428 protein-coding genes, 6 tRNA genes, 2 pseudogenes and 2 riboswitches (2 of these 438 running past the window's edge) are annotated in these 452,224 nt (G+C 65.0%); of the genes and pseudogenes, 279 read left to right on the forward strand and 157 right to left on the reverse strand.

Annotation, left to right across the window (positions count from 1 at the left end; all coding sequences use genetic code 11):
* The 18 genes from FBY20_RS10110 to FBY20_RS10195 form a co-directional block, all read left to right on the forward strand.
* Positions 1-79, forward strand: partial view of an ABC transporter ATP-binding protein gene (locus FBY20_RS10110; protein WP_056320378.1) — the 3' portion only. It extends 734 nt beyond the left edge of the window; only the last 79 of its 813 coding nucleotides appear in the window; the start codon falls outside the window, past its left edge; its stop codon occupies positions 77-79.
* Positions 76-888, forward strand: coding sequence for an ABC transporter permease (locus FBY20_RS10115; RefSeq protein WP_056320380.1), 813 nt, complete (start codon positions 76-78; stop codon positions 886-888). The genes FBY20_RS10110 and FBY20_RS10115 overlap by 4 nt, the downstream gene beginning before the upstream one ends.
* A gap of 5 nt (positions 889-893) precedes the next feature.
* The gene (locus FBY20_RS10120; protein ID WP_056320382.1) at positions 894-1,139 is read left to right on the forward strand and encodes a BolA family protein; all 246 of its coding nucleotides are present in this window, start codon (positions 894-896) and stop codon (positions 1,137-1,139) included.
* Positions 1,139-2,410 (forward strand): UDP-N-acetylglucosamine 1-carboxyvinyltransferase, encoded by a 1,272-nt coding sequence (gene murA, locus FBY20_RS10125; protein ID WP_142055880.1) that lies wholly within the window; start codon positions 1,139-1,141, stop codon positions 2,408-2,410. The genes FBY20_RS10120 and murA overlap by 1 nt, the downstream gene beginning before the upstream one ends.
* On the forward strand, positions 2,407-3,081 hold the full coding sequence (gene hisG, locus FBY20_RS10130) for an ATP phosphoribosyltransferase (RefSeq protein ID WP_056320385.1): 675 nt from the start codon (positions 2,407-2,409) through the stop codon (positions 3,079-3,081). Before murA ends, hisG begins: the two co-directional genes overlap by 4 nt.
* 61 nt (positions 3,082-3,142) lie before the next feature.
* Positions 3,143-4,447 (forward strand): histidinol dehydrogenase, encoded by a 1,305-nt coding sequence (gene hisD / locus FBY20_RS10135; protein WP_142051890.1) that lies wholly within the window; start codon positions 3,143-3,145, stop codon positions 4,445-4,447.
* Positions 4,444-5,547: a histidinol-phosphate transaminase gene (hisC, locus tag FBY20_RS10140; protein ID WP_142051893.1), complete on the forward strand. Its 1,104-nt coding sequence runs from the start codon at positions 4,444-4,446 to the stop codon at positions 5,545-5,547. The genes hisD and hisC overlap by 4 nt, the downstream gene beginning before the upstream one ends.
* Position 5,548: 1 nt before the next feature.
* Complete coding sequence (gene hisB, locus FBY20_RS10145; RefSeq protein ID WP_008160445.1) at positions 5,549-6,136, forward strand: imidazoleglycerol-phosphate dehydratase HisB; 588 nt, start codon at positions 5,549-5,551, stop codon at positions 6,134-6,136.
* Between the two features lie 52 nt (positions 6,137-6,188).
* A complete protein-coding gene (hisH, locus tag FBY20_RS10150) occupies positions 6,189-6,887 on the forward strand; it encodes an imidazole glycerol phosphate synthase subunit HisH (RefSeq protein WP_062840181.1) in 699 nt (232 codons plus the stop codon).
* Positions 6,888-6,943: 56 nt separating this feature from the next.
* Positions 6,944-7,684 (forward strand): 1-(5-phosphoribosyl)-5-[(5-phosphoribosylamino)methylideneamino]imidazole-4-carboxamide isomerase, encoded by a 741-nt coding sequence (hisA, locus tag FBY20_RS10155; protein ID WP_006224535.1) that lies wholly within the window; start codon positions 6,944-6,946, stop codon positions 7,682-7,684.
* Complete coding sequence (gene hisF, locus FBY20_RS10160; RefSeq protein ID WP_056320396.1) at positions 7,681-8,502, forward strand: imidazole glycerol phosphate synthase subunit HisF; 822 nt, start codon at positions 7,681-7,683, stop codon at positions 8,500-8,502. Before hisA ends, hisF begins: the two co-directional genes overlap by 4 nt.
* Before the next feature lie 2 nt (positions 8,503-8,504).
* Positions 8,505-8,909 carry a phosphoribosyl-AMP cyclohydrolase gene (gene hisI / locus FBY20_RS10165; RefSeq protein WP_056320398.1) on the forward strand — a complete coding sequence of 135 codons (405 nt, stop codon included), beginning with the start codon at positions 8,505-8,507 and terminating at the stop codon, positions 8,907-8,909.
* Positions 8,906-9,256 carry a phosphoribosyl-ATP diphosphatase gene (locus FBY20_RS10170; protein ID WP_062840179.1) on the forward strand — a complete coding sequence of 117 codons (351 nt, stop codon included), beginning with the start codon at positions 8,906-8,908 and terminating at the stop codon, positions 9,254-9,256. The genes hisI and FBY20_RS10170 overlap by 4 nt, the downstream gene beginning before the upstream one ends.
* Before the next feature lie 17 nt (positions 9,257-9,273).
* Positions 9,274-9,642 carry a histidine triad nucleotide-binding protein gene (locus tag FBY20_RS10175; protein ID WP_056320402.1) on the forward strand — a complete coding sequence of 123 codons (369 nt, stop codon included), beginning with the start codon at positions 9,274-9,276 and terminating at the stop codon, positions 9,640-9,642.
* Positions 9,643-9,656: 14 nt separating this feature from the next.
* On the forward strand, positions 9,657-9,884 hold the full coding sequence (gene tatA, locus FBY20_RS10180) for a Sec-independent protein translocase subunit TatA (protein ID WP_056320404.1): 228 nt from the start codon (positions 9,657-9,659) through the stop codon (positions 9,882-9,884).
* A gap of 75 nt (positions 9,885-9,959) precedes the next feature.
* The gene (gene tatB / locus FBY20_RS10185; protein ID WP_142051896.1) at positions 9,960-10,541 is read left to right on the forward strand and encodes a Sec-independent protein translocase protein TatB; all 582 of its coding nucleotides are present in this window, start codon (positions 9,960-9,962) and stop codon (positions 10,539-10,541) included.
* The gene (gene tatC / locus FBY20_RS10190) at positions 10,538-11,332 is read left to right on the forward strand and encodes a twin-arginine translocase subunit TatC (RefSeq protein WP_056320409.1); all 795 of its coding nucleotides are present in this window, start codon (positions 10,538-10,540) and stop codon (positions 11,330-11,332) included. The genes tatB and tatC overlap by 4 nt, the downstream gene beginning before the upstream one ends.
* 87 nt (positions 11,333-11,419) lie before the next feature.
* On the forward strand, positions 11,420-11,842 hold the full coding sequence (locus tag FBY20_RS10195; RefSeq protein WP_056320412.1) for a helix-turn-helix domain-containing protein: 423 nt from the start codon (positions 11,420-11,422) through the stop codon (positions 11,840-11,842).
* Here FBY20_RS10195 and FBY20_RS10200 read toward each other — a convergent pair.
* A complete protein-coding gene (locus tag FBY20_RS10200; protein WP_142051899.1) occupies positions 11,839-12,996 on the reverse strand; it encodes a trypsin-like peptidase domain-containing protein in 1,158 nt (385 codons plus the stop codon). The genes FBY20_RS10195 and FBY20_RS10200 overlap by 4 nt on opposite strands.
* Positions 12,997-13,015: 19 nt before the next feature.
* Here FBY20_RS10200 and FBY20_RS10205 point away from each other — a divergent pair, with 19 nt between their 5' ends.
* Entirely contained in the window at positions 13,016-13,792 is a 777-nt protein-coding gene (locus FBY20_RS10205) for a Nif3-like dinuclear metal center hexameric protein (RefSeq protein ID WP_056320416.1), read from the forward strand.
* A gap of 52 nt (positions 13,793-13,844) precedes the next feature.
* Here FBY20_RS10205 and mscL read toward each other — a convergent pair whose 3' ends face one another.
* Complete coding sequence (gene mscL / locus FBY20_RS10210; RefSeq protein ID WP_062840174.1) at positions 13,845-14,291, reverse strand: large conductance mechanosensitive channel protein MscL; 447 nt, start codon at positions 14,289-14,291, stop codon at positions 13,845-13,847.
* A gap of 138 nt (positions 14,292-14,429) precedes the next feature.
* On the opposite strand from mscL, the gene petA reads away from it, so the two are divergent.
* The 8 genes from petA to FBY20_RS10250 all read left to right on the forward strand — a co-directional run bounded on the left by petA (position 14,430) and on the right by FBY20_RS10250 (position 20,444).
* Positions 14,430-15,071, forward strand: a complete 642-nt coding sequence (petA, locus tag FBY20_RS10215) for a ubiquinol-cytochrome c reductase iron-sulfur subunit (RefSeq protein ID WP_056320422.1) — start codon at positions 14,430-14,432, stop codon at positions 15,069-15,071.
* Between the two features lie 74 nt (positions 15,072-15,145).
* Complete coding sequence (locus tag FBY20_RS10220; RefSeq protein ID WP_056320424.1) at positions 15,146-16,534, forward strand: cytochrome bc complex cytochrome b subunit; 1,389 nt, start codon at positions 15,146-15,148, stop codon at positions 16,532-16,534.
* A gap of 24 nt (positions 16,535-16,558) precedes the next feature.
* The gene (locus tag FBY20_RS10225) at positions 16,559-17,410 is read left to right on the forward strand and encodes a cytochrome c1 (protein ID WP_056320427.1); all 852 of its coding nucleotides are present in this window, start codon (positions 16,559-16,561) and stop codon (positions 17,408-17,410) included.
* A 151-nt stretch (positions 17,411-17,561) separates the two neighbouring features.
* Complete coding sequence (locus FBY20_RS10230; RefSeq protein WP_006388039.1) at positions 17,562-18,173, forward strand: glutathione S-transferase N-terminal domain-containing protein; 612 nt, start codon at positions 17,562-17,564, stop codon at positions 18,171-18,173.
* 13 nt (positions 18,174-18,186) lie between these two features.
* Positions 18,187-18,639, forward strand: coding sequence for a ClpXP protease specificity-enhancing factor (locus FBY20_RS10235; RefSeq protein WP_062840171.1), 453 nt, complete (start codon positions 18,187-18,189; stop codon positions 18,637-18,639).
* A gap of 68 nt (positions 18,640-18,707) precedes the next feature.
* Positions 18,708-18,783: transfer RNA gene (locus tag FBY20_RS10240), tRNA-Thr, on the forward strand.
* A gap of 174 nt (positions 18,784-18,957) precedes the next feature.
* Positions 18,958-20,034 carry a PAAR domain-containing protein gene (locus FBY20_RS10245; RefSeq protein WP_142051903.1) on the forward strand — a complete coding sequence of 359 codons (1,077 nt, stop codon included), beginning with the start codon at positions 18,958-18,960 and terminating at the stop codon, positions 20,032-20,034.
* 8 nt (positions 20,035-20,042) lie between these two features.
* Positions 20,043-20,444, forward strand: coding sequence for a hypothetical protein (locus FBY20_RS10250; protein ID WP_142051906.1), 402 nt, complete (start codon positions 20,043-20,045; stop codon positions 20,442-20,444).
* 35 nt (positions 20,445-20,479) lie between these two features.
* Here FBY20_RS10250 and FBY20_RS10255 read toward each other — a convergent pair whose 3' ends face one another.
* Positions 20,480-21,868, reverse strand: a complete 1,389-nt coding sequence (locus FBY20_RS10255; RefSeq protein WP_142051909.1) for a GntP family permease — start codon at positions 21,866-21,868, stop codon at positions 20,480-20,482.
* 181 nt (positions 21,869-22,049) lie between these two features.
* On the opposite strand from FBY20_RS10255, the gene FBY20_RS10260 reads away from it, so the two are divergent.
* The 4 genes from FBY20_RS10260 (at position 22,050) to FBY20_RS10275 (ending at position 24,992) form a co-directional block, all read left to right on the forward strand.
* Positions 22,050-22,125: transfer RNA gene (locus FBY20_RS10260), tRNA-Asn, on the forward strand.
* Positions 22,126-22,294: 169 nt separating this feature from the next.
* Entirely contained in the window at positions 22,295-23,188 is an 894-nt protein-coding gene (locus tag FBY20_RS10265) for a LysR substrate-binding domain-containing protein (RefSeq protein WP_142051912.1), read from the forward strand.
* 108 nt (positions 23,189-23,296) lie between these two features.
* Positions 23,297-23,770 (forward strand): RidA family protein, encoded by a 474-nt coding sequence (locus FBY20_RS10270; protein ID WP_142051915.1) that lies wholly within the window; start codon positions 23,297-23,299, stop codon positions 23,768-23,770.
* 25 nt (positions 23,771-23,795) lie between these two features.
* Entirely contained in the window at positions 23,796-24,992 is a 1,197-nt protein-coding gene (locus tag FBY20_RS10275) for an aminotransferase class V-fold PLP-dependent enzyme (RefSeq protein ID WP_142051918.1), read from the forward strand.
* 13 nt (positions 24,993-25,005) lie between these two features.
* Here the strand turns inward: FBY20_RS10275 and FBY20_RS10280 are convergent, their stop codons facing one another.
* A complete protein-coding gene (locus FBY20_RS10280; protein WP_056327790.1) occupies positions 25,006-25,911 on the reverse strand; it encodes a DMT family transporter in 906 nt (301 codons plus the stop codon).
* A gap of 172 nt (positions 25,912-26,083) precedes the next feature.
* Between FBY20_RS10280 and FBY20_RS10285 the strand changes: the two genes are divergently transcribed.
* The 8 genes from FBY20_RS10285 to FBY20_RS10320 all read left to right on the forward strand — a co-directional run bounded on the left by FBY20_RS10285 (position 26,084) and on the right by FBY20_RS10320 (position 36,799).
* Positions 26,084-26,974 (forward strand): helix-turn-helix domain-containing protein, encoded by an 891-nt coding sequence (locus tag FBY20_RS10285; RefSeq protein ID WP_142051921.1) that lies wholly within the window; start codon positions 26,084-26,086, stop codon positions 26,972-26,974.
* Positions 26,975-27,081: 107 nt separating this feature from the next.
* Positions 27,082-28,539, forward strand: a complete 1,458-nt coding sequence (locus FBY20_RS10290) for a DUF2868 domain-containing protein (RefSeq protein WP_142051924.1) — start codon at positions 27,082-27,084, stop codon at positions 28,537-28,539.
* Entirely contained in the window at positions 28,532-29,917 is a 1,386-nt protein-coding gene (locus FBY20_RS10295; protein ID WP_056327767.1) for a GTPase/DUF3482 domain-containing protein, read from the forward strand. The genes FBY20_RS10290 and FBY20_RS10295 overlap by 8 nt, the downstream gene beginning before the upstream one ends.
* 262 nt (positions 29,918-30,179) lie before the next feature.
* Positions 30,180-31,787 (forward strand): ABC transporter substrate-binding protein, encoded by a 1,608-nt coding sequence (locus tag FBY20_RS10300; protein WP_142051927.1) that lies wholly within the window; start codon positions 30,180-30,182, stop codon positions 31,785-31,787.
* Between the two features lie 119 nt (positions 31,788-31,906).
* Entirely contained in the window at positions 31,907-32,878 is a 972-nt protein-coding gene (locus tag FBY20_RS10305) for an ABC transporter permease (RefSeq protein WP_056327765.1), read from the forward strand.
* 23 nt (positions 32,879-32,901) lie between these two features.
* Positions 32,902-33,828: an ABC transporter permease gene (locus FBY20_RS10310; protein ID WP_056327764.1), complete on the forward strand. Its 927-nt coding sequence runs from the start codon at positions 32,902-32,904 to the stop codon at positions 33,826-33,828.
* 7 nt (positions 33,829-33,835) lie between these two features.
* On the forward strand, positions 33,836-35,563 hold the full coding sequence (locus FBY20_RS10315; protein ID WP_062840160.1) for an ABC transporter ATP-binding protein: 1,728 nt from the start codon (positions 33,836-33,838) through the stop codon (positions 35,561-35,563).
* Between the two features lie 27 nt (positions 35,564-35,590).
* A complete protein-coding gene (locus FBY20_RS10320) occupies positions 35,591-36,799 on the forward strand; it encodes an amidohydrolase family protein (RefSeq protein WP_056327762.1) in 1,209 nt (402 codons plus the stop codon).
* Between the two features lie 3 nt (positions 36,800-36,802).
* Here FBY20_RS10320 and FBY20_RS10325 read toward each other — a convergent pair whose 3' ends face one another.
* Together FBY20_RS10325 and FBY20_RS10330 are read right to left on the reverse strand one after the other, a co-directional pair.
* On the reverse strand, positions 36,803-38,254 hold the full coding sequence (locus FBY20_RS10325) for a YdgA family protein (RefSeq protein ID WP_142051930.1): 1,452 nt from the start codon (positions 38,252-38,254) through the stop codon (positions 36,803-36,805).
* Positions 38,255-38,385: 131 nt separating this feature from the next.
* Entirely contained in the window at positions 38,386-39,858 is a 1,473-nt protein-coding gene (locus FBY20_RS10330) for a YdgA family protein (protein ID WP_142051933.1), read from the reverse strand.
* Between the two features lie 305 nt (positions 39,859-40,163).
* Between FBY20_RS10330 and FBY20_RS10335 the strand changes: the two genes are divergently transcribed.
* From FBY20_RS10335 to FBY20_RS10350, 4 genes are all read left to right on the forward strand, one after another.
* Positions 40,164-41,699 carry a DEAD/DEAH box helicase gene (locus FBY20_RS10335; protein ID WP_174245402.1) on the forward strand — a complete coding sequence of 512 codons (1,536 nt, stop codon included), beginning with the start codon at positions 40,164-40,166 and terminating at the stop codon, positions 41,697-41,699.
* Positions 41,700-41,744: 45 nt separating this feature from the next.
* Positions 41,745-42,374, forward strand: a complete 630-nt coding sequence (locus FBY20_RS10340) for a LysE family translocator (RefSeq protein ID WP_062840156.1) — start codon at positions 41,745-41,747, stop codon at positions 42,372-42,374.
* A gap of 109 nt (positions 42,375-42,483) precedes the next feature.
* Positions 42,484-44,091 carry a peptide chain release factor 3 gene (locus tag FBY20_RS10345; protein ID WP_063954092.1) on the forward strand — a complete coding sequence of 536 codons (1,608 nt, stop codon included), beginning with the start codon at positions 42,484-42,486 and terminating at the stop codon, positions 44,089-44,091.
* A 37-nt stretch (positions 44,092-44,128) separates the two neighbouring features.
* Entirely contained in the window at positions 44,129-44,803 is a 675-nt protein-coding gene (locus tag FBY20_RS10350) for a hypothetical protein (RefSeq protein WP_056327756.1), read from the forward strand.
* Positions 44,804-44,896: 93 nt separating this feature from the next.
* Here FBY20_RS10350 and bfr read toward each other — a convergent pair whose 3' ends face one another.
* Together bfr and FBY20_RS10360 are read right to left on the reverse strand one after the other, a co-directional pair.
* Positions 44,897-45,373, reverse strand: a complete 477-nt coding sequence (bfr, locus tag FBY20_RS10355; protein ID WP_056327755.1) for a bacterioferritin — start codon at positions 45,371-45,373, stop codon at positions 44,897-44,899.
* A gap of 392 nt (positions 45,374-45,765) precedes the next feature.
* Positions 45,766-46,677: a DMT family transporter gene (locus FBY20_RS10360; protein WP_056327754.1), complete on the reverse strand. Its 912-nt coding sequence runs from the start codon at positions 46,675-46,677 to the stop codon at positions 45,766-45,768.
* A 132-nt stretch (positions 46,678-46,809) separates the two neighbouring features.
* Here FBY20_RS10360 and FBY20_RS10365 point away from each other — a divergent pair, with 132 nt between their 5' ends.
* On the forward strand, positions 46,810-47,673 hold the full coding sequence (locus FBY20_RS10365; RefSeq protein ID WP_142051936.1) for a LysR substrate-binding domain-containing protein: 864 nt from the start codon (positions 46,810-46,812) through the stop codon (positions 47,671-47,673).
* A gap of 29 nt (positions 47,674-47,702) precedes the next feature.
* On the opposite strand, the gene FBY20_RS10370 is transcribed toward FBY20_RS10365, so the two are convergent.
* Positions 47,703-47,981 carry a bacterioferritin-associated ferredoxin gene (locus tag FBY20_RS10370; protein WP_056327752.1) on the reverse strand — a complete coding sequence of 93 codons (279 nt, stop codon included), beginning with the start codon at positions 47,979-47,981 and terminating at the stop codon, positions 47,703-47,705.
* A gap of 121 nt (positions 47,982-48,102) precedes the next feature.
* Positions 48,103-49,548: an RNA polymerase factor sigma-54 gene (gene rpoN, locus FBY20_RS10375; protein ID WP_142051939.1), complete on the reverse strand. Its 1,446-nt coding sequence runs from the start codon at positions 49,546-49,548 to the stop codon at positions 48,103-48,105.
* Here rpoN and FBY20_RS10380 point away from each other — a divergent pair.
* Positions 49,547-50,224: a hypothetical protein gene (locus FBY20_RS10380; RefSeq protein WP_142051942.1), complete on the forward strand. Its 678-nt coding sequence runs from the start codon at positions 49,547-49,549 to the stop codon at positions 50,222-50,224. The genes rpoN and FBY20_RS10380 overlap by 2 nt on opposite strands.
* 518 nt (positions 50,225-50,742) lie before the next feature.
* The gene (gene leuA, locus FBY20_RS10385) at positions 50,743-52,452 is read left to right on the forward strand and encodes a 2-isopropylmalate synthase (RefSeq protein WP_062840150.1); all 1,710 of its coding nucleotides are present in this window, start codon (positions 50,743-50,745) and stop codon (positions 52,450-52,452) included.
* 220 nt (positions 52,453-52,672) lie between these two features.
* Here the strand turns inward: leuA and FBY20_RS10390 are convergent, their stop codons facing one another.
* Positions 52,673-54,001, reverse strand: a complete 1,329-nt coding sequence (locus tag FBY20_RS10390) for an amidase (RefSeq protein ID WP_142051945.1) — start codon at positions 53,999-54,001, stop codon at positions 52,673-52,675.
* 316 nt (positions 54,002-54,317) lie between these two features.
* Here FBY20_RS10390 and FBY20_RS10395 point away from each other — a divergent pair, with 316 nt between their 5' ends.
* The 6 genes from FBY20_RS10395 (at position 54,318) to FBY20_RS10420 (ending at position 60,363) form a co-directional block, all read left to right on the forward strand.
* Complete coding sequence (locus FBY20_RS10395; RefSeq protein ID WP_056327747.1) at positions 54,318-55,331, forward strand: LacI family DNA-binding transcriptional regulator; 1,014 nt, start codon at positions 54,318-54,320, stop codon at positions 55,329-55,331.
* Positions 55,332-55,377: 46 nt separating this feature from the next.
* Positions 55,378-56,175: a phosphodiesterase gene (locus FBY20_RS10400; RefSeq protein WP_142051948.1), complete on the forward strand. Its 798-nt coding sequence runs from the start codon at positions 55,378-55,380 to the stop codon at positions 56,173-56,175.
* 115 nt (positions 56,176-56,290) lie between these two features.
* Positions 56,291-57,346, forward strand: coding sequence for an ABC transporter ATP-binding protein (locus FBY20_RS10405; protein WP_062840147.1), 1,056 nt, complete (start codon positions 56,291-56,293; stop codon positions 57,344-57,346).
* 33 nt (positions 57,347-57,379) lie between these two features.
* The gene (locus tag FBY20_RS10410) at positions 57,380-58,675 is read left to right on the forward strand and encodes an ABC transporter substrate-binding protein (protein WP_062840146.1); all 1,296 of its coding nucleotides are present in this window, start codon (positions 57,380-57,382) and stop codon (positions 58,673-58,675) included.
* 15 nt (positions 58,676-58,690) lie between these two features.
* Positions 58,691-59,566: a carbohydrate ABC transporter permease gene (locus tag FBY20_RS10415; RefSeq protein WP_062840145.1), complete on the forward strand. Its 876-nt coding sequence runs from the start codon at positions 58,691-58,693 to the stop codon at positions 59,564-59,566.
* Complete coding sequence (locus FBY20_RS10420) at positions 59,563-60,363, forward strand: carbohydrate ABC transporter permease (RefSeq protein WP_056327742.1); 801 nt, start codon at positions 59,563-59,565, stop codon at positions 60,361-60,363. The genes FBY20_RS10415 and FBY20_RS10420 overlap by 4 nt, the downstream gene beginning before the upstream one ends.
* 70 nt (positions 60,364-60,433) lie before the next feature.
* On the opposite strand, the gene FBY20_RS10425 is transcribed toward FBY20_RS10420, so the two are convergent.
* Positions 60,434-60,751, reverse strand: coding sequence for a hypothetical protein (locus tag FBY20_RS10425; RefSeq protein ID WP_056327741.1), 318 nt, complete (start codon positions 60,749-60,751; stop codon positions 60,434-60,436).
* A gap of 81 nt (positions 60,752-60,832) precedes the next feature.
* Positions 60,833-61,180, reverse strand: a complete 348-nt coding sequence (locus tag FBY20_RS10430; protein WP_056327740.1) for a DUF1840 domain-containing protein — start codon at positions 61,178-61,180, stop codon at positions 60,833-60,835.
* Positions 61,181-61,449: 269 nt separating this feature from the next.
* Between FBY20_RS10430 and argS the strand changes: the two genes are divergently transcribed.
* The 3 genes from argS to FBY20_RS10445 all read left to right on the forward strand — a co-directional run bounded on the left by argS (position 61,450) and on the right by FBY20_RS10445 (position 64,573).
* Entirely contained in the window at positions 61,450-63,135 is a 1,686-nt protein-coding gene (argS, locus tag FBY20_RS10435; RefSeq protein WP_142051951.1) for an arginine--tRNA ligase, read from the forward strand.
* A gap of 9 nt (positions 63,136-63,144) precedes the next feature.
* A complete protein-coding gene (locus tag FBY20_RS10440) occupies positions 63,145-63,861 on the forward strand; it encodes an SPOR domain-containing protein (RefSeq protein ID WP_142051955.1) in 717 nt (238 codons plus the stop codon).
* Between the two features lie 79 nt (positions 63,862-63,940).
* Positions 63,941-64,573, forward strand: coding sequence for a thiol:disulfide interchange protein DsbA/DsbL (locus tag FBY20_RS10445; protein ID WP_056327737.1), 633 nt, complete (start codon positions 63,941-63,943; stop codon positions 64,571-64,573).
* 82 nt (positions 64,574-64,655) lie between these two features.
* Here FBY20_RS10445 and metC (FBY20_RS10450) read toward each other — a convergent pair whose 3' ends face one another.
* Both metC (FBY20_RS10450) and FBY20_RS10455 read right to left on the reverse strand, forming a co-directional pair.
* Complete coding sequence (gene metC / locus FBY20_RS10450) at positions 64,656-65,849, reverse strand: cystathionine beta-lyase (protein WP_142051958.1); 1,194 nt, start codon at positions 65,847-65,849, stop codon at positions 64,656-64,658.
* 58 nt (positions 65,850-65,907) lie between these two features.
* Positions 65,908-66,615 carry a nitroreductase gene (locus FBY20_RS10455; RefSeq protein WP_142051961.1) on the reverse strand — a complete coding sequence of 236 codons (708 nt, stop codon included), beginning with the start codon at positions 66,613-66,615 and terminating at the stop codon, positions 65,908-65,910.
* Positions 66,616-66,741: 126 nt separating this feature from the next.
* On the opposite strand from FBY20_RS10455, the gene FBY20_RS10460 reads away from it, so the two are divergent.
* Positions 66,742-67,368, forward strand: a complete 627-nt coding sequence (locus FBY20_RS10460) for a LysE family translocator (protein WP_056327736.1) — start codon at positions 66,742-66,744, stop codon at positions 67,366-67,368.
* 115 nt (positions 67,369-67,483) lie between these two features.
* Here FBY20_RS10460 and FBY20_RS10465 read toward each other — a convergent pair whose 3' ends face one another.
* Positions 67,484-68,551, reverse strand: coding sequence for an MBL fold metallo-hydrolase (locus FBY20_RS10465; RefSeq protein ID WP_063954170.1), 1,068 nt, complete (start codon positions 68,549-68,551; stop codon positions 67,484-67,486).
* 73 nt (positions 68,552-68,624) lie between these two features.
* Between FBY20_RS10465 and FBY20_RS10470 the strand changes: the two genes are divergently transcribed.
* Positions 68,625-69,005 (forward strand): MerR family DNA-binding transcriptional regulator, encoded by a 381-nt coding sequence (locus FBY20_RS10470; protein WP_056327734.1) that lies wholly within the window; start codon positions 68,625-68,627, stop codon positions 69,003-69,005.
* Between the two features lie 5 nt (positions 69,006-69,010).
* Positions 69,011-69,343 (forward strand): YnfA family protein, encoded by a 333-nt coding sequence (locus FBY20_RS10475; RefSeq protein ID WP_062839377.1) that lies wholly within the window; start codon positions 69,011-69,013, stop codon positions 69,341-69,343.
* Positions 69,344-69,498: 155 nt separating this feature from the next.
* On the opposite strand, the gene FBY20_RS10480 is transcribed toward FBY20_RS10475, so the two are convergent.
* Positions 69,499-70,470: a tripartite tricarboxylate transporter substrate binding protein gene (locus FBY20_RS10480; RefSeq protein ID WP_142051964.1), complete on the reverse strand. Its 972-nt coding sequence runs from the start codon at positions 70,468-70,470 to the stop codon at positions 69,499-69,501.
* A 58-nt stretch (positions 70,471-70,528) separates the two neighbouring features.
* Positions 70,529-71,704, reverse strand: coding sequence for a M20 aminoacylase family protein (locus FBY20_RS10485; RefSeq protein WP_082578974.1), 1,176 nt, complete (start codon positions 71,702-71,704; stop codon positions 70,529-70,531).
* Positions 71,705-71,951: 247 nt separating this feature from the next.
* Between FBY20_RS10485 and FBY20_RS10490 the strand changes: the two genes are divergently transcribed.
* The 6 genes from FBY20_RS10490 to FBY20_RS10515 all read left to right on the forward strand — a co-directional run bounded on the left by FBY20_RS10490 (position 71,952) and on the right by FBY20_RS10515 (position 81,550).
* Positions 71,952-73,130: an isovaleryl-CoA dehydrogenase gene (locus FBY20_RS10490; RefSeq protein ID WP_142051966.1), complete on the forward strand. Its 1,179-nt coding sequence runs from the start codon at positions 71,952-71,954 to the stop codon at positions 73,128-73,130.
* A gap of 22 nt (positions 73,131-73,152) precedes the next feature.
* Positions 73,153-75,033: a bifunctional isocitrate dehydrogenase kinase/phosphatase gene (gene aceK, locus FBY20_RS10495; protein ID WP_142051969.1), complete on the forward strand. Its 1,881-nt coding sequence runs from the start codon at positions 73,153-73,155 to the stop codon at positions 75,031-75,033.
* A gap of 35 nt (positions 75,034-75,068) precedes the next feature.
* A complete protein-coding gene (locus FBY20_RS10500; protein WP_062839373.1) occupies positions 75,069-76,250 on the forward strand; it encodes an acetyl-CoA C-acetyltransferase in 1,182 nt (393 codons plus the stop codon).
* Between the two features lie 229 nt (positions 76,251-76,479).
* Complete coding sequence (locus FBY20_RS10505) at positions 76,480-78,087, forward strand: carboxyl transferase domain-containing protein (protein WP_056327727.1); 1,608 nt, start codon at positions 76,480-76,482, stop codon at positions 78,085-78,087.
* 73 nt (positions 78,088-78,160) lie between these two features.
* Complete coding sequence (locus FBY20_RS10510) at positions 78,161-80,185, forward strand: acetyl/propionyl/methylcrotonyl-CoA carboxylase subunit alpha (protein WP_142051971.1); 2,025 nt, start codon at positions 78,161-78,163, stop codon at positions 80,183-80,185.
* Positions 80,186-80,317: 132 nt separating this feature from the next.
* Positions 80,318-81,550: an MFS transporter gene (locus tag FBY20_RS10515; protein ID WP_142051974.1), complete on the forward strand. Its 1,233-nt coding sequence runs from the start codon at positions 80,318-80,320 to the stop codon at positions 81,548-81,550.
* Positions 81,551-81,638: 88 nt separating this feature from the next.
* Here the strand turns inward: FBY20_RS10515 and FBY20_RS10520 are convergent, their stop codons facing one another.
* The 4 genes from FBY20_RS10520 to FBY20_RS10535 all read right to left on the reverse strand — a co-directional run bounded on the left by FBY20_RS10520 (position 81,639) and on the right by FBY20_RS10535 (position 85,265).
* A complete protein-coding gene (locus FBY20_RS10520; protein ID WP_142051401.1) occupies positions 81,639-82,889 on the reverse strand; it encodes an IS256 family transposase in 1,251 nt (416 codons plus the stop codon).
* Positions 82,890-83,054: 165 nt separating this feature from the next.
* Positions 83,055-83,591 (reverse strand): GNAT family N-acetyltransferase, encoded by a 537-nt coding sequence (locus tag FBY20_RS10525; RefSeq protein ID WP_142051977.1) that lies wholly within the window; start codon positions 83,589-83,591, stop codon positions 83,055-83,057.
* Between the two features lie 89 nt (positions 83,592-83,680).
* Positions 83,681-84,109 carry a VOC family protein gene (locus tag FBY20_RS10530; protein WP_142051980.1) on the reverse strand — a complete coding sequence of 143 codons (429 nt, stop codon included), beginning with the start codon at positions 84,107-84,109 and terminating at the stop codon, positions 83,681-83,683.
* Between the two features lie 79 nt (positions 84,110-84,188).
* Entirely contained in the window at positions 84,189-85,265 is a 1,077-nt protein-coding gene (locus tag FBY20_RS10535; RefSeq protein WP_142051983.1) for a hypothetical protein, read from the reverse strand.
* Between the two features lie 277 nt (positions 85,266-85,542).
* Between FBY20_RS10535 and FBY20_RS10540 the strand changes: the two genes are divergently transcribed.
* Both FBY20_RS10540 and FBY20_RS10545 read left to right on the forward strand, forming a co-directional pair.
* Positions 85,543-85,917, forward strand: a complete 375-nt coding sequence (locus FBY20_RS10540) for a glutathione S-transferase N-terminal domain-containing protein (RefSeq protein ID WP_142051986.1) — start codon at positions 85,543-85,545, stop codon at positions 85,915-85,917.
* Positions 85,918-85,932: 15 nt separating this feature from the next.
* Complete coding sequence (locus FBY20_RS10545) at positions 85,933-86,355, forward strand: hypothetical protein (RefSeq protein WP_056327787.1); 423 nt, start codon at positions 85,933-85,935, stop codon at positions 86,353-86,355.
* Between the two features lie 68 nt (positions 86,356-86,423).
* Here FBY20_RS10545 and FBY20_RS10550 read toward each other — a convergent pair whose 3' ends face one another.
* Positions 86,424-86,987: a cytochrome b gene (locus FBY20_RS10550; protein ID WP_142055884.1), complete on the reverse strand. Its 564-nt coding sequence runs from the start codon at positions 86,985-86,987 to the stop codon at positions 86,424-86,426.
* Positions 86,988-86,989: 2 nt separating this feature from the next.
* Positions 86,990-88,141, reverse strand: a complete 1,152-nt coding sequence (locus FBY20_RS10555; RefSeq protein WP_369818601.1) for a catalase family peroxidase — start codon at positions 88,139-88,141, stop codon at positions 86,990-86,992.
* A gap of 271 nt (positions 88,142-88,412) precedes the next feature.
* Between FBY20_RS10555 and FBY20_RS10560 the strand changes: the two genes are divergently transcribed.
* Entirely contained in the window at positions 88,413-88,928 is a 516-nt protein-coding gene (locus tag FBY20_RS10560) for a sigma-70 family RNA polymerase sigma factor (RefSeq protein WP_217284666.1), read from the forward strand.
* Positions 88,925-89,662: an anti-sigma factor gene (locus FBY20_RS10565; protein WP_142051992.1), complete on the forward strand. Its 738-nt coding sequence runs from the start codon at positions 88,925-88,927 to the stop codon at positions 89,660-89,662. The genes FBY20_RS10560 and FBY20_RS10565 overlap by 4 nt, the downstream gene beginning before the upstream one ends.
* A 100-nt stretch (positions 89,663-89,762) precedes the next feature.
* On the opposite strand, the gene FBY20_RS10570 is transcribed toward FBY20_RS10565, so the two are convergent.
* On the reverse strand, positions 89,763-90,095 hold the full coding sequence (locus tag FBY20_RS10570; protein WP_108696629.1) for a hypothetical protein: 333 nt from the start codon (positions 90,093-90,095) through the stop codon (positions 89,763-89,765).
* A 403-nt stretch (positions 90,096-90,498) separates the two neighbouring features.
* On the opposite strand from FBY20_RS10570, the pseudogene FBY20_RS10575 reads away from it, so the two are divergent.
* A pseudogene (locus FBY20_RS10575) lies at positions 90,499-91,942 on the forward strand (IS1182 family transposase).
* A 527-nt stretch (positions 91,943-92,469) separates the two neighbouring features.
* On the opposite strand, the gene FBY20_RS10580 reads toward FBY20_RS10575, so the two are convergent.
* The 8 genes and pseudogenes from FBY20_RS10580 to FBY20_RS10615 all read right to left on the reverse strand — a co-directional run bounded on the left by FBY20_RS10580 (position 92,470) and on the right by FBY20_RS10615 (position 103,796).
* Positions 92,470-93,795: a hypothetical protein gene (locus FBY20_RS10580; protein WP_142051996.1), complete on the reverse strand. Its 1,326-nt coding sequence runs from the start codon at positions 93,793-93,795 to the stop codon at positions 92,470-92,472.
* Positions 93,796-94,648: 853 nt separating this feature from the next.
* Positions 94,649-96,952 (reverse strand): hypothetical protein, encoded by a 2,304-nt coding sequence (locus FBY20_RS10585; RefSeq protein ID WP_142051999.1) that lies wholly within the window; start codon positions 96,950-96,952, stop codon positions 94,649-94,651.
* Between the two features lie 5 nt (positions 96,953-96,957).
* Positions 96,958-98,250, reverse strand: coding sequence for a hypothetical protein (locus FBY20_RS10590; protein WP_142052002.1), 1,293 nt, complete (start codon positions 98,248-98,250; stop codon positions 96,958-96,960).
* 1,086 nt (positions 98,251-99,336) lie between these two features.
* Positions 99,337-99,786: pseudogene (locus FBY20_RS10595) on the reverse strand (transposase); the annotation flags it as partial.
* A 349-nt stretch (positions 99,787-100,135) separates the two neighbouring features.
* Complete coding sequence (locus tag FBY20_RS10600; protein ID WP_142052005.1) at positions 100,136-100,747, reverse strand: class I SAM-dependent methyltransferase; 612 nt, start codon at positions 100,745-100,747, stop codon at positions 100,136-100,138.
* 55 nt (positions 100,748-100,802) lie between these two features.
* Positions 100,803-101,129: a hypothetical protein gene (locus tag FBY20_RS10605; RefSeq protein ID WP_142052008.1), complete on the reverse strand. Its 327-nt coding sequence runs from the start codon at positions 101,127-101,129 to the stop codon at positions 100,803-100,805.
* A 329-nt stretch (positions 101,130-101,458) separates the two neighbouring features.
* Positions 101,459-102,484, reverse strand: coding sequence for an IS110 family transposase (locus FBY20_RS10610; RefSeq protein ID WP_142052012.1), 1,026 nt, complete (start codon positions 102,482-102,484; stop codon positions 101,459-101,461).
* Positions 102,485-102,602: 118 nt separating this feature from the next.
* Positions 102,603-103,796 carry an acetylornithine transaminase gene (locus FBY20_RS10615; RefSeq protein ID WP_142052014.1) on the reverse strand — a complete coding sequence of 398 codons (1,194 nt, stop codon included), beginning with the start codon at positions 103,794-103,796 and terminating at the stop codon, positions 102,603-102,605.
* Between the two features lie 228 nt (positions 103,797-104,024).
* Between FBY20_RS10615 and FBY20_RS10620 the strand changes: the two genes are divergently transcribed.
* From FBY20_RS10620 to FBY20_RS10650, 7 genes are all read left to right on the forward strand, one after another.
* Positions 104,025-104,990 (forward strand): tripartite tricarboxylate transporter substrate binding protein, encoded by a 966-nt coding sequence (locus FBY20_RS10620; RefSeq protein ID WP_142052017.1) that lies wholly within the window; start codon positions 104,025-104,027, stop codon positions 104,988-104,990.
* A gap of 502 nt (positions 104,991-105,492) precedes the next feature.
* Positions 105,493-106,275, forward strand: a complete 783-nt coding sequence (locus FBY20_RS10625; RefSeq protein ID WP_142052020.1) for a transporter substrate-binding domain-containing protein — start codon at positions 105,493-105,495, stop codon at positions 106,273-106,275.
* Positions 106,276-106,291: 16 nt separating this feature from the next.
* Complete coding sequence (locus tag FBY20_RS10630; RefSeq protein WP_142052023.1) at positions 106,292-106,960, forward strand: amino acid ABC transporter permease; 669 nt, start codon at positions 106,292-106,294, stop codon at positions 106,958-106,960.
* Positions 106,957-107,613 carry an amino acid ABC transporter permease gene (locus FBY20_RS10635; protein ID WP_063954198.1) on the forward strand — a complete coding sequence of 219 codons (657 nt, stop codon included), beginning with the start codon at positions 106,957-106,959 and terminating at the stop codon, positions 107,611-107,613. Before FBY20_RS10630 ends, FBY20_RS10635 begins: the two co-directional genes overlap by 4 nt.
* Positions 107,594-108,331, forward strand: a complete 738-nt coding sequence (locus FBY20_RS10640) for an amino acid ABC transporter ATP-binding protein (RefSeq protein WP_142052026.1) — start codon at positions 107,594-107,596, stop codon at positions 108,329-108,331. The genes FBY20_RS10635 and FBY20_RS10640 overlap by 20 nt, the downstream gene beginning before the upstream one ends.
* A 241-nt stretch (positions 108,332-108,572) precedes the next feature.
* Positions 108,573-108,755, forward strand: a complete 183-nt coding sequence (locus FBY20_RS10645) for a CsbD family protein (RefSeq protein ID WP_056327704.1) — start codon at positions 108,573-108,575, stop codon at positions 108,753-108,755.
* 58 nt (positions 108,756-108,813) lie between these two features.
* A complete protein-coding gene (locus FBY20_RS10650) occupies positions 108,814-108,942 on the forward strand; it encodes an entericidin A/B family lipoprotein (protein ID WP_056327784.1) in 129 nt (42 codons plus the stop codon).
* A 146-nt stretch (positions 108,943-109,088) separates the two neighbouring features.
* Here FBY20_RS10650 and FBY20_RS10655 read toward each other — a convergent pair whose 3' ends face one another.
* Positions 109,089-110,228: a DSD1 family PLP-dependent enzyme gene (locus tag FBY20_RS10655; RefSeq protein ID WP_142052029.1), complete on the reverse strand. Its 1,140-nt coding sequence runs from the start codon at positions 110,226-110,228 to the stop codon at positions 109,089-109,091.
* Between the two features lie 265 nt (positions 110,229-110,493).
* Here FBY20_RS10655 and FBY20_RS10660 point away from each other — a divergent pair, with 265 nt between their 5' ends.
* The 4 genes from FBY20_RS10660 to gluQRS all read left to right on the forward strand — a co-directional run bounded on the left by FBY20_RS10660 (position 110,494) and on the right by gluQRS (position 115,374).
* Complete coding sequence (locus tag FBY20_RS10660; RefSeq protein WP_056327702.1) at positions 110,494-111,453, forward strand: TAXI family TRAP transporter solute-binding subunit; 960 nt, start codon at positions 110,494-110,496, stop codon at positions 111,451-111,453.
* Between the two features lie 236 nt (positions 111,454-111,689).
* Entirely contained in the window at positions 111,690-113,714 is a 2,025-nt protein-coding gene (locus tag FBY20_RS10665; RefSeq protein ID WP_142052031.1) for a TRAP transporter permease, read from the forward strand.
* A 236-nt stretch (positions 113,715-113,950) separates the two neighbouring features.
* The gene (locus FBY20_RS10670; RefSeq protein WP_056327700.1) at positions 113,951-114,409 is read left to right on the forward strand and encodes a DUF494 family protein; all 459 of its coding nucleotides are present in this window, start codon (positions 113,951-113,953) and stop codon (positions 114,407-114,409) included.
* Between the two features lie 86 nt (positions 114,410-114,495).
* Positions 114,496-115,374 (forward strand): tRNA glutamyl-Q(34) synthetase GluQRS, encoded by an 879-nt coding sequence (gluQRS, locus tag FBY20_RS10675; protein WP_174245403.1) that lies wholly within the window; start codon positions 114,496-114,498, stop codon positions 115,372-115,374.
* 61 nt (positions 115,375-115,435) lie between these two features.
* On the opposite strand, the gene FBY20_RS10680 is transcribed toward gluQRS, so the two are convergent.
* Positions 115,436-118,060 (reverse strand): GDYXXLXY domain-containing protein, encoded by a 2,625-nt coding sequence (locus tag FBY20_RS10680; RefSeq protein WP_142052037.1) that lies wholly within the window; start codon positions 118,058-118,060, stop codon positions 115,436-115,438.
* Between the two features lie 62 nt (positions 118,061-118,122).
* Between FBY20_RS10680 and FBY20_RS10685 the strand changes: the two genes are divergently transcribed.
* From FBY20_RS10685 to FBY20_RS10710, 6 genes are all read left to right on the forward strand, one after another.
* Positions 118,123-120,774, forward strand: a complete 2,652-nt coding sequence (locus tag FBY20_RS10685; protein WP_142052040.1) for a DNA topoisomerase III — start codon at positions 118,123-118,125, stop codon at positions 120,772-120,774.
* A gap of 119 nt (positions 120,775-120,893) precedes the next feature.
* Entirely contained in the window at positions 120,894-121,955 is a 1,062-nt protein-coding gene (locus FBY20_RS10690; protein WP_142052043.1) for an ABC transporter substrate-binding protein, read from the forward strand.
* Complete coding sequence (locus tag FBY20_RS10695; protein ID WP_174245404.1) at positions 121,955-122,725, forward strand: ABC transporter ATP-binding protein; 771 nt, start codon at positions 121,955-121,957, stop codon at positions 122,723-122,725. Before FBY20_RS10690 ends, FBY20_RS10695 begins: the two co-directional genes overlap by 1 nt.
* 19 nt (positions 122,726-122,744) lie before the next feature.
* Entirely contained in the window at positions 122,745-123,590 is an 846-nt protein-coding gene (locus FBY20_RS10700; protein WP_142055886.1) for an ABC transporter permease, read from the forward strand.
* 14 nt (positions 123,591-123,604) lie between these two features.
* Positions 123,605-124,384, forward strand: coding sequence for an SDR family oxidoreductase (locus tag FBY20_RS10705; protein ID WP_142055888.1), 780 nt, complete (start codon positions 123,605-123,607; stop codon positions 124,382-124,384).
* Between the two features lie 448 nt (positions 124,385-124,832).
* Positions 124,833-125,807, forward strand: a complete 975-nt coding sequence (locus tag FBY20_RS10710) for an IS110 family transposase (protein WP_142051405.1) — start codon at positions 124,833-124,835, stop codon at positions 125,805-125,807.
* Positions 125,808-125,839: 32 nt separating this feature from the next.
* Here FBY20_RS10710 and ilvB read toward each other — a convergent pair whose 3' ends face one another.
* On the reverse strand, positions 125,840-127,675 hold the full coding sequence (gene ilvB / locus FBY20_RS10715) for a biosynthetic-type acetolactate synthase large subunit (RefSeq protein ID WP_142052049.1): 1,836 nt from the start codon (positions 127,673-127,675) through the stop codon (positions 125,840-125,842).
* Between the two features lie 93 nt (positions 127,676-127,768).
* Here ilvB and FBY20_RS10720 point away from each other — a divergent pair, with 93 nt between their 5' ends.
* Positions 127,769-128,239 (forward strand): Lrp/AsnC family transcriptional regulator, encoded by a 471-nt coding sequence (locus FBY20_RS10720; RefSeq protein ID WP_056327693.1) that lies wholly within the window; start codon positions 127,769-127,771, stop codon positions 128,237-128,239.
* Between the two features lie 20 nt (positions 128,240-128,259).
* Here the strand turns inward: FBY20_RS10720 and FBY20_RS10725 are convergent, their stop codons facing one another.
* Positions 128,260-129,180: a bestrophin family protein gene (locus FBY20_RS10725; RefSeq protein WP_056327692.1), complete on the reverse strand. Its 921-nt coding sequence runs from the start codon at positions 129,178-129,180 to the stop codon at positions 128,260-128,262.
* A 106-nt stretch (positions 129,181-129,286) separates the two neighbouring features.
* Here FBY20_RS10725 and FBY20_RS10730 point away from each other — a divergent pair, with 106 nt between their 5' ends.
* The 3 genes from FBY20_RS10730 (at position 129,287) to FBY20_RS10740 (ending at position 131,758) form a co-directional block, all read left to right on the forward strand.
* Complete coding sequence (locus tag FBY20_RS10730; protein ID WP_142052052.1) at positions 129,287-129,913, forward strand: SET domain-containing protein; 627 nt, start codon at positions 129,287-129,289, stop codon at positions 129,911-129,913.
* 111 nt (positions 129,914-130,024) lie between these two features.
* A riboswitch (FMN riboswitch) is annotated at positions 130,025-130,176 on the forward strand.
* A gap of 112 nt (positions 130,177-130,288) precedes the next feature.
* Positions 130,289-131,008 carry a 3,4-dihydroxy-2-butanone-4-phosphate synthase gene (ribB, locus tag FBY20_RS10735; protein WP_056327690.1) on the forward strand — a complete coding sequence of 240 codons (720 nt, stop codon included), beginning with the start codon at positions 130,289-130,291 and terminating at the stop codon, positions 131,006-131,008.
* 84 nt (positions 131,009-131,092) lie between these two features.
* Positions 131,093-131,758: a TetR/AcrR family transcriptional regulator gene (locus FBY20_RS10740; protein ID WP_142052055.1), complete on the forward strand. Its 666-nt coding sequence runs from the start codon at positions 131,093-131,095 to the stop codon at positions 131,756-131,758.
* Between the two features lie 23 nt (positions 131,759-131,781).
* On the opposite strand, the gene FBY20_RS10745 is transcribed toward FBY20_RS10740, so the two are convergent.
* The 6 genes from FBY20_RS10745 to FBY20_RS10770 all read right to left on the reverse strand — a co-directional run bounded on the left by FBY20_RS10745 (position 131,782) and on the right by FBY20_RS10770 (position 136,211).
* A complete protein-coding gene (locus FBY20_RS10745; RefSeq protein ID WP_056327688.1) occupies positions 131,782-132,288 on the reverse strand; it encodes a nucleoside 2-deoxyribosyltransferase in 507 nt (168 codons plus the stop codon).
* A gap of 5 nt (positions 132,289-132,293) precedes the next feature.
* Positions 132,294-132,857 (reverse strand): flavin reductase family protein, encoded by a 564-nt coding sequence (locus tag FBY20_RS10750; RefSeq protein ID WP_370458334.1) that lies wholly within the window; start codon positions 132,855-132,857, stop codon positions 132,294-132,296.
* A gap of 7 nt (positions 132,858-132,864) precedes the next feature.
* The gene (locus tag FBY20_RS10755) at positions 132,865-133,323 is read right to left on the reverse strand and encodes a nuclear transport factor 2 family protein (protein ID WP_056327686.1); all 459 of its coding nucleotides are present in this window, start codon (positions 133,321-133,323) and stop codon (positions 132,865-132,867) included.
* A 63-nt stretch (positions 133,324-133,386) separates the two neighbouring features.
* The gene (locus FBY20_RS10760) at positions 133,387-133,998 is read right to left on the reverse strand and encodes an NAD(P)-dependent oxidoreductase (protein WP_056327685.1); all 612 of its coding nucleotides are present in this window, start codon (positions 133,996-133,998) and stop codon (positions 133,387-133,389) included.
* Between the two features lie 259 nt (positions 133,999-134,257).
* The gene (panE, locus tag FBY20_RS10765) at positions 134,258-135,184 is read right to left on the reverse strand and encodes a 2-dehydropantoate 2-reductase (protein ID WP_056327684.1); all 927 of its coding nucleotides are present in this window, start codon (positions 135,182-135,184) and stop codon (positions 134,258-134,260) included.
* A 112-nt stretch (positions 135,185-135,296) separates the two neighbouring features.
* Positions 135,297-136,211, reverse strand: coding sequence for a DedA family protein/thiosulfate sulfurtransferase GlpE (locus tag FBY20_RS10770; protein ID WP_142052058.1), 915 nt, complete (start codon positions 136,209-136,211; stop codon positions 135,297-135,299).
* 444 nt (positions 136,212-136,655) lie between these two features.
* On the opposite strand from FBY20_RS10770, the gene FBY20_RS10775 reads away from it, so the two are divergent.
* The 5 genes from FBY20_RS10775 to FBY20_RS10795 are packed head-to-tail and all read left to right on the forward strand — an operon-like array spanning position 136,656 to position 142,617.
* Entirely contained in the window at positions 136,656-137,687 is a 1,032-nt protein-coding gene (locus FBY20_RS10775) for a BMP family protein (protein ID WP_142052061.1), read from the forward strand.
* Entirely contained in the window at positions 137,684-139,213 is a 1,530-nt protein-coding gene (locus FBY20_RS10780) for an ABC transporter ATP-binding protein (RefSeq protein ID WP_056327681.1), read from the forward strand. The genes FBY20_RS10775 and FBY20_RS10780 overlap by 4 nt, the downstream gene beginning before the upstream one ends.
* Before the next feature lie 45 nt (positions 139,214-139,258).
* A complete protein-coding gene (locus tag FBY20_RS10785; protein WP_142052064.1) occupies positions 139,259-140,332 on the forward strand; it encodes an ABC transporter permease in 1,074 nt (357 codons plus the stop codon).
* Between the two features lie 10 nt (positions 140,333-140,342).
* A complete protein-coding gene (locus FBY20_RS10790) occupies positions 140,343-141,293 on the forward strand; it encodes an ABC transporter permease (RefSeq protein WP_056327679.1) in 951 nt (316 codons plus the stop codon).
* Between the two features lie 43 nt (positions 141,294-141,336).
* Complete coding sequence (locus tag FBY20_RS10795) at positions 141,337-142,617, forward strand: amidohydrolase family protein (RefSeq protein WP_142052068.1); 1,281 nt, start codon at positions 141,337-141,339, stop codon at positions 142,615-142,617.
* Here the strand turns inward: FBY20_RS10795 and FBY20_RS10800 are convergent.
* The 9 genes from FBY20_RS10800 to FBY20_RS10840 are packed head-to-tail and all read right to left on the reverse strand — an operon-like array spanning position 142,592 to position 150,849.
* Complete coding sequence (locus FBY20_RS10800) at positions 142,592-142,978, reverse strand: RidA family protein (RefSeq protein ID WP_056327677.1); 387 nt, start codon at positions 142,976-142,978, stop codon at positions 142,592-142,594. The genes FBY20_RS10795 and FBY20_RS10800 overlap by 26 nt on opposite strands.
* Complete coding sequence (locus tag FBY20_RS10805) at positions 142,975-144,138, reverse strand: FAD-binding oxidoreductase (RefSeq protein WP_142052071.1); 1,164 nt, start codon at positions 144,136-144,138, stop codon at positions 142,975-142,977. Before FBY20_RS10805 ends, FBY20_RS10800 begins: the two co-directional genes overlap by 4 nt.
* A 12-nt stretch (positions 144,139-144,150) precedes the next feature.
* Positions 144,151-145,593 (reverse strand): NAD(P)/FAD-dependent oxidoreductase, encoded by a 1,443-nt coding sequence (locus FBY20_RS10810; RefSeq protein WP_056327676.1) that lies wholly within the window; start codon positions 145,591-145,593, stop codon positions 144,151-144,153.
* On the reverse strand, positions 145,590-145,898 hold the full coding sequence (locus tag FBY20_RS10815) for a (2Fe-2S)-binding protein (RefSeq protein ID WP_056327675.1): 309 nt from the start codon (positions 145,896-145,898) through the stop codon (positions 145,590-145,592). Before FBY20_RS10815 ends, FBY20_RS10810 begins: the two co-directional genes overlap by 4 nt.
* A complete protein-coding gene (locus FBY20_RS10820; protein ID WP_056327674.1) occupies positions 145,882-147,039 on the reverse strand; it encodes an FAD-binding oxidoreductase in 1,158 nt (385 codons plus the stop codon). The genes FBY20_RS10815 and FBY20_RS10820 overlap by 17 nt, the downstream gene beginning before the upstream one ends.
* Complete coding sequence (locus FBY20_RS10825; protein WP_062839327.1) at positions 147,039-147,839, reverse strand: ABC transporter permease; 801 nt, start codon at positions 147,837-147,839, stop codon at positions 147,039-147,041. Before FBY20_RS10825 ends, FBY20_RS10820 begins: the two co-directional genes overlap by 1 nt.
* Position 147,840: 1 nt before the next feature.
* Entirely contained in the window at positions 147,841-148,707 is an 867-nt protein-coding gene (locus FBY20_RS10830; RefSeq protein ID WP_142052074.1) for an ABC transporter permease, read from the reverse strand.
* Positions 148,704-149,771, reverse strand: a complete 1,068-nt coding sequence (locus FBY20_RS10835) for an ABC transporter ATP-binding protein (RefSeq protein WP_142052077.1) — start codon at positions 149,769-149,771, stop codon at positions 148,704-148,706. Before FBY20_RS10835 ends, FBY20_RS10830 begins: the two co-directional genes overlap by 4 nt.
* A 46-nt stretch (positions 149,772-149,817) precedes the next feature.
* Positions 149,818-150,849 carry an ABC transporter substrate-binding protein gene (locus FBY20_RS10840; RefSeq protein ID WP_142052080.1) on the reverse strand — a complete coding sequence of 344 codons (1,032 nt, stop codon included), beginning with the start codon at positions 150,847-150,849 and terminating at the stop codon, positions 149,818-149,820.
* Positions 150,850-151,033: 184 nt separating this feature from the next.
* Between FBY20_RS10840 and FBY20_RS10845 the strand changes: the two genes are divergently transcribed.
* A complete protein-coding gene (locus FBY20_RS10845; RefSeq protein ID WP_056327669.1) occupies positions 151,034-151,837 on the forward strand; it encodes a GntR family transcriptional regulator in 804 nt (267 codons plus the stop codon).
* Positions 151,838-151,850: 13 nt separating this feature from the next.
* Here the strand turns inward: FBY20_RS10845 and FBY20_RS10850 are convergent, their stop codons facing one another.
* Genes FBY20_RS10850 through FBY20_RS10860 form a run of 3 tightly spaced genes read right to left on the reverse strand, consistent with a single transcriptional unit; the run spans position 151,851 to position 156,630 of the window.
* Positions 151,851-153,575, reverse strand: coding sequence for a hydantoinase B/oxoprolinase family protein (locus tag FBY20_RS10850; RefSeq protein ID WP_142052083.1), 1,725 nt, complete (start codon positions 153,573-153,575; stop codon positions 151,851-151,853).
* The gene (locus tag FBY20_RS10855) at positions 153,562-155,625 is read right to left on the reverse strand and encodes a hydantoinase/oxoprolinase family protein (RefSeq protein WP_142052087.1); all 2,064 of its coding nucleotides are present in this window, start codon (positions 155,623-155,625) and stop codon (positions 153,562-153,564) included. Before FBY20_RS10855 ends, FBY20_RS10850 begins: the two co-directional genes overlap by 14 nt.
* Before the next feature lie 24 nt (positions 155,626-155,649).
* The gene (locus FBY20_RS10860) at positions 155,650-156,630 is read right to left on the reverse strand and encodes a tripartite tricarboxylate transporter substrate binding protein (RefSeq protein ID WP_056327666.1); all 981 of its coding nucleotides are present in this window, start codon (positions 156,628-156,630) and stop codon (positions 155,650-155,652) included.
* 159 nt (positions 156,631-156,789) lie between these two features.
* Between FBY20_RS10860 and FBY20_RS10865 the strand changes: the two genes are divergently transcribed.
* Complete coding sequence (locus FBY20_RS10865; protein ID WP_174245405.1) at positions 156,790-157,686, forward strand: LysR family transcriptional regulator; 897 nt, start codon at positions 156,790-156,792, stop codon at positions 157,684-157,686.
* Between the two features lie 16 nt (positions 157,687-157,702).
* On the opposite strand, the gene FBY20_RS10870 is transcribed toward FBY20_RS10865, so the two are convergent.
* The 9 genes from FBY20_RS10870 to FBY20_RS10910 all read right to left on the reverse strand — a co-directional run bounded on the left by FBY20_RS10870 (position 157,703) and on the right by FBY20_RS10910 (position 166,772).
* Positions 157,703-158,536 (reverse strand): GyrI-like domain-containing protein, encoded by an 834-nt coding sequence (locus FBY20_RS10870; RefSeq protein ID WP_142052090.1) that lies wholly within the window; start codon positions 158,534-158,536, stop codon positions 157,703-157,705.
* Between the two features lie 453 nt (positions 158,537-158,989).
* Positions 158,990-159,925 carry a glyoxylate/hydroxypyruvate reductase A gene (locus FBY20_RS10875; protein ID WP_142052093.1) on the reverse strand — a complete coding sequence of 312 codons (936 nt, stop codon included), beginning with the start codon at positions 159,923-159,925 and terminating at the stop codon, positions 158,990-158,992.
* A 70-nt stretch (positions 159,926-159,995) separates the two neighbouring features.
* Positions 159,996-161,066, reverse strand: coding sequence for an ABC transporter substrate-binding protein (locus tag FBY20_RS10880; RefSeq protein WP_056327663.1), 1,071 nt, complete (start codon positions 161,064-161,066; stop codon positions 159,996-159,998).
* Positions 161,063-162,235 carry an FAD-binding oxidoreductase gene (locus tag FBY20_RS10885; RefSeq protein WP_142052096.1) on the reverse strand — a complete coding sequence of 391 codons (1,173 nt, stop codon included), beginning with the start codon at positions 162,233-162,235 and terminating at the stop codon, positions 161,063-161,065. The genes FBY20_RS10880 and FBY20_RS10885 overlap by 4 nt, the downstream gene beginning before the upstream one ends.
* A complete protein-coding gene (locus FBY20_RS10890; protein ID WP_142052099.1) occupies positions 162,232-163,617 on the reverse strand; it encodes an NAD(P)/FAD-dependent oxidoreductase in 1,386 nt (461 codons plus the stop codon). The genes FBY20_RS10885 and FBY20_RS10890 overlap by 4 nt, the downstream gene beginning before the upstream one ends.
* Positions 163,614-163,955 carry a (2Fe-2S)-binding protein gene (locus FBY20_RS10895; protein WP_142052102.1) on the reverse strand — a complete coding sequence of 114 codons (342 nt, stop codon included), beginning with the start codon at positions 163,953-163,955 and terminating at the stop codon, positions 163,614-163,616. Before FBY20_RS10895 ends, FBY20_RS10890 begins: the two co-directional genes overlap by 4 nt.
* A gap of 37 nt (positions 163,956-163,992) precedes the next feature.
* Positions 163,993-164,787 (reverse strand): ABC transporter permease, encoded by a 795-nt coding sequence (locus FBY20_RS10900; protein WP_062839314.1) that lies wholly within the window; start codon positions 164,785-164,787, stop codon positions 163,993-163,995.
* A 19-nt stretch (positions 164,788-164,806) separates the two neighbouring features.
* Positions 164,807-165,697, reverse strand: a complete 891-nt coding sequence (locus FBY20_RS10905) for an ABC transporter permease (protein WP_142052105.1) — start codon at positions 165,695-165,697, stop codon at positions 164,807-164,809.
* Position 165,698: 1 nt separating this feature from the next.
* Complete coding sequence (locus FBY20_RS10910; protein ID WP_062839312.1) at positions 165,699-166,772, reverse strand: ABC transporter ATP-binding protein; 1,074 nt, start codon at positions 166,770-166,772, stop codon at positions 165,699-165,701.
* Between the two features lie 209 nt (positions 166,773-166,981).
* Between FBY20_RS10910 and FBY20_RS10915 the strand changes: the two genes are divergently transcribed.
* Complete coding sequence (locus FBY20_RS10915) at positions 166,982-167,824, forward strand: IclR family transcriptional regulator (protein WP_142052108.1); 843 nt, start codon at positions 166,982-166,984, stop codon at positions 167,822-167,824.
* A 73-nt stretch (positions 167,825-167,897) separates the two neighbouring features.
* On the opposite strand, the gene FBY20_RS10920 is transcribed toward FBY20_RS10915, so the two are convergent.
* Together FBY20_RS10920 and FBY20_RS10925 are read right to left on the reverse strand one after the other, a co-directional pair.
* Positions 167,898-169,061, reverse strand: coding sequence for an alpha-hydroxy acid oxidase (locus tag FBY20_RS10920; RefSeq protein WP_056327655.1), 1,164 nt, complete (start codon positions 169,059-169,061; stop codon positions 167,898-167,900).
* Positions 169,062-169,186: 125 nt separating this feature from the next.
* Entirely contained in the window at positions 169,187-170,083 is an 897-nt protein-coding gene (locus FBY20_RS10925; RefSeq protein WP_128829683.1) for a phytanoyl-CoA dioxygenase family protein, read from the reverse strand.
* Positions 170,084-170,247: 164 nt separating this feature from the next.
* On the opposite strand from FBY20_RS10925, the gene FBY20_RS10930 reads away from it, so the two are divergent.
* A complete protein-coding gene (locus tag FBY20_RS10930; protein WP_056327653.1) occupies positions 170,248-170,544 on the forward strand; it encodes an acylphosphatase in 297 nt (98 codons plus the stop codon).
* Positions 170,545-170,614: 70 nt separating this feature from the next.
* Here FBY20_RS10930 and FBY20_RS10935 read toward each other — a convergent pair whose 3' ends face one another.
* The 6 genes from FBY20_RS10935 to FBY20_RS10960 form a co-directional block, all read right to left on the reverse strand.
* Positions 170,615-171,523, reverse strand: coding sequence for an EamA family transporter (locus FBY20_RS10935; RefSeq protein ID WP_056327652.1), 909 nt, complete (start codon positions 171,521-171,523; stop codon positions 170,615-170,617).
* Between the two features lie 40 nt (positions 171,524-171,563).
* Complete coding sequence (locus FBY20_RS10940) at positions 171,564-172,622, reverse strand: low specificity L-threonine aldolase (RefSeq protein ID WP_142052111.1); 1,059 nt, start codon at positions 172,620-172,622, stop codon at positions 171,564-171,566.
* Between the two features lie 5 nt (positions 172,623-172,627).
* Entirely contained in the window at positions 172,628-173,362 is a 735-nt protein-coding gene (locus tag FBY20_RS10945) for an amino acid ABC transporter ATP-binding protein (protein ID WP_142055896.1), read from the reverse strand.
* A gap of 52 nt (positions 173,363-173,414) precedes the next feature.
* On the reverse strand, positions 173,415-174,104 hold the full coding sequence (locus FBY20_RS10950) for an amino acid ABC transporter permease (RefSeq protein WP_056327649.1): 690 nt from the start codon (positions 174,102-174,104) through the stop codon (positions 173,415-173,417).
* 1 nt (position 174,105) lies between these two features.
* Positions 174,106-174,870, reverse strand: coding sequence for an amino acid ABC transporter permease (locus FBY20_RS10955; RefSeq protein ID WP_056327648.1), 765 nt, complete (start codon positions 174,868-174,870; stop codon positions 174,106-174,108).
* A 90-nt stretch (positions 174,871-174,960) separates the two neighbouring features.
* Entirely contained in the window at positions 174,961-175,872 is a 912-nt protein-coding gene (locus tag FBY20_RS10960) for an amino acid ABC transporter substrate-binding protein (RefSeq protein ID WP_142052114.1), read from the reverse strand.
* A 171-nt stretch (positions 175,873-176,043) separates the two neighbouring features.
* Between FBY20_RS10960 and FBY20_RS10965 the strand changes: the two genes are divergently transcribed.
* Entirely contained in the window at positions 176,044-176,976 is a 933-nt protein-coding gene (locus tag FBY20_RS10965) for a LysR substrate-binding domain-containing protein (protein ID WP_142052116.1), read from the forward strand.
* A gap of 38 nt (positions 176,977-177,014) precedes the next feature.
* Here the strand turns inward: FBY20_RS10965 and FBY20_RS10970 are convergent, their stop codons facing one another.
* The 4 genes from FBY20_RS10970 to dnaA form a co-directional block, all read right to left on the reverse strand.
* Positions 177,015-178,943 carry a WG repeat-containing protein gene (locus tag FBY20_RS10970; RefSeq protein ID WP_142052119.1) on the reverse strand — a complete coding sequence of 643 codons (1,929 nt, stop codon included), beginning with the start codon at positions 178,941-178,943 and terminating at the stop codon, positions 177,015-177,017.
* Between the two features lie 123 nt (positions 178,944-179,066).
* On the reverse strand, positions 179,067-181,514 hold the full coding sequence (gene gyrB / locus FBY20_RS10975; protein WP_142052122.1) for a DNA topoisomerase (ATP-hydrolyzing) subunit B: 2,448 nt from the start codon (positions 181,512-181,514) through the stop codon (positions 179,067-179,069).
* Between the two features lie 97 nt (positions 181,515-181,611).
* On the reverse strand, positions 181,612-182,721 hold the full coding sequence (gene dnaN / locus FBY20_RS10980) for a DNA polymerase III subunit beta (protein WP_056327779.1): 1,110 nt from the start codon (positions 182,719-182,721) through the stop codon (positions 181,612-181,614).
* Between the two features lie 2 nt (positions 182,722-182,723).
* Positions 182,724-184,184 carry a chromosomal replication initiator protein DnaA gene (gene dnaA / locus FBY20_RS10985; RefSeq protein WP_056327644.1) on the reverse strand — a complete coding sequence of 487 codons (1,461 nt, stop codon included), beginning with the start codon at positions 184,182-184,184 and terminating at the stop codon, positions 182,724-182,726.
* 390 nt (positions 184,185-184,574) lie between these two features.
* Between dnaA and rpmH the strand changes: the two genes are divergently transcribed.
* From rpmH to FBY20_RS11010, 5 genes are all read left to right on the forward strand, one after another.
* Complete coding sequence (gene rpmH / locus FBY20_RS10990) at positions 184,575-184,709, forward strand: 50S ribosomal protein L34 (RefSeq protein WP_006228069.1); 135 nt, start codon at positions 184,575-184,577, stop codon at positions 184,707-184,709.
* Between the two features lie 107 nt (positions 184,710-184,816).
* On the forward strand, positions 184,817-185,188 hold the full coding sequence (locus FBY20_RS10995) for a ribonuclease P protein component (protein WP_056327643.1): 372 nt from the start codon (positions 184,817-184,819) through the stop codon (positions 185,186-185,188).
* The gene (yidD, locus tag FBY20_RS11000; protein ID WP_056327642.1) at positions 185,185-185,457 is read left to right on the forward strand and encodes a membrane protein insertion efficiency factor YidD; all 273 of its coding nucleotides are present in this window, start codon (positions 185,185-185,187) and stop codon (positions 185,455-185,457) included. Before FBY20_RS10995 ends, yidD begins: the two co-directional genes overlap by 4 nt.
* A 48-nt stretch (positions 185,458-185,505) precedes the next feature.
* Complete coding sequence (yidC, locus tag FBY20_RS11005) at positions 185,506-187,182, forward strand: membrane protein insertase YidC (protein ID WP_056327641.1); 1,677 nt, start codon at positions 185,506-185,508, stop codon at positions 187,180-187,182.
* A gap of 283 nt (positions 187,183-187,465) precedes the next feature.
* Positions 187,466-188,911 carry a catalase gene (locus FBY20_RS11010; RefSeq protein WP_056327640.1) on the forward strand — a complete coding sequence of 482 codons (1,446 nt, stop codon included), beginning with the start codon at positions 187,466-187,468 and terminating at the stop codon, positions 188,909-188,911.
* An 82-nt stretch (positions 188,912-188,993) separates the two neighbouring features.
* On the opposite strand, the gene FBY20_RS11015 is transcribed toward FBY20_RS11010, so the two are convergent.
* The 10 genes from FBY20_RS11015 to FBY20_RS11060 all read right to left on the reverse strand — a co-directional run bounded on the left by FBY20_RS11015 (position 188,994) and on the right by FBY20_RS11060 (position 199,736).
* On the reverse strand, positions 188,994-189,872 hold the full coding sequence (locus FBY20_RS11015) for an ABC transporter permease (RefSeq protein ID WP_142052125.1): 879 nt from the start codon (positions 189,870-189,872) through the stop codon (positions 188,994-188,996).
* Between the two features lie 11 nt (positions 189,873-189,883).
* Positions 189,884-190,714 carry an ABC transporter ATP-binding protein gene (locus tag FBY20_RS11020; RefSeq protein ID WP_142052128.1) on the reverse strand — a complete coding sequence of 277 codons (831 nt, stop codon included), beginning with the start codon at positions 190,712-190,714 and terminating at the stop codon, positions 189,884-189,886.
* Between the two features lies 1 nt (position 190,715).
* The gene (locus tag FBY20_RS11025) at positions 190,716-191,759 is read right to left on the reverse strand and encodes an ABC transporter substrate-binding protein (protein WP_142052131.1); all 1,044 of its coding nucleotides are present in this window, start codon (positions 191,757-191,759) and stop codon (positions 190,716-190,718) included.
* 43 nt (positions 191,760-191,802) lie between these two features.
* On the reverse strand, positions 191,803-192,711 hold the full coding sequence (locus FBY20_RS11030) for a TauD/TfdA family dioxygenase (RefSeq protein ID WP_056327636.1): 909 nt from the start codon (positions 192,709-192,711) through the stop codon (positions 191,803-191,805).
* 178 nt (positions 192,712-192,889) lie between these two features.
* The gene (locus tag FBY20_RS11035) at positions 192,890-194,089 is read right to left on the reverse strand and encodes a M20 aminoacylase family protein (protein WP_056327635.1); all 1,200 of its coding nucleotides are present in this window, start codon (positions 194,087-194,089) and stop codon (positions 192,890-192,892) included.
* A gap of 111 nt (positions 194,090-194,200) precedes the next feature.
* Complete coding sequence (locus FBY20_RS11040) at positions 194,201-195,217, reverse strand: ABC transporter ATP-binding protein (protein WP_174245406.1); 1,017 nt, start codon at positions 195,215-195,217, stop codon at positions 194,201-194,203.
* On the reverse strand, positions 195,214-196,224 hold the full coding sequence (locus FBY20_RS11045; protein WP_142052134.1) for an ABC transporter ATP-binding protein: 1,011 nt from the start codon (positions 196,222-196,224) through the stop codon (positions 195,214-195,216). The genes FBY20_RS11040 and FBY20_RS11045 overlap by 4 nt, the downstream gene beginning before the upstream one ends.
* A gap of 11 nt (positions 196,225-196,235) precedes the next feature.
* Complete coding sequence (locus FBY20_RS11050) at positions 196,236-197,156, reverse strand: ABC transporter permease (RefSeq protein ID WP_142055900.1); 921 nt, start codon at positions 197,154-197,156, stop codon at positions 196,236-196,238.
* On the reverse strand, positions 197,156-198,130 hold the full coding sequence (locus tag FBY20_RS11055) for an ABC transporter permease (protein WP_056327633.1): 975 nt from the start codon (positions 198,128-198,130) through the stop codon (positions 197,156-197,158). The genes FBY20_RS11050 and FBY20_RS11055 overlap by 1 nt, the downstream gene beginning before the upstream one ends.
* A 19-nt stretch (positions 198,131-198,149) precedes the next feature.
* Positions 198,150-199,736, reverse strand: coding sequence for an ABC transporter substrate-binding protein (locus FBY20_RS11060; protein ID WP_062839295.1), 1,587 nt, complete (start codon positions 199,734-199,736; stop codon positions 198,150-198,152).
* A gap of 115 nt (positions 199,737-199,851) precedes the next feature.
* Between FBY20_RS11060 and mnmE the strand changes: the two genes are divergently transcribed.
* The 6 genes from mnmE (at position 199,852) to FBY20_RS11090 (ending at position 208,998) form a co-directional block, all read left to right on the forward strand.
* Entirely contained in the window at positions 199,852-201,204 is a 1,353-nt protein-coding gene (mnmE, locus tag FBY20_RS11065) for a tRNA uridine-5-carboxymethylaminomethyl(34) synthesis GTPase MnmE (protein ID WP_056327776.1), read from the forward strand.
* A 155-nt stretch (positions 201,205-201,359) separates the two neighbouring features.
* Positions 201,360-203,432, forward strand: a complete 2,073-nt coding sequence (locus FBY20_RS11070; protein ID WP_142052137.1) for a type VI secretion system Vgr family protein — start codon at positions 201,360-201,362, stop codon at positions 203,430-203,432.
* Positions 203,429-204,376 carry a hypothetical protein gene (locus FBY20_RS11075; protein WP_056327631.1) on the forward strand — a complete coding sequence of 316 codons (948 nt, stop codon included), beginning with the start codon at positions 203,429-203,431 and terminating at the stop codon, positions 204,374-204,376. The genes FBY20_RS11070 and FBY20_RS11075 overlap by 4 nt, the downstream gene beginning before the upstream one ends.
* Positions 204,373-207,639 carry a T6SS effector BTH_I2691 family protein gene (locus FBY20_RS11080; protein WP_142052140.1) on the forward strand — a complete coding sequence of 1,089 codons (3,267 nt, stop codon included), beginning with the start codon at positions 204,373-204,375 and terminating at the stop codon, positions 207,637-207,639. The genes FBY20_RS11075 and FBY20_RS11080 overlap by 4 nt, the downstream gene beginning before the upstream one ends.
* Before the next feature lie 110 nt (positions 207,640-207,749).
* The gene (locus FBY20_RS27845; protein ID WP_175235697.1) at positions 207,750-208,508 is read left to right on the forward strand and encodes a DUF6708 domain-containing protein; all 759 of its coding nucleotides are present in this window, start codon (positions 207,750-207,752) and stop codon (positions 208,506-208,508) included.
* Positions 208,509-208,524: 16 nt separating this feature from the next.
* A complete protein-coding gene (locus tag FBY20_RS11090; RefSeq protein ID WP_142052143.1) occupies positions 208,525-208,998 on the forward strand; it encodes a GNAT family N-acetyltransferase in 474 nt (157 codons plus the stop codon).
* Between the two features lie 57 nt (positions 208,999-209,055).
* On the opposite strand, the gene FBY20_RS11095 is transcribed toward FBY20_RS11090, so the two are convergent.
* Complete coding sequence (locus FBY20_RS11095; RefSeq protein WP_142052146.1) at positions 209,056-210,435, reverse strand: ClcB-like voltage-gated chloride channel protein; 1,380 nt, start codon at positions 210,433-210,435, stop codon at positions 209,056-209,058.
* A 489-nt stretch (positions 210,436-210,924) separates the two neighbouring features.
* Here FBY20_RS11095 and FBY20_RS11100 point away from each other — a divergent pair, with 489 nt between their 5' ends.
* The 5 genes from FBY20_RS11100 to FBY20_RS11120 all read left to right on the forward strand — a co-directional run bounded on the left by FBY20_RS11100 (position 210,925) and on the right by FBY20_RS11120 (position 216,269).
* Positions 210,925-211,602 (forward strand): response regulator, encoded by a 678-nt coding sequence (locus tag FBY20_RS11100; RefSeq protein WP_056320607.1) that lies wholly within the window; start codon positions 210,925-210,927, stop codon positions 211,600-211,602.
* On the forward strand, positions 211,592-213,076 hold the full coding sequence (locus tag FBY20_RS11105) for a sensor histidine kinase (protein ID WP_370458335.1): 1,485 nt from the start codon (positions 211,592-211,594) through the stop codon (positions 213,074-213,076). The genes FBY20_RS11100 and FBY20_RS11105 overlap by 11 nt, the downstream gene beginning before the upstream one ends.
* 118 nt (positions 213,077-213,194) lie before the next feature.
* Complete coding sequence (locus FBY20_RS11110; RefSeq protein WP_142052149.1) at positions 213,195-214,193, forward strand: tripartite tricarboxylate transporter substrate binding protein; 999 nt, start codon at positions 213,195-213,197, stop codon at positions 214,191-214,193.
* 115 nt (positions 214,194-214,308) lie between these two features.
* Positions 214,309-214,746, forward strand: a complete 438-nt coding sequence (locus tag FBY20_RS11115) for a tripartite tricarboxylate transporter TctB family protein (protein ID WP_056320598.1) — start codon at positions 214,309-214,311, stop codon at positions 214,744-214,746.
* Positions 214,743-216,269: a tripartite tricarboxylate transporter permease gene (locus tag FBY20_RS11120; RefSeq protein ID WP_128829665.1), complete on the forward strand. Its 1,527-nt coding sequence runs from the start codon at positions 214,743-214,745 to the stop codon at positions 216,267-216,269. The genes FBY20_RS11115 and FBY20_RS11120 overlap by 4 nt, the downstream gene beginning before the upstream one ends.
* A 152-nt stretch (positions 216,270-216,421) precedes the next feature.
* Here the strand turns inward: FBY20_RS11120 and FBY20_RS11125 are convergent, their stop codons facing one another.
* On the reverse strand, positions 216,422-217,588 hold the full coding sequence (locus FBY20_RS11125; protein ID WP_142052152.1) for a pyridoxal phosphate-dependent aminotransferase: 1,167 nt from the start codon (positions 217,586-217,588) through the stop codon (positions 216,422-216,424).
* A gap of 115 nt (positions 217,589-217,703) precedes the next feature.
* On the opposite strand from FBY20_RS11125, the gene FBY20_RS11130 reads away from it, so the two are divergent.
* From FBY20_RS11130 to FBY20_RS11165, 8 genes are all read left to right on the forward strand, one after another.
* Positions 217,704-218,726, forward strand: coding sequence for an AbrB family transcriptional regulator (locus FBY20_RS11130; protein WP_142052155.1), 1,023 nt, complete (start codon positions 217,704-217,706; stop codon positions 218,724-218,726).
* 233 nt (positions 218,727-218,959) lie between these two features.
* A complete protein-coding gene (locus FBY20_RS11135) occupies positions 218,960-219,166 on the forward strand; it encodes a cold-shock protein (protein WP_056320589.1) in 207 nt (68 codons plus the stop codon).
* 3,047 nt (positions 219,167-222,213) lie between these two features.
* Positions 222,214-224,133, forward strand: coding sequence for a tRNA uridine-5-carboxymethylaminomethyl(34) synthesis enzyme MnmG (mnmG, locus tag FBY20_RS11140; RefSeq protein WP_062839283.1), 1,920 nt, complete (start codon positions 222,214-222,216; stop codon positions 224,131-224,133).
* Positions 224,130-224,819 (forward strand): 16S rRNA (guanine(527)-N(7))-methyltransferase RsmG, encoded by a 690-nt coding sequence (gene rsmG / locus FBY20_RS11145; protein WP_142052158.1) that lies wholly within the window; start codon positions 224,130-224,132, stop codon positions 224,817-224,819. Before mnmG ends, rsmG begins: the two co-directional genes overlap by 4 nt.
* Positions 224,816-225,616 (forward strand): ParA family protein, encoded by an 801-nt coding sequence (locus FBY20_RS11150; RefSeq protein WP_056320583.1) that lies wholly within the window; start codon positions 224,816-224,818, stop codon positions 225,614-225,616. The genes rsmG and FBY20_RS11150 overlap by 4 nt, the downstream gene beginning before the upstream one ends.
* Positions 225,617-225,625: 9 nt before the next feature.
* Entirely contained in the window at positions 225,626-226,447 is an 822-nt protein-coding gene (locus FBY20_RS11155; RefSeq protein ID WP_142052161.1) for an N-acetyltransferase, read from the forward strand.
* Positions 226,448-226,492: 45 nt separating this feature from the next.
* Positions 226,493-227,410 (forward strand): ParB/RepB/Spo0J family partition protein, encoded by a 918-nt coding sequence (locus FBY20_RS11160; RefSeq protein WP_056320576.1) that lies wholly within the window; start codon positions 226,493-226,495, stop codon positions 227,408-227,410.
* A complete protein-coding gene (locus FBY20_RS11165; protein ID WP_056320573.1) occupies positions 227,403-228,407 on the forward strand; it encodes an asparaginase in 1,005 nt (334 codons plus the stop codon). The genes FBY20_RS11160 and FBY20_RS11165 overlap by 8 nt, the downstream gene beginning before the upstream one ends.
* On the opposite strand, the gene FBY20_RS11170 is transcribed toward FBY20_RS11165, so the two are convergent.
* Positions 228,401-229,294 carry a LysR substrate-binding domain-containing protein gene (locus FBY20_RS11170; protein WP_056320570.1) on the reverse strand — a complete coding sequence of 298 codons (894 nt, stop codon included), beginning with the start codon at positions 229,292-229,294 and terminating at the stop codon, positions 228,401-228,403. The genes FBY20_RS11165 and FBY20_RS11170 overlap by 7 nt on opposite strands.
* Positions 229,295-229,433: 139 nt before the next feature.
* Here FBY20_RS11170 and FBY20_RS11175 point away from each other — a divergent pair, with 139 nt between their 5' ends.
* The 21 genes from FBY20_RS11175 to rpoC all read left to right on the forward strand — a co-directional run bounded on the left by FBY20_RS11175 (position 229,434) and on the right by rpoC (position 252,857).
* Positions 229,434-230,021: a cysteine dioxygenase family protein gene (locus FBY20_RS11175; RefSeq protein ID WP_056320567.1), complete on the forward strand. Its 588-nt coding sequence runs from the start codon at positions 229,434-229,436 to the stop codon at positions 230,019-230,021.
* 2 nt (positions 230,022-230,023) lie between these two features.
* On the forward strand, positions 230,024-231,217 hold the full coding sequence (gene metC, locus FBY20_RS11180) for a cystathionine beta-lyase (RefSeq protein WP_056320564.1): 1,194 nt from the start codon (positions 230,024-230,026) through the stop codon (positions 231,215-231,217).
* Positions 231,217-232,812, forward strand: a complete 1,596-nt coding sequence (locus tag FBY20_RS11185; RefSeq protein WP_142055904.1) for a rhodanese-like domain-containing protein — start codon at positions 231,217-231,219, stop codon at positions 232,810-232,812. The genes metC (FBY20_RS11180) and FBY20_RS11185 overlap by 1 nt, the downstream gene beginning before the upstream one ends.
* Positions 232,813-232,962: 150 nt before the next feature.
* Positions 232,963-233,964: a tripartite tricarboxylate transporter substrate binding protein gene (locus FBY20_RS11190; protein ID WP_056320561.1), complete on the forward strand. Its 1,002-nt coding sequence runs from the start codon at positions 232,963-232,965 to the stop codon at positions 233,962-233,964.
* 106 nt (positions 233,965-234,070) lie between these two features.
* A complete protein-coding gene (hisN, locus tag FBY20_RS11195; RefSeq protein ID WP_142052164.1) occupies positions 234,071-234,877 on the forward strand; it encodes a histidinol-phosphatase in 807 nt (268 codons plus the stop codon).
* 57 nt (positions 234,878-234,934) lie between these two features.
* Positions 234,935-236,320 (forward strand): glutamine synthetase family protein, encoded by a 1,386-nt coding sequence (locus FBY20_RS11200; RefSeq protein ID WP_056320557.1) that lies wholly within the window; start codon positions 234,935-234,937, stop codon positions 236,318-236,320.
* Between the two features lie 25 nt (positions 236,321-236,345).
* Positions 236,346-237,755: an aldehyde dehydrogenase family protein gene (locus FBY20_RS11205; RefSeq protein ID WP_142052167.1), complete on the forward strand. Its 1,410-nt coding sequence runs from the start codon at positions 236,346-236,348 to the stop codon at positions 237,753-237,755.
* Between the two features lie 25 nt (positions 237,756-237,780).
* Complete coding sequence (locus tag FBY20_RS11210) at positions 237,781-238,944, forward strand: iron-containing alcohol dehydrogenase (RefSeq protein ID WP_142052170.1); 1,164 nt, start codon at positions 237,781-237,783, stop codon at positions 238,942-238,944.
* 113 nt (positions 238,945-239,057) lie between these two features.
* Positions 239,058-239,144, forward strand: a tRNA-Tyr gene (locus FBY20_RS11215).
* A gap of 147 nt (positions 239,145-239,291) precedes the next feature.
* Positions 239,292-239,365: transfer RNA gene (locus FBY20_RS11220), tRNA-Gly, on the forward strand.
* A gap of 12 nt (positions 239,366-239,377) precedes the next feature.
* Positions 239,378-239,452: transfer RNA gene (locus FBY20_RS11225), tRNA-Thr, on the forward strand.
* A gap of 55 nt (positions 239,453-239,507) precedes the next feature.
* Complete coding sequence (gene tuf, locus FBY20_RS11230; RefSeq protein ID WP_142052172.1) at positions 239,508-240,698, forward strand: elongation factor Tu; 1,191 nt, start codon at positions 239,508-239,510, stop codon at positions 240,696-240,698.
* Positions 240,699-240,816: 118 nt separating this feature from the next.
* Positions 240,817-240,892: transfer RNA gene (locus FBY20_RS11235), tRNA-Trp, on the forward strand.
* 64 nt (positions 240,893-240,956) lie between these two features.
* Positions 240,957-241,337, forward strand: coding sequence for a preprotein translocase subunit SecE (gene secE, locus FBY20_RS11240; protein ID WP_046806052.1), 381 nt, complete (start codon positions 240,957-240,959; stop codon positions 241,335-241,337).
* A 9-nt stretch (positions 241,338-241,346) separates the two neighbouring features.
* Positions 241,347-241,880, forward strand: coding sequence for a transcription termination/antitermination protein NusG (nusG, locus tag FBY20_RS11245; protein WP_006389586.1), 534 nt, complete (start codon positions 241,347-241,349; stop codon positions 241,878-241,880).
* Between the two features lie 63 nt (positions 241,881-241,943).
* Positions 241,944-242,375 carry a 50S ribosomal protein L11 gene (gene rplK, locus FBY20_RS11250; RefSeq protein WP_056320728.1) on the forward strand — a complete coding sequence of 144 codons (432 nt, stop codon included), beginning with the start codon at positions 241,944-241,946 and terminating at the stop codon, positions 242,373-242,375.
* A 2-nt stretch (positions 242,376-242,377) separates the two neighbouring features.
* Positions 242,378-243,079 (forward strand): 50S ribosomal protein L1, encoded by a 702-nt coding sequence (rplA, locus tag FBY20_RS11255; RefSeq protein ID WP_056320726.1) that lies wholly within the window; start codon positions 242,378-242,380, stop codon positions 243,077-243,079.
* 273 nt (positions 243,080-243,352) lie between these two features.
* Positions 243,353-243,877, forward strand: coding sequence for a 50S ribosomal protein L10 (rplJ, locus tag FBY20_RS11260; protein ID WP_056320723.1), 525 nt, complete (start codon positions 243,353-243,355; stop codon positions 243,875-243,877).
* 81 nt (positions 243,878-243,958) lie between these two features.
* Positions 243,959-244,339: a 50S ribosomal protein L7/L12 gene (gene rplL, locus FBY20_RS11265; RefSeq protein ID WP_008157777.1), complete on the forward strand. Its 381-nt coding sequence runs from the start codon at positions 243,959-243,961 to the stop codon at positions 244,337-244,339.
* A gap of 161 nt (positions 244,340-244,500) precedes the next feature.
* Positions 244,501-248,613: a DNA-directed RNA polymerase subunit beta gene (gene rpoB, locus FBY20_RS11270; RefSeq protein WP_142052175.1), complete on the forward strand. Its 4,113-nt coding sequence runs from the start codon at positions 244,501-244,503 to the stop codon at positions 248,611-248,613.
* Positions 248,613-252,857 carry a DNA-directed RNA polymerase subunit beta' gene (gene rpoC, locus FBY20_RS11275; protein ID WP_056320718.1) on the forward strand — a complete coding sequence of 1,415 codons (4,245 nt, stop codon included), beginning with the start codon at positions 248,613-248,615 and terminating at the stop codon, positions 252,855-252,857. The genes rpoB and rpoC overlap by 1 nt, the downstream gene beginning before the upstream one ends.
* Positions 252,858-252,971: 114 nt before the next feature.
* Here the strand turns inward: rpoC and FBY20_RS11280 are convergent, their stop codons facing one another.
* On the reverse strand, positions 252,972-253,367 hold the full coding sequence (locus FBY20_RS11280; RefSeq protein ID WP_056320715.1) for a TssQ family T6SS-associated lipoprotein: 396 nt from the start codon (positions 253,365-253,367) through the stop codon (positions 252,972-252,974).
* A 156-nt stretch (positions 253,368-253,523) separates the two neighbouring features.
* On the opposite strand from FBY20_RS11280, the gene FBY20_RS11285 reads away from it, so the two are divergent.
* Positions 253,524-254,837 (forward strand): serine/threonine protein kinase, encoded by a 1,314-nt coding sequence (locus tag FBY20_RS11285; RefSeq protein WP_142052178.1) that lies wholly within the window; start codon positions 253,524-253,526, stop codon positions 254,835-254,837.
* 9 nt (positions 254,838-254,846) lie between these two features.
* Here FBY20_RS11285 and FBY20_RS11290 read toward each other — a convergent pair whose 3' ends face one another.
* From FBY20_RS11290 to FBY20_RS11300, 3 genes are read right to left on the reverse strand one after another with little or no spacing between them, the layout of a single operon-like run.
* Entirely contained in the window at positions 254,847-257,150 is a 2,304-nt protein-coding gene (locus tag FBY20_RS11290) for a CHASE2 domain-containing protein (RefSeq protein WP_142052180.1), read from the reverse strand.
* 10 nt (positions 257,151-257,160) lie between these two features.
* Positions 257,161-258,267, reverse strand: coding sequence for a FecR domain-containing protein (locus tag FBY20_RS11295; RefSeq protein ID WP_142052183.1), 1,107 nt, complete (start codon positions 258,265-258,267; stop codon positions 257,161-257,163).
* A 34-nt stretch (positions 258,268-258,301) separates the two neighbouring features.
* Entirely contained in the window at positions 258,302-259,018 is a 717-nt protein-coding gene (locus FBY20_RS11300; RefSeq protein ID WP_142052186.1) for a response regulator transcription factor, read from the reverse strand.
* A 284-nt stretch (positions 259,019-259,302) separates the two neighbouring features.
* Between FBY20_RS11300 and FBY20_RS11305 the strand changes: the two genes are divergently transcribed.
* From FBY20_RS11305 to FBY20_RS11385, 17 genes are all read left to right on the forward strand, one after another.
* Positions 259,303-259,980 carry a response regulator transcription factor gene (locus tag FBY20_RS11305; RefSeq protein WP_370458336.1) on the forward strand — a complete coding sequence of 226 codons (678 nt, stop codon included), beginning with the start codon at positions 259,303-259,305 and terminating at the stop codon, positions 259,978-259,980.
* A 558-nt stretch (positions 259,981-260,538) separates the two neighbouring features.
* A complete protein-coding gene (gene rpsL / locus FBY20_RS11310) occupies positions 260,539-260,916 on the forward strand; it encodes a 30S ribosomal protein S12 (protein ID WP_005017264.1) in 378 nt (125 codons plus the stop codon).
* A gap of 166 nt (positions 260,917-261,082) precedes the next feature.
* Positions 261,083-261,553, forward strand: coding sequence for a 30S ribosomal protein S7 (rpsG, locus tag FBY20_RS11315; protein WP_006389600.1), 471 nt, complete (start codon positions 261,083-261,085; stop codon positions 261,551-261,553).
* 18 nt (positions 261,554-261,571) lie between these two features.
* Positions 261,572-263,674, forward strand: a complete 2,103-nt coding sequence (gene fusA / locus FBY20_RS11320) for an elongation factor G (RefSeq protein ID WP_056320702.1) — start codon at positions 261,572-261,574, stop codon at positions 263,672-263,674.
* Positions 263,675-263,751: 77 nt separating this feature from the next.
* Entirely contained in the window at positions 263,752-264,942 is a 1,191-nt protein-coding gene (gene tuf / locus FBY20_RS11325; RefSeq protein ID WP_142052172.1) for an elongation factor Tu, read from the forward strand.
* A 74-nt stretch (positions 264,943-265,016) separates the two neighbouring features.
* Complete coding sequence (gene rpsJ, locus FBY20_RS11330) at positions 265,017-265,328, forward strand: 30S ribosomal protein S10 (RefSeq protein ID WP_003806903.1); 312 nt, start codon at positions 265,017-265,019, stop codon at positions 265,326-265,328.
* Between the two features lie 417 nt (positions 265,329-265,745).
* Complete coding sequence (gene rplC / locus FBY20_RS11335) at positions 265,746-266,435, forward strand: 50S ribosomal protein L3 (protein ID WP_056327035.1); 690 nt, start codon at positions 265,746-265,748, stop codon at positions 266,433-266,435.
* 4 nt (positions 266,436-266,439) lie between these two features.
* Positions 266,440-267,060 (forward strand): 50S ribosomal protein L4, encoded by a 621-nt coding sequence (rplD, locus tag FBY20_RS11340; RefSeq protein ID WP_008168948.1) that lies wholly within the window; start codon positions 266,440-266,442, stop codon positions 267,058-267,060.
* Entirely contained in the window at positions 267,057-267,353 is a 297-nt protein-coding gene (rplW, locus tag FBY20_RS11345) for a 50S ribosomal protein L23 (RefSeq protein WP_006216557.1), read from the forward strand. The genes rplD and rplW overlap by 4 nt, the downstream gene beginning before the upstream one ends.
* Positions 267,354-268,181, forward strand: coding sequence for a 50S ribosomal protein L2 (rplB, locus tag FBY20_RS11350; RefSeq protein WP_056327037.1), 828 nt, complete (start codon positions 267,354-267,356; stop codon positions 268,179-268,181).
* 12 nt (positions 268,182-268,193) lie between these two features.
* The gene (gene rpsS, locus FBY20_RS11355; RefSeq protein WP_006216555.1) at positions 268,194-268,469 is read left to right on the forward strand and encodes a 30S ribosomal protein S19; all 276 of its coding nucleotides are present in this window, start codon (positions 268,194-268,196) and stop codon (positions 268,467-268,469) included.
* Positions 268,470-268,472: 3 nt separating this feature from the next.
* The gene (rplV, locus tag FBY20_RS11360) at positions 268,473-268,802 is read left to right on the forward strand and encodes a 50S ribosomal protein L22 (protein ID WP_006227021.1); all 330 of its coding nucleotides are present in this window, start codon (positions 268,473-268,475) and stop codon (positions 268,800-268,802) included.
* A gap of 9 nt (positions 268,803-268,811) precedes the next feature.
* Positions 268,812-269,603 carry a 30S ribosomal protein S3 gene (rpsC, locus tag FBY20_RS11365; protein WP_008168950.1) on the forward strand — a complete coding sequence of 264 codons (792 nt, stop codon included), beginning with the start codon at positions 268,812-268,814 and terminating at the stop codon, positions 269,601-269,603.
* Between the two features lie 2 nt (positions 269,604-269,605).
* The gene (gene rplP, locus FBY20_RS11370; protein WP_006389610.1) at positions 269,606-270,022 is read left to right on the forward strand and encodes a 50S ribosomal protein L16; all 417 of its coding nucleotides are present in this window, start codon (positions 269,606-269,608) and stop codon (positions 270,020-270,022) included.
* A gap of 11 nt (positions 270,023-270,033) precedes the next feature.
* Complete coding sequence (gene rpmC, locus FBY20_RS11375) at positions 270,034-270,225, forward strand: 50S ribosomal protein L29 (protein ID WP_003806912.1); 192 nt, start codon at positions 270,034-270,036, stop codon at positions 270,223-270,225.
* A 2-nt stretch (positions 270,226-270,227) separates the two neighbouring features.
* Positions 270,228-270,509, forward strand: coding sequence for a 30S ribosomal protein S17 (gene rpsQ / locus FBY20_RS11380; protein ID WP_006216549.1), 282 nt, complete (start codon positions 270,228-270,230; stop codon positions 270,507-270,509).
* Between the two features lie 106 nt (positions 270,510-270,615).
* Positions 270,616-271,170 (forward strand): hypothetical protein, encoded by a 555-nt coding sequence (locus FBY20_RS11385; protein WP_255452319.1) that lies wholly within the window; start codon positions 270,616-270,618, stop codon positions 271,168-271,170.
* Positions 271,171-271,263: 93 nt separating this feature from the next.
* Here FBY20_RS11385 and FBY20_RS11390 read toward each other — a convergent pair whose 3' ends face one another.
* From FBY20_RS11390 to FBY20_RS11415, 6 genes are read right to left on the reverse strand one after another with little or no spacing between them, the layout of a single operon-like run.
* On the reverse strand, positions 271,264-272,331 hold the full coding sequence (locus FBY20_RS11390) for a branched-chain amino acid ABC transporter permease (protein ID WP_128829644.1): 1,068 nt from the start codon (positions 272,329-272,331) through the stop codon (positions 271,264-271,266).
* Between the two features lie 11 nt (positions 272,332-272,342).
* Positions 272,343-273,353: a branched-chain amino acid ABC transporter permease gene (locus tag FBY20_RS11395; RefSeq protein ID WP_128829643.1), complete on the reverse strand. Its 1,011-nt coding sequence runs from the start codon at positions 273,351-273,353 to the stop codon at positions 272,343-272,345.
* Entirely contained in the window at positions 273,350-274,102 is a 753-nt protein-coding gene (locus FBY20_RS11400) for an ABC transporter ATP-binding protein (RefSeq protein ID WP_056327043.1), read from the reverse strand. Before FBY20_RS11400 ends, FBY20_RS11395 begins: the two co-directional genes overlap by 4 nt.
* Positions 274,099-274,866 (reverse strand): ABC transporter ATP-binding protein, encoded by a 768-nt coding sequence (locus FBY20_RS11405; RefSeq protein ID WP_056327045.1) that lies wholly within the window; start codon positions 274,864-274,866, stop codon positions 274,099-274,101. Before FBY20_RS11405 ends, FBY20_RS11400 begins: the two co-directional genes overlap by 4 nt.
* Positions 274,867-274,878: 12 nt before the next feature.
* Positions 274,879-276,051 (reverse strand): substrate-binding domain-containing protein, encoded by a 1,173-nt coding sequence (locus FBY20_RS11410; RefSeq protein ID WP_056327047.1) that lies wholly within the window; start codon positions 276,049-276,051, stop codon positions 274,879-274,881.
* 15 nt (positions 276,052-276,066) lie between these two features.
* Complete coding sequence (locus FBY20_RS11415; RefSeq protein ID WP_056327049.1) at positions 276,067-276,960, reverse strand: alpha/beta fold hydrolase; 894 nt, start codon at positions 276,958-276,960, stop codon at positions 276,067-276,069.
* Between the two features lie 157 nt (positions 276,961-277,117).
* Between FBY20_RS11415 and FBY20_RS11420 the strand changes: the two genes are divergently transcribed.
* Entirely contained in the window at positions 277,118-278,092 is a 975-nt protein-coding gene (locus tag FBY20_RS11420; protein ID WP_056327052.1) for a helix-turn-helix domain-containing protein, read from the forward strand.
* A gap of 71 nt (positions 278,093-278,163) precedes the next feature.
* Here the strand turns inward: FBY20_RS11420 and FBY20_RS11425 are convergent, their stop codons facing one another.
* Positions 278,164-280,335, reverse strand: a complete 2,172-nt coding sequence (locus tag FBY20_RS11425) for a metallophosphoesterase (RefSeq protein ID WP_056327054.1) — start codon at positions 280,333-280,335, stop codon at positions 278,164-278,166.
* Positions 280,336-280,579: 244 nt separating this feature from the next.
* Positions 280,580-282,007 (reverse strand): NAD-dependent succinate-semialdehyde dehydrogenase, encoded by a 1,428-nt coding sequence (locus tag FBY20_RS11430; protein ID WP_056327056.1) that lies wholly within the window; start codon positions 282,005-282,007, stop codon positions 280,580-280,582.
* Between the two features lie 203 nt (positions 282,008-282,210).
* Here FBY20_RS11430 and FBY20_RS11435 point away from each other — a divergent pair, with 203 nt between their 5' ends.
* The 19 genes from FBY20_RS11435 (at position 282,211) to rplQ (ending at position 292,366) form a co-directional block, all read left to right on the forward strand.
* On the forward strand, positions 282,211-282,966 hold the full coding sequence (locus FBY20_RS11435) for an aspartyl/asparaginyl beta-hydroxylase domain-containing protein (protein WP_255452320.1): 756 nt from the start codon (positions 282,211-282,213) through the stop codon (positions 282,964-282,966).
* A gap of 343 nt (positions 282,967-283,309) precedes the next feature.
* Complete coding sequence (gene rplN / locus FBY20_RS11440; RefSeq protein WP_006216531.1) at positions 283,310-283,678, forward strand: 50S ribosomal protein L14; 369 nt, start codon at positions 283,310-283,312, stop codon at positions 283,676-283,678.
* Between the two features lie 11 nt (positions 283,679-283,689).
* On the forward strand, positions 283,690-284,010 hold the full coding sequence (gene rplX, locus FBY20_RS11445; protein ID WP_008168975.1) for a 50S ribosomal protein L24: 321 nt from the start codon (positions 283,690-283,692) through the stop codon (positions 284,008-284,010).
* A 12-nt stretch (positions 284,011-284,022) separates the two neighbouring features.
* Positions 284,023-284,562 carry a 50S ribosomal protein L5 gene (gene rplE, locus FBY20_RS11450; RefSeq protein WP_006216529.1) on the forward strand — a complete coding sequence of 180 codons (540 nt, stop codon included), beginning with the start codon at positions 284,023-284,025 and terminating at the stop codon, positions 284,560-284,562.
* Positions 284,563-284,574: 12 nt separating this feature from the next.
* Entirely contained in the window at positions 284,575-284,880 is a 306-nt protein-coding gene (gene rpsN, locus FBY20_RS11455; protein WP_006216527.1) for a 30S ribosomal protein S14, read from the forward strand.
* Between the two features lie 10 nt (positions 284,881-284,890).
* On the forward strand, positions 284,891-285,286 hold the full coding sequence (gene rpsH / locus FBY20_RS11460; protein WP_006216525.1) for a 30S ribosomal protein S8: 396 nt from the start codon (positions 284,891-284,893) through the stop codon (positions 285,284-285,286).
* A gap of 12 nt (positions 285,287-285,298) precedes the next feature.
* Complete coding sequence (rplF, locus tag FBY20_RS11465; RefSeq protein ID WP_056327059.1) at positions 285,299-285,832, forward strand: 50S ribosomal protein L6; 534 nt, start codon at positions 285,299-285,301, stop codon at positions 285,830-285,832.
* 21 nt (positions 285,833-285,853) lie between these two features.
* Complete coding sequence (gene rplR, locus FBY20_RS11470; RefSeq protein ID WP_008168985.1) at positions 285,854-286,219, forward strand: 50S ribosomal protein L18; 366 nt, start codon at positions 285,854-285,856, stop codon at positions 286,217-286,219.
* Positions 286,220-286,234: 15 nt separating this feature from the next.
* Positions 286,235-286,756: a 30S ribosomal protein S5 gene (gene rpsE, locus FBY20_RS11475; RefSeq protein ID WP_008168987.1), complete on the forward strand. Its 522-nt coding sequence runs from the start codon at positions 286,235-286,237 to the stop codon at positions 286,754-286,756.
* 3 nt (positions 286,757-286,759) lie between these two features.
* Complete coding sequence (gene rpmD, locus FBY20_RS11480) at positions 286,760-286,945, forward strand: 50S ribosomal protein L30 (protein WP_006216520.1); 186 nt, start codon at positions 286,760-286,762, stop codon at positions 286,943-286,945.
* Positions 286,946-286,954: 9 nt separating this feature from the next.
* Entirely contained in the window at positions 286,955-287,395 is a 441-nt protein-coding gene (gene rplO / locus FBY20_RS11485) for a 50S ribosomal protein L15 (protein ID WP_056327061.1), read from the forward strand.
* Positions 287,396-287,408: 13 nt separating this feature from the next.
* A complete protein-coding gene (secY, locus tag FBY20_RS11490; RefSeq protein WP_056327063.1) occupies positions 287,409-288,734 on the forward strand; it encodes a preprotein translocase subunit SecY in 1,326 nt (441 codons plus the stop codon).
* Positions 288,735-288,742: 8 nt separating this feature from the next.
* Positions 288,743-288,961 (forward strand): translation initiation factor IF-1, encoded by a 219-nt coding sequence (gene infA / locus FBY20_RS11495; RefSeq protein WP_003806927.1) that lies wholly within the window; start codon positions 288,743-288,745, stop codon positions 288,959-288,961.
* A gap of 34 nt (positions 288,962-288,995) precedes the next feature.
* A complete protein-coding gene (gene rpmJ, locus FBY20_RS11500; RefSeq protein ID WP_003806928.1) occupies positions 288,996-289,109 on the forward strand; it encodes a 50S ribosomal protein L36 in 114 nt (37 codons plus the stop codon).
* 43 nt (positions 289,110-289,152) lie between these two features.
* The gene (gene rpsM / locus FBY20_RS11505; protein ID WP_008168996.1) at positions 289,153-289,518 is read left to right on the forward strand and encodes a 30S ribosomal protein S13; all 366 of its coding nucleotides are present in this window, start codon (positions 289,153-289,155) and stop codon (positions 289,516-289,518) included.
* Positions 289,519-289,533: 15 nt separating this feature from the next.
* Positions 289,534-289,935, forward strand: a complete 402-nt coding sequence (rpsK, locus tag FBY20_RS11510) for a 30S ribosomal protein S11 (protein WP_006216516.1) — start codon at positions 289,534-289,536, stop codon at positions 289,933-289,935.
* 11 nt (positions 289,936-289,946) lie between these two features.
* Entirely contained in the window at positions 289,947-290,570 is a 624-nt protein-coding gene (gene rpsD / locus FBY20_RS11515) for a 30S ribosomal protein S4 (protein WP_056327065.1), read from the forward strand.
* 229 nt (positions 290,571-290,799) lie between these two features.
* Positions 290,800-291,786 carry a DNA-directed RNA polymerase subunit alpha gene (rpoA, locus tag FBY20_RS11520; protein WP_008169002.1) on the forward strand — a complete coding sequence of 329 codons (987 nt, stop codon included), beginning with the start codon at positions 290,800-290,802 and terminating at the stop codon, positions 291,784-291,786.
* 187 nt (positions 291,787-291,973) lie between these two features.
* Complete coding sequence (gene rplQ, locus FBY20_RS11525; RefSeq protein ID WP_006389635.1) at positions 291,974-292,366, forward strand: 50S ribosomal protein L17; 393 nt, start codon at positions 291,974-291,976, stop codon at positions 292,364-292,366.
* A 91-nt stretch (positions 292,367-292,457) separates the two neighbouring features.
* Here the strand turns inward: rplQ and FBY20_RS11530 are convergent, their stop codons facing one another.
* On the reverse strand, positions 292,458-292,910 hold the full coding sequence (locus FBY20_RS11530; protein ID WP_056327068.1) for an HIT family protein: 453 nt from the start codon (positions 292,908-292,910) through the stop codon (positions 292,458-292,460).
* Between the two features lie 122 nt (positions 292,911-293,032).
* Here FBY20_RS11530 and cutA point away from each other — a divergent pair, with 122 nt between their 5' ends.
* The 3 genes from cutA to FBY20_RS11545 all read left to right on the forward strand — a co-directional run bounded on the left by cutA (position 293,033) and on the right by FBY20_RS11545 (position 296,362).
* Positions 293,033-293,380 carry a divalent-cation tolerance protein CutA gene (gene cutA, locus FBY20_RS11535; protein WP_056327070.1) on the forward strand — a complete coding sequence of 116 codons (348 nt, stop codon included), beginning with the start codon at positions 293,033-293,035 and terminating at the stop codon, positions 293,378-293,380.
* Positions 293,380-295,278, forward strand: a complete 1,899-nt coding sequence (dsbD, locus tag FBY20_RS11540) for a protein-disulfide reductase DsbD (protein ID WP_142052192.1) — start codon at positions 293,380-293,382, stop codon at positions 295,276-295,278. Before cutA ends, dsbD begins: the two co-directional genes overlap by 1 nt.
* A gap of 202 nt (positions 295,279-295,480) precedes the next feature.
* Positions 295,481-296,362 (forward strand): DMT family transporter, encoded by an 882-nt coding sequence (locus FBY20_RS11545; protein WP_056327390.1) that lies wholly within the window; start codon positions 295,481-295,483, stop codon positions 296,360-296,362.
* A 77-nt stretch (positions 296,363-296,439) separates the two neighbouring features.
* Here the strand turns inward: FBY20_RS11545 and hemB are convergent, their stop codons facing one another.
* Positions 296,440-297,456: a porphobilinogen synthase gene (hemB, locus tag FBY20_RS11550; RefSeq protein ID WP_056327072.1), complete on the reverse strand. Its 1,017-nt coding sequence runs from the start codon at positions 297,454-297,456 to the stop codon at positions 296,440-296,442.
* Positions 297,453-298,076, reverse strand: coding sequence for a ribosome biogenesis GTP-binding protein YihA/YsxC (yihA, locus tag FBY20_RS11555; RefSeq protein WP_056327074.1), 624 nt, complete (start codon positions 298,074-298,076; stop codon positions 297,453-297,455). Before yihA ends, hemB begins: the two co-directional genes overlap by 4 nt.
* A 264-nt stretch (positions 298,077-298,340) precedes the next feature.
* Between yihA and FBY20_RS11560 the strand changes: the two genes are divergently transcribed.
* From FBY20_RS11560 to ccsB, 3 genes are all read left to right on the forward strand, one after another.
* The gene (locus tag FBY20_RS11560) at positions 298,341-299,042 is read left to right on the forward strand and encodes a cytochrome c (RefSeq protein ID WP_108006863.1); all 702 of its coding nucleotides are present in this window, start codon (positions 298,341-298,343) and stop codon (positions 299,040-299,042) included.
* A 119-nt stretch (positions 299,043-299,161) separates the two neighbouring features.
* Entirely contained in the window at positions 299,162-301,243 is a 2,082-nt protein-coding gene (locus tag FBY20_RS11565) for a cytochrome c biogenesis protein ResB (RefSeq protein ID WP_056327076.1), read from the forward strand.
* An 8-nt stretch (positions 301,244-301,251) separates the two neighbouring features.
* Positions 301,252-302,598 carry a c-type cytochrome biogenesis protein CcsB gene (gene ccsB, locus FBY20_RS11570; protein WP_056327078.1) on the forward strand — a complete coding sequence of 449 codons (1,347 nt, stop codon included), beginning with the start codon at positions 301,252-301,254 and terminating at the stop codon, positions 302,596-302,598.
* 70 nt (positions 302,599-302,668) lie between these two features.
* Here the strand turns inward: ccsB and lysA are convergent, their stop codons facing one another.
* Together lysA and FBY20_RS28110 are read right to left on the reverse strand one after the other, a co-directional pair.
* Positions 302,669-303,961, reverse strand: a complete 1,293-nt coding sequence (gene lysA / locus FBY20_RS11575) for a diaminopimelate decarboxylase (protein WP_056327080.1) — start codon at positions 303,959-303,961, stop codon at positions 302,669-302,671.
* Positions 303,958-304,227 (reverse strand): lipoprotein, encoded by a 270-nt coding sequence (locus FBY20_RS28110; RefSeq protein ID WP_313690415.1) that lies wholly within the window; start codon positions 304,225-304,227, stop codon positions 303,958-303,960. The genes lysA and FBY20_RS28110 overlap by 4 nt, the downstream gene beginning before the upstream one ends.
* Here FBY20_RS28110 and cyaY point away from each other — a divergent pair.
* Positions 304,178-304,507, forward strand: coding sequence for an iron donor protein CyaY (gene cyaY / locus FBY20_RS11585; protein WP_056327082.1), 330 nt, complete (start codon positions 304,178-304,180; stop codon positions 304,505-304,507). The genes FBY20_RS28110 and cyaY overlap by 50 nt on opposite strands.
* A gap of 34 nt (positions 304,508-304,541) precedes the next feature.
* On the opposite strand, the gene FBY20_RS11590 is transcribed toward cyaY, so the two are convergent.
* Positions 304,542-306,989 (reverse strand): penicillin-binding protein 1A, encoded by a 2,448-nt coding sequence (locus FBY20_RS11590; RefSeq protein WP_056327085.1) that lies wholly within the window; start codon positions 306,987-306,989, stop codon positions 304,542-304,544.
* Positions 306,990-307,102: 113 nt separating this feature from the next.
* Between FBY20_RS11590 and FBY20_RS11595 the strand changes: the two genes are divergently transcribed.
* Genes FBY20_RS11595 through FBY20_RS11605 form a run of 3 tightly spaced genes read left to right on the forward strand, consistent with a single transcriptional unit; the run spans position 307,103 to position 309,969 of the window.
* On the forward strand, positions 307,103-307,744 hold the full coding sequence (locus FBY20_RS11595) for a shikimate kinase (RefSeq protein ID WP_062838805.1): 642 nt from the start codon (positions 307,103-307,105) through the stop codon (positions 307,742-307,744).
* Positions 307,741-308,817 carry a 3-dehydroquinate synthase gene (gene aroB, locus FBY20_RS11600; protein ID WP_142052195.1) on the forward strand — a complete coding sequence of 359 codons (1,077 nt, stop codon included), beginning with the start codon at positions 307,741-307,743 and terminating at the stop codon, positions 308,815-308,817. Before FBY20_RS11595 ends, aroB begins: the two co-directional genes overlap by 4 nt.
* A 24-nt stretch (positions 308,818-308,841) precedes the next feature.
* Entirely contained in the window at positions 308,842-309,969 is a 1,128-nt protein-coding gene (locus tag FBY20_RS11605; protein ID WP_142052198.1) for a deoxyguanosinetriphosphate triphosphohydrolase, read from the forward strand.
* 23 nt (positions 309,970-309,992) lie between these two features.
* On the opposite strand, the gene FBY20_RS11610 is transcribed toward FBY20_RS11605, so the two are convergent.
* Together FBY20_RS11610 and uvrA are read right to left on the reverse strand one after the other, a co-directional pair.
* Positions 309,993-310,655, reverse strand: a complete 663-nt coding sequence (locus FBY20_RS11610) for a glutathione S-transferase family protein (protein WP_142052201.1) — start codon at positions 310,653-310,655, stop codon at positions 309,993-309,995.
* Between the two features lie 30 nt (positions 310,656-310,685).
* On the reverse strand, positions 310,686-313,541 hold the full coding sequence (uvrA, locus tag FBY20_RS11615) for an excinuclease ABC subunit UvrA (RefSeq protein ID WP_142052204.1): 2,856 nt from the start codon (positions 313,539-313,541) through the stop codon (positions 310,686-310,688).
* A gap of 237 nt (positions 313,542-313,778) precedes the next feature.
* Here uvrA and FBY20_RS11620 point away from each other — a divergent pair, with 237 nt between their 5' ends.
* From FBY20_RS11620 to FBY20_RS11645, 6 genes are all read left to right on the forward strand, one after another.
* Positions 313,779-314,963: an MFS transporter gene (locus tag FBY20_RS11620; protein ID WP_056327097.1), complete on the forward strand. Its 1,185-nt coding sequence runs from the start codon at positions 313,779-313,781 to the stop codon at positions 314,961-314,963.
* Positions 314,964-315,258: 295 nt separating this feature from the next.
* Positions 315,259-315,777 carry a single-stranded DNA-binding protein gene (ssb, locus tag FBY20_RS11625; RefSeq protein WP_062838810.1) on the forward strand — a complete coding sequence of 173 codons (519 nt, stop codon included), beginning with the start codon at positions 315,259-315,261 and terminating at the stop codon, positions 315,775-315,777.
* A gap of 500 nt (positions 315,778-316,277) precedes the next feature.
* Positions 316,278-317,189 (forward strand): hypothetical protein, encoded by a 912-nt coding sequence (locus FBY20_RS11630; protein ID WP_142052207.1) that lies wholly within the window; start codon positions 316,278-316,280, stop codon positions 317,187-317,189.
* 136 nt (positions 317,190-317,325) lie between these two features.
* Positions 317,326-318,771, forward strand: a complete 1,446-nt coding sequence (locus FBY20_RS11635) for a flippase (RefSeq protein WP_142052210.1) — start codon at positions 317,326-317,328, stop codon at positions 318,769-318,771.
* Positions 318,768-320,090 (forward strand): O-antigen ligase, encoded by a 1,323-nt coding sequence (locus FBY20_RS11640; protein WP_142052214.1) that lies wholly within the window; start codon positions 318,768-318,770, stop codon positions 320,088-320,090. Before FBY20_RS11635 ends, FBY20_RS11640 begins: the two co-directional genes overlap by 4 nt.
* Entirely contained in the window at positions 319,975-321,177 is a 1,203-nt protein-coding gene (locus tag FBY20_RS11645; RefSeq protein WP_142052218.1) for a glycosyltransferase family 2 protein, read from the forward strand. The genes FBY20_RS11640 and FBY20_RS11645 overlap by 116 nt, the downstream gene beginning before the upstream one ends.
* A 27-nt stretch (positions 321,178-321,204) precedes the next feature.
* Here FBY20_RS11645 and FBY20_RS11650 read toward each other — a convergent pair whose 3' ends face one another.
* A complete protein-coding gene (locus FBY20_RS11650; RefSeq protein ID WP_142052221.1) occupies positions 321,205-322,134 on the reverse strand; it encodes a LysR substrate-binding domain-containing protein in 930 nt (309 codons plus the stop codon).
* A 95-nt stretch (positions 322,135-322,229) separates the two neighbouring features.
* On the opposite strand from FBY20_RS11650, the gene FBY20_RS11655 reads away from it, so the two are divergent.
* The 5 genes from FBY20_RS11655 (at position 322,230) to FBY20_RS11675 (ending at position 325,534) form a co-directional block, all read left to right on the forward strand.
* Positions 322,230-323,396, forward strand: a complete 1,167-nt coding sequence (locus tag FBY20_RS11655) for a mandelate racemase/muconate lactonizing enzyme family protein (protein ID WP_142052223.1) — start codon at positions 322,230-322,232, stop codon at positions 323,394-323,396.
* A gap of 303 nt (positions 323,397-323,699) precedes the next feature.
* On the forward strand, positions 323,700-324,005 hold the full coding sequence (locus FBY20_RS11660; protein ID WP_142052226.1) for a DUF4148 domain-containing protein: 306 nt from the start codon (positions 323,700-323,702) through the stop codon (positions 324,003-324,005).
* A gap of 84 nt (positions 324,006-324,089) precedes the next feature.
* Positions 324,090-324,395 (forward strand): DUF4148 domain-containing protein, encoded by a 306-nt coding sequence (locus FBY20_RS11665; protein ID WP_056327115.1) that lies wholly within the window; start codon positions 324,090-324,092, stop codon positions 324,393-324,395.
* Positions 324,396-324,478: 83 nt separating this feature from the next.
* Positions 324,479-324,784, forward strand: coding sequence for a DUF4148 domain-containing protein (locus FBY20_RS11670; RefSeq protein WP_056327117.1), 306 nt, complete (start codon positions 324,479-324,481; stop codon positions 324,782-324,784).
* Between the two features lie 150 nt (positions 324,785-324,934).
* On the forward strand, positions 324,935-325,534 hold the full coding sequence (locus FBY20_RS11675; protein WP_142052229.1) for a TetR/AcrR family transcriptional regulator: 600 nt from the start codon (positions 324,935-324,937) through the stop codon (positions 325,532-325,534).
* A gap of 108 nt (positions 325,535-325,642) precedes the next feature.
* Here the strand turns inward: FBY20_RS11675 and FBY20_RS11680 are convergent, their stop codons facing one another.
* From FBY20_RS11680 to FBY20_RS11690, 3 genes are all read right to left on the reverse strand, one after another.
* On the reverse strand, positions 325,643-326,497 hold the full coding sequence (locus tag FBY20_RS11680; RefSeq protein ID WP_056327121.1) for a hypothetical protein: 855 nt from the start codon (positions 326,495-326,497) through the stop codon (positions 325,643-325,645).
* Positions 326,498-326,740: 243 nt separating this feature from the next.
* Entirely contained in the window at positions 326,741-327,358 is a 618-nt protein-coding gene (locus FBY20_RS11685; RefSeq protein WP_056327123.1) for a TetR/AcrR family transcriptional regulator, read from the reverse strand.
* 162 nt (positions 327,359-327,520) lie between these two features.
* Positions 327,521-329,695 carry a malate synthase G gene (locus FBY20_RS11690; protein ID WP_142052232.1) on the reverse strand — a complete coding sequence of 725 codons (2,175 nt, stop codon included), beginning with the start codon at positions 329,693-329,695 and terminating at the stop codon, positions 327,521-327,523.
* A gap of 237 nt (positions 329,696-329,932) precedes the next feature.
* On the opposite strand from FBY20_RS11690, the gene glcC reads away from it, so the two are divergent.
* Entirely contained in the window at positions 329,933-330,697 is a 765-nt protein-coding gene (gene glcC / locus FBY20_RS11695; protein ID WP_142052235.1) for a transcriptional regulator GlcC, read from the forward strand.
* A gap of 45 nt (positions 330,698-330,742) precedes the next feature.
* Here glcC and FBY20_RS11700 read toward each other — a convergent pair whose 3' ends face one another.
* From FBY20_RS11700 to FBY20_RS11720, 5 genes are all read right to left on the reverse strand, one after another.
* A complete protein-coding gene (locus tag FBY20_RS11700) occupies positions 330,743-331,861 on the reverse strand; it encodes a saccharopine dehydrogenase family protein (protein WP_142052238.1) in 1,119 nt (372 codons plus the stop codon).
* Between the two features lie 204 nt (positions 331,862-332,065).
* On the reverse strand, positions 332,066-332,461 hold the full coding sequence (locus FBY20_RS11705; protein WP_082586414.1) for a DUF4148 domain-containing protein: 396 nt from the start codon (positions 332,459-332,461) through the stop codon (positions 332,066-332,068).
* Between the two features lie 360 nt (positions 332,462-332,821).
* Complete coding sequence (locus FBY20_RS11710; RefSeq protein WP_056327133.1) at positions 332,822-333,226, reverse strand: DUF1090 domain-containing protein; 405 nt, start codon at positions 333,224-333,226, stop codon at positions 332,822-332,824.
* 115 nt (positions 333,227-333,341) lie between these two features.
* On the reverse strand, positions 333,342-334,268 hold the full coding sequence (gene ubiA / locus FBY20_RS11715; RefSeq protein WP_142052247.1) for a 4-hydroxybenzoate octaprenyltransferase: 927 nt from the start codon (positions 334,266-334,268) through the stop codon (positions 333,342-333,344).
* Positions 334,269-334,387: 119 nt separating this feature from the next.
* On the reverse strand, positions 334,388-335,584 hold the full coding sequence (locus FBY20_RS11720) for a PLP-dependent aminotransferase family protein (protein ID WP_142052250.1): 1,197 nt from the start codon (positions 335,582-335,584) through the stop codon (positions 334,388-334,390).
* Between the two features lie 143 nt (positions 335,585-335,727).
* On the opposite strand from FBY20_RS11720, the gene FBY20_RS11725 reads away from it, so the two are divergent.
* The 15 genes from FBY20_RS11725 (at position 335,728) to rfbC (ending at position 351,446) form a co-directional block, all read left to right on the forward strand.
* Positions 335,728-336,213: a GAF domain-containing protein gene (locus FBY20_RS11725; RefSeq protein WP_142052253.1), complete on the forward strand. Its 486-nt coding sequence runs from the start codon at positions 335,728-335,730 to the stop codon at positions 336,211-336,213.
* Between the two features lie 344 nt (positions 336,214-336,557).
* Entirely contained in the window at positions 336,558-337,472 is a 915-nt protein-coding gene (gene dapA, locus FBY20_RS11730) for a 4-hydroxy-tetrahydrodipicolinate synthase (RefSeq protein ID WP_142052256.1), read from the forward strand.
* A gap of 101 nt (positions 337,473-337,573) precedes the next feature.
* Positions 337,574-338,359: a sterol desaturase family protein gene (locus tag FBY20_RS11735; RefSeq protein ID WP_056327145.1), complete on the forward strand. Its 786-nt coding sequence runs from the start codon at positions 337,574-337,576 to the stop codon at positions 338,357-338,359.
* Positions 338,359-339,267 carry a fatty acid desaturase gene (locus tag FBY20_RS11740; RefSeq protein WP_142052259.1) on the forward strand — a complete coding sequence of 303 codons (909 nt, stop codon included), beginning with the start codon at positions 338,359-338,361 and terminating at the stop codon, positions 339,265-339,267. Before FBY20_RS11735 ends, FBY20_RS11740 begins: the two co-directional genes overlap by 1 nt.
* A 35-nt stretch (positions 339,268-339,302) precedes the next feature.
* A complete protein-coding gene (locus FBY20_RS11745; RefSeq protein WP_142052262.1) occupies positions 339,303-341,228 on the forward strand; it encodes an iron-containing redox enzyme family protein in 1,926 nt (641 codons plus the stop codon).
* The gene (locus FBY20_RS11750; RefSeq protein WP_056327150.1) at positions 341,225-342,121 is read left to right on the forward strand and encodes a hypothetical protein; all 897 of its coding nucleotides are present in this window, start codon (positions 341,225-341,227) and stop codon (positions 342,119-342,121) included. The genes FBY20_RS11745 and FBY20_RS11750 overlap by 4 nt, the downstream gene beginning before the upstream one ends.
* A 124-nt stretch (positions 342,122-342,245) precedes the next feature.
* Positions 342,246-343,529: a putative Na+/H+ antiporter gene (locus tag FBY20_RS11755; protein WP_142052265.1), complete on the forward strand. Its 1,284-nt coding sequence runs from the start codon at positions 342,246-342,248 to the stop codon at positions 343,527-343,529.
* 205 nt (positions 343,530-343,734) lie between these two features.
* Entirely contained in the window at positions 343,735-344,058 is a 324-nt protein-coding gene (locus FBY20_RS11760) for an FmdB family zinc ribbon protein (protein ID WP_056327154.1), read from the forward strand.
* A gap of 16 nt (positions 344,059-344,074) precedes the next feature.
* Positions 344,075-344,740: a DUF502 domain-containing protein gene (locus tag FBY20_RS11765; RefSeq protein WP_056327155.1), complete on the forward strand. Its 666-nt coding sequence runs from the start codon at positions 344,075-344,077 to the stop codon at positions 344,738-344,740.
* A gap of 36 nt (positions 344,741-344,776) precedes the next feature.
* Positions 344,777-346,564: an aspartate--tRNA ligase gene (aspS, locus tag FBY20_RS11770; protein WP_056327158.1), complete on the forward strand. Its 1,788-nt coding sequence runs from the start codon at positions 344,777-344,779 to the stop codon at positions 346,562-346,564.
* A 245-nt stretch (positions 346,565-346,809) separates the two neighbouring features.
* Entirely contained in the window at positions 346,810-347,673 is an 864-nt protein-coding gene (locus FBY20_RS11775) for an endonuclease/exonuclease/phosphatase family protein (RefSeq protein ID WP_056327159.1), read from the forward strand.
* Positions 347,670-348,881 (forward strand): cardiolipin synthase ClsB, encoded by a 1,212-nt coding sequence (gene clsB / locus FBY20_RS11780; RefSeq protein WP_056327161.1) that lies wholly within the window; start codon positions 347,670-347,672, stop codon positions 348,879-348,881. Before FBY20_RS11775 ends, clsB begins: the two co-directional genes overlap by 4 nt.
* A gap of 71 nt (positions 348,882-348,952) precedes the next feature.
* Complete coding sequence (rfbB, locus tag FBY20_RS11785) at positions 348,953-350,005, forward strand: dTDP-glucose 4,6-dehydratase (protein WP_142052268.1); 1,053 nt, start codon at positions 348,953-348,955, stop codon at positions 350,003-350,005.
* Positions 350,002-350,895 carry a glucose-1-phosphate thymidylyltransferase RfbA gene (rfbA, locus tag FBY20_RS11790; RefSeq protein WP_142052271.1) on the forward strand — a complete coding sequence of 298 codons (894 nt, stop codon included), beginning with the start codon at positions 350,002-350,004 and terminating at the stop codon, positions 350,893-350,895. Before rfbB ends, rfbA begins: the two co-directional genes overlap by 4 nt.
* Entirely contained in the window at positions 350,895-351,446 is a 552-nt protein-coding gene (rfbC, locus tag FBY20_RS11795; protein WP_142052274.1) for a dTDP-4-dehydrorhamnose 3,5-epimerase, read from the forward strand. Before rfbA ends, rfbC begins: the two co-directional genes overlap by 1 nt.
* 8 nt (positions 351,447-351,454) lie before the next feature.
* Here rfbC and FBY20_RS11800 read toward each other — a convergent pair whose 3' ends face one another.
* From FBY20_RS11800 to FBY20_RS11810, 3 genes are all read right to left on the reverse strand, one after another.
* On the reverse strand, positions 351,455-352,330 hold the full coding sequence (locus tag FBY20_RS11800; protein WP_056327168.1) for a DMT family transporter: 876 nt from the start codon (positions 352,328-352,330) through the stop codon (positions 351,455-351,457).
* Positions 352,331-352,343: 13 nt separating this feature from the next.
* On the reverse strand, positions 352,344-353,702 hold the full coding sequence (locus FBY20_RS11805; protein ID WP_063953689.1) for an MFS transporter: 1,359 nt from the start codon (positions 353,700-353,702) through the stop codon (positions 352,344-352,346).
* A 99-nt stretch (positions 353,703-353,801) separates the two neighbouring features.
* Positions 353,802-354,371: a carbon monoxide dehydrogenase subunit G gene (locus tag FBY20_RS11810; RefSeq protein ID WP_056327172.1), complete on the reverse strand. Its 570-nt coding sequence runs from the start codon at positions 354,369-354,371 to the stop codon at positions 353,802-353,804.
* Between the two features lie 508 nt (positions 354,372-354,879).
* Between FBY20_RS11810 and FBY20_RS11815 the strand changes: the two genes are divergently transcribed.
* The 17 genes from FBY20_RS11815 to FBY20_RS11895 all read left to right on the forward strand — a co-directional run bounded on the left by FBY20_RS11815 (position 354,880) and on the right by FBY20_RS11895 (position 375,196).
* Entirely contained in the window at positions 354,880-355,671 is a 792-nt protein-coding gene (locus FBY20_RS11815; protein WP_056327174.1) for an ABC transporter permease, read from the forward strand.
* The gene (locus FBY20_RS11820) at positions 355,661-357,049 is read left to right on the forward strand and encodes an ABC transporter ATP-binding protein (RefSeq protein WP_056327176.1); all 1,389 of its coding nucleotides are present in this window, start codon (positions 355,661-355,663) and stop codon (positions 357,047-357,049) included. The genes FBY20_RS11815 and FBY20_RS11820 overlap by 11 nt, the downstream gene beginning before the upstream one ends.
* Before the next feature lie 31 nt (positions 357,050-357,080).
* Complete coding sequence (locus FBY20_RS11825; RefSeq protein ID WP_142052280.1) at positions 357,081-358,967, forward strand: bifunctional 2-polyprenyl-6-hydroxyphenol methylase/3-demethylubiquinol 3-O-methyltransferase UbiG; 1,887 nt, start codon at positions 357,081-357,083, stop codon at positions 358,965-358,967.
* Positions 358,968-359,721: 754 nt separating this feature from the next.
* The gene (locus tag FBY20_RS28115) at positions 359,722-360,366 is read left to right on the forward strand and encodes a glycosyltransferase (RefSeq protein WP_370458367.1); all 645 of its coding nucleotides are present in this window, start codon (positions 359,722-359,724) and stop codon (positions 360,364-360,366) included.
* 14 nt (positions 360,367-360,380) lie between these two features.
* Entirely contained in the window at positions 360,381-361,439 is a 1,059-nt protein-coding gene (locus FBY20_RS11835) for an acyltransferase (RefSeq protein WP_160144403.1), read from the forward strand.
* Entirely contained in the window at positions 361,426-362,688 is a 1,263-nt protein-coding gene (locus tag FBY20_RS11840; protein ID WP_142052288.1) for a glycosyltransferase family 4 protein, read from the forward strand. Before FBY20_RS11835 ends, FBY20_RS11840 begins: the two co-directional genes overlap by 14 nt.
* Before the next feature lie 63 nt (positions 362,689-362,751).
* The gene (locus tag FBY20_RS11845) at positions 362,752-363,816 is read left to right on the forward strand and encodes a glycosyltransferase (protein ID WP_142052290.1); all 1,065 of its coding nucleotides are present in this window, start codon (positions 362,752-362,754) and stop codon (positions 363,814-363,816) included.
* Positions 363,813-365,054, forward strand: a complete 1,242-nt coding sequence (locus FBY20_RS11850) for a glycosyltransferase family 4 protein (protein ID WP_142052292.1) — start codon at positions 363,813-363,815, stop codon at positions 365,052-365,054. Before FBY20_RS11845 ends, FBY20_RS11850 begins: the two co-directional genes overlap by 4 nt.
* A gap of 1 nt (position 365,055) precedes the next feature.
* Positions 365,056-365,922, forward strand: a complete 867-nt coding sequence (locus FBY20_RS11855) for an SDR family oxidoreductase (protein ID WP_062838849.1) — start codon at positions 365,056-365,058, stop codon at positions 365,920-365,922.
* A gap of 19 nt (positions 365,923-365,941) precedes the next feature.
* On the forward strand, positions 365,942-366,952 hold the full coding sequence (locus FBY20_RS11860; RefSeq protein ID WP_056327192.1) for a polysaccharide biosynthesis protein: 1,011 nt from the start codon (positions 365,942-365,944) through the stop codon (positions 366,950-366,952).
* A complete protein-coding gene (gene wecB / locus FBY20_RS11865) occupies positions 366,945-368,072 on the forward strand; it encodes a non-hydrolyzing UDP-N-acetylglucosamine 2-epimerase (RefSeq protein ID WP_056327194.1) in 1,128 nt (375 codons plus the stop codon). Before FBY20_RS11860 ends, wecB begins: the two co-directional genes overlap by 8 nt.
* Positions 368,073-368,094: 22 nt before the next feature.
* Positions 368,095-369,144 carry a glycosyltransferase family 4 protein gene (locus FBY20_RS11870; protein WP_142052294.1) on the forward strand — a complete coding sequence of 350 codons (1,050 nt, stop codon included), beginning with the start codon at positions 368,095-368,097 and terminating at the stop codon, positions 369,142-369,144.
* 185 nt (positions 369,145-369,329) lie between these two features.
* Positions 369,330-369,914 (forward strand): acetyltransferase, encoded by a 585-nt coding sequence (locus tag FBY20_RS11875; protein ID WP_142052296.1) that lies wholly within the window; start codon positions 369,330-369,332, stop codon positions 369,912-369,914.
* A 57-nt stretch (positions 369,915-369,971) separates the two neighbouring features.
* Positions 369,972-371,861, forward strand: a complete 1,890-nt coding sequence (locus FBY20_RS11880; protein WP_370458337.1) for a polysaccharide biosynthesis protein — start codon at positions 369,972-369,974, stop codon at positions 371,859-371,861.
* Complete coding sequence (locus FBY20_RS11885) at positions 371,858-372,730, forward strand: NAD-dependent epimerase/dehydratase family protein (RefSeq protein ID WP_222119268.1); 873 nt, start codon at positions 371,858-371,860, stop codon at positions 372,728-372,730. Before FBY20_RS11880 ends, FBY20_RS11885 begins: the two co-directional genes overlap by 4 nt.
* A gap of 137 nt (positions 372,731-372,867) precedes the next feature.
* On the forward strand, positions 372,868-373,905 hold the full coding sequence (gene waaC, locus FBY20_RS11890; RefSeq protein ID WP_142052298.1) for a lipopolysaccharide heptosyltransferase I: 1,038 nt from the start codon (positions 372,868-372,870) through the stop codon (positions 373,903-373,905).
* A 1-nt stretch (position 373,906) separates the two neighbouring features.
* Positions 373,907-375,196 (forward strand): 3-deoxy-D-manno-octulosonic acid transferase, encoded by a 1,290-nt coding sequence (locus FBY20_RS11895; RefSeq protein WP_142052300.1) that lies wholly within the window; start codon positions 373,907-373,909, stop codon positions 375,194-375,196.
* A 20-nt stretch (positions 375,197-375,216) separates the two neighbouring features.
* Here the strand turns inward: FBY20_RS11895 and FBY20_RS27765 are convergent, their stop codons facing one another.
* From FBY20_RS27765 to FBY20_RS11905, 3 genes are read right to left on the reverse strand one after another with little or no spacing between them, the layout of a single operon-like run.
* Positions 375,217-375,381 (reverse strand): hypothetical protein, encoded by a 165-nt coding sequence (locus tag FBY20_RS27765; RefSeq protein ID WP_174245407.1) that lies wholly within the window; start codon positions 375,379-375,381, stop codon positions 375,217-375,219.
* Between the two features lie 12 nt (positions 375,382-375,393).
* The gene (locus tag FBY20_RS11900; protein WP_056327205.1) at positions 375,394-376,200 is read right to left on the reverse strand and encodes a type III pantothenate kinase; all 807 of its coding nucleotides are present in this window, start codon (positions 376,198-376,200) and stop codon (positions 375,394-375,396) included.
* Complete coding sequence (locus FBY20_RS11905; protein WP_142052302.1) at positions 376,197-377,048, reverse strand: biotin--[acetyl-CoA-carboxylase] ligase; 852 nt, start codon at positions 377,046-377,048, stop codon at positions 376,197-376,199. Before FBY20_RS11905 ends, FBY20_RS11900 begins: the two co-directional genes overlap by 4 nt.
* Before the next feature lie 93 nt (positions 377,049-377,141).
* On the opposite strand from FBY20_RS11905, the gene FBY20_RS11910 reads away from it, so the two are divergent.
* From FBY20_RS11910 to FBY20_RS11955, 10 genes are all read left to right on the forward strand, one after another.
* Positions 377,142-378,272 (forward strand): ABC transporter permease, encoded by a 1,131-nt coding sequence (locus FBY20_RS11910; protein ID WP_142052304.1) that lies wholly within the window; start codon positions 377,142-377,144, stop codon positions 378,270-378,272.
* Positions 378,272-379,111: an ABC transporter ATP-binding protein gene (locus tag FBY20_RS11915; protein ID WP_056327212.1), complete on the forward strand. Its 840-nt coding sequence runs from the start codon at positions 378,272-378,274 to the stop codon at positions 379,109-379,111. The genes FBY20_RS11910 and FBY20_RS11915 overlap by 1 nt, the downstream gene beginning before the upstream one ends.
* Positions 379,098-380,045 carry an MlaD family protein gene (locus FBY20_RS11920; RefSeq protein WP_174245408.1) on the forward strand — a complete coding sequence of 316 codons (948 nt, stop codon included), beginning with the start codon at positions 379,098-379,100 and terminating at the stop codon, positions 380,043-380,045. The genes FBY20_RS11915 and FBY20_RS11920 overlap by 14 nt, the downstream gene beginning before the upstream one ends.
* A 5-nt stretch (positions 380,046-380,050) precedes the next feature.
* Positions 380,051-380,653, forward strand: coding sequence for an ABC-type transport auxiliary lipoprotein family protein (locus FBY20_RS11925; protein WP_056327217.1), 603 nt, complete (start codon positions 380,051-380,053; stop codon positions 380,651-380,653).
* A gap of 102 nt (positions 380,654-380,755) precedes the next feature.
* A complete protein-coding gene (locus tag FBY20_RS11930; RefSeq protein ID WP_056327219.1) occupies positions 380,756-381,409 on the forward strand; it encodes an alpha/beta hydrolase in 654 nt (217 codons plus the stop codon).
* Positions 381,410-381,561: 152 nt separating this feature from the next.
* On the forward strand, positions 381,562-382,824 hold the full coding sequence (locus FBY20_RS11935; RefSeq protein WP_142052305.1) for a D-alanyl-D-alanine carboxypeptidase family protein: 1,263 nt from the start codon (positions 381,562-381,564) through the stop codon (positions 382,822-382,824).
* Positions 382,825-382,957: 133 nt separating this feature from the next.
* On the forward strand, positions 382,958-383,824 hold the full coding sequence (locus tag FBY20_RS11940; protein ID WP_056327224.1) for a D-amino acid aminotransferase: 867 nt from the start codon (positions 382,958-382,960) through the stop codon (positions 383,822-383,824).
* Between the two features lie 132 nt (positions 383,825-383,956).
* Positions 383,957-384,229, forward strand: coding sequence for a YbeD family protein (locus FBY20_RS11945; RefSeq protein ID WP_056327226.1), 273 nt, complete (start codon positions 383,957-383,959; stop codon positions 384,227-384,229).
* Positions 384,230-384,241: 12 nt separating this feature from the next.
* Positions 384,242-384,880 (forward strand): lipoyl(octanoyl) transferase LipB, encoded by a 639-nt coding sequence (lipB, locus tag FBY20_RS11950; protein ID WP_142052308.1) that lies wholly within the window; start codon positions 384,242-384,244, stop codon positions 384,878-384,880.
* Positions 384,877-385,605 carry a tetratricopeptide repeat protein gene (locus FBY20_RS11955; protein ID WP_056327229.1) on the forward strand — a complete coding sequence of 243 codons (729 nt, stop codon included), beginning with the start codon at positions 384,877-384,879 and terminating at the stop codon, positions 385,603-385,605. Before lipB ends, FBY20_RS11955 begins: the two co-directional genes overlap by 4 nt.
* A 6-nt stretch (positions 385,606-385,611) precedes the next feature.
* On the opposite strand, the gene FBY20_RS11960 is transcribed toward FBY20_RS11955, so the two are convergent.
* Entirely contained in the window at positions 385,612-386,424 is an 813-nt protein-coding gene (locus FBY20_RS11960) for a LacI family DNA-binding transcriptional regulator (RefSeq protein WP_142052310.1), read from the reverse strand.
* A 156-nt stretch (positions 386,425-386,580) separates the two neighbouring features.
* Between FBY20_RS11960 and lipA the strand changes: the two genes are divergently transcribed.
* Positions 386,581-387,585: a lipoyl synthase gene (gene lipA, locus FBY20_RS11965; protein ID WP_056327233.1), complete on the forward strand. Its 1,005-nt coding sequence runs from the start codon at positions 386,581-386,583 to the stop codon at positions 387,583-387,585.
* A 42-nt stretch (positions 387,586-387,627) separates the two neighbouring features.
* Here lipA and rfbD read toward each other — a convergent pair whose 3' ends face one another.
* Both rfbD and FBY20_RS11975 read right to left on the reverse strand, forming a co-directional pair.
* Positions 387,628-388,542, reverse strand: a complete 915-nt coding sequence (gene rfbD / locus FBY20_RS11970; RefSeq protein WP_056327235.1) for a dTDP-4-dehydrorhamnose reductase — start codon at positions 388,540-388,542, stop codon at positions 387,628-387,630.
* Positions 388,543-388,573: 31 nt separating this feature from the next.
* Positions 388,574-389,128 carry a cob(I)yrinic acid a,c-diamide adenosyltransferase gene (locus FBY20_RS11975; RefSeq protein WP_056327237.1) on the reverse strand — a complete coding sequence of 185 codons (555 nt, stop codon included), beginning with the start codon at positions 389,126-389,128 and terminating at the stop codon, positions 388,574-388,576.
* Positions 389,129-389,352: 224 nt separating this feature from the next.
* Here FBY20_RS11975 and FBY20_RS11980 point away from each other — a divergent pair, with 224 nt between their 5' ends.
* On the forward strand, positions 389,353-389,658 hold the full coding sequence (locus FBY20_RS11980; protein WP_056327239.1) for a copper-binding protein: 306 nt from the start codon (positions 389,353-389,355) through the stop codon (positions 389,656-389,658).
* 75 nt (positions 389,659-389,733) lie between these two features.
* Here the strand turns inward: FBY20_RS11980 and hslU are convergent, their stop codons facing one another.
* From hslU to FBY20_RS12005, 5 genes are all read right to left on the reverse strand, one after another.
* The gene (hslU, locus tag FBY20_RS11985; protein ID WP_056327241.1) at positions 389,734-391,068 is read right to left on the reverse strand and encodes an ATP-dependent protease ATPase subunit HslU; all 1,335 of its coding nucleotides are present in this window, start codon (positions 391,066-391,068) and stop codon (positions 389,734-389,736) included.
* Positions 391,069-391,138: 70 nt separating this feature from the next.
* Positions 391,139-391,678, reverse strand: coding sequence for an ATP-dependent protease subunit HslV (gene hslV, locus FBY20_RS11990; protein ID WP_056327243.1), 540 nt, complete (start codon positions 391,676-391,678; stop codon positions 391,139-391,141).
* A gap of 144 nt (positions 391,679-391,822) precedes the next feature.
* Positions 391,823-392,287: an RNA polymerase-binding protein DksA gene (gene dksA / locus FBY20_RS11995; protein ID WP_056327244.1), complete on the reverse strand. Its 465-nt coding sequence runs from the start codon at positions 392,285-392,287 to the stop codon at positions 391,823-391,825.
* A gap of 124 nt (positions 392,288-392,411) precedes the next feature.
* Positions 392,412-393,539, reverse strand: a complete 1,128-nt coding sequence (locus tag FBY20_RS12000) for a GTP-binding protein (protein ID WP_056327246.1) — start codon at positions 393,537-393,539, stop codon at positions 392,412-392,414.
* 339 nt (positions 393,540-393,878) lie between these two features.
* On the reverse strand, positions 393,879-394,382 hold the full coding sequence (locus FBY20_RS12005) for a Fur family transcriptional regulator (protein ID WP_056327248.1): 504 nt from the start codon (positions 394,380-394,382) through the stop codon (positions 393,879-393,881).
* A 176-nt stretch (positions 394,383-394,558) separates the two neighbouring features.
* On the opposite strand from FBY20_RS12005, the gene FBY20_RS12010 reads away from it, so the two are divergent.
* Genes FBY20_RS12010 through FBY20_RS12035 form a run of 6 tightly spaced genes read left to right on the forward strand, consistent with a single transcriptional unit; the run spans position 394,559 to position 399,078 of the window.
* A complete protein-coding gene (locus tag FBY20_RS12010) occupies positions 394,559-394,744 on the forward strand; it encodes a hypothetical protein (protein WP_142052313.1) in 186 nt (61 codons plus the stop codon).
* The gene (locus FBY20_RS12015; RefSeq protein ID WP_142052317.1) at positions 394,741-395,463 is read left to right on the forward strand and encodes a metal ABC transporter ATP-binding protein; all 723 of its coding nucleotides are present in this window, start codon (positions 394,741-394,743) and stop codon (positions 395,461-395,463) included. The genes FBY20_RS12010 and FBY20_RS12015 overlap by 4 nt, the downstream gene beginning before the upstream one ends.
* Positions 395,460-396,326 (forward strand): metal ABC transporter permease, encoded by an 867-nt coding sequence (locus FBY20_RS12020; RefSeq protein ID WP_142052320.1) that lies wholly within the window; start codon positions 395,460-395,462, stop codon positions 396,324-396,326. Before FBY20_RS12015 ends, FBY20_RS12020 begins: the two co-directional genes overlap by 4 nt.
* A 21-nt stretch (positions 396,327-396,347) precedes the next feature.
* Positions 396,348-397,352, forward strand: coding sequence for a metal ABC transporter solute-binding protein, Zn/Mn family (locus FBY20_RS12025; RefSeq protein WP_142052323.1), 1,005 nt, complete (start codon positions 396,348-396,350; stop codon positions 397,350-397,352).
* Entirely contained in the window at positions 397,313-397,996 is a 684-nt protein-coding gene (locus tag FBY20_RS12030) for a DUF1007 family protein (RefSeq protein WP_128829606.1), read from the forward strand. The genes FBY20_RS12025 and FBY20_RS12030 overlap by 40 nt, the downstream gene beginning before the upstream one ends.
* Entirely contained in the window at positions 397,987-399,078 is a 1,092-nt protein-coding gene (locus FBY20_RS12035; protein WP_142052326.1) for a nickel/cobalt transporter, read from the forward strand. The genes FBY20_RS12030 and FBY20_RS12035 overlap by 10 nt, the downstream gene beginning before the upstream one ends.
* Before the next feature lie 39 nt (positions 399,079-399,117).
* Here FBY20_RS12035 and xerC read toward each other — a convergent pair whose 3' ends face one another.
* From xerC to FBY20_RS12060, 5 genes are read right to left on the reverse strand one after another with little or no spacing between them, the layout of a single operon-like run.
* Positions 399,118-400,101 carry a tyrosine recombinase XerC gene (xerC, locus tag FBY20_RS12040; RefSeq protein ID WP_142052329.1) on the reverse strand — a complete coding sequence of 328 codons (984 nt, stop codon included), beginning with the start codon at positions 400,099-400,101 and terminating at the stop codon, positions 399,118-399,120.
* Between the two features lie 28 nt (positions 400,102-400,129).
* The gene (locus tag FBY20_RS12045) at positions 400,130-400,807 is read right to left on the reverse strand and encodes a DUF484 family protein (protein WP_056327261.1); all 678 of its coding nucleotides are present in this window, start codon (positions 400,805-400,807) and stop codon (positions 400,130-400,132) included.
* 5 nt (positions 400,808-400,812) lie between these two features.
* A complete protein-coding gene (gene dapF / locus FBY20_RS12050; RefSeq protein WP_056327263.1) occupies positions 400,813-401,724 on the reverse strand; it encodes a diaminopimelate epimerase in 912 nt (303 codons plus the stop codon).
* A gap of 26 nt (positions 401,725-401,750) precedes the next feature.
* Positions 401,751-402,641 carry a lysophospholipid acyltransferase family protein gene (locus tag FBY20_RS12055; protein WP_056327266.1) on the reverse strand — a complete coding sequence of 297 codons (891 nt, stop codon included), beginning with the start codon at positions 402,639-402,641 and terminating at the stop codon, positions 401,751-401,753.
* 41 nt (positions 402,642-402,682) lie between these two features.
* Positions 402,683-403,549: a lysophospholipid acyltransferase family protein gene (locus FBY20_RS12060; RefSeq protein WP_062838878.1), complete on the reverse strand. Its 867-nt coding sequence runs from the start codon at positions 403,547-403,549 to the stop codon at positions 402,683-402,685.
* Positions 403,550-403,824: 275 nt separating this feature from the next.
* On the opposite strand from FBY20_RS12060, the gene metK reads away from it, so the two are divergent.
* Positions 403,825-404,988, forward strand: coding sequence for a methionine adenosyltransferase (gene metK / locus FBY20_RS12065; RefSeq protein WP_142052332.1), 1,164 nt, complete (start codon positions 403,825-403,827; stop codon positions 404,986-404,988).
* Positions 404,989-405,046: 58 nt separating this feature from the next.
* On the opposite strand, the gene FBY20_RS12070 is transcribed toward metK, so the two are convergent.
* Together FBY20_RS12070 and FBY20_RS12075 are read right to left on the reverse strand one after the other, a co-directional pair.
* Positions 405,047-406,474 carry an amidase gene (locus FBY20_RS12070; protein ID WP_142052335.1) on the reverse strand — a complete coding sequence of 476 codons (1,428 nt, stop codon included), beginning with the start codon at positions 406,472-406,474 and terminating at the stop codon, positions 405,047-405,049.
* A gap of 84 nt (positions 406,475-406,558) precedes the next feature.
* Positions 406,559-407,863: an MFS transporter gene (locus FBY20_RS12075; protein ID WP_142052337.1), complete on the reverse strand. Its 1,305-nt coding sequence runs from the start codon at positions 407,861-407,863 to the stop codon at positions 406,559-406,561.
* Between the two features lie 82 nt (positions 407,864-407,945).
* Here FBY20_RS12075 and FBY20_RS12080 point away from each other — a divergent pair, with 82 nt between their 5' ends.
* A complete protein-coding gene (locus FBY20_RS12080; RefSeq protein WP_142052340.1) occupies positions 407,946-408,950 on the forward strand; it encodes an Lrp/AsnC family transcriptional regulator in 1,005 nt (334 codons plus the stop codon).
* A gap of 49 nt (positions 408,951-408,999) precedes the next feature.
* On the opposite strand, the gene FBY20_RS12085 is transcribed toward FBY20_RS12080, so the two are convergent.
* The 3 genes from FBY20_RS12085 to FBY20_RS12095 are packed head-to-tail and all read right to left on the reverse strand — an operon-like array spanning position 409,000 to position 413,585.
* A complete protein-coding gene (locus tag FBY20_RS12085; RefSeq protein ID WP_142052343.1) occupies positions 409,000-411,489 on the reverse strand; it encodes a branched-chain amino acid ABC transporter ATP-binding protein/permease in 2,490 nt (829 codons plus the stop codon).
* On the reverse strand, positions 411,489-412,367 hold the full coding sequence (locus tag FBY20_RS12090) for a branched-chain amino acid ABC transporter permease (protein WP_056327280.1): 879 nt from the start codon (positions 412,365-412,367) through the stop codon (positions 411,489-411,491). The genes FBY20_RS12085 and FBY20_RS12090 overlap by 1 nt, the downstream gene beginning before the upstream one ends.
* Positions 412,368-412,394: 27 nt before the next feature.
* The gene (locus FBY20_RS12095; RefSeq protein WP_056327282.1) at positions 412,395-413,585 is read right to left on the reverse strand and encodes an ABC transporter substrate-binding protein; all 1,191 of its coding nucleotides are present in this window, start codon (positions 413,583-413,585) and stop codon (positions 412,395-412,397) included.
* Between the two features lie 230 nt (positions 413,586-413,815).
* Between FBY20_RS12095 and FBY20_RS12100 the strand changes: the two genes are divergently transcribed.
* Genes FBY20_RS12100 through FBY20_RS12110 form a run of 3 tightly spaced genes read left to right on the forward strand, consistent with a single transcriptional unit; the run spans position 413,816 to position 416,223 of the window.
* Positions 413,816-414,772 carry a polysaccharide deacetylase family protein gene (locus FBY20_RS12100; protein WP_174245409.1) on the forward strand — a complete coding sequence of 319 codons (957 nt, stop codon included), beginning with the start codon at positions 413,816-413,818 and terminating at the stop codon, positions 414,770-414,772.
* 49 nt (positions 414,773-414,821) lie between these two features.
* On the forward strand, positions 414,822-415,580 hold the full coding sequence (locus tag FBY20_RS12105; RefSeq protein ID WP_056327284.1) for a GntR family transcriptional regulator: 759 nt from the start codon (positions 414,822-414,824) through the stop codon (positions 415,578-415,580).
* 1 nt (position 415,581) lies between these two features.
* On the forward strand, positions 415,582-416,223 hold the full coding sequence (locus tag FBY20_RS12110; protein ID WP_056327286.1) for a flavin reductase family protein: 642 nt from the start codon (positions 415,582-415,584) through the stop codon (positions 416,221-416,223).
* A gap of 4 nt (positions 416,224-416,227) precedes the next feature.
* On the opposite strand, the gene FBY20_RS12115 is transcribed toward FBY20_RS12110, so the two are convergent.
* On the reverse strand, positions 416,228-417,151 hold the full coding sequence (locus tag FBY20_RS12115) for a LysR family transcriptional regulator (protein WP_056327288.1): 924 nt from the start codon (positions 417,149-417,151) through the stop codon (positions 416,228-416,230).
* A 127-nt stretch (positions 417,152-417,278) separates the two neighbouring features.
* Here FBY20_RS12115 and FBY20_RS12120 point away from each other — a divergent pair, with 127 nt between their 5' ends.
* The 9 genes from FBY20_RS12120 (at position 417,279) to metF (ending at position 425,984) form a co-directional block, all read left to right on the forward strand.
* Positions 417,279-418,259, forward strand: a complete 981-nt coding sequence (locus tag FBY20_RS12120) for a tripartite tricarboxylate transporter substrate binding protein (protein ID WP_142052346.1) — start codon at positions 417,279-417,281, stop codon at positions 418,257-418,259.
* Positions 418,260-418,335: 76 nt separating this feature from the next.
* On the forward strand, positions 418,336-419,757 hold the full coding sequence (gene leuC, locus FBY20_RS12125) for a 3-isopropylmalate dehydratase large subunit (protein WP_142052349.1): 1,422 nt from the start codon (positions 418,336-418,338) through the stop codon (positions 419,755-419,757).
* Positions 419,754-420,404 carry a 3-isopropylmalate dehydratase small subunit gene (gene leuD / locus FBY20_RS12130; protein ID WP_142052352.1) on the forward strand — a complete coding sequence of 217 codons (651 nt, stop codon included), beginning with the start codon at positions 419,754-419,756 and terminating at the stop codon, positions 420,402-420,404. Before leuC ends, leuD begins: the two co-directional genes overlap by 4 nt.
* 37 nt (positions 420,405-420,441) lie before the next feature.
* Positions 420,442-421,329, forward strand: coding sequence for an alpha/beta fold hydrolase (locus tag FBY20_RS12135; RefSeq protein WP_056327296.1), 888 nt, complete (start codon positions 420,442-420,444; stop codon positions 421,327-421,329).
* 92 nt (positions 421,330-421,421) lie between these two features.
* Positions 421,422-421,658, forward strand: a complete 237-nt coding sequence (locus FBY20_RS12140; protein WP_056327298.1) for a DUF1289 domain-containing protein — start codon at positions 421,422-421,424, stop codon at positions 421,656-421,658.
* A 120-nt stretch (positions 421,659-421,778) separates the two neighbouring features.
* Positions 421,779-422,825, forward strand: coding sequence for a glycosyltransferase family 1 protein (locus tag FBY20_RS12145; RefSeq protein ID WP_142052355.1), 1,047 nt, complete (start codon positions 421,779-421,781; stop codon positions 422,823-422,825).
* 61 nt (positions 422,826-422,886) lie between these two features.
* Positions 422,887-423,034, forward strand: a riboswitch (S-adenosyl-L-homocysteine riboswitch).
* A gap of 100 nt (positions 423,035-423,134) precedes the next feature.
* On the forward strand, positions 423,135-424,553 hold the full coding sequence (gene ahcY, locus FBY20_RS12150) for an adenosylhomocysteinase (RefSeq protein ID WP_056327303.1): 1,419 nt from the start codon (positions 423,135-423,137) through the stop codon (positions 424,551-424,553).
* Positions 424,554-424,676: 123 nt separating this feature from the next.
* The gene (locus FBY20_RS12155; RefSeq protein ID WP_056327402.1) at positions 424,677-425,012 is read left to right on the forward strand and encodes a phage holin family protein; all 336 of its coding nucleotides are present in this window, start codon (positions 424,677-424,679) and stop codon (positions 425,010-425,012) included.
* A gap of 129 nt (positions 425,013-425,141) precedes the next feature.
* Positions 425,142-425,984 (forward strand): methylenetetrahydrofolate reductase [NAD(P)H], encoded by an 843-nt coding sequence (gene metF / locus FBY20_RS12160; RefSeq protein WP_062838890.1) that lies wholly within the window; start codon positions 425,142-425,144, stop codon positions 425,982-425,984.
* Positions 425,985-426,096: 112 nt separating this feature from the next.
* Here the strand turns inward: metF and FBY20_RS12165 are convergent, their stop codons facing one another.
* Together FBY20_RS12165 and FBY20_RS12170 are read right to left on the reverse strand one after the other, a co-directional pair.
* Entirely contained in the window at positions 426,097-427,095 is a 999-nt protein-coding gene (locus FBY20_RS12165; protein ID WP_142052358.1) for a tripartite tricarboxylate transporter substrate-binding protein, read from the reverse strand.
* A gap of 261 nt (positions 427,096-427,356) precedes the next feature.
* The gene (locus FBY20_RS12170; protein ID WP_142052360.1) at positions 427,357-428,424 is read right to left on the reverse strand and encodes a LacI family DNA-binding transcriptional regulator; all 1,068 of its coding nucleotides are present in this window, start codon (positions 428,422-428,424) and stop codon (positions 427,357-427,359) included.
* 225 nt (positions 428,425-428,649) lie between these two features.
* Between FBY20_RS12170 and FBY20_RS12175 the strand changes: the two genes are divergently transcribed.
* The 7 genes from FBY20_RS12175 (at position 428,650) to FBY20_RS12205 (ending at position 435,911) form a co-directional block, all read left to right on the forward strand.
* Positions 428,650-429,741, forward strand: a complete 1,092-nt coding sequence (locus FBY20_RS12175) for a Gfo/Idh/MocA family protein (RefSeq protein ID WP_142052363.1) — start codon at positions 428,650-428,652, stop codon at positions 429,739-429,741.
* A gap of 31 nt (positions 429,742-429,772) precedes the next feature.
* Positions 429,773-430,687 carry a sugar phosphate isomerase/epimerase gene (locus tag FBY20_RS12180; protein WP_056327319.1) on the forward strand — a complete coding sequence of 305 codons (915 nt, stop codon included), beginning with the start codon at positions 429,773-429,775 and terminating at the stop codon, positions 430,685-430,687.
* A gap of 130 nt (positions 430,688-430,817) precedes the next feature.
* Complete coding sequence (locus FBY20_RS12185) at positions 430,818-431,996, forward strand: aldose 1-epimerase family protein (protein ID WP_056327320.1); 1,179 nt, start codon at positions 430,818-430,820, stop codon at positions 431,994-431,996.
* A complete protein-coding gene (locus FBY20_RS12190) occupies positions 431,993-432,754 on the forward strand; it encodes an SDR family NAD(P)-dependent oxidoreductase (protein WP_056327323.1) in 762 nt (253 codons plus the stop codon). The genes FBY20_RS12185 and FBY20_RS12190 overlap by 4 nt, the downstream gene beginning before the upstream one ends.
* Before the next feature lie 34 nt (positions 432,755-432,788).
* Positions 432,789-433,985, forward strand: coding sequence for a CaiB/BaiF CoA-transferase family protein (locus FBY20_RS12195; RefSeq protein WP_142052366.1), 1,197 nt, complete (start codon positions 432,789-432,791; stop codon positions 433,983-433,985).
* Positions 433,982-435,130 (forward strand): hypothetical protein, encoded by a 1,149-nt coding sequence (locus FBY20_RS12200; RefSeq protein WP_056327327.1) that lies wholly within the window; start codon positions 433,982-433,984, stop codon positions 435,128-435,130. The genes FBY20_RS12195 and FBY20_RS12200 overlap by 4 nt, the downstream gene beginning before the upstream one ends.
* Positions 435,131-435,140: 10 nt before the next feature.
* Positions 435,141-435,911 (forward strand): enoyl-CoA hydratase/isomerase family protein, encoded by a 771-nt coding sequence (locus tag FBY20_RS12205; RefSeq protein ID WP_142052369.1) that lies wholly within the window; start codon positions 435,141-435,143, stop codon positions 435,909-435,911.
* A gap of 37 nt (positions 435,912-435,948) precedes the next feature.
* Here FBY20_RS12205 and FBY20_RS12210 read toward each other — a convergent pair whose 3' ends face one another.
* The 5 genes from FBY20_RS12210 to FBY20_RS12230 form a co-directional block, all read right to left on the reverse strand.
* Positions 435,949-436,812, reverse strand: coding sequence for a proteasome-type protease (locus tag FBY20_RS12210; protein WP_056327404.1), 864 nt, complete (start codon positions 436,810-436,812; stop codon positions 435,949-435,951).
* A 63-nt stretch (positions 436,813-436,875) separates the two neighbouring features.
* Positions 436,876-437,679 carry a transglutaminase family protein gene (locus tag FBY20_RS12215; protein WP_142052372.1) on the reverse strand — a complete coding sequence of 268 codons (804 nt, stop codon included), beginning with the start codon at positions 437,677-437,679 and terminating at the stop codon, positions 436,876-436,878.
* 13 nt (positions 437,680-437,692) lie between these two features.
* On the reverse strand, positions 437,693-438,667 hold the full coding sequence (locus FBY20_RS12220; RefSeq protein WP_056327334.1) for an alpha-E domain-containing protein: 975 nt from the start codon (positions 438,665-438,667) through the stop codon (positions 437,693-437,695).
* Positions 438,668-438,669: 2 nt separating this feature from the next.
* Positions 438,670-440,100, reverse strand: coding sequence for a circularly permuted type 2 ATP-grasp protein (locus tag FBY20_RS12225; RefSeq protein WP_056327336.1), 1,431 nt, complete (start codon positions 440,098-440,100; stop codon positions 438,670-438,672).
* A gap of 286 nt (positions 440,101-440,386) precedes the next feature.
* The gene (locus FBY20_RS12230) at positions 440,387-441,058 is read right to left on the reverse strand and encodes a 5-formyltetrahydrofolate cyclo-ligase (protein ID WP_056327339.1); all 672 of its coding nucleotides are present in this window, start codon (positions 441,056-441,058) and stop codon (positions 440,387-440,389) included.
* A 69-nt stretch (positions 441,059-441,127) separates the two neighbouring features.
* Here FBY20_RS12230 and FBY20_RS12235 point away from each other — a divergent pair, with 69 nt between their 5' ends.
* Positions 441,128-443,254 (forward strand): lytic transglycosylase domain-containing protein, encoded by a 2,127-nt coding sequence (locus FBY20_RS12235; RefSeq protein WP_142055916.1) that lies wholly within the window; start codon positions 441,128-441,130, stop codon positions 443,252-443,254.
* Complete coding sequence (locus FBY20_RS12240; RefSeq protein WP_142052375.1) at positions 443,251-444,369, forward strand: CCA tRNA nucleotidyltransferase; 1,119 nt, start codon at positions 443,251-443,253, stop codon at positions 444,367-444,369. The genes FBY20_RS12235 and FBY20_RS12240 overlap by 4 nt, the downstream gene beginning before the upstream one ends.
* Positions 444,370-444,382: 13 nt before the next feature.
* Here FBY20_RS12240 and FBY20_RS12245 read toward each other — a convergent pair whose 3' ends face one another.
* The 5 genes from FBY20_RS12245 to FBY20_RS12265 all read right to left on the reverse strand — a co-directional run bounded on the left by FBY20_RS12245 (position 444,383) and on the right by FBY20_RS12265 (position 449,687).
* Positions 444,383-445,570, reverse strand: a complete 1,188-nt coding sequence (locus FBY20_RS12245; RefSeq protein WP_142052378.1) for a class I SAM-dependent methyltransferase — start codon at positions 445,568-445,570, stop codon at positions 444,383-444,385.
* An 88-nt stretch (positions 445,571-445,658) separates the two neighbouring features.
* Positions 445,659-447,455 carry a DEAD/DEAH box helicase gene (locus FBY20_RS12250; RefSeq protein WP_142052381.1) on the reverse strand — a complete coding sequence of 599 codons (1,797 nt, stop codon included), beginning with the start codon at positions 447,453-447,455 and terminating at the stop codon, positions 445,659-445,661.
* Between the two features lie 276 nt (positions 447,456-447,731).
* Positions 447,732-448,496: a uracil-DNA glycosylase gene (locus tag FBY20_RS12255; protein ID WP_062838909.1), complete on the reverse strand. Its 765-nt coding sequence runs from the start codon at positions 448,494-448,496 to the stop codon at positions 447,732-447,734.
* A gap of 54 nt (positions 448,497-448,550) precedes the next feature.
* Positions 448,551-449,213: a thiaminase II gene (tenA, locus tag FBY20_RS12260; RefSeq protein WP_142052384.1), complete on the reverse strand. Its 663-nt coding sequence runs from the start codon at positions 449,211-449,213 to the stop codon at positions 448,551-448,553.
* 84 nt (positions 449,214-449,297) lie between these two features.
* Entirely contained in the window at positions 449,298-449,687 is a 390-nt protein-coding gene (locus tag FBY20_RS12265) for a DUF488 domain-containing protein (RefSeq protein ID WP_142052388.1), read from the reverse strand.
* A gap of 470 nt (positions 449,688-450,157) precedes the next feature.
* On the opposite strand from FBY20_RS12265, the gene FBY20_RS12270 reads away from it, so the two are divergent.
* Positions 450,158-451,333: a glycosyltransferase gene (locus FBY20_RS12270; RefSeq protein WP_081100872.1), complete on the forward strand. Its 1,176-nt coding sequence runs from the start codon at positions 450,158-450,160 to the stop codon at positions 451,331-451,333.
* 56 nt (positions 451,334-451,389) lie between these two features.
* Here FBY20_RS12270 and FBY20_RS12275 read toward each other — a convergent pair whose 3' ends face one another.
* Both FBY20_RS12275 and FBY20_RS12280 read right to left on the reverse strand, forming a co-directional pair.
* Positions 451,390-451,854: an HIT family protein gene (locus tag FBY20_RS12275; RefSeq protein WP_056327353.1), complete on the reverse strand. Its 465-nt coding sequence runs from the start codon at positions 451,852-451,854 to the stop codon at positions 451,390-451,392.
* Positions 451,851-452,224, reverse strand: the 3' portion of a protein-coding gene (locus FBY20_RS12280; protein WP_128829567.1) for a GNAT family N-acetyltransferase. 76 nt of this gene lie beyond the right edge of the window; the window shows 374 of its 450 coding nt (coding positions 77-450); the start codon falls outside the window, past its right edge; the stop codon is at positions 451,851-451,853. Before FBY20_RS12280 ends, FBY20_RS12275 begins: the two co-directional genes overlap by 4 nt.

The raw sequence follows: 452,224 nt of genomic DNA on the forward strand, positions 1-452,224 counted from the left end.
AGACGCCTTCGTGCGCATCATGCACCAGGACGACGAGCCCGGCGCGCGCGCCCTGCAACCCGAAGAGATCTCATCATGACCCAGCCCGCCACGCCTGCCGGCCAGCCGCTGGTGCAGCCCCGTCTGGACGCCGGCTCCGGCTTTCCGACCCTGCTGCGCAAGGAATTGCTGCGCTTCTGGAAGGTCAGCTTCCAGACCATCGCCGCGCCCGTCATCACCGCGCTGCTGTACCTGCTGGTCTTCGCGCACGTGCTGGAAGGGCGCGTCACGGTGTACGGCACCGTGCCCTACACGTCGTTCCTGATCCCCGGGCTCATGATGATGAGCATGCTGCAGAACGCGTTCGCCAATCCGTCCTCGTCGCTCATCCAGAGCCGCATCACCGGCAACCTGGTGTTCATGCTGCTGCCGCCGCTGTCGCACCGGGACATCTTCGGCGCCTACGTGCTGGCCGCGATCGCGCGGGGTCTGGCGGTCGGCCTGTGCGTGTGGGCCGTGGCGCTGTTCTTCGTGCCGCTGGCGCCCGCGCATCCGCTGTGGGTGCTCGTCTTTGCAGTGATGGCGTGCGGCATCATGGGCACGCTGGGACTGGTCGCGGGCCTGTGGTCCGAAAAATTCGACCAGCTCGCGGCCTTCCAGAACTTCCTGATCATGCCGGCCACCTTCCTGTCCGGCGTGTTCTATTCCATCCATACGCTGCCGCCGTTCTGGCAAAGCGTCTCGCACTGGAACCCCATCTTCTACACCATCGACGGATTCCGCTACGGATTCTTCTCGGTGTCGGACGTCTCGCCCTGGCACAGCCTGGCGGTGGTGACGGCGGTGTTCCTTGCGCTCTCCGCTTACGCGCTGCGGCTTCTGGCCAGCGGCTACAAACTCAGGAACTGACGTCCATGCTTCCCACTCCCGCGCAAGTCCGCCAATACATCGCTGACGGCCTGCCCTGTGAACATCTCGACGTGCAGGGCGACGGGTCGCATTTCGACGCCGTCATCGTCAGCACGGCCTTCGAAGGCAAGCGCCTGATCCAGCGCCACCAGCTCGTCTACGCCGCGCTGGGCGACCGCATGAAAGCCGAGATCCACGCCCTGTCGATGCGCACCCTGACCCCCGCCGAATACCAGAAAGCGGGCGAATGATGGACAAGCTTCGCATTACCGGCGGCGCGCGGCTGCATGGCGAGATCTCCATTTCCGGCGCCAAGAACTCGGCCCTGCCGATCCTGTGCGCGGGTCTGCTGACCGCCGACACGCTGGTTCTGTCCAATGTGCCGCGCCTGAACGACACCGGCACCATGCTGCGCCTGCTGGCCCGCATGGGCGTGCGCGCCGAACGCGCCGACGACGGCATCGTCACGCTGCAGGCCAGCAACGTCGACAACCTGGAAGCGCCGTACGACCTGGTCAAGACGATGCGCGCCTCGATCCTGGTGCTCGGCCCGCTGGTCGCGCGGTTCGGCGAAGCGCGCGTCAGCCTGCCCGGCGGCTGCACCATCGGCCAGCGGCCGGTCGACCAGCACATCAAGGGCCTGGCCGCGCTGGGCGCTGAAATCAGCATCGAGCACGGCTTCGTGGTGGCGCGCGCCAAGCGCCTGAAGGGAGCCTCCATCCGCACCGACATGGTCACGGTCACCGGCACGGAAAACCTGCTGATGGCCGCCGTGCTGGCCGAGGGCCGCACCGTGCTGGAAAACGCCGCGCGCGAGCCCGAAGTGGTCGACCTGGCGGAACTGCTCATCAAGATGGGCGCCCGCATCCAGGGCCACGGCACCGACCGCATCGTCATCGACGGCGTCGAGCGCCTGCACGGCGCAGAACACCGCGTCATCTCCGACCGCATCGAAGCCGGCACCTTCCTGTGCGCGGTGGGCGCGGCGGGCGGCGACATCCTGCTCAAGAACGCGGATGCCGACATCCTGGGCGCCACGCTGGACAAGCTGACCGAAGCGGGCCTGACCATCGAGACCGGTCCCGGCTGGATCCGCGGCGCGATGGACAAGCGCCCCAAGGCCGTGGGTTTCCGCACGCACGAATACCCGGGCTTTGCCACCGACATGCAGGCCCAGCTGATGGCGCTGAACACCGTGGCCGACGGCACGTCGGTCATCGTCGAGACCATCTTCGAGAACCGCTACATGCACGTGCAGGAACTGCGCCGCATGGGCGCCCAGATCGACATCGACGGCCACACCGCTGTCGTGCGCGGCGTGCCGCGCCTGTCGGGCGCAACGGTCATGGCGACCGACCTGCGCGCCTCGGCCAGCCTGGTCATCGCCGGCCTGGCCGCCGATGGCGATACGCTGGTCGACCGCATCTACCACCTGGATCGCGGCTACGATCAGATGGAAGTGAAACTGCGCGCCCTGGGCGCGGATATCCAACGAGTTACCGGCAAGGAACAGGCTCAATGAGCAATGCCTCCGTCACCCCCCTGACCCTGGCGCTGTCCAAGGGCCGCATCTTCGAAGAGACCATGCCGTTGCTGGCGGAAGCCGGCATCGAAGTCCCCGAAAATCCCGAAAGCTCGCGCAAGCTCATCCTGCCCACCAGCGATCCCGGCCTGCGCCTGATCATCGTGCGCGCCTCGGATGTGCCCACCTACGTGCAGTACGGCGCGGCCGACCTGGGCATCGCGGGCAAGGACGTGCTGATCGAGCACGCCAAGGAACAGCCCGGCGGCCTGTACCAGCCCATCGACCTGAACATCGCCAAGTGCCGCCTGGCCGTGGCCGTGCGCAACGGCTTTGACTACGACGCCGCGGTCCACCAGGGCGCGCGCCTGCGCGTGGCCACCAAGTACGTGCAGTCAGCCCGTGAACACTTCGCGGCCAAGGGTGTGTACGTGGACATCATCAAGCTGTATGGTTCGATGGAACTGGCGCCGCTCGTCGGCCTGGCCGATTGCATCGTCGACCTGGTGTCCACCGGCGGCACGCTGCGCGCCAACGACCTGGTCGCCGTGGAAGACGTCATGCCGATCTCGTCGCGCCTGATCGTCAACCAGGCCGCCCTGAAAACCCGCGGCGACCGCCTGCAGCCGCTGCTGGACGCCTTCGCAAGAGCGGCCTCCCGCAACGTCTGACTCCCGCCCGCCGCGCCCGGCGCGGCGGCCGATACCGTTACCTGCTTTGCTCCATGACGCCATGGCCCTGATCAATCGTCTCGACTCCCGCGATCCCGGATTCAAATCCGCCCTGTCCAAGCTGCTGGCCTTCGAGGCCACCGAGGACGAATCCATCGACCGTGCCGCCGCCAGCATCCTGGCCGACGTGCGCACCCGCGGCGACGCCGCGCTGGTGGAATACACGCAGCGGTTCGACCGCATGCCGGACGCGGCAGCGCATACGCTGGAGATCCCCAAGGCCGATTGGCATGCGGCCCTGGCCGGGCTGCCGGCCGCGCAGCGCAATGCGCTGGAAGCCGCCGCCGACCGCGTGCGCGCCTACCACGAGCGCCAGCGCGCCGAGACCTGGACCTACACCGAAGCCGACGGCACGCTGCTTGGCCAGCAGGTCACGCCGCTGGACCGCGTGGGCCTGTACGTGCCCGGCGGCAAGGCCGCGTATCCGTCGTCCGTGCTGATGAACGCCATTCCGGCCAAGGTCGCGGGCGTGCAGGAATTGGTCATGGTCACGCCCACGCCGGACGGCGTGCGCAATCCCATCGTGCTGGCCGCCGCCGCCATCGGCGGCGTGGACCGCGTGTTCGCCATCGGCGGCGCGCAGGCCGTGGGTGCGCTGGCCTATGGCACCGGCACCGTGCCGGCCGTGGACAAGATCGTCGGCCCGGGCAATGCCTACGTCGCGGCCGCCAAGCGCCGCGTGTTCGGCGTGGTCGGCATCGACATGATCGCCGGCCCCAGCGAAATTCTGGTCATCTGCGACGGCAAGACGCCGGCCGACTGGATCGCGATGGACCTGTTCTCGCAGGCCGAGCACGACGAGCTCGCCCAGTCCATCCTGCTCTGTCCCGACGCCGCCTTCATCGAAGAAGTCGAAGCGGCCATCGCCCGCCTCCTGCCCACCATGCCGCGCGCCGACATCCTGCGCGTCAGCCTGGCCAACCGCGGCGCGCTGATCCTGGTGCGTGACCTGGAAGAAGCCTGCCAGATCGCCAACGACATCGCCCCCGAGCATTTGGAAATCTCCACCGAGCAGCCCGAGGTCTGGACCGCCCGCATCCGCCACGCCGGCGCCATCTTCATGGGCCGCTTCAGCTCGGAAGCCCTGGGCGACTACTGCGCCGGCCCGAACCACGTGCTGCCCACCTCGCGCACGGCGCGCTTCTCGTCGCCGCTGGGCGTGTATGACTTCCAGAAGCGTTCCAGCCTGATCCAGGTCTCGCACGCCGGCGCCCAGACGCTGGGCCGCATCGCCGCCGAACTGGCGCTGGGCGAGGGCTTGCAGGCGCATGCCGCAAGCGCCCAGTACCGGGTCGACAAGACATGAGCGCGGGACCGGCGGACGTCGCCGGCCGCGTCAAAGGCACCGTCCGCGCCGACATCCGCGAGCTGGCGGCGTACCCCGTTGCCCATGCCGAAGGCTGCATCAAGCTGGACGCCATGGAATGCCCGTACGAGCTGCCCGAAGCCGTGCGCGATGACATCGCGCGCGCCGTCCGCGACACGCCGCTGAACCGCTATCCGTCCGCCGACCTGTCGGCGCTTGAGGCCGCCGTCAAGACGGCCTTTGGCGTACCGGACGCCGCAGACGTGTTGTTCGGCAACGGCTCCGACGAGCTCATCCACCTGATGGTGCAGGCGTGCTGCAACCCAGGCGACGCGGTGCTGTCGCCGTGGCCGTCGTTCGTGTATTTCGACATGGCCGCGCGTTTTGACCACGCGCGTTTCGTGGGCGTGCCGCTGACCGATGACCTGACCCTGGACCTGCCGGCCATGCTGGCGGCCATCGGCCAGCATCAGCCTAAGCTGGTGTTCCTGGCCACCCCCAACAACCCCACCGGCGGCCTGTGGTCGCCGGAAGACGTGAACGCCATCATCCAGGCCGCGCCGGGGCTCGTGGTGATCGACGAGGCCTACCAGCCGTTCGCGGACTACACCTGGATGCCGCAGGTGCTGGATGCGCCCAACGTGGTCGTCATGCGCACCGTGTCCAAGATCGGCCTGGCCGGGCTGCGCTTCGGCTACCTGGCCGGCGATCCGGCCTGGATCGCCGAGCTGAACAAGGTGCGCCCGCCCTACAACCTGAACGTGCTGACGCAGGCCACGCTGCAGGCCGTGCTGCGGCACAAGGCCGTGCTGGACGAACAGGCGGCCCGGCTGCGCGCCGACCGCGAACCGCTGGCCGCGGCGCTGGCGCAATTGCCCGGCGTCAGGGTATTCCCTTCCGCGGCCAATTTCATTCTGGCCCGCTTTTCCGGCAAGCTCGATGGCAACGCCGTGCATCTTGCCCTGAAAACGCGCAAAATATTGATTCGCAACTTCTCCAATGCCCACCCGCTGCTGGCCAACTGCCTGCGCATCTCGGTGGGCGCCCCGGCCGAGAACGCCGCCTTGCTATCCGCCCTGCAAGAGATCTTGAGTGCTTAACATGCGTACCGCAGAAATCACCCGCAACACCAACGAAACCCGCATCCGCGTGGCCATCAACCTGGATGGCACCGGCAAGCAGACGATCGACACGGGCGTGCCCTTCCTGGATCACATGCTGGACCAGATCGCGCGTCACGGCCTGATCGACCTGGACATCAAGGCCGAGGGCGACCTGCATATCGACGCGCATCACACGGTGGAAGACGTGGGCATCACGCTGGGCATGGCCATCGCCAAGGCCGCGGGCACCAAGGCCGGCCTGCGCCGCTACGGTCACGCTTACGTGCCGCTGGACGAAGCGCTATCGCGCGTGGTGGTGGACTTCTCCGGCCGTCCCGGCCTGGAATATCACATCCCGTTCACGCGCTCGCACATCGGCAGCTTCGATGTGGACCTCACGCGCGAATTCTTCCAGGGCCTGGTCAATCACGCGCTGATCACGATGCACATCGACAACCTGCGCGGCTTCAACTCGCACCATCAGGCGGAAACCGTGTTCAAGGCCTGTGGCCGCGCGCTGCGCATGGCGCTGGAAGTCGACCCGCGCATGGGCGACGTCGTGCCGTCCACCAAGGGCGTGCTGTAAGGTACGCAACCCAGGCAAGCCATCCCCTTCGCACCGCACCAGGCAGACAGAAGTGACCACTATCGCCATCGTCGACTATGGAATGGGCAATTTCCATTCCGTCGCACGCGCCCTGAAATACGCCGCGCCTGACGCCGACATCCGCATCTGCAACCAGCCCCAGGAAATCGCCGCCGCCGACCGCGTGGTGTTTCCGGGCCAGGGCGCGATGGCGGACTGCATGCGCACCCTGAACGAATCCGGACTGCGCGACGCCGTCGTGCGCGCCGCCCGCGAAAAGCCCCTGCTGGGCGTCTGCGTGGGCGAACAGATGCTGTTCGACGCCAGCGAAGAAGGCGCCACCACCTGCCTGGGCCTGTTCCCGGGCGTCGTGCGCCGCTTTTCCGGCCCCGGCTTTGCCGACCTGATCCCCGCCGACGACGAAGCCTGCCTGGCCGACACGGGCGCGGCAGGTCTGGCGGACACCCGCCCCGAGCGCCTGAAGGTGCCGCACATGGGCTGGAACAAGGTCCGCCACACCCGGTCTCACCCGATCTGGGAAGGCATTCCGGACGACTCGCACTTCTATTTCGTCCATAGTTATTACGCCGATCCGGCCGATCCGGGCCTGACGGTTGGTGAAACCGATTATGGCGTCACCTTTACCTGCGCGGTGGCGGCAGCTAACATTTTCGCGGTGCAGTTCCACCCCGAAAAGAGCGCCGAGCACGGTTTGCGCCTGTATCGCAATTTTGTAGACTGGCAGCCGTAGGCCCCGAGCCCCGTGCGCCAGCCCGTTCAACCCCATTTTTTTTCTCGCTGCCAACCATGCTGCTGATCCCCGCCATCGATCTCAAAGACGGGCGTTGCGTGCGCCTGCGCCAGGGTGACCTGGACGATGCAACGGTGTTCTCCGAAGACCCCGCCGCCATGGCCACCCGCTGGCTTGACCAGGGCGCCCGCCGCCTGCATCTGGTCGACCTGAACGGCGCCGTTGCCGGCAAGCCCAAGAACGAAGCGCCCATCAAGGCGATCCTGGACGCCGTCGGCGACGACATTCCCGTCCAGATCGGCGGGGGCATCCGTGACCTGGACACCATCGAGCGCTACCTCGACGCCGGCATCTCCTACGTCATCATCGGTACGGCCGCCGTCAAGAATCCGGGCTTCCTGCAGGACGCCTGCGGCGCTTTCCCCGGCCAGATCATCGTCGGCCTGGACGCCCGCGACGGCAAGATCGCCACCGATGGCTGGAGCAAGCTGACCCGCCACGACGTGCTGGATCTGGCCAAGAAGTTCGAAGACTACGGCTGCGAAGCCATCATCTACACCGACATCGGCCGTGACGGCATGCTGTCGGGCGTCAACGTCGAAGCCACCGTACGCCTGGCCCAGCACGTGCGCATTCCCGTGTACGCCTCGGGCGGCATCGCCGGCATCCAGGACATCGAGGCGCTGTGCGCCGTCGAGGAAGAGGGTGTCGAAGGCGCCATCCTGGGCCGCAGCATCTACGAAGGCACGCTCGACTTCCAGGCCGCGCAGGCGCGCGCCGACGAATTGGCAAAATGACCACATCCAGCAGCACCCCTGGGGCCGGCGCGACCATGCACAACGCGCTGACCCGCCGCATCATTCCCTGCCTTGACGTCACGGCCGGCCGCGTCGTCAAGGGCGTGAACTTCGTCAACCTGCTCGACGCGGGCGACCCCGTCGAGATCGCCCGCCGCTACAACGAGCAGGGCGCCGACGAACTCACGTTCCTGGACATCACCGCCACCAGCGACGGCCGCGACCTGATCCTGCCCATCATCGAGCAGGTGGCCTCGCAGGTCTTCATTCCGCTGACGGTGGGCGGCGGCGTGCGCCAGGTGTCCGACATCCAGCGTCTGCTGAACGCCGGCGCCGACAAGATCAGCATCAACAGCGCCGCAGTGGCCAATCCCGACCTGGTTCGCGCAGCCTCGGACTACCACGGCTCGCAATGCGTGGTCGTGGCCATCGACGCCCGCCGCGTCTCCGCGGCCGGCGAACCGGCGCGCTGGGAAGTCTTCACGCACGGCGGCCGCAAGGCCACCGGCCTGGACGCCGTGGCGTGGGCGCGCCGCATGGCCGCCTATGGCGCGGGCGAAATCCTGCTCACCAGCATGGACCGCGATGGCACCAAGTCCGGTTTCGACCTGGAACTGACCCGCACCGTCTCGGACGCGGTACCGGTGCCCGTCATCGCCTCCGGCGGCGTCGGCAACCTGCAGCATCTGGCCGATGGCGTCACCACCGGCCGCGCCAGCGCGGTGCTGGCCGCCAGCATCTTCCATTTTGGCCAGCATACCGTCGGCGAGTGCAAGCGCTTCATGGCCGAACAGGGCATCGCCGTACGATTGGACTGAACATGAGCAACGAACCTGCCTGGATGGCCGACGTCGTCTTCGACGAAAACGGCCTGATCCCCGCCATCGCCCAAGACGCCGAAAACGGCCAGATCATGATGGTCGCCTGGATGAACCGCGAATCGCTGGCCGAAACGGCCGCCACCGGCCGCGCGGTTTATTGGTCGCGCTCGCGCAAGCGTCTGTGGCGCAAGGGCGAAGAATCCGGCCATGTCCAGGAAGTGCATGAACTGCGCCTGGATTGCGACGGCGACGTGGTCCTGCTGAAGGTCCACCAGCAAGGCGGCATCGCCTGCCACACCGGCCGCGCCAGCTGCTTTTTCCGCCGCCTGGAAGGCCAGACCGACCATGCGTCGTGGGTCACGGTGGATCCGGTGCTCAAAGACCCGGAACTCATCTACAAATGACCGATCAGACCCTGACCGCCGCCGACATCCTGGCGCGCATCGCAGACACGCTGGAAACGCGCCGCCCGCAAAATGGCGGCGATCCCCAGGCTTCCTACACGGCCAAGCTGCTGGCCAAGGGCCCCGACGCCTTTTTGAAGAAGATCGGGGAAGAAGCCACGGAACTGGTCATGGCCGCCAAGGATGGCGTGCCCGACCGCATCGTCAGCGAAACCGCCGATTTGTGGTTCCACTGCCTGGTGGCGCTGACGCATTTCAATCTGCGGCCTGAAGACGTGCTGGCCGAGCTGGCACGCCGCGAGGGCCTGTCGGGCCTGGTGGAAAAGGCAAGCCGCCCGAAGGACTGACCACGGAAACCAAACCCATGAGCGACAACTGCCTTTTCTGCAAGATCGCCGCCGGCGACATCCCGTCCAAGAAGGTCTACGAGGACGAGGACTTTGTTGCATTTCACGATATCAATCCGGCCGCGCCGGTCCATTTACTGCTGATTCCTCGACGTCATGTCACATCCATGCAGGATATTACGGGCGAGGACGCAGATTGGTTGGGTAGAATGATGTCGTTGGCGCCGCGGCTTGCCGCCGAAAACGGTTGCCGTCCGGGCCCCGATGGCGGATTTCGCATCATGATCAACTCTGGCGTCGAAGGCGGCCAGGAAGTCCCGCATCTGCATTTCCACATCATCGGCGGCTCGCGTCCCTGGAAAGGGCGCGTGGCCCCCACTGCGTAATTCGGAGAATCATCATGGGTAGTTTCAGCATTTGGCATTGGTTGGTCGTCCTGGTCATCGTCGCGCTGATTTTCGGCACCAAGAAGCTGCGCAACATCGGCGGCGATCTGGGTGGCGCGGTCAAGGGTTTCAAGGACGGCATGAAGGAAGCCAACAGCGACAAGCCCGCCGAACCGGTCACGCAGCAGCGCGTTGCCGGCGACACCATCGACGTGCAGGCCAAGGAAAAGTCCAACTCCTGAGCGTCAGCCAGTCTCCCTCCGGGCCAGCCCTGAACGGGCCGGCCCTTATTGCTTCAATTCCCGAGCGGCCGTCGAATGTTTGATGTCAGCCTCACTGAACTGATGGTGATCGGCGTCGTCGCCCTGATCGTCATCGGCCCCGAACGCCTGCCCAAGGTTGCCCGCACCGTCGGTCACCTGCTGGGCCGCGCGCAGCGTTACGTCAATGACGTCAAGTCCGATATCCAGCGCGAAATCGAACTCGACGAACTCCGCAAGTTCAAGACTGAAATGGAAGACGCGGCCCAGGGCGTGCAGCAATCGCTGAACGAGACCGGCGCCTCGCTGCAGGAACCGGTGCAGCAGTTCCGAGCCGAATTGGACGAAGTCGCCCGCGAAGCCAGCGGCAAGGCCGCTCCCGCCTCACCGGCCACGGCGACTGCCACGCAGGCGCCCGCCGCGGACACGCCCGCCGAGCCCGCTCGCACGATCGCCCCGCCCAGCCAGAACCACAATCTGGACCTGGACCTGCCTGCCGCCGAGCCCCAACCCGTGCCCAACGCCGACCCGCGCCCGGCCGCCCCCCAACATCAACCCGCCCCGGCGCCCAGCGCGACCGCGGCTGACGTCGCCGCGCCTGCCGCCAAGCCCGTCTCGCCTTCCGGAACTTCGTCGTGACCCAGGACGCAACCCAAGAAGAAGGCCAGCAAGAGACCTTCATCTCCCATCTGGTCGAGCTGCGCACCCGTCTGCTGCGCGCTGTCGGCGCCGTGGTGGCGGTGTTCATCGTGCTCTTCATCTATCCCGGCGCGTCGGCCATCTACGACGTGCTGGCCGCGCCCATGCTGGCCTCGCTGCCCGAAGGCACCCGCATGATCGCGACCGGCGTCATCACGCCGTTCATGGTGCCCGTCAAGGTCACGATGATGGCCGCGTTCATCCTGGCGCTGCCGGTGGTGCTGTATCAGGCCTGGGCCTTCGTGGCCCCCGGGCTGTACCGGCACGAAAAGCGCCTGGCGCTGCCGCTCATCGTTTCCAGCACGTTTCTCTTCATCGCGGGCATGGCGTTCTGCTATTTCGTGGTGTTTCGCACGGTGTTCCACTTCATCGCCACGTTCGCGCCGCAGTCCATCACGCCGGCGCCGGACATCGAGGCCTATCTCAGCTTCGTCATGACGATGTTCCTGGCGTTCGGCATCACGTTCGAAGTGCCGGTAGCGGTCGTGCTGCTGGTCAAGATGGGCGTGGTCGAGCTCTCCAAGCTGAAGGCCGCGCGCGGCTACGTGGTGGTGGGCGCCTTCATCATCGCCGCCGTGGTCACCCCGCCCGACGTGGTCAGCCAGTTCATGCTGGCCGTGCCGCTTTGCCTGCTGTACGAGGTCGGCCTGATCTGCGCCCGCATGGTCACACCCAAGGAAAGCGCGTCGGAGGACGACGCAGCCTCGGACTCCCTGACCGAACGCCACTGACCCCGGGCGCACAGCCACCAAGACGGTCCGCATAAAAGCGGACCGTTTTACCTTGTCGGCCTCTGACCGCAGTCCTACATTGCAGTCATGTCGCTTTCTCAAAGACTGCGCACCCTCATGCGGTGGCGCGGCATCCATAGCCAGAACCAGCTTGCGCGCCTGTCGGGCGTGCCGCAGTCCTGCATTCATCGCATCCTTACCCGCGAAGACCGCTATTCGCCCGCCCGCAATACGCTCGTGCGCCTGGCGCACGCCCTGGGCACCAGCGTGCCGTGGCTGACAGATGGCGTGGTGCCCGCCGCCGCGCCCGGGGCCCACCCCGCGCCCCGGCTGCCAGACGCCGCAGCCAATGGCGTCGATGGCTACTGCGCCGAAATCTGCGCGCGGCTTGCGCCGCAACCCGACAGCACCAAGCGGCTGATCCTGGCCCTGGTGCGCGAACTGTCTGACAAGCCCGGCACCGGCATCAGCCCCGGCGCCGCCCGTGCGGCGGCGCGTAAATGCGCCTAGCGTGGCTTGCCCGGTCGTGTACCCACCACCACCGCCAGCTCCGCGGGCTTGCCGCCGCGCAAAATGCCCAGCGCGGCCCGCTGGCCGGGCGGCAACTGCGCAATCTCCGATAGCAGGCCGGTCGTGTCCGCCACCCGCTTGCCATTGACCGACTGCACGATGTCGCCCACGCGCAAGCCGCCGCGCGCACCCGGACCATCGCGCATGACGCCGGCGATGATCACCCCCGTCGTGTCGCGCGGCAACGCAAAGGCCCGCGCCAGTTCCGGCGTCACGTCCTGCGGCTCCACACCCAGCCACCCGCGCTTGACCGAGCCGGTCTTGACGATATCGTCCATCACCTTGCGCGCGATCTCGATCGGCGTCGCAAACCCGATGCCCATCGACCCGCCGGATTCCGAATAGATGGCGGTATTGATGCCCACCAGGTTGCCGTAGGCGTCCACCAGCGCGCCGCCCGAATTGCCGGGGTTGATCGCCGCGTCGGTCTGGATGAAGTTCTCGTAGGTATTCAGGCCCAGGCCATTGCGGCCCAGCGCCGACACGATGCCCTGCGTGGTCGTTTGTCCCACGCCAAACGGGTTGCCGATCGCCAGCACCACGTCGCCCACCCGCAGGCCCTTGTCGGACGCCAGCGTCGCGGCGGGCAGCTCGCGCAGGCTGGACAACTTGAGCACCGCCAAGTCCGTGTCCGGATCCGCGCCCACGACCTTGGCCGTGTCGCGCCGCCCGTCGCGCAGCGCCACCTCGATGGCGTCCGCGGCCTGCACCACGTGGTAGTTGGTCAGCACGTAGCCGTCCGCGTTCACGATCACGCCCGAGCCCAGGCTGGTCGAGGCCTCCCGGCGGCTCACGCCCGGCATCTGTCCAAACAGCTGGCGCAGCACCGGGTCATCGGGCAGCGGGATCAACGGCACGTTCACGTGCTTGGTGGTGAATACGTTCACCACCGAGGGCGCCGCCTTCGCCACGCCGTCCGCGTACGACACCGCGCCTACGTCGCCGGCGGGCGCGCGCACGGGCGCCGCGGTGGCCGGCAGGACCGCGCCGGGCCCGTTCACCCGCAGCAGGTCGGGCCGCAACGTCGTCACCACGAATAGAATACCCAGGCAGACCGTGACGGCCTGAGCGAAGATCAGCCAATATCGGCGCATGTTTCTGATAGGACTAGCAATGAATAAAGTGGACTCCCGCGTCCTGGCCAGCTGGCTGGACGACACCCTGCAGGCGGCCCGTTTCAAGGACTACTGTCCCAACGGGATGCAGGTGGAAGGCCGATCCGAGGTCGGACACATTATCACCGGTGTGACGGCCAGCGAAGCATTGCTGCGCGCCGCCGTCGAACGCGGCGCGGATGCGGTGCTGGTGCATCACGGCTGGATGTGGCGCAACGAAGACCGCCGCGTCATCGGCACTCGTCGCACCCGCATGGCTCTGACGCTGAAGAACGACCTGAATCTGTACGCCTACCATCTGCCGCTGGATGCGCACCCCACGCTGGGCAACAACGCGCAGCTGGCGCGTGTGCTGGGCCTGTCCCCCGCGCGGCGCGACGATGGTGCGCCCCTGACCTGCGGCCAGGACGGGCTGATCTGGCTAGGCGAGGCCAGCGGCCTGACGACCCTGGGCCAGTTGGGCGAGCGCGTGGCGCAACGCCTGGGCCGCCCGCCGCTCGTCGTGGGCGATCCGGACCAGCCGCTGGCGACCATCGCCTGGTGCACGGGCGGCGCCCAGGGCATGATGGCCGACGCCGTGGATGCGGGCGCAAGCGTCTACATCACCGGCGAAGTGTCCGAATCCACGGTGCACCTGGCGCGTGAAACCGGCGTTGGCTTCATCGCGGCCGGCCACCACGCCACCGAACGCTACGGCGTCCAGGCGCTGGGACAGGCCGTGGCCGAGCGCTTCGGCGTCAAGGTCGAATTCGTGGATATCGACAATCCCGCCTGACCCTGCCGCCCTGGCAAGAAACAAAAGCGTCCCATCAGGGACGCTTTTTCATTTACGGCCGCTTGAGCAGGTCGCGGATTTCGCGCAGCAGGGCGACGTCTTCCGGCGTCTTGGCCGGCGCCGGCGCTTCCTCCTGCTTGTTGCGGGCCTTGTAGATGGCCTTGACCATCCAGAAGATCACGAACGCCAGCAGGACGAAATTGATGATGATGGTGACGAAGTTGCCCCACGCAAACACATTGGCGCCGGCCTTGGTCAGCTCCGCGTAGGTCATCGGACCCGAATAGCCCTCGGGCATCGACAGGACGAGGAATTTATTCGAGAAATCGACCGATCCGCCCAGGATGAAATTGACGAGCGGCATGATGATGTCCCGCACCAGCGAGTCGACGATCCTGCCGAAGGCCGCGCCGATAATGACACCGACGGCCAGATCGACCGCGTTGCCCTTGACCGCGAAATCTCGAAACTCTTTGACGAAACCAGTCGATTTGCTCATAAATCCGCTCCATTCGTGATACGCCTGGGGTAGGCTGGCCTATAATACGCGGTTGCTATGTTGTTACATATTCCCGCGAACCCGATGCCGCAGAAGTGATGCTACTCGTTGAGCGGGCGCATCAACAAGGATAGGAAGATGAGTCAGGATACGCTGGTGCATGACGATGACGGTGCGGTTGATCCCAACCTGCCACCTGATCCTTCGCGACGTTTCTGGGTTACCACCGCCTGTGCTGTGGGCGGCGTAGCAGGTGTCGCAACGGCAGTGCCGCTTGTGAGCACGTTTTCTCCCTCTGAAAAAGCCCGCGCGGCCGGGGCGCCCGTTGAGGTGGATGTCGGCGACATTCCTGTCGGCGCCATGAAAACGGTCGAATGGCGCGGCAAACCGGTGTGGATCATCCACCGCTCGCCCGAGCAGCTCGCCGGTCTGAAAGCGCTGGACCCCCTGCTTGCCGACCCGCAATCCAAGCGGCCCGGCTTCACCCCTCCCTATGCCGAAAACGAAGCCCGCTCGCGCAAGCCCGAGCTCTTCGTCTGCGTCGGCATCTGCACGCACCTGGGTTGCTCGCCCACCGCGCACTTCGAAACGGGTGGCGGCGGCGGTCTGGGCGCGGATTGGCAAGGTGGATTCCTCTGTCCCTGCCACGGCTCCACGTTCGACCTGGCTGGCCGGGTCTTCAAGAACAAGCCTGCCCCCGATAATCTCGAAGTTCCGCCGTACCAGTACCTCAGCGACACCCGCATCATCGTGGGCGTCGATGAAGACAACAAGGCCTGACGCTCGCGTCGCGCTTTTTTCCCGATCTACGTAAGTAAAAACAATACGCCACGTATTAGAGAAGGAGCCGTTACATGGCTGGCGAGAAAACCGTCGAGACGACAGGCCTGTTGGGCTGGCTGGACCGGCGCTTTCCGGTGACCTCCACCTGGAAAGCCCATCTGTCCGAGTATTACGCACCCAAGAATTTCAACTTCTGGTATTTCTTTGGCTCGCTGGCGCTTCTGGTGCTGGTGCTGCAGATCGTGACCGGCATCTTCCTGGTCATGCACTACAAGCCGGACGCCGAGCGCGCGTTCCAGTCCGTCGAATACATCATGCGCGAGGTCCCGTGGGGCTGGCTGGTGCGCTACATGCACTCGACCGGCGCCTCGATGTTCTTCGTCGTGGTTTACCTGCACATGCTGCGCGGCCTGCTCTACGGTTCGTACCGCAAGCCCCGCGAACTGGTGTGGATCTTCGGCGTCGCGATCTTCCTCTGTCTGATGGCCGAAGCGTTCTTCGGCTACCTGCTGCCCTGGGGCCAGATGTCGTACTGGGGCGCCCAGGTGATCGTGAACCTGTTCGCGGCCATCCCGTTCATCGGCCCTGAACTGTCCATCTGGATCCGCGGCGACTACGTCGTGTCCGACGCCACGCTGAACCGCTTCTTCGCCTTCCACGTCATCGCCATTCCGCTGGTGCTGATCGGCCTGGTTGCCGCGCACCTGGTGGCGCTGCACGAAGTCGGCTCCAACAACCCGGACGGCGTCGAGATCAAGCAGGGCCCGAAGGACAAGTACGGTCGCCCGAAAGACGGCATCCCGTTCCATCCGTTCTACTCGGTGCATGACCTGGTGGGCGTGGCGGGCTTCCTGCTGGTGTTCGCGGCCATCGTGTTCTTCGCGCCGGAAATGGGCGGGTACTTCCTCGAGTTCAACAACTTCATTCCCGCTGACTCGCTGAAGACGCCTCCGCACATTGCGCCGGTCTGGTACTTCACGCCGTTCTACTCGATGCTCCGTGCCACCACCGATGAATTCACGTGGGTGCTGGCGGGCGCGTCGGTGCTGGGCGCCATCGTGCTGTTTGCCAAGAGCAACCTGAAGGGCTTCATGCGCATCGCCGTCCCCGGCATCCTGATCGTCGTCGCCGTGCTGCTGCGCGTCATCGACGCCAAGTTCTGGGGTGTGGTGGCCATGGGCGGCACGGTCGTCATCCTGTTCTTCCTGCCCTGGCTGGATCATTCGCCGGTCAAGTCCATCCGCTACCGCCCCACCTGGCACAAGTGGATCTACGGCATCTTCATGGTCAACTTCCTGGTGCTTGGCTATATCGGTACGCAGCCGCCCAGTCCGCCGTTGAACCTGACGTCGCAGATCGGCACGCTGCTGTACCTGGCCTTCTTCTTCCTGATGCCGGTATGGAGCCGCCTGGGCACCTTCAAGCAAGTGCCCGACCGCGTCACGTTCCACGCCCATTGAGCCAACGAGAATAACGGACTAACCATGATCAAGAAGCTGATTGGTGCCGTGGCCTTGATGCTCACGTGTACCGCTACCTTTGCCGCCGGAGGCGGCTATCCGCTGGATAAGGCGCCTTACCGCGTCAACGACATGGCGTCGCTACAAAACGGCGCCAAGCTGTTCGTCAATTACTGCCTGAACTGTCATAGCGCATCCTCGATGCGCTACAACAAGCTCCGGGACATCGGGCTGACCGACGAACAGATCAAGACCAGCCTGCTGTTCACCGGCGAAAAGATTGGCGACATGATGCACGTCGCCATGACGCCGAAGGACGCCAAGGCCTGGTTTGGCACGACGCCCCCGGACTTGTCCGTGATCGCCCGCGCCAAATCCGTGAACGCCGGGCCCTCGGGATCCGACTATCTGTACACCTACCTGCGCACCTTCTACCGCGACACGTCGCGCGCCACGGGCTGGAACAACCTGGTCTTCCCGTCGGTCGGCATGCCGCATGCCCTCTGGCAGGAACAGGGTCCGCGCGAGCTGACCACGGTCGCTGTCCACGAGGTCGAAGGCAAGGACGGCGCCCCCAAATCCTGGGAACGCGTCACAACGGTGTACGATGCACAGGGTTTTGCCACGGTGAAGGCCGAGCCGTTAGCCAATCACCATGGCCATGCCACCTTCGATGCCAAATTCAAGGCCGCCAACCCGGCCCAAACCGCAACATACGACAACGACGTCGCTGATCTGACCGCATTCATGTCCTGGATGGCCGAGCCCGTCCAGACACTGCGTGTCCGCATCGGCGTCGGCGTCATGTTGTTCCTGCTCCTGTTCTTCTTTGTTACGTGGCGCCTGAATGCCTCGTACTGGAAACACGTGCGCTAACCGTAACGCCCCGCCAGGTTCCCCAGCCACCCCGTCTATCGGGGACGGAAGAGGCGGATAGGGCCGTACGCCTATCCTGCCTGGCAATTGGGGCCAGCGCCTGCTAGATTTAGGCGCTGGCCTTTCGTTTTTCAATAAAGGACTTACCGCCATGATGGTGCTCTATTCCGGAACCACGTGTCCGTTTTCGCAACGCTGCCGCTTCGTGTTGTTCGAAAAGGGTATGGATTTCGAGATCCGCGACATCGACCTGTACAACAAGCCCGAAGACATCTCGGTGATGAACCCGTACGGTCAAGTGCCCATTCTGGTCGAACGCGACCTGGTTCTGTACGAGTCGAACATCATCAACGAGTACATCGACGAGCGCTTCCCGCACCCGCAGCTCATGCCCGCCGACCCGGTCATGCGCGCCCGCACGCGTCTGTTCCTCTACAACTTCGAGAAGGAACTCTTCGTTCACGTCTCGACGCTGGAAGACCGCAGCGCCAAGCCCGACGAAAAGAAGCTCGCCAACGCTCGCCAGAACATCCGCGATCGCCTGGCCCAGCTGGCCCCGATGCTGCTCAAGAACAAGTACATGCTGGGCGAGGAATTCTCCATGCTCGACGTGGCCGTGGCACCGCTGCTCTGGCGCCTGGACCACTACGGCATCGAACTGCCCAAGAATGCGGCTCCGCTGCAAAAGTACGCCGAACGCATCTTCTCGCGCCCGGCCTACATCGAAGCGCTGACGCCTTCGGAAAAAGTGATGCGTCGCTAAGGCTGGTTGTGTAATGGGTGAAACTTCGACCAAACCGTATCTGATCCGCGCACTGCACGAATGGTGCACTGATAACGGCTATACGCCGTACATCACCGTGCAGGTCGACGAGCACACCATGGTGCCCGTCGCCCACGTGCGCGACGGCCAGATCACGCTGAACGTAGGCACGCTGGCCACCAACCGTCTGGTGCTGGGCAACGAATTCATTGAATTCCAGGCCCGCTTCAGCGGCGTGACCGAAAACGTCTACGTTCCCGTGGGCGCCGTCAGCGCCATCTATGCGCGCGAAACCGGCGCCGGCATGGGCTTCGAGGTCCAGCCCTACGAGCCGCCCGAAGCCGGCGCCCAGGGCGCCTCGCCGGCCCCTGCCGCCCCGGAAGGCTCTGACGCCAATCCAGCCCCTGGCGACGACGACGGCGACGACGACGAACCCAAGCGCCCGCGCCTGACCATCGTCAAATAACGCCCCCACGAGAGGGGCTGCATTTTTTTCATTACAATGCAGTCCCTGCGCGTGCCCCGGCACGCATCGCCGGTGTAGCTCAGTTGGTAGAGCAGCTCACTTGTAATGAGAAGGTCGAGGGTTCGATTCCTTTCACCGGCACCAGAGAAATACCCCAGCAAAAAGGCCGATTCCTTGTGGATCGGCTTTTTTTTTGCAGTGGGGCAGCCGCCCCATTGGCCGGCGTCCCGCCTTCGATGCGCTTTCCAAATTCTTCTGATTGTCCGCCGTTCGACGCAGTGTTGTTCTAAGCGCTCTGCGAATCCCGAAGGATTAATCATGAATGGCCGCCCGATTGTTCGTGTAGGCGACAAGACCACGCATGGAGGGACGGTGACGGAGGGGTTCTCCTCCTACGACGTTCTTGGCCGTGCCGCTTCGGGAATGGGGCACATGGTGACTTGCCCTCGCTGCGAGGGCGTTTTTCCCATCGCCGAAGGTGTCGCCACTTTCGCTATCGACGATAGCTTTGTTGCAGTCGACGGCATGAAAACGTCCTGCGGCGCTTCGCTGATCGCGAGTCAAACTTTTGCGGTTGTAGACGTCGGTCTGGGGAGCATCGTCAAGGCCTCAAACAATGGCGGCGCATCTGAGAAAAGATTCCTGACACAGCAGATCTCGCCGAGCGAGCAGGGCTTCTCGAACACTCGCCAGGCCGACTGCAATCACCCCGATACGGCAATACCGCTGGCCGAATACATCGTCCGTGAGATGAAGACCAATCCGTTCTCCGTTCGCGGCAGGCATATACATGAAGCCAATCACTACGACGCAAAAACGTACTTGAAGGACTGGGAGAGCGCTCCCTGGTATACGAAGCTGTCAGGACGGAAAACCTACCTGGAGAAAATGACGGAAGCGAAGCTATGGGCGTACACGTCATTCGCTGAAATCATCGGTCCGAATCGCCCCTGGGATCACAAGCCTGCCTTGCAACGCATGCTGGGTTCAAGCCTGAACGAGGGCTGGCAGAAGTATGGCGACTTCGACTACTACTATGACATCTGGTCAAACATCCATTATGGATACGTTGGCGTCGCGCTCGGCTTTGGTACCGCCGAGCTCATCAATTCGGCAGGCATGGCACAGGCACTGTTGGATGCCTACACTGCCGTGCTGAAGAAGCGATGGCCGACCATGCAGCACCATCCCGAAAACGGTGCCTGGCCCGCCAGTGCTGACGATGTGCCAGACCATATTTCCATCACGCTGGGCTGCAATCTTTATCGCCAGGCCAAACCCCGCGAACTGACGACTTCGACTCTCCTGCAAGCAGTTGAAGCCGTACCGTTACCTTGGGGGAATGCTCGGCACCAAGCCAAAGCTAACCACAAATGCGGGCGCAAGAGGAAATAATGGGCTGCGTGTTGAAATTCTTCGGCATCATCGTTGCGTTGCTAGCTGCGCTTTGGTGTTCCATAGCCTTATGGGGCACGTTCTCGCCCATTGTGCTCTTGCATTATTCCGAGCGCGCGACGGATAAAATTGGCGTCTTCTTTAACGACAACCACAACACCGCGAAATTCGGGATGAGCCCGGGCGAGACGTCCGCTCACTACACGGCAATGTTTCCGGAGCCCGACATGTGGCTACTCCTGACATTTCCCAGTGAAAGCACAGATTCGCTGGAAATCACCAAGCCATTCCGACGAATCGACGTTTGTATCGGACCTGGCGCAAAGATTGAGCGAACGGTGACACGCCACGGGTTTTTTGATCGTTTTACCGAACCGAGCCCACCCTGTGAGCCGGCGTCCAAGCGCTGAGTCGCCTGGGGCACGCGCATCCGCCCCCACCCGCATCACCCCAGCGCCGGCAACATATCAAACAGCAGCACCATCACCAACCCCACCACCGACACGATCGACTGCACGACGGAAATCGTCTTCGTGGCTTCGCCCATGGTCATGCCGAACGATTCCTTCACCATCCAGAATCCGGCGTGATTCGCGTAGTTGAAGAACAGCGAACCGCAGCCGATGGACAGGGCTAGCAGCGGCAAATTCAGGGTGGGGTCCGCGCCAGCCAGTGGCGCCAGCAAACCCGCGGCGCCGACGATGCCGACCGTGGCCGAGCCGGTGGAGACCGATAGCAGCATGGCGATCAGCCAGCCCAGGATCAGCGGCGGGAAAGCGAACTGGTGGGTCAAGTGGACGATGGCGTCGCCGACCTTGGCGTTCGTCAGGACCTGCTGGAAGGCGCCGCCGCCGGCGATGATGAGCATGATGCCTGCGATGGGCTTCAAGCTCTGGCCCAGCGCGCCACGCAGCTTTTCCGCGTCGCCGCCGCGCAGGAAGACCAGCGTCACGGCCGCAAACAGCACGCCCAGCAGCATCGCGACGACGGGATTGCCTAGGAACGCGGCAACGTGCGTCACGCTCGAGTCCTTGGGCAGCAGCATTTCGGCCACGGCGTGAACCAGCATCAGCAGGGCGGGCAGCAGCGCTGCCAGTACACCCAGTCCGACGCTAGGCGCGTTATTGCCGCCAGGGCTGTCGGTAGACGCCGTGAACTGCTCGAGCAGGGCCTCGTCCGGCCGCGTCGTCATGCGCGGGGCGATGAACGCGCCATAGAGCGGCCCGCCGAAGATCATGGCCGGCAGCGCCGCGATGAAGCCGTAGATCATCGTGGGGCCCACCGTGGTCTTGAGCGTGGCGATGGCGGTCAGCGGGCCGGGATGCGGGGGCACCATGCCGTGCATGGCTGCCAGCGCGGAAATCACCGGCACGCCCACGTAGACATAGGCCGAGCCCTTGAAGCGCGCCTGGCTTTCCAGCTTGCGCGCCACGCTGAAGATCAGCGGCAGCATCACCACCAGGCCCACTTCGAAGAACATGGGGATGCCGATGACGAACGCCACCAGCGTCATCGCCCACGGAATCAGGCGGGGAGAGGTGTGGCGCAGGATGGCGTTGGCCAGGCGTTCGGTGGTGCCCGAATCCGCGAGGATCTTGCCCAGCATGGCGCCCAGCGCGATCACCACGCCCACGGCGCCCAGCGTCTTGCCGGCGCCATCGGTCAGGCTCTTGACGATGGCGCCCGGGGCCATGCCCGTCGCGAAGCCGACGCCGATGGATACGATCAGGAGCGCCAGCAGCGGGTGCATGCGCAGACGCGAGACGATCAGCGCGACCAGGACCAGAACGCTCACCAGGGCGGTGAGCAGCAATTGAATGTCGAACGAAGACATGACGTGAACCCAGAAAAGACGAGAGAGGTTGCGAGCCTTCCTTCTTCTGGCGGCCATGATACGGGATCGGGATGACGGCAAGCTTGAAAAACAGGGCCGGCCTCACTGGCCAAAACCGCAATTTTCCGCCTCGCTTTGCATTCTTCCGATTTTTTGTGCATAATTCGCCCCCTCTACCTGTTCCCCGATAGCTCAGTCGGTAGAGCGACGGACTGTTAATCCGCAGGTCGCTGGTTCGAGCCCAGCTCGGGGAGCCAAGAATTTGCAGTACCGCAGTACCCTTAAAAAAGCCCGCAACGTGTTTGCGGGCTTTTTGCATTGGCGCGCCAAGCTGCCGTCCAGGCCCGGGTTGTCGACGCCCAGGTTGCCAAGCCGTGCGCATCGCGTAGCATGGCCCGGGTCCGCACCTTCCCGCCCTGCACACCGATGCGTTCATCGCGATCCCTGCCGCCCCTGGTTTCCCTGCGCGCCTTCGAAGCGGCGGCGCGGCGGCTGAGCTTTTCGCAAGCCGCGGAAGATCTGTTTGTCACGCAAAGCGCCATCAGCCATCACATCCAGCGCCTGGAAAAAGAACTGGGCGTCGCGCTCTTCGAACGGCGCACGCGCGCCGTGGCGCTGACCGAAGCGGGTCAAAACTATTTCCGCAGCGTGCATGCGGCGTTTGAACTGCTGCGCCAAGGCACCGACGCATTGCGCGGGCCCGAGCCGGCGCGCTACACCCTGCGGATCGGATTGCTGGCGTCGTTCGCCACCCGCTGGCTGGCGACGCGCCTGCCCGCCTTTGCGGCCGCGCATCCTCACATCGATCTGCAACTGCAACCCGACATCGCGCTGGCCGATGTGGCGGGCGGAGAGGTCGACGCCGCGATCCGTTATGGCCGTGGCGGCTGGCCCGGCGTGCGCAGCACGTTGCTGATGACCGAACGCCTGTCTGTCGTATGCGCGCCCGCGCTGGTCGCGGGCAGGAAGCGGCCGAAGACGCCCGCCGATCTGCTGCGTCATCCGCTGCTGGTCTCTCACGCGCGGCATCAGTTCGAATGGGACGCGTGGGCACACGAGTTTGGTTTCGATCTGGGCGCGGCCCGCACGGTGCGTCTGCACGACTACAACATCGTCGTCGAAGCCGCGCTGGCCGGACAGGGCTTGGCGATGGGCCGCGAGCGGCTGATCTCTTCGCACCTGGCCAGCGGCGCGCTGGTGCAAGCCCTGCCGGGCGCGGTACTGCAAGACCCGCGCATCGGCTGGTGGTTCGTCACGCCGCGCGGGCCGCTGAGCGCGCCGGTTCAGGCGCTGCACGACTGGCTGGCGCACACACATTAGTTTTACTCATACCTACTTCGCAAGAATTGATTGGTCAGGCCACGCCGCGGCCGATAGCATCGGGGAAGCGTCAAGACGCGCTTTCCCTTTTTTCATAGGTGATTCGATATGACCCGCAGCATTTCCGCCCGCGTTGCCGAGCTTGGCCTGACCCTGGATCCCGCCTCCGCCCCGGCCGCGAACTATGTGCCGGTTGTCCAGGAGGGCAACCTGCTCTACATCTCGGGCCAGATCTCCCGCAAGGATGGCAAGGCCGCGTATCTGGGCCAATTGGGCCACCAGGTGTCCGACGCCGACGGCGTTCAGGCTGCGCGCGCCAGCGCCCTGGGCATCCTGGCGCAGATCGCTGCCGCCACGGGCGACCGTCTGGACCGCGTGGCACGTGTCGTGAAGCTGGGCGTGTTCGTCGCCAGCGCCCCGGACTTCAATCGCCAAAGCGTCATCGCCAACGGCGCGTCGGACCTGATGGTCGACGTCTTCGGCGACGCCGGACGCCATGCGCGCAGCGCCGTCGGCGTGGCCGCCCTGCCGCAGGGCGTGTCCGTGGAAGTCGAGGCCATCATCGCGCTGACCCCGGCCTGATACGCCCCACCCGACAGGAACCGCCATGACCGCCCCCCTGACCCCGAGCGCCATCCAGGCGCTTCGCGCCCACGCGCCCGGCACGCAAAGCTCGGTGCATTTCAATCACGCCGGCGCATCCTTGCCGTCCACGGCCTCGATCCAGGCCATTCACGCGCATCTGAAGCGTGAAGCGGCGCAGGGTCCGATGGAAGCGGGCGTGGCAGCGCGCGACCTGACCGAAGCGGCCCGCACGCTGGCCGCACAGCTGTTGAACGCGCAGGTCGAGGAGATCGCGTTGACCGGCGGCAACTCGCCGGGCTGGGGCGCCGCCTTTGCGGCGCTGCCGGCCTGGCGGCCCGGCGACCGCATCCTGGTGGGCCGTCACGAATGGGGCGGCAACCTGGCGGCCATGCGGCTGATCGCGCAGCGCGCGGGCGCCACGCTGGAGACCATCCCCTCGGACGACAGCGGCTGCGTGGACCCGCAAGCGCTGGAAGCCATGCTGGACGACAGGGTGCGGCTCATTGCGCTGACGTGGCTGCCCGCCAACGGCGGCCTCATCAATCCTGCCGCCGCGATCGGATGCGTGGCGCGCAAGCACGATATTCCCTATTTCGTGGACGGCGCCCAGGCCGTGGGGCAGATTCCCATCGACGTGCGGCAAGTCGGTTGCGACGTGCTGAGCGGCGCGGGCCGCAAAGCCTTGCGCGGACCGCGCGGCACCGGGCTGCTGTACGTGCGGCGCGAATTCCTGGATCGGCTCACGCCTGCCTTCGTGGACACGCATTCCGCGCCGCTGGGCGTGGACGGGGAACCCGTGCTGCGCGCCGATGCCGCACGCCTGGAATCCGCCGAGAATTCATTGGCGCTTCGTTGCGGCCTGGCCAATGCCCTGCGCGAAGCGCTGGATCTGGGCCTGGACACGATCCGCGCCACCATCGATGCCACTGCGCAGACGCTGCGCGCCGAACTGGCGGCCATTCCCGGCGTGTCGATGTTGGACCAGGGGCGCGAGCAATCAGGGCTTGTCGCCTTCAACCTGGCCGGACATGACGCGGCCGATGTTCAGCGTGCGCTGGCTGCACAGGGCATCACCATCGGCAGCAACGGCGTGCCGTACACGCCGCTGGACATGCAGGCCCGTGGTCTGGACCGGATCGCCCGCGCGTCGGTGAGCTATCTGACGAGCGGCGACGAAATCGATCGCCTGCTGCAGGCCTTGCGCAAGCTGGCGGCCTAGCGCGGCAATGGACTCAGGCGCGGCCGGCCAGCGCCGCGCGCTTGGAAAACGGCGACCATTTCGTGAAGACGAGCAGGTTGCCCAGCATCACCAGCGCCAGGCCGGCGATGGCATAAGGTGTCCAGCGGTAGCCTTCGACCACCGTCGATATGCTTAGCGCCACGACCGGAAACAGCACCGTGCAATAGGCGGCCCGTGCGGGCCCCATGCGGCCGACCAGCGTCAGATACGCGGTAAAGCCCACCACGGAACCCACCACGGCCAGATACAGCAACGCGCCCACATAAGCCGGCGACGAATCGAAGCTGAACGGCACGCCCGCGGCCAGGCAGCCGGCCAGCAGGATGCCCGCCCCGTAAAGCATGCTGTAGGCGTTGCCGGTCAGCGGCCGGATGCCCGCGCGCTGCTGCAGGGACGACAGCATGTTGCCCGTGGAAAAGCACAGGGTGCCGAGCAGCGCAAAGCCCAGGCCCAGCAGCGTCTCGTGGCTGGCCTCTTGGCTGGCCAGTTCCGGCCAGAAAAGCAGCACCAGGCCGCAAAACCCCAGCGCGCCCGCCGCCATGATGCGCGGCGCGATGCGCGTGCCGAACCAGAGCCGCGCATTGAGCGCGTTCCACAGCGTGGCGGCCGAGAACACCACCGACACCAGGCCGCTGGGGATCCACTGCGTGGCCGAATAGAAGCACAGGAAGTTCAGGCAGAACAGGCACAGGCCCTGACCCACGCACAGCCAATGGCCCCGCCGGTCCAGCTTTTGCAGTTTGCGCAGGACAAGCAGCGCCACGAACAGCAGCAGGCCCGCCAGCGCGAAACGGTAGAAGATCGACACCGGGATGGCCACCACGCCAAGCTGCAGCTTGATGGCGATCCAGGTGGAGCCCCAGATCAGGACGGTGAGCAGATACAGGGAAAGATTCATGATGCGACGGGCGCGGCAGGCCACGCGAAGTGCTGATACGGACATCGGCGGCCATGTTTGATCGCCGGGCATCCAGTGTGCGCCCCGATGCCACGCCGCGATTGCCGGTTCTTGCGCTTTTGTCCGAATCGGGCGCGTCAAGCGCGGGTGGACGGGAGTAGCATTCATTACCATGGGCTCCCCCGCTACGGCTCCGGCCGATTTCTCTGTTTTCCGCACGCTGTCGCGCTCGACCGCGACGCTTGAACGCACCGCGTCGCTGGGCGAGGGCATGGCGATCTCGCAGTGGTCGCGCACCGCCCGCGAAACGCTGGGCTACGAAACGCCCGGCCATCACACGCTGTCGCTATATCTGCGGGGCGGAGACCGGTCGTTTCGCGTGGGCCAGGACTCGCTGCACGGCGGCGCGGGCAAATTCTGCGTGCTGCCCGCCGAGCACCATTCCCGCTGGAGCATGAACGACAACGTGCATTTCCTGCACCTGTACATCGCCCCGCAGCGGCTGGCCCGAGAAGCCGTCATGCGGCTGGACTGCGAACCGCGGACGCTGGAACTGCGCGACCGCACCTACATCCAGGACGACTCGCTGATCGACGTCTGCCGCCGACTCCTGGGCACGGACTGGAACCAGCCCGCCGACCGGCTGGCCGCCAGCAGCGCCGCCGAGACCGTGCTGCACCACCTGCTGACGCAGGGTGTCACGCGCAAGACCGCGCAACCGGTCCGCGGCGGCCTGGCGCCAGGCGTGCGCCGCCGCGTCATGGACTATGTGGACGCGCATCTGGCCGATGCCCTGACGCTGGACGAACTGGCTGGCGTCGCCGCGCTTTCCACGTATCACTTTGCCCGCATGTTCCATGCCTCGTTCGGCGAGCCGCCGCATGCCTGGGTGCGCGGCCGGCGCCTGGCCCGCGCGCGCAGCCTGCTGGCGGCCGGCAAAGGCGACCTGGCGGCCATTGCGCAAGCCAGCGGCTTTGGCAGCGCCAGCCACCTTGCCCGTGTCTTTCGCGATGCCATCGGCGTCACGCCGGGCCAGTATCGCAGCGCGCGCGCCAGCCACTGACCTGCCGATCCGGGATGCCGCCGGCCGCAACACGCGGTCTACAATGGCGCATCGCCCTAGCGGCTTCACTTGGCCTTTGCCGGCCTTCTCCCGCCTGCACCGACGCGATGCCGTCCCCGACCTCTCGCGATACTTCCCCCCTCATCGACAGCGCCGTTCAGCGCCCCTTGCGCGCGCACTGGCTGGCCGAGCTGATCCGATTGCGCGAAGCGCACTGGGGGCCGCTCGGGGACGCGCAGGCGGTGCGCCAGGTGCGCCAGCTCGATGCCGGCCTGCCGGCGCGCATCCTAGCCCGCGCCGCGCTGCTGGCGCACCGCGAAAACCTGATTCCCCTTGTCGATGGCTGGCGCCGCAGCGCAGTGGCCATGCTGGCCGTCCTGTTCGTCTTGGCCGTGCTCTCCGGCGCGGCCGCCGCCCTGGGCGCGCTGGGCGACGGCACGCGGGCCGTGAACGTGCTGTGGGCGATGGGCGCGCTTCTGGGGCTGCACGCGCTCACCTTTCTGCTGTGGCTGGCGAGCTTTCTGCTGCGGCCCGCCGCCGTCACCGGCCTGGGCCGCCTCTGGCTGTGGGCCACGCGCAAGCTCGCGCGCGGCCCCGATGGCGCGCTGGTGCCACAGGCCTTCCTGAACCTGCTGACGCGCGCGGGCGCGTTGCGCGGCCTGTTCGGCAGCATCAGCCATCTGTTGTGGCTGACGGCGCTATGCGCCGCGCTGGCGACGCTGCTGGTGGTGCTGTCCACCGCCAGCTACCGGTTCGTCTGGGCCACCACGCTGCTCGCGCCCGAGTCGTTCGTGTGGCTGACGCAAGCCATCGGCTGGCTGCCGGCGCATCTGGGCTTTCCGATGCCCGACGCCGCGACCATACGCGCCAGCGACGGCACGCAAGTCCTGCCGGCCAGCGCGCAGGCGCAGTGGTCGCTCTGGCTGATCGGCGTCCTCGTGGTCTACGGCATCGTGCCGCGCTTGATTGCCGGCGGGCTCTGCGTGGCGGCCACGCTGCGCGCTGTGCGCCGCGTGCGCATCGACCCCGCGCTGGCCGGTTTCTCCACGCTGCGCGACCGGCTTGAGCCGCCCGCGCTGTCCACCGGCATCGACCGGCCCGTCGATCCCCTGCACGAACCCCGCGTGCGGGCGCCGGCGCTGGACGGACTGGGCGGTCAACCGGTGCTGCTGGCGCTGGAACTGCCCGCGGACCTGCCGTGGCCGCCCGCGGACCTGCCGGACGGCATCCGCCAGGCGGGCAACCTGGACACGCGCGAGGAACGCAACCGCGTGCTGGACGCGCTGGCGCAATCGGCCGCCGCGCGCCTGTTGATCGCGTGCGATGCGCGCCAGACGCCGGATCGCGGCACGCTATCCCTGATCGCCGACCTGTCCGCGCACGCGGCGCAGACGCGGGTCTGGCTGATCCTGCCGCAAGCCGGCGCCCGCGTCCCCGCCGGGGCTGGCACCGAAACCCGCGCCGAGCTTTGGCGCGACCGTCTGCTGGCGCTGGGCCTGCCGGCCGACGCCATCCTGCTGGCGCCTGTTGCGCCGCTGACCTGGCTGGAGACCGGCCATGGCTGAACTGATCAAGATCGCGCTCGTTGGCCACACCAATACCGGCAAGACGTCGCTGCTGCGCACGCTGACACGCGACACCACCTTCGGCGAAGTGGCTGACCGGCCGGGCACCACGCGCCACGTCGAAGGCGCCCGCCTGCGCCTGGATGGCCGGCCCGTGCTGGAATGGTTCGACACGCCCGGCATGGAAGACAGCATCGCATTGCTGGAATACCTGGAACGGCTGGATCGCCCCGGCGAACGGCTCGACGGCCCCGCACGCATCCGCCGTTTCCTGGACACGCCCGAAGCGCACGGCCGCTTCGAACAAGAGGCGCGCGTGCTGACCAAGATGCTGGACTGCGACGCCGCGCTGTACGTGATCGACGCGCGCGATCCGGTGCTGGGCAAGCACCGCGACGAACTCGCCATCCTTGCTGCCTGCGGACGCCCGCTATTGCCGGTGCTGAACTTCGTCAATGCGCCGGCGCACCGCGCCGACGCGTGGCGCGACGCGATGGCGCGGCTGGGCCTGCACGCCGTGGTGGAATTCGACACGATCGCGCCGCCGCTCGATGGCGAGCAGCAGCTGTACGCCAAGCTTGGCGTGCTGCTGGACCGTCACGCCGGCGCCCTGGCCCGGCTGTCGGACAGCCTGGCCGCGCAGCGCCGCCAGCGTCACGCCGCGGCCTACGAGCTGGTCGCGGACCTGCTGATCGATGTGGCCGCGCTGCATGTATCCAGCGCCAGCGACGACGCGGCGCTTGCCGCCGCTTCAAGCCAGTTGCGCGACCAGGTGCGCCAGCGCGAACAGACCTGCGTCAACGCGCTGCTCGCGCTCTACAACTTTCGCGCCTCGGATTACGCCGACGACGCGTTGCCCTTGCAGGGCGAGCGTTGGGGCATGGATCTTTTTCATCCGCAGGCGCTCAAGGACATGGGCGTGCAGGTGGGCATGGGCGCCGCCGCGGGCGCCATGGCCGGCGCGGCCGTCGACCTCATGAGCGCGGGTCTCAGCCTGGGCACCGGCATGCTGATCGGCGCGGCGGCCGGCGGCCTGTGGCAGGGCGTCGAAAAGCTGGGCAAGCGCGTGGCGGGCAAGCTGCGCGGTTATCGCGAGATCAGTGTCGACGATGCCGTGCTGCGGCTGCTGGCACTGCGCCAACGGCAATTGATCGAAGCGCTGGAGCGCCGCGGCCACGCCGCGCGCGAACCGTTGCGCCTGGACCTTCCCGACGACGAGGCCTGGCGCAAGGGCCCTTTGCCGGACGCGCTGAAAGAAGCGCGCAGCCGGCCGGAATGGTCGGCCCTGGGTAAACACCATGAAGACAGCGACCGGCGCAAGCGCATGCTGCTCGAATTGGCGAAAACCCTAGCATCCGCGCCGCTCCCGGCCGATTGACCGGCGGCCCGCGCGCCTCGCAGCACGCACCATTCACGGCATCCGGCAAGCGCGTGATTACCCCAATCCAAACCAATTGACGCTTAAACGAATGCGTCGATAAGATTCGATCTGCATCGGCGCGGGTCCGTCCCCGTCATGCCAATCACAAGGGGTTGGGTCTATCGACTCCAGCAGCAACGCCATGCCCCGGATGCCCTTTGGGGCCGGGGCCCTGTCACTTCTGTCGCGCAATCCGCGCACCACACGGAGCATGAGGGCTATGCGTATTTTTCCCCACTTCAAGCAGGCGGCGCTTGCCGCTGCCGTGGCCGCCTCGCTGGCCTTCAGCGCCGGCGCGGCCGCCAAAACGCTGCACTGGTCGTATCAAGGCGATGCCACGTCGATGGACCCCATGGCCCTGAACGAAACCTTCACGCTGGGGTTCCAGGGCAACATCTATGAAACGCTGGCGGGCTACGACGGCAACCTGAAGCTCACGCCGCTGCTCGCCGAGAGCTGGGAAAATCCCGAGCCCACCAAGTGGGTCTTCAAGCTGCGCAAGGGCGTCAAGTTCCATGACGGCTCGCCCTTCACCGCCGACGACGTGATCTTCTCGTGGAAGCGCAGCCTGACGCCGGGCTCGGACATGAAGGGCTATGGCGCCAAGGCCAGCGACATCAAGAAGGTGGACGACTACACCATCGAAGTCACCACGCCCACGCCCAATCCCATCTTGCCGCGCGAATGGGTGTTCTTGTACATCATGAGCAAGAACTGGGCGGAAAAGAACAAGACCACCGAAGCCACCAACGTCAAGGGCGACAACCAGGGCAACTACGCCAACCTGCACGCCAACGGCACCGGCCCCTTCATGCTGACCGAACGCCAGCCCGACGTGAAGACGGTGCTCAAGCGCTACGACGGCTACTGGAACAAGGACATCAAGACCAACATCGACGAGGTCGTCTTCCAGCCGATCACGCAGGAAGCCACGCGTGTGGCCGCGTTGATCTCGGGCGAGATGGACGTCGTGCAGCCGGTTCCCGTGCAGGACTGGAAGCGCCTGGAAGACGCCAAGGGCGTCAAGCCGCTGACGGCGCCCGAAGCCCGCGCCATCTTCATCGGCATGGACCAGGACCGCGACGAGCTGCTGTTCTCCGACGTAAAGGGCAAGAACCCGTTCAAGGACGCGCGTGTGCGCGAGGCCGTCGTGCTGGCCGTGGACACCAAGGCCATCAACGAGAAGATCATGCGCAACGCGGCCAAGCCGCTGGGCACCCTGATCGCCACGTCCATCAACGGCTACGACGAATCGTTCGGCGCGCCGTACAAGCCCGATCCCGAGCGCGCCAAGAAGCTGCTTGCCGAAGCCGGCTATCCCAAGGGCTTCACCGTGACGATGGACTGCCCGAACGACCGCTACGTCAACGACGAGAAGGTCTGCCAGGCCGTGGCCGGCATGCTGGCGCGCGTGGGCATCAAGATCAACCTGCTGGCGCAGACCAAGTCCAAGTACTTCGGCAAGATCCTGCTGCAGGCTGGCAACCAGACCAGCATGTACATGCTGGGCTGGACGCCCAGCTCCACCGATGCGCACAACACGCTCCTGAACCTGACCTCGTGCCGCGACGCCAAGACGGCCGCGGGCCAGTTCAACCTGGGCGGCTACTGCAACAAGAAGGTCGATGAGCTGACCAACAAGATCGGCGTCGAAACCGATCAGGCCAAGCGCAACGCGATGATCAAGGAAGCCTTTGGCATCGTGCGCAGCGACTTCGGCTACCTGCCGCTGCACCAGCAGCCCATGTCGTGGGGCGTGAAGGAAAACGTCACCGTCATCCAGCGCGCCGACGACGTGCTCGACCTGCGCAACGTCGTGCTGCCGTAAACGCCGCGTGATGCAACCCCGGGCGGCGCGCGCCGCCCGGACGCGCCCGGCCCAGCCCCCACTCCCGCCTCGCGCGCGGAACGCGGCCCGGCGCCGTCCGAACCAAAGGGCTTTCAGACATGCTTTCCTTTATTGCGCAGCGGCTGGTGCAGTCGGTGCTCGTGATGTTGACGGTGGCGCTGATTGCGTTCTCCATGTTCCGCTACGTGGGCGACCCGGTCGCCAGCATGGTCGGCCAGGACACCACGCCCGAACAACGCGCGCAGCTGCGCGAACAGCTCGGCCTGGACGATCCGTTCATCGTGCAGTACGCCCACTTCGTCGCCAACGCGGTGCAGGGCGATTTCGGCATGTCGTACCGGCACCGCCGCCCGGTCAGCGAGCTGCTTGAAGAGCGCATGCCGGCCACGCTGGAACTGTCGTTCGTGTCCGCCGTCATGGCGCTGGCGCTGGGCATTCCGATGGGCATCTACACCGCGCTCAAGCGGCACGGCGTGCTGTCCAAGGCATTCATGGCGATTTCGCTGGCCGGCATTTCGCTGCCCACCTTTCTTATCGGCATCCTGCTCATCCTGTTCTTCGGCGTGCAGCTGAGATGGCTGCCCAGCTTCGGGCGCGGCGACGTCGTCAGCCTGGGATGGTGGACCACGGGCTTTCTGACCAAGTCCGGATGGCTCGCGCTCATCATGCCCGCCATCACGCTGGCGCTTTTTCAGATGACCCTCATCATGCGCCTGGTGCGCGCCGAGATGCTGGAAGTGCTGCGCGCCGATTTCATCAAGTTCGCGCGGGCGCGCGGACTGCCGGAACGGCTGATCAATTTCCGCCACGCGCTCAAGAACACGATGGTGCCCGTCATCACCATCACCGGGCTTCAGCTCGGCTCCATCATTGCGTTCGCCATCATCACCGAGACGGTGTTCCAGTGGCCCGGCATGGGGCTGTTGTTCATCCAGGCCATCAGCATGGTGGACATCCCCGTCATGGCCGCGTATCTGGTGCTGATCGCCTTCATGTTCGTGGTCATCAACCTGGTCGTCGACCTGCTTTACTTCGCCGTGGACCCGCGTCTGCGCGTGCAGAGCAAATAAATAGCGGTAAAAAAGGAAATCGCATGATTGCTCGCATCGCCCCTTTCTTCACGCGCGCCGCCGACAGCGACCTGTGGCATAGCTTCAAGCGTTCGCCCGGCGCCATCGTCGCCGCGATCGTCACGCTGGTCATCGTGCTGGGCGCGTTGTTCGCGCCGGTCGTGGCGCCGCACAACCCCTTCGATCTCGCGTCGCTCAGCATCATGGACGCCAACACGCCGCCGGCCTGGGAAGAGGGCGGCAGCCCCGACTTCCTGTTGGGCACGGACGATCAGGGCCGCGACATCCTGTCGGCCGTGATGTATGGCTCGCGCGTGTCGCTGCTGGTCGGCTTTGCCTCGGTGCTGTTCTCGATGGTGCTGGGCGTGACCCTCGGCCTCATCAGCGGCTACGCTGGCGGACGCGTGGACAGCTTCATCATGCGCATCGCCGACGTGCAGCTTTCGTTCCCGGCCATTCTGGTGGCGCTGCTGATCGACGGCGTGGCGCGCGGACTGCTGCCGCGCGACATGCACGACCAGCTGGCGCTGTATGTGCTGATCTTCGCCATCGGCATTTCCGGCTGGGTGCAGTACGCGCGCACGGTGCGCGGCTCCACGCTCGTCGAGCGCAACAAGGAATACGTGCAGGCGGCCAAGCTGATCGGCATCGGCCCCATCACCATCCTGCGCCGCCACATCCTGCCCAACGTCATGGGGCCGGTGCTGGTCATTGCCACCATCCACCTGGCGGTGGCCATCATCACCGAGGCCACGCTGTCGTTCCTGGGCGTGGGCGTGCCGCCCACCGCGCCGTCGCTCGGCACGCTGATCCGCATCGGCAACAGCTATCTTTTCTCGGGCATGTGGTGGATCTCCATCTTCCCCGGCATCGCGCTGGTGGCGCTGGTGCTGTCAGTCAACCTGCTGGGCGACTGGCTGCGCGACGCGCTCAACCCCAAGCTGCGCTGAGGACGTCATGGCCCTTCTGAACATCGAAGACATCCGCATCGAATTCCCCAGCCGCCGCGGCACGCTGGTGGCGGTGGACGGCGTATCGCTCGCGCTTGAGAAAGGCGAGATCCTGGGCGTGGTCGGTGAATCCGGCGCGGGCAAGTCTACGATCGGCAACGCCGTCATCGGCCTGCTCGAAGCGCCCGGCCGCCTGGCGGGCGGCGCGGTGCTGCTGAACGGCGAACGCATCGATACGCTCACGCCCGCGCAGAAGCGCAAGGTTCGAGGGCGGCGCATCGGCATGATCTTCCAGGATCCGCTGACTTCGCTCGACCCCTTGCAGACCGTCGAAAGCCAGCTGGTGGAAACCATGCTGGTGCATCTGGACCTGACGCACGACGCGGCAAAAAAACGCGCCGTGCAGCTTCTTGCGCAGGTCGGCATCGACCAGCCTGAGCTGCGCGTGCAGCAGTATCCCCATCAGTTCTCGGGCGGCATGCGCCAACGCGTGGTGATCGCGCTGGCGTTGTGCTGCGAACCCGAAGTCATCATTGCCGACGAGCCTACCACCGCGCTGGACGTATCCATCCAGGCGCAGATCCTGGATCTGCTCAGAAAGCTGTGCCGCGAAGAACAGGTTGGGATGATCATCATCACGCACGACATGGGCGTGATCGCCGACGTGACCGACCGCGTGGCCGTGCTGTATCACGGCAAGCTGGTCGAGCAAGGCCCCACGGCCAAGATCCTGGGCGACCCCGATCATCCCTACACCCGCAGCCTCATCTCGGCCGTGCCGCGTCCGGACATCAAGCTCCGGCGCTTTCCGCTGGTGACCTACATCGAGGACGTGAAGACGCCCGCGCAACCGCTGGACCTGGCCACGCACTGGCTGGGCCAGCGCCGCGACTTCGGCAAGCGCACGGAAGGCCCGCTGGTCCAGGCGCGCGACCTGTCGATGCGGTTCGTGCTCAAGAGCGCCTTCTTCAAGCGCAACCAACGCACGCTGGACGCGGTCAAACGCGTGAACCTGTCCATCGGCGAAGGCGAGGTCTTCGGCCTGGTCGGCGAATCGGGCTCCGGCAAATCGACGGTGGCGCGGTTGATCTCGGGGCTTTACACGCCCAGCGAAGGTTCGGTCACGTTTGGCGGCACCGATCTCACGGCGCTCAAGGGCGAGAAGGAACTGAACCCGTTCCGGCGGCAGATCCAGATGATCTTCCAGGATCCGTTCTCGTCGCTGAACCCGCGCATGCGCGTGCTGGACATCGTGGCCGAGCCGATCCGCTTTCACAAGCTGGCCGCCAGCGAAGCCGAAACGCGCCGCATCGTGGCCGACCTGCTGGACGTGGTGGGGTTGGGCAGCCGCGCCGCCGAACGCTTTCCGCACGAGTTCTCGGGCGGGCAACGCCAGCGCATCTGCATCGCGCGCGCGCTGGCCACGCGGCCGCGCTTTTTGATCTGCGATGAACCCACCTCGGCGCTGGACGTGTCCATCCAGGCGCAGATCCTGAACCTGCTCAAGGACCTGCAGGAAGAGCTGGGGCTGACCATGCTGTTCATCAGCCACGACCTGCCGGTGATCCGTCAGATGTGCGACCGCGTCGGCGTGATGCGCCACGGCGAACTGCTGGAAGTGGCCGACACCGAATCCCTGTTCGAACATCCGCAGCATCCCTATAGCCAACATCTGCTCGGCCTGATGCCCCGCCTGCAGTCCATGTCCCGCGAGGGGCTGGACGTGGTGAGCTGACACCGCGCGCCCCCGGAGCCCACTGACATGACCGCGACACGGCAGACCCTCTTCATCGGCGGCAAGGTATTCGACGGAGAAGGGCAGACGCTGCCCGGACACGGTGTGCTGGTCGAAGGCGCGCGCGTGGCCCGCGTGGCGCCGGCTGCGGAATTCTCAGGCTACGCAGGCGCCCGCGTGGACACCACCGGCATGACGCTCATGCCCAGCCTGGCCGATTGCCATGTGCATCTGGTCTACACGGGCGGCGCCGACCCCAACGCCCAATTGAGCAAGCAGGGCCCCGCGCAGATCACGCTGACCGCGCTGGAGAACGCGCAGGCCAGCCTGCGCGGCGGCGTCACGGCGCTACGCGACTGCGGCGGCAAGGATTATCTGGAATTCGGCGTGCGCGACGCCATTGCGCGTGGCGTGTTCCCCGGTCCCACCATCAAGGCCTCGGGCCGCATCATCTGCATGACGGGCGGCCACGGCAACCGCATCGGCCGCGTGGCCGACGGCTGCGAGGAAGTCGTCAAGGCGGTGCGCGAACAGGTCCACGCGGGCTGCGACCTCGTGAAGATCATGGCCACGGGCGGCGTCATGACGCCGGGCGTCAGCCCCATGGACGCGCACTACAGCTTCGACGAGATGAAAGCGGGCGTGCACGAGGCCAAGCGCTTTCGCAAAAGCACCGCCAGTCACGCGCAGGGCACGCAGGGCATCCTGAATGCGGTGCGCGCGGGCATCGATTCGATCGAGCACGGCATCTTCATGGACGACGACTGCCTGCGCGAGATGCTGGAAGCCGAGACCTACCTGGTGCCGACCATCGCCGCCGTGCGCAACATCATCGCCAATGCCGACAACGGCATTCCCGCCTACGCGGTGGAAAAGGCCCGCGCGGTGGAACAGCGGCATCGCGAGTCGTTCCAGATGTACTACAAGGCGGGCGGACGCATCGCGCTGGGCACCGACGCGGGCACGCCGTTCAACCTGCACGGCGAGAACGCGATGGAGTTGGCGTACATGGTGGAGTTTGGCATGACGCCGGTGGACGCGTTGATCGCCGGCACGTCACGCGGCCATGACCTGATGGGCATGACCGATCACGGCGTGATTGCTGAGGGCAAGGTGGCCGACCTGCTGCTGGTGCAGGGCGACCCCGCCGAAGACATCATGAAGGCCGCCGACAAGCGCTTTCACGTGGCCGTGCTGCGCAACGGCGAACTTGCGGCGGGAGCCTTGCCGTTCTGAACCTCAAGGCGCCGGTGCGGCGCCCTGCGAGTTGCGCATGAACATCTGGCCCAGGAACATTTCGATGGGTATGCGCTTTCCTTTGATGTCGACTTGACCATCGCGGTAGTCCGCCTCGAACTGGATCACGCCGTCCTCGATACGGGCCCAGGATGTTGCCGCGACCAGGCCGCGCACGCCTGCGGCTTCCCGCTCGGCCGCCGACCGGGCCGCCTCACGCGTCGCGCCCTTCAATTCCGCCCGCGCCGCAATCAGATCGGCCATGTTTTCCGGCGACAGCTTCAGCCGCACGCTCACGTTGCGCACGACTTCCTTGATGATGGCGATAGGGTCGCGCTTCCAGAACGACGGCGCGTCCAGGCCGATATCCAGGCTGAGCGTCGACGTGCCACGCGCCGTGTCGACCTGCAGCGTCGACAGCGTGAAGCTGGGGCGGGCCAGAAGAAACTTCAACATATGAGAAGCGGCAAGCATTCCGTCGCCCGAAAGCGGATCGGCCTTTTTCGCTTGCAACGGCGCGCTTGCGGTGGCGTCCTGAAACGCCTTGAGCGACGCAACATCCAAGTCCTTGCCGCTCGCCGCCATCTGCAGCTTGGCCACATGCAGGTGGCGCACGCTGATGCTGCCGACATCGAGCGTCATCTTGCCGGTCATGCGCTCGGGGGTTCCGTCCGAACCCAGCGTCAGCGCAATGTCCTTCAGGCCCAGTGGCAGCTTGTCCAGATCGGAAGCCCATTGCTTTACCGTCAGCGTCGTGGTGCTTGCGGTGGACTCGGGTGCGCCCGTCAGTTCATGCGATAACGCCAGATCATTGAGGGTCAGCGAGTAAGGGTTGCCCTTGATCACTTCGGTCAGCGAGGCCTTGCCGATGGCCAATGACACCGCGTCGCGCGTGCCGTCACCGGCATGTTCGACCTGCGCCTGCAAACCCGAGAAGTCGAACGTGATCGGAGCGTTGGCATACTTGACGGGCGCCAGCGCCAGATCGCCGGAAAAGTCGCGGTCATACGCGACTAGAAAGTTCGCCGTCACCGGCGCCGATCCGCCTGCGGCCGCGAACCAGGCGGCCGCATCGGGCGTCTCCGTCATGTGCAGCCGCCCCGCCGCCATCACGGGCGCGACGTCGCCTGACGCAAGCCGAGAGGCGGGAAACGGTCCGTGTTCAATGTTGCTGGTGAACGCAAACGCCTTCTCGGCGGGTTTGCTGCCAGACTGCACGGTGACCTTGGCACCGAACCGCGCTTCGGAAGAAAACACGCCACGTTCGAACGACAGCAGTTCCAGCGTCACGGGCACGCCCACCTTCGCACCCAGGCGCTGCGCCTGCGCATTCAACCCCTGCACGTCCTGCGCCAGCCGGGATTCGATCTCTTTGCCGGTGTACCACGCGGTGCCGACCCACGCCGCGGCCACCACCGCCACCAACGCGCCACCCGCCACGATCCGCTTGTTCATGTTGCCCCTGTCCGTTTGTGAAACTCCGGGATTGCCGCGATCGGTCGCGTCAAAGAAAAACGGGCTGTCGCAAGACAGCCCGTGTCAGGCGCGCCGAGACGACTGCGGCGCGCCATTCGTGTTGCGGCAGCTTAGCGCATGCCGCCCATCACGCCGCCCATCGCCATCATCAGGAACTGCTGCAGCGGCATCTTCTTGCCGTTGAAGTCCACCTGGCCGTCGGCGTAGTTCAGGTAGGTGACGATGTTGTTGTTCTCGACCTTGCCCAGACCCATCGCGGTGGCCATGGTGCCGACCATTTCCACCTGGCCCTTGGCGGTCTGCGCGGCCTGCTCGGGGGCCACGCCGCGCATTTGCGGTTCGATGGCCATCAGGTCCGCCAAGTTGCCCTTGGACAGCACCAGTTTGGCATCCAGCTTCTTCAGGGCCTGCAACGCCATGTCGGAGGCCTCGCCTTCCAGCGCGGCCGGCTTGACCAGCGCCAGGTTCAGGTTGAAGGTCGACGTGCCGTTGGCGGTGCGCACTTCCAGCGGGGACACGGCCAGCGTCGGGTTGCCGGCCAAGAGCTGCTCGAAGTTGGTCTTGAGCACGGCCTTTTCTTCTTCCGTGAACTGCGGCGTCTGCTCTTCGCCCTGGCTTTGCAGCATGCGGCGCGAGGCGGCTTCATAGACGTCGTTCAGCGACTTCAGGGCCTTGGAGTCCAGGTTCTGCGCGTCGACGACCAGCTTCATGCCGGCCACGTCCTTGGCCTGCACGTTGATCATGCCGAAGTCCACGGCCATCTTGGCGCCCATGGCCGGGCCGTTCTCGGTCATGTCCACGGCGATGGACGTGTCCTTGAACTGGACGGGCGGCTTTTCGCGGGACGTGATCGTCCAGTCCTTGAACGTCAGCTTCTGGCTGCCGACGTACATCTCGTTGGCGGCCGGCTTCAGGTCGCTGGTCAGGCTGATGCCCTTGACCGCCATGGCGGTGATGTCGCTGTTTTCGGACGGGCCCGAGAGCTCCAGGCTGTCGGCAGCCACGTCGAAGACGCCGCGCTTGGTGGAGGTGGCGTATTCAAAGTCGCCCTTCATGCCCGAGAAGACGAGCTTGGTGGCGTCCTTGGCGACTTCGACCGGCGCCATGTTGAACTTGCCGGAAATGTCCTTGCCGTAGCTGACGCTGTAGTGGCCCGAGAGCGGCACGGCGCCCTTGGCGGCGGCGAACCAGTCCTTGACCGTGTCCGTCTCTTCCAGCGCGAAGTCGCTGGCCACCATGGCCGGCATGAACTTGCCCGACTTCAGGTTGGAGAACGGCAGGGGACCGTGGCTCAGGTGTTCGACGAACACCACGTCGCGCTCTTGCGCGGGCTTGCCGTCAGCGGCGGGCGTGGTGAACTTGATGCGGTAGCGCGACACCGAGGTGAAGACGCCGCGGTCGAACGAGACCAGTTCGGCGACGGCGTTGATGCCCCATTTGTCGGCGACCTTCTTGAGCTCGACGTTCGAGTCCTCGATGGCCTGCTTGACGAATTCCTCGGCCTTTTGGCCCGTGTACCAGGCCGTGCCGGTCCAGACCGCGCCCAGCGCGACGACGATGCCAACTATTGCCGATTTCTTCATTGCATCCCTTTTATTTTGAATAGATGAAAGCCGACGGATTATAGGGAGGGCCGACTAGGGAAAACACTTATTTTGTTCGAAGTTAATACAAAATATTGCTGTTTAATTCTATAGGGACCTTTTGACCACTTGCTGCGCCGCCACATCAGCTACAATCCGCTTCGTGCGCCAAGCCAATCTGCGCACGTCCGCTAGGCCCTTCGCTGCCAAGCTTCGCCCCTGATGGGCGCTTCCCTTTTCTCCTTATACCGACCGCCTGGATTGGAGTCTCTCAAATAGAGCGACAGGCTGCCGCTGGAGCTGTTTTGACTACCACTTCCCCTTTCGCCGACCTCGGGCTGGCTGATTCGCTGTTGCGCGCCATTGCCGATACCGGCTACACCGCGCCCACGCCCATTCAAGCCCAGGCCATTCCCCAAGTGCTGAAAGGCGGCGACCTGCTTGCAGCCGCCCAGACCGGCACCGGCAAGACCGCCGGTTTCACGCTGCCGATCCTGCACCTGTTGTCGCAGAAAAAGCCCGAGGCTCGCAAGCCCGGCCGCCCCCGTTGCCTGATCCTGACCCCGACGCGTGAACTGACCGCGCAGGTGGCCGAATCGGTGCAGACCTATGGCAAGTACACCTCGCTGACGTCCATGGTGATGTTCGGCGGCGTCAATATCAACCCCCAGATCTCCGCGCTGCGCAAGCCGCTGGACATCCTGGTCGCCACCCCGGGCCGCCTCTTGGACCACTGCGGCCAGAAGACGGTGGACCTGTCGGGCGTGGAAATCCTGGTGCTGGACGAAGCCGACCGCATGCTGGACATGGGCTTCATCCGCGACATCCGCAAGATTCTCGCCCTGCTGCCCAAGCAGCGCCAGAACCTGCTCTTCTCGGCCACGTTCTCCGACGAGATCCGCACCCTGGCGCGCGGCGTGCTGAACAATCCGGGCGAAGTCTCGGTCACCCCGCGCAACACCGCCACCGAACTCGTCACGCAGACCGTGCACATGGTCGAGCAGCACCACAAGCGCGACCTCATCAGCCACATCATCCGTGAAAGCGGCTGGCACCAGGTGCTGGTCTTCACGCGCACCAAGCACGGCGCCAACCGCCTGGCCGAAAAGCTCGTCAAGGACGGCCTGACCGCCGCGGCCATCCACGGCAACAAGAGCCAATCGGCCCGCACCCGCGCGCTGGCCGGCTTCAAGGACAGCACCGTGACCGTGCTGGTCGCCACCGACATCGCCGCCCGCGGCCTGGACATCGACCAGTTGCCCCAGGTCGTGAACTTCGAGCTGCCCAACGTGCCGGAAGACTACGTCCACCGCATCGGCCGCACGGGCCGCGCGGGCGCCACCGGCGCCGCGGTCTCGCTGGTCGACAACAGCGAGATCAAGCTGCTCAAGGACATCGAGCGCCTGATCAAGAAGACCATCGAGCGCAAGCCGGTGGAAGGCTGGACGCCTCCGGCCACCAGCGCAGCGTCGTTCGAGCGCCAGGAGCGTGACGAAGACACGCGCAACATGCGCGGCGGCCATCGCAATGGCGGCCGTGGCGGCAACGGCGGCTCGGGCCGCTCGCGTCCCGCCCAGGGCCAGCCGCGCGCGGCGGCAGGCGGCCGCGCGCCCGCACCGGCCCGCGCCGGTGAAGGCCGTGGCAATGCCGGTTCGCGCGAGGGCAAGCCCGCCGACCGTCCGGCTCACGCGGGCCGCGCCGAGGGCCGTCCGCAGCAGAACCGCCGTCCTGAAGGTTCGTCGCGCCCGGCAGGCAATGCGCCCGCCGGCCGCCCGGCCGAAGGACGCTCGGGCCAAGGCCGTCCGGGCGGTGCGCCCCGCGCCGCGCTGCTGAGCAAGTAATATCACTGGCAACCCCGACACTGCGACCCACGGACCCGCGCCATCATGCCTTTATCCACCTGGTTGACGTTCTTCCTGGCCTCCTGGGCCATTTCGTTCTCACCGGGCGCCGGCGCGATCTCGGCCATGTCGTCAGGCCTGAAATACGGCTTTGCGCGCGGCTACTGGAACACGGCAGGCCTGATCCTGGGCATCCTGTTCCAGTTCGTCGTGGTGGCCGTGGGCCTGGGCGCCGTGCTCGCCACCTCGGAAATGGCGTTCAACGTCGTCAAGTACCTGGGCGTGGCCTACCTGGTCTACCTCGGCGTGCGCCAGATCCGCACGGACGCCGCACCCGTTGCGGTGGACGCGGGCGATCCCCGCAAGGCGTCCATCCGCGATCTGGTGATGCGCGGTTTCCTGATCAACACCATGAACCCCAAGGGCACCGTGTTCCTGTTGGCCGTGGTGCCGCAATTCGTGGACCCCGCGCTCTCCTTGACGCCGCAGTACGCGGCGCTTGCGGCAACGCTGGCGTTCACCGACCTGGTGGCGATGGGCGTGTATACGCTGCTGGCGGCGCGCGTGTTGCGCCTCTTGCGCGATGCCAAGCACATCCGCTGGATGAACCGGACCTTCGGGTCGCTGTTCATCCTGGCGGGCGTGTTCCTGGCGACCTTCCGCCGCCACAACTGAATCAAAAAGCGTGGGGCACGTGCCGGCAACGGCGCGTGCCCCACATGTTTTCGTGCACGACACCGGACCGCGCCGGCCTGATTGACGGCGCCAAGCAGAAACCTCCGATATGAGCATTTCCAACGAAGTCGCACGGCGCCGTACGTTCGCCATCATTTCCCACCCTGACGCGGGCAAGACCACGCTGACGGAAAAGCTGCTGCTGTTCGCAGGCGCGATCCAGATCGCCGGCAGCGTCAAGGCGCGCAAGGCGTCGCGCCATGCCTCGTCCGACTGGATGGAAATCGAAAAGCAGCGCGGCATTTCCGTGGCGTCCTCGGTGATGCAGATGGAATACCGCGACTGCGTCATCAACCTGCTCGACACCCCGGGCCACCAGGACTTCTCCGAAGACACCTACCGCGTGCTGACGGCGGTGGACGCCGCGCTGATGGTGATCGACGCGGCCAACGGCGTCGAGCCGCAGACCATCCGTCTCCTGCAGGTCTGCCGGGCGCGCAACACGCCGATCATCACGTTCATCAACAAGATGGACCGCGAAGTGCGCGAGCCCCTGGAACTGCTGTCGGAAATCGAAGGGCACCTGGGCATGGACGCCGTGCCGTTCTCGTGGCCGGTGGGCATGGGCAAGTCGTTCGGCGGGGTGTTCGACATCCGCCGCGACCGCATGCGCGTGTTCCGTCCTGGCCAGGAGCGCCGCTCCGACAACGACGACTTCATCGAAGGCCTGACCAATCCCGAGATCGCCAAGCGCTTTGGCAGCGCGTTCGACCAGGCCAGCGGCGAGATCGAGCTCATCAACGAAGCAGCGCCGGCGTTCGACCGCGACCAGTTCCTGGCCGGCAAGCAGACGCCCGTGTTCTTCGGTTCCGCCATCAACAACTTCGGCGTGCAGGAAGTGCTGGACGCCCTGGTCGACCAGGCGCCGCCCCCGGGCCCGCGCACGGCCCTGCAACGCGAAGTGCAGCCCGAAGAACCCAAGTTCACCGGCGTCGTCTTCAAGGTGCAGGCCAACATGGACCCGGCGCACCGCGACCGCGTTGCATTCGTGCGCGTGAGCTCCGGCCGCTTTGAACGCGGCATGCGCCTGAAAGTGGCGCGGACCAACAAGGAAATGCGCCCGAACAACGTGGTGTCGTTCCTGTCGCAGCGCCGCGAACTCCTGGACGAGGCCTATGCCGGCGACGTCATCGGCATCCCCAACCACGGCGTGCTGCAACTGGGCGACGTGCTGACCGAAGGCGAGACCCTGCAGTTCACCGGGCTGCCGTTCTTTGCGCCGGAACTGTTCCAGGCGGTCGAAGTGAAAGACCCGCTGCGCACGAAGCAGCTGCGCACCGGCCTCACCCAATTGGGCGAGGAAGGCGCCATTCAGGTCTTCCGTCCCGATGTCGCCGGCGGCTCGCTGCTCTTGGGCGCGGTCGGCCAACTGCAGTTCGAAGTGGTCGCGCACCGCCTGAAGACCGAGTATGGCGTCGATGCCCGGATGCTGCCGTCGCGCTACACAATGGCACGTTGGATTACGTCTGAAAACCCCAAGGCGCTGCGCAAGTTCATGGATGCCAATGCCGCCCATATCGCCTATGATGTGGTCGATGCTGCGGCGTTTTTGATCGGTTCTCCCGCGCAGTTGCGCGTCGCCGAGGAACTGTATCCCGATGTGAAATTCCATGCCATGCGGGAGCACGGCGGCAAGGTTTTCGGAGACAAAGCGTAGACCCGTTCGGGTTCCGCACGGCAGATTGAGGGTAGCAATGTCTTGGCGTTTTTTGATCGCAACGCTCCTGATCGCGCTCGGCGCGTCGGCTTGGGGCGGTATTCAACTGGGTGACTGGCTGGTGGCGCACGCGCCCGCGGCCGCGCCCGCTCCTGGGCAGGACGCCGCCGCGTCCCAGCAGCCCGTGCTGGACGCCAATGGCCGTCCGTACGTGGCGCAGCCGCCGCAACCGCGCATCGATGGCACGCTGGGCGTGCCGGACAAGCCGGCCGACCGCGAATGGCAGGTCAACACCGTGTCGCTGTTCGACACGGTCAGCGACCCGGCCGTCCAGATCTCGCGCGAACGCATCAGCCCCGAACAGGCGCGCGAAATCGCTGCTTCGTCGCACGTGCCGCTGCCCTCGGGCACGTCGGACGTCAGCACCATGGACCTGCTGGTTCCCGGCACGTCGACCGCCATCAATGGCGGCGTGGCCGCCGGCGGCAGCTACGGCACGCCGCAAATGGTGCAGGCGCCCCCGCCGCCGCCCAACACGGCGCCGGCCCCCGGCGCCCAGGGCTGGCAAGATGCGCTGCGGCGCGAACTGGCCCAATGCGCCACGCAAGGCTTCTTCGAGCGTCCCTCGTGTTCCTGGAACGCGCGCAACAAGTACTGCGCGCCGAACCGCGCCTGGGGCACGATGGCCGAATGCCCGGCCCGTCCGCAGTAAGGTCTCTGCAGCGGCATATCAGCCTGCCTGTACAGCTTTCCAGCATAAAAAATGGCGCCCCGCGGGGCGCCATTTCTTTTGCAGCCAAGTGCCTTATTCGGGCACGGACATCTGGCTTTGCAGGTAGTTCTGGATACCGACCTTGTCGATCAGGTCGATCTGGGTTTCCAGGTAGTCGATGTGCTCTTCGGTGTCGTCCAGAATGTCCTGGAACAGATCGCGCGACACGTAGTCCCGCACCGATTCGCAATACGCAATGGCTTCCTTGACGGTTGCCTGGGCAGCCGTCTCGAGCTTCAGGTCACAGGCCAGCAGTTCCGGCACGTCTTCACCGATCAGCAGCTTGTGCAAGTCTTGCAGATTGGGCAGGCCGTCCAGCATGAAGATGCGGGCGATCAGACGATCGGCATGCTTCATTTCGCCGATCGATTCCTCGTACTCGTGCTTGCCCAGCTTGTCGAAGCCCCAATGGTTCAGCATGCGGGCATGCAGGAAGTATTGGTTGATGGCCGTCAGCTCATTGGTCAGTTGCTTGTTGAGAAACTGGATGACGGTTTTGTCGCCTTTCATGATGGACTCCTTGCAGTCAGGCGCGACGCGAGCGCATCGCGACAAAGGAGCGCACGATGCCGCGCGTACGCAACCCGTGCAGACTACCATTCGGCGCAGGGCCGCGCCTAGCCTTGCGCTGCATTTGGTAAACGGCTTTAGGAGCGCAACAAGAAAGCGACAAGCTAATGAGAATGAGTATGCGTGCGTGAGGCCTTGCACGCTTGGGGACGGATTGGCGCGGCTTTGCGATGCGCGTCACGCCGAATCGGACGCGCACATGCCGGGCTTTGTGTGCCGGATGCGCATTGATGGTGTGCGATCCCGCCCTGCCAGCGCAACGCGCGCGCTCGTTGCATATCAGCAACCGCAGCGGATCGTATTGACCGCCCTCAATATTGACCGCTCTCAACTTACGCGGTGCGCCGCGTCGCGAGCCAGATGCCGAACGCGATGGGAACGATGCCCAGCAGGTCCAGCCACGAAACGGGCTCGCGCAGCACTACCCATCCAAAGAGCAGGCCTAATGGCGGCATCAGGAAATGCAGCGCGCTCGCCGACGTGGCGCTGGCGCGGCCCAGGATCATGAACCACAGGTAATAGCCGCCCATCGACACCGCCACGATCATGTAGGCCATGCTCCAGATCAGGCTCGTGGTCAGGCGCGCATCGCCCAGGCTCTCGGTGGCCAGCGCAAATGGCAGCAGCGCGGCGGCGCCGGCCAGCGACTGAATGCCGGTCGACGTCCACAGACCGGAAGTGGGCTTGAGCCGCTTGTAGAGCAGCGTGCCGGCAACCAGCGCCACCAGGCCACCCGTGACGAGCAGCGTCCCGTGCAGGTCTTCCTGCATGCCGGTCAAACGCGACCGCAACACCAGCGCAACGCCCGCCAGGCCCAGGCACAGCCCGAGCATTTTGCGCCAGCTCAGCCGCTCGCCCAGCATTGGCCCGGCCAGCACGCCGATGAGCAGCGGATTCGTGCTGATGAGCACGGCCGTGAACGCGGACGACACCGTGGTCATCCCCGACCAGCTCAGGCCCAGATACAGCGCGTTGTTGAGCACCCCCAGCAGGACCAGCGCCGCCAGGTCGCGGCCGGAAGGCAGCTTCCAGCGGCCGCTGGCCGCTGCCAGTCCCAGCATCAGCGCGCCCGCAATCAGGAAGCGGATCGTCAGCAGTGTGAGCGGCGGACAATCGCGCACCGCGATCTTCGCGGCGGCAAAGGCCGAACTCCACAGAAAGCAGAACGCGGCGATCGGCGCCAGACTGATGCCAGGGCGGTCGTTCGCGGGCAAGGCGCAAGCAGGGGTGGAGAGAGCCTTCATGGCGGGTCCGGCAATGTGGGACTGCAACCGCAGTGGCGGCGGGATGCAGGCATTCTCCTCGCGGCCCCATCCATTGACAAACTCTTTATTCGGATCGAAAGTATTTGAAAATCAAATGACTCGGGGCACCCTATGCTTGATCTCGATCTTTTGCACAGCTTTGTGTCGGTGGTGGATGCCGGCGGATTCACAGCCGCCGGCGAACGCGTGCACCGCAGCCAGTCCACCGTCAGCCAGCAGATCCGCAAGCTTGAAGACACGCTGGAATGCCCGCTGTTTCTGCGCGAGGGCCGCCAGGTCCAGCTAACCGAAGAAGGCGAACGCCTGTTGGGTTACGCGCGCCGGATGCTGGCGTTATCCACCGAGGTCCGCGAAGCCGTCAGCGGCCGCAAGCGCGTGGACGTGATCCGCCTGGGCATTCCGGACGATTTCGCGGTCGACGCGCTGACGGCTGTCGTCGCCCAATTCGCGCGGACACGGCCGGGCGTGCAGTTGTCGGTGCGTTGCGATCTGACCGCCGTCCTGACCCGAAGCCTGGAGCGCGGGGATCTGGACGTGGCGTTGCTCAAGCGTGAGCCCGGCGCGGGCGCGGCGTTGGCGGCATGGCCGGAACGGCTGCACTGGATCGGTAGCGATTCGGTGCAGCTTGCCCTGGGCGCGGAGGCGCCGGTGCCCCTGGTCGCCTTTCCGCAGGGCTGCATCTACCGCAACCGCGCGATCCACGCGCTGGAATCGGCCGGGCGGCGCTGGCGCATCGCCTATGAAAGCCCGAACCTGTCGGGGGTGCAGGCCGCTCTGGCCGGCGGCCTGGGCATCGCGCTGCTGGAACGCCGCTGCATCGGCGCCGGCCACCGGATCCTGGACGTGGGCCTGCCCGCGGTACCGCCTTCGGAACTGGCGTTATGCGTGGCCGGCCCCGCACGTGAACCCGCGCGTCAGCTGGCGATGGATATCAGGGATTTTTGCGAGAAGGAAATGACGCGGCTCGCCGCATGAAGGCAGCGAGCCGGTAAAGACACCAATGCTCAGGCGATGGCGACCAGCGGAATCGGGAAGCTGCTGTTGGCAGCCGGCGTGTCCGATTCGACAAGGGCGGGAGCATTGACCGGAACCGCGATGGAGCGCACGTCGCACACGCTGGAGCAGCGGCCGCCCGGCAGGTATTCGGCGGCGGTTGCCGCGCAGCAGCCGCAGCACGTGGCCACGCCCAGCTCGAACTGCAGGTCGGAAAGCGTCGTCGCGCCGGCGTCCACGCTGGCGCGGACTTGGCGTTCGGTGATGGCATTACATACGCAAATGTACATGCGAATGATTATCGAAAAATATTCACGCCCTGACAAGCCCTTCGCGCAAATAAATTTGCAACCGAACTGTCACGCAAGCCGTTGAAAACAGGGACGAATTTGCCGAAGCACGTCCCTTATTTCAGCGTGCGGAGGCTTGCGCCTTGCGCAGCGCGGCGGGGGCAATCCGCAGCGCTTCACGGTACTTTGCCACCGTCCGGCGCGCAATCACTATCCCCTGATCGGCCAGTTTTTGCATGATCTGGCTATCCGACAACGGTTTGGCGCGGTTCTCGTCGGCCACCATCTGGCGGATGTAGGTCTGCACCGCGGTGGCCGACGTGGCGTCGCCGCCCTCTGTCGACACGCCCGTTCCAAAGAAGCGCTTGAGCTCCAGCGTGCCGAATGGAGTGAGCATGTACTTCTGTGTTGTGGCCCGCGAAATGGTCGATTCATGCAAACCAAGCTCGCCGGCGATGTCCTTCAGGATGAGCGGTCGCATCGCCGCCGGCCCCTGGCTGAAGAAAGCCGTCTGACGCTCGACAATGGCCTGCGACACGCGCAGGATGGTGTCAAAGCGCTGCTCCACATTGCGGATCATCCATTTGGCCTGCTGCAGCTGGGCCTGCAAGCCGGCGTGGGCAGATTCCTTCTGGTTGCCCAGCATCTGGGCGTACAGCCCATTGATCTGCAGCCGCGGCACCGCGGCGCTATTCAGCGTGGCCTGCCAGCCACGTCGCGTCTTGCGGACGATGACGTCCGGCACTGCGTACTCGGCCGCCGGCACGGTCCAGGCCCGGCCCGGCCGGGGTTCCAGGCGCAGGATCAGCGAATGCGCCGCGCGAAACGTGGTCTCGTCGCAGCCGACCGCCGCGCACAGGCGCGCGGCGTTGCCGGTTGCCAACAGCGGCAGGTGCTCGGCGCAGATCCGGCGCGCACAGGCAAGCACGACGGGGTCAGCCGCCTCCGGCAGCAAGGTGAGATCGGGATTGCGCAGTTGCAGTTGCAGGCACTCGGCCATGTCGCGCGCGCCGATGCCCACCGGGTCGAACGATTGCAGAAGCGACAGGGCGGCGCGCAGCTCGTCCATGTCGGGCTCCATTTCGGCAGGGAGCCAACCCAGGATTTCGTCCAGCGGCGAACCCAGGTAGCCGTTTTCGTCCAGTTCGTCGATCAGCAGGGACGCCAGCGCGGCATCGCGCGGCGCGGCGCGCGTCAGGGCAAGCTGACCCAGCAGATGTTCGCGCAGCGTGTCCGGCCGCGCCGCCTCGGGCAGGCTGGAGTCGTCGTCGGGATACACCCCGCCCGAGCCAGGCATCTCGTCGATGGCGGTCTCGCGCTCGGCCGCCGGTTCGTCGTCCTGGACCGAAGATTCGCGCTCGGATTCGGCGCGATCCTCCGCCGTCGCCGGCTCGTCCTCGCGATCCAGCAGGGGATTCTCGGCCAGCACTTGCGAGATTTCCGCTTCAAGGTCGAGCGTGGACAACTGCAACAATCGGATCGATTGTTGAAGTTGTGGGGTCAGCGTCAGGTGCTGGCCAGGCCGCAGTTCTAAAATTGGACGGGTCATAGGTACAATATTTTGCATGATGAATCTGACTTCGCCCGCAAGCGTTCGCCAGGACTGCCGATTGATCGGTCAGACCCTGCTCAAACTGGCGCTTCCCCGACTCGTTCTGCGCGCGATCGTCATCGCCGTCGCCCTGGTTGTCTGGTATCTCGTCGCCACGTGGATACTGGATTTCGGCAAGCGCATGAACTATGACTTTCTGCACACGCTGGGCCAGGCGACCATGGACATGGCGCAGCGGATCAACCCCTATCTCTGGTGGGTGGTTGCCGGCATCTGGACGCTGATCGTCTTCTTCTCGGTGCGCGCGTGGTTCTACGCCAGCCTGGCTTCCGGCGCCGCAACGCCCGTCGGCACGGATACGCTGGCCGAACTGGCGCCGAACCTGTCCGAGGAATCGCTGGGCGTGCTGCGCTGGACGTGGGGCGATCGCCAGGAACCCTTCACCGTCGGCGACCTGCGCCGCTCGCTGTCCGAGCTGCGCCACAACCGCGTCGGCAAGATCGACATGGTGGCCGAGCAGGCCCGGATTCTTGAAGGCGGCACCATCCGGCCGACCCGGGATCCTCGGGATGACGGCCGCCGCAGTGACGACCGACGCGGTGACGACCGCCGCGTTGATCCCCGGGTTGACGGTCCGCGCGAACCGCGTGGCGATCGTTACGTCGAACCCCGCATCGGCCCTGCCCGTTAATTTCACTTATACAAATCCGACTCAAGGCCGCCGCAAGGCGGCCTTGCTGTTTGCGCAGCGAATCCGCGCCAACGTCCGCGATCGACCGATAAAATAGCCGCAAGCTCCCGGCTCAAGCGCCCTTATCGCGCTGCCTTCAATCCCGCGCAAACGCCAGCAACGCGATCCGTCCCTCGCTTTTTCCGTTTGCGCTTCCCGAAAAAGTGTGTTTGACTAGCACCCTATGGCCGCTCACCGCACCCCCTTCGCGATTGCCACCGGACGCTCCGCCGCTCCGGTCGCCGGCCTGCGCGCTCGTACCTCCTTCATCGCGCTATCGCTATTGCTACCGATCGGTTGCCGGGCCTAGTGTCCCCGTGGTAGCTCGGCAGCCACGCTTGCCACACGCGATTTTCCCCTTTTATCTCTGAATCCTGCCGTCCATCACGGCAAACCCTGGCACAAGACCGTCATCCGGTCGCGATGCCGACGAGCGCCAAGCGCGCCGGGATTCACAAGAAACCGATCGAGGTGTAGTGATGATGCTTGCCAACCCCGCCACCAAATACGTCCCCTTCGCGCCCTTTGCCCGCGATTTTTCCGAACGCACCTGGCCCAGCCGCCGCATCACCAAGGCGCCGATCTGGATGAGCACGGACCTGCGTGACGGCAACCAGGCGCTGATCGAGCCGATGAGCGTGGAACGCAAGGTCCGCTTCTTCGAGCAGCTCGTGAAGATCGGCTTCAAGGAAATCGAAGTGGGCTTTCCGTCCGCGTCGCAGACCGACTTCGATTTCGTGCGCAAGCTCATCGATGAAAAGCGCATTCCCGACGACGTGACCATCATCGTGCTGACCCAGTCGCGCGAAGACCTGATCAGCCGCACCGTGGAAGCCGCCGCCGGCGCCAAGCAGGCCATCGTCCACATGTACAACGCCTGCGCGCCCGCCTTCCGCAAGGTGGTGTTCAACATGTCCAAGGACGAGATCAAGAACATCGCCACGACCGGCACGCGCCTCATCAAGCAGTACACGTCGCAACGCCCCGAAACGAAGTGGGGCTACGAGTACTCGCCCGAGGTTTTCAGCACGACCGAACCCGAATTCGCGCTGGAAGTGTCCAACGCCGTGGCCGACGTCTGGCAGCCCACGCCCGACGCCAAGATGGTGCTGAACCTGCCCGCCACGATCGAAGCCACCACGCCCAACCTGTACGCCGACCAGATCGAGTGGATGCACAAGAACCTGGCCCGCCGCGACAGCATCGTGCTCAGCGTCCACCCGCACAATGACCGCGGCACCGCTGTTGCCGCCGCCGAATTCGCGGTGATGGCTGGCGCCGACCGCATCGAGGGTTGCCTCTTTGGCAGCGGCGAGCGCACCGGCAACGTCGACCTCGTTACGCTGGCCCTGAACCTCTACACGCAAGGCGTGCATCCCGGCCTGGACTTCTCGGACATCGACGAAGTGCGCCGCTGCGCCGAATACTGCAACCAGTTGCCCGTCCATCCGCGCCATCCGTACGCGGGCGACCTCGTCTTTACCGCATTCTCGGGCTCGCACCAGGACGCCATCAAGAAGGGCTTTGCATTGCAGAAGCCGGACGCGGTCTGGGAAGTGCCTTACTTGCCGATCGACCCCGCCGACCTCGGCCGCAGCTACGACGCCGTGATCCGCGTGAACAGCCAGTCGGGCAAGGGCGGCGTGTCGTACCTGCTTGAGCAGGAACACGGCCTGGTGTTGCCGCGCCGCCTGCAGATCGAATTCAGCCGCGCCATCCAGCGCGTCACGGACGAGACCGGCCGCGAAGTCACCGCCGACGACGTGCACACGATCTTCAACCGCGAATACCTTGAACAAAAGGCGCCGTGGAAGCTGATCCGCCATCGCATCGACGGCGATCCGTCGGCCGGCGAAGGCCAGCACTTCAGCATCGAAGCCGAACTTGAATTCAACGGCGAGCGCCGTGTGGTGCGCGGCAAGGGCGACGGCGCGATTTCCGCCTTCGTGGCCGCGCTGGACGTGCCGGTTCGCATCATGGACTACCACGAGCACGCCATCGGCACCGGCACCGGCACGCGCGCCGCGTCCTACGTCGAGCTGCGCGTCGGCGAATCCGCCACGGGCTTTGGCGTGGGCATCGACCGCGACATCGTGACGGCGTCGTTCCAGGCCGTGCTGAGCGCCGTGAACCGCCACATCAATTCGGGCGCCGTCACCGCCGAACAGGAAACCGCCGAAGCCGTGTGATCCACGACCAGGTCTGAAGCCCCCGACAACGGGGCACAAAATGAAGCCCGCCTTATCCGGCGGGCTTTTTCATTGCGTGTGATCCGTCTTTGCTGGGTAAGGTGAAGCACGGTGTAGCAAGGTGTCTGACACCCTTGGTAGGCCGGCTTGGCATGACGACGATTTCTCCAGGGTGTCAGACACCCATCCGAGACGCCAATCCGCAGGGCATGCCGTGAATTCAGCCGCGCGGCCACATGTCCGACGCGCCGATGTCCGGCGCCGTGGCGGCCAGCAGGCGCGCGTGGATCCACGCGCCGATGGCGAGCAGGCGATGGTCTTCATGACGCGCGCCGACCAGTTGCAATCCCACCGGCAGACCCTGCGGGCCGGTGGCAAACGGCAGGTTCAGGCAAGGCAGCCCAAACAGCGTCCACGCGCGCGAGAATTGCGGATCGCCCGTGCCGAGGTCGGCGAAGGGCGCCTCGCCGCTGGCGCTGGGCGCAAGCAGCACGTCGTATTGCTGGAACCACGTATCGACCCGCGCACGCGATTCGGCTGCGCGCGCCAGGTTCTTGATGTGCTGTTCGGCGCTGATCTGCGCGCCGGACTCCAGGATGGCCTGCAGCTTGGAACCGAGCTGCGCGGCATGCTCCAGCCGTTCATAGGCAAGCGCCTGCGAGGCCTCGAACGCCATGATGTCCGAGTGCAGTTGCACCAGCACGCAATGCTCCGGCGGCAGCGGCACTTCCTCGACCTTGGCGCCCGCGCGCGACAGGATCGCCGCGGCCTGCGCGAACGCCTCCTTGGTTTCTGGCTGCGCGTGGCGCCACTGCAGGCTGCGGTACATGCCCACGCGCGGCGCGTCGTGATAGGACAGGTCCAGCACGCGGGGATCGCGCATCAGGACCGACGAGAACAACGCCACGTCTTCCACGGACCGCGCAAAGCCGCCCAGGGTGTCCAGCGATTCGGCCAGGCTCTTCACGCCCGCGCGCGGGATCCGTCCAAAGGTGGGCTTGAAGCCGACGACACCGCAGTAGGAGGCCGGCCGGATGATGGAACCAGCCGTCTGCGACCCCAGCGCGAAGGGGACCATGTCGTCCGCCACGGCCGCGGCCGAGCCGCTGGACGACCCGCCGGGCGTGTAGGCCTCGTTGCGCGGATTGCGCGTGGGACCGGCCTGGTAGGTCGCGAATTCGGTGGTGACGGTCTTGCCGATGACCAGGGCGCCGGCGCCGCGGCACAGCGCCACTGACGCAGCGTCCAGGCCGGGACGGTGCCGGTCGTAAATGGGGGATCCGTAGCGGGTAGGCAGATCGACGGTGTCGAACAGGTCTTTCACGCCGATGGGCAAGCCGTGCAGCGGGCCGCGCAACGCGCCTTTGTCCAGCGCTTCGGCCTGGTCGAGCGCAGCCTGTTTTTGCAGGGCCGTCCAGGCATGGACGGTGCTTTCGCGCTGTTCGATGCGCGCAAAGCAGGCGCGCACCAATTGCACTGCGGTCAATTCGCGCCGTTGCAGCTTGTGCGCGGCTTGGACCGCGCCCAGTCTGTTCAAGGCAATAGACATGATTCATTCCTCTTTGCCGGTGCCGCGACAAGCGCGGATGATCCTTCGCACCCGGTCCCCTTGACCGAGGGTATGCCGGACATGCCCACCGCCCATTCAAGCAAGCGCCATGCCCGCACACACCGACCCTGCCATTGTGCGCTTCGCGTCAATTGGGAAAAACACCGAAAACGCCGGGTTTTCCGCGAAAACACGCGCCGCGCCGTGGCTTTGTGTTGTTGCGTTCGCACCAGCATAGCGCAAACCCGTGCAATACAAAGGTCATATTCCTCAAGTAAGATGAAATCGTTTTCAGCAAACTTGCAGCGATTCATTCATGGCCACGCGCCCGTCGCCCCGCTTTTCCATCATCGAAGTGGCTCGCAAGGCAGGCGTCTCGCCGGCGACGGTGTCGCGCGCGTTCAACCAGCCCGAGATCGTGCATCCCGACACGCTGGCGCACATCCGCAACATCGCCAAGCGCGCGGGCTTCCGTCCCAACCGCGTCGGCCGCAGCCTGCGTTCGGGCAGCACCCGCACCATCGGGCTGATCCTGCCCACGTTGTCCAATCCCGTGTTTGCGGAGTGCTTTGAAGGCGCGGAGCGGCGCGCTCGCGAATCGGGCTACAGCGTCATGCTGACCGCCACCGGCTACGACCCCGCTGTGGAATCGGCCGCGGTGCAGGGACTGATCGATCATCAGGTCGATGGCCTTATCCTGACCGTGGCCGACGTGGGCAAAAGCGCCACCCTGGACGACCTGGACCGCAGCGGCATTCCCTATGTGCTGGTCTACAACGAATCGAACGACCATCCCTTTGCTTCCGTCGACAATCGCGCCGCGGCAAGCGACATGGTCGCGCATCTGGCGGCGATGGGGCACAAGCGCATCGCGCTGGTGACCGGCCCGCTGACGGCATCGGACCGCGCCCGCCGCCGCCTGATGGGCGCACGCGCCAGCGCCAAGAAGCTGGGCCTGGACGCGATCCAGCATATCTCCATGAGTTCGCATACGGGCAGCGACGTGGACGCGCTGAAGGCCGCATTGCGCGGCAAGCAGGCGCCCACGGCGCTTTTCTGCTCGAACGACCTGCTGGCCACCGCCGTCATCGCCGATCTGGTGGGGCTGGGGCTGTCCGTGCCGGCCGACATCTCGGTGTGCGGCTTTGACGGCATGCGCTTTGGCGCCCTGCTGACGCCGCCGCTGACCACCGTCGCGCAGCCCAGCGACGGCATCGGGCAGACGGCCTGCTCCAACCTGCTGGCGCAGATTCATGGCCAGCCGCCGCAATCGAACCGCCTGCCGCACTGCATCGTCGTGGGCGGCACCGCGGCGTCCGTGCGCCGCTAGGCGCAGCCTGCTCAACAATCCACCCATTTCCAGACTTCCACGCGCCATGCTCATCGCTCAGATCACCGACCTTCACATGCGCACCCCGGGAGACAAGGCCTACGGCGTCATCGATCCCGAGGCGTTCCTGACGCCGGCGGTTCGCGCCCTCAATGCCCTGACGCCGCGGCCCGACTGCGTGCTGATCACCGGCGACCTGACGGACCTGGGCAAGCCCATCGAATACCAGACGCTGCGCGAACACCTGCAGGCGCTGGAGATTCCGTATTTCCTGATGCCCGGTAATCACGACGATCGCGCGCAGTTGCGCGCCGCGTTTCCCGACCACGCGTACCTGCAGGATGGCGGACCGTTCGTCCAGTACGCCGTCGAGACCTATCCGCTGCGCCTGTTGGCGCTGGACACCGTCGTGCCGATGAAGAGCCACGGCGAACTGTGCCAGACGCGCCTGGACTGGCTGGCCGACCGCTTGGCCGAGCAGCCCGGCCGGCCCACGCTGGTGCTGATGCACCACCCGCCGTTCTTGACCGGCATCGAACATATGGACGACATCGGCCTGTTGGCCGGCGCGCCCGAGCTGGAGCGCATCGTTGCCCGCTACCCCAACGTGGAGCGCGTGCTTTGCGGCCACCTGCACCGCACGATATTCCAGCGCTTTGGCGGCACCATCGCCTCGACCTGTCCGGGCACGGCGCATCAGCTTGCGCTGGAGCTGGGTCCGCGCCCCACGCTGCAATACATCATGGAACCGCCCGGCTACCAGCTGCATTGGTGGCAGGGCGGCAATCTGGTCACGCACCACGCCGTTCTGGGGGAATACCCCGGGCCGTATCCCTTCGGCTGACGTCCGGGACCAGGAAACGCGCATTGCCACATATCCGTCATGTTTGCGCTGCACAATGAAAAGGTTTTCATAACAGGCAACAATGCGGATCTAACAATTAGATCTACGAGACAGCATGTCATCCATCGTTCTGGATAACCTCACCAAACAGTACGCCGGCGCGGCGGCGATTCAAGGCGTGAGCTTCACGGTTCCGGCCGGCAGCTTCACCGTCCTGCTCGGTCCGTCCGGTTGCGGCAAGTCGACGACGCTGCGCATGATCGCCGGCCTGGATACGCCCACATCGGGCAGCATCCGCATCGGCGACCGCGACGTCACGCAATTGCCGCCGGCCAAGCGGCGCATTTCCATGGTGTTCCAGTCGTACGCGTTGTTTCCGCACCTGACGGTGCGCGAGAACATCCTGTTCGGCCTGAAGGTGCGCAAGGAGCCCGCCAAGGACTTCGACCGCCGCCTGCAGCGCGTGGCCAGTCTGCTGGGCCTGACCCACCTCCTGGACCGCAAGCCGTCGCAATTGTCGGGCGGGCAGCAGCAGCGCGTGGCGCTGGGCCGCGCCGTGATCTCCGAGGCGCCGGTCTGCCTGATGGACGAACCCCTTTCCAACCTGGACGCGCAGCTGCGCCACGAAATGCGCCGCGAGATCCGCGCGCTGCAGCAGAGCCTGGGCATCACCATGGTCTACGTGACGCACGACCAGACCGAAGCCATGAGCATGGCCGATCAGGTGGTGCTGCTGCGCGGCGGCCAGATCGAACAGCACGACACACCCGACGGCCTGTATGCGCGGCCCGCCAGCGAGTTTGCGGCGCGCTTCATCGGCACGCCGCCCATGAACCTGATCAACCTGGCGCAGCAAGCGGGCGGCACGGTGATCGCCGGCACGCAAGGCCCGGTCATCGCAAACGCCCCGGCCGGCGCCGTGAAGCTTGGCGTGCGTCCGGAACATATCCGCATCGACGGCGACGGCATCGCCGCCACCGTGGAAAGCGTCGAGTACTTCGGCGCGGACTCCATCGTGGTGTGCCGCATTGGCGACACCAGCGGCGTGGCCGTGCGGGTCGGCGGCCACCTGCGCGCCAGCGCCGGCGAGCCGCTGCGCCTGTCCTGGCCGGACGGGCAACAGCATTTCTTTGCCGCCGACTCGGCGGTCATCAACACCGACGGGCGCTAAAACAAATAGCCCACACAGGAAAGGAAACACACCATGCGACGCATCGTACTCAAGACCCTGGCCGCCAGCCTGGCCGCCGCCTGCCTGTCTCTGCCTGTGCAGGCGCAGAACAAGCCCGTCGAGGTCGAGTTCTACTACCCGGTTGCCGTCGGCGGCCCGATCACCAAAATCGTTGATGACATGGTGGCGGACTTCCAGAAGGAGAACCCCAACATCAAGATCAAGCCGATCTATGCCGGTTCGTACCAGGACTCCATCGCCAAGGCGCTGACCGCGCTCAAGGGCGGCACCCCGCCGCAACTGGCGGTGCTGCTGTCCACCGACATGTTCACGCTGATCGACGAGGACGCCATCGTCCCGATCGACGGCCTGGCCAAGACCGACGCCGACAAGAAGTGGCTGGGCGGCTTCTACGACGCCTTCATGCAGAACAGCCGCACCGGCGGCCACACCTGGGGCGTGCCGTTCCAGCGTTCGACGATCGTCATGTACTACAACAAGGATCTCTTCAAGGCCGCCGGCCTGGATCCCGAAAAGCCGCCCAAGACCTGGGCCGAGCTGGTCGAATACGGCAAGAAGCTGACCAAGCAGGACGCCTCGGGCAACACCACGCAGTGGGGCATCGAGATTCCGTCGGGCGGCGCGTTCGCGTACTGGCTGTTCCAGGCGCTGACCACGCCCAACGGCGCGATCCTGATGAACGAAGCCGGCAACGAGGTCTACCTGGACAAGCCGGCCGTGGTCGAAGCGGCCCAGTTCTGGCGCGACCTGTCGGCCAAGCACAAGATCATGCCGACCGGCACGATCGACTGGGGCACCACGCCCAAGGACTTCCTGGAAAAGAAGGCGGCCATGGTGTGGACCACCACCGGCAACCTGACCAACATCCGCAAGAACGCCGACTTCCCGTTCGGCGTGGCGATGATGCCGCAGCAAAAGCGCGGCGGCAGCCCCACGGGCGGCGGCAACTTCTACATCTTCAAGAGCGGCACGCCGGAGCAGCAGGCAGCGGCGCTGAAGTTCGCGCAGTGGGCCACCACGCCCGAGCGCGCGGCCGACTGGAGCATCGCCACGGGCTATGTGGCCGTGACGCCGGCCGCCTGGGAGACCGAGAAGATGAAGAAGTACGCGCAGGAAGTGCCGGCCGCCACGGTCGCGCGCGACCAGCTGGAAGTCAGCGTGGCCGAATTCTCCACGCATGAGAACCAGCGCGTCACCAAGACCTTGAACGACGCCCTGCAGGCGGCGCTGACGGGTTCGAAGACGCCTCAGCAGGCCCTGACCGACGCGCAGCGCGAGTCCGATCGCATACTGCGTTCCTACAAGTAACCGACCCCAAGCACGATGAGCCGCTCTTTGAATGCGCTTTATGGCTGGCTGCTTCTGCTGCCAGCCATCGTGCTGCTCGCCGCCTTCACGCATTACCCGGCGGTGGCGACGCTATGGCACAGCTTTTTCTCCACGCCCAAGGGTGCGCGCCCGGCCCGCTTCGTCGGGCTGGAGAACTACGCCGTCATGCGCGACGATCCGGTGTTCTGGCAGTCGCTCTGGAACAACCTGTGGTTCGCGCTGGGCACCATTCCCACCTCGATCGGCATCGCGCTGATCATGGCGCTGTGGGTGAACCGCAACCTTACCGGCCGCGGCTTTCTGCGCATGGCGTATTTCACGCCGACGGTGCTGCCCATGGTGGCGGTGGCCAACATCTGGCTGTTTTTCTACACGCCGCAGTACGGGCTGATCGCGCAGGTGATGGGCTGGTTCGGATCGCCCGGTCCCAACTGGCTGGGCAACCGCGAGACCGCGCTGCCCGCGCTGATGCTGGTGACCGTGTGGAAGGAGTCCGGCTTTTTCATGATCTTCTATCTGGCGGCGTTGCAGACGGTGTCGCCGTCGCTGCGTGAAGCGGCCATGCTGGAAGGCGCATCGCGCTGGCAGTACTTCCGGCGCGTGCTGTGGCCGCTCTTGATGCCGACGACGCTTTTCGTGCTGATCAATGCGCTGATCAACGCGTTCCGGCTGGTCGACCATGTGGTGGTGATGACGCGCGGCGGCCCCGACAACGCCAGCACGCTGCTTCTCTACTACATCTACCAGGTGGGATTCAGCTTCTGGGACACGGCCTATGCCGCGACCCTGACCGTCGTGTTGCTGGTGGTGCTGGCGCTGACCGCGCTGATCAAGTTCCGCTGGCTGGACCGCAGGACGCACTACCAATGAAAGACAAGCTCGATACCCTGGGCGCCTGGGCGCTGGGCCTGTTGTGGATCCTGCCGCTGGCGTACGCCATGTGGGCGGCCTTCCATCCGCCCGCCTACGCAACGCGTTTTGACCTCTTTGCGCCGCTGACGCTGGACAACTTCGTGCGTGCCTGGAATGCGGCGCCGTTTCCGCGCTACTTCCTGAACACGTTCGTGCTGGTCACGATGGTGCTGGCCGCGCAGCTCGTGCTGTCGACGCTGGCCGGCTACGCGTTTGCGCGCTTCGAGTTCCGCGGCCGCGACTTCGTCTTCATGCTGGTGCTGCTGCAGCTGATGATCATGCCGGACGTGCTGCTGGTGGAGAACTACCGGTCGATGAGCTTGCTGGGCGTGCGCGACACGGTGTTTGCCATCGGCCTGCCGTACTTCGCGTCGGCCTTCGGCATCTTCCTGTTGCGCCAGACCTTCAAGACGGTTCCGCGCGAACTCGAGGAAGCGGCCCGCATGGAAGGCGCGAACCCGCTGCAGGTGCTCTGGAAGGTGTACGTGCCGCTCGCCAAGCCGATCTATGTCGCCTACGGGCTGGTGTCGGTCAGCCATCACTGGAACAACTTCCTGTGGCCGCTGATCATCACCAACTCGGTCGAGTCCCGGCCGCTGACGGTCGGCCTGCAGGTGTTCTCGTCCACGGACCAGGGCATCGACTGGTCCGTGATCACCGCCGCGACCCTGATGTCGGCCGCGCCGCTGCTGATCGCGTTCCTGCTGTTCCAGCGCCAGTTCGTGCAGTCGTTCATGCGGGCGGGGATCCGCTAAGGACCGCCAGCCGGATGCGCCGCAAAAAAACCCCGCTCAGGCGGGGTTTCTCGTTGGATGGGGCGGCGTTTCAGTACCCCACGGTCAGGCCCGGCAGGTCCACCGTGATGCGCGGACGCTCCAGCGCCAGCGCCAGGTGCTCGGCAAATTCGCGGGCTTCCTTTTCGTCGGTGGACAGCGTGTCGTAGCCCAGCGCGTCGGCCACACCCAGCACCTTGTCCAGCAACAGGACCTTGCCGCTGGGGCGCAGCGGCTCGCAGCCCAGGGTTTCCCAGGCGCTGTCGAACCAGTCGCGTGCATCGGCCTGGCGTTGCGGGGAGGGCTCGACGTTCGCGGACAGGTCCAGCGAACGGCGGGGGTCGAAAACGATGGTGATGTCGCTGCGCATGGGAAAAACTCCGTCAGAAGGCGTCAGGCCAACAGGGTAGGCAAAAAACGCCGGACAGATTGTCCGTCCGGCGACATATCCTTACCAGCCCCGCGACACTTCCCAGGTGACTTCGGCGCCCGCGGCTTGCGACTGGCGCATCATGTCCAGCAGCGGAAAAGCGCGTTCCTTCAGGCCCACCATGCGCGCCATCGGAGCGACGGCGGGCTTGTCGTCGTCTTCCTCGTCCTGGCCTTCGTGGGCGTGCTGGTACTCGTCGATCGCGCGTTCGATGCCGCTGATGGCCGGTCCCAGTTGCTCGACGGTGAAGACGCCGCGTTCGGGGATCTTGTCGCCGACGGACTTGCCGGCGGCCTGCAGCAGGGGCCCGGCGTGGTCGGTCAGCATCAGGACTTCGGCCACGACCTTGGAGTGAAAAGTGATCAGCATATTCTGGTCTCCCACAATGATTACCTTAGCTACGTACACTACCGCAACGTCCCCATGATGCCAACTGGCGCCCCCAAATCAACTATGATTCAGGGGTTTCCCGTGACAGCAGGCGCCTCGCCGGCCCTGATTCCGGCATGCGCGCGCCGGCTTGCCGGCCACCCGCCGGACGGCACCGTGCCCCGCGCCCGTCGGCGCGACGCGGATCGCCGGCAGGCCGCAAGCGCCGTGCCGCCATCGTCACTCACCCAGAACCACGCCAGACGCCCATGCTCCTCGAGCAACAGAAACAGCTAATCTCCCTGATCCAGGCCGCCGTCGCGCAAAGCCTGCCCGACGCCCAGCCCAACGTGCTGCTGGAGCGCCCCAAGGTTGCCGCCCACGGCGACGTCGCCACCAACGTGGCCATGCAGCTTGCCAAGCCTGCCCGCCGCAATCCCCGCGAACTGGCCCAGGGCATCGTGGACGCCGTGATGGCCAATCCCGACGCCGCAGCGCTGGTCGAGAGCGCCGAAGTGGCCGGTCCCGGCTTCATCAACCTGCGCATCACCCCGGCCGCGCGCCAGGCCGTGATCGCCGCGGTGGCCCAGCAGGGCGAGGCCTACGGGCGCGCCCCGCGCCTGGGCGAGAAGATCCTGGTCGAATTCGTGTCGGCCAACCCCACCGGACCGCTGCACGTGGGCCATGCCCGCCAGGCCGCGCTGGGCGACGCGCTGTGCCGCCTGTACGACGCCGTTGGCTGGGACGTCACCCGCGAGTTCTACTACAACGACGCCGGCAACCAGATCCAGAACCTGGCGATCAGCGTGCAGGCCCGCGCCCGCGGTCTGACCACCGATTCCCCCGACTGGCCCGAAGACGGCTACAAGGGCGACTACATCGCCGATATCGCCCGCGACTTCCAGGACGGCAAGACCATCCAGGCGTCCGACGGCGAGCCCGTCACCGCCACGGGCAACATCGACAACCTGGACGACATCCGCGCCTTCGCCGTGGCCTACCTGCGCCGCGAACAGGACCTGGACCTGCAGGCGTTCGGCCTGGCGTTCGATAACTACTACCTGGAAAGCTCGCTCTACACGTCCGGCCGCGTCGAAGCGACGGTCAAGGCGCTGATTGCCGGCGGCCACACCTACGAGGAAGGCGGCGCGCTGTGGCTGCGCACCACCGAACTGGGCACGGGCGACGACAAAGACCGCGTCATGCGTAAAAGGGAGGGCGGCTACACCTATTTCGTCCCGGACGTGGCCTATCACAAGGCCAAATGGGAGCGCGGCTTTCACCGCGCCGTGAACATCCAGGGCAGCGACCACCACGGCACCGTGGCCCGCGTGCGCGCCGGCCTGCAGGCGCTGGAAGAAGGCATCCCGAAGGATTACCCGTCGTACGTCCTGCACAAGATGGTCAAGGTCATGCGCGGCGGCGAAGAGGTCAAGATCTCCAAGCGCGCCGGCAGCTACGTGACCATGCGCGACCTGATCGACTGGGTGGGCCGCGACGCGGTGCGCTACTTCCTGATCCAGCGCCGCGCCGACACGGAATTCGTGTTCGACGTGGACCTGGCCCTGTCCAAGAGCGACGAGAACCCGGTCTATTACATCCAGTACGCCCACGCGCGCATCTGCTCGGTCATCAACAATGCGGGCATGCCGGCCGCCGACGTGGCCCAGGCCGACGCCGCGCTGCTGACCGCGCCGACCGAATTCGCGCTGATGCAGCGGCTGGCCGAATTCCCGCAGGTGGTGGCGCTGGCCGCCCAGGACCTGTCGCCGCACCACATTGCGTTCTGGCTGCGCGACTGCGCGTCCGACTTCCACGCCTGGTACAACGCCGAGCGTGTGCTGGTCGACGACACCGCCGTGAAGCTGGCCCGCCTGCGCCTGGCCGCCACCACCCGCCAGGTGCTGGCAAACGGCCTGGCGCTCTTGGGCGTTTCCGCGCCCGAGCGGATGTAACATCGGTTCATGGCCACCAAGCGCAAATCCACCCGCCGTTCCTCCGGCGAAAGCGGCAGCACCCTGTACGGGGCGCTGGCCGGTCTGCTGATCGGGCTGATCGTCGCCGCCGTCGTCGCGTTCTATGTCACCAAGGCGCCCGTTCCCTTCGTGGACCGGGCCAGCCGCCAGGGCGATACGGGCAAGCTGCCCGATCCGCGCTCGGCCCCAGACCCCAACGCGGGCCTCTACGGCCGCGACGGGGCGGCGGGCGCCCCGCCCACCGGTCCCACCGCCACCGCGCCGGCCCCGCTGCCGGGCGCAGGCGCGCCGGGCAAGGGCGACGAGACACCCGCCAAGCTGGACGACCTGGGTGCGCTGATTGCCACGCTGCCCACGTCCCGGCCCCCAGCGGCCGCCCCGGCGGCCCCCGCCGCCACCGCGTCCGCGCCCACGCCCATCTCCAAGGCCACCCCCGCGGCCACGGCCTCGGCCAAGCCTGCCGCCCCCGCTGCCACGGGCACGTACTACCTGCAAGCGGGCGCCTTCCGCGGCGAAAACGACGCCGAATCGCTCAAGGCGCGCATCATTCTGCTGGGCCTGCCGGTCGCGGTGCAGAAGGCGGAACTGAACGGCAAGCCCATCAATCGCGTCCGCGTCGGCCCGTTTGCCCGCCTGGACGACATGAACCGGGCACGTGGCCGCCTGGGCGAGAACAAGATCGAAACCGCCGTGGTGCGCCAGTAGCACCACGCGGCGGATCGTTTTGCATTGAACTAATCCGGCCCCGGGCCTGTCTGTAGCCTTTTATTCAGGAACCTCACCCATGCTGTCCCCCAAGCTCATCCGCATCCTGGCAGCCGCCGCGCTGACCGCCACCGCGTTCTTCAGCCCGGCCAGCCACGCGCAAGGCGCCCAGCAGTACGTGCCCATCAACCCGCCGCTGCCGTCGGACACCCCGGGCAAGGTCGAGGTCCTGGAATTCTTTGCCTATTCGTGCCCGCACTGCGCCGCAATGGAACCCATGGTTGAAGACTGGGTCAAGACCGCGCCGTCCGACGTCGTCCTCAAGCAAGTGCCGATCGCCTTCAACGCCGGCATGAAGCCGCTGCAACAGCTGTACTACACGCTGCAGGCCCTGGACCGTCCCGACCTGCACGCCAAGGTCTTCACGGCCATCCACGGCGAGCACAAGCGCCTGTTCGACAAGAAGGCCATGGGCGAGTGGATTGCGACCCAGGGCGTGGACCGCGCCAAGTTCGACTCGGTGTTCGATTCGTTCAGCGTCCAGACCCAGGTGCAGCGCGCCAACCAGCTCGCCGACGCCTACCGCATCGAAGGCACCCCGTCGTTCGCCGTGGGCGGCAAGTTCATGACCTCGCCGGTCATGGCGGGCAACAGCTACGAAGGCGCCTTGAAGCAGGTGAACGCGCTGATCCCGATGGCGCGCGCCAAGTAATCCGCGGCAAACGCAGCAATGCAAACGCCCCGAGCCTTTCCAGGCCGGGGCGTTTTTCTTCATCCGTCTCGCAGCCGCGCGGCTATGCCTTGACGGACGCGGCCTGCTCGAAGGCCTGCGTCAGGTCGGCGATGATGTCTTCCGGCGATTCCAGCCCGATGTGCAGACGCACGACGGGATTTTCGCCTTCGCCCCAATAGCGGTGCTTGGACAGATCCTTGGGCGACACAAGCTGCACCAGGCTTTCATACCCGCCCCACGAGAAGCCGATGCCAAATAGCGTCAGCGCATCGACAAAACGGCGCGCTGCGGCCGGGGACAGGGCCAGTTCCGCCGACAGCATGCCGTTCGACCCCGTGCAATCGCGCTTCCACAAATCGTGGCCGGGATCCTTCGGCCAGGCCGGATGGAAGAGGCGCACGGTCTCGGGACGGGCGTTCAGGAATTCGCACACCTGCATGGCGTGGCGCGCATGCTGAGCCATGCGGATGGGCATGGTGCGCACGCCGCGCAATGCCAGCCAGGCGTCGTCCGCGCTGATGGAATAGCCCATCGCATACTGCGTGCGGTTCAGCTTGCGGGCGATGCCTTCGTCGTTGGTGACGACCGCGCCCAGCATCAGGTCGGAGTGCCCGCCCACATACTTGGTGCCCGCGATGACAGAGACCTGAGCGCCCAGCGTCAGCGGCCGGTAGATGTAGCCCGATCCCCACGTGTTGTCGGTGGCCAGCACCAGCCCGTGCCGCTGCGCGATGGCGGCCATCGCGCCCATGTCCAGCATTTCGAAAAGCAGGGAACCCGGCGACTCCACGTACAGCAGCGTGGTGTTGGGCCGCACCAGCGCATCGATGTCCTCACCCGCCGCAAAGTAGGTGATGTCGATGTTCATGCGCTTGAGCACCGCGTCGTCCAGCTCGCGCATCGGACCGTACACGCTGTCCGAGATCAATGCATGGTCGCCAGCCGAGCACAGCGCCATCATCACCATCGTCATGGCCGACAGGCCGGACGACGCCAAGTAGCAGTGCGTGCCGCCTTCGAGCTGCGTGAACACCTCTTCCAGCGCGGCATGCGTGTCCATGCCCATGCGCCCGTACGTCGACGCGCGCCCCCCGGCCGCCTTGCTGCGCTGCGCGTTTTCCAGCGCGGCGAGATTGGCAAAGCGCACCGTGCTCGCCCGCATGGGCGGCAGCGGCACCGGCGCCGTGCCGGTCTCGGGATTGAACGGGGCGGTGCCCGCGTGCTGGAGAACCGTATCGATGTGTTTGGTAGGCATCTTGTAGAGGTGCGTCAAAGCCGGGAAAACCAAACCATATCAGGACGCGGCGGGAATTTCAGCCGATCCATTGAACCGTCTCGGACAAATCCGCGCGGCGGGTGCGGTAGCTGTTGGCCGGATGCGCCGTGTCCTCAAACCCGAACGAGATGCCGCAGACCACGCGCCGGCCGGGTCCGATGCCCAGCACTTCGCGCAGGACCTCGGGATACATCGCCAGCGACGCCTGGGCCACGGTTGCCACGCCGTTGGCTTGCGCGGCCAGCAGGAAATTGGCGACATAGCCGCCGCAATCCATGGCGCCGTATTCGCCCAGCGCCTCGTCGGTCGTGATGATCGCGACATGCGGCGCGTCGAAGAGGGCGAAGTTGCGCATCTCCTGCCGCCGGTAGGCCTCGCGATCGCCGCGCGGCACGCCGACGGCGCCGTACAGCTGGAAACCGGATTCGCGGCGGCGGGCCAGGTATTCGTCGCGGTATTCGCGCGGGAACGGGAAATCAGGCTTGAAGCCTTCGACCTGCGCGCGGCGCTCGAGCGCATCGCGCAGGCGCCGGGTGGCGTCGCCCTCGGTGATCGTCACCTGCCAAGGCTGGCAGTTGCACCAGGACGCCGTGCGCTGCGCCAAGGTCAGGATGCGTTCGATGGTGGCGCGGGGCACGGGTTCTGGCAGAAAGGCGCGGCAACTGTGGCGGGCCCGCAGCCAGTCCTCGAGTGCGGCATCGGCGGGCGGGTTGACGGCGTTCTGGGGTTGGGCGGCAACGGTCATGGTCGGTCTGTCTCCTGTCCTGGTCGGCTTTGACCTTATGATGCCACTAGCCGCGCGCCACTGGCCGTGCGCCACTAGCCGTGCGCCACTAGCCGCGCGTTGCTGTTCCGTCACCAAAGAGACTCCATGCTGCCCCTAGACACCCTCATCGCATTCTTTGGCATTGCCGTGCTGCTGGCGCTGACGCCGGGGCCGGACAACCTTTTCGTGCTGATGCAGTCCGCCATCTGGGGACGCAAGGCGGGCATGTTCGTGGTGCTGGGGTTGTGCACCGGCTTGCTGGGTCACACTGCGGCTGTCGCAGTCGGGCTGGCCGCGGTGTTCGCCGCCTCGCCCATCGCGTTCACCGTGCTCAAGCTGGCGGGCGCGGCCTATCTGGCGTATCTGGCCTGGCAGATCCTGCGCGCCCCCCTCGAATCCGAAGACGGAAAACGTCCCGAACCCATGCGGCCCGGCGCGTTGTACCGCCGCGGCATCGTCATGAACCTTACCAATCCGAAGGTGCTGCTGTTCTTCTTCGCCTTCCTGCCGCAATTCACGTCGCCGCGGCTCGGCCCGGTGGGTTTGCAGACGATGCAACTGGGTGCGGTGTTTATCGTGTCGACGCTGCTGGTGTTCGGGGCGATCGCGTTCTTCTCGGGTGCGTTCGGGGAATTGCTGCAGCGTTCGGTGACGGCCAAGCGCTGGTTGAATCGCATTGCCGCGCTGGTGTTCGTCGGGCTGGCCGTCAGGCTGGCGACGGCTTCCCGCTAGACACCGCTAATCGTCGCGCTGGTGCTGATCCCCAGCGGCGGCACGCGATCAGCGGGACACCGGCAGCCGGACACGAGCAGCGATGCTCGCATCCCCCGGCCGCCCATCATGCCAATCAAGCCGCCTTAAACCGCACGATGCCGTCCGCATCCTGCGCCCGCGTGAGCTTGCCTTCGAAGTACAGCGCATGCAGATGCGCCAATGCCTCGCCCATCGCGAAAGTCAGCTGGTGCAGGTCCAGCTTGCGCTTGAACAGCACGGGCACGATGTCCGACGTCGATTGCGGCTGCACCGCACAGGCTTCCAGCACCTCGGCCAGCCGGTCGCGATGATGCTCGTGCTGCTGCGTGATGCGTTCGTGCAGGCCCTTGAACGGGCGGCCGTGCGACGGCAGCACCAGCGTGTCGCGAGGCAGGCCGTCATAGCCGTGCAGCGACCGCAGATACAAAGGCAGCGGATTGGCGTCGGGTTCGTAATCGAAGACGCTGACGTTGGTGGAAATGCGCGGCAGCACCATGTCGCCGGAGATCAGCACGCCAAGATCAGGCGAAAACAGCGATGCGTGTTCCGGCGCATGGCCATAGCCCACGATCACGCGCCAATCGCGTCCGCCGATGCGAACCTGGTCGCCGTCCATGATGCGGGTGTACCGCGACGGCACGGCGGGCACCAGGTTGGGGTAGTAGCTTGCGCGCTGGCGGATCTGCTCCTGCGAGTCCGGGTCGGTCAGGCCGTGGCGCGCGAAATGCTCGACCGCGGATTGGCCACCAGGGCCCGCCCCCGCGTCGGTGCGGCGCGACGACCACAGCGACGCCACCATGTAGTCGGTCATCGTCATCCACAGCCGTGCGTTCCAGCGTTCGCACAGCCAGTGGGCAAGGCCGATGTGGTCCGGGTGCATGTGCGTGACCAGCACGCGCAGCACGGGAAGGCCGTCCAGCTCATTCTTGAACACGTCTTCCCACAGCGTCTTCACCTCGTCGCGTGAAATGCCGCAATCGACGATGGTCCAGCCGTCCTGGCCGTCGATGTTGTCGCGCAGCAGCCAGAGGTTGATATGATCCAGCGCGAACGGCAGCGGCATCCGGATCCATTTGACGCCCTCCGCCACCGCATGCGCGCGGCCGGCCTCGGGCTGGAAATCGGCCCAGGGATACTGAAGCTTCTGCTCGTTGGGGTTCATTGCCTCTCGCTCCACGCTTGACGATCACGTCAAGTCATCATAATTTACGTTTACGTAAACTGCCACACGTCGCATGCCCTCGTCAACCTGGACCATCTCCGAGCTCGCCCGCGAGTTCGACGTCACGCCCCGCACGATCCGCTTCTACGAAGACCAGGGAATCGTCAGCCCGGCGCGCGAGGGCCGCAACCGCATTTTCGGACCGCGCGACCGCACGCGCCTGAAACTGGCCCTGCGCGGCAAGCGGCTGGGCCTGCAGTTGTCCGAGATCCTGACGCTGATCGACATGTACGACGGACCCGGCGACACCGAAGTCCAGCTGCGCCAATACCTGTCCGTGCTGGAGCAGCACCGCGCCACGCTGGAGCAACAGCGCCGCGACATCGACGATACGCTGCAAGAAATCAGCGAACAGGAGCGCCAGTGCCGCGCCCTGCTGGCGCAGAAGCCGTAGTCCGCATGGCAGCACTCCAAACCCTTGGGCTGTTCGTCCTGACCGCCCTGGCCGAAATCATCGGCTGCTACCTGCCTTACCTTTGGCTGCGTAAAGGACACTCCATCTGGCTGCTGGCGCCCGCCGCACTGAGTCTGGCGCTGTTTGCCTGGCTGCTGACGCTGCACCCGACCGCATCCGGCCGCGTCTATGCCGCGTACGGCGGCGTCTACATCGGCATGGCGCTACTGTGGCTGTGGGCGGTGGACGGCGTGCGGCCCAGCGCCAGCGACTGGATCGGCGTGGGCCTGTGCATCGCCGGGATGCTCGTGATCATGTTCGGGCCGCGCGGGAGCTGATCCGGGCCGCCAAACGGGCAAGAAAAAGCGCGCGTACCTGTAAAGGGCCGCGCGCTTTGCATGGGTGCTGGTCTTTTGACGTAGGCTGCGTCTCGGCGCATCTGCGCGCGGCGGATCGACCGCCGCCGCGCCGAAGTGCCACCACAAACCGCCGATCACTCCGCCTTGATATTGCCTTCCTTGATGAGGCGCCCGTTGTTCGTGAACTCGGCCTGCACCTGCTTGGCAAACGCCTCGCCCGACGCCGTGCCCGGCTGCAGGAACGACTTGGCCAGAAGCTCCTGGAATTCGGCGCTGGCCACCGCCTTGGTCAACGCGGCCTGCAAGGGCTGCGACACCGTGGGCGGCAGGTTGGCCGGCGCGAAGATGCCGAAGTTCGAGTAGTACTGCGCCTGCGGCAGCTTCAGCTCGGCCATCGTCGGCACGTCGGGCCACGCGGCCAGACGTTGCGGCGCCATCACCGCCAGCGGCTTGAGCGCGCCGTTGGCCACGTGCGGCAGCACCACGTCGCTGTTGACCACCAGCAGTTCCACCACGCCGCCCAGGCCGTCGGTCAGCGCCTGGCTGTTGCCGCGGTAGGGTACGTGCAGCATTTTCGTCCCCGTCTGCGCGGTGACCGCCGCCATGCCGATGTGCGCAACCGTGCCCTGGCCGGGCGTGCCGTAGCGCACGCCTTCCGGATGCGCCTTGGCGTATTCCACCAGTCCCGCGAAATCCTTCACGGGCAACGCCTTGGTCGCCACGATGGCCACCGGCGCGACGGCCACGCTAGCCACCGGCGTCAGGTCCTTCATCGGGTCGTAGTTGGTCTTGGCCAGATGCGGGAAGATGGTCAACGGGCTGGTCGAGGCCAAGAGCAGCGTGGTGCCGTCCGGCTGCGCGCGCGCCACGTAGTCCGTGCCCACGGACGCGCCCGCGCCGGGCTTGTTCTCAACAATGACCGTGATGTTCGCTTCCTTGCGCAGCGCGTCGCCCAGACGCCGCGCGATCGCATCGGCGCTGCCGCCGGCCGTGTACGGCACGACCACGGTGACCGGCTTGGCCGGCCAGGTCTGCGCCATCGCGCCGCTTGCCATGATTGCCAGGGCCGCCCCCGCGGCCTTGATGAACAACGTCTTCTTTTTCATATCGTCCTGGTGATGTTGCGTAGCACTGCGTGGGTGAAACGGATTGCGGTAAAGCCCATCAGGCAAGGTAGCGTTGCGCCAGGCGAACCCAGTACGACGCCCCCGCCGGAATCAAGGAATCATTGAAGTCATAGCTGGCGTTGTGCAGCATGCACGGGCCCAGGCCGTGGCCCGCCATGCGATGCTCGCCATCGCCGTTGCCCAGGAATACGTAGCACCCCGGCTTTTCCTGCAGCAGGAAGGCAAAGTCTTCCGATGCCATCGCCGGTTCGATGGTCAGCGCGCGGTCCTCGCCCACGACCTCGCGCATCACGCCCATGCAGAATTCCGTCTCGGCCACGGTGTTGACCAGCGCCGGGTAGCGGCGCTCGAAATACACCTCGGCCTCGCAACCATGCGCCGCGGCGATGCTGGGCGCGATCTCCTGCATGCGCCGCTCGATCAAATCGACCACGTCGGTGCTGTAGGCGCGCACCGACCCGCCGAGCCACGCGGTATTGGGAATCACGTTGATGACGCTGCCGCCCGCCTGCACCTGCGTGATGGACAGCACTGCGGCATCCAGCGGACGCTTGCTGCGCGTCAGGATCGTCTGAAGCGACTGGCCAATGGCAAAGAGCGCCGGCACCGGATCATTGCAGTCCTGCGGCGCGGCAGCATGGCCGCCCTTGCCCTTGACCGTGATCTTGAAGCCATTGGCCGCCGCCATCATCGGGCCGGCACAGACACCGAAGGCACCGGCCGGCAAGCCCGGCCAGTTGTGCATGCCGAAGACCGCCTCGCACGGAAACCGCGTAAAGAGGCCATCCTGGATCATGGCCCGGCCGCCCGCGCCGCCTTCCTCGGCCGGCTGAAAGCACAGGTACACCGTGCCGTCGAAACCGCCCGCCGTCTGCAAATGCTGCGCTGCAGCCAGCAACATCGCGGTATGGCCGTCGTGGCCGCATCCGTGCATCTTGCCGTCGTGACGCGAGCGGTGTTCGAACTGGTTTTCTTCCTGCATGGGCAGCGCGTCCATGTCGGCGCGCAGCATGATGGCCCGGTCCGACGTGCCCCGCTTGATCACACCCACCACGCCCGTCTTGGCAATGCCCGTGTGCGTTTCGATGCCCCAGCCGCGCAGCGTGTCGGCCACCACCTTGGCCGTGCGGTGCTCTTCATAGCAAAGCTCCGGGTGCATGTGGATGTCACGGCGCAGCGCCACGATGTCGTCCAGGTTGGATAGTTCAAGCACAGCTGACTCCGTCGGATGTTTCAGGATTAAAGGGTCGCATCAAGTATTGCCCATCGTCCCTTCCGCCGCGCCTACAACACGCTAGGGATAACCCTCATCCAATTTACGTTTACGTAAACGTAATATTTGCACTGCATCATTGCGCGGCGCCGGGCGAACGGCGCATCATGGATCACTCCCGCGACGGCGGCCAAGACACGCACGCGCAGGACCATGAATGTAAGCACCTACTATCACGGAGACACTGATGAATCTTCCCGGCCTGAACTTCGACCTGGGCGAAGACCTGGACATGCTGCGCGACGCCGTACGCAATTTCGCGCAGGCCGAGATCGCGCCGCGCGCCGCGGAAGTCGATCGCAGCGACCAGTTCCCCATGGACCTGTGGCGCAAATTCGGTGACCTTGGCGTGCTGGGCATGACCGCCGACGAGGAATATGGCGGCGCCAACATGGGTTACCTGGCCCACATGGTCGTCATGGAAGAAATCTCCCGCGCCAGCGCCTCCATCGGCCTGTCGTACGGCGCGCACTCCAACCTGTGCGTGAACCAGATCAACCGCAACGGCACCGCCGCCCAGAAGGCCAAGTACCTGCCCAAGCTCATCTCCGGCGAGCACGTGGGCGCGCTGGCCATGAGCGAGCCGGGCGCGGGCTCGGACGTCGTCAGCATGAAGCTGCGCGCCGACAAGAAGGGCGAGCGCTACGTGCTGAACGGCACCAAGATGTGGATCACCAATGGCCCGGACGCCGACACCCTCGTCGTCTACGCCAAGACCGACCCCGAGGCCCACCAGCGCGGCATCACCGCGTTCCTGGTCGAAAAGGGCTTCAAGGGCTTTTCCGTGGCGCAGAAGCTGGACAAGCTGGGCATGCGCGGCAGCCACACCGGTGAGCTGGTGTTCCAGGACTGCGAAATCCCCGAGGAAAACGTGCTGGGCCAGGTCAACGGCGGCGTGAAGGTGCTGATGAGCGGCCTGGACTACGAACGCGCCGTGCTGTCCGGCGGCCCGCTGGGCATCATGCAGGCCGTGATGGACGTGGTGGTGCCCTATATCCACGACCGCAAGCAGTTCGGCCAGGCCATCGGCGAATTCCAGCTCATCCAGGGCAAGGTCGCCGACCTGTACACCACGCTGCAAGCCAGCCGCGCCTTCTGCTATCAGGTCGGCAAGAACCTGGACAAACTGGGGTCCGACCACGTGCGCCAGGTGCGCAAGGACTGCGCCGCGCTCATCCTGTACACCGCCGAAAAGGCCACGTGGATGGCGGGCGAGGGCGTGCAGATCCTGGGCGGCAACGGCTACATCAACGAATACCCGGTCGGCCGCCTGTGGCGCGACGCCAAGCTGTACGAGATTGGCGCCGGCACCAGCGAAATCCGCCGCATGCTGATCGGCCGCGAACTCTTCAACGAAACCGCCTGACGCCATATCCACAGCCCGCGCCATGATCCGCACGTCCGACATCCAGCACATCGAGCAGGCGCCCGCCCCGGGCCCCTCGCCGCTGGACGTCGCGCGGCTGATCCTGGCGGGCTTTGACCGGCACTACGCGCTGTTTCGCTACAGCGCGCAGCGCGCCAAGGCGCTGTTCGAATCCGGCGACTGGCACGGCATCCAGCACCTGTCGCGCGAACGCATCGAGTACTACGACATGCGTGTGCGCGAATGCGCCACGCAACTGGAAGGCGTGCTGCGCGGGCGGCCGGAAGGCGCGGTGGGTGGAAACGGCGCGGGCAACGGTGGCGGCAATGGCGCCGACGCCCCGTCCCTGACCGACGCGCAGACCGCCTACTGGCAAGACATCAAGCAGGAATTCGTGGGCCTCTTGGGCGAACACCGCCAGCCCGAGTGCGCCGAGACCTTCTTCAACTCGGTGTCGTGCCGGCTGCTGCACCGCGACTACTTCCACAACGATTTCCTGTTCGTCCGGCCGGCCGTCGCCACTGATTACCTGGACAGCAGCATCCCGTCCTACCGCGTGTATTACCCGGTGACCGACGGCCTGGAAAAAAGCCTGATCCGCATGGTGGCCGACTTCGGCCTGGCGCTGCCCTTCGAAGACCTGCCGCGCGACACGCGATTGCTGGCGCGCGCGGCCGTCTCCAAGCTGCGCACCGTACTGCCGCGCCACGTCGGCCGGCGCATCGCCACCGACTGCCAGGTTCACGCGCTGGGGTCGCTTTTCTTTCGCAACAAGGGCGCCTACATCGTCGGCCGCCTGATCAACCAGACCACCGTCTATCCCTTTGCCATCGCGCTGACGCGCAATCCGGCGGGACAGGTGACGCTGGACGCGCTGCTCTTGGGCGCGGACGACCTGAGCACGCTGTTCAGTTTTACCCGCGCGTATTTCCTGGTGGACATGGAAACGCCCGCTGCCGTGGTCAACTTCCTGTCGAGCCTCTTGCCGCGCAAGCCCAAGGCCGAGCTCTACACCATGATCGGCCTGCAAAAGCAGGGCAAGACGCTGTTCTACCGCGACTTCCTGCACCACCTGGCGCATTCGCGCGACGCGTTCGACATCGCCCCCGGCATCAAGGGCATGGTGATGTGCGTGTTCACGCTGCCGTCCTACCCGTACGTGTTCAAGCTCATCAAGGACCGCATCGACAAGGACGGCATGGACCACGCCACCGTGCGGCGCAAGTACCAGATGGTCAAGCTGCACGATCGCGTCGGCCGCATGGCCGACACCTGGGAATATTCCCAGGTGGCCCTGCCGCGCGCCCGCTTTGCGCCCGCGCTGCTCAATGAACTGCGCCGGCTGGTGCCCAGCCTTATCGAGGAAACCGCCGACACCGTCGTCATCCGCCACGTCTACATCGAACGCCGGATGACGCCGTTGAACCTGTACCTGCAGCAGGCGCCGGACGCGCTGCTGGACCACGCGGTACGCGAATACGGGGACGCCATCCGGCAACTGGCCGCAGCCAATATCTTCCCCGGCGACATGCTTTACAAGAATTTCGGCGTCACGCGCCTGGGCCGGGTCGTCTTTTATGACTACGACGAAATCCAGCGCATGACCGAAATGAACTTCCGGCGCATCCCGCCGGCCCCGAATGAAGAAGCGGAGATGGCCGCCGAACCCTGGTACGCCATCGGTCCGAACGACGTCTTCCCCGAGGAATTCGGCCGCTTCCTGCTGGGCGATGCGCGGGTGCGCGGCGCCTTCATGCGTCACCATGCCGACCTCCTGGAACCGGACTGGTGGCAGGCCTGCCGCGCCCACGTGGCGCAAGGCCGGATCGAAGAATTTTTCCCTTACGATAAGGACAGACGCCTGCGTTCAGACCGCCCTTCAAACGGCCACGCGGTGTTGTAACCCAATCGCTGTCCCGACCCTCACAGGAGCAAGTCATGTCAGATCCCATCGTCATCGTTTCCGTCGCCCGCACGCCCATGGGCGGCATGCTGGGCAGCCTGTCCGGCCTGGCCGCGCACGAGCTGGGCTCGGTCGCCATCAAGGCCGCGGTCGAACGCGCCGGCATCAAGCCGGAGCAGGTCGACGAAGTCATCATGGGCAACGTGCTGCAAGCCGGCCAAGGCCAGGCGCCCGCCCGCCAGGCCGCGCTGGGCGCCGGCCTGCCGCTGGGCGTGGCGTGCACCACCATTCACAAGGTCTGCGGCTCGGGCCTGAAGGCCGCGATGTTCGGCCATGACCTGCTGGCTTCGGGCAGCGCCGAAATCGTCGTGGCCGGCGGCCAGGAAAGCATGAGCAACGCGCCGTACCTGCTGCTCAAGGGCCGCCAGGGCTACCGCTATGGCCACAACACCGTGTACGACCACATGGCGCTGGACGGCCTGGAAGACGCCTACGACAAGGGCAAGGCCATGGGCGTCTTCGCCGAAGACTGCGCCTCCAAGTATTCGTTCACGCGCGAACAGCAGGACGAATTCTCGCTGGAATCGCTGCGCCGCGCGCGCGCTGCGTCGGAAGACGGCAGCTTCAAGTGGGAAATCGCCCCCGTCACCGTCGCCGGCCGCAAGGGCGACACCGTGATCGACACCGACGAAGCGCCCACCAAGGCCATGCCGGAAAAGATCCCGACCCTCAAGCCCGCCTTCAAAAAAGACGGCACCGTCACCGCCGCGAACTCGTCGTCGATCTCCGACGGCGCCGCCGCCATGGTGCTGATGCGCGCGTCCACCGCCGAAAAGCTCGGCGTCAAACCGCTGGCCCGCATCGTCGCGCACTCGCAGCATTCGCAGGAACCCAACTGGTTCACCACCGCCCCCGTCGGCGCGCTGAAGAACCTGTTCAAGAAGACCGGCTGGACGGCCGAGGACGTGGACCTGTACGAGATCAACGAAGCCTTCGCGGTGGTCACCATGGCCGCCATGACCGACTTCAAGCTTCCGCATGACAAGGTCAACATCCACGGCGGCGCCACCGCGCTGGGCCACCCGATCGGCGCTTCGGGCGCCCGCCTGATGGCCACCCTGATCGGCGCGCTGCGCAAGACCGGCGGCAAGCGCGGCGTGGCCACGCTGTGCATCGGCGGCGGCGAAGCCGTCGCGATGGCCATCGAAATGGTCTAAGCGTCTGCCTGCTTGGGGCGCGGGCTTTGTCCGTTCCTCAAGCAGGATTCCGCTGCGCCTTTCTGGCAGGGCAATCACCGCGACGGGTCGGTCGCGGGCCAGGCAGGAAAGGCGCAACGAAATCCTGATTTTCCAAATCGACAAGAATGCCCGGCCCACCGGGCAGCGAGACAACCCGCTCTTTTTCGAGCGCCTTCAAATTCCAATCAAGCAGGACGGGTGGTACCCCATGCCCATCATCGAATCCCGCATCAATCCGCGGTCGCAGGACTACATCGACAACGCCAGCGCCATGCAGGCGCAACTGGACGATCTGAACCAGCAGCTGGCGCAGACGGCCCTGGGCGGCAGCGAATCCGCCCGCGCCAAGCACACCGCGCGCGGCAAGCTCTTGCCGCGCGACCGTGTGGAGAACCTGATCGATCCGGGCACCCCGTTCCTGGAACTGTCGCCGATGGCGGCGCATGGCATGTACGACGGCGACGCGCCCGGCGCGGGTGTCATCACCGGCATCGGCCGCGTGTCCGGCACCGAATGCGTCATCGTCTGCAACGACGCAACGGTCAAGGGCGGCACCTACTATCCGATGACCGTCAAAAAGCACCTGCGCGCGCAGGAGATCGCCGCGCAGAACCATCTGCCGTGCGTGTATCTGGTGGACTCGGGCGGCGCCAACCTGCCGCAGCAGGACGAGGTCTTTCCCGACCGCGAACACTTCGGCCGCATCTTCTACAACCAGGCGCAGATGTCGGCGCAGGGCATCGCGCAGATCGCCGTGGTGATGGGCTCTTGCACCGCCGGCGGCGCGTACGTGCCCGCCATGAGCGACGAGTCCATCATCGTGCGCAACCAGGGCACCATCTTCCTGGGCGGCCCGCCGCTGGTCAAAGCCGCCACCGGCGAAGAAGTCAGCGCCGAAGACCTGGGCGGCGGCGACGTGCACACGCGCCTGTCGGGCGTGGTCGACCACCTGGCCGCCAACGACATGCACGCGCTGCAACTGGCGCGCAACGCCGTTGCGCGCCTGAACCGCAAGAAGCCGCAGCCGCTGGCCACCATCCCCGTGCGCGAACCGCGCTTCGATCCCAGCGAACTGAACGGCATCATTCCCGCCGACACCCGCAAGCCCTACGACGTGCGCGAAGTCATCGCGCGCATCGTCGACGGCTCCGAGTTCGACGAGTTCAAGGCCCGCTTCGGCCCCACGCTGGTCACCGGCTTTGCGCACATCCACGGCATGCCCGTCGGCATCGTCGCCAACAACGGCATCCTGTTCTCCGAGTCCGCACAGAAGGGCGCGCACTTCATCGAACTGTGCGCGCAGCGCAAGATCCCGCTGGTGTTCCTGCAGAACATCACCGGCTTCATGGTCGGCCGCAAATACGAAAACGAAGGCATCGCGCGCCACGGCGCCAAGATGGTGACGGCCGTCGCCACCGCCAACGTGCCCAAGTTCACCGTGCTGATCGGCGGCTCGTTCGGCGCCGGCAACTACGGCATGTGCGGCCGCGCCTATTCCCCGCGCATGCTCTTCATGTGGCCCAACGCCCGCATCTCGGTCATGGGCGGCGAGCAGGCCGCCAGCGTGCTGGCGACTGTGAAGCGCGACGGCATCGAAGCGCGCGGCGGGCAATGGTCGGCGGACGAAGAAAATGCGTTCAAGGCCCCGATCCGCGAACAGTACGAGCGCGAAGGCCATCCGTACTACGCCACCGCAAGATTGTGGGACGACGGCATCATCGCGCCCGCCGACACGCGCCGCGTGTTGGGACTGGCGTTGTCTGCGGCGTTGAACGCGCCCATCGAAGACACCAAGTTCGGCGTGTTCCGAATGTAGGTCGCACGCTTAGACCGAACCCCACTTCTACGCGCTTCGCGCCCCTTCCGAACACTTCAGCTTGGATAACGCAATGTTCGATACTGTGCTGATTGCCAACCGCGGCGAAATCGCCTGCCGCGTCGCCGCCACCGCGCGCCGCATGGGACTGCGCACCGTCGCCGTCTATTCCGACGCGGACGCCAACGCCCGCCACGTCGCCGCGTGCGACCAGGCCGTCTACATCGGCGGCTCCGAGCCGCGCGCCAGCTACCTGCGCGCCGACGCCATCCTGCAAGCCGCGCGCGATACCGGCGCCGGCGCCATCCACCCCGGCTACGGCTTCCTGTCGGAAAACGAAGCCTTCGCCCAGGCCGCGCAGGACGTCGGCATCGCCTTCGTCGGCCCGCCGGCATCGGCCATCGCCGCCATGGGCAGCAAGTCCGCCGCCAAGACCCTCATGGAAAAAGCCGGCGTGCCGCTCGTGCCCGGCTACCACGGCGACAACCAGGATCCGCAGTTCCTCAAATCGCAGGCCGACGGCATCGGCTATCCCGTGCTCATCAAGGCCAGCGCGGGCGGCGGCGGCAAGGGCATGCGCATCGTCGAATCGTCTGGCGCGTTCCTGGACGCACTGGCCTCGTGCCAGCGCGAAGCCGCCTCCAGCTTCGGCGATGACCGCGTACTGATCGAACGCTACCTGCAAAAGCCGCGCCACATCGAAATCCAGGTGTTCGCCGACACGCACGGCAACTGCGTCTACCTCTTCGAGCGCGACTGCTCCGTGCAGCGCCGCCACCAGAAAGTCATCGAAGAAGCGCCCGCCCCCGGCATGACCGAAGAACGCCGCCGCGCCATGGGCGAAGCCGCCGTCGCCGCCGCGCGCGCCGTCGGCTACGTGGGCGCAGGCACGGTGGAATTCATCGCCGAGCCCGACGGCCGCTTCTACTTCATGGAAATGAACACGCGCCTGCAGGTCGAGCATCCGGTCACCGAAATGATCACCGGCCACGACCTCGTCGAATGGCAACTGCGCGTCGCCGCCGGCCAGCCGCTGCCCGCACGCCAGGAAGACCTGCGCATCAACGGCCACGCCATCGAGGCCCGCATCTACGCCGAGAACCCCGAGAAGGGCTTTCTGCCGTCCATCGGCACGCTTGCCTACCTGAGCCTGCCGCCGCACACCGCCTTTGCCAACGGCGACATCCGCGTCGACGGCGGCGTGCGCATGGGCGACACCATCACCCCGTTCTACGACCCGATGATCGCCAAGCTCATCGTGCACGGCGCCGACCGCGACCAGGCCCGCGCGCGCATGCTGCAAGCCTTGGCGCAGACGCAGGCTGTCGGCGTGCAGACCAACGTCGCGTTCCTGTCGCGCCTGATGAAGGACAGCGCCTTCGCGGCCGCTGATCTGGACACCGGCCTCATCGAACGCCAACGCGCCACGCTGCTGCCCGACCCGCAACCCGCTGATGCCGACGTGCTGGCCCTTGCCACCGCCGCCGTGCTGGTTCGCCAAGGACTTGCTCAACCGGGCGCGCAAGGCGCAGGCAAAGGCCCCGCCGACCCGTGGGACGCGCGCGACGGCTGGCGTCTGGGCGGCCAGTATCGGCGCCAACTGCAATGGACCGACAACGGCGAAGCCCGTCACGTCACCGTCGCCCGTCAGGGCGGCGCGTGGACGCTGGACACCGGCGACGGCGCGCGCCCCTTCCTGTGGCGCTCGCACGCCAGCGCCAATCCCAACCTGGCCTACGGCCTGCGCATCACGCTGCAAGGCCACGAGAGCGCCGGCACGGTCGTTCTGCACGGCGACCGCGCCTACGTCTTCCGTGAAGACGGCTCGCACGTCCTGGAGCTGTATGACGCGCTGACGCACTCGCAGGACACGCAAGGTGAACACGGCGCGGGCCTGGCCGCGCCCATGCCAGGCAAGATCATCTCGATCTCGGTCAAGGCCGGCGACAAGGTCGAGAAGGGCCAGCCGCTGCTTGTGATGGAAGCGATGAAGATGGAGCACACCATTTCTGCCACCGCAGACGGTACCGTGGGCGAGGTGTTCTACGGGGTGGGGGATCAGGTGACCGAAGGCGCCGAGCTGGTGTCGATCGAATAACAGCGATTTGGGTTTGGCTGGCGGCTCCCGGCGGTTTCGCTCGGAGCCGCTTTGTATTTGGGGGCACGCCGGTTTAGCTATCCGTCAGCGCCCCGCGCCTAGAATCGGCTCTTCCCCCACGCCACGCCCACCATGTCCGCCGACACGCCCAGTCCGCTTTCCAGTCCGCCGTTCCTGCATTTCCTCTGCGGCCGCGTCGCCGCGTCACTGGCGTTCCAGATCGTCTCCGTCGCCGTGGGCTGGCAGATCTACGCGCTGTCCGGCAGTGCGCTAGACCTGGGCCTCATCGGCCTTGCCCAATTCCTGCCCATGGCCGCACTCACGCTCGTCGTCGGCCACGTCGCCGACCGCTACGACCGCCGCAAGATCGTCGCCCTCTGCATGGCGCTGGAAGCGTTGGCCACGCTGGTCCTCGCCATCGCCGCGCTGCACGGCGTCGGCGGCAAGACGCTCATCTACGCCACCATCATCATCATGAGCTCGGCCCGCGCCTTCGAAGCGCCGACGCTCTCCACGCTCATCCCCGCCGTCGTCCCGCGCGAATGGCTCCCACGCGCCACCGCGCTGTCCTCATCCGGCGGCCAGATCGCGCAGATCGCCGGCCCCGCGCTGGGCGGCGTCGGCTACAGCCTCGGGGCAGGGTGGATCTACTGCGTCGCCGCCGCGTTGTATTTGACGGCCTTCATCGCCATCGCCACCCTCGTCATCGAACGCGCGCCGCCGCGCAAGGAACCAACCACCTGGCGCGCGCTGTTCGGCGGCATCACCTTTATCTTCCAGCGACGGTTGCTGCTGGGCACGCTGTCACTGGATCTCTTTGCGGTGCTGCTGGGCGGGGCGACTGCGCTGCTGCCGATCTTTGCGAAGGACATTCTCAATGCTGGGCCTTGGGCGCTTGGTGCATTGCGCGCCGCGCCGGCTTGCGGTGCGGCGTTGATGTCGTTGACGCTGGCGCGTTTGAGCCTGGGTGAGAACGTTGGTCGGCTGCTGTTCGGCTCGCTGATCCTATTCGGCCTGGCGACCACGGTGTTCGGGCTGTCGACCTCGATTCCGGTGTCGATTGCAGCGCTGGTCGTGCTGGGCGCAGCGGACGCGGTCAGCGTTGTCGTGCGGTCATCGCTGGTGCAGTTAAATACGCCCGATCACATGCTGGGGCGGGTCAGCGCGGTGAACACCTTGTTTGTCGGTGCGTCGAACCAGCTTGGGGAATTTGAGTCTGGGCTCACCGCGCAGTTGTTCGGCGCGGTGCCCGCTGTGGTGATTGGCGGGGTGGGGACGATTGCGGTCGCAGCGTTGTGGATGCGGTGGTTCCCGGAACTGAGGCGGCTTCGGACGTTGAATGGGAATGAGGTGGCGCAGGGCTGAGATTCGCGGCGGTGGGGAGTGTCAGTATTTTTGTGTTTGAGGCGTTAGAAGCCTGATAGTTGTTTCGATCAGGCTTATGGATGCTATCTCAGCGATACGGGTCAGTGAAGCGTTCTGCATAAATCACGGCGAACTGGTTCATAGCGGCCTTCCAGTCGTGCGTGGCGCTGCCCCAGGCCCCGGTGATGTTGCGCAAGACCAGCCACAGTAGCTTGGTGGCCGCTTCGTCGCTTGGGAAGTGACCTCGCGTTTTCACCGCGCGGCGCAGTTGGGCATTAATGCTCTCGATCGCATTGGTGGTGTAAATCACCTTGCGGATCGCCGGTGGGAACGTAAAGAACGGGATCACACGGTCCCAGGCCCGGCGCCATGCGTCAGCGATCGGGGCGTAGCGCTGGCCCCAAGGGCCTTGCTCGAACTGCACGAGCGCGGCCAGCGCTGCCTCCACGGTCGCTGCCGTGTAGATCGGCCTTAGCGCCGCAGCCACCGTGCGGCGCTCCTTCCAGCTGGCGTATTCCAGGCTGGAGCGGATCAGGTGCACGATGCAAGTCTGCAGCGTCGTGGCCGGGAACACCGCATTCAGCGCCTGCTCCATGCCCTTTAGACCGTCAGTGACAGCGATCAGGATGTCCTGCGTGCCGCGGGTCTTGAGCTCGTTGAACACCTTCATCCAGAACTTGGCACCTTCGGTCTGCTCGATCCACAGGCCCAGGATGTCGCGCGTGCCGTCTGGCAACACCGCCAGCGCCAAGTACACGGCCTTGTTGCGCACCACGCCGTCCTCGCGGATCTTGACCCGCAGCGCGTCGAAGAACACCACCGGATACATCGTCTCCAGAGGCCGCGTTTGCCAGGCCGTGACCTCGTCCATCACCGCGTCGGTCACCGAGCTGACGAACTCCGGCGAGACTTCCGTGCCGTACTGCTCGAGCAGAAACCCTTGGATCTCGCGCACCGTCATGCCGCGGGCGTACATGGCGATGATCTTGTCGTCGAACCCGGTAAAGCGGCGCTCGTGCTTGGGGATCAGGATCGGAGCGAAGCTGCCATCGCGGTCGCGTGGGATCTCCACCCGCAGCGGCCCGTCATCGGTCAGGACTGTCTTGGAACTCTTGCCGTTGCGTTGATTGGTGGCCTGCTCGGGGCGCTCGCCGCCCGCCGGATAGCCCAGGTGGTGGCCCAATTCCGCTCCCAGGGCCCGTTCGATCAGCGCCTTCTTGAACGCCATCGACAGGTCCTGCACCGCCTCGGCGGTCATAGGGCCTTTGACGAATTGATCAACCAACTCTGCTGGAATCGCCGGCAGTTCCCTCAGCGGCGTTTTTTTCTTGGTAGCCATACATGCTCCTTGAGCAACATGTTAGGCCCCAAACACAAAATTTATGACACTCCCCGGCGGTGCTGTCCACACAGCCGACAGCCCCGGGCGAATCTTAGGCCGGAGAACTTCCGCGCTGAGATGCAACGGTCGCTGTGCGCGCCAAGCGGTCGTTCAGCTTTCCATCTAATCAGTAGACAGCTTCGAATACAGCACGAAGTCACCTGGCGTTCCTCGAACCATCCGGTAAGAGCGCAGAAGTCCTTCGCGGTGAAAGTGACAACGCTTGAGAACGCTCTCGGACCTCGCGTTGGTGTGCAGGACCGTAGCCTGTACACGGTTGAAGCCGTATGTTGAGAAGGCCCACCGGGTAACCGCGTCGCATACGGCGCTCGCGACACCTAATCCCCAATGGGACGGGGCAACGTCGTAGGCGATCTCGGCAGTTTTGTTGGCGCTCGATATCGTGTGAAAGCCGATTGTCCCGACTAGCCGATCGTCGAGCCTGTCGACGATAGCTAGCCGCCGCTCCGAATCGGCAGAGGTGGAGTCAAACAAGTCGAACAAGCGGGAAAGGTCTCTGACCGAATCCAGATTCCAGCTCGTATGCTGGAACACCGCCGGCAGGGCAAGATATGCATACCAATCGTCCGCGTCGGATCGCTCTAGCTGCCGTAGCACGACAGCCGGGTGGCCAGAGCTTGGGGCCGCCGTGATTCGCATCAATCGCTCCCTTGTTGAGTCGTCCTGCCTGTGATCAGCACCAGAAAATTTAATGCAGCGATAGCGCCTTAGATGTAGCGCCTTGCGACCTAAAAAGGGCGATTTCCAATCCAAGCGGAAAAGCGCAAAAGGTAGCCATCAGGGTCTTGCACTAAAAACTGCTGCACGCCGATCTCGACTTCTCCGCTTCTGTACCATCGCTCTTCGGGCTCCCGGTAGAAAGGCCAAGCGGCATCCCGTAACGTCCTGCTCAGAGCGTCGATCGACTTCACCTTGATCTCGAAATTCACACCACGACCCAGCGGTGCTTCAAGCGGTGCCGTGATCCAGCCGTCGTCGCCGCGGACCTCTTCGAGCATGAACTGTGCACCCTCGCGGTCAAGGAAAACAAACCCCTCTTCTTCGCGCTGATAGACGACCTCGAAGCCGCACAAGTCGATCCAGAATTGCCGACTACGCGCGAGGTCTTTAACCATCAGCTCAGGGACCATGCGTGCTCGGTACGATTTATCTTCCATCGTCTCTCCTTTTTATTCGGGCCATCGTATCGCCCTTGACTCCAGCGGGCCATGGAAGCCCCTGCCAACCACAACTGCGTTATTTCCAGCTTTCCTTACTCATCTCAAACCGATTCGCCGCCCCGGCCGCCGGTTCGAAGTAATACTTAGGCTCCCGATAAACCAACTCCTTCAACGCGGCATCCAGCTTCGGCAGCTGGAAACTGGCAGCAGAAGGCGCCTTCCGAAAATCCTCAATACTGGCAGGCAAACGCTCCATCGTCATCGACTCCAGCAAGCACACCCATTCCCGCGCCAACACTCCGCAAGAATCCTTGACCATGACCGGCTGATCGTCCGGCATCTTGTACCCATCCATCAGCACCACATCGCCCGCTTTCAGCGTGATCGTGGCCAACGGCGTAAAGAGCAGTTCCGTGTCAACGCCGGCGACGGGCAACATCTCTGCCTCGCGGTTGTGGAACGCGCGCTTGGCCCCTTCCACCCACCGATACTCCCGCGCCGCCTCATTGCAGCCGTCCCCGATGCGCAACGTGACCTCGCAGCCTGCGCCCAGCCCGTCCTCGCTTGGCGTGATCGGCGTCCAAGGCCCATCCTTCTTGAAGTCGATATCCGGCGTCTCGGTCAGCGTCGCCATGCCGAGGTCTTTCTGATAGTCCATCGACTTTGCACGCGCGTCCGAGTCCGGCAACGCCGTACGCGGCTGGTGGTAGGTAATGCGACTGAGCCGGTACTCGCCGGGCCACACCGGGATCACTTGATACGCCAATGCGCCGCGCGTCGTCTGGAACAGCGGGCCCGTGTCCGAGAAATCAAACTTGTGCTTGCCTTGCCCCACGGTCATCGCGAAGCCCTTCTCGGTCTTGTGCTGCCAATGCAGGAGCGTGCTGCGCTGACGAGTGAATTGATCCCGCGTGTCCGCATCGTCGAAGTTGCGCGGTGGTCCCGCATCGAAATTGACGGTCGGGATCACCACGATCGCCATGTCCTTGCGGGCTTGGTCGAACAGCTTGTCGGTGTTCTCAAGATGCCGCTTCCACATGGCTGCCGCCTCGGCTTGTGTCGCTTTATCGTTTGTCGACTGCGCCCAGGCGGCAACCGGGGCGGACAGGGCGGACACGCATACAAGGGCAAGCACGCGGCGAGACAGCGTCATCGGTCTTCGTTCCTTTATGAGATTGGTTGTTGAGCCTATCGGCGTCTGTTGCCCCTGCGGCTGAACACGGCCCCGGGGCGAAGACACCAGGGCATGATATCGCGGCGAACATTCACGCGATGGGACGAGCGGCATCCGCTTCCTGATCACGTCGCGGGATACCTCCCGCCACATGCCGGTGGCGGGCCATGTGCCTGCCTCGTAGACGGCCCGTCAGCGTCGGCGTCGCCGCTCAGAGTAGACTGGCAGCCTTCTTCAACATTCCGAGTCCACATCCATGCTCGTCAAAGCCCTGCGTGTCGGCCTGGGTCAAATCATTGTCCTGGGCGACGCACTGACCCGTCCGCGTCCGCAGAAGCGCTCGCCGCAAGGCCAGGCCGCCGTCAACGCGGACGCCGCCGCACTCTCGCTGTATCAATTCCAGGCCTGCCCCTTCTGCGTGAAGACCCGCCGCGCCATGCATCGCCTGAACGTGCCGGTCGCATTGAAGGATGCCAAGCACGACCCCGAAGCGCGCGCCGCGTTGCTGGCGGGCGGCGGCAAGGTGAAGGTGCCTTGCTTGCGCATCGAAGACGCCGATGGCACGCGCTGGATGTACGAGTCCAACGACATCATCGCGTACCTGGAAAAGCGGTTTGCCAACGTCGCCTGATTGAGCCGCACGATCATGATGCCCGCCGTGATTCGGATGACCATTGCGCTATGCGCCACCAGCCTGCTCGCCGCATGCGAACCGTCGCTGCCGCCCCCGCCGGCCGGATCCAAACTCACTGCCGAAACCATCGCCACGCGTGAAGCGCCGCCCGAACATCAGTTCAAGGGCGTGCTTGCGGGAAAGCCCATTCATCTGCTTGCGCATAACTGCAAGGTGTATCGGGTCGATCCCGCTGAAGGCGAGAACGTGAGCTGGACGTTGGTGCTGGAGGGCGATTTCTATCCGTTGCCGACGTCTTGCTTGCGTCAGTCGCTTACGGAAGAGAAGGGCGGCGTCACGGCGTTCATTGGCCGGCAGGCGCTTGGGGCGGGGGGATGCTGCACGGGCACGCCGGAGTATCGGACGAAGGATGGGGTGACGTGGAATCCGAATTGAATCCGTGTCACCCCGGCGCTTGGGTCACATGGGCCATGAAGATTGCATCGCATGGCCCCTTTCCCGATTCAGCGTGCTGACACCGAACGCCCCCGCGTCATCGACTCCAACACGCCATCCCGCCGCACCCAGCCATGAAACAACGCTGCGGCCAGATGCAGCAGCACCGTCGCGAACAGCAGAAAGGCCAGATAGCGATGCGCACCCCGTAGCCAACTGAACAACCCCGCATCCGCAGGCGCAATCGGCGGCAACTGCCAACCGGCCGCCACGACCGGATAACCCCCCGCCGACAGCATCGCCCAGCCAATCAGCGGCATCGCGAACATCAGCGCGTACAGCAGCACGTGCGAGGCCAGCGCCGCATGACGTTGCCAGGCCGGCAGATCCGCTGGCAACGCAGGCGCGCCCTTGAACACACGCCTGGCCAGACGGATGCACACCAGCGCCAGCAGCGCCAGGCCCAACGGCTTATGAATCTGCACCAGCCACTGATGCCGCTCGGACACCGACGCCACCATGCCCACGCCGATGAACAGCATCGCGAGTATGCCGGCCGCCATCGACCAATGCAGCGCGCGTGCGAATAGGCTGAACGTGGCGGGCAGGCGTCGGGTTTGATAGGACTGCATGTTCATTGGGCGCGCTCCGGTTGGGTCGAATGGGATGACGCAGCGGCGGCCTGAGGCGGTCCTTCGCCCGTGCGGCGTTCATAAGAGGCCGCATAGGCCGCGGAACGCGCCGCCAGCAGCGGGTCGTCGGACACGGCGATGCCTTGCGGCAACACGGTCGGGTCGTAGTTCACGTCGCGGCAAGGGCCGTCGCTTTGCGGGGCGCTGCTGGTGATCACCACGGTGCCGGCATCAATGGTCGGCCGGTCCGCCGGCCACTGGCGGGTTGCGTCGCTGGTGGGATCGCCGGGCTGGCCCAGCGTAAGCAGCAGACGCCAGCGCAACGGCCCTTGCGTCAGGCGCTGTTGCAGGTCGGTTTGCAGGTAGTCCGCATCGTGTCCCGGCTGCGCCACAGGCGCCGCCGCCGCGTCCACCGGTGCCAACTGCCAGCGCACCGGCTGCCGCTTTCCGTTGCCATCGACCAGGTAGAACGCATTCAGGCCGTAATAGTCTTCGGTCGCGTAGCTGGCCGACGGATTGGCGGTCTTGGCCCACGCGCGGAATGCGCCCGTTTCCGGATGCGCCGCGAAAAACGCCTGCATGCGCTGCGGATCGGGCTTGCCCGTCTTGGGGTCGGGCCGACCGGCCAGCTGCTGATCGTAGAACGCCTGCGGCGTCGACAGCGGAAACACCGGCATGCTGTTCATGCCGGTTCGCCATTGCTCGCCGTTGGCGGACGTGAACATCAAGGCAAAGCTACGGATCGGGACGCTTGAGTCCGACGCATAAGGGTTACCGCCGGGCAGGGCCAATCGTCCGATTACCGGCGTGCTGCCCGAGGCGAACACCGCAGCCGTGGATAAATCGTGCGCCGCGCCGCTGCTTTCAAAGCGGCCGATCACACAGACGCCTTTGGCGTGATTGCGGCGAAAGCCCTCGTGGATGCCGCTGTTGGCTTCCAGGGCGTTCACGATGCGGTCGGGGGTCAACCGGTGCGGGTCGAGCCAGCCACCCACGTAGGCGAACGCGGCGCCGGAGGCGAGCACGATGGCGCCGATGGCGGTGAGGCGAAGAAGGGTTTGCGGGGTGGTGAGCGGCCGGGGCTTCTGGGGCCGTTTTTCCGGCGACTGGCCGCCTTGTTGGCGGGCACCCGACGGTTGACGATTCGGCGGCAGGCGGCCCGGCGGCTGGCTTCCCGGTGGCGTTTGACCCGGCGGCGGGCCGTTACGGTCAGATCCTTGTTGCATAAGGCTCCTTGCCCATGGGGCGATGAATACCCCTGTAGGACGCCACGCAAAAAAAGTTATTCCCCGATGGAATAAACCCGCCGGAGCGGCGTCTTACTGCATTGACCTGTAAGCTGGTTGCGCAGGCCTGTCCCAGGAACCCGCCATGATTCAACCGGTCCGCGTGCCGCCCGACGCGCCGGCATCCCCCGACGACGAGATGCCAGCGGAAGAACTATCCGACGCCGTGCTGCGCCAGCTACTGCCGCGCCTGCGGCGTTTTGCGCTGCGCCTCACGCGCGATGCGGTCGCGGCCGACGACCTGGTGCAATCCACCTTGGAAAGAGCGCTCACCCGCTGGCGCGGCCGCCGTCCGCAAGGCGACGTGCGCGCGTGGCTCTTCACCATCCTGTACCGCCAATTCCTGGACGCCCAACGCCGCTCGCGCCGCTATGCGCGGCTGCTGTCATGGTTTGCCGGTTCCGACGCCGCCGCGCCGTCGGCCGAGCGCGAGGTCATCGCACGATCTTCCCTGGATGTCTTCGAACGCCTGCCCGAAGCGCAGCGCACGCTGCTGTGGCTCGTCAGCGTGGAAGGCATGAGCTACAAGGCCGTCGCCGATGTTTTGGACGTACCGCTAGGCACCGTCATGTCGCGCCTGTCCCGCGCGCGGAGTGCCTTGCGTGAATTGCATGAGGGGCAGGCCGGCGAGGCTCGCCTGAGGATATTGAAATGAAAGAACGCTCTATCGATGATCTGACGCGTAATGCGTATGTGGACGGACAGTTGGATCCTTCGCAATTGCAGGAGCTGCAGGCGTATTTGCGGGCGCATCCTGATGAGGCGCAGGAGCTGGAGGCTTGGCGTCGGGATACGCAGCGGCTGCGGGAAGGGGCTGGCGGGGATCGTTTGCCGGGTAATCCTGCGTTGGATCCTGCTGCGGTGCGTGCGGGGCTACGCGTTCGCGCGCGGCGGCGGATGGCGATGGCGGCTAGTCTGGTTGTGGCGGTGGTGATTGGCGGCGTCACGGGATGGAGTGCTCGCGATACGGCCTTGGCGAATCGGGTGTTGCCGATGCAGGATGCGATGCAGGCTTATCGGTTGTTTACGTCAGCGGATGCGCCGCAGCCGGATGTGCGTGCGGATGCTGGGGATTTGCAGGGGTGGCTGGATGCGTATTTTGCGCATGCCGAGCGGTTGCCTAATTTGAGCGATAGCGGGTTTAGGCCTGTCGGCGCGCGATTGTTGGCTACCGATCAGGGGCCGGCTGCGCTTGTTATCTATGAAAACGCGGAGCAGCGCGCTACGTTCTATATTCGGCCGCCTGGGCCGGGCGGGCAGTTTCTGGCGCAAGGGAGCCGGCGGGATGGCGAGCTGGTGGCGCGGTATTGGTCGGGGCAGGGGTATAACTATGCGTTGGTGACGGCGAGGGATGGGCGCGGTCAGGCAGCGCGGGTTGGTGCGTCGTGACGGCCGGGTAAGTTAAAGACCTCGATTCGCGTAGGTATTCGTCAAATTCGGACGGCTCGGGCGCGTCGCATATCGCGGCCCGCCCGAGCCGTTTTTGCGTTTATTGAATCGACGCGGGTGCGTCATGCGTGGGATCCGCGCTATCGGTGTCTTGTGCGCAAGCTCGTGCCGTTTCAAGCATGGCTTCAGTCATGACGCCCATGTGCTCACACAATCCTTCCACGCCGCCTAACAACGCGGCCACCATCCATGCGTCCAGCGGCTGCGCGCCGGTGGCGTCGGGTTCGGAGGCGCTGTTGCCGACGAGGCGAGCGATCGACGCGATGGCATAGCGTGCGCGGTCGATGTTGTAGAGGTGGGCGAGGGGAATCAGGCCAAGTTCGGGATTGGAGTCGACGAACCAGGGGTCTTGGGTAAGGGAGTGCTGCGTCATGGACAATCTCCTATAGCGGCGAACAAACCCGCACCCCACTTCCAAATGGGGAGGACGGGCACGAGTCGAGGTTGGAAGACCGGAGCTATAGGACCCGGCGTGCGCAAGCGCACCCCCGCCAAGGCCCGTCCATAGGGACGTACAGAGACGCGCGGACGCAAATAAGCCGCCTTAGCGGCGGCTGCCCGCCTATAGCTAACCGGCTTCCAAACCGGACTACCGTTGTTGCGGTAGTGGGGGGAGTATACGGCAGGGATCTGAGTGGAAAACAAGGACGATGACCGTTTTAGCTCAGTGCGATGACCAACTCCAATGTCGGCTATCGACCGAGGCTGTGTGAAAACTCTTTGACGCCGCTACGGTGATCTAGATAGAGTTTGGTATCTCGATCCCGGGAGTCGACATGCCCCGATTCATCGAAGGTCAGGACCGGCAGCAGGTAGCGTTGATCCCGGAATGCCTAAATGACTTCATCGCCGACGACAACCCGGTGCGCATAGTCGACGCATTCGTCGACGAGCTCAACCTGGAATCGCTGGGATTTGATAAGACGGCGCCAGCAGCTACCGGCCGCCCGTCGTATCACCCGACGGTGCTGCTGAAGATCTACATCTACTGCTACTTAAATAGGGTCCAGTCCAGTCGTCGACTCGAGCGAGAGTGCCAACGCAACGTCGAACTGATGTGGCTGGTCGGCCGTCTGGCACCAGACTTCAAGACCATCGCGGATTTTCGTCGTGACAATGGGTCGGGCATTCGCAACGTTTGCCAGCGGTTTGTTGCCGTATGCCGAGATCTCAAGCTATTCAGCCAAGCCCTGGTTGCCGTTGATGGAAGCAAGTTCAAGGCAGTCAACACGCGCGACAAGAACTTCACGGCTGCCAAGATAGACAAACGTCAGCAGCAGATTGAGGAGAGCATCCACCGCTATCTGGCGGCGCTCGACACCGCGGACCGAACGCAACCTGTCGAGATCGAGGCCAGGACCAATCGGCTCAATGACAAAATCGAACGTCTGCGCAAACAAATGCGCGCGCTGGATGACGTCAAGGAGAGGCTCAAAGACAGTCCAGACGGTCAGTTGTCGGTGACCGACCCGGATGCCCGCTCGATGGCCACCAGCGGCCTGGGCTCGGGGATGGTCGGCTACAACGTGCAGATGGTTGTCGAAGCCAAGCACCATCTGATCGTCGCGCACGAAGTGACGAAACGAGGACATGACAGGGACTCATTGGCATCGATGACACAAGCCGCGCGGGAGGCGATGGGCAAGAAGCGACTGCGTGCGATTGCCGATCGCGGCTACTACAGCGCGCCTCAGATCAAGGCATGTGCAGAGACAGGTATTGATGCGATCTTGCCCAAACCCACGACTTCCAATGCCAAGGCCGAAGGCCGCTTCGACCATTCGGACTTCATTTACATCGCGAAGGACGATGAGTATCAGTGCCCTGCGGGCCAGCGCGCCATCCACCGGTTTACGCGGGAGGAAATGGTCTTCAATTGCGGCGCTACTGGAGTAGTGCCTGCCCACACTGCGCGATGAAGGAGCGATGCACACCTAGCGCGTATCGGCGCATCAGTCGATGGGAGCATGAGGCCGTGCTTGAGGCGGCGCAGCGCCGTCTAGACCGAATGCCAGATGCGATGAAGGTGCGGCGGCGCACGGTGGAACATGTGTTCGGCACGTTCAAGCATTGGATGGGCTATACGCACTTCCTAACTCGTCGCTGAGCAATGTGAGCACGGAAATGAGCTTGAATGTACTGGCCTATAACCTCAAGCGGGTCATGCAAATCCTGGGCTACCAGCAGACCATGAAAGCGGTGCTGGCGATGGGCAGCTGAGCCCTTCATGTGACCCATAACGCACCTCAGGCCCTATCCGGGCCGCCCAAACGGCCTTGAGTGAGCCCCGCCTCGAAAAATCGAAGCGAAGAACGCCCAAAGTGATGCGGACCAGGCTATTGCGCTGTAGCTGGCAGGACGAAAAGCGTTTTCACACAGCCTCGACCTTAAGGAGACCGCTAAATACTAACGAATAGGTTAAGCCTACCGCCGCAGGCGGGCCGGCTTGAACGCCGGGTCAGACCCAAAGCGAAAAAAAGAAAGTGCCATACAGGCCACGCACTACAAAAACAAGAGCTGCTAGCGCTTGCTGCGAAAGGGATAGCGGTTAAAAAGGCTTGAAGCTGACACACCCCCCGCAGGCAAAGCCCGCGCGAACGCCCAACACCCAGAGGATGAACGCTTGAGAAGGTCAATGCCGTTTTTGGATACTCATGGGCTGAAATGAACGCGAATAAAAAGCGGGCTAATGCCCAATTCAGCGGAAAATTAATGCGTAGCAAAAATTTACCCACTGTAATTTTTTGCTATTGTTGATTAGGGGTAGCACTCTTAACCGACTTCTCCACCTCTTCGTTCTCATTGCCGTCGCCCCTATGGCTTTCATCATCCAGTAATGTTACCTCTAAATTATCATTATCCACTTGCTCAATTGTGCTTGGCGGGCAACCAAATACTTCAGTAAATGCGGAAATAAATTCATCCGAAGTCCGGAAATCTTTAAAACATGGCCACTCAATGTAGTCGACTTCGCCAACGCTTCCCGCTGCCCCAATTCTGAGCACCAACCTTTTAGCTTTCTCGAAATCGTCCTTTAATACGGCAACACACAGCTGGTAATTGTCTCCGCATGCAGACCAATCCTCCGACTCCAAAATTTTCTGACACATTTCGTTGTTGCCCGAAAATTTATATGCTAATGCGCGATTGACGACGTGCACCAATCGACTTCCTTCCGAGTCCCATTTTTTTAGGGTACAACAAGCAAAATCAAGTAGATTTTTCGCCAAACTATAGTTTTCCTCGATTAACAGCTCATAGGTAAAATGGGACAGACTTGTTTCAGCCTTTTCGAGGTCGCTAGGACTCAGCTTTCGCCACAGGACCTGAGACAGCTTTATGCCGATCTCATATAAAACTTCATAAGATTGCTTGAGGTACTTCTTTTCAGCTTGCAACCTTGTCCCCACTACGATTTCAGGGGCAATTTGTGCTTTATGCTTTCTACATACGCTTAGATATTGCTCTGAAACGACCCCGTCACAATGAACGAAGAGGTTTCTCCTTTCTGTTAGCTCGATGAACGCCGGCCAAGATTCGAGTCCTTTCGTCAATGGAATATCAAATGCCTTCTCCATCCAAGAGAACTGGTCGGCATGGCTGGACCTTAGAATCGACTCGACCTCTTTAGCGAATATTTTATCTTTAGCAGCTTCTACACTTCCCAAGTTAACGAGGTCCGAAAGAGATATGGACTTATCTTTTGAATCAATAATTTCAGGCTTAAAGCGCAAAATTTTTGTTATTAACTGCCCAAGGAAAGAGTCATATTCAGAAACAAAGGAAACAACGAAATTCCTTGGAAGAAGATCAAGTACAGTTTTTGCTCTATCACTACGGCGACCTAGCCTAGAAGATCTGCGTAGGATCTTAAAATCCAACTTGTAGGATGTCGTGTCATCGTCTTCTTCTATTTTTTCTGCATTTTCATCTAGGAATTTCTTATGCTGTTTCGCCGATTTTTGCGCAAGAACTGAAGCCATAGACATTTGATAGGGAATAACTTCATGTAGCGCTTCCAATTTATGGATGTAGTCGTCGACGATTTCATGCAGCTCTAGATTTTCTGCCATTTTTTAATACTCTTACACAAAAAAACCAGTATTGACCTAACGTTTAAAATCAGCTGCGCCTGAGCATCGGCTGGATTGAATTTTTATCGGTGTCCATCCCTACCTTCAGAATACTTGATGGAAATATTAGCAAGGCCTATTGGTTTTACCTGGCTCGCGTAGATCCAAGCCGCGGCTGATGCAAAACCTGAAACGATCGAAATTACTGTCAAGTTTCCCATGACCGCTTGATCTCTTTAGGGAAGTGTTGAATTAGGTCATCCATAGTATAGGGATCAGCTTCAGCAAAAGCGTTGACCGGATGTCTCCTTGTGCCAGGCAGCGGTCTCTGCTCGATGTCTGGTGCCGACCCATTGCGGCCTGTCGAAAGCGCGGAAAACGGACGTTTAACAACGGTTATCTCTCACCGTCCCGACTTCTTGGAAAGAGCGCCGCCCTCATACTTTCCCGGGATCGTGTGAAACGCCCCGTTCTCCTCCTTTATGGGGTCCATTGCATCCTCAACCTTCCAAGAGTAGAGGAGGCCCCATGAACATCCTGCGAACTTCTTCAGAACTCGCAGGCAGTTCGTATTGTTGTCGATTTATGAGCAGAAAACCTTAGCTCGATTGGAGGGTCCTGCCGTCTCACTTGGATGCGACCGACCTCGAACGATTGATGGTGAGAGAGTCGAAGAGGGCCACGCGAGAAGAGGATAGCGATTCCACAACCGGCGATAATAGCGATTGTGTCTTGGCAACCGGCCTACATGTGCGGTCTTCATCCGTAGCCGCCTCAAGGCGAAATTGCCAATCGAGGGCTGGCCCTGCGCTTGCAACGAGAGCCAGACAACAAATCCCGCGGCAATCATGGTTCAGTGCTTGATCTCTTCTGCCAAAACAGCTAGCCATCCAGGCAACTTTGTGGCCGCCGCCAGTAACTCTTCCATATGATCGCGATGCAACGTGAGCCGACCCATTGCAAGCGCGAGAAGGAACTCCGGCAGAGCCTCTCCGGCAGGGGCATCATGTAATCTAATCAATCGCAGGACCAGCCTTTGCATGTCGCTACTCATGTCCGGGCAGGAAGAGAAGTTCAACTCCGACCGATAGGCGGACCGCAGGAGCGCTGCCTGAATCGCCGGGTCATTGAAGCGTGTGAAGTTTGCCGGAGCAATGAGGGTCTGCTGAAACAAGCCGCTCACAAGACTCGTTTCGCTATTCTTGGTTTCGGCCGATCGGCAAGCTTCGAGGAACGCAGCGACGGTCATTAGGACGCTGGCGCCGAGGTCATCCCCAGCGATCGGCGTGCCAATCTTCCACAACAAGAACCCGGGAGACATGGCCAACGCATTGCCGGCGAACGACGGCAGGAAGGTCAATTCGCCCGACAGCCCGTCGCCGGCTCGAATTCCGATGAGACGGTTGTGAAGTCGCGCAGGGACGTCAATGCCACGCTCCGCACAAACGTCCACAATGCCATCTATAAGCTGTAACTCGCGCAGCCAATCAATGTTCTGGTCCAGCTTCCCGATTGGCAAGGCGAAGGCGTGCTTAAAATGGTAGGCCCGTTCGTCGGCGTTCGACTGCAGGTCATCCCCCAGCTCCTTCAGCCGCGCTTGGCTCTCGGGCAATGCAGCCAATGCGATGTACAGCCGCGGACCTTTGGGTTGCACCGCACGCAGAGCAGCGCTGATCTGCTTGAGGATGAAACCGTTGCCAACGACCGGTGCAACGACCACCACGCCGGCCTGACGCATAAACTGGACCAGCTCGGTTGCCGGGGCATCCAATTCAGCGCTGTTCAATACGCGTATGCTGGCCGACGGCGAACGCTTTTGGAGCATGTCCTGAACAATCTCCGCCATGCGCCTTGCCTGTCCCTCGTCCTTGCGGCCCTTCTCGAGCGTATCGACCGGATACACGACTGCGGCGTCACCGGGGACCGCATAGTTTGTGAGCCAGCTCCGCATCCGACATTCGCCGCTCGGGTTGTCAACGCAATACCGATCGACCAATGCAGCAATATCGAAGGATACTGACCAATACGACTTAGTATCAAGGCGGCGGCGTGCCGCCAGGGCAAGTCGGTCACTCGCAATCTGGGCGAGCCTTTCCTTGCGCTGGTCTTTCAGTGCAGCGTGCGCGAGACGGACGGGGCGGGGTCGGAAGTTCTGATTGAAGAATCGTTCGCCGAAGATGCGCACGGATTCATTGCCTGGTGGCAGCGCTGCGATATCGGTCTCAAATTGCGCGCGCAGCCCTTCAAGCGAAGGCGCCCCAGAGAGTTGGCGCGGAACAACGAAGAGATAGTCTTCCACTCCCTTGCCGGTACCAACGGCGCCGGCCTTAGACTCAGCCGGTTCCAAACCGAGCACCGTCTGGAACTTAATGTGGCCCGGCCCGATTTTGTCCAACAGGCGTCTCGCAAGCCCGCCAGACGTTGACGCCGAAATGATGACAAACGCTGCTCCTGATTGGATGCCATCATCTTCAAGTCCTTCATAGGAGCGGAAGCTCTGGACAACAAACCGGCGTGCTGGGTCCTTGCTGCGCCGCATGGATACGAGCGCTTGGGCCAACGGCCAAATGACCATCGAATCTATCAGGATGCGTACCCTGCCATCAGCTAGCGTGTCGCAGTAGTCGCCGAATGGCTTGAGCAGACGTAGAGCAAGCAGTTCGATCGAATCAGAGCAGCTTAGCAAGCCCTCGGCGCGAATGAAGTGGGAAGAATACCGATCAGAGAGCTTTGAAAAATAGAAGCCTTGGGGGGCAGGAGTCACCACATTGCCGGCCGTCAGCTGGGTGGCAATCAGACTGTTAACCGCAGGTCCGAGCAGTTCAACCACGCCATCGACTACCAATCGCTTCGCATCCTCCTTCTCAACGTGGGCGACATGACCGTCCCCGGTGTATTCGAACAATCGGACGTTACTCAGCTTGCGCATCACCTCAAGCGCAGACTGACTATCAGGCTCTTTTGCCGCGGACTCGCACAACGCTTTGGCAGACTCAACGCAGGCGAGCACGAAGATCTCCGGCGGCACTACATTGGCCTCTGCCCACTCCTTGAAATTGTCTTTGATTTCTATCCAGCCAGGGGTGTCCGAGCCCACGAAGAGAAGAAGCGCTTCCTTGGCAAGCAACGTCGAACCGGAAAACGGAATGAATAGCATATCGTTCAGACGGGAAGAAGTATGGAGTAGGCAGTGCCCTCAACGGGGGCCAGTTCGTTGTGGGACCATGGCCTCAGAAAGAAGATCATCTTCCCGTCCTGCAGGAAAACATGGGTACCGTCTTCGAGTTTGACGTACTCCGATAAGTGGGTGTGCCGCATCAATTGCGTCTCGACGTCCTTTATCGCAGACTGCGTACCGAATAGAAATCCAAGCCGCCCCGTGCGTAGCCGAAGGAAGCCCCGACGTTTGCGTAACAGACTGGCGACGCTGAATAAGCCGACACCACGCAGTGTGTTGCCTGAACTCGTCTTCCATTTCTTAAAACACTCGATGACCGCGTCTTCCTCCTCTGCGAGGCTGATTTCGTCGAGTCGTTCGACAGACCGCTTATTCTCGGGACGGCTGGCAAGCCATCGACGAGCCAGCCCCGGCCCTGAGTCCACCATCGAAAGTTCAAGGAAATTCAATCGACGAATGATATTTGGGTTGGAACTGGGCGCCTCCTGCCGACTGCGTTCGTGGCCGATCAAACAGTGCTGCAGATAGCTGTGAAGGTGCGTGTTTTGACCTGCAAACAATGGCAGATTGTCGTTGTCGATATCGACCAGTCGGAACGTGACAGCGCGAATCCCCTTGGCATACTCCACACCGCGATGATCCACGCGGGCCCACCAATCGGAATTCTCGACGAGCTCCCGGACGAGATGTGCCAGGGATTCCGACACCTCCCTCAAGTAGCTGCCAGGCCAATGCGGCGCAAGTTGGACAAGGATGTCCTGGATCACGACCCGAATATCGCCCTCGCGCTTGACCCGCCAATTGCCCTTGTGGGCCTCGTAGAAGGGACGAATAAACTCGCGCTTGCCGCCTTGTACGCAGACCAGATTTGCGCGGCTTTCCGGGGTGTCATGGGTGTCGCGAAACTCGAACGCGTCCATCGCGTCGAGAAAGTCGGCATAGCCTTTGGCCTCCCGCCGCTTCAAGAGTTCGTGGTGCCGGTCACGCAGCCGACCCGCAAGGACCCAAGCTGCAACGAAATAGGGTATGCCTAGCTGCCGGCGCAATTGGACTTGGAGGGCTTCGGGACGAGCGTCCAATGAGGAGAACACTACGGTGCCTCCGCTACTGGTCGCGCGAGACCACGTGACGACGAACTGAAGTAGCGCCGCTTCCGCGCAGAACGCGGTCACGCCGGGTGCAGACGCAGGAATTGTCAATTCTTCAGTGTCGCCCTCATGCGACAAGGCTACGATCGCTCGCTCAATACTCTCGATGTCGGGCTCAGGCATCTTCATCGTTCGTTTCCTGTAAGCATTTCGCCTTGGCACCCATGGGATGCATAGGCGACGGCCGATTGCAACTGATTGTACCGATAATTTGAATCTAATAAGGAACCAGCGAGACACGCGCGTTACTTCCACGCCGCCGTGCGTGCCGCACCATTAGATCCTCACTTACTCTGCCTCTCACAGCAAGACCCAGGCAGATAGCAGCTATCGTGCGCCCGGGTAAATACGACATGACAATAAAGATGGCGCGCAAAACTGACTGGCATTGTGTTGGTATTAGATTTTTTCCTTTCCTTATTGCTTTTCTGGCCGGCTCCCTATTACCTGGTTGGCCTGCTTGGTTGATGCTTTGGGGAAGTTCGGCAGGCCGTTGGTGGAGGTCGTAGGGGCGATGGGCGCAATATTTAGCGCGATAGGAACTGCGGCGACTTTTGGCACCGTCTACTTTTCGCAGAGGGCAATGCGTGCGCAGGCTGACGCGCACCGATCAGAGGCTGACCGCCGCAGCGCGAGGCAGACACGGTCTGGAGCTTAATGCGCAGCCCTTTGGATAACGCGTCTAGATGCCTTATGGGCTTAATCCCCTTCCTGGTTAGGTTCGCGAGGACTAAGGATGGAGAAGAGCGCGCGGATTACCAGGTCGCGCGATCATCATTCCAGGGGCTTATAAAGCCTCTGCTTCTGAAAGGGTGTGAAGAACATTTGTGGAAGATGGCTGCCGACGCGCGAAGACACTTTGAAGAACGGTCGAAAGCCGGGCGTCCGCCAGTCTCAGGTTTGGGGCGTTTCCTGTGGCCGGCGGGCAAGAGCTATCCCAGGTCGTTCTGCACCACGCTCGGCGCATGGGACGGGACTTGCACACAATGCTGGACGGTGCCATATGGAGTGTTCGAGGATGCCGTCACAGGTCGCTGACATCCTTTGGCTGCGGCGAGCGTGGATTCCGATGTGGATGTCGGATTTCATTCAACTTGAGACTAGCTCACTGAAGTTGGCCGTGGCCTGGACGGAAAGCAGCTCGATTCAGCCGACCGTATGCGACCCCGAGCAGGCTTTCATTAACGCCAATCGCAGACGTTCAGTGGCGGACGAGGCCTTGACGATCATGGGGTATTTCAGGCCCCATGGGCTCAAGGCGAACTCGTCGAGCGCCTGTTGCGCTGCCTGAGCGTTCACCGCGGCGTAGATCGGACGCAGCGCCGCAGCGACAGCGCGGCGCTCCTTCCAGCCGGCATAGCTCAGACTGTTGCGGATCAGGTGCACGATGCACGTCTGCAGCGTCGTGGCCGGGAACACGACCTCAAGCGCCTGCGGCATCCCTTTTAAACCGTCGGTGACCGCGATCAGGATGTCCTGCACGCCTCGCGTTTTAAGGTCGTTGAACACCCGCATCCAGAACTTGGCGCCTTCAGTGGTCTCGATCCACAGTCCTAGAATCTCGCGTGAGCCATCCGGCAGCACGCCCAGCGCCAGATATACCGCCTTGTTCTGAACCAGCTCGGCGCCCAGCGCGCGTTCGATCAACGCCTTCTTCAACAGCATGAACGTGTCCTGGACCGCCTCAGCCGTCATCGGCCCAGCTACAAGTTCATCGAGCAACTGCTCAGCACTGGCCGGCAGCGCCGGCTTGCTGGACTGCTTCGCGGACTTCGGGGTGCGTGCCATGGTCGGTCTCCTTAAAAACCATCATAGGCCTGCACACAAAAATCCGGACACTCCCCTCAGTGTCGCTCATTATGGTGAGTCACTCCCTCCCTCCGCCGGAAGCGAATCGATCATATAGCCGGGCAATGGGCCCCTCGTCATTCATGAATTCTGTAGACCCGATATCAGACTGACGAACACCGCCGCACGTTCCACTCAGACCTTGCCCTTAAGAGTTGCCGGCGAGTCATTGCTCCAGTTTCACCAACCACACCGTCGCCCCTCCACACCCAGCATCCTCCACCACATGCCGCACCACCTCAAACCCATTCACCCCCAACAACTCCCGATACTCCGCCCCATCCAAACTCCCGTGATACAGCGGCCTCCCTTCAAACTCCCCAATCGCTTCACCTAACCCCGGCCCGCTCGTAAACATCAACACCGCCCCCGGCGCAGCCAACCGTCCAAACTCCGCAAACATCCCCCGCTGATCCTCTGGCGATAAATGAAAAAAGCTATGCCAAGCGATCAACCCATCAAACGGCCCCACAACCGGCATCTTGCGCATATCCCCAGCAACCCATTGATGCTCAGGAAACGCAGCCTTCGCCCGGTTCAATAACGGCACCGACGTATCCACACCCGTGATCCGGCACCCACGCTCAATCAGATACTGAGCAATCGGCACCCCAAACCCGCACCCAATATCCAGCACCCGCGGACTTGCCCCCGGCAGCAGCGCCAGAAACGCATCCAACCATGCGCGCTCGATCAGCCCCATCCCACGCAGCCGCACAAACGCATCGGCATGCTCCCGATAGATCGATACCACGTCATCAGCAGGCGACTTGGACATCTTCAAACTCCCGTAACGGCGACCACAGAAAAACGAGCCTTTTGAATCGAGCGAATCACCCGCAAACGCCCGAGTCCCCATGAAAGCACTCCCAAGCCTGCGACTCAATATCCTCAATCACCACGCCATCCTCGCCCGCGATAGTGAACTGCTCCTGCCTATCCCCGATACTCGCCGCCCCATCCAACCCCAGCAGCAGCGAATACATCGTGTCCCGCAGCGCCAGATCCAGAACACCACGCACACCCTCAAGCTGTTCCGGCGACAACCCCAACCCCCGCACCTTGGCCGCGACGGCGCTCCCGCCATCCGCCGCCATGAACGTCTCCAACAACTCACCCCGCAGCGCATTCCAGTTGTCGACAAATTCCTTCGCGTCCATTCGATTCCCTTAACCGTGCCCCGACCCGCGGCCGCATACCCAATCCCAACCGCGATCCAATCAACTCAAAAAAACATCTATGGTCAGCCCGATTTTTGCAAGCGGGTTTGTGTTGGCGTAAATTGGGCTTTGCTCAAATCTATTCGGAGTCGTTTGGGGACAGGTCCCCCGCTCCATGATGAGAGTCGCGCCCGGCAAACCTCAAAAGGGCCTCAGCATCCAGGTGCTGAATTTTTTACCAGGTTTCTTGCCAGGCCGTTGAGCCGTTTATGTCTTCACGTACTCGCGTCGCAAAACCAGGAAGTGACTGCGTAAAACGGTGATGAATGTCAGGTTGCGCTAACAGCCTGCTCACTTCGGTAGTTCGTTCCATTGGCGAGGATGGCCCAGGCTATCCTCGCCAATTTATTGGCCAGCGCGCAGGCCACCACGTTCGAGTGGCGTCGTGCCAGCAGCTCGCGCACCCAGACGCCCAGCCGATCCGTGCGCCGCTCTACGCGTTGCATGATCGCTCGTGCGCCCTGCACCAACAGCCGCCTGAGATTCTTGTCGCCACGCTTGCTGATTCCCAGCAGCTTAGGCGTACCGCCAGTGCTGTATTGGCGTGGCACCAGACCCACAGAGGCGGCGAACTGGCGGGCCGAACCGAATTGCTGCGCATCGCCCAATTCTGTCATCAGCGCGCTCGCGGTGATCGGCCCGATGCCGGGGATCTCCAGAAGCCGCTGGCTGCGTTCATCCTCGCGCAGTTGCTGGCACAAATCGCGTTCGATTTCGCCGATCTGCTCGTCCAAATACTTGAAGTGCGCCTGCAGCCGTTCAAGCAATGCCGCCAGTCGGGGCGGCAGCTCATGCTCGGCCAACACCGCTGGCAGGCGCCGCAGGATCGCCTGGCCGCGCGGCAGGCTGATGCCGAACTCCAGCAAAAAGGCGTGGACTTGGTTGATCACGCCGGTGCGCTCGCGCACCAGCGACTCTCGGACGCGGTGCAGCGCCGAGACGGTCTGCTGAGCCTCGTTGCGCACGCACACGAACCGCATGCTCGGGCGCGAGGCTGCTTCGCAGATCGCCTGCGCATCGGCAAAGTCGTTCTTGTTGCCCTGCACGAAAGGGCGCACGAACTGTGGGGAGATCAGCTTGGGTTGGTGGCCTAGCGCCTGGATGCGGCGCGCCATCCAATGGGCTCCTGCGCAGGCCTCCATCACCACCGTGCTGCACGGGCTATTACCCAGCAACGTGAACACTTGCTGGCGAGAGCACTTCTTGCGAAACACCATCCTGCCGGCAGAATCCTGCCCGTGCAGATGGAAGCTATGCTTACCCAGATCGATGCCAATCAGCGTGACGGTGCTCATGAGAGGTCTCCCAGAAAGAACAATCCCCACTCAGCGTACCGCTTCGTGGGGATCGGGCTGACCATCTCATTAGGGCCGCATAATCGCGGCCCCTGCATTCACTACCTTCTAACCCTCATCAAGCCTTACGCACCTGCGCAATCAGCGCATCCAGTTGCTTCAACATCGAATCCACTTCCCCAGCCGTCACATTCAGCGCCGGCATGAAGCGCAGCAAATTCGGACGCGGCGCGTTCAGCAGCAGGCCTTCCGGCGCCTGATTACGCGCAGCTTCGACAATCGCCGGACCATCATCACGATCCATCACCAGCGCGCGCAGCAGACCCATGCCGCGTTCGCCCTTCATGCCGTACTTGGCCGAGATCGCCAGCAGGCCTTCGGACAGTTGCTTGGCGCGGGCGTTGACCGCGTCCATGAAGCCCGGCGCGACCAGCGCGTCGAAGACGGCGACGCCGACGGCGGTGGTCAGGGGGTTGCCGTTGTAGGTGCCGCCTTGGTCGCCGTGCTGGAACACGCTGACTTCCTGGCGGGCCAGCAGGGCGGCCAGCGGCACGCCGCCGCCGATGCCCTTGGCCAGCGTCATGATGTCGGGGACGACGTCAAAGTGCTGGTAGGCGAACATCTTGCCGGTGCGGCCCATGCCGGTCTGGACTTCGTCGACGATCAGCAGCAGCTGGTTTTCATCGGCCAGCTTGCGCAGGCCTTGCATGAATTCCTTGGTGGCGGGCAGCACGCCGCCTTCGCCTTGGACGGGTTCCAGCATGATGGCGACGGTCTTGTCGTCGATCAGCTTGCGCACGGATTCCAGGTCGTTCAGTTCGGCCTTGGGGAAGCCTTCGACCTGCGGGGCGAACATCTTGTCCCAACCCGGCTTGCCCGATGCGGACATGGTGGCCAGGGTGCGGCCGTGGAAGCCGTGGTTCATGGTGATGATCTTGTAGGCGCCGTTCTTCTTGACCTGGCCCCACTTGCGCGCGAGCTTGATGGCGCCTTCGTTGGCTTCGCCGCCGCTGTTGGCGAAGAAGACGCGGTCGAAGTCGGACGCGCCGGTCAGGCGCTGGGCCAGCTCGATCGAGGGGATGTTGTAGAACGCCGGCGACGGGTTCATCAGCTTTTGCGACTGTTCGACCAGCGCGCGCTGCATTTCGGGCGCGGAGTGCCCCAGGGTGTTCACGGCCCAGCCCTGCACGAAGTCCAGGTATCGCTTGCCCGCGTGATCCTCCAGCCAGGATCCCTTGCCGCTGACGAACACGAGGTCCGGGCGGGAGGTGATCTCCATGAGGGTGTTGACGTTGAACTGGCTGAATTCCATGGCGGTTCCTGCGGGATGTAAGGACAGGGGATGAAGGGAATTTCGGGGAACTTCCCCGGGGGACGCGCGAAAAGGCAAATGTAGCACCGACGGGGGGATGCTATCGTGACGCTACCCCTCCGATCTGCCCCGGGCCGGCCTCACAAGGGCTGCCAGCGCGGGCACTCTATTTTATGCAGGCGATGCGCCCCTCGCGCGCCGTCCGCCGTCGCTTTTTACTGACCAATCATGAAACGTATTCTTTCCAGTCTTGCCGCCGGCTTGGCGTTGGCCGCCGCCATGACGCCCGCTCACGCGGAATTTCCCGACCGTCCCATCCGCCTGATCGTGCCGTTCCCGCCGGGGCAGGCGACCGACATCTTTGCGCGCGCGCTGGCTGAAAAGCTGGGCGCGGCGGTCAAGCAGCCGATCGTGGTGGAGAACCGCGCGGGTGCGGGCAGCAATATCGGCATGGAGCAAGCCACGCGCGCGGCGCCGGACGGCTACACGCTGGTGATCGCGGGCAGCGCCGCGGCGGTGAACCAGACGCTCTATAAGAACATCAACTACAGCCTGACCAAGGATTTCGCGCCGGTGTCGGGCGTGTTCTCGGTGCCGCTGATGTTCCTGGCGACGCCGGCGTCGGGCATTACGTCGCTGCAGCAGCTGGTGACGCAGGCGCGCGCCAATCCTGGCGAACTGGCGTATGCCAGCGCGGGCATTGGCGGCACGCAGCATTTGTCGGCCGAGATGTTCAAGGCGGCGGCGAATATCGACATTCGCCACATTCCGTACAAGGGCAGTGGCCCGGCGCAGGCGGATTTTCTGGGGCACCAGGTGCCGCTGATGGTGGACTCGGTGACGGCGGGCCTGCCGCACGTGCAGAGCAAGAAGGCGGTGGCGCTGGCGGTGACGACGGCCAAGCGGTTGCCGCAGCTGCCGAATGTGCCGACCGTGGCGGAATCGGGTTATCCGGGGTTTGAGGCGATTGGCTGGGCGGCGGTGCTGGCGCCCAAGGACACGCCTGCGGAGATTACGAACGCACTCAGCAAGCAAATCGGGCAGGTGTTGAATACGCCGGAGATGCAGAAGTTCTTCCGGGATCGCGGGGCCGAACCGATGCCGCTGACGCCTGAGGCGACCGGGACGTTTATTGCCTCGGAAGTGGATAAGTGGGGCAAGGCGGTCAAGCAGTCGGGCGCGCAGGTGGATTAAGCGCAGGTTGCGATTGACGTTGCTGGAAGCCGTCCCTGGGTTAGGGGCGGCTTTTTTGTTGGCGGGTGCCGAGGCTCTTGGCGGGTGTCGGGCGCTGCGGTTCTTGTGTGGGCGGGCGGCATCTTGCCAGGTGTCAGACACCCGTGTGGGGGCAGCTTGAGCCTGCCGAGTTGCTTATGGGGTGTCAGACACCTGCTGCGACGTTTGGCTTCGCAGGTGTCTGACACCCGTGTGAGACGGCCTTGAACCTGCCGCCCTGCTTGCCGGGTGTCAGACACCCGGTTTTGGAATAGCCCCCCCGTGGCCGGCGCGATCCAAACCAGTGCCGCCGCGCCCGCCGACGGCGCATCGGCCGCACCAGAACGGGGCGAAACACGCACCGCCCCCGCCGCGTCCCCGCGCAGCCCACATGGCACGGAACTTGCATCTCCTCGCTTTGTATACCGACTTGGTGTGCAACGCATTGACCCGACCGGGCAGTGCGGGCCCTGGAGAGTTCCTTATGAAACGCAGAACCCTGTTGCTGTCCCTTTGCGCCGCCGCCAGCATCCTGGCCGCCCCTGTGTCGCACGCCGACGCGCTGGACGATATCGTCAAGGCGGGCGTCATCAAGATTGCGGTGCCGCAGGACTTTCCGCCTTTTGGGTCGGTGGGCGCCGACATGAAGCCGCTGGGCTATGACATCGATACCGCGCAGCTGATCGCCAAGCAGCTGGGCGTGAAGCTGGAACTGGTGCCGGTGACCAGCGCCAACCGCGTGCCCTATCTGCAGACCAAGAAAGTGGACCTGGTGATCTCCAGCCTGGGCAAGAACGCCGAGCGCGAGAAGGCCATCGACTTCACGGACGCCTACGCGCCGTTCTTCAATGGGGTGTTTGGCCCGGCGGACCTGAAGGTGTCGTCGGCCGCCGACCTGGCGGGCAAGACCATTGGCGTGACCCGCGGCGCGGTCGAGGACATCGAGCTGACCAAGATTGCGCCGGCGTCGGCCACGCTCAAGCGGTATGAGGACAACAACGGCACGATCACGGCCTTTCTGTCGGGACAGGTGCCGATGATCGCAACCGGCAACGTGGTCGCGGCTGCGATCCTGGCGCGCAATCCGCCCAAGAAGCCGGAAACGAAGTTCCTGATCAAGAATTCGCCGTGCTACATCGGCCTGAACAAGGACGAACCGAAGCTGCGCGCCCGCGTGAACGACATCCTGGCTGCGGCCAAGCGTGACGGGTCGCTGTCGGCGATTTCGCAGAAGTGGCTGGGCGCCGAACTGCCCAAGGATCTGTAATCTGCGCGAGGCCGTCATGGCTTACCAGTACGACTTTTCCTCGGTGTTCGAGTACACGCCGGTGCTGATCAAGGGCATCGGCGTCACGATCGAACTGATCGCGTTCGGCGCGGTGGCGGGCGTGGCCCTAGGCATCGCCTGCGCCTGGGTGCGCACGCAGGGCCCGGCGTGGCTGCGCGCGCCGGTCACCGCCTATATCGAGCTGATCCGGAACACGCCGTTCCTGATCCAGCTCTTTTTCGTGTTTTTTGGCCTGCCGTCGCTGGGCATCCAGCTGGGCGAGATGCAGGCGGCGTGCCTGGCGATGGCGCTGAACCTGGGCGCCTATAGCGCCGAGATCATCCGCGCCGGGATCGACGCCACGCCGCGCGGGCAGTACGAGGCGGGCGCCAGCCTGGCGCTGTCGCGCCTGCAGGTGTTCCGGCACGTGGTGCTCAAGCCGGCGCTGATGCGCATCTGGCCGGCGCTGTCTTCGCAGATCGTGATTGTGATGCTGGGATCGGCGGTGTGCTCGCAGATCGCGGCCGAGGACCTGACCTTTGCCGCGAACTTCATCCAGTCGCGCAACTTTCGGGCGTTTGAAGTGTATTTCGTGACGACCGCGATCTATCTGGTGCTGGCAGTGCTGTTGCGCCAGGTGCTGCGCCTGACCGGACGGCGGCTTTTTCGCAAGGCGGCAAGATGATCGAGTTCTCGACCTGGGACATCGTGCGCAACCTGCTGCTGGCGGCGCGCTGGACCATCGTGCTGTCGCTGGCGGCCTTTGCAGGCGGGGCGCTGATGGGGTTGCTGGCGCTGATGATGCGCACGTCGCGCGTGGCGGCGATGCGCCGCATCAGCTGGGCGTACATCGAACTCTTTCAGGGCACGCCGCTCCTGATGCAGCTGTTCCTGGCGTTTTTCGGGCTGTCGCTGATTGGCGTGGAGGTGCCGCCGTGGCTGGCCGCCGGGGCGGCGCTGACGCTGTGGTCGGGCGCGTTCCTGGCGGAAATCTGGCGCGGCTGCGTGGAAGCCGTGCCGAAAGGACAGTGGGAGGCGTCGGCCAGCCTGGCGCTGGGCTACGTGCAGCAGATGCGCTACGTGGTGCTGCCGCAGGCGCTGCGTATTGCGGTCGCGCCGACCGTGGGCTTTGCGGTGCAGATCGTCAAGAGCACGGCGCTGACCTCCATCATCGGCTTCACGGAACTGTCGAAGGCGGCCACCGTGATCACCAACGCCACCTTCAGTCCCTTCACTGTCTATGCCTGCGCCGCGCTGATCTACTTTGCGCTGTGCTGGCCCCTGTCTCGCCTAAGCCTCCGGCTGGAAAGGAAGTTGCATGCCCCTCATCGCCCTTGAAGACGTCCGCAAACGGTTCGGCGACAACGAAGTCCTGAAAGGCGTGACCTTGCGCGTCGACCCCGGCGAGGTCATTGCCATCATCGGCAAGAGCGGCTCGGGCAAGAGCACGCTGCTGCGTTGCATCAACGGGCTGGAGCAGATCGACGGTGGCGCGATCATGGTGGCCGATGCGCAGTTGGGCGATGACGAGCTACGCCTGCGCGCGCTGCGGCTGAAGGTCGGGATGATTTTTCAGCAGTTCAACCTGTTTCCGCACCTGACGGTGGGGCGCAACGTGATGCTGTCGCCCATGGTGGCCAAGCGCGTGCCCGAGCGCGAGGCCGAGGACATGGCCCGGGCCATGCTGACCCGCGTGGGCCTGGCCCACAAGTTCGACGCCTGGCCGGACGAATTGTCCGGCGGCCAGCAGCAGCGCGTTGCGATTGCCCGTGCGCTGGCGATGCAGCCGCTGGCGCTGTTGTGCGACGAGATCACGTCGGCGCTGGACCCGGAGCTGGTCAACGAGGTGCTGGCGGTCGTGCGCGAGCTGGCGGCCGACGGCATGACGCTGTTGATGGTGACGCACGAAATGCGCTTTGCGCGCGAGGTCTGTGATCGCGTGGTGTTCATGCACCAGGGGCGCGTGCACGAGATCGGTCCGCCGGAGCAACTTTTCACGGCGCCGGCCACGCCGGAATTGCGGCAGTTCCTGGGGATGACGAATCTGGCGGCGTGAGCTTGGCCGTATCAATCAGGACGGCGGGCTGACCCGAATGTTCCGCCCCCGTTTGCATGCGGTGTCGGGCCGTTCACGTACTCCCTTTTGCGCGCACCCGAAAGTAAAAATGCACCACTTGTCCTGGTGCGCATGCCTCTATCGCGGGTGCGGCGCGGTTCCTATATTGGACCTGTCCGCCGCCGGACTCCGGGTTTCCCCGGCGCGGTTTCACCCCACCTGAAACCTGAGGATCGATGACATGGACAAGGACCGCATCAAGGGCGCCGCCAAGGAAGTGAAGGGCGCAATCAAGGAAACAGCTGGCAAGGTGACGGGCAACACCCGCACCGAAGCCGAAGGAAAAGTGGAAAAGACCGAGGGTAAAGTGCAGCGCAATGTAGGCGAAGCGAAGGATCAGGCACGGGACTTGCTGGACAAGTAATTGCGGCTGCCGATCGGCATGACCCGCACTGTCCAATGAATGCCCGAAGGAGAAGAAAATGACCCACCGTATTTGGCTTGCACTGATGCTCGCGATTACCGCCGTGACCGCCGGTTGCAACACGATGGAAGGTGCCGGCAAAGACATTGAAAGGGGCGGGGAAAAGATCCAGCAGCAGGCCAAGTAAGCGCTTGCGGGCTGCATCCAAAGGTCGGCGCGTTGACGGCGCGCCGGCCTTTTTTCGTTCCTGCGAAACGCGGGATACGAGGGCGTGAGGGCTGAAAGGTCTATCGTGACCGTGCAGCACGCCGACTGCACGGCCCGCGGAAGACGTCAGCGCGAGAAGCCGCGCGCCGAGATTTCCCAGATATCTTCGACCACGCCGTCGCGCACCACCACCAGTCCGTCATGCAGGTTGAACGTGGGGTCCACGTGCGACGGCACCAGGCGCAGCACCGCGCCCAGGTCGGGCGCCTGCGCCCCCGGTTCCACGCGCACGACGCCGTGCTCGTCGTTGATGGCGGTGTACGTCAGCCCGGGTTCGCCGAAGATGGCGGGCGGGCCGCATTCCGCCGTAGTGGACTTGAGCCCCGCGTCCAGGATCACCCGGTCGGGCGCCGGCTTACTCATGACCGTGGCCAGCACGAACAGGCTGTTCTCGAACGCCAGGGGGCCGTCCCATTCATTGGCGCCGTAGTCGCCGTCCATGAAGGCGTACGAGCCAGCCTGCAATTCCGTATAGACGCCGCTGGCCGCATCGAACTCGGCGCTGCCCGTGCCGCCGCCGGTGATGGTGTCGCAGGCGATGCCGCTCTCGCGCAGCAGTTGCGCGTAGGACGCCGCGATGCGTGCCGCCTGGCGGCTGACCTCGGCGCGCTCCTCGCGCGTGCGGTAGTGCTGTACCGAGCCGTGATAGGCCTGCAGGCCGGCAAAATTCACGCCGGGCAGGTCGCGCGCCTGCTGCGCCAGCGCCAGCACGAGGGCGTCGTCGGACACCCCGCAGCGGCCCTGGCCGACATCCACTTCCACCAGCACGTCGATCTGGGCGCCCGCCTGCACCATGGCCTGCGAGACCTGCAACAGGTTGTGCGCGTTATCCACGCACACGCTGATCTTTGCCACGCGTGCCAGCTGACCCAGCAGCGCCAGCTTGGCCGGACCGACGACTTCGTTGCTGATGTGGATGTCCTGGATGCCGGCGGCCACGAAGGGCAGGGCTTCGCTGACCTTCTGGCAGCAGATGCCGCGCGCGCCCAGCGCCAGCTGCCGCAATGCGATTTCCGGGCATTTGTGCGCCTTGGCGTGCGGGCGCAGGGCGACGTCGTGGCGGTCTGCCCAGGCCTGCATCGCGCGCAGGTTGGCTTCAAAAGGCGCCAGGTCCAGCACCAGGCTGGGCGTGTCGACGCGGGCCAGCGGATCGCCTGGCTGTGCGGGCGGGGGCAGCGCAATGCCGCGTATGACTTCCTGGGACATCCTGATGACTCCGTAGTCTGACTGCTTGAGGGGTAGCACACGCATAACCAAAGCGGGACCACCCATAACCAAAGGGGCAATGCACCCCCAGGTAAACGATAGCCCCGTAACCATTGGCTACCAGAGGGCGGCATGACAGAATTTCATCATGAAAACGGCCCCCAAGGGGAGGCCCATTTCCGGCAGGCGGCCACGCCGCGCCGGCGATGACAAGACGAACCTCGTCACTCGACAGACCTGTCAAATCCGTATCGGAGAAGCTCGCATGAAACTCAAGCATTGGATCACCGCCCTGACCGTCGCGGTCGCCGCCGTGGGCGCCACCGGCACCGCGCAGGCCCAGCAATTCTTCCGCATCGGCACGGGCGGCACGGCGGGCACGTACTACCCGATCGGCGGCATCATCGCCAACGCCGTGTCGCAGCCTGGCAAGCTGATCGCCACGGCGGTTGCCTCCAACGGGTCGGTCGCCAACATCAATGGCATCATCGGCGGGTCGTTCGAAGCCGGTTTCACGCAGTCCGACGTGGCGTTCTGGGCCTACAGCGGCACCGGCACGTTCGAAGGCAAGCCCAAGGCGCAGGACCTGCGCCTGATCTCCACGCTGTATCCGGAAAGCATCCACCTTGTCACGCGCAAGGGCTCCGGCATCAAGGGCGTGGCCGATCTGAAGGGCAAGCGCGTGTCGATGGATGAGCCGGGCTCCGGCACGCTGGTCGACGTGCGGCTGATCCTGGGCGCGTACGGCATGACCGACAAGGACGTGAAGGCCGAATACCTCAAGCCCAACCAGGCAGGCGACAAGCTCAAGGACGGCGGCCTGGACGCGTTCTTCTTCGTGGGCGGCGCGCCGGCCGGCGCCATCGCCGAACTGGCCTCCACGGGCAACATCGAACTGGTGTCGCTGGTGGGTCCTGAAATCGACGCACTGCGCGCCAAGCAGGAATTCTTCACGCCCGACGTGATTGCCGCCAACACGTACCAGAATATCCCCGAGGTCAAGACCATCTCGGTGAACGCGCAGATGGTGACGTCGGCCAAGATCCCCGAGCAGACGGTGTACGACGTGACCAAGGCGCTGTACAGCGACGCCACGCGCAAGACGCTGGACGCCGGCCACGCCAAGGGCAAGCTGATCACCCGTGAAAACGCGACCAAGGGTGCAGGCATCCCGTTCCATCCGGGCGCCGAAAAGTTCTACAAAGAGATTGGTCTGCTGAAGTAGTAGGCCCCCCCCAGCGCCTGCGGCGCTTCCCCCAGGGGCGCCGGTGGCGGACCGGCAGAGCCGGATCCGCGCGGCCCCGCTCGGACAGATCGGTTCTTTATGCCGATTGCTTGCCTTTGAAGGGGTGGGCGAACTGTCGTAGTTCTTTATGCCGGCGGCGATTGCTTTCGCGCCGCATCTGAGCAGGGCCGCCGTTGTGCGGCCCTGCTTGCTGGATCACCTTGAGAATTACCGCGATGGAAATCGATCACGAAAAAACCCAGAAGCTGGCGGAAAAGTACGATTCGGAAATCCGCTTCCGGCCGCTGGACAAGACTGCTACGTGGATCGTCTCGGGCCTGCTGGTCACGCTCTCGATCTTTCACTACTACACCGCAGGCTTCGGCCTGCTGCGCGAGGCGACGCACCGCGGCGTGCACCTGGCCTTCGTGCTGAGCCTGATTTTCCTGGTCTTCGGCTTTTCGAAGTCGCACTACCAGCGCCAACCCAAGTCCACCTGGTATTCGCCGGGCGGCATTCCGCTGTACGACTGGATCATCGCCGTCGCACTGGCGCTTTCGGTGCTGTACATCCCGTACATCTTCGAGGACCTGGCGTTCCGCGTGGGCAATCCGCTGCCGCAGGACGTGCTGATGGGCTCGATCCTGCTGATCGGCCTGTTGGAAGCCACGCGGCGCGCCATGGGCTGGCCGCTGCCGATCATCGCGATCGTGTTCATGGCCTACGCGATGTTTGGGCCGTACTTCCCCGGGCTGCTCAAGCACGCGGGCAATACATGGTCCCAGGTCGTGAACCACATGTATCTGACCAGCCAGGGCGTCTACGGCGTGGCGGTCGGGGTGGTGGCGACCTACGTGTTCCACTTCGTGCTGTTCGGCGTGCTGGCCACGCGCATCGGGCTGGGCCAGCTGTTCCTGGACGTGGCCTCGACCGTGGCGGGCCGCTACGCGGGCGGGCCGGCCAAGGTGTCGGTGTTTGGCTCGGCGATGTTCGGCATGCTGTCCGGATCGTCGGTGGCCAACGCCGTGACGGTGGGGTCCCTGACCATTCCGGCGATGATCCGCGTGGGCTATCCGCGGCATTTCGCGGCAGGCGTGGAGGCCGCCAGCAGCACGGGCGGGCAGATCACGCCGCCCATCATGGGCGCGGCGGCTTTCCTGATGATCGAGTTCCTGGGGATTCCGTACCAGCAGATTGCGATCGCGGGCATATTCCCGGCCTTCCTGTATTTCTTCGGCATGTTCATGCAGGTCCACTTCGAGGCCAAGCGTGAAGGCCTGCGCGGACTGACCCCCGAGGAAATGCCCAAGCTCAAGCAGTCGTTCAAGATGCGCTGGCCGACGCTGATTCCGCTGGTGCTGCTGGTCGGCGTTCTGGCCAGCGGCCGCACGCCGTATCTGGCGGCCTTCGCGGGCATCACGGGCTGCATCGTGGTGGGCATGCTGAATCCGTTCCAGCGCCTGCACTGGCGCGACCTCTACGAAGCCTTCGAGACCGGCGCGAAGTACGCGCTGGCAGTCGGCGCGGCCGCCGGCACCGTGGGCATCGTGATCGGCGTGGTGACACTGACCGGCGTGGGCTTCAAGATCTCGTACATCGTGATCGCCGCCTCGCAGGTGCTGGCCTCCGGGGCTGCATTCTTCCTGCCCGAGGCGTTGACCGACATGCAGTCGCTGACGCTGGTCGCCGCGCTGGTCATGACCGGTATCGTCTGCATCCTGATGGGCTGCGGCGTGCCCACCACCGCCAACTACCTCATCATGGTGGCCGTCGCGGCCCCCACGCTGGTGCAGCTGGGCGTGCAACCCATCGCGGCGCACTTCTTCGTGTTCTATTTCGGCATCCTGGCGGACATCACGCCCCCGGTGGCGCTGGCCGCGTATGCGGCGGCGGGCATGGCGGGCAGCGATCCCTTCAAGACCGGCAACACGGCGTTCAGGCTGGGCATCACCAAGCTCATCGTGCCCTTCGTGTTTGTGTTCTCGCCGTCGCTGCTGATCTCGGTGCAGGGGTTCACCTGGTACGACTTCTTCGTGACGCTGATCGGCTGCATGGTCGGGCTTGTGCTGCTGTCGGCCGCCTTCTCGCGTTACATGCTGGTGGGCATGAAGAGCTGGGAGCGTTGGCTGTGCACCCTTGGCGCGCTGCTGACGATCATCCCGGGCCTGACCAGCGGCATCATCGGGGTGGCGATCTGCATCCCGGTGTTCATCCGCCAGCTGGCGGGTCTGAAACTGGAGAACGCGCCCAAGGCGGTGTAGCGCCCGGGCCCAATCAAAAAAGGGGCGGACCCAATCGGGCCCGCCCCTTTTTGCTGAATCAGCCATTTTGTCAGCATTTGGGCGCAAAATGGGCGGTCTTGGGCGCATGGTGACGCCCTACAACATCCGCCTTTTCCCCGGTTGCCCGGCAAATTAAATCGGCGTAAAGTAAAATTCATGTTTGCTGGTCTGCCGATATGCGGGCCGACTGTGCAAACAGGCACAAACTGCGCCATATGTTCGATATCCTGGTCTATCTGTTCGAGAATTACTACACGCCTCAGGCCTGTCCTGCTGCCGATGTGCTCGCCAAGCGGCTTGCCGCTGCCGGTTTCGAGCACGAGGACATCGACGACGCGCTCGGGTGGCTGTACGGCCTGGCCGAGACCACTGAACGGTGCGTCGATCTGGCACAGGCGCCCTCGTCCGGCACCCGGATCTACACCGAGAACGAATACCAACAGCTCGGCACCGAGTCCATTGGCTTCATCGCCTTCCTGGAATCGGCCGGCGTGTTGCCCGCGCCCCTGCGCGAAATCGTGATCGACCGGGGCCTGGCCTCGCCGGAAACGCCCGTGCCGCTCTCCAAGATCAAGATCATCGCCCTCATGGTTCTCTGGAGCCAGGAAGCCGAGATCGACAATCTGGTCCTCGAAGAGCTGCTCGACGAAGAAGGCGGCCGCTTGCTGCATTGAGCGCGCGTCCCCGTCCCGCACACCCTGATTCAACCCTTCAGCCCGCGCGCCTGGCCGCGCGGGCTTGAGTCATTTATTCCGTCCCCGTGACCTACGTCGGCCGCTTTGCCCCCAGCCCCAGCGGCCCGCTGCATGCGGGCTCGCTGGCGACCGCGCTGGCCAGCTGGCTGGACGCGCGCGCGCAGGGCGGACGCTGGCTGCTGCGCATCGAGGACGTGGACACGCCCCGCACGGTGGCGGGCGCGGCGGACGTCATCATGGGCCAGTTGCAGGCGCTGGGACTGGTCTGGGACGGCGACATCGTCTGGCAGTCGCGCCGCAATGCGGCCTACCAGGCGGCGTTTGACGCGCTTGCCGCTCAGGGCCTGATCTATGGGTGCGGCTGCACGCGCCGAGAAATCGCGGATTCGGCGCTGCGGGGCCAGACCGCGCCCGGCGCCGACGGCGAAAGACCCTACCCCGGCACGTGCCGTCACGGCTTGCCAGCGGGGCGCGAAGCCCGCGCCTGGCGGCTGCGCGTGCCGGACGGCGTGGAACGCTTCGAGGACCGTTGGCTTGGCCCGCAGGAGCAGGATGTGGCGCAGGCGGTGGGAGATTTCGCGCTGCGGCGGGCGGACGGGCTATGGGCGTACCAATTGGCGGTGGTGGTGGACGACGCCGCGCAGGGCGTGACGGACGTGGTGCGCGGGGCCGACCTGCTCAGTTCCACGGCGCGCCAGCGCGTGCTGGGCCGCCTGTTGGGCCTGCCGCCGCTGCGCTACCTGCACGTGCCGTTGATTCTGGACCCGGCCAGCGGGCTGAAGCTGTCCAAACAGAATGGCGCCCCCGCGGTGGATACGCGCGCGCCGCTGCCGGCCTTGCAGGCGGCGTGGGCGGCGTTGGGCTTTGCGCCGGTGGCCGCCAAGGACGTGCCGTCATTCCTGCAGGAAGCCACGGCGCGCTGGGCAGCACGGTTTCCGGGCTGACGCCGACCGCAGCCGCCGCGCGCGTTGCCAGCCGGCTGATCCTTGAAGGCCCTGCAACCGCTCACAGCGGCTGCAAGTCCGCCCCCAGCATCCGCACCAGCAACGCTTCGCCATCGTCGGCCACGCGCAGTTCGCCATAGCGCGCGACCTCATACCGCGCCGCTTCGCCTTCCGGGAAGAAGAACGCGTTGGTCACGATGCGCACGCCATTGCCGCGGATGCGATAGCGCAGCGGCACTTCGGTTTCGGCGTGCGGAAGCGCGTCAGGCTGGATCCGCACCGCCTGCGCCACGCCGCGCGAATCCGGCGTCAGCATCACGTAGCCGTCTGGCTCGTAGCCCATGACGCTTTCCGCGTCGTTCTGGTTGCCGCCCAGCCGCAGGCGTGTCACCTCGCGTCCGGCCGCAAAATTCAAGGCCATGTAGTCGCCCTGCATGAGCGAGCGCGGATCGACCGGCACCAGCTCCAGGATGACGACCTTGCCCGACGACAGGAGTTTTTCGCGCTCCCAGATGCCGGTATTGGCCGCGACCAGTACCAGCGCCAGACCGCCCAGGATGCCCGCCGTGCGCCAACGCAGGGCCGGGGATACCGGCGGCAGGGGACGCGCTTGAACCGGGGCCTGCGTGCGCATCAGGCGCGGCACCAGCCACACCGCGGCGCGCAGCACGAACAGCAGCACCGCCGCGCCGCTCAGCCACAGCGCCTTTTGCAGCAGCGGCAGCTCCAATTGGTAGTAATAGACGCCCAGGTACGCCAACAGGCTGGCGGCGCCGAAGATCATGACGCGCGGCTGGTTCAGGCCGAATCCCAGCAACAGCCACGCCAGCGCGAAGCCGACGCCCGGGCTGGGCAGCCAGAACAGCGCCAGCAGCAACAGGCCGATCGGCACGCCCCAGGTGACGCCGCCGGTCAGGAGGCGGCGGCGCGGCCACAGCACGGCCAGCGCGGCGGCCACCGGCAACAGCGCGCCCGCCACGATGAGGATGGCGGTCCGCGGGGCAAGCTGCCAGATCGCGGGCAGTTCGGTGACGGCGATGCCGCTCGCCAGCCAGACCATGCCCTGCACGGACAGCAGGAACGCCCACGCCAGCGGCTGCAGCGCATGGCCGCGCCGCGCGCCCACGCGGTGGCTGACGGTGAAGATGACGGCGGTGGCCCATGCGCCGATGACGCCGATGGGCAGCCACAGGAAGGTGGCCCGGGTCGCGTCGAAGCGGATCCAGGCGTCCATCAGGTCTTCCCGCATGAGTTCGGGCGACAGGCCGCGCCAGATCAGGCCGGCGCTGGCCAGCGCGATCAACAGGCCGCTCAGAAAGCGCAGGATCACGTCGGGACCCAGCGCATAGACCGCGGCCGCCATCAGCAGCACGAAGAAGCTTGCGCTGGCGAACGAGGTCGAACTGGACAGTCCGAAAATGATGAGGATCTGCCCCGTGAAGGCCATGGCCGTGCCGCACTGACGCCAGAACGGACCGGCATCGCTGCGCAGCACCGCCACGCCCACGGCGCAGAGCACGAGGCCGGCGACCAGCGCGCCGCTTTCGGTGGTGATCAGGTTGGAGAAGGCGACGAACAGCAAGAGGAGCAGGGTGGCCAGCCACGCGGACAGGCCCAGCAGGCATTGCACGTACCAGGGCGGTTCGGCGCGCGGCACGGCAGCGGGCGCCAACTGCGCCACGGGCGCGCTGGATTCGGCGGGATCGACGGCATTGCCTGCCGAGGCGCCGGCCGGTTCCGCGTCCGCGGCCGGCACGGGGACAGGCGCTTCGTTGCTCATGCCGCGCAGCCAGCGGGCGGCCACGACGGCCTCGGCCATGAGCAAGGCGGCCAGCGGCAGCGCCGCCCACGCGCCGGGCTCAAGCCGCCACAGCCATTCGCCCACTACGCGCAGCGACACGCAGATGACGCCGGCGGCCAGCATGGCCAGGATGACGAGGTCGCGCCGGCCGCGCTGATAGTAAAGACCGAGCCCCAGCGTGGCGGCGACCCAGGCGACGCCGTTGTAGGTACCCAGGCCGTCGACGATGAAATCGCCGAACATGAGGGCCAAGACCAGCACGCTGATCGCGATGGCGGCCAGGATGCGCGGCCCGAAGACCGTGCTGGCGCGCCAGCGTCGCGCGGCCATTTCCCAGCCGAACAGCAAGACGAGGTTCAGTGCGGCCATGACTAGGCTGGGCAGGCCCGGACCGCCGAAGATCATCATCCACGTGAAGACGCGTTCGCCCAGCCACAGTGCGACCGCAAGATTGAGCACCAGCACCCACAACAACCACACGGCCTGGCTACCCGCGGCAAGCGCCCAAGGCAAGAGCAACACTGCCCACCACGCGAACAGTTCCCAGGTATCGGCGCCCGTCTGGTAAGTTTGTCCTAATAGGGCGAGCAGGGCGCCCAGCAAAATGCCGGCCAATGTCAGCAGCGCGCCAGGGATGCTGCGCCGCACGCCGGGCCGGGCGCGCAAGCGCAAGCCGGACCACGCGGCGGCCAGCGCGCAGACGGCCAACAGGCCCTGCAACCCGGCAAAGCGCTGCATTTTTGTCATGTCCTGCCAGTTGGCGGCAACCCAGCAGACGGCAGCGCTGCCCAGCAGCAAAACGCCTAGCCACAAGGTGCTTCGCGCCAAAAATTGACGCCAAGCGTGCAGTTCGGATCCCGCTTGCCTTTCAGTGCCGACTTGCATCTGGCGAATCTCCGATCTTATTATCCGCGCTGATACGGCGGGACTACCGCCACTGGAAACACATGAATAAAACGCTGATTATTGCCGAGAAGCCCTCGGTGGCCCTTGATATATCACGCGCCTTGGGAGGCTTCGCGCGCGAGGGCGACTATTTTGAAAGCGAACGTTACGTTCTCGCTTCAAGCATCGGCCATTTGCTCAGCTTGGTCGCGCCCAACGATCCGGTCAAGGGGAAGTGGAGCTTCACGCACCTGCCCGTGATTCCGCCGGCATTCGAATTGGGCCCGACCGACAAGAAGTCCGCCGAACGCCTCAAGCTGCTGGTCCGGCTTGCCAAGCGCAAGGATGTGGACGCCATCATCAACGCCTGTGACGCGGGACGTGAAGGCGAACTGATCTTCCGCTACATCATTCAGTACGCCGGCGTGAACAAGCCCATCCAGCGCCTGTGGCTGCAGTCGATGACGCAGGCCGCCATCCGCGAAGCCTTCGCCAGCCTGCGCGACGATACGCAGATGAAGCCGCTGGAAGCCGCGGCGCGTTCGCGCGCCGAGGCCGACTGGCTGGTCGGCATCAACGGCACGCGCGCCATGACCGCCTTCAACAGCAAGGACGGGGGCTTTTTCAAGACGCCGGTCGGCCGGGTGCAGACGCCCACGCTGGCCATCGTGGCCGAACGCGAAGAGCGCATCCGCCGCTTCATCCCGCGTGACTACTGGGAAGTGCGCGCCACCTTCGTGGCGGCCGCCGGCCTGTACGAAGGCCGCTGGATCGACCCGCAATTCAAGAAAGACGACAAAGATCCCGAAAAGCGCGAATCGCGCCTGTGGTCGGCCGCCGCCGCGCAAAGCGTGGTCGCCGCCTGCCGCGAGCAGCCGGGCAGCGTGACCGAGGAATCCAAGCCGTCCAGCCAGATGTCGCCGGCCCTGTACGACCTGACGTCGCTGCAGCGCGAGGCCAACGGACGTTTCGGTTTTTCGGCCAAGACGACGCTGGCGCTGGCGCAGACGCTGTACGAACGCCACAAGGCCCTGACGTATCCGCGTACCGACTCGCGCTACCTGCCCGAGGACTACATCAGCACGGTGCAGGAAACCATGCGCGCGCTGGCCAAGGGCGGCTCGAACGCCGTGGGCGGCCTGTCGCGCCACGCCGAGACTGTCGTCAGCCAGCAGTGGGTCAAGCCCAACCGCCGCATCTTCGACAACAAGAAGGTGTCTGATCACTTTGCGATCATCCCCACGCTGCAGATCCCGCATGACCTGAGCGAAGCCGAGGCCAAGCTCTACGACCTGGTGCTCAAACGCTTTCTGGCCGTGTTCTTCCCGGCGGCAGAATACCGAGTCACCACGCGCCTGACCGAAGTGCAGGGGCATCGCTTCCGCACGGACGGCAAGGTGCTGGTCAACCCCGGCTGGCTTGCCGTGTACGGCAAGGAAGCGCAGGGCGAAGACGCCAACCTGGTGCCCGTGGGCGACGGCGAGACCGTGCGTACCGAGGAAATCGAGGCCGTCGGCCTGTCGACCAAGCCGCCCGCGCGCTTTAACGAAGGCACGCTGCTGTCGGCCATGGAAGGCGCCGGCAAGCTGGTGGACGACGAGGAACTGCGCGAAGCCATGTCCGAGCGCGGCCTGGGCACGCCGGCCACGCGCGCGGCCATCATCGAAGGCCTGCTCAACGAAAGCTACCTGCGCCGCGAAGGCCGCGACCTGGTGCCCACCGCCAAGGCGCGCCAGCTCATGACGCTGCTGTCGGGCCTGGACGTGGCCGAACTGACCTCGCCCGAACTCACCGGCGAATGGGAGCACAAGCTCAAGCAGATCGAGCAGGGCGGACTGGGCCGCGAGGCCTTCATGCGCGAGATCGCGCAGATGACGCAGGTGATCGTCAAGCGCGCCAAGGAATACGAGCGCGACACGGTGCCGGGCGACTACGCCACGCTGACAACGCCGTGTCCCAAGTGCGGCGCGGTGGTCAAGGAAAACTACCGCCGCTACGCCTGCACGGCATGCGATTTTTCGATCGGCAAACACCCGGGCGGCCGCACGTTCGAGCTGCCGGAAGTCGAAGAGCTGCTGGCCAAGCGCGAGATCGGTCCGCTGCAAGGCTTCATCAGCAAGATGGGCCGGCCGTTTGCGGCCATCCTGCGGATCAGCGACGAATACAAGCTGGAATTCGACTTCGGCCAGAACGACGAGGACGACAACGAAGCCGTGGACTTCTCCGGCCACACGCCGGTGGGCTCCTGCCCGAAGTGCCAGTCGCGCGTCTTCGAGCACGGCATGAGCTACGTCTGCGAAAAATCGGTGGGCCCCGAGAAGTCGTGCGATTTCCGGTCGGGCAAGGTCATCCTGCAGCAGGAGATCTCGCGCGAGCAGATGGAAAAGCTGTTGACCAACGGCCGCACCGACCTGCTCGACGGCTTTGTCTCCAGCCGCACGAACCGCAAGTTCAAGGCGTTCCTGGTGCGCCAGCCTGACGGCAAGATCGGGTTCGAGTTCGAGCCCCGTCCCGAGAAGCCCGGCCGCGCCCGCGCGCCGGCCAAGACGGCAACGAAGACTGCGACCAAGACGGCTGCAAAGAAGGCGCCGACCAAGAAGGCTGCCGCCAAGACCGCAACCAAAACGGCCACAAAAACCGCCACCAAGACCGCCACCAAAACCGCGGCCAAGAAAGCCGTGAAAAAGGCGGCGCCCAAGAAGACCACGGCGTAATCCAGCCTGCGCCGCACGACCAAACGCCCGGGAGACCGGGCGTTTTCCATTGTTGGGCAGCAATCGCTGGGGTATTGTTGACGCCAAACAGCTGCAACCCAGACACTTCCGAGGACGACATGACCCGTAGCTCCGACTTCACCACCCGCCGCCGCGTGCTGGCGGCGAGCGCTTGCGCTTTGGCCAGCTTCGGCCTGCTCAATGGGCGCGTCGTCTTCGCGCAGCCCAAGCTGGGCAAGGTCGTTTATGGCCAGGGCAGCATCGACCCTTTTTTCGCGGCCGGCTACGTGGCGCTGAAGAAGGGCTTCTTCGGAGAAGGCGGCCTGGAGGTCGAGTATCTGAATTCGCAAAGCGGCCCGCGCACCAACCAGCTGCTGGCGGCCGGCCAGATCGTCTTTGGCGCCACCGCGGCCACCGCCGCGCCCGCGCTGACCATCGCGGGCAAGCCCGCCGCGCTGGTGTTCGGCTTTGACCGCAAGCTGACGTACGCCAACGTCATCGTGCGCCGCGAGGACTTCGACAGCGGCAAGATCAAGTCGCTGAAGGACCTGGCGGGCAAGCGCGTGGGCGCGACCCAGCCGCAGTCCAGCACGTGGCTGATGGCGCTGTACCTGATGCAGAAGGCTGGCGTGGCCGACAAGGTCGACATCCGCCCCCTGGGCGATCTGGCGACGATGCTGGGCGCACTCAAGACGGGCTCGGTTGCGGCCAGCATGGCGACCATGTCCATGATGGAACAGGCCCGCCAGGAAGGCTGGGGCGTTCCCATCTTCGACGCCACCACCGAAGCGTCGTGGAACGAGTTCATGGGCGGCGACGTGCCGGGCATCGCGGCGCTGACGCTTCAAGACACCATCCAGAAGCGTCCCGAGGTCGTGCAGGCGTTTGTGACCGCCATGGTCAAGGCGCAGGACTTCATCACCGCCAACAGCGCGGCCGCCATCACCGACGTCATCTACGACGATTACCTGAGCGCCTTCCCGCGCGCCGCCATCGAGAAGACGCTGGGCGTCTACAAGGAGACGGTGTTCCTGAAGGACAACATCATCACCGAGGACGCGTACAACCGCATGACGGCCATCATGGGCGACGGGCGCCAGTTCTCCAATGAAGAGATCAAGACCGTGCCTTACGCCAAATGCGTGAACATGAGCTTCGTGCGTAAAGCCCGGGGCCTTTGATGATCACGCTGGACAAGGTGGGCAAGGCGTACCAGTCGCGCCAGGGCACGACGCACGCCGTCGGCGAGGTCAGCCTGACGATCAACGAAGGCGAATTCGTGTCGATCGTCGGGCCGTCAGGCTGCGGCAAGAGCACGCTTCTGAACATGATCGCGGGCTTTCTGCAGCCCACCACCGGGACCATCCTGGTGGACGGACGCTTGGTGGATGGGCAGGTGCCGCCCGCGCTGGGCTACATCTTTCAGAAGGACACGCTGCTGCCGTGGTTCAGCGTCAGGAAGAACGTGGCGCTGGGGTTGAAGTTTCAGGGAGTGCCGGCCGACCGGATCGCAACGCGTGTCGCGGAACTGCTGGAACTGGGTCACCTGAGCGCCTTCGCGGACGCCTTTCCGCATCAGCTCTCCGGCGGCATGCGGCGGCGCGTGGCGCTCTTGATGAGCCTGGCGGTCGAGCCGCGCATCCTGCTGCTGGACGAGCCCTTCGGCGCGCTGGACACGCACACCAAGACCCACCTGCATCGCGAGCTGATGGAGATCTGGCGCAAGCTGGGCCAGACCATCGTGATGGTCACGCACGACCTGGACGAAGCCATCCTGCTGTCCGACCGCGTGGTGGTGCTGTCCGGCCCGCCCAGCCGCGTGCTGCTGGACGAGCGCATCCAGATCCCGCATCCGCGCGACGTCTTCACGCTGCGCGAAACGCCGCAGTTCGTCTCCCACGTGCAAAGCCTCTGGAGCGTGCTGGGCCAGCAGTTCCGCGCCGCCGCCTGAACCGATAGTCATGAATTCGATGGATACCGCCGACACCCTGCAGGACCAGTTGCGGCTGGACCGCCGCGCCAACGCCGCGCGCCGCGTGCGCATCACCTTGTGGCAAATACTGATTCTTGCCGTCATCCTGGGCTCGTGGGAAATCCTCACGCGCATTCCGTGGTTCACCCAGAACACGCTTTTCGATCCCTTTTTCATCAGCCAGCCCTCGCGCGTGGCCGTGCGGTTGTGGGAATGGCTGCAACCCGGGCCGCGCTCGGTCTGGCCGCACCTGTGGCTGACGCTGCAGGCGACACTGGTGGGCCTGGTGGTGGGCGCGGGCAGCGGCTTCGTGGTGGGCATGACGCTCAGCCGCAGCCGCTTTCTGGCCGACGTGTTCAATCCGTTCATCGTGGCGTTCAATTCCATGCCGCGGATCGCGTTCGTGCCGCTCATCACCATGTTCTTCGGGCTGGGTCTGGCGTCCAAGGTGGTCACGTCGTGGTTCGTCGTGTTCTTTTTGGTGTTCTTCAACACCTACAAGGGCGGGCGCAGCGTGGAGCGCGAGCTTGTCGACTTCTGCCGCACGCTGGGCGGCTCGCCGCGCCAGATCCTGTGGCGGGTGCGCATCCCCACAGCCGCGGCCTGGACCTTTGCCGCGCTGCCCAACGCCATCAGTTTTGCGCTGATCGGCGTGGTGCTGGCCGAGTTCGTGGGCTCGACCACGGGCATGGGATATCTGATGATCACCGCGCTGGCGACGCTGAACGCCACCGACATGTTCGCGGCGGTGACGCTGCTGTCCATCGTCGGCATCGCGCTGGTCTATTGTGTGACGTGGATCGAACGGCGGCTCTTGCACTGGGCGCCGGAGTTCCGGGAATGAGCGAGGCCCGAAAGATGAAGACCCTTCCGTATCTGCGCAATTTCGACCTGACGGGACAGGTGGCGCTGGTGACCGGCTCGGCCCGCGGGCTGGGCTTTTGCATCGCGCGGGCACTGGCCGGTTGCGGCGCGCGCGTGCTGATCAACGGCCGCAATGCCGAAGCAGTCAGTGCCGCGGTGGCCGAACTGACGGGCGCGGGCCTGGACGCGCATCCGCTGCCGTTCGATGTGGCCGACGACGCAGCGATGGCCGCGGCCTTCGAACGCATCGACCGCGAACACGAGCGGCTGGACATCCTGGTCAACAACGTGGGTGCGCGCAACCGCAAGACGCTGCAGGACACCAGCCCGGCTGAAATCCGCGAACTGATCGACACCGATCTGGTGGCCGGCATGCTGCTGGCCAAGTTCGCGGCCGAGCGCATGATGCGCCAGGGCGGCGGCCGGTTGATTGCCATTACGTCGGTGGTGGGGGAGTTGGCGCGGGCGGGCGATGCGGTGTATCCGGCGGCCAAGCAGGGACTGACGGGGATGGTGCGGGCGCTGGCGGCGGAATTCGGCGGGCATTACATCACCAGCAACGCCATCGCGCCGGGGACGTTTGCCACGGAGACCAATGCGGAGATGGTGGCGGACCCGCAATTCGGGCCGCGCATCGCGGCGCGCAACCCGACGGGGCGATGGGGCGAACCGGAGGAAATCGCCGGGGCGGCCGTGTTCCTGGCGTCACCCGCGGCATCGTATGTGAACGGTCACGTGCTGGTGGTGGACGGCGGGCTGTCTATTCAGTTTTGAAGACGGCGGGGTGTCTTAAATCGTCGGGTGCCGGGCTGGTGCCAGTGTCTGACACCGACTTTTTCAGCGGTGCCGCACCGGTGTCTGACACCCTGGGGAGATGATCTCCAGCCTGCCGCTGCGCTCAACGGGTGTCAGACACCTACGTTGAGGCGTTCTGATTCCGGTGTCTGACACCCTGGGGAGATGATCTCCAGCCTGCCGCAACGCCTCCACGGGTGTCAGACACCTTGTATCTTGGCCACTGTAGTGATTAGCTATCGCTACAAGCGGACCGATGAGCGTGTTCAGACACCTAGAGCCTGGACTTTGTGGTTCAGATTACGCCTCGGTTCCGCACCTCTGAGCCGGCTGGACACTGGACGGTAGCCTAGGGCATTGGACCCTGTATGTACAAGGCAAGTGGGCGCAGCGGGCTTCTTTGGTATTGGCAAGGGAGCTTAGGTTTATGTTTTTTCTCGGAATTGACGTTTCTAAGGCGAAGCTGGATTGCGCGCTGCTTGGCAGCGATGCCAACAAACGCAAGACCAAGGTCGTACCCAACTCGATAGCGGGCGTGCAGACGCTGCTGCAGTGGTGCGCCAAGCAGGGAGCCGAGCCGGCGCAGTTGCATGCCGTGCTCGAGCCCACAGGGCAATATCACGAGCAGGCCGCCACGGCCCTGCATGACGCTTCGGTCAGTGTCTCGTTGGTCAACCCTGCCCAGGTGCGCGACTTCGCTGGGGCGCTGGCGGTGCGCTCCAAAACCGATGGAATCGATAGCTACGTGCTGGCCCGCTACGGTCAGGCGCTCAAGCCTGGGCTGTGGCGCCCCGCACCGCTGCATGCCCGTCAACTACGGGCCTTGTTGGCTCGGCGCGACGCGCTGGCCAAGGATCTGCAGCGCGAACTCAATCGCCAGGAGAAGACGCAGTTCAGTGATCCACCCGTGCTGGTCGAGGGATCCATAGCCAAAACGATCGCGTTCCTGCGCGAAGAGATCAAACGCCTGGATCATGCGATCAATGACCACATCGACCGCCACCCGGACCTGAAGGAGGATCGGGAACTGCTGACCAGCATCCCCGGCATCGGGGATCGAGCGGGGAACTCGATCCTGTCGATCATGCATAACCGACCTATCGAGTCAGCCGAGGGCTTGGCCTCCTACCTGGGGGTGGTGCCGGTGCAACGCCAGTCCGGCACCAGTCTGAACAGCCGGCCGCGGCTATCTAAAACAGGTCCCAGCACGGTACGTGCCACCCTCTACATGGCCGCTATCGTCAGCAAGCGCTTCAACCCACACGTTGGTGCGCTTTACGCGCGGCTCTTAGCAGCTGGAAAGAGCAAAATGGCCGCGCTAGGCGCGGCCATGAGAAAGCTGGTGCATCTATGCTTCGGCGTGCTTAAAACTCGGACACCGTATCGGCCCGACTACGCCTGAACGCTTGACGGTCAAGACGGTATCTGAAACGCTCAAGTCGTCTCGTCCTGATACCAGACGCCTTCGGCCAGCATCATCTTCTGGTGACCATGCCCCGCCGGCATCATCGGGAAGCAGTTTTCCTGCGCGGTGACCGCCACGTCCAGGAAGTACGGGCCATCGTGCGCCAGGCATTCGGCCAGCGCGGCGTCCAGCTTGGCGGGGTCATCCACGCGCGCCGCGCCCCAGCCGAACGCGCGCGCCAGCGCCACGAAATCCGGCAGCGACGCGTTGTAGCTGTGGCTGTAGCGCCCGCCGTGGATCAGTTCCTGCCACTGGCGCACCATGCCCATGTAGCCGTTGTTGCACAGCACGACCTTGACGGGCGTCTCGTGCTGCATGGCGGTGGACAGTTCCTGGATGTTCATCAGCACCGACGCGTCGCCGCTGACGCAGACCACGGTCTTGTCCGGGTGCGCGACCTGCGCGCCGATGGCGGCCGGCACGCCGTAGCCCATCGTGCCCGCGCCGCCAGACGTCAACCAGCGGTTCGGGCGGTCAAAGCGCAGATACTGCGCGGCCCACATCTGATGCTGGCCCACGTCGGTGGAGACGATGGCATCGCGGTCCGCCAGCGCGGCGTTCAGGCGCGACATCAGGTGCTGCGGCAGGATGGCGTCGGGCGCGGGCGTGAAGCCCAGGCAGTCCTGCGCGCGCCAGGCGTCGATGCGCTTGAACCAGGGCGCCAGGCGCGCGGGCTCCAGCGGGGTGTCGCCCAGTTCGGCGCGCAGCGCCCGCACCAGCGGCAGGCAGTCGCCCACCAGCGCCACGTCCACGCGCACGACCTTGTTGATCGAGGCGGGATCGATATCGATATGGATCTTGCGGGCGTGCGGGCAGAACTCGGACAGCTTGCCGGTGATGCGGTCGTCAAAGCGGGCGCCGATGCAGACGACGAGATCCGAGTTGTGCATGGCGAGGTTGGCTTCGACCGTGCCGTGCATGCCCAGCATGCCCACGAATTGCGGGTCGGACGCGGGAAACGCGCCCAGGCCCATCAACGTCAGCGTGCAGGGCGCGCCGGTGTGGCGCACCAGGTCGGTGAACGCTTCGCAGGCCTCGGGACCGGCGTTCACCAGTCCGCCGCCGCCGTAGAAGATGGGACGCTTGGCCTGCGCGATCAGCGCAGCGGCGCGGCGCACGGCCGACTGCGGCAGTTTGGCCGCCAGCTTGCCCGACTGACGGCGCGCGCGCAGCGCGGCCAGCTTGTGCTGCGACGGCGCATCCAGGCCATCGCCGCTGTCGCGCGGCACCGCAAGCTGCACGTCCTTGGGAAAATCCACCAGCACCGGGCCGGGACGGCCCTGGCGCGTCAGTTCAAACGCACGGGCCGTCACGCCGGCCACGTCGTCCACCGCGCGGATCTGGGTGTTCCACTTGGTGACGGAACGCGAAATGCCGATGGCGTCACATTCCTGGAAAGCGTCGGTGCCGATGGCCGCCGTGGCCACCTGGCCGCTGATGCACAGCACCGGGATCGAATCGCACATGGCATCCAACAGGCCCGAGGTCGTGTTCGCCATGCCGGGGCCGGAGGTCACGAACACCACGCCCGTGCGGCCAGTGGTGCGGGCGTAGCCCTCGGCCGCATGCACGGCGGCCTGCTCGTGGCGCACCAGCACGTGGCGCAGGCGCGGCTCGGCGTACAGGGCGTCGTACAGGGGCAGCACGGCGCCGCCCGGATAGCCGAAGACCGTGTCGACGCCGTGCGCAATCAGCGTGTCGAGCAGAATCTTCGCCCCGTTTTCAGGGGCGGTTTCGGTGGCGGTTTCCGTGGCGGCAAGTGCGGCGGCGGCGGTGGGGTGCAGGCGATCGTTCATGCTATCCATCTTATTGGGAGAACCGAAGAATTTTTATCTTCTTTTCCACGGATAACGGGCGGACGGAGTAAATTCATCTTTGATTTGGAGGAATCAAAGAAAATGAACCTCGACAAGTTCGACTTGGCCATTTTGAAGGTGCTGCAGGACAACGCGCGCGCCAGCCTGAACGACATCGGCGCGGCGGTCGGCCTGTCGTCCACCCCGTGCTGGAACCGCATCAAACGCATGGAGAGCGCCGGGGTCATCCGCGGGTACACCGTGGACATCGATCCGGCCAGCCTGGGTTTCATGGACACGGTCATCGTCCACGTGACCCTGGAGAGCCACAGCGAAGAGACGCTGTATGAATTCGGCCGCGCGCTGGCGCAGATCCCCGAGGTGCTGGAGGCCTTCCTGGTGTCGGGCGACTACGACTATTACATCCGCATCGCCGTGCGCGACACCCGCGACTACGAGCGCCTCTTGCGCGAACAGCTCTACCGCATCCCGGGCATCCGGCACAGCAAGTCCTGCTTCGTGCTGCGCCGGCTGAAGGAAACCAAGCTGCCGCTGACCGGGCCGGCGTCGTAAGCCGCCGCCGCCCAGCTGTTTCAGCGCAGCACGTAGTCCACCGGCACCGCCGGCTCGGGCAAGGGGCGCACGCCCAGGCCTTCGAGCAGGTCGATCTCGATGACGCGGGCCAGCGCCGACAGCGGCAGGTCGTTCTCGTCCGCGCCGAAGGGGTCTTCCAGCTCGTCGCCCAGCGCGTCCAGGCCGAAGAAGGTGTAGGCGACGATGGTCACCGCGAGCGGCGTCAGGAACTCCAGCGTGCCCACCAGCCCGAAGGGCAGCAGCAGGCAGAACAGCCACGCCGTGCGATGCAGGAGCAGCGAATAGGCGAACGGACAGGGCGTGAACTTGATGCGCTCGCAGGCCGCCTGGATGGCGGCGCACTGCGCCACGCGCTGGGTCAGGCCCTGGTACAGGATGTCGGTCAGCTCACCGCGCCGCAGGCAGGCCGCGAGATCCCGGTTGATGGCCAGGAGCAGGGCATCGGGCACGTTGCGGCAGCCGGCCAGCGAATCCAGCTCGTCCTGCTGCACCCACGGCCGCACCGCCTCGACCATGTCCTGCCCGCGAAGCCGCGCCGCCAGTCCGTAGCCAAATCCGATGCAGCGGCGCACCAGACGCTCCTGCAAGGGATTGGCGGTGCTGGCCGCCAGCAGCACGGCGCTCTCGCGCGCCAGGCTGCGCGCCTGCACGACGAGGTCGCCCCATTGCTTGCGGGCTTCCCACCAGCGGTCATAGCAGACGTTGTTGCGAAAGCCCATGAAGACGGACAGGGCCAGCCCGAAGAGCGAGAACGGCACCGCGGTCAGATGCGCGGGCGAGAAGAACTGGCGGTGGTACATCCACACCACCACGCAGGAGAGCACCGTGATGACGATGATCCTGCTGAGGATGCGCGGGATGATGGAACCGCGCAGTACAAAGAACAGAGCCAGCGCGGAGGGCCGCGGACGGACGATCATGATGAATATCAAACAAGGGACAAGCCGGCGCTCACTATACGCCTGTGATCGCGCAAAGACGCCGCCGATATAATTCTGTTTCGTCTCACGCCACACGCGACCTTCAATGACCACCGAAGACACCCCGATCAAGCCCTGGTACGCCGTCCGCCGCTCCAAGCTGCACGGCAATGGCGTCTTCGCCGCCCGCAAGATTCCCGCGGGCACGCGCATCATCGAGTACGGCGGCAAGCGCATCAGCGCCAAGGAAGCCGACCGCCGCCACCCGACCAATCCGGACGATCCTTTCCACACCTTCTTCTTCGCGCTCAGCTCCGGCCGCGTGATCGACGGCGGCGACGAAGGCAACGACGCGCGCTGGATCAACCATTCCTGCCAGCCCAACTGCGAGGCGCAGGAAGGCAAGCACGGCAAGCGCGTCTACATCGTGGCGCTAGAGGACATCGCGCGCGGCACCGAGCTGTCGTACGACTACGGGCTGGTGCTGGATGGGCGCATCACCAAGGCGCTGAAGGAAGGCTACAAGTGCCTCTGCGGCACGCCGCCGTGCCGCGGCACGATGCTGGCGCTGCCCGCCAAGAAGGCGAAGAAAGCCGGCAAGGCGGAGAAGGCGGAGAAACCCGTCAAGGCCGAAAAGACCACCCAGACCGAAAAGACCGCCAAGACCACCAAGACCACCAAGACCGACAAGGGCCCCGCGGCCAAAAAGGCCAGCGCCGCCGAAGCCGCCTGACGGCAACCCGGGGCCAGTCCCGCGCTTTCCGAAGACCACAACTGCAATAAGCATATTCAATCCCGTCCGGCGGACAGGCGTACAATCATTCGGTCGTTAACACGACATGCAGTACGTCTTCAGGGCGGGGTGCAATTCCCCACCGGCGGTATGCCATGCAATGTGGCGAGCCCGCGAGCGCCCGGCCAGCTTTTTGGCCGGGGTCAGCAGACCTGGTGAGAAGCCAGGGCCGACGGTCACAGTCCGGATGAGAGAAGATGTGCCGGCACATACTCGGCTGCGCCGGGCGCGTTTGCGCCCGCCTGGCCGTATTGCGTTCGGCTGTCGATTAGCCCTGAAACGTTTTTCGCCCAATCCTTTTGCGAGAGCGTTTCAATGTCCAACGTTGCCTTTACCCAGCAGTCCCCCCTCCCCAGCCTGGCATCCCAGCCCTTTGCCGCCCGCTTGCAGCGCGCGCTGCATCATCTGCGTCTGGGCCGTCCCGTCATCCTGATGGACGACTTTGACCGCGAGAACGAAGCCGACCTGATCGTGGCCGCCGACCGGCTGACCGTGCCCGTCATGGCGCAACTCATCCGCGACGGCAGCGGCATCGTCTGCCTGTGCCTGCCCGGCGAAACCCTTGACCGCCTGGAACTGCCGCCCATGGTCCAGCGCAACCAGAGCCGTTTTGCCACGGCCTTCACCGTGTCGATCGAAGCGCGCGAAGGCGTCAGCACCGGCGTGTCCGCCGTGGACCGCGTGACCACGATCCGCGCCGCCATTGCGCCGTCGGCGCAGGCCGACGACATCGTCAGCCCCGGCCACGTGTTTCCGCTGCGCGCGCAACCGGGCGGCGTGCTGACGCGCCGCGGCCACACCGAAGGCTCGGTGGACCTGGCCGTGCTGGCCGGGCTGCGTCCGGCAGGCGTGCTGTGCGAACTGATGAACGCCGACGGCACGATGATGCGCGGTGCGGCGCTGGAGCGCTACGCCGCCGAACAGGGCCTGGTGGCGCTGACCATCGCCGAACTGGCCGACCACCTGCAAAAGCTGCAGGACGGCCAGGCCGAAGCGATCGATGACGAGGTCCTGGAGATGGCGGCCACCGTCTGACCGGCCGCAATGGGTGGGGCCGCGCCATCGCAGCCCCGATGCGGATGGCATAATCCGCGCGAATACTCGCCTTTTGCCCCACCCATGACCGTCATCCCCCAGCCCCGGAAATCGCCGCGCCAACTCAGGTCCCAGCACACCGTCGACACCATCCTCCAAGCCACGGCTCACGTTTTGGCCACGCATGGCTATGCCGGCACCAACACCAATCTGATTGCGGAAACGGCCGGCGTGAGCGTGGGCTCGCTGTATCAGTACTTTCCCAACAAGAACGCGCTGATCGCCGCGCTGCATGACCGTCACGACAACCAGATGCTGGATGTGATCGACGACGTGTTGAACGGCAATCCGGCGGCCACGCTGCGCGAACGCGTGGCCGCAATCGTGCAAGCCATGCTGCACGCGCATCTGCTGGAGCCGGCGTTGCATCGCGTGCTGGAGCGGGAATTTCCGCTGTTTGACCAGCCGCACGAACACAGCCGCGCGGACCAGGACATTCACCGCCGCATGCGGCATCTCTTGGAACTGCACCGCGCCGAGATCGCGCAGGCGGACCGGGATCTGGCGACCTACGTGGTGCTGCGGATCATGGAATCGCTGGTGCACGCAGCCGCGCTGGCGCCGCCGGCGGGCTTCACGCCCAAGCAGCTGGAGGCCGCAGTGGTGGATGCAGTGATGGGGTATCTGGGCGCGCCAGCCGGCGACGCGCCGCGCAGGGCGGCGAAGAAAGCCAAGCCGGCGCGCGCCTAGCGCACCGCCCCTAGCGCACGGCCTTAGGCGCGTTCGCGCGCCATGCTGGCCAGGCAGTCCGCCGGGCCGCCATTCACGATGCGCGCGCTGCACGCCAGCATCAGGTTAAGACTCAGCCCGAAATCCTCGACGGTATGGCCCTGCGCGTCGACCATGCGCGACACACCGTCGTCGGCTGCCGCCCCCACCGCCACCTGATCGATCAGGCTGCCCGACTGGCCGGTATAGCCCCACACGGGCTTGCCGCAGGCAATGGCGTAACCCACCTCGAAGGCCGTGCCCGAATCGGGCTCGGCGCCACGAAACGGATTCAGGTTCGCCATCACCATGTCGGCGCGGCGGATCAGCGCGACGTTGGCGCGATAGATCCACTGCGCCAGCGCCTGTCCGGACAGCTCCGGCGGCGCCGCGTTGTCCAGCGGAAACACGCCCTCGAAACCGTAGGTGGCGCACAGCGTCTTGAGCCGTTCGCCGTGGGCCACGGCGTCGGGCAGAAAGACGTCGAAACCCGCCAGATACACGCTGCGCATGGCCCTTACTCCGGATCGGCGACGTTGAAGGCTTCGCCGGTGGCGAAGAAGGAGCCGCCGGCCACGTAATGCACCGAACGGCGCTTGTCGGCCGGAAAGTGCCAGCGGTTGCCCGAGAACACGTCCGGCGCCGCCCATGCGGCCACGACCTCGCCGATGAAAAGGTCGTAGGCCTGCTGATTGTGGGGTTCAGGGATGACCTTGCATTCCAGCCACCCGAGGCAGCCCTCGATAAGCGGCGCGCCGATCTTGCTGGCGGCAAACGTGGTCAGGCCGCTGGCCTGGAACTTGTCTTCGTCGCGCCCCGAGTGCGAGCCCACCTGCAGCGTGGCGTGGGCCTGCGCGCGCGACGGAATGCACAGCGCGAATTCGCCCGAGGCTTCGATGAGCTCGCGCGTCCAGGTGTTCTTGTCCACCACCACCAGCATCTTGGGCGGACTGAAGTCCAGCGGCATGGCCCAGGCCGCGGCCATCACGTTGCGGGCGCCGCCGTGCGCGCTGGTCACCAGCACGGTCGGGCCGTGGTTCAAAAGCAGATAGGCGCGGGGCAGGTCGACGGGTTCGATCATGGGCAGCCTAGAACATGCCATTCTTGTTGGCGGGGTTCTCGGGGATTTCCTGGCTTACGTCCCAGTGCTCGACGATCTTGCCGCCTTCGAGGCGGAAGATGTCGACCACGGCCTGGCCGCGGTCTTCGGGCGAGTCGCGCCACAGGTTGTGGATCATGACGAGGTCGCCTTCGGCGATCACGCGCTTGATCTCGACGATGGCCTGCGGATGCTGCTCGAAGTAGCGCGGGAAAAAGTCGACCATCGGCCCGACACCGTCCTGCATGTACGGATTGTGCTGGGTGTAATTCGGGCCGACGTACAGGCGCACCGCCTCGTCGATATCGCGGTCCTGGAACATCATGCGGAAGAACGCGACGGCAATTTCCTTGTTCGACTGCGGCGCGGCCGCAAGCGCCGGCGCAGCCGCCACGCAACTGGCGGCGACCAGCAGGCAGGCAGCCAAGGATTTCCACTTCATACGCATACAGGACTACTCAAATGACGCCGGCTGGCGGCCTGCCAGTTTACAAACAAACACGGCGGAAGATCAGTATCCGACGGTATAGCGGCGGCGCGAATGCCGCGGCGTTTCGACTTCGTCGGCCAGGGCGATTGCGTAGTCTTCCATGGAAATCCAGCTCTTGCCCTCGTCGTCGGCCAGCAGGTTGTCGTCGCCCACGCGGAAGGATCCGGTGCGCTCGCCGGGCTCGAACATGGCCGAAGGCGACAGGAAGGTCCAGTTCAGCACCTTTTCCTGGCGCAGCGTGTCCAGGAACACGACGCCTGCGCGCGCCTCGGGCTTATAGGCGTCCGGGAACTCGGGGGTGTCGATCAGCATCTTGCCGGGCGCGACCAGCAGGCTGCCCGCGCCGCCCACCACCAACAGACGCGGCACGCCGGCGTTCTTCACGGCGGCCAGAAGGGGCTTGGCATCGGTGGACACAAAACGCGTGGCGCTGATGACGGCGTCGTGGCCGGCCAGGATCGGGGTCAGGCCTTCGGGATCGGTGGCATCGCCCTGGCGGACCGTCAGGCCCGGCTGCTCGTTGACCTCGGCCGGGTTGCGCGCGATGCCCGTCACCTGGTGGCCGCGCTTTAACAATTCGTCCGCCACGCGGGACCCCACGCGGCCGGTAATGCCGATCAATGCGATTTTCATGGTCTTGCTCCTGGGAGGGATGGGCCGGGAGCGGCCGCCGCACGATTGCGGCGGCGCGGGCTTCGGCTCAGGCCAAGCCATACTATTCGGTCAAATCCGAACGAAAAACCCGCTAACCAGGAAGAGTTTTTTGCAAACCGTGCACCAATGGGTGCGAACCGGTGGCAGCGCGAGATGACCGGACGCGCGCCGCACGCCGCGGCACGCGCAATCAGTGTGCGCCCGGCGGCCCCGCTTGAACAGGGGGCCGCTCCCGCGATCAGCGGGCGGCGCGTTGCGCCTGGTAGACCTGCAGGTGCGAATAGGCCACGCGCAGGTAGGTGGCGTCCACGCCCAGCGTGCGGGCGCGGCGGACCATGTCGCCGACGATGTGGTCGGCTTCCACGGGCAGGCCCTGGCGCAGGTCGCGGAACATGGAGGCAGTCATGGGCTGGGTGCGGTCGGACAGCAGCTTGCGCACGGTGGCGTCCGCCTCGGGCCGCACGGTATGGCCGGAGGCCGCGGCGACCGCCTGCGATTCCTGCAGCAGGCCGAGCAGGAAGTCCACGCCGTCGTCGGTGGATGCGATCTCGCCGACCGAGCCGCGCATCAGGCAGGTGGCGGCGGCCAGCGTCGTCAGCATGACGTACTTTTCCCAGATGTCCTGGTAGATGTTTTCGCTGAGGCGGCTGACGTATTCGCCGCCCGCCAGCGCCTGCTCCAGCGCCACGCAGCGCTCGCTGCGGGCAGGACCGGCGCGTTCACCGAACACCAGGTTGGCGTGTTTGCCCAGGTGGACCACTTCGCCTTCGGGACCGAGGGTGGCGTTGATCTGGCACAGGCCGCCCAGCACGCGATGCGGCTCGAACTCGCGGTCCAGCACGTCGTACTGGAGCACGCCGTTCATGATGGGCAGCACGGCGGTGTCGGGACCCACGGCCGGACGGATGGCCTCGATGGCGCTGTCCAGGTCGTAGGCCTTGCACGACAAGACGACGATGTCGTAGCTGTCCTTCAGCGTCTGCTGCGTGACCAGCTTGGGGTGCAGCGTGGCATCGCCCAGCGGACTCTGGATGCGCAGTCCGTGTTCGCGGATGCGCGCGGCGCGCGGCTCGCGCACCAGGAACGTCACGTCCGCGCCGGCTTGCGCCGCGCGTCCGCCAAAGTATCCGCCGGTGCCGCCGGCGCCCAAGAACAACAACCGCATGCCTGTCTCCTGTTGGCTGCCCGCGTCGGGCGCGGGCCGATGCGCGCATTATGCGCCCGGGTCTGGCGCGCCGCCCAGCGCCCGCCCCCCGAGGGGCCATGCGCCGGACGCTTCAGGCCTGCTGTTCGCGTTCGGCCCAGGCGTCGTAGCCGCCGCGCAGCGCCCAGATCTTGCGGTAGCCGGCCGCACGCAGCCGCGAGGCCAGCAGGGCGGCCGACACCTCATTCGGGCATGCGCAATAGACCACGATGTCGGAATCGATCGCGCCGGGATCGAGCGCGGGCAGCGGCTGCTTCAGGTCCACGGCCACGGCGCCCGGAATGCGTGCGGCATCGCGCTGGGCCTCTGGCCGCACGTCGAAGACCAGCGCATCGCGTCCGCTCTGGCGCCACTGCATCAGTTCGTCCACCGACAGCCGCGGAATGACGCGCAGGCTGCGCAGCAGGATCTTGCGCCGCAGAAAGCGCGCCACGATGTACAGCGCCAGCACGCCCGCCAGCACGGCCAGTCCCATCGGGCCGTAGGTGCCCAGGATGTCGAGCACGTCGTTGACCACGCTGTGAAAAAGGCCGCCCAGCAGCAGGGCAGAGCCCACCCAGATCAGCGCGCCGGCCAGGTCGTAGAGAAAGAAGCGCCGGTACGGCGTGTTGGTCAGCCCCGCCATGACGGTGGACAGCGCGCCCGCGCCCGGCAGGAACTTGCACACCAAGAGCGCGCGCACGCCGATGCGCAGGTACAGGCGCTGCGTCTGGCGGATGCACGAATCCTGCGACAGCGACACCTTGCAGACCACGCCCAAGAGGCGCGACCCGTAGCGCCGCCCGGCCCAGTACCACAGGCTGTCGGCGATGAGGCAGGCGGCCGTCGCGGCCAGGAGCGGCACAAGCCAGCCGGCGGCGCCGGCCAGCGCGCCGGCCGCGATGATCATGGGATAGGCGGGCACCGGCAGCCCGGCCTGCTCGATGAGGACGTTGCCGAACACCAGCCACCCGCCGTACTGCTCGAGCAGCAATTGAATATCTTGCATGGGATTTCCAGCTTGCCGCGCGCGGCGCGGCTCATCCGCGGATTTTAGGCGCGCGGCTGCGCGCCGGGGCCATAGACCCTGCCAGCCGCGCGGCAACGGTCTGTTCCGTTTGCGCGCCGCCTGTTGCCGTCTTGCCCGAAAGCGGCGCACCAATGTGGTGCCACGCTTCCCCGCGAGGGTGCCTATAATTCTGCCCGGCCATCAGGTTTGCCCGCCTTGTCGCGGGACTGCCCCGTGGCATACAAATTGCTTCGCCAGGACAGGCTGAGAACTCGACCATTCGGGCGGGTGCGCCGCCTGGCGCTCCCATCCGATGACCGAGCCCACGCCCCCGTTCACGCACGATCTGCCCGGCATGCCTGCCGGCCGCAGCGGCCTCCGTGCTGCGGGCGTCATCCCCCCTCATCTCCATTCCCTGTCCTTCCCCGCGTAGGAGTCACCTGCATGAAATCCCTTTCCCTTTCGACCGCCAGCGGCATCGCCCGCCGCGGCCTGCTCAAGCTGGCCTTGGCTGCAGCCGGCGCAATGCTGTTCTCGGGCGCGGCCCTGGCCCAGGCGCCCGCCAAGACCAAGGTCGCCGCCGTGTACACGGTGCCGGTCGAACAACAATGGGTATCGCGCATCCACAAGGCGCTGTCGGCCGCGCGCGACCGTGGCGACATCGAGTACACGTTCTCGGAAAACGTCACCAACGCCGACTACGAGCGCGTGCTGCGCCAGTACGCGGAACAAGGCAACAAGCTGATCGTGGGCGAGGCCTTCGCCGTGGAAGCCGCCGCCCGCAAGGTCGCCAAGGACTATCCGCAGACCGCCTTCCTGATGGGTTCGTCGGGCAAGCCCCAGCAGCCCAACTTCTCGGTGTTCGACAACTACATCCAGGAACCGGCCTACCTGACCGGCATGATCGCGGGCGGCATGAGCAAGACCGGCAAGATCGGCCTGGTCGGCGGCTATCCCATCCCCGAAGTGAACCGCCTGATGCAGGCCTTCATCGAGGGCGCCAAGGAAATCAATCCGAAGGCTGAATTCACCGTGACCTTCATCGGCTCGTGGTTCGATCCCCCGAAGGCCAAGGAAGCCGCCTTCGCGATGATCGACAAGGGCGCGGACGTGCTGTACGCCGAACGCTTCGGCGTGTCGGACGCCGCCAAGGAACGCGGCAAGCTGGCCATCGGCAACGTGATCGACACCCAGCCGCAGTACCCCGAGACGGTCGTCGCCTCGGCGCTGTGGAGCATGGAGCCGACCATCGACGAAGCGCTCAAGCAGGTCAAGGCCGGCTCGTTCAAGGCCGAAGACTTCGGCCAGTATTCGCTGATGAAGCACAAGGGCTCGTCGCTCGCGCCGCTGGGCACCTTCGAACAGAAGATCCCGGCTGACCTGATCGCCAAGGTCCAGGCCAAGGAAAAGGCGATCCTGGACGGCAGCTTCACCGTCAAGGTCAACGACAAAGAACCCAAGTCCTCGGCACGATGAATCAAGCGCCTCTCGCCCTGCAACTGACGGGGATCACCAAACGCTTCGGCAGCCTGACGGCCAACGACGATGTTTCGCTCACGCTGCGCCAGGGCGAAGTGTTGGCCTTGCTGGGCGAGAACGGCGCCGGCAAATCGACCCTGGTGTCGATCCTGTTCGGCCACTACGTGGCCGACGCCGGCAGTATCGAAGTCTTCGGCAAGCCCCTGCCCGCCGGCCGGCCCGACGCCGCGCTGGCGGCGGGCGTCGGCATGGTGCACCAGCATTTCACGCTGGCCGACAACCTCACCGTGCTGGACAACATCATGGTGGGCACCGAATCGCTCTGGAAGCTGGCCTCGGGCCGCGGCCAGGCCCGCAAGCGCCTGGTGGAACTGGGCCAGCGCTTCGGCCTGGGCGTGGACCCGGACGCGCGCGTGGGCACGCTGTCGGTCGGTGAAAAACAGCGCGTCGAAATCCTGAAGGCGCTGTACCGCGGCGCCCGCGTGCTCATCCTGGACGAGCCCACCGCCGTGCTCACGCCGCAGGAAGTGCAGGATCTGTTCGCCACGTTGCGCGGCTTCGTCGACGAAGGACTGGCGGTCATCTTCATTTCGCACAAGCTGGACGAAGTGATGGCCGTATCGCGCCGCGTGGCCGTGCTGCGGCAAGGCAAGCTGGTCGCCGAGCGCGACACCGCGGGCACCAATCCGGCGGAACTGGCCGAACTGATGGTGGGCCGCAAGGTGGTCATGCCGCGCTCCGAGGCCGCTTCGGCCGCCGAGCAGGCCGCGCCCGTGGTGACGCTGTCCCAGGTCACCGTGCGCGACAGCCGCGATGGCGCGCCGCGCCTGGACAGCCTGGACCTCGTGGTCCACACGCATGAAATCGTGGCCATCGCCGGCGTGGCCGGCAACGGCCAGCAGGCGCTGGTGTCGGTGCTGACCGGCCTGCGCCAGCCCTCGGACGGCACGATCCGGCTGGGTCCGGAACACGCTGCGGCGCCGACGACGCCCGCCGGCTGGACCGCCGCGCGCGTGGGCCGCATCCCGGAAGACCGCCACGGCGAAGGCATGATTGGCGACAGCCCCTTGTGGGAAAACGCCATCGTCGAAGACCTGAAGGACAAGCGCTTCGCGCGTCATGGCCTGATCCGCGCCCGCGCGGGCAAGGCCTACGCGGCGTCGCTGGCCAAGCAGTTCGACGTGCGCGCCGCTTCGCTGGACGTGCGCACGCGCAGCCTGTCGGGCGGCAACATGCAAAAGCTGATCCTGGGCCGCACGCTGGCGCGTGAGCCGCGCTTCATCGTGGCCGATCAGCCCACCTGGGGTCTGGACATCGGCGCGGTCGCCTACGTGCGCGAGCAGCTTCTGGCCGCCCGCGCCCGCGGCGCCGGCGTGCTGCTGGTGTCCGAGGACCTGGAAGAGATCTTTGCGCTGGCCGACCGCATCGCCGTGCTGTGCGGCGGCAAGCTGGTCGCGGTCAAGCCGGTGGCCGAATGGACGCCGGCCACCGTCGGCCTGGCCATGACGGGAACCCGGGCGTGACGGTGCAAACCGTGCCGCCTGGCTTTCTTCACTTTTGAGCATCCCATGAAACTGATCCTGGAACGCCGCCCCGAGCCCAGCCGCCTTGCGCTGGCATTGGCGCCCATCGCGGCCATCCTCTTCACGCTGACGGTCTGCACGCTGCTGGTGGCCTGGGCCGGCGCCCCCGTCGGCCGCACCTATGCGCTGCTGTTCGAAGGCGCGTTCGGCACGCGCTTCGCGCTGTCCGAAACCCTGACGCGCGCCACGCCGCTGATGCTGACGGGCCTTGCCTGTGCCGTGGCCTTTCGCGCGCGCTTCTACAACATCGGCGCGGAAGGGCAGCTCTATCTGGGCGCGCTGGCGGCGGTGGCCGTGGGCGGCCTGCACGACGGCACGGGCTTTGACCTGCCGGTGCCGGTGCTGTTTGGCGGCATGATGCTGGCCGCGGCGCTGGCCGGCGCGTTGCTGCTGCTGATTCCGGCCCTTCTGAAAACCCGCCTGGGCGTCGACGAGGTGGTGACCACGCTGCTGGGCAACTTCATCGTGCTGCTGTTCGTGTCGATGATGCTGGACGGCCCGATGAAGGATCCGATGGCGATGGGCTGGCCGCAATCGGTGGCGCTGAACGGCGACCTGGAACTGGGCAAGCTCATCGAACGCACGCGCGCCCACACAGGCCTGTTGTGGGCCGCCGGCCTGGCGCTGGGCCTGTGGCTCTTGAACCGCTACACCGTCTTCGGTTTTCAGATGCGCGCGGTGGGCGCCAACGCCCATGCGTCACGCTTTCTGGGCCTGCCGGTGAACCGCGTGATGCTGGGCACCGCCATGCTGTCCGGCGCGCTGGCCGGCTTGGCCGGCGCCATCGAGGTCGCGGGGCGCACCAGCTACGTCACGCTGGATATGTCGCCGGGGTACGGCTACACGGGCGTGGTCGTCGCCATGCTGGCCGGCCTGCATCCGCTGGGCGTGATCCTGGCCAGCATCTTCGTGGCCGGCATGCTGGTCGGCGCCGACAGCATGAGCCGCGCCATCGCCGTGCCCAACTACATCGCCGACGTCATCGTCGCCACTTCGCTGCTCGCCATGCTGGTCGCGACGCTATTCGCGCAGTACCGCCTGCGCCGCAACAAGGCTTGAGGAGCACGCCATGGAATGGATGGATCTGATGAGTTCCTCGGCGTTCTGGGTGGCCGTGCTGCGCCTGGCCACGCCGCTGATTCTGGGCACGCTGGGCGTGCTGCTGTGCGAGCGCGCCGGCGTCTTGAACCTGGGCATCGAGGGCATCATGGTGGCCGGCGCCTTCACCGGCTGGCTGGTCGTCTACCTGGGCGCGCCGCTGTACGTGGGCGTGCTGGCCGCCGCGCTGGCCGGCGCCGTGTTCGGCCTGCTGCACGCCGTGCTGACGGTGCCGCTGGGCCTGTCGCAGCACGTCTCGGGATTGGGCGTGACCCTGCTGGCCACCAGCCTCAGTTACTTTGCCTACCGCGTCACGTTCCCCAGCGTGTCCGCGCCGCCGACGATCACCCCCTTTGCCGAGATGAAGTTTCTGGCGGAAATTCCGCTGATCGGCCCCGTCCTGGCCGGACAGACGCCCATGACGCTGATCGCGCTGGCCGCCGTGCCGATCCTGGCCTGGGTGCTGAACCGCACGCCGGTGGGGCTGGCCGTGCGCATGGTGGGCGAGAACCCCGCCGCCGCCGAAGGCCAGGGCCTGTCCGTGACGCGCCTGCGCATCGGCGCTATCGTGGCGGGATCGGCGCTGATGGGCGTGGCGGGCAGTTTCCTGACGCTGGCGGCGTTCAACGCGTTCTTCTTCAACATGGTCAACGGCCGCGGCTGGGTCTGCGTGGCGCTCGTGGTGTTTGCGTCGTGGCGGCCCGGCAAGGCGCTGCTGGGCGCGCTGATCTTCGCGTTCTTCGACGCGCTGCAACTGCGCCTGCAACAAGGCGGCGCGGCGCTGCCGGGCATGCCCGAACTGCCGTATCAGGTGTATCTGATGCTGCCCTACATCCTGTCCATCCTGGCCCTGGTATTCATGGCGCGCCGCGCCGCCTACCCGCAGGCCTTGATGAAGCCTTACCGCAAAGGCGAACGGTGACGGGACGACATGACGCCACTGACATTCTTCGCAAGGAACACGCATGCTTGACCTGATTCTTAAGCACTGCACGCTGCCCGACGGCCGCACCAACATCGACATCGGCGTGGCCGATGGCCGCATCGCCGCGCTGGAACCGGCCCTGAAGGCCGAGGCCGCGCAGACGGTGGACGCCGCCGGTCAACTGGTCACCTCGCCCTTCGTCGACGCGCATTTCCACATGGACTCGACGCTGTCCTTTGGCCTGCCGCGCGTGAACCAGTCGGGCACGCTGCTCGAAGGCATTGCGCTGTGGGGCGAGCTCAAGCCGCTGCTCACGCAGGAAGCGCTGGTCGAACGCGCGCTGGCCTATTGCGACTGGGCCGTGGCGCGCGGGCTGCTGGCCATCCGCTCGCACGTGGATGTCTGCGACCCGCGCCTCTTGGCAACGGAAGCGCTGCTGCACGTGCGCGAGAAGGTCAGGCCCTACCTGGACCTGCAACTGGTCGCCTTCCCGCAGGACGGCGTGCTGCGCGCGCCCGGGGCGCTGGACAACCTGAAGCGCGCGCTGGACATGGGCGTGGACGTGGTGGGCGGCATTCCGCACTTTGAACGCACCATGCAGGACGGCGCCGAATCCGTGCGCATCCTGTGCGAACTGGCCGCCGAACGCGGCCTGCGCGTGGACATGCACTGCGACGAAAGCGACGATCCGCTGTCACGCCACATTGAAACGTTGGCGTATCACACGCAGCGGCTCGGCCTCTCCGGCCGGGTGACGGGCTCGCACCTGACGTCCATGCATTCCATGGACAACTACTACGTGTCCAAGCTGATCCCGTTGATCCGCGAAGCGGGCGTGTCCGCGATTGCCAATCCGCTCATCAACATCACGCTGCAGGGCCGCCACGACACGTATCCGAAGCGCCGCGGCATGACGCGCGTGCCCGAGCTGATGGCGGCCGGCGTGCCGGTCGCCTTCGGCCATGACTGCGTGATGGACCCGTGGTACAGCCTGGGTTCAGGCGACATGCTGGAAGTCGCGCACATGGGCCTGCACGTGGGCCAGATGACGGGACAGGACGCGATGCGCGCCTGTTTTGAAGCGGTGACGACCACGCCCGCCAAGATCCTAGGCCTGGACGAGACGGGCTTGGCGATCGGCAAGCGCGCCGATCTGGTGCTGCTGCAGGCGCGCGACGCGGTGGAGGCATTGCGCCTGCGCGCCACGCGCCTGATGGTGCTGCGCGCGGGCAAGGTGGTGGCGACCACGCCGCCGGCCACCGCCACGCTGCATCTGCCGGGCCGCCCCGGCGAAGTCAGCTTTCAGACGTCGGCCCGCTGACGTAAGCCGGCTGCGCCGCGGCCGTCACGATGATCTCCACCAGCATGTCGGGCGAGGCCAGCTTGGCCTCGCAGGTGGCGCGGGTGGGCATCGCGCGCGGCAGCGCCCACTCGGCCCACACGGCGTTCATGCCGGCAAAGTCACGCGCGATGTCCTTGAGCCAGATCTGCACGGACAGCAGCCGCGACTTGTCGGTGTTCGCCTGCTTCAGATAGCCGTCGATCTTGGCCAGCACGTCGCGCGTCTGGGCCTCGATGCCGCCCTCCGCGGTCGACGTCACCCCCGCGATATAGACGGTGTCGCCGTGAATCACGATGCGGGACAGGCGCTCGTTGGTTTCCCTGCGCACGATATCGTTCATTCGTCTTGCTCCTTGGTCGATGGGGCGGATGCCATGCCGGCATCCGAAAAACGTTCAATCCGGAATGGCGCGATCGGCAGGTCCGTCGCGCCGGTCGTGATCAGGTCGGCCATGATGCGGCCCACGATGGGCCCGAGCTCAAAGCCGTGCGCCGAAAACCCGAAGGCGTGAAAGGCGGTCTCATGCCGGCTGCTGCGCCCGATCACCGGGATCTCATCGGGCATGGCCGCCTCGATGCCCGCCCAGCCGCGGTTCACGATGGCGTCGCGCATGTGCGGGAAAAGGTCCACCACCGTGCGTGCGCCCTCGGCCAGCGAGCGGAAATCCAGTTCGGTCCATTCGGCATCCCGGTCCACCCAGGCACGCCGGCCCCCGCCGATCAGCACGGTGCCATTGGTGCGCTGCTTGAACGACAGCGCACGGCCCGTTCCCAGCACCACGGGATCCAGAAAGTGATCCATGCGCAGCGTGACGAGCATCATCGGACTGATGGGTAGCAGCGGCACCGGCTCGCCCCATTGCGCGGCGATGCGATCCGCCCACGCGCCCGCGCAGTTCAGCACCTGCGGCGCGGTGTACACGCCGTCATCCGTCTCCACGCGCCATTGCCCGTCCTGCCGCGTCACGCTTTGCACGCGCACGCCTTCCAGAAAGCGCGCGCCCAGGCTGGCGGCCTTCATGCGAAAGGCGAGGGTGGTGCGGTAGGGATCGGCCGCCGCGTCTTCGCGCGCGATCAGGCCGCCCTGCACCGTAGGCGCGATCGCGGGAATCAGATCCAGCAGGTCTTCACGCGTTATCCACTGCTCGTGGGTGTAGCCGTGGTCCGTCATGGTCTTGAGCCGCGCGCGCAGCGTTTCGGCATCCGCCGCGTTCTCGGCGACGCGCACCTGCCCATGCTGCTCAAAGCCGCAATCGTCATCCACCAGCTCGCCGATGCGATACCAGATCTCGCGCGAGGCCAGCGCCAGCGGCACTTCGGCCAGATGGCGCGACAGCGTGCGCACGCCGCCCGCATTGACGCCGGAGGCGTGACGCCCCACGTAGTTCTTTTCGATGACCAGCGCGCGCACGCCGGCGCGCGCCAGATGCAACGCGGCAGAGCTGCCATGCAGCCCGCCGCCGATGATGATGACTTCAGCCGCCCGCGGGTGAACGGTCATGGTGTCCGCCCGTCATTTCTTCAGGCGGACGACGGCCTGGCGCGAATCGTCGGTCTGCGGCAGCGAGGCCAGTTCGCCCAGCGTGAGCGGCTTGGTCGGAAAGCGCAGCCGGTAATAGCCCACTTCCTCGGTCGGCACGCCGCGTTCCTCGGCAATGATTTCCGACACGGTCAGGCCGCAGAAGCGGCCCTGGCACGGACCCATGCCGCAGCGCAGGAAAGCCTTCATCTGGTTCGGCCCGCTGCAGCCCAGCTTGACGGTCTCGCGCACCTGCGCGGCGGTCACTTCCTCGCAGCGGCACACGATGGTGTCGCCCGTGGGCCGCCGGAACGCCTCCGGCGCCTTGTAGAGCGTGTCGAAGAATTCGCGGCCGCGCACGGCCTGCGCCAGCGCCGCGCGCGGCGCAGCGGCTTCGCTGTCGCGCTTGTCCGCATCGATGCGGCCCAGCAGATGCGCGGCCTGCAGAGCGGCCAGCCGGCCGCGATGCTCGGCCGCCAGCGCCCCGGCGATGCCCGCGCCGTCACCGGCCATGCCGACGCCGTCCACCCCTGTCGTGCCCCATTCGTCGACGTCGGGCTCCCAACAGTCCAGTGCGTCGTTCCAGCGGTGCGCCACGCCCACCGCGCGCGACAGGTTCACGTTGGGCACCACGCCCTGGTGCAACATCAGCTGATCGGCGGGCAACGTCTTGGTGACGCCGCCCGCCGTGTAGCGCACGCTTTGCAGCTTGCCGTCGCCCAGCGCTTCCAGCGCCGTCACGCCCTTGACGATGGGCACGGCTGCCTTGACCGCGCGCAGCAGTTTCAGTCCCTTGCCCAGATACGGCGAGCGCAGAAAGCCCCAGACCTTGGGCAGCGCCTGCCCCATGCGTCCCGGCGGCGTGGTTTCCAGCAGCGCGTCGACCTTCACGCCCGCATTCAGGTACTGCCAGGCCACCAGGTACAGCAGCGGCCCGCAACCGGCCAGCACGGTGCGGTCGGACGGCACGACGCCGGATGATTTCAAGAGGATCTGCGCCGCGCCCGCAGTGATGACGCCCGGCAGCGTCCAGCCCGGAATCGGGAAGGGCCGCTCCTGTGCGCCGGTGGCCAGCAGCAGGCGGCGCGCGTGCACGATGCGGGCCTCGCCCGCCACCGAGTACGCCACCTCGAAACCGTCGGCCGGCTCGGGCGCGGTGCGCTGCGCCACGGCCCAGACGGTCGCCCCCGGCACGTAGCGCGCACCGGACTGCTGGAACGGCGGCACCAGCGTCGCGCCGTGCCAGTAGTCTTCACCCAGGATGCCGCGGTTGGTGACCGGGGTGGTGGTGATGGCGCGGTAGATCTGGCCGCCGGGCGCGGGCTGCTCATCGAGCAGCATGGTATCCACGCCCAGGTTCGCGGCCAGCGTCGCGGCCGCCAGGCCGGCCGGGCCGGCGCCCACCACCAGCAAATCGCATTGCATCGTGTCGATCATGCCTGCACCTTGCGCGCGCCCAACTGGCGCTCGATCTTCATTCCTTCCCGCACGGGCGTCATGCAGCCCTGCTGGTTCGCTTGTCCGTCGATGGTGACCAGGCAGTCGTAGCAGACGCCCATCATGCAGTAGGGGCCGCGCGGGACCTCGTTGACGGCCGTGTCGCGGCAGGCCTGCACGCCGCCCGCAAAGAGCGCCGCCGCCACGCTGTCGCCCTGGCGGCACAGCATTTCGGCGCCATTGACCGTTACCCGCACCGGCGCGCCCTGCGCCTGCCGCTGCGCCTCGTCAAGCCGCTTGAACATGAAACCTCCGGGTCGAGAAAGGCGCCATGTCGTCGGCCAGCTTGCCGGCGGCGATCATGGGCGCCAAGTTGAGCGCGTGCGCGGCGGCGAGCGTCACGCCGCTGTGACAGGTGGCGACGAACGCCCCCGGGCACGTTTCGGATTGCTGATAGATCGGAAAGCCGTCCTTGGACATGACGCGCAGCGCCGCCCAGCTGCGGACCACGCGCACGTCCCGCAACGCGGGCAGGGTGCGCACGGCGCGGTCGGCAAGCGTGCCCAGGATCGGCAGGCCAACCAGGTTGTCCACATAGCCGGCCTCTTCCTGCGAGTCGCCGATGAGCCACGTGCCTTCGTCGGTCTGGCGCAGCGTGGACAACGGCGTCTCCAGCATGCGGCGCGTGCGCTCCAGCACGACGATCTGGCCGCGCTGCGGCCGCACCGGCACGTCAAGACCGACTTGCTCGCCAAGCTGCTTGTTGGACAGCCCCGAGGCCAGCACCACCTTGTGTGCGCGCACCGTGCCGCCGGGCGTGGCGATTTCAAACACGCCGTCACGCAGGCGGATGCTCTGCGCCGGCCGCTGCGGCAGGTAATCCACAACCCGCTGTGCAAAACTCATGTGCAGCGCGCGCAGCAGCTTGAGCGGGTTGGCAATGCCGTCCACCGGCGTCCACGTCGCGCCGCGCACCTCGGGTCCGATGCCCGGCACCAGGTCCGCGACCTCGGCGCGATCCAGCATCTTCCACTCGTACTGCGCCATGCCCGGCTGCGCGAGCAGCGTGTTCATGAAGCGCGTGCGCGCCTCGACCTCTTCGTCGCTCAGGAGCGCGTGCAGGCCGCCGCGCTGCTCCAGGTGCACGTCGACCCCGGTCTCTTCCTGCAGCAGGGCGGCAAGCCGGGGCCAGCCGGTGGCCGACGTCATGGTCCACACGCCGTAGCGCGGCAGGCCCATGCCCTTGCTCTGCACCCACACCAGGCCGAAGTTTCCGCGCGAAGCCCGATAGGCCACGTCGCCTTCGTCCAGCACGGCCACGTGGTCCAGTTCGCGGCGCAGCCCGTAGGCCACGGCCGATCCGACCAGACCGCCCCCGATCACCGCCGCATCGTAGATGCCGCGGTGCACGGGCGCGCGCGGCGCCAGTTCTTTCTCTTCCGTCATCAGCGTCCCTTTCCTACAAACAGCTTCTCCAGGCCGACCGCGCGGTCCAGGATGAATATGGCAATGATCGTCACGTAGATCAGCACCGCCGACACCGCCGTCACCAGCGGATCGATGGTGTCTTCGATATGCAGGAAGATGCGCACCGGCAGCGTCGTGGTGGACGGCGAGGCGATGAAGATCGACATCGTCAGTTCGTCAAAGCTGGTGATGAACGCGATCACCCAGCCGCTGACCACGCCTGGCAGCAAGAGCGGCAGCACCACGCGCCGGAATGCCGTCCAGTTGGACGCGCCCAGCGACTGCGCCGCCCGCTCCAGCGCCGGATCGATGCCCGTTGCCGAGGCCAGCACCAGCCGCAGCGCATACGGCATGACCAGAATCACGTGCGCCACGACCAGGCCGAAGTACGTGCCCGCCAGGTCCACGGTCGTGAAGAACTTCAGGAACGCCAGGCCCAGCACCACGTGCGGAATCATCAGCGGCGACAGAAAGAACGCCACCAGCGCTTCCCGCCCCCTGAAGCGGTTGCGCGCGATCGCCAATGCGCTGGGCACGGCCAGTCCGATGGCCAGCGTGGCCGACAGCGTGCCCAGGCCCAAACTGAACCAGAACGCATCGACAAAGCGCGGGTTGTCCAGGATGGCGCGGAACCAGCGAAGCGACAGCCCGCCCGAGGGCAGCGAAATGAAGCCTTCGGACGTGAACGCCACCGCGCACACCATGACGATGGGCGCCAGGATGAACAGGATGAACAGCGTGTGAAAGACGAGGCCGATGGGGCCGTTGCGAAATTGCATGTCAGCCTCCGGCCTGGTTGAACACGGCCCCGTAGCGGCGCTCGATGATGCGGTTGGCCGACAGCAGCACCACCACGGTCGCCACCAGCAGCACCACGGCCAGCGCCGCGCCCAGCGGCCAGATCAGGGTGTTCAGGAACTCGTCGTAGGCGGCGGTGGCCACGTTCTTCAAGCGCCGCCCGCCGATGATGGCCGGCGTGGCGAACGAGCTGGCCGCCATCGCAAACACCATGATTGCGCCCGAGAGGATGCCGGGCATCACCTGCGGCACGATCACGCGCCGGATGACGGTGAACTGGCTGGCGCCCAGCGACAGCGCGGCCGCCTCGGTAGCGGGATTGATCCGCTGCAACGAGGCCCACACCGAGATCACCATGAAGGGCACCAGCACGTGCGTCAGCGCAATGCCCACGCCCAGGTTACTGTACATGAGGTCGATGGGCGTGGAGATCAGGCCGATGCCCATCAGCGCCTTGTTGATGAGGCCGGTGGACGCGAACAGCAGCGCCCAGCCCAGCGTGCGCACCACCACCGAAATCAGCAGCGGGCCCAGCACCACCATCAGAAAAAGACCCTTCCACGGGTTGGCCATGCGCGACAGCACGTAGGCTTCGGCCGTGCCCAGCACCAGGCACGCCACGGTCACGGCCGCGGCCACGCCAAACGTGCGCGCGTAGATCTCGTAGTAGTAGCCGTCCGAGAAGATCTCGATGTAGTTCTTCCAGGTAAAGGTGGCCTCGATGCCGCCGTAGAACTGGAAGTCGAAGAAGCTGATCAGAAACACCAGCGCCATCGGCACCACGAGGAACGTGGCATACACCACCAGCGCCGGGGCGCTCAGCACCCACGGATTGGTGCGCGCGCTCATGACGCGTTGCCTTGCGGCGCGGCCGCCGGATCGACGGCGCACATGTCCTGCGCGCGCCAGCGCAGATGCACGGTTTCGCCTTCGGCGGGCACCGGCACGCCGTCGTTCTGCCGGATCACCATCACTTCACCGACCGACGTTTCCACCTGGCACAACCAATGGTTGCCCTGGAAGACACGCGTCTTCATGCGGCCGGGCAACGCACAGGCCGCGGGCTCGGAAAACAGGATCTTTTCCGGCCGCACGATCACCGCGCCCTGCGGCACCGGTGCTCCGTTCAATGAGACATGGGCTTCGCCGATGCGCGCGCGCGTTTCGCCCTCGTACTGCTCGGCTTGCGGCGTGAAAACGTTGGCCTTGCCCAGAAACCCGCCCACGAAATGGCTGGCGGGCCCTTCGTACGCGGCAAAGGGTTCGGCCACCTGTTCGACTCGGCCCTGGTTCATCACCACGATGCGGTCCGACAGCGCCAGCGCCTCGGACTGATCGTGCGTAACGAGAATGGTGGTGGTGCCGACCGTGCGCTGGATGCTGCGCAATTCCAGCTGCATCTCTTCGCGCAGTTTGGCGTCCAGGTTGGAGAGCGGTTCGTCCAGCAGCAGCACGCTGGGCCGGATGACCAGCGCACGCGCCAGCGCCACGCGCTGCTGCTGGCCGCCGGACATGCGCGCCGGGTGCCGGTCGGCCAGATGCGACAGGCCCACGAGCTTGAGCGCGTCGGCCACGCGGGCCAGGCGCTCGTCCTTTTTCACGCGCTGCATCTCCAGGCCGAACGACACATTCTCGGCCGCGGTCATGTGCGGAAAGAGCGCATAGTTCTGGAACACCATGCCCAGCCCGCGCTTGTTGGCGGGAACCTTGCTGACGTCCTTGCCGTTCAGCACGATGCTGCCGCCGGACGGTTCGACGAAGCCGGCGATCATCTGCAGCGTGGTGGTCTTGCCGCAGCCGGACGGTCCCAGCAGCGAGATGAATTCGCCTTTGTTTACCGACAGGCTCAGGTTTTCGACGGCCATGGTGTCGCCGTAGCGCTTGCTCAGGCGGTCAAGCACAAGATAGGTCATGAATGCTCCCGGTGGGCGGCAGTGGCGCCGCCCGTATGCACACGCGTCAGCGCTCGATTTCCCGCGTCCAGCGCTTGTTCCAGTCGTCCCGGTTCTGGTTGACCGTGTCCCAGTCGATCACGATGAGATCGGCGGCGCGCTTGCCGATGGGCAGCGGCACACGGGGATCGTCCGTGACCTTGGCCTTCTTGTTCACCGGACCATAGCCGTACGCGGAAGCGAGCTTTTCCTGGACCTCGGGCGACACCAGGTATTCGACGAAGGCCTGCGCCTTCGGATTGGCGTTGGGCTTGGCCACCGGACACACGGAAGACAGCAGCGCGTACGCGCCTTCCTGCGGATAGACGAATCCGACGGGAAAGCCCGTGTCGGCAAACGCCTTGACGCGGCCGCTGCCCCAGACCGCGATGGTGGCCTGCCCGCTGGAGAAGAGCTCGGTCATCTTGCCGGGCGACGGCTCATAGACCAGCACGTTGGGACCGACCTCGTTCTTGAACGTGGTGAAGCCCGGATCGATCTTCTTTTCGCCGCCGCCGCCTTCGCGGGCGTATTCCACCAGCGTGTGCAGGCCATAGGTGTTGTTCAGCGGCGGAATGACCAGTTGCTTCTTGTACTTGGGATCCTTCAGGTCCTTCCAGGACGTGGGCGGCGCCCACTTCTTCTCGTCGAAGACCTTCTTGTTGTACATGATGCCCGTGGCCACGATGCCGATGGCGACCGCCTTGTCGTCCTTGTAGCGCGCGGTGGTGTAGATGTCGTCGGCGGGCAGGTTCTTGATGGGTTCGCAAAACCCCAGCGCAATGGCCTGGTACATGGGGCCGTCATCGATGATGGCGACGTCGATCTGCTGGTTGCTCTTTTGCGCCTGCAGGCGCGCCACGGTGTTGGTGGAATTGCCGGCCACGTAATCCAGCTCGACGCCATGCTGCTTGGCGAAGGGAGGGAAGATGTCCTTGCGCATGATGTCTTCGAACGAGCCGCCGTAGCCGGCCACCACCAGTTTCTGCTGCGCCTGTGCGTTTGCGCCCAGCCCGGCCGCTACCGCCGCCGCCGCGAGCACTGCAAGTACCTTGCTCATGAGAACCCCCGAATTTTGGAAGAGAACTGCAAGAACCGACTGATTTGTTGCCCGGCGACCTCATGTCCGCCGTACAATTTGTCCGTACATGAATGTCCGGACAAATAATGAATCCCGCATGACTGCCTTGTCAATCGGTTATTGTCCGGACAAACCCTATAAAACCAATCAAGGAGCCAACCTCATGACCCGATCCTCCGAGCGCGCTGCCAGCCCCGGCGGGGAGCGGCAAGCCCGCGGCCGGCCCGGCGCGGCGCTCCCGGCAGACATGTCGGGTGGCCCCCGCTACAAGAGCATCTATCAGTCGCTCTCGCAGGACATCAGCTCCGGGCGCTACCCCGTCATGACGCTGCTTCCCACCGAGCACGAACTGTGCGAACAATTCGGCGCCAGCCGCCACACCATTCGCGAAGCGATCCGCATGCTGACGGTGGCGGGCGTGGTGTCGCGCCGGCCGGGCGTGGGCACGCGTGTCGAAACCGCCCGCGCGACGACCCGCTTCACGCAGCGCATTTCGCAGTTTCCCGATCTGCTGCAGTACGCACGCAACGCGGCGCTGCTGGTGCAGGACGTTCGCACCGTCAAGCTGACCAAGCGCCTTGCCGAAACGCTGGGCTGCGAAGCCGGGCAAGAATGGCTGCACATCAACTCGATCAAGACGCTGGACGATCCCGACGTGCCGGCCGCCAGCACGCTCATCTACACGAACCCGGCGCATTCGAACGTGCAGGTGGATGTGAAGTCGCGGATCTCGCTGCTGCGGCTGATCGAGGACCATTTCGGCGACCGCATCACCGAGGTCAACCAGGAGTTCTCCGCCACGCCCATCGGCGCGGCGATCGCCAGGCAACTTCAAGTCGATACCGGCACGCCGGGCTTTGTCATCACCCGCCGTTACTACGGCGACGGCGGCGTGCTGCTGCTTGCCACCATCACCACGTTTCCGCACGACAAGATGAAGTACTCGATGACCCTGAACGTCAGTTGACGCGCGGCGCGGCCTACACGGACAGCCCATAGTCCGTACGCGCCGCGTGAGGGCTGATCTTGCCGTCAGCCAGGTCCTGTTTCACGCGCGCCCGCGGCCGCTCCGACGGCGCGCCATAACCGCCGGCCCCCGGCGTTTCGATGCGCACGCTTTCGCCGGCCGCAAGCGCGATGTTGGCGGTCTTGGAGAAAAGCTCCGCGGCCTGCGGCGTCCCGAAATTGCGGATCAGGCGCGCGCGGCGGCCATCTCCACCGCCGTCAACGCCCGCGGCCACGCCGACGGTGTGGCTGTCCGAGCGCGCCGAGAACACGATGCCTGGTCCCACCGCGCGTATCTGCTTGGCGATGCCCATGCCGCCGCGCGTGCGGCCCGCGCCGCCCGAGTCCTGAATCATCGCGTACTCGTCCATCAGCAGGGGATACTCGTTCTCCAGCGCTTCGACCGGCAGGTTAGAAGTGTTGGTCATGTGCACATGCACCGCATCCATGCCGTCCGCATCGAAGCGCGCCCCCGCGCCGCCGCCCAAGGTTTCCAGGTACACGAAGTGTCCCGCGCGCTCGCGCCACCGGCCCGAGAACACGATGGCGGGGCAGCAGTCGTTGCTGGAAGCCATGGTCTTTTCCGGGGGCAGCAGGCCCCGGAATGCACCGAAAATTGCGCCAGCCACCTTCTGCGCGGTGATGGACCGCGCGCCCACCGCGGCCGGATGCTCGGGATTGGTGATGGTGCCCACGGGCGCGGACAGCGTGATGGGATCGAACAGCCCGGCATTGGGCGCCAGGTCCGGATCCAGCAGCGCCTTCACCGCGTAGTACACGCAGGCGCGCAGGGCATTGAACGGCAGGTTCATGGCGCCGCGCGCCTGCTTGCCCGACCCGTCGAAGTCGAAATGCAGATTGTCCGGGCCGACGGTCAGCGTCACCTGGATGGGCACCGGATCGCCGCCCATGCCGTCGTCGTCAAGATCGCTGCGGAAGGTGTAGCTGCCGGGGCGCAGCTCGGCGATGCGGTTCAAGAGGCGTTTGCGCGTGTAGGCGATCACGTCGTCCACCGAGCGCAGCACAGCCTGCAGCCCCATCTGGCGGATCAATCCCTGCACCGCGGCCGCGCCGCGGCGGTTGGTCGCCATCTGCACGCGCAGGTCGAGCACGCGCTCTTCCGGATCGCGGGTGTTCGCGCAGATGAGACGCAGCAGGTCCTCGTCGGTCTCGCCCGCGCGGGCCAGCCGGCAGGCGGGGATGCGGATGCCTTCCTCGAAGATCGACTTCAGCCCTCCGGCGATAGAGCCAGGCACGGCGCCGCCCACGTCGGAGTGGTGCGCGATGTTGGCGGCAAAGAAACGCAGCGTGCCTTCCCAGAACACCGGCGTGATGATGTTGATGTCGGGCAGGTGGCTGCCGTCGGCCAGGTACGGATCGTTGCAGATGAACACGTCGCCGTCGCGGATCTGGTCTTCGGCAAACGTGCGCAGGATGGCGCGCATGGCGCCGTCCAGCGATCCGAGGTGCAGCGGAATCTGCGTGCCCTGCGCGACCAGCCGCCCCGCCGCGTCAAAGAGCGCCACCGAGCAATCCTTGCGCTCCTTGATGTTGGTCGAGAACGAGGCGCGCACCAGCGTGTTGTTCATGTCTTCGGTGATCGACAGCAGGCGGTTGCAGAACACCTCCATGCCGATCGGATCCGCCAGGACCGAGGCGCTGTCCGCCTCGCGCGGTTCAATGGAATCAGGCTTGTTCATGCGAGCCTCCTTGCAAACGGATGATCAGGTTGCCGAATTCGTCGACGCTGGCCTCGTGGCCCACGCCGACCACCGTGGTCGAGCTCATTTCCTCGAGCAGCGCCGGGCCCTGAAAGCGCGCGCCGGTCGGCACGCGGTCGCGGTCGTACACGGGCGTTTGCAGCCAGCCATGCGCCGGCCCGAAGTACGCCTTGCGCTCGCCCAGCCGCGCGTCCTGCAGCGTGCCGCCCACATGGCGTGGCGCGAGCGGCGCCTTCACCACCTGTCCGACCGCCTGCATGCGGCAATTGATGATCTGCACCTTGCGATCGTCCACCGTGTAGCCGTATTCGCGCTCATGGGCCTCTTCAAAGCGCCGCGCGAATTGCGCGTAGCCGCCCGGGCCCGTGTCGTCCAGGCTGACCTGCACCTCGAAGTTCTGCCCCTCGTAGCGCGCGTCGATCGCGCTGTGGCACACGCGCAGCGCGGGATCGACGCGTTCGGACGCGAGCCAGTCGCGCGCCTGCGCGGCAAGTCCTTCAAAGATGGCGGTGATGGCGGGCCACGTGTCCTCGCTGGCGAGCGATATCTCGCTTTGCACGAAGTCGAACGAGATGTCGCTGAGCAAAATGCCGCGCGCGCACATCGTGCCAGGTTCCTGCGGCACGATGACGATGGGGATGCCGCACTCCTCGGCCACTTCCACGGCGTGCAGCGGGCCCGCGCCGCCGTAGGCATACAGCGCGAAGCGCGACAGGTCGTAGCCCCGCTCGGTGGACACCGCCCGGATCGCGCGGCTCATGTTGGCGGCGGCGATGCGCAGGATGCCCTCGGCAGCCGCCTCCATGGTCAGGCCCAGCGGTTCGGCGACGCGGCCGCGGATGACCTCGCGCGCCGCATCGGCATACACCGGCATGCGGCCGTTCAAGAGCGCCACGGGGTTGAGCCGCTGCAACGCGATTTCGGCGTCGGTGATGGTGGGCTCCTGGCCGCCACGGCCGTAGCCCACCGGGCCCGGCACCGCGCCAGCGCTGTGCGGCCCCACCTTCAGCGCGCCGGCATCGTCCAACCACGCAATGCTGCCGCCGCCCGCGCCGATGACATGGATGTCGACCATCGGCGTCTTGACCGGATAGCCGGCGACATGGCGGTGCGAGGTGAAGAGCGGCCTGCCTTCGCACACCAGCGACACGTCCGTGCTGGTGCCGCCCACGTCGAACGTCACGAGGTTCAGGCTGCCGATGGCGCGTCCCACGGCCGCGGCGCCGACCACGCCGGCGGCGGGGCCGGACAGGCAGGTGCGCACCGGATACTGGCGCACCGTGGCGATCGACATCAGGCCGCCGTTGGAGTGAATGGTGTGCGGCTCATGCCCGATGTCCAGTTCCCGCACCCGCTTCAGGAAACGCTCCAGGTAGCGCGCCATCTTCGGCCCGACCGCCGCATTGAGCACGGTGGTGGACAGGCGCTCGTATTCGCGGAATTCGGGCAACACCTCGGAGGACTGGCTGATGTACGCATCCGGCATTTCTTCCTGGACGATGCTGGCCGCGCGCCGCTCGTGCGCCGGGTTGCGGTAAGCATGCAGAAAGCAGATCGTCACGGCCTCGATGCCGGCCTTGGCGAAGCGCCGCGCCGCATCGCGCACCTGCGCTTCGTCCAGCGCCGTCAGGACCTCGCCCGCCGCGTTGACGCGCTCGTCGACTTCGGCGCGAAATTCGCGCGGCACCGCGACGGGCGGCTTGCCCACGCTGTAGTCGTACAGGTGCGGGCGCGTCTGGCGGCCAATCTCCAGCACGTCGCGAAAGCCCCGTGTGGTGATCAGGCCGACGCGCGCGCCTTTGCGTTCGATGATGAGGTTGGTGGCCACCGTGGTGCCATGGCCCACGTGCGACACCTGCGACGGCGCGACGCCATGATCCGCAAGCATCTGACCGATGCCCGTGGCGATGGCCTCGGAGGGATCGTGCGGCGTGGAGGGCACCTTGTGAAAGTGCACCACGCCGGCGTCCTCGTCGATCATCGTGAAATCGGTAAACGTGCCTCCGACGTCTATCCCTATGCGATACATATCGTTCTTTCCAAAAAATGAGGGTCAGTCCAGACGAATGCCGGCTTTCTTCACCACCTGGCACCACTTGCTGATTTCGTCCTTGATCATCGAGCCGAACGCCGGGCCCGCAACGTCCGACACCTGAGCGCCCTGCTGCTCGAGATAGGTCTTCATGGCAGGCGCGTGCAGGGTCTGCACCAGGCCGTCGGTCAGCTTGGTGCGCAAGGGTTCGGGCATGTTGGCGGGCGCCAGCATGCCGAACCACACCATGGCCTCGTAGCCGGGGTAGCCGGACTCGGCGACAGTGGGCACGTCGGGCAACATGGCCGAGCGCTGCGGCGAGGTCACTGCCAGCGCCTTGATCTTGCCGTCCTTGATGTAGGGGTACGACGTCATCACGACGTCCATCATCATGTTGATCTGTCCGCCCACCAGGTCGATGAGCGCGGGGCCGGAGCCGCGGTAAGGCACATGCACCATCGACACCCCGGCGGTGGACTTGAAGAGTTCGGCGGCCAGGTGGTTGGACGTGCCCTGGCCGTTGGAGGCGAAGGAATACTTCTCGGGCTCTTTCTTCAGCAGGGCCACAAACTCCTGCAGGTTGTTGGCGGGGACGGACTGGTTCACCGACATGACGTTGGGGATCGTGGCCACGACCGTCAGCGGCGTGAAGTCCTTGACCGCGTCGTACGGCAACTTGGAATAGACGCAGGGCGCGCTGCCGTGCGTGCTGACCGATCCCATGAGGATGGTGTAGCCGTCGGCGGGTTGGCGCGCGACGTACTCGGTGCCGACGGTGCCGCCCGCGCCGGGCCGGTTTTCGACGATGACGTTGGCGCCCAGGCGCTGGCTCAGTCCTTCGGCGATCTTGCGCGCTACCAGGTCGGTGGAGCCGCCGGCCGCGAACGGCACGACGATGCGGATGACCTTGTCAGGCCAGGCGGCGGTGGCGGTTCCGGCGGCGGCAAAGAGCGCGACGCCGGCGGCAATGCGACAGCAACTGCGAAGTAGCCCTGTTTTCATGGCTTGGTTTCCCCTTGTTGATAGAACTTCCTTATGGCCGGATCATGCGTGTCCGACCTTGGTTCGCTGCAACAACGAAGTCATGCTAGGCCTGGCGCCGCGATGACAGCAGTCCTACAGGTTTATATTTGTATAGATGCCATTTATGGACGCGCTGCGATGAAGAATCCGGACCTGAATCTGCTTCTGCACTTCGATGCGCTGATGGCATGCCGCAATGTGTCGCGCGCGGCCGAGGCGATGAACATCAGCCAGCCGGCCATGAGCGCGGCGATGAACCGGCTGCGCCAGTTGTTCGGCGATCCGCTGCTGGTGCGCGAGGGCGGCACGTGGCAGCCGACGCTGCGGGCGCTGGAACTACACCAGCATTTCAAGCCGCTATTGGAGGGCTGGCACCGCGCGACGCGCACCCGCGAGGCGTTCGACCCGGCGCATTCGTCGCGCACGCTGTCGCTGTATGCGACCGATTATGTGCAGTACACGCTGCTGCCCAAGCTGATTCCGCGGCTTGCGGTGGACGCGCCGCACTTCCAGTTGCAGATCGTGCCGGCGCGGCCGCAGCACGGGCTGAGCATGCTGGACACCAATCATGTGGAGTTGATCGCGGGCTATTTTCCGGACCCGGCGCCGGATCTGCGCACGCGCTTTCTGTACCAGGAGCCGGCGGTGTGCATCGTGCGCGAAGGACATCCGTGTTTGCGCAAGCGCTGGAACCTGGACGCCTACCTGAGCTACGGACATCTGGATCTGGCCGCGCACACGCGCTACTTCAGCACGGCGATCGATCGCATCCTGATGGGCCAGAACCGCAGCCGCAAGATCGTGGCGACGCTGTCCAGCTATCTGGTGTGTCCGTTCATCGTGGAGGGATCTGACCTGATCGCGACGATGCCGGTGAGCATTGCAAAGGCGATGTCGGGCAGCGCGCGCATCGTGACGCAGAAGGTGCCGCTGACGTTGCCGCCCATTGCGGTGTCGTTGTACTGGCACGAGCGCTATCAGGACGATCCGGCGCACGCCTGGCTGCGGCAATATCTGGCCGGCGTGCTCGGGTAGCGGGAGGCGCTGTCTGCTATTGAAGCGGCAGGCAGATGCGGGTCTGCAATTGCGCGGGCGGGGTGGTGCGCGGGTCGTTCAGGTATTGCTCGAACATGGGGAAATCCGCGGGGGCCATGCCGCTGGACGGGAGCCATTCGGCAAAGAGCCAGTCGTAGGGCTTGCGCATTTCGTTGTAGGGGCCGGTGTACGTGAGGATGGCGCAGCGGCCGGCGGGGATTTCGAAGCGTTCGAGTTCCTGGCCGATGTCGGCATCGGGCGCGACGGGCATGCCGGCAAGCGATCGCAACTGGCTTTCGGGGACCTGCTCGGGGTCATCGAAATAGATGCCGTAGCCGATGGTGTCGGGGGTGGCGATGCCGCGGCCGATGGCGAGCATGAAGGCCCTTGAGAAGACGGGGCCGATGTCCTGGTAGCTGCCGCGGTGGGGCAGGACGGCCAGGGTGGTTCCAGGGAAGTTCTCGATGACGACGGGGTACATGGTCAGCTCCTTGGGGGTGGAAGACTGGGAGCGGGCGGCGCGATACCGGCCCGGCGGGGTGCCGAAGAGGGCGCCGAAGGCGCGGTTGAAGGCGGCGTCGGATTCGTAGCCGGCGCGTTGGGCGATGTCTTTCAATGGGGTTTCGGAGCTGGCCAGGGCGGCGGCCGCGCGGTGCATGCGGATGCGCTGGACGGTGGCGTTGACCGTTTCTCCCATCATGGCGCGGTAGACGCGGTGGAAGTGATAGGGGGATAGGCAGGCCAGGTCGGCCAGGTGGTGCAGGTCTGGCGGGGCGTCTGGGTTGGCGGCTAGCCAGCGTAGGACGGGGTCCAGGCGTTGGGCGTGGAGGGATCGCGTTGCGGGTTTCAATGGGTTGCTCCTTGGTAGGGGCAATTTAGCTTTTGGGGGTTTGCAGATTTTGCGGTTTTTTCTCTGGGTTGCGCCGGTTCGGTTCTTTAGACGCACGGCGCGGCGGTGGCCTTGGGGCGCGGGGCTACGATTGCGGTCCGGAGCCTTCGCTCCGGACTGCCCCTTCGTCATCGTCGTTGTCGCCTCCGGCGACTGCCTTCCGATTCCCTCGGGCGCATCTACACGCCCCGCGCCCCAAGGCCACCGCCACGCCGTGCTCAGGTGATTCGGGTTCCGGCATTGCTGGGGCGAGTTGTTTGCTTGGCGTTCTGGCAAGCGGTGGGAGGTGGCGGAAGGTCTTGCGGGGCCCGCTCCGCGGCGGCCGCGCGGGCGGCCTGGCGGAGCTTACGCGGTGTCTTGCGGCACGCGTTGGCGCTGCGCGCTTCGCTCTGGATTGCTGTGGGCTGCGCGGTGTCAGTAACCGCGCTGCGGGTCGTAGATGTTGGGTAGGGGCTCGCCGCGCTCATTGGCTGCGATCAGCAGGGCGGTGTGGCGGGCGCGTTCTTTGCGGTCGGGGATTGCGGCGCAGTGGGGGGTGATGGTGATTTTTGGGTGGGTCCACAGCGGGGAGTCTTCTTGCAAGGGTTCTTGTTCGAAGACGTCCAGGATGGCCTGGTCCAGATGGCCGCTGTCCAGCGCGTCCAGGATGTCCTGGGTGACCATGTGGGCGCCGCGGCCGGCGTTGATGAGGCTGGCGCCTTTTGGGAGCTGGGAGAGCGTCGTGCGGTTGAGGATGCCGCGCGTCGTTTCGGTGGCGGGCAGGAGGCAGACGAGGAGGTCGGTGTTGGCGAGGAAGTCGGCGAACTGGTCCTGGCCTGCGTAGGACGGCATGCCGGGGAGCTTGCTGGCGCCGCGGGACCAGCCGCTGACGGGAAAGCCTGCGCGGGACAGGAGTTGCGCTGAGGCGACGCCAAGGTGGCCGAGGCCCATGATGCCGACGCGCACGTCGGCGGCGACGCGCAGGGAGTCGAAGAATTCCCAGTGGCGGCGGGCCTGGTTGTCGGTGATGCGTTTGACGTTGCGCGTGATCATGAGGGCGCTGGTGAGCACGTACTCGGCCATTTCGGTCTGCGTGCGCGCGGTGACCATGCGGGCGATGGGCAGGTGGCGCGGCAGGGCGGGGTCGGCGAGGATGTGGTCGACGCCGGCGCCGGCGCTGACGATGAGTTTCAGGTTGGGGAACGTGGCCAGGCGGCCGGCGTCGGGGGCCCAGACGAGGGCGTAGTCGATGGTGGCGGGGTCGGGGTCTTCGTGCCAGCCGACGACGTCCAGTTCCGGCGCGAACGCGCGGAAATGCGCGCGCCATTCTTCTGTCGCCTGTGGGCCGCCGGAATTGATGATGAGGCGCATGCGTGTCCTTGCTGCTGGAAGGCCGGCGCGGCGCGCCTGCGGGTTGTCCACAGGACGCCGCGCGTTGGCCTCAACGTTCGACCGTGCGGTTCCAGCGGGCGTTGAAGGCGGGCCGGGCCGCGTTGATCTGGTCCCAATCCAGGATCTTAGCGTTGGCCATGTAGCCTTGGAAGCGCTTGAGCGTCTCGGCGTTGTCGGCGGACGCCTGGACGTTCTTGTTGGACGGGAAGTGGCCGCCCATTTCCAGCGCCTTGGCCTGGGCCTTGGCGGACAAGAGGTACAGCGCGAGCTTTTGCGCGAGTTCGGGTTCGCTGTTCTTGGCGATGACGCATTCGCCGACCATGAGGATGACGGAGCCTTCCTTGGGCTGGGCGTATTCCACCGGGATGTCGCGCTTTTTCAGGCGGGCGATGGCGGTGGGGGTGAGCGGGAAGATGGCGGCCTCGTCGGACTGGATCATCTCGGCCAGTTTGGCGGAGTTGGGAATGTACTCGAGCACGTTGGGGCCGATGGTGGAGGGCCACTTCTTGAAGCCGGGCTCGTAGTTCTGGTCGTTGCCGCCTTCGATACGGTTGAACATCAGGAAGCCGTGCAGGCCGAAGGTGCTGCCGGAAGCAGACTGGAAGACGACCTTGCCCTTGTACTTGGGATCGGCCAGGTCCAGCCACGAGGTCGGCGGCGTCCAGCCGTTCTTCTGGAAGAGGCGGGTGTTGTAGCCCAGGCCGGTCATGCCGATGTCGATGCCGGCGGCCATGCGGTCTTTCATCAGGGCGGTGGGATACAGCTCTTTCAGGACGGGGTCGTCGTTGAGCTGTTCGCACAGGCCCATCGAGATCGCGCGGGCCATGATGCCGTCATCCAGGAACATGACGTGCATTTGGGGATTGTCCTTGTAGGCCTGCGCCTTGGCGAGCACGTCGGTCGAGGTGCCGGGCACGACGACGATCTTGACGTTGTTGGCCTTCTCGAAGTCCGGGAACACGTGCTGCGTGAAGGCGCGTTCCATGTCGCCGCCGTTCATGCCGACGTACAACGTCTTTTGCTGCGCCATTGCGCCGGCGGACAGCAATGCCAGCACCGCCGCGCCCAACAGGCGCTTCCCCTTGGTCAGGCGCTGCGCGCCCTGTTTCTTGTGCATCATGGTGACTCCAGCGTTTGCTCACGAAGACTTTCAGGCCGGGCCGCGGCGCCGTGAGCGGCGGGCGCGTACCGTTCAATGCGGAAGGCATCGATGGGAATGGAGGATCGGCCGTGCACGACCAGTTCGGACAGGACTTCGCCGACGGCCGGGCCGATCTGAAAGCCCGCGCCGGACAGGCCGAAGGCATGAAAGAGACCGGGCACGGTGGCGCTGGGTCCGAGCACGGGATTGTGGTCGGGCATGTTGCCTTCCACCCCCGTCCAGAAGCGGATGACCTGCGCGCCTCGCAGCACGGGCAGCAGCGTTGCCGCATTGGCCATCAGCGCGCCAAGGTTGTCGCGCCCCGGGCGGGCATAGTCAGGATCTGCCGAGACGCCGCGCCCGCCGCCGATGACGCAGTTGCCCCGCGCGACCTGGCGCGCGTAGATGCCGCCGCCCTGCATGCCCAGGCTGACGTCCATGAACAGCGGCAGGGGTTCGGTCACCATCATCAGGGGATGAATGGAGGTTTCGGGCACGGGTTCGCCAAAGCCTTCGGCGAAGCGGCCGGCCCAGGCGCCCGCGCAATTGAGCAGCATGCGCGCGCGCACTTCAAGCGTATCGCCGGCGCGCACGATGAAACGTGTGCCGTCGTGCGTGGCTGAGGTGACGCGCACGCCTTCGCGGACGTCGGCGCCCAGCGCGGCCGCGGCACGGCCAAACGCCGGGGACACGAGCCGAGGGTTGGCGTGGCCGTCCTGCGGGCAGAACGAGCCGCCCACCACGCCCTGGCCCAGCCAGCCGAAGCGCCGCGCCAGCGCGCGGCGGTCCAGGATTTGAAGATCCATGCCAAAGCCGCGCGTGCTGTCGCGATAGGCCTGCAGCAACGCCAGGTCGGCGTCGGAGCAGGCCAGCTTCAAATGTCCGGAGCGCACGTACTCGCCGTCGATGCCGATCAGCTCGGGCAGCTTGCCCCACAGCTCATGCGCGCGCCGCGCGAGCGGCAGCTGTTCAACGCCGCGGCCCTGCCGCCGCACGCCGCCGTAGTTGACGCCGCTGGCCTTGGCGCCGCACAGCGCCGCTTCCAGCAGCACCACGGGCACGCCCCGGCGGCGCAGGAACAGCGCGGCGCTGCCGCCAACGATGCCGCCGCCGATGATCGCGACTTCGGTGTCGATGCGTTCCATCATGCGGCCCTTTTCGCGGGCCGTTCCAGGCATACCACGTGGACCGGGATGGGTTTGACCGGCGGCTGGTTGCGCAGCCGGCCCACTGCGCGCGGCGCGCAGCCCACGGCGTGGGCCAGGACTTCCGCGCCGGCAACGCCGCACATGCGGCCCTGGCAACGGCCCATGCCCACGCGCGTCAGCGCTTTCAGGCGATTCATCTCCCGCACGCCGTTCTCGTGCACGGCCTGGCGGATGGTGCCGGCGGTGACTTCCTCGCAGCGGCAGACGACGGTGTCGTCGGCGATGCCGGCGACCCAGTCCTCAGGAAACGGGAAGGCGCGTTCCAGCGCGTCGCGCACGCGGCCGTTGGCCGCCAGTTGCGATTCCAGCACGCGCGCGCGGCGCGCGTCGTGCGGATGCCCGGTGTCTTCAAGCAGCGCCAGCGCCGCGCGTTCGCCCGCCAGTTCGGCGGCGTCGGCGCCGCCGATGCCTGCGCCATCGCCGGCGACGTAGACGCCCGTCACGCTGCTGCGGCCAGCGGCGTCGCGCCGCGGGATCCAGTTGCGGTCACGTTCGTTGAATTCAAAGTCGCAGCCGATCAGGCTGGCAAGCTGGGTTTCGGGCCGCAGCGACAGGCCAAAGCCAACCGCATCGCAATCCAGCGTGTGCGTGCGTTCACCCTGCCGGTACGACAGACCCGTGACTCGGCCCGTGCCCGCGACGGCCACGGGCCGCACGCCGCTGCGCAGCGGCACACCGTGCGCGCGCAGCCACGCCATGTAGTAAAGGCCCTTGGCCAGCAGCGCGGGCGCGCGCAGCATGCCGGGCAGCGCGGCGGCGCGGTCGGCAAAGCGGGACGTGTCCAGCACGGCTGCGACTTGCGCGCCCGCCTTGGCGTATTGGTAGGCCACCAGATACAGCAGAGGGCCGGTGCCCATGAACGCGACGCGCGAACCGATGCCGCATCCCTGGTGCTTGAGCGCCACCTGCGATCCGCCCAGCGTGTAGACGCCGGGCGTCAGCCAGCCGGGAAACGGCAGCACGCGGTCGGTGGCGCCGGTGGCAAGGATGAGGTGAGTGTAGGGCACGGTGGTGCTGACGCCGTCACGCAGCACGTCCAGCGTCCTGCCCTCGGCGTTCCAGACGAGACAGCCGGGGCGGTACTCCACGCTGCCCTGCAACGCCTGCATGGTCCGGTGCACGGCGTCGGCCTTGCGGTGTTCAAAGCCGTACAGCGCGGACTTGGGCCGCGAGAAGCCGGGCGGCGGCTGCCGGTAGATCTGGCCGCCAGGCCGCAGGCCTTCGTCCAGGATCACGGGCCGCAGGCCTTGCGCGGCCAGCGTCTGGGCCGCGCGGATGCCGGCCGGACCCGCACCGACGATCACGGGCATCACGGCGGTCATGGCGTGTCGTCCTCGGGCCAGGCGGCGGCCGACAGCGTGCCGGGCGCGGCTGCCGGCGCCAGCGCGGCGCTCTGCAGCCGCATGCCGGGCTCGATATACGTGGAACAGGCGCGCACGCGCTCGCCGTTTTCAAGCTGCACCCAGCAGTCTTGGCAGGCGCCCATCATGCAGAAGCCGGCGCGCGGCCCGCCCCCGAATTCCGAGACGCGCAGGCGCTCGCCCTGCGTCAGGACGGCGGTCAGGACCGTGTCGCCGGCCAGCGCCGTGCAGGGCTGTCCGTCGAACGTGAAGGTCAACGCGGGCCGGCCGGTTTCGGCCAGGCGTTTCAGAATTGCCATGGCGCGCGCGGCTCCTTTGCGGCTGTCGGCAGCGATTTCATTTCTGGCCCACCAGGACGCGGTCCAGTCCGTACACCCGATCCAGCAGAAGCATGGTCACGGCCGTCAGCGCGATCACCAGCGCGGACACGGCGGCCATCATGGGATCGATGGATTCTGTGGCGTACATGTACATGCGCACGGGCAGCGTGATGGTCGACGGCGCGGTGATGAACACCGACATGGTCAGTTCGTCGAAGCTGTTGATGAATGCCAGCAGCCAGCCGCCGGATACCCCAGGAATGATGAGCGGCAGGGTCACCGTAAAGAACACCGTGGCGCGGCTGGCGCCCAGCGACAGCGCGGCGTGCTCGATGGACCGGTCAAAGCCGACCAGCGCGCCGATCACCAGGCGCATGACGTATGGCGTGATGACGACCACGTGGCTGGCGACCAGCCACGGAAAGCTGCCGGCCATGCCCATCAGCGCAAAGAAACGCAACAGCGCCACGCCCAGCACCAGGTGCGGGATCATGAGCGGCGACAGGAACAGGCCGTTGAGCACGTCGCGCCCGGGAAAGCGGTAGCGCGTGATGGCGATGGCCGCGGGCACGGCCAGGCACACGGCAATGCTGGCCGACAGGAACGCGAGCCACAGGCTGTTCTTGAACGCCTGCATGAAGTTGGGATGATCGAATACCGCGTAAAACCAGCGCAGCGAGAAGCTTGTGGTGGGCACGGTAAGCGTCGAGTCCGGCGTGAACGCCACCAGGCACACGATGACCAGCGGCGCCAGCACGAAGGCCACCACCAGGAAGTTGAACGCCAGCGCGAAAGGACCGTTCTTCTGCATGTTCGATTCCTTGCGCGGCTCAGCCCAGGCTGCGGCGGTAAGAGCGTTCGACGACGCGGTTGTACGCCATCATGACGATCACGTTCACGATCAGCAGCACGATCGCGATGGCCGCGCCCAGCGGCCAGTTCAGCTCGGTCAGGAACTCGTCGTACACGACCGTCGCCACCATCTTCAGGCGACGTCCGCCCAGCAGCGCGGGAATCGCAAACGAGCTGGCCGACAGGCCGAAGACGATGAGGCTGCCCGACAGGATGCCCGGCATTGCCTGCGGCAGCACGATGCGCGTCAGCGTCTGAAAGCGCGAGGCGTTCAGCGACAGCGCCGCATGCTCGACAGTGGGGTCCAGCTTCTGCAGCGACGTCCAGACGGGGATCACCATGAAGGGCAGCATGACGTGCACGAGGCCGATGATGACAGCGGTGGGCGTGTAGAGCAGCGTTCCCAGTCCCAATGCGGCTGCCGCCTTGCCCAGCGGTCCGCCCGGGCCCAGCAGCATGCTCCAGCCGAACGCGCGCACCACCAGCGAGATCAGCAGCGGCGACAGCACCACCAGAAGGAAGATCGAGCGCCAGGGCTTGCCCATGCGCGAGAGGATGTAGGCTTCGGGCGCGCCGATCAGCACGCAGATCAGCGTGGTGACGCCGGCAATCCAGAAGGTGCGCCAGAAGATCTCGATGAAATAGCTGTCCGTGACCACCGCCAGGTAGTGTTCGAGCGTGTGGCCCGGCTGGATGCCCGCGGCGTAATCGAACGGCCGGAAGGACAAGACGAACGTCAGCGCCAGCGGCGTGAGCACCAGCGTCAGGAACACGAGCGCCAGCGGGATCGATCCCAGGATGGCGAGCAGGCCGTCGTTGCGCGGCTTGGGCAGGCTGGCGGCAGCGCCGCGTTGCGTGAGCGTCGCCATGTCAGTCCGCCGCCACCGCCGCGGCGGGCGCGCGCAGCACGCGCAGCACGCCGTCCGCCCAGTCCAGCCCGATGGCTTCGCCGTCGTCGTGCGGACGGCGGCCGTCGTTGGGCGTCAGGATGGTCAGCGCCCCCACGGGCGAATCCAGGTCGTACATCCACTGGCTGCCCAGGAAGTAGCGCGTGTTGACCACACAGGCAAGCTTGCCTTGCCCGGACGGCACCGGCACCAGCTTTTCGGGCCGCAGCGACAACTGCACGCTGTCGCCGTGGCGCAGGCCTTCGCCGTCGACCAGGAGACTCAACGCGCCGGTCTGGACTTCTGCCTGCGCGCCGCAGCGCGTCACGCGTCCGGCGAGCAGATTGGTCTTGCCCACGAAGCGCGAGATGAACTCGGTTTGCGGGTGCTCGTACATGCGATAGGGTGCGTCCACCTGCGTGGCGCGGCCGTCCTGCATGACCACGACGCGATCGCTGATGGACAGGGCTTCGGCCTGGTCGTGCGTGACCATGACGGTCGTGGTGCCGATCTTGCGTTGGATGCTGCGCAGTTCGAACTGCATGTCCTCGCGCAGCTTGGCGTCCAGGTTGGACAGCGGCTCGTCCAGCAGCAGCACGGGCGGGCGGATCACCAGCGCGCGCGCCAGCGCCACGCGTTGCCGCTGGCCGCCCGACAGTTCGCGCGGGAACCGGTCCGCATGCTTGTCCAGCTTGACCAGCGCCAGCGCCTCGCGCACGCGGTCCTGGCGCTCGGCGCGTTCGACCTTGCGCATCTTCAGGCCGAAGGCGACGTTGTCGGTCACGGTCAGGTGCGGGAACAGCGCGTAGCTCTGGAAGACGATGCCCAGGCCGCGTGTGTTGGGCTTGGCGTGCGTGATGTCGCGCCCGTCCAGCGTGATGGTGCCGCAGGTCACGTCGGCAAAGCCGGCAATCATCTGCAGCGTGGTGGTCTTGCCGCAACCGGAGGGGCCAAGCAGGGAGACGAACTCGCCCTTGTCGACCGACAGGTTCAGGTCCGAGACGACACGCAGGTCGCCATAGTTCTTGGAGACGTTGTCCAGCCGCAGAAATGCCATGTTCCACACCCCGTGACCCATCCGGGCCTTGCGCCGCCGGGGGGTTTGACTTCACCCCAGCTGCTTGATCGATGGGGGCAGTCTAGGAGCCGCAAAAATGCAGGGCAATTAGGGTTTTCCGAAGAATCGAATTTTTTATCTAGTAATTCCGTTAGACTGAATTTCTTGATAAAAATGCATCTGACTATTTTGATTATCGGAACTGAAGAATGAAGAAATCAGAAGCTTCGGAGGATTTCGCAGGCCAGGGCGTGCTGCAGCGGGCGTTCGCGGTGCTGCGCGTGCTGGCCGACGCCAAGGGCGAAAAGCTGCGCCTGACGGATATCGCCGCCCGCACGGGGCAGGCGCAGGCCACGGTGCATCGGGTGCTGCAAGGGCTAATGCAGGAGGGCGTGGTGGAGCAGCCGGCGCAAAGCAAGGGGTATCAGCTCAGCGTCGCCTTCTTTTCGCTGGCCGCAGCCGCCGGCACCCACCAGTCCAGCCTGCGCACCCTGTACCGCCCCGCCATGCTGCGGCTGTCCGGCATGCTCAACGACACCATTTTTCTGCTGGTGCGCAGCGGCTTTGACGCCGTCTGCGTCGACCGCGTGGATGGCGCATTTCCGGTGCGCTCGCACACGGGCGACATCGGCGGGCGCGTGCCGCTCGGCATGGGACAGGGCGGCCTGGTGCTGCTGGCCAGCCTGCCCGAGGCCGAGCGCGAAGAGGTCATGCGCTTTAACATTCCGCGCCTGCATCATCTGGGCTTCGTGGACGAGATCTCGATGCGCGTACGCATCAAGGAATGCCTGGAACTGCGCTACGCGCGCAGCCAGGGGCAGGGCGTGTTTCCCAACATCGCCGGGCTGGCCGTGCCGGTCTACGATCCCAACGGCGTCACGGTCGCGGCGCTGAGCGTGGCGGCGCCCATCGAACGCATCAGCGATGAACGCCTGCCGCTGATCGTGGAAATGCTGCGGCGCGAGGCCGACGCGGTGGGCGCGCAGATCAATCCCTTCGATCCCGCGTTGCGCCGGCCCAGCCAGTTTCTGGGCACCGGCAACGGGACGTAGCCAGCGCCGGCATCGGCGCATAAAAAAACCCGGACACGCTGGCGGTCCGGGTTTTTGTCCTGCGCGTCTGCAATCAGGTCGGGTACGTGCCCGGCAGCAGGATGCTGCGGTCGCCAGGCTCGATCGTGCGGCGGCCGCACAGCGCCATCGTCGTGTCCATTTCCTTGTACAGGATCTCCAGCACGCGGGTCACGCCGGCCTGGCCATACGCGCCCAGGCCATACAGGAAGGCGCGGCCGATCATCGTGCCGCGCGCGCCCAGCGCCACGGCCTTCAGGATGTCCTGGCCGGAGCGGATGCCGCCGTCCATCCACACCTCGATCTTCGAACCCACGGCATCGGCAATGGCAGGCAAGGCCGCGATGGACGACATGGCGCCGTCCAGCTGGCGTCCGCCGTGATTGCTGACGATGAGCGCGTCGGCGCCGCTGTTGGCGGCAAGTTGCGCGTCTTCGACGTCAAGAATGCCCTTGATGATGAGCTTGCCGCCCCAACGCTGCTTGATCCATTCCACGTCGTCCCAGCTCAGGCGCGGATCGAATTGCTCGGCCGTCCAGGACGACAGCGACGACAGGTCGCTCACGCCCTTGGCGTGGCCGACGATATTGCCGAAGGTGCGGCGCTTCGTGCCCAACATGCCCATGCACCAGCGCGGCTTGGTCGCCAGGTTGATGAGGTTGCGCAGCGTGGGCTTGGGCGGCGTCGACAGGCCGTTCTTGATGTCCTTGTGGCGTTGGCCCAGGATCTGCAGGTCCAGCGTCAGCACCAGCGCCGAGCAGCCGGCGGCCTTGGCGCGGTCGATCAGGTTGCCGACGAACTCGCGGTCGCGCATCACGTACAGCTGGAACCAGAACGGCTTGCCGGTGGCCTGCGCCACGTCTTCCAGCGAGCAGATGCTCATCGTGGACAGCGTGAAGGGCACGCCGAAATCGGCGGCGGCCTTGGCAGCCAGGATCTCGCCGTCGGCGTGTTGCATGCCGGTCAGGCCGGTGGGGGAAATCGCCAGCGGCATCACCACATCCTGGCCCACCATCGTGGTGCGCAGCGACCGGCCTTCCATGTTCACCGCCACGCGCTGGCGCAGCTTGATCTTGTGAAAGTCGCTTTCATTCGCGCGGTAGGTGCCTTCTGTCCAGGCGCCGGAATCGGCGTAGTCATAGAACATGCGCGGCACGCGCTTCTGCGCGACGACGCGCAAATCTTCGATGCAGGTGATCGTAGAAAGGTTAGCGGTCATAGTGTCTGTGGAGTGATAGGGGGGCGCCAGCGCCGCCCAGTATACGCGCCGAGGCCGGCAAGCGTCGCTTGCCGGCCCCGTTCGCCCCCCTGCGCAAAGACTCTACGGTCCCTGCACGCCCAGCCTTAGCGCGGCCACACCTTGGTGACCGCGCGGATGGTCGCCCATGCGACCCAGCGCGGGCTGGTCAGCCGCGCGCCTGGCAGCCGGCGCATCACGTCCACCGCCAGCCCGCCGCGCTTGTGCCATTGCTTCTTGCGCGTCTGGCTGTCGGTCCAGCGGCCCTCCAGCCATGGGAATTCGCGGCGCCCGGGCTTATAGACCGGCGGCGTGTTGTAGATCAGGATGTACGCCAGCCGCGGCGTCTGCGAGGTGTTGGGCCCCGTGAAGTGCAGCGTGCGCGCGTCGTGCACCGTGATGCCGCCCGGATCGAGCGGCTCGGCCACGGCCTGTTCGCGCGGAAAATCGCCGCAGCATTCCAGCGGATGCAGGCTCTTGTCGCCTCCCGGCGAACGGTGCTCCAGCACGTCCCATTTGTTCGAACCCGGCAGGAACTGCATGCAGCCGTTCTCGACGGTGGCCGGCTGCAGCGCCAGCCAGATGCTCAATTCGTTGTAGACGAAGTCCGGCGAACGGAACGCTTCGTCCTGATGCCACGGCGTCTCTGGTCCGTGCGGGCCGGGCTTGAGCAACGCGTGCTCGCCATAGAGCGCCGCCTGCGGGCCCAGCAGCTGCCGCGCCAGTTCCAGCGTGCGTTCGTGGTAAACCGTCTTCAACAGGCCCGGGGCATAATGGCGCGGATCATGCAGACTGGGAAACTTGGCGGGCTTGGTCGGGTCGTCGCGGCTGACGAAGTCATACTGCGCGCCCTCGTTGTAACCCGTCTTGTTCGCGAACAAGTCCAGCAGCGTCCTGCGGATGTAGCCGACCTCATCCTGAGGGCACATGTCCTTCAAGGCCAGGTAGCCCTGATCCCTGTAGCGCGCTGTCTCGGCATCCGACAACAAACTGGTCTCTTCCATAATGGCTTCTCCAAGCTCTCGGTAATGGGTATTTCTAAGCTGGCACGTTTTGACATGTGCTCTAACGTATCGCTTCGAAGCCCGCCGGGCCTATAGACCATCCGCTGTAGCCGATTCCGCCTACGTATCTCGTGCGTGGCGGCGCATCATCCGAAGGAAAAACCATGCAAGACCCTAAGGCCGATTCCCATATCGAAACCGTCCACGTCACCGTCAGCGGCACGGTCCAAGGCGTGGGATACCGTCACGCGACGGTGCGGCGCGCCCACATGCTGGGCGCGAAGGGTTGGGTGCAGAACATGCTGGACGGCACGGTCGAAGCGCTGGTTCAGGGCACGCCCGACCAGGTGGACCATATGCTGGAATGGCTGCGGCGCGGTCCGCCCGGCGCGTCCGTGCAGGAAATCATCACGCGACGGGAGTACACCGATAAGCGTTACATCCGCTTCGAACAACTTTGAACAGCGCCGCCCTAGCCGGCACGATGTAATCCGGCCGGACGAGACGGCCATGCCGCAAGGGCTGACGGCGTCAGCGCGAGCGCATCCAGCGTCCGCCGACCTGGTTGATGACCAGCCCGGCCAGCACGCAGGCAGCGCCCAGCCATTGCAGCGGTTGCAGGCGCTCGCCGAAGGCCATGGACGCGGCCCACAGCCCCACCACCGGCACCAGCAGCGAGAACGGCGCAACCTTTGCGGCGGGGTGCCGCGACAGCAGCTGCGTCCACAACGTGTAGGCCAGCAACGTCGCCAGCACCGCCAGGTACAGCACCGATAGCGCCTCGCCCCAGCCGATGCCGGTCACCATGCCCACCACCGGCTCCCAGCCGTCGATCAGCACGGCCAGCGCCAGGAAGGGCAGCACCGGCGCGGCGCTGCTCCAGGCAATGAATGCGAAGGGGTCGTAGCCGGGCGCCTTGCGGCTGGCCAGCCGCACGATCATGTTCGACACCGCCCACATGAACGCGGCGCCAAGCGTCAGCACAAAGCCCAGCATCGTCATCTGCCCGGGCCCTTCGCCGCGCCCCCCGGCAATGACGGCCAGACCCATCGCCGCCACGCCAAGACCGAACCAGTGATGCCGCCGCGCCCGTTCATGCAGGACCGGCGCGGCCAGCAGCAGCGTGAAGAACGCCTGGGTCTGGATGACGAGCGAGGCCATGCCGGCGGGCATGCCGAAGTTCAACGCCGTAAACAGCAGGCCAAACTGGCCCAGCCCCTGGACCAGCCCGTAGGCCGCGACCCAGTGCCACGGCAGCCGCGGCATGCGCACGAAAAGGATCAGGGGGAAGGCCGCCAGCGCGAATCGCAACGCGCCCAGCATCATGGGAGACAGGCCCCGCATGCCGACCTTCATGACGACGAAATTCAGGCCCCAGATGACCACCACCGCAAGGGCGCAGAAATAGTCTTTTCGGGAAAGATGAGTGGGGGTCGACATGCGGGGCATTATCGCATCGCCCACCCCAAAGCCGGCTGAATCAGCGCGCGTCCAGCACCGCGGCAAACGCCTGGACGGCCGCATCGATATCGGCATCGCCGATGTGCCGATGCGTGACGCAACGCAGCCGTGTGCGGCCCCAGGGGCGCGTCAGCACACCTTGCGCCTGCAGGGCCGAGACCCACTGCGCGTTGGTCATGCCGGTATCCGCGGTCTCGACCTGCACGATGTTGGTCTGCGGCACCGTGGCCGTCAGCGCCGGGGCCAGTTTGTTGATGCCGTCGCTCAGGCGGCGCGCCCGCACGTGGTCTTCGGCCAGCCGGCCGCTCATGTGCTGCACGCCCTCCAGGCCCGCGGCGGCCATGATGCCGGATTGGCGCTGTGTGCCGCCCAGCATGCGGCGCAGCGAGCGCGCCTTGGCCACCACCGCCTGGCTGCCGGCCAGCACCGCGCCCACCGGCGCGCTCAGGCCCTTGGACAGGCACAGGGACACCGTATCGGTGTGGCGGGTGATCTCGCTGGCCGGCACGCCCAGCGCCACGGCCGCGTTGAACAGCCGCGCCCCGTCCAGGTGCACCGGCACGCCGCCCGCGCGCGCCATGCCGTATACAGCCTGCATGTGGTCCAGCGGCAGCACGGTGCCGCCCGCGTTGTTGTGGGACGTCTCCATCGCCACCAGCGCGGTCTTGAGCCGGTGCCCGCCGGTCAGCAGGGCGTCCTCGAGCCGGTTCAGGTCCATCGCGCCCGCGGTGCCCGGCACGCCTTGATAGAACAGTCCCGTGAACGTGGCCGCGCCGCGTTCGGACGTGTACATGTGGGCGGTCGATTCCAGCGCCACCTGCTCGCTGCGCTGCGTCTGCGCCAGCACGGCCAGCAGGTTGGCCATCGTGCAGCTTGGCACGAACAGGCCCGCTTCCTTGCCCAGGCTGGCCGCCACACAGGCTTCCAGCTCGCGCACGGTGGGGTCGCCGTCCAGGCCGTCATCGCCGATGGGGGCGGTGCGCATCCGCTCGTACATGGCCGCGGTCGGGTGGGTGACCGTGTCGCTGCGCAGGTCGACGGGCGGTGGGGGAGGTTCGGCGGGAGTCCGCTGGGTCATGGCGTTCAGTGCTGCAGAATTTTGGAAAGAAACTGGCGCGTGCGCGGGGCACGTTCCTCGACGTTGCCGAAGAACTGCTCCTTCTGGCAGTCCTCGACGATCTTGCCGCTGTCCATGAAGATCACACGGTCGGCGACGCGGCGCGCGAATCCCATCTCGTGGGTCACCACCATCATGGTCATGCCTTCGCCCGCCAGGTCGGTCATCACGTCCAGCACCTCGTTGACCATCTCGGGGTCCAGCGCCGACGTGGGTTCGTCAAACAGCATCACGACCGGGTCCATCGACAGCGCGCGCGCAATCGCCACGCGCTGTTGCTGGCCGCCCGACAGTTCGCCAGGATGCTTGTCCTTGTGCGCCGACAGGCCCACGCGCTCGAGCAGGGCAAGCGCACGCTGGCGCGCTTCGTCCTTGCCGCGCTTGAGCACCTTGATCTGGCCCAGGCACAGGTTTTCCGTCACCGACAGGTGCGGGAACAGCTCGAAGTGCTGGAACACCATTCCGGCCACGGCGCGCAGCTTGGGCAGGTTGGTGCGCGGATCGCCCACGGACACGCCGTTGACCACGATCTCGCCCTTCTGGAAGGGCTCGAGCGCGTTCACGGTCTTGATGAGCGTCGACTTGCCCGATCCCGACGGACCGCACACCACCACGACCTCGCCGCGGCGCACCGTGGTCGAGCATTCGTCCAGCACCTGGAAGTCGCCGTACCACTTGCTGACCTGGCGGATCTCGATCATCGGAGGATTGGAAGAGAGTTGCATCGTTGAACCTGTGGATAACCTGGACGGCTCAGCGCAGCACGCGCGTGCGCTTTTCCAGATGCTTGACCAGACGCGATGCCGTGAAGCAAATCACGAAATACACCACCGCCACGAAGAGATAGAGTTCGACCAGCCGTCCGTCGCGCTGGCCGATCTTGGACGCCGCGCCCAGGAAGTCGGTCAGCGACAGCACGTAGACCAGCGAGGTGTCCTGAAACAGGATGATGACGCGCGTGAGCAGCGCCGGCACCATATTGCGCAGCGCCTGCGGCAGCACCACATACCGCATGCCTTGCCAATGGTTCAGGCCCAGCGCCATGCTGGCCGACACCTGGCCGCGTGCAATGGACTGGATGCCGGCGCGCATGATCTCGCAGAAGTACGCGGCCTCGAACAGCGTGAACGTGATCACCGCCGAATTGAACGCCCCCACGCGCAGCGGCGTGGGCGATCCCACGACCCATGCCGCGATGTACGGCATCAGGAAGTAGAACCAGAAGATCACCAAGAGAAGCGGGATCGAGCGCATCACGTTCACGTAGATGCCCGCCGGCACCGACAGGATCTTGTAGCGCGACAGCCGCATCATCGCCAGAAGCGTGCCCAACGCCAGCCCCATCACCGCCGCCAGCACGGTCAGGGTCAGCGTGAACGTCATGCCAGTCTGGAACAGGTACGGCAGCGCGCCCCAGATCACATCGAAATCGAATTTGCCCATGCTAGCGCCCCAATCCCGCAGGCGACTTTGCCGCCGTGCCGATCAGGCCGGGCACCGCCACGCGGCGCTCGAGCGTGCGCATCCCCAGCACGACGATGCCGTTCAGAATCAGGTAGATCACCGTCGCGGCCGAAAACGCCTCGAAGATATGAAAGCTGAACTCCGCCATCGAGCGCGCCTGTCCGGTGAGCTCCAGCAGGCCGATGGTCAGCGCCACCGACGAATACTTGATCGTGCCCATGAACTCCGAGGTCAGCGGCGGCAGCACGATGCGATAGGCCTCGGGCAGGATGATGTGGCGATAGACCTGCGCCTCGGTCAGGCCCAGGGCGGTCCCCGCCTGAAACTGGCCGCGCGGCAGCGACTGGATGCCGGCACGCAATTGCTCGGCCACGCGCGCCGATCCGTAAAAACCCAGGCACAGCACCGCGGGCACGAACTGCCCCCAGGGCTGCGGCATCTGCTTCATCGCCAGGCCCCAGGCATGCGGCAGCAATTCGGGCAGCACGAAATACCACAGGAACATCTGCACCAGCAGCGGGACGTTGCGAAACAGTTCCACGTAGGTGGCGCCGATGGCATTCATCAGGCGCGACTGCACCGTGCGCATCACGCCCAGCCAGGATCCCAGCAGCAGCGAAAACACCCACGCCGTCAACGCCAGCGCAAGCGTCCAGCCCACGCCGATCAGGATCGTCTCCAGGAAGGTATGCACGCCGTCCGGCGACATCTCCAGGAAGACGCTCCAACTCCAGTTGTAATTCATGCACTCGCCCTTGATCGCGGCGCCGGTCGTTGCCGGCGTCCTTGCCCCTTCATGCGCCGCGGGCGCGCGCTGCGCCCCGCGGCATGCTGCTTACTCGTAGGCTTTGGGATCGCCGGAGTCGGTGGGGTTGGCCAACGCGCGCTTGAGCGCGTCGCTCATGGGGTACTTCAGGTTGATCTGCTTGGGCGGGATCGGCGAATTGAAGTACTTGTCGTACAGCGCGGCGACCTTTCCGGTCTTCATGAGATCGATCACGGCGTCGTCGACGACCTTCTTGAACTTCGGATCGTCCTTGGGCTGCATGATGCCGTAGGGCGCCATTTCCAGGCCCTTCTTGCCAATCACGAACGCATCCGGGTTCTTGGACGACGCGACCGCGCCGTAGGCGATGCCGTCGTCGTTGGCCGAACCGGCCGCGCGACCCGATTCCACCATCAGGATGGTTTCGGCGGTGTCCTTGGTGGGCGCCATCGAAATGCCCAGGTTGCCCTGCGCATTCAGTTGCGAGATCAGCTTGAACGTCTGGCCGCCGGCCTGCGCCGCGATGGTCTTGCCGCGGAACGAGGACAGGTCATTGGGGTCCACGCCGCCGTCCTTGCGTGCCACCAGCACCACTTGCGCCACGAAGGTCGTGGGCGCGAACGACACCAGCTTGTGGCGCGCTTCGTTGTTGGTGGTGTTGCCGCATTCCAGATCGATCGTGCCGTTGGCCAGCAGCGGGATGCGCGTGGCCGACGTCGTCGGGTTGTAGCGCACTTCCAGCTTGGGCAGCTTCAGCGCCGCTTGCACGTACTTGGCAACTTCCTCGCAGATCTCGACCGTGTAGCCAATGGGCTTCTGATTGCCGTCCAGGTACGCGAACGGCACCGACGTCTCGGGGTGGCCGAGCGTGATGACGCCGGTTTCCCGGATCTTGTCCAGACGGCTGGGACCTTCGGCATGTGCCGTCGCGGCGCTGCCCAGAAGGGTGGCGGCGACGGAGATCGCGGCAAGTGCTTTCATCTGATTCCCTTGGCGCCGTGCGTGCGGCGCGTGTTTATGTTCACGATCGGCGGATCCAGGCTTGCTGGTGACCGCCGCGTCCCGCGATGAGCCCCGCGGCTGGCAAAAAGTATCAACTAGCAGTATGGTTTTATCCAGTTCCAATCAAGTATTCCTCTATACGGATTTGACATGGCTATTCCCCGGATGGGCTTGCGACACATCGAGGCGTTCCGCGCCGTCATGATGACCGGTTCCATGACGGCAGCAGCTCGTCGAGTGCATACCTCGCAGCCGCACGTTAGCCGCTTAATTGCGCAATTGGAAGCCATCACCCAGTTTCCCCTTTTCGACCGCAACGGCAGCCGGCTCAGTCCAACCCAGGACGGGTCGCGCTTCTTTCAGGAGGTGGAAAAGACCTTCATCGGCCTGGCCGGCCTGGAGTCGGCGGCGGCCAGCATCCGCTCGTTCAGCGCCAGCCGCCTGAGCGTGGCCGCCATGCCGCGCCTGGCGGGCGGCCTCTTGGCACGCATCGTGGCCGCCTTCAAGACCGAGTACCCGGAGGTCATGGTGGCGATCCACTCGGGGAACGCCAGCACGGTCCACAACTGGATCAGTTCGGGCTTCTGCGACACCGGCCTGGCCATGCTGTCGGGTGAAACCCCCGGCATCCAGGTCGAACCCGTCCTCACGATGAGCTGCGTGGCCGTGCTGCCGCGCGGACACCGCCTGACCAAACTGAAAAAGCTCAAGCCCGCCGACTTCGCGGGCGAGCCCTTCATCGCCTTTCCCAGCGGCACGCCGCTGCGCGAAAAGATCGACGCCGTCTTCAAATCCGCCAAGGTCGAGCGCCACACGGTGGCCGAGGCCGGACTGGGTTCGTCGGTCTGCGCGCTGGTGGGCGCGGGCCTGGGCGTGGCGCTGATCAACCCGCTGGCCGCACGCGAGGAATACGAAGCCAACGGCGTGGAAGTCCGGCCCTTCAGTCCGGCGGTGCCGGTCACAGTGGCGCTGCTGTATCCGCCGTATCACACGCGCACCCGTCTGGTCACGGTGTTCTCGCGCTACGCGCACCAGCTCATGCAGGAAGAGATGGGGGATCTGAAGGCGCGACCGCCGCGGTAGCTGTACGCGGCAGTGATGTACGTGGAGACGGTGTCTGCCTAGGCGGGCGTCACCCGGCCATTACGGTGCAGCATCACAAGCTCACCCGTATCGCCTTGCATGGCCCGCACCGGCTCGCCGTTGTTCCAACGCTCGACAATCGCCGGCGGGCCGTTGTAGACGCCCGCCGCCGTCTGCAGAGATTCCGGCGATCCAATCCAGGCGTAGACTGGTGCATGCAGCCAGTCGCCCCCGGCCCGCGCCACGCCCACGTAGAGGCCGTCCACGTTGTGAGGGCACGGCGCCCCAGCCGCTTGCAGCGCCAGCCACCCATACCCGCCGTCCCACGCCAACCCGAACGTCAGCACATGCCGGCAGGCCAACACCTCGCGGCCCTCGGCCATGTCGTAGACGCCCTCGGCCCATGTCTCGTCGCCATCGTCATCCTGACCCGCATTGGCCAGGATCCGCGCATAGCGCCCCGCCTGGCCTTCAGGTGCGGGCTCCGGGATGCCGGGCAATTCCGATGGCAGCCAGCTCACCTCGCCGAGATCGCTGTAAACGATCGGCACCCGCACGACGCCTTGGCCATCCACCACACCGCGCCGCTCATTCTGCGTCCGCACGCTGATCCGCATCAGGCCGCTTGTCCACAGCTCGGCGGAATCCGCCGCGGTGTCCAGCGGCGCGAGCGCAGCAAAACACGCATCCAGAGCGGGGCGTCCCGACGCGTCGATCAGCCCTTGCATCCCATCGCGCTCGGTAATGAACGCGTGCAGGTCCTCGTCCCAATTAACGTCCTCCCACTCGGGCGCCGCCACCCATCCGCCGCGCCGGTCGACAAGACCCCAGGCCTGCGCCTCGAACGCTGGCGCCAGGCCCCCGGGGCAGAACGACCCCGCATCCTCGAAGCGCGGCGCGATCGCCCAGCCACCCAACTTGTCCACAAAGCCCAGCCGATCTCCCACGCGCGCCACCACCAGGCCTTGCGCGCAGTTCCAGGCCTCGTCCAGCGACGGCGGCAGGATTTCACGGCCATCTGCGGCGATAAGACCGACCTTGTCGTCCACCTGAACGCTGGCCACGTCTTCTTCAAAATCCCACACGGCGTCAAAACGCGGCGCCACCAGCACGCGCGCAACGTTCTGCGTGACCTGCAGCAGCCCGGTGCGGCCCTCGCGGCTTATCCACAGCACGCCCTCATCGGACGCGCCACTGCGCCAGATCGCATCCCACTGCGGCGCCATCACCGGCAGCCAGCAATCGTCTTCGGAGTCGGCATCCGGATCGACCGCCCGCAGCCCCCACAACTTGTCCACACGGTAGCGGTACAACCCGCCGCCTAGCCAGGCGTCGTCGTCGTCATCGGCGCCGCCGTCCGCCACGTACTCCTCAAAGCCGACCTCACGGACCGGCTCCTGTTCGTGGAAATAGGAATGTGACAGCCCGCCAAATCCGAAGCGCCAGGCCCACCCGGACGCGTCATTGGCATCCTGCAGGTCAAGCAGCTGGCAAACGGCGGCCGAATCACCAGCCACCATGCCTTGCTGCAACGCGCGCCAGCGCTCGTTGCTCACGATGCGCACGTGCCGCGCGTAGGCCTGCCCATCCCCTTCGTGCAACCACGACAATTCACGCAGGTTCGCGCTTATCCACAAGTCGCCTTCTTCGCATTCATCGATCAGCGCGTCCAGGTAAAGCACGGCGGCATCGAATTGCCGCACATGCGTCGCACCCTCGCGTTCCGCATGCAGCCGCATGAACGCCGCCAGTTCAGCAAGGCGCGCATGCGCGCCTCGCGCATCTGCCCGGACAGTCGCCGCCTCGCCCACATACAGGATGTCCTGAAATTCGGGCAACGCGTCGGACTCGCCCTGCGCCAGCAGCACGTGCCACAACGTGGGCAGATTGCCATTCGCGCTGGCGATCTCAGCGGGCGGCGCGCTCTCGTGATCCGAGCACAGATACAACCAGGCCCGATTTCCCATCTTCTCTTCCTTTGTTTGCGGATGCGCCCCGGGACACCCCTTGCGGCACCCGGCGCGCCGGGCCACAAAACCAAAGGCCAGCCCTTGCGGGGCTGGCCTTCGGTGACCCAAGCAGGCGTGCGATCAGGCGTCGATGTTGCCCGCCGACAGCGCGTGCGTTTCGATGAAGTTGCGGCGCGGTTCGACGTCGTCGCCCATCAGCGTGGTGAAGACTTCGTCGGCCGCGATGGCGTCCTCGATCTGCACGCGCAGCAAGCGGCGCACCTTCGGGTCCATCGTGGTTTCCCACAGCTGCTCGGGGTTCATTTCACCCAGACCCTTGTAGCGCTGCTTGGAGATGCTGCGGTCGGCTTCGCTGCGCAGCCATTGCATGGCCTCGCGGAAGTCGGACACCGGCTGCTCCTTGCGCTTGTCGCCTTCGCCGCGAGCGGCCAGCGAGCGCGGACCGACCTTGCCCAGGAAGCTCTTGGCGGCCTTGGACAGGATGGCGTAATCCGAGCCATTGATGAAGTCGGCATCGATGATGCTGACGCGCACGTTGCCGTGGTGCATGCGCTGCACGGACAGGCGATGACGCTCGGTGGCCTCGTCGAACTGCGGCACGACCTCGACGCCGTTGCCGTTGATGGGATCGCGCATGGCGTCGGCCAGCCGCTTGGCGGAGTCGGCGGTGGATTCGGCCGTGTCCAGGTTGATCTCCACACCTTCGGCCATGGCCGACAGCGCGCCCACGTCGAAGACGCGCGACAGACGGGCGATGACGCCGTCGGCCGCCACGTACTGGCGGGCCAGGTCGTTCAGCTCTTCGCCGCGGATGATGTTGCCGCCCGAGATGATCTCGGCGTCCTTCAGGGCGAGCGTCAGCATGAACTGCGCTTCTTCCTGGTCATCCTTCAGATAGCGCTCTTCGCGGCCAACCTTGACCTTGTAGAGCGGCGGCTGGGCGATGTACACGTAGCCGCGCTGCACCAGCTCGGGCATCTGGCGGTACAGCAGCGTGAGCAGCAGGGTGCGGATGTGCGCGCCGTCCACGTCCGCGTCGGTCATGATGATGAGGCGGTGGTAGCGCAGCTTGTCCACGTTGAAGTCCGGGCCGATGCTGGTGCCCAGCGCCGTGATCAGCGTGGCGATCTGTTCGCTGGCGATCAGGCGGTCAAAGCGCGCCTTCTCGACGTTCAGCACCTTGCCGCGCAGCGGCAGGATGGCCTGGAACTTGCGGTCGCGGCCTTGCTTGGCCGAGCCGCCTGCGGAGTCACCCTCGACGATGTACAGCTCGCACAGCGCGGGGTCCTTTTCCTGGCAGTCGGCCAGCTTGCCGGGCAGGCCGGCGCCTTCCAGCACGCTCTTGCGGCGCGTCATCTCGCGCGCCTTGCGCGCGGCTTCGCGGGCACGGGCGGCCTCGACGATCTTGTTGCACAGGGCCTTGGCGTCGTTCGGATGTTCGAGCAGCCAGGTTTCCAGCGTGCGGGCCACGGCTTCTTCAACGGCCGGACGCACTTCGCTGGACACCAGCTTGTCCTTGGTCTGGCTGCTGAACTTGGGCTCGGGCACCTTCACCGACAACACGCAGGCCAGGCCTTCGCGCATGTCATCGCCGGACGTCTCGACCTTGGCCTTCTTGGCCAGTTCGTTGTCGGTGATGTACTTGTTGATGATGCGCGTCATCGCGGCGCGCAGGCCGGTCAGGTGCGAACCGCCGTCGCGCTGCGGGATGTTGTTCGTGAAGCACAGCACGCTTTCGCTGTAGCTGTCGTTCCACTGCATCGCCACTTCCACGCCCACGGACACGCCGCCGGCCGCGGACTCGGTGCTGACCGAAAACACGTTCGGATGCAGCACGGTCTTGGCGCGGTTGATGTATTCGACGAACCCCTTCACGCCGCCCGAAAAGGCAAAGTTCTCTTCCTTGCCCTGGCGCTGGTCGATCAGGCGGATCTTGACGCCGTTGTTCAGGAACGAGAGCTCGCGCAGGCGCTTGGAGAGGATCTCGTAGTGGTATTCGATGTTGTTGAAGATGATCGGATCGGCCAAGAAGCGCACTTCGGTGCCGCGCTTGTCGGTCGTGCCGGTCACGGCCAGGGGCGCCACGCGCTCGCCCTGGCGGAATTCCATCTGGTGCACCTGGCCATTGCGGCGGATGGTGAGGCGCAGCCATTCGGACAGTGCGTTCACGCAGGACACGCCCACGCCGTGCAGGCCGCCGGACACCTTGTACGAGTTCTGGTCGAACTTGCCGCCGGCGTGCAGTTCGGTCATGACGATTTCGGCCGCGCTGCGGTGGAATTCGTCGTCCTTGTGGATATCGGTCGGGATGCCGCGGCCGTTGTCCGTGACGGAAATGGAATTGTCGGTGTGGATCGTGACGACGATATCGTCGCAATAGCCGGCCAGGGCTTCGTCGATGGCGTTATCGACGACCTCAAACACCATGTGGTGCAGGCCCGTGCCGTCGGACGTGTCGCCGATGTACATGCCGGGGCGCTTGCGCACGGCCTCCAGCCCCTTGAGCATCTTGATCGAGTCAGCGCCGTAGCCGCTGGTCTCGGGAGTGGTGTTCTGCTGATCTGACATGTCTGTATCGATAACGCTTTAAAGAACGGCCTGGCGGCCGGACCGCCCGCGGACCAACCGGTCCGCAAGCGGCACAAACCCACGGGGGGAGTGCGGATCAGATCCGCATGGGCATGACGACGTACTTGAACTGGTCGTCTTCGGGCAGGGTGATGAGCGCCGACGCGTTGGCATCGGGCATGACCGACCACTGGATGTTGTCGACCTTCACGTTGGACAACACGTCGAGCAGGTAGCCGACGTTAAAGCCCACGTCCAGCGCCTCATGGCTGTAGTCGATGTCGATTTCTTCCTGCGCCTCTTCCTGCTCGGCGTTCGAGGACGAGATCTTCATCTGGTTCTGCGCCAGTTGCAGGCGCACGCCCTTGAACTTGTCCGTGGTCAGGATGGCGGCGCGCTGCAGGCTGCCCTGAAGCGCTTCGCGGCCAACGAGGAAATGGCGCGTGTAGTTCGTGGGAATCACGCGCGTGAAATCGGGGAACTTGCCTTCGACCAGCTTGGAGACCAGCTCGACGTCGCCAAAACGGAAACGGATCTGGCCCGGCGCCACGTCGATGGAGACGGTCTCGTCGGAGTCTTCCAGCAAACGCTGCATTTCCAGCACGGTCTTGCGCGGCACGATGACTTCGTGGCGCTCGGCGATGCCGTCGGCTTCGGTCGAGCAGTGCGCCAGGCGGTGGCCGTCGGTGGCCACGGCGCGCACACGGCCCGGTTCAAACACCAGCAGCATGCCATTCAGGTAGTAGCGGATGTCCTGCTGGGCCATGGCGAAATGCACCATGTTGAACAGGTGGCGCAGGGTGCGCTGCGGCATGGTCAGCGACACGTCCCACTGCTCGGGCTGAGCGACGGTGGGGAATTCGCTGGCGGCCAGCGTCTGCAGCGCAAAGCGGCTCTTGGCGGACTGCACCGACAACTTGTTGCTGGCCAGGGCCAGGCGCACGTCGCCGGTATCGGGCAGGGCTTTCAGGATGTCCAGCAGCTTGCGCGCGGCCACCGTGGTGGACTCGTTGTCCTGGCCGACACCAAAGTCGGCGTGCGTGGTGATCTGCACTTCCAGGTCGGTCGCAATGAAGGCAACCTTGTTGCCTTCCTTGCGCATCAGGATGTTCGCAAGAATGGGCAGGGTATGGCGTCTTTCGACGATGCCCGCCACAGTCGACAGCGGTTTCAGCAATGCATCGCGTGTGGTTTGTACGAGTTGCATGTTCATCCTTTTAGAGTTTGTTCCAACACGTGCAGGGTATGGTTGAGCTCCGCTTGCTTGGCGCGGGCATCGGAAATCTTGCGAACGGCGTGCAGCACCGTGGTGTGATCACGGCCGCCGAATAAATCGCCGATTTCCGGCAGGCTTTTCTGGGTCAGCTCCTTGGCCAGGTACATCGCGACCTGGCGCGGCAAGGCGATATTGGCCGGCCGGCGTTTCGAGTACATGTCGGCGACCTTGATCTTGTAGAAGTCCGCCACCGTCTTCTGGATGTTTTCGACGGTGATCTGGCCGTTGGACACCGACAGCAGGTCCTTCAGCGCTTCCTTGCAGACATCGACCGTCAGCACGTCGCGGCCGTGGAAACGCGCATAGGCAAGCACCTTGCGCAGCGCGCCTTCCAGCTCGCGCACGTTGCTGCGCAGATGCTTGGCGATGAAGAACGCCACTTCCTCGGGCATGGGCACGCCTTCGGACTCGGCCTTGCGCAGCAGGATCGCCACGCGCATCTCCAGTTCCGGCGGCTCGATGGCCACCGTCAGGCCCGAGTCAAAGCGCGAGATCAGGCGGCTGTCGATGCCCGACAGTTCCTTCGGATACGTATCGCTGGTGATGATGATCTGCTTGCGCTGCGCAACCATCGCCTCGAACGCGTAGAAGAATTCTTCCTGCGTGCGGTTCTTGCCGGAGAAGAACTGGATATCGTCGATCAGCAGCAGATCGAGCGAATGGTAGTAACGCTTGAAGTCGTCGAACGCCTTGCGCTGGTAGGCCTTCACCACGTCGGACACATACTGGTCCGCATGCACGTAGCGCACGCGCACCCCGGTGCCTGCCGCGACCATGGCGTTGCCGATGGCGTGGATCAGGTGGGTCTTGCCCAGGCCGACGCCCCCATACAGGAACAGCGGGTTGTACGAGGTGCCCGGGTTTTCGGCGACCTGCAGCGCGGCGGCGCGCGCGAGCTGGTTGGCCTTACCGGTCACGAAGTTCTCGAACGTGAGGTCGGTGTTCAGGCGCGAACGCTCGTACACGATGTTGGCGGCGTCCGCGTTCACGGCCTGCGCAGCGGCGGTCGTGGCGGGCGCCGGCGGCGCGGTCGTAACGGTGACGGTCACTGGCGGCGCGGCGCCGGCAGGGGGAGCAGCGGACAGGTGCGGTTGCTGGGCGGGCTGCTGGGCGCGCACGGGCGCGACCGGCATGCGCGGCGCGGCGCCGTGCGAAGGCAGCTCGAACAGAACCTGCACCGGACGCTTGAACCACTCCGCGGCCAACGCTTCGATCTGGTGGGAAAAGTTCTTGCGCACCCAATCCAGCTTGAAGCGGTTGGGCGCGGCAACGCGCAGCACCGCCTGCGTTTCGTCGTACGCAAGCGGGACCAGCGGTCGTATCCACGCGCTGATTTGTTGGGGGGGGAGTTCCTGCTCAAGACGACTGACGCAGGTCTGCCAGAATTCTTTCATGTCGCTCTTATTCAAACCTCGATTCTACCTTGCCTGGGCTGGGGTTATCCACAGGGAGGGCCATAAGCGTCTACATGGCGCCCCCTTAACTGTTTGACAAGACAGGGAAAACTTGCTGAAATGGTGGGCTTTTCCGAATTCTGTCTGTCAGAAGGTTTCGCAGAAAGCTGGCCGGACACGCTCCTACAAGAGCAATTTGTCCGGTTTTTAGCTTTGCTGAATAGGTCGCCCGAGATGAAATTCTCGGTACAGAGCCCCGTCTTAGAGTCGTTTTTCGCACCGGTTGCGAAACCCGTTGCAAAAATGCTCCTAGATACCCGCTTCTGCTTAGCGCGACGTGGAACCCTCCGGGCAGGTCCCTTCTGACTTTGTTCTTTTTGTGGATCGTCCATGAAACGCACCTACCAACCTTCCGTTACCCGCCGCAAGCGCACCCATGGCTTTCGCGTGCGCATGAAAACCCGCGCTGGCCGCGCGATCCTGAGCGCCCGTCGCGCCAAGGGCCGCAAGCGTCTGGCCGTCTAAGTCCAGTTTTCCGGTTTTCCGGAATCTGACTTTCGCACGGACCGACCATATTGCAAGACCTCTCGCAATCCTGTCCCGGTTCCGCGCAACCGCCTGACCCGCAGTCCATGCCGCGCTCCACGCTTCCTCCGGAGGCGCGGCTGCATCGCCCCTCCGAGTTTGCCGCCGCCCTCAAAGGCCGGCGTCTTGCCCGAGGGGCATTCTTCATTGTGAGCGCGGCTCCCAATGATCTGCCTCCCGGCCAGGACGCCTGTGCTCGCCTGGGGCTCGTCATCGCCAAGCGGTTTGCCGCCCACGCCACCACGCGCAACGCCTTGAAGCGGGTCATCCGCGAAGCGTTCCGCCATCGGCGCCTGGCGCTGCCGGCGAAAGATTACGTCGTGCGCCTGCACAGCAAGGTCGCTCCCGCCACGCTCACGGCGCTGAAACGCGCCGCCAGAGCCGAAGTGGACGCTCACTTTGAGCGCATCGCGCGATGATCAAGGCTCTACTCATTGCCCCGATCCGGTTCTACAGGTTTTTCCTGAGTCCCTGGATCGGCAGGCAGTGCCGTTTTACTCCGACCTGCTCGGCGTACGCGATCGAAGCGATCGAGCGCCACGGCGCATGGCGCGGCTTCTGGATGGCGGTCCGGCGCATAGGCCGGTGCCATCCCTGGTCGCCCGGCGGGCTGGATCCGGTTCCGCCGGCCAAGGGAACCAACGACGCCCGGTGCTGCTCCCACAGCCACCGCATCGAGCACGATTGACGCTAAACTGGCGGGCTTTGCTGGCCCGTATTCACTTCAGTAGGCACCATGGATATCCGACGAACCGTCCTCTGGATGATTTTTTCCTTTTCGCTGTTGCTCCTTTGGAACAACTGGCAAATCCATAACGGCAAGCCGTCGCTGTTCGGGGCCCCGCCCGCGGCCAGCACGACCGAGTCTCCGGCTGCCGCCAACAATGCGACGCCGTCCGTGCCCAGCGCGCCGACCGCGACCGCCGCACCGGCCTCCACGGTGCCTGGCGCCGCTACCCCCATCCCCACGCGTTCCGAAGAAGTCGTCATCACCACCGACGTGCTGCGCCTGACCTTCGACACGATGGGCGCCCAGCTGGTGCGCGCCGAGCTGCTGAAGTATCCGGCCACCGGCCAGCCCGACAAGCCCACGGTGCTTCTGGACCGCTCGGCGGGCCTGAACTACGTGGTGCAGACCGGCGTGGTCGGCGCACCCAGCGGCCAGAGCTTCCCCACGCACCAGACGCCGTTCCGCCTGGTCTCGCAAGAACGCGAACTGACCGGCGACAACCTGGTCGTCACGTTCGAAGGCGAATCCGGCGGCGTGAAGGTCACCAAGACGTTCACCCTGCATCGCGGCCGCTACGACATCGACGTGCGCCATGACCTGGCCAACGTCGGCGCCGCCCCCGTCGCCCCGTCCCTGTATCTGCAGATCGAGCGCGACGGCAACGATCCGGCCGATACGTCCAGCTTCTATCACACGTTCACGGGCTTTGCCGTCTACTCGGAACAAGACAAGTTCCAGAAGAGCACGTTCAGCGACATCCAGAAGAAGAAGGCCAGCTACATCAAGCAGGCGGACAACGGCTGGATCGCCGTGGTCCAGCACTACTTCGCCACGGCCTGGGTGCCCCCGCAAGGCAAGCCGCGCACGAACGAACTGCTCGAAGTCCAGCCGAACCTGTACGCCGGCCGCAGCATCGAAGCCGTCGGCGAGATCGCCCCGGGCGCCGCCGCACGTGTCGACTCGCACCTGTGGGTCGGTCCGCAAGACCAGAAGGCCATGGCCGCGCTGGCCCCGGGCCTGGAACTGGTCGTCGACTACGGCTGGCTGACCATCATCGCCAAGCCGCTCTTCACGCTGATGACCTGGCTGCATTCCATCCTGGGCAACTGGGGCTGGACGATCGTCGCGCTGACCGTGCTGATCAAGGCCGTGTTCTACCCCCTGGCTGCCGCCAGCTACCGCTCGATGGCCCGCATGAAGCAGGTGGCTCCGCGCCTGCAGGCCCTGAAGGAAAAGTACGGCGACGACAAGCAGAAGCTCAATGCGGCCATGATGGAGATGTACCGCACCGAGAAGATCAACCCGCTGGGCGGCTGCTTGCCGATGGTGGTTCAGATTCCGGTGTTCATCTCGCTGTACTGGGTGCTGCTGGCCAGCGTGGAAATGCGCGGCGCGCCGTGGATCCTGTGGGTGCACGACCTGTCCGTCCGCGATCCGTTCTTCATTCTGCCCGCCATCATGATGGCGACCATGTTCCTGCAGATCAAACTGAACCCGACGCCGCCGGATCCCATCCAGGCCAAGGTCATGATGATCATGCCGCTGGTGTTCGGCGGGATGATGTTCTTCTTCCCGGCCGGCCTGGTGCTGTACTGGTGCGTCAACAACATCCTGTCGATTGCGCAGCAGTGGTCCATCACCCGCGCCATCCAGAAGAAGTCGGAAGTGGCGGCCAATCGCTGATCGCCCTTCAGAAACAAGAAACCGGCCTTTCGAGGCCGGTTTTTTTTCGCCCGTTGCGATTGAAACGCGGAAGGCTCGTTCAGCACTTTCCATGCCCATGAGGCCTATACATAGGTATTACTTATCGGCAAAGCAGGATCAATCAACTTCACACAGCCCACCGTGACACCTATGATGGCTCTGAATTTGCCCTCCGGCGTTCAGCCCGCCGGAGTTTTTGCTGCAACGCGCGCGGCCCGCAAGGCGGATCCGCGACATCCAGGAATGACTTAGGGAGTGTGCCATGACCGACAAGAAGCCTTTGACCACCGCCTCGGGCGCCCCAGTGCCGGACAACAACAACACCTTGACCGCCGGCCCCCGCGGTCCCGCCCTGCTGGAAGATTTCTGGCTCATTGAAAAACTTGCCCACTTCGACCGCGAACGCATCCCCGAGCGCGTCGTCCATGCCAAGGGCTCCGGCGCCTACGGCACCTTTACCGTCACCCACGACATCAGCCGCTACACCCGCGCCAAGATCTTTTCCCAGGTCGGCAAGCAGACGCCGCTGTTTCTGCGCTTTTCGACGGTCGCCGGCGAACGCGGCGCCGCCGACGCCGAACGCGACGTGCGCGGATTTGCGATCAAGTTCTACACCGAGGAAGGCAACTGGGACCTGGTGGGCAACAACACGCCTGTCTTCTTCATCCGCGACCCCCTGAAGTTCCCCGACTTTATCCACACCCAGAAGCGCGATCCGAAGACCAACCTGCGCAACGCCACGGCCGCCTGGGACTTCTGGTCGCTCAACCCAGAATCACTGCATCAGGTCACCACGCTGATGAGCGATCGCGGCATCCCCGCCAACCTGCGCCAGCAGCACGGATTCGGCTCGCACACGTTCAGCTTCATCAACGCCAACAACGAGCGCTTCTACGTGAAGTTCCATTTCAAGTCGCAGCAGGGCATCGCCTGTCTGACGGACGAGGAAGCCGCGCAGGTCGTCGCCCATGACCGCGAAAGCTCGCAGCGCGACCTGTTCCAGAACATCGAAGAGGGCAACTTCCCGAAGTGGACGCTGAAGGTGCAGATCATGCCCGAGGCCGAAGCGGCGACGTATCACATCAACCCCTTCGACCTGACCAAGGTCTGGCCGCATGGCGACTATCCGCTGATTGAGGTCGGCGTGCTGGAACTGAACCGCAACCCCGAAAACTACTTTGCCGAGGTCGAGCAGGCCGCGTTCACGCCGGCCAACGTGGTGCCGGGCATCGGCTTCTCGCCGGACAAGATGCTGCAGGGCCGCCTGTTCTCGTATGGCGACACGCACCGCTATCGCCTGGGCATCAACCATCACCAGATCCCGGTGAACGCGCCCAAGTGCCCGTTCCACAGCTTCCATCGCGACGGCGCGGGCCGCGTGGACGGCAACGCCGGGGCCACGATCAACTACGAGCCCAACAGCGCGGGCGAGTGGAAGGAAACCCCGTCTGCCGCCGAACCGCCGCTGGCGCTGGACGGCCAGGCCGCGGCCCGCTGGAACCATCGCGTCGACGACGACTACTACTCGCAGCCGGGCGCGTTGTTCCGCCTGATGACGCCGGCGCAGCAGGAACAGCTCTTTGGCAACATCGGCCGCCACATGGCGGGCGTGCCGGAAGTCATCCAACGCCGCCAGCTGGATCACTTCAAGAAGGCCGACCCGGCCTATGCCGAAGGCGTGGCCAAGGCGCTGGGGCTGAAGCTGTAAACGTTACGCGCCAACCATGAAAAAAAGGGGCGGCATCATGGCCGCCCCCTTTTTCATTCTGATCGCTCGATCGCTTCAACAATCACCGCTGCATCCCCCAACGCCGCACCGTCAGCCGTTCCAGCGTGTCGAACGCCAGGTTTTCCACAAGCAGGCCAATCATGACCACCGCGGCCAGGCCTGCGAACACCCGGTCTGTGTATAACTCGTTCCGGTTCTGAAAGATGTACCAGCCCAGTCCGCCCTTGCCGCTGGACGCGCCAAACACCAGTTCGGCGGCGATCAGCGTGCGCCAGGCAAACGCCCAGCCGATCTTCAGTCCGGCCAGAATGGCGGGCAGGGCAGCCGGCACCAGAATCTGCAGCACATAGCGCAACCCGGTCAGCCCGTAATTGCGCCCCGCCATCCGCAGGGTGTCAGACACCCCCAGAAAGCCCGCATACATGTTCAGCGCCAACGCCCATAGCACCGAGTGAATCAGCACGAACACCAGGCTGCCTTCGCCCAGCCCAAACCACAGCAACGCCAGCGGCAGCAGGGCGATCGCCGGCAGGGGATTGAACATCGCCGTCAGCGTGGACAGTAGATCACGCCCGAACCGCGTGGACACCGCCAGCGTCGTCAACACAAAGGCCAGCACGACACCCGCCAGGTAGCCCTGCACCAGCACGCGCATCGACTGACCGGCGCGCGCCAGCAGCTCACCGCTGGTCACGCCCTCGACAAAGGCCTGGGCGGTCTGCCAGGCGCCAGGCAACAGCAGGTCGTTGTCGGTATAGCGCGCCGCCAGTTCCCACACCACCGCCAACAGGGCAAGGATCACGCCCTTGCGCAGGGCGGCGTGCTGCCACAGCCGTTCGTGCCAAGGCAGCGGCGCCTCGGCGGCTTGCGGGGGCAGGGGCGGCAGGTCGTATTCCACCTCGGGGCGGATGAACGCCGATCCGGCATGGCCGATGCTCATACGCGCTCCTTTCATGCCGCCGCACGCTCGGCCTGAGCCAGCGGCGGCGTGTCGAACAACAGGTCGTGAATGCGGCGCGACGCTGCCTGGAAAGCGGCCGACCCCTGGCTGTGCAGGTCAAAGCCGTGCGCATTCAGTTCGGCGCGCACACGGCCCGGATGCGGGGAGAGCAACAGAATGCGGCTGCCCAGCACCAGCGCCTCTTCGATGGAATGGGTGACAAACAGCAGCGTGAATCGCACGTCGTCCCACAGCGCCATCAGTTCCTCCTGCATGCGCCGCCGCGTCAGCGCATCCAGCGCGGCAAACGGCTCATCCATCAGCAGCACGCGCGGCTGCATGGCCAGCGCCCGCGCAATGGCCACGCGCTGCTTCATGCCGCCGGAAAGCGTGTGGGGATACGCATCGGCAAACGCCGCCAGCCCGACCTTGTTCAGGTAGTGCATCGCCCGTTCGTCGGCCTCGCGCCGATTGAGCTTGCGAGACGCCACCAGCGGAAACGCCACGTTCTGGCGCAACGTCTTCCACGGCGGCAGCTGGTCGAATTCCTGGAACACCACGATGCGGTCCGGGCCCGGCCCCTGAATCGTCTTGCCGTCGATCGCGATCCGTCCCTCGGTCGGTTCGATGAATCCCGCGATCGCCTTGAGCAGCGTTGATTTCCCGCAGCCCGACGGCCCCAAGAGGATGAATCGTTCGGCACCATGCACGTCGAAGCTGACCTGATGGGTCGCCTGCACCCGACGTTCACGCGTCTTATATTCGATCGAAACCTTATCCACAGCCAGCAAAGGCTCGGGCCGTTCAACGTTATCCACAGGGGCGGCGCGGCTCACTGCCATGTCAGCTTCCCTGCGCCGTGACAGGATCGTCGAAGAAGTAGTCGCGCCAGCTTGCCGGCGCATTCTTGATCGCGCCGACCTTGTGCATGAACTGCGCCAGCGCAAACGTGTTCTGAGGCGCCAGTTTGAACTGCACGTCGGGGTTCTTGATGACCTTGACGAGGAAGTCGCGATCCTGCTTGGCGCCCGTGACCCGCAGATAGATGTCCGCCGCCTGTTCCGGATGGGCCGCCGCAAAACTGGCCGCCTCTTTCAATGCTTCCTGGAAGGCCTTGTAGGTCTTGGGATTCTCGCGGCGGAATTTCTCGGTGGCAAAGAGCACGGTGGACGAACTGGGCCCGCCCAGCACGTCGTACGAATTGAGCACGATGCGCGCCTTCGGGTTTTCGGCCAGTTCCTGCTCCTGGAAGGGCGGGTTGCCAAAATGGCCCGTGATTTCCGTACCGCCGGCGATGATGGCCGCCGCCGCGTCGGGGTGCGGCAGCGCCACCGAGATCTTGTCCAGCTTGTTGTACTGCGCATCCCCCCACAGCTTGGCCGATGCCAGTTGCAGCACACGCGACTGCACCGACACCCCGACCGCCGGCACGGCGATGCGATCCTTGTCTGTGAAGTCGGCAATCGTCTTCACGTTCGGATTGTTGGTCACCAGGTAGTACGGGAAGTTGCCCAGCGACGCCACGCCCTTCACGTTCTGCTTGCCGTGCGTGCGATCCCAGATCGTCAACAGCGGTCCCACGCCCGCCCCCGCGATATCCACAGCCCCGGACAGCAGCGCATCGTTCACGGCCGAGCCGCCGGACAGCTTGGCCCATTCGACCGAGATATCCACACCTTCGGCCTTGCCATGCTTTTCGATCAGCTGCTGGTCTCGCGCGACATTCAGCAGCAGATACACGATGCCGTATTGCTCGGCAATGCGGATGCGTCCTTCGGCCTGGGCGGGCGTGGGCGAAGCCAGCGCCAGCACGGCCAGCATCAGCGCCAGGCCGGCGCCCGTGGCGGTCTGGACCAGTCGATCCCGTAGCGTGGAGGTCAAACGCATGGCGTTCCTTGTGGATAAGTGGGGTGAGGTCATGAACGCGGCGTCAGAAGGGCGCATCGCCTTCGATCGTCGTGCGGTAGAGCTTGCGGCGCAGGTGATCGGGCGTGCCGCCGGCCAGGTGGATCAGCGACCGGTTGTCCCAGAACACCAGGTCATGCGGCTGCCACTGGTGGCGGTAGATATGTTCTGGCCGCACGCTGTGGATAAACAACTCGTTCAGCAGCGCGCGGCTTTCGTCGTCCGGCAGGCCCTCGATCCGGGTGGTGAAGCCTTCGCTCACAAACAGCGCGCGCCGGCCGTTCTCGGGGTGCGTGCGGACCACCGGATGCACCACCTCCTGCACCTGCGCAATCTGCGCTGCACTCAGATTCGGCCGCCAGTTGCCTTCCTTCTGCAGTTGGCCGTATTGCGCCAGATAGGAATGCACGCCGCGCTTGCCGTCGATGGCGTTCTTGAGCGCCTGCGGCAGCGTGTCGTAGGCCAGGTGCATGTTCGCGAACAAGGTGTCTCCGCCTTCGGCAGGCAGTTCCTGCGCGTGCAGCAGCGAACCCAGGCTGGGCAGTTCCTTGTACGAGATATCCGAATGCCAGTATTTGCCCGCGTCGCCCAGACCGATGGGCTTGCCGTCTTCCACAATGTTCGAGACCGTCAGGATCTCCGGATGGCCGGGCAGATGGAATTGGTGCAGCACATGGATCATCAGGCGGCCGAAGCGGCGGCTGAAATCGATGTGCTGCTGCGGCGTGATGCGCTGGTCGCGAAACACCAGCAGGTGATGGTCCAGGTGCGCCTTGTGCACGCGGGCAAAATCCGCAGGCGCCAGTTCACGCGACAGGTCCAGGCCGATGACCTCCGCGCCCAGCGGACCGGGCAGGGGGCGCACGTCAAACGTTTGCGTGTCAGGTTGGGAGGCGGCGTGCGCTTCGCGCCGCAAGGCATTGCTCTGGGACATCGGTCGCTCCGGTTCGCCTTATCGGCATGGCAGGAACGACCGATTATGAAAACGCCGCCATCCATCTCAAACGAAGTTATCGGCGTTTGATCAAAGCTTTACGTCATATAGCAAAAAGCCGCGGGGGCGCCCCGCGGCTTCATGGCCAACCGCATATAAACAAATAGCGGATCGGTCGTTACCGGGCCGGCAAGAACGCTTCGACCAGCTTCACCCAGTACGTCGCGCCCACCGGCAGCAACGCGTCGTTGAAGTCGTAGTTGGGATTGTGCAGCTGGCACGGACCCATGCCGTGATAGGTTTCCATGCGGTGGTCGCCGTCGCCATTGCCCAGGAACAGATACGAGCCCGGCACGGATTCCAGGAAGAACGAAAAGTCTTCCGCCCCCATGAACGGCGGCATGTCGCGCAGTACGTTCTCCGCGCCAAAGGCGTCTTCGGCGACCTTCGCCGCAAAGGCGGTTTCCTTTTCCCAGTTCACCAGCGGCGGATACGCACGCACGAAATCCAGCTCGCCCGTGCCGCCATACACCTGCGGCAAGGTGGTCGCGATGCGCCGCATGTCGGCTTCGATCTTGTCCAGCGTGTCCACCGAATACGTGCGCACCGTGCCGCGCAGCACGGCTTCGCCGGGAATCACGTTGTAGGCATCGCCTGCGTGGATCTGCGTGATCGACAGCACCGCCTGCTCCAGCGGATTCTTGCTGCGCGAAATGACCGTCTGCAGCGCATGCACCATGTCGGCGGCCACGATGATGGGGTCGACCGACGAATGCGGCTGCGCGGCGTGGCCGCCAACACCCTTGATGACGATGTCCCAGCGGTTGCTCGACGCCATCGTGGGGCCGGACCGGAACCCGAACTGATTCACCGGCATGCCGGGCATGTTGTGAATGCCGAAGACCGCATCGCAGGGAAACTTGTCGAACAGCCCGTCCTGCATCATGGCGCGCGCGCCGGCGTTGCCGCCTTCCTCGGCCGGCTGGAAGATGAACACCACGGTGCCGTCAAAATTGCGATGCGTCGACAGATACTGCGCGGCGCCCAGCAGCATCGTCGTGTGCCCATCGTGGCCGCAGCCATGCATGCGCCCGCTGATCGTGGACTTGTGGGCAAACCGGTTGTGCTCGGGCATCGGCAGCGCATCCATGTCGGCGCGCAGGCCGATGGTCTTGCCGCCGCTGCCGGCGCGCAGAATGCCCACCACCCCGGTTTTCCCCAGCCCCGTGTGGACTTCCAGTCCCCAGCCGCGCAGGCGCTCGGCCACCAGGTTGGAAGTGCGCGTTTCCTGAAACGCCAGTTCGGGATGGGCATGGATATCGCGCCGCAGCGCAGTCAGGTCCCCGTGTACGCGTTCGATTTCGGCAATGGTTTTCATGGCTGTGGATAAGCTGTCTGGGTGGATGAATGGCGCAGGCGCAAAAGGCCAGCTGGTGCGGGAATTCTCGCGCCGCCCCGCGCCCCGCGTCCAGCCCTTTTTCGGCGCAGGTCAGGCGCCATCGTTCAAATGGCAGGCGCTGAACTGGCCCGGTGCGACTTCCCGCAGGAGCGGGCGTTCCGCCTTGCAGCGCGGCATCGCATGGGGGCATCTGGGGTGAAACGCGCAACCGGAAGGCGGATCCAGCGGCGAGGGCAGCTCGCCGCGAATGGGTTGATACGCCCGTCGCCCGGGCGTCAGCGTGGGCAGCTCCTTGAGCAGCGCCTGCGTGTAAGGATGGTTGGCGCGCGCGAAGACCGTATCGGTATCGGCCAGTTCGACGATGCGTCCCAGATACATGATCGCCACGCGGTCCGAAATGTGGCTCACGACGCTGAGATTGTGGCTGATGAACAGATACGTCAGGTCCAGGTCCGCGCGCAGTTGCTCGAACAGGTTCAGCACCTGCGCCTGGATCGACACATCCAGCGCCGCCACGGCCTCGTCGCAGACGATCACCGAAGGCTTGAGCGCCAGCGCCCGCGCAATGCCGATGCGCTGGCGCTGGCCGCCCGAGAACTGATGGGGATAACGCTGTGCAAAGCTCGGATCCAGGCCCACCTGACGCATCAGCCCAGCCACGTACTCCAGCTTGTCGCGCGAGGCAATCAGGCCGTGCGCCGCAGGCGCTTCGCCGATGATGTCGCGCACCCGCATGCGCGGATTCAGGGACGCGTACGGATCCTGAAAGATCATCTGCACGCCCAGCTCATACGCGCGCCGCTCGGCGCCCTTCATGGCATGCACGGGCCTGCCCTGATAGTGCACCTGGCCCGCAGTGGGCGGCAGAATGCCCGACACGATGCGGCCCAATGTGGATTTTCCACAGCCCGATTCGCCGACGATGCCGATCACTTCGCCGGGCCTGACCGCCAGGTCGACGCCGGCCACAGCGTGCACCACCTGCGTCTTCAGCCCCGCACCCAGCAGGTTGGCAATGCGGCCGGCCAGATCCACGGGTTGCACGAAGCGCAGTTCGACTTCGTTCAGCGCGAGGATCGGCGTGGGATTGATTGCAGCTTCGGTCATAACGTGTCCGGCGCTCCGGCATGCCAGCAGCGCACCCATTGCGCCGGGCGGACTTCGACGGGCGGCGGTTCGGTAAGACACGCGTCCGTCGCGCGCGGACAGCGCCCCCGGAATGCACAGCCCTGCGGCAGGTTCAAGAGCGACGGCGTCATGCCGGGAATCGGCACCAGCGGCTTGCCCCGCGACGCCGGCGTCGGAATCGACGCGATCAACCCGTGCGTATACGGATGCATCGGATGGCTGATGACCGCCTCGGTGCTGCCCGTTTCCACGACACGGCCCGCATACATCACCGACACACGGTCGGCCAGGCCCGCCACCACGGCCAGGTCATGCGTGATCCAGATGAGGCCCGTGCCCGTTTCGCGGCAGAGCTTCTGCACTTCGAACAGGATCTGCCCTTGTATCGTGACGTCCAGCGCGGTCGTGGGCTCGTCCGCAATGATGAGGCGCGGCGAATTCAGAAGCGCAATGGCGATCGCCACCCGCTGGCGCATGCCGCCGGACAGCTGATGCGGATACGTGCGCAGGCGCTCTTCTGGAGAGGGAATGCCCACCATCGCCAGCGTCTGCAGCGCGCGCTTTCGCGCCGCTTCGCGCGAGACCTTGGCATGCGCCTGCACCGCCTCGATCATCTGCGTGTCCACCCGCAGCACCGGATTGAGCGTCATCATCGGATCCTGGAAGATCATCGCGATCTCCTGTCCCCGCAACTGACGCCATCGCGCAGGCGTGGCCGCGCGCAGGTCCTCGCCGTTCAGCCTAAGATCGCCGCCGACGATGCGCCCGGGCTCATCCAGCAGGCCCATCAACGAAAACCCCGTGATGCTCTTGCCCGATCCGGACTCGCCCACCAACCCCAGGATCTCTCCTTCGGCCAGCGTCAGGTCCACGCCATCCACGGCCTTGACCACGCCATTGCGCGTGAAGAAATGCGTCTTCAGGCCATGCACCTCAAGCACTCGGGCCGGGCCCGGAACGGATCGCTGCGCGGCGTTCGTCTGCATCGCCCCTGTCCTCAATTCGCGTGCCGCGGGTTGAGCACATCGCGCAAGTGGTCGCCCACCAGGTTGATGGCGATGATGGCCAGCGCCAGCGCAATGCCGGGAAAGAACGAAATCCAATACTGGCCGGAAAGCAGGTACTCGAAGCCGTTGTAGATCAGCATGCCCAGCGACGGCTCGGTGACCGGCACGCCCACGCCCAGGAACGACAGCGTTGCCTCCAGCGCAATCGCGTGCGCCAGGTCGATCGTGGCGATCACGATGAGCGGCGGCATGCAGTTCGGCAGCACGTGCCGGAATAACACGCGCGACCACGACAGCGACATGCACCGCGCCGCCTCGACGTATTCCTTGCCGCGCTCGACCAGCGCGGCGCCACGCGCGGCCCGCGCAAAGTACGCCCATTGCACGACGATGAGCGCGATGATCACCTTGTCCACACCCTTGCCCAGAATGGCCAGGAGCATCAGCGCCACCAGGATCGCCGGGAACGACAACTGGATATCCACAACCCGCATCAGCAAGGCGTCGATGCGCCCCCCGAAATACGCGGCGATCAGCCCGACCGTGGCGCCGATGCCAAAGGCGGCCAGCACCGACACCGTGGCCACCATCAGGCTCGTGCGCATGCCGTAGAGAATCGCCGAAAAAAGGTCGCGCGCCTGGCCGTCGGTGCCCAGCCAATGCCGCATCGAACCATCCCCGCTTTCGCTGCCCGGCCTGAGCTTCGAATCCATGATGTCCAGGCTGGCCAGATCATAGGGATTCTGCGGCGCGATCCACGGCGCCAGCAGCGCCGCCCCCACGATCACGACCAGCATCACCAGGCCCAGGGTGGCCAGCTTGCTGGCAAAGAAGTCCGACACGAAACGGCGCCAGGGCGACTGCTCTTTCGTCGGCGCCGGGGGCGAGGCAGCGGTGGCGGGCGTATTCATCATCGGCGGCTATCCAGGCGTACGCGGGGGTCCAGCACCGTGTAGATGATGTCCACCACCAGATTCAACATGACCAGGAAGAAAACGATCAGCAGCAGATACGCCACCACCACCGGCCGATCCAGATTGATGATGGAATCGATCAGCAGCTTGCCCATGCCCGGCCACGAAAACACGGTCTCCGTCACGACGGCAAATGCCATCACCTGACCGAACTCCAGGCCGGCCACCGTCACCACGGGAATCAGGATGTTCTTGAGCAGATGCACACCCAGGACGCGCTTTTCAGCCAGGCCCTTGGCGCGCGCGAACTTGATGTAGTCCATGGGCAGCGCCTCGCGCGTGGCCGCCCGCGTCACGCGGATGATCATGGCGCACTTGGCAAACGCGATGGTCGCGGCGGGCAGGGCCAGGCTCAGCCAGCCGTCCAGCGTCAGCACGCTCAGTTGCAGCGAGCCGATGCTGACGGTGTCGCCGCGGCCGCCGGCCGGAACCCAACCCAGCATCACCGCAAAAACCATGATGAGCATCAGGCCCACCCAGAAATTGGGCAGCGAAAATCCCAGCACAGAGCCCGTCATGATCGCGCGCGAGCCCACCGCCGCGGGTTTCAAACCCGCCAGGATGCCGAGCGGCACGCCGATCAGCACCGACAGCAGCATGGCCACACAGGCCAGCTCGACCGTCGCCGGCATGCGCTCCAGGATCAGGTGCATGGCCGGCTCGCCGGTCAGGAAACTGTTCCCGAAATCGCCGCGCACGGCCTGGCTCATGAAGATCAGGTACTGCCGCCACAAGGGCTGGTCCAACCCCAGCGATGCACTGATCGCGGCGCGCTGCGCCTCGGTCGCTTCCGGACTGGCCAGCATCGAGACCGGATCGCCGACCATGTAAATGCCGGCAAAGACCAACGCCGACATGACAAGCATGACGACGATGGTCTGCAGCAGCCTTCTGACAATGGTTGCAAGCACGAGATATCGCCCGGCGCGCTTACTTCTTCAGCGTAGCGTTCTGCGCCAAGGTGACCTGGTCCGGACGGCCTTGATAGCGGATGTCGTTCTTCATCGCCCAGACCGACAGCTCGAAATGCACGGGCAGCATCGCGAAATCATCCATGGCGATGTTGCTTGCCGTGGACAGCAGCTCCGCGCGCTTGGCGTCATCCATCGTGGACGAGGCCTGCTTCACCAGTTCATCCATCTTGGGGTTGGAGTAGCGGCTGCGGTTCGTCGTGCCCTGGCCCGCTTCCGGGTTGCGCGTCATCAGCAGCGACGTCAGCGCGTTCGACATTTCACCGCTGGTCACCGACCAGCCCGCCAGATAAGCCGAGAACGAGTAGCTGTCGCGGTTCTTGAAGAACACCGGGGGCGCCATCGCATCCACGCTGGTCTTCACGCCAATGCGCGTCCACATCGAAGCAATGGCCTGCGCCACCTTCGAATCGTTGACATAGCGGCCGGACGGCGAACCCAACGTGATCGAAAACCCGTTGGGGTAGCCCGCTTCCTTGAGCAGCGCCTTGGCCTTTTCGACATCGGCCTTGGGGGCCTTCGAATGTTCCTTGCTGGCGCCGAACATCGGATACGGCAGGAGGTTGCCCGCGGGCAGGGCGACGCCGCCCATCACGCGTTCGACCAGCGCATCGCGATTGATCGCCAGCGACAAGGCCTCGCGCACGCGCTTGTCCTTCATCGGATTCTTGTCGGTGCCCTGCACGCCGGGCGAGGGCTCCGCATACTGGTCCAGCGCCACGTACACCACGCGCACCGACGGCGTTTCCTCGACAAAGAGCTTCTTGTCGGACTTGAGCTTGGGCAGGTCGTCGGTGGGAGGATCTTCGATCATGTCCACGTCGCCCGCCAGCAGCGCGGCCACGCGCGCGGCGGCGTTACTGATCGGACGATAGACTACGCGATCCCATTCGGGTTTCTTGCCCCAATAGTTGTCATTGCGCGCCAGCACGAACTCCGCGCCGCGCTTCCAGGACACGAACTTGTAGGGCCCCGTCCCGATGAGGCCATCGCCGCTGTTCAATTCAGTCGTCGTCTTGCCTTCCGCGGCGGGACCCGACGCGGCCTTCTTCGACATGATGGGCAACTGCGCCAGGTTCACCAGCAGATTGGGCGCGACGTCCTTGGTGGTGATTCGGATCGTCATCGGATCGACCGCTTCGGTCTTGGCGACAGATCCCAGATACAGCGTGAACGGCGAGGGGCTGTTGGGCACCTTCGGCACGCGGTCGTACGTGAAGACGACGTCCTCGGCGGTGAACGGCGTGCCATCGGAGAATTTCACGTTCGGGCGCAGCTTGAAGGTCCAGACCTTGCCATCGACCGTCCAGGATTCCGCCAGCGACGGCTGGGGCTTGAGCTGCGCGTCGGTGGCGACAAGCGTATCGAAAATGGTTTGGGAGATCTGCGTATTCGGCGTCAACGCGTGGTATTGCGGATCCATCGAAGACGGCTCGGTCTTCAGTCCTATCACCAGGTCGCGGGCCATGGCCGCACTGAATGTGCCACAGGCCATCACCACCGCGGCAGCGCCGCAGGCCAAGACACGCGAAAACCGAGATGCCATCGTGATCTCCCAGAGTTGTTTCGGGTTTTGAACCTCGGGGCCACAGTAACCAGCAAACAACGCGCCGCGCAACAGTTATATTCCCCTATTGTTTCGCCTTGTCATCTGCCCCGATATGTCCGCTTACGCCCCCATTGCCGCCATCGCCACCGCTCCTGGAAGAGGCGGCATCGGCGTCGTGCGCATTTCTGGTGCGGACCTGTCCGAATTGGTGCGGCGCCTATTTCAGCGCGATCTCACGCCCCGCCATGCGCACTATCTTCCCTTCAAGACTGTCGAAGGCGAACTGCTGGACGAAGGCATCGCCATCTACTTTCGCGCGCCGCATTCCTACACCGGCGAAGACGTGCTGGAACTGCAGGGCCACGGCGGCCCGGCCGTGCTGCGCCGCGTGCTGGACAGCTGCCTTGCCGCCGGCCGCGACCTGGGCGTGCGGCTGGCCGAACCCGGCGAATTCACACGCCGCGCCTTCCTGAACGACCGCATGGATCTGGCGCAGGCCGAAGCGGTGGCCGACCTGATCGAAGCCTCGTCGGTCGCGGCCGCGCGCGGCGCCATGGCGTCGCTGTCTGGCGAATTCTCGGCGCGCGTCAACGACCTGTCCGACCGCATCATTCACCTGCGCATGCTGGTCGAGGCGACGCTGGATTTTCCCGAAGAAGAGATCGACTTCCTGGAAAAGTATCAGGCGCGTCCCACCCTGGACGCGTTGGCCGGCGACCTGTCTGCGCTGATCGCGCAAGCACGCCAGGGCGTCATCCTGCGAGAAGGCCTGCATGTGGTGTTGGCCGGCCAGCCCAACGTGGGCAAGTCCAGCCTGCTCAACGCGCTGGCGGGCGACGACATCGCCATCGTCACCCCCATTGCCGGCACCACGCGCGACAAAGTGGTGCAGGAAATCCATATTGATGGCGTGCCGCTGCATATTGTCGACACGGCCGGCCTGCGCGAAACCGAAGACACTGTCGAAAGCATCGGCATCGCGCGCACCTGGCAGGAAATCGAACGCGCCGACGTCATCCTCCATTTGCAGGATGCCACCCAGCCGGGCGACGAACTCGACGCGCAGATCACCGCGCGCCTGCCCGCCCGCACGCCGGTGCTGAAAGTATTCAACAAGGTCGACCTGCTGCCCGAGCCTTTCGTCCCCGGTCCCGGCGAACTGGGGATCTCGGCCAAACGCGGCGCGGGGCTAGACGCGCTTCGCGCCGAACTGCTTCAAATCGCGGGATGGAACCCTGGCGCCGAGTCGCCTTGGCTCGCGCGAGAACGGCATCTGCATGCATTGCAGGAGGCTGCCGAACATCTGGAACTGGCCGCCGCGCATGCCAGTCAGGATGACCGCGTGCTGGACCTGTTTGCCGAGGAACTGCGGCTGGCGCACGACAGCTTGTCGAGTATCACTGGCAAGTTCACCAGCGATGACCTGCTGGGGGAGATTTTTTCCAGTTTTTGCATCGGGAAGTAGTCAGGATCTTTACCCTGCAACGTGCTTGCGCACATCGATTTTCTTAATTAATAAGACTCTTCTGATTTACACGAAATATCGGCGGCTTTTACAACCGGTGGTGCCCTTTGGCACCAAGGACGACCCGAGCGGTCTGTCCCAACCGGAAGCCCGCCATGCCTACCCAATCCGATCTTCGCTTCACGTTCGCCATTGGCGAAGAGCCCTTCGAGGTCGTCGAGTTCTCGCTCCAGGAAGGCTTGTCCGAGCCTTTCGTGCTGCAAGCGGAACTGGCCAGCGCCAATCCCGCCATCGATTTCGGCGCGGTGCTGGACCGCGCTGCGCTGCTTACCATCTGGCACGGCGACACCCCTGTCCGGTACGTGCACGGCGCGGTGTCTTCATTCGTCCAGGGCGAAACCGGCTTTCGGCGCACGCGCTATTCGGCTGTCGTCGAACCGCGTCTGGCACGGCTCGCGCTCAGTTCTGACTGGCGGATCTTCCAGGCGCTGACCGTTCCACAGATCGCCGAGGCCGTGCTCAAGGCGCATGGCCTCACCCAGGACTACGAGCAGCGCAGCACCACCGAGCACCAGTCCCGCGAGTACTGCGTGCAGGCCGGCGATACGGACTACCACTTCGTCGAACGCATCATGCGTGAGGAAGGATTCTTCTATTCCTTCCGTCATGGCGCCGAAGGACATCAACTTGTCCACAGCGATCGCCTCTTCATTCACGGCCGCGTCGGCGACGGGCCGGTGCAGTACAACCCCATGCCCGGCGGCGATCAGCCGCAGCCTGCGCTGCGTCGCTTCACCTACACCGAGAACGTTCGCACCGCGCGCCAGACGCAGCGCGACTACACCTTTCACCATCCGCGCTATACCCACCAGCACAGCCGCGATGGGCGCGACCTGGACCATCAAGGCCGCCGCTACGAGCGTTACGACTACCCCGCCCGCGCCAAGTTCGACGAGGCCGGCAAGCCCTTCGCCGAGAATCGCCTGCGCGGGCATCGGCGCGACGCGCGCATCGCCTTGGTCGAAGGCGATGACCCGCGCTTGCAGCCTGGTATCTCCTTCACGCTGGCCGGGCACCCACGCGAGGACATGAATCGCGGCTGGCGCCCGGTCCGCATCGTCCACCGCGGCATCCAATACACGAGCCAGGCCGAAGAATGCGCCGATGCCGCGTCAGGGACTCGATACCACTACGAGGCTGAATTGGTACCGGACGACGCCGAATGGCGCGCAGAGCCATTGCCCCGGCCCCGCATCGACGGACCGCAGAACGCCGTCGTGGTCGGCCCACCCAATGAAGAGATCTACACCGACGAATACGGCCGCGTGAAGGTCCAGTTCCCCTGGGACCGTCTAGGCAAGGAGGACGAACACAGCTCCTGCTGGATACGCGTATCCCAGAACATCGCTGGCGCCACGTGGGGCCACATGGCCATTCCCCGCATCGGACAAGAGGTCATCGTCTCGTACTTCGACGGCGATCCCGACCAGCCCGTGATCACCGGCCGCGTCTACAACCGCCTGCAATTGCCGCCTTACGACCTGCCGCGCCACAAGACGCGGATGACCATCAAGACCAAGACCCACAAAGGCGAGGGATACAACGAACTGCGCTTTGAGGACGAGAAGGATCAGGAAGAAATCTACGTCCACGCTCAGAAGGATCAGAACATCCACGTTAACCACGACGAGTCGACGTTCGTGGGTCACGACCGCAGCGAGCAGGTCGAGAACGACGAAACCATCACCATTGGCCACGACCGCAGGGAGACCGTGGGCAATGACGAACAGGTGAACATCGGCCAGGACCGGCGGCACGACATTGGGCGGGACGACTTCCTGACGGTGGGACGTAATCACACCATCTACACCGGCAAGGACCGCACCGAGGAAGTGGGCAACAACCGCCGCGACAAGACGGCGGCCAATCACTGGGTGAGTATTGGCGGGCACCAGGAGCAGAGCGTGGAGGGGCGAGCGGAACTGCGGGCGGGCCAGGCCATCCGTCGTCGGACAAGGGACTACTCTCTGCATGCTGGAGAAGATCTCATCATTAAAGGGCCGGGCGGAACCATTCGAATAGATAGCACCGGCATAACCCTTGACGCTATCTCCATCCAGGTTAAAGGTCCGCTCAGGATGCAGGGGGGCGGCGGCGGAAATGAACTGGCTCTGGGCTGCGAGGTTCTGGAAGGCGCACTTTCTGATTGTCTGGAGCGCGCCAGATGATGCAGAACGCCGTACAAGCGTTTGCCCGTCTCGAACGCGCCCCCAGCGACTATCTTTACCTCTTGCTGGACCCGCTCGCGCCGTGCGAGCCACAAGATCCCCTTAGCATTCGGTCGCTAACCCACGCGTTGGGCGAACAGGCGATCGCACGCGTCATCCGGCCAGACCTTGCCCATACGCCCGACGCGTGCCCGGCGCTTATACAGCTGGCCGCGCCAGAAGGTGCCGCGGACATTTCTCTGCTCGCAGCCGCCGAACGTTCCGCGCGTGATGATGCCAGCTATAAAAAGCGCTATGTGTGCGGATGGCTGACCAGTGATCAATCCCTCGCTGCGCTCGCCGATCACTTGGCTGCGCGCTGCCTGGATGTCGTCGTGCCCATAGCTGGGAAACGCATGACGCCGTGGTTCGAGCCGTTGCGGCTCGAACTGCTCGCGGCATCAATGGAACACGCCTTTCCTGCTCTGCTGTGGCCCGTCAAACGTTGGCTTTGCCCGACCAGCTGGGGCGCCTTCACCTTACTTCGCGGCTCCCCCACCGAAGCCGGCTCGAATGCCCCTCCACTCGTTCGACAGGCACTGCAACTTGCACCGCTCGTCAGCGATTTCCTGGATGTCTGGCGCGCCGCGCTCCGATTCCCCGTGACGTATGCCCCAATGCGCTGGCGTGGCCCCACGATTCTTCCGCCCCAGGCCGCCGTGCACGCTTTCCGGATGATCCGTGACGCACAGAACTCACGCTTGCGCCTGAGCGCCGACATCATCGACCTGTGCATGCATCGCGTCTTCATTCATCCCCATCTGCCACGGCATCCAGAAATACAGGACGACATCCAAGCCGCCGTCGCAGGGCAGTCCACATTGCAAGCGCGTTTTGACAACTACGACGACTTTGCGTGGCAGCGCATCGTTGCGTCATTACCTCCCGCCGCGAACTACACATGAGCATCAGCAAGACCCTGACCCAGGCCCGGCGCCAGGCGGCGCCCAATCCCACCGGCTCGTGCAGCGCGTGTGAACGTACCGGCTTACCGATCCTGCCGCTACGGCTTGCCATCATGCCGGTGACAGGCGGACTCAAGCAACATGGCGCACTCAGTAACGAATCCATTCAGACTGCTTTGCGTGTACTGAGGCAGGGGTACGTCTATGTGCTGCTGGACAAAGAAATCTGGCATGCCTATCAGGTCACCCCGGAAGGCTATCTGCGCCAGTTCAATCCGTTCTCCATGCCACGGGCGGCGCCCGAGCCCCTAGCCAAAGCTTGCCTGGACGCCGGACACGATCTGCGCTCGGCATTCATCAACATCGACACCGCAGCGCACAAGCAGGCCTGGATCGCGTTTTCACAGGACCCTTGGCCCAAGGCGACACTCGATGCCTACCGCACCGGCAAGCACGCTGATGGAAAGGCACTGCCCGCTGATTATCGGCAGCGGTTCAGGGCGATCAATCTGATCACGCTCAAGCAGGATCCGACAGGTGGCGACCAGGCGCTTGCCCTTGAGCACGGTGATGATCTTGCTCAGCATGTCGCCGAGTACGCCATCGGCACGCACGACTTCGGTAGCGTTCATGACTGGCATCCCCGTCATGCCCGCCTTGAAGCCATGCAGGCGCAATTGCGCATGCTCGAAAAGCAGCATGGGCTTGCGAAGGGGGTTGCAGGACTCATCCTGCCCGACCCGGTAGGCATGGCCGCAGAGCTCAACAGCCTGCGTCTTTCTGTCAACACGATGCGCCAGCGGTGGCGTGAAGAGCCAACACGGCGGTATGCCTACCTCACCTCGCAGTGCCTGCTCGGAATCAAAGCTTACATCGCCCAGCAGGTAGAGGCTGCACACCCGCCTCCGCCGCCACCTAGCGACTACTGGACGTCCAGCGAATCCGGCGTCCCGCCCGTATTCCATGACCCCGCACAACAACGTGCTGGCGTGGTCAATCGCGAGACCGGGCGTCGCATGGCCCGGCTAGAAGACCGTTACTGGGAAACCGGCCCTGCAGGGCGAAAGACTTTTCAGGATGCGTACGACAAGGAAGACGACCGCTTTCAAAAGCAGATCGACGCTTATGCAACCGACTGGGCCGACCTGGTGGCTGGCGCCAGTTGGCGCCGGATCATGGCTTTGGACTATGCGGACGCCGATGCGCGTTCGCAGCGATGCCGCCTGAGCACCACCGCGGCTTGTCTCGCGGGCGGCATCACGGATGCCCCGCTACAGCACACAGCGCCGGCGGACGAGAGCCAACCAGGCGAAAAGTCCACGCCGCAAGCGTTGGGGCCTAGCAGCAAGGCATGGAAAGACCTGCTGTCCGACGCAGGTAGTCCGGCCTACATCGCGCTCAATGGGCAATACACCGACTTGCAGCAGGCGTTCGAACCCTTGTTCTCCAACGCGATGCCCTCGGAGGCAGGCAAGAAATACTATGACGCGATAAAGATGATCGCCACGAGCAAGGAGGGAAGCGATTGGCGCCGGACGCTCGTTGTTGAATCTGCCGATCAGTTGTTGGCGGCCATTCACGATGCGAGTAATCGCCTCGAAAACACCCTGAGCAGCGGCGCCAGGGCGGCTTTAGACAACCTCCAGTCCGGCGCCGCCTGGCTGTACGGTAAGGCCAAGTTCACCCAGGTCACCATCCAGCTCACCGTGGGGGAGTGCTTCGAGCTGCTGTCGAGCGAGATTCGCGAGCACGCCAACTCCGCCCAAAAGGCCGCCGGCAAACGGGCACGTGCGATGTTGCTGGGCAGTCTGATCACCATCCCGAATGCCAATGTCCGCAATGTGCTCATCGACGTCACGCTATGGGCGCATGGAACTGCAGAAGAGGTCAAGAAGCGCATCCTGGATTTCAGCAAGGAGGCCAAGGAGGGCGCGCAGGATATCAGGCAGGCTGCTGGCGCGCTTGGGCAAGAGATCAACAGAGAAGCCAAGTCTGCGCTACGCCAGGTCAACGCCGGCCTGAAGAATCTGGAACCCGCTGCCGCCGCGGTGCTCGAGGGCCTACAAGTTGGCGCGGCGGGGGCTCGTCGTGTCGCCGGCAGCACCTTTGCGAGCTTGAAGAGCCTGGCCGTCGGTAGTGTGGATGGCGGCTTGTCTTTCATCGGCCTGTATTTTCTGCAGGACAGCTTGAAAAGCACGTTAGCTGACCTGGATGCGAAAGTCGGCGCGCGGCATCCGGAGGCTGTGGCGGCGTTTTATAGCGTGGCGCTGGGCTTCATGGGAGCGAGTGTTGAGGCGGCCGGGCTGGCGATCAAGGTTCCGGCGGACGCTGCCCGAGGGTTCGTGCTGCGCTGGGGTGTGGAGAAAACTCCTGTCCTCAGGCGCGTCGTCGGGTTGGGGTCGAAGATGGTGATGGTGGGTGGAGCGATTTCGGCTTTGGCGGGGATTGCGGATGCTGGTGCTAGTTTTCGTGCTGCCGCTCGCGTTTCTAAAGCTGGTGACGTAGGTGCCCGTCGGGCCCACATATTTGCTGGGGCTTTATCGATTTTCGGGGCGGCCATGATCTCTTTTGGAGCTGTAGGTTTACTCTCGCTGATCGGGGGGCTGGGAGCGGGTATCGCTATCGGACTCGCCGCCTTCGCAGTATCGCAACTCGCAAAGATCCTCGAATCCGATGCATTGGAAAAGTGGGCCCGGCGATGCTATTTCGGTCAAGCGGATGAGCGCTGGCGCCATCCGGCAGACATGGAAGTCTCAATTGCTGCACTTAATGCGGCAGTGATCGGCATGGATGTGGACCTCCGCTTCTCTAAGGAAGACCGAGCGATGTCAACAGATGAGCTCTACAACGAAGACATCGGAGTGATCAAGAACCGGGGCGCATTCAAGAAAGAAAAAGCGCTTGTTTACAGCGCAACTTTTCCTGGATTTGATGCCCAACAATCTCGATACCGCTTTACGCTTACCACCGAGCGCTTTGGTTTAGCACAAGGCGCTAAACGCACTCCCCATCTATCTTCCCACGTCATCGCATCCGGGCAAATCAACGATACAGCCCCACCCATGCCTGTTTCCACCTTGAATAGGCCGGATTACACGTTGGATAGTGAGACTGCACCGACGTCCTCTCGGCCAATCCTCAGCGGCCGGTTCTGGCTAGATTCGCTCAACAATATCAAATCGGCAACTTTCGTTGTGGCGTTCTGGCCAGATAAAAGCGATAGCTCCGGCTACGCAGCCATAGAAATCACTGAGCAACTCTAATGGCAAGACCTCGACTGAATCCCTCGTGCACCGGCTGGCAACGCGATCTGCCAGGCCCCAACGACGCTCTCAATGAACCCCCGATGTTGCTCTGGCGGTCTCCGACTCACATGGATGAAACATATGTCGAATTCGCTCGGAATACCTCAAGTATCCGCGGTGCTTTATTTTTCCTATTACTGCTAGTCGCATGGACAGATGTCAGTCTTGTAGTGTTTGCCGCACAGGACATCTATGCGACAAGTACGGCAGCTGCCGGAGTTACCTTTGAGCTTGCAGGAATCTTCCTACTACACATTGGCACACTCGCGATCGGAATCTGGACGGCATTTGTTCTTTATCGTGCCGAGGTCTGCCCACCGCGAGATCTCCCGCTCCGCTTCAATCGCCTACGTCGCAAGGTCTACGTTTATGGCTTCCATTCAGTCTGGTGGAATCCCTTCGAGCGCGGGTACGTGACGACAGCGAGTTATGACTGGGACGATCTGCGCGCAGAGAAATGGAAAGTCCGTGGCGCGACGCCAGGCGGAGGGCTCATCATCAAGGAAGGCGTCTCCATCGCGGTGGTGGAACCGGGCACCAACAACGTCGTGACGCGCTTTCACTTAAACACCGACGCTGCCAACACCTCCAACTTCTGGGCGTATGTGTGCGCCTATATGCAGAACGGCATCAACGGCCTCGACCCCGATCACGCCGAACCGCGTGACGCCAACGACGTCGCTCCCTACAACATCGCCTTGCGCCTGGCTCCCAAAGTCCAGTGGCCTGCGGATATGGATCTTGAATCTCGAACGGCACCGGACGTGGACTCCGTGCTAGATTCGACCGGTCAGACTGCATCTATCGCTTTTGCATCGGAAAAATGACCGGAGGCGCGTCGTAATGAATACGAATCCCACCCCCTTTCGTATCCGCGCCGCGACGCCGGCCGATGTCGCCCGCATCGAGCACATCGTCCACGAGGCTTACTCCCCCTACATCGCACGCAACGGCGCCACGCCCGGCCCCATGCTGGACGACTATCCGGCGCGCGTCGCGCAAGGCGTGGTTCATGTGCTGGAATCGGACGCTGGCATCGAAGGCCTCATCGTGCTGATTCCAGAACCCGACGACGGCTGCATGCTGCTGGACAACATCGCCGTGTCGCCAACCGCGCAAGGAAAAGGGCACGGCCGGACACTGCTGCAATGGGCCGAAGACGCCACGCGCCGCGCCGGCTTTTCACGGATCCGGCTTTACACGCAGGAAGCGATGACTGAGAACATCGCCATCTACACGCGGCGCGGCTATGCGGAAACGCACCGCGCCACGGAGATCGGACTGAACCGCGTTTTCATGCAAAAACCCCTTATATAAGGGGCTTTTGCAGCGCTCTTTGCCGCATAAGAACAGACAAGCCGAATATATGAGCTTTTACTCGTAATTTATCGGTCTACCCTTTTTTGCCATCAGGTGAGCCGAAATTCGGTTGTTCGCCAGCGATTTCGCATAGACGGACGCCGGCCGGATGCGCTGCGCAATCACGTATCCCGTCATGCACGCCAGCATCAGCGGCAACATGACTTCATAGCTCAGCGTCATCTCGAAGATCATCAAGATCGACATCAGCGGCGCATGCGTGGTGGCCGCCAACAGCGCCCCCATTCCCACGACTGCATAACTGGACACGGCCGACAGGCTGCCGGCTGGAAACAGGCCCTGCAGCGCAGTCCCGTACAGCGCGCCCAGCGCCGCCCCCACAAACAAGGTCGGCGTGAACACGCCGCCCAAGGCGCCGGACCCGACGCTCGCCGCCGTGGCCAGCGTCTTGAGCAACAGCAAGGCGGCCACCGCCTGCCATGCCCAATCCGTATGCAGCATGCTGTTCACCACGCTGTAGCCGTTACCCCACACCGCGGGATCGATCACGGACAGGCCGCCGACAACCAGCCCGCCTGCCGCCATCCTGGCCCAGATCGGAAACGGCAACCGGCGAAACGCCGAGCGGGACAAGTCCAGGAATCGCAGGAATTGGGGCGCGGCCAGGCCGGCGATGAGGCCAAGTCCCAGGTAATTGATCACTTCCCAGCCCGACACGAACTCGAAATGCGGCATCTGAAAGACCGCGTCGTAGTGCAGCACCTGCCGCGTCACGATGTTGGCGACAACGGAAGCGACGGCCAGGGGCACCAGCGTCGCCGTTGAAATCACGCCGTACACGATTTCGGAAATGAACACCGCGCCCGCGATCGGCGCGTTGTACGCCGCGGTGATGCCTGCGGTGGCGCCGCAGGCCACCAGCAGCCGGAGATGGCGGGGCGGCAGCACCAGATAGCGGCCCGTCAACGAGGCGCACATTGCCGCCAGTTGCACCATCGGCCCCTCGCGGCCGATGGATGCGCCGGAACCGATCGAAAAAATGGAGGACAGGCTGCGCGCGACCGTCTGGCGAAAGCCGATGACGCCACGTCCGATGGAAATGGCTTCCATATAGTCGGCGGCCCCGCGCCGGGGCAGCCATCGGGTGGCCGCCTGCAGGATCAGGCCGGCGATCGCGCCCCCGGCCGCTGGCATCAGAAACCGCTGCCAGGGATCCAGTCCCCGCGCCAGCGACACCATGCCATGGGGAACCTCGCCGCCTCCCACCAACAATTGCATCCAGCCCAGCAGTTCGCGAAACACCACCGTTGACAGCGCACCCAGGGCGCCAACCAACGCGGCCGCACACAACGTCAAGGCCAGATTTTCCGCCAAAAGTCCGCGTCTCAACCGTCTGGCCCAGGCCGGTCGACGCAGTTTCAAGTCGCTATCCATGGCCGGATTCTACGGCGGATTCTGCTCACTTTTTGTTCAGTTCACCGTCAGCGGTCCGTACGCGTCTCCCCTCGAATCCCCGATTCCGAACGTCGCTTAGCAGCCCGTTTTGAGGCGCTGCAAGGGCAAAAATCAGGGTAGGCGAAGGGCGGTTTTCCGGGGTAAAAGGGCCCTTTTCAGGGCCCGGTTGCCAGATGAGGCCTGTGGATAACTCCTAAGTAGCGCTGTTGTGCACATGTTGTGGAGGCAAGTTGAACAAGCAGGGGTTTCGGACGAGGTCCAAAATCTTGTCCAACTTCAGCTTTTTTCCCACACAGAGTTCTTGCACAGGCAAAAACGGACGCAAGGCAATGAAAGCAAAGAGGTTTTCAAGGTTAAGGTAGTTATCCACAGCCCTTATTAATCATTAGTCTTTATATAAAGAAAAAAAAAGGAAAAGCCAAACATGCTTTCCCATTCCGCCCATCCACCGCCCCCCGGACTGCGTCCATGCGTATCCTCTTGATCGAAGATGAAGCTGAACTTGCCCGCTGGCTGTCCAGAAGCCTGGCCAGACATGCCGGCTTCGTCGTGGAATGGGCTGATGACGGACTGGTCGCCGAAAGAAGGCTGGCCATGGAAGATTTCGATGCGGTCATCCTGGATCTGGGACTTCCTGGCATGGATGGCCATGCTTTGCTGGCGAAGATTCGCGCGCGGGACGACCGTACGCCGGTGCTGGTCTTGACCGCGCGCGATTCCTTGGCCGAGCGGATCGGAACACTTCACGAGGGAGCGGACGATTTCCTGCCGAAACCCTTTGTCGTGGAAGAGTTGGAGGCGCGCCTGATTGCCTTGATTCGCCGCAGCCGCGGCCGCGAACATCCCCGCCTGACGCTGGGAAACCTGGTTTTTGAAACTTCCGCGCAAAAATTCACCGTGAGCGGACAGCCTTTGCAGTTATCCCCACGTGAACACGCGGTACTGCGGGTGTTGATCCAGAAAAGCGGTGAACCCATCAACAAACAGCAGATCCTTGACCGCATCCTCACCGACGATGCGGACGTCAACCTGGAAGCCATCGAGGTTCTGGTTCACCGGTTGCGCAAGAAATTGGCGGATACCGGTGTGCAAATCGTGACCATGCGCGGCATGGGGTATTGCCTGGAGAACCTTGTTGACAACTAGAAGTCCGCAAAACGGCGTTGATTTTTCAGCAAAAAAAAGCGCACGGACCCTCAAGACGCAACTGCTCTGGTGGCTGATTCCGACGCTGGTGTTCGTGATGATGGGCGCGCTCTGGCTGTCCAACCACCAGTTGCGCAACCAGGTCGACATTGCCTATGACCGGTCTCTTGCCGGCGCGCTGCGCGCGATCGACCACAACATATCCACAACCAGCGGTGGATTAGCCATGGAGCAGCCCTACCTGATGCTTGAATTTTTCGAGCTGACGGCCAATGGCAGCGTGTTCTACCGGGTGGCGACCGAAGACGGGCTGGCCGAAATCGGGCATCCCGGGCTGCCCCTGCCGGACCAGCCCCTCGTGTCGGGCGAGCCGCGGTTTTTTTATGCAACCTACCAGGGGCAGCCCGTCCGGGTGGCGGCGCTGGCGCGGCCCATGGATCCGCCGCTGTACGCCAACCAGGGCGGGCGGGTCATCGTGCAGGTCGCAGAGGGCCTGGAAAGCCGCCAGGCGTTCCTTCACAAGGTTTTGGTGCGCTCGGTGGAGCGGGACCTTGCCGTGATCCTCATCAGCGTCCTGGTGATCGTTTTGGGCGTTTTCATGGCCTTGCGTCCCCTGGAGCGTCTGCGTCAGGAAGTCAAAGGCCGGTCTGCAGACGATTTAAGCCCCGTCAGCGCGTCCGAGATGCCGGGTGAGGTCCTACCCCTGGTGGCGGCCATAAATCTCCACATGGCCCGTTTTGCGGCCTTGGGGAGGGTGCAGGCGCAGTTCCTGGACGACGCATCGCACCAGTTGCGCACGCCTTTGTCGGTTTTGCGGACCCAGATGGCCTATGCCCTGCGCGAAACAGACCCCCAGGAGGTCCGTACAGCCCTTCTGGCGATGCAAGAGGGGTTGGACAGGGCCGTACGCACCACCAACCAGATGCTCGCCCTGGCGCGCGCTAAAGACGCCTCGCTGGCCGAAGGCGGTTCGGCGCCCGAACAGGTGGACCTGGTTGAGCTAGCGGACGCGGTGATCCGTACCCAATTACCCAATGCCCGCGCCCGGCAACTGGACATCGGGCTGGAAGCCGACCGCAGGCCTGTCGTCGTCAGCGGGGCCGAGTGGCTGTTGCGCGAGGCGGTCAGCAACCTGGTGGACAACGCCATCCGGTATGCGGCCGCGGGCGGCGTGGTCACGGTCCGGATCGACGCGGACGCCAGCCAGGCCCGCCTTGCCGTGGAAGACGACGGTCCCGGCATGTCGGACGAGGACATTGCCCGGGCCTGCGTGCGGTTCCGGCGGGGCGCGGCGGGCAAGAACACCTCCGGCGCGGGCCTGGGCCTGGCGATCGTGGGCACGATTGCCGAAATCCTGGGGGCGCGTCTCGTGCTGGAGAACCGGAATGGGCAGCCGGGATTGCGGGCGGCGTTGGTGTTTTCCCTGGAAACGGGCCCGGATGCTGCGCCGCGTCACGAAATCGGCCGGAATTGAAAGGTTATGGAAAGGTTCGATTTTGTACGGTGGCGTCCACTGGAGCCGTGGGATGCGATCGACCGCCGCCGCGCCGCTGCCAGCAATACCTAGACCTATAAATCCTGGAGACGCAAGAATGCAGACGAGTCTGAAGCTGCGCATCGCAGCCCTGGCGGCGCTTGGCGCCATTACCCTGTCCCTCGGCGCGGCGCATGCCGCCGACGAGCCCCGCCGTCCGGAATGCATCGCCCCGGCACAGCCCGGCGGCGGCTTCGACCTGACGTGCCGCCTGGCCACCGAAGGCCTGAAGCAGAGCGGCGCGCTCAAGAACACGATGCGCATCGTCTACATGCCCGGGGGCATCGGCGCGGTGGCGTACAACAACATCGTCGCCCAGCATCCGAACGAGCCGGGCACCATCGTCGCGTTCTCCGGCGGCTCGCTGCTCAATCTGGCGCAGGGCAAGTTCGGCAAGTACAACGTCAACGACGTGCGCTGGCTGGCCGCGATCGGCACCGACTACGGCGTGGCCGTGGTCCGCAACGACTCGCCGTACACCGACCTGAAGGGCCTGATGGAAGCCTTCAAGCAGGATCCGACCAAGATCGTGCTGGGCGCGGGCGGCACCGTCGGCAGCCAGGACTGGATGAAGGCGGCGCTGACCGCCAAGGCGGCGGGCGTGGACTTCAAGAAGATGCGTTTTGTCGCGTTCGAAGGCGGCGGCGAAGCCGTGACGGCGCTGCGCGGCGGTCATATCCAGGCCTACATGGGCGACGCCGCCGAAGCCTTCACCATGCTTGAGGGCGGCGCCCCCATCCGCGTGCTGGCCGTCTTCAACGACCAGCGCCTGCCGGGCAAGCTGGGTTCGGTGCCCACCGCCAAGGAACAGGGCTACGACATCGTCTGGCCCATCATTCGCGGCTTCTATGTCGGTCCCAAGGTGTCCGACAGCGACTACCAGTTCTGGGTCGACGCATTCAACAAGACCACGGCCGCGCCCGAGTTCGAGAAGCTGCGCCAGCAGCAGGGTCTGTTCCCCTTCAACAAGACCGGCCCCGAACTGGACGCCTACGTGAAGAACCAGGTCAAGCAGTACGGCGAGCTCGCCGACACCTTCGGCCTGATCAAAAAGTAAGCCAGCCGCCAGGCTGATTCCCGACCGCGCCCGCACGGGAAATCCCTGCCGCCTGCCTTGGGCAGCGGCAGGATCCGCTGCGCCGCGCCATCCGACCTGAACGGAAACCTGGACCATGAATGATCGAATCCTGGGCATTGCCGCCCTGGCGCTGGCCGTCTTCATGACGGCTGCCGGCTGGAGCATCGAGGCGCCCTTCGCCTACGAACCCGTCGGCCCGCGCGCCTTTCCTCTGCTTGTGGCGCTGATCATCGGCCTGTGCGGGTTGCGCCTCGTCTACAAGGGCGGCCATGCGGTCGAGCACAATTCCGCCGGGGCCAACGGACGCATCGCGCTGATGGTCGTGTTCGCGACCGCCTATGCCTTTCTCTTCCAGTGGCTGGGCTTCGTGATAGCCACCTCGCTCATGACGATCTTCGTGGGACGCCTCTTTGGCGGCAGCTGGATCAAGTGCGCGATCGGCGGCGTGGTGATGAGTCTTTTCTTTTTCGTGCTGTTCGACAAGGTGCTGGACGTCGTCCTGCCCGGCGGACTGCTGGAGAACCTGATATGAGCGGCATTCTCGATCATCTGTCGATAGGCTTTGGCGTCGCCTTTTCCCTCACGAACCTGCTGGTCGCGGCTATCGGCTCCTTCATCGGAACCATGGTGGGCGTGCTGCCAGGGCTGGGGCCGGTCAACGGCGTGGCCATGCTGATCCCCATCGCCTTCGCGATGAATCTACCGCCCGAAACGGCGCTGATCCTGCTTGCCGCCGTGTATGTGGGCGCCGAGTATGGCGGCCGTATCACGGCGATCCTGCTGAACGTGCCGGGCGAAGCCAGCGCCATCATGACGACGCTGGACGGCTACCCGCTGGCGCGGCAGGGTTTGGCCAACGTGGCGTTGACGCTTTCCGCGTGGTCGGCTTTCTTTGGGGCGATCGTGTCGGTAGTGGGCATCATCCTGCTTGCGCCGATGCTGGCGAAATGGGCGCTCGCGTTTGGCCCCGCCGAATACTTCGTGCTGATGATTTTTGCGTTCTGCTGCCTGACCAGCCTGCTTGGCAAGCAACCGGTCAAGGGCGTGCTGGCCGCGATGATCGGCCTGTCCATTTCGGTGGTGGGCGTGGACGCGAACTCGGGCGTGTATCGCTATACCTTCGAGTCCGTCCACTTGGCCGACGGCATCGATTTCGTCGTGGTGGTGATTGCGCTGTTCGCGGTCAGCGAGATGCTGGAAATGCTTGAAAAGGTAGTGGCCGGCCACAGCGTCGAGGTCAAGCCCAGCGGGCGCAAGCTGTTCAATCTGAAAGAGATGGCATTCACGTGGTGGAGCGTCGTGCGCAGCGCGCTGGTCGGCTTCGGCGTGGGCGTGCTGCCTGGCGCTGGCGCCAGCGTGGCCGCGGCCGTCGCCTATTCGCAGGAAAAGCGCATCATCGAGGCCAAGGATCCCGATGCCAAATTCGGCAAGGGCGACATGCGCGGCCTGGTCGCGCCGGAAGCGGCCGCGACGTCCTCGGCCATCGGCTCGTTCGTGCCGATGCTGACGCTGGGCGTGCCCGGCTCTGGCACTACCGCCGTGATGATGGGGGCGCTGACGCTCTACAACATCACGCCGGGTCCGGTGCTGTTCGACACCAAGCCTGAATTGGTGTGGGGCCTGATCGCCTCGCTGTTCGTGGCGAACGTATTGCTTTTCGTGATGAACGTGCCGCTGGTCCGCTTGTTCTCCAAAGTGCTGTCGGTGCCGGGTTGGCTGATGGTGCCGGGCATTCTGTGCATCAGCTACATCGGCGTGTATGCGATCAACGCCGGCACGTTCGATCTGCTGCTGGTGGCGGGCATCGGCACGCTTGGGTACTTCCTGCGTAAGTTCGGCGTGCCGATGGCGCCGCTGGTGCTGGGCGTCGTGCTGGGCAACATGATGGAGCAGAACCTGCGCCGCGCCTTGTCGATGACGGATGGCGACGTGGGTGTGCTGTTCGCCAGCCCGGTCTCCATTGCGTTGTGGACGGGCGCGGCTGCGGTCGTGATCGTGCCGCAGGTCCTGCGTCGTGTGCGGGCCGCAAGAAAGGTTGCCGCTGGGCCGGTCTGATGGCGCGGTGATGCGCCCCTGACGGTGCGCACACCGGCTCAAATCCAGGCCGGCAAACGTTGAGGGGCGCCTTTCGGCGCCCCTTTTTTTCAGGCGTGCCGCACAAGGTGGCACGCCCGTTCATATATGAGCTTTTGCTCATATATTGAATGTCAGACCTGCTTCAGGCGCTCCAGCGCCGCATCCAGCGTCGTGTCCTTCTTGGCAAAGCAGAAGCGCACGATCCGATGATTGGATTCGGGCGCGTCGGGTTGGCGGTAGAACGCCGACACGGGAATCACGGTCACGCCATGATCGACGGTCAGGTCGCGCGCGAAGTCCGCTTCGTTCTGCTTCGAGATCTGGCTGTAGTCAGCCAGCAGGAAGAACGTGCCGGGGCTGGGCAGCGGCCGGAAGCGCGTCTTGGCCAGGCCTTGCGAAAGGCGGTCGCGCTTGGCCTGGTAGAACGCCGGCAGATCGAGGTAGGGCTTGGGATCGCGCATGAACTCGGCCAGCGCAAACTGCATGGGCGAGGGCACGGTGAACACCATGAACTGATGCACCTTGCGCAGTTCGGCGCTCAGGTGCCGCGGCGCGCAGCAATAACCGATCTTCCATCCGGTGGTGTGGTACGTCTTGCCAAACGAAGAGATCACGAACGCATGTTCGGCAAGCAGCGGGCGCCGCGCCACGCTGGCATGCGGCTTGCCGTCGAACACAATATGTTCGTAGACCTCGTCCGACACCAGCAGTACACCCGTGTCGCGGACGATGGCTTCCAGCGCATCCAGGTCGCTGTCGTCCAGCACCGCACCCGTGGGATTATGCGGAAAGTTAAGCATCAACAGACGGGTCTTGGACGTGATGGCGTCGCGCACGCGCTGCCAGTCGATGCGGTAGTACGGATCGGCTTCGGTGGGCGCGCGCAACGGCACGGGAACCGCGGTGCCTCCAGCCAGGCGAATCGCCGGCAGGTACGAGTCATAACAAGGTTCGATCACCACCACTTCGTCGCCGCTGCCCACCGCCGCCAGCACCGTGGCCATCAGCGCTTCGGTTGCGCCGCTGGTCACGGTGATCTCGGTTTCGGGATCATAGGCATGGCCATACAGTTCCCGCGTCTTGGCCGCGATGGCCTCGCGCAGGGGCGCGACGCCGGGCATGTACGGGTACTGGTTGTGCCCGTCGGCCATTGCCTTGGTGACAAGCGCGCAGAGCGCGGGATCCGGATCGAAGTCAGGAAAGCCCTGGCCCAGGTTGATGGCCTTGTGCTCGATGGCCAGGCGGCTCATCACGGTGAAGATGGTGGTGCCGACGTCGGGGAGTTTGGAGCGGATCATGTTGGACGCGAAGTAAACACGGGTAGCCGAGGAAATTTCTCGTAAGTATCCCACTAACTCATAATTCCATTTTCAAGAGTTTTCCAATGCGGACGGGATTGTGGTTCAGAACAGGATGGCCCGAGTGCTGGCCGGATTTTGTATTGCGCTGATCGGCGCGTTGTTGGCGGTGTGGGCGCACATGCCGCTGCCGTGGATGTTGGGCGCGCTGCTATTGACCGCGGCCACCCGAATTGCCGGATTGCGAACGGCGTGCCCGAGGCCAGCTCGCAATGCGGGCCAGTGGGTCATCGGCGCCTCGCTGGGGCTGTACTTCACGCCGCAGGTCATCGGACATATCGGCAGCAACGCCGGCCCCATCATTGCCGGCATGTTGTTTGCGCTGGCGCTCGCATTTCTGGGCACCGCGATTCTGCGTCGTTATACCGATGTGGACTTCAAGACCGCGTGGTTTTCATCGGCCATCGGCGGTGCAAGCGAAATGGCCAACCTGGCCGAACGCCACGGCGCGAGGATCGATCGCGTGGCCACCGCGCACAGCGTGCGCGTCCTGCTGGTGGTGGTCGCCGTGCCTTTCATCTTTCAGTGGTGGGGCGTGGCGGGGCTGGATCCGACCGTGCCGGGGCCGCGCGATGTGCATACGGTGGGGCTTGCAGCGCTGGTGGCGCTGACTATCGTGGGTGGCGCTGCCTTCACGAAATTTCGGCTGCCCAATCCCTGGGTGCTGGGGCCCATGCTTGTTGCCATGATTCTCACCGCCTCGAACATAGAGCTATCCGCGTTGCCGGACTTTGTGCCCAAGGCGGGGCAACTCCTTATCGGCTGGTCGCTGGGCGATCGTTATCGCCCCGACTTCTTTCGTGCCGCACCGCGATTCATGTTGGCGGTGGCGGGCTTCACGATCCTTGCGCTGGCGCTTGCATTTGGCGTGGGCGCCTTGCTTTCGCTATGGTCCGCCGCACCAATTCCGACGCTGATTCTGGGTACGACACCCGGCGGTATCGCAGAGATGGCCATCACCGCCAAAGTGCTGCAATTGGGCGTTCCGGTGGTGACGGCTTTTCACGTCACGCGCATGGTTTTCGTGGTGATCGTGACCGGTCCCATTTACGCGATTCTGGCGCGTCGGCAAGGCTAATTCCGCCAGGCGGTATTGCCGTTCCAGTGAAAAAAAAGCGACATTGGGGTAAACAACTATATGACTCGGTAATGCCGGATGAGTATGCTGATTCCGCAGTTGATTCAAGCAGCGCGCGGACTCGGTCTGCCGCTCTGGCGACAAGCGGGAACACTGGTTTTGCACCGATCGTTCAGTTCGCACGGCGTCCTTGATTCATTGCATTTCGATTTAATTACAGGACGCTAGAGAAAATGGCTCAGAAGGGCAAAGTCAAGTGGTTCAACGCTGACAAGGGTTTCGGTTTCATCACGCCGGACGTGGGCGGCACCGATGTGTTCGCACACTTTTCCGCCATCCAGGGTCGCGGCTATCGCAGCCTGAACGAAGGCCAGGAAGTCGAATACGAAGTTAAGGATGGTCCGAAAGGACCTCAAGCGGCCGACATTCGCCCGCTCTAAATCGGGAAATCCCAATTTCCCGTCCGCCAGGCCCGGCCTGGCTACAACGCCCCAAGACCTCCCGGTCTGGGGCGTTGTTTCATTTGGCCTTCCGTTTTGCGGCGCCTGGCAGTCTGGTCCTGCCCATTAAAAACACGCAGTGTTAGTGGTCACTAACATATTCTCGACCACTGGATAACTCTGTGGATAATTATTTCCGGTGCCGTTGATTTTGATGCTCAGTAATGAAGCATTCGGGTCAGGGTCAATCCGGTTTTGCACAGATATCTGCATCAATCACGGCGACCCGATTGGGTTTCCCGTGAATAATCATTCTGCCTGCGTCCGAGCGCTGCAGAGAGGGTTTAATCCGCGTTCTCATAGGGAAACTCGGGGATTTGCGCATTATTTTCCGCTGGCCTGCCGGCTCTTTCTTGCGCTGACGGGCGCGCTTTTCGGGTTGTAGTTGGCGCGTCGGGGCCTGAATCCTATCTGTTGTTCACAAAGATATCCCCATCCCGGTTATGCACAGAATTACGCCTTCTGGAGTCCAAATTGGCGGTCTGCGCCTGTGGATAGAAGTGGGGATATCGCCGAAAGGGTTAGGGTCCGGGAATGGAAATTGCGTAGTTATCCCGATGCCTGGCGTGCGCAAGACGAGATTCATCAAGCGGTTGGCGCGCCACGTTGCATCGCTGATTCGAGAGGGTCAGACAAGAGCCGGGCACTGGATTATCCCAACGATGCCTGCGCGCACTAGTCGCGTGGAGAATTGCTCACAGAACTTCTTCCGCCGACTTTTCCACAGCGTTTCACATGAAGTGTTGTCGTCTCGGCCATATGGATGATGGCGCGGGCGGCAGAGACCGAGCAAGATGATTGTCGGGTCAATGAAGATCGATGCCCTGGGCATGTGGGTTTTCAGCGAATTTCTGGGGTGGGGATAATTTTGTGAATAACGTGCCCCCCAGTAATCTGCGCGGCGAGTTTGCTCAAGGTGGCCGGCAGCAATATGCCGATTTACGCCGCCGATTTTGATCGGCGTAGCCGCAGTCCGCGCTGGCATGAGCATGCCCATCAACGAGCTGTTGGTATGAGGCCGACGTCAGTAAAACGTGCTGCTGGCGCTGTGGATAAGACCGCCGTTGAAACGGCCGTGTCTGCTGGTGTTGCGGGAACCCGCTGCTGCTGGGCGTTCCGGTGGCTTGTGCTGTTGTTGACGGTACGCACGGGTCTTCAATGCATGGCGTGTACCGGCTTGCACCGTTGACGGCCTGTTGATAAGAATGTGCGTAACCCGAGTCTGGCGTTGAGCAATTCGAACATTTTCATAGTGCGCTGCGGTTAACCGTTGTCTGTGGATAAGCCTTAGGTTTTACGCTGGGAACGCATGCTTCATGGTTCCCGCTTGACGTTCGCTTGGCATCAACCTGTGTTTGAGTTTCATGCTGCCGGCCGTCGGAACGGAATGTGAGAACCGTTTCGCTTGCCGCATTCGGCTGCCTGGTTGGCTACGCCGGGGAACTTTAATGCGGCTTTCGAATCATCCGCTGAGGTTTTGTCCGACCGCTATGGTCCGAAAAGTTCGTTTTTTGCAGGCTAGGGGTAGGGTAGGGTGGAATAAATCGATATTTTTCTGCTTTCTTACTTTTCCTGGGTCACGCGCTGCAGGTCGATGCGTTGCTTATTGATGTGGGCCCTCCCGCGGAAAGTGAGATGTGGCGGAGGGATAGACCCCGGCTGCTTTGGGTGTTTCACGTGGAACATAGCTGCCGGCTAGCCGCGAAAGCTATGTCTTGGATGTTCCACGTGAAACATCGGCCGGCTTTTGCGGGGTACGAGGGGCGGTAGATTCGGCGGCCTTTCGAGAACGCGACTTCAGGTTGTCGGGCTGGTGGGCGGTTTGTGCCAAAAGGAGCGACGTCCACGTTGCTTTAGCCGTGCCGGTAGTGGGCGCGAGCATCGTTGAATACCGCAGCCATATCAATCACCGACAGAACACCGAGAACTAGTTGGGACGATCGCAGGCGGGTTCAAACAATCGAAGGCTAGCTAGCATCGAGTACATCGACGTTAACCACGACGCTCCTGGTGACCAGTGTTCCACGTGAAACATTGGATGGTGCTGAACAACAATGGTGCGCATCGGGCTTCGGCTGGTGAAGGCGTTTCTGGACTTCAGTACTCGAGGTACATCTCGGCACCCATCTCACCTAACCATTCCGCATCGATTGGCGCGTATGGCTGCCACTTAGCGATATGTCCCATCGGCAACCGCCTGGCGCTAAGCGCTTTGTTTCACGTGAAACACCCGTTGGTCCGCAGCCGGGATAGGCGCACGTTGAAGCGAGGAATGATTGCCTCAAGTCCGAATGCACGGTCGGTTAGCGGACTGACCTGGCCTCTACATAGCTGACGGCAGTCTCTGCTGTCTAAAGCGTGACGTCATCGTGTGATGCAAAGGATGCGACCACGCCCCGCTTAGGGGGTCTCAAATCTGGCCATACGTCCTATGTGCGACGATGCTGACGGTGGGCGAGGGGAGATAAGTATGGAGCCAGCCGTAGGGTCCAACGGTGGACGAATCGTGGCTCGCTGACGAGCCGATGATGCCCCGGGTAATGTTCCACGTGAAACACTCGGATGCCCATTTCCCAGTTCTTCCAAGACTTGCCTGCTGCCTCGACCAGCAAGTCCGAACTTCACCTGCGGGATGGCGGGGCGGGCGCTTTAGGTGCGGACTTCAGCCCTCGCGTCGATGCATCTGGCCATATACGCGAGCCACCAAGTCCCCAAATAAATGAATGTTCCACGTGAAACAACGCGGGAGCCTTGCTGCGGCGTACTCAGTCGACAAGCGGCGGGGATGTTTCACGTGGAACATCAGCCCACGACACCGGCAGATGCCGATACTTTCAGACCCCTCCGCCCGCCGCACACGAGCTCTCGCGCTACCCGATAAAGGCCCTTTGGCGCAAAACACACTCCCCAAAATGTTTCACGTGAAACATGCAACCCCTGCCTCTATAATGAGCGCCGAACGCTCTCTTCTTTACCTTCCCCCCATCATGGACTATCCCCGCGAATTCGATGTCATCGTCGTCGGTGGCGGCCACGCCGGCACCGAAGCGGCTCTGGCTGCAGCCCGTACTGGTGCGCAGACGCTGCTGCTCACGCACAACATCGAGACCCTTGGCCAAATGTCTTGCAATCCGTCCATCGGCGGAATCGGCAAGGGTCACCTCGTCAAAGAGGTGGACGCCCTCGGCGGGGCCATGGCACTGGCCACGGATGAGTCCGGCATCCAGTTCCGAATCCTGAACGGCTCGAAGGGGCCGGCTGTCCGTGCCACGCGTGCGCAGGCGGATCGTGTGCTGTATCGCAAGGCCATCCGCGGCCGCCTCGAGAACCAGCCGAACTTGTGGCTGTTTCAACAGGCGGTTGAGGACCTGATGGTGGAGGGCGATCGCGTCGTCGGCGCCGTGACGCAGGTTGGCCTGAAGTTCCGGGCCAAGACGGTGGTGCTGACCGCCGGCACATTCCTGAACGGCCTGATCCACGTTGGCCTGCAGAACTATTCGGGCGGACGCGCTGGCGACCCGCCGGCTATTTCGCTGGGTCAGCGCCTGAAGGAACTGAAGCTTCCCCAAGGCCGCCTCAAGACCGGTACGCCGCCTCGCATTGACGGACGCACCATCAACTACGCCATCCTGGAAGAGCAGCCCGGCGACCTGGACCCGATTCCTGTGTTTTCGTACATGGGCAACGTGGCCATGCATCCGCGCCAGCTGCCGTGCTGGATCACCCACACCAACGCGCGCACGCACGACATCATTCGCGGCGGTCTGGATCGCTCGCCGATGTACAGCGGCGTCATCGAAGGGGTGGGTCCGCGGTATTGCCCGTCCATCGAAGACAAGATCCACCGCTTCGCCGACAAGCAGTCCCACCAGGTATTTCTTGAACCGGAAGGGTTGGACACGCACGAGGTGTATCCCAACGGCGTCTCCACCAGCTTGCCTTTCGACGTGCAGCTGGATCTGATCCACTCGCTGCCCGGGCTGGAAAATGCGCACATCATGCGGCCCGGCTACGCCATCGAGTACGACTACTTCGATCCACGTGGACTCAAGAGCACGCTCGAGACCAAGGCCATCGAAGGTCTGTACTTCGCCGGCCAGATCAACGGCACCACCGGCTACGAAGAAGCCGCCGCGCAGGGATTGCTGGCTGGCGTGAATGCGGCCCTGAAGGCGCAGGAACGCGAACAGTGGACCCCGCGCCGCGATGAGGCTTACCTGGGCGTGCTGGTCGATGACCTGGTCACCCGTGGCGTAACCGAACCCTATCGCATGTTCACTTCGCGCGCCGAATATCGTCTTAGCCTGCGCGAGGACAATGCCGATCTGCGCCTGACCGAAATCGGCCGGCAGCTCGGAATTGTCGACAATGCACGGTGGGACGCGTTCAACCGCAAGCGTGACGCGGTTGCGGCCGAAGTCGAGCGCCTGAAGTCGTCGTGGGTAAATCCGCGCCTGCTGCCGGCCGAGGTCGCCGAACCGCTGCTGGGCAAGGCAATTGAACGTGAGTACTCACTCGCTGACCTGCTGAAACGGCCGAACGTGTCCTACGAAGCCTTGATGGGCGCCCAAAACGCCGATGGCTCGTTGCTCGCCGGCCCGGGGGTCGTTGAAGACGACGTGTTGTCGGAGCAGGTCGAGATCCAGGTCAAGTACGCCGGCTACATCGCACGGCAGCAGGACGAAGTGCAAAAGCACATCGCCCATGAACAACAGCCGATCCCGGCGGACGTGGATTACGACGCCGTGACCAGCCTGTCCTTTGAAGTGCGCCAGAAGCTCAAGACGCATCGTCCGGAAACGATCGGCCAGGCCGCGCGCATTTCCGGCGTCACGCCAGCTGCCATCTCGCTCCTGCTCATTCATCTGAAGCGCCTGCATTACGGCTCGCGCAAGCAAGCGGCATGAGCGCGCCCGCCAATCAGGCCGGCATCGACATGGCCGGCCGACTCACTCGTGCATGCGAGCAGCTTGGCCTGCGCCCCGACGATGGCGCCGTCGCCAAACTGCTCAATTACCTGGCGCAGATGCAGCGCTGGAATCGCACGTACAACCTGACCGCCATTCGCGATCCGCAGCAGATGCTCGTGCAGCATCTGTTCGACAGTCTTGCGGCCGTAAAGCCCTTCAGCGAGGCGCTGGCCGCGCCCGACGCGCCAGCCAAGGTGTTCGACGTCGGATCGGGCGGCGGCCTGCCTGGCGTCGTCCTGGCGATCATGCAGCCCCATTGGTCCGTGACGTGCGTCGATGCCGTTGAAAAGAAGACCGCGTTCGTGCGCCAGATGAGCGGCGCGCTGGGTTTATCCAACCTGCAATCGCGGCACGCGCGCATTGAAACGCTGGATCCCGCCGAGTGCGACATCGTCACCTCGCGAGCGTTTGCATCATTGGATGATTTTGCGCAACTCGCGGGTCGCCATGTAGCCAAGAATGGTACCCTCGTCGCCATGAAGGGCAAGGTCCCCGAAGAAGAAATCCAGGCGCTGCACGCGCGCGGGGAATGGCAAGTCGACCATATTCAGCCGCTCCAGGTGCCGGAGCTGCAAGCAGAACGCTGCCTGATCTGGATGCGCCGCAGTCAAGGAACCCTATGAAGAACATACCCCCCAGCACATCCGCCCGCGTTTTCTGCATTGCCAATCAGAAGGGCGGCGTGGGCAAGACGACGACCGCCATCAACTTGGCGGCGGGTCTTGCCACGCACAATCAGCGCGTGCTGCTGGTGGATCTGGACCCGCAGGGCAACGCCACGATGGGCAGCGGCATCGACAAGAACTCGCTGGAGTCCAATCTGTACCAGGTGCTGATCGGCGAGACCTCCATCGAGCAGGCGCGCGTGAAGTCCGAGTCCGGTGGTTACGACGTGCTGCCGGCCAACCGCGAACTGTCCGGCGCCGAAATCGATCTGGTGCAGATGGAACAGCGCGAGCGCCAACTGAAGGCCGCCATCGACACCGTTGCGACCCAGTACGACTTCGTGCTCATCGACTGCCCGCCCACGCTGTCCCTGCTTACCTTGAACGGCCTGGCAGCCGCGCATGGCGTCATCATTCCCATGCAGTGCGAATATTTCGCGCTCGAAGGCCTGTCGGACCTCGTCAACACCATCAAGCGCGTGCATCGCAACATCAACGACGACCTGCGCGTCATCGGTTTGCTGCGGGTCATGTTCGATCCGCGCATGACGTTGCAACAGCAGGTGTCCGCGCAGCTGGAATCGCACTTCGGCGACAAGGTCTTCAAGACCGTCGTGCCGCGCAACGTGCGCCTGGCCGAAGCACCCAGTTACGGCATGCCGGGTGTTGTGTATGACCGCGCGTCACGCGGCGCGCAGGCGTACATCTCGTTCGGCGCCGAAATGATCGAACGCGTCAGGAAAGACCTGAACTAGCCGTCCCCGATGCCCGACGCCGCGCTCTTTTTTCCGCCACAGCCAACCGTCTCCACGCCGCCCGCCGACGTGCGCGATGCGCTGCGCGTGCGGCTGGAAGACGCGGCGCTCAATGCCACCGCCGTGGGCGCGCAGGTGATCTATGATGGCTGGCTCGTGCGTTTTGCCCAATCGCCGGCCAAGCGGGTCCGAAGCGTCAATGTGCTGGGGTTATCCACACGTCCTTTGGATGAGCGGCTGGCGTATTGTTCATCGTTGTATGCGCGCCAGGGTTTGCCCATGGTGCTGCGCATCACCTCCATCGGCCCCGATTTTTCGCTCGACGCCGAGCTGGAGGCCCGCGGTTATCTCTACACCGGTGAGACTCGCGTCATGAGCACGCCGCTCGCTCCCCGCGCAAGCGTCAGGAGCGATCTGCATTTCAGCAAGGTCGATGCCGAGCGCTTTGCGGCGGCGGTCGGGGCGCTGCGCTGCTCATCGGCTGCGCACATCGCCGAACACCACGCGCGCCTTGCCGGTCTGGCTGTGGATAAGCAGCCGGTGCTCGCCACCGACGCGGCAGGGCAGGTGGTCGCTGCGGGGATGGCCGTGCGTGAAGGCGACCTGCTCGGCCTGTTCGACATCGTTACCCACCCGGGACATCGGCGCAAAGGTTACGCCGCTGTCCTGGTGGAGCATTTGCTGGCCGAAGGGGCTGCCGGCGGCGCCAGGACGGCCTATCTGCAGGTCGAGCCGGAAAATGTCGCCGCGCGGACCCTGTATGACCGCTACGGATTCAAAGACTGTTACGCGTATTGGTACCGCCTGCCCGCCGAGCAGGCGGACGCCTGAGCCCGGCGCTCAGGATACAAAGACAGAAGGAAAGAGGATTTAATTATGGCCACCAAGAAACCCAAGGGATTGGGTCGCGGACTGGACGCCTTGCTGGGCGCCGATGCGCCCGCAATCGACAACATCGGCAAGGCTGTCGCCAAGCCCGAGGGTCCGCCGTCCACCCTGCCCATCTCGAAGATGCGCGCCGGCAAGTACCAGCCGCGCACGCGCATGGACGAGGGGGCCCTGGGCGAGCTGGCCGAGTCGATTCGCATGCAAGGGATCATGCAGCCGATTCTCGTGCGTGCGTTGGGCGATGCGCCCGGCCACTACGAAATCATTGCTGGCGAACGCCGCTTTCGCGCCGCGCAGCTTGCCGGCCTGAAAGAAGTGCCGGTCCTGGTGCGCGAAGTCGCCGATGAAAACGCCGCCGTCATGGCGCTCATCGAAAACATCCAGCGCGAAGACCTGAATCCGCTCGAAGAAGCGCACGGCGTGCGCCGTCTGCTCGATGAGTTCGGCCTGACGCACGAACAGGCCGCGCAGGCCATCGGCCGTTCACGGTCCGCCACCAGCAACCTGCTTCGCCTCTTGAACCTGGCCGCGCCCGTGCAGACCATGCTGCTGGCCGGCGACGTCGACATGGGCCACGCCCGCGCGCTGCTCGCCGTCGATGCGGCCACGCAGATCCAGCTTGCCAATCTCATCATCGCGCGCCGTCTGTCGGTGCGCGAGGCTGAAAAGCTCGTTGCCAAGACGGCCAAGGAGGCCGAAGCCTCGGCGTCGCCCAAGAAGAAAACCAACGGCGTGTCGCGCGACCTGACGCGTCTGGAAGAAGCGCTGTCCGATCATCTGGGCACGCGCGTGGCGCTGAAAGTGGGCGCCAAGGAAAAGGGTCAGATCGTCATCGACTTCCACGGCTGGGAGCACCTGAATTCGCTGCTCGAGCGCCAGGGCCTTTCCGGAGCGGTGGATGCCTGAAAACGCATTGCCCGTCATCGCGGTGCTGGCGACGGGGGGCACGATTGCGGGTGCCCAGGCTGACGCCACGTCCGCCGGCTACAAGTCGGGCACTTTTTCCGTGAATGACCTGCTCGCGGCGGTGCCGCAGCTGGCCGGCATCGCAGAGATCCGCGCCGAGCAGGTAGCCAACGTCGGCAGCCAGAACATGACGCACGACGTCTGGCGCGCGCTGGCGCAGCGCGTGGACACGCTTTGCCAGGACGCCTCGGTGGCAGGCATCGTGATCACCCACGGGACGGACACGCTCGAGGAAACCGCGTACTTCCTCAGCCTGGTGAACCGTCATGACAAGGCCGTCGTGCTGGTTGGCGCCATGCGCCCGGCCACGGCCCTGGGCGCAGAAGGTCCGGCCAATCTGTACAACGCGGTGGCGCTGGCGCGCCATCCCGATGCGCGGGGCCGCGGCCCGCTCGTCGTCATGAACGAAGACATCCATTACGCCCGCGAAATCCAGAAGATCGCCAGCGCCGGCCTGTGCGCGTTTGCATCGCCCAATCGCGGCCGCGCCGGCGTCATGCACGGCGGCGTGCCTTGCTTTTACTCGCGCAATGCCACCACCTATGGCGCACAAAGCGAGTTTTCACTCGCGTTGTTGGAAAAGGCTGGTTGGCCGCGTGTGGACATCGTCTATGCGTATGCCAACCTGCAGGCCGACCTGATCGATTTCCTGGCTAGCGCCGCCGACGGCATCGTGCTGGCGGGCGTGGGCGACGGCAACGCCACCGACCTGGCCATCGAAGGCCTGCGGCGTGCAGCCGACGACGGCGTGGCCGTCGTTCGGTCCAGCCGCACGGGCAGCGGTTTCGTGGCGCGCGATGTCGAAGTCGACGATGCCAGCTTGGGCTTTGTGGCCGCGCGCGACCTGAATCCGCAGAAGGCGCGCATCCTCCTGATGCTCGCGCTGACGATCACTCGCGATCCGGATGCGTTGCAGCAGGTGTTCGACCGTTATTGAACCGTGGGCGGCGGCTCCGTCGCCGCGCCTTGTTGCGCAAGACCCAGGTTGGTCCGCAGCATGTCGTACACCTGCCGCGTCAGCGGATTGATGAGATCACGCCTTATCCACAGGAAGTAGGTCACGTCCGGCAGGGGCGGCAGCCCTTCCTTTTCTCCCAGCACCCGCATCTCCGGCCCCAGCAGTTCCACGCTGCGCGCCGTCACGCCCAGGCCCGCGCGCAGCGCGGCCTTGATCCCCACCAGATTTGGCGCCACGTAGTTCGTGTGCCAACGCACCTGCGCCTGCTCCAGCGCATTGAGCGCCAGGCGGCGAAAGATGCTGGGTTCGTCCGCCAGCACAAGCGGCACGGGCGCATGCGAATCATGCACGTAATCGGCGGATGCCAGCCAGACCGTCGGCGATGTGCGCAACGCCACGCCCTCGAAGTCCTGGTCAAAGCGCGTGGAGATCGTCAGGTCGATCTCGCCCGCGCGCAGGGCATCCATCAGGAACGGACTGCGATCGACCCGGATCTCCAGCTTCACGCGGGGCGCCACGCGCGCGATGTGCGTGAGCAGGGTGGGCAGGATCGTGTCCGCCACGTCCAGGGGCGCACCCAGCCGCAGATCGCCTTCCAGCGGCCCGTCCTGCAACGCCCGCAGCGCTTCATCGTTGATGGCCAGCATGTGCCGGGCGTATTCGACAAGCCGCCGGCCATGCGAGGACAGCACCTTGTTGCGGCCCTGCTTTTCAAACAGCGGCAAACCGATCATCGCCTCGAGCCGCTGCATCTGCTGCGTGATGGCGGACTGCGTCTTGTGCAGCCGGTTGGCGGCCTCGGAAAACGTTTCATGCTGCGCGATGGCCGTCAGCGTGCGAAGCAGGTCCAGGTCTAGATTGCGCATTCGTTCAGCGGGAAATGGGTTCAGGGATAACCCGACACATTAGCAGTCCTAATGGAATGTTCAAGCAATTTAAATTGTTGGCATTCACACCCGGCGATACAGTAAACGCATAACTCATGAAACAAGAGGGAACAACGACGTGAGCACTGCACATCCCCAACAGGCCGGCATCGACAGCGCGGTCGAAAATATTAAAAAAACTGTAGGAAATAAGGGCCTGAACCGCGACAGCCTTCAGCTCGTCCTGGATGAGCTGGTGGCGTTGGCCGGCAATACTGCCTGGTGGGGCGCCGACCGCTATCCGCCGCCCGAGGGCGACGAACGCCAGGCCCGCTATCTGATCGCCGAAGACGCCGACAAGAGCTATGCGCTGTACCTGAACGTCATGCGCCCGGGCAAGAAGATCGTGCCGCACAACCACACCACCTGGGCGTGTATCGCGGCGGTCGAAGGCGTCGAATACAACTACGTGTACGACCGCCTGGACGACGGTTCACAGCCGGGCGTCGGCAAGCTGGCGCAGATCGATACCGTGGTGGTGGGCCCCGGCACCGGCATCGCGCTGATGCCCGACGATATCCACGCCGTGGAAATCCAGGGCGACAGCGTCATCCGCCATCTGCACATGTACGGACGCGCGCTGGAAACGCTGGACCAACGCCTGGGCTTCGACCTGGAGACCGGCACCTGCAAGATCATGCCGATCGGCGTGCAGACGCGGCGCTGATCATGAGCAAGCCCTTCCGGTCCGCAACGCGCCTGCTGCGTGCAGGACGTCCTCATCAAGGCTGGGTCAACACGCCGGTCACGCGCGCCAGCACGTATGTCTTCGATAGCGTAGAAGCGTGGCGCGACACGCGGGCGCGCCGCGAACAGGAGCGTCTGCCGTCCTATGGCGCGCGGGGCACCGACAGCACGCACGCCCTGGAAGACGCGCTCGTCGAACTGGAAGCGGGCTATCGCGCCAAGCTTTATCCCACGGGCCAGGCCGCAATCGCCACCGTGCTGCTTGCCTATCTGCGCGCGGGCGATCATGTGCTTGTGACAGACGCCGTGTATGAGCCGGTGCGCCGGTTCTGCGCCGAACACCTGACGCGCCTGGGGATCGAATTCACGTACTACCGGCCGGATGCCGCTGGCATCGAGGCGCTGATCCGGCCCAATACCCGCATGATCTACGCGGAGTCGCCGGGGTCGTTGACCTACGAAATGCCGGACCTCACCGAGTTATCCACAACCGCGAGAAAACACGATTGCTGGCTGGCTGTGGACAACACGTGGGCGTCCGGTCTGGTGCAAAAACCGCTCGCATTGGGCGCCGACATTTCCATCCTGGCCGCGACCAAGTATCTGGGCGGCCATGCCGACGTGATGATGGGCGCCGTCGTCACGAACGAGCGCGCATGGCGGGCGCTGGAACGCGCAACCATCGATTTCGGCCAGACGGTCGGCGCCGACGACGCCTTCCTGGTGCTGCGCGGCATGCGCACGCTGCCCCTGCGCATGGCGCAGCACGCCCGCAGCGCGCTCCTGATCTCCCAGTGGCTCAAGGCGCGTCCGGAAGTCGCGCGCGTTTTGAATCCTGCGCTGCCTGGCGATCCCTCCCACGCAATCTGGCGGCGCGATTGCAGTGGCGCCAACGGCCTGCTGACGCTGGAACTGTCTGACGCCTATACCGAGGCCGACGCCGAACGCTTCATCGACAGCCTGCAGCTTTTCGGCATCGGCGCCTCGTGGGGCGGCTTTGAAAGCCTGGTGATTCCGGTGAACTTGCAGGCTGCGCGCTCGCTGCCGGGCCTTGAAGCGCGCGGCCCCATGCTGCGCCTGCACATCGGCCTGGAAGATCCTGACGACCTGATCGCCGACCTTGACCGCGGCCTGGCCGCACTGACTCAACCCATCCGTTCCCTCCGAATCTCATGATGCAGCCGTATAACGACCCCACCTTCGCCGACGTCGATTCGCACACGCTCAAGCAGTGGTTGCACGACGGCCGCGAGATCGCGCTTCTGGACGTGCGCGAGCATGGCCAGTATGGCGAGTCGCACCTGTTCTACGCCGCGCCGGTCCCGTACAGCCGCCTTGAAGTCGACATCGTCCGCCTCGCGCCTCGCCGCGGCGTGCGCGTCGTGGTCTACGACGAGGGGGGCGAGGACGACACCGCGCCCCGTGCCGCGCGGGCCCTTGGCGTGCTGGGCTACACGGATGTGCACCGCCTGGCTGGCGGCATCGCGCAATGGCAGCGCGACGGTTATGCCGCATTCGCAGGCGTGAACGTTCCCAGCAAAACATTTGGCGAACTCGCCGAAGAGGTTTTCCACACCCCGCGCATCGGCGCCCGCGAACTGGCCGAACGCCAGCGCCGGGGCGACGACCTTATCGTGCTGGACGGCCGGCCCTTCGCCGAATACCAGAAGATGAGCATTCCCGGCGGCATCTGCTGCCCCAACGGCGAACTGGCGCTGCGCGCCCACACGCTGGCCGCGCGGCCGGACACCACCATCGTGGTCAACTGCGCGGGCCGCACGCGCAGCATCATCGGCGCGCAGACCCTCATCAACTTGGGTGTGCCCAATCCGGTCTACGCCCTGGAGAACGGCACGCAGGGCTGGTACCTGGAAGACCTGCAGCTCGAGCATGGCGCGCGCCGCCGGTATCCGGATGACGTCACGCCCGAAGACGTGCCGGCGCTGGCGCAGCGTTCCGCGCAGCTCGCCCAGCGTCACGGCGTGCCGTCGGCCAACGCCGGGCAGGTGCAGGACTGGCTGCGAGACCCGCAGCGCACCACGTTCCTGTGCGATGTGCGCAGCGCCGAAGAGTTCGCGAAGGGATCGTTGCCCGGCGCGCAGCATGCGCCTGGCGGGCAACTCATTCAGGCGACGGACCAGTACATCGCCGTGCGCGGCGCCCGCATCGTCGTGTTCGATGGCGAAGGCGTGCGCGCGCCGGTCGTCGCCAGCTGGCTCCGGCAGATGGGATGGGACGCCTGCACGCTCGAAGATGGCACGGGCGCCGTCCTGGCCCACGCGCCGGCACAGCCCGAGGCGCCCGCGCTTGCTCTGCTGTCCGATGCGGCCTTGGCCGATGTGCTGAAGCAGGGCGCCCAGATGGTCGACATTCGGCCCAGCATGCGGTACCGCGCGAACCACGTGGCCGGCGCCCGCTGGTCCATCCGTCCGCGGCTGCATCGTCTGGCGCTCGATCCCGGGCGTCCTGTCGTGCTGCTGGCCGAAGACGCCGCATTGGCGGCGTGGGCGGCGCGCGATCTGGCTGCCTTGGGCATCGATGACGTCAAGGCCAATACGGGCACGCCGAACAGCTGGTCCGCTCAAGGCATTTCGCTGGAGTCGACGCCTGCCGATCCGCCCGATAGCGATTGCATCGACTACCTGTTTTTCGTGCACGACCGCCACGACGGGAACAAGGCCGCCGCGCGGCAGTACCTCGCCTGGGAAACCAATCTCGTCAAGCAGATCGACGACCGGGAACGCGCCGCGTACCGGTTCCCGGCCAGCTGACACCGCCGCCGCGCGTTTGCGCGGCGACACCCGCTTCAACCTGATCAGGACGCCCCGGCGGCAATTGCCGCCGGGGTGCGGACGGTTCATGGCGAACCGGAATGCAAAGGACGGCCGAGTATCCGGCCGCCATCTCAAGGGGAAATCCAGATGAAGCAACACGCATTGCAAGCTTGCAAGACGGCCGCGGTGGCAGCGGCAGCCCTCGCGTGGGGGTTCGCCGCCCATGCCCAGACGCCGGCGCCGCTGGCGGACTATCCGAAGCAGGCGATCACCGTTGTCTCGCCGTTCCCGCCGGGCGGAGGCAACGACGGCGTCGCACGCTTGATCGCGCAGGAGCTGGGCGCCATCACGGGTCAAAGCGTGGTTGTCGAAAACCGCTCGGGGGCGGGCGGCAACGTCGGCACGGCGCAGGTGTCCCGCGCCAAGCCGGACGGCTACACCCTCGTGATGTCGCAGACCAGCGTCATGGCCGTCAATCCGCGCCTGTACAAGAACGTGGGCTTCGATCCGCTGAAGGACTTCGTGCCCGTTTCGCAGATCACCTCGGCGCCGCTGGTGCTCGTCTCGCGCGCGGACGGCCCGTACAAGACGCTGGACGATTATCTTGCGGCCGCGCGCAAGCAGCCCGGGGTCATCACCTATGCGACGCCAGGCAACGGCACGATGAGCCATCTGATGGGCGCGCTGGTTTCCCAGAAGGCCAACGTCAAGCTGGTGCATGTGCCGTATCGCGGCGCGGCGCCGGCGGTCACGGACCTGCTGGGCGGCACCGTCGACATGCTGATCACTTCGCCGGCATCGGCCGAACCCATGGTGGCGGCCGGCAAACTGCAGATCCTCGCGATGAGTCACGGCGATGGCGTGGGCATCTTCAAGCGCGCGCCCACGTTGAAGCAGGCCGGCCTGGAAGGCATCACCGCGGATGACTGGTACGGCTTGTTCGCGCCCGCGGGAACGCCGCCCGAGCGCATCGCTTATCTGGCTCAGGCCGTGGAGCAGGCCATGAAGTCGCCCGCCGTGATCGCCAAGATCAACAGCGGCGGCAGCCAACCCGTGGGCAGCGCGCCCGCGGCCTTCAAGAGCCGGCTGCAGCAGGACACCACGTATTGGGCCGACATGGTGAAGACGGCGGGCGTGTCGCTCGATTGAACGGCATGTTTGCCAACGCGGAGCAAGGTGTCTAGACTGGAAACGCCTGCGTGCAGGCGTTCCGTCGGCGCACTGATCCTCCGCGCGCCCCTCCTGGAGGGCATCGATGCAGACTTCCTCGGCCTTGTCGTCGCCGCAGCTCGCGGCGTATGCCGCGTTCGCGCAGTCGCTGGCGGATCGCGCCCGGCCCCTGTCGCGCAAGTGGTTCCGGCATCCGCTTGATGTCGACACCAAGGCCGATGACAGTCCCGTCACGCAGGCAGACAGGCAGGTCGAGGCGGCGCTGCGCGAAGCCATCGCCGCGCATCATCCCGGACACGGCATATTCGGTGAAGAATTCGGCGCCTCTCATGCCGATGCCGAATTCGTATGGTCGCTCGACCCCATCGACGGCACCAGCGCCTTCATCTCGGGCAATCCGCTGTGGGGCACGCTGCTTGCGCTGATGCACCGCGGCAGGCCGGTGTTGGGGCTGATCGACATTCCCATGCTCGACGAACGCTGGATCGGCGTGGCGCACGCGCCATCGCAATTGAACGGAAAGCCGTGCGCGACGCGCGCATGCACCGACCTCGACAGCGCCATCCTGTATGCCACCGCGCCCGACATCTTCACGGGCGCCGAGCTGGCCGCTTTCGACCACTTGGCAGCCAAGACACGCATGCGCCGTTATGGCGGCGACTGCTACAGCTATGGGCTTCTCGCCAGCGGCCACGTCGACCTCGTCGTGGAGGCGGGGCTGCAACCCTACGATTACCTTGCCCTTGCGCCCGTGATCGAAGGCGCGGGCGGCGTCATGACGGATTGGGCAGGGCAGCCGCTCGGTCTCGCCTCAAAGGGCCGCGTGATCGCGGCCGCCACGCCTGCGCTGCATCGCCAGGCGATGCAGGTGCTGGGGGCGGCCATGGCCTGACCGGCGCGCCGCCCGCCCGCAGTTCCACGCAACGCTTCAGCCATAAGGTGAACGAGCATGCATGCACTAGGGGTAGCAACGGTGGAGGACGCAGAGCGGCTGGTGCAGGCCAGCCCGCTCTCGCATATCAAGATCGGCCTGTCCGATGTGGACGGCGTCATGCTGGGCAAGTACCTGAGGCGCGACAAATTCCTGGGCGCGCTGCGTTCCGGGCTCGCGTTCTGCGACGTGGTGCTGGGGTGGGATCTGGACGATCAGCTCTACGACAACACCCGGTACACCGGCTGGCACACCGCGTACCCCGACGCAAAAATGCGCATCGTGCCGCAAAGCGCACGCCGTCTCGCGCTGGAACAAGGCCCCGGCGGCGAAGACATGCTGCTGTTCCTGGCGGAATTCGAGGGCGATGCCGCCGCCATCTGTCCGCGCCGCCTGCTGCACCGCGTGATCGATCGCGCGGCTGACATGGGATTCGATGCCTATGCCGCGCTGGAGTACGAATTCTTCATGTTCCGCGAGACGCCGCACTCCGTGCGCGCCAAGCACTACCGCAACATGGAGAACTGGACGCCGGGCAATTTCGGGTATTCGGTTCTGCGAAGCACGGTCGAGGGCGACTTCTATCGCAAGCTGCTCGACATGTGCGAGCGCATGGACATGCCCATCGAAGGCCTGCACACCGAGACCGGGCCGGGCGTGCTGGAGGCCGCGCTTGCTGTGGACCATGTGGCGGCGGCCGGCGACAAGGCGTTTCTGTTCAAGACGTTCGCCAAGGCGCTTGCGCAACAGAACGGCCTGATGGCCACCTTCATGGCGAAATGGTCGCACGACCACCCGGGTCAAAGCGGCCACATTCACCTGTCCCTGCGCCACCGCAAGACGGGGCGTTCGGCCTTCTACGACGAGTCGCAGCCACATGGCGTCGGCAACCTGCAGGCCGCCTTCATGGCGGGCGTGCAGCGGTACCTTCCCGAATTCATGGCCTTGTACGCGCAAACCATCAACAGCTATTCGCGCCTGGTGCCCGGCTATTGGGCGCCGCTGGACGCCACGTGGGGGATGGAAAACAGGACGACGGCACTGCGCCTCATCCCGGGCAGCGACAAATCGCAGCGTGTCGAAGTGCGCATCGGATCGGCCGACGCCAATCCCTATCTGGCGCTGGCCGCGGCGCTCGCCTCAGGGTTGTACGGCATCGAGCAAGGGCTGTCGCCCGAGCCCATGGTGCAGGGCAATGCCTATACGCAGGAGTTTCCCGCGCATCTGCATCTGCCCACGACCTTGTGGGAAGCCGCGCAGCGTCTTCGCGGCTCCGACGCCGCGCGGCTGCTGTTCGGCGACGCCTTCGTCGAGCACTACGCCGCGACGCGCGAATGGGAAGAGCGGCAGTTCCGGCGTCATGTGACCGACTGGGAGCTTGCGCGCTACTTCGAAATCATCTGAACCCGTCCATTGCATCAGGGTAGCCATGACCCACGAACTCATCACCATCAGCCCCATCGACGGACGTCCGGTCGTGCGCCGCGCGTACGCCAGCGAAGCGCAGATCTCGCAGGCGCTGGCCAACGCCCAGGGCGCGCAGCCGGCGTGGCATGCGCTCGGCATCCAGGCGCGGGGGCGCATCGTGACGGCTGCGGTGGACCATGTCGTGGCGGCCAAGGATGAAATTGCGCGCGCGATCACCATTCAGATGGGCCGTCCGCTACGCGACGCACCCGGCGAAGTCGATGGCTTCGCCGCCCGCGCGCGCCACATGATCGCCATCGCCGACGATGCCCTCGCTCCCATTGCCGTTCCCGCGCAGCCAGGCTTTACGCGTTTCATCCGCCGCGAGCCCGTCGGCGTGGTGCTCACCATCGCGCCGTGGAACTATCCGCTGCTGACCGCGGTGAACAGCATCGTGCCCGCACTGATGGCGGGCAACACCGTCATTCTCAAGCATTCAGACCAGACGCCGCTGTGCGCCGAGCTCATCGATCGCGCATTCCGAGACGCGGGGGCGCCAAGAGGCGTCTTTCAATACCTGCACGCCAGCCACGACATCACGCAACGGCTGATCCGCGCGCCGGAGATCGGCTATGTGTCCTTCACGGGCTCGGTCCGGGGAGGGCGCATTGTCGAGGAAAGCGCGGCGGGTCGCTTTATCGGCGTCGGACTGGAACTGGGCGGCAACGACCCAGCCTACGTGCGTGAGGACGCCAACCTTGACGCCGCGGCAGAGACGCTCGTCGATGGCGCCTTCTTCAACGCCGGCCAGTCCTGTTGCGGCATTCAGCGCATCTACGTGGCGCGTGGCGTGCACGACGCGTTCGTCGAGCGCGCCGTCGCCCTGACGCAACGTTATGTGCTGGGCAATCCGTTGCAGCCGGGCACGACGCTTGGCCCTGTCGTGCGCGCCCGCGCGGCGGCCGAGATCCGGGAAGTGATCGCGCAAGCCGTCGGCGCCGGCGCCGTAAACGTGATCGATAACTCGCATTTCAAAAAAGCGAGTGAAAGCTCACTTAAAGCGAATGAAAGCTCGTGTTATGTCGCGCCCGCGTTGCTGACGCAGGTCGACCACCGCATGCGCATCATGAGCGAGGAGTGTTTCGGTCCGGTTGCCGGCATCATGCCGGTCGACAGCGACGAACAGGCCATCGCGCTGATGAACGACAGTCCGTACGGATTGACGGCCGCCGTCTTCACGCAGGACGAAGCGGCCGCATTGCGTATCGGCGGGCAGGTGCGCGCGGGCACGTTCTTCATGAACCGATGCGACTACCTTGACCCGGCGCTCGCGTGGACGGGCGTCAAGGAGTCGGGCCGCGGCGTGTCCTTGTCCAAGCTCGGCTACGAACCGCTCACCCAGGCCAAATCCTTCCATTTGCGCAGCCTCTGAACGCGGCGTCACCAGGAACCGAATCATGACCGTCCCCCACGTCAACTGGAACTATCCCACCGCCATCAAGGTGGGTCCCGGACGCATCAAGGAACTGCCCGCGTGCTGCCGTGAGCTGGGCATGTCCCGACCTTTGCTCGTGACCGATCCCGGACTGGCCGCGTTGCCCATGGTCCGCGATGCCGTGGGCATGTGCCACGATGATGGCGTCGATTGCGCGGTCTTTCACGACATCAAGGGCAATCCCACCGGGCGCAACGTCGACGACGGTGTCGCGGCGTTCAAGCGCGGGCGCCATGACGGTGTCATTGCGTTCGGCGGCGGTTCGGCGCTTGATGCAGCGAAGGCCATCGCTTTGATGGCTGGGCAGAGCCGGCCGCTGTGGGACTTCGAAGACATCGGCGACAACTACCTGCGCGTCAATGCCGCCGGCATGGCGCCCGTCGTGGCCGTACCCACCACCGCAGGCACCGGCTCCGAAGTCGGGCGCGCATCCGTCATCACCGACGAGGCCGCGCACATCAAGCGCATCATCTTTCACGCCCGCATGCTGCCATCCATCGTGATCCTGGACGCCGAGCTCACCGTGGGCCTGCCGCCCAAGATCACGGCGGCCACGGGCATGGACGCGCTGTCGCACAACCTGGAAGCCTACTGTTCGCCGTTCTTTCATCCCATGGCGGCTGGCATTGCGCTGGAGGGCATGCGCCTTATCAAGGCGTATCTGCCGCAGGCGGTGGCCGATGGCGCCGATCTGCAGGCGCGCCAGCAGATGCTGACGGCATCGTGCATGGGCGCCACCGCCTTCCAGCGCGGCCTGGGCGCCATGCACGCGCTGGCGCATCCGCTCGGCGCGCTCTATGACGCGCATCACGGCCTGCTCAACGCGATCTTGATGCCCTACGTGCTCAAGGCCAACGAAGAAGCGGTGGCGCCCCGGCTTGAAGCGCTTGCGCGTTATCTCGGGTTGCCGCGGCAAAGCCCGGGCGCGGTGCTCGACTGGGTGCTGGCGCTACGCGAGGCCGTGGGCATCCCACATACGCTCGCCGAGATCGGCCTGGATGACGGCCAGGCCGAGCGGGTGGGGCGCATGGCCAGCCAGGATCCTTCCGCCGGCACGAACCCCGTCAATTTCTCCGCCGAAAAATATTCTCAGCTTTTTCGTGCAGCAATTCGCGGAAACCGGTAAGCTTCGCCCCCTCTGCGCGGAAACGCGGCGGAGGTGGAACTGAAATTATGAATTTTTCATCCGAATGGTTTGACAGCGGATTTGAAAGTGTTCATAATCTCAAGTTCTCCGCTGGAGGGGTGCCCGAGTGGTTAAAGGGGGCAGACTGTAAATCTGTTGGCCTTGCGCCTACGTTGGTTCGAATCCAACCTCCTCCACCAGAGACCCATACCTAAATCCAGGCGCGGTTGGCCTGGATTTGCAATGTAAGGCCCGGTGGCCTTGTGCGGCCTTCGCAAAGAAGGTGGCAAGGATCCTCCGGCCTTCATTTCGAAGGGTTGGGATGAGAGAAGGTGAAAGGGTTTGCCGCGGGTGTAGCTCAATGGTAGAGCAGAAGCCTTCCAAGCTTACGACGAGGGTTCGATTCCCTTCACCCGCTCCAAGATTTTTAAATGCCCATGTGGCTCAGTGGTAGAGCACTCCCTTGGTAAGGGAGAGGTCGCGCGTTCGATCCGCGCCATGGGCACCACAAATTCCAAATTCTTTTCTTCAGTCAGAAGCGCAATCCAGGTCAGGAGTCAGCCATGGCAAAAGGCAAGTTTGAACGTACCAAGCCGCACGTGAACGTGGGTACGATTGGTCACGTTGACCACGGCAAAACGACGTTGACGGCGGCGATCACGACCGTTCTGTCGACCAAGTTCGGCGGCGAAGCCAAGGGCTACGACCAGATCGATGCAGCTCCTGAAGAAAAGGCACGCGGCATTACCATCAACACGGCTCACGTCGAGTACGAAACGGAATCGCGTCACTACGCGCACGTTGACTGCCCGGGCCACGCCGACTACGTCAAGAACATGATCACGGGCGCTGCCCAGATGGACGGCGCGATCCTGGTCGTGTCGGCCGCTGATGGCCCCATGCCGCAAACGCGCGAGCACATCCTGCTGAGCCGCCAGGTTGGCGTGCCGTACATCATCGTCTTCCTGAACAAGGCTGACATGGTTGACGACGCCGAGCTGCTCGAGCTGGTGGAAATGGAAGTTCGCGAACTGCTGTCCAAGTACGACTTCCCGGGCGACGACACCCCGATCGTCAAGGGTTCGGCCAAGCTGGCGCTGGAAGGCGACAAGGGCGAACTGGGCGAACAGGCCATTCTGGCGCTGGCTGCCGCGCTGGATTCGTACATCCCGACGCCTGAGCGTGCCATCGACGGCGCGTTCCTGATGCCGGTTGAAGACGTGTTCTCGATCTCGGGTCGCGGCACCGTGGTGACCGGCCGTATCGAACGCGGCATCATCAAGGTCGGCGAAGAAATCGAAATCGTCGGTATCGTTCCGACGGTCAAGACGACCTGCACGGGCGTGGAAATGTTCCGCAAGCTGCTGGACCAAGGTCAAGCTGGCGACAACGTGGGCATCCTGCTGCGCGGCACCAAGCGTGAAGACGTCCAGCGCGGCCAAGTTCTGGCCAAGCCGGGCTCGATCACCCCGCACACGGACTTCACGTCCGAGGTGTACATCCTGTCCAAGGAAGAAGGCGGCCGCCACACCCCGTTCTTCAACGGCTATCGTCCCCAGTTCTACTTCCGCACGACGGACGTGACGGGCACGATCGACCTGCCGGCCGACAAGGAAATGGTTCTGCCGGGCGACAACGTGACGATGACCGTCAAGCTGCTGGCCCCGATCGCCATGGAAGAAGGTCTGCGTTTCGCCATCCGTGAAGGCGGTCGTACCGTCGGCGCCGGCGTCGTCGCCAAGATCCTGAAGTAAGCAATACCCGGATGGGTAGGGTGGGCATTCATGCCCCTCTATCCATCTTTGCTGTAAAAGTAGTACTATGTATGGTTCCGCGAGCCGATGCAGGGCGGAACAAGATTTTGATGTGTTTAGGGGCATAGCTCAATTGGCAGAGCGTCGGTCTCCAAAACCGAAGGTTGTAGGTTCGATTCCTACTGCCCCTGCCACCGCCAGGATAAACCCGCGGGAGATCATCGCGAGTTACGCATTCACGGCGGCTCGCGTCGCAATATGTCTAATACCAGCGTAGAAACCGTAACCAGTACCGCCGACCGGGTCAAGCTCGGGCTGGCGGTTCTCGTCGTTATTGCTGGCATCGTCGGGTTCTCCGTGCTTAGCGCGCAGCCGATGCCCGCTCGGATCGGTGTGTTCGTCGGCGGCCTCGTGATCGCAGCCGCGATCGCCTGGTTCAGCGAACCCGGTCGCCGTACCCTGAGCTTTGCCAGCGAGTCCTACAACGAAGTCAAGCGTGTCGCATGGCCCACCCGCAAGGAAACGACCCAGATGACGGGTATCGTTTTTGCCTTCGTGGCCGTCATGGGCATTTTCATGTGGGTGCTCGACAAGGGCATCGAATGGATTCTCTACGGCCTGCTGCTGGGCTGGAAATAAGGACGGCAAATGAGTAAGCGTTGGTATGTCGTCCATGTGTACTCCGGCATGGAAAAAAGCGTACACAAGGCCCTGAATGAGCGCATCGAGCGCGCGGGCCTGCAAACGTCTTTTGGCCGCATCCTTGTGCCCTCTGAAGAAGTCGTCGAGGTCAAGGGTGGTCAGAAGTCGATCACCGAGCGCCGCATTTTCCCCGGTTATGTCCTGGTTGAAATGGACCTGACCGACGAAACGTGGCACCTGGTCAAGAACACCAACCGAGTCACCGGCTTTTTGGGCGGCTCGGGCAATCGTCCGACCCCGATTTCCGAAAAGGAAGTCGAAAAGATCCTCTCCCAGATGGAAGAGGGCGTCGAGAAACCCCGCCCCAAGATCCTGTTCGAAGTGGGCGAGATGGTTCGGGTCAAGGAAGGTCCGTTTGCGGACTTCAACGGCAACGTCGAAGAAGTCAACTACGAAAAGAGCAAGGTGCGTGTGTCCGTCACCATTTTTGGTCGCGCCACGCCCGTCGAGCTCGATTTCAGCCAGGTCGAAAAGACCTGAATCTAACCCCCGGGGAGCCCTGTCCTTATCGGCCAGGGCGATATCACCCGCAAGGAGCAAAGCATGGCGAAGAAGATCGTCGGCTTTATCAAGCTGCAAGTACCGGCTGGTAAGGCTAACCCCTCCCCCCCGATTGGCCCGGCCCTGGGTCAGCGTGGCCTGAACATCATGGAATTCTGCAAGGCGTTCAACGCCAAGACTCAAGGCATGGAGCCTGGTCTGCCGATTCCGGTGGTGATCACCGCTTTCGCCGACAAGAGCTTCACCTTCATCATGAAGACCCCGCCCGCGACGGTCCTCATCAAGAAGGCCGCCGGCGTGCAAAAGGGTTCGCCCAAGCCGCATACCGACAAGGTCGGTACGCTGACCCGCGCGCAAGCTGAAGAAATCGCCAAGGCCAAGGGTCCCGACCTGACCGCCGCCGATCTGGAAGCCGCAGTGCGCACGATCGCTGGCAGCGCCCGCAGCATGGGCATCACGGTTGAGGGGATCTAATCATGGCTAAGTTGTCCAAGCGCGCCGCCGCTATTGCACAAAAGATCGACCGCACCAAGCTGTACCCGGTCGCTGAAGCCCTGACCCTGGTCAAGGAAACCGCCGTCGCCAAGTTCAATGAATCCATTGACGTGGCCGTGCAGCTCGGCATCGACCCGAAGAAGTCGGACCAACTGGTCCGCGGTTCGGTCGTGCTGCCCGCCGGCACCGGCAAGTCGGTCCGCGTCGCCGTGTTCGCCCAAGGCGACAAGGCTGAAGCCGCCAAGGCCGCTGGCGCCGACATCGTTGGTCTGGACGACCTGGCCGACAGCATCAAGGCCGGTCAAATGGACTTTGACGTTGTCATCGCCTCGCCCGACACGATGCGTGTCGTCGGTGCCCTGGGTCAGATCCTGGGCCCGCGCGGCCTGATGCCGAACCCGAAGGTCGGCACCGTGACCCCCGACGTCGCAACCGCTGTGAAGAACGCCAAGGCCGGTCAGGTTCAGTACCGTACCGACAAGGCCGGCATCATCCACGCAACGATCGGCCGCGCGTCGTTCGGCGTGGAACAGCTGCAAACCAACCTGGCCGCTCTGGTCGACGCCCTGCAAAAGGCTCGTCCCGCAGCTGCCAAGGGCATTTACCTGCGCAAGCTCGCCGTTTCGTCCACGATGGGCGGCGGAGCGCGTGTGGAAATTGCCTCGCTGTCGGCTTCCAACTAAGCCAACAGCAGTAAACGTACTTTGGGCTGCATCCGGACCCCTCCGGATGTTGCTGTCAAAGACCGCTGGAGCAGGGCAGTGGAAGGGATTGTCCTTCCGCAAGGAAAGCAGCATCGCCGCTGCCCCGCTTAATCCCGGAGCTCATCTAGTCCGGATCCAGCGTAGACGGCGTCCCCAGGAAGAATTCTTTACCCGAAGAACTCGTCCAGGCGCCGCATTCGGTTGACGCGCAAGGCTCCGGCCCCAGGCGTCTTTTGATGGAGTGTTCAAACCGTGAGTCTCAATCGTCAAGAGAAAGCGGTGGTAATCGAGGAAGTCTCGGCGGAAGTCGCCAAGGCCCAATCGATTGTTATCGCTGAGTACCGTGGTCTGGACGTCGCCTCTGTCACCGTACTGCGCAAAACTGCGCGTGAATCGGGCGTGTATCTGCGTGTTCTGAAGAACTCGCTGGCCCGTCGTGCTGTTGCTGGCACGGCTTTCGAGCCGTTGGCCGAGCAACTGACCGGTCCGCTGATCTATGGCATCAGCACAGATCCGGTAGCGGCGGCCAAGGTCATTGCTGGTTTCGCGAAGAGCAACGATAAGCTGGTCATCAAGGCGGGCGCTCTGCCCAACAACTTGCTGAACCAAGAAGGCGTGAAGGCCCTGGCCACCATGCCCTCGCGCGAAGAGTTGCTGTCGAAACTGCTTGGCACCATGCAAGCCCCCATCGCGCAATTCGTGCGTACGCTCAACGAAGTTCCGACCAAGTTCGCCCGTGGCCTCGCTGCCGTGCGCGACCAGAAGGCAGCGGCCTAATCGCCCTGTTGTCCGGAATTCGCTGAACGACGAAGCGACACCCAAACCCTGGCATTACCAAAATATTTGGAGTTCTGAAAAATGGCACTTAACAAAGCTGAAATCCTTGACGCCATCGCTGGCATGACCGTGCTCGAGCTGTCCGAGCTGATCAAGGAAATGGAAGAGAAGTTCGGCGTGTCGGCTGCTGCCGCTGCCGTCGCTGTCGCTGCTCCCGCCGCTGGTGGCGCTGCTGCCGCTGCTGAAGAGCAAACCGAGTTCACCGTCGTCCTGCAAGAAGCCGGCGCGAACAAGGTCAGCGTCATCAAGGCCGTGCGCGAGCTGACCGGTCTGGGTCTGAAGGAAGCCAAGGACCTGGTCGACGGCGCTCCGAAGCCCGTCAAGGAAGCTGTGGCCAAGGCTGACGCCGAAGCCGCCAAGAAGAAGCTGGAAGAAGCTGGCGCCAAGGTCGAAGTCAAGTAAGACCTGCGTCAACTGCCCGGGGACAGCACAGTTTGCAGTCCCCGGGCTTTTGCGTTTCCAGGAAACCCCTACTGGGGGTATGCCCATTCAGTGGGGTTTCCTGGAGTCGTATCACCTGGGGCCGTGGTTGACGGCCCATGCAACCTCGAGTCGGAGTGCTCATGCCTTACTCGTACACCGAAAAAAAGCGCATCCGCAAAAGCTTCGCCAAGCGTGAAGACGTTCAAAACGTTCCTTTCCTTTTGGCGACACAGCTTCAATCCTACCTAACTTTCCTGCAGGCGGATACCGCCCCGTCCGAACGCGTAGCCGACGGTTTGCAGGCGGCGTTTTCGTCGATTTTCCCGATCGTTAGTCACAACGGTATGGCGCGCTTGGAGTTCGTGAGCTATGTGCTCGGCGAGCCGGTGTTCGATGTCAAGGAATGTCAGCAACGTGGCCTGACCTATGCCTCGCCCCTGCGAGCCAAGGTCCGCCTGGTGCTGCTTGACCGCGAAGTCAGCAAGCCCACCGTGAAGGAAGTGAAGGAACAGGAAGTCTACATGGGCGAAATTCCGCTCATGACGGGCACGGGTTCCTTCGTCATCAACGGCACGGAGCGTGTCATCGTTTCGCAGCTGCACCGCTCGCCTGGCGTGTTCTTCGAACACGACCGCGGCAAGACGCACAGCTCCGGCAAGCTCCTGTTCTCGGCCCGCGTGATTCCTTACCGCGGCTCGTGGCTGGACTTCGAATTCGACCCGAAGGACGTCCTGTTCTTCCGCGTCGACCGCCGCCGCAAGATGCCTGTCACGATCCTGTGCAAGGCCATCGGCATGACGCCGGAAACCATCCTGGCCAACTTCTTCGACTTCGATAACTTCGAACTGAAGAGCGAAGGCGCGATGATGGAATTCGTGCCTGAGCGTTGGAAGGGCGAAATGGCCCGTTTCGACATCGCCGACCGTTCGGGCAAGGTGATCGTCGAGAAGGACAAGCGCATCAACGCCAAGCACCTGCGCGACCTGGCTGCCGGCGGCATCCAGCGCATCTCCGTGCCGGAAGATTTCCTGTACGGTCGCGTGCTGGCCAAGAACATCGTTGACGAAGATACCGGCGAAGTCATCGCCAACGCCAACGACGAAATCACGGAAAGCGTGCTCGGCGCCCTGCGCGCCGCCAACGTGCACGAGTTCCAGGCGCTCTACACGAACGACCTGGACCGCGGTCCGTACATCTCGCAAACGCTGCGCACCGATGAAACTGCCGACCAGATGGCCGCGCGCGTTGCCATCTACCGCATGATGCGCCCTGGCGAGCCGCCCACCGAAGAAGCGGTGGAAGCGCTGTTCCAGCGTCTGTTCTACAGCGAAGAGACGTACGACCTGTCGCGCGTCGGCCGCATGAAGGTCAACAGCCGTCTGGGCCGTGGTGAGGACATCACCGGCCCGATGACGCTGACCAACGAAGACATCCTTGAAACCATCAAGGTGCTGGTTGAGCTGCGTAACGGTCGTGGCCAGATCGACGACATCGATCACTTGGGCAACCGCCGCGTGCGTTGCGTGGGCGAACTGGCCGAAAACCAGTTCCGCGCGGGCCTCGTGCGCGTCGAGCGCGCCGTCAAGGAACGTCTGGGCCAGGCCGAGACCGAAAACCTGATGCCGCACGACCTGATCAACTCCAAGCCGATCTCGGCTGCCATCAAGGAGTTCTTCGGTTCGAGCCAGCTCTCGCAGTTCATGGACCAGACCAACCCGCTGTCGGAAATCACGCACAAGCGTCGTGTTTCCGCACTGGGCCCGGGCGGTCTGACCCGCGAGCGCGCCGGCTTTGAAGTCCGCGACGTGCACCCGACCCACTACGGCCGCGTCTGCCCGATCGAAACGCCGGAAGGCCCGAACATCGGTCTGATCAACTCCATGGCGCTGTACGCTCGCTTGAACGAGTACGGCTTCCTGGAAACGCCTTACCGCAAGATCATCGACGGCCGCGTCAGCGAGCAGATCGATTACCTGTCGGCCATCGAAGAAAGCCACTACGTCATCGCGCAGGCCAACGCCGCGCTCGACGAAGAAGGCCGTTTCGTGGACGACCTGGTCGCCTGCCGTGAAGCTGGCGAAACGATGCTGACCGCCCCGGCCAACGTGCACTACATGGACGTTGCCCCGTCGCAGATCGTGTCGGTTGCTGCCTCGCTGATTCCGTTCCTGGAACACGACGACGCGAACCGCGCACTGATGGGCGCCAACATGCAACGTCAGGCCGTGCCTTGCCTGCGTCCGGAAAAGCCGGTCGTGGGTACGGGTATCGAGCGCACCGTGGCCGTTGACTCGGGCACCACCGTGCAGGCGCTGCGTGGCGGTCTGGTCGACCACGTCGACGCCGAGCGCGTCGTGATTCGCGTGAACGACGAAGAAAACGTCGCCGGCGAAGTGGGCGTCGACATCTACAACCTGATCAAGTACACGCGTTCCAACCAGAACACGAACATCAACCAGCGTCCGATCGTCAAGCGTGGCGACCGCGTTGCCAAGGGCGACGTGCTGGCTGACGGCGCATCGACCGACCTGGGCGAACTCGCCCTGGGTCAGAACATGCTGATCGCGTTCATGCCCTGGAACGGCTACAACTTCGAAGACTCGATCCTGATCTCCGAAAAGGTCGTGGCGGATGACCGCTACACCTCGGTGCACATCGAGGAACTGACCGTTGTCGCCCGCGATACGAAGCTCGGACCGGAAGAAATCACCCGCGACATCAGCAACCTGGCTGAAACGCAGTTGAACCGTCTGGACGATTCCGGCATCACCTACATCGGCGCCGAAGTCAGCGCCGACGACGTGCTGGTCGGCAAGGTCACGCCCAAGGGCGAAACCCAGCTGACGCCGGAAGAAAAGCTGCTGCGCGCCATCTTCGGTGAAAAGGCGTCCGACGTTAAGGACACCTCGCTGCGCGTGCCCTCGGGCATGACCGGCACCGTGATCGACGTGCAGGTGTTCACGCGTGAAGGCATCGTGCGCGACAAGCGCGCCCAGTCCATCATCGACGATGAACTGCGCCGCTATCGCCAGGACCTGAACGACCAGCTGCGCATCGTTGAAAACGACCAGTTCGATCGTATCGAAAAGATGCTGATCAACAAGACCGTCAACGGCGGCCCGCGCAAGCTGGCCAAGGGCGCGACGATCACCAAGGCCTACCTGGCCGATCTGGATCGCTGGCAGTGGTTCGACATCCGTCTGGCCGACGAGCCGCACGCCGTCGTGCTGGAACAGGCCAAGGAATCGCTCGAGCAGAAGCGTCACCAGTTCGATCTGGCCTTCGAAGAGAAGCGCAAGAAGCTGACGCAGGGCGACGAGCTGCCCCCGGGCGTGCTGAAGATGATCAAGGTCTACCTGGCCGTGAAGCGTCGTCTGCAGCCTGGCGACAAGATGGCAGGCCGTCACGGCAACAAGGGTGTCGTGTCGCGCATCACCCCGGTGGAAGACATGCCCCACATGGCTGACGGCACGCCGGCCGACATCGTTCTGAACCCGCTGGGCGTGCCCTCGCGGATGAACGTCGGCCAGGTGCTGGAAGTTCACTTGGGCTGGGCTGCCAAGGGTGTTGGCCATCGCATCGCCGACATGCTGCGTGACGAGCGCACGGCGCAGGTCAAGAACGTCCGCGCCTACCTGGACAAGGTCTACAACACGACCGGCACCGGCGCGCGCATCGACGAGCTGACCGATGACGAAGTCATGGAAATGGCCCAGAACCTCAAGAACGGCGTGCCGTTCGCGACGCCCGTCTTCGACGGCGCGACCGAAGAGGAAATCACCAAGATGCTGGAACTGGCCTATCCGGACGACGTCGCCGAACGCATGGCGCTGACGCCTTCGCGTACGCAGGCATGGCTGTTCGACGGCCGCACGGGCGAGCAGTTCGAACGCCCGGTGACGGTCGGCTACATGCACTACCTGAAGCTGCACCACTTGGTCGACGACAAGATGCACGCCCGTTCCACCGGCCCGTACTCGCTGGTCACGCAGCAGCCGCTGGGCGGCAAGGCGCAGTTCGGCGGCCAGCGTTTCGGGGAAATGGAAGTGTGGGCGCTGGAAGCATACGGCGCCGCCTACACCCTGCAGGAAATGCTGACGGTGAAGTCGGACGACATCAACGGTCGTACCAAGGTTTACGAGAACATCGTCAAGGGCGACCACGTGATCGATGCCGGCATGCCGGAATCGTTCAACGTTCTGGTCAAGGAAATCCGCTCGTTGGCCCTGGACATGGATTTGGAGCGTAACTAATGAAAGCGCTACTCGACCTCTTTAAGCAAGTCTCGCAAGACGAGCAGTTCGATGCCATCAAGATCGGCATCGCCTCGCCCGAGAAGATCCGTTCGTGGTCCTACGGCGAAGTTCGCAAGCCCGAGACCATCAACTACCGCACGTTCAAGCCTGAGCGTGACGGTCTGTTCTGCTCCAAGATCTTTGGCCCGATCAAGGACTACGAGTGCCTGTGCGGCAAGTACAAGCGCCTGAAGCACCGTGGCGTGATCTGCGAAAAGTGCGGCGTTGAAGTCACCGTCGCCAAGGTTCGCCGTGAACGCATGGGCCACATCGAGCTGGCCAGCCCCGTCGCTCACATCTGGTTCCTGAAGAGCCTGCCGTCGCGTCTGGGCATGGTGCTCGACATGACCCTGCGCGACATCGAACGCGTGCTGTACTTCGAAGCCTGGTGCGTGATCGAACCCGGCATGACGCCGCTCAAGCGCGGCCAGATCATGTCGGACGACGATTTCCTGGCCAAGACCGAGGAATACGGCGACGACTTCCGTGCCCTGATGGGCGCCGAAGCCGTGCGTGAACTGCTGCGCACCATCGACATCGACCGCGAAGTGGAAACGCTGCGCGGCGAGCTGAAGGCCACCAGCTCGGAAGCCAAGATCAAGAAGATCTCCAAGCGCCTGAAGGTGCTGGAAGGCTTCCAGAAGTCCGGCATCAAGGCCGAGTGGATGGTCATGGAAGTGCTGCCCGTGCTGCCGCCGGACCTGCGTCCGCTGGTGCCGCTGGACGGCGGCCGCTTCGCGACCTCCGACCTGAACGACCTGTACCGCCGCGTCATCAACCGCAACAACCGCCTGAAGCGTCTCTTGGAGCTCAAGGCGCCTGAGATCATCCTGCGCAACGAAAAGCGCATGCTGCAGGAAGCTGTCGACTCGCTGCTGGACAACGGCCGCCGTGGCAAGGCCATGACGGGCGCCAACAAGCGCCAGTTGAAGTCGCTGGCCGACATGATCAAGGGCAAGAGCGGTCGTTTCCGTCAGAACCTGCTGGGCAAGCGCGTCGACTACTCGGGCCGTTCGGTCATCGTGGTGGGTCCGCAGCTCAAGCTGCATCAGTGCGGCCTGCCCAAGCTGATGGCCCTGGAACTGTTCAAGCCGTTCATCTTCAATCGTCTGGAGATGATGGGCCTGGCCACGACCATCAAGGCTGCCAAGAAACTGGTCGAAAGCCAGGAGCCGGTGGTCTGGGACATCCTGGAAGAAGTCATCCGCGAACACCCGGTCATGCTGAACCGTGCGCCGACGCTGCACCGTCTGGGCATCCAGGCGTTCGAGCCGGTGCTGATCGAAGGCAAGGCGATCCAGCTGCACCCGCTGGTTTGCGCGGCGTTCAACGCCGACTTCGACGGTGACCAGATGGCTGTTCACGTGCCGCTGTCGCTGGAAGCCCAGCTGGAAGCGCGTACGCTGATGCTGGCCTCGAACAACGTGCTGTTCCCGGCCAACGGCGAACCGTCGATCGTGCCGTCGCAGGACATCGTGCTGGGTCTGTACTACACGACTCGCGAGCGCATCAACGGCCGTGGCGAAGGCATCTTCTTCATGGACGTCGCTGAAGTCCAGCGCGCCTACGACAACAACGAAGTCGAGCTGCAAAGCCGCATCACCGTGCGCCTGAAGGAACACGAACGCGACGAGAACGGCGAATGGCAACCGGTCATCCGCCGTCACGAGACGACGGTCGGCCGTGCGCTGCTGTCCGAGATTCTGCCCAAGGGCCTGCCCTTCACCGTCCTGAACAAGGCGCTGAAGAAGAAGGAAATCTCGCGTCTGATCAACCAGTCGTTCCGCCGCTGCGGCCTGCGCGACACGGTGATCTTCGCCGACAAGCTGATGCAGTCGGGCTTCCGCCTGGCCACGCGCGGCGGTATCTCGATCGCCATGGGCGACATGCTGATCCCGACCGCCAAGGAAGGCATCCTGGCCGAAGCCAGCCGCGAAGTGAAGGAAATCGACAAGCAGTACTCGTCGGGTCTGGTCACGTCCCAAGAGCGCTACAACAACGTCGTGGACATCTGGGGCAAGGCTGGCGACAAGGTCGGCAAGGCGATGATGGAACAACTGGCCACCGAGCCCGTGACCAACCGTCACGGCGAGGAAGTGCGCCAGGAATCGTTCAACTCCATCTACATGATGGCTGACTCGGGCGCCCGCGGTTCGGCCGCCCAGATCCGCCAGCTGGCCGGTATGCGCGGCCTGATGGCCAAGCCGGACGGCTCGATTATCGAAACGCCCATTACCGCGAACTTCCGTGAAGGCCTGAACGTACTCCAGTACTTCATTTCCACTCACGGTGCGCGTAAGGGTCTGGCCGACACGGCACTGAAGACCGCGAACTCGGGTTACCTGACCCGCCGTCTGGTCGACGTGACGCAGGATCTGGTCATTACGGAAGACGACTGCGGCACTTCGCAGGGCTACAACATGAAGGCCCTGGTCGAAGGCGGTGAAGTCATCGAACCGTTGCGCGACCGTATCCTGGGCCGCGTGGCTGCCGTGGACATCGTCAATCCGGACACGCAGGAAACGGCCATCGTCGCCGGCACCCTGCTGGACGAAGACCTGGTCGACACCATCGACCGCATTGGCGTGGACGAAGTCAAGGTTCGCACGCCGCTGACCTGCGAAACGCGTCATGGTCTGTGCGCGCATTGCTATGGCCGTGACCTGGGCCGCGGTTCGTCCGTCAACCAGGGCGAAGCCGTCGGCGTCATCGCCGCGCAGTCCATCGGTGAACCGGGCACGCAGCTCACGATGCGTACGTTCCACATCGGTGGCGCGGCGTCGCGTTCGGCTCTGGCCAGCGCGGTGGAAACGAAGTCGACCGGTACGGTCGGCTTTGCCAGCACGATGCGTTATGTCACGAACGCCAAGGGCGAACGTGTCGCGATCTCGCGCTCGGGCGAACTGGCGATCTTCGACGACAACGGCCGCGAACGCGAACGCCACAAGATCCCGTACGGCGCGACCGTGCTGGTGGGCGATGGCGAGGCCGTGAAGGCCGGCGCGCGTCTGGCGACGTGGGATCCGCTGACCCGTCCGATCGTGTCGGAATACGGCGGCGCCGTCCGCTTCGAGAACATCGAAGAAGGCGTGACCGTTGCCAAGCAGGTGGACGAAGTCACCGGCCTGTCGACGCTCGTCGTCATCACGCCGAAGACCCGTGGCGGCAAGATCGTCATGCGTCCGCAGATCAAGCTGGTCAACGAGAACGGCGAAGACGTCAAGATCGCCGGCACCGATCACTCGGTGAACATCTCGTTCCCGGTGGGCGCCCTGATCACGGTGCGCGACGGCCAGCAGGTTGCCGTGGGTGAAGTTCTGGCGCGTATTCCGCAAGAATCGCAAAAGACCCGCGACATTACCGGCGGTCTGCCGCGTGTGGCCGAACTGTTCGAAGCCCGTTCGCCGAAGGACGCCGGCATGCTCGCCGACGTCACCGGTACGGTTTCGTTCGGCAAGGACACCAAGGGCAAGCAGCGTCTGGTCATCACCGACCTGGAAGGCGTGAGCCACGAGTTCCTGATTCCGAAGGAAAAGCAGGTTCTGGTGCACGACGGCCAGGTGGTGAACAAGGGCGAAATGATAGTGGACGGCCCGGCCGATCCCCACGACATCCTGCGCCTGCAAGGCATCGAGAAGCTGGCGACGTACATCGTCGACGAAGTGCAGGACGTTTACCGTCTGCAGGGCGTGAAGATCAACGACAAGCACATTGAAGTGATTGTTCGTCAGATGCTGCGCCGTGTGAACATCGTCGATGCGGGCGATACCGAGTTCATCCCGGGCGAGCAGGTCGAGCGCTCCGAGCTGCTGAACGAGAACGACCGCGTCACGGCTGCCGACCTGCGTCCGGCCACGTACGACAACGTGCTGCTGGGTATCACGAAGGCCTCGCTGTCGACCGACTCGTTCATCTCGGCCGCCTCGTTCCAGGAAACCACCCGGGTCCTGACCGAAGCTGCCATCATGGGCAAGCGCGACGACCTGCGCGGCTTGAAGGAAAACGTCATCGTCGGCCGCCTCATCCCGGCGGGTACCGGCCTGGCTTACCACCACGCACGCCGCGACAAGGAACTGCTGGAGGCCGCGGAACGCGAAGCCGCCCGCCAGCAGGCCAACCCGTTCGAGGACGCACCGGTCACGGTGGGCTCGGACGCCGAGACGCCTGCTTCCGACGTGGGTACCGAGGATTCCGCCGAATAAGCGGAAGTCTCCGGCAGGCTTGCCCCGCGAGGTTCGCGGGCAAGCCTGAAAATCAAAAGGCCGCTGATGAGAATCAGCGGCCTTTTTACTTGCGAAAGAAAGGGTGCTGCAGGACTATTTGGCGGTCTGGGCGCGGGCGCGCTGGAAGGCCGGTCCCCAGACGGGGTGGCCAGCTTCGTTGGGCGCCAGTTCGAAGGCCGGATCCAGAACCAGGATGCGCGCGAAGCTGTCCTCGCAGAGCTGCGTATATTGCGTGACGCAGTAGCTGAACGCCTGAAGCTTGTAGGCCTCGATGCGTACCGCTTTGGATGAGGTGGCCAGGGTGTCGGAACGGGCGACGCCGCGGATGACTTCTCCGTAGCGCCCGGCGCTGTACTGGTCGCGCACCTGCTGCAGCTCGGCCAGGGCTTCGGCCGTTGGAGGGCTCTCGGGTTGCAATTTGGAGATGCCCGTGCAACCGGCCAACAGGGCCGATACGCCAAGCAGACTGCTCAGGATGCGAATTTTCATGGCTTCCAAAGATGTAGGATGGTGACGCGGTACGCTATCGTGCCACAGCCTGATGCGCTCGGACATTTTCGGCAATGTCCTGCCGTTGCGGATTGGATAATATTCCGCCTAAATAGCCCCTGAACCTGTTATTGGCGCGTCTGCGCAGCTTCGATGATGTCTACACCCGCCGGCTTGTTGACGCCGCGTGGCCCCTTTTCAGGCGCTGCGCCGTTGGCGCTTCGCCCATTGAGCGCCATCGCCGCCAGCGCGGCGGGCGGGGTGCCGGAATCGCGCATCAAGCGGCTCCTGTCCGACCTTCTGCCTTCGCTTATCGCTTTGCATGCGCAAGGGGAAATCTGCGGCGACATCTCGCTCGAAACCGTGGGCATGGATGAAGGCGCGCGGGCGCATCTGCTGCCCGAACTGGTGGTGGCGCGCTCGCGCCGGGCCAGCAGGACGCCGGCCGCCGGCTTCGCGCCGTTCGAGCTGTACACGGATTCCGTAGAATGGCCGCGCGGACCTTGGACCGACATCTATTCCTTGTGCGCCGTGGCGTACGCGCTAGTGATTGGCAGCCGGCCGCCGCCGGCGCCCGAGCGCCGCGCCCACGACGAATACGAAGCGCTGGCCGACATGGGACTGCCCAAGTACGGACAGGATTTCCTGCGGGTCATCGATGCCGGCCTGGCGATGGACACCAGGGCGCGCCCGCAGTCGTTGGCGGAGCTGGCCAGCCTGCTTGGCGTCGCCGCCTACGACGAACCGGCCGAGCCGGAAGACGAATCGGTCGAGACGGCCAAGCCCCCGCCCGTGGCCGGTTTCGCGCAACGGCGCGAGCCCGCCCGCCGGCGCGGTCCGCTGCTGTTCTGGCTGCTGATCCTCGCGTTGATCGGCGCGGGCATCTATGCGTGGTTCCATTGGGGCAAGGGCAGTCCCAATGCGCTGATTACCCGCTCGGAAGTCGTACAGCCTAATCCGCCCGTCGTGCATCCCTTGCCGCAGCCTGCCGCGCCAGTGTCCGCGCCCACGCCCACGCCCACACCCACGCCAAAACCCGCGCCGGCGGCATCGCAAGCGCCCGCCGACCTGCCGCCCTTGACGGCCGGCGCCGCCGCTGGAGGCCAAGCAACCGCGACGGTCCCGGCCGCTGGGCCGGGTTCGCCGTCTGCGCGCACGCAGGCGGATTCGCCAAGTGCCGCCGAGCCGCCGCCCGCGCCCACGGCGCAGGAAACCGCGCCGGCAGCTTCGGTTGCCGAAGAGGCGCCCAAGCCCAAACCGGTGCCGGTCACCGTGCGGGTGGACATCCGCCCCTGGGGCGAAGTCTGGATCAACGGCGTGGCGCGGGGAATCAGTCCGCCCGTCAAGGAGCTCAAGCTGATTCCGGGCAAGTATCAGGTGGTAGTGCGCAACGCAGACCTGCCGCCCTTTCGCATGACGCTCGAGGTCAGACCGGGCAAGCCCGCGGTCATCTCGCACACCTTCCAATAGGACCGCGACCTACGCCTTTGGCAGGTGCAGGATGAATTCGGAGCCTGCGCCGAGCTCGCTCTGCACTTCGATTCGCCCGCCGTGCCGTCCGGCCACGGTATGCACGAATGCCAGTCCCAGCCCCGCACCGCCAACGTCGTCGCGATTGTCGGCGCCGACACGGGCGAAGGGCTCGAACAGCCGGGCCACGTCCTGCGCCGCGATGCCCTGACCCTGGTCCTTGATGCGCACGCACCAGAAGCCGTGCTGCGCATCGATGCTGCAATCGACACGCGTGCCGCTCGCGCTGTATTTGATGGCGTTGTCGACCAGATTGCACAGCGCGCGCATCAGCAGTGTCTGCTCGCCGCGCGTGTAGGCGACCGGTAGCGGCGTGCTGGCTTCCAATGCGATGCCGCGCTTGCTGGCGGACGGCCAGAGATCGTCGACGGCGTCCTGCAGCAACCCGCCCAGATCCAGTTCGATGGTGCTGATCGGCATCGATTCGGCGCGGGTCAGATGCACGAAGTCGTCGACCAGCCTGAGCGTGCGGTTGGCCAGCAGCGCAATGCGCGCGAGCGTGTCGTGCGGAACTTCCTGCTGCCCGCCTTCCTGCGCCATTTCCACCAATGCGAGGATCGAGCTTTGCGGCGCGCGCATGTCATGCGAGATGAAGCGCAACGTCTCTTCGCGCTGCCGCTCGGCCTGACGGATGTTGGAAATGTCGGTCAGCGTGGCCACCGTGCCCGCGAACTGGCCCTCGGCCGTGTGGATGGGGGCGCATTTCAGGATCAGGTCGCGGCCTGCCCGGTCGCGCACTTCCAGGTCCGCGCTCCAGGGCGAAGCCGCATCGGCCGGGTGACGGCCGCTCAGCGCGTCGGCCACGCGCGCCCGCGCAGCGTCGTCGGCAAGGGTGTGTTCAAGCAGATGCGCCGCCGGCCGGCCGATGCGCGGCGGACGAATGCCCAGCTGCTGGAAGAACATGATGGCGGCCTGGTTGCGAAATCGCACGCGGCCTTCCTGGTCGAACACCAGCGTCGCATCGGGCATGCCGTCGAGCCCGTCAGCCAGGAACCGCCGCAGGTTGCGGACCCGCGCCAGCGCGCGCCGAAGTTCGCCCACCCGGCTCTCCAGCGAGGCGCTGGGATTGGCAAGCTGCACGCGGGCTTCGTTCAGGATCGGCGGGTACTCGCGCTGCAAACGCTGCAGCTCAGTGTCCATATAGCGCAGCGCGGCTTCCTGGTTACGCCAGCTCCAGAGCGGATAGCACAGCGCCACGCCCGCCAGCGCCGCGGTGGGTGCGAACCACAGATAGGCGTGGGCCAGTAATAGCCAAGCTGCCGCGGGGATGGCGGCAAGCAGCGCAAGGGTGACCAGCAGCGCCTTCTTGGGCGCCAGACGCCACAAGGCCAGGCACGCCAGCAATACCGGCAACGCCGCGAACAGCGCGCTCCACGCAGCCGGCGGCCGCTGGAATGCGATGTCGTCGCGCGCGGCCTGCAGGACGTTGGCGACGATCTCCACGCCCGATATGCCGTTGGCGTCGTGCGACACCGGCGTCGGGTAATCGTCGCCCAGGCCGGTGGCCCACGCACCCACGAGCACATATTTGCCGCGCAGGTCTTCCGGCCGCAGGTCGCCGCGCAGTACGGAAAGGTACGACACCGTCCGCACATGGCCGGGAGGACCCGCATACGGAATCAGGATGCGGCCGTCGGCATCGGCGCGCTTGAGCAGACGTTGCGCCTCGCCGGCTTGGCCGCCAACTTCCAGCATCGAGATGGCCAGGTGGTTGCGGCGATCTCCGGCAAACTGCGCGGTGAGGGCGGCTTCGCGCACGACGCCGTCCGGGTCGATGACCGCATTGATGAAGCCTGTAGAGGCGGACGCTTGCGCCAGTTCCGCAATGGGCAATCCGATGGCCGTCGGGTTCTTCAGGCGGTCCAGCACCACCGGCAGCACGGTATGCCCATTGCGACGGATGCTGTCTGCAAGAATTGCATCGTCGTCGGCATTGATCTTGTCGGGTTCCGCAAAGATGAGATCCAATCCCACGGCGCGCGCGTCGGTCAGCCGGTCGAGCAGGGCGGCGTGGATGGCGCGCCGCCACGGCCAGCGGCCCAGCGCGTCGATGCTGGCGTCGTCGATCGCCACGATCAGGATATCCGGGTCGGCGGGCCTGCCCGTCAGCATGACCGCGCGGTCATAGAAGACCTGGTCCAGGCGGCCCAGGCCGTTGAACGCGCCAAGAAACGCCGCCAACGCCGCCAGCGCCAATGTCAGCCACAGGCCGGACCGCCAGGACCGGTCGAGCGAGTCGGCGGCGTCGGGCATGGCGGGTGCCTTAGTACGCGGTCAGCGTCACAAGGCCGCCGGAGCCGCTCGCCACGCCAAGCCCGTAGGACGTCATCAGCATGTTGGCGCCCTCGAACGACTGCACCGAATCCGTTCCGTGAAGGCCAATGGCATCGATGGCGCGCACCGATACGTAGAACGTGCCGGGGCCGGGGGCGGAAAAGCGGATGTCGGGGGTCGGAAAGCTGGCGGAAGAAACGGGCAGCAGGCCTTCGGCATCGCGCGAGACGCGCACCAGATAGCTTTGCGCGCCTTCGACGGGGGCGAAGGGAATCGACCACGTGCCGCCTGCGCGAACCGGCTCGCCCAATTGCGGCGCAGCCAGCAGCGGACGTACGCCCGACATGGCGCCGTCGGCGCCCACCGCGGCGCCGAACCCTTGCGCCACCGCGACCGGTTTGGCGGGCGCGTCGCCGGGCGCCTGCGCCTGCAAGCGCACACTGCCTTGCAAGACTTCGCTATGCACGCCCTGCGCGCTGCGCTGCACGCGAAAGCGCGTTCCGCGCACACCCGTCACCGCAACCGGCGTGCGGATCTCGAAACGGCCCACGCCCTGACCCGCGGGCGCGACGCTGGATTCCACGCTGCCGCGGCGCACGTTGATCACCGAATCCGTCAGCGCGGTGCCCTCGAACTGCCGCAAGCGGGTAAGGTCCACGGCGCCGCTGGATGGCAGCGTGAGGCGGGATCCGTCGGCAAGTTGCAGCGTGACGAAACCGTCGGGGGCGGTCTCCAGCGTGCTGCCTTCGGTCACGGGCGTGCCGGGCTGCACGGGCTTGCCGTTCAGGACTGCGCGGCCGCTCACGTGCACCACCTGCGCCTGCGCGTCGCGCACTGGAATCATGGCCAACGGGATATGTAGCTCCAACCCGATGGGCAGCGTTTCGGGCGTGACGATCTTGTTCAGCGTCTGCAGCCGGTTCCAGTTGGTCGGGCTGCGCGTGTACCGCGAGGCCAAATCAATCAGCGTATCGCCGGGACGGACCCGGTGGATGAAGTCGTCGCCCAATGCGCCCGCCGGCTGGCTGCGCGCGGGGGCGGCGAGCGTGATGCAGGAAACCAGGACAAACAAACAAAGCGCGCGGAAGCGGCTCATGGCAAACGATTCTCCAGGGAGTCGGGCAACGCAGCTACAGCGAAAGGGTCTGGCCGTCGTCGGTCGGGTTGACCAGTTCAAGCCGGTAGCCAAGTGCATAAGAGGAAGTCAGCCGCACACCGTGCTGCGGACGAAGCTGGAGCTTTTGCCGGATGTTCGACAGGTGGGTGTCCAGCGTGCGCGAGGTGGCGGGGATTTCCCGGTTCCAGACGCACTCGGCCAGCACATCGCGCGACATCAGCCGCCCAATGTTGCGAAAGAACAGTAGTGCCAGTTCGAATTCCTTCGGCGCCAGCGTAATGGCCACGTCGTCCAGCGTAATGACGCGTGCGGCGGGATCGACACGGTATCGCGCGACTTCGATGGTCTGGTCCACGGGCTCGGCGATCTGGCTGCGGCGCAGCAGCGCCGCGACCCGGGCCAGCAGTTCCAGGGGACGCATCGGTTTGACGATGTAGTCGTCCGCGCCCGCGCGCAGGCCCTCGACCAGGTCATCTTCGGCCGATCGGTTGGTCAGGAAAATCACAGGGATGCGCGCGCCGATATGGGTGCGCAACCAGCGGACCACGTCGTCGCCGTCGATATCGGGCAGGTGCCAGTCCAGCAGCACCAGGTCGAACGCTTCGGTACGCAAAGCCGCGAGCAGATCGCGGCTTTGGTGATAACTGGTGCAAGCATAGCCGGCGGCGGTCAGAACCTGCTGGATGCGCCGAGCCTGATCCAGGTCGTCTTCCAGCGACGCGATTTTCATTAGACGAGTTCTCGCGAAAGTTGGCTGCGCAGGCGCGCGTGTGGCGACCTAGCAAAACGAAGGGGGCGGATTTATGTAAACGAATGATAACTCGGGAAAACCCTTCCGCGGCTACGTTATGGCAAGAACTGTCAAACATTGCAAAGTTGACGAATCTTGACTGGAGTTGTTGCGTTATCGAGCGCCACACTGTTCCAACGATGTCACCAGCCGCGACACAGCAGGCGGTGCAAGGGGGGGGAACGCAGATCGGGACAGATATGAATCAATTGCGCATACTTGTGATGTCTCCGGACGAAGCCGTACGGGGTTCGTCCGTATCCACGCTGCTGCAGGCCGGCATCTCCGCCCGCGGCTGCTCCACTACGCTGGAATTGTTTGGCCTGCTCAGCGGCGGGCACTTCGACGCCGTGGTCCTGGACATCGGCGCATCCGGTGAAATCGGCTACGCCCTTGTCGCCCGCTTGCATGGCTCCGCGCCGCTAGGCATTGTGGTCGTCGGCAAGAACATGTCCGTGGATAACCGTCTGCGCTGTCTTCAGAGCGGCGCCGATGCGTGTCTGCCAGATCCCCAGGATCCACGCGAACTCGTCTGCATCCTTCTCGCCCTCGCCCGCCGGCTGCCCGCCACCGCCGAGCCGGCCGACGCGCACGAGACGGGCAGCGGGCGATGGGAGCTGCGCGACCAGGGTTGGACGCTGGTGGCGCCGACTGGCGTGACGCTATCCCTGTCTGCCAACGAACGTCTCATCGTGCGGGCGTTGCTGAACGTGGCCGGCAAGGCCGTGGGCCGCGACGTGCTGGGCAGCGAATTGCAGGCGGAAGGGGGCGGAGCGCGCGCCAGCAGCGCCCGCAGCATCGACGTCATCGTCAGCCGATTGCGGCGCAAGGCCGAGCAAGCAGGCGTGGTGTTGCCGATCCGCACCGTCTACGGCAGCGGCTATCTATTTACTGATCGCTGAGCGCGCAAGGGGGTACACTCCTCCAATCCAGAACGTGGGGCAGGGATTGCTCGCAGGCCGCGCCGCGAGCACTGCGGTATCAAGCACAGGATTTGGCCGCTGGTCCGCCGCCGGGTTCGTCCGCCAGGTTTGTCCCCGGGGTTTGCCCCTTACATGGCCCCATTTTTCGTCAGCCGCCGCCAACTGCCCGGCTTTTGCCGGCAACGCGCGGCTTGGCGACACTTACAAAAAACTTTGACAGTAGCCCTTCATCTCAGTTATGCTAAAGGGCTTACTGCTTTATTTCGCGCGCAAAATCAGCACGCTCAGGCAGACAGTTCAGGGTCATGGTCGAAGGTGCGTCACGAGCCTTTTGTCCTTGCTCCAGCTAGTAGTAACTGTTTTTCTGGCTGCCCCCGATTTTGTGCGTTTGTCATGGTTTGTTGGCAAGCCCGCTCTTTTACGTATTTGAACGTTTGAGGCGGTTTTGCGCGAACTGCCTTCTCCGAAAGCTCACCCGCTCCAGGAGACGAGTACGTAAGTACTTACCAGTGGTACGTAAAAGGGATTTCAAAGGTCATGCCTACCATTAGCCAACTCGTGCGCAAGCCGCGCGAAGTCAGCATCATCAAAAGCAAGAGCCCCGCGCTCGAAAACTGCCCGCAACGCCGCGGCGTGTGCACCCGCGTGTACACCACCACCCCCAAGAAGCCGAACTCTGCTCTGCGTAAGGTTGCCAAAGTGCGTCTGACCAACGGTTACGAAGTCATTTCGTACATCGGCGGTGAAGGCCACAACCTGCAAGAGCACTCGGTGGTTCTGGTGCGTGGCGGCCGTGTGAAGGACTTGCCCGGTGTGCGTTACCACATCGTGCGCGGTTCCCTTGACCTGCAAGGCGTCAAGGACCGTAAGCAAGCCCGCTCGAAGTACGGCGCCAAGCGCCCGAAGAAGGCTTAATTACAAGTCAGCAGTACCCCCACGTGACGGAAGTCCGTCACCCGGGAAGTGCGACCGCGCCATCCAGATGATGGGAAGGTGCGCGGCACGTAAGGGGTCGTCCCAATGGGCGGCCATGGCCGTGTAATGAAACACGGTTCAACTGAACAGACACAAGGAAGCAACAATGCCCCGTCGTCGCGAAGTACCCAAGCGCGAGATTCTGCCCGATCCCAAGTTCGGCAGCGTCGAGCTCGCCAAGTTCATGAACGTCGTCATGCTGGACGGCAAGAAGGCCGTCGCCGAGCGCATCGTTTACGGCGCCCTCGAGCAAGTCGCCACCAAGACCGGCAAGGAGCCGATCGAGGTGTTCAGCCTGGCGATCAACAACATCAAGCCGATCGTCGAAGTGAAGAGCCGCCGCGTTGGCGGTGCCAACTACCAAGTGCCGGTTGAAGTGCGCCCCGTGCGCCGCCTGGCCCTGGCTATGCGTTGGCTCCGTGAAGCCGCCAAGAAGCGTGGCGAGAAGTCGATGGATCTGCGTCTTGCTGGCGAACTGATCGACGCCTCCGAAGGTCGTGGCGCCGCGATGAAGAAGCGCGAAGACACGCACAAGATGGCAGAGGCCAACAAGGCCTTCAGCCATTTCCGCTGGTAATTTAAGGATTAATCCACCATGGCCCGCAAAACCCCGATCGAGCGCTATCGCAACATTGGTATCTCTGCGCACATCGATGCAGGGAAGACCACCACGACCGAACGTATCCTGTTCTACACCGGCGTCAATCACAAGATTGGCGAAGTGCATGATGGCGCAGCCACCATGGACTGGATGGAGCAGGAGCAAGAGCGTGGCATCACCATTACGTCGGCTGCTACGACGGCGTTTTGGCGTGGCATGGCCGGCAACTACCCCGAGCACCGCATCAACATCATCGACACCCCGGGACACGTGGACTTCACCATCGAGGTGGAACGTTCCATGCGCGTCCTGGACGGTGCTTGCATGGTCTACTGCGCGGTGGGCGGTGTTCAGCCCCAGTCCGAAACCGTGTGGCGCCAAGCCAACAAGTACGGCGTGCCGCGTCTGGCCTTCGTCAACAAGATGGACCGCACCGGCGCCAACTTCTTCAAGGTCTATGACCAGCTGAAGAACCGCCTGCGCGCCAATCCCGTGCCGATCGTCATTCCCATCGGCGCCGAAGACACGTTCCAAGGCGTGGTCGACCTGGTCAAGATGAAGGCGATCATTTGGGACGAAGCCAGCCAAGGCACCAAGTTCGACTACAAGGACGTTCCGGCCGAGCTGGAAGGTCTGGCGAACGAATGGCGCGAAAAGCTGGTTGAGGCTGCTGCCGAGTCGTCGGAAGAGCTGATGAACAAGTACCTGGAAACGGGTTCCTTGGAAGAAGCTGAAATCAACCTGGCCATCCGTCAACGCACCATCGCTGGCGAAATCCAGCCGATGCTGTGCGGCACCGCCTTCAAGAACAAGGGCGTGCAGCGCATGCTGGACGCGGTCATCGACTACCTGCCTTCGCCCGTGGACATTCCCCCGGTCGACGGTCAGGACGACGATGGCAACGCCATCCAGCGCAATGCCGACGACTCCGAGAAGTTCTCGGCCCTGGCATTCAAGCTGATGAGCGATCCGTTCGTGGGTCAATTGACCTTCGTGCGTGTGTACTCGGGCGTCCTGAAGTCGGGCGATACGGTCTACAACCCCATCAAGGGCAAGAAGGAACGTATCGGCCGCATTCTGCAGATGCACGCGAACAACCGCGAAGAAATCAAGGAAGTGTTGGCGGGCGACATCGCCGCCGTGGTCGGCCTGAAGGACGTGACCACCGGCGAAACGCTGTGCGACATCGACTCCCACATCCTGCTCGAACGCATGATTTTCCCGGAGCCCGTGATTTCGCAGGCCGTCGAGCCGAAGTCGAAGGCTGACCAGGAAAAGATGGGTCTGGCGCTGTCGCGTCTGGCTCAGGAAGATCCGTCGTTCCGCGTGCGCAGCGACGAAGAATCCGGCCAAACCATCATTTCCGGCATGGGCGAGCTGCACCTGGAAATTCTGGTCGACCGCATGAAGCGCGAATTCGGCGTGGAAGCCAACGTCGGCAAGCCGCAGGTGGCCTACCGCGAAACGATCCGCAAGGTCTGCGAAGAAGTCGAAGGCAAGTTCGTCAAGCAGTCGGGCGGTCGCGGCCAGTACGGTCACGTGGTCCTGAAGGTCGAGCCCCTCGCTCCTGGCGGTGGCTACGAATTCGTCGACGCCATCAAGGGCGGTGTGGTTCCTCGCGAATACATCCCCGCGGTGGACAAGGGCATCCAGGAAACGTTGCCTTCGGGCATCCTGGCCGGCTACCCGGTCGTGGACGTCAAGGTCACCCTGTTCTTCGGTTCGTACCACGATGTGGACTCGAACGAAAACGCGTTCAAGATGGCCGGTTCGATGGCATTCAAGGAAGGCATGCGCAAGGCTAGCCCCGTGCTGCTGGAACCGATGATGGCCGTCGAAGTCGAAACGCCGGAAGACTACGCTGGCACCGTGATGGGCGATCTGTCCTCGCGTCGCGGCATGGTCCAAGGCATGGATGACATGGTCGGCGGTGGCAAGACCATCAAGGCCGAAGTGCCCCTGGCCGAGATGTTCGGTTACGCCACGAACCTGCGTTCGCTGACGCAAGGCCGTGCCACGTACACGATGGAATTCAAGCATTACTCCGAGGCCCCCAAGAACGTCGCTGACGAAGTCATCGCCGCTCGGGCCAAGTAAATAACCCTTGCCGGGTCCGTCCAACCGGACGGCCCCGGCAGATATCAAGTTTCCTTGAAAGTCAAAGGATAGAGATCATGGCAAAAGGCAAGTTTGAACGTACCAAGCCGCACGTGAACGTGGGTACGATTGGTCACGTTGACCACGGCAAAACGACGTTGACGGCGGCGATCACGACCGTTCTGTCGACCAAGTTCGGCGGCGAAGCCAAGGGCTACGACCAGATCGATGCAGCTCCTGAAGAAAAGGCACGCGGCATTACCATCAACACGGCTCACGTCGAGTACGAAACGGAATCGCGTCACTACGCGCACGTTGACTGCCCGGGCCACGCCGACTACGTCAAGAACATGATCACGGGCGCTGCCCAGATGGACGGCGCGATCCTGGTCGTGTCGGCCGCTGACGGCCCCATGCCGCAAACGCGTGAACACATCCTGCTGAGCCGCCAGGTTGGCGTGCCGTACATCATCGTCTTCCTGAACAAGGCTGACATGGTTGACGACGCCGAGCTGCTCGAGCTGGTGGAAATGGAAGTTCGCGAACTGCTGTCCAAGTACGACTTCCCGGGCGACGACACCCCGATCGTCAAGGGTTCGGCCAAGCTGGCGCTGGAAGGCGACAAGGGCGAACTGGGCGAACAGGCCATCCTGGCTCTGGCTGCCGCGCTGGATTCGTACATCCCGACGCCTGAGCGTGCCATCGACGGCGCGTTCCTGATGCCGGTTGAAGACGTGTTCTCGATCTCGGGTCGCGGCACCGTGGTGACCGGCCGTATCGAACGCGGCATCATCAAGGTCGGCGAAGAAATCGAAATCGTCGGTATCGTTCCGACGGTCAAGACGACCTGCACGGGCGTGGAAATGTTCCGCAAGCTGCTGGACCAAGGTCAAGCTGGCGACAACGTGGGCATCCTGCTGCGCGGCACCAAGCGTGAAGACGTCCAGCGCGGCCAAGTTCTGGCCAAGCCGGGCTCGATCACCCCGCACACGGACTTCACGTCCGAGGTGTACATCCTGTCCAAGGAAGAAGGCGGCCGCCACACCCCGTTCTTCAACGGCTATCGTCCCCAGTTCTACTTCCGCACGACGGACGTGACGGGCACGATCGACCTGCCGGCCGACAAGGAAATGGTTCTGCCGGGCGACAACGTGACGATGACCGTCAAGCTGCTGGCCCCGATCGCCATGGAAGAAGGTCTGCGTTTCGCCATCCGTGAAGGCGGTCGTACCGTCGGCGCCGGCGTCGTCGCCAAGATCCTGAAGTAATTCGGATCTACTAAGCAGCACCCAACCAGCGAGGGCGTGATCCCGCCCTCGCATCTCGTTCTTTAGGAAACGCCATGAAAAACCAAAAGATCCGCATCCGCTTGAAAGCCTTCGATTACAAGCTGATCGATCAATCGGCCGCAGAAATCGTCGACACCGCCAAGCGCACGGGCGCTGTCGTCCGCGGTCCGGTGCCGCTGCCCACGCGTATCCGTCGCTATGACGTCCTGCGTTCGCCGCACGTCAACAAGACGTCGCGTGACCAGTTCGAAATCCGTACCCATCAGCGCCTGATGGACATCGTTGATCCCACCGACAAGACCGTTGACGCCCTGATGCGTCTGGACCTGCCGGCCGGCGTCGACGTCGAAATCGCGTTGCAGTAAGACGCTCCGAACCTGCTACCTTCGCCGGCAGGTTCGTCAAGAATGGCCGCACTCCCTCGGGATTGCGGCCATTTTGTTTTGCGGCTGCTGTGGCAGAGGTGAGCAGGCGCTCACTCTCGCGCAATGTGCGCCGCCAGGCCATGCGCGTACCTGGCCGCAGATCCGGGCACGCAAACCGTGGCAAAAATGCCCACCGCGGCATGCCTTGAATCCGCTAAGTGCTTGTGCCGCTTAGAAAAAACATGCTAATATGCGAAGCTTGCCATTTTGTGGCAAGTCTAACTATGGATAAAGCGAAAACCGCCCTGCAGTTCGAGGACGGCGCGCCCAGTCCAGGTTGAACATAGTCGTAGGGCAAAGGCCGTTACCTTTTGCCTGATTAGCCCCGACCAATCGCAGTCGGGAATGGAGAAAACGATGTCGAATTCGACACCCACGCCCGCCGCTCACCGGCTGGGGCTGGTGGGTCGCAAGGTCGGCATGACCCGCATTTTTACCGAGGAAGGTGAATCCATCCCGGTGACCGTGCTGGACGTGTCCAACAACCGCGTGACCCAAGTTAAGTCGCTGGAAACCGACGGCTACGCCGCTATCCAGGTGGCTTATGGCACTCGTCGTGCCTCGCGTGTGGCTCAGCCGCAAACGGGCCACTACGCCAAAGCCGGCGCTGAAGCCGGTAGCATCCTCAAAGAATTCCGCCTTGATCCCGCTCGCGCCGCTGAATTTTCGGCCGGTTCCGTGATCGCCGTGGAATCCGTGTTCGAAGCCGGCCAACAGGTCGACGTCACGGGCACGACCATTGGTAAGGGCTTTGCCGGTACCATCAAGCGTCACAACTTCGGTTCGCAGCGCGCGTCGCACGGTAACTCCCGTTCGCACCGCGTTCCCGGCTCGATTGGTCAAGCTCAGGATCCGGGTCGTATTTTCCCGGGTAAGCGCATGGCTGGTCACCTGGGTGACGTCACCCGCACCGTTCAAAACCTCGACGTCGTTCGCGTTGACGTTGAGCGCGGCCTGCTGCTGGTCAAGGGCGCTGTCCCCGGCCACGCTGGCGCCGACATCGTTGTGCGCCCGGCCATCAAGGCCCCGGCCAAGAAGGGAGCGTAAGTAAATGGATCTCAAGCTCCTGAACGACCAAGGTCAGGCCGCTGCTACGTTCAGCGCGCCCGACACGATCTTCGGCCGTGACTTCAACGAAGCGCTGATTCACCAGATCGTCGTGGCTTTCCAAGCCAACGCGCGCTCCGGCAATCGTGCTCAGAAGGACCGTACGGAAGTCAAGCACTCCACCAAGAAGCCCTGGCGTCAAAAGGGTACCGGCCGCGCTCGCGCCGGTATGACTTCGTCGCCGCTGTGGCGTGGCGGTGGTCGGACTTTCCCGAACTCGCCCGAAGAGAACTTCAGCCAGAAGGTCAACAAGAAGATGTACCGCGCCGGGATCCGTTCGATCCTGTCGCAGCTCGCTCGCGAAGACCGCATCGCCGTCGTTGAATCGTTTGATCTGGAATCGCCCAAGACCAAGGCTGCTGCTGCAAAGCTGAAGAGCCTGGGCCTGGACTCGGTCCTGATCATCACCGACAGCGTCGATGAAAATGTTTACCTCGCCACCCGCAACCTGCCGCACGTTGCCGTTGTCGAGCCCCGTTATGCCGATCCGTTGTCGCTGGTCCACTACAAGAAAGTGCTGATCACCAAGCCGGCCATCGCTCAACTCGAGGAGATGCTGGGATGAACGCTGAACGCTTGATGCAAGTCATTCTGGCTCCGATCGTGACCGAAAAGGCCACGTTCGTCGCTGAGAAGAATCAGCAAGTCGCTTTCCGTGTCGTGGCTGACGCTACCAAGCCGGAAATCAAGGCTGCCGTCGAACTGCTCTTCAAGGTGCAGGTCGAGTCCGTGCAGGTCCTCAACCGTAAGGGCAAAGTCAAGCGCTTTGGCCGATTCGTTGGCCGCCGCCGTAATGAGCGCAAGGCCTACGTCTCGCTCAAGGACGGCCAGGAAATCGACTTTGCGGAGGTGAAGTAAATGGCCCTCGTAAAAGTTAAGCCGACTTCGGCTGGCCGCCGTGGCATGGTGAAGGTTGTCAGCCCGAACCTGCACAAGGGTGAGCCCTACGCGCCGCTGCTCGAAAAGAAGACCCGTGGTTCTGGCCGTAACAACAACGGTCACATCACGATCCGTCATCGTGGCGGTGGTCACAAGCAGCACTACCGTATCGTCGACTTCCGTCGCGATAAGGACGGCATCCCGGCAAAGGTCGAGCGTCTGGAATATGACCCCAACCGTACGGCGCACATCGCTCTGCTGTGCTACGCCGACGGCGAACGTCGTTACATCATCGCTCCCCGTGGCCTGGAAGTCGGTGCAACCGTGCTGTCGGGCACCGATGCTCCGATCCGCGCTGGCAACACGCTGCCGATCCGCAATATCCCGGTCGGTACGACGATCCACTGCGTCGAAATGCTCCCCGGCAAGGGTGCCCAGATGGTCCGCTCGGCCGGCGCTTCCGCCGTCCTGCTGGCTCGCGAAGGCATCTACGCTCAGGTGCGTCTGCGCTCGGGTGAAGTCCGCCGTGTGCACATCGAATGCCGCGCCACCATCGGTGAAGTCGGTAACGAAGAACACAGCCTGCGCCAAATCGGCAAGGCCGGTGCAATGCGTTGGCGCGGTGTCCGCCCGACCGTTCGTGGCGTTGCCATGAACCCGGTGGATCACCCGCACGGTGGCGGTGAAGGCCGTACCGGTGAAGCACGCGAGCCGGTCAGCCCGTGGGGCACTCCGTCGAAGGGTTACAAGACCCGTCGCAACAAGCGGACGAACAATATGATCGTCCAACGGCGCAAGCGCAAGTAAGAGGCGAACACTATGTCACGTTCGATCAAGAAAGGCCCGTTTGTCGATGCTCACCTGATCAAAAAGGTGGACACGGCCGTCGCGGGCAAAGACAAGAAGCCGATCAAGACCTGGTCGCGTCGTTCCACGATCCTGCCCGAGTTCATCGGTCTGACGATCGCTGTGCACAACGGCAAGCAGCATGTTCCCGTGTACATCAACGAGAACATGGTCGGTCACAAGCTGGGCGAGTTCGCGCTGACCCGTACGTTCAAGGGTCACGCCGCGGACAAGAAGGCGAAGAGGTAAGCGATGGAAACTACTGCCATTATCCGTGGGGTTCACATCTCCGCACAGAAGACCCGTTTGGTTGCGGACCTGATCCGTGGCCAGAAGGTCGGCCGTGCCCTGGAAATCCTCACCTTCTCGCCGAAGAAGGCTGCCGTCATCCTGAAGAAGGCTGTCGAGTCCGCCATCGCCAACGCCGAGCACAACGACGGCGCCGACATCGACGAACTGAAAGTCACCACGATTTTTGTGGACAAGGCTCAGTCGATGAAGCGCTTCTCCGCTCGCGCCAAGGGCCGCGGCAACCGTATCGAGAAGCAGACCTGCCACATCACGGTCAAGGTCGGAGCTTAAGGAGTCACGATGGGTCAGAAAATTCACCCCACTGGGTTCCGTCTCGCGGTCACCCGTAATTGGTCCTCGCGTTGGTTCGCCGACGACAAGGCCTTCGGCTCGATGCTGGCCGAAGACATTCGCGTTCGCGAGTACCTGAAGAAGAAGCTCAAGAGCGCCTCCGTTGGTCGCGTGATCATCGAGCGTCCCGCCAAGAATGCCCGCATCACCGTCTACTCGGCTCGTCCGGGCGTGGTGATCGGCAAGCGCGGCGAAGACATCGAAAGCCTGAAGGCTGATCTGCAGCGTCTGATGGGCGTGCCCGTGCACGTCAACATCGAAGAAATCCGCAAGCCGGAAACCGATGCTCAACTGATCGCCGACTCGATCTCGCAACAGCTCGAGAAGCGCATCATGTTCCGCCGCGCCATGAAGCGCGCGATGCAGAACGCCATGCGTCTGGGTGCCCAAGGCATCAAGATCATGAGCTCGGGCCGTCTGAACGGTATCGAAATTGCTCGCACCGAGTGGTATCGCGAAGGCCGTGTGCCGCTGCACACCCTCAAGGCCAACATCGACTACGGCACCTCCGAAGCCCACACCACGTATGGCGTGATCGGCATCAAGGTCTGGGTCTACAAGGGCGACATGCTGGCTAACGGCGAATTGCCGCCGGAAACCGCAGCCCCGCGTGAAGAAGAACGTCGTCCGCGCCGCGCTCCGCGTGGCGATCGTCCGGACGGTGCTCGCACCGGTCGTCCGGGTGGTCGTGGCCGCGCTCCCCGCAAGGCGGATGCTGCTCCGGCGCCTGAAGGAGAATAACCATGCTGCAACCCTCCCGCAGAAAGTATCGCAAAGAGCAGAAGGGCCGCAACACCGGTCTGGCGACCCGTGGTACCCACGTGTCGTTCGGCGAGTTCGGCCTGAAGGCTACCGGCCGTGGCCGTCTGACCGCTCGTCAGATCGAAGCTGCTCGTCGCGCCATCAATCGTCACATCAAGCGTGGCGGCCGTATCTGGATTCGCATTTTCCCGGATAAGCCCATCTCGCAGAAGCCTGCCGAAGTCCGTATGGGTAACGGTAAGGGCAACCCGGAGTACTGGGTTGCTGAAATCCAGCCCGGCAAGGTGCTCTACGAAATGGAAGGGGTTAGCGAAGAGCTCGCGCGTGAAGCTTTCCGCCTGGCCGCTGCCAAGCTGCCGATTTCGACCACGTTCGTCGCGCGTCATATCGGTGCTTAAGGAGTACTAACATGAAAGCTAGCGAACTCCGTTCGAAAGACGCCGCCGAGCTCGGCAAAGAGCTCGAAAGCCTGCTGAAGGCACAATTCGGTCTGCGCATGCAGAAAGCCACGCAGCAACTGGCCAACACCAGCCAGCTGCGCAACGTGCGCCGCGACATCGCTCGCGTCCGCACCTTGCTGACCGAGAAGGCAGGGAAATAAAGATGAGCGAAACTCAAAACACCCAAGTGGCCAAGCGCCAGCGCACGCTGGTTGGCAAGGTCGTCAGCAACAAGATGGACAAGACTGTCGTCGTTCTGGTTGAGCGCCGCGTCAAGCACCCCATCTTCGGCAAGATCATCATGCGTTCCGCGAAGTACAAGGCGCACGATGAATCGAACCAGTACAACGAAGGCGATACGGTTGAAATCGCTGAAGGCCGTCCCATCTCGCGCTCGAAGTCGTGGCGTGTGGTGCGTCTGGTTGAAGCCGCACGTATCATCTAAGTGAAAGCTGCACTTCGGAACGGTTCGCCGTTCTGATATAAAACGGCAAGGGCCAAAACCCTTGCCGTTTTTTTATGTCTTGCACTTGGGAAACCTGAAAGTAAGCATGCTCAGCGTCAGCAAATCAGCCCGGCTTGCCGGTGTGGCCCTGTGCTGGATGGTCATGACCGCCGGCGCGGCGATGGCCCAGGAGCGCGCTGCGCCCGTGCAGCCGGACCTGCCGCGGCCGGCACCGTCTCCGAAGCCGTCGCCATCGCCGACGGACGCGACGACGCTCGGCCAGCAGCTGCTGAACGCCGGGCCGGATCCGCGGGTGGAGCTGGACGGCAGATCCCGCGACCATGCTGCCATCTTTGGCTCCGATGACCCTGATGAGCGGGCCTTGCTGGATCAGGAACGCGCGCTGCAGGCGCAGCGCGACCAGCTCAAGGTTCTGGAACGCGTGCTGAACGCACCGCCGCCAGGCGCCGATTCCCATCCGCCCGCGATGATTCCCCTGACTTCCGGGCGTCCCATGAATGTGCCGCAGTTGCTGCCCGCGCCTTCGGGTTCGCAACTGGATCAGCAGCGCAGCGAAACCCGGCGCAGCGTCGACGACATGCAGCGGCGCGTCGACGGACTGAGACGGGAGGCAGATGCGCTGAGGCAGGGCGGCAAATAGCCTGGGCCTGGATCAAGGACAAGCGCCTAGGTCAGGGACAAGCGCCCGGGTCGCGCAAGTAAGTCGTACCGCAAGCGCGCGATCACCTGCGCGCTACGTGCGTCTTGCAAGCTCCCTGAGCCTTCCGGCGACACCGGTCGGAAAGTAGTACACCGACAGCACGAACAGAATCCCAAGCCACAGCAGCCAGCGATCCGGCTCGAACAAGAGCGCCAGCGGCGGGATGCCGGAGACGACCTCGTGCACGGCGTGCAGGCCGTCCTGCAGGTAGCTCTGGGCGAACACGAACAGGGTGGCGCCGACCACCGCGCCGTACATCGTGCCCATCCCGCCAATCACCACCATCAGCAGGATGTTGAGCATGATCTCGAACGACAGCGTCGTATCAGGGCCGTTGTAGCGCAGCCAGAGCGCGTACAACGCGCCCGCCAGCGTCGCGAACGCGGCGGCAAGCAGGTTCGAGAGGCTGCGGTAGAGCACGGTGCGATAGCCGATCGCCTCGGCGCGAAAGGGGTTTTCGCGGATGGCTTGCAGCACGCGGCCAAAGGGCGAGTTCACGATGCGCAGCAGCATCAGGAACAGCACCACGCAGACCGCTGCAATCAGGTAGTAGGTGATGATCCGCCCGTCCACGGTGACGCCGAACAGGGGCTCGGACAACGGGCGAAACGCGGGCCGCAGCATCTGCGGGACCTTGAAGTTCAAGCCGTCCTCGCCGCCCGTCAGTTCGGATAGCTGCGATACCAGAGTTTGAAACGCCGCGGCAACAGCCAGTGTGATCATCGCGTAAAAGATGGCGCGCACGCGCAGGCTGGCCAGACCGATCACCAACGCGAAGGCGAGCGACACCGCCAGGCCGGCGGCGGTGCCGGCAAGCACCGCGGTCCATCCCGGTTCCATGCGGATGCTGGCAATCGCCACGCCGTAGGCGCCGATGCCGAAGAACATGGTGTGCGCGAAGCTGACGATGCCGGTGTAACCCAATAACAGGTCGTAGCTCGCAACCAGGACGATGAAGACCAGGACCTTTGCCGCGACCGCCAACGCCTTGGGGCCGGGGAACAGGAAGGGCGCTGCGGCCAGCGCGGCCACGATTGCAACAAGCAGCAGCGCCAGGATCGCGCTGCGCGGCGGATCGCCGGAAAGCAGACGAAACGACATGTCGGCGGCTCCTAGCGGTTGGTGACCGGATACACGCCTTGCGGTCGCCACAACAGAATGGCGACCATCAGCGCGATGTTCGAGAACAGGGCGGCCTTGGGCATCAGAAAGCCGGTGTAGTTGGCCATCAACCCGACCAGCAATGCGCCGATCAGGCAACCCACGGTGGAACCCAGGCCGCCGATCATGATGACGATGAAGATCAGCACGTTCACCTGTGCGCCCAGCTGCGGCACGATCGACTGCTGATACATCCCCCACAGCACGCCGCCCAGGCCGGCCAGCATCGACCCGGCGACGAACACGCCGACAAACAGATGCCGGATCCGGTAGCCCAGGCTTTCGACCATTTCGCGGTCCTCGACGCCGGCACGGATCAGCAGGCCAAGCTTGGTGCGGTTAAGCACCCACAGCATGCCGCCCAGCACGATGAGGCCCACCGCCAGCGCAACGACGCGGTATTTCTCGATGGCGGCGTCGCCAAGCAGGAATGCGCCGCGCAACGATTCCGGCAAGGGCAGCGTGATCGCCTGCGGTCCCCACATCATCTTGATGATCTCTTCGCCGATGATCATGCCGCCCATGGTGATGAGGATCTGCTTGAGGTGCTGACCGTAAACCGGGCGCACGATCACGCGCTCGAAGGCAAGGCCGACCGCGCCCGCCACCAGCATGCCCACGATCATGGCTGGCAGCACCGCGGCCAGATTGGTCCACAGGCTGCCCGACTGCGTCCAGTCCGCCATGGAACCCAGCACGGTGGCCGCCATGTAGGCGCCGATCGCGATGAACAGGCCATGCCCGAAGTTCAGCACGTCCATCAGCCCGAAGACGAGCGTCATGCCCGACGCCACGATGAAGATGATCATGCCCATCGCCAGGCCGGCGAAGGTGAGCGTCACCCAGGTGGAAAACGACCCGACCAGCGGCAGCGCGATCGCGGCCAGCGCCAGCACCAGCAGCACGGGCATGAGATCCGCGCGCGCGCGGGGCAGGGGAGCTTCGATGTCCAGCGTGCTCATTGATGGCTTCCCAATGACAGGCCCAAGAGGCGCGTCTGCAGCGCCTCGTCCTCGGCCAACTCGGCCATCGTGCCCGCATGCACGACCTGGCCGTTGTCCATGATCGCCGCGAAGTCACCAACGCGGCGGGCGAAGTTGAAGTTCTGTTCGACCAGCAGGATGGTGGTGCTGGACTGCTTGAGTTCGATGAACGCGTCGATCATGTTCTGGATGATGGCCGGCGCCAGGCCCTTGCTGGGTTCGTCGACCAGCAGCAGGCGCCGCGGTTCGATGATCGCGCGTGCCATTGCCAGCATCTGCTTTTGCCCGCCCGACAGCTTGCCGGCGGGATGCAGCCAGAACTTCTTGAGCGCGGGGAAGAACCCGAAGATCCATTCCAGCCGCGCGGTGTCCAGTTGCGCGGCATTCCTGGCCATGCGCGCGGCCAGAAGGATGTTCTCCTTCACGGACAGGTCGCCGAAAATGCCCATGTTCTCGGGCACGTACGCCATGCCCATGCGCGCCATGTCGGGCGGAGAGGTGCGCGTGCCAGCACCGCCGATTGGTGTGCCGTCCAGGCAGACCTGGCCCTGCGTCGCGCGCCACAGTCCCATGATGGTGCGCAGCGTCGTTGTCTTGCCAGCGCCATTGCGCCCGAGCAGCATCGTCACGGCAGACGCCGGCACCGACAGGTTTACGCCGTGCAGGATGTGATACGCGCCGATGTGCGTATGGACGTCCTTCAGTTCCAGAAGCGGCTGCACGGTCATGATGCCTCCGGCGCGCTGATGCCCAGGTAGGCCTGCTGCACGATCGGCGATGCGATCACGGTGGCCGGGTCGCCATCGGCCATCAGCCGGCCGTTGTGCAGCACGACGATCCGGTCGGCCAGTTCGCGCACGACGTCCATCTTGTGTTCGACGAGCAGGATCGTCTTGGACGCGTCAGCCTTCAGTTCGCGGATGAGGTCCAGCACGATGGGCACATCATCCACGCTCATGCCGGCGGTGGGTTCGTCGAACATGAACACCGCCGGTTCCAGTGCGATGAGCATGGCGATTTCAAGCTTGCGCTGATCGCCATGCGGCAGGTCGGCGGCGGGCTGGTCGCGGCGCGCCGCGAGCCGCGTTCGCTCGAGCAGCGCGTCGGCGCGATCCATGAGGCCGCGATCGTCGCGCCACGTGCGCCAGAACCGGATGTGGCGCCAACCCATGCCCTGCTGCCGCGACTGCAGCGCCAGCCGCACGTTCTCGTGAACGCTCAGCCGAGGAAAGAGCTGTGTGAGCTGAAACGCGCGTCCCAGCCCCGCGTGCATGCGCGCCGGAGCCGACAGCGTGGTCAGATCTCGTCCGTTCAATGCTACGGTTCCGGCGCTGGCGCGCAGCTGGCCCGAGATCAGGTTGAAGTACGTCGTCTTGCCAGCGCCGTTCGGGCCGACGATGGCGGTCAAGGTGCCGGGCGCGTAGGCGCAGCTGACATCGTTGACCGCCACGTGGCCGCCGAACCGCACCGTTAGCGATTGGGTCTCAAGCATGAGTGCGGGGCATCAGCGCTTGTTCTGGATGGGAACGGCCATCTGGTCCGGCGTGATTTCCTTGACCAGGTCCTGTACCGCCCACGGCACCGACGGGTCGTTCTTGATCCGGAAGTGGTACATCGACTGCATGGCCTGATGGTCCTCCGGCCGGAAGGTCATCTTGCCCTTGGGCGTGTCAAAGCTCATGCCCTCCATCGCCTTGATCAGCGTGTCGGTGTCCGATTTGCCGCCCGTCTTGTTCAAGGCGGCAACGATGGCGATGCCCGATGCCATGCCGCCGGCCGTGAAGAAGTCGGGCGGCTGGCCGAATCGTTTCTGGTGCTCGGCCACCAGCCAGTCGTTGACCGGGTTCTTGGGGATGCCGTAGTAGTAATAGGTGGCGCCTTCCATGCCCGCCAGCGACTTGAGCGGCGTCATGGCCGTCAGCGTGTTGCCGCCCGTCGCGATCTCGATGCCGTAACGCTTGGGATCCAGATCGGCGATCTTGAACGGGTTGCCGGCGCCGGCCCACAGGATGAAGATGATCTTGCGGCCGGGCTTGTCCTTGAGCGCATCGAACAGCCGCTGCGCGCCTGCGGTGAAGTCCGTCGCGTTGGCGGGCAGGTATTCCTCGTGCACGATCTTGGCATTCTTGAGCGCGCCCTTGAATGCCTTCACACCGTCACGGCCAAAGGCGTAGTCCTGCGCCAGCATCGCGATCGACGTGCCTTCCTGGTCGAATGCCACGGCGTTCGCGATGGCGTCCTGCGAGGAATTGCGGCCGGTGCGGAAGATGTACTTGTTCCATTTTTCGCCGGTGATCGAGTCCGCCACCGCCGGCTCCACGAGCAGGATCTTTTCGTATTCCTCGGCGATGGGCAGCATGGCCAGCGCCACGCCTGACGACGTGGGACCCACGGCGATGTCGGCGTTGTCGTCGGCATAGGCGGACGCCAGCTGCGCGCGGGCGACGTCGGGCTTGCCCTGGTTGTCCTTCTCGATGACGCGGATCTTGCGCCCGGCCACAGTCATGGTGCCTTGCGTGGCGTACTCAAGTCCCAGCATCAGCCCGTTCTGCGTCTGCTTGGCGTAGGCCTCCAGCGGGCCGGTCTTGTCATAGACATGCGCGACAACGAAGTCCTTTGCCGCCAGCGCGGAACTCATGCACAGGCTGGCCATTGCGGCGAGCAAAATGCGTTTCATGGAAGTCTCCTGGTATCAGTGGGCGCGCGTGGCCGTGTCGTCCGGTGTCGCGAGGAATTGGCGGATGGGGTCTATCTGGGATGCCACATTCAGGGCGGGGGCGTGACCGCAGCCGGGAAAGTCGATGCGGTGCGCGCGGGGACCGCGCTGCGTCATGGCGTGTGCGACCTCCGGCAGCAGCAGGTCCGAATCGGCGCCGCGCAGCAGCAGGGTCGGCATGCGCAGCGTGTCGTATCCCGCCCACCGGTCGTAGTCATGGGGATGATGGCTGAATTGGCCGACGATGGCCGGGTCGTAGTGGGCGGTGACCTTGCCATCAGGCAAACGGCGCACGGAGGTCTCGGTCATGCGGCGCCATTGTTCGTCGCTTTGCCAGCCGTAGGGCTTGTAGGCGGCGCGCAGCCAGGCTTCCAGTTCCGTCACCGTGTCGAAGGCGGGCGGGTTGCCGGCATACGCCAGGATGCGCTCGATGGCTGGCTGTGGCAGTTCCGGTCCGATGTCGTTGACGACCAGGTGCGAAATGCGATCGCGCAACGTGGTTGCCGCAGCGTGCATGCCCGTGGCGCCGCCCATGGAGGTTCCCACCCAGCGCACATGCGTGAGCGACAGACCGTCCACCAATGCGCGTGCCAGCGTGGCGTAGAAGTCGAGCCGATATTCGGCCACCGGATCGGGACTCCATTGCGACAGGCCTCGGCCGATCGCATCGGGACAGATGACGCGGTAGTCGCCGGCAAGGGCCCGCGCCAGTTCGTCGAAGTCGCGGCCCGTGCGGGCCAGACCGTGCCACATGATGATGGGGGGCGCATCGGCATGGCCCCATTCGGTGTAGTGCAGCTCGCGTCCCGCGCAGCGCAGATAGCGCGACGCCGGCGTGGGGGGCGCGCCTGCCGTCCCTGCCTCGTCCATGGGTCTCCTCCCGGGTTGGCCAGGTTGTGTGCTTATCGGGCTGAATATAGACTTGCGACACGCGCGCCCACAATGCGCCGTCCACCCCATAGCAGGGTGAGTCAACAATATGTAGACGCAAGATCAATTTGCGCGCCCGTGCACCAGGAGACGTGCCATGCCAGATACGGAATTCGCCATTTCGGCCAGCGCCGGCGCCGACCGGCGCGATCAGTGGCGCGCCGCGCTGGCCGATGCCTTCGGGCCGTTCGAGGTGCACGGCGGCAAAGCCGGTCAGTTTGCGGGCCACGTCCGCTACGCGCGCCGCGCCAGCCTGCAATTCAACGACCTGCATTACCAGGGCCAGCGGTTGGAACGCACCGCGGGCAATGTGTCGCGGCTGGACCAGGAGTTCTACACGTTTGGCCTGCCGCTGGCCGGTCCGCTGGCGGTGCGTCAGCAGGGCCGGGAATTCCAGGTGGAACCGGGTTGCGTGTACCTGATGAACCAGAGCCTGCCCTACCAGGCCACCGCCAACGGCGCGACGGGCTATCGAAGCCTGAGCGTCTCGTTTCCCCGTAGCGCGTTGTCGCAGCGGGATTCGCGCATCGGCGCCTTCTACAAGCTGCGCACCGACGACGGATCGCCGCGCGGTGCGCTCCTGGCCGGCTACATGGATCACCTGTTCAAGGGCATGGAAGGCTGGTCCGATACCGAAGCGGCCGAACTGGGCGAGCGGTTGATCGATCTCATCGTGCTCTTTCTGGTGCAGCCCGGACACGGGCAGGTGTCGGAGGCGGACAGCAGCGTCACGGTGGCGCATCGCGCGCGCGTGCTGGCTTACATCCGCCAGCACCTCGCCGATCCTGATCTGTCGCCCTCGCGGGTGGCGCAGGGCTGCGGCGTTTCCGTCGCCTATCTGCACCGCATCCTGCGCGCGGGTGGACTGTCCGTGGAGTCATTCATCTTCGAGCAGCGGCTGGACCGGTGCCGCGAACTGCTCCTGGACGCGCGGCATCGTCATCGCGGCATCGCCGAGCTGGCGTATCAGGTGGGATTTTCCCACCCTTCGCATTTCAGCCGGCTGTTCAAGCAGCGCTTTGGCGTGACGCCCCGGGATCTGCGGGCAGGCGGCCGTGCCACCCAGGATTGAGCACGAATCGCCAATGCACAACGGCCCGCTGGATCAGCGGGCCGTTGGCCATTCAGGGCAGGTAAACCCGCTTAGAACGGCGAAGGCTGGTTGGACAGGTTGACGATGCTGTTGGTGGTCAGGTCCAGGCGGATGTGCTCGGACGGCGCGCCGTTTGCGAGCTTCAGCATGATCGCCATCAACGGCTTGAAGCGCGCCTTGAACAGATCGGCCGGCGTGTTGGCGTTGCTGACGTTGTTGCCGTTCATCTGCACGGCGGCGTTGGTCTGGTTAAGCGCCTGGGCCAGCAGTTTGTACTGGCTGGCGCGCTGCGCCGGAATATCCGTGAACGCCAGGTCGCCCGCATTGGCAAGGCGCACGAAGTCGCCTGCCATTTCCAGCGCCGTCCACTGCGCGAAGTCCGACAACTGCATGCCGTTGGCCTGGGCCAGGGCTTGTGCGCGCGTCTGGGCGTTGGCCGCATCCGCGGCATAGGCCGCATTGCTCGCGCCGCTGCCACCGCCATCAGACAGGCACGCGAAGAACGCGGGCGTCAGGTTGTTCTGGTTGCCGGTGTTTGCCAGTTCCTTCAGCGTCACCGTCGTCTGCAGCTGGGACAACGCCAGCAGGTCTGCGCCCGTCAACGGGCTCTTGACCAGTTCGCGCATTTCGCAGCGCCAGTCGTCGTTGAGCAGACGCAGGCGCACCAGCTCGCTCATGTAGCGATACGTGAAGTCGCCGTAGTCCTTGGCGTCCAGGATCGACACGTCCCAGCGCGGCGGCACGGTGTAGGCGTTCTCGGCGCGGTAGAGGTCGAACAGTTCATCAAAGCGCGGCACCTCGTCCAGACGGATGGTCTGCACTTCGATCTCGTCGGCGCTCTGCAGCGTCATGAGTTTGTACGCGGGCACGTAGGCCGCCATGGAGGGCGCCTGGATGTTGAAGAGCGCGTGTTCGCCGCCGTAGTTGCGCAAGGCCATGTCATTGAAGTGCATGTGGCCGCCCACGTGCACCTTCAAACCGGTCTCGGCCAGCGCGCGGGTGGTGTTCTCCGCGGGTCGGCGGATCATCTGCATCTTGTTGGCGCCCAGCAGCGCCTCGATGTCGTCTGACGCGCCATTGAAGAACTCGGACATCGGGAAGTGGCTGAAGGCGATGACCTGCTTGCCCTGCGCCTTGCCGCGCGCGACCACGTCGGCCAGCCACTTGATGACGTGGGCCTTGTGGGTCAGCATCTTGTTGTAGCCCTGGTCGCCCGAACCGGTGAAGTCGTTTGCGCCCGGGCCCGTGGGCACATAGACGTTGGCGTCCAGGCCCACCAGCCACACGCCCTTGACGGGTTCGACCACGTAGGACGTGTCGGGCACCATCTTGCACAGCGTGTAGTTCTGCGGCTTGTTCGGGCCGCCCGTGCCTTCGGCACAGATCTCATACTGGCGGTTGATCCAGTTGGCTTGCGCCGCCGCGGTCGCGTAGTCGTAGTCTTCGTACTTGTAGGTGCTGTAAGGCGTCTCGTAGTACACGTTCTGCGGCTGGGGCATGAAGCCGTGCTGCTCGAGCGCGGCCGTGATGCCCGAGTAGCCCATGTGCAGCACTTCCTCGGTGCAGTACGTATTGCCAATCCGCGTCCAGTCGCCGCTGTAGGCCGTGTTGCACACATTGGCGCCGCGGCTGTAGATCGGTTGCGAGAAACCGATCGCGCCCGTCACGGGATCCAGGCCAAGATAGTCGCTCTTGCCGGCTGGCTGGTTGAAGGGGCGGTTGGGATCGTGGTTGCCCGGTGCGGCAAAGAACTGGATGCCGTGCTTCTTCGAATAGTCATCCATGATCTTGACCAGGCCGCGCATGTGCACAGGCTGGCCGTCGTCCGAGAAGTCGCCCGGCAGCGCGATGTACTTCACGCCGCGCTTTGCGGCATCGTCCAGCGCGGCCAGGAACGCAAAGTAGTTCTCGTTGAACAGACGCGTGGACGTCAGTTGCGCGTACATCGTGCGGATGGTCGCGTTGTCGCCGGCCTTCGGGTTCGGAATGCCGGGGAACGAGCCATCCTTGAAGTCCGCGTAGACGTCATGGAAGTGGATGTCGGGCATGAATGCAACCTGCACGGGGGCGGGCGGCTGCGCGGGCGTTTCGGTCGGGGGCGGCGTCTCGGCAACGGGCGGCGTCGTGTTGTCGTCGTCCTTGTCGCCGCCGCATGCGGCGAGTAGGGCAACGAGCAGCAGCGAGGCTGCGGTGCGGACGGGGCGGTATGGGCGAAGCGTCATCGGGCTTGGATATCCTGGATAGTTCGGTGCGGCGGCGTTCAGGCAGGGGTGTTGGCCATGCCGGGCCGGCAGCCGCTGGTCAGCTGCCTGGGACAGTTTTTCGGGTCAGCTACTTGTAAGCGGGCCCAATGCTCACTGACCCGCATGACAGCGTCATGAATGCCGAACCGGTCCGCGTCACGCGACAGGCAAAAAAAAGCCCCGCACCTGACGTGCGGGGCTTTGCGATGCGACGGTCGCAGGATCAGACGTGCGTGATGAACTTCGTGACCAGGTAGCCTTCGAAGGTTTCCGTGCCGCCTTCGCTGCCGATGCCGCTGTCCTTGATGCCGCCGAAGGGCGTCTCGGCCAGGGCGCTGCCGAAGTGGTTGATGTTGACCATGCCGGCTTCCAGGCCGTTGGAGACCTTGGTCGCGGTCTTCAGCGAGTTCGTGAACACGTACGAAGACAGGCCGAACGGCAGGCTGTTGGCGCGGCGCAGCACCTCATCGGTGTCGCTGAAACGAACCACGGGTGCGACCGGACCGAAGGGCTCCTCGGTCATCAGCATGGCGTTGTCGGGCAGGTCCGTGACCACGGTGGGCGCAAAGAAGAAACCCTTGCGATCCAGCGGACCGCCGCCGACCACCACCTTCGCGCCGTGCTTCTTGGCGTCGTCGATGAAGGCGCTCATGGCGGGCACGCGGCGCTCATGGGCGAGCGGCCCCATTTCGGTGCCGGCTTCCAGGCCGTCGCCCACCTTGATGTTCTTGAGCACTTCCGAGAACCGTGCAAGAAACTGCTCGTACGCGCCGTCCTGCACATAGAAGCGGGTGGGCGACACGCAGACCTGGCCGGCGTTGCGCACCTTGAACTTGGCCAGCATCTCGGCCGCGCGGTCGATGTCCGCGTCGTCGAACACGAGCACGGGCGAATGGCCGCCCAGTTCCATGGTGACGCGTTTCATGTGCGCGCCGGCCAGCGCCGCAAGCTGCTTGCCTACCGGCACGGAGCCAGTGAACGACACCTTGCGCACGATCGGCGAACGGATCAGGTAGTCCGAGATCATGGCGGGCTCGCCCCAGACGATGTTCAGGCAGCCCTTGGGCAGACCGGCGTCGTGGAACATGCGCGCAATGGCCATGACCGCGCTGGGCGAATCCTCGGGCCCCTTGAGCACGACCGTGCAGCCGGCGCCGATGGCGGCGGCGATCTTGCGGATGGCCTGGTTGTACGGGAAGTTCCAGGGCGTGAAGGCGGCGCAGACGCCGATGGGCTCGCGCACCACGATCTGGCGGACGTCGGGGTTGCGCGGCTGGATAACGCGGCCGTAGATGCGCCGGCATTCCTCGGCGTGCCAATCGGCGTGCTCGGCGCAGGAGGTGACTTCGCCGACGGCTTCGGCCAGCGGCTTGCCCTGATCCAGCGTCATGTTGCGGCCGATCTCCTGGGCGCGCTCTCGCGACAGCGTGGCGACCTTGCGCAGGATCGCCGAGCGGTCCATGGGCGAGGATTTCTTCCACGATTCGAAAGCGCGCTGGGCGGCGGCAAGGGCGCGATCCAGATCCGCTTGCGTGGCGTGGGGCAGCTGGCCGAGCACCTCGAGCGTGGCCGGGTTGATGACGTCCTGGGTGCGCCTGCCCTCGCCGGCGACGAATTCGCCGTCGATATACAGCGCCAACTGTTCATACATGCCTGTCGTTCCTTGCGAAATAGGAATGGGTAGCGGAAAGGAGCAGCGGCTGCTGCTGCCCACGGCAGTCTAAACCAGCTTGTCCCGGTCAAACGGAGCCAATCCCCGATGTGAGCTTGGGGCCATTGGGCTCATCGCACGCTTGCGCGAGCGCATCGCCAGGGGCAAAAATAGGGAATCTTCGGCTGTCTTTTCGTCTACCTATGGTGCAACCCGTCGATGCGCGCCCGGCCACCCATCCCAGCCTGTACTCCCGGGTGTTTTTCGGTTTCATCGACTGGCTGCGCCAGCGCATCGCGCAGGCCTCGCTGGTGGGCGACAAACCCATATTCCAGAACAGCCAGTTCCCCTGGATTGCCGCCCTCGAAGCGCGGGCGCCCGCCATCCGCGCCGAACTGACCGGCCTCTTGGCCGACCGCCAGGCCTTGCCTGCCTTCCATCAGATTTCACCGGACGTGGGCATGATCACGTCCGACGACCAATGGAAGACCTTCGTCTTCATGGGCTACGGCCTGCGCTCCGATCGCAATCTTGCGCGCTGCCCGGATACTGCCCGCGCGCTGCAGGACATTCCGGGCATCCGCACCGCCTTCTTCTCCATCCTCGAGGCCGGCAAGCGCATTCCGCTGCACACTGGGCCGTACAACGGCGTGTTGCGCCTGCACCTGGGCCTGGTCGTCCCCGAGCCGCCCGAGCAGTGCTGGATCGAGGTGGGCGGCCAACGCTATAGCTGGCGCGAAGGCCAGGCTGTCGTCTTCGACGACCTGTATCCCCATCAGGTGCACAACGACACCGATGGCCTGCGGGCCGTGCTTTTCGTGGACTTCGAGCGTCCTTGCCGCGCTCCTGTAAAATGGTTGAATCGCCTGGTGCTCATGGCTGCGCCGTTCACGGACGAAATCCGTCGCGGCAAGGCAAATCATGACGCCTGGGAGAAGGGCTACTACCGCCAGAAATAGGGGCGGATGGCCCGCCAAACCGACCCCCTTGACAGGGGGCGTGGTCTTTTGTGCGCAATCCCAACAAAGTGCTTGCGCTCAAAAATTAACCACGTTAGAATTATCAGCTTTCCCAGATTGTCGATTCATCGAAGCCGAAGGCTAGATGAGCGCGTCGGGGGGAATACCCGCAGGATTTCAACCCAGGGTCGTTGCGTTGCCAACCGGTTGCTGGTCCAAGTAGTTACGGACTTGCCGACATAAAAGCAGGGCGGCTGACCTGACGGGACCAAAACTGGCAGGAATTGCAGTGTTCCCTTGTTGGGAAAACCGTATTTCCAGTTAAGTTGGAACAGGAAAAATCATGATCCAAATGCAGACCACGCTGGACGTGGCCGATAACACTGGTGCGCGTCATGTCATGTGCATTAAGGTGCTCGGTGGCTCCAAGCGCCGTTATGCCGGTATCGGCGACATCATCAAGGTGAGCGTCAAAGATGCGGCTCCGCGCGGACGCGTCAAGAAAGGCGAAATTTACAATGCCGTGGTGGTTCGTACCGCCAAGGGCGTGCGCCGTAAAGACGGTTCGCTGATTCGTTTCGGTGGCAATGCCGCCGTGTTGCTCAACGCCAAGCTGGAGCCTATCGGCACCCGCATCTTCGGACCCGTTACGCGTGAACTGCGTACCGAGAAGTTCATGAAGATCGTGTCGCTGGCCCCGGAAGTGCTGTAAGGAGCCCTACGATGAACAACATTCGTAAAGGCGACGAAGTCATCGTCCTGACCGGCCGCGACAAGAAGCGTCGCGGTACCGTGCTGGCCCGCGTTGGCGCCGACCACGTCCTGGTCGAAGGCGTCAATGTTGCCAAGAAGCACGTGAAAGCCAACCCGATGGCTAACAACCCGGGCGGGATTGTCGAAAAGACCATGCCGATCCACATCTCGAATGTGGCGCTCTTCAACCCCGCAACCGGTCGTGGCGACCGCGTGGGCGTTCAAGAAGTCGAAGGTCGCAAGGTCCGCGTGTTCCGTTCCAATGGTGCCGTTGTCGGCGCCAAGGCGTAAGGGGCGATAGACATGTCTCGTTTGCAAGATTTCTACAAGAGCAAGGTCGCTGGCGACCTGCAGGCCAAGTTTGGCTACAAGAGCGTCATGGAAGTGCCGCGCATCACCAAGATCACCCTGAACATGGGTGTCTCGGAAGCGGTCTCCGACAAGAAAGTCATTGAGCACGCTGTGTCGGATCTGACCAAGATCGCCGGCCAGAAGCCTGTCGTGACGAAGACCAAGAAGGCTATCGCCGGTTTCAAGATCCGCGAAAACTACCCGATTGGTTGCATGGTCACGCTGCGTGGTCAACGCATGTACGAATTCCTGGATCGCCTGGTGGCGGTTGCGCTGCCTCGCGTGCGCGACTTCCGCGGTATCTCGGGTCGTGCGTTCGACGGCCGTGGCAACTACAACATCGGGGTGAAAGAGCAAATCATTTTCCCCGAAATCGAGTACGACAAGATCGACGCGCTGCGTGGGCTGAACATCAGCATCACCACCTCCGCGAAGACCGACGAAGAAGCCAAGGCGCTGTTGACGGCCTTCAGCTTCCCGTTCCGTAACTAAGGGGCTGATGACGTGGCTAAACTTTCCCTCATCAATCGCGACATCAAGCGCGCCAAGCTGGCTGACAAGTTCGCTGCCAAGCGCGCTGAGTTGAAGGCGATCATCGACGACCAGTCGAAGACCGACGAAGAACGTTACCAAGCTCGGCTCAAGCTGCAACAGCTGCCGCGCAATGCCAACCCGACGCGTCAACGCAACCGTTGCGTGGTCACCGGTCGTCCTCGCGGTGTGTTCCGCAAGTTCGGTCTGACGCGCCACAAACTGCGTGAAATGGCGATGAAGGGTGAAATCCCCGGCATCACCAAGGCCAGCTGGTAGGAGAAACAATATGAGCATGAGCGATCCCATCGCCGATATGCTGACCCGCATTCGCAATGCGCAGCAAGTGGACAAAGTTACGGTGAGCATGCCCTCCTCGAAGCTGAAGGCGGCTATTGCCGCTGTGCTGAAAGACGAAGGCTACATCGACAGCTTTGAAATCAAGGGCACCCAGGCCAAGCCTGAGCTCGAGATCACCCTGAAGTACTACGCTGGCCGTCCGGTCATCGAGCGCATCGAACGCGTCTCGCGTCCTGGTCTGCGTATCTACAAGGGCCGTACCAGCATTCCTCAGGTCATGAACGGCCTGGGCGTGGCTATCGTTTCGACCTCGCGCGGCGTCATGACCGACCGTAAGGCTCGCGCCAACGGCGTCGGCGGCGAAGTGCTGTGCTACGTGGCCTAAGGAGAAATTCGAATGTCACGTATCGCTAAGTATCCGGTCGAACTGCCCAAGGGCGTCGAAGCTGACGTCAAGCAGGATCAGATCACCGTCAAGGGCCCGCTGGGCTCCTTGACCCAACCCCTGACTGGCGACGTCACGATTTCGCTGGACGGTGGCAAGCTCACGTTTGTCGCCGCCAACGATTCCCGTCACGCCAATGCCATGTCGGGCACCGTGCGCGCGCTGGTGGCCAACATGGTCAACGGCGTGAGCAAGGGATTCGAGCGCAAGCTGAATCTGGTTGGCGTGGGTTACCGCGCCTCGATTCAAGGCGACGCCGTTAAGCTGCAGCTCGGTTTCTCGCACGACGTTTTGCATCAGTTGCCGGCCGGTATCAAGGCCGAATGCCCCACCCAGACGGAAATCGTCATCAAGGGCTCCAACAAGCAAGTCGTCGGTCAGGTGGCCGCTGAAATCCGCGCGTACCGCGAACCCGAACCCTACAAGGGCAAGGGCGTGCGTTACTCGGACGAACGCGTCGTCATCAAAGAAACCAAGAAGAAATAACGGCGCACGCAAGGACGAATCATGGACAAAAAAGTTTCCCGTTTGCGTCGTGCGGTTCCGACTCGCCGGAAGATCAACGAGCTGCGCGTTCATCGCCTCTCGATTTTCCGCTCGAACCAGCACATCTACGCCAACATCATTTCGCCGGAAGGCGATCGCGTTCTGGTCAGCGCCTCGACGGTGGAAGCCGAAGTGCGTGCGCAACTGGCCGGCCAAACCGGTCAGGGCGGCAACAAAGCCGCTGCGACGCTGGTTGGCAAGCGCGTGGCCGAAAAGGCCAAGGCTGCCGGTATCGAACTGGTCGCTTTCGATCGCTCGGGCTTTCGTTACCATGGCCGCGTCAAGGCGCTGGCCGATGCCGCGCGTGAAGCCGGCCTGAAGTTCTAAGCGAGGATCTGTCAAATGGCTAAAGTACAAGGCAAGAACGCCGCGGAAAAAGAGAACGATGACGGCCTCCGCGAAAAGATGATCGCGGTCAACCGCGTGAGCAAAGTGGTCAAGGGTGGTCGCACCATGAGCTTTGCCGCGCTGACCGTGGTTGGCGATGGCGATGGCCGCATCGGCATGGGTAAGGGCAAGGCGCGTGAAGTGCCGGTGTCCGTTCAGAAGGCCATGGAACAAGCCCGTCGCGGCATGTTCAAGGTTGCTCTGAAGAACGGCACGCTGCACCACACCGTGGTTGGCAAGCATGGCGCCGCTACCGTGCTGATTTCGCCCGCTGCTGAAGGTACTGGCGTTATCGCCGGCGGCCCGATGCGCGCTATTTTCGAAGTGATGGGTGTGCGTAACGTGGTTGCCAAGAGCCTGGGCTCGAGCAACCCCTACAACATGGTTCGCGCCACGTTGAACGGCCTGCGCGCCTCCCTGACCCCGGCCGATGTTGCTGCCAAGCGCGGCAAGACGGTCGAAGAAATCCTGGGGTAAATCATGGCTCAGAAGCAGATCAAAGTGACCCTCGTGCGCTCGGTGATCGGTACCAAGCAATCGCACCGTGATACGGTTCGCGGTTTGGGCTTGGGTCGCATCAACAGCAGCCGCGTGCTGGTCGATACGCCCGAGGTGCGTGGGATGATCCGTAAGGTGGATTATCTCGTTTCCGTCTCGGAAGCCTAAGGAATCACCATGTCGGATATGCAACTTAATACGCTGAAGCCCGCCGAGGGCAGCAAGCACGCCAAGCGCCGCGTCGGCCGTGGCATCGGTTCGGGTCTGGGTAAGACCGCCGGCCGTGGCCACAAGGGTCAGAAGTCGCGCTCGGGCGGTTTCCACAAGGTTGGCTTCGAAGGCGGTCAAATGCCGCTGCAACGTCGCCTGCCCAAGCGTGGTTTCACCCCGCTGGGTCAACACCTGTATGCACAAGTTCTCTTGTCGGACCTCGAAGCCCTGCCCATCGACGAAATCGATGTGCAAGCGCTGAAGGCGGCCGGCGTGATTGGCCAGGCGGTTCGTTACGCCAAGGTCATCAAGTCTGGTGAACTCTCGCGCAAGGTCGTGCTCAAGGGCATTACCGCGACGGCCGGCGCTCGCGCCGCCATCGAAGCCGCGGGCGGCTCGCTTGCTTGATCAGAGGTGACGAGTGGCTAACGCGCAGGCATTGGGCAAATCCGGAGCACGATACGGCGATTTGAAGCGCCGTCTGGTGTTCCTGGTGCTCGCCCTGGTGGTTTACCGTTTGGGTACACACATCCCGGTTCCGGGTATCAACCCGGACGCGCTGGCGGACTTGTTCCGTCAGAACCAGGGCGGGATCCTGGGCCTGTTCAACATGTTCTCGGGCGGGGCGCTCTCGCGTTTCTCGATTTTTGCCCTGGGGATCATGCCGTACATTTCGGCATCCATCATCATGCAGTTGATGTCGGTGGTGGTGCCGTCGCTGGAAGCGCTCAAGAAAGAGGGCGAATCCGGTCGTCGGAAGATTACCCAATACACCCGCTACGGCACGGTTGTGCTGGCGCTGGTGCAAGCAGTGGGCATTTCGGTGGCGTTGGAGTCCCAACAGGGACTGGTGATCGATCCGGGCATGCTGTTCCGCTTCACGACCGTCGTGACCTTGGTCACCGGCACCATGTTCGTCATGTGGCTGGGTGAGCAAATCACGGAGCGCGGTCTGGGCAACGGGATCTCCATCCTGATCTTCGCAGGTATCGTTGCGGGTCTGCCCGCGGCGCTGGCTGCACTGCTGGACCTGGTCCGCACCAACGCGATGTCTGTGCTTTCGGCGCTGTTCATCGTGGCTCTGGTGGTGCTGGTTACCGCTTTTGTGGTGTTCGTGGAACGCGGACAGCGCAAGATCACGGTGAACTACGCCAAGCGTCAGGTCGGCAACAAGGTCTACGGTGGTCAGAGCTCGCATCTGCCGCTGAAGCTGAACATGGCAGGGGTGATTCCGCCGATCTTCGCGTCGTCGATCATTCTGTTCCCGGCCACGATCACGAGCTGGTTCTCCAGCAGCGAGAACATGCGCTGGCTTAGCGACCTGGCTGCGGCCCTGTCGCCTCGTCAACCGCTCTACATCACGCTGTACTCGGTCGCGATTATTTTCTTCTGCTTTTTCTACACGGCTCTGGTTTTCAACAGCCGCGAAACGGCGGACAACCTGAAGAAGAGTGGTGCGTTTGTTCCGGGCATCCGTCCGGGCGAGCAAACGGCGCGCTACATCGACAAGATCCTGATGCGTTTGACGCTCGCAGGTGCCATCTACATCACGTTGGTGTGCCTGTTGCCGGAATTCTTGGTGATGCGCTGGAACGTTCCTTTCTACTTCGGTGGTACGTCTCTGTTGATCATTGTGGTGGTGACGATGGATTTCATGGCGCAGGTTCAGGCCTACATGATGTCTCACCAGTACGACTCGTTGCTCAAGAAGGCCAACTTCAAGGGCGCGGGTTTGCCGATGCGGTAAGCAAAAGAATGTCCAAGGACGACGTCATTCAGATGCAAGGTGAGGTTCTTGAGAACCTCCCGAACGCGACATTTCGCGTCAAGCTCGAAAACGGCCACGTGGTGTTGGGCCATATTTCCGGCAAGATGCGTATGCATTACATCCGGATCCTGCCGGGTGACAAGGTCACAGTGGAGCTCACGCCCTATGATCTGACGCGAGCCAGGATTGTTTTCCGCTCCAAGTGAGCGAAACCGGATTACGGAAAATTAGGAGTCAACCATGAAAGTAATGGCATCGGTTAAGCGGATCTGCCGCAACTGCAAAGTTATCAAACGTCACGGCGTGGTGCGCGTTATCTGCACCGACCCGCGTCACAAGCAGCGTCAAGGCTAACTCGGGTTAGCGACTACGCAACGGATTTATTCAAGGAACAGTCATGGCCCGTATTGCTGGCATTAACATTCCGCCGCAACAGCACGCCGAGATCGGCCTGACCGCCATTTTTGGCATCGGTCGTACGCGCGCTCGCAAGATTTGCGAAGCGGCAAACGTACCCTTTGACAAAAAGGTCAAGGATCTGAGCGACGCTGAATTGGAACGCGTCCGCGAACATGTTGGTTTGTTCACGGTTGAAGGCGACCTGCGTCGTGAAGTACAGCTCTCGATCAAGCGTTTGATCGACCTGGGAACCTACCGCGGTATGCGTCACAAGCGCGGTTTGCCCGTGCGCGGCCAGCGCACTCGCACCAACGCCCGGACCCGCAAGGGCCCGCGTCGTGCTGCTGCGTCCCTGAAGAAATAATCGAGGAACAGGATTATGGCGAAAGCTTCCACCAGCGGCGCTTCGCGCGTGCGCAAAAAGGTCAAGAAGAACGTCTCGGACGGCATCGCGCACGTTCACGCTTCGTTCAACAACACCATCATCACCATCACCGACCGTCAGGGCAACGCGCTGTCGTGGGCCACGTCGGGCGGTGCTGGCTTCAAGGGTTCGCGTAAGTCGACCCCGTTTGCCGCGCAGGTTGCCGCTGAAACGGCCGGCCGCGTTGCGCTCGAGTACGGCATCAAGACGCTGGAAGTCCGCATCAAGGGCCCCGGTCCTGGCCGCGAGTCGTCGGTTCGCGCACTGAACGCGCTGGGCATCAAGATCTCGTCCATCGCCGACATCACGCCCGTTCCGCACAACGGCTGCCGTCCGCCGAAGCGTCGTCGTATCTAAAGGGAATCCACATGGCACGTTATATTGGACCCAAATGCAAGCTCTCGCGCCGCGAGGGTACTGACCTGTTCCTGAAGAGCGCCCGCCGCTCGCTGGATTCCAAGTGCAAGCTGGATTCCAAGCCTGGCCAACACGGCCGCACTTCGGGTGCCCGCACTTCCGACTACGGCCTGCAGCTGCGCGAAAAGCAAAAGCTCAAGCGCATGTACGGCGTGCTGGAAAAGCAATTCCGCAAGTACTTCGCTGAAGCCGAGCGTCGCCGTGGCAACACCGGCGAAACGCTGATCCAGCTGCTGGAATCGCGCCTGGACAACGTCGTCTACCGCATGGGCTTCGGCTCGACGCGCGCCGAAGCTCGCCAGCTGGTGAGCCACCGCGCCATCGAACTGAACGGCCACACGGCTGACATCGCTTCGATGCTGGTCAAGGCTGGCGACGTCATCTCGGTTCGTGAAAAGGCCAAGAAGCAAGGCCGTATCAAGGAATCGCTCGACCTGGCCACCAGCATCGGCATCCCCCAGTGGGTGGAAGTCGACGCGGCCAAGCTGACCGGCACGTTCAAGTCGGCCCCCGATCGCGCTGACGTCGCTCGCGACATCAACGAATCGATGGTCGTCGAACTGTACTCGCGTTAATCACGCCTGCTGGCGCCTCCTTCGCAAGGTGCTGGCAAGCTGGTCCCGCGACCCGGTCGACCCGTTTGCACGTCCCGCAGCAGCCCGCTTTCGCCGTTTTGGTGGAGCGGGCTTTGCGGTAAGTATCGGGCGGCTTTTTCGCAGCCCGTGTTTCAAGCTTTACCGTCTCACCCTGTCCATCAGCCTTATCGGTGTAACGAGCCGAGGGTATTGAAAAGGAATTCAGTACATGTCCACTCAAGGTTTCCTGAAGCCGCGCTCCATTGAAGTCGAACCGGTCGGCACGCACCATGCCAAGATCGTGATGGAGCCGTTCGAGCGTGGCTACGGTCACACGCTGGGCAACGCCCTGCGCCGCATCCTGTTGTCTTCGATGACCGGCTACGCGCCGACCGAAGTCCAGATGACCGGTGTGGTGCACGAATACTCGACCATCCCGGGCGTTCGCGAAGATGTCGTCGACATCCTGCTGAACCTGAAGGGCGTGGTCTTCAAGCTGCACAACCGCGACGAAGTGACGCTGGTTCTGCGCAAGTCTGGCGCCGGCACCGTGCTGGCCAGCGACATCGAGCTGCCGCACGACGTCGAGATCATCAACCCCGGCCATGCCATCTGCAACCTGACGGAAGCGGGCAAGCTGGAAATGCAGATCAAGGTCGAGAAGGGCCGCGGCTATGTGCCGGGCAACGTGCGCGCGCTGTCGGAAGACCGCACGCACACCATCGGCCGCATCGTTCTGGACGCCTCGTTCAGCCCGGTTCGCCGCGTGAGCTACGCCGTTGAAAGCGCCCGCGTGGAACAACGCACCGACCTGGACAAGCTGGTTCTGGACATCGAAACCAACGGCGTGATCTCGCCCGAGGAAGCGGTGCGCCAATCGGCCCGCATTCTGATGGACCAGATCTCGGTGTTCGCCGCTCTGGAAGGCGCCGGCGATTCGTACGAAGCCCCGGTCCGCGGCACGCCGCAGATCGATCCGGTGCTGCTGCGCCCGGTCGACGACCTGGAGCTGACGGTGCGTTCGGCCAACTGCCTGAAGGCCGAAAACATCTACTACATCGGCGACCTGATCCAGCGTACCGAAAACGAGCTGCTCAAGACCCCGAACCTGGGTCGCAAGTCGCTCAACGAGATCAAGGAAGTGCTGGCTGCACGTGGCCTGACCCTCGGCATGAAGCTCGAGAACTGGCCGCCCCTGGGCCTGGAGCGTCCCTAAGTCTTGAAAGGGTGCCGCCCCTGCGAAGGGGCGTCTCCCGTAGCGCCCGGCCTTTGTTGCCGGGCGATTTGCGAAATCGTCGTAAAATGCCCCGTTTTCTACCGGACCGCAGCCTGATTGCAGGCTGATAGAAGAGCCGGCAACCCGATGGCGGAAACGCCGTCTTTAGATTCAAAGGAAACTTATCATGCGTCACGGTAATGGCTTGCGTAAGCTCAACCGCACCAGCAGTCACCGTCTTGCCATGTTCCGCAACATGGCTGTTTCGCTGATCACTCACGAAGCAATCAAGACCACGCTGCCGAAGGCGAAAGAATTGCGCCGCGTCATCGAACCCCTGATCACGCTGGGCAAGGAGCCCACCCTCGCGAACAAGCGTCTGGCGTTTGCCCGTCTGCGCGATCGCGATGCGGTTGTGAAGCTGTTTGCCGAAATCGGCCCGCGCTACGCGGCCCGTAACGGCGGCTACACCCGCGTGCTGAAGATGGGCTTCCGTCAAGGCGACAACGCTCCCATGGCTTTCATGGAACTGGTTGACCGTCCGGAAGTCGATGAAGCCGCTGAGGACAGCGCCGAGTAATTTCGGCAGCTAGATAAGCGACAAGGGCGGGTCTTCGGACCCGCCCTTGTTTTTTTCGCCTTCCTTCGCTTACTGCGCGCGTTCGCCGCGCTCATTCTCCACGTTCGGGGCCGCCGCGCAGTTGCCCGCGTAGTTGCGCCGCCGTGGCCGCCAGCGCTTCCGGCGGCGACTGAGGCGGCATCTTGAACGTCAGATCCTGCTGCTCGATGTACTGCGTCGATGTCACGTCCTGCGGGTGGTGCATCGGGATGACGTGCGCATGCGCGTGCGCAACGTGGATCCCCGTGAAGGCAAAACCCACGCGCTCAACGCCGTACAGGCGCTTCATCTGGCGCCCCAGCCGCTGACCCAGGTTGACGATGCTGGCCGCCAGGTCGGCCGGCATGTCCTCGTAGTAGGGATAGTGCTGCTTGGGGATGATGAGCGTGTGTCCGGCGCGCACGGGGTGGATATCCAGGAAGGCCAGGAGGCGGTCGTCTTCGTGAACGACGTGCGCGGGGATCTCGTGACGGGCGATGCGGCAGAACAGGCAGTTGTCGGACATGCTTGCCTCGGCGTGAAAAGGGATGGCGCGGCGGCCGCGCGACCGGCAGCGCCGGAGAGTTGGCCGCAATATCGATAAAATACCTCGAGTTACATCCCACGCGGGTATCCCAAGGAGGTTCCATGTTGCGCGATGACGACGTCGTGCTGGTCATCAGCAATGCGCCGGATCTGCTTCTGGCCAAGCGTATCGCGCACGTGCTCGTCGAGGACGGGCTGGCGGCCTGCGTGAACCTTGGCGCGCCGGGGTTGTCCATCTACCTGTGGAACGGAGAGGTCGAAGGGACGGAGGAAATTCCCATCCACATCAAGACGACCTACGCGCGGCATGCCGCCGTCGTACAGGCCCTGTCGCAGATGCACCCCTACGACGTTCCCGAGATCATCGTGCTGCCAGTCATCGGCGGCGCGGCGCCATACCTGGACTGGGTGCGCGAGCAGACGGCCATTACGCAGAACAAGAGAAACTGATGTTGCAACTTGCCGGTACGGTTGGCGCGCGCGGGCGCGCCGGCAGCGTGACCCCTTCGATCCTGAGGCACTGCCTGGCATTGCTGGCAGTGATGCTTCTGCTGCTCGGATGGCAGACCGCCGCGCGGGCGGAAACTGAATTCCTCGAGCCGGAAAAGGCCTTTGTGTTCAGCGCGCAAATGGCGTCGCCGGATACGCTCGAATTGCACTATCGCGTGGCGCCCGGCTATTACATGTACCGCGAGCGCTTCGGGATTGCGATCACCCCGGCCGACGCCACCACGCTCGGGCAAGCCGTTTATCCCAAGGGCGAAGTCAAATACGACCCGACCTTCGAAAAAGATATGGAGGTCTTTCACAAGGACGTGACGATCCGCGTCCCCGTCGGCGCGGGAGGACAGCCCTTCACGCTGACGTTGACGGGCCAAGGCTGCGCGGATGCCGGGCTGTGCTATCCGCCGATGGACAGCACCGTCAAACTCACGCCCGTGGCCGGCGGTTATGCGGTGGCGGGCACGGGCATTGGCGGAGCCGCTCCCGCGGCGCCGGCTTCCTCCGGCGGATTGTCCGCGTTGGTGAACGCGGGCGACACGGGGCTGGCCGATGCCTTGGGCGGTCTGGGCTGGATCAAGACAGCGGGCGTCTTTTTGGTGCTGGGCCTGCTGCTGGCTTTCACGCCATGTGTGCTGCCCATGATTCCCATCCTGTCGTCGATCGTGCTGGGCGGGGCGCAGCACCACCGGCCGAGCCGCAGCCGCGGTCTGGCGCTGGCCGCGACGTACGTGCTGGGCATGTCGGTCGTGTACACCGCGCTGGGCGTGGCGGCCGGGCTGAGCGGCGCGGGGCTTGCCGCCTGGCTGCAGACGCCGTGGATCCTGTCGCTCTTCGCCATCCTGCTGGCCGTGCTGGCGCTGGCCATGTTCGACGTGTTCACGTTCCAGATGCCTTCCGGCATCCAGGCCATGCTGTCGGACCGGTCCTCGCGCATGCCGGGCGGGCGATATACCGGGGCCCTTGTGATGGGCGCGCTGTCGGCCCTGATCGTGGGTCCCTGCGTTGCGGCTCCGCTTGCTGGCGCCTTGCTGTACATCTCGCAGACGGGCGACGTGGTCTTGGGCGGATCGGCGCTCTTTGCAATGGCGTGGGGCATGGGCGTGCCGCTGCTGATCGTCGGCGCGTCGTCTTCGGCATTGCTGCCCAAGGCCGGTCCCTGGATGGACGGCGTCAAGCGGCTGTTCGGCATGCTGTTGCTGGCGACGGCGTGGTGGATGCTCATCCCCGTCGTGCCGACGTGGGTGCAGATGACGGGCTGGGCATTCCTGGCCGTCGTGTCGGCCGTGATGCTGCGCGCCTTTGATGCCCTGCCGCCTGGCGCAGGCGCCGGTCGCATGTTTGGCAAGGGACTGGGCCTGCTGCTCGCCCTGGCGGCCGCGGCGTGGCTGGTGGGGGCCGCCAGCGGGGGCCGCGACGTCCTGCAGCCGCTCTCGCACCTGGCCGCGCGCGGTGAAGCGCCGGCTGCCGGCGGGGCCGCGGCGGGCGAGGTCCAGTTCACTCGGGTTCGCAGCAACGCCGAACTGGACGCGGTGCTGGCGCAGAGCACCCGGCCGGTGATGCTGGACTTCTATGCGGACTGGTGCGTGTCGTGCCGCGAGATGGAGCGATTCACCTTTACCGATGCGGGGGTCGCGCAGCGCATGGCTGGAATGGTGCTGGTGCAGGCCGACGTGACGGCGAACAATGCCGACGACCGTGCGCTGCTCAAACGATTTCGACTGTTCGGCCCGCCGGGCATCATGTTCTTCGAGCCCGGCGGCAAGGAGATCGCGGAAGCTCGCGTCGTGGGATTCCAGGACGCCAAGCGCTTTACCGAGTCGCTGGACCGCGTCCTGGTCCGCTGAGGGCGCGGCGGACAAGCAGGCAGTGCGCCATCGTCTGATGCGCGCAACGCGGCCCGCCGCGCATTGAATCGAGGGAAGGGGCGATATACCATGATCGCTTCGCTGCCCGCGCGGCGCATCCATCTCCCTCCAGGCTGACGCCGTGACGTCCCCCACCGTTGATGCAAGTCAGGACCGGCATGGTCTGATCTATCTTCAATTGATGTTCGTCATGGCCACCTGGGGCCTGAACATCGTCTCCATCAAGTATCTGACGCAGCACATGGACATCCAGGCGCTGGCCGCCGTTCGGATCGTCATTGCGTTTGTCACCGTCACACTCATCATCAAGGCGCGCCGCGGCCGCATCCCGAAGCTCGGTGGCACGCAGTTGGGCTGGGTGGCGCTGGCAGGGTTCCTGGTGGTGTACGCGCACCAGGTGGCACTGGTGTCGGGACTGCGCTTTTCATCGGCAGCCAACGGCACGCTCATCATGGCCACCAGCCCGTTGCTGTCCGCCTTTCTGGCCGCTATCTTCTACCGCGAAAAGCTAACGACCACCCGCATCGCCGGCGCGCTGCTGGGCCTGTTGGGTGTGGGCATGGTGGTGGTGGGCAGCGGCGCGCAACTCGGACTGACGGGCTGGGGCGACGCGGTGGTGTTCGTGGCCGTGCTCGTCTTTGTGTTTGGCGGCCTGGTGATTCAGCGGATGTCGCGGATGATGGATCCGCTGGGCATGCTTTGGTACATGTATCTGGCCGGCGGATTGATGCTGGTCGGGCATGCCGCGCTGACGCCGTCTTCGTACCAGGCGGGCACGTGGCAGATGGCATGGTGGCCCTGGGCCGTGCTGATGTTTTCGGCGGTGATCGCCTCGGGTGTCAGCAACATCGTCTGGAACGCGGGCATCGCGCGGCTGGGGATCAGCCGCGCCGCGCTGTTCGTGAATTGGTTGCCGATTTTCGGGCTGCTGTTCGCGGCCCTGTTCCTTGACGAGCACGTCACCCTGACCCATGTCGTCGGACTGGGGTGTGTGCTGGGCGGAACGTGGCTGGGCCTGCGCCGCGGCGCGCAACCGGCACGCGCTGCCGCTGCAAAGGCCTGATTCGATGGGGGGGCCGGCGCCTGACGCCGGCAAAGTACGGGAAGGGCGCAAACGGCAGTCCGCTGCGCCCGCGGGCTTTAACGCTGGCTTTTCAGCAGCTTTGCCGCTTCGATGGCGAAGTACGTCAGGATGCCGTCGGCGCCGGCGCGCTTGAATGCCAGCAGCGCCTCCATCATGACCTTGTCGTGGTCGAGCCAGCCATTGGCGGCGGCGGCCTTGATCATGGCGTATTCGCCGCTCACCTGATAGGCGAAGGTCGGCACGCGGAACGTGTCCTTGACCCGGCGCAGCACGTCCAGGTAAGGCATGCCCGGCTTGACCATGACCATGTCGGCGCCTTCCTGCAGGTCCCCGGCCACTTCGCGCAGCGCCTCGTCGAGGTTGCCCGGATCCATCTGGTAGGCCATCTTGTTGGACTTGCCCAGGTTGGTGGCCGAGCCCACGGCGTCGCGGAACGGACCGTAGAACGCGCTGGCGTACTTAGCCGAATAGGCCATGATGCGCGTGTGGATGTGGCCATTGGCTTCGAGCGCGCGGCGCACTGCGCCGATGCGGCCGTCCATCATGTCGCTGGGGGCGACCATGTCCACGCCGGCTTCGGCCTGCGTGAGCGCCTGCTTGACCAGGATTTCGACGGTGGGCTCGTTGACCACGTAGCCGTCCGCGTCGATGACGCCGTCCTGGCCGTGGCTGGTGTACGGGTCCAGCGCCACATCGCACAGGACGCCCAGTTCCGGGAAACGCGACTTCAGTTCGCGGACCACGCGCGGGATGAGGCCGTCGGGATTGGTGGCTTCGATGCCGTCCGGGGTCTTGAGCGCCGGGTCGATGGCGGGAAACAGCGACAGCACCGGAATGCCCAGCGCCACGCATTCCTCGGCCACGGGCAGCAGGGTGTCCAGCGAATAGCGGACCACGCCGGGCAGAGACGCCACCGGCTGGCGCAGGCCGGAGCCTTCGGCCACGAAGACCGGGTAGATCAGGTCATTGACCGTCAGGGCGTTCTCGCGCACCAGACGGCGGGTGAAGTCGTCGCGACGCAGGCGGCGGGGGCGGGAAACCGGAAACTCAGGGGTGATGATCTGCGGGTTCATGGTACGACCTTCGGGGAAATCCAATTTTCGATGTGAGCGCCGGCCTCTTCGAGCCCGATGCGCTCGGGCGCCGAGAAGGGGACCGTATGCAGCGCGCCGATGTCGGCGAGGTCCTTGCGGACCGAGAAGACGGTGCGCATGCGCTGGCCGTACGGCAGCTTGTCGGCCTTGGTCAGCAGGGCCAGCACCGGGCGGCCGGTGGGCGCGATGAAGTTGGCCAGGCGCCGGTCCAGTTCGGTCACGCCGCGGCGGATGTCGATGAGCAGCACGATGCCGACCAGCGATTCACGGTCGCGCAGATAGCCGCCCAGGATGTCTGCCCACTTTTCCTTTTCGTTGCGGGCCACGGACGCATAGCCGTAGCCGGGCAGGTCGACCAGATAGCCGATGTGGGCTTCCGGGTCCAGCGGGTCGGGCAGGCTGAACATGTTGATCAGGCGCGTGCGGCCCGGCGTCTTGCTGGAGAACGCAAGACGGCGCTGGTTGCACAGCACGTTGATGGCCGTGGATTTGCCGGCGTTGGAGCGGCCAACGAAGCAGACCTCGGGAGCGCCGGCGGGCGGCAACTGGTCGAGGCGAGCCGCGGAGGTGAGGAAGGAGGCGCGATGTAGGAGGGACACGGATGGCTTTCGATACGGTTGGTTTCGAGCCCTATTGTATAATCCGGCGTTTGCTACAGTGGTCCGCGGGTGCGGAGCCGTCTTTTTTGCTTACTGTTTAGCTGCCATCCAGACGTTTTGTAGCCCTTCTTGGGCCGATGGATGCAGCACCGCAGCAAGATCGCAAAGCAGGACAAGCAAAACAGGTTCGATACGGTTTACTGCAAGTGCGGGCAGGCGTGGGCGCCTTTTTGCGCCTTGATCGATGTGATCGTCGAGGTCTTCATGAAGCGTGTGCTGTCCCGGATGTTGGTTGCGAGCGGGCTGTTGCTCGGCGCCTCCGCCTTCTCTGCTACGAGTTTCGCCGCCAATGGCGCTGCGGGCCCGGCCAAACCAGACGCCGCCAAGGGCGGTCAGCTGTTTGACCAGGGCGACGCGTCCCGCGGCATCATTGCCTGTGCTTCCTGTCACGGCGCGGCGGGTAACAGCACCATTCCGGTGAACCCGAACCTTGCCGCGCAGCCGCACGAGTACCTGGCCAAGCAGCTTGCCGACTTCAAGGTGAAGGAAGGCGCCAAGACCCCCGTGCGCAATGGCCCCGACGGCAATCCCAGCCCCATGACCGCCATGGTGCAGAACCTGACGCCGGCAGACATGCAGAACATTGCTCTGTATCTGGCGCAGCAGCCCCTGAAGGAACCCGCCACCGCCGGCCATGAGAACTTGGTTGAGCTAGGTCAAAAGATCTGGCGTGGCGGTTTGCCTGACCGCAACGTCCCGGCTTGCGCGGCGTGCCATTCTGCCAATGGCGCAGGCATCCCTGGCCAGTACCCCCGTTTGTCGGGGCAGTTCCCCGTGTATATCGAAGAGCAGCTGAAGCTTTTCCGCAGCGGCGACCGCAAGAACGACGTCATGCACGCCATCGCGGACCGCATGTCGGATGCCGACATCAAGGCGGTGTCGGACTACGCGGCTGGCCTTCGGTAAGCAATTGGCCGCAACGTGCGCGGCCGGTCCGCGTTGATGCAACTTGCGCGCGCCGGAACCTCGTTCCGGCTCGCACTGTCTATGAGGGGGGTAGCCGATAGCGCGGCCCCCCTTTTTTCATGAATTCGACCCGAACCCACTCCCGCCCCTCTCTGCGCAGCCTGCCAGGCGATCTCTTTGAACTTCTGGGTTCGATGCGTTTTGCCGTCAGCCTGCTGATGTTCATCTGCGTGGCCAGCCTGGTGGGTACGGTGCTGCAGCAGAACCGATCGTCCAACAATTACATCGACCAGTTCGGGCCGTTCTGGTTCGAGGTCTTTGACAAGTTCTCTATCTGGCACGTCTACAACAGCTGGTGGTTCCTGCTGATCATGGGCTTTCTGGTCGTATCGACCTCGGTGTGTCTGATCCGAAATGCCCCCAAGATGCTTCGCGACGCGCGATCGTTTCGCGAGCACGTGCGCGAAGGCAGCCTGCGCGCCTTTCCGCATCGCGTAGAGACCACCGAGCCCACCGGCGTGCCGCAGACGGTGACCGGCCTGAAGGCGCTGCTGGGCCGCATGGGTTACGCGGTGCGCGTGCGCGAGGCCCAGGATGGCGTTCTGCTGGCCGCCAAGAAGGGCAGCGCCAACCGGCTGGGCTATGTGTTTGCTCACGCCGCCATGGTCATCATCTGTATCGGCGGCCTGCTCGACAGCGAACTGCCGGTGCGCCTGCAGGTCATGTTCGGCGGCAAGCAGCCCATCGTCGAAAACATGCTGATTTCCGAGGTGCCTGAAAGCGGGCGCCTGTCGGTCAACAACCCCAGCTTTCGCGCAAGCGTCCTGGTGCCCGAGGGCGGGCAGGCCAGCACGGCGGTCGTGATGGTGGGCGATGGCGCGCTGGTGCAGCCCATGCCTTTCACGCTCAAGCTCAAGAAGTTCATTGTCGACTACTACTCCACCGGCATGCCCAGCCGCTTTGCCAGCGAAGTCGAGGTCACGGATCCGGACACGGGCAAGACCTTCGATTCGACCATCGAAGTGAACGAGCCGCTGCGCTTCAAGGGCATGACGGTGTATCAGTCGAGCTTTGACGACGGCGGCAGTACAGTCGTGCTCAAGGGGTACCCGCTGGTGGGCGTCAACGACACGACGTTCTCGGTCGACGGTACGGTGGGCAAGACCAGCGAGCTGACGGCGCAAACGGCCAAGGGCCCGCGCAGCATGGGCATCGAGGTCACGGCCATGCGTCCGATCAACGTCGAAGACCTGACCCGCGGCGCCCCCAAGGGCGCCGACCAGAGCTTTGCCGAACACGTGGCCTCGGTCGCGGGCAGCGCGGCCGGCAAGAAGAACGAAAACCTGCGCAACGTGGGGCCCAGCGTCGAATACAAGCTGATCGACGATGCGGGTCAGGCGCATGAGTTCCAGAACTACATGCTGCCCGTCGAACTGGACGGTGCGGCCGTCTTCCTGGCCGGCGTGCGCAACAACGCCGGCGAGCCCTTCCGCTATCTGCGCATCCCGGCCGACGACGACAGCTCCATCGCCGAATTCATGCGTCTGCGCGCCACGCTGGCCGATCCGGCCGCGCGCAAGGAAGCGGCCCGCCGTTTTGCCGAGCGCAACAGCCCGTCGGGGGCCGATCGCCAGCCGCTGGAAACCGCGGCCGAACGTGCGCTGGACACCTTTGCCGCCGGCGGCCTGCAGGCCGTCGCGGCGTTCTTGCAAGCCAATACTCCCGCCGCCGATCTGGAGCGCGCCGCCGATGTCGTGATTCGCCTGATCGGCGCCAGCATGAACGAATTGCGCGCCATCGCACGCGAACGCGCCGGTCAGCAGCCGGTGGCCGTCGATGGTCCGGAAGGCGAGCGCGCGGCAGTGTGGTCGCGCCTGGCCGTGGCCGCGCTGTCCGACCTGACCGTCTATCCCGCACCCGTGTTCCTGTCGCTGGCCGACTTCAATCACGTGCAGGCCAGCGTCTTCCAGGTCAGCCGCACGCCGGGCAAGAACACCGTCTATCTGGGCAGCCTGTTGCTGGTCCTGGGCGTGTTTTCGATGTTCTATATCCGCGACCGCCGCGTCTGGATCTGGGTCAAACCGCAAGGCGGCGGCAGCAGCGTCCTGGCGGCCATGACGTCACAGAAGCGTACACTTGACTTCAATCAAGAGTTCGAACGCTTCAAGCAGGCGCTGCTGCGCCAGAAAAAAGGGTCTTAAGGTTATTTATGTCCACCACGACCACCACGCCACCCCCGTCGCCTGAATCGCTTTGGCAGGATGCCTTGTCCGAAACCGGCGACAGCCGCGCGCAACGCGGAAAGCCCGACTGGACTGACATCGTCTTCTTCCTGCTGCTGGCGGTGGGGGCAGGTTTCGCGCTGACCCGCTACGGGCACGCGATGGACTATTACGAGAAGATCATCCTGTGCGGCACGGTGCCGGCGGTGGCCTGGCTGGGCTGGCTGTGGCGTCCGCTGCGCCGTTTGATGATCGCCTGTGCGATCTCCGCGGGCTTCGCGCTGATGCTGTACGGCAACGATCTGGCTCGCGCCGAGCAGGTGTTCTTTTTGAAGTATCTGTTTTCCTCGCAGTCCGCGATCCTGTGGATGAGCGCGCTGTTTGCGCTGTCGATGGTGTGCTACTGGATCGGCCTGTTCAGCCCGACCGCCGCCTGGCTGGGCACGGCGCTGAGCTGGGGCGCGGTGTTCGCGGGTGTCACGGGCCTGCTCGTGCGCTGGCGCGAGGGCCATCTGATGGGTCCGGACCTGGGCCATATCCCGGTCAGCAACCTGTACGAAGTCTTCGTCCTGTTTTCGCTCATCACCGCGCTCTTCTACCTGTACTACGAACGTAAGTACGCCACGCGCGCGCTCGGCGGCTTCGTGATGCTGGTGGTGACCTCGGCCGTCGTGTTCCTGCTCTGGTATTCGTTCACGCGCGACGCCGGACAGATCCAGCCGCTGGTGCCTGCGCTCAAGAGCTGGTGGATGAAACTGCACGTGCCGGCCAACTTCATCGGCTACGGAACGTTCTCGCTGGCGGCGATGGTGGGCTTCGCATATCTGGTCAAGCAGCATGGCCACACGACCTCGTGGGCCAAGCTTGCGCCGCTGTTCATCCTGGGCGTGTTGCTGTGCGCGGAGCCCATGGTGTTTCGCACCGATGGCCTTTCCGCGACCTGGATGTTGTACTTCGGCGTGGGGGCCGTGATCGTGGGCGCCATCCTGCTGGGCCGCCGCCGTATTGCGGACGCGCTGCCGTCGCTGGAAGTGCTGGATGACATCATGTATCGCGCCATCGCGATCGGGTTTGCCTTCTTTACCGTCGCCACCATTCTGGGGGCGCTGTGGGCGGCCGATGCGTGGGGTGCGTATTGGCAGTGGGACCCCAAGGAAACCTGGGCGCTGATCGTCTGGCTGAACTACGCGGCATGGCTGCACATGCGCCTCATCAAGGGCCTGCGCGGCGCCATGGCGGCCTACTGGGCGCTGCTGGGCCTGCTGATCACGGGCTTTGCCTTCCTGGGTGTGAACATGTTCCTGTCGGGCCTGCACTCGTACGGCCAGCTCTAAGCCCGCGCCAGCGCGGTGTACAAAAAAGGCCCCTGCATGCAGGGGCCTTTGTGTTTTGCGGCGCGCCGATTCAGGGAAGCAGCGATTCGCCGCGGAGCTGATCGGCCAGCGTTTCGCGCTGGCGCACGACATAGTATTTGTCGCCGTCGACCATGACCTCGGCCGGGCGGCCGCGCGAGTTGTAGTTGCTGGCCATGGTCATGCCGTAGGCGCCGGCCGATTCCACCGCCAGCACGTCGCCTTGGCGGATGGCCAGCAGGCGCTGCTTTGCCAGCCAGTCGGCGCTTTCGCAGACGGGGCCGACGATGTCGTATTCGGCGGTGTCGCCGGCGCGCGGGTGCAGGGGCTGCACGCCGTGAAAGGCCTCGTAAAGCGCCGGGCGCAGCAGGTCGTTCATGGCCGCGTCGACGATGGCGAAATTGCGGGCTTCGGCGTGCTTGATGTACTGGACGGTGGTGAGCAGCATGCCGGCATTGCCGACGAGCGAGCGTCCCGGTTCCAGAACCAGATGCAGATGCCCCTGGCCGCGCGCGTTCAGCCGCTCGAAGACGCGGTCCAGCAGGGCGCGCGGCGATGGGGGGGTCTCGTCCTGGTAGCGGATGCCCAGGCCGCCGCCCAGGTCCAGGTGTTCGATGCGGATGCCCGCCTGTTCCAGGCTTTCGATCAGGTCCAGCAGCTTTTCCAGCGCGTCGAAGTAGGGACTGATATCGGTCAGCTGCGAGCCGATATGGCAGTCCACGCCGACGATACGCAGGCCGGGCAGCGACTGCGCGGTGCGGTAGGCAGCCAGCGCCTGCCCGATGGCGATGCCGAACTTGTTTTCTTTCAGGCCGGTCGAGATATAAGGGTGTGTGCGGGCGTCCACGTCCGGATTCACGCGTAGCGACACCGGGGCGCGCAGGCCCATGTTTGCCGCGACGTCCGACAGGCGATGCAGTTCGTCCACCGATTCGACGTTGAAGCACTTCACGCCGGCGAGGAGGGCGTCGCGCATTTCCCAGGCCTGCTTGCCCACGCCCGAGAACACGATTCGCGACGCGTCCGCGCCCGCGGCGAGCGCGCGATGCAGTTCACCGCCCGACACGATGTCAAAGCCGGCGCCCAACCGGGCGAATTCGCCCAGCACCGCCAGGTTGGAATTGGCCTTCATGCCGTAGCAGACCAATACCGGACGCTGGCCGATGGCGCTGCAATAGGATTGCCACGCGGCTTTCAGCGCCGCGCGGGAGTAGACGTAAAGGGGCGTTCCCAACCGTTCGGCCAGATGGTCAAGCGGCACATCCTCGGCGTACAACGCATTATTGCGGTACTGGAAGTAGGGATGGCCGGCCAATTCTGGCGGGGTGGGGAACGGGGGCGTCATGGGAGGGACGGGGCCGGAGGGATTTGCGCAGGCGGCGGCGTTTGCTGCGTGCGGGCCGGCGCCTTGCCTTCAGGGGGCGGCGGCATGAAGAGCGGCCCCTTGTACCCGCAGGCCGCTACCATGCCGGTCGCCAGGAGCGTGGCTACAATGCGAAGAGCCATGCGGCTGTATGCCAATTGGAACACTGGGAACTCCGTAATTCTTGCAGGCTCGATTATGACCGAAACCGAATTTCTTGCGTTGATCGACCAGGTGCTGGACAGCATCGAAAGCCAGGCCGATGACTGGGCGGCTTCGCTCGACGTCGATGTGGAAACCAGCCGCAGCGGCAATGTGCTGACCATGGTTTTCGAGGACAACACCCACGTCGTGGTGAACAGCCAGGCTGCCATGCAGGAGCTGTGGGTCGCCGCGCGCAGCGGCGGCTTTCACTACCGCTACGATGGCCAGCACTGGAACGATACCCGGGGCGGACCGCAGTTGCCGGACGCCCTGTCCCAGATCTGCTCGGCTGCCGCCGGCGTCCCCGTGACGATCCGGCTGTAAAAAAAGGCCGGCCCGATGGGCCGGCCTTTCTGCATCAGAAGGGAATCTTCTGCGACCAGGGCGTGGCGGTCTGCGTGCCCACGCCCGGCGCGACCTTGATCCGGGTGTCTTCGCCGGAGCCGCTGGTGAGGCCGTTCAGGAATTCACCCAGCGTGTCGGCTTCCGGCAGTCCCAGACGGGCCACTGCCTGTCCGGGCGGGAACTCGGAGAAGTAGAACTCGCCGTTTTCCACGAGCAGGCCGTCCGGACGCGGGCGCTGCTTTTCTTCCGGCACGCCCTTGAGCACGCTCTGCATGTAATCCACCCAGATCGGCATGGCCACGCCGCCGCCGGTTTCACGCGAACCCAGCGACTTGGGCTGGTCAAAGCCCAGCCAGGCGGTCGCGGCCAGCGTGGGCGTATAGCCCGAGAACCAGGCGTCCACGGATTCGTTGGTCGTGCCCGTCTTGCCGGCGATGTCGCCGCGCTTGAGCAATGCACGCGCACGCGCCGCGGTGCCGTACGTGGTGACGCCGCGCAGGATGTCGTCCATGACCCAGGCGGTGCGCGGGTCGATGGCGCGGGCTGCGGCGTCGCCGGCGACAACCGGCTTGGACTGCATGATGACCTTGCCGCTGCTGTCGGTGACGCGGTCGATCAGGTAGGGCGTGACGCGGTAGCCGCCATTGGCGAACACCGAGAAGGCGCCTGCCAGCTGCAGCGGCGTGACCGAGCCGGCGCCCAGCGCCAGCGGCAGCACGGCCGGCTGGCGCGCCTTGTCAAAGCCGAAGCGCGTGAGATAGTCCTGCGCGTACTGCGGACCGATGGCCTGCAGGATGCGGATCGACACCATGTTCTTGGACTTGTACAGGCCCTGACGCAGCGTCAGCATGGGCTCGTACTGATTGCCGTAGTTCTTGGGGTTCCAGGCCTTGGAGCCGGTTTGCGCGGCGGTCAGCTCGAACGGCTGGTCCGAGATCTGCGTGCCCGGCGTCAAGCCGCGTTCCAGCGAGGCGGCGTAGATGAAGGGCTTGATGTTCGAGCCCGGCTGGCGCCATGCCTGCGTCACACGGTTGAAGTTGCCGCGGTAGAAATCAAAGCCGCCGACCATGGCGCGGATGGCGCCGTCCTGCGGCGACAACGCCACGAAGGCTGCCTGCACCGAAGGCATGTTGATGATTTCCCAGTTGTCGCCGAACTTGCGGATGTAGACCACGGAACCGCGCTTGATGCGCTGTTCCGGCTTGGCCTTGTCGTTCAGTGCGCGGGCCACCACGCCCAGCACCTTCTTGTCCGTGACGGTGATGATTTCACGCGAGCTGCGCGCCAGCTTCACTTCGGTGGGGCTGGCCGACAGCACCACTGCGGTCAGCAGGTCGCCGCTGTCGGAGAACTTGTCGAACACGCCATCCAGGAATTCGTCCAGCGCGGCGGGGTTGTTCTCGGTGCCCGGGGGCAGGTCGAGCTGCTCTTCCGGCCCGGGATAGGGCGCGCGGCGCGTGTATTCCAGCACGCCTTCGCGCACGGCGCGATAGGCGGCTTCCTGGTCCTTGGACTGCACGGTCGTGTAGATGTTGATGCCGCGCGAATAGACGTTGTCCTGGTACACGTTGTAGAGCAGCTGGCGCGCCAGCTCGGCCACGTACTCGCCATGGATGGAATAGCCGCCGGCCGGCGTGCCTTCCGCGGACTTCATGACGATCGGCTGCGCCATCGCCTGCTTGTATTCCGGTTCGGTCAGGTAGCCCAGCGAATGCATGCGGCCCAGCACGTAGCGCTGGCGCAGTTCGGCGCGGGGGCGGTTGGCGATGGGATTGAAGCGCGAGGGTGCCTTCGGAATGCCGGCCAGCATGGCGGCTTCGGCCGGCGTGACTTCCGACAGCGGCTTGCCGAAGTACGTGCGCGAGGCGGCCGCAAAGCCGTAGGCGCGGTGGCCCAGGTAGATCTGGTTCATGTAGAGCTCGAGGATCTGGTCCTTGGTGAGCTCGGATTCAATCTTGAATGTCAGCAGCAGTTCGTAGAACTTGCGCGAATAGGTCTTTTCGGACGACAGGTAGAAGTTACGCGCGACCTGCATCGTGATCGTGCTGGCCCCCTGCGTCTTGGACATGCTGATCAGGTTGGTCAGGCCGGCGCGCACCACGCCCATCCAGTCGATGCCGCCGTGCTGGTAGAAGCGGTCGTCCTCGGCCGCCAGCACCGCGGACTTCATGACGTCCGGGATTTCGTTAAAGCGCAGCACGTTGCGGCGTTCTTCGCCGAACTCGCCGATCAGGACGCGGTCTGCGGTATACACGCGCAGCGGTACCCGCGGCCGGTAGTCCGTCATGGCGTTCAGGTCGGGCAGGTTGGGCCACGCGAGCGCCAGCGCCATACCCGCGAGCAACACACCGCACAGGAACAGGCCGGCGAAAAGAATGCCGGTTTTTACGAAGAACCGCAGTATCGGGGAGCCGCTGCTGGCGGGCTTATCTTTCTTGGAGGAATTCTGGGGCTTGCTCATCGCGGCGATTTTACGGGTATCTCCGGTCCCGCCTTATCGCGGGGGATCGGTTTCTGTAACAAAATAGGTCAGTGTGGTGCGCGGGCAACTGCGGCAAATGTGATAATGCCGGCATGAACTTTGCCGCTAACTCATGTCCGGAGGCAGCCCCGGACCCGGCGCGCGCCGACGCAGCGCCTGAAAGCCAGCCCTGCGCCGTCGAGTGCACGGGCAAGACCGTGTCGTTGCCGCACGACCTGCCGGTATTCTTGGTCGGAATGATGGGCGCGGGCAAGACAACCATAGGCCGTAGCCTGGCGCGTGCGCTGGGGCGCGACTTTATGGATCTGGATCATGAGCTCGAGGCGCGTTGCGGCGTACGGGTGCCGGTAATCTTCGAAATCGAGGGCGAAGCCGGTTTTCGTCGCCGAGAGTCCGCCGCCTTGGAAGAGTGTACCCAACGGCGCAACATAATTCTTGCCACCGGCGGCGGCGCCATTCTGGCCCCGGAAAACCGGGAGCTCTTGCGCCAGCGCGGGATTGTCGTCTATCTGAGGGCCAGCGTGGATGAATTGTTCCGCCGGACCTGCCGCGACCGCAACCGGCCCCTGTTGGCCACCGCCGATCCGCGCGGCACGCTGCGCGACCTGATGACCCGGCGCGAGCCGCTATACAAGGAAGTGGCCGACCTGGTGGTGGAAACGGGGTCCATGCCCATCCACACCCTGGTCAAGGCGCTGCTGCCGCAATTACAAGCTTTCGAGAAGCGCATATGAACGTTGTTGACGTCGACACCCCGGGTGGAAGCTATCCGATCCACATCGGACCTGGCCGCCTGGATTCCCTGGATCAATGCATTCCCGCGGACGCGACCGCGATCGCCGTGGTCACCAACCCCACGGTGGCGGCCCTGTACGGCGAGCGCGCCGAAGCGGCGCTGGCGCGCACGGGCAAGCGCGTGCTGCGAATCGAACTGCCTGACGGCGAAGCCTACAAAGACTGGCAGTCTCTTAACCTGATCTTCGACGCGTTGCTCGGCAACCGCCTGGATCGCCGGTGCGTGCTGGTTGCGCTGGGCGGCGGCGTCATCGGCGACATGACTGGCTTTGCCGCGGCCGTGTACATGCGCGGCGTGCGCTTCCTGCAGGTGCCCACGACGCTGCTGGCGCAGGTGGACTCGTCGGTGGGCGGCAAGACCGCCGTGAACCACCCGCTGGGCAAGAACATGATCGGCGCGTTCTATCAGCCGATCGCGGTGGAAATCGACACCGATGTGCTGAACACCTTGCCCGCGCGCGAGGTCTCGGCCGGCCTGGCCGAAGTCATCAAGTACGGCCTCATCCTGGATCCGGCGTTCTGGAGCTGGTGCGAGGACAACGCGCAGCAGCTACGCGCGCTGGACGGCGAAGCCGTGGCCTACGCGATCCGCCGCTCGTGCGAACTGAAGGCGCAGGTGGTGGGCAAGGACGAGCGCGAATCCGGGTTGCGCGCCATCCTGAACCTGGGCCACACATTTGGCCACGCCATCGAGTCGGGTCTGGGCTACGGCGCCTGGCTGCACGGCGAGGCAGTGGGTTGCGGCATGGTGCAGGCAGCCGAGCTGTCGGCCGATGTGGCGGGCTTCGATCGCGCCGACGTTGCGCGTGTGCGTGCGCTGGTGCAGGCTATCGGGTGCCCGGTCGTCGCGCCCGACCTGGGTGCGGACCGCTGGCTGGACCTGATGCAGGTGGACAAGAAAACGGAAGGGGGCTCGATCCGCTATGTGCTCATGCCGCGCATCGGCGAGGCCGTGATGCGGCCGGCGCCAGACGATGCGGTGCGCGCCGTGCTGGCCCGAACCACCCAGTAAACGCAGTGATGGACGGTGTTGCAGATGAATGAACTGGCTTCCTATGCTTCTCACCCGTCCCGATCGCGCGGCCGGACCCACGCCGAGCCGCCGCCGGAAAACCGCACGGAGTTCCAGCGCGACCGCGATCGCATCGTGCATTCCAGCGCCTTCCGGCGGCTGGAATACAAGACGCAGGTCTTCGTCAACCATGAAGGCGACCTCTTTCGCACGCGCCTGACGCACAGCCTGGAAGTGGCCCAGATCGCGCGCACGCTGGCGCGCAGCATGGGGCTGTCCGAAGACCTGACCGAAGCCATCTCGCTGGCGCATGACCTGGGCCACACGCCGTTCGGCCACGCAGGGCAGGACGAGCTCAATGCCTGCATGCGCGAACTGGCGCCGCAGGCGGGCGGCTTTGAGCACAACCTGCAAAGCCTGCGCGTGGTGGACGAGCTTGAAGAACGCTATGCCGACTTCAACGGCCTGAACCTGTGCTTCGAGACGCGCGAGGGCATCCTCAAGCATTGCTCGGTCGCCCATGCACGGATGCTGGGGGAGGTCGGCGAACGGTTCCTGAACCGCACGCAGCCGTCGCTGGAGGCGCAGCTTGCCAATCTGGCCGACGAGATCGCGTACAACAACCACGATGTCGACGACGGTTTGCGCTCGGGGTTGATCACGCTGGATCAGTTGAAGGACGTGTCGATTTTCGAGCGCCACCATGCGTATGTGCTGGACCGCTATCCCGGGCTGGCGCCGCGGCGCGCGGTGGCCGAAACGATACGCCGCATGATCAACACGCTGATCGTCGATCTGACCCGCACGTCGCTGGCGCGCATCCGCGACGCGGCGCCGGCCAGCGCGGACGATGTGCGGCGCTCGCCACCGCTGGCGGGTTTCTCCGACGATATCCGCCGCGAAGCGGACACGCTGAAGAAATTCCTGTTCGACAACCTGTACCGGCACTACCGCGTATTGCGCATGACGAGCAAGGCGCGCCGCATCGTGCGCGAGCTGTTTGCGGCCTTTCTGGACGATCCGCGCCTCTTGCCGCCCGATTACCGCCGCGAGCAGTTCAACGAACAGGCCCGCGCCATCGCCGACTACATCGCCGGCATGACCGACCGCTACGCCATCCGCGAACACAAGCGGCTGTTCGACATGGCGTAGCCGCGTCGCGGGCAAGCCCGTCTTCAGCGGTGCTTGCGGTAGGGCTCGTCCGCTTCGACGAAGGTGGCTTCGGCCAGCGCGTCGCGCGTCCATTCCTGCATGGCGGGCAGCGCCAGCATGGCATCCATGTACTCGCGCACGGGGCCTGCGGCCGCAATGCCGTAGGTCGTGAAGCGCGAGACCACCGGCGCGAAGAACGCGTCGGCAATCGAAAACGCGCCAAACAGGAAGGGGCCGCCCTGGCCGAACTGCGCACGCGTTTCCTGCCAGATGGCCTGCACGCGCGCCACGTCTGCGCGCGCCGCTTCCGGAAATTCGATGCCCGGCAAGTGGGCTTCGACGTTCATCGGCATGGCCTGGCGCAGTGCGCCAAAACCGCTGTGCATCTGCGCGGCCAGCGAACGCGCACGCGCACGTGCCTTGGCGTCCTGGGGCCACAAGGCGGCCTCGGGGTGGCGCTCGGCGGCGTACTCGCAGATGGCCAGCGAATCCCACACGGCAAAGTCGCCGTCCAGCAGCACAGGCACGAGGCCCGCGGGCGACACCTGCGCCACCCGCGCTGAAAACGCCTCGGTGAACAGGCCGACCTTCTGCTCCGTGAATGCGATGCCGGCGGCGCGCAGGGCGATCCACGGACGCATGGACCAGGAAGAGTAGTTCTTGTTGCCGATGATGAGGGTGTACATGCTGGCGTTTCCTATGCAGACAGGGAAGGTTCAGTCGGCCGGCTTGCGGCGCAGCAGCTTGCCCAGGTACTGGCCGGTGTGGCTGGCCTTGGCCGCCGCAACCGTCTCCGGCGTGCCTTGCGCCACGACACGGCCGCCGCCGTCACCGCCCTCGGGGCCCATGTCGACCAGCCAATCCGCGGTCTTGATGACGTCCAGGTTGTGCTCGATGATGAGCACGGTATTGCCGGCGTCCACCAATTGATTGAGCACCTGCAGCAGCAGCTCGATGTCGCGAAAGTGCAGGCCCGTGGTCGGTTCGTCCAGGATGTACAGCGTGCGGCCGGTGCTGCGGCGCGACAGCTCTTGCGACAGCTTCACGCGCTGCGCTTCACCGCCGGACAGCGTGGTCGCGCTTTGCCCCAGGCGGATATACGACAGTCCCACGTCGATGAGCGTGTGCAGCTTGCGAGCGATGGCGGGCACCGATTCGAAGTACTCGAGCGCCTGCTCCACGGTGAGGTCCAGCACTTCGCTGATGTTGCGGCCGCGGTAGCGGATTTCGAGCGTCTCGCGGTTGTAGCGCTTGCCGTGGCAGACGTCGCAAGGCACGTACATGTCCGGCAGGAAATGCATCTCGACCTTGACCACGCCGTCGCCCTGGCAGGCTTCGCACCGGCCGCCCTTCACGTTGAAGCTGAAACGGCCCGGATCGTAGCCGCGCGTGCGCGCTTCCGGCACGCCCGCGAAAAGCTCGCGGATGGGCGTGAACAGGCCCGTATAGGTGGCCGGATTGCTGCGAGGCGTGCGCCCGATGGGGCTTTGATCGACGCTGATGATCTTGTCGAAGTTCTCCAGCCCCTGCATCGACACGTAGGGGGCGGGCTCGCTCTGCGCGTGGTGCAGCTGGCGCGATACGGCCACGGCCAGCGTGTCGTTGATGAGCGTGGATTTGCCCGAGCCGGACACGCCCGTCACGCACACGAGACGGCCGGCCGGCACACGCAGTTCGACGTTCTTGAGGTTGTTGCCGGTGGCGCCGGTCAGCGTCAACCACGGCAGTTCGTCGTCGACGGGACGGCGCTTCGGGATGGCGATGGCGCGCGCGCCGCTCAGGTACTGCCCCGTCAGCGAATTCGGATCGCGCTGCACGGTCTCGGGGTCGCCCTGGGCGACGACCTCGCCGCCGTGTTCGCCGGCGCCGGGGCCCATGTCCACCACCCAGTCGGCCATGCGGATCATGTCTTCGTCGTGCTCGACGACGATGACGCTGTTGCCCAGATCGCGCAGATGTTGCAGCGTGCCGATCAGGCGGTCGTTGTCGCGCTGGTGCAGGCCGATGGAGGGCTCGTCCAGCACGTACATCACACCCGTCAAGCCCGAACCGATCTGGCTGGCCAGACGAATGCGCTGCGCTTCGCCGCCGGAGATCGTGTCCGCGCTGCGGTCCAGCGACAGATAGTTCAGGCCCACGTTATTCAGGAAGCTGAGCCGCGCCTCGATCTCGCGCACGATGCGCTGCGCGATCTCCTGTTTGGCGCCGGTCAGGTTCAGATTGCGGAACCAGTCCAGGCAGCTGGACAGCGGCATGGACTCGACTTCATAGATGGCCTGGCCGTGGCGCTCGCCGCCGCGCGGGTCGTGCCCGATGAGCACGTTGCGCGCTTCGGGGCGCAGCCGCGAGCCCGCGCAGTCGGGGCAGGTCTTGATGTTGCGGTACTTGCCCAGTTCCTCGCGCACCGTCGCCGAGTCCGTTTCGCGCCACCGGCGCTCCAGGTTCGGGATGACGCCTTCGAACGTATGGCGCTTGACGGTGCTGCGGCCTTTTTCGTTCAGGTACAGGAACGAGATTTCTTCTTCGCCGGACCCGTACAGGACCTTGTCGCGCAGCGCCTCGGGCAGCTCCTCGAAGGGCGCCTCGATGTCGAATTCGTAATGGGCGGCCAGGCTGGTCAGCAGCGAGTGCGTGAACGCATTGCGGCGGTCCCAGCCGCGGATCGCGCCGGCGGCCAGGCTCAGTTCCGGAAAGGCGACGACCCGCTTCGGATCGAAGAAGCCCACCTGGCCGATGCCGTCGCAGCTGGGGCAGGCGCCCATCGGATTGTTGAAACTGAACAGGCGTGGCTCCAGCTCGGGCAGGCTGTGGCTGCACACCGGGCAGGCGTAGCGGCTGGAGAAGACCTGCTCGCGCTCGTTGTCCATGTCCAGCGCCAGGGCGCGGCCTTCGGCAAGCTGCAGGGCGGTTTCGAAGCTCTCGGCCAGGCGCTGCTTGCTCTCGGGCCGGATGCGCAGGCGGTCGATGACGACGTCGATGTCGTGCTTCTCAGTCTTTTTTAGCGGCGCCATGCCGTCGATTTCCAACATCTGGCCGTCGACGCGCAGGCGCACATAGCCCTGCGCCTGCAGGCTGGCGCATTCGTCCTCGAAGCTGCCCTTCTTGCCGCGCGCGATGGGGGCCAGCACGGCCAGCCGCGTCTCGGGCGTCCAGCCCAGCACCGCGTCGACCATCTGGCTGACGCTCTGGGCCTGCAGCGGCAGGCCGTGATCGGGGCAGTAGGGCGTGCCCACCCGTGCGTAGAGCAGGCGCAGGTAGTCGTGGATCTCGGTGATGGTGCCGACCGTGGAGCGGGGATTGTGTCCCGCAGCCTTCTGCTCGATCGAGATGGCCGGCGACAGCCCCTCGATGAGATCCACGTCAGGCTTGTCCATCAGTTGCAGGAACTGGCGGGCGTAGGCGGAAAGACTTTCCACATAGCGCCGTTGGCCCTCCGCGTACAGCGTGTCGAACGCCAGCGAGGATTTGCCGGACCCGGACAGACCTGTGACCACCACCAGCTTGTGGCGCGGCAGGTCCAGCGAGACGTTCTTGAGATTGTGGGTGCGGGCACCCCGGATGCGTATGCTCACGTCTGTATGGGTAACGTCCAGTTGCGTCGGAGACGCCTTTGATCCCGCGCACCCTTTGGGCGCATTTAAGCGGTTTCAAAGGCCAACTTGGTACTATAGCGCGCCGAATCCCCTCGCGTTCAAGGTCCTCCATCTGGTGGGACGGAACCGGGGCCGGCGCCGCACCGCCAGAATCAGACCGTGAGCGTATGACGTCAGATGCATGCGCGCCGCCCTAGTCATCGTTGAAATTTCCGCATGCCGGCAGACACCAAACTGAAATTGACCCCTTCCGAGCGCCGCGCCAGCGTGGCCTTGGCCGGCCTGTTTGCCGCGCGGATGCTGGGACTGTTCCTGTTGCTGCCGGTCTTTGCAGTGGCCGCAAGCGGCATGCCGGGCGGCGACGATCCCGCCCGCGTCGGCCTCGCCCTGGGCATGTACGGGCTGACCCAGGCTTTCATGCAGATTCCCTTTGGCCTCGCGTCTGACCGGTGGGGGCGCCGCCCCGTGGTGCTTTTCGGCCTGTTGTTGTTCGTCATCGGCAGTGTCGTCTGTGCGCAGGCGACCGATGTGTTCTGGATCACGATCGGCCGCGCCATCCAGGGGGCGGGGGCCATTTCCGCGGCGGTCACCGCCTGGCTGGCCGACGCCACCCGCGACGAGGTGCGCACGCGCGCCATGGCGATGGTGGGCGGATCGATCGGCCTGTCGTTCGCCGTATCTCTGGTGCTTTCGCCCGTGCTGGTGGGCTGGTGGGGGCTGTCGGGATTGTTCTGGACGATCGCCTGCCTGGGCGTCGTCTGCCTGGCCGTGGCGCGCTGGGTGGTGCCGGTGGTGCCTCGCACGCAGGCCCGCACCATGCAGGCGGCCAGGCCGCGCGAAGTCCTGACCCATCGCGACCTGCTCCGGCTGAATTTCGGCGTGTTCGTGCTGCATCTGATCCAGGTGTCGCTCTTTGTCGTGGTGCCGGCGCTGCTGGCCAAGGTCGGCGGGCTGGACGCGCGCGACCTCTGGAAGGTCTACCTGCCGGTCATCCTGGTGTCTTTCGTTCTGATGGTGCCGGTGGTGTTCGTGGCGGAAAAGCGGCGGGCGCACCGCGGCGCGCTGCGGGCGTCGGTGGCCGGGCTGGTGCTGGTATGCGCGCTGCTGCCGGCCGCCAGTCACGGCTTCTACACGCTGGCCATCGCCCTGACCGGCTTTTTCGTCGCCTTCAACGTGCTGGAGGCCTTGCAGCCCTCGCTCGTGTCGCGCGTGGCGCCGGCGGCCTACAAGGGGCTGGCGCTGGGCTTTTACAACACGGCGCAGGCGGCGGGGCTGTTTGCGGGCGGAGCCCTGGGCGGATGGCTGGCCGCGCATTCGGGCGCCAGCGCGGTGTTCGTGGCCGCGGCGGTGCTGTCGGCGATCTGGCTGGCGGTCACCTGGGCGCTGCGGCCCCTGGCGTGATCGCTGGGACTTTCCCGCAGCGTGAGGAAAGTCGCCGATCTGGTCGCAAACGGCGTCCAACAGCGCCGAAATGGTTTGCCAGCGGTGATCGATTTGTCACCGAACCCGTTTGGCGCGGCGAGCGCTTTCGTCGATAATACGCATCAACACAGGCTTCACCTGAGCAATCGCCGGTCATCGCTTCGCTGACCGGCGACTTTCATGAAGCCGGTCTTCAACATCGCTTTTTTATGTTGTTGCCGGCGCGCTCGCGGCAACGCGAATCGCAGGCTGTCAACAACAGAGGGACATCGGCATGGCATCGGTTAACAAAGTCATACTCGTGGGCAATCTGGGTCGCGACCCGGAAGTCCGCTACAGCCCCGACGGGGCGGCAATCTGCAACATGTCGATCGCCACGACCTCGTCCTGGAAGGACAAGGCCAGCGGCGAAAAGCGCGAAGAAACCGAATGGCACCGCGTCGTCATGTACAACCGCCTGGCTGAAATCGCCGGCGAATACCTGAAGAAGGGCCGCTCGGTCTACATCGAAGGCCGCCTCAAGACGCGCAAGTGGCAAGACAAGGACACCGGCGCCGACCGGTACAGCACCGAAATCGTCGCTGACCAGATGCAAATGCTGGGCGGCCGCGAAGACGGCGGCGGCGGTGGCGGCAGCTACGGCGGCGGTGGCGGCTACGACGACGCCCCGCGCCAGCAACGCGCCGCCCCGGCGCAGCGCCCCGCGCCCCAGCAGCGCCCGGCGGCTCCCGCAGCGGCCCCGGCCAGCAGCGGCGCCAATCTGGCGGACATGGACGACGATATTCCGTTCTAAGCGAATTTCAATTCGGCCAAAAATGGCGGACCTTCGGGTCCGCCATTTTTTTCGTCTCGAAGGGCGGGCGGAGAGGTCTACGAACTTGCTTACCTGCATCTCGGGCATCAACCATGCTGTGTAGCGGTTGAATTTCACGCATTCCGATTAACTTCTGCCTACAAGTCTGGACTTCACCGGTTTTGGTGGAACAAAAATGTGTGCATCTGCCAGCGGAACGGACCCTCCGCACGACGGCTTACCAGACCTAAATTACATCTATAGCCGCAAGGTAATAATTTCACGGGTTGCGCAATGGTTGGTGGATATTGGTAACAATGTGAATTCTATATATGGATTGCGCCGATTGTTTAACTATTCCGGGCTTTGCCTTGTGTCGGGAGCGGCGCTGCCGCTTGCCCCGGACGTGACTCTCTGATAGCCTCTTCGGCGGTCAACCGATTGTTCTGAAAAAATGGTCCGTCACTGGCCTAAAATGCTGCGAAAAAGGAACATCGATAGTGGGCGACAATAACTTGATGAACGCCGCGGCCCGGGAAAACGGTGCTGACGCGCCGGCGACGCCGCGTGGCGATTATCCAAGGGAAATTTTTTGGCGGCGTTTATTCTGCAACTGGAAAACACTGGCAATCGCTGCAGTGTTTGGAGTCGCCTGCGGCGTTGCGGCTTATTTTTTTGTGCCGAAACAATGGCCGGCTATTCTTATCGTCCGTGTCGGCGATGTCAGATCAGGGCATGAGCTGAAACCCGAATTGCTGGAACAGGTATCGCTGACTACGGAGTGGATAAAAAGCCACGAATTCGTTGACGCGGTGGTTTCCTCGGCAAATGCAGCGTCGGCGGGCCAGGCTGGCGGTGATTCACGCGACGCCAAGCTCTTTCGTGAGACGCTGACAGTGAAGGCGATTCCCGGCACCCAACTGCTTAGAGTGGATTACCTGGGATATTCGCACCACCAGCTGCAGGCCTATGTCAACGCAATTGAAAAGCAGGTACGCGCGTCTCACGACAAGGTGATGGACGCGCGCCTGGAAGCGCTGATTGACTTACGTAATAAATATGATGGCGAGGTCGCGGCGGAGGGAAGAAAATTTGAGAGCTTGGGCCGCAAGTACAACTACGTTGTGCGGGGCGATCCTGATGTGTCGCTCTGGCTTGCTCCGCAATTAAGAGCCGAAATTTCCCAGAGCGAACTGATGATCGGAATTTTGCGCCGATCCATAGACGAGTTGGATGATCGCATTGCTTTGGCGGGACACTATTCGGCGGATGTCGCCCAAGCCGAAATTCTTGTGCAGCCGGTAGCTCCAAGGCTGAGAAATCTGCTGCCTCCCGCGATGTTGCTGGGGATTTTGTGCGGCTTCATCTTTTTGGTTATTCGAGGCAAGACGCGTTTTGTTCTCTTAAAGTAGCAGTTGACGTCTTGACGCGGCGCCCGCGGCATCCTTGACGGCTTGTGGGTCCGTAGCAATGAAGATTGCCTTGAGGGGCTCCGAATGTCAGCCCTAGAGCGTCCTTTATGTTACGGAAACTTCCTTTGGTCTATCCGTGAAATTAATCCGACATTCCGTTTACAACCTGCTCGGCCTGGGGCTTCCGCTACTCACCGCAGTATTCAGCATTCCGGTTCTCATCCGCGAGTTGGGGGATGCCCGGTTTGGGCTGTTGACGCTGATCTGGGCAGTCGTCAGCTACTTGAGCCTGTTTGACCTGGGACTCGGCCGTGCGTTGACGCAGCATCTTGCAGTGATGCTCGAAGGCAAGGAGCGGCGGCGCGTGGGCGCCCTGGTGGTTACCGCTATCGCAGTGATTGCGCTTTTCAGCATCGTTGCGGGCGCATTGATGGCTGCGGTGGGCCCCTGGGGGCTGGGATTCATCAGCGCCGTGCCGGACCAGGCGGAAGTGCTTAATGCCATCTGGATCATGGCGCTGGCCATGCCCGCTGTCGTGTTGACTGCGGGCTTTCGAGGGATTCTGGAGGTCAGGCACGCATTCGCGGTCATCAATCTGATCAGGCTGCCGATGGGCCTGTTGACCTTTTTGGGGCCTCTGGCCGTGGTGCTTTATGGCCCGCCCCGGCTGGACGTGATAACGATGGTTCTGGCCGGTGGGCGCGTGGTGACGTGCGCCTTGCATGCGTGGTACGCGAAGCGCTACCTGCCGGACGATGTGGGGCCCTTCAAGTTCGACAAGTCACTGATTCGGCCGCTATGCAGTTCAGGGGGTTGGATGACAATCAGCAATATCGTCAGCCCCGTCATGAGTTACGCTGATCGATTCATTGTGGGCGCTGTCATCTCGTCGGCCGCCGTTGCTTATTATGTTACGCCGCAAGAGTTGATCACCAAATTGTCGATCCTGCCTGGCGCCTTGACGGCCGTGTTGTTCCCGGCTTTGGCGGCGCAGATTGCCCGGCAGGACAAAGCGGTAATGCCGTTGATAAACAAGGCAGTGGGCTGGATTTTCCTGACCCTGTTGCCCATTACGGTGGCCATCGCGATTTTTGCAAAAGAGCTTTTGACGTTGTGGGTGGGCGAATCCTTTGCGTCGCAAAGCTATGTGCTGCTGCAGATATTCTCGGCTGGCATGTTTATTACCTGTATTGCTCAAATACCCTTCACCGTCATTCAAGGGGCCGGAAAATCGCATTTGACAGCCATATTTCATCTGATCGAGGTGCCGCTATTTCTGGGAGCGTTGCTTCTTCTCGCGCGGAATTATGGCCTGACAGGGGCCGCCATCGCGTGGTTTCTCCGTGTCGCGGTTGACGCCATTTTGATGTTCTGGGGCGTCAAGCTTGTGCTGAACCGTTCGATGTTCACCAGTGCGAAACTCCGGCTCCTTTCGGTTTCAGGCCTGGCAGTACTGGGGTTCGTGGGAGCGCTCGTGCCAAGTCCATCCGTCCGTGCCGCCTGGCTGGTTGCGGTTGTCGCATTGGTGCTGTTGATTGCTATGCGCGGCAGCGCGCGTTTCGGCCGTGGGAGCAGGGCATGACTCAGGATATGGCGTTGCCTTACCGTTTCGACACGCGGCTTGCGTTGTTTGTCATCCTGCTTCCGTTCTTTCTGTTGTTCGTCGGCGATATACAGGTGCCCGTTGGCGTAAGCACGATGACTGTGCCGATGGGATTATTCATTGTCCTGCCGCTGCTGCTCACGGCAATTGCGCTTCCCCGGATTGTGATTCCCGCGCCCGCCATATTGCTGGCGGGAGCGGTAGTTTTTGGGGCGGTTGGCGTGGCGATGACGCCCGAGGGCGCACATATGCGGGCGGCCGCCGGCGCCTTGCCGATGATCTATGCAATTTGCACGTTGATTTTTTACGCGCAGTTTCACCAGTTCATCAAGCAGGATTGGATCGTGCGCATGATGCTGGCCGGCGGCGCCGTGCTGGCACTTACCGTCATTGTGCTGTTTTACATCGCTGCATATAGCCCGGGCGATTATTACGCGCGTAAGTTGTTTATCGCGACACCGCTTGGCAGATCGAATTATCTTGCCGCCTTTCTCGTATTTTTGTTTGCACTTGCGTCGGCTAGAATGCGCGTGCTGCGGTGGCTTTTTGCAATCGCCATTTTGTGCACGATGTCCCGCGGCGGTGCAATCATATTGGCGTTGTTCCTTGTTGCGCTACTGATGGACAGGAAGCGGCTGCTGTGGCTCGTGTGGGTCGTGCCAGTGGTCGGATTCGCGTTGGCGATTCTATTTTTTTCGATTGATGGTCAAAACCAGCTTCGTGACTATGGTGGGCCGTTTGCCAGCGAACTGAGCTCCGCGGTAAATCGCATGTTGCTGTGGGCGTTCAGCTTCGACCTTTGGCTTCAGCACCCTTGGTTTGGCATTGGCCCCAATACATTCCGGACGTTCATCGAGGCCAACCCGGGCATCGAGGACGTCTGGGGGACGCATAACTCCATCCTCCAGCTGCTTCTGAATTACGGACTATTCGGGGCCGTATTGTATGGATGGTACTTGCGGCTAATCTATAGGCACCTGGTCCGGGCAGAGCAGACGTCGCCGTGGTTCCGCTATCTGCGCGTGGTTTTTGTTGTACTGCTGGTGTTTTCGCTGTTTGAGCCCCTGGTGGGTTCGGCAGCATTCGAAGTGTTGCTTGTATTCATGTTGATTCTGGCACTGACACACGCCCTCCCCGCCGGCTCGGGAAGACTGATGATAATTGCGATAAGTTATTCAGAAAATGGAAATATTGCTATCCGTTGTGATTCCCACGCACAATCGCTCCAAGTATGCGATTCATGCGGTTCGCTCCATACTGGCCATCGGGGATCGCAGCCTGGAACTGGTTGTCAGTGACACCAGTACAGACGGACTGCTCGAAGAGTTGGTTCGCCAAGGTGATAATCCGCCCTGCGATGACCCCCGGTTCAAATATTTGCGACCCGCAGAAAAGCTGGATATGACCGGGAATCACAATAATGTGATCGGCGCCGCCTCCGGAGAGTTTGTCTGCCTGATCGGCGACGACGACACCATCACGGAAGACGCGTTGCTGGCGGCGCGGTGGGCCAAGGAAAATCAGATCGACGTTATCGCGCCGAAGGTCATGTCGAATTACGTGTGGCCGGATTTCAGGTCCAAGATTTTTGGCGCGGGGCATGCCGGCAGGTTGTATCTGCCGAGCCGGATCGGCCCCGTGGTTGTTCGCGAGTCTTCCGACAGCCTGTCCGCAGCCTTGTTGAATGCCGCCCAGGGAACGGATGGCCTTCCAAAGATCTACCACGGGATCGTGCGGCGCAGCCTGCTCGAAAAAATGAAAACGCTGTCTGGCGCCTTTTTCCATGGATCCAGCCCCGATGTGTCCGGCGCGATCGGCTTGGCGCTGTGCGGTGGCCGGTTCGTAGAGATCGACTATCCCCTGACCATTCCTGGCGCGTCGGGCGGCAGCAATACAGGCCGCAGCGCCATGAACCAGCACAAGGGAAAGCTGGGAGTCGAATCGCAAACCAAGGCGTTCGTAAGCGCCGGTTGGACGGAAGGGGTGCCGCGCTTTTTTTCCGTTGAAACCGTCTGGGCGCATGCGGCGCTGGAGACCATTGCAAAAATATCCCCGGCCGAGGTGTCGCGATTCAATTTCGCGCGGTTGATCGCCGTGTGCCAGGCGTTGCACGGCGAGTACGCTTCTGAGATTGAGCAGGCGATTCCGCTGGCCGCGGGTATCGTCGGCATGCCGCGCTCTGATTTCCTTAAGAAAGTGGCATTCGAGAAAAGGCGTTATCGCCGCCAGCGGCTCGTCAGGCTCCTGCGCCGGGCGTTGCGTCCCACGGTTGCCGGCGGGCGGGAATATACCGGTGCCATCGATACGGTGGCTCAGACGCCGGCGGTGCTCAAGGCGCACATGGCGGGCCGTCATTGGAGCTGGGACAAGGCGGTCAAGCGCTGACGCACCGGGCGCTGCCATTGGCGGCGGCTACTTTTTTCCGGGGGCCGGCGTCGGTGGGGCGCCGGCCGGGAGAAAGGCCTGCACCAGAAAATCAATGAAGGCGCGCGCGCGGGCCGTCTGATTGCGGCGCTGCGGATAGTAGACGAACAGGTCGGCCGACGGCAGCGCGAAATCGGGCAACACCACCCGCAGCCGGCCGCTTTCCAGGTATTTGGCCAGATCCCATTCCGACCGGATCAAGATGCCGTGGCCGTCCAGGGCCCAGCCCAGAACGATGTCACCGTCGTTGCTGGAAAGCCCGCCTTCGACCTTCACCACTTCCACCCCGCCTTGATGCGTGAAGCGCCAGACGCCGTGCGCTTCGTCGTTTTGCCGGTGAAGAATGCATTGGTGATGGGCGAGGTCGGCAAGGGTGGCCGGCGTGCCGTGCGCCTTCAGGTAGTGAGGCGAGGCGCAAAGAAAGCGGCGATTGGTCATGATGCGCCGCGCGGCAAGACGCTTGTCGGGGAGTTCGCCGAAGCGGATGGCCAGGTCGAAGCCGCCTTCCACCAGGTCGATGGGACGGTCGGTCACCTCCAGTTCGACCTGGACCTGCGGATAGCGCCTTGCAAAGTCCGAGACCAGCGGCGCGATGGTCGTGCGGCCGAAACCGAGCGTGGCATTGACTCGGATAAGGCCGCGCGGTTGCGCGCTGCTGCTCGACACCACGTCCTCCATTTCCCGCAGGTCGGCAAGGATCCGAGCCGCGTAGGTCAGATAGGTATCGCCTTCATTGGTCAGACTGATGCTGCGCGTCGTGCGGTTGACCAGCCGCACCCCGAGGCGCTTTTCCATCAGCGCGAGCCGCTTGGTGGCGGCGGGAGGCGTCAGATCCAGCTGCCTCGCCGCCGCGGACAGGCTGCCCAGCCGCGCGATCAGCACAAAGAATTGCAGCTCAGAGGCAAGGTCCGCTTTCACTGGAAGTTAATAATCAAATGAACTTGGGTGAATTCTAGGGCAGGGATGCGCCACTAATCTATCGATTCACGATGCGCCCCAACTGGAGACAAGCCATGAGAATCGTCGATATCCGCGAGCAGACCCTGCCCATCAGTTCACCTATCCGCAACGCCTACATCGATTTCAGCAAGATGACGCTAAGCCTGGTCGCGGTGATCACCGACGTGATCCGCGACGGCAAGCCGGTGGTCGGTTACGGGTTCAACTCCAACGGCCGCTATGGCCAGGGCAAGCTGATGCGCGAGCGCTTCATCTCGCGCGTGCTGGAGGCGGACCCGGATTCGCTCACGGATGCCACGGGGCGCAACCTGGACCCGCACAAGGTCTGGGATGCGATGTTCAGGAACGAGAAGCCCGGCGGCCACGGCGAGCGATCGGTGGCGATCGGCACGATCGACATGGCCGTGTGGGACGCGGTGGCGAAGATCGAAGGCAAGCCGCTTTTCCAATTGCTGGCCGAACGCTACGGCAATGGTCAGCCCGACCGGCGCGTGTTCGTTTATGCCGCGGGCGGGTACTACCATCCGGGACAGGACCACGCCAAGCTCAAGGACGAGATGCGCAGCTATCTGGATCGCGGCTATACGGTCGTGAAAAAGAAGATCGGCGGTGCATCGCTGGACGAAGACCTGCGCCGGATCGACTCGGTGCTGAGCGTGCTGCAGGATGGCCAGAAGCTGGCTGTCGACGCGAACGGGCGGTTCGATCTGGATACGGCGATTGCATACGCCAAGGCGCTGTCCCAGTACGATCTCTTCTGGTACGAGGAGGCCGGCGACCCCCTGGACTTCGAGCTTCAGGCGACGTTGCGCAACTACTACGACAAGCCCATGGCGACGGGCGAAAACCTCTTTTCGATGCAGGATGCCCGCAACCTGATCCGCTACGGCGGCATGCGCGCGGACCGCGACTATCTGCAGTTCGATTGCGCGCTCAGTTACGGGCTGGTGGAGTATCTGCGCACATTGGCGATGCTTCGTCAGCACGGCTGGTCTGCCAGCCGGTGCGTGCCGCATGGCGGGCACCAGATGTCGTTGAACATCGCGGCGGGCCTGGGGCTTGGCGGCAATGAAAGTTATCCGGATCTGTTCCAGCCGTTCGGCGGGTTTCCAGATGGCGTGAAGGTGGAAGCTGGCCATGTGACGATGCCCGATCTGCCTGGCATCGGCTTCGAGGGCAAGTCCGATCTGTATGCCGTCATGCGCGCACTGTCGGCGTGACGCAGGGCGGGGCGGCTCCGTTGGCTGAGTCGCCGGACCGCCCGGCGCAGCGTTGCGCGTGCCGCCGGGGCCCTACAAGCTGTGTTGCCAATCCGCCCTACGAAATAAATTGTTTCACTTAAACCGCTTGCGCTGTCTATCTAGTAGTAGGTAAGATTCATCCATCGACGCAGCGCACCCAACAAAACCGCCCGGCGCCGAACCCAGAAATACAGCAGGACCGCTTTTTTATTTCGCTCGACATCTACCTACAAGTAGATAGCTAACTGAAACGCACACTTTAACTTATCTCGGAGATTGACCATGAAGACCCTCGTATCCGCCCTGATTCTTTCCGCTTCGTTCATCGGCGCCGCCCAAGCCGGCGAACTGGACTACCCGCCTGCCCTGGACACGCACAGCACGGTGACCCGCGCTCAAGTCCAGCAAGAACTGGCCGCTGCCCGTGCCAACGGCGAACTGGCGTTTGGTGAAGAAGGCTACGCCGCCGCCCCGATCGCTTTCGCCGGTGACAAGACCCGCGCCCAAGTGAAGCAAGAACTGGCTGCCGCCCGCGCGCAAGGCCTGACCGACAGCGGCGAACTGGACTACCCGCCCGTTCAAGGCTGATTTTTTTCGACCGCTTATCTATCTATAACTAGATAGCTGTAACCCAACTTCGACGCAGCAACTCACATTGACTGGAGCATTCTCATGAAGACCCTCGTATCCGCCCTTATCCTGTCCGCTTCCTTCATCGGCGCCGCCCAAGCCGGCGAACTGGACTACCCGCCCGAACTGAACACCCAAAGCACCGTGACCCGCGCTCAAGTGCAGCAAGAACTGGCCGCCGCCCGTGCCAACGGTGAACTGGCGTTCGGCGAAGAAGGCTACGCCGCTGCCCCGATCGCTTTCGCCAGTGACAAGACCCGCGCCCAAGTGAAGCAGGAACTGGCTGCCGCCCGCGCCCAAGGCCTGACTGATGGTGGCGAACTGGATTACCCGCCCGTTCAAGGCTGATTTTTTTCGGCCTCTATCTATCTACAACTAGATAGCACCAATGCAACTTCGATATAGCAACTCACATTGACTGGAGCATTCTCATGAAGACCCTCGTATCCGCCCTGATCCTGTCCGCCTCCTTCATCGGCGCCGCCCAAGCTGGCGAACTGGACTACCCGCCCGCCTTGAACACGCAAAGTACGGTGACCCGCGCTCAGGTGCAGCAAGAACTGGCCGCCGCACGCGCCAACGGTGAACTGGTGTCGGGCGAAGAAGGCTACGCCGCCACCGCGTATGCGCACGCCGGCGACAAGACCCGTGCCCAAGTGAAGCAGGAACTGGCCGCCGCCCGCGCCCAAGGCCTGACCGACGGCGGCGAACTGGACTACCCGCCCGTGCAAGGCTGAAGCAGATGGCAATCGAAGCGGACCCCGGGAACGGGATTATTCCCGGCCGGGGTTCGCTGGCACTGTCGGCGGCTTGAGCGGCCCTCTCGGCAATACCGATCAGGGACCGTCCCAATGACGAGCCGACCTATTAGTAGGTAATATGCAGCCATGGATACCCCGACTTCCAACACCACTCGCGAATTGCTTCTGGCGCATGCCGAGAAGCTGATCCGCATGCGCGGATGCAACGGCTTCAGCTACCGCGACCTGGCTGAGCATGTGGGCGTGAAGACGTCCAGCATCCACTACTACTTTCCGGGCAAGGACGACCTGCTTTACGAAGCCGTCGAAGCCTACAGCACGCGCGCACTTGGCGCGGTGCGTGGAATCGATACCACGCTGCCGGCGCAGGCGCAGCTTGAGAAATACCTCTCGATGATGGAATCGGCCGCGTGCGGTTCCGGTGAACTCTGTCTGGGCGGCATGCTGGCCGCCGACGTGATGAGCCTGTCCGAGCGGGTCCGCGGCGCGTTGCAGGGATTCTTCCGCGCGCACGAAGCGTGGTTGGCCCGCGTGCTGGCCGAAGGCGCGGCGCAGGGCACCTTGAAGTTTTCCGGAACGCCCGAAACCGCGGGGCGCGCCGTGTTCGCGACGATCCAGGGCTGCCTGCTGGTGTCGCGACTGTTTCAGCAGCCGCCGGCGCTGTGCGAAGCGATCAGCGCGCTTTACGTCGAATGCGAAGGCAAGACGGCGGGACCCGCAGCCTGAACGTTGTGCTTCGGCACCCGTCTTTCACTGATTCACGGCCGCCTTGCGCTTGCAGGCGGCCGTTGTCATTGGGCCCACGGGCATCACCGGGGCAGCACGGCGGCCGGCCTATGCCAACGCGCGGGCCATGTCGGTACTGGTGCGTTGCTGCACGCCGAGATCCCGCATGCGATGCAGAAAACCGGCCTGCGCGTTGGCAAAACCCGCGACCGGGCTCATGCAGTCGGTCAGCAGCACGATGCGCGACAGATTGCCGCCGGGCAGATGTTCGGCCAGGTGCTCGACGGTGGCCTTCACGCAGTGGCTGCCCGCTTCGCCCGCCACAAGAATCAGATCCGCGCGGTCCAGCGAATCCAGCAAGCCGCGGTTGAGCTGGCTGCGCGGGTCGTCGGCGTCCGGCACTTCGGCCATTAGTGCGCTGTAGTGTTCCGTCCAGGGGTTGGCGCCTTTGGGCACCTTGCGCACGATGAACTGGCGGTCTTCCTCCCAGCGGCCGTAGGCGGCGCGCACGTCGGCATGCACGTTGTGGCCCCAGGTGCCGATTTCGCAATGCACCGGCCAGGCCATCAGGGTGTAACGGCCGCGAGCTTCTAGTTCGTCCAGGTAGTTCAGGGTGCGCGGCACGTCGTCGTCATGCCGGGGCACGAATTCACCCGCGCGCAACTGCGCCGCCGTGATCGGCGTGAAGGGCGGCACCGGGTCGCCGTTGCCCATGCGCCAGAAGGTGGGGTGCGCGATATCCAGCCGGTGGTGCGAATCGAGCGTGACCGTGATCGACGAGAGCGCGTGAGCGGTGGCGTCGATGAAGCGCGCCAGCCGCTGCATGTCCGCATGCGCGCCTGCGATGGGCAGCGCGGGCTCGACCGCCGATCCGGTCAGGGGATCGGTGGGCCGATAAGCGTCGGGCAGGTCGCAAAAATCGTTTTGCGGGTCGACGATCAGCAGATGAATGGAGCGCGTCATGGTGTGTGGGGCGGAGTGGAAGCCGGACGGTATTCCCGGGCGCCCGGACTCAGAACAGCACTAGATGGTCGGCGCGGTCGGGCAACTGGCGCAGCAGCGCGCGCCACTGGCGCCAAAGGACGGAGGATACGCCTAATGCGCCTATCGGAATGAGAATCCACATGGCCTGCTCCTGTCAATATTCGCACGGTCGTGCGAAATTTCGCGAAAGTAAATGCCGGGACGGAGCCGGCGAGGTGGGGACTACTCGATGTACTTGAAGCTGCGGTACGTGGAAATGAGGCGTTCGTAACCTGCCTTCACGCGCTCGTGCGCCTTGGGGTCGCGAAGAAACCGGGCGTCGTGCATCAAGCCGATCATCAGGCTGTAGACCTCGAACACCAGCTGCTGCGGATCGGTGTCGGGACGCAGATGCCCGGCCTCCAGCGCTTGGTTCACTGTGCGCACCATGGCGGCGCGCCAGCGTTTCAGGTTGTGTTCCAACACCGAGCGTAGCGGGGAGTCGACGTCGTCGTATTCAAATGCGCCGGCCACGTAGATGCAGCCGGTAAGCGTCTCGACATTGCTGGCGCGGTCGATCCACAGCGAAACCAGGGCATTCAGGCGCGGCAGACCGCGCGGGTACGCCATGGCCGGCGTGAAGACGGCTTCGACGAAGCGCCGGTCGTATTCATCGAGCACCGCCTGCTGCAGGGCTTCCAGCGAGCCGACGCGCGAGAACACGCCGCTCTTGCTGATGCCGAGCCGTTTGGCGACCTGGCCCAGCGAAAGGCTTTCCATGCCTTGCGCGGCGGCCATGTCGAGCGCCGTGTTCACGATCGCCGCGAAGGTGAGTTCGCTTTTCTCGGTTTTTGCTGTCATGGCGGGAATTTAGCACGATCGTGCGAAAAGGTCGCTGCCTTTAATTAGGGGCGGATGGTAGCGTGAGATCCGGCTTGCGCGAACGCCTTGGCGGGCAGTGTCAGCCGAAAAAAAAGCCGGACGGCAATGCCGTCCGGCGTGGTCACGCTTGCACAGCCTGGATCAGGCGCGCGCGGCCTTGTACTCCAGGCGGTACTTGTGCAGCAGCGGCTCGGTGTAGCCGTTGGGCTGCGTCAGCCCTTCGAACACCAGCGCGCACGCGGCCTTGAACGCCAGCGAGGTATCAAGGTTGCCTGCCATCGGCTGGTAGAGCGGATCGCCCGCGTTCTGCCCGTCGACGATCTTGGCCATGCGCTTGAAGGTCTCCATGACCTGATCGCGGTTCGTGATGCCGTGGCGCAGCCAGTTGGCGATGTGCTGGCTGGAGATGCGCAACGTGGCGCGGTCTTCCATCAGCCCCACGTTGTGGATGTCGGGCACCTTCGAGCAGCCCACGCCCTGGTCGATCCAGCGCACCACATAGCCGAGGATGCCTTGCACGTTGTTGTCCAGCTCTTGCTGGATGTCGGCGGCGGACCATTTGGAAGGATCGCCGACCGGCACGGTGAGCAGGCCATTCAGAAGCTCGTCGCGCACGCTGTCGAGCTGGGTGCGTTCGAGTTCCTGCTGGACCGCCTGCACGTCGATCTGGTGGTAATGCAGCGCATGCAGCGTGGCGGCCGTGGGCGAGGGCACCCAGGCGGTATTGGCGCCCGCCTTGGGATGCGCGATCTTCTGTTCGAGCATGGCGGCCATCAGGTCGGGCATGGCCCACATGCCCTTGCCGATCTGGGCGCGGCCGCGCAGGCCGGCGTCCAGCCCGACCAGCACGTTGTTGCGTTCGTAGGCGGTGATCCATGCGCTGGACTTCATGTCGCCCTTGCGCAGCATGGGGCCGGCTTCCATCCCCGAGTGCATTTCGTCGCCGGTGCGGTCCAGAAAGCCCGTGTTGATGAACGCGACGCGCGAGGCGGCGGCTTCGATGCAGGCCTTCAGGTTAACGCTGGTGCGGCGCTCTTCGTCCATGATGCCCATTTTCAGGGTGTTGCGCGGCACGCGGATCAAGTCTTCGACGCGGTCGAAGAGCTCGCTGGCGAACGCGGCTTCGGCGGGGCCGTGCATCTTGGGCTTGACGATGTAGACCGAACCCGTGCGCGAATTGAGCTTCTTCTGGCGGTCCTGCAGCGCGGCCAGGCTGGTGACGACGGCGTCCAGGATGCCTTCGGGAATTTCCTGGCCGTCGCGGTCCAGCACGGCCGGGTTGGTCATCAGATGGCCCACGTTGCGCACGAACATGAGCGAGCGGCCATGCAGCGTCAGCGCCGAACCGTCCGGCCGCGTGTAGTTGCGGTCTGCGTTGAGCTTGCGGGTGAAGGTCTTGCCGCCCTTGGTGACGTCCTCGGTCAGATCGCCCTTCATCAGGCCGAGCCAGTTGCGATAGATCTGGACCTTGTCGTCGGCGTCGACCGCCGCGACCGAGTCTTCGCAGTCCATGATGGTGGTCAGCGCCGCTTCGACAACCACGTCCTTGACGCCCGCCGCGTCGGTGCTGCCAATGGTGCTGGCGCGGTCGATCTGGATCTCGAAATGCAGGCCGTTGTTCTTGAGCAGGATGGCCGTGGGGGCGGACGCATCGCCCTGGTAGCCGACGAATTGCGCGCCGGACTTGAGGCCGGTTGCGCCGGTGGCAAGCGCCACGCGCAGCCCACCGCCCTCGACCGTGTAGCCCTTGGCATCGGCGTGCGAGCCCTGTGCCAGCGGCGCGGCGGTGTCCAGGAAGCTGCGTGCGCGCGCGATGACGGCCGCGCCGCGTTCCGGGTTGTAGCCGCGGCCCGTGTCGCCGGGCGTGGCCGGGATGGCGTCGGTGCCGTACAAGGCGTCGTACAGGCTGCCCCAACGTGCGTTGGCGGCGTTCAGCGCATAACGGGGGTTGGACATCGGCACGACGAGCTGCGGGCCGGCCTGCTGCGAGATTTCGGTGTCCACGTTGTCAGTGGTGGCGCGCACGGTGGCCGGTTGCGGCAGCAGGTAGCCGATGCCTTCAAGGAACTTGCGGTAGGCGGCCGGGTCCGTGATGGGGCCAGGATGGGCGCGATGCCAGGCGTCGAGCTCGGCCTGCAGGCGGTCGCGCTCGGCGAGCAAGGCCCGGTTCTTCGGCGCCAGATCGTGCACCAGGGCTGCAAAGCCTTGCCAGAAGCCGTCGACATCCAGGCCGGAGCCGGGCAGCGCTTCCTGTTCGATGAATTGACTGAGATTGGCCGCCACTTGCAGGCCGTGGTGCTGGATGCGTTGAGTCATGCGGATCTCTGGCGATAAGTAAGGCAGACCGGCGCGCCGCGCCGGGTGAGGGGTGCTGACATCATCGTCCGCGCCCGCGCCGATGTCCATACGAAAACCAGCTGGTCATACCAGTTTGTGAGGCGAGCGTCAGGCGAAGCGCCGATTTTTGTGGTTTGATATCAGCCACTTACCGAGGCAAGGCCGAGCCGCGCAGGCGTCGACCGCGCATGGTCATACCACTGGTGCGGAGATTGCATGCACGCGGAAATCGAAGAAAAGCCCCGTCAGGTGGCCGATGAAGTCGCCGAACGGATAGAGCGCCTGATTCTGGATGGCGTGCTCAAGGCGGGACAGGCCCTGCCGTCCGAGCGGCGCCTGACCGAAAAGCTGGGCGTGTCGCGCACGGCGCTGCGCGAGGGCCTGAAGCTGCTGCGCGCGCGCGAGATCATCCACACCGCGCAAGGCAAGGGCTCGTTCGTGGCGCGTATCTCGAAGGTGGACGCCGGCCCGCTGATGCATCTGTTCAATTCGCAGCCGCGCACGCTGTATGACCTGCTGGAAGTGCGGTCGTTGCTGGAGGCCGAATCGGCGCGGCTGGCGGCCATTCGCGGAACCGAGGCGGATTTCATCATGATCCGGCGCCGGTATGACGAAATGGTGTCCGCGCAGGGCGCCGCCACCGACACCGCCACGCACGCGCATCTGGATCACGCCTTTCATCTGGCGATCTGTGAGGCCTCGCACAATCCCGTGCTGGTGCACACGCTGCAATCGCTGACGGATCTGCTGTTGGGGTCGGTGTTCGCCTGCGTGAACAACCTGTATCACCGGGAACCGGAAAAGCGGCAGATCGACCGGCAACACACGCGGCTCTTCAATGCCGTGATCGGGCGCCAGCCCGAACAGGCCCGCAAGGCGGCGGCCGACCATGTGGATAGCGTGCGCCAGAGCCTGGCCGATATCGAGCAGGAAGAACAGCGCCTGGTGCGTGCGACGTTGCGCCTGGAAGGCTGGACGTAACGCCGCACGTACGAAGCGCTGGTCGCGCGCGTGGCCCCGGGAGCGCTATCGGTCTGCCACCGCGCAACCGGCCAGCGCCAAGGGCTTGCCCGCATAGATGCGGCCGAAGCGGTTGGTGAGGAGCGCGTCCAGACCGATGGCCTCTTGTCCCACAAAGCCCTGCTGCGCCAGCACGCCGTGCGCCACCAGATCGAGCGCGGCGCAGATGCCGGCAGCGGTGGACAGCTGGATTGCGCTGAGCCGATGGCCGTCCACCTCGGCGCCGAACACGCGGATCGGATACGACTCTTCTTCCAGGCGGCCATGCCGATAGCCGGAGGCCGATGCCTGGATGACGATCACGTCCTGCTCGGTGGTGGGGATGGCCGACTCGAAGATGTCCTTGAGCAGATCGCGGCGATCGCGCAGGCGCAGGTCATTGAGCAGCAGCTTCATGATGCTGCAATGACCGGGATAGCGCACCGACTTGTAGTCGACGTTGCGGGCGCGGCCCAGCAGCGTGGCGGGCAGGGTACCCAGGCCGCCGGAGGTGTTGAAGGCCTCGTACTCGACGCCGTCCAGCGCAAAGGTTTCGTAGCCTTCCAATGCGGGCACGCTGGTCAGTTGTCCGTCGACGATGGCCTCGCACGGATTGCAGTATTCGTTGATGAGCCCCTCGGTGCTCCACGTCAGGTTGTAGCGCAGGCTGTTGGAGGGATAGCGCGGCAGCGCGCCGACCCGCATCCGCAGGTCCAGCAGGGTGTCGAAGCGGCGCGCCAGCGCATTGCCGACGATGCCGATGAAGCCGGGGGCCAGGCCGCATTGCGGCATGAGCACGCCGCGCGCCTCGTTGGCGAGCGCCTGGATCGCATGCGTGCTGGCGACGTCTTCGGTGAGGTCGAAGTAATGCACGCCGGCCTTGGCACATAGGCCCGCCACCGCGACTGCGCGATGAAAGGGCAGCGCATTGACCACGGCGTAAGCGCCTTCGATGCAGCGGGCCACGCCCGCATCGTCGCTTACCTGGCGCGTTTCGCAGCCCAGTTCAGCCAGCACGGCGAGGCGGCCGGCGTCCTGGTCCGCGACCAGAACTGAGTAATCGCCGCTGCGTTCCAGCATCAGCGCGATCGCGAAACCGATTTTTCCGGCGCCCAGCAGAACGATGGGTTTGGTGTGCGTGGACATGATGCTGCTCCTGCAATAAGAGGGAAGGGAAGTGGCCTCAATCCTATGCGGGAGTGCTGTCGATTTGTAGCAGCAAAAATGTCGAATCGGTTTTAAGTAACGTCGATATGACTTATTTATTTGTCGAAACGTCAAACAAAAAGCCCTCTGGCTTGTGGCCAGAGGGCTGCCTGGTTGTGATTCACGGCCGGCGCGGCCCGTGGATCAGCTGCCCAGGTGGGGGGGATAGTCCATGTTGCCGAAGGTCACCAGGCCTTCGGTCTTGGCTTGCGCCAGTTGCGATTCAACTTGGGCGCGGGTCAGCGTCGAGGCGGAAGCCGAAGCCGCGACGGGCGGGTAGTCCATGTTGCCGAAGGTGACCTGGCCAGCATTCTTGGCCTGGGCCAGTTCAGCTTGCACTTGCTGCGAGGTCAGGCTGCTGCGTTGGGCGATGGGGGCGGGGTAGCCTTCTTCGCCAAAGGTGTATTGGCCCGAAACCTTGGCTTGTTGCAGCTCGGCTTGAACCTGAGCGCGGGTGGTGGCTTGGTCGGCTTCGGCGGCTTGGGCGCCGGCGGCCAGAACGGACATGGACAACATCAATGCGGTAGCAAGGGTTTTCATGGCAGACCTCCGAGTCTTGTGAGCTTGGGATTCGAGCCTCAGACCTGATTGCCTGGGGCTCGCTTGCTGTGTCCCGATGAGAGGCATTCTGTGCCTAAACAACCCTGGGATAAACCCTTATTCCTTGAAAACATCTTTCCATAATCATGGCTAATCGACATTGATTGTCCATGTTGGCGCCATGGGTGGCGATATTTCCATGGGATGACGTGTCAGATTTCCGGCAGCGCGCCGGGGGCTGGCGGGTGCAGCGAAGACAGGGGGAGGGGGCCAGAAGTCGGCCAGAAGGAGATGGCCGGAAGTCGGCCGGAAGGAGGTGGCCAGCGCGGCGAGCCGCCCTGGCCAGCAGACTGCGGCGGATCAGCGGTTCAGATCGGCCAGTGCGTCGTTGTATTCGGCCTGCGCTTCGTCGAGCTTGCGTTGGGCCTTGTCGATCTTGTCCTGCTTGCCCTTGGCCTTGGCCTCTTTCAGCTCCTGCTGGCGCTCAGTGACCTTGGATTGCTTCTCGCGCACGTCGGCCTCGCGCTGCGATTGCAGGCGGCTGTCGGTGCAGCTTGCCTTGGCCTCGGACAGCGCCTTGCGAAGGCCTGCCTCGCGGCGTGTGTTGTTCTGCGCCTGCGCGGCGGCGATGTCGTTTTCGATGTGGCAGAACTTGGCCGCGCAGCCGCGCAGCGGTGCGCAGTCGGTGGCGGCCTGTGCCGGCAATGCGGCAAAGAGGGCGCACGCGGCGGCGGCGACAGTCAGGGATTTGAACGATGCGGGCATGCGGTGACTCCGTGACGTGGGGGCAAAGCCCATCATCGCCCGCGCGCGGCAATCCCGCAAACAGGCGGCCAAAGCGGCAAGCGCCACGGCCGGGCGCCGTGGCGTTTGCCGGGGATCAGCGGATCAGCGCACCCGCCAGCGCGGCCACGACAAGCAGCGCGCCCAGCCACAGGTTGGCGCGAAAGAGCATGAAGTTACGGTCGGGACGCTGAATGTCGAAGACTTTCAATTGCCACGCGAGGTGCGCCGCCACGGCGACCATGCCCACCTGATAGGCCCACGACAGGCCCATCGCATGCCCGCCCCAGGCCCACAGCAGCACCGTGCCCACGTAGAAACCGCCGATCCAGAGCTTGCCCTGGTCGCCAAAGCGCATGGCGGTCGAGTGCAGGCCCAGGCTGCGATCGTCGCGCACGTCCACGTAGGCGTAGATGCTGTCGTAGCCTACCTGCCACAGCACGGCGCCCATCCACATGGCGATGGCGGCAAGCGGCACATGGTTCTGCGTGTCCGACCAGGCCATGAGCATGCCCCAGTTGAAGCAGATGCCCAGCACGACCTGCGGCCAGTACGTGACGCGCTTGCACAGCGGATAGATGAAGACGAAGGGCAGAACCGCCACGGCCAGCCAGCGGCTCATGTCGTTCAGGAAAAAGAGCAGCGAGCCGCAGACCAGCAGCTGGCCGAGCAGGAACCAGATGGCGTTCTTCATCGTCAGCTGGCCGCTGGTCAGCGGACGGAAGCGCGTGCGTTCGACGTGCTTGTCGAAGTTGCGGTCGCACATGTCGTTGACGGTGCAGCCGATGCCGCGCATGAGCAACGCGCCCAGCGAGAACACGATGAGGCGTTTGAAGTCGGGCAGGCCGCCTGCGGCCTGGACCAGCGCGGCGATCGCCGGCAGCAAGGTCAGCCAGGTGCCGATGGGGCGGTCCAGGCGGCAGAGGCGGGCATAGGGACGCCATGACTTCGGAAGCCAGCGTTCGACCCAGTCGGTGAAGACGATGTCACTGAGGTCGGCGGGGGAAGGTTGCGAAGCGCTCACTGTCTCGGTCAAAAGAGGTCGGGAAAGCCGACAGCATAAAACAACGGCCGGGCGCTGCGCCCGGCCGATCGGTGATCAACGCATCCGCGCCGCCCCTGCGGGGACGGCCGCGGACGTTGTCATTCCGCCTTCAGCAGCTTGCCCAGGATGGCGATGCCGGTGCGGATCTTGTCTTCCGGCACGGTCGCGAAACTGAGGCGCAGCGTGTTGCGCTTGCCTTCGCCGCTGTAGAACGGCGCGCCGGGCACGAAGGCCACGTTCTGCGCGATGGCTTTTTCGAGCAGCTTGGTGCTGTCGATGTGCTCGGGCAGCGTCAGCCAGATGAACATGCCGCCTTCCGGCTTGGTCCAGGTGACAGTGGACGGGAATTCCTTTTGGATGGCGTCCAGCATGCAGCTGCCCTGGACGCGGTAGATCTCGCGCACGTTCGGCAGGTGTTCGGCCAGGAAGCCGTCCTTGACGATTTCGTACACGGCCATCTGGGTCAGCGTGGGCGTGTGCAGGTCCGTGGCCTGCTTGGCCTGCACCAGCTTGTTGATGAGGGCGCGGCCGCCAACGATGTAGCCCAGGCGCAGGCCCGGCGCCAGCACCTTGGAGAACGTGCCCAGGCGGACGACGTTTGCGCCGTATTCCTTGGCAAGCGCGATCAGGCCGGGCTGCGGCTCGCCGGCGTAGCGCAGTTCGCCGTAGGGATCGTCCTCGACGATGGTCAGGCCCAGTTCGGCGGCGCGCTTGACCAGCGCGATGCGGCGTTCCAGGTTGAGCGTGCGGCCCGTCGGGTTCTGGAAGTTGGGCAGGGCGTACAGGAAGCGGGCGCCGGCGGCCAGTTCGGGCGTGATCGCTTCGGGGATCAGGCCGCCTTCGTCGGTGGGCACCGGCACGAAGTTCGGCTGGTACAGGCTGAACGATTGCAGCGCGCCCAGATAGCTGGGGTCTTCGACCAGCACCTTGCTGTCCTTGTCGATGAGCACCTTGCCCAGCAGATCCAGCGCCTGCTGCGAGCCGGAGACGATGAGGACCTGGTCGGGGGCGACGTCGGCGCCGGACGCGGTCAGTTCATCGGCGACCCACTTGCGCAGGGGCGCATAACCTTCGGTGGGGCCGTATTGCAGGGCCGCGCGGCCGTTGGTGGACAGGACCTTGTCGAATGCCGCACGCACCACTTCTACCGGAAAGCCGCCGGGCGCGGGCAGACCGCCTGCGAACGAAATGACTTCGGGGCGCTCGGTGACCTTGAGAATCTCGCGGATGGCGGAGCTGGTGAGTTGCAGGGCGCGTTCCGAAAAGGAAAACGCAGGTTCGATAGGCTTGTCCATGGAGTGCTTCTTGATCAAGAAGGGTGGGTCGGGTGATACGGTTGACAACAAAGTATTGTCCCATACGGTAACAGCCCGGCCCCTTTATCGGGGGGAACCCCTAAAATCACCTGCATCGATAACCGCCTGTACAGTTACATTCCATGTTCGAAGCCGCTCCCATCGTCGCCGAGTCCAAAGCCGCCCTGTATGCCGAACTGGCCGTCCAGGCGCGTGCGCTGCTGCAAGGCGAGCCCGACCGCATCGCCAACGCCGCGAACCTGAGCGCGCTGGCGTTCCAGGCCCTGCCCGAACTGAACTGGGTGGGGTTTTATTTCTTCGACGGCACGGAACTGGTGCTGGGCCCCTTCCAGGGCAAGCCCGCCTGCGTGCGCATTCCGCTTGATCGCGGCGTGTGCGGCGCGGCGGCCAGCCAGCGCCAGACGCAACTCGTGCCGGACGTGCATGCTTTTCCCGGCCACATCGCCTGCGACGCGGCTTCGCGTTCGGAAATCGTGGTGCCGCTGGTGCACCGGGGCGAACTGATTGGCGTGTGGGACGTGGACAGCCCCGTGCCGGACCGCTTTGACGAAGACGACCGCAAGGGCATGGAAGCGCTGTGCCAGGTGTTTCTCGCGACGCTCGGCTGATTGCCCTCCCGCGGCCACCGGATTCGGCCGGAAATGCCTGTCGTTGACACCGCCGCGCCCGCCCGGTAGATTGCTGCATCCGCCGCCTATCGCGTCCCCGCTCATTCATGATTCATCAGGCCCACCAGACTGCTAGCCACCTCCGCGCCCTTGGCGTGGTGATGGCTGCCGCCGGCCTGAAATCCAAAAAACAGCCGCTCATCTGACCGGAGCATGCTGTTCCGTCAGATGGGCGACGGAACAGCGGCCTGCCGGCAGCGCTTTGGCGCACCCGCGCGCACCCCCACTGATATCCCGAGCACTTCTGTACGGTCCCCCAACGGTCCATACGAAGGAGTGTTCTCATGCAATCGAATCAATCTCTGTTCCAGGGTGTCTGGGTGCCCCTGGTCACGCCGTTTTCGGGCGGCCATGTCGACGGCGGAGCCCTGCGCCGCCTCGTGCGTCACTATCTGGCGGCGGGCGTGGACGGCCTGGTCGTGTGCGGCAGCACCGGCGAGGCGGCGGCCCTGGACGATGCCGAGCAGCTCGCCGTGCTGGACGCGGTGCTGGCCGAAGCCGGCCCGCTGCCCATCGTGATGGGACTGGCCGGCAATCACCAGGGCCATGTGCTGCAGCGGCTGTCGGCCTTCGGCACGCGGCCGCTGGCCGGCATCCTGGCGCCCGCGCCGTACTACGTGCGCGCGGGCCAGGAAGGCGCCGCCGCCTACTTCCGCTGCCTGGCCGATGCCTCGCGGTTTCCGCTGGTGCTCTACGACATTCCGTACCGGACCGGCACCACGCTGGACACGTCCACGCTGCTGGCGCTGGCGGCGCACCCGAATATCGCCGCCATCAAGGACTGCGGCGGATCCCTGGAAAAGACCGTAGCGCTGATTGCCGATGGTCAGATGAACGTGCTGGCGGGCGAAGACCTGCAGTCGCTGTCCGCAATGTGCCTGGGGGCCACGGGCATGATCGCTGCCGCCGCGCACGTGCGTCCCGATCTTTTCGTGGCCATGCACCGCGCGGTGCGCGAGCAGCGGCTGGACGAGGCCAGGACCTTGTTTCATGCGTTGGCGCCGGTGATCCGGCTGACGTTCGGCGAGCCGAATCCGGGGCCGTTGAAGGCGCAACTTGCCCGCCAGGGGCTGCTGTCGAACGAATTGCGCCTGCCCATGCTGCCGGCCAGCACGGCGCTCGCGGCGCAGCTGGATGCCGCGGTGGATGCGCTGGATCGGCGGTTTCCGGCGGGTGGACCGGCGCTACGCGCAGCATGAGCGCTTTGTGGCGTCCGGATTCAATTGGTAATACTTGCCCTACCGGGAAGCTGACGGATTGCTTATGATGCGGCCATTCTTCGGGGTGAAACAAAACCTTCATGGGCCAAGCTTTTGAAGCCTTGTCCGCCTGGCAGGTCATGCTGGCGGGGCTGCTCTTTTTCGGCGGCATCTACCTGGTCTTTGGCGCGGCCACTTGGCTGCTGACGCGGCACATCCTGCCGGCCCTTGGCCTGGGCCGGCCGCTCGATCCGCGGCCCCTGGCACCGGGGCAGCTGCGGCGCGAACTGGCGCAGTCGGGTCTGTCGATCCTGCTGTTCGGCACCGGCATGATCTTCCCGTGGGGCCTCTTGCAACTGGGTTGGGCGCGCCTGGACCCGGACGCGAGCTGGCAGCAGATCGTGCTGGAAATCCTGGCGCTCGTGGCCTGGAACGACGTGCATTTCTGGATCAACCACCGGCTGCTGCATACGCGGCTGCTGCGCCGCTTTCACCTGCCGCACCACCGCTCGGTCGTAACCACGCCGTTCTCGACCTACAGCTTTCATCCCATCGAGGCGCTGATGCTGGGCAACGTGATCCTCTTGCCGATGGTGGTGCATGATTTCAGCTTCTGGTCGCTGCTGTCGGTGCCGTTGTTCAGCCTGTTCTTCAATTGCATCGGCCACGCCAACTACGATTTCTTTCCCAAGGTGTCGTACGCGCACTGGTTTGCCGCCAGCCGGCGGCACCATCTGCACCATGCCTGCTACAACGGCAACTACGGCTTCCAGTTCACCTTCATGGATCGCCTGTTCCGCACGCGGCTGGGGGCGGACGCCGCCGAGCGCCAGTTGCAGGCCCACCGCCAGCGCGAGTCCGGCGCGGGCCTGCGAGGCTCCGCATAGTGGCGCCAAGCTTGGGCCCGCGGCGCACGCTGCCCGCGCTGCGCAATCGGCGCGATTGGCAGAGCCTGGCCTACCTGGCCGCGCTGCCCCTGCTTGCCGGCTGGCAGTGGTTCCACGGGTTCTGGTGGCCGGCCTACGCGCTGATGCTGTTCCTGACGCTGGGCATCGGCGTCATCCATCACAATCACACGCACCTGAGGATGTGGCGCGGCCGCCGCGCCAACCGCATCACCGATTTCTGGATCACGTTGCTGCAGGGCCATCCGACGTTCGTGTTCTACCCGGCCCACGTCGCCAATCACCACCGCTTCAAGCACGGGGCGCATGATGTGGCCCGCACCTATCGGTTTGGCGGCGATACCAACCATCTGTGGGGCTACCTCATCCATCCGGTGCAGGCGGCCTGGGTGCTGTATCCGTTGTTCTTTGCGTGGCTGGGCCGGTTGCGCCGGAATTGGCCGGGCGCCTGGCGCTATTGCATGGCGCAGTACGGCGCGTGGCTGGGGCTGTGGGCGGGTCTCATCGCCGTAAATCCTGCCAAGGCGCTCGTGTTCGTGATCGTGCCGCAGCTTCACGGCCTGCATTGGCTGCTGGCCACCAACTATCTGCAGCACGCGCACGCGGACGGCGGACCGCGGCAGGTGGCGGGCCTGAACTATGCACGCAATTTCGAGGGGCTGGTCAATCCGCTGCTCTTTAACATCGGCCTGCACACTGCGCACCACGAGCACCCGCGCGCGCACTGGTCCGAACTGACCCGCCTGCATCGCGACCACTACCGCGGCCGCGTGCGCGCCGAATTGAACGAGCGCGGCCTTGCGCCCTACATGTTCCGCGTGTTCGTGCTGGGCGCCTTCGTCCCCAGGTTTCGCAGCCGTTCCTGCATGGCGCCCGAGCACGTCCGCTAGCGCCGCACTCCCCCTTTTTCAACCAGAGATCCGTCATGCCCATTGCGTTTCATCGTGTCTACCTGGAGAGCGCCGGTTATTTCATGCCGGGCGAGCCCGTGTCCAACGAGGCCATGGATGACTACATCGCCCCGCTGAACCGCATGTCCAGCCGGATCAAGACCCGCATCCTGGCCGAGAACGGCATCAAGCAGCGCTACTACGCCATAGACCCCGAGGGCGCGACCGTGTTTTCCAATGCGCAGCTGGCGGCCAACGCCATCCGCGATTGCCTGCGGCGCCACGACACCGACCTGTCGGCCATATCGATGCTGGCCAGCGGTTCGTCCGGGGGCGATGCGCTGATGCCGGGGTTTTCCAACATGATCCAGGGCGAGCTGGCCGCGCCGCCCATGGAAACGCTGTCGGTGCATGGCATCTGCGCCGCGGGTGTGTCGGCGATCCAGGCGGCCGCGCAAGGCGTGGAACTGGGCGCGCATGCCAGCGCGCTGGCGGTCGCCAGCGAATTGCCGTCGCGCCTGTTCAAGCGCTCGCGCTTTGCCGCGCGCGGCTACGACGCCGACTTCGACGCGCACTTTCTGCGCTGGATGCTGTCGGACGGGGCCGGTGCGGTATTGCTGGGCAACAGCGGACGGCCGTTGCCCGGCGCCTCGCAGGGCGTGCGGTTGCGCCTGAAGTGGGTGCATCAGCGCTCGTTCTCGGGCGACTATCCCGTCTGCATGCAGCTCGGGCTGTCCGCCGACCGGAGCAAGGGGCATCTGGACTACCCCTCGTGGAACGGGGCTGAAACCGACGGTGCGCTGTCGCTGCGCCAGGACATCCGCCTTTTGCCGCATCTGTTCGACATCGGCATCCACGAGTACGCCAAGCTGGTGCGCGACGGATGGGTGGATCCGGACCAGGTCGATCATTTCCTGTGCCATTACTCGTCCGAGAAATTCATTCCCGTTGTGGAAGACCTGATGGAGAAGGCCGGGCTGGTGATCCCGCGCGAGCGCTGGTTCAGCAATCTGGCGTGGCGCGGCAACACGGGCGCGGCATCCATCATGATCATGCTGGCCGAGTTCCTGGAGACGCGCGAGGTCAAGCCGGGCGAGCAGATCTTCTGCTACATCCCCGAATCCGGGCGCTTCATGGCGGCCTACATGCTGCTGGAAGCCGAAGCGGTGCACGCAACGCCCGCAGTGGCTGCCGGTGCACCCGCCGCGGCCGCGCGCGAGGATGCCGGGTCCGCCGATGCCGACGCGATCGCGCCGCCGCATGATCCCGACATGGCGCCGCAGGGCCTGGGACAACTGTTGACCGAGCTGGCGGCGATCTGGCACGACTACCGCTCGCGCGTATGGCGCACGCCGGTGATCCGGCGTCTGCGCAACCGGCAGTTCCAGACCGCGGACTACCTGGCGTGGATGGAGAACTGGATTCCGCAGGTGCGCGAAGGCAGTAAGTGGATGCGCGAGGGCGCCGCGTCGCTGACCGAGCAATACGCGCCGCTGGCCGCGCTGATCGACATGCACGCGGGCGAGGAGCAGAACGACTTCCAGATCCTGTTCCAGGACTATCGCAACGCCGGCGGCGCGGTGGACAGCATCGACGCCTTGCGCCGCAACCCCGGCGGCGAAGCGCTGAACGCCTATCTGCACAGCCTGGCCGCCACGCGCGACCCCATCGGACTCTTGGGCGCGATCTACATCATCGAAGGCACGGGGCAACGCATCGTGCCTGCGCTCTTGCCGCTGCTCAAGGCCAGCCTGAAACTGCCGCCCGACGCCTTCCGCTTCCTGGAATACCACGGCCACAACGATGAACACCATCTGGCGCGGTGGCTGTCGGCGGTGGAACTGGCGCTCGATTGCGACGAGGATGGGCGCGCCGAACAGCGCATCGTCGACACCGCGCGCCGCACGGCGGCGCTTTACCTGATGCAGTTTCATCATGTGATGGAGGCGGACGCGGCATGAAGAAGGAACCCGAATTCCTTGCCCGGGAACACGATCCGGCAGACCCCAGCCCCTGGCTGGCCCTTTACCTGGATCGCAGCACGCCGCTGCCGGACAAGGTCAAGAAAGCGTGGCTGACGGATTCCAGCTGCGCGTCGCGGCAATACCTGCTGCCGTTCCTGCGGCCGATCGCGCGCGCCTTCATCATCCTGATCCAGATCGTCAAGACGTTCCTGCCGCGCCGCTGGTCGCATTCGCGGCTGCTGCACCGCATCCTGGCCTGGGGCTTGAAGCGGTTCGTGTCGCCCGAGGCGAACTGGCTGATTTTGCGGCACTTCCATCTGGGGGCGCAGGCGCTGTCGTTCATCGCCGCGAACTCGCCGGTGCCCATCAGCACGACGCCGCTCGAGCCGATGACGATCGACGATCTGAAGGACGACCTGTTCGTCAAGCACGACCTGAACCTCTTTAACTTCGTCATCCGGCTGAACCAGGCGCTGCGCGACGCGGGCGTGGAGATGCATGCCCCGCAGACGGTGGATTATTCGATGCTGCGCGATCCGCCGATCCGGCTGGAGGACATGCCGCAGGGCAAGCTGAACTTCCTGGACCTGCAAAGCGCCATCGAGCTGTTCACGCCGCTTTACCAGCTTTTGCTGACCGACAACGATTTCTGGCGCGCGGCCAATTCGCTTCAGCTTGATGAGACCGTGGGCATCTATGCGGCCAAGCTGCTGGGGGCCCCGCAGCACCTCATCCTGGTCAACAACAACCATCCGCTGGTGCCGATGTCCACGCTGCGCGCGGGCTACCGGCTGGTGCTGCACGGGCTGTCCACGGAAATGCTGCACAGCCTGCTGATGGAGATGAAGGCGGCGCAGGCGGGCGCCGAGCCGCCGGCCCCGATCGCGTAGAAAAGGCGGCAGGGATCAGTGTTGACCCTGCGTTACACGGGCCGGGCGCTGGGCTATATTGCGACGCTTGTCCGACAAGCCTGGCGGCGCCCGTAGCCGCCCGGCACCCTAGGAAATGCCGCAAATGCCTCAGACGCTAGAGGTCATCGCCACCATCCTGTTCGCCGTGGCGGTCCTCCATACTTTCTCGGTTCCCTTCTTCGCGCGGCTCGCGCATCGAGGGGGGCCGCACGCGGGCTTCTGGCATCTGTTTTCCGAGGTCGAGGCCGTCTTCGGCGTGTGGGCGTTCGCGCTGATCGTGACCATGGCCGCGCTGGCCGGGCCGGCGACCGCCATCGACTACATGGACACGCGCAACTTCACGGAGCCGCTGTTCGTCTTCGTCATCATGGTCGTGGCGGCCAGCCGGCCGATTCTTGAGCTGGTGGGGCTGCTGGTGCGCATCGTCGCGCGAGCCCTGCCCATGCCGCGCGAGCTGTCCACCTTCTTCGTCGTGATGGCCATGGTGCCGCTGGGCGGCTCGTTCATCACCGAACCGGCCGCGATGACGCTGGCCGCGATCCTGCTGCGCGACGCCTACTTCCGCAGCAGCGGCCGGGCCGGTTTCAAGTACCTGACGCTCGGCGTGCTGTTCGTGAACGTGTCCATCGGCGGCGTGCTGACGTCCTACGCGGCGCCGCCCGTCCTGATGGTGGCGGGCACGTTCGGCTGGGATTCGGCTTTCATGCTCCAGCACTTCGGCTGGCGCGCGGCGCTGGCGGTCTGCCTCAATGCGGGGCTGCTGACGTTCATCTGCCGCAAGGCGCTGCTGGAAGGCGCGGTGGGCACGCGCGGCGGCGTCGATGCGCCGGATGGCGCGGGCAAGCGCGCGCCGGTGCCCGCCATCGTGATCGCGGTGCACCTGGTTTTCCTCATCGCGATCGTGCTGACTGCGCACCATCCGGCGATTTTCCTTGGCCTTTTGATGATGTTCATCGGGTTCTCCGAGGCCTACAAGCGCCACCAGGACCGCCTGATGATCAAGGAGGGCCTGATGGTGGGCTTCTTCCTGGCCGGCCTCGTGGTGCTGGGCGGACTGCAGAAATGGTGGTTGCAGGACCTCTTGGGAGGGCTGGAGCCTTTCGTCCTGTTCTGGGGCGCGACCGCGCTCACGGCCATTACCGACAACGCGGCGCTGACCTATCTGGGTTCGCTGGTGGAGGGCACCAGCGAGGCCTGGCGTTACATGCTGGTGGCCGGCGCGGTCACGGGCGGCGGGCTGACGGTGATCGCCAATGCGCCGAACCCGGCCGGCTTCGCGATCCTGAAGAACCATTTCCCGGACGGCAGCATCTCGTCCGGGCGCCTGTTCCTGTGCGCCCTGGGGCCGACCCTGGTGGCGGCCTTGATGTTCCTGCTGCCCGTGTAGCGAGCCGCCCGCCTGCCCGGGCGGTCTGCCCCCCGGGCGGGGCCCGGGGCCTGCACGCCGGGCCGGACTCCGACGCTTTATGAAAAACCGCTAAAATTCAAGACTTTCCCGTATTTTTCTAGCCTGGCCCAGCGTCCGCGCCCCGCGCCCGCGCGCGGCGGCAGGCCGATTTTGATATGCCCGGCTTTTCGCCTGGGAGTCCTCGATGCCCATCTATGCCTACAAGTGCAGCGCCTGCGGCCATGCCAAAGACGTCTTGCAGAAGATCTCTGACGCGCCGCTTTCGGAATGCCCCGAATGCGGTCAAAGCACGTTTTCCAAGCAGGTGACCGCGGCTGGATTCCAGCTCAAGGGCTCCGGCTGGTATGTCACGGACTTCCGTGGCAACGGCAGCGGCGGCAGCCAGGGCGCAGCGCCCGCGGGCGCGTCAGCCCCGGCTGAAAGCGCCGCATCCGCCGCCGCGCCTGCCGCGGCGCCGGCAGCCACGCCCGCCCCGGCGGCGCCTGCTGCCGGCAGCGCCGCTTCCTAGAGCGCTCGCGATGCGAATGCGCGTCATCAAGAAGTACTTCATCACCGGGCTGTTGATCTGGGTTCCCCTGGTCATCACGGTGTGGGTACTGGGGCTGCTGGTCGCCACCCTGGAAGGGTTCGTGCCTGGCTTTCTGTCCTCCGAATCGCTGTTCGGCCTGGACATTCCCGGTTTCCGCTTCGTCCTGGTGATCGCGGTGGTGCTTCTGACGGGCGTGTTCGCCGCCAACCTGATCGGCCGCACGATGGTCGACCAGTGGGAAAGCCTGCTGGGCCGCATCCCGCTCGTGCGCTCCATCTACAACTCGGTCAAGCAGGTCAGCGATACCGTGCTTGCCCCCAACGGACAGGCGTTTCGCCGCGCGGTGCTGGTGCAGTATCCGCGCGCGGGGGCCTGGACCATCGCTTTCGTCACCGGCACGCCCAGCGGTGAAGTGGCCGACAGCCTGCCTGGCGACCACATCAGCGTGTATGTGCCGACGACGCCCAACCCCACGTCCGGCTTTTTCCTGATGATGCCTCGCGCCGAGGTGATCGACCTTCAGATGAGCGTGGACGCGGCCTTGAAGTACATCGTTTCCATGGGCGTTGTCGCCCCGGCCCCGGCGGCAACGCCCGTGGTCCGGCCGGCTACGCTCGCTCCGGCGCCGGGCGTGCAGGACGCACCCCGCGCCGATTCGTAACCCTTACACACCAAGCACAAAACGGAGTCATCCCGCATGCGTACCTGCTACACCGGCCAGGTTTGCCGTGACCATCTCGGCCAGACCGTCACCCTGTACGGCTGGGTGAACCGCCGCCGCGACCACGGCGGGGTCATCTTCATCGACCTGCGCGACCGCGCGGGCCTGGCGCAGATCGTGTTCGATCCGGACAACGCCGCTTTCGCCACCGCCGAGCGCCTGCGCAATGAATTCTGCATCCGCGTCACCGGCCTGGTGCGCGAGCGTCCGGCGGGCACGGCCAACGCCGAACTGGCCTCCGGCGAAGTCGAAGTGCTCTGCAAGGAAGTCGAGATCCTGAACGCGTCGGTCACGCCGCCGTTCCAGCTGGACGACGACAACCTGTCGGAAACCACCCGCCTCACGCACCGCGTGCTGGACCTGCGCCGCCCGCAGATGCAGCGCAACCTGATGCTGCGCTACCGCGTGTCCATCGAAACCCGCAAGTTCCTGGACGAGCTGGGCTTCATCGACATCGAAACCCCGATGCTGGCCAAGAGCACGCCCGAAGGTGCGCGCGATTACCTGGTGCCCTCGCGTGTGAACGCCGGCCACTTCTTCGCGCTGCCGCAGTCGCCGCAGCTGTTCAAGCAGATGCTGATGGTGTCGGGCTTTGACCGTTACTACCAGATCACCAAGTGCTTCCGCGACGAAGACCTGCGCGCTGACCGTCAGCCGGAATTCACCCAGATCGATTGCGAAACCTCGTTCCTGAACGAGATCGAAATCCGCGAGATCTTCGAGAACCTGATCCGCCACGTGTTCAAGGTGGTGCAGGGCGTCGACCTGCCGTCGCCGTTCCCGATCATGCCGTGGACCGAAGCGATGCGCCGCTACGGCTCGGACAAGCCCGATCTGCGCGTGCAACTCGAGTTCACCGACATCACCGACGTGATGCGCGACGTGGACTTCAAGGTGTTTGCCGCCGCCGCCACGGCGCCCGGCAGCCGTGTGGTCGCCCTGCGCGTGCCGGGCGGCGCCGAAATGTCGCGCAGCGAGATCGACGCCTACACGCAGTTCGTCGGCATCTACGGCGCCAAGGGCCTGGCCTACATCAAGGTCAACGAAGTGGCCAAGGGCCGCGACGGCCTGCAATCGCCCATCGTCAAGAACCTGCACGACGCCGCGCTGGCTGAACTGGTCAAGCGCACCGGCGCCCAGGACGGCGACATCATCTTCTTTGGCGCGGACCGCGAGAAGGTCGTCAACGACGCCATCGGCGCGCTGCGCGTGAAGATCGGCCACAGCGAATTCGGCAAGAAGACGGGTCTGTTCACGGCCGGCTGGAAGCCGCTGTGGGTGGTCGACTTCCCGATGTTCGAATATGACGAGGAAGACGGCCGCTACACCGCCGCCCACCACCCGTTCACCAGCCCCAAGGACGGCCACGAAGACTTCCTGGAATCCGATCCCAGCAAGGCGTTCGCCAAGGCCTACGACATGGTGCTGAACGGCTGGGAAATCGGTGGCGGCTCGGTCCGTATCCACCGCGAGGAAGTGCAGAGCAAGGTGTTCCGCGCGCTGAAGATCGGCGCCGAGGAAGCCCGCGAGAAGTTCGGCTACCTGCTGGACGCGCTGCAGTACGGCGCGCCTCCGCACGGCGGCATCGCCTTCGGCCTGGACCGCATCGTCACCATGATGACCGGCGCCGAATCGATCCGCGACGTGATCGCCTTCCCGAAGACGCAGCGCGCCCAGGATCTGCTGACGCAAGCGCCTTCGGAAGTCGACGAGAAGCAACTGCGCGAGCTGCACATCCGCCTGCGCAACGTCGAAAAGGCGTAACCACTTCCGAAGCGTCCTTGGCGCTTCGGAAGCGGTGTCTGACACCCAGGTGCGGGGCTCTCGGATTGAAGGGCCTCTCGCGGGGGTGTCAGACACCGGTGCCGAGCTCGCGCTGTCGCAAAGATGGGACGGCCGGCTGAAATGGAGTAATCTGGCTAACGCCGTCAACCACGGCGGCGGCTGGCCAGAGGACCTTCCGGGACCCGGCCGGCAGTTCCCAAGATTTGAAAGGCGCCATTGCTTCCATGTCGCTCATCCGAGTCGTCAGCTACAACATACACAAGGGCCGTTCGGCACTAGGCCGGCGCGACTCCCTGAATGAACTTCGCCTGGGCCTGTATGGCCTGCGCCCAGATCTGGTCTTCCTGCAGGAGGTCCAGGGCCGCAACGAGCATAAGTCGCTGCTCGACGCGCAGCACGAATCCCTTGCCGCGGCCTTGCGGCTGGATGTGGCCTACGGCCGCAACGCCGTGCGCCATGCCACCGATCATGGCAATGCGCTGCTCTCGCGCTATCCCATCATCGACCACGAAAATCTCGACATTTCCGATCACCGTCTCGAACAGCGTGGACTTCTGCACGCGCGCGTCGAGGTCGGGGATCGTGCCGTGCATTGCTTCGTGGTGCATCTGGGCCTGTTCGCCGGCAGCCGCAGCCGCCAGATCCTGGCGCTGACCGAGCGCATCAAGCGCATGGTGCCCGATGGCGAGCCCATCCTGATCGCCGGCGATTTCAACGACTGGAACGACAGGCTGGCGCCGATGTTCGTGCAGCAACTGGGGTTGTACGAAGTGTTCTCGCATGCCCCGCGCAGCCATGGCGGCGATCTGCCGCGCCTGCGCGACTCGGTCAAACGGCTGTCCAACGCCTTGCGCGGATTGCCCAATAGCGGCGTCTCGGTCATGGAGCGCACCAACCAGCTTGGCATGGGGGGAAGCTCGTTGCTCGCGCCGCCGCCGCGAACGTTCCCGGCGGTGTTTCCCTGGTTCCGCCTGGACCGCATCTACCAGCGCGGTTTCGCGGTGCGCAGCGCCCGGGTGCTGCGCGGCCGCGAATGGGCCAAGCTGTCCGATCACTCCCCCTTGCTCGCGGAGCTGGAACTCCCGTGAAGGACGAGCAGGACAGGCTGGAATGGGTGCCGGGCAACGATATCCGTCTGCTCCAGAATGGCGCCGACTTCTTTCCCGCGCTGTGCGCGGCGATCGATGCCGCCACCGTGAGCGTGCATCTGGAAACCTACATCTTCATGATCGACCGCACCGGCGCGAAGGTGCTGGAGTGCCTGGCGGCGGCCGCGCGCCGTGGCGTGAAGGTGCGCGTGGTGCTGGATGGGTTTGGCAGCGCCCTGCATGGCGAGCGCGTGCGGGTCGCGCTGACCAATGCAGGCGCGCAGTGCCGCATCTTCCGGCCTGAGCCGCGCTGGTTTGCGCGGTACGTGCCGTCGCGCAGCCGCCTGCGGCGCCTGCATCGCAAGGTCACGATCATCGATGGCCGCATGGCGTTCATCGGCGGGATCAACGTCATCGACGACTACGACGATCTGGATCCGACCGACGGCCTGACGGGACCGCGGTTCGATTTCGCCGTGCAGGTCGAAGGCCCGCTGGTCACGCAGGCGGCCCACGCGCAGGAACTCTTGTGGGTGCGCCTGAACTGGGCGCGTCTGCGGCGCCATCCGCGCGACTGGCATCGCCTGCAGCTGCTCAAGCCGCGCGACGTTCCCGCGCCGCCAGGCGGCATGCTGCGCGCCGCGCTGGTGCTGCGCGACAACCTGCGCTTTCGGCGCACGTTCGAGCGCGCCTATCTGTTCGGCATCTCGCGCGCGCGCCGCGACATCCTGATCGCCAATGCCTATTTCTTTCCCGGCGTGCGCTTTCGCCGCGCGCTGGCCAAGGCCGCGGCCCGCGGCGTGCGGGTGCGTCTGCTCTTGCAGGGCAAGGTCGAGTACCGGATGCAGTACCACGCCACGCGTTCGCTGTACGACAAGCTTCTGCGCGACGGCATCGAGATCTACGAGTACATGCCGGGTTACCTGCACGCCAAGGTCGCGGTGATCGACAACGTGGCCACCGTGGGCTCGTCCAACCTGGACCCCTTCAGCCTGCTGCTGGCGCGCGAGGCCAACGTCGTGGTCGACAGCCAGCCGTTCGCGTGGGACCTGCAGGAACGCCTGGAAACCGCCATTCGCGAGGGCGGGCGCTTCATCCGGCCGCTGGACTATCAGCGCCGGGGATTCGTGCGGCGTTGGATCGACGCGGCGTCCTATGCGCTCTTGCGGATCGGCGTGGCGTTCACGGGAACGTCGGACAAATACTGAGCACGGGCGCACGCCGGCGCGGCAGTAAACTACCCGCTTTGGAGGCCTGCCCTCCGATCAGGCACAACGCAATGAGCATTCTCGTCACCGGAGGCGCCGGGTTCATCGGATCCAACTTCGTGCTGGATTGGCTGGCGCTTGGCGATGAGACGGTCGTCAATCTGGACAAGCTGACCTACGCCGGCAACCGCGCCAATCTGGACAGCCTGGCGCACGACGCGCGCCATTTGCTGGTCGTGGCGGACATCGCCGACACGCATCGGGTGACCGAGGTGCTGCGCCAGCATCGTCCGCGCGCCATCATCAATTTTGCCGCCGAAACCCACGTCGACCGTTCAATCGCGGGCGCGGGCAATTTCGTCAGGACCAACGTCGGCGGCACGTTCGGTTTGCTGGAAGCCGCCCGCACGTTCTGGAGCGAACTGGACGGCGCCGCGCGCGATGCATTCCGGTTCCTGCATGTGTCGACGGACGAGGTCTACGGCTCGCTGGCGCCGTCCGATCCGGGCTTTACCGAAACCAGCCCCTACCAGCCCAACAATCCCTACGCCGCCAGCAAGGCGGGCGGGGACCATCTGGTGCGCGCGTGGGCGCAGACCTACGGACTGCCGGTGCTCATGACGCACTGTTCGAACAATTTCGGCCCCCGGCAGTTTCCCGAAAAGCTGATTCCCCTGATGATCCATCACGCGCTGGCGGGCAAGCCACTGCCCGTCTACGGAGATGGCCTGCACGCGCGCGACTGGCTGTATGTCGCCGACCATTGCGACGGCTTGCGCAGGGTGCTGGAACGCGGCCGGCCTGGCGAAACCTACAACCTGGGCGCGGGTAACGAGCGCACCACGCTGCAGGTCGTGGAGGCGGTGTGCGCCTTGCTGGATGTCTTGCGGCCGCGGCCCGATGGCAGGGCGTACCGCGGCCTGATCGCGCTGGTCGCCGACCGGCCCGGCCACGATCGCCGCTACGCCATCGATGCGCACAAGGCGCGGCAGGCGTTGGGTTGGCAGCCCGCCGAAACGTTTGCCTCGGGCCTGGAAAAGACCGTCCGGTGGTATCTGGATCATCCGCAGTGGCTGCGTGATGGGGCAGGGCACGCGCGCCCGGCCGAAGGAGATGCGCCATGACGGCAACGGGCGCGCGCAAGGGGATCATCCTGGCGGGCGGGTCGGGCACGCGGCTGCATCCCGCGACGCTGGCGGTAAGCAAGCAGCTCATGCCCGTCTACGACAAGCCCATGATCTATTACCCGCTGACCACGCTGATGCTGGCCGGCATACGCGAGATCCTGATCATCTCCACCCCCGACGACCTGCCGCGGTTCCGGCAGTTGCTGGGCGACGGCGGGCAATGGGGCCTGTCGCTGGAATACGCGGTGCAGCCGGCGCCCGAAGGCCTGGCGCAGGCGTTTCTGATCGGGGCGGACTTCATCGGGCAGGCGCCCTGCGCGCTGGTGCTGGGCGACAACCTTTTCTACGGGCACGATTTTCACCAGCTGCTTGCCGGCGCCATGGCGCGTCAGGCGGGCGCCACCATCTTTGCCTATCATGTCCAGGATCCGCAACGCTACGGCGTGGTCGAGTTCGACGCGCACGGCAACGCGCTGCGTATCGAGGAAAAGCCCGCGTCGCCCAAATCGAACTACGCGGTGACCGGACTGTATTTCTACGACAATCGGGTGATCGACCTGGCGCGCCAGATCCGTCCGTCCGCGCGCAACGAGCTGGAAATCACCGACGTGAATCAGGCGTACCTGGAACTCGGGGCGCTCAACGTCGAAATCATGGGACGAGGGCATGCGTGGCTGGATACGGGCACGCACGATAGCCTGCTCGATGCATCGCAGTTCATTGCGACCCTTGAACGCCGGCAAGGCTTGAAGGTGGCATGCCCTGAAGAGATCGCATTCCGTAAGCGCTGGATCGACGCGGCGCAACTGGAAACGCTGGCCCGTCCGCTGGTCAAAAGCGGCTATGGCCAGTACCTGATGAACCTTCTTACCCGGCTGCCTCATTGATGCGCGTGACGCCCTTGTCCCTGCCCGAGGTCCTGCGCATCGATCCCGTGATGCACCAGGACGACCGCGGCTATTTCGTCGAGACCTATGTGCAATCGGTCTTTGACGCGGCAGCCGGCCGGCCGGTCCGCTTTCTGCAGGACAACCAGTCGCACTCGCGGCGCCATGTCCTGCGCGGCCTGCATTATCAGACGCTGCAACCGCAGGGCAAGCTGGTGCGCGTCACCGAAGGCGAGATCTTCGATGTCGCGGTCGATATGCGGGAAGGATCGCCCACGTTCGGCCAATGGACGAGCGAGATCCTGTCGTCGGAGAACCTGCGCCAGCTCTGGGTGCCCGAAGGCTTTGCGCACGGATTCCTGGTGCTGTCCGAATACGCCAATGTGGTCTACAAGACGACCGCGCCGTACCTGCCGGCGCATCAGCAATGCGTGATGTGGAACGACCCGGCGATTGCGATTGCCTGGCCGGTGCAGGCCGAGCCGATATTGTCCGACAACGACCGCCGCGGCCTCGCCCTGGCGCAAGCGCCGCGGATGGCGCCTTCCTGACTGGGCGTTCAGCGGGGGCGCTTCATCCCGACCAGTCCCAGCGCCAGCGCGGTGCCCACAAGAATGATGCCGGCGCCCGCGAGGATGGGCGCGGTGATGGCTTCGTCCAGGAACCACGCGCCCCAGACCACCCCGAAGATGGGAACCAGGAACGTGACGCTGACCGCGCCGGTCGGGCCCACGTTGGCGATCAGCCGGAAGAACACGATGTATGCGGCGCCGGTGCACACGACGGCAAGCAGGACCGTCGCGCCCCAGGCCTCCCAGGACACCGGCTGTTGCGGCCAGGTGGCCACGGCAGCGGGCAGCAGGACCAATGCGGCCGACACCATGCTGCCCGTTGCGCTGGTCAAGGGGTCCACGCCTGTCAGGAAACGCTTCGTCCAGTTCGCGGCAACGCCGTAGAAGACGGGCGCGGAGACGGCGGCGAGCACGGCAAAGCCCGTGCCGCCGGATTGAAAGTCGAGCTTGTCCCAGACCAGCACCACGATGCCGGACAGACCGATCAGCAGTCCCAGCGAGCGCGTCCACGGCAACCGGTCTTTCAGCCACAGCCAGCCGATCACGGCGCCCCACACCGGCGTCACGGCGTTGGCGACGGACAAAAAGCCCGCGCCCAATGACTGGGCGGCGTACGCGTAAAGCAGGAAGGGCAGCGCGGCATTCAAGGTGCCGACCACGAGAATGGCTTTCCAGCGGCGCGCGATCAAGGGCAGCTTGTTGCGCCAGATCGCGGCGGGCAGGAGAAAGAGCGCGGCCAGTCCCACGCGCAGTTCGATGAGCGCCACCGGCCCGAACTCCGGCACGGCGACACGCATGAAAAGAAAAGAGCCGCCCCAGACGGCGGCTAGAATCAACAGGTCCTGCAGATCGCGGCGTTGCATGTTCAGCTCTGAATCAACCGTGGCTGCGGCTCGTGACCAGGTTTCTCATTTTCACCCGGTGCGCCAGCACCGCGCATGTGAGGGACAGGACAATACACAGGATCAGGCCGGTGCGCACGCCCGAGAGCACCGTGCTGTGGGAAATCAGGATGCCGACCACGGCGGTGCCCAGCGCGCTGCCGATGGCGCGCGTCGTCTGCACCAGCGCCGAGGCCACGCCCACGTCGCGCCGCTCGCTGAGCATCTGCATGAAAAGCGTCAGGTTGGGCAGCAGAAAGCCCAGTGCACAGCCGTTGACGAAGAATGCGCCAAGAATCCACCACGCCGACGTGCCTGGCGAAATCAGCAGCACCATCAGCGATCCGGCCGCGAGCAGGACGCCGCCGAACACCATCAGGCGCTGCGGTTCGGTCTGCTTGGGAAACATCCGGCCGTTGATGATGCTGCCCACCGAGATCGCGGCCACCAGCGGCGTCAGCAGCAGTCCGGCCTGGCTGGGCGTATAGCCCAGCACCTGTTGCAGCAGCAGCGGGCTGTAGAAGATCAGGATGAACATCACCGCGCCGACCATCATCGCCGCCACGTTCAGCAGGCGCGGCTCGTGTCCCGAGAGCACGCGCAGCGGGAAGATGGGTGACTTCACGCGGCGCTCGGTGGGAATCAGGATGGCGATGGCGGCGGCGCCGACCAGCGCCAGCGTCAGGCCGAGGATCGGGTGCGCGTGTTCGCCGCTGGCAAAGGCAAGCTCCAGCGCGGCCAGCGGCGCGCCCACGGCCAGCACGAGCAGGATGGCGCCAAGCCAGTCGATCTTGCGGCTGCCGTCATGGATGGGCCGGATGCGCGGGAAATATCGCGCCAGGAGGAAAAACGCGCCCGCGGCCGCGATGGGCGAGATGAAGAACGCGGCGCGCCATCCCAGGGCCTGCGTGGCCGCGCCGCCCAGCACCGGACCGATGCCGCTGGCCATGGCGAAAGCGGCGGACACCAGCGCCATCCATCTGACCCGCTGCTTGGCGTCGGGGAACAGGTCCGCCGGCGCGGCGAAGGCGGTGGCGATCATCATGCCGCCGCCCACCCCCTGCAGGGTGCGGAACACGATCAGCTGCGTCATGGACTGCGCCAGGCCACAGGCAATGGAGCCAAGCGCGATGATGAGCACCGACACCAGCATCAAGGGCTTGCGGCCGAACATGTCGCCCAGCCGGCCAAAGATCAGGATGGAAGCCGCCGTGGCAAGCAGATAGCCCGTGCCGACCCAGGCGTACAGCGCCATGCCGTTCAGGGCCTCGGCCACGCGTGGCAGCGTGGTGCTGATGATGGTGGAGTCCAGGGCGGCAAGCACCACGGTGGCCGACACCCCCGCCATCGCCATCAGCAAGTCCCGTCTTGAGCGTGCGGGATCAGTGGCTGGCTGAGCGGGTGGCGGCGGCGGAGTCATGCCGCCTAGGATATCACCGGCACCCTAGGGTTATCACTTGTAAAAAGCGTGGTATCCCCAGAATACGGCGATCACCAATACGACCAGCATCCAGGACCAGCGGGAATTGGACAGCCCCCGCGGTTCGGGCTCGGGCGGCGGTGGCGGGGGCGCCAGACGCGGCTGGGCCGCCATGTGGTCGATGAAGGCAGTGAAGAACTTGTCGACGATTTTCTCGGCGGCCTTCAGGAGCACGCCTTCCCCGCACTCGCCCAGCTTGCCGCCTGCCATGCCGGCAACGGTGTAGGCCACGCGGGTGCCCTCGTCCTTGGTGGTCAGGTTGACCTGGGCCGTGCCGATCGCCAGGCAGGCGGCCCGCCCCTTGCCTTCGAACACCAGCGTGCAGCTGTTCGGGGCGTTGACATCGGAGAGCAGGATCTCGCCGTCGTAGTCGGTGTCGATACCGGCGATCTTGGCGCGCAGCGTGACCGCGTATTCGGTCGGACTGCGCATGGCGACTTCCACACACCCCGGAATGCACTTCTGTAACACTCGCGGGTCGGTCAACGCATCCCAGGTCTGGTGCTGCGTCGAAGGAATCCATTGGGCATCGGCAATGCGCATGGCTGTCTCCCTGTTCCAACAGTGTTGTGAATCCATTGTGGACCGGTCTGGAGAAAATAGCCACGAGACGGCGGCAGTGCCAGGTCTCAGTAATAGTGAGACGTACTATTGTTTGTAGATCTGAATGAGTAATACCGTCGGAAAATCCGCTTCGGCCTGCGTTTTCAGCATGTTATGATGTTCAGTTGCACTAAAACTTAGTATGCGCACCTTGCGCCCTGAGGTTTCGTCCGTTCATCTTGAATAATTTGCAAAACCAATGTTGCGAATAATTTGCTGATTGTAATTTGGACGCCCGGGCTTTAAAGCGATAGGCCGGCCGCATATTACGGCGCTTTTTTTCCTGATGAATCAGCCTCTGAATGGCCGCTCCCGGGTTTTGGCGGCGTCAGTAATGCAATTATTTCCAATAACTTTATGTCCGCCCCGGATTTCGTAAGAAGCGGGACGGTCAAGTGGGATAGGTAGTGTGAATCCTCATCAGGCACAGCGTGTATCTCCGGCTGCGATGTTCGACAGCATCTGGAGCAATCGAAAGCTCGCGGTTCAAATGTGCAAGCGGGAAGTCCTGGGCCGCTATCGCGGCTCGATCTTCGGGCTGGCGTGGTCTTTTTTCACGCCGCTGCTCATGCTGACTGTATACACGTTTTTCTTTACCGTAGTGTTTAAGGCTCGCTGGGGCGTCAGCCAGGATGCCAGCCACGCGAATTTCGCGGTCGTGCTGTTCGTGGGGCTGATCGTTCACGGGCTGTTTTCCGAGTGCATCAGCCGCGCGCCGGGCCTCATCCACAGCAACGTGACCTACGTGAAAAAGGTCGTCTTTCCCTTGGAGATCTTTCCGTGGGTGGCGATGGGCGCGGCGCTCTTTCACGCGGCGATCAGCGTGTGTGTGCTCTTGATTGCTCAATTGGTGCTCAGCGGCTCCATCAGCTGGACGGCGATATTTTTCCCGGTCGTGCTGATGCCGCTGCTGATGGTGACCATGGGATTTGCCTGGTTCCTGTCGGCAACGGGTGTTTATGTGCGCGACATCGGCCAGACGATCGGCCTGTTGATGTCGGTGCTGCTGTTCGTCTCTCCCGTGTTCTATCCGATTTCAAATCTGCCGCCCAAGGTGCAGATGGTTGTGATGCTCAATCCCCTTACCTTGATTATTGAAGAATCCCGCAAAGTGCTGCTTTACGGTGAATTGCCGAATTGGGGCGCGCTTGGTATTTATGCAGCCATCAGCATGGTGATTGCGTGGGCAGGTTTTTGGTGGTTCCAGAAAGCGCGCAAGGGGTTTGCTGATGTCCTCTGATGGCAACGTCATTCGCGTAGATCGGCTGAGCAAGTGTTATCAGATCTACGATCGGCCGCATGACCGGCTCAAGCAGTTTGTCGCGCCCCGTCTGCGCAGCATGCTTGGCCGGCCGCCGGTCAACTATTTCCGCGAGTTCTGGGCATTGCGCGACGTGTCCTTCAATGTGGGCCGCGGCGAGACCGTGGGCATCATTGGCCGCAATGGCTCCGGCAAGTCCACCCTGCTGCAGATGATCTGCGGCACGCTGATGCCGACCTCGGGCACCGTGGAGACGCAAGGCCGCGTTGCCGCTCTGCTGGAACTGGGCGCGGGATTCAACCCCGAGTTCACCGGGCGCGAAAATGTGTTTCTGAATGCGATGGTTTTGGGCTTGAGTCAGCCCGAAATCGAGGCGCGTTTTGATGAGATTGCGGCATTTGCCGATATTGGCCAGTTTATCGAGCAGCCGGTCAAACATTATTCCAGCGGCATGTACGCCCGCCTGGCTTTCGCTGTGGCGATCAACGTGGATCCGGATATTCTCGTCGTCGACGAAGCGCTGGCTGTTGGCGACGAACCCTTCCAGCGCAAATGTTTTGCGCGAATCGACGCGATCAAGAATCGCGGCGCCACGATCCTGTTTGTTTCGCATTCGGGCGCGGCCATTATCAATCTGTGCGACCGCGCGGTGCTGCTCAATGCAGGCGAACGCCTGTTCACCGGTATTCCGAAGCGGGCCGTCTATTTTGGCCAGAAGCTTGGCAACACCACCAGCGATAAAGCTGTCGAGCTGATCGCGGAAATTCGCCGGATCGACGCCGAGGGCGAGAGCGCGGCCAGTCTGGCCGAGCCGGCGGCCGACGAAGCCAAGCCGGCCGCTGCCGCCGATTCGGTCCCGTCGGGCGGCTTGGAGCCGTTCTTCGATGCGAGCTTCGTGCCGGATACGCTGTCCTACGACGAAGTGGGCGCCAAGCTGTCCGCGCCCATGCTTCAGACATTGGGCGGCGCGCAGGTCAATCACATTCTTCGCGGCCATCGCTACAAGCTCAAGTGCAGCGTGCAGTTCACCGAGGATTGCCCCGCGGTCCGGTTCTACGCGCTGATCCGCACCACGTCGGGTATCGATCTGGCGGGCTGCGCCCACCCCATCCTGGACGAACACGGCATCGACTTCACCGCCGGCACCTCGTTGGACCTGGAATTCGAGTTTGAATGCTCGCTGAACCCAGCAACGTATTTTTGCACCTTCGCCGCTCAGGGCGAAGACGGTTCATTGCATCATCGTATTGTCGACGCGATTGTTTTTCGCGTGATGGCGGACGAGCCGCGTCCAGCCACTGGCCTTTTCGACATCGGATTTCAACCCAGGATCTTGCTGGATGCCGTTTCCGAGTAATCGGCGACGCCTGGCAGGATAGAGAACTGAAATGCATAATCTTCCGACGGATTACAAAGAACACAAGGGAATGCTGTTTCCGGAGACGGACGGCAGTATTCCCGAATTCACGTACACCGATGGTGCCGACTTCGAACAGCAGATCGAGCGCATCATCGCCGACGCGAAGGATCGCTCGCTGTTTTCCCGCGAATTGGTGGGCGCCATCTGGGACTGGCGGTCCGCCTGCCACCTGTCGCCCGTGCGCGCCAACATCCTGCGCCCGCTCGAGAAGCTGTGCCGGGGCCGCGTGCTGGAACTGGGATCCGGCTGCGGCATCATCACGCGGTATCTAGGCGAGCTGGGCGGCGATGTCGTGGCCCTGGAGGCCTCGGCTCACCGCGCCTCGATCACGCGCCAGCGCACGGCGGACTTGAACAATGTCACCGTCGTCTGCGACCGCATCGAAGATTTCAACGCCGAAAAGAAATTCGACGTCGTGACGATGATCGGCGTATTGCAGTACGCCCGGCTTTTTTCCCATTGCGGCGACCGCGCCGAGCTGGACCTGCTGGCCAATGCCGCGCGCCAGCTCAATGACGACGGCGTTCTGGTCATCGCCATCCAGAACAAGCTGGGCCTGAAGTATTTCTCGGGCTTTCCCGAGCCGAACGTGGACGTGCCCTACTACGGCGTGGAAGGGCAGTACGGGCCCGAGACCATCATCCGTTTCGGGCTGGATGAGCTCAAGGGCATCCTGGGTTCCGTCGGACTGAGCGCGCAGGAAGTGTATTTCCCGCTGCCGGACTATCACATGCCGGTGTCGCTCCTGACCTCGAAGGGGCTGGATCCGAAGGGCCAGTTTGCCGCCCGTCCGCTGTTGACCGGCACGGTCGGCCGCGACCGCGCCCGGCCCGACTGGATCGTGCCGGCTTTCTCGCTGGAGCAGGCCTGGGCCTCGATCCACGAAAATGGCCTGGCCGAAGACCTGGCGAACTCGTTTCTGATCATTGCCGGCAAGTCGGAGCGGGCCGTGGCCGCGCTGCGCGAAGCGCAGGATCTTGCCTGGCACTACAGCGTCGAGCGCCACCCGGCGTTTGCCACCGCGAAGCGCTTTTACCTGGACGGCGGCGAAGTCCGCACGGCGCGGGACCGCGTGACGCAGGAAGCCGCGCCGGCGTTGCCGGTAAGCCATTCGATCGACGATGGCCCGTATCTGAAGGGCAATCTCTGGTGGCTGGGCCTGGTCAAAGTGCTGAACACGCCGGGCTGGTCGGCGATGGACGTGTGCAACTGGGCGCGGCCCTGGATCGACGCGATCTGCCGCGAGGCGGATCTGGGCCCGGCGGTGTCGCTGTCCCTGGACAAGTCGGTGCCCGGCGCCCTGTTCGACTGGACCCCCTTGAACTGCATGGAAGTCGCGCCCGGCGAGCTGGCCTTCTTCGACAAGGAATGGAAGCTCGAATCGGACCTGACGCTGTCCTACGTGATCCTGCGTGGCCTGTTCGGCAGTCTGGCCAGCGTTTCCAGCTGCGCCCAGCCCGCCGAAGGCACGCCGCTGGAAATCCTGGAACTGTTGCGTGAGTCGCTGCGGATGCAGAGCATCGGCATCACCGATGACCACGTCGAGAAATACATCGCTCAGGAATCCAGCGTGCAGCACTGGATCAACGGCGGCGTTGAAGGCCGCATCGGCGCACCTTGGGTCACCTACGTCAAGTCCGCCAAGCTGGTGGTGCGCATCGACGGCCGGCACATGCGCGCGCTGCTCGAAGACGCCAAGGCGCATGACGCGAACCAGCAGGCGGTGATCCAGACGCAGGCCGCGGAGATCGCTGCCATGCGCACGACGCTGGAACAGTATCAAAGCAGGGCGCTTGCGGAAGCTGGCTCCCGGTGGCGGCGTGCGTTCCGGGCGTTGTTTGGACGGTCCGCCTGAGCCTTACGCGGTTTTTGGGGCGACGACGGTAGCGCATGGTTGCGTTGTCGCCATTACAAGAGTGAATGAAATCCCATGTAGCGCCAGGCGGAGGGGAAACCATGAAAAACGTACATGGTCAGCGTTCGCAACAGGCCTGGTTCGACATAAGAGGATTGACGGGCACACGATGAGAGTTTTGCAAGTTAACGGATACCAGTCGCCGGGACGCCGCTTCAACGGGCTTTCCCTGAAGCCTCATCTCGAGGCGCTTGGTGTTTCGTCCAAGCATTTCGTGTGGGAGCAGGACCGTCAGGAAGCAGGCGTCGTGAGCCTGCACGGCAAGCTGCTGCGCAAGGTCAACCGGCTGACGCGGGGCGTCGAGAAAGTGCTGTCGCTGCAATCGCAGCTGTATTCCAACGGCATGCACATGCGCCGCATGGAAGCGTTCCGCGAAGCGGACCTGGTTCACTACCACATCATCCATTCGGGTTTTCTGAGCATGCAGTCGCTGCCGGCGATGACCGCCGAGAAGCCCTCGCTGTGGACGCTGCACGATCCGTGGGCGATGACCGGCCATTGCATTCACCCTTTTTCGTGCCAGCGATGGAAGACGGGCTGCGGCCAGTGCCCCGATCTGAAGACCGATTTTGCGATCCAGCGCGACACGACGGCGCTGAACTTCCGGCTCAAGCGGATGGCCTACCGGCGCTCGAACTTCGAGATCCTGGTGGCTTCGAGCTGGATGGAGAACATGGTCCGGCAGTCGCCCCTGATGGACGGCGTGCCCGTTCACAAGGTGCCGTTTGGCCTGGACCTGGATTTCTTCAAACCCGGTGACCAGGCAGCGGCCAAGGCCCGCCTGGGCATCGAGCCGCATCGGCTGGTGCTGTGCTTCCGGTCCGTGGTCAACGATTTCAAGGGCCTGCAGTATGTGATCGAGGCGCTGGACCGCTTGCAGACGCAGGTGCCCATCTGCCTCTTGACGCTCAACGACAAGGGCCGGATCGAGAAGTTCAAGGACAGGTTTCAGGTCGTCGAACTAGGCTGGACGAATGACGATAGCGTGATGCAGGACGTCTATAGTGCGACTGACCTGTTCCTCATGCCGTCGCTGGCCGATTCGTTTGGGTTGATGGCGGTCGAGGCGATGGCTTGCGGCAAGCCCACCATCTGCTTCGAAGGGACCGCCTTGCCCGAGGTCGTGTTCACGCCGGAAGCGGGGCTGGCGGTGCCGTCCCGCGATTCGGCCGCGCTGGCGGCGGCGATGGAGCGGCTGATCGGCGATCCCCAGGAGCGGCTGGCACGAGGCGCAAGATCGCGCCAGTTGGCCGAGCAGCACTATGACATACGCTTGCAGGCCGAGCGTATGGTGGATGTTTACGAACGTGTTATCCACGGAAGGCAGTCGGGAAAATGACAACGGCGGATACGTTGACCACCAGGATTGCGGATCCGAAGTCCGAGGCGGTGCCTGGCAAACAGAGAGCGGCCTGGGCGGACCTGTGCCGGGTGGTGGCCATCTATGGCGTGATCCTGATTCACTCCTGCGGCGCGGCGTTCTACGCCTTCGGCAAGAGTCCGTTGCCCGACTGGCTGTCGGCCAACGCGCTGGATTCCGCCGTGCGCGTGGCGGTGCCGCTGTTCGTGATGATTTCGGGCGCGATGCTGCTGCGCCCGGGGATGCAGGTGGTCTCCACCGGCAACATCCTGCGCCGGGTGCTGAAGGTGTTCATCCCGCTGGTCTTCTGGAGCGCCGCGTTCCTGTACCGCAACGGTGCGCTGGGCAGTTACGGCGCGGGCCTGCTCGCGATGTTTTCCGAGCCGGTGATGTACCACCTGTGGTTCGTGTACATGATCGTGGGGCTGTATGTCCTGCTGCCTTTCCTGCAGGCAATCTACGAAGTGCTGCGCAGCCGGCCGGCGCTGAGCGTCTATTTCTTCGTGATCTGGTTCGTCGTCACCAGCGTGCCGCAGTATTGGCCGCTGCCGGTCCTGCGGATCATGCAGCTCACCAGCTTTCTTGGGTATGGCGGGTTGTTCATCCTGGGCGGCCTCTTGGCCGGCGTTGACCGCAAGGCCATCTCGCGGTGGGCGTGCATTGCCGTCTATGCCATCTGCTCGGCGATCACGTTCTATCTGACGTGGCGCTTCAGCGAAAAGGCCGGCGTGCCGGTCGAACGCGCCTACGTCTATTTCACGCCTAACGTGGTCATTGCGTCGATCGCGGCGTTTCTGGCGTTCGTGACGGTAGATCTGTCGGCCCGGTCCGCGGCGATTGCGAAATGGCTGAGCGACCGCGCCTTCATCATCTTTTTCGTGCATGTGGTGGTGCTGGAGCATGTTCGCTTCAGCAGCGCGATCCGCATTGCGACGGAGCACCTGCCTGCCGGGCTCGTGATCCTGTTGATTTCCCTCAGCACGTTTTTCATCTGCGGTGTTATCGCGGCCGCGATTCGCCTGATTCCGGGAGCCAGCCGTGTTGCCGGATAACGATTCGATCACCATGGACCATCCGAACGCGCGCAAGGGCAGGATTCTGCTGGTCAGCTACGCCTTCCCGCCCATGCAGGTGCAGATGACGGCAGCGGTCTACAAGCCCATGGCCGCGCTTGCCCGGTCCGGATACGACGTCGATGTCGTGTGCGCGGACTCCTTCTGCGCGGAATTGCCGCTGGATCACAGCCTGCTGCCGTTCGCCGAGAAGACGTTCGGCCGGATCGACCGGCTGCGGCCCGCGAAGAACCTGATGAGCCTCGTGCGGTCCTCCATCCGCAAGCTCGATCGCGTGCCGGACCTGATGACCGTGCTGCGCGAATCCGCGTACAGCAAGCTCATGGACATGGATCTCAGCCAGTACGACGCCGTGATGACCTGGTCGCCGTTTCATTCGGTCAACGCCGTGATGACGCGCGTGAAGAAGGCGCGGCGCAACGTGAAGTGGCTGGCACAGTTCAGCGACCCCTGGGCGGGCAATCCGCTTGAGGTCAGCCGGCTGACCAAGCTGTGGAACGCCCGGCACGAGCCGCGCGCGGTGGCGGCGGCCGATTTCATCGTGCACAGCTCGCGATATTCCCTGGATCTGATGATGCAGGGGCAGCCCGAATCCGTGCGCCGCCACACCGATGTGATTCCCCATGCCTTCGATGAAGCCCTCTTCCCGCAGCGGCCGAAAGCAAGGAACGATCGCATCATCATGCGTTATGTGGGCGTGCTGTACGGCCGCCGCTCGCCCGAACCGCTGTTCCAGGCATTGGGACGCCTGTTTCAGCGGCGGCCGGACCTGCGCGGCGTGCTCTGCCTCGAGCTGATCGGCCTGGTGCCGCCCGAGATGCTTGCCACCGAGGCCGCCATGAGCCTGCCGGAGGGCACCGTGCGCGCCGTCGGCAACGTATCGTTCGTCGAATCGCTGGAGCAGATGTACGACGCGGACATTCTGCTGCTGATCGAAGCCAATGTGCGCCAGAACCTGTTCCTGCCCAGCAAGCTGTCCGACTACATCGGCGCGGATACGCCTATCGTGGGCCTGACGCCGCCGGGCGGTTCCGAGGACGCAATGAAGCACCTTGGCTGCTGGCACGCCCGCCCGTCCGAGGTCGAGGATATCGAGAAGGCGGTCGAGGGCGCCGTGGACCACGTGCTGCGCAAGGACGGGACCGATTGGTGCAATCAGGCCTACCGCGATACATTCAGCGGCAATCGGATCGCGCAGCGCTTTGGCAAGATCCTGGAGGGGCTCTGACGCTGGCTTGCCCGCAGGCACCGCCAGTTCCCGCATATCCATGCCCATAAGCTACTAATCAAAATGGCTGTAGAAGTCGTCTTATACGCACCCAACGTGCATACCGGCGGCGGCCTTGTGCTGCTGCAGGCGCTTTTGGGCGCCTGGCCGGCGGGTTCGCCGCTGCGTCTTTTTCTGGATGCCCGCAACGAACCGCGGGTGCAGATTCCCGAGGGCGCTGCCGTGCATTGGGTGGCGCCGACGGCGCTGGCCCGCCTGAAGGGAGAGTTCGCGGCGCGCCGGGCTGCGGGACCAGACGCCATCCTTTTCTGCTTTCATGGCCTGCCGCCGGTGCTGCCTTCACGCGCTCGCGTCGTCGTGTTCCTGCAGAACCGGAATTACCTGCGCGGCGTACGGCTGTCGCAGTTTCCGCTGCCCACGCGGCTGCGCCTGATCTTCGAGCGGACAATCGGGCGGTGTTTCCGTCATCGGGTTTCGGAGTACGTGGTTCAGACGCCGACCATGCGCCGCGAGGTGCTGGATTGGCTTGGTGCCGCCGAGCGCGTGCCGCCCGTCAGGATCGCGCCTTTCGTGGCCGACATCACCGTGGGCGATACCGCAGTGCAGACAGAGCGGACCCGTCAGTGGGATTTTGTCTATGTGGCCGACGGCGTGGCGCACAAGAATCATCGGCGGCTCCTCGAAGCTTGGCGGCTGCTGGCCGAGGACGGTTTGCGTCCGTCGCTTGTTTTGACTCTGGGCCCTCGGGACAAGGTCTTGGCGCAGGAACTTCTGGCCGTGGCGGACCGCCACGGGCTGCGGGTCGAGAATCGGGGCGAGCTGACGCGTGAAGGCGTGGCGGCGCTGTATGCGCAGGCGGGCGCGCTGGTGTTCCCCTCGTTCGGCGAATCGTTTGGCCTGCCGTTGATCGAGGCCGCCAATGCCGGCCTGCCGATCGTGGCGTCCGAGCTCGATTATGTGCGCGACGTGTGCGTGCCCGTCCAGACGTTCGATCCGGGCTCGGCCACGTCGATTGCGCGGGCGGTGCGCCGCCAGCTGGACGCGCCCAGCCCGGTGGTGGCGCCCGAAACACCCGCGCAGTTCTGGGCCCGGCTCCGTGCCGATTCCTCAGTAGCGAGCGCCTCGTGAGAATCCTGATCGTCAGCCAGTATTTTTGGCCGGAACAGTTCTTCATCAACGACTTCGTGCGCGCATTGACGGCGCAGGGGCATGTGGTCGAGGTGCTGACCGGCAAGCCCAACTATCCGGACGGCAAGATCTTCGACGGCTATACCGAAGAGGGTTGCACGAGCGAGCAGTGGGATGACGGCACCGTGATTCATCGGGTACCGCTGCGCACGCGGCGCGCGGGCGGCGGCAAGAATCTGGTCCTCAATTACTTGTCGTTTGTCGTCAACGGGCTGCGCCATGGGTACCGGGCTGTCGGGCACAAGGATTTCGATGTCGTCCTGGCGGTGGCATTTTCGCCGATCACGTCGGTAATCCCCGCTATTTACCTCAAATGGCGCAAGAAACTGCCGCTGGCGATCTGGATTCAGGATCTCTGGCCGGAAAGCCTGAGCGCGACCGGCTTCGTGCGAAACCGCACGATTCTTGCCGGCGTGGGGATGATGGTACGGGCGATATATGGGGCCGCATCGCTGCTGCTCGTGCAGTCCAAGGCATTCCGCGAGCCCGTTGCACGTCTGGCCTCTGACAGCAAGATCGTCTACTACCCCAATTCAAGTCCCGATCCCCGCGCAACGCCACTGAAGCCTTGCACGTTGCCGGCCTCCCTGCTGGCCACGCTGGAGGATAATTTTTGCGTCGTCTTTGCAGGTAACCTTGGGACTGCCCAATCGCTGCATACAATCCTTGCCGCCGCGCGCAAGCTCAAAGGGCGCAACGATTCCAGAATCGTGCTGGTGGGCAGCGGCAGCATGCTGGGGCGAATCCGCGACGAGGTGGAGCGAGAAGGCTTATCCAATGTCGTGCTTGCCGGGCGCTTTCCCAACGATCAGATGCCGCATATCTTTGACAGGGCGGGGGCGTTGCTGGTCACTTTAAATAGGGACGCGATCCTGGCGCAGACGATTCCCAGCAAGGTGCAGGCGTATTTGGCCGCGGGCCGGCCGATCATCGGCGCGCTGGATGGGGCGGGCGCCGAGGTCATTCGTGATGCGGGCGCCGGGCTGGTATGCGCCGCCGAGGATTCGGATGGTCTGGCCGACTGCATAGAACGACTGCGCGCAATGAATGAGGGCGAGCGCGAGGCGCTTGCCGCCTCCGGCCGCCGGTTCTACCTTGAGCATTATGAGATAACCCGTCAGGTCGACCGATTAGTGAGTATTCTTTCTGAGAAACTCGAATTGAAAGAGAAGGCTTAGCATGAAAATTTTGGTTCTAGGGGTAACGGGCATGCTGGGTAGCGCGGTTTTTTCGCGCTTCAGCGACGATCCGGCATTCGAGACGTACGGGACGCTGCGCGGTGCGGCTGGCCTGCGCCATTTCGATGAGCGCCATCGCAATAATCTGCTGACCGGCGTCGACGTGCTGGATAATGATTCCCTCGTGACGGTAATGGCCCGGGTCAAGCCGGACGTGGTCATCAACTGTGTCGGTTTGATCAAGCAGCTTGCCGATGCCAAGGATCCCTTGGCGGCGCTGCCGGTGAACGCCATGCTGCCGCACCGGCTGTCGCGCCTGTGCGCGCTGGCGTCGGCCCGCCTGATCCACGTCAGCACCGACTGCGTGTTCGATGGCCGCAAAGGGATGTACCTGGAATCGGATCCCTCCGATGCCGAGGACCTTTACGGCAAGTCGAAGTACATTGGCGAGGTGACGTCCGACGTCAACGCCATCACCCTGCGCACGTCGATCATCGGTCACGAATTGGGCAGCAATGTGGCCCTGGTGGACTGGTTCCTGTCGCAACCGGGCCCCGTCAAGGGATTCACGCGCGCCGTGTTTTCCGGCCTGCCGACCACCGAGCTGGCGCGGGTGATGAAGGACTTCGTGATTCCCCATCCCGAGCTGCACGGCCTGTATCACTGCGCCGTTGCGCCGATCGACAAGTATTCGCTTCTGAAGCTCGTGGCGCAGGTATATGGCAAGGACATCGACATCATTGCAGATGATCAATTGAAGATCGACCGGTCGCTGGATGCCACGCGCCTCTTGCAGGCAACGGGTTATGTGCCTCCCTCGTGGCCGGAATTGATTCGTGAAATGCACGCGCATCGCCTGGTTCCCTAACGGATTGAATGGTTAATTTATGTTCGACAATAAAGTTCTCATGATTACCGGCGGCACCGGGTCCTTTGGACATACGGTGCTCAAGCGTTTCCTTTCCACTGATGTGCGAGAGATCCGCGTCTTCAGCCGCGACGAAAAAAAACAAGAGGACATGCGCATTGCCTTGGCCGACGACAAGGTCAAGTTCCACATCGGCGACGTGCGCGATTACGACAGCATCGCCCAGGCGATGATCGGCGTGGACTATGTGTTTCATGCGGCCGCGCTCAAGCAGGTGCCGTCCTGCGAGTTCTATCCCATGGAAGCGGTCAAGACCAACGTGCTTGGCACGGAAAACGTCCTGAACGCGGCGATTGCAGCCGGTGTGCAACGCGTGGTCGTGCTGAGCACGGACAAGGCGGTGTACCCGATCAACGCCATGGGCATCTCCAAGGCAATGGCCGAGAAGCTGGTGGTGGCCAAGTCCCGCGTCGCCGTCAATAACGGTCCGGTGATCTGCGCGACGCGCTACGGCAACGTGATGGCCTCGCGCGGCTCGGTGATTCCGCTGTTCATCAGCCAGCTGAAGACGGGCGAACCGCTTACCGTCACCGATCCCAACATGACGCGCTTCCTGATGTCGCTCGAGGATTCGGTGGACCTGGTGCTGCATGCGTTCGAGCACGCCAAGCAAGGCGACATCTTTGTCCAGAAGGCGCCGGCTTCCACCGTCGCCGACCTGGCGGTTGCGCTCAAGGAACTGATTGGCGGTGACAGCCCGCTCAAGGTGATCGGCACGCGGCACGGTGAAAAGCTGTACGAGTCGCTGATTTCGCGCGAGGAAATGGCAAAGGCCGAAGACATGGGCCGCTATTACCGGATTCCCGCCGATAACCGGGATCTGAACTACAAGAAGTATTTCGTCGAAGGCGAAACCGAGATTTCCGAGCTGGACGATTACACGTCGCACAACACGGAGCGACTGGATGTCGAAGGTGTGAAGAAGTTGCTGTTGAATCTGGAATACATCCGGGGGCAGATCGATGCTTAAGGTCATGACGCTGGTCGGCACGCGTCCGGAACTCATCAAGATGAGCCGCGTCATCGCGGAACTGGATGCGCAGGTCGATCATGTACTGGTGCATTCCGGCCAGAATTACGACTACGAACTGAATCAGGTGTTTTTCGACGACCTGCAGATTCGCAAGCCGGATTATTTTCTGGGCGCTGCGGGCGATACCGCGGCCAAGACGATCGGCGACGTCATCATCAAGTCCGACGAGATCTTCGAACAGGAAAAGCCGGACGCGCTGCTGCTGTACGGCGACACCAACACCTGCCTGGCGGTAATCGCCGCCAAGCGCCGCAAGATTCCGGTGTTCCACATGGAGGCGGGCAATCGCTGTTTCGATCAGCGCGTGCCCGAAGAGCTGAACCGCAAGGTGCTCGACCACCTGAGCGACATCAACATGGTCCTGACCGAGCATGCGCGCCGCTACCTGATCGCCGAAGGCATCCGTCCCGAGACGATCATCAAGACCGGTTCGCACATGCAGGAAGTGCTGGCGTACTACATGGACGACATCCAGAAGTCGGACGTGCTGGCGCGCGAAGGCCTGACCGAAGACAAGTTCTTCCTGGTCAGCGTGCACCGCGAAGAAAACGTGGACACGCCGCAGAACCTGCGCGATCTGCTCGACACGCTGCGCCACCTGGCCGACACGTACGAGTACCCGATCATCGTGTCGACGCACCCGCGCACCCGCAAGCGCCTGGAGGCGTTGGGTGACGCGCTGGACCATCCGCTCATCCGCTTCGTCAAGCCGTTTGGCCTGCTCGACTACATCAAGCTGCAGATGGGCGCATTCTGCGTGCTGTCCGATAGCGGCACGATCACGGAAGAAGCTTCGCTGCTGAACCTGCCGGCCATCACGGTGCGCAATGCGCACGAGCGTCCTGAAGGCATGGACGAGGGCACGCTGATCATGAGCGGCCTGAAGGCCGAGCGGGTGGCTGACGCGGTTCGCGTGGTCACCAGCCAGCATCGCCGCGGCGAGCGCGTGATTCCCGTGGTCAAGGACTACGAAGGCGGCCCGGTCTCCAAGCAGGTCGTGCGCGTGGTGTTGAGCTACACGGATTATGTGAACCGGACTGTGTGGTCGAAATCCTGAACCGTCACCTGACTGCTGAATCATGCCTACAGTGATTTTCTGGTGCATTCTGGCGGCGGCCTTGGGTTTGGCCTGGGTACTTACCGGCGCGTTGCGCCGGTATGCCCTGGCCAGCCGCAGGCTGCTTGACGTCCCGAACAGCCGCAGTTCGCATGTGGTCACCACCCCGCGTGGCGGCGGCGTGGCCTTTGTGCTGAGCTTTCTGCTCGGCCTGCCGGTGCTCGTCTGGCTGGGCCTGCTGCCTGCGGTGACCGCGGTGGCGTTGGGCGGAGCGGGCACGGCCGTGGCCATCATCGGATTTCTGGACGACCGCGGCCATGTCGCGGTCCGCTGGCGGCTGCTGGTGCATTTCGGCAGCGCGGCCTGGCTGATGGCCTGGTTTGGCGGGTTGCCCGCGGAAGCGCTGGGCCAGGCGTCCGCGTTCTGGGCGGCCGTGGCAAGCGTGCTGGGTGTTTTTGCGCTGGTCTGGCTGCTCAACCTGTACAACTTCATGGATGGCATCGACGGCCTGGCTGCGTCGGAGGCGATCTGCGCGGCGGTCGGGGCAAGCGTGATCTACGTTCTGACCGGACACGAAGGCGCCATCGTCGCGCCCCTGCTGCTGGCTGCGGCCGTGGCGGGCTTTCTGTTGTGGAATTTCCCGCCGGCGCGCATTTTCATGGGCGATGCCGGCAGCAGCTTTCTGGGCATCGTCCTGGGTGGCCTGGCGCTGCACGGCGCGTGGCAGCAACCGGCCTTGTTGTGGGCCTGGCTGATCCTGCTGGGCGTCTTTGCCGTGGATGCAACCTGGACGCTGCTGCGACGGCTTGGACGCGGCGAGCGCGTTTACCTGGCGCATCGCATGCACGCGTACCAGCACGCCACGCGACGCTTCGGCGCGCACAAGCCGGTTCTGCTGACGGTAATTGCGTTGAATGTGTTCTGGCTGTTCCCCATCGCGCTTTGCGTGGCGCGCGGCTGGCTCTCGCCGCTGGCAGGTGTGCCTTTGGCGTATGGCCCTTTGCTGGCGCTTGCGATAGGCTGCAAGGCGGGCGTGCCCGAGAACTCCGGTCACCATCCGCAGGCGTCATAAGACGGCACTGAGGAAACCTCCGTTATGTGTTTTTCCCGGTCCGCTTGAGTGGCGGCCGTATTGCTACACTTTCATTTCGAGTCTTGGATTGAGACCACGAAGACCAAACGCCCACAATGACGAGCGGCATGAGTTTCCGGCAGATGCCGCTCGGTTGGGGTGACAAAAAGGGACAATAAGAGACGATGGCGAGATCGCTAGTGATTATCGGGGCGGGCATGCACGGACGCGCGGTGGCCGAGGCCGCCGAGCTCAGCGGCCATTGGCAGGAAATCCTGTTTGTGGACGACCGCTGGCCCGCCTTGCAGGAGAGCGCGGGCCGCAAGGTCGTGTCCAATCTGGCGGGCTTGAGCAGCTTGAGCGGCCTGGCGGCCGACCAAGCCCAAGCGATTGCGGCAGTCGGCAATAACGCGTTGCGCGCCGGCTGGGTCAAGGCGATCGAAGCCGCGGGCTTGCCCCTGGCGACGGTGATTCATCCGGCGGCCTGCGTCAGTCCCAGCGCCACCATCGAGGCAGGAACCGCGATCCTGGCGATGGCGATGGTGGGTGCGAGCGCCTATATTGGCTCGGGGTCCATCCTGAACGCGCACAGCTCCGCGGATCACGATACCCATCTGGAAAACTATGCGCACCTGGGCACCGGCGTGCATCTGGCCGGCGGCGTGAAAGTCGGCGCGGGCGCCTGGCTTCAGGCGGGCTGCTGTGCGGGCTATGGCGTGGTCGTTCCCCCGGACACGGTGTATCCCCCGGGAACCGCGCTGACCAATTGATTCGCCTTGACTGAATTTGTCGTCAATCCTTTAACTGGACGTCGCTGGACGTAAACCGTGCCATTACCCATCGCTTTTCGTTCACTCATGGTGTTTCTGTTCGACCTGTTGGCGGCCCTCGTCGCCTGGGTGGGGGGCTTTCTTCTGCGCTTCAATTTCGAATGGCCGGTGGGTTATGGCAACCAGATGCTGTTCGGCCTGCCGCTGCTGCTGATCGTGCACGCGATCGCTTGCCGTTGGGCCGGTCTTTATCGCGGCATATGGCTCTTTGCCAGCCTGCCCGACCTGAAGCGCGTCCTGAAGGCCGTGGCGGTCTCGGCGATCGCGCTGCTGATCGTCGCCAACCTGGTTCCCCCCTCGTTTTCGATTCCCCGCTCGCTGTTCCTGCTGTATCCGCTGCTGCTGCTCCTGTTCATGGGCGGCGGCCGGGCGGCGTGGCGGATGTGGAAGGAGCACCGGCTGTACGGCGGCCTGATCGCCCAAGGCAAACCCGTGGTGCTGGTGGGGGCGGGCATGCGCGCCGCTTCGCTGGTGCGCGAGCTTGAGCGCAGCCCGGACTGGCAGGTCGTCGCGCTGGTCGACGACAACCCCAAGAAGTGGGGCCGGGAACTGGGCGGTTATCCCGTTGTGGGATCGCTGGATCGCCTGCCCAGCGTGCTGCAGGAGTTCAAGGCGCGGCACATCATCCTGGCCATGCCGGGCGCCGCGGCCGACGTCAAGCGCCGCGTGACGGAGTTGGCCGTGCATTCGGGCGCGCAGGTCTTCGTGCTGCCCGAGGTGGACGACCTGATGAGCGGGCGCGTCGCCATCAGCCAGATGCGGCCTGTCGAGATCGAGGATCTGCTGGGCCGCGACCCGGTTGAGATCGACTCGGCCCACGTCAGCACTCTGTTGCGGGGCACCACCGTGCTCGTGACCGGGGCCGGCGGGTCGATCGGCAGCGAGCTTTGCCATCAGCTCGTGCGCTTTGCGCCGGCGCGCGTCGTGCTGGTCGAAACGAGCGAATACGCGCTCTACAAGATCGAACAATGGTTTTCCACGCATTGGCCGGGCGTCAGCCTGGTCACGCTGGCGGGCGACGTGAAGGACGCCGACCGCATGGATGAGATCTTTGCGCGCTACCGGCCGCAGGTGATCTTCCACGCCGCCGCGTACAAGCATGTCCCCCTGATGGAGGTCGACAACGCGTGGCAGGCGGTGCGCAACAACGTGGGCGGCACGCTGGTCGTGGCCCAGTGCGCGCAGCGGCACAAGGCTGAACGCTTCGTCCTGATTTCCACCGACAAGGCGGTCAACCCCACCAATGTCATGGGCGCAACCAAGCGCCTGGCCGAGATGGTGTGCGAGGCCTTCCAGGCCGAAAAGGGCGGGACGCGCTTTGGCATCGTCCGATTCGGCAACGTGCTGGGCAGCACCGGCAGTGTCATCCCGAAATTCCATCAGCAGATCCAGCACGGCGGGCCGGTCACGGTCACGCATCCGGACATCACCCGCTATTTCATGTCCATTCCCGAAGCCGCGCAGCTGGTGCTGCAGGCGGCCGCCATGGGAGACGGGGGCGAGATCCATGTGCTGGACATGGGGTATCCGGTCAAGATCGTGGATTTGGCACGCAACATGATTCGCCTGTCGGGGTACGACGAAGAGCAGATCCGGATCGAGTTCACCGGGTTGCGGCCGGGCGAAAAGCTCTATGAAGAATTGCTGGCCGATTGCGAACAGACGCGGCCGACGCCGCATACCAAGTTGCGCATCGCCCGCTCGCGGCCCGTGCCGCCGGCGTTCCTGCGGGAATTGACCGAATGGCTCGAGAGCAGCAAGACCTACAGCGACGAAGTCGTGCGCGCCGGGTTGTTGCGATGGGTGCCGGAGTACACGCCCAAGGCGCATGAGGCCGGGTCTGAAGGGATGGCGGGCGTTTCCGCGCGCACGGAGGCCTCGTCATGATGGCCGGCACCGATACGCGTCGCGTGGGCGTGCTGGGCGCGACCAGCCTGGTGGGCGCCGCGCTGCTGAGCGAACTGAAGGCCCAATCATTCGCGCCCATCGCCTATTCCCGCCGGCGCGCCGCGTCCGCGGACGATGGCGTCCAGTGGCGCGCGCTTCCCGAGGCCGGCGGCAAGCCGGAATCGGTGTTTGGCGAACAAGATATTCCGGTATGGGTGTCGCTGGCGCCCATCTGGATCCTGCCGCAATATTTCGACGCGCTGCGCGCCAGCGGGGCCAAGCGAATTGTCGCCCTGTCCTCGACCAGCCGGTTCACGAAGACGTCGTCTTCGGTGGAATCCGAACAGGCCCTGGCGCGCAAGCTGATCGACGCCGAGGCCGCGCTGATCGCCTGGGCTGAAGCGGCCGGCGTCGAGTACGTGATCCTGCGTCCGACCCTGATCTACGGGGGCGAGCACGACGGCAACATTTCCGAAATTGCCCGTTTCATCCGCCGGTTTGGCATGTTTCCGGTGTTTGGCGCCGCGCGCGGGCTGCGGCAGCCCGTCAAGGCCGCCGATATCGCGGCGGCAAGCGTTGCGGCCGTTACCGCGCCGGCGGCGGCCAATCAGGCGTACAACCTGTCGGGCGGCGAAACCCTGCAATACCGGCAGATGGTGGCCCGGGTGTTCGCGGCGATGGGCAAGCGCCCGCGCATCCTGACCGTGCCGCTGGGCATCTTCAAGCTTGCGCTGGCGGGCGTGCGCCTCGTGCCGCGCTATAGGCACTGGTCGGTCGGCATGGCCGAACGCATGAACGAAGACCTGGTGTTCGCGCATGACGACGCTCAGCGCGACCTGGGCTATCGGCCATCAAAGTTCGAACCCTAGGCAAGGCACCGGGCGCGCATGGATCCGGCGGTTTGTTGTAAATTGCCGGAATTCGCGGGATTTTCCATTGCCTTTCAATTGGTCCAAGCAACCGTGATCGACGCTTGCACACGGCCTGAACCATTGCATTCTTCTTGATGCCCACTCGCATTCTCATTGTCCGCACGTCTTCCCTGGGCGATCTCGTCCACATGCTGCCGGCGATCACGGATATCGCCCGGCATGTGCCGGACGCGCAGATCGACTGGGTCGTCGAGGAAGCGTTTGCCGAGATCCCGACGTGGCATCCCGCCGTCAACGAAGTCATCAAGGTCGCGCACCGGCGCTGGCGTAAGTCGTGGTGGTCCGCCCAGGTGCGGGCCGAGCGCCGCGCGCTGCGCGAGCGCCTGCGCGCCGTGCGCTACGACATTGTCCTGGACATGCAAGCCCTCTTGAAATCGGCCTGGCTGGTGCGCCAGACGCAGGGCATCAAGCACGGGCTGGACTGGCGGTCGGCGCGCGAACCGCTGGCCTCGCTGTTCTACAACGTGCGTCATCGCGTCGAGTTCTGGCAGCCCGCCGTGATCCGCCAGCGCAAGCTGGCCGGCCTGACGTTCGGCTACCAGCACGCCGGCCTGCCGGATTTTGGGCTGCAATCCTTTGCGCGCCAGGCCACGCAGGCGCCCGAGCCGGTCGTGGAAGTGGGCAGCGGCGGCCTGAACGCCGCCGAGCTGCCCCGGCTGCACCACCTGGACACGGACCGCGGCTATGCGGTGATCATGCCGTCGGCCAGCCGCGACGACAAGCTGTGGCCCGAAGAGGACTGGCGCGTGGTGTTCCGCCGCCTGCGCGAGGCCGGCTGCACGCTCAAGCTGCTGGCGGGCAACGAACAGGAAGCCGAACGCGCCCAGCTGCTGGTGGCCGGCATGGAAGGGGCCGAGGTGATGCCCCGCATGGACCTTACCGCGGTGGCCAAGCTGCTTGCCGGCGCGCGCCTGATGGTGGGGCTGGACAGCGGCCTCACGCATCTGTCGGCCGCGTTGGGCCGTCCCACGATCGGCATCTACCGCGCATCCACGCCGGTACGCACCCCGCTGGTCGGATCCAACTACACCGCCAGCTTGGGCGACCGCGGCGCCTCGCCGTCGCGTGAGGCCGTCATGGCCTCGGTCGAGCAGGCGCTCGCCGCGCAGTGACATGAACCGCGGCGTCTACACGCTGGCGCTGCGGACCCTCGCGCCGCTGATCTGGCTGTGGATGGCCCGCCGCGCCAAACGCGCAGGCGGCCGCTGGGAAATCTTTTCTCCCGAGCGTTTCGGCCGCGCCGAGCCCGCCTCGCAGTCACCGGACAACCCCGTCTGGGTGCATGCCGTCAGCCTGGGCGAGACACGGGCCGCGCTGCCACTCTTGAACGCGTTGCTGGCGCAAGGCCTGCCTGTGTTGCTGACGCACACGACGGCGACGGGCCGCGCCGAGGGCGAGCGCCTTTTCAAGGACGCAATCGCCCAGGGACAGCTGCGCCAAGCCTGGCTTCCCTACGATTTTCCGGGCGCGACCCGCCGCTTCATGGCGGCGCACCGTCCGCGCTGCGGTCTGCTGATGGAGCGCGAGATCTGGCCGAATCTGCTGGCAGCGGCCCGGCAGGCCAAGGTGCCCATGGCGCTCGTCAGCGCGCGCTATTCCGCGTCGTCGCTACGGCAGGCGCGCCGGATGGGCAGCGTGATGCGCGAGGCGCTGGCGGGTCTGGACAAAGTGCTGGCGCAGACGGCGGAAGATGCCGGCCGGCTGGCGCAGGCTGGGGCGCCCGCGGCCCAGATCACCGGCAATCTCAAGTTTGACCTTGTGCTGCCGGCCGCGCAGGTCGAGGCAGGACACGCCTGGCGCGCGCATCTGGGACGTTCCGTGGTGGCCGTGGCCAGCACGCGCGAGGGCGAGGACGCCCCGTTCATCGCGGCCATCAAGCGCCACGCGGTTGCACCGGGCGCGCCGCTCTTTCTGTTGATTCCGCGGCATCCGCAGCGTTTTGACGAAGCGGCGGGGCTGCTGTCGAACGCGAAAGTGCCGTTCGAACGGCGCTCGGCGGGCGCCGCCGCATCGCCGGATACCGCCGTGCTGCTGGGCGACACGCTGGGCGAAATGGCTTTTTATTACGCGGCTTCGGATGTGGCGATCGTGGCGGGCAGCTTTGCGCCGCTGGGCGGCCAGAACCTGATCGAAGCCTGCGCGGCGGGCGTGCCCGTGATCGTCGGGCCGCATACGTTCAATTTCAAGCAGGCGGCCGAGGATGCCATCGAGGCCGGCGCGGCACGCCGCGCGGCGGATCCGGTGCAAGCGGTGGACGCCGCGATGGCGCTGCTAAGCGATACGGCCGGCAGGCGGCAGGCGAGCAAGGCGGCCAGGGCCTGGTTCGACCAGCACGCCGGCGCCACGGCGCGCACGATGGCCGCGCTGGCGCCCTGGCTGGGCGAGCCGGCCGCGCGCCGGTAAGGCGTTCGTCAAGGCGCTAGTTAAGGCGTTTTGCGCGGCGTCAGCGTCACGGCGCCGGGGTTCAATTCCTGGCTGAACCGCCGCGCGTCCCGGCCCTCGTCCTCGGGCCGGGCGCCCAGCCAGCCCTGTCCCAGCGCAAAAACGCCCAGGTTCGCAAGCAGGATCAGGATGAAGAGCACGCGCATGCCGTACCTTCGTCAGAAAGAGGTGTTCAACGTGGCGCGCGCCACGGCGGCCAGCCCGTCCAGGACGGGATGGTCCAGGTAGACGGGAACGGGCGTCGCGCCAAACGCGCCGCCCGCATCGGCCAGCAGGCGTTCGATTTCTTGATGCACTTCGGGCCAGCCGCCGCCGGCCGCGTAGATCTGCGGCGTCTGGCCGTAGCGCTGGCGGCCCGCCAGCCATTGGCGCACGACGGCGCCGGCCTGGGCCGCGGCAATGCCCGAGGCGATGGCCTCGTGCGTGTCCGTGGGGTAGGGCACGACCTGGCCGTTGGCGATGGGCAGGTTGGCCGTGCCGTGCGCAAGCGAGGTGCGCATCATGGCCGGGCCCGGCAGGATCAGGCCGCCCGCGAAGACGTTGTCCGGTCCGACGGTGTCGATGGTGGTGGCGGTGCCGAAGCTGGCCAGCACGAAAGGCGGATGCGTGCCCGGCAGGCGCGAGAGCACGCCGAGCAGCGATGCCCAGCGGTCGGCGCCCAGCTGGGTGGGGGTGCGATAACTGTTGACCAGACCCAGCGTCGTTGCTTGCGACAGCGACCAGGTGACCGCGCAGCCGTGTTTGTTCAGGATGTCCGCGATGGCGTCGCCGCGCGCCGCGCCGGCGACGTTCACGCCCAACGCGCGCAGCGGCGGCCGCGGCAGGGCGGCCAGCCAGTCATCCAGCGCGTTCAGGTCCAGGCCGTCGAAGGCGACGGCCGCGGGCTCGCGCGGCATGTCCGGATTGCTGGCGTCCAGCCAACCCACTTTGAGTCGGCTGTTGCCGGAGTCGATGAGAATAATCATGCTTGGCGTCGAATCGAAATTTCACCGACCGAGATCGGTGTGGCGCCCTCGGGCGTTTGCACCAGCAGGCGGCCTTGATCGTCCACGCCACAGGCGGTGCCGCTTAGAAGAATAGCGCCCTTGTCCAGCACGTTCACCTTGCGGCCCGCCAGGGCGTCCACCTGGTCGAAACGCTGCCGGAATACGCCGAAGCCTTCGCGTTCGAGCGTGCGGACCGCCTCGTGCCAGGCCGTGGCGCTGGCGCAGACCAGGTCGGCAGCCGCAGCCGCGTGCGCGGCGCCGGCCTGCACCTGGGTCCAGTCCGCGACCTCGCGGCCCAGGGCAAGCGACAGCTCGGCCGCATCGATAAGGTTCACGCCCATGCCGATCACCACGGTGTATCCGGCGTCGCGGCCGCCTGGATTGCGGGTGGTTTCCACCAGGATGCCGGCCAGCTTGGCATCGTGCCATTGGACGTCGTTGGGCCATTTCATGCACAGGCCGCGCGGCTCGGGCCCGGCGACGGTGCGCAGCGCCTCGCAAGCGGCCACGCCGGCCAGCGGCGATAACGCGGCCAGTTGCGTGGCCGGCAGGTGCACGTCGAATGCGCACGAGAACATCAGCGTGGAGCCCGAGCGGTTCTGCCACGGGCGGCCGGCGCGACCCCGGCCGGTCTCTTGCAGATGCGTGCCCAGCAGCCAGGGCTTGCCCGCGCCGGCGCCCGAGCGCGCGCGCGCAAGCAGGTCGGCATTGGTCGATCCGGTGCTGCGGGTCCAGGCAATGTCCTGGAAGGCGGGCAGGCGGTCCGCGAGCGTCCGGGCAAGCGTTTCCGGGTCGGGCAGGTCGATGGGGCAAACGGGGGCGGGCATGGCCGCGATTGTAGGGCACGCGGGCCGCGCTCGCGGCTGCGGGGCCCCAGCGTTTATGATTGGCGATACATTTTGCATCGGTACCCCGACGACATGCCGCATTCCGCATTGCTTGCGACCGCCGCCGCGCCTTTTCGATACGAAGGCGGGGTTTGCCATGTGGGCGGCGATTGGAGCGTCCTGGCGCTGGCCGAGTCGGGCGAGGTCGAACGCAGGCGCGCGGCCCTCGCGCAGGCGGCCAAGGACGGCGCCCGTTGGGACATGCACAGCATCCACCGGCTGGACACCATCGGCGCGCTGATCATCTGGCAGGCCTGGGGCGAGAAGCTGCCCGAGCGCGTGCGCTGGGGCGCCGGGCAGCAGGATGTCTTCAACACGCTGGCGATGAACAAGGGCGAGACGCCCGTGACAGCGCCCAAACCCGAGACATGGTCGTGGGTTCGCGCCACCGGCGGCGCGGTCCTGCAGGCCGCCGAAAACGGCAAGGCGCTGCTCATCATGCTGGGCCAGCTCGTGCTGGATGTCGGCGCCATGCTGCGCCGGCCCTGGCTGGGCCCGTGGCGCGAGATCTCCGCGCAGGTGTACCGGACCGGCGCGCAGGCGCTGGGCATCACGGCGCTGGTGGGCTTTCTGATCGGCGTGGTGCTGTCTTACCTGTCGGCCCAGCAGCTTCAGATGTTCGGCGCCGACCGCTTCATCGTGCGCCTCCTGGGGGTCTCGATCGTGCGAGAGCTGGGACCGGTGCTTGCGGCGATCCTCGTGGCCGGCCGGTCGGGATCCGCGATTACGGCGCAGATCGGGGTGATGCGCGTGACGCAGGAACTGGACGCGATGCTGGTGATGGGCATTTCGCACGGCCAGCGCCTCATCCTGCCGCGCGTGGTGGCGCTGGCGGTCACGATGCCGCTGCTGGTGCTGTGGACCAGCGCCATGGCGCTCTTGGGCGGCATGCTGGCGGCGATGGCGCAGCTGGGCGTGTCCGCGCAGTGGTTCCTGCAATCGCTGCCGGATGCGATCTCGCTGACCAATTACTGGATCGGCATGCTCAAGGGCGTGACCTTCGGCATCCTGATCGCGCTCATTGCCTGCCACTTCGGCCTGCGCATCCAGCCCAACACCGAAAGCCTGGGACGCGGCACCACGACATCCGTGGTTACCTCGATCACGGGCGTGATTTTGCTGGATGCGGTGTACGCGGTCATCTTCAGCACGGTGGGCATCTGATGAATAGCGCCGCGCAACACCGGTTGTTTACCGAAGAGGGCGTCACCGTCGAGCCGGTCATCACCGTGCGCGGCCTTCGCACGGCCTTCGGCGATCACGTGGTGCACGAGAACCTGGACCTGACGGTGTTTCCGGGAGAAATCCTGGTGCTGGTGGGCGGCTCGGGCACGGGCAAGACGGTGCTGCTGCGGCAGATCATCGGACTGGACGTGCCGGCCGCGGGCACCGTGAAGGTGCTGGGGCATACGCTTTCGGAACTGTCTCCGGGCGAACGCCGGCGCCTGTCATACCGCTGGGGCATGCTGTTCCAGGCGGGCGCGCTTTTCTCGGCGCTGTCGGTGTTCGACAACGTGGCGCTGCCGCTGCGCGAACTGCGCACGGTGCCCGAAGACCTGGTGCGCGACGTGGTCATGTGCCGGCTTGCGATGGTGGGCCTGTCGTCGCGCGATGCGGACAAGCGTCCCTCGGACCTGTCCGGCGGCATGGTCAAGCGCGTGGCGCTGGCGCGCGCGCTGTCGCTGGACCCGGAATTACTGTTCCTGGACGAACCCACGGCGGGGCTCGATCCGCTGCGGTCCGACGAATTCGTCGACCTGGTGCGCAGTTTGCACCGGCAGCTTGGCTTTACCGTCGTCATGGTGACGCACGACCTGGACACGCTGCTGGCGCTGGCCACGCGCGTGGCCGTGCTGGCCGAGAAACGGGTGATCATTTGCGACACGGTGCCTGAAGTCCTGAAGTTCGATCACCCGTTCATTCATACGTTCTTCCTGGGCGAGCGCGGCTTGCGCGCGCTGGGAGATTTGGCACCGAAGGGAATGCACCATGGAAAACCGTAGTCAGGCGCTCATGGCCGGTATCTTCACGCTGGTCCTGCTGGCTGCCGCGACGCTGACGGCCATCTGGATCGGCCGCGACCGGACGCAATTGCAGCCATACGAAATCATTTCGGCCACGGCCGTCACCGGCCTGAATCCGCAATCGGCCGTGCGCTACCAGGGCGTGCCCGTGGGCCGCGTGCAGTCGCTGGCGCTCAATCCCGACAAGCCGGGGCAGGTGCGCATCCGGATTGGCGTGGCCCCCAACACGCCGATCACCGAATCGACCTGGGCCGAACTGGGCGTGCAGGGCGTGACCGGCATGGCCAACGTGGACCTGCGCGATGACGGCTCGTCGCTCAAGCGCCTGACGTCCACGGCCGAGCATCCGGCCGCCATTCCGCTGCGTCCGGGCTTTCTGGACCGCATCGAAAAGCGCGGCGACAAGCTGATTTCCAACGTCGAGGTGGCGACGGAGCAATTGAAGCGCGTGCTGAGCGAACAGAACGTGCAGGCCCTCACGGCCAGCCTGCAGAACGCCACCGACATCTCGCAGTCCCTGAAGGACGCCACCCGTGATCTGGCGCCCACGCTGGCCAAGCTCGGTCCGCTGATGGATTCCTTGAACACCACCTCGCGCCAGGCCGACCGCGCCGCGCGCGAGATCGGCGACCTGGCCCAGCAGGCCCGACAGTCGCTCGCGCGATTGAACGCGCCCGACGGCCCGCTGGCCGTCGCCACCCGCAGCCTGAACGACATCGCGCTGGCCGCCGCGCGGCTCGATGGCGAGACCTTGCCGGCCTTCACCACCATGGCCAACGATGTCAGCACGGCCGCACGGGGCGCCACCACCACCTTGCGCCGTGTGGACAGCACGCCGCAATCGTTCCTGTTCGGTCCCGCGCCCATTGCGCCGGGACCCGGCGAACCCGGCTTTGCCGGATTCCGGAGATAGATCCCATGAAGATGCGCAGCGCCATTCTGATCCTGACCCTGGCCCTGGCCGGTTGCGGCATCGGCCGCGTGGACGCGCCGCCCCAGTTGTTCGACCTGGGGCTGGACGCGCGGCCGGTGCCTGCGTTGCCGGCGCGCGATCCGATCGCGCTGTCGTTCCAGGCCGCGCCGGGGCTGTCCGACACCGGCATGATCTGGCGCGTGGGCGACAGCGCCGCGCCCCGGTCGTACGCCACCTATCGCTGGGCGGCCTCGCCCGCCGAGCTGGTGCGCCAGCGCATCACCGATCGCCTGTCGCGCCAGGGCGCTGTGCTGGGCGACCGCGTCACGTTGCAGACGCCGCAATTGCAGGTGTCGCTGGCGCAGTTCGAGCAGGTGTTCACCGAGGACGGCCAGTCGAGCCAGGGACGCCTGCTGCTGCAAGCCGTGCTGCTGAACGGGCGCGAGGTCGTGGACCAGAAGCGCATCATGGTGGCCGCGCCCGCGCCCACGCAGGATGCCGCAGGCGGCGTGGCCGCGCTGCGCCAGGCTACCGACGAGGCCAGCGACCAGCTTGCGCAATGGCTGGCGGCGACGCTGCGACCGCCTGCCGCTGCGCGCGGAAAGTGAGCTCGGGCTCGCGCTTGCGCGCGCCGTTGACGGTTGACCCGGATTTCGCCGCGCGGGCCGGGCGGTTAACATCGTTCCTTTTTCCGCACGTTGAGTCCCGCCATGTCCGCACGCACTGAAACCCACGCTTTCGTCGGCGCCGCCGGCCGTATCGATTGCGCCATCGACTGGCCCGCCGACGCGCCGCGCGGCTGGGCGCTGGTGCTGCATCCGCATCCGCTGCAGGGCGGCGCACGCGAGAACAAGGTGGTCACGACCTTGTCGCGCGCCTGCGTGCAGCACGGCCTGGTGGCGGTGCGTCCCAACTTCCGCGGTGTCGGCCACTCCGAAGGCGTGTTCGACAAATCCGTCGGCGAAACCGAAGACATGCTGGCCGTCGTGGCGCAGATGCGCGAGCTGCACCCCGAGCTGGCGCAGGCGCCGTGGGTGCTGGCGGGATTCTCGTTTGGCACGGCGGTCGCCGCGCAGACCTACGCCGCGCTGGCCGAACAGGGCGACGCCGTCCTGCCGTCGGCGCTGATGCTGATGGGGCCGGCGGTCAACCGCTTCCAATCGCACGAAGTGCAGGTGCCCGACGACACGCTGATGGTGCATGGCGAAGAAGACGAGGTGGTGCCGTTGTCCGAAGCCATGGACTGGGCGCGGCCGCGCTCGATTCCGGTCGTGGTGGTGCCGGGCGCCTCGCATTTTTTCCACGGCAAGCTGCTCGTGCTGCGTCAGCTGGTGCAGGCCCGCCTGAAGGTCGCGCTGGACTGAAACGGGCCTTGCCGCCGCGGCAGGTTGCATCAGGTTGCATGTTTTAGGCGCGCAGGGAACCCTGCGCGGCCGGGATGGGTCTGATCGACTGCCTATAATTGTCAGCCACTTGCCCCGCGCCGGCGGGCGTCATTCCTGGACCCACGTTGCCGATGAAGAAATTGCCTCACTCCGCTCAATCCCCCGTTGTCTTTACCCGCCGCCTGATCTCGGGCGCCGTGTTGTCAGCGATGCTGGCGGCCTCACTGCCGGCGTGGGCGCAGCAGGCGCCAGCCGCACCCGCCGCCGCGCCGGCCGCGACGGCCCCGGCGCCGTCGCCCTCGGGTGCAGTGCCTGTTGGCGACGTGTCGGCCGTCCCGGCTCCCACCATCGCGGCCAAGGCCTGGATCGTCATCGATGTGAACAGCGGCCAGACACTGGCCGCATCCAACCCCGACATGAAGGTCGAGCCGGCCTCGCTTACCAAGATCATGACGGCCTACGTCGTGTTCAACGCGCTGGACGAAAAGCGCCTGACGCTGGAGCAGACCGTGCCGGTGTCCGAGCACGCGTGGCGCACGGGCGGCTCGCGCATGTTCATCGAGCCGCGCAAGCCGGTCACGGTGGACGAACTGAACCAGGGCATGATCGTGCAATCGGGCAACGACGCCTCCGTGGCGCTGGCCGAAGCCGTGGGCGGCAGCGAATCCGCCTTTGCCGCGCTGATGAACCAGGAGGCCGAGCGCCTGGGCATGAAGAACACGCACTTCATGAACGCCACGGGCCTGCCCGATCCCCAGCACGTGACGTCCACGCGCGATCTGGCCACGCTGTCCGCGCACCTCATCACGGATCACCCGGACTTCTTCCACTACTACAAGCAGAAGAGCTACACCTACAACAAGATCACGCAGCCCAACCGCAATCGCTTGTTGTGGGCCGACCCCTCGGTCGATGGCATGAAGACCGGCCATACCGACTCGGCCGGTTACTGCCTGGTCTCCACGGCCATGCGCGGCGACCGCCGCATCCTGGTGGTCGTGGTGGGCACCGACAGCGAAGCCACCCGCGCCGAAGAAAGCCTGAAGCTCCTGAACTGGAGCTTCCAGAACTTCGACACGGTCAAGCTGTTCGACAAGAGCCAGCCTGGCATCGACGCCCGCGTCTGGGAAGGCACCGCCGAAAACGTCAAGCTGGGTCCGCCCAATCCGGTGTCCATCGCCGTGCCGCGCGGCAAGGCCGGCGACTTGAAGCCGGTTGCCCAGCGCACCGATCCGCTGATCGCGCCGCTGGCCAAGGGTCAGCAGGTCGGCACGCTGCAGTTCACGCTGGACGGCAAGGTGCTGCGCACCGAACCGCTGGTGGTCCAGGACGCCGTCGAGCGCGCCGGGTTCTTTGGCCGCATGGTCGACACCGTCAAGCGCTGGTTCCAGTAAATCGGCGCACCGCGGCCGGGGCCGCGGGTGTAAGCTAGCAGCGGGCGTTTCGTGCGCGAAACGCCCGTTTTGCATTCTTCGGGGGCGGGCCGCGCGGCTCGTCCCTGTTCCATTTCAAATTCAGGAGTGCCTCATGATTCCGGGCGTGCCGGGCGAAAGCCAGGTGTATCTCAACGGTGAATTCCTGCGCATGGACGAGGCCAAGGTCTCCGTCCTGGACCGCGGCTTCATTTTCGGCGACGGCATTTACGAAGTCGTCCCCGTGTACCAGGGCAATGCGTTCCGCATGGCCGAACACCTTGACCGTCTTGACCGCAGCCTGGCCGCCTTGCGCATCGCGCAGCCGTTCGACCGCAGCGGGTGGATCAACCTGATCGAGCAGTTGCTGGACCGCTCCAACCTGGACACCTGCATCGTCTATCTGCAAGTGACGCGCGGCGTGGCCAAGCGCGACCATCCGTTCCCGTCGCCGGCCGTCACCCCCACGGTGTTCGGCATGATCGCGGCCTGGTCGCCGCCGACGGCCGCGCAACGCGCACAGGGCCTGTCCGCCATCAGCATCCCCGACGAACGCTGGCTGCACTGCGAGATCAAGTCCGTGTCCCTGTTGGGCAACGTGCTGGCCAAGCAGCAGGCCGTGGATGCGCAGGTGGACGAAGTCCTGCAGTTCCGCGACGGCTACCTGACCGAAGGCGCGTCCACCAATATCTGGGTCGTTTCCGGCGGAAAGCTGCTGGCCCCGCCCAAGAACAACCTGATCCTCGAAGGCATCCGCTACGGCCTGATGGGTGAACTGGCCGCCGAGGCCGGCATCCCGTTCGAGTCCCGCCGGATCTCGCAAGCCGAGGTGGAGCAGGCCGACGAGCTGATGCTGTCGTCCGCCACCAAGGAAGTGCTGGCCATCGTTTCGCTGGACGGCAAACCGGTCGGTTCGGGCAAGCCCGGCCCTGTTTTTGAGCAATTGCGTGCGGGTTATGATGCCCGCATCGCCGCGCTGTAGTCCCGGCGCGGGGCGGCCCGCTTGCGATACCTGCGGGTCGGCCGCCCGCCCCGGCGGCGCCCGCCGGCACTTGCCGGCGCGCCGCTTGCCCCCATATAAGAACATTCAGGGGCAACTCTTTTTAGGCACATCATGCACATTCCGCCCGAAGATTCGTTGATCGAATATCCCAGCGACTTTCCCATCAAGGTCATGGGCAAGCACCATCCCGACTTTGCGCAGACGCTGACCGAGGTCGTATTGCAGTTCGATCCGGCATTCGACGCCGCGACCGTCGAAATGCGCCCCAGCAAGGGCGGCAACTATCTTGGCCTGACCTTCACCGTGCGCGCGACCTCGCGCGAGCAGCTCGACGCGCTGTACCGGGCGCTGCATGGTCATCCCATGGTGTCCATCGTCCTGTAAGGCAAGACCGCTGTGATCAAGTGGCTCGCGCGGCCGGTGGACTACCTGCCGGTCTGGCAGGACATGCAGGCGTACACCAGTCAGCGCGACGCCGGCACGCCAGATGAAATCTGGCTGTGCGAGCACACGCCGGTCTACACGCTGGGCCAAGCGGGCCGGCCGGAGCACGTGCTCAACCCCGGCAACATTCCCATCGTGCATTGCGACCGCGGCGGTCAGGTGACCTATCACGGCCCCGGGCAGGTCATGGCCTACGCGCTCTTTGACCTGCGCCGCGCCGACATGTACGTGAAGGAATACGTGGCGCTGCTGGAATCGGCCGTCATCGACACGCTCGCGCAGTTGGGCGTGGGCGGGGCCTGTCGCAAGCCCGGTGCGCCGGGCGTCTATGTGCCGCATCCCGAAGGCGGTGAGCTGGCCAAGATCGCCGCGCTGGGCATCAAGATCCGCAACGGGCGGGCCTATCACGGCGTCTCGCTCAACGTCGACATGGATCTAGCGCCCTTCCTGGGCATCAATCCGTGCGGCTACGAAGGCTTGCGCACCGTCGATATGGCGGCCTGTGGCGTGCGGCGCTCTCCCACCGAAGCGGGCGATGCGCTGGCGCAGAATCTGGCGTACGCCTGGAATTGCCGAAGGAACGCATTGTGAAGACCTATACGGCCGCCGAGGTCGCCGCGACCACGCCCGAACAGCTGGCGCGCCTGCGAGAAACCGGGCCGGCCGAAGACTACGCCGCCTGGATCCGCGCGGCAGCCGAATTGGGGCTGACCGAGGCGCAGACGATCTACGGGCAGATGCTGCTGGACGGCGTGGGCGTCGAACGCCAACCCGCCGAGGGACTGTCGTGGTTCAAGCGCGCGGCGCACGCCGATCACCCCATGGCCATCAACATGGTGGGGCGCTGCTATGAAAACGGCTGGGGTGTGGCGGCCGACGATACGGTCGCGGCCTACTGGTTCCGGCGTGCGGCGGACGCGGGCCTGGATTGGGGCATGTACAACTACGCGCACATGCTGCGCACGGGCCGCGGCGGCGTCACGCAGAATCAGGCCGCGGCGCTGGCGCTGTACCAGCAGGCTGCTCAAGCCGGCCACGTGAAGTCGATTGGCGTGGTGGGCCGCTATCACGAAGCGGGCGATGTAGTCCCGCAAGACCTGGAACGCGCGTTCGACTGCTATCGGCGCTGCGCCGAGGGCGGCGATTTCCGGGGCATGTTCCACCTGGGCCGCATGCTGCTGTTGCAGGGCCGCAAGGAAGACGCCGTCGCGTGGCTCGTGCGCGTGCCCGAAACCGCCACGCAGGCGTTCCTGAAGGAAGCGAACGGCATGCTGCAGGACTGCGGCTTTCCTGCCCTGTACGAGGTCGCGGACTGACGCGGATCAGGTGCTGAGCCGCAGGTCCAGCGCCACATCGATCATGTCGCGCTGGCCCGCGCCGCGTTCGCCTTCCAGCCGGTCCAACAGCAGCTGACCGGCCCGCCGGCCCAGTTCGGCGGCGTCCACGCCCAGCGTGGTCAGGCCCTGCACCCACTGCACGGCGCTGCCGTCATCCGAAAACCCCAGCACGGCCAGATCCTGCGGCACCTGCAGGTCGCGGTTGTGCGCTTCCGACACGGCGGCGGCCGCCAGCAGGTCGGACGTGCAGAACACCGCATCGAAGATCGTGTTGGTGGCCAGCAAGCGCAGAAAAGCCATGCGGCCGTCGTTCATGTGCTGGACCTCGGGCTGCACGATGTCGGCGACCCGTTCCAGGCCCAGCGCGGCGGCGCTGCCGACGAAGCCTTCGCGCCGGGCGCGCTCCCAGGGCGTGTCGGCGCTGATGCAGGCGACGCGCAAGTGGCGCTTTTCGGCCAGGTGCCGCGCCGCCATGCGGCCGGCCTCGGCGTTGTCGATCGCCACGGCGCTGTCCAGCATCTGGGGCGAAAGGCTCCAGGTCTCGACGACCGGAACCTCCAGCGCGGCGAGCGTGGCGCGCAGCGCGGCGTTGTCCAGGGGACCGACGACGAGGGCGGCCGCTGGCCGCAGCGCTTCCAGCAGCGGCAGCGCCGCGGCGTCGTGCCAGGGCGCCGCCGCCAGGTAGTAGCCGGCGGGGGCCAGCCGCTCGCTGCACGCCTGGAGGGCGCGGGCGGTCGGGCCGGCATCCAGACGGGCGGCAATCACGGCAATCGGGGCGGGCGAGGGCAGGCAGGGCATGGCAAAAGACAGGAAATGCGTCAGGCCAGACGATAACCCAGGGCTGGGCATCGCCGGGGCGCGGGACGTTCCCGCGGCGGATCGGGCCGTGAGGGGTAAAATGCCTGTTTTCTCCCAGACCCGGCCGTCTTTGCGCGCCGGTCACGAAGGTGTCCCATGTCCACGCTCGCCGAGTCTCCTGTGCCCTCGAACGAATCCGCCGCCGCGCCTGCCGAGGCGGTCTACGATCCGACGCAAAAGCAGAAATCGCAGGCCAAGACGGCGCGCATTCCCATCAAGATCATTCCGGCCGAGCGCCTGAAGAAGCCCGAATGGATCCGCGTGAAGGCCGCCGCGCCCGGTTCGCGCTTCTACGACATCAAGCGCATCCTGCGCGAGCACAACCTGCACACGGTCTGTGAAGAGGCCTCGTGCCCGAACATCGGCGAATGCTTCGGCAAGGGCACCGCCACCTTCATGATCATGGGCGACAAGTGCACGCGCCGCTGCCCGTTCTGTGATGTGGGCCACGGCCGGCCCGATCCGCTGGACACCAAGGAACCCGAAAACCTGGCGCGCACCATCGCCGCCATGAAGCTGTCGTACGTGGTGATCACCTCGGTCGACCGCGACGACCTGCGCGATGGAGGCGCGGGCCACTTCGTGGACTGCATCACGCATATCCGCGAACTGTCGCCCACCACCCGCATCGAGGTGCTGGTGCCCGACTTCCGCGGCCGCCTGGACCGCGCGCTGACCATCCTGAACGCCGGTCCTCCGGACGTCATGAACCACAACCTGGAAACCGTGCCGCGTCTGTACAAGCAGGCGCGTCCGGGCTCGGACTACATGCACTCGCTGAAGTTGCTGGCCGAGTTCAAGAAGCTGCATCCCGAAGTGCCCACCAAATCGGGCCTGATGCTGGGCCTGGGCGAGACCGACGAGGAAATCCTGCAGGTGATGCGCGACATGCGCGAGCACAACGTGGACATGATCACGATCGGCCAGTACCTGCAGCCGTCCGAACACCACCTGCCGGTGCTGCGCTATGTGCACCCCGATACGTTCGCGATGTTCGAGCGCGAAGCGTACGCGATGGGGTTCTCGCATGCGGCGGTTGGCGCGATGGTGCGGTCTTCGTACCACGCCGACGAGCAGGCGCACGCGGCTGGCGTGAACTGATCGTCTGATCGGTCTGGGCGTAGCCTTGCGTGGCCGCGCCCGCTACGCCTGCGAAAAAAACTTCTCCACGCCGCAGGCCACGAGCGCATCCAGGCTCTCGTCCACATACGTGGTCCAGTCGGCCGGCGCAAAGCCGGTTGCCAACGCCAAGGCCGTCGTGTCCAGCCGTGAGTTGCGCGGCCGCGCGGCGTCTGCCGCATAGTCCGCCGACGCCACGGCGGCAATCTGCTCAGGTTTCAGCGTTAGATTGATGCCCCGCTTGCGGGCGCCCGCGACAAGGTACTGCGCGTACGCATGCCAGCTTGTGGAGCCGGCGGCCGCGACGTGATAAAGCCCCGACGGCAGCGCCCGCGCCTGATGCAGGGCGATGCAGCGCACCGTGGTTTGCGCGATCAGCGAAGCGGGCGTCGGCGTGCCGTGCTGGTCCGCCACGACATGTAGCGATGCACGCGTGCGGGCCAGGTTCAGGATCGTGCGAAAGAAATTGTGCCCGTGCAGCGAATGGATCCAGCTGCAGCGCAGCACCAGCGCCTGGCAACCGCTTGCCGCAATGGCGCGTTCTCCGGCCAGTTTGGTGGCGCCATACACATTGATGGGATTGGGCGCGTCGGCTTCGGTGTAGGGCCGCGCAAGCGCGCCGTCAAAGACGTAATCCGTGGAGTAGTGAACCAGCAGCGCGCCGCTGGCCGCCGCGTGCCTTGCCAGCGTGGACACGGCCACCGCGTTCACCTGGGCTGCCGCTTCGGGTTCGCGCTCGGCCTGGTCGACCGCGGTCCATGCGGCCGCGTTGACGATGATGTCCGGGCGATGCGCGTGCAGCACCGCGGTAATCGCCCCCTGGTCGCGCATGTCCAGGGCATCCCGGCCCAGCGCCGTCAGATCGCCCGCCGCCGGCAATACGGCCTGCAGCGCACGGCCCAGCTGGCCGTCCTTGCCCAATAACAGGATGCTTGGCATGAGGGCGGGCTCCGGAAGGCGCGAGGACAGGTCAGCGGCGCGCCTGCGCGCCGGCCCAGAAGGTGTCCTGCTGACCAAGATGCCGGTTGACGTAGCGAGCCAGCACGAACATCAGGTCCGAGAGCCGGTTCAGGTATTGCCTGACCGGCGCGTTGACGGCTTCGACGCCCGCCAGCGCCACCACGGCGCGTTCGGCGCGCCGGGCCACCGTGCGGGCCATGTGAGCCAGCGCCGCGGGCCGGGAACCGCCAGGCAGGATGAATTCACGCAGCGGCGGCAGCGCCGCGTTGTAATGCGCCAGGCGCGCATCCAGGTGGGCCACCTGTTCGTCCTTGACCGCCACGTGGCCGGGGATGCACAGCTCCGCGCCCATGTCGAAGAGGTCGTGCTGGATGGTGAGCAGGTCGGCGGCCACGTCCTCGGGCAGGGTTTCGGTCAGCAGCAGGCCGATGACGCTGTTCAGCTCGTCCACGTCGCCCAGGGCGGCGATGCGGGGGGCGTCCTTGGGGATCCGGGATCCGTCCCCCAGTCCAGTGGTGCCATCGTCACCGGTGCGGGTGGCAATGACGGATAAGCGGTTGGCCATGGTGATGTGATTCGGTGTGGTGAGAAGCGTGTAGTGAAAGAGGTAAGCGGCTTGCGTCCGACGGTAAGCGCGCGCACCGTGAACAGGGGCTGTCAGCAAACAACCGTCAGGATTGTTGCGCACTGGCAGCGGAACTGTTGCATTCGCGCAGTATCCTAGCACTGTAAAAAGCGGCAAGGCCGCCTCGGCGTCTTGCCCGCTCGGACCGCATAGGGAGGTTTCATATGGGTTTTAACCGCAAATACACAACGCCCATGGCCGTTGCCACCGCAATGGCCGTCGTCTCGCTGGCCACGCCCCTGGCGTTCGCGCAGCAGGCCGACGCCACGGGCGAGGTGCGGCGCGTGGACGCCGCTGCGGGCAAGGTCACGATCAAGCACGATGCCATCAAGGCGCTGGACCTGCCGGCGATGTCGCTGGTCTATCAGGCCGATCCGGCGTTGCTGGCCAATATCAAGGCGGGCGACAAGGTGCGCTTCACCGCCACGCGCAAGGACGGCAAGTACGTGGTGACGGCGATCTCGAACTGACGCCGGCCTAATGAAAAACCCCGCCGCAATCGCTTGCGGCGGGGTTTTTTGCGCCCGGTTGCGCCGGGGGCGGGATCAGAGCACGTAGCGCGCCAGATCCTGGCTGCTGGCGGCTTCGGCCAACTGCGCGTTGACGTAGGCGGCGTCGATCCTGACGTGCCTGTCCTGGCTGGAGGTCGCATCGAAGGACAGTTCGTCGAGCAGCTTTTCCATCACCGTGTACAGACGGCGGGCGCCGATGTTCTCGGTGGTTTCGTTGACCTCGAAGGCCAGCTCCGCCAGGCGGCGCACGCCTTCGTCGGTGAATTCGAGCTCGACGTCCTCGGTGGCCATCAGCGCCGTGTACTGCTTGGTCAGCGACGCATCCGTGTCGGACAGGATGCGCACGAAGTCTTCGGCCGTGAGCGATTCGAGTTCGACGCGGATCGGGAAACGGCCTTGCAGCTCGGGGATCAGGTCCGAGGGGCGCGACAGGTGAAAGGCGCCCGACGCGATGAACAGGATGTGATCGGTGCGGACCATGCCGTAGCGCGTGTTGACGGTGGTGCCTTCAACCAGCGGCAGCAGGTCGCGCTGCACGCCCTGGCGCGAGACATCGGCGCCGCCGGATTCCTGGCGGGCGGCGATCTTGTCGATCTCGTCCAGGAAGACGATGCCGTTCTGCTCGACGTTGGTGATCGCCACGCTGCGCAGGTCTTCTTCGTTGACGCGCTTGGCGGCTTCTTCGTCGACGATGAGCTTGAAGGCTTCGCGAACCTTCATCTTCTTGGGCTTTTTCTTGTCGCGCGCCATGCCCGCGAACATGCCGCGCAGCTGCTCGGCCATTTCTTCCATGCCCGGGGGCGTCATGACGTCCATTTGCGGCACGGTCTGGGCGACTTCGATTTCGATCTCAAGATCGTCGATCAGCCCTTCGCGCAGACGCTTCCTGAAGGTCTGGCGGGCGCTGTTGTCTTCGCCGCGCTGCGGTTCGCCCGAGGCGCCGCGGGGCGGAGGCACCAGCGCGTCCAGGATGCGGTCTTCGGCGGCGTCCTCGGCCTGGGTGCGCACGCGGCGCATTTCCAGCTCGCGGGTCTGCTTGATGGAGTATTCGGTCAGGTCGCGGATGATGGTGTCCACGTCGCGGCCCACGTAGCCGACCTCGGTGAACTTGGTGGCTTCGATCTTGATGAACGGCGCGTTGGCCAGCTTGGCCAGGCGGCGCGCGATCTCGGTCTTGCCGACGCCGGTCGGGCCGATCATCAGGATGTTCTTGGGATGGATTTCGTGGCGCAGGGGCTCGGCGACCTGCTGGCGGCGCCAGCGGTTGCGCAGCGCCACGGCGACCGCGCGCTTGGCGCGGTTCTGGCCGACGATGTACTTGTCGAGTTCGGAGACGATCTCTCCGGGCGTCATGTTGGATGCGGACATGAGGGCGGGTCCTTGAAGCTAGGGCGGGCTGGGAGGGCGCCGCGGCGCAGGCTGCGCCGCGTGGCGGGCGTCAGTCGCCCAGCGTTTCGATGACGTGGTTCTGGTTGGTGTAGATGCACAGGTCGCCGGCGATCTCGAGCGATTGCTTGATGATCGTCTCGGGCGGCAGGTCGGTGTTGCGCAGCAGCGCGAGGGCGGCCGACTGGGCGTACGCGCCGCCGGAGCCGATGGCGGCCAGGCCGTGCTCGGGTTCCAGGACGTCGCCATTGCCGGTGAGCACCAGCGTGTGCTCGGCGTCAGCCACGATCAGCATGGCTTCCAGACGGCGCAGGACGCGGTCGGTGCGCCAGTCGCGGGTCAGTTCGACCGCGGCGCGCATCAGGTTGCCCTGGTGCTTTTCAAGCTTGGCCTCGAAGCGTTCCTGCAGCGTGAACGCATCGGCGGTGGCGCCGGCAAAGCCAGCGAGGATCTTGTCGTGGTAGAGGCGGCGGATCTTGCGGGCAGTGCCCTTGATGACGATGTTGCCCAGGGTGACCTGGCCATCGCCGCCCAGCGCGACGCGGTTGCCGCGGCGCACACACACGATGGTGGTGGCGTGAAATTGTTCCATGCGTTCCTTCCTATGAAAAAGTTAGCTGGGGGCGGTCGCGGGGATATCAAGGTCTGGGGACTTCATGCGCCCCGGGGACGATAAAAAAGGCCATGCGCGGAAACCGGCACGGCCTTTCAGGGGACGGAGCGAATGCGGGACGGGTCAGTCGCCGTACAGCTTTTGACGCATCTCGCGGCGTTCCTGCGCTTCGAGCGACAGGGTGGCCGTGGGTCGGGCGAGCAGGCGAGGGATCCCGATGGGCTCGCCCGTTTCTTCGCACCAGCCGTATTCGCCGCTGTCGATGCGGGCGATGGATTGCTGCACCTTCTTGAGCAGCTTGCGCTCGCGGTCGCGGGTGCGCAGTTCCAGGGCGTGCTCTTCCTCGATGGTGGCGCGGTCGGCGGGATCGGGCACGAATTGCGTTTCACGCAGGTGCTCGGTGGTCTCGCCGGCGTTGGCCAGAATGTCCTGCTCGAGTTGTTTGAGCCGTTCCTTGAAGAACGCCAATTGGCGGTCGTTCATATAGTCGGACTCGGGCATGGCCAGCAATTCCTTCTCGCTGGGCAGATCAATCGCCGTATCGCTCGTCGACTTGCTTGATTTTTTGGTTGCTGCCTTGGTAGCCATGTAAACACTCCACTATGAATCGATCCTGGCGCGGGCGTCCGTCCCGGTCCGTGTTACTTGTTGCCTACGCTATCCGTACCTCACAGTACTGCCTTCGTCGCATCGCGTCACGCAGGAATGGGGATTACCCCGCCAGGCACTGCTCCAAGCCCCGGGTAAAAATCTCCTGGGGCAGCTTTCGTCCGATGAACACCATCTTGGTGGACGGTTTTTCGGCCGCGGTCCACGGCTTGCCGGGTTCGGCGCCCATCATCATGTGCACACCCTGGAACAACATGCGGCGGTTGATGCCCTTCATGTACAGGATGCCCTTGTAGCGCATCAGGTCGGGGCCATAGACCTGCACGACGCCGCCCAGGAATTCCTCAAGGCGCGCGGGATCGAACGGCTTGTTGGAACGGAACACGAACGCGCCGATTTCGTCGTCGTGCTTGGGGTGGTGATGATGGGCATGATTGCAGTGCGCGCCGCATTCGCCGTCGTGGTCATGATCGTGACCGTGGTCATGGCCGTGGCCGTGATCATGGTCGTGATCGTGCCCGTGGGCATGGTCGTGCGCGGCGTCCGGATGCTCATCGGCCAGGAACTCCGGGTCGATGTCCAGAATGGAATTCAGGTTGAAGCCGCTGATGTCGATGATGGACTTGAGGTCGACGTCGCCGAAGTTGACGGCGGTGATCGGCGCGCGCGGGTTCATGTGAACCAGGCGGTGGCGCAGCGCTTCGTAGTCGACTTCGTTGACCAGGTCTTTCTTCGAGATCAGGATGCGGTCGGCGAAACCGACCTGCTTCTGGGCTTCGGGTTGTGCGTCGAGCGTGGCCATGCCGTGCTTGGCATCGACCACCGTGACCACCGCGTCCAGGCGGTAGTACTCGGCGATGTCGTCATCCATGAAAAACGTCTGGCACACGGGGCCGGGGTTGGCCATGCCGGTGGTTTCGAGGATGACGCGTTCGAAATTCAGGTCGCCGGCTTCGCGCTTGGCGCGAAGGTCGGACAGCGTGCGCATCAGGTCGCCGCGCACCGTGCAGCAGACGCACCCGTTGGACAGTTCGATGATTTCTTCGTCGCTGTCCTGCACGAGCAGGTCGTTGTCGATGCTTTCCGGCCCGAATTCGTTTTCGATGACCGCAACGCGGCGGCCATGGAATTCGGTCAGGATGCGTTTGAGCAGGGTGGTCTTGCCCGCACCGAGGAAGCCGGTGAGGATGGTGACGGGAACCATTTTGTCCAAACTGCGCGGGGTATTCATGGCGAAGCTGCTAGCGTGATGTCAGGGGCGTGAAACACGGCGCCTGACGGGGTTTTCAGTCCCTGCCGGAGATGTCTGCCACAGGCTGCGACAGCCGCCGATAGCGGCCGGACGCAGGATTACAGCACAGTCGGGGGCAGGGGGCAAACCCCGGGCCAACCCGGGGGGCCGTGGCCGCCAGATGGCAGCCGTACGCCGTCAAGTATGGGGCGATACCCCTATTTTGGGGCGGTTTGCGGGGTTTCAAGGGCGCATGGATACGCAAGCAGTAACCGGGCTGAAACGTTCCGCCCAGTCGGGCGCATCCAACGGATGAAACGAAAGGGGGAAGATCCCCGTTCAGTGGTGATGGTGGTGGTGACCCGCGTCGGCCGGCTGCGTCTTTTGGCACTGCGGGCACAGGGCGCGGATCTCGGTTTCGTGCGTGGCCAGCGCATAACCCGTCTGGGCGACGCGTTCGGCCAGCTGCCGGCTCATGGCCGGGTCGGAGACTTCGGCGACGGCGCCGCAACCGGTACAGACGACGAGCAGGTCGTGCGGCGCGCCGCCGGCGTCGTGGCAGGCGCTCCAGGCATTGACGGCGTCCAGGCGGTGTATCAGGCCTTCGTCCATCAGGAAGTCCAGCGCACGGTACACCGTGGGTGGCGCGGCGCCGGGGTGAACGGCGCGCATCGCGTCCAGCAGCTCGTAGGCCTTCAGGCTGCGGCCATGGCGCAGCAGGAGTTCAAGGACCTTGCGGCGGATGGGGGTCAGGCGGCGTCCGCGCTGCGCGCACAGCGTTTCGGCGACGCTGAGCTGAGCGCCTACGCTGTCGTTGCGGGGTGGACGGGACGGTGCGGACATGGCGGGCTTTATCTGAATGGAAAGCGCGCGCGCGATGCGCGCGCGAGATGCCTGGAAGGTAGCAGAAAACCCCTGGGTCCGGGAACTGGCAGGCGGGCTAGTCCAGTTTAGTTATGATATAACATAATAAAACCATCGCTGTTCCTTTACGCTGCCGTTTTCCGCTGTTGCCTGCCATGTCCCATTTCACGCTCCTGCCCCCGCGGTCCGGCGCCGCGCCCGGCCGGCGCGCGCCCGCCCGATCCGCATTTCTTGTTTCCGCATGGCGCCGCATGGCGTATGCCGCGGTGGCCGCCGCCGTGCTGTGGGCGCTGACCGGCTGGGCGCTGGACTGGTGGACGCTTGAGGGGTGGCTGCGATGACGGCGGCGCCCATCACCGTCGAGCTGGCCGACGCCTCGTTCGGCTGGTACGGGCGGCCCGCGCTGCGCTCGGTCTCGGGCAGTTTCGCGCCGGGCGGCATGACCGCTGTGGTCGGCCCGAACGGCGCGGGCAAGTCCACGCTCATCAAGGGAATCATGGGCGTTCTGCGCCCGATGACGGGCAGCGTGCGCATCCAGGGCGCCGGGCGGTCGGCGCTGGCGTGGCTGCCGCAGGCGGCGGAACTGGACCGGTCGTTTCCCACCACGGTCCTGGACCTGGTGGCCATGGGCGCCTGGCGACGCGTGGGCGGATGGCGCGGGTTCGGCGGCGAGGAGCTGGATTGCTGCATGCAGGCGCTGGAAACCGTCGGCCTGGCCGATGCCGCGGACCGGGGCGTGGACACGCTGTCGGGCGGGCAGATGCAGCGCGCCCTGTTTGCGCGGATGCTGGTGCAGGACGCGCCGGTGCTGCTATTGGATGAGCCTTTCGCGGCCGTGGACAGCCACACGGCCGAGGACCTGATGGCCCTGCTGTGCGGCCTGCATGGACAGGGCCGCACCGTGATCGCGGTGCTGCACGATCTGGACCTGGTGCGCGATCACTTTCCGGAATGCCTGCTGCTGTCGGGCTCGGTGGTGGCGTGGGGCGACACTGCCGCGACGTTGAGCGAGGCCCACCTGAAGGCGGCCCGGCAGCGGCAGGCGGGAGCCTGGTCATGACGCTTGCACAGTGGCTGGTGTCGCCGTTCCTGGACTACGGCTTCATGCGGCGCGCGCTGGCCGGCGCCTGCGCGCTGTCGCTGGGCGCGGCGCCCTTGGGCGTTTTTCTCGTATTGCGGCGCATGAGCCTGATGGGCGACGCGATGTCGCACGCCATCCTGCCAGGTGTGGCCGCGGGCTTTCTGATGGCGGGCCTGTCGCTGGGCGCGATGATGCTGGGCGGCATCGCCACCGGCCTGGCCGTGGCATTGCTGGCCGGGCTGGTGGCCCGGCTGACGCCGCTGCGCGAAGACGCCAGCTTTGCCGCCTTCTACCTGATCTCGCTCGGGCTGGGCGTGCTGCTGGTGTCGCTGCGCGGCTCCAACATGGACCTGCTGCACGTGCTGTTCGGCACGGTGCTGGGGCTGGACGACGCGGCGCTGCTGCTCGTGACGGCCACGGCCAGCGTGACCTTGCTCGTCCTGGCGGCAATCTACCGGCTGCTGGTCGCCGAATGCCTGGACCCGGGGTTCCTGCGCGCCAGCGGCGGCATGGGCGGCCTTGTGCACATGGGCTTTCTGGTGCTGGTGGTCGTGAACCTGGTGGCGGGCTTTCAGGTGCTGGGCACGCTGATGGTGGTGGGAATCATGATGCTGCCGGCCGCCGCGGCGCGGTTCTGGGTGCGCAGCGCGGCCCGGCAGATTCCGCTGTCGGCGGCGATCGGCGTGGCGTCTTCCGTGGCCGGGCTGCTGGTCTCCTATCACTTCGACGTGCCGGCCTCGCCCGCGATCATCCTGGCGGCCGGCGCCTGCTATCTGTTTTCCATCGTGGGCGGCCCGCAGGGCGGGCTGCTGCGGGCAACGCGCCGCGCGCGACCTGCCTGAGACTTCCTAAGGAGATTGACCATGCGTTCGATTCTGCCGGCCCGCCGCCGCGCACTGCTGGCCCTGGCGGGCGCCTGCCTGACGGCCGTCCTGGGCACTGCACAGGCGGCTGAGCCGTTGAAGGTGGTGGCCAGCTTTTCCATCCTGGGCGACATCGTGCGGGAAGTCGGCGGCGCCGACATCAGCCTGACCACGCTGGTCGGCCCCGACGGCGACGCGCACGGCTACGAGCCCACGCCGGGTGATGCAAGGAAGCTGGCCGAGGCGCGCGTGCTGGTGGTCAATGGCCTGGATTTCGAGACCTGGCTGCCCAAGCTGACAAAGGCGTCCGGCTTCGCGGGACAGACGGTGACGGCGTCCCAGGGCGTCGCGCCGCGCAAGTTCGCCGGGCATGGCGAAGAGCATGACCATGGGCATAAGGACGACCACAAGGGCGACCATGACCACGACCACGATCACGACCACGACCACGAGCCGGGCCATCATCATCACCACGGCGACGCCGATCCGCATGCCTGGCAGAGCCTGGCCAACGGCGTGATCTACGCGCGCAATGTGGCCAACGGCCTGGCGGCCGCGGACCCCGCGCATGCGCAGGCCTACCGCCAACGCGCCGACACGTATATCGCCAAGCTGCAGGCGCTGGACGCCAGCGTGCGCAAAAGCTTCGATGCCATTGGCGCCGACCGGCGCAAGGTTGTGACCTCGCACGACGCGTTCGGTTATTTCGGCGACGCCTATGGCGTGACGTTCATCCCCGCGATGGGCGTGTCGACGGACGCCGAGCCGTCGGCGCGCGAGGTGGCCGCGATCATCGAACAGGTGCGGCGCGACAAGGTGCCGGCGGTGTTCGTCGAGAACATCAGCAGTCCCAAACTGGTCCAGCAGATTGCCCGCGAGACCGGCGCCAAGGTGGGTGGTACGCTCTACTCCGATGCCCTGTCCAAGCCCGGACAGCCGGGCGCCACCTATCTGGAAATGTTTGAATGGAACGCACGCCAGCTTGCCGCGGCCTTGCAACCCTGAGCGCCGTGGCGGCGCTGCTGACGGCGGGCGCCGCCAACGCGCACCCGCATATGTGGATCGACGCGCGCGCGCAGATCGATGTCGATGCCGAGCAGCGCATCACCGCCGTGCGGCAGGTGTGGCGGTTCGACGAAATGTTCGGCGCCTATGCGACGCAGGGCCTGAAAAAGGGCAAGGACGGATCCCTGCCCGCCGCGACGCTGCAAGGCATGGCGCAGGACTGGATGAAGGCGCTGGGCGAACCGATCTCCCACTACTTCACGCGGGTCACGGTCAACGGCAAGAGCGCGGCATTCGCCGCGCCGCGCGACGCCCGCGTCGACTGGAACCCCAAGACCACGCGGCTCACGCTGTCCTTCACGTTGCCGCTGGCCGAGCCCGTCGCGCCGGGCGCGGGCGGCGCGCAAGTGGACATCTACGACCCCACCTATTTCGTGGCCTACGCATTTGACGAGAAGGGCGCGGTGTCGCTGGGCGGACCGCAGGGCGCGGCCTGCACGGCCGACTATCGCAAGCCCAAGGAACTGGATTGGAAAACCATGCAGGAACTGGCCGCGATCCCGGCCGACCCGGACGCCTTGCCGGACGAACTTTTTGCCATCACCAAGGGGCTCACGCACCGCATCGAGGTGCGATGCCCGTAAGCCGGCCGCAACGCGCGCTGGCGGTCGTTCTGCTGCTGATGCTGGGCGGCATGTCGGCAGCCGCCGCGCAAGGCGCGCATCCGTTCGGCGTACCCGAAAGCGGGGGCGGGCTGGCAGGGCCCGGCTGGCTGTCCAGCTTCTTTGGCAGCGTGTCCGTCTGGCAGTCGCATTTCTACCGGCAACTGACGGGCGCGGTGCGCGCCTGGCAGGCGGACGGCGGCGCGGCGTGGGCCTTGATGGGCCTGTCCTTTGCCTATGGCGTCTTTCATGCGCTGGGGCCTGGCCACGGCAAGGCGGTGATCTCATCCTATGTACTGGCCAACCGCCAGACGGCGCGCAACGGGGCGCTGCTGGCCTTGGCGTCGTCACTGATCCAGGCGCTGGTGGCGATTGTGATGGTGGCGGTGCTGGCGGTCGTGTTCAACGCCACCGCGGCCACCATGAACGAAGCCACGCGCTGGCTGGAGCTGGCTTCGTATGCGCTGGTGACGCTGTTGGGCGTGTGGCTGGTGTGGATCAAGGCGGTGAGACCGCTGCTGCGGCGGGCCGGCGCGCGTGGGCGGGCGCATGATCACGAACATGCGCATGATCACGAACACGCACAGGCACACGCACATGCGCATGCACATGCACATGCATACGCGGAGGCCCACTCCCATCATCACGGCCACGACCACAACGACCATCACCACGATCACGACTGCGGTTGCGGACACGCGCATGTGCCCGCGCCCGAGCAGGTCGCCGGTCCGCTGAACTGGCGGCGCGCGTGGTCCGCCATCCTGGCGGTGGGCCTGCGGCCGTGCAGCGGGGCGTTGATCGTGCTGGTGTTCGCGCTGTCCCAGGGCTTTTTCATGGCGGGCGTGGCGTCGGCGCTGGCGATGGGATTGGGCACGGGGCTGACCGTGGCGGCGCTGGCTTGCCTGGCTGTCGCCGCCGGGGGCGCCGCCACGCGCCTGGGCAGCCGCATGTCCAGCGCGGGCGCGGCATGGCTGCGTTATGGCATCGAGGCGCTGGCGGCGATTGCCGTGCTGTTGCTTGGGGTGATGCTGCTGGGCGGCATGGTCGCCGCGGGCGGCTAGCGGTCGATGACGGGCAACTCGCGGCGTGGCCCGCGGGTGTCAGGACTTGCGCCCGGCGCGTGGATGCGCCTGGTCGTAGGCCTTGGCCAGATGCTGGAAATCGAGCCGCGTGTAGATTTGCGTGGTCGAGATGTTGGCGTGGCCCAGCATCTCTTGCACGGCGCGCAGGTCCTGCGCGGACTGCAACACGTGGCTGGCAAAACTGTGGCGCAAGACGTGAGGATGCACATGCGTGGGCACCCCGGCCGTCTGCGCGATGCGTGCGAGCTGCAACTGCACCACGCGCGGCGAAATGCGGCGTCCGCGTGCGCCCAGAAACAGCGCGGCAGCGTCTTCGGGCAGCGGCGAGGGCGGCGCGAGCTGCGGACGCACCTCGATCCACTTGCGCAGCGCGGCCATGGCCTGCTGGCCTACCGGCACCGAGCGGCGCTTGCCGCCCTTGCCCAGCACCACGACCTCGGCCTCGTCCGGATTCAGCCAGCCGCGCGACTCGTAGTCGGCAGTGCGCGTGTAGCGCAGGTCCAATCCCACCAGCTCCGACAGGCGCAATCCACTGGAATATAGGAGTTCGAACATGGCCTGGTCGCGCAGGGCGGCCGGTTCGGTGGCGACCTGGGCCGGCGCGCTGTCCAGCAGGGCCTGGGTCTGCTCGACCGACAGCGCCTTGGGCAGGCCGCGGGGCGCCTTGGGTGCGCGCACGCCCGCGACGGGATTGCCAGCCAGCTCGGCGGCCGGCGCCCACCATTGGTAAAAGCCGCGCCAGGCCGCCAGCGTGCGCGCCAGACTGCGCGGGCCGCGGCCCTGCGCATGCAGGCGCGCCACGAATTGGCGGATGTGGCCGTTGCCGAGCTTGTCCAGCGGCAGGCCGGCCTTGTCGGCGAGTTCGCGCAAAAAGTGCAGTTCGCGCCGGTAGCCATCCAAGGTATGGGGCGAGTACCGGCGGTTGGTCTCCAGATGGCGCAGCCAGGCGCTCATCGGATCGGGCAGGGCGGGCGGATTGGCGTTCGGCTCGGTGTCGCGCATCGCGTTGTCCTTGTCCGCCCCGGCAGCCTTACGCCTTGGGCGAGGCCGGATTCAGCCGATGCAGCGCGGCCGACGCGAGCTGGGCGATCGACTCCAGGAACGTCGTGCCCATTTCGGGCGTGAAACGTTCGGGGTCGTCGGAGCCCAGCACCAAGAGGCCCACGGCCGGGCCGTCGGCTTCCAGGCGCAGGGGCACCAGTGCCAGCGACTTGGGCTTGGCGTCCAGCCAAGCTACCGCTTCGAAGGCGGTGTCCGTGCCGACATAAGGCGTCTTCAGGCTGTCGGTGAAGGTGCGCACGTCTTCGGAGACGGGCTCGCCGTAGCCTTGATTGGGCAATTCGGACAGGTTCCACAGGCGCAGCGCCACGTGGTTCAGTTCGAATTGCTCGGCCAGGCCCAGCGCAATTTCGCCCGGCACCAGCTGCGGATCGCATTCGGACAACAGGCGGCAGCACCACTTGGCCACGTGCGAACCGATGGTCTCGTTGGCGGAGGCGTTGCGCACCAGTTCATTCAGGCGCCATTCCAGTTCACGGGTGCGCTCGCGCAGCGTGAGGATCTGGCGTTCGCCCAGCGAGATGGCGCGCGAGCCGTGAGGGTGCGGCACCTGCAGGGTGGCGAAGACGTCGGCGTGTTCGTCGAAGAAACCGGGGTTTTCTTGCAGAAAGGCTGCGATGTCCTGGGCGGTGAAAGCGGTATCGGTCATAGGGGTTATCGGTTCAGCGCCATGGAGAAGACGAGCTTGTCGATGTCGACCTGGCCCGTGAAGACGGATTCGGCCGGGCCGGTCATGCGCAGTTGTTCGCCGTTCCAGGCGACGGTCAGCACACCGCCGCGCGTTTGCACGCGCACGGGCGAATCGAGCAGGCCGCGGCGGATGCCGGCCGCGACTGCCGCGCAGGCGCCCGTGCCGCAGGCCAGCGTTTCGCCGGCGCCGCGTTCGAAGACGCGCAGGCGGATGTTGTGGCGGTCAACAACCTGCATGAAGCCGGCGTTGACGCGGCGGGCAAAGCGCGGATGGGTTTCGATCAGCGGGCCCAGCACGGCGACGGGTGCGGTGTCGACGTTCTCGACGACCTGAACGGCGTGCGGATTGGAGATGGCAACCGCCGACACGGCGACCACGCGCGGCAGGCCGGCGGGCGCGTCCAGGTCCAGTTCCCAGACGGTGTCCTGGCCCTGCGTGGCCGAAGGCAGGCCGGCGGTGTCAAAGGGCAGCGCGGCCGGGTCGAAACGGGTGCTGCCCATTTCGACGGTGACCTGCTCGTCGTCGCCTTCGTCCAGGACCAGGATGCCCGTGGCGATTTCCGCGCGCAGCGGGTTGCGGTCGGACAGGCCTTGCTCGTGCACGAAGCGCACGAAGCAGCGGGCGCCGTTGCCGCAGTGTTCGACCTCGCTGCCGTCGGAATTGAAAATGCGATAGCGGAAGTCGGCGTCCGGCCGCGTGGCGCGTTCGACCAGCAGGATCTGGTCGGCGCCGATGCCGAAGTGGCGGTCGCCGAGCGCGCGCGCGCGCTCGGGCGTCATCTCGATGGTTTGGCGAACGCCATCGAGCACAACGAAATCGTTGCCCGCGCCGTGCATTTTGGTGAAGTTCCAGTTCATCACCGGATTATCGCCCATTCTCGCGGCGCGGCGAGCGACGGCGGTCAGTACAGCTTGGGCTCGCCTTCGGGGCGGGTCTTGAAGCGGCGGTGGACCCAGTAATACTGGCTGGGGCAGCGGCGCACCCAGCTTTCGAGGTCGCGGTTCAGGCGCGCGGTGGCCGCTTCCAGGCTGTCGCTGCCGGGGAAGTCTTCAAGCGGCGGCAGCACGTCGACGTGGTACTTGCCGGTGTCCGGATTCCAGAATCCCACGATCGGCAGGACCGCGGCGTTCCATTTCTGGGCAAGCTGGGCCGTGGCGAGCAGCGTGGCGGCGGGCACGCCGAAGAACGGCACGAAGACCGAACCCTGCCGGCCGAAGTCCATGTCGGGCAGGTAGTAGACGGGGCGGGGCGCGCGCAGATGCCGGATCAGGTCGCGCACGCCGTCCTTGCGGCTGACGAGGAACACTTCATTGAAGCGCGCCCGCCCGGCGGCCACGACGGCGTCGATGTGCGGATCGCTTTGGGGCGTGTACATGGTGGCCGCGCTGGGCACTTCCATGGTGAGGCGGGTGGCGGCCGCGTCCAGCGCAATGAAGTGCGGCGCAAGCAGGATGACGGCGCGGCCTTCGGCGGTCAGCGCATTGATGCGGTCGGCGCCCGTCTGCGTGACCATGTCCTTGATGGCGTCGGGCGTGCCATACCAGAGCACGCCGCGGTCGACGATGGACTGCGCCAGCGCCCGGAAGTGGTCGGCCACCCATTGTTCGCGCACGGCCTCGGGCTGGTCGGGAAAGCACAGTTCCAGGTTGCGGCGCACGATGCGCGCGCGCGACTTGGCCAGCCGGGGCGCTAGCCAGCCCAGCACGGCGCCGATGCGCAGGCGCGTCGACGGCTTGATACGGCCGAACCATTTCAGCAGGGAGACCAGCGTGCGCGTTTTTTTATCGTTCATGGATGCGGAATGAGACCGGGCGGCGGGATCGGCGGAAAGGCTCAGGCGGCCGGGGGCGGCGGTTCGGCGCCGGGCGCCGGCGTGGCGCCGCGCGGGGTCTTGTAGCGGTTGTAGCTCCAGAGGTACTGGTCGGGGCAGCGGCGGATCAGCGTTTCCATTGCGGCGTTGATGAGCGCGGCCTGGGCCTCGGGCTCGGCCGGCAGCGGCTCGGGCACCCGGACGTAGTGGATGCGCCAGCCGCGGCCCTTGGGCAGGCGTTCGCCGGCGGTGAGGATGATGGGGACATTGGTCTGCGACGCGAGCTTGCCGGGCAGTGTCATGGTGTAGGCCAGGCGTCCGAAGAAGGGCACCCACACGCCGTCGCCCACGCTGGGGGCCTGATCGGGCAGCATGCCGACGGATTCGCCGCGGCGCAACGCGCGCACGAATTCGCGCACGCCCTGCATGTTGGCGGGCACCGCATTGACGGCCGAGCTGTTGCGCGCCGTTTCCAGCAGCGGCGCCAGCGCTTGCTTGCGCGGGGGGCGGAACATCACCGTCATGGGCATCTGGCGGGCCAGATAGCGGGCGGTGATCTCGAAGCAGCCCAGGTGCGGGGTCAGAAAGAGAATGCCCCTGTTTTCGGCGCGGGCGGCGGCGACGACGTCGTCATCGTCCGAAACCACCTGCGCCAGGCTTTCCTGGTTGCGGAACCAGACGCGGGGATTTTCCAGGATCATCGCACCGGCTTCGGCCGCCGCGCGCCGCGCGAACGCCGCGCCGGGGTAGCCGGCCTGCGCCGCATTGGCCTGCAGGCGCCGCCGGTATTTGCCCGGCAAGGCGTAGATGGCGCGTCCCGCGAACCGCCCGATCGCATGCGCGACGGGGAGCGGCAGGGCGGCAAAAAGTCGGAACAGGGGCAGCAACATGCTTCAAAAGGTTGAAATCGGGCAGGGTAATACCGCTGATCGAGGCATATGGATACACCCCGGCCGCAAGCATAAGAACGGCATTTTCGCTTAAAATGCGCCCAGTCGCCGAGTTAACCGACAACTTGCGGGGCGACGGCAAGGGCAAAGCGCTTAGCGCGGCCCGTGCCAAATCCGCTAAAGCGTCGCGCCCAGTTGGCATTGTCATGCAGACCGGGGTGCAACGCGCCTCGAGAACCTATGCGCCGGCAAGACCGGACACTAAGGACGCATCTGTGGCCAACAACGATTTTCTCTTTACTTCCGAATCCGTCTCCGAAGGGCACCCCGACAAGGTTGCCGATCAGATCTCCGATTCGATCCTCGACGCCATCTTCACGCAAGACCCGAACGCGCGTGTCGCAGCCGAAACGCTGTGCAACACCGGCCTGGTCGTGCTGGCTGGCGAAATCACCACCACCGCCAACGTCGACTACATCCAGGTCGCGCGCGACACGATCCGCCGCATCGGCTACGACAACACCGAGTACGGCATCGACTACAAGGGTTGCGCGGTGCTGGTCGCTTACGACAAGCAGTCGCCCGACATCGCGCAGGGCGTGGACCGCAGCTCGGAAGACTACCTGAACCAGGGCGCGGGCGACCAAGGCCTGATGTTCGGCTACGCCTGCGACGAAACCCCCGACCTGATGCCTGCCCCGATCTGGTACGCGCACCGCCTGGTGCAGCGCCAGAGCGAACTGCGCAAGGACGGACGCCTTGGCTGGCTGCGCCCGGACGCCAAGTCGCAGGTCACGTTCCGCTACGTCGACGGCCGTCCCGCCGAAGTCGACACCGTCGTGCTGTCGACCCAGCATGCGCCGGAAGTCTCGCAAGAGACCATCCGCGAAGCGGTCATCGAAGACATCATCAAGCCCAGCTTCCCCGAAGGCCTGATCACGCCCAAGACCAAGTTCCTGGTCAACCCGACCGGCCGCTTCGTCATTGGCGGCCCGCAAGGCGATTGCGGCCTGACCGGCCGCAAGATCATCGTCGACACGTACGGCGGCGCTTGCCCGCACGGCGGCGGCGCGTTCTCGGGCAAGGATCCGTCCAAGGTCGACCGTTCGGCCGCCTACGCCGCCCGCTACGTGGCCAAGAACATCGTGGCCGCCGGTCTGGCGCGCCAGTGCCAGGTGCAGGTCAGCTACGCCATCGGCGTGGCCGAACCCATCAACATCACCGTCTACACGGAAGGCACGGGCGTCATCCCCGACGACCAGATCGCCAAGCTGGTGCGCGAGCACTTCGACCTGCGTCCGAAGGGCATCGTGAACATGCTGGACCTGCTGCGCCCGATCTACACCAAGACCGCCGCCTACGGCCACTTCGGCCGCGCCGAGCCCGAGTTCTCGTGGGAAGCCACGGACAAGGTCCAGGAACTGAAGAAGTCCGCCTGACGCGAACCGCTACCCCGGTTAAAAAAAGCGCCCGATCCGATCGGGCGCTTTTTCTTTTTCAGAGTCCCCAGGCCGACAGGTCCGGATGCCGCGGCACGGGCGACAGCACTGCTTCCAGCGCCGCCGCGCAATCGAGCAGCGCGGCATCGGCGCCCGCGGGCGCCAGCAACTGCACGGCGCTCGGCAAGCCCTGCGCGTCCAGGCCTGACGGCAGCGCGACCGCCGCCGCGCCCAGGAAGTTGGCCGGGCGCAGCAGTTTGCCCAGGCCGGCGTGGCGCGTGTCCTGCGCGTCCAGCGCCTGCGCGGCCTGGTCGATCGCGGGCATGAGCAAGGCGTCGATGCCCTGCATGGCCTGCCCGAAGACCGCCATGTCGGCCTGGCGGCGCGACAGCGCGGCCTCGTAGCTGGCCTGCGTGATCCGGCCGCCGGCGGCGATGCGCGCGCGCACCACGTCCCACAACGGTTGCGAAGGGTCTTCGGCCAGCGCGCCGAAATGCCGATAGGCCTCGTAGGCCAGCACCAGCGAGTTGTCGTCGGCCATGCGGGCAAAGGACAGCGACGCGGGCGGATGCCAGGCGGCGGGCGTATAGCCGGCCTGCGCCAGGCGTTGCTGCGCCGCGTGCCAGGCTTGCAGCGCCTCGTCGGTGAGCGGGGCGGGCCAGGACTGCGGCGCCAGCACGGCGACGGCGCCGGGCTTGCGGGGGGCGCTGTGCCGCAGGCTGGTGAAGCAGGTGGCGGGCAGCGCAAGCGTGGCGGCGTCATCGACGTCCGGCGCGGCCAGCAGTTGCGTAAGCAGACGCGCGTCGGCGACGGTGCGCGCGATCGGGCCCAGCACGTCCAGCGTTTCCGACAGCGGCAGGCAGCCGGCCCGGCTGATGAGACCGGAGGACGGCTTGTAGCCGACCACGCCGTTCAGCGCCGCCGGCGCGCGCACGGAGCCGCCCGTGTCGCCGCCCAGCGCGATCGGGGCCAGGCCCGCGGCCACGGCCACGCCCGCGCCGCTGGACGAACCGCCGGGCGCGCGCGCCACGGTGGCGTCCCACGGATTGCGGGCGGTGCCCTGCGTCGGGTTCTGCCCCGACAGCCCGAACGCGAATTCCGTCATGCGCGTCTTGCCCAGGATCACCATGCCCGCTGCCGCGAGCCCGCGAGCCGCGGCGGCGGTCTCGGTGCTGACAACGCCGGCGCGCGCCTGTGAGCCGCCGCTGACGACGGTGCCTTCCCACTGCACGCTGTCCTTGACCGCGACGGGCACGCCATGCAGGGGGCCAGCGCAAATGCCGGCGTCCAGCAGCCGGTCCGCCGCGTCGGCCTGGGCCAGCGCGCGCTCGGCCGTGACCACGCTGTAGGCCGCCAGCGCCGCGCCGCGTTCGATCCGGTCAAGGAAATGCAGGGTGAGATCGCGCGAACGCAGCTTGCGCTCGCGGATGGCGCGGGCGAGCTGGCGCGCATCCTGGAAATGCAGGTCGATGTCTTGGGCGGGCATAAGTCTCATCGAAAAGGAAAAAGCCTTCCGGTCCGCGGCGGGACCGGAAAGCGATGTGAGGGAAGGGCGCGAGAAGAGGACAGCCTATTTCAGGACCTGGCCCTTCGTCTCGGGCATGCGGATGAAGGTGATCAGCGTGATCACGGCGCCGGCCAGCACGTAATAGAAGAACCAGCGCTCCATGCCCTTGCTTTGCAGCCAGGTCAGCAGGTAGGGCGTGGTGCCGCCCAGCAGCGCGACGACCAGGTTGTACGGCGTGCCGATGCCGACGGCGCGCACGCTGGTGGGAAACTGTTCCGACATGATGGCGGGCGCAATCGCGGTGTACATGGCGTACAGCACCAGCCCGAACAGCTCGACCGCCAGGATCGAACCGAACGACGGCCCGAGCGTGGTCATGACCGGGTAGAAGAAGATCAGGTAGCCCGCGGCAAAGAAGATGAGCTGCGGCTTGCGGCCGATGCGGTCGGACAGCATGCCGAACAGCGGCTGCACCAGCATGAACACGATCAGCGCGACGGTGTTGGCCGCGAACGCGGTCTTGGGATCGGCGCCAACCTGCCGGATGGCGTAGGTGGGCACGTAGGCCACGAAGATGTAGAACGCAAACGTGGTCAGGACCGAGAAGCCGACGATGCGCAGCACTTCGCGCGGGTGGTCGCGCAGCAGCGTGCGCAGCGGCTGCTTTTCAACGCCAGCCTTCTTGGCGTGCGAGAACGCTTCGGTTTCCGGGATGGCGCGGCGGATCCACATGCCGGCCAGGCCGCCCAGCGCGCCCAGCATGAACGGGATGCGCCAGCCCCACTCGGCCATGTCGGCCTTGGTGAGAACGGTGGTGAGGATCCAGCCCACGGCCGAGGCGGCCAGGATGCCGACCGCGGCGCTGAAGAACACGAAGCTGGAATAGAAGCCGCGCTTGTTGGGCGGCGCCATTTCCGCCAGAAAGGTCGTGGCCGAGGCATACTCTCCGCCCAGCGACAGGCCTTGCAGCAGGCGCGCGGCGGTCAGCAGCAGGGGGGCGGCAATGCCGATGGTGGCGTAGGTGGGCGTGATGGCGATGATGAGCGAGCCGCCCGCCATCATGAGGATCGTCAGGCCCAGCGCAGCCTTGCGGCCATAGCGGTCCGAGAAGATGCCCAGCACCCAGCCGCCGACGGGACGCATGAAAAAGCCCACCGCAAAGATGCCGAACGTCGCGAGCAGGGCGGTGGTTTCGTTGCCCGGCGGAAAGAACTGGCTGGAAAAGAAGATGGCGAACGACGCGTAGATGGTCCAATCGAACCATTCCACCGCATTGCCTACACTACCGGCCAGAATCGTGCGGCCGCGCGAAACGGGCGGGGCGCTTGCCCCTTGCGCCTGACGCAAGGTTGCGGATGTGCTGCTCATGACGTCCTCAAAGTGGGTTTTGTTTTTTGGTCAAATAGACCAATAAAATTTTTGTTTTTATCAATGCGCGAACGTTAGATTAATGAATATGGTCACGTCAAGTAAGGGTAATTCCCTAATCGGCGCGTTGGACGAGACGGATCTCGCGTGCCTCGTCGCGCTGCAGGCGCAGCCTCGTGCCTCCTGGCGGGAGCTGGGCGCGGCAACCGGCATCGCAGAACGAACCGTGGCGCGGCGCATCAAGCGCCTGATGGACGCGGACGCGCTGCGCGTCATCGCCGAACCGGATCCGCTGGCCACCGGCCGCGGCGTGGTGCTGCACGCGTGGGTGCGCTGCCGATCGGGCCGCGTGCCGGACGTGGCCGAGCGCCTGGCGCGGCTGGACATCAGCCAGCTCGTCGTGACGCTGGCCGGATCGGCCGACCTGATGGCCGAGCTGACGCTTGCCGACGCGGCTGACATGCCGGACGTGGTGACCCGCGTGCTGCCGTCCATCGATGGGGTCGAACACGTGGAGGCGCGGCTGGTGCTGCGGCCATTCCGGCGCGCGGGCCAGTGGCGCATCCAGCCGCAGGCCGGCGGCGATGCGGACGCGCCGCGGCTGTCGCCGCCCGTGGCGTTGACGGATCCCGAGCAGCGCATGGTGACGCACCTGATGCGCGACGGGCGCGCCAGCCTGGCCGAATTGGCCGAGCGTTCCGGCGTCAGCGAACCGACCGCGCATCGTCTGCTGCAGAACCTGGTGGAGCGCCGCGCGCTGAGCTTTCGCGTCGAAGTCGAGCCGGCGCTGGTGGGCTTTCCGGTGGAGGCGGTGATTTCCGTGCAGGTGCGGCCGCAGGCGGTCGACGCGCTGGCCGCGCATCTGGCGCTGGACCCCAACACGCGCTGCCTGTTCGGCACCAGCGGCGCCTCGCAGCTCTTCTGGCACGTGCTGTGCCGCGACAGCCTGCATCTGTGGGACGTGGTGACGCGCCGGCTGGGCGAGCTGGACGGGGTGCTGAACAGCGAGGTGGGCGTGGTGATGCGCGCGCACAAGCGCTGCGGCATTGTGCGCGCGGGGGCGCGGCTGGATCCGGACGCGGCGTGACGGGGAGACGGCGGCCGGCGGGGCAACCGCCCTGCCGCCGCCCCGCCGGTCAGGCGCCGAGGTACGCGCGGGCCAGCGCGCCGTCCTGCGCGATGTCGGCCGCGGCGCCGTGCGCCGCCACCCGGCCGGATTCCAGCACGTACGCGCGGTCGGCCAGCGACAGCGCCAGCGCGGCCATCTGATCCACCAGCAGGATCGTCATCGATTCCTTGCGCAGCCGGTCCAGCGCCTCGAACAGCTCGTCGATGATCTTGGGCGCCAAGCCCAGCGACGGCTCGTCCAGCAGCAGGATCACGGGCTTGGCCATCAGGCCGCGCGCAATCGCCAGCATCTGCTGCTCGCCGCCGGAAAGCAGCCCCGCGCGCTGGTGCAGCCGTTCGCGCAGGCGCGGAAAGCGCGTCAGCATTTCCTCGACGCGCGCCTCGCGGTCCTCCGGATGCAGGAAGGCGCCCAGCCGGATGTTGTCCAGCACGCTCAGCCCCGGAAACACCTGGCGGCCTTCGGGCACCAGCACCAGGCCGCGCGCGACGATGCGGTCCGCGGCCAGGCCGTGCAGTTCCTGGCCCTGCAGGTGCATGCCGCCCTGCGCGGGCCGGTGCAGCCCCGCCAGCGTGCGCATCAGCGTGGATTTGCCCGCGCCGTTCGCGCCCAACAGCGCCACCATCTCGCCCTGCCTGACCTGCAGATCGATGCCGTGCAGCACGGGGTTGGCGCCGTAGCCGGTCGTCAGGTTGCCCACGCCCAGCACCTCGGGCGGCAGCGCCTCGCCCGCCGGCCTGTGCCGCGCGGCCGGCGCACGGCGCGCGGCCTCGTCGCCCAGGTAGGCTTGCCGCACCTCGGGGGATTGCTGGATCTCGGCGACGCTGCCCTGCGCCAGTTCGCGCCCGGCGTCGATCGCCACGATGTGATCGGACACGCCCATCACTAGTGTCATGTCGTGCTCGACCAGCAGCACGCCCGCGCCCGCGTCGGCGATGCGCCGCAGCAGTCCGGCCAGCCGCGTCTTGTCCTCGCGCGAGAGGCCCGCCGCGGGCTCGTCCATCAGCAGCACGTCGGCATCGGTGGCCAGCGCCCGCGCAATTTCCACCAGCCGCCGGTCCACGTGCGGCAGGTCGGCCGCGGCAATGTCCAGCGCGCCTTCGTAGCCGCAGAACGCGAGCAGGGCGCGCGCACGTTCGCGCACGTCGGCCGCCAGGTATCGGTGCGAGGCCAGCAGCCCGCCCAGGCGGCCGCGCAACATGCCCAGCGCGACGTTGTCCTCGACGCTCAATGTGTCGAAGAGCTGCGAGGTCTGGTAGGTGCGGGCGATGCCGCTGCGGGCCACGCGGTGGGCCGCCAGCGCGGCCAGCGGCGCATCGCCCAGCTTCACGTTGCCGCTGGTCGGCTGGTAGTAGCCGCTCAGCATGTTGATGACGGTGGACTTGCCCGCGCCGTTGGGGCCGATCAGCGCGGTCACGGCGCCGGGCGGCACGGTGAACGACACCGCCTGCACGGCGCGCACGCCGCCGAAGGTCATGGTGAGCGCGTCGGCATGCAGTGTGCGGCGGGCCCGCACGGACGTGGGCATGGCGCCGTGGCGGGGCGCCAGACCCTGCGTCTGCGCGCGCCGGCGCCAGCGCGCCAGCAGTCCGGCGGCGCCTTCGGGTGCGGCCCACAGCACCACCAGCAGGAAGGCGCCAAAGAACAGCAGGCGGTATTCCTCCAGGCTGGACAGCATTTCCGGCAGCAGGCCCACCACCACCGCGCCGAGCAGCGGTCCGGCCAGCGAGCCCGCGCCGCCGATCGTCACCGCCAGCACGAACAGGATGGACTGCATGAAATTGAAGTTGTGCGGCGTGATCATGCCGGTCAGCGGCGCATACAGGCCGCCCGCCAGCCCGACCACGGCGGCCGATACCATGAAGGCCACCGCCTTGACCGCCAGCGGATTGATGCCGATCGATTCGCTGGCCGTCTCGCTGTCCTTGACCGCGCGCATGGCCGCGCCCCATGTGCCGCGCGACAGCAGCGCATAGCCGATCAGCGCGGCAAACACCGCCACGATGGCCAGCATGGCCACGCCGCGGTCGCCGCCCAGGCCGCCGATGGCGGGCTGCACGATGCCCATCAGGCCGTTCTGGCCGCCGGTGAGGGCGCCGCCCTCGATCAGCGCGTGCTCCACGATGAAGCCGAAGGCAATCGTGATCATCGCCAGATAAGGGCCTTTCACGCGTAGCGCCGGTACCGCGAGCAGCAGGCCGAACGCGGCGCACACCAGCGCGGCGGCCGGCCACGCCAGCCAGAAGCTCCACCCGGCCTGGCCGGTCAGGATGGCGACCGTGTAGGCGCCGATCGCGTAAAAGCCCGCGTGGCCGAACGACATCTGGCCGGTCAGACCCAGAAGCACGTTCAGCCCGATGCCGGCCAGCGCCAGCAGCGCCACGTTGCCCAGCACGAAGACGTAGTAGCCGTTGACGGTGGCCGCCAGCATCAGGGCCACCGCGGCCAGCAGGGCGTACAGCGCCGGCGGCAGCCAGCGCATTGCGGATTGCGTGTTCATCAGACCTTCCTCACATCGGCGCGCCCGAACAGGCCATTGGGCAGCACGGCCAGCATGACGATCACCAGCGTGAAGCTGATGATCTGCGTGTACCCCGACCCCAGCGCCACGGTGATCAGCGCTTCGACCACGCCAAACAGGAGGCCCGCGATCATCACGCCCCACGCGCTGGTGATGCCGCCCAGGATGGCGACCACGTAGGCCTTCAGCCCGAACAGGGTGCCCATGTCCGCCGTCACGTTAAAGAGCGGGGCGACCAGCGCGCCGGCCACGCCCGCGAACAGCGTGGATACCGCGAAGGCGGCCATGATGGCGTGACGCACGGGGATGCCCATGAGCCGCGCGGCGTTCGGGTTCTGCACCACGGCAAGCAGCGCCACGCCCCAGCGGGTGCGGCGCGACAAGGTGTGCAGCGCCGCCGCCAGCGCCAGTCCGACCACCGGAATCAGCAGTTGCAGCGGGTAGATGCCCAACCCCAGTCCGCCGATTTCAAGCGGCGCTTGCGCCAGCGGCGACGGCAGGCTGCGCGGCTCCTTGCCGAACGTGAACATGACCACGTTGTCCAGCACGATGCCCAGCGCCACGGTGGACATGAGCCACGCGTTCGAACCGCGGCTGGCAAACGGCCTGACCGCCAGCCGTTCCACGACCAGGCCGTAGAGCGCGCACAGCGCCAGGGCGAACACCAGCGCGATGGCCAGCGGCCAGCCCAGCGTCTGGGCGAACGTGTAGGTCAGCACGGCGCCCAGCATCATGGAGCTGCCCTGGGCGAAGTTCACCGTGCCGGACACGGCGTAGGTCAGGTAAAAGCCCAGGGCCATCAGGCCGTACATGCTTCCCAGGCCCAGGCCGCTGACGATGGCGGACATCAACAACATGCGCGTCTCCCGCGTGGTCCGGCCGCGTTACTGCGTGCCCTTGACGGGCAGGATGCGGTTGTCGATGAAGTGCGTCCAGACGTAGTCGTCCTGGCGCAGCGCGTCGTGCGTGGCCGGCGTGAAGGGCTGCTCGTACGTCTTGATCAGGCCTTCGTACTTGCCGATCTTGTAGAAGCCCTGGCGCACCGCGTCGCCGTCGGTGGAACCGGCCTGCGCGATAGCCAGCGCGGCCAGCTGCATGCCGTCGTAGGCGTTGGCCACGCCCACGGCGGGCGTGATGTCCTGCGGTCCCTTGATGTCGGAATACTTGGCCTTGAGCGCCTGCATCACCTTCTCGCCCACCGGTCCCTGCTTGCCGAAGAAGCTGTAGGTCTGCACGAAGTGCACGTTCTTGGCGTTGGGACCGGCCAGCTCGGTGAAGCGTCCGCCGGCAGGGCCCCAGTGCGAGACGACCGGCACCTTCCAGCCCATGCGGTCCAGCGACTTCACCACCTGCGCCGACGGGCCCACGTTGCCCACGAGGAACAGCGTGTCGGCGCCGGCGGCCTTCAGGCGGCTCAGTTGCGGCACGATGTCCAGGTCGTTGGGCTGGAATTTCTCGACGCCGGCGGGCGTGACCTTGGCCGCGGCCAGCGCGGCATTCAGGCCTTTTTCGTTGGACTCGCCCCAGGGGTTGTTCACCAGGATCATGCCGGGCTTGGCGCTCTGGAACGTCTTTTGCGCGTACTGCACCATCGCGCTGTCGACGATCTCGTCCATCGCGGACACGCGGAACACGAAGTTGGGGGTGCCCTTGTTCTGCGTGATGGCCGTGCCGGCGGCCCACGGGCCCATGAACGGCACTTTTTCCTGGTTCACGATGGGCACGATGGCCATGGAGACCGGCGTGTCCAGGCCGCCAAACAGCACGGCAACCTTTTCCTTGTAGATCAGCTCGCGCGCGGCGGCCATGCCCTTGGCGGGATTGCCTTCGTCGTCGCGGCGCACCAGCACGACCTGGCGGCCGCCCAGGAGGCCGCCGCGGGCGTTGATCTCGTCGATGGCGACCGTCATGCCGCGCGTAAGCGCTTCGCCCGCGCGCGCCGACTCCCCGGACAGCGCGGTGATCAGGCCGATCTTGATCGGGTCCGCGGCCAGCGCCGGCTGCGTGGCCAGGCCCGCGGCGAAAAGTGCGGCGGCGGTCGCGCGGCGCATGAAGGAACGACGGGTCGGGGTCATCGGGACACTCCTGAAAAAGTGGAATGAATCTTGCATGGGGTTAAGTGCTGCTTCGTTCCCTCATGCAAGATCCATGCCACCTGTTCCGCGCCGCCTGCCGTATGCCGACTTCGCCCCGCCGCCGCAGGGCGCGGGCGGCGCAGACGGGGTTTGTGCACACCGATGCCAGGATTTTGTCGCCAAAACCGCAGCGATTTTGTTCACAATCATGCTTCAGGATTTGCACCAAAATGAATCCATCCTCGCTTCAAAGCACTAATCCGGGGCGCGACGATCAGTCCCCATGGACGCCGCAACCCCTGGCCTGCCACGGCCGCTTTCCGTATCGCGGCATCGCCGGCCGCGCGGATTATTCGTGGCCCAATGGCGCGCGCCTGGCCGTGTACCTGGGGTTCAACATCGAGCACTTCGCCTTCGGAGAGGGGCTGGGCGCCGAGCTCGGCCCGCCGTCTCCGCATCCGGACGTCCTGAACTACGCCTGGCGCGAATACGGCAACCGTGTGGGCGCCTGGCGCTGTCTGGAACTGTTCGACGAACTGCGCCTGCCGGCTGGCGTGCTGATCAATACCGCGCTGTACGAGCACTGCCCGGAACTGGTGGATGCCTTTCTTGCGCGCGGCGACGAGTTGATCGGCCACGGGTACAGCAACGCGCACCGGCAGGGCGGGCTGCCCGAAGCCGAGGAGCGCGCGCTGCTTGCGCATTGCCGCGACCGCATCCTGCGGCATGCGGGCAGCGAGCCGGCCGGCTGGCTGTCGCCCTGGATCTCCGAGAGCCACTCGACGCCCGACCTGCTGGCCGAGGCGGGCTACCGGTACACGCTGAACTGGTGCCATGACGACCAGCCGATGCGCATGCGCACCCGCGCGGGCGACCTGTGGGCGATTCCGTATCCGCAGGAGCTCAACGACATTCCGATGATCATGGGCCGCAAGATGGACGCGCGCGATTTTGCCGATATGATCCTTGACCAGTTCGAGGAAATGCGCGCGCAGGCGGTCCGCCAGCCGCTGGTCATGGGCATCGCGCTGCATCCGTACATCGTCGGCCAGCCGTACCGGCTGCGTCATTTGCGGCGCGCGCTGGCGCCGCTGGCCGCCGCCCGCGACCGGGGCGAGATCTGGTTCACCACGCCGGGCGAGATCTGCCGGCACGTGGACAGCCTGCCGCCGGGCGTGATCGACTAGGCGCTGTCCCGCCACCTTGATGTGTTTCCCTTGTTGACCCGAGTCCCGCATGTCCACCAAAAGCGCCGCCAAACCCAACAGTTCCGCCACCGCGCGGTCCAAGTCCGCCAAGCCCGCCGCGGACGATGACGTCCTGCCCGACGCCGACATGGAGCGCCGCATCTGCGAAGCGGTCTACGAAAGCGTGATGAGCCAGCGGCTCACGCCCGGCACCAAGCTGCCCGAAGCCGCGATCTGCGAACTGTTCGGCGTGTCGCGGTCGGTGGCCCGCAAGGCGTTGCAGCGGCTGGCGCACGAGCATGTGGTGGACCTGCATCACAACCGCGGCGCGGTGGTGGCCGAACCCACCCCTGAAGACACCCGCCAGATCTTCCAGGCGCGCCGCGCGCTGGAAGCCGCGCTGCTGCCGCTGGCCGCGGCCCGCGCCACGCGCGCCGACTACGCCTCGCTGCGCCGGCAGCTGCGCGACGAGCACGCGCTGCTGCATCGCGCCGGGCAACCGGCCTGGGCGCGGCAGGCCAGCGCCTTTCACGTCCGCCTGGGCGAACTGTCCGGCAACACCATCCTGCACGGCTACCTGGCCGAGCTGGTGTCGCGCTGTTCGCTCATCGTGGCGCTGTACGAGCCGCCGGGCAATGCCGCATGCGAACACGGCGAGCACGTGCTGATCGTGGACATGCTGGAGCGCGGCGACGTGGCCGAAGCCGTGCGGATCAACGACAACCACCTTGCGGACCTGGAGCGGCGCATCAGCCTGGAGCGCCCGCAGCCCGCGCAAACCCTTGCCCAGATGCTGGGACTGGCCTGATATGGAAATCGACTTCGACGCTATCACCGAATACCAGCGCTACAAGCTGATGGCCAGCCTGATCGTGCCCCGGCCGATCGCGCTGATCACCACGCTGTCCGAGACCGGCGTGGTCAACGCCGCGCCGTTCAGCATGTTCAACATGCTGGGCGAGGACCCGCCCATCGTGATGGTCAGCATCAACCGCCTGGAAGACGGCGGCCTGAAGGACACGGCGGTCAACATCGCGCGGGACAAGGAATTCGTGGTCCACCTGACCGACGAGGCCATGGCGGAAAAGATGCACCGCTGCGGCGACCGTCTGCCGTCCGATGTCAGCGAACTGGCGCATGCGGGCCTGGACGCCGCGCCCAGCCACCGCGTGGCGCCGCCGCGCATCGTAGAGGCGCCTGTTGCGTTCGAGTGCACGCTCTTTGAAACCCTGGAGACGGCCAGCCGCCAGATCTTCATCGGCCAGGTCCGCTGGCTGCATGCGCGCGACGGGCTGATCGACACGGAAACGTGGCGCGTGCGGCTGCAGGACTACTTTCCGGTGGGTCGGTTTGGCGCCAGCTTCTATGTGCGCACGCGCGACCGCTACGCCATCGACGCGGACAGCGCGCCCGCGGGCGCTGCCGCCCGCACGCCCATCGACGAGATCTGAGCGCTCACCACACCGCGGCGTCCGAGCCCGGCGCGCGCACGCGGCGCGCAAAGCGCCGCGACAGGAAGTCGACGAAGGCCAGCGTCTTGGCCGGCAGGTTCAGCCGTTCCGGATAGAGGGCGTGGATGTCGGCGGGCGGGGTGCGCCAGTCCGTCAGGACCTCGCGCAACCGGCCTTCGCGCAGGTGCGCCGCGGTTTCCCATTCGGAGCGCATGACGATGCCGTGGCCGTCCAGCGCCCATTCCAATGCGCTCTGGCCGTCGTTCGAGCTGACCGGCCCGCGCACCTTCACGGTTTCCGCGCGGGCGCCCGATTCCAGCCGCCAGGTGCCGTAGGCCACGTCGTTCTCGCGCACGACGATGCAGCGGTGGCGCTGCAGGTCGCCGGGCGTGCGCGGCTCGCCATGCGTCTCCAGGTAGCGGGGCGATGCGCACAGCAGGCGCCGGTTGGACGCGATCCGGCGTGCCGTCAGCCGCGCATCGGGCAGGTCGCCGAACCGCACCGCCACGTCAAAGCCTTCCTCGATCAGGTTCAGCGGCCTGTCGGTCAGCCGCATCTGCACTTCCACATCGGGGTACTGCCGGCAAAAGTCCGAGACGGCCGGCACGATGTGGGCCCGTCCGAAGCCGAACGTGGCGTTCAGCCGCAGCAGCCCCTGGGGCTGGGCGCGCGCACTGGACACCGAACGCTCCAGCGCCTGCAGGTCGGCCAGGATGCGGGAGCCCTCGGCAAGATACAGCTCGCCTTCCTGCGTCACGCTGACCCGGCGGGTGGTGCGGTTCAAGAGGCGCACCCCCAGGCGCTGCTCCAGCTTGGCCAGGCGCGTGCTGACCGCGGGCGGAGTCAGCCCCAGTTCGCGGGCGGTGGCGGACAGGTTGCCGTGCTTGACCACGAGCGAGAAAAAGGCGAGATCGGAGAGCGCATCCATGGCTATTTATAAATCCGATTTAACAAAGCTTTATTTTTTCTCCGAATTATAAGAACCGACTAGGTCTATACACTGGGTTCACCGATACAGAGCCGCATCCACGCGGCCAACCGAGGAGACCCGAAAAATGAAGACAGCCAGATTGGCCGGCGCATTGTGCGCCGCCCTTGCCGCATCCTGTTGGGCCCATTCCGCCGCCGCCAGCAACCCCTTTCCCGAGCGTGCGGTGACGCTGATCGTGCCGTTCGCGCCGGGCGGCAGCGTGGACATCGCGGCCCGCCTGATCTCCGACGCGTGGGCCAAGGAACTGGGGCAAAGCGTGATCGTGGAGAACCGCGCCGGCGCGTCCGGCAACATCGGCATGACGGCCGTGGCGCGCGCCGAGCCCAACGGCTACACGCTGGGCATCAACACCATGTCGCTGGCCATCAATCCGGCGCTCTTCAAGACCATGCCGTTCGATACCGCGAAGGACTTGCGGTCCGTGGGCACGGTGGGCACGTCGCAGCATGTGCTGACGGTCACCAATGCGTTGCCCGTGCAGTCGGTGAGCGAACTGCTGGCCTATGTGCGCGCCCGTCCCGCCAACGACCTGAGCTTTGGATCGGCCGGCACCGGCAGCACGTTCCACATGGCGGCCGAGTTGTTCAAGTCCGTTTCCAAGACGCAGATCATGCACGTGCCGTACAAGGGCGGCGGTCCCGCCATGCTGGACACGATCAGCGGACAGGTGCAGATGAGCTTTCCGGTGCTGTCCGCGGCCAAGCCGCAGGTCGATGGCAAGAAGCTGCGCGCGCTCGGGGTGACGGGCACGGCGCGCTCGCCGCTGTTGCCCGACGTGCCGACCATCGCCGAGTCCGGCCTGCCCGGCTACGAATTCAACACCTGGTTCGTCATCAGCGCGCCGGCGGGAACGCCGCAGCCGGTCATCGACACGCTGAACGCCAAGCTTGGCCAGGCGCTGAAATCGGCCGCGCTGACGCAGCGCATGCAGAAAGAGGGCTTCGAACCCCTGATCACGTCGCCGGACAAGACCGATGCGATGGTGGCCGCGGAGATGACGCGCTGGTCCGGCATCGTCAAGGAAGCCGGGATCGAGGCGAATTGAGCGCTTTTCAAGGTTTAACGCGCATTACCCGCCCGCGCGCGCCGCGGGCGCATTCTTCAAGCAAGGAAGCACAGACATGCCCGGCATGACGCTATACGACAAACTGGTGGCCAGCCATGAGGTGGCCCGGATCGACGGCGAGCACGTGCTGCTCTACGTCGACCTGCACATCATGAACGAGTACACCAGCCCGCAAGCCTTCAGCGGCCTGGCCGCGCGCGGCCGGGGCGTGTTGCGGCCGGGTCAGCAGATGGCGGTGGTGGACCACATCATCCCCACGCATCCCGTGCCGTCCGCGCTGCGCGTGATCGCCGATGATGCCTCGTCGCGCCAGGCGCTGAACCTGAAGCGCAATTGCGACGAACAGCGCATCGCGCTCTTTGACACCACCGATCCGCTGCAGGGCATCGAGCACGTCATCGCGCCCGAACACGGCATGATCCTGCCCGGCATGGTGGTGCTGTGCGGAGACAGCCACACCACCACGTATGGCGCGCTGGGCGCCCTGGGCTTTGGCATCGGGACGAGCGAAGTCGAGCACATCCTGGCGACGCAGACGCTGGTGTACCGCGTGGCGCGCAACATGCGGATCCGCATCGACGGCGCGCTGCCGGCGCATGTGTCGGCCAAGGATCTGGTCATCTACATCGTGCACCGCATCGGCGCGCAGGGCGCGCGCGGCCATGCCGTGGAGTTCTGCGGCGAGGCCGTGGCCGCGCTGTCCGCCGAAGCGCGCATGACCCTGTGCAACATGACGGTCGAGGCCGGCGCGCGCGCCGCGCTGATCGCGCCGGACGCCGTCACCGACGCCTACGTCACGGCGCACGCGCCGCAGCTGCGCGGCGCGTTGCTGGACGAGGCGCGCGCCTGGTGGGCCACGCTGCGCTCGGACGACGGCGCGCGCTTCGATGTGGAACACGTGTTCGACGCGAGCCGCATTGCGCCCTTCGTGACGTGGGGCACGAGCCCGGACCAGGCGATTGCCGTCGACGGCGCGGTGCCGGATCCGCGCGACGAGCCGGACACGCTGGCCCGGCTGGCGCTGGAGAAGGCGATGGACTATATCGGCCTTGCCGCGGGCCAGCCGATCGCCGGGGTGCCGATCGATCGGGTGTTCATCGGCTCCTGTACGAACGGCCGAATCGAGGACCTGCGCGTCGTCGCGGATCTGGCGCGCGGCAGGAAGGTTGCCGCGGGGGTACGCGCGATGGTGGTGCCGGGGTCAGGCGCCGTGCGCGTGCAGGCCGAAGCCGAGGGGCTGGCGGCCGACCTGATCGCGGCGGGCTTCGAATGGCGCCAGCCCGGCTGTTCGATGTGCCTGGCGATGAACGACGACGTGCTCCGCCCGGGCGAGCGCTGCGCATCCACCACCAACCGGAATTTCGAGGGACGTCAGGGGCGGGCAGGGCGCACGCATCTGATGAGTCCCGCCATGGCCGCCGCCGCCGCGCTGGCCGGCCGTATCGTCGACGTGCGCGCATGGGGAGACGCCAAATGACTGCAATGATCGAAGGCGTGGCCGCGCCGCTGCCGTATTCCAATCTGGACACCGACCAGATCATGCCCAAGCAGTTTCTGCGCATCATCGACAAGGCCGGGCTGGACAAGGGCCTGCTGTACGACCTGCGCTTTGACGAGCAGGGCGCGCCGCGGCCGGACTGCGTGCTGAATCAGCCGGCCTATGCGGGCGCCAGCATTCTGGTGGCGGGCCCCAACTTTGGCTGCGGCTCCAGCCGTGAACACGCCGTCTGGGGCTTGCAGCAGTTCGGCATCCGGGCGGTGATCGCGTCCAGCTTTGGCGAGATCTTCTATTTCAACGCGCTCAACAACGGCTTGCTCTTGGTGACGCTGCCGCCCGCCGAGGTCGACGCGCTGCTCTCGAAGGTGTCCAATACCCCGGCGGCCGGATCCAACCCCGTCGGCATCGACGTGATGGCCGGCCAGGTGCGCGCCGCCGATGGCTGGCAGGCCCGCTTTGACCTGCCGGCGCGGCATCGCAGCATGTTCGCGCAGGGGCAGGACATGGTGGGCGCGACGCTGCAGCAGTTGCCAGAGGTCGCGCGTTTCGAAGCCCGCCATTGGGCGCGCTTTCCGTGGATGAAGGACGTGGCGCGCCAGGTGCGCGACCGGCTGGACGCCGCCTGACGCGGCAGTCGCGCCACGACGATAGGAGATGACGCAGATGACCGCCTTTTTCGACCTGCCGGTGCGGCGCTTTGCCGCCAACGGTGTGGAGATCGCCGCCCGCATCGACGGCTCGGGTCCGCCGCTGCTGCTCTTGCACGGGCATCCGCAGACCCACGCCATCTGGCACCGCGTCTGGCCCGAGCTGACGCGTCATCGCACCTGCGTGGCCGCGGACCTGCGCGGCTATGGCGACAGTGACAAGCCCGCCGCCAGAGCCGATCACGCCGCTCATTCCAAGCGGGTCATGGCGGCGGACATGGTGGCGCTGATGCGCGGCCTGGGTCATGACCGCTTCGAGATCCTGGCCCATGATCGCGGCGCGCGGGTCGCGCACCGGCTGGCGCTGGATCATCCCGAGGCCGTCGCCCGCATGATGCTGCTGGACATCGCGCCCACGCTGGATATGTACGAAGGCACGACGCGCGCCTTTGCGCAGGCCTACTTCCATTGGTTCTGGCTGATCCAGCCGGCCCCCGTGCCCGAAACGATGATCGAACACGACCCGGTCTTCTACCTGCGGTCCGTGATGGGCGGCCGGCCGGGCGGGCTGGCGCACTTTTCCAACGAGGCCATGGCGGAATACGAGCGCGCCGCGCGTCAGCCCGGGTGGGCCACGGGCATCTGCGAGGATTACCGCGCCTCGGCCACGATCGATCTTTCGCATGACGAAGCGGGCCGAGCGGCCGGCGAGCGCCTGCGCATGCCGGTGCGCGCGATGTGGGGCGAGCGCGGGGCCGTCGGCCGCAACTTCGATGTGCTGGCGCTGTGGCGCGCGGTGGCCGACGACGTGACGGGCGGGCCGCTGCCGGGCGCGCATTACCTCGCGGAGGAATCGCCGGACGCGGTGCTGGCCGAGGCAGGCGATTTCTTCGGTTGGCGCTGAGGCAGGCGGGGCGGGTCCGCGTGTCAACCAAGCCTTGGCGGGCGATAGGGATATCCAAAAAGGGACGCACCCCTGGTGTTAACCTTCGCCCCATGAATCGTTACTTCGCCGATCTTTCCGAATTGCCCGACGCCGAGGACGCGCAACGCGCCTTCAAGGCCTCGGATTCGCCCTGCGTGGCCGTCTGCTCCACGCTGTTTGACGACATCTGCCGCGGCTGCGGCCGCACCGCCATGGAAGTCGCCAACTGGGTGTTCATGTCGGAAGCCGAAAAGCGCGAAGTCTGGATCCGCATCCGCTCGCAAGGGTATCCGCGGCGCAACAACTGACGCGCCGCGCCGGGGGCGCCACACCGCTTTCGTGGCCTTGAGGGCCGGGACCCTGTCCCCGTCTTGGGCTTGTCACATGGCGTAGGCTCAATAGCGCCATTGCCCACTTCCGGCTCCATCATGCGCATCGTTCTCGTCACGGATGCCTGGCATCCGCAAGTCAACGGCGTCGTCCGCACCTGGACGACCATGCGGCAGATCCTCAGCGAATGGGGCCACGAGCTGATCGTGGTGAGCCCCGAGGGCAGCCGAACCCTCCCCGCGCCTTCCGAACCCGATCTGCGCCTGTGCCTCACGCCCGGCCGGCAATTGCGCCGCGTGCTGGGCGACACCATTCCCGATGCGCTGCACATCGCCACGGAAGGCCCGCTGGGGCTGGCGGCCCGCCGCATGGCGCTGCGGCGCGGCTGGCGCTTCACCACGTCCTTTCACACCATGTTTCCGGACTACCTGGAGGCGCGCATGGGCATCCCCGCCGCGCTCCCGTGGCGCTACCTGCGCTGGTTTCACCGGCCGTCGCAGTGCGTGCTGGTGCCCACGCCCACGGTGCGCGACATCCTCGTGCGGCGCGGTCTGGCGAATCTGCGGGTCTGGTCGCGCGGGGTGGATCCGCGCAAGTTCCAGCCCGCGTCCAGCCAGGCGTTCCGGGATCTGCCCCGGCCCGTCTGGCTGAGCGTGGGCCGCGTCGCCAAGGAAAAGAACCTGGATGCCTTCTTGTCCCTGGATCTGCCGGGCACCAAGGTGGTGGTGGGCGCGGGGCCCGACGAGGCGCGCCTGAAAAAGCGCTTTCCGGACGCCGTCTTCCTGGGCATGCAGCAGGACGGCGCGCTGCCGGGGTATTACGCGGCGGCCGACGTCTTCGTGTTTCCCAGCCTGACCGATACCTTCGGGCTTGTCATGCTGGAGGCGATGGCCTGCGGCACGCCGGTTGCCGCCTTCCGCAGCGAGGCGCCCATTGCCGTGGTGCAGGAGGGCGTCACGGGCCGGCTGGACGACGACCTGAAGCGCGCCTGCCTGGCCGCGCTGCCGCTGGACCGCGACGCCGTGCGGGCACACGCGCTGACCCGCAGCTGGGATTCGGTCGCCGCGGACCTGCTGGATGCACTGGTGCCGCTGACGCAGGGGGATTCGCGCGGGGCGGCCAACGCCTGGGCCACCACAACCTGATACAGACGCGCGGCCCGGATGTGCTGGCCGTTCGGGGCGCCAACCTTGTACAATGCCCGGCAATCCTGAGGAGCGTTGCGACGACCCTGCGGTCCCCCAGGTGGCCCCCTTGCGCGGCCACCCCATGCGGACCCCGGCTCGCCAGGCTCAGGAATCCCTGTTCAAGCGCCGCGCCTTGCGCGTCGCTACAGCAACGGCGCTCACCTTTGTCGCGTATGGCGGGAAAGGCGAGCACTCGACTGTCGTGGTGTATTCGCGTTGTCCGGCCATCTCGTGCGCCGTTCGTAATTTACGTGGAGCCTACACACCATGAACGCTGTGACTGATAAATCCTTTACCGACTACCTCGTCGCCGACATGTCGCTGGCCGGCTGGGGCCGCCGCGAACTCGCCATCGCCGAAACCGAAATGCCCGGCCTGATGGCCATCCGCGAGGAATTCGCCGCGTCGCAGCCGCTCAAGGGCGCGCGCATCGCCGGCAGCCTGCACATGACCATCCAGACCGGCGTGCTGATCGAAACGCTGGTGGCGCTGGGCGCTGAAGTGCGCTGGGCCTCGTGCAACATCTTCTCCACGCAGGACCACGCCGCCGCCGCCATCGCCGCGTCCGGCACGCCGGTCTTCGCCGTCAAGGGCGAGACGCTGGAAGAGTACTGGCAGTACACGCACAAGATCTTTGAATGGCCCAACGGCCAGAACGCCAACATGATCCTGGACGATGGCGGCGACGCCACGTTGATGCTGCACCTGGGCACCAAGGCCGAAAAGGACCTCTCCGTCCTGGCCAACCCGGGCAGCGACGAAGAGCGCATCCTGTTTGCCGCCATCAAGGAAACGCTCAAGCGCGATCCGAAGTGGTACTCGACCCGCCTGGCGCTGATCAAGGGCGTGACCGAAGAAACCACCACCGGCGTGCATCGCCTGTACCAGATGTCGCAGAAGGGCGAGCTGGCGTTTGCCGCCATCAACGTCAACGACTCGGTCACCAAGTCCAAGTTCGACAACCTGTACGGCTGCCGCGAATCGCTGGTTGACGGCATCAAGCGCGCCACCGACGTCATGGTCGCCGGCAAGATCGCGGTTGTGGCCGGTTACGGCGACGTGGGCAAGGGCTGCGCCCAGGCGCTGGTCGCGCTGCGCGCGCAAGTGTGGGTCACCGAAATCGACCCGATCTGCGCCCTGCAGGCCGCCATGGAAGGCTTCAAGGTCGTGACGATGGAAGAAGCCGCCGCCCACGGCGACATCTTTGTCACCGCCACCGGCAACTACCATGTGATCACGCGCGAACACATGAACGCCATGAAGGACCAGGCCATCGTCTGCAACATCGGCCACTTCGACAACGAAATCGACGTCGCTGCCCTGGCCGACTGCCAGTGGGAAGAAATCAAGCCGCAAGTCGACCACGTCATCTTCCCGGACGGCAAGCGCATCATCCTCTTGGCGCAGGGCCGTCTCGTGAACCTGGGCTGCGCCACCGGCCACCCCTCGTTCGTGATGTCGTCCTCGTTCGCCAACCAGACGATCGCCCAGATCGAACTGTTCACGCGCAACGAAGCCTACAAGTCCGGCGAAGTCTACGTGCTGCCCAAGCACCTGGACGAGAAGGTCGCCCGCCTGCACCTGAAGAAGCTGGGCGTCAAGCTCACGACGCTGCGCCAGGATCAGGCCGACTACATCAGCGTGCCGGTCGAGGGCCCCTACAAGCCCAATCACTACCGCTATTGATGGATGTAGCACAATAGGAAAATGCCGCGCCATGTCGGCGCGGATTTTCCGATCTGCGGGTCACGCCCGTCTTCGCCCGGCGTCGACGGGTCCGCGGAGCGTCAATACAGGAGTTCGAACATGGTGACACTGATACTCGTCTGGATCCTGAACGCGGTGGCCTTGCTGGCCGTTGCCTACCTGCTGCCCGGCATCACGGTGGCCAGTTTCGGTTCGGCGCTCATCGCCGCGCTGGTGCTGGGCCTGGTGAACATGCTGGTCAAGCCGGTGCTGGTGCTGCTGACGCTGCCCATCACGATCGTTACCCTCGGGCTTTTCCTCATCGTCATCAACGCCTTGCTGTTCTGGTTCGTGGGCTCCGTGCTCAAGGGATTCCAGGTCAACGGGTTCTGGTGGGCCGTGGGTGGCGCGATCCTGTACAGCATCATTTCCGGTCTCCTGACCAAGCTGATCCCGTAGGGTAGAGATCCCCCCCGAGCGCTGCGCGCTTCCCCCAGGGGCGTGCCTGCGGACCGGCGGAGCCCGGATCCGCGGCACCCCGCGCTGTCACACTGGCCGAATGCGGCGCTTAGCCATAAAAATACTGATATGTCCGAATCGATTTCTCCTGCTTTCAGTCTGGAATTCTTTCCTCCCCGCGACCTGGCCGGCCAGGAGCGGCTGGTGCGAGCGGCCAAGCAGATGCTGGCCATTCAGCCCAAGTACGTCAGCGTGACGTTCGGCGCGGGTGGCTCCACGCGCGCCGGCACCGCCGACGCCGTGCGCACGCTGCGCAACCTGGGTTGTGACGCCGCGCCGCACCTGTCGTGCGTGGGCGCCTCGCGCCAGGACCTGCGGGACATCCTGCAGGCCTACAAGCGCGAAGGCGTGCGGCGCGTGGTGGCCCTGCGCGGCGACCTGCCGTCGGGCATGGGCGGCGACGCGGGCGAGCTGCGCTACGCCAACGAGCTGGTGTCGTTCATCCGCGAGGAAACCGGCGACTGGTTCCACATCGAAGTGGCCGCCTATCCCGAAATGCATCCCCAGGCCGCCAATCCCTCGGCCGACCTGGATCATTTCGTGACCAAGGTGAAGGCGGGCGCCGATGCCGCCATCACGCAGTACTTCTTCAATGCCGACGCCTATTTCGACTTCGTCGACCGGGCCCGCGCGAAGGGCGTGAACGTGCCGATCGTGCCGGGCATCATGCCCATCACGAACCACACGCAGCTGCTGCGGTTCTCCGAGATGTGCGGCGCGGAAGTCCCGCGCTGGATCCGCCTGCGCCTGGCCGAATTCGGCGACGACAAGGCTTCGATCCGCGCCTTTGGCGTGGACGTCGTGACCGAGCTGTGCCAGACGCTGCTGGACAACGGCGCGCCCGGCCTGCATTTCTACACGCTGAATCATTCCGAAGCGCCGCTGGCGATCTGGAAGGAACTGACGGTGTAAGCGGTCGGCGGCGCGGCGGCGGAAATGCCGCTGACGGACATGGCAAAGGGCCGGCTGAATCAGCCGGCCTTTTTCGTTGGTGCCCTTAGGCGCTGGATAATCGCGCCATGCCTCAATCCGCGTACACGCCCGCCTTGCGAATCACTCCGCCCCACTTGTCGACTTCAGACTTCAGCCACGTCTGCAGGCCCTCAGGCGTCTGCTTGGCTTCGGGCACGATTTCGGCGCCCAGCTCGGCCATCTTCTGCGTGAAAGCCGGATCCTTCAGTGCGGCGCGCAGCGCGGCGTTGAACTTGTTGATGGCCTCGGGCGGCGTGCCCTTGGGGGCGTAGACGCCGTGCCATACCTTGACTTCGAAATCCTTCAGGCCGCCTTCTTGCAGGGTGGGCGCGTCGGGCAGGGTCTTGATGCGTTCCTGGGTCGTGACGCCGTACAGCTTGACGCGTTCGGCCTTGATCTGCGGGATGGTCTGCGTGGTCTGGTCGCACAGCACGTCCACCTGGCCGCCCAGCAGCGCCGTCATGGCGGGCGCGGTGCCCGCGTAGGGCACGGTCGTGAACTGCACGCCCAGCGACTCCTGCAGCAGCATGCCGCACAGCTGCGACACGGCGCCCAGGCCGGCATTGGCCAGGTTGATCTTGTTGCCGTTTTCCTTGGCGTACTTGATGAAGTTGGCCATGCCGTCGGCCGGCAGATCCTTGCGGCCCAGCAGGGTCATGGGCACGTCGGCGACCTGGCCGACATAGGCGAAGTCGGTCAGCGGATTGAACGACAGCTTGCGATACAGCGCGGGCGCCGTGGCCATGCCATTGTGGTGGATCAGGAAGGTGTAGCCGTCGGGCGCGGCGCGTGCCACGTGTTGCGAGGCCAGCGTGCCGCCCGCGCCGGTGCGGTTTTCGATGACGACGCTCTGGCCCAGCGTCTTGGCCATGGAGGCGCCCAGGCTGCGGGCAACGACGTCGGTGGGACCGCCCGCGGCAAACGGCACGACCAGTGAAATCGGGTGATTCGGGTAGGCTCCTTGCGCGCCGGCGTTGCCAACAGCCAGGCAGGACAGGGCCAGCACGGGCCAGGCTGCGCGTTTGATCGTGCGCGCGTATCGGTGGGACATGTCTCGCTCCTTGTAGTGTCTTTGGCCCGCGATGCCGCGCATGGCGGGCAGGCATCGGCAGTGTGGCGCGACAAGGGCGAGGTTGGGAATTCGCGGTTTCGCAAGCCGGGCTTCGGCGTGCGGAAAGGAGGGTTTACGTGGACTTGCCCGCAGAAGCGATAAGAAGCGTGCGTGTAGCGCCTCGGATGGGCAGGGTCTCACTTGGGGCCGGGCCGGTGCGAACTGCGCGCACGGGTTCCCGACTGCGCCCGCGCCGGGCCATCACGGCTCCGGGATGTTTTCCCGGAAGATCACCTGCAGCCGCGGCAGGTAGGTGGGTTCGGGCGCGCCCTTGACGGCCGCCACCAGCAGCTTGACGATCTCGCGCGCCTCGACGCGCGGGTTCTGGTCGATCACGGCGTCCATGGTGCGATCGAGCAGCAGGCGGCGCGTGGCCTCGGTGAGGTCGTGACCGACGAAGACGATGCGAGACGCAGAGGACGCCTTGCTCGGCCGGGCCGCGTCAGGCCCCGCGTCGGCCGCCCATGCTTCAACCGGCCGCGCCTCCTTCAGCGCCCGCGCGATGCCTTGATTGCCGGCGCCGATGTTGTAGATCGCGTGCGGCGGGTCCTTGCGCAGCAAATTCTGCGTGACGGCAAAGGCGCGGTCGCGGTCGTCGCCGATCTCAAGAATGTGGGCGATGCGCAGGTGCGGAAACTCTTCGCTCAGCAGCGACCGAAAGCCCATCTCCCGCTCTTCGTGGCCGCGATAGGCCAGTGATCCGACGAACACGGCGACCTTCCGTTCGGTGTGCTGCGGCAGAAACCGGCCCAGCAACAGCGCGGCCAGACGGCCCGCGGCGCGGTTGTCGATGCCCACGTACCCCAGGCGCGCCGAGATCGGAATGTCCGACACCAGGGTGCTTACGTGCACGCCGCTGTCGCGCAGCGCCATGATGGCGTCGCGCACCTGGGGATGGTCCAGTCCGACCAGGCCAACGGCCTGCGTCTGTTCGCGCAGCTCGTAGAGCTTTTTTGCGAGCTTGTTGGCATCGAACCCCTCGATCAGATGCAGGCGGGCCTGCACATCGGGGCGGGTGGCGGCTTCTTCGAGCAGGTGCCGGCCCAACGCGGTCATGAAGCTGTTGGTACCGGCGGGCAAAACGAAATCGACCCTGACGTCCTGACTGGCGGCCTCGGCGCCCGGGACGAAGTAGCCCAGGCGATTGGCAATCGCCAGCACGCGGTCGCGGGTCTTGCCGCGCACGCCGTCGCGGTCGTTCAGTACCCGGTCCACGGTGGCGGTGGACATACCGGCTTCGCGGGCAATGAGGGAAATGGTGGGGCGCATGCGGGATCGGGCTCTCAAGACACCATCAGGACGATGGCGGCGCGGCCATCATAAGCCATCATTTGCAATCATTCGAGATCAAAAAGGTAACGCCGCTGCCCTATGCGCGCCTTCTGCCTTTACCCCTGATTGTTTTGATGTGAATATCGCGGCTCAATACATCAAACACCGCACGGTAGGGTGCCAGGCAGTCGACAGGGCACACCAGGCCGGCAGGAGGAGACCATGTCGCACCCTACCTTGGTGCCCGACCCGCCCGTCCGGGAACGGCGCTTTCGCATCGGCTGCATCGGCGCCGGCATGATCATGGCCGAATGCCATCTGGCCGCCTACCAGCAAGCCGGCTTCACGGTGGCGGCGATTGCGTCGCGTACCCGCAGCAAAGCGGCCGCGGTCGCCGAACGCTACGGCATCCCGCGTGTGCACGAGGATCCGCTGGCCCTGATCGCCGATCCGCAGATCGAGATCGTGGACATCGCGTATCCGCCCGACCTGCAGCCCGCGCTGATTCGCGCCGCATTGGCCGCCCCGCACGTGCGCGGCGTGCTGGCGCAAAAGCCCCTCGCCCTCTCGCTGGAGGAAGCCCGCGCCTTGCGCGACGAGGCGCGCGCCGCCGGCAAGATCCTGTCGGTCAACCAGAACATGCGCTACGACCAGTCGATGCGCACGCTCAAGCAGCTGCTCGACCAGGGCGTGCTGGGCACGCCAGTGTTCGCGCAGATCGACATGCACGCGATCCCGCACTGGCAGGATTTCTTGCGCGGCTATGACCGGCTGACGCTCTCGAACATGAGCGTTCATCACCTCGATGCCCTGCGCTACCTGTTTGGCGAACCCACCGAGATCACCAGCATCACCCGCCCCGACCCGCGCACCGAGTTCGCGCATCGGGATGGGCTGGTCTGCACCACGCTGCGATTTGGCAACGGCCTGCTCGCGCTGTCGCTCGAAGACGTGTGGTCCGGCCCGCGGGCCGACGGATACCCCGACGACCAGCACATCCGCTGGCGCGTGGAAGGCACCGAGGGCGTGGCGCGCGGCACCATCGGCTGGCCCACCGGCGAGCCGTCGACCCTGAGCTACGCCTCGCGCGCGGCCCAAGGCCATACCGACGGCCGATGGGTGACGCCCACGTGGGACACGATGTGGTTTCCGCATGCCTTCATTGGCGTGATGGAGCAGTTGCAGTACGCGCTGGCCAGCGGCACCGAGCCTGCGTTGAGCGTGACCGACAACGTACGCACGATGGCGCTGGTCGAGGCCGCGTATACGTCAATCGCCGAAGGCCGCACGGTACGGCTGCCGGCTGTTGAATAACCAGACAGAAAAACAGACGGAGACAACCATCATGATCCAGACCGGAATCTTCTCGGGCTACTTTCCCTATGAGCTGGAGCGCACCGCCAAGGTGATCCGCTCGCACGGCTTCAACACCGTGCAGCTGGACCTGCATTTCAAGGACATGGAGCTCGGTCCGGGGCAGCTGACCGCGCAGAAATGCACGCAGATCCGCGACACGTTCCGCAACTATGACCTGCCGGTGTCCTGCATCTCGGCCTATACCAACATCGTTCATCCCGACCCCGCCGAGCGCCAGCGCCGTAACGGCTATCTCAAGGAAATCCTCACGCACGCGCGCCAGCTGGGTTCGCCTTACGTGATCTCGGAAACGGGCACGTTCGACACCGAAAGCGACTGGGTGCATCACCCCAAGAACAAGACCGAGGAAGGCTGGGACCAGTGCCGCGCGGTGATCGCCGAGCTGTCGCAACACGCCTATGACCATGGCGCGGTGTTCCTGCTGGAGACCTACGTGAACAACGTGGTGGGATCAGTCGAGGAGACGCTGCGCATGTTTGCCGAGGTGGATCACCCGGGCCTGGGCCTCCTGATGGATCCGACGAACTACTTCGAAGCGCACAACATCGACCAGATGGACCGAACGCTCAATCAGGTGTTCGACGCGCTCTCGGACAAGATCTGCATCGCGCATGCCAAGGACGTGAAGCGTTCGGGCGATGACAAGTCGGAAAAGCACAGCGATATCGGTGACGAGGGCGCGGCCGAAAGCCATACGTTCCGTGGGGTCGGCGAGATCGAGCTGCCCGCGCCGGGCCTGGGCGCGCTCAACTACGACCTGTACTTGCAGCGCCTGGCAAAGAAGCACCCCAACATTCCCATCATCATCGAACACCTGACCGAAGACGACGTGCCGCGCGCCAAGCAATTCCTCGACGAGCGGCTGCGCGCGAACGGTCTGTAGGCCGGCGCCGCACGCAAGCCAGGCGCACCGCGAAGCCATCCTTGAACGCGGCCCGCGGCGCGCCGCTCGAACACGATTCTGAACACCGACACCGGCAGACGCGCGCCCGCGCATCTGCCAGGGAGAACTCATGCCTGATATTTACGGAACCTGGATGACGCGCCGCGACGTAGAGGCGCGCACCGGACAGCTTGCGCAGTTTGCCGGCGTACGCCTGATGACGCTGGACGACGGGCTGGAGCGCGGTATCCGCATGCTGGAGTTCCGCAGCGGCACGGGCCTGCGTTTCACGGTGCTGGTGGATCGTGCGATGGACATCGCTGATTGCGAATACCGCGGTTTTGCCATGGGATGGCAATCGCCCTCGGGCTTTCGCCATCCCGGACTGCATGACTACGAAGGCGAGGGCGGGCTGGGCTGGATGCGCTCGTTTTCGGGACTCATGGTCACCTGCGGGCTGGACCACATCCTGTTCATGTACGACGCGCCGGCCGACAACTATGTGTATGGCCCCCGCAAGACGGCCAAGCAATCCATCCACGGCCGCGTCGGCACCATTCCCGCGCGGCTGACCGGCTACGGCGAACGCTGGGACGGCGATCGCTGCGTGCTGTGGGCCGAAGGGGTCGTGAGCCAGGGCACTGTCTTTGGCGAGCATCTGGAGCTGCACCGCCGCATCGAGATCGAGGTGGGCACCAACGACATCAAGCTGTCGGACCGTGTGGTGAATCGCGGCTTTTACCGCACGCCCCATATGCTCTGCTATCACATCAACCTGGGGTATCCGGTGCTGGACGCCGGTTCGCGCTATCTGGCGCCGATCCGCGAGGTGGTGTGGGCCGCGCACGAGCAGGACTACCGCAAGCAGGGCGTGGGCTATCGCCGCATGCCGGCGCCGCAGCTGGGCTTTCATGAGCAGGTGTGGCAGCACGAGATGGCGGCCGGGGCCGACGGCAGCGTGCCGGTCGCTCTGGTGAACGATGCGCTGGGCCTCGGGATGCAGGTCAGCACCTACAAGCATCAATTCCCCTGCCAGTATCAATGGCAGAACCTGCAATCGGGCCAGTACGCGATGGGCATCGAACCGTCCACCAACCATGTGCTGGGCCAGGGCGCGGCGCGCGAGCGCAACGAGCTCATCTGGCTGGAGCATGGCGAGGAGCGCTGCTACGACACCACGTTCAGCGTGCTGGGCTCGGCCGCCGACATCGCAGCCTGCGAAGCACGCATCCGCGCGATCGCGGAGCAGCCCGAGACCGACTATCCGCCGTTGTCGGGTCGCTTTGCGCCCATCGCGGGGCGCACATGAACGCGCGCTTCTCCTTGCAAGGCCGCCGTGTTCTGTACACGGGCGCGGCGGGCGGCTTTGGCGTGGACACCACGGTCGCGCTGCTGCAAGCGGGCGCCCATGTGATCGCGCTGGATAACCACGCCGGGCATATCGATCGCCTGCGCAGCACCGTGCCGGCGCAGCTTGCCGGACAGCTTCAGATCCTGCAGGCAGACCTTGCCGACGCCAGCGCGCTGCAAGCGCATCTTGAGCGGCTGACCGGGGAGGGCACGATCGACGTGGTCATCAACAACGCGGCCATCTATCCCTCGCGCCCGTTCGAGGAATACAGCGATGCCGAGCTGGCGCGCGTGCACCGCGTGAACGTGGAGGCCGCCGTGCAGATCGTGCGCGCGGCGCTGCCGGGCATGCGCGAGCAGCAATGGGGCCGCGTGATCAATATCTCGTCGATCACGCTGTCGGGCGGGTGGGAAAACCTGCTGCCCTACGTGCAGTCCAAAGGCGCGATGGTGGGCGTCACGCGCGCCTTCGCCCGCGAGTTTGGCAAGTGGGGCATCACGGTCAACGCCATTTCGCCGGGCGCGTTCCCGACCGACGCCGAGAAGATCCATCCCGATCCCGAGGGCTACAACCGCATGGTGCTCGAACGCCAGTCGGTCAAGCGCCGCGGGCACGCCGGCGACATCGCCGCGGCCATCGTTTTCCTGGCCTCGGACGAGGCGGGTTTCATTTCCGGACAGACGCTGGCGGTGGACGGCGGCTGGGTCATGCATTGAAAGGCGCATCGGCGCCACGCAGAGGGTAGAAGCAATGAGCATTCTTTCTGGCTACAAGGTTCTGGACTGTTCCATCGCCATGGCGGGGCCGTTCGCGGCGCAGCGCCTGGGCGACCTGGGCGCCGACGTGATCAAGATCGAGCCGCCCACCGGCGAATGGCAGCGGCACGCGCCCGCCGGCGGCATCACGGGCAACAAGATCAACGTGTCCTTTCTTTCGCTGAACCGCAACAAGCGTTCGCTGGCGATCGATCTGAAGAGCGCCGGCGGCAAGGAGATCATCCAGAAGCTCGCGGCGCAGGCCGATGTGTTCATCCAGAACTACCGGCCGGGTGTCGCCGGCCGCCTGGGCGTGGACTACGAGACTTTGTCGGCCCTGAATCCGCGTCTCATCTATGTGTCGATGTCAGGTTTCGGCGAAGATGGCCCCTACGCCACACGCCCTGGGCAGGATCTGCTGCTGCAGGCGATGTCGGGCGCGATGCTGTCGTCGGGCCGGGCCGGCGAGGCGCCGCGCGCGGCGGGCCAGTATGTGGTCGACGCCGTCACCGCGTATTGCGCGTTCGAAGGCGTGCTGGCCGCGCTGCTGCACCGAGAGCGCACTGGCGAAGGCCAGAAGGTCGAGGTCAACATGCTGGATGCCATCACCACGATCCAGATGCAGGAGCTCTCGGTGTACACGGTGGGGCACAAACCGCAGGTGCGCAGTGCCGAGCCGCATGCCCACGTGTACATCCGCGCGCCCTATGGCACCTTTGCGACCAGCGACGGCTATCTGGCGCTGGCCATGCCCGACATGAAGGTGCTGGCGCGCGTGACCGAAGAGCCGCGCCTGGCGGACTACGCCGGCGAGCGCGACGGTTGGGAAAAGCGCGACGAGATCTACGCGCTGGTGCGCGACACGTTGGCCCGCGCCTCGACCGCCGACTGGTTCGCCAAGCTGGACGCCGCCGGCATCTGGTGCAGCCCCGTGTATGGCTACGCCGATCTGGTCGACGATCCGCAGATCGCGCACAACGGCACGTTCGTCGAATACGAGCATCCGACCGAAGGCCGGATCAAGACGCCGGGCTTTCCGATCCGCTTTTCCAAGACCCCTAGCCAAGTGGTGCGCGGCGCGCCGCTTACCGGTCAGCACACCGACGAAGTGCTCCGCGACTTCGGCTTCAATGCCGACGAGATCGCCGCGCATGCGGCCTCGGGCGCGGTGCTGCCAGGGGCCTCGGAATGAGCGAGCGCGCGTTGCCCTATCGCGGCCTGACCTGGGATCACCCGCGCGGCTACAACGCCCTGCACGCGGCCACCGCTCACACGCCGCTGGTGCACTGGGACAAGCAATCGCTCGAGGGTTTCGAGTCGGCGCCCATTGCCGAACTCTGCGCCCGCTATGACCTGGTGGTGCTGGATCACCCTCATCTTGGCGAAGCCCTGGCGCACGATTGCCTGCAAGCGCTGGACACCGTGTTCGCGCCCGACGAGCTGGCGCGGATCGCGCGCGACAGCATCGGGCTGTCGTACGACAGTTATCGCATGGCCGGCCGCCAATGGGCGCTGCCGCTGGACGCCGCCACGCAGGTGATGGCCACGCGCGCCGATCGGTTGGACGGCCCCGTGCCGCGCACCTGGCATGAGGTGCTGACACTGTCACAACGCAGCGGCTCGGTCGCGCTCAGCTGGGGTGGACCGCATCCGTTTCTGTCGCTGCTGTCGATCGCCGCCGCGCTCGCGCCCGATACGGATCTGCGGCCGCACGGCGCCTGGCACGACGAGGCGACGCTCGCCGACGCATGCGACGTGCTTGCCGAACTGGCGCGGCGCACGCCCGCGCACGCCTTGGCTTACAACCCGATCGCGCTGCTGGGCCACATGAGCGCGCGCGACGACATCACGCTCTGCCCGCTGGTCTATGGCTACGTGAACTACGCCACTTCCGCGGTCGCCAAGCCGCTCACGTTCCGCGACGCGCCCCAGGCCGACGCTGGCCGGCCTGGATCGATCCTGGGCGGGACCGGCATTGCGATATCGCGGCGCTGCATCGTGGGCCCAGAGTTGCGCGCGCACCTGTTGTGGTTGCTGGCAGCCGACACCCAAAGCCGCTTCATCCCGCAGCACGAGGGCCAGCCCAGCCATCGCGGCAGCTGGGCCGATGCAGACGTGAACGCGGCCAGCGGCAACTTCTATGCCAACACGGCCCGCACATTGGAAGCGGCCTCGATCCGGCCGCGGCACGACGGCTACATCGCCTTCCAGAGCGAGGCCTCGCAGTTCCTGCGCGACGGCGTTGCCGCCCGCGCACCCTCCCACACCTTGGCGCGCGGCCTGACCCAGCGCTTTCAGGCCAGTCTGGCCGCCGCCTCCCCGCACACCGCTGCATAAGGATTTCGACATGAGCGCACTCGTCAATCTCAGTATCGATGGCCATGTCGCCATCATCGAACTCAACCGTCCCGAGAAGCTGAACGCGATGACGCCCGAGATGGCCGACCTGCTGATCGCGGCGGTGGAGCAATGCAATAGCGACGCGCAGGTGCGCGCGGTGATCCTGACCGGCGCGGGTCCCAAGTCCTTCTGCGCCGGCTCGGACATCACCGAGCTGGACCGCTACGCCACGCCCTGGGATTTTCGCAACCGGCTCGATTACTGCGACTGCGTTCGCATGTTGAAGAAGCCCACCGTGGCCGCGATCAACGGTTATACGTTCGGCGGTGGCCTGGAGATGGCATTGGCCTGCGATATCCGCATCGCCTCCGACAACGCGCGCCTGGGCGCGCCCGAGATCAAGCTGGGATGGATTGGCGGCGGCGGCATGACCGCGCAGCTCGTCCATGCGATCGGCCCGAGCAATGCCGCCCTGATGGTGCTGACGGGCGATCCCATCCGCGCCGAGCAGGCGCTGGCCTGGGGGTTGGTGAGCGAGGTGGTGCCGCAGGAGCAGCTGCGCGAGCGCGCGCAGGCGCTTGCCGCCACCATCGCCTCGCGCGCGCCCATTGCGGCCGAGACGGCCCGCGTCAATCTGCGCGCCGCGCTGTCGATGCCGCTGGAAAAGGCCGTGGAATACGAGCGCGATCTGCAGGCGATCTGCTTTGCCACCGCCGACGCCAAGGAAGGCCGCAAGGCATTCGAAGAAAAGCGCGCGCCGAAGTTCGAGCGGCGCTGACGCGGGGGGCGCCGTCCAGCGCGGCGCCGCAACCCGATCAGTTGGGCTGGTCCTTGCCCGGGTCTTCGGCCAGCACCTGCGGTGTCACATAGGCGCTGCGCGCCGCATCGGCCGGCTCCATGCGCAGGGGCTGGTGCACCCGCGACGGCGGCACCAGCGAGCCCGGCGCGTCGGGGTTGGTCCACAGCGGATCGGGGATCTCGGCAAAGACCTGGCGCAGGCGTTCGCCCCAGGTGCCGCGGATCATGCGGAAATACTCGTTGTGCTCGTCGATGCTGGCAAAGTGCGTGACGCGCAGCGAATTGGCGTCGTACACCAGCAGGTCCAGCGGCAGGCCCACCGAGATGTTCGAACGCAGTGTGGAATCCATCGAGATCAAGGCGCACTTGGCGGCTTCATCCAGCGAGGTGTCCGGTTGCAGCACGCGGTCCAGGATGGGCTTGCCGTACTTGGCCTCGCCGATCTGGAAGTACGGGCATTCCTGGCCCGCCTCGATGAAGTTGCCGGCCGAATACACCTGGAACAAGCGGCATTGCTCCATGCCGATCTGCCCGCCGAAGATCATGCTGACGTTGAAGTCGACACCCTGTTCGTGCAGGGCGGCGGCCTCGCTGTGATAGACCTCGCGCACCGCCGCGCCCACCAGGCGCGTGGCCGTGAACATGTCGGGCGCGTTCCAGAGGGTGTCGGCGCCTTCCTCGCGCTGGCGGGTCAGCACGTTCAGCACGGCCTGGCTGACCGCCAGGTTGCCGGAGGTCATCAGGACCATGACGCGCTCGCCCGGCCGCTCGAAAACGGTCATCTTGCGAAAGACACTGATCTGGTCGACCCCGGCATTGGTGCGGGAGTCGGAAAGAAACACCAGGCCGGCGTCCAGGCGGGCAGCTACACAGTAGGTCATGATCGGAAAGAGGGAAAAGCCACCCCGCATTGTATTGCGGCGGGGCGGGGCGGATGTTACGGCCTACTGCTGCGCGCCGGCCTGGACCTGGACACTGATTTCCATGGACTCCTCGCCGCCGCCGGTGCGCACCCCCCGCACGGGCGAGGCCGAGTCGTAATCCCGGCCCACGGCCAGCCGGCAATGGCATTCCGAGGCGAACTGGCTGTTCGTGATGTCCACGCTGGTCCAGCCCAGGTCGGGCAGCCAGACGTCGGCCCAGGCGTGGCTGGCCGCGTGCTCGGCCGTGGTGTACAGGTAGCCGCTGACATAGCGTGCGGGCACGTTCAGGCCGCGCACGCACGCGAGGAACAGGTGGGCGTGGTCCTGGCATACGCCATGGCCCAACGCCAGCACCTGGTTGGCGGCGGTGGTGACGTCCGTGGTGCCGGGCTCGTACGCCACGCGCCCGTGGATGGCGCCCGCCAGCGTCAGGATGTCGTCCGACGTCGACAGTCCGTTGGGCAGCACCGCGCGCGCGAACGCAAGAACCGTCTCGTCCGCCTGCGTCAGCCGCGTCTGCACGCAATAGGCATGCACCGGCAGCCGGCTGTCCTCGCCGCCCAGCACGCCGCGCACCAACGGCGCCACCAGCACCTGGCCGGACACGCGCAGCTCGATGTCGCTGTGCGGCTGGTTCAACGTCAGCGTGTGCGTGATGTTGCCGTAGGCGTCGACCTGCTTGTCCAGCTCGCCCGGCGCCTCGATGTTCCAGCGCAGAACACGCTGGTGTTCGTCGTCGCGCGGCGTCAGGCGCAGGGTCTGGATGCTGTAGTTGACCGGCGCGGTGTAGCGGTAATGCGTGACGTGCGTGATGATCTGCTTCATGGCTGTCTCCGTGTTATGCCGACAGCGGCACCAGGAAGTCCTGGCTGATCCGGTTGCCCAGGTCGTTGATGCGGTCCAGGAACCGGTCCAGGTACCGGTGCAGTCCGCTCGCCAGGATGTCCTCGACGCGGCCGTACTGCAGCTCAGCACACAACATGCCCGCGCGGCGCTCGGTCTCGGTCGAGCGCTGGTTCGCCACGCGCGCCAGGTCGTCGGCCACCGCCCGCATCGAGGCCAGCAGCGACCGCGGCATGTCGCCATGCAGGATCAGCAGTTCGGCCACGCGGTCGGGGGTAATGACGTCACGGTACACCTTGCGGTAGATCTCCAGGCCGGACACGGAGCTGAGCAGCGCCGACCAGCGGTAGAACTCGCTTTGCACGGCTGCGGCGCTGGCCGGTTCCGCGCGGCTCTCCTGCGCGCCCGCGCTGCTGCGTTCGTGGAACTTCACGTCCAGCATGCGGGCGGTGTTGTCGGCGCGCTCCAGGTGCATGCCGATGCGCATGAAGTACAGCGCCTCGTCTTCCAGCATGGTGCCGATCGTGACGCCGCGCGCCAGGTGCGAACGGAACTTGACCCACTCGAAGAATTCGCCCGGATTGCGTTCCAGCAGCCCCGTGTGCAGATGCTTGAGCAGTTCGAGCCACGTCGTGTTGTAGGTTTCCCAGACTTCCGTCGTGAGGCTGCCGCGCACGGCGCGCGCGTTTTCGCGGGCGGCGCGCATGCACGAATAGATCGACGAGGAATTCTCCGGGTCGCGCACCATGTATTCCAGCACGTCGTGCGGCGAGATCGACGCGTACTTGCTCTGATACAGCCCCTGCAATTCGGAGATGCGCAGCACGCCCAGCCACGAGCCTTCTCGCGTATGCGTGTCCTGCGGCAGCAGCGACATCTGCAGGTTCACGTCCAGCATGCGGGCGGTGTTTTCGGCGCGCTCGGTGTAGCGGCACATCCAGAACAGGTTGTCGGCGGTTCGGCTCAGCATGATCAGTCCTCCAGCACCCAGGTGTCCTTCGTGCCGCCGCCCTGGCTGCTGTTGACCACCAGCGAGCCCTCGGTCAGCGCCACGCGGCACAGGCCGCCCGGCACGGTGCGGATCTCCTTGCCGCACAGCACGTACGGCCGCAGATCCACGTGGCGCGGCGCGACGCCCGATTCCACGTAGGTGGGCGTGGTCGACAGCGCCAGCGTGGGCTGTGCGATGTAGTTGGCGGGATTGGCACGCACGCGGTCCCGGAACGATTCCACCTCGGCGCGCGAGGCGGAAGGCCCCACCAGCATCCCGTATCCGCCCGCGCCATGCACTTCCTTGACGACCAGGTCCTGCATGTTGGCCAGCACGTGCGACAGCTCGTCCGGCCGGCCGCAGCGCCAGGTCGGTACGTTCGACAGGATGGGTTCCTCGCCCAGATAGAAGCGGATCATGTCGGGCACATAGAGATACGTGGACTTGTCGTCGGCGATGCCGGTGCCGATCGCGTTGGCGAGCGTGACGCGTCCGGCGCGATACACCGACAAGAGGCCCGGCACGCCCAGCGCGGAGTCGGCGCGAAAGGACAGCGGATCGAGAAAATCGTCGTCCAGCCGGCGGTAGATCACGTCGACCTTGCGCGGCCCGCGCGTGGTGCGCATGTAGACGGTGTTCTGCTCGACGAACAGGTCCTGGCCTTCCACCAGTTCCACGCCCATCTGCTGGGCCAGGAAGGCGTGCTCGAAGTAGGCCGAGTTGTACATGCCCGGCGTCAGCACCACCACGGTGGGATCGTCGCCGCCGTGCGGCGCGACCTCGCGCAGGTTGTCCAGCAGCAGGTCGGGGTAGTGCGCGACGGGTTCGACCTTGATTCGGCCGAACGCGTCGGGCATGAGCCGCATCGACATCTTGCGGTTCTCCAGCATGTACGACACGCCCGACGGCACGCGCAGGTTGTCCTCCAGCACATAGAATTCACCGGCGCCCGCCCGCACGAGGTCCACGCCGGCGATGTGGCAGTAGATGTCCTCGGCAACATCGACGTCCTGCATCTCCGGACGGTATTGCGCGTTCAGGAAGACCTGCTCGGCCGGCACGATGCCCGCGCGCACGATGTCGTGGCCGTGATAGATGTCGCGGATGAACAGGTTCAGTGCGCGCACGCGCTGTTTGAGGCCGGCTTCCAGGTGGCGCCATTCCTCGGCGGGAATGATGCGCGGGATGAGGTCGAAAGGGATCAGGCGCTCGGTGCCGGCGGCGTCGCCCGCGACCGAGAATGTGATGCCGACGCGGCGAAAGCTCAGGTCGGCCTCCAGCCGGCGCACGGACATGGCTTCGTCCGTCTGCTCGTTGTGCCAGCGCTCGAACGCCTGGTAGTGGGAGCGGATGCGGTTCTCGCCATCGCGCATTTCGTCGTAGGCGGATGGACGGGCGGGTAGGTCCTTCATGGCTCCTCCGTGCAGATGCTTGCGGCCGCTTGCACGCGGCCGTCATCCGGCCGTGGCCGGCCGGTCAAGGTGTACAAGCAACCCGCATGCCAGCTTTGGCGGCAGACGGGGCGACACTGCATCAATATGCGCTGCGGGCGGGGGAAATGCCATCCCCGGGGCGGACGACGGCGTAATCCGGGGACGGGAGGCCGCCAGGGGGCGAAGGCGGCTGGAGCGCTGCCCGGGCGCGCGCACCAAGCTGGTGCGTCACGCCGGACGAAACTGGTGCGTCAGCGGGGACGCGTCAATTCATGCGATAGGAATGCAGTACCGATCCGCTTTTGCCGCCTTGCTCCAGCGGCGCGTGCGGCACCCAGCCGTCCTGCGTCAGCACCGCGTCCAGCCGGACATCGTGTGCTGCGGGGACATATCCCGGGTCCAGCTCGCCGCAGCTCCAGGCGATGCCGATGGCGGTGAAGGGGTGGCCGCGGTCGCGCAGCGCGGCCAGGGTGCGGTCGTAATAGCCGCCGCCATAGCCCAGGCGGTCGCCGAGTTCGGTGTAGCCCAGCGTGGGCACCAGCACCACGTCGGGCAAGAGTTCCGGACCGGCCACGGGTTCCTGGATGCCGTAGGGGCCTGCGCGCAGCTCGGCCTCGGGCGTCCAGGGCAGAAAGGCGAGCGGCGCGTTGCGCTCGCGCACGACCGGCAGCGCCACCGTCATGCCGGCCTCGCTCCATTGCGTCAGGAGCGGGCGCAGATCGGGCTCATCGGCCATGGGCCAGAAGGCGGCGACAGTGGTGGGTGCCGGATTGCCGGCCTGCACGGCTTGGTCGCGGGCCACATTCAGCCAGGTGAAAAGGCGTGCGCGCATGAGCAAAGCGCCCCGGCTGCGCTGGTCTTCAGGCATTTCGGTGCGCAATTTCCGCAATCGCGTGCGGTGGACTGCGGTATCCTCTGGAGTATTTTGCGTAGTCATGCGGTGGCTGTAACCGGGGGGTTGAATATGAAGGCAAACATGCTGAAGACGAACATGCGTATGCTCAGCATGCGGGTGCGTCGCGAGACAGGCGCCCGGCAGCCCCCACGGTATCAGAATTCCTCGTTGCAAGCCGCCGACGCCCGCGCCGGGCTGCGCCGCTTGCTGCCGCTGGTGGCGCTTTTCACGGCTGCCTGTGCGCCCGTCGATGCGCAGCAGCGCAGCGCCGCCGTCAATCCCCAGCCTCAGCCCGCCGTGCAGGCGGCCCAGCCGATGATCGCCGTGCCTCCCGTGGTGCTGGCGGGCCTGCCGCCGACCGCGGAAACACCCGCGCTGGCCGCCGTGGTCGCCGCCCGCGAAGCCATGAACCGCAAGCAGTGGTCGGTGCTGGGCGCCCTGGTGCCGCAGGCCAAGGGCGACCCGCTGGGCATGTATCCGGAATACTGGCTGCTGCGCTATCAGCTCTGGACGCCGCCCGCGTCGGGCCGGCCCGTGGCGGCGCTGCAGCAGTTCATCAACAGCAATGGCGACGCCTACCTGGCCGACCGCCTGCGCGGCGACTGGCTGCTCGCCGCCGCCCGCAGCGGCGACTTCGAAACGGTGCGCAAGCTGGCGCCCGTGAAAAACAGCAACGCGCAGATCGAATGCGCCATCCTGGACGGCAAGCACATGACCGGCCAGCGCGCCACGGCCGCGCAGGCAATGGCCGTGTTCTCGCCCGGCAGCGCATGCTGGGCGCTGTACGACCAGCTCGTGGCCGACGGCATCCTGGGCTGGGAGCAACTCGAGCCGCAGCTGCGCGACGCCATCGAGGCCAACAAGACCACCGATGCGCGCAAGTTCGTGCAGTACATGTTCGAACCGCGCGACGTGAAGACCTACGACGTCATCATGAAAGACCCCATGAAGTGGCTGACGCGGCAGGACCGCATGCCCGTGGGTCGCAACGAAAAGGAACTGGTCACGATCGCGCTGGCCCGCCTGGCGCGCTCGGACGTCAGCGTCGCCGACTCCTACCTGCGCCGGGAATGGGCCAAGTCGATGTCCAAGTCGAACCTGGCCTGGGTGCGCGGCCAGTACGCGCTGACCGCCGCGCTGGGCCTGGACAGCCGGGCGAACGATTGGTACCGCGAGGCGGGCCATATCCGCATGACCGAATACAACGCCGCCTGGAAGGTGCGCGCCGCGTTGCGCCAGCCGAAAATCGACTGGAAGTGGGTCATCGAATCCATCGACGAAATGCCGCCTTCGCAACAGGCCGAGACGGTCTGGGTGTACTGGAAGGCCCGCGGGCAGGCCGCGACGGGCAATAAAGACAAGGCGCAGGCCGCCTACGCCAGCATCGCCGACCGCTTTGATTTCTACGGCCAGCTGGCTGCGGAAGAGCTTGGCCGCCGTATCAATGTGCCACCGCGCCCCGCGCCCATCAGCGACCGCGAGATCGCCGAGGCCCGCGCCAATCCGGGCCTGCAACGCGCCGTGCTGCTGTTCCGCCTGGGCTGGCGCGCCGAAGCCGTGCCCGAGTGGAACTTCACGCTGCGCGGCATGAGCGACCGCCAGCTGTTGGCCGCCGCCGAGCTGGCCCGCGCCGAGAACATCTACGACCGCGTGGTCAACACGTCGGACCGCACCGAAAAGGAATTCGACTTCAGCCAGCGCTTCATCGCGCCGTTCGAGGGCCGCGTCACCGCCAAGGCCAACGCCATCGCGCTGGATCCGGCCTGGGTGTACGGGCTGATCCGCCAGGAATCGCGCTTCATCATGGATGCGCGCTCGCACGTGGGCGCCTCGGGGCTGATGCAGCTCATGCCCGCCACGGCCAAGTGGGTGGCCGGCAAGATCGGCATGAGCGACTTCACGCCGGCCAGCGTCAACGATTTCGACACCAATACCGTACTCGGCACGAACTACCTGAACATTGTGCTGCGCGATTTGAACGGCTCGCAGATGCTGGCCAGCGCCGGTTACAACGCGGGTCCGGGCCGGCCGCGCAATTGGCGTTCGACGTTCACGCATCCCGTCGAAGGCGCCATCTTTGCCGAGACCATTCCGTTCACCGAAACCCGCATCTACGTCAAGAACGTGATGTCCAACGCCACGTATTACGCGGCCATGTTCACCGGCCAGCCGCAATCGCTGAAGGAGCGCCTGGGCAACGTCGTGCCGGCAGGCACCGAAACCGCCGCCGCGCCATGACGCGCGATCCGGCGACCGAAGGCCTGCGCGCCTATATCGTTGGCGGCGCGGTGCGAGATGCGCTGCTCGGCCTGCCGCACGGCGATCACGATTGGGTCGTGGTGGGCGCCACGCCTGAAGACATGACCGGCCGCGGCTTCATCCCCGTCGGCGGCGATTTTCCCGTCTTCCTGCACCCCCGCACCAAAGAGGAATACGCCCTGGCGCGCACCGAACGCAAGTCGGGGCGCGGCTACAAGGGCTTCACCTTCTACACGGGCGCGGACGTCACGCTGGAGGACGACCTGCGCCGGCGCGACCTGACGGTAAATGCCATTGCCCAGGACGAAGACGGCCGGCTCGTCGACCCGCTGGGCGGCGTGGACGACCTGCGCGCCCGGGTCTTTCGTCATGTGGGCGATGCGTTCGAAGAGGATCCCGTACGCATCCTGCGCCTCGCCCGCTTTGCCGCGCGGTTCGGCGATTTCAGCATCGCGCCGGAAACGATGGCGCTGTGCCGCCGCATGGTCGAGGCCGGCGAGGCCGATGCGCTGGTGGCCGAACGCGTCTGGAAGGAATTGTCGCGCGGCCTGATGGCGCAGGCGCCTTCGCGCATGCTGGGCGTGCTGAACGAATCCGGCGCGCTGGCGCGCGTAATGCCCGAATTGCAGGGCGTGGACGAAGTGGCTGCGCAGTTGGATCGCGCCGCGCGGCAGGGCTTGCCGCTGCCAAGCCGCTATGCGCTGATGTGCCGCCTGACGCCCCAGCGTGAAGCGCTGGGACGGCGGATGCGCGTGCCCACGGAATGCAACGACTACGCGCGGCTCTTGCCTGAAGTCCTCGACGCATTGGGTGCGCAGGATGGCATGCCGGATGGCCCGGGCAGGGCCGATGCGCAGTTGGCGCTGATGGAGCGCGCTGATGCCTTGCGCAAGCCGGAACGCTTTTTTGAACTGTTGGATGCCGCGGCCGTGTTGCGCGCGGTGGACCTTCCCGCGTGGCAATCGCGGGTGGCGGCGGTGCGGGGCGTGGATGCGGGCGCCATCGCCAAGGCTTGCGCGGGCGAGCCGGCGCGCATCAAGGAAAGCGTGCGCCAGGCGCGCCTGGCGCGTCTGGTCGACTTGCAGGCCGTCTGATCCGGGTTCCGCGCTACAACTTGCCCAGCCGGTCGCCGCGCGAGAACCCGCTCAACGGCGCCGTCATGCCGCGGCCGACGGCCAGCACCTTGAACAACTCGCCCATCTCCGCCTCCGACAGCAGCTTCTGCACGGGCGCCACCGCCTGCGCGTAGGCCTGCGCATCGGACGGATCCAGTCCGGCCAGCAGGTCCATGAGGCCCGCGTTCATCAGGAAGCGCGCCTGCGACGTGTAGCCCAGCACCTGCATTCCCGCCGCCAGCGCCGCGTCCGCCATCGCGGTGAAATCCACGTGCGCCGTGATGTCCTGCAGGCCCGGCGCGGTGAACGGGTCGCCGTGCGCGTGGTGCCGCAGGTGGCACATCAGCGTGCCGCCCGCGCGCTGCGGGTGGTAGTACTCGCTGCGCGGAAAGCCGTAGTCCACCAGCAGCGCCGCGCCGCGTTCCAGCCAGCTGCCCATCGCCGCGATCCACGCCTCGCCCTGCAGATTGATTTCCGACACGTAGCCCGGCAGCGCCGGCATGCGCACCGCGACCGCGGCCGCCAGGGTGGCCGGGGCGGGGCGATCTTCCCAGGTGAAACCGCCGTCGGCATCCACCGCCACGCCGCGTTCCAGCACCTGGCCGGCGTCGCTCCAGACAAAAAGGGAAACCGGCATTGCGTCCAGCACTTCGTTGGCCAGCACGCATCCGGAAAACGCGTGAGGCAGGGCGTCCAGCCATTGCACCCGGTCACCGAAGGGCGCCAGCCGTTCGGCCTGGCGCGCGCGCAGGTCCGCCGACACTTCCAGAATCAGATAGCGCGTGTCGGACAGCCCCAACGCGTCCAGTTCGCGAAGCACGCCTTCGGCGAGCGCGCCGGTGCCGGCCCCGAATTCCAGCACGGCGCGCGTGTCCGTCTGGCGCAGCACCTCGGCCGCCTGGCGCGCCAGCGTGCGCGAGAACAGCGGCGTGAGCTGCGGCGCGGTCACGAAGTCGCCGGCGGGTGTCGTGCCGCCGTCGTCGGCATCGGCCAGCTTGACGTTGCCCGCCGCGTAATAGCCCAGTCCTGGCGCGTACAGGGCCTCGGCCATCCAGTGATCGAACGGCAGCCAGCCGCCGCTCGCCGCGATGGCGGCGCGCAGGTGGGCGGCCGTGGCGTCGCTGTGTTCGCGCGCGGGTGGGGACAGGGGCGGAAGATTGGCGGGGGCGGGGCGTTGCATGGGCGGAAGGTACGGGGCAAACCGGCATTTTCCCAAAAAAAAACCCCGCAGCATCGCCGCGGGGCTTTTTTCGGATCAGACGGGCAGATTAGCCGCGGCGATCGGTCGACTTGGTGAAACGCTTGGCGGGACCGCCGGGGCGCTTGTCGAACGAGGGCTTGCCACGGAAGCCGCCTTCGGGACGGTCGCCGCCACGGAAGCCGCCTTCGCGCTGGGGACGGTCACCGAAGCTGGGACGGTCGCCAAAGCTGGGGCGCGCGTCGCGATCGCCACCGCGGAAACCGCCTTCACGGGGGGCGCGCTCGCTGAACGGACGGGCGTCGCGCTGGGGACGGTCGCCGTAGCTGGGGCGGTCGCCAAAGCTGGGACGCGAATCGCGGTCGCCGCCACGGAAGCCGCCTTCACGCTGGGGACGGTCGCCGAAGGGGCGATTGCCCTGGTAGCCGCCTTCGCGCTGCGGACGATCGCCGAAGCTGGGGCGGTCGCCAAACGAACGCTGCGGGCGGTCGCCGAACGGACGGTCTTCAAAGGAACGGTTGCCCTGGTAGCCGCCGTCGCGCGGCTTGAACTCGCCACGCGGGCCGCCGAAGGAACGGCCTTCACGCGGGGCGCCATCGCGGGCGCCGTCGCGGGCGCCGGCAAAGCCGCCCGACCCATGACGCGAACCGCCGAAGCCGCCGGGACGCTTGCCGAAAGGCTTGCCAAAGGGCTTGCCGCCGCCGCCACCGGTGGACGGACGCGGGGTGCGCTTGGGTTCCAGACCGGCGATCACTTCAGGCGTGATCGACTGGCCAATGTAGTGCTCGATGCGGCGGACCTTGTGGCGCTCGGAATGCGTGGCCAGCGTGAACGCCAGGCCGCTGCGGCCGGCGCGGCCCGTACGGCCGATGCGGTGGACGTAGTCTTCAGCCTGCATCGGCAGGTCGAAGTTGACGGCGTGGCTGATGCCTTGCACGTCGATGCCGCGGGCGGCCACGTCGGTGGCCACCAGGATGCGCAGCTGGCCGCGTTGCAGTTGCGACAGCGTGCGGGTGCGCTGGCGCTGGTTCATGTCGCCGTGCAGGGCGGCGGCGGCAAAGCCCTGGTCGGCCAGGCGGTCGGCCAGGTCGTCCGCGCCGCGCTTGGTCGACGTGAAGACGATGGCCTGATCCAGCGAGGCGTCGCGCAGCACGTGGTCCAGCAGCTGCATCTTGTGGCTGGCGTCGTCCGCGTACAGCAGGCTTTGCGTGATGTTGGTGTGCTTTTCCTTGGCGCCGGCGATCTCGATGCGCTGCGGCTCGCGCATCATGCGCGCGGCCAGCTTGGCAACGGTGCCGTCCAGGGTGGCCGAGAACAGCAGCGTCTGGCGCTCTTGCGGCAGGCGCTCGATGATGGTCTCGATATCTTCGATGAAGCCCATGTCCAGCATGCGGTCGGCTTCATCCAGCACCAGGGTGTGCACGGTGTTGAGCTTGACGCGGCCCGATTGCAGGTGATCGATCAGGCGGCCGGGGGTGGCGACCAGCACGTCGACGCGGCGCGACAGCGCCTTCAGTTGCGCGCCGTAGGGCATGCCGCCCACGACGGTCGCGGTGCGCAGGTCGGCCAGCTTGCGGCCATACGTGGCGGTGGCTTCCGTGACTTGCAGGGCCAGTTCGCGGGTCGGGGTCAGCACCAGCACTTGCACGCCGACGCCCTTGTTGGCGGGCATCTGGGCAATGCGGTGCAGGGCGGGCAGCATGAAGGCCGCGGTCTTGCCGCTGCCGGTCTGCGAGGATACCATCAGGTCATGGCCGGCCAGCGCTTGCGGAATGGCGGCGGCTTGAACGGTGGTGGGGGTGGTGAAGCCAGCTTCTTGAACGGCCGACAACAGGGCGGGCGCGAGACCCAGGGTTTCGAAAGACATTACTTTCCCTTGCCGCAATCAATGCGACGCAGTGCTTGGTCGGGCCAGGGGATTAGGCGGCCGGATCCAGGCGACGGTTGATGGAGCATCGTGCCGACCGGATCAACCATGCGCGTGGCGCGTTCTCTTGTACTGATGGAACGCAGGGCGAAAGGAAAGGGGTCAGGAATCGATGATAGTTCGGCATGAGGCCGGGGGTTGGTTTCCCGGCGGACTGCAAAAAATTCCGCTAAATCAAGGCGGTAAATGCCGAACTCGTTTTGTGCAGTGCGGCGATCATAACCTGAATTCACCCTGCAAGGGAATTATTTTTTTGTCCAGCCCCCAATCAATAGGGTTTTTCCCTTGGTTTTCCAGCCACGCGTTGGTGGCCCGGAAATGACCGCAGCCCAGGAACGGCACCGGGGGGCGCCGGGCGGACAGCGGGGAGGGGTGGTTGGACATCAGCACCAGATGGCCGCTGTCGGGCGGCAGCAACAGCCGCTTGGCCTGGGCGTGGGCGCCCCACAGCATGAACACCTTGGGCGACGGATCGCGCGCGACGAGCTTGATGAGGGCATCGGTCACCGTTTCCCAGCCGCGTTTGGCGTGCGAGGCGGGCTGGCCGTCTTCCACGGTGAGCGCCGTGTTCAACAGCAGCACGCCCTGCTCGGCCCAGGCGGTGAGGTCATTGCCCGCCGGAACGCCCAGGTCCGGATAGTCGCGCGCAATCTCGTTGAAGATGTTGCGCAGGCTGGGGGGGCGCTTGCAGTCGTCCGGCACCGAGAACGCCAGCCCCTGCGCCTGGCCGGGGCCGTGGTAGGGGTCCTGGCCCAGGATCACGACCCGTACGTCCGAGGGCGCCAGGCCTTGCAGGGCGCGAAAGGGCGTGGCGGGGTACACCACGGCGCCCTGCGCCAGGCGCGCTTCGACATGGCTGGTCGCGGCGGCAAGGGCTGCGGCCACGGCGGGGTCGGCGGACAGGGCTGCCTGCCAGGCGGCAGGCAGTTGCCCGGCCTGCGTGGCCAGGGCGTTGGGTGTAAGGCGGTTGTCGGTCGGCATGGGCGCGATTTTGGCATATCCGCCCGGTCAGCCCGACCGGCGCCGCCCGCCCGTTCAGACCGGCCAGCCGGCCTGCCGGTGTGCCGAGTCCCAGAACATCCATTCCAGTTGGGCGGCGTGCGTGTAGGCCTGGTGCATCGCTTCCACGGTCTGCGGCGAGGCGGTTTGGGCGGCCCGGTCCACGGTGGCGATCACCGCGCGGACCAGCGCGTGAAAGTCATCGCCGGCGTAGGTGTCGATCCAGGCGGCGTACGGATTGGGCCGAACGGCGCGCGCGTGGATGTCGCGCCCGATCTCCGCGTAGATCCAGAAGCAGGGGAGCAGGGCAGCCAGGGCGACCGGATAGGGTGCGCTCCAGGCGGTGGCGATGAGGAAGCTGGTGTAGTGATGGCTCGCCGGCGTCAGCGGCGTGGCCTCGAACGTGGCCGCGTCGATGCCGAACTGCTGCATGAAACCGGCATGCAGGCTGCGTTCGGCCACGACGGCGCCCTTGGCGGCTTCGGCAAACTGCACGACCCCGTCTGCGTCGTCGGCCTTGGCGGCGGCAATGGCCAGCGCGCGTCCAAACGCGACCAGATAGTGCGCGTCCTGGATCATGTAGTGCTTGAACGCATCCTCGGCAAGCTGGCCGCTGGCCAGTTCGCGGTTGAACGGCATGTCGCGCGTCTTTTCATAGAGCGCGGCGTTGCGGGTCCAGGCGTCGGAGCTGAAAGACATGGAATTCCTCTTAGGCGTCGCCTCGCGCGCGCGTGGATGCGCGGCGCCGGCGGGGCATAAGCGTAACAAGACAGCGGGGGAGATTCAGGCCGCGCGCTTGCGGTGATGGCGGGCGAATTCCAGGAGCGCGTCGCGCAGCACCACGGCCTGATTGTGTTCGGTGTTGCGCGCACCGTAGAGCAGGGTCAGGGGGCGATCGCCCGCAGCCGCCAGCAAGTCCGCCATGCGCGCTTGCTGCTCGGGCGTGGCCAGTTCGGCCAGATACTTGGCTCGGAATGCGTCCCAGCGTTCCTCGACGTGGCTGAACCATTTGCACAGTTCAGCGCTGGGGGCGATGTCGCGGGCCCATTCGTCCAGGCCGAGGTCCGCGCGGCGCAGGCCGCGAGGCCACATGCGGTCGACGAGGGCAAGGTAATGCCCTTGCGGACCGGTGCCTTCGTAAACGCGCTGCACGATGATGCGGGACGATTTCATGCCGGCTCCTGCGACGTGGGTGCGGACAGTCTACTTCACGGGCCGAGCGGCCAAGGCCATGCGCGCGGTCAGCTCGCACGTCGTTGAGCCGCCACGGCAAGAACCTGAACGGTAACTGAATGTATATAACCTGCGTCTTTCTTCCCTGAAATCGAGGTCTATTGCCACGGAAGTCACGTCATCTGCGGGCTGTGTCCCCGCCGCGAGACAGAGAGGCTTGTCGGGCTGCGGCGTTGTGGTTTACATTCGCTTAAATTCTATGTAACAACTCCGTTGGAGGCCGACCCAGTCGGCCTTTTTTTGAACCCACGCCCAACAGTCGTGGCTTGGCCAGGCTGCCTGGCGCCCCTTGCCGTCATGCCGCCACGCCATCATCCCGTCCTCCTTGCCTTGCCTGGCACCGCCGACACCCTTTGCCGGCATCGGCAGGCCCCTGCGCAAACCCCCTGCAGCAGCCCGCTGCTCCGTCCATGCTGAACTCCGACGATCTTCCCGCTAGCCACGCCGGGACGGGCGGCCCCTTGCGCATCCTGCATACGGAAGCCGCCACGGCCTTTGGCGGCCAGGAATTCTGTATCTATAAGGAGATGGTCGCCATGCGCGAGCGCGGCCATCACCTGGAAGCGGTCTGCCAGCCGCACGCCGAACTGGCGCAGCGGCTTCGCGACGCCGGTTTCACCGTGCACACCGTGAACATGGACGGCGCCGTCAATTTCGTGCGCAGCGTGGCGTTCGTGCGGCGCGTGGCGGCGCGCGGCCGCTTCGACGTGGTCAACACGCACAGCCGCAGCGACACGGTGCGCGCGGCAATGGGCGCGCGCCTTGCCCGCACCCCGCTCATCGTGCGCACCCGCCACCTGGCCAAGCCGATCAACTCGCTGTACGCCTACACGTGGCTGGCCCACCGCGTCATCGCCGTGAGCCGGCACGTGCAACGCCAATTGCTGGATGGCGGCGCGCCGCCCGAGGCCGTCGCCACCATCCATTCGCCGATTGTGTTGCCCGAAGGCGACGGTAAGGGCAGTCTGCGGCAGGAACTCGGCCTGCCGGGCGATGCGCTGGTCGTGGGCTGCGTGGCCGTCATGCGCACGGAAAAGGGCCATGCCGACCTGATCGACGCCTTCCAGCGGGTGCTGGCCGCGTTTCCGCAAGCCCATCTGGTGCTGGCCGGGGACGGCATGCCGGTGTTCGAGCGCCTGAAGGGACAGGTTCAGGCGCTGGGCCTGGCGTCCCGCGTGCACTTCCTGGGCCGGCGGCATGACATCGGCAACGTGCTGCAGGCGTTTGACGTGTTCGCCTTGCCGACCCATCGCGAAGCCTTCGGCACGGCATTTGTCGAAGCTGCCGCCATGGGCGTGCCCGTGATTGGCACGGACGTGGGGGGCGTTCCCGAAACCATGCAGGCCGGCGTGACCGGCCTGCTCGTGCCGCCGCGCGATCCCGCTGCGTTGGCCGCCGCGCTGGAAAGCCTGCTGGCCGACCCCGAACGCCGCCGCCGCATGGGCGAGGCGGGCCGGGAGCTCATTCGGGGGCAGGGGCTTTTCAGCGTCGACCGCGCGGCGCAGTTGGTCGAAGCGGCCTACGCACGCTGGCTGGGAGAACGGCGGGGGCGGGCCCCCGCGGCGCCCAGCGGCTCGATGCCGTAGAACGGTCAGTGCGGTAGAAAGCCCAGTGCGGTAGAACGCTCAGTGCGCTGGGCCGCTCAATGCCACAGCAGCGCGTTCATCGCTTCGACCAGACGGTCGCGGTAGCGCGGCAGCAGGGCCGACACCGCTTCTTGCCGGCGCTTCCAGGAGTCGGGCTCGGCGCCCGGCGCGATGCGCGGCGCCGCCCAGATCGGATCCGGAAAATGCCGGTCGCCGCGCCAACGCGGGATCACGTGCCAATGCAGATGCGGCACCATGTTGCCGAGCGATGCCAGGTTGACCTTGTCGGGCGTCAGGATCGCCTGCTGCGTTTCCTCGACCACATACACCGCCCGCATGAGCAGGTCGCGCCCGTGCGTGGACAGGCTGGTCATCTCGGCCAGGTGAGCGTTCCAGATCACACGCGTAAACCCCGGATAGTCGGGGTCCTCGACCTCGATGATGCGCAGGTGCGGTCCCCGCCACAAGAGCGTGCCGCCGTCTTCCTGGCACAGCGGACAGTTGGGATCGCGCGCGCTCAAGCCATCACCTTGCGGTACTGAATGAAGCCGGACCGGTCGGCAATGCGGTCGTAGAGCTGCATGGCGGTTGCGTTGGTTTCGTGCGTCAGCCAGTAGACGCGGGCGCAATTGGCCGCGGCGGCTTCGGCGTAGACGTGTTCGATCAGCTTGCGCCCGGCGCCCGTGCCGCGGGCCTCCTGGTCCACATACAGATCCTGCAAATAGCAGTAATCGCCCGCGGTCCAGGTGGAGCGGTGGAAGATCCAGTGCACCAAGCCCACCGCGCGGCCGCTTTCGTAGGCCAGCGCCGCGTGCATGGGCTCGGCCGGATCCAGAAAGCGCGCCCACGTGTTGCGCGTGACGGCGTCATCGATGCTGACGCGGTAGAAGT

It is taken from the genome of Achromobacter sp. SLBN-14 (assembly GCF_006715415.1).
GTDB classification, from domain to species: Bacteria; Pseudomonadota; Gammaproteobacteria; order Burkholderiales; family Burkholderiaceae_B; genus Achromobacter; species Achromobacter mucicolens.

Bases quoted from the DNA above. Each gene is read 5' to 3' on its own strand.
- FBY20_RS10115 (WP_056320380.1), top strand. From the start codon at position 76: ATGACCCAGCCCGCCACGCCTGCCGGCCAGCCGCTGGTGCAGCCCCGT.
- FBY20_RS10120 (WP_056320382.1), top strand. From the start codon at position 894: ATGCTTCCCACTCCCGCGCAAGTCCGCCAATACATCGCTGACGGCCTG.
- murA (WP_142055880.1), top strand. From the start codon at position 1,139: ATGGACAAGCTTCGCATTACCGGCGGCGCGCGGCTGCATGGCGAGATC.
- hisG (WP_056320385.1), top strand. From the start codon at position 2,407: ATGAGCAATGCCTCCGTCACCCCCCTGACCCTGGCGCTGTCCAAGGGC.
- hisD (WP_142051890.1), top strand. From the start codon at position 3,143: ATGGCCCTGATCAATCGTCTCGACTCCCGCGATCCCGGATTCAAATCC.
- hisC (WP_142051893.1), top strand. From the start codon at position 4,444: ATGAGCGCGGGACCGGCGGACGTCGCCGGCCGCGTCAAAGGCACCGTC.
- hisB (WP_008160445.1), top strand. From the start codon at position 5,549: ATGCGTACCGCAGAAATCACCCGCAACACCAACGAAACCCGCATCCGC.
- hisA (WP_006224535.1), top strand. From the start codon at position 6,944: ATGCTGCTGATCCCCGCCATCGATCTCAAAGACGGGCGTTGCGTGCGC.
- hisF (WP_056320396.1), top strand. From the start codon at position 7,681: ATGACCACATCCAGCAGCACCCCTGGGGCCGGCGCGACCATGCACAAC.
- hisI (WP_056320398.1), top strand. From the start codon at position 8,505: ATGAGCAACGAACCTGCCTGGATGGCCGACGTCGTCTTCGACGAAAAC.
- FBY20_RS10170 (WP_062840179.1), top strand. From the start codon at position 8,906: ATGACCGATCAGACCCTGACCGCCGCCGACATCCTGGCGCGCATCGCA.
- FBY20_RS10175 (WP_056320402.1), top strand. From the start codon at position 9,274: ATGAGCGACAACTGCCTTTTCTGCAAGATCGCCGCCGGCGACATCCCG.
- tatA (WP_056320404.1), top strand. From the start codon at position 9,657: ATGGGTAGTTTCAGCATTTGGCATTGGTTGGTCGTCCTGGTCATCGTC.
- tatB (WP_142051896.1), top strand. From the start codon at position 9,960: ATGTTTGATGTCAGCCTCACTGAACTGATGGTGATCGGCGTCGTCGCC.
- FBY20_RS10195 (WP_056320412.1), top strand. From the start codon at position 11,420: ATGTCGCTTTCTCAAAGACTGCGCACCCTCATGCGGTGGCGCGGCATC.
- FBY20_RS10200 (WP_142051899.1), bottom strand. From the start codon at position 12,996: ATGCGCCGATATTGGCTGATCTTCGCTCAGGCCGTCACGGTCTGCCTG.
- FBY20_RS10205 (WP_056320416.1), top strand. From the start codon at position 13,016: ATGAATAAAGTGGACTCCCGCGTCCTGGCCAGCTGGCTGGACGACACC.
- mscL (WP_062840174.1), bottom strand. From the start codon at position 14,291: ATGAGCAAATCGACTGGTTTCGTCAAAGAGTTTCGAGATTTCGCGGTC.
- petA (WP_056320422.1), top strand. From the start codon at position 14,430: ATGAGTCAGGATACGCTGGTGCATGACGATGACGGTGCGGTTGATCCC.
- FBY20_RS10220 (WP_056320424.1), top strand. From the start codon at position 15,146: ATGGCTGGCGAGAAAACCGTCGAGACGACAGGCCTGTTGGGCTGGCTG.
- FBY20_RS10225 (WP_056320427.1), top strand. From the start codon at position 16,559: ATGATCAAGAAGCTGATTGGTGCCGTGGCCTTGATGCTCACGTGTACC.
- FBY20_RS10230 (WP_006388039.1), top strand. From the start codon at position 17,562: ATGATGGTGCTCTATTCCGGAACCACGTGTCCGTTTTCGCAACGCTGC.
- FBY20_RS10235 (WP_062840171.1), top strand. From the start codon at position 18,187: ATGGGTGAAACTTCGACCAAACCGTATCTGATCCGCGCACTGCACGAA.
- FBY20_RS10245 (WP_142051903.1), top strand. From the start codon at position 18,958: ATGAATGGCCGCCCGATTGTTCGTGTAGGCGACAAGACCACGCATGGA.
- FBY20_RS10255 (WP_142051909.1), bottom strand. From the start codon at position 21,868: ATGTCTTCGTTCGACATTCAATTGCTGCTCACCGCCCTGGTGAGCGTT.
- FBY20_RS10265 (WP_142051912.1), top strand. From the start codon at position 22,295: ATGCGTTCATCGCGATCCCTGCCGCCCCTGGTTTCCCTGCGCGCCTTC.
- FBY20_RS10270 (WP_142051915.1), top strand. From the start codon at position 23,297: ATGACCCGCAGCATTTCCGCCCGCGTTGCCGAGCTTGGCCTGACCCTG.
- FBY20_RS10275 (WP_142051918.1), top strand. From the start codon at position 23,796: ATGACCGCCCCCCTGACCCCGAGCGCCATCCAGGCGCTTCGCGCCCAC.
- FBY20_RS10280 (WP_056327790.1), bottom strand. From the start codon at position 25,911: ATGAATCTTTCCCTGTATCTGCTCACCGTCCTGATCTGGGGCTCCACC.
- FBY20_RS10285 (WP_142051921.1), top strand. From the start codon at position 26,084: ATGGGCTCCCCCGCTACGGCTCCGGCCGATTTCTCTGTTTTCCGCACG.
- FBY20_RS10290 (WP_142051924.1), top strand. From the start codon at position 27,082: ATGCCGTCCCCGACCTCTCGCGATACTTCCCCCCTCATCGACAGCGCC.
- FBY20_RS10295 (WP_056327767.1), top strand. From the start codon at position 28,532: ATGGCTGAACTGATCAAGATCGCGCTCGTTGGCCACACCAATACCGGC.
- FBY20_RS10300 (WP_142051927.1), top strand. From the start codon at position 30,180: ATGCGTATTTTTCCCCACTTCAAGCAGGCGGCGCTTGCCGCTGCCGTG.
- FBY20_RS10305 (WP_056327765.1), top strand. From the start codon at position 31,907: ATGCTTTCCTTTATTGCGCAGCGGCTGGTGCAGTCGGTGCTCGTGATG.
- FBY20_RS10310 (WP_056327764.1), top strand. From the start codon at position 32,902: ATGATTGCTCGCATCGCCCCTTTCTTCACGCGCGCCGCCGACAGCGAC.
- FBY20_RS10315 (WP_062840160.1), top strand. From the start codon at position 33,836: ATGGCCCTTCTGAACATCGAAGACATCCGCATCGAATTCCCCAGCCGC.
- FBY20_RS10320 (WP_056327762.1), top strand. From the start codon at position 35,591: ATGACCGCGACACGGCAGACCCTCTTCATCGGCGGCAAGGTATTCGAC.
- FBY20_RS10325 (WP_142051930.1), bottom strand. From the start codon at position 38,254: ATGAACAAGCGGATCGTGGCGGGTGGCGCGTTGGTGGCGGTGGTGGCC.
- FBY20_RS10330 (WP_142051933.1), bottom strand. From the start codon at position 39,858: ATGAAGAAATCGGCAATAGTTGGCATCGTCGTCGCGCTGGGCGCGGTC.
- FBY20_RS10340 (WP_062840156.1), top strand. From the start codon at position 41,745: ATGCCTTTATCCACCTGGTTGACGTTCTTCCTGGCCTCCTGGGCCATT.
- FBY20_RS10345 (WP_063954092.1), top strand. From the start codon at position 42,484: ATGAGCATTTCCAACGAAGTCGCACGGCGCCGTACGTTCGCCATCATT.
- FBY20_RS10350 (WP_056327756.1), top strand. From the start codon at position 44,129: ATGTCTTGGCGTTTTTTGATCGCAACGCTCCTGATCGCGCTCGGCGCG.
- bfr (WP_056327755.1), bottom strand. From the start codon at position 45,373: ATGAAAGGCGACAAAACCGTCATCCAGTTTCTCAACAAGCAACTGACC.
- FBY20_RS10360 (WP_056327754.1), bottom strand. From the start codon at position 46,677: ATGAAGGCTCTCTCCACCCCTGCTTGCGCCTTGCCCGCGAACGACCGC.
- FBY20_RS10365 (WP_142051936.1), top strand. From the start codon at position 46,810: ATGCTTGATCTCGATCTTTTGCACAGCTTTGTGTCGGTGGTGGATGCC.
- FBY20_RS10370 (WP_056327752.1), bottom strand. From the start codon at position 47,981: ATGTACATTTGCGTATGTAATGCCATCACCGAACGCCAAGTCCGCGCC.
- FBY20_RS10380 (WP_142051942.1), top strand. From the start codon at position 49,547: ATGATGAATCTGACTTCGCCCGCAAGCGTTCGCCAGGACTGCCGATTG.
- rpoN (WP_142051939.1), bottom strand. From the start codon at position 49,548: ATGCAAAATATTGTACCTATGACCCGTCCAATTTTAGAACTGCGGCCT.
- leuA (WP_062840150.1), top strand. From the start codon at position 50,743: ATGATGCTTGCCAACCCCGCCACCAAATACGTCCCCTTCGCGCCCTTT.
- FBY20_RS10390 (WP_142051945.1), bottom strand. From the start codon at position 54,001: ATGTCTATTGCCTTGAACAGACTGGGCGCGGTCCAAGCCGCGCACAAG.
- FBY20_RS10395 (WP_056327747.1), top strand. From the start codon at position 54,318: ATGGCCACGCGCCCGTCGCCCCGCTTTTCCATCATCGAAGTGGCTCGC.
- FBY20_RS10400 (WP_142051948.1), top strand. From the start codon at position 55,378: ATGCTCATCGCTCAGATCACCGACCTTCACATGCGCACCCCGGGAGAC.
- FBY20_RS10405 (WP_062840147.1), top strand. From the start codon at position 56,291: ATGTCATCCATCGTTCTGGATAACCTCACCAAACAGTACGCCGGCGCG.
- FBY20_RS10410 (WP_062840146.1), top strand. From the start codon at position 57,380: ATGCGACGCATCGTACTCAAGACCCTGGCCGCCAGCCTGGCCGCCGCC.
- FBY20_RS10415 (WP_062840145.1), top strand. From the start codon at position 58,691: ATGAGCCGCTCTTTGAATGCGCTTTATGGCTGGCTGCTTCTGCTGCCA.
- FBY20_RS10420 (WP_056327742.1), top strand. From the start codon at position 59,563: ATGAAAGACAAGCTCGATACCCTGGGCGCCTGGGCGCTGGGCCTGTTG.
- FBY20_RS10425 (WP_056327741.1), bottom strand. From the start codon at position 60,751: ATGCGCAGCGACATCACCATCGTTTTCGACCCCCGCCGTTCGCTGGAC.
- FBY20_RS10430 (WP_056327740.1), bottom strand. From the start codon at position 61,180: ATGCTGATCACTTTTCACTCCAAGGTCGTGGCCGAAGTCCTGATGCTG.
- argS (WP_142051951.1), top strand. From the start codon at position 61,450: ATGCTCCTCGAGCAACAGAAACAGCTAATCTCCCTGATCCAGGCCGCC.
- FBY20_RS10440 (WP_142051955.1), top strand. From the start codon at position 63,145: ATGGCCACCAAGCGCAAATCCACCCGCCGTTCCTCCGGCGAAAGCGGC.
- FBY20_RS10445 (WP_056327737.1), top strand. From the start codon at position 63,941: ATGCTGTCCCCCAAGCTCATCCGCATCCTGGCAGCCGCCGCGCTGACC.
- metC (WP_142051958.1), bottom strand. From the start codon at position 65,849: ATGCCTACCAAACACATCGATACGGTTCTCCAGCACGCGGGCACCGCC.
- FBY20_RS10455 (WP_142051961.1), bottom strand. From the start codon at position 66,615: ATGACCGTTGCCGCCCAACCCCAGAACGCCGTCAACCCGCCCGCCGAT.
- FBY20_RS10460 (WP_056327736.1), top strand. From the start codon at position 66,742: ATGCTGCCCCTAGACACCCTCATCGCATTCTTTGGCATTGCCGTGCTG.
- FBY20_RS10465 (WP_063954170.1), bottom strand. From the start codon at position 68,551: ATGAACCCCAACGAGCAGAAGCTTCAGTATCCCTGGGCCGATTTCCAG.
- FBY20_RS10470 (WP_056327734.1), top strand. From the start codon at position 68,625: ATGCCCTCGTCAACCTGGACCATCTCCGAGCTCGCCCGCGAGTTCGAC.
- FBY20_RS10475 (WP_062839377.1), top strand. From the start codon at position 69,011: ATGGCAGCACTCCAAACCCTTGGGCTGTTCGTCCTGACCGCCCTGGCC.
- FBY20_RS10480 (WP_142051964.1), bottom strand. From the start codon at position 70,470: ATGAAAAAGAAGACGTTGTTCATCAAGGCCGCGGGGGCGGCCCTGGCA.
- FBY20_RS10490 (WP_142051966.1), top strand. From the start codon at position 71,952: ATGAATCTTCCCGGCCTGAACTTCGACCTGGGCGAAGACCTGGACATG.
- aceK (WP_142051969.1), top strand. From the start codon at position 73,153: ATGATCCGCACGTCCGACATCCAGCACATCGAGCAGGCGCCCGCCCCG.
- FBY20_RS10500 (WP_062839373.1), top strand. From the start codon at position 75,069: ATGTCAGATCCCATCGTCATCGTTTCCGTCGCCCGCACGCCCATGGGC.
- FBY20_RS10505 (WP_056327727.1), top strand. From the start codon at position 76,480: ATGCCCATCATCGAATCCCGCATCAATCCGCGGTCGCAGGACTACATC.
- FBY20_RS10510 (WP_142051971.1), top strand. From the start codon at position 78,161: ATGTTCGATACTGTGCTGATTGCCAACCGCGGCGAAATCGCCTGCCGC.
- FBY20_RS10515 (WP_142051974.1), top strand. From the start codon at position 80,318: ATGTCCGCCGACACGCCCAGTCCGCTTTCCAGTCCGCCGTTCCTGCAT.
- FBY20_RS10520 (WP_142051401.1), bottom strand. From the start codon at position 82,889: ATGGCTACCAAGAAAAAAACGCCGCTGAGGGAACTGCCGGCGATTCCA.
- FBY20_RS10525 (WP_142051977.1), bottom strand. From the start codon at position 83,591: ATGCGAATCACGGCGGCCCCAAGCTCTGGCCACCCGGCTGTCGTGCTA.
- FBY20_RS10530 (WP_142051980.1), bottom strand. From the start codon at position 84,109: ATGGAAGATAAATCGTACCGAGCACGCATGGTCCCTGAGCTGATGGTT.
- FBY20_RS10535 (WP_142051983.1), bottom strand. From the start codon at position 85,265: ATGACGCTGTCTCGCCGCGTGCTTGCCCTTGTATGCGTGTCCGCCCTG.
- FBY20_RS10540 (WP_142051986.1), top strand. From the start codon at position 85,543: ATGCTCGTCAAAGCCCTGCGTGTCGGCCTGGGTCAAATCATTGTCCTG.
- FBY20_RS10545 (WP_056327787.1), top strand. From the start codon at position 85,933: ATGATGCCCGCCGTGATTCGGATGACCATTGCGCTATGCGCCACCAGC.
- FBY20_RS10550 (WP_142055884.1), bottom strand. From the start codon at position 86,987: ATGCAGTCCTATCAAACCCGACGCCTGCCCGCCACGTTCAGCCTATTC.
- FBY20_RS10560 (WP_217284666.1), top strand. From the start codon at position 88,413: ATGCCAGCGGAAGAACTATCCGACGCCGTGCTGCGCCAGCTACTGCCG.
- FBY20_RS10565 (WP_142051992.1), top strand. From the start codon at position 88,925: ATGAAAGAACGCTCTATCGATGATCTGACGCGTAATGCGTATGTGGAC.
- FBY20_RS10570 (WP_108696629.1), bottom strand. From the start codon at position 90,095: ATGACGCAGCACTCCCTTACCCAAGACCCCTGGTTCGTCGACTCCAAT.
- FBY20_RS10580 (WP_142051996.1), bottom strand. From the start codon at position 93,795: ATGGCAGAAAATCTAGAGCTGCATGAAATCGTCGACGACTACATCCAT.
- FBY20_RS10585 (WP_142051999.1), bottom strand. From the start codon at position 96,952: ATGCTATTCATTCCGTTTTCCGGTTCGACGTTGCTTGCCAAGGAAGCG.
- FBY20_RS10590 (WP_142052002.1), bottom strand. From the start codon at position 98,250: ATGAAGATGCCTGAGCCCGACATCGAGAGTATTGAGCGAGCGATCGTA.
- FBY20_RS10600 (WP_142052005.1), bottom strand. From the start codon at position 100,747: ATGTCCAAGTCGCCTGCTGATGACGTGGTATCGATCTATCGGGAGCAT.
- FBY20_RS10605 (WP_142052008.1), bottom strand. From the start codon at position 101,129: ATGGACGCGAAGGAATTTGTCGACAACTGGAATGCGCTGCGGGGTGAG.
- FBY20_RS10610 (WP_142052012.1), bottom strand. From the start codon at position 102,484: ATGAGCACCGTCACGCTGATTGGCATCGATCTGGGTAAGCATAGCTTC.
- FBY20_RS10615 (WP_142052014.1), bottom strand. From the start codon at position 103,796: ATGGAATTCAGCCAGTTCAACGTCAACACCCTCATGGAGATCACCTCC.
- FBY20_RS10620 (WP_142052017.1), top strand. From the start codon at position 104,025: ATGAAACGTATTCTTTCCAGTCTTGCCGCCGGCTTGGCGTTGGCCGCC.
- FBY20_RS10625 (WP_142052020.1), top strand. From the start codon at position 105,493: ATGAAACGCAGAACCCTGTTGCTGTCCCTTTGCGCCGCCGCCAGCATC.
- FBY20_RS10630 (WP_142052023.1), top strand. From the start codon at position 106,292: ATGGCTTACCAGTACGACTTTTCCTCGGTGTTCGAGTACACGCCGGTG.
- FBY20_RS10635 (WP_063954198.1), top strand. From the start codon at position 106,957: ATGATCGAGTTCTCGACCTGGGACATCGTGCGCAACCTGCTGCTGGCG.
- FBY20_RS10640 (WP_142052026.1), top strand. From the start codon at position 107,594: ATGCCCCTCATCGCCCTTGAAGACGTCCGCAAACGGTTCGGCGACAAC.
- FBY20_RS10645 (WP_056327704.1), top strand. From the start codon at position 108,573: ATGGACAAGGACCGCATCAAGGGCGCCGCCAAGGAAGTGAAGGGCGCA.
- FBY20_RS10650 (WP_056327784.1), top strand. From the start codon at position 108,814: ATGACCCACCGTATTTGGCTTGCACTGATGCTCGCGATTACCGCCGTG.
- FBY20_RS10655 (WP_142052029.1), bottom strand. From the start codon at position 110,228: ATGTCCCAGGAAGTCATACGCGGCATTGCGCTGCCCCCGCCCGCACAG.
- FBY20_RS10660 (WP_056327702.1), top strand. From the start codon at position 110,494: ATGAAACTCAAGCATTGGATCACCGCCCTGACCGTCGCGGTCGCCGCC.
- FBY20_RS10665 (WP_142052031.1), top strand. From the start codon at position 111,690: ATGGAAATCGATCACGAAAAAACCCAGAAGCTGGCGGAAAAGTACGAT.
- FBY20_RS10670 (WP_056327700.1), top strand. From the start codon at position 113,951: ATGTTCGATATCCTGGTCTATCTGTTCGAGAATTACTACACGCCTCAG.
- FBY20_RS10680 (WP_142052037.1), bottom strand. From the start codon at position 118,060: ATGCAAGTCGGCACTGAAAGGCAAGCGGGATCCGAACTGCACGCTTGG.
- FBY20_RS10685 (WP_142052040.1), top strand. From the start codon at position 118,123: ATGAATAAAACGCTGATTATTGCCGAGAAGCCCTCGGTGGCCCTTGAT.
- FBY20_RS10690 (WP_142052043.1), top strand. From the start codon at position 120,894: ATGACCCGTAGCTCCGACTTCACCACCCGCCGCCGCGTGCTGGCGGCG.
- FBY20_RS10695 (WP_174245404.1), top strand. From the start codon at position 121,955: ATGATCACGCTGGACAAGGTGGGCAAGGCGTACCAGTCGCGCCAGGGC.
- FBY20_RS10700 (WP_142055886.1), top strand. From the start codon at position 122,745: ATGGATACCGCCGACACCCTGCAGGACCAGTTGCGGCTGGACCGCCGC.
- FBY20_RS10705 (WP_142055888.1), top strand. From the start codon at position 123,605: ATGAAGACCCTTCCGTATCTGCGCAATTTCGACCTGACGGGACAGGTG.
- FBY20_RS10710 (WP_142051405.1), top strand. From the start codon at position 124,833: ATGTTTTTTCTCGGAATTGACGTTTCTAAGGCGAAGCTGGATTGCGCG.
- ilvB (WP_142052049.1), bottom strand. From the start codon at position 127,675: ATGGATAGCATGAACGATCGCCTGCACCCCACCGCCGCCGCCGCACTT.
- FBY20_RS10720 (WP_056327693.1), top strand. From the start codon at position 127,769: ATGAACCTCGACAAGTTCGACTTGGCCATTTTGAAGGTGCTGCAGGAC.
- FBY20_RS10725 (WP_056327692.1), bottom strand. From the start codon at position 129,180: ATGATCGTCCGTCCGCGGCCCTCCGCGCTGGCTCTGTTCTTTGTACTG.
- FBY20_RS10730 (WP_142052052.1), top strand. From the start codon at position 129,287: ATGACCACCGAAGACACCCCGATCAAGCCCTGGTACGCCGTCCGCCGC.
- ribB (WP_056327690.1), top strand. From the start codon at position 130,289: ATGTCCAACGTTGCCTTTACCCAGCAGTCCCCCCTCCCCAGCCTGGCA.
- FBY20_RS10740 (WP_142052055.1), top strand. From the start codon at position 131,093: ATGACCGTCATCCCCCAGCCCCGGAAATCGCCGCGCCAACTCAGGTCC.
- FBY20_RS10745 (WP_056327688.1), bottom strand. From the start codon at position 132,288: ATGCGCAGCGTGTATCTGGCGGGTTTCGACGTCTTTCTGCCCGACGCC.
- FBY20_RS10750 (WP_370458334.1), bottom strand. From the start codon at position 132,857: ATGATCGAACCCGTCGACCTGCCCCGCGCCTATCTGCTTTTGAACCAC.
- FBY20_RS10755 (WP_056327686.1), bottom strand. From the start codon at position 133,323: ATGCGTATGAAGTGGAAATCCTTGGCTGCCTGCCTGCTGGTCGCCGCC.
- FBY20_RS10760 (WP_056327685.1), bottom strand. From the start codon at position 133,998: ATGAAAATCGCATTGATCGGCATTACCGGCCGCGTGGGGTCCCGCGTG.
- panE (WP_056327684.1), bottom strand. From the start codon at position 135,184: ATGCGGTTGTTGTTCTTGGGCGCCGGCGGCACCGGCGGATACTTTGGC.
- FBY20_RS10770 (WP_142052058.1), bottom strand. From the start codon at position 136,211: ATGCAAGATATTCAATTGCTGCTCGAGCAGTACGGCGGGTGGCTGGTG.
- FBY20_RS10775 (WP_142052061.1), top strand. From the start codon at position 136,656: ATGAAATCCCTTTCCCTTTCGACCGCCAGCGGCATCGCCCGCCGCGGC.
- FBY20_RS10780 (WP_056327681.1), top strand. From the start codon at position 137,684: ATGAATCAAGCGCCTCTCGCCCTGCAACTGACGGGGATCACCAAACGC.
- FBY20_RS10785 (WP_142052064.1), top strand. From the start codon at position 139,259: ATGAAACTGATCCTGGAACGCCGCCCCGAGCCCAGCCGCCTTGCGCTG.
- FBY20_RS10790 (WP_056327679.1), top strand. From the start codon at position 140,343: ATGGAATGGATGGATCTGATGAGTTCCTCGGCGTTCTGGGTGGCCGTG.
- FBY20_RS10795 (WP_142052068.1), top strand. From the start codon at position 141,337: ATGCTTGACCTGATTCTTAAGCACTGCACGCTGCCCGACGGCCGCACC.
- FBY20_RS10800 (WP_056327677.1), bottom strand. From the start codon at position 142,978: ATGAACGATATCGTGCGCAGGGAAACCAACGAGCGCCTGTCCCGCATC.
- FBY20_RS10805 (WP_142052071.1), bottom strand. From the start codon at position 144,138: ATGACCGTTCACCCGCGGGCGGCTGAAGTCATCATCATCGGCGGCGGG.
- FBY20_RS10810 (WP_056327676.1), bottom strand. From the start codon at position 145,593: ATGATCGACACGATGCAATGCGATTTGCTGGTGGTGGGCGCCGGCCCG.
- FBY20_RS10815 (WP_056327675.1), bottom strand. From the start codon at position 145,898: ATGTTCAAGCGGCTTGACGAGGCGCAGCGGCAGGCGCAGGGCGCGCCG.
- FBY20_RS10820 (WP_056327674.1), bottom strand. From the start codon at position 147,039: ATGACGGAAGAGAAAGAACTGGCGCCGCGCGCGCCCGTGCACCGCGGC.
- FBY20_RS10825 (WP_062839327.1), bottom strand. From the start codon at position 147,839: ATGCAATTTCGCAACGGCCCCATCGGCCTCGTCTTTCACACGCTGTTC.
- FBY20_RS10830 (WP_142052074.1), bottom strand. From the start codon at position 148,707: ATGAGCGCGCGCACCAATCCGTGGGTGCTGAGCGCCCCGGCGCTGGTG.
- FBY20_RS10835 (WP_142052077.1), bottom strand. From the start codon at position 149,771: ATGACCTATCTTGTGCTTGACCGCCTGAGCAAGCGCTACGGCGACACC.
- FBY20_RS10840 (WP_142052080.1), bottom strand. From the start codon at position 150,849: ATGAGCAAGGTACTTGCAGTGCTCGCGGCGGCGGCGGTAGCGGCCGGG.
- FBY20_RS10845 (WP_056327669.1), top strand. From the start codon at position 151,034: ATGACCCGATCCTCCGAGCGCGCTGCCAGCCCCGGCGGGGAGCGGCAA.
- FBY20_RS10850 (WP_142052083.1), bottom strand. From the start codon at position 153,575: ATGAACAAGCCTGATTCCATTGAACCGCGCGAGGCGGACAGCGCCTCG.
- FBY20_RS10855 (WP_142052087.1), bottom strand. From the start codon at position 155,625: ATGTATCGCATAGGGATAGACGTCGGAGGCACGTTTACCGATTTCACG.
- FBY20_RS10860 (WP_056327666.1), bottom strand. From the start codon at position 156,630: ATGAAAACAGGGCTACTTCGCAGTTGCTGTCGCATTGCCGCCGGCGTC.
- FBY20_RS10865 (WP_174245405.1), top strand. From the start codon at position 156,790: ATGAAGAATCCGGACCTGAATCTGCTTCTGCACTTCGATGCGCTGATG.
- FBY20_RS10875 (WP_142052093.1), bottom strand. From the start codon at position 159,925: ATGCGCCTCATCATCAATTCCGGCGGCCCACAGGCGACAGAAGAATGG.
- FBY20_RS10880 (WP_056327663.1), bottom strand. From the start codon at position 161,066: ATGATGCACAAGAAACAGGGCGCGCAGCGCCTGACCAAGGGGAAGCGC.
- FBY20_RS10885 (WP_142052096.1), bottom strand. From the start codon at position 162,235: ATGATGGAACGCATCGACACCGAAGTCGCGATCATCGGCGGCGGCATC.
- FBY20_RS10890 (WP_142052099.1), bottom strand. From the start codon at position 163,617: ATGACCGCCGTGATGCCCGTGATCGTCGGTGCGGGTCCGGCCGGCATC.
- FBY20_RS10895 (WP_142052102.1), bottom strand. From the start codon at position 163,955: ATGGCAATTCTGAAACGCCTGGCCGAAACCGGCCGGCCCGCGTTGACC.
- FBY20_RS10900 (WP_062839314.1), bottom strand. From the start codon at position 164,787: ATGCAGAAGAACGGTCCTTTCGCGCTGGCGTTCAACTTCCTGGTGGTG.
- FBY20_RS10905 (WP_142052105.1), bottom strand. From the start codon at position 165,697: ATGGCGACGCTCACGCAACGCGGCGCTGCCGCCAGCCTGCCCAAGCCG.
- FBY20_RS10910 (WP_062839312.1), bottom strand. From the start codon at position 166,772: ATGGCATTTCTGCGGCTGGACAACGTCTCCAAGAACTATGGCGACCTG.
- FBY20_RS10915 (WP_142052108.1), top strand. From the start codon at position 166,982: ATGAAGAAATCAGAAGCTTCGGAGGATTTCGCAGGCCAGGGCGTGCTG.
- FBY20_RS10920 (WP_056327655.1), bottom strand. From the start codon at position 169,061: ATGACCGCTAACCTTTCTACGATCACCTGCATCGAAGATTTGCGCGTC.
- FBY20_RS10925 (WP_128829683.1), bottom strand. From the start codon at position 170,083: ATGGAAGAGACCAGTTTGTTGTCGGATGCCGAGACAGCGCGCTACAGG.
- FBY20_RS10930 (WP_056327653.1), top strand. From the start codon at position 170,248: ATGCAAGACCCTAAGGCCGATTCCCATATCGAAACCGTCCACGTCACC.
- FBY20_RS10935 (WP_056327652.1), bottom strand. From the start codon at position 171,523: ATGTCGACCCCCACTCATCTTTCCCGAAAAGACTATTTCTGCGCCCTT.
- FBY20_RS10940 (WP_142052111.1), bottom strand. From the start codon at position 172,622: ATGACCCAGCGGACTCCCGCCGAACCTCCCCCACCGCCCGTCGACCTG.
- FBY20_RS10945 (WP_142055896.1), bottom strand. From the start codon at position 173,362: ATGATCGAGATCCGCCAGGTCAGCAAGTGGTACGGCGACTTCCAGGTG.
- FBY20_RS10950 (WP_056327649.1), bottom strand. From the start codon at position 174,104: ATGGGCAAATTCGATTTCGATGTGATCTGGGGCGCGCTGCCGTACCTG.
- FBY20_RS10955 (WP_056327648.1), bottom strand. From the start codon at position 174,870: ATGAATTACAACTGGAGTTGGAGCGTCTTCCTGGAGATGTCGCCGGAC.
- FBY20_RS10960 (WP_142052114.1), bottom strand. From the start codon at position 175,872: ATGAAAGCACTTGCCGCGATCTCCGTCGCCGCCACCCTTCTGGGCAGC.
- FBY20_RS10965 (WP_142052116.1), top strand. From the start codon at position 176,044: ATGGCTATTCCCCGGATGGGCTTGCGACACATCGAGGCGTTCCGCGCC.
- FBY20_RS10970 (WP_142052119.1), bottom strand. From the start codon at position 178,943: ATGGGAAATCGGGCCTGGTTGTATCTGTGCTCGGATCACGAGAGCGCG.
- gyrB (WP_142052122.1), bottom strand. From the start codon at position 181,514: ATGTCAGATCAGCAGAACACCACTCCCGAGACCAGCGGCTACGGCGCT.
- dnaN (WP_056327779.1), bottom strand. From the start codon at position 182,721: ATGCAACTCGTACAAACCACACGCGATGCATTGCTGAAACCGCTGTCG.
- dnaA (WP_056327644.1), bottom strand. From the start codon at position 184,184: ATGAAAGAATTCTGGCAGACCTGCGTCAGTCGTCTTGAGCAGGAACTC.
- rpmH (WP_006228069.1), top strand. From the start codon at position 184,575: ATGAAACGCACCTACCAACCTTCCGTTACCCGCCGCAAGCGCACCCAT.
- FBY20_RS10995 (WP_056327643.1), top strand. From the start codon at position 184,817: ATGCCGCGCTCCACGCTTCCTCCGGAGGCGCGGCTGCATCGCCCCTCC.
- yidD (WP_056327642.1), top strand. From the start codon at position 185,185: ATGATCAAGGCTCTACTCATTGCCCCGATCCGGTTCTACAGGTTTTTC.
- yidC (WP_056327641.1), top strand. From the start codon at position 185,506: ATGGATATCCGACGAACCGTCCTCTGGATGATTTTTTCCTTTTCGCTG.
- FBY20_RS11010 (WP_056327640.1), top strand. From the start codon at position 187,466: ATGACCGACAAGAAGCCTTTGACCACCGCCTCGGGCGCCCCAGTGCCG.
- FBY20_RS11015 (WP_142052125.1), bottom strand. From the start codon at position 189,872: ATGAGCATCGGCCATGCCGGATCGGCGTTCATCCGCCCCGAGGTGGAA.
- FBY20_RS11020 (WP_142052128.1), bottom strand. From the start codon at position 190,714: ATGGCAGTGAGCCGCGCCGCCCCTGTGGATAACGTTGAACGGCCCGAG.
- FBY20_RS11025 (WP_142052131.1), bottom strand. From the start codon at position 191,759: ATGCGTTTGACCTCCACGCTACGGGATCGACTGGTCCAGACCGCCACG.
- FBY20_RS11030 (WP_056327636.1), bottom strand. From the start codon at position 192,711: ATGTCCCAGAGCAATGCCTTGCGGCGCGAAGCGCACGCCGCCTCCCAA.
- FBY20_RS11035 (WP_056327635.1), bottom strand. From the start codon at position 194,089: ATGAAAACCATTGCCGAAATCGAACGCGTACACGGGGACCTGACTGCG.
- FBY20_RS11040 (WP_174245406.1), bottom strand. From the start codon at position 195,217: ATGACCGAAGCTGCAATCAATCCCACGCCGATCCTCGCGCTGAACGAA.
- FBY20_RS11045 (WP_142052134.1), bottom strand. From the start codon at position 196,224: ATGCAGACGAACGCCGCGCAGCGATCCGTTCCGGGCCCGGCCCGAGTG.
- FBY20_RS11050 (WP_142055900.1), bottom strand. From the start codon at position 197,156: ATGAATACGCCCGCCACCGCTGCCTCGCCCCCGGCGCCGACGAAAGAG.
- FBY20_RS11060 (WP_062839295.1), bottom strand. From the start codon at position 199,736: ATGGCATCTCGGTTTTCGCGTGTCTTGGCCTGCGGCGCTGCCGCGGTG.
- mnmE (WP_056327776.1), top strand. From the start codon at position 199,852: ATGTCCGCTTACGCCCCCATTGCCGCCATCGCCACCGCTCCTGGAAGA.
- FBY20_RS11070 (WP_142052137.1), top strand. From the start codon at position 201,360: ATGCCTACCCAATCCGATCTTCGCTTCACGTTCGCCATTGGCGAAGAG.
- FBY20_RS11075 (WP_056327631.1), top strand. From the start codon at position 203,429: ATGATGCAGAACGCCGTACAAGCGTTTGCCCGTCTCGAACGCGCCCCC.
- FBY20_RS11080 (WP_142052140.1), top strand. From the start codon at position 204,373: ATGAGCATCAGCAAGACCCTGACCCAGGCCCGGCGCCAGGCGGCGCCC.
- FBY20_RS27845 (WP_175235697.1), top strand. From the start codon at position 207,750: ATGGATGAAACATATGTCGAATTCGCTCGGAATACCTCAAGTATCCGC.
- FBY20_RS11090 (WP_142052143.1), top strand. From the start codon at position 208,525: ATGAATACGAATCCCACCCCCTTTCGTATCCGCGCCGCGACGCCGGCC.
- FBY20_RS11095 (WP_142052146.1), bottom strand. From the start codon at position 210,435: ATGGATAGCGACTTGAAACTGCGTCGACCGGCCTGGGCCAGACGGTTG.
- FBY20_RS11100 (WP_056320607.1), top strand. From the start codon at position 210,925: ATGCGTATCCTCTTGATCGAAGATGAAGCTGAACTTGCCCGCTGGCTG.
- FBY20_RS11110 (WP_142052149.1), top strand. From the start codon at position 213,195: ATGCAGACGAGTCTGAAGCTGCGCATCGCAGCCCTGGCGGCGCTTGGC.
- FBY20_RS11115 (WP_056320598.1), top strand. From the start codon at position 214,309: ATGAATGATCGAATCCTGGGCATTGCCGCCCTGGCGCTGGCCGTCTTC.
- FBY20_RS11120 (WP_128829665.1), top strand. From the start codon at position 214,743: ATGAGCGGCATTCTCGATCATCTGTCGATAGGCTTTGGCGTCGCCTTT.
- FBY20_RS11125 (WP_142052152.1), bottom strand. From the start codon at position 217,588: ATGATCCGCTCCAAACTCCCCGACGTCGGCACCACCATCTTCACCGTG.
- FBY20_RS11130 (WP_142052155.1), top strand. From the start codon at position 217,704: ATGGCCCGAGTGCTGGCCGGATTTTGTATTGCGCTGATCGGCGCGTTG.
- FBY20_RS11135 (WP_056320589.1), top strand. From the start codon at position 218,960: ATGGCTCAGAAGGGCAAAGTCAAGTGGTTCAACGCTGACAAGGGTTTC.
- mnmG (WP_062839283.1), top strand. From the start codon at position 222,214: ATGGACTATCCCCGCGAATTCGATGTCATCGTCGTCGGTGGCGGCCAC.
- rsmG (WP_142052158.1), top strand. From the start codon at position 224,130: ATGAGCGCGCCCGCCAATCAGGCCGGCATCGACATGGCCGGCCGACTC.
- FBY20_RS11150 (WP_056320583.1), top strand. From the start codon at position 224,816: ATGAAGAACATACCCCCCAGCACATCCGCCCGCGTTTTCTGCATTGCC.
- FBY20_RS11155 (WP_142052161.1), top strand. From the start codon at position 225,626: ATGCCCGACGCCGCGCTCTTTTTTCCGCCACAGCCAACCGTCTCCACG.
- FBY20_RS11160 (WP_056320576.1), top strand. From the start codon at position 226,493: ATGGCCACCAAGAAACCCAAGGGATTGGGTCGCGGACTGGACGCCTTG.
- FBY20_RS11165 (WP_056320573.1), top strand. From the start codon at position 227,403: ATGCCTGAAAACGCATTGCCCGTCATCGCGGTGCTGGCGACGGGGGGC.
- FBY20_RS11170 (WP_056320570.1), bottom strand. From the start codon at position 229,294: ATGCGCAATCTAGACCTGGACCTGCTTCGCACGCTGACGGCCATCGCG.
- metC (WP_056320564.1), top strand. From the start codon at position 230,024: ATGAGCAAGCCCTTCCGGTCCGCAACGCGCCTGCTGCGTGCAGGACGT.
- FBY20_RS11185 (WP_142055904.1), top strand. From the start codon at position 231,217: ATGCAGCCGTATAACGACCCCACCTTCGCCGACGTCGATTCGCACACG.
- FBY20_RS11190 (WP_056320561.1), top strand. From the start codon at position 232,963: ATGAAGCAACACGCATTGCAAGCTTGCAAGACGGCCGCGGTGGCAGCG.
- hisN (WP_142052164.1), top strand. From the start codon at position 234,071: ATGCAGACTTCCTCGGCCTTGTCGTCGCCGCAGCTCGCGGCGTATGCC.
- FBY20_RS11200 (WP_056320557.1), top strand. From the start codon at position 234,935: ATGCATGCACTAGGGGTAGCAACGGTGGAGGACGCAGAGCGGCTGGTG.
- FBY20_RS11205 (WP_142052167.1), top strand. From the start codon at position 236,346: ATGACCCACGAACTCATCACCATCAGCCCCATCGACGGACGTCCGGTC.
- FBY20_RS11210 (WP_142052170.1), top strand. From the start codon at position 237,781: ATGACCGTCCCCCACGTCAACTGGAACTATCCCACCGCCATCAAGGTG.
- tuf (WP_142052172.1), top strand. From the start codon at position 239,508: ATGGCAAAAGGCAAGTTTGAACGTACCAAGCCGCACGTGAACGTGGGT.
- secE (WP_046806052.1), top strand. From the start codon at position 240,957: ATGTCTAATACCAGCGTAGAAACCGTAACCAGTACCGCCGACCGGGTC.
- nusG (WP_006389586.1), top strand. From the start codon at position 241,347: ATGAGTAAGCGTTGGTATGTCGTCCATGTGTACTCCGGCATGGAAAAA.
- rplK (WP_056320728.1), top strand. From the start codon at position 241,944: ATGGCGAAGAAGATCGTCGGCTTTATCAAGCTGCAAGTACCGGCTGGT.
- rplA (WP_056320726.1), top strand. From the start codon at position 242,378: ATGGCTAAGTTGTCCAAGCGCGCCGCCGCTATTGCACAAAAGATCGAC.
- rplL (WP_008157777.1), top strand. From the start codon at position 243,959: ATGGCACTTAACAAAGCTGAAATCCTTGACGCCATCGCTGGCATGACC.
- rpoB (WP_142052175.1), top strand. From the start codon at position 244,501: ATGCCTTACTCGTACACCGAAAAAAAGCGCATCCGCAAAAGCTTCGCC.
- rpoC (WP_056320718.1), top strand. From the start codon at position 248,613: ATGAAAGCGCTACTCGACCTCTTTAAGCAAGTCTCGCAAGACGAGCAG.
- FBY20_RS11280 (WP_056320715.1), bottom strand. From the start codon at position 253,367: ATGAAAATTCGCATCCTGAGCAGTCTGCTTGGCGTATCGGCCCTGTTG.
- FBY20_RS11285 (WP_142052178.1), top strand. From the start codon at position 253,524: ATGTCTACACCCGCCGGCTTGTTGACGCCGCGTGGCCCCTTTTCAGGC.
- FBY20_RS11290 (WP_142052180.1), bottom strand. From the start codon at position 257,150: ATGCCCGACGCCGCCGACTCGCTCGACCGGTCCTGGCGGTCCGGCCTG.
- FBY20_RS11295 (WP_142052183.1), bottom strand. From the start codon at position 258,267: ATGAGCCGCTTCCGCGCGCTTTGTTTGTTTGTCCTGGTTTCCTGCATC.
- FBY20_RS11300 (WP_142052186.1), bottom strand. From the start codon at position 259,018: ATGAAAATCGCGTCGCTGGAAGACGACCTGGATCAGGCTCGGCGCATC.
- FBY20_RS11305 (WP_370458336.1), top strand. From the start codon at position 259,303: ATGTCTCCGGACGAAGCCGTACGGGGTTCGTCCGTATCCACGCTGCTG.
- rpsL (WP_005017264.1), top strand. From the start codon at position 260,539: ATGCCTACCATTAGCCAACTCGTGCGCAAGCCGCGCGAAGTCAGCATC.
- rpsG (WP_006389600.1), top strand. From the start codon at position 261,083: ATGCCCCGTCGTCGCGAAGTACCCAAGCGCGAGATTCTGCCCGATCCC.
- fusA (WP_056320702.1), top strand. From the start codon at position 261,572: ATGGCCCGCAAAACCCCGATCGAGCGCTATCGCAACATTGGTATCTCT.
- tuf (WP_142052172.1), top strand. From the start codon at position 263,752: ATGGCAAAAGGCAAGTTTGAACGTACCAAGCCGCACGTGAACGTGGGT.
- rpsJ (WP_003806903.1), top strand. From the start codon at position 265,017: ATGAAAAACCAAAAGATCCGCATCCGCTTGAAAGCCTTCGATTACAAG.
- rplC (WP_056327035.1), top strand. From the start codon at position 265,746: ATGTCGAATTCGACACCCACGCCCGCCGCTCACCGGCTGGGGCTGGTG.
- rplD (WP_008168948.1), top strand. From the start codon at position 266,440: ATGGATCTCAAGCTCCTGAACGACCAAGGTCAGGCCGCTGCTACGTTC.
- rplW (WP_006216557.1), top strand. From the start codon at position 267,057: ATGAACGCTGAACGCTTGATGCAAGTCATTCTGGCTCCGATCGTGACC.
- rplB (WP_056327037.1), top strand. From the start codon at position 267,354: ATGGCCCTCGTAAAAGTTAAGCCGACTTCGGCTGGCCGCCGTGGCATG.
- rpsS (WP_006216555.1), top strand. From the start codon at position 268,194: ATGTCACGTTCGATCAAGAAAGGCCCGTTTGTCGATGCTCACCTGATC.
- rplV (WP_006227021.1), top strand. From the start codon at position 268,473: ATGGAAACTACTGCCATTATCCGTGGGGTTCACATCTCCGCACAGAAG.
- rpsC (WP_008168950.1), top strand. From the start codon at position 268,812: ATGGGTCAGAAAATTCACCCCACTGGGTTCCGTCTCGCGGTCACCCGT.
- rplP (WP_006389610.1), top strand. From the start codon at position 269,606: ATGCTGCAACCCTCCCGCAGAAAGTATCGCAAAGAGCAGAAGGGCCGC.
- rpmC (WP_003806912.1), top strand. From the start codon at position 270,034: ATGAAAGCTAGCGAACTCCGTTCGAAAGACGCCGCCGAGCTCGGCAAA.
- rpsQ (WP_006216549.1), top strand. From the start codon at position 270,228: ATGAGCGAAACTCAAAACACCCAAGTGGCCAAGCGCCAGCGCACGCTG.
- FBY20_RS11385 (WP_255452319.1), top strand. From the start codon at position 270,616: ATGCTCAGCGTCAGCAAATCAGCCCGGCTTGCCGGTGTGGCCCTGTGC.
- FBY20_RS11390 (WP_128829644.1), bottom strand. From the start codon at position 272,331: ATGTCGTTTCGTCTGCTTTCCGGCGATCCGCCGCGCAGCGCGATCCTG.
- FBY20_RS11395 (WP_128829643.1), bottom strand. From the start codon at position 273,353: ATGAGCACGCTGGACATCGAAGCTCCCCTGCCCCGCGCGCGCGCGGAT.
- FBY20_RS11400 (WP_056327043.1), bottom strand. From the start codon at position 274,102: ATGACCGTGCAGCCGCTTCTGGAACTGAAGGACGTCCATACGCACATC.
- FBY20_RS11405 (WP_056327045.1), bottom strand. From the start codon at position 274,866: ATGCTTGAGACCCAATCGCTAACGGTGCGGTTCGGCGGCCACGTGGCG.
- FBY20_RS11410 (WP_056327047.1), bottom strand. From the start codon at position 276,051: ATGAAACGCATTTTGCTCGCCGCAATGGCCAGCCTGTGCATGAGTTCC.
- FBY20_RS11415 (WP_056327049.1), bottom strand. From the start codon at position 276,960: ATGGACGAGGCAGGGACGGCAGGCGCGCCCCCCACGCCGGCGTCGCGC.
- FBY20_RS11420 (WP_056327052.1), top strand. From the start codon at position 277,118: ATGCCAGATACGGAATTCGCCATTTCGGCCAGCGCCGGCGCCGACCGG.
- FBY20_RS11425 (WP_056327054.1), bottom strand. From the start codon at position 280,335: ATGACGCTTCGCCCATACCGCCCCGTCCGCACCGCAGCCTCGCTGCTG.
- FBY20_RS11430 (WP_056327056.1), bottom strand. From the start codon at position 282,007: ATGTATGAACAGTTGGCGCTGTATATCGACGGCGAATTCGTCGCCGGC.
- FBY20_RS11435 (WP_255452320.1), top strand. From the start codon at position 282,211: ATGGTGCAACCCGTCGATGCGCGCCCGGCCACCCATCCCAGCCTGTAC.
- rplN (WP_006216531.1), top strand. From the start codon at position 283,310: ATGATCCAAATGCAGACCACGCTGGACGTGGCCGATAACACTGGTGCG.
- rplX (WP_008168975.1), top strand. From the start codon at position 283,690: ATGAACAACATTCGTAAAGGCGACGAAGTCATCGTCCTGACCGGCCGC.
- rplE (WP_006216529.1), top strand. From the start codon at position 284,023: ATGTCTCGTTTGCAAGATTTCTACAAGAGCAAGGTCGCTGGCGACCTG.
- rpsH (WP_006216525.1), top strand. From the start codon at position 284,891: ATGAGCATGAGCGATCCCATCGCCGATATGCTGACCCGCATTCGCAAT.
- rplF (WP_056327059.1), top strand. From the start codon at position 285,299: ATGTCACGTATCGCTAAGTATCCGGTCGAACTGCCCAAGGGCGTCGAA.
- rplR (WP_008168985.1), top strand. From the start codon at position 285,854: ATGGACAAAAAAGTTTCCCGTTTGCGTCGTGCGGTTCCGACTCGCCGG.
- rpsE (WP_008168987.1), top strand. From the start codon at position 286,235: ATGGCTAAAGTACAAGGCAAGAACGCCGCGGAAAAAGAGAACGATGAC.
- rpmD (WP_006216520.1), top strand. From the start codon at position 286,760: ATGGCTCAGAAGCAGATCAAAGTGACCCTCGTGCGCTCGGTGATCGGT.
- rplO (WP_056327061.1), top strand. From the start codon at position 286,955: ATGTCGGATATGCAACTTAATACGCTGAAGCCCGCCGAGGGCAGCAAG.
- infA (WP_003806927.1), top strand. From the start codon at position 288,743: ATGTCCAAGGACGACGTCATTCAGATGCAAGGTGAGGTTCTTGAGAAC.
- rpmJ (WP_003806928.1), top strand. From the start codon at position 288,996: ATGAAAGTAATGGCATCGGTTAAGCGGATCTGCCGCAACTGCAAAGTT.
- rpsM (WP_008168996.1), top strand. From the start codon at position 289,153: ATGGCCCGTATTGCTGGCATTAACATTCCGCCGCAACAGCACGCCGAG.
- rpsK (WP_006216516.1), top strand. From the start codon at position 289,534: ATGGCGAAAGCTTCCACCAGCGGCGCTTCGCGCGTGCGCAAAAAGGTC.
- rpsD (WP_056327065.1), top strand. From the start codon at position 289,947: ATGGCACGTTATATTGGACCCAAATGCAAGCTCTCGCGCCGCGAGGGT.
- rpoA (WP_008169002.1), top strand. From the start codon at position 290,800: ATGTCCACTCAAGGTTTCCTGAAGCCGCGCTCCATTGAAGTCGAACCG.
- rplQ (WP_006389635.1), top strand. From the start codon at position 291,974: ATGCGTCACGGTAATGGCTTGCGTAAGCTCAACCGCACCAGCAGTCAC.
- FBY20_RS11530 (WP_056327068.1), bottom strand. From the start codon at position 292,910: ATGTCCGACAACTGCCTGTTCTGCCGCATCGCCCGTCACGAGATCCCC.
- cutA (WP_056327070.1), top strand. From the start codon at position 293,033: ATGTTGCGCGATGACGACGTCGTGCTGGTCATCAGCAATGCGCCGGAT.
- dsbD (WP_142052192.1), top strand. From the start codon at position 293,380: ATGTTGCAACTTGCCGGTACGGTTGGCGCGCGCGGGCGCGCCGGCAGC.
- FBY20_RS11545 (WP_056327390.1), top strand. From the start codon at position 295,481: ATGTTCGTCATGGCCACCTGGGGCCTGAACATCGTCTCCATCAAGTAT.
- hemB (WP_056327072.1), bottom strand. From the start codon at position 297,456: ATGAACCCGCAGATCATCACCCCTGAGTTTCCGGTTTCCCGCCCCCGC.
- FBY20_RS11560 (WP_108006863.1), top strand. From the start codon at position 298,341: ATGAAGCGTGTGCTGTCCCGGATGTTGGTTGCGAGCGGGCTGTTGCTC.
- FBY20_RS11565 (WP_056327076.1), top strand. From the start codon at position 299,162: ATGAATTCGACCCGAACCCACTCCCGCCCCTCTCTGCGCAGCCTGCCA.
- ccsB (WP_056327078.1), top strand. From the start codon at position 301,252: ATGTCCACCACGACCACCACGCCACCCCCGTCGCCTGAATCGCTTTGG.
- lysA (WP_056327080.1), bottom strand. From the start codon at position 303,961: ATGACGCCCCCGTTCCCCACCCCGCCAGAATTGGCCGGCCATCCCTAC.
- cyaY (WP_056327082.1), top strand. From the start codon at position 304,178: ATGACCGAAACCGAATTTCTTGCGTTGATCGACCAGGTGCTGGACAGC.
- FBY20_RS28110 (WP_313690415.1), bottom strand. From the start codon at position 304,227: ATGCTGTCCAGCACCTGGTCGATCAACGCAAGAAATTCGGTTTCGGTC.
- FBY20_RS11590 (WP_056327085.1), bottom strand. From the start codon at position 306,989: ATGAGCAAGCCCCAGAATTCCTCCAAGAAAGATAAGCCCGCCAGCAGC.
- FBY20_RS11595 (WP_062838805.1), top strand. From the start codon at position 307,103: ATGAACTTTGCCGCTAACTCATGTCCGGAGGCAGCCCCGGACCCGGCG.
- aroB (WP_142052195.1), top strand. From the start codon at position 307,741: ATGAACGTTGTTGACGTCGACACCCCGGGTGGAAGCTATCCGATCCAC.
- FBY20_RS11605 (WP_142052198.1), top strand. From the start codon at position 308,842: ATGAATGAACTGGCTTCCTATGCTTCTCACCCGTCCCGATCGCGCGGC.
- FBY20_RS11610 (WP_142052201.1), bottom strand. From the start codon at position 310,655: ATGTACACCCTCATCATCGGCAACAAGAACTACTCTTCCTGGTCCATG.
- FBY20_RS11620 (WP_056327097.1), top strand. From the start codon at position 313,779: ATGCCGGCAGACACCAAACTGAAATTGACCCCTTCCGAGCGCCGCGCC.
- ssb (WP_062838810.1), top strand. From the start codon at position 315,259: ATGGCATCGGTTAACAAAGTCATACTCGTGGGCAATCTGGGTCGCGAC.
- FBY20_RS11640 (WP_142052214.1), top strand. From the start codon at position 318,768: ATGACTCAGGATATGGCGTTGCCTTACCGTTTCGACACGCGGCTTGCG.
- FBY20_RS11645 (WP_142052218.1), top strand. From the start codon at position 319,975: ATGGAAATATTGCTATCCGTTGTGATTCCCACGCACAATCGCTCCAAG.
- FBY20_RS11655 (WP_142052223.1), top strand. From the start codon at position 322,230: ATGAGAATCGTCGATATCCGCGAGCAGACCCTGCCCATCAGTTCACCT.
- FBY20_RS11660 (WP_142052226.1), top strand. From the start codon at position 323,700: ATGAAGACCCTCGTATCCGCCCTGATTCTTTCCGCTTCGTTCATCGGC.
- FBY20_RS11665 (WP_056327115.1), top strand. From the start codon at position 324,090: ATGAAGACCCTCGTATCCGCCCTTATCCTGTCCGCTTCCTTCATCGGC.
- FBY20_RS11670 (WP_056327117.1), top strand. From the start codon at position 324,479: ATGAAGACCCTCGTATCCGCCCTGATCCTGTCCGCCTCCTTCATCGGC.
- FBY20_RS11675 (WP_142052229.1), top strand. From the start codon at position 324,935: ATGGATACCCCGACTTCCAACACCACTCGCGAATTGCTTCTGGCGCAT.
- FBY20_RS11680 (WP_056327121.1), bottom strand. From the start codon at position 326,497: ATGACGCGCTCCATTCATCTGCTGATCGTCGACCCGCAAAACGATTTT.
- FBY20_RS11685 (WP_056327123.1), bottom strand. From the start codon at position 327,358: ATGACAGCAAAAACCGAGAAAAGCGAACTCACCTTCGCGGCGATCGTG.
- FBY20_RS11690 (WP_142052232.1), bottom strand. From the start codon at position 329,695: ATGACTCAACGCATCCAGCACCACGGCCTGCAAGTGGCGGCCAATCTC.
- glcC (WP_142052235.1), top strand. From the start codon at position 329,933: ATGCACGCGGAAATCGAAGAAAAGCCCCGTCAGGTGGCCGATGAAGTC.
- FBY20_RS11700 (WP_142052238.1), bottom strand. From the start codon at position 331,861: ATGTCCACGCACACCAAACCCATCGTTCTGCTGGGCGCCGGAAAAATC.
- FBY20_RS11705 (WP_082586414.1), bottom strand. From the start codon at position 332,461: ATGAAAACCCTTGCTACCGCATTGATGTTGTCCATGTCCGTTCTGGCC.
- FBY20_RS11710 (WP_056327133.1), bottom strand. From the start codon at position 333,226: ATGCCCGCATCGTTCAAATCCCTGACTGTCGCCGCCGCCGCGTGCGCC.
- FBY20_RS11720 (WP_142052250.1), bottom strand. From the start codon at position 335,584: ATGGACAAGCCTATCGAACCTGCGTTTTCCTTTTCGGAACGCGCCCTG.
- FBY20_RS11725 (WP_142052253.1), top strand. From the start codon at position 335,728: ATGTTCGAAGCCGCTCCCATCGTCGCCGAGTCCAAAGCCGCCCTGTAT.
- dapA (WP_142052256.1), top strand. From the start codon at position 336,558: ATGCAATCGAATCAATCTCTGTTCCAGGGTGTCTGGGTGCCCCTGGTC.
- FBY20_RS11735 (WP_056327145.1), top strand. From the start codon at position 337,574: ATGGGCCAAGCTTTTGAAGCCTTGTCCGCCTGGCAGGTCATGCTGGCG.
- FBY20_RS11745 (WP_142052262.1), top strand. From the start codon at position 339,303: ATGCCCATTGCGTTTCATCGTGTCTACCTGGAGAGCGCCGGTTATTTC.
- FBY20_RS11750 (WP_056327150.1), top strand. From the start codon at position 341,225: ATGAAGAAGGAACCCGAATTCCTTGCCCGGGAACACGATCCGGCAGAC.
- FBY20_RS11755 (WP_142052265.1), top strand. From the start codon at position 342,246: ATGCCTCAGACGCTAGAGGTCATCGCCACCATCCTGTTCGCCGTGGCG.
- FBY20_RS11760 (WP_056327154.1), top strand. From the start codon at position 343,735: ATGCCCATCTATGCCTACAAGTGCAGCGCCTGCGGCCATGCCAAAGAC.
- FBY20_RS11765 (WP_056327155.1), top strand. From the start codon at position 344,075: ATGCGCGTCATCAAGAAGTACTTCATCACCGGGCTGTTGATCTGGGTT.
- aspS (WP_056327158.1), top strand. From the start codon at position 344,777: ATGCGTACCTGCTACACCGGCCAGGTTTGCCGTGACCATCTCGGCCAG.
- FBY20_RS11775 (WP_056327159.1), top strand. From the start codon at position 346,810: ATGTCGCTCATCCGAGTCGTCAGCTACAACATACACAAGGGCCGTTCG.
- rfbB (WP_142052268.1), top strand. From the start codon at position 348,953: ATGAGCATTCTCGTCACCGGAGGCGCCGGGTTCATCGGATCCAACTTC.
- rfbA (WP_142052271.1), top strand. From the start codon at position 350,002: ATGACGGCAACGGGCGCGCGCAAGGGGATCATCCTGGCGGGCGGGTCG.
- rfbC (WP_142052274.1), top strand. From the start codon at position 350,895: ATGCGCGTGACGCCCTTGTCCCTGCCCGAGGTCCTGCGCATCGATCCC.
- FBY20_RS11800 (WP_056327168.1), bottom strand. From the start codon at position 352,330: ATGCAACGCCGCGATCTGCAGGACCTGTTGATTCTAGCCGCCGTCTGG.
- FBY20_RS11805 (WP_063953689.1), bottom strand. From the start codon at position 353,702: ATGGCGATGGCGGGGGTGTCGGCCACCGTGGTGCTTGCCGCCCTGGAC.
- FBY20_RS11810 (WP_056327172.1), bottom strand. From the start codon at position 354,371: ATGCGCATTGCCGATGCCCAATGGATTCCTTCGACGCAGCACCAGACC.
- FBY20_RS11815 (WP_056327174.1), top strand. From the start codon at position 354,880: ATGTTCGACAGCATCTGGAGCAATCGAAAGCTCGCGGTTCAAATGTGC.
- FBY20_RS11820 (WP_056327176.1), top strand. From the start codon at position 355,661: ATGTCCTCTGATGGCAACGTCATTCGCGTAGATCGGCTGAGCAAGTGT.
- FBY20_RS11825 (WP_142052280.1), top strand. From the start codon at position 357,081: ATGCATAATCTTCCGACGGATTACAAAGAACACAAGGGAATGCTGTTT.
- FBY20_RS28115 (WP_370458367.1), top strand. From the start codon at position 359,722: ATGGACGGCGTGCCCGTTCACAAGGTGCCGTTTGGCCTGGACCTGGAT.
- FBY20_RS11845 (WP_142052290.1), top strand. From the start codon at position 362,752: ATGGCTGTAGAAGTCGTCTTATACGCACCCAACGTGCATACCGGCGGC.
- FBY20_RS11855 (WP_062838849.1), top strand. From the start codon at position 365,056: ATGAAAATTTTGGTTCTAGGGGTAACGGGCATGCTGGGTAGCGCGGTT.
- FBY20_RS11860 (WP_056327192.1), top strand. From the start codon at position 365,942: ATGTTCGACAATAAAGTTCTCATGATTACCGGCGGCACCGGGTCCTTT.
- wecB (WP_056327194.1), top strand. From the start codon at position 366,945: ATGCTTAAGGTCATGACGCTGGTCGGCACGCGTCCGGAACTCATCAAG.
- FBY20_RS11870 (WP_142052294.1), top strand. From the start codon at position 368,095: ATGCCTACAGTGATTTTCTGGTGCATTCTGGCGGCGGCCTTGGGTTTG.
- FBY20_RS11875 (WP_142052296.1), top strand. From the start codon at position 369,330: ATGGCGAGATCGCTAGTGATTATCGGGGCGGGCATGCACGGACGCGCG.
- FBY20_RS11885 (WP_222119268.1), top strand. From the start codon at position 371,858: ATGATGGCCGGCACCGATACGCGTCGCGTGGGCGTGCTGGGCGCGACC.
- waaC (WP_142052298.1), top strand. From the start codon at position 372,868: ATGCCCACTCGCATTCTCATTGTCCGCACGTCTTCCCTGGGCGATCTC.
- FBY20_RS11895 (WP_142052300.1), top strand. From the start codon at position 373,907: ATGAACCGCGGCGTCTACACGCTGGCGCTGCGGACCCTCGCGCCGCTG.
- FBY20_RS27765 (WP_174245407.1), bottom strand. From the start codon at position 375,381: ATGCGCGTGCTCTTCATCCTGATCCTGCTTGCGAACCTGGGCGTTTTT.
- FBY20_RS11900 (WP_056327205.1), bottom strand. From the start codon at position 376,200: ATGATTATTCTCATCGACTCCGGCAACAGCCGACTCAAAGTGGGTTGG.
- FBY20_RS11905 (WP_142052302.1), bottom strand. From the start codon at position 377,048: ATGCCCGCCCCCGTTTGCCCCATCGACCTGCCCGACCCGGAAACGCTT.
- FBY20_RS11910 (WP_142052304.1), top strand. From the start codon at position 377,142: ATGCCGCATTCCGCATTGCTTGCGACCGCCGCCGCGCCTTTTCGATAC.
- FBY20_RS11915 (WP_056327212.1), top strand. From the start codon at position 378,272: ATGAATAGCGCCGCGCAACACCGGTTGTTTACCGAAGAGGGCGTCACC.
- FBY20_RS11920 (WP_174245408.1), top strand. From the start codon at position 379,098: ATGGAAAACCGTAGTCAGGCGCTCATGGCCGGTATCTTCACGCTGGTC.
- FBY20_RS11925 (WP_056327217.1), top strand. From the start codon at position 380,051: ATGAAGATGCGCAGCGCCATTCTGATCCTGACCCTGGCCCTGGCCGGT.
- FBY20_RS11930 (WP_056327219.1), top strand. From the start codon at position 380,756: ATGTCCGCACGCACTGAAACCCACGCTTTCGTCGGCGCCGCCGGCCGT.
- FBY20_RS11935 (WP_142052305.1), top strand. From the start codon at position 381,562: ATGAAGAAATTGCCTCACTCCGCTCAATCCCCCGTTGTCTTTACCCGC.
- FBY20_RS11940 (WP_056327224.1), top strand. From the start codon at position 382,958: ATGATTCCGGGCGTGCCGGGCGAAAGCCAGGTGTATCTCAACGGTGAA.
- FBY20_RS11945 (WP_056327226.1), top strand. From the start codon at position 383,957: ATGCACATTCCGCCCGAAGATTCGTTGATCGAATATCCCAGCGACTTT.
- FBY20_RS11960 (WP_142052310.1), bottom strand. From the start codon at position 386,424: ATGCCCTGCCTGCCCTCGCCCGCCCCGATTGCCGTGATTGCCGCCCGT.
- lipA (WP_056327233.1), top strand. From the start codon at position 386,581: ATGTCCACGCTCGCCGAGTCTCCTGTGCCCTCGAACGAATCCGCCGCC.
- rfbD (WP_056327235.1), bottom strand. From the start codon at position 388,542: ATGCCAAGCATCCTGTTATTGGGCAAGGACGGCCAGCTGGGCCGTGCG.
- FBY20_RS11975 (WP_056327237.1), bottom strand. From the start codon at position 389,128: ATGGCCAACCGCTTATCCGTCATTGCCACCCGCACCGGTGACGATGGC.
- FBY20_RS11980 (WP_056327239.1), top strand. From the start codon at position 389,353: ATGGGTTTTAACCGCAAATACACAACGCCCATGGCCGTTGCCACCGCA.
- hslU (WP_056327241.1), bottom strand. From the start codon at position 391,068: ATGTCCGCATCCAACATGACGCCCGGAGAGATCGTCTCCGAACTCGAC.
- hslV (WP_056327243.1), bottom strand. From the start codon at position 391,678: ATGGAACAATTTCACGCCACCACCATCGTGTGTGTGCGCCGCGGCAAC.
- dksA (WP_056327244.1), bottom strand. From the start codon at position 392,287: ATGGCTACCAAGGCAGCAACCAAAAAATCAAGCAAGTCGACGAGCGAT.
- FBY20_RS12000 (WP_056327246.1), bottom strand. From the start codon at position 393,539: ATGAATACCCCGCGCAGTTTGGACAAAATGGTTCCCGTCACCATCCTC.
- FBY20_RS12005 (WP_056327248.1), bottom strand. From the start codon at position 394,382: ATGTCCGCACCGTCCCGTCCACCCCGCAACGACAGCGTAGGCGCTCAG.
- FBY20_RS12010 (WP_142052313.1), top strand. From the start codon at position 394,559: ATGTCCCATTTCACGCTCCTGCCCCCGCGGTCCGGCGCCGCGCCCGGC.
- FBY20_RS12015 (WP_142052317.1), top strand. From the start codon at position 394,741: ATGACGGCGGCGCCCATCACCGTCGAGCTGGCCGACGCCTCGTTCGGC.
- FBY20_RS12020 (WP_142052320.1), top strand. From the start codon at position 395,460: ATGACGCTTGCACAGTGGCTGGTGTCGCCGTTCCTGGACTACGGCTTC.
- FBY20_RS12025 (WP_142052323.1), top strand. From the start codon at position 396,348: ATGCGTTCGATTCTGCCGGCCCGCCGCCGCGCACTGCTGGCCCTGGCG.
- FBY20_RS12030 (WP_128829606.1), top strand. From the start codon at position 397,313: ATGGAACGCACGCCAGCTTGCCGCGGCCTTGCAACCCTGAGCGCCGTG.
- FBY20_RS12035 (WP_142052326.1), top strand. From the start codon at position 397,987: ATGCCCGTAAGCCGGCCGCAACGCGCGCTGGCGGTCGTTCTGCTGCTG.
- xerC (WP_142052329.1), bottom strand. From the start codon at position 400,101: ATGCGCGACACCGAGCCGAACGCCAATCCGCCCGCCCTGCCCGATCCG.
- FBY20_RS12045 (WP_056327261.1), bottom strand. From the start codon at position 400,807: ATGACCGATACCGCTTTCACCGCCCAGGACATCGCAGCCTTTCTGCAA.
- dapF (WP_056327263.1), bottom strand. From the start codon at position 401,724: ATGGGCGATAATCCGGTGATGAACTGGAACTTCACCAAAATGCACGGC.
- FBY20_RS12055 (WP_056327266.1), bottom strand. From the start codon at position 402,641: ATGAACGATAAAAAAACGCGCACGCTGGTCTCCCTGCTGAAATGGTTC.
- FBY20_RS12060 (WP_062838878.1), bottom strand. From the start codon at position 403,549: ATGTTGCTGCCCCTGTTCCGACTTTTTGCCGCCCTGCCGCTCCCCGTC.
- FBY20_RS12070 (WP_142052335.1), bottom strand. From the start codon at position 406,474: ATGCCCGCCCAAGACATCGACCTGCATTTCCAGGATGCGCGCCAGCTC.
- FBY20_RS12075 (WP_142052337.1), bottom strand. From the start codon at position 407,863: ATGAGCAGCACATCCGCAACCTTGCGTCAGGCGCAAGGGGCAAGCGCC.
- FBY20_RS12080 (WP_142052340.1), top strand. From the start codon at position 407,946: ATGAATATGGTCACGTCAAGTAAGGGTAATTCCCTAATCGGCGCGTTG.
- FBY20_RS12085 (WP_142052343.1), bottom strand. From the start codon at position 411,489: ATGAACACGCAATCCGCAATGCGCTGGCTGCCGCCGGCGCTGTACGCC.
- FBY20_RS12090 (WP_056327280.1), bottom strand. From the start codon at position 412,367: ATGTTGTTGATGTCCGCCATCGTCAGCGGCCTGGGCCTGGGAAGCATG.
- FBY20_RS12095 (WP_056327282.1), bottom strand. From the start codon at position 413,585: ATGACCCCGACCCGTCGTTCCTTCATGCGCCGCGCGACCGCCGCCGCA.
- FBY20_RS12100 (WP_174245409.1), top strand. From the start codon at position 413,816: ATGAATCCATCCTCGCTTCAAAGCACTAATCCGGGGCGCGACGATCAG.
- FBY20_RS12105 (WP_056327284.1), top strand. From the start codon at position 414,822: ATGTCCACCAAAAGCGCCGCCAAACCCAACAGTTCCGCCACCGCGCGG.
- FBY20_RS12110 (WP_056327286.1), top strand. From the start codon at position 415,582: ATGGAAATCGACTTCGACGCTATCACCGAATACCAGCGCTACAAGCTG.
- FBY20_RS12115 (WP_056327288.1), bottom strand. From the start codon at position 417,151: ATGGATGCGCTCTCCGATCTCGCCTTTTTCTCGCTCGTGGTCAAGCAC.
- FBY20_RS12120 (WP_142052346.1), top strand. From the start codon at position 417,279: ATGAAGACAGCCAGATTGGCCGGCGCATTGTGCGCCGCCCTTGCCGCA.
- leuC (WP_142052349.1), top strand. From the start codon at position 418,336: ATGCCCGGCATGACGCTATACGACAAACTGGTGGCCAGCCATGAGGTG.
- leuD (WP_142052352.1), top strand. From the start codon at position 419,754: ATGACTGCAATGATCGAAGGCGTGGCCGCGCCGCTGCCGTATTCCAAT.
- FBY20_RS12135 (WP_056327296.1), top strand. From the start codon at position 420,442: ATGACCGCCTTTTTCGACCTGCCGGTGCGGCGCTTTGCCGCCAACGGT.
- FBY20_RS12140 (WP_056327298.1), top strand. From the start codon at position 421,422: ATGAATCGTTACTTCGCCGATCTTTCCGAATTGCCCGACGCCGAGGAC.
- FBY20_RS12145 (WP_142052355.1), top strand. From the start codon at position 421,779: ATGCGCATCGTTCTCGTCACGGATGCCTGGCATCCGCAAGTCAACGGC.
- ahcY (WP_056327303.1), top strand. From the start codon at position 423,135: ATGAACGCTGTGACTGATAAATCCTTTACCGACTACCTCGTCGCCGAC.
- metF (WP_062838890.1), top strand. From the start codon at position 425,142: ATGTCCGAATCGATTTCTCCTGCTTTCAGTCTGGAATTCTTTCCTCCC.
- FBY20_RS12165 (WP_142052358.1), bottom strand. From the start codon at position 427,095: ATGTCCCACCGATACGCGCGCACGATCAAACGCGCAGCCTGGCCCGTG.
- FBY20_RS12170 (WP_142052360.1), bottom strand. From the start codon at position 428,424: ATGCGCCCCACCATTTCCCTCATTGCCCGCGAAGCCGGTATGTCCACC.
- FBY20_RS12175 (WP_142052363.1), top strand. From the start codon at position 428,650: ATGTCGCACCCTACCTTGGTGCCCGACCCGCCCGTCCGGGAACGGCGC.
- FBY20_RS12180 (WP_056327319.1), top strand. From the start codon at position 429,773: ATGATCCAGACCGGAATCTTCTCGGGCTACTTTCCCTATGAGCTGGAG.
- FBY20_RS12185 (WP_056327320.1), top strand. From the start codon at position 430,818: ATGCCTGATATTTACGGAACCTGGATGACGCGCCGCGACGTAGAGGCG.
- FBY20_RS12190 (WP_056327323.1), top strand. From the start codon at position 431,993: ATGAACGCGCGCTTCTCCTTGCAAGGCCGCCGTGTTCTGTACACGGGC.
- FBY20_RS12195 (WP_142052366.1), top strand. From the start codon at position 432,789: ATGAGCATTCTTTCTGGCTACAAGGTTCTGGACTGTTCCATCGCCATG.
- FBY20_RS12200 (WP_056327327.1), top strand. From the start codon at position 433,982: ATGAGCGAGCGCGCGTTGCCCTATCGCGGCCTGACCTGGGATCACCCG.
- FBY20_RS12205 (WP_142052369.1), top strand. From the start codon at position 435,141: ATGAGCGCACTCGTCAATCTCAGTATCGATGGCCATGTCGCCATCATC.
- FBY20_RS12210 (WP_056327404.1), bottom strand. From the start codon at position 436,812: ATGACCTACTGTGTAGCTGCCCGCCTGGACGCCGGCCTGGTGTTTCTT.
- FBY20_RS12215 (WP_142052372.1), bottom strand. From the start codon at position 437,679: ATGAAGCAGATCATCACGCACGTCACGCATTACCGCTACACCGCGCCG.
- FBY20_RS12220 (WP_056327334.1), bottom strand. From the start codon at position 438,667: ATGCTGAGCCGAACCGCCGACAACCTGTTCTGGATGTGCCGCTACACC.
- FBY20_RS12225 (WP_056327336.1), bottom strand. From the start codon at position 440,100: ATGAAGGACCTACCCGCCCGTCCATCCGCCTACGACGAAATGCGCGAT.
- FBY20_RS12230 (WP_056327339.1), bottom strand. From the start codon at position 441,058: ATGACTACGCAAAATACTCCAGAGGATACCGCAGTCCACCGCACGCGA.
- FBY20_RS12235 (WP_142055916.1), top strand. From the start codon at position 441,128: ATGCGGGTGCGTCGCGAGACAGGCGCCCGGCAGCCCCCACGGTATCAG.
- FBY20_RS12240 (WP_142052375.1), top strand. From the start codon at position 443,251: ATGACGCGCGATCCGGCGACCGAAGGCCTGCGCGCCTATATCGTTGGC.
- FBY20_RS12245 (WP_142052378.1), bottom strand. From the start codon at position 445,570: ATGCAACGCCCCGCCCCCGCCAATCTTCCGCCCCTGTCCCCACCCGCG.
- FBY20_RS12250 (WP_142052381.1), bottom strand. From the start codon at position 447,455: ATGTCTTTCGAAACCCTGGGTCTCGCGCCCGCCCTGTTGTCGGCCGTT.
- FBY20_RS12255 (WP_062838909.1), bottom strand. From the start codon at position 448,496: ATGCCGACCGACAACCGCCTTACACCCAACGCCCTGGCCACGCAGGCC.
- tenA (WP_142052384.1), bottom strand. From the start codon at position 449,213: ATGTCTTTCAGCTCCGACGCCTGGACCCGCAACGCCGCGCTCTATGAA.
- FBY20_RS12265 (WP_142052388.1), bottom strand. From the start codon at position 449,687: ATGAAATCGTCCCGCATCATCGTGCAGCGCGTTTACGAAGGCACCGGT.
- FBY20_RS12270 (WP_081100872.1), top strand. From the start codon at position 450,158: ATGCTGAACTCCGACGATCTTCCCGCTAGCCACGCCGGGACGGGCGGC.